The organism is Rhodococcus sp. NyZ502, assembly GCF_041464245.1.
In the GTDB taxonomy this organism is placed as follows: Bacteria; Actinomycetota; Actinomycetes; order Mycobacteriales; family Mycobacteriaceae; genus Rhodococcus_F; species Rhodococcus_F qingshengii.
On record NZ_CP167155.1, the window covers coordinates 4,402,433 to 4,862,715 of the forward strand.

At 62.7% G+C, this 460,283-nt stretch carries 442 protein-coding genes, 4 tRNA genes, 1 pseudogene and 1 riboswitch (2 of these 448 running past the window's edge); of the genes and pseudogenes, 199 read left to right on the forward strand and 248 right to left on the reverse strand.

Annotated elements, in window-relative coordinates:
• Positions 1–8, forward strand: partial view of a YbdD/YjiX family protein gene (locus ACBG85_RS20110; RefSeq protein WP_003945213.1) — the 3' end only. The gene continues 202 nt to the left of window position 1, outside the view; only the last 8 of its 210 coding nucleotides appear in the window; the start codon falls outside the window, past its left edge; its stop codon occupies positions 6–8.
• A gap of 6 nt (positions 9–14) precedes the next feature.
• On the opposite strand, the gene ACBG85_RS20115 is transcribed toward ACBG85_RS20110, so the two are convergent.
• Positions 15–419 (reverse strand): hypothetical protein, encoded by a 405-nt coding sequence (locus ACBG85_RS20115; RefSeq protein ID WP_003945253.1) that lies wholly within the window; start codon positions 417–419, stop codon positions 15–17.
• A 227-nt stretch (positions 420–646) separates the two neighbouring features.
• Between ACBG85_RS20115 and ACBG85_RS20120 the strand changes: the two genes are divergently transcribed.
• On the forward strand, positions 647–1,765 hold the full coding sequence (locus tag ACBG85_RS20120) for an AI-2E family transporter (protein ID WP_372027887.1): 1,119 nt from the start codon (positions 647–649) through the stop codon (positions 1,763–1,765).
• On the opposite strand, the gene ACBG85_RS20125 is transcribed toward ACBG85_RS20120, so the two are convergent.
• The gene (locus tag ACBG85_RS20125; RefSeq protein WP_372024523.1) at positions 1,766–4,744 is read right to left on the reverse strand and encodes an AAA family ATPase; all 2,979 of its coding nucleotides are present in this window, start codon (positions 4,742–4,744) and stop codon (positions 1,766–1,768) included.
• The gene (locus tag ACBG85_RS20130; RefSeq protein WP_214927031.1) at positions 4,741–5,916 is read right to left on the reverse strand and encodes an exonuclease SbcCD subunit D; all 1,176 of its coding nucleotides are present in this window, start codon (positions 5,914–5,916) and stop codon (positions 4,741–4,743) included. The genes ACBG85_RS20125 and ACBG85_RS20130 overlap by 4 nt, the downstream gene beginning before the upstream one ends.
• Positions 5,917–6,133: 217 nt before the next feature.
• Here ACBG85_RS20130 and ACBG85_RS20135 point away from each other — a divergent pair, with 217 nt between their 5' ends.
• On the forward strand, positions 6,134–7,090 hold the full coding sequence (locus tag ACBG85_RS20135) for a DUF6542 domain-containing protein (protein WP_372024526.1): 957 nt from the start codon (positions 6,134–6,136) through the stop codon (positions 7,088–7,090).
• A 69-nt stretch (positions 7,091–7,159) separates the two neighbouring features.
• Here ACBG85_RS20135 and ACBG85_RS20140 read toward each other — a convergent pair whose 3' ends face one another.
• Positions 7,160–8,173 (reverse strand): 4-hydroxy-3-methylbut-2-enyl diphosphate reductase, encoded by a 1,014-nt coding sequence (locus ACBG85_RS20140; RefSeq protein ID WP_003945273.1) that lies wholly within the window; start codon positions 8,171–8,173, stop codon positions 7,160–7,162.
• A gap of 153 nt (positions 8,174–8,326) precedes the next feature.
• Here ACBG85_RS20140 and ACBG85_RS20145 point away from each other — a divergent pair, with 153 nt between their 5' ends.
• From ACBG85_RS20145 to ACBG85_RS20155, 3 genes are read left to right on the forward strand one after another with little or no spacing between them, the layout of a single operon-like run.
• Entirely contained in the window at positions 8,327–8,926 is a 600-nt protein-coding gene (locus ACBG85_RS20145; RefSeq protein ID WP_030536251.1) for a lipid droplet-associated protein, read from the forward strand.
• On the forward strand, positions 8,923–10,188 hold the full coding sequence (gene xseA / locus ACBG85_RS20150) for an exodeoxyribonuclease VII large subunit (protein WP_007726351.1): 1,266 nt from the start codon (positions 8,923–8,925) through the stop codon (positions 10,186–10,188). The genes ACBG85_RS20145 and xseA overlap by 4 nt, the downstream gene beginning before the upstream one ends.
• Entirely contained in the window at positions 10,185–10,403 is a 219-nt protein-coding gene (locus ACBG85_RS20155) for an exodeoxyribonuclease VII small subunit (RefSeq protein WP_003945276.1), read from the forward strand. Before xseA ends, ACBG85_RS20155 begins: the two co-directional genes overlap by 4 nt.
• A gap of 21 nt (positions 10,404–10,424) precedes the next feature.
• On the opposite strand, the gene ACBG85_RS20160 is transcribed toward ACBG85_RS20155, so the two are convergent.
• Positions 10,425–10,994 (reverse strand): DUF4245 domain-containing protein, encoded by a 570-nt coding sequence (locus tag ACBG85_RS20160; protein WP_003945206.1) that lies wholly within the window; start codon positions 10,992–10,994, stop codon positions 10,425–10,427.
• 180 nt (positions 10,995–11,174) lie between these two features.
• Here ACBG85_RS20160 and glpX point away from each other — a divergent pair, with 180 nt between their 5' ends.
• Complete coding sequence (glpX, locus tag ACBG85_RS20165) at positions 11,175–12,209, forward strand: class II fructose-bisphosphatase (RefSeq protein WP_003945202.1); 1,035 nt, start codon at positions 11,175–11,177, stop codon at positions 12,207–12,209.
• A gap of 101 nt (positions 12,210–12,310) precedes the next feature.
• Positions 12,311–13,714, forward strand: a complete 1,404-nt coding sequence (locus tag ACBG85_RS20170) for a class II fumarate hydratase (protein ID WP_003945220.1) — start codon at positions 12,311–12,313, stop codon at positions 13,712–13,714.
• Between the two features lie 49 nt (positions 13,715–13,763).
• Here the strand turns inward: ACBG85_RS20170 and ACBG85_RS20175 are convergent, their stop codons facing one another.
• Both ACBG85_RS20175 and ACBG85_RS20180 read right to left on the reverse strand, forming a co-directional pair.
• Positions 13,764–14,483 carry an NADPH-dependent F420 reductase gene (locus tag ACBG85_RS20175; protein ID WP_075833944.1) on the reverse strand — a complete coding sequence of 240 codons (720 nt, stop codon included), beginning with the start codon at positions 14,481–14,483 and terminating at the stop codon, positions 13,764–13,766.
• A 59-nt stretch (positions 14,484–14,542) separates the two neighbouring features.
• Entirely contained in the window at positions 14,543–14,998 is a 456-nt protein-coding gene (locus ACBG85_RS20180) for a nitroreductase family deazaflavin-dependent oxidoreductase (protein ID WP_372024532.1), read from the reverse strand.
• A 339-nt stretch (positions 14,999–15,337) separates the two neighbouring features.
• On the opposite strand from ACBG85_RS20180, the gene ACBG85_RS20185 reads away from it, so the two are divergent.
• The 5 genes from ACBG85_RS20185 to ACBG85_RS20205 all read left to right on the forward strand — a co-directional run bounded on the left by ACBG85_RS20185 (position 15,338) and on the right by ACBG85_RS20205 (position 20,162).
• Positions 15,338–15,904 (forward strand): TetR/AcrR family transcriptional regulator, encoded by a 567-nt coding sequence (locus ACBG85_RS20185; RefSeq protein ID WP_372024535.1) that lies wholly within the window; start codon positions 15,338–15,340, stop codon positions 15,902–15,904.
• A gap of 97 nt (positions 15,905–16,001) precedes the next feature.
• Positions 16,002–17,573 (forward strand): MFS transporter, encoded by a 1,572-nt coding sequence (locus ACBG85_RS20190; RefSeq protein ID WP_047270321.1) that lies wholly within the window; start codon positions 16,002–16,004, stop codon positions 17,571–17,573.
• 97 nt (positions 17,574–17,670) lie between these two features.
• Entirely contained in the window at positions 17,671–19,284 is a 1,614-nt protein-coding gene (locus tag ACBG85_RS20195; protein WP_372024538.1) for a serine hydrolase, read from the forward strand.
• A 17-nt stretch (positions 19,285–19,301) separates the two neighbouring features.
• Positions 19,302–19,727, forward strand: a complete 426-nt coding sequence (locus ACBG85_RS20200; RefSeq protein ID WP_007726363.1) for a limonene-1,2-epoxide hydrolase family protein — start codon at positions 19,302–19,304, stop codon at positions 19,725–19,727.
• 30 nt (positions 19,728–19,757) lie between these two features.
• Positions 19,758–20,162: a carboxymuconolactone decarboxylase family protein gene (locus tag ACBG85_RS20205; protein WP_003945227.1), complete on the forward strand. Its 405-nt coding sequence runs from the start codon at positions 19,758–19,760 to the stop codon at positions 20,160–20,162.
• Positions 20,163–20,222: 60 nt separating this feature from the next.
• Here the strand turns inward: ACBG85_RS20205 and ACBG85_RS20210 are convergent, their stop codons facing one another.
• From ACBG85_RS20210 to ACBG85_RS20230, 5 genes are all read right to left on the reverse strand, one after another.
• Entirely contained in the window at positions 20,223–21,590 is a 1,368-nt protein-coding gene (locus ACBG85_RS20210) for a PhoH family protein (RefSeq protein ID WP_003945274.1), read from the reverse strand.
• Between the two features lie 275 nt (positions 21,591–21,865).
• Positions 21,866–22,582, reverse strand: coding sequence for a response regulator transcription factor (locus tag ACBG85_RS20215; RefSeq protein ID WP_372024542.1), 717 nt, complete (start codon positions 22,580–22,582; stop codon positions 21,866–21,868).
• A 26-nt stretch (positions 22,583–22,608) separates the two neighbouring features.
• The gene (locus tag ACBG85_RS20220) at positions 22,609–24,042 is read right to left on the reverse strand and encodes an amidase (protein ID WP_372024545.1); all 1,434 of its coding nucleotides are present in this window, start codon (positions 24,040–24,042) and stop codon (positions 22,609–22,611) included.
• Positions 24,043–24,194: 152 nt separating this feature from the next.
• Positions 24,195–25,502 (reverse strand): serine hydroxymethyltransferase, encoded by a 1,308-nt coding sequence (gene glyA, locus ACBG85_RS20225; protein WP_003945195.1) that lies wholly within the window; start codon positions 25,500–25,502, stop codon positions 24,195–24,197.
• Between the two features lie 76 nt (positions 25,503–25,578).
• A complete protein-coding gene (locus tag ACBG85_RS20230; protein WP_372024548.1) occupies positions 25,579–26,775 on the reverse strand; it encodes a DUF885 domain-containing protein in 1,197 nt (398 codons plus the stop codon).
• Positions 26,776–26,947: 172 nt separating this feature from the next.
• Here ACBG85_RS20230 and coaA point away from each other — a divergent pair, with 172 nt between their 5' ends.
• A complete protein-coding gene (gene coaA / locus ACBG85_RS20235) occupies positions 26,948–27,880 on the forward strand; it encodes a type I pantothenate kinase (RefSeq protein WP_003945270.1) in 933 nt (310 codons plus the stop codon).
• A 6-nt stretch (positions 27,881–27,886) separates the two neighbouring features.
• On the opposite strand, the gene ACBG85_RS20240 is transcribed toward coaA, so the two are convergent.
• The gene (locus ACBG85_RS20240) at positions 27,887–28,654 is read right to left on the reverse strand and encodes an isoprenyl transferase (protein WP_003945211.1); all 768 of its coding nucleotides are present in this window, start codon (positions 28,652–28,654) and stop codon (positions 27,887–27,889) included.
• Between the two features lie 172 nt (positions 28,655–28,826).
• Between ACBG85_RS20240 and ACBG85_RS20245 the strand changes: the two genes are divergently transcribed.
• The gene (locus tag ACBG85_RS20245; protein ID WP_058037248.1) at positions 28,827–29,495 is read left to right on the forward strand and encodes a hemolysin III family protein; all 669 of its coding nucleotides are present in this window, start codon (positions 28,827–28,829) and stop codon (positions 29,493–29,495) included.
• Here ACBG85_RS20245 and ACBG85_RS20250 read toward each other — a convergent pair.
• The 3 genes from ACBG85_RS20250 to mca are packed head-to-tail and all read right to left on the reverse strand — an operon-like array spanning position 29,462 to position 32,698.
• Entirely contained in the window at positions 29,462–31,489 is a 2,028-nt protein-coding gene (locus ACBG85_RS20250; protein ID WP_372024551.1) for a thioredoxin domain-containing protein, read from the reverse strand. The two genes, ACBG85_RS20245 and ACBG85_RS20250, sit on opposite strands and share 34 nt — an antisense overlap.
• A gap of 19 nt (positions 31,490–31,508) precedes the next feature.
• Positions 31,509–31,823 carry a hypothetical protein gene (locus ACBG85_RS20255; protein WP_372024553.1) on the reverse strand — a complete coding sequence of 105 codons (315 nt, stop codon included), beginning with the start codon at positions 31,821–31,823 and terminating at the stop codon, positions 31,509–31,511.
• Complete coding sequence (gene mca / locus ACBG85_RS20260) at positions 31,820–32,698, reverse strand: mycothiol conjugate amidase Mca (protein ID WP_007726383.1); 879 nt, start codon at positions 32,696–32,698, stop codon at positions 31,820–31,822. The genes ACBG85_RS20255 and mca overlap by 4 nt, the downstream gene beginning before the upstream one ends.
• A 303-nt stretch (positions 32,699–33,001) precedes the next feature.
• Between mca and ACBG85_RS20265 the strand changes: the two genes are divergently transcribed.
• Together ACBG85_RS20265 and greA are read left to right on the forward strand one after the other, a co-directional pair.
• On the forward strand, positions 33,002–33,427 hold the full coding sequence (locus ACBG85_RS20265; protein ID WP_007726384.1) for a DUF4307 domain-containing protein: 426 nt from the start codon (positions 33,002–33,004) through the stop codon (positions 33,425–33,427).
• A 227-nt stretch (positions 33,428–33,654) separates the two neighbouring features.
• Positions 33,655–34,149, forward strand: coding sequence for a transcription elongation factor GreA (greA, locus tag ACBG85_RS20270; RefSeq protein WP_007726385.1), 495 nt, complete (start codon positions 33,655–33,657; stop codon positions 34,147–34,149).
• Positions 34,150–34,237: 88 nt separating this feature from the next.
• On the opposite strand, the gene ACBG85_RS20275 is transcribed toward greA, so the two are convergent.
• Positions 34,238–35,338: a bifunctional lysozyme/C40 family peptidase gene (locus ACBG85_RS20275; protein ID WP_003943296.1), complete on the reverse strand. Its 1,101-nt coding sequence runs from the start codon at positions 35,336–35,338 to the stop codon at positions 34,238–34,240.
• 205 nt (positions 35,339–35,543) lie between these two features.
• On the opposite strand from ACBG85_RS20275, the gene ACBG85_RS20280 reads away from it, so the two are divergent.
• Together ACBG85_RS20280 and ACBG85_RS20285 are read left to right on the forward strand one after the other, a co-directional pair.
• Positions 35,544–35,789, forward strand: a complete 246-nt coding sequence (locus tag ACBG85_RS20280) for a hypothetical protein (protein WP_153211881.1) — start codon at positions 35,544–35,546, stop codon at positions 35,787–35,789.
• The gene (locus tag ACBG85_RS20285; protein WP_003943281.1) at positions 35,786–36,580 is read left to right on the forward strand and encodes an FAD:protein FMN transferase; all 795 of its coding nucleotides are present in this window, start codon (positions 35,786–35,788) and stop codon (positions 36,578–36,580) included. Before ACBG85_RS20280 ends, ACBG85_RS20285 begins: the two co-directional genes overlap by 4 nt.
• 6 nt (positions 36,581–36,586) lie before the next feature.
• On the opposite strand, the gene ilvA is transcribed toward ACBG85_RS20285, so the two are convergent.
• The 3 genes from ilvA to ACBG85_RS20300 all read right to left on the reverse strand — a co-directional run bounded on the left by ilvA (position 36,587) and on the right by ACBG85_RS20300 (position 40,488).
• Complete coding sequence (gene ilvA / locus ACBG85_RS20290) at positions 36,587–37,750, reverse strand: threonine ammonia-lyase (protein WP_223304414.1); 1,164 nt, start codon at positions 37,748–37,750, stop codon at positions 36,587–36,589.
• Positions 37,751–37,885: 135 nt separating this feature from the next.
• Positions 37,886–39,058, reverse strand: coding sequence for a cystathionine gamma-synthase (locus tag ACBG85_RS20295; protein WP_007728802.1), 1,173 nt, complete (start codon positions 39,056–39,058; stop codon positions 37,886–37,888).
• A gap of 44 nt (positions 39,059–39,102) precedes the next feature.
• The gene (locus ACBG85_RS20300; protein ID WP_372024560.1) at positions 39,103–40,488 is read right to left on the reverse strand and encodes a cystathionine beta-synthase; all 1,386 of its coding nucleotides are present in this window, start codon (positions 40,486–40,488) and stop codon (positions 39,103–39,105) included.
• A 71-nt stretch (positions 40,489–40,559) separates the two neighbouring features.
• On the opposite strand from ACBG85_RS20300, the gene ACBG85_RS20305 reads away from it, so the two are divergent.
• Positions 40,560–41,531 carry an SGNH/GDSL hydrolase family protein gene (locus ACBG85_RS20305; RefSeq protein WP_042448870.1) on the forward strand — a complete coding sequence of 324 codons (972 nt, stop codon included), beginning with the start codon at positions 40,560–40,562 and terminating at the stop codon, positions 41,529–41,531.
• A 122-nt stretch (positions 41,532–41,653) separates the two neighbouring features.
• Positions 41,654–42,871 carry an acetyl-CoA C-acetyltransferase gene (locus tag ACBG85_RS20310; protein WP_019744600.1) on the forward strand — a complete coding sequence of 406 codons (1,218 nt, stop codon included), beginning with the start codon at positions 41,654–41,656 and terminating at the stop codon, positions 42,869–42,871.
• Positions 42,872–42,937: 66 nt separating this feature from the next.
• On the opposite strand, the gene ACBG85_RS20315 is transcribed toward ACBG85_RS20310, so the two are convergent.
• The 8 genes from ACBG85_RS20315 to ACBG85_RS20350 form a co-directional block, all read right to left on the reverse strand.
• Positions 42,938–43,693: an enoyl-CoA hydratase/isomerase family protein gene (locus tag ACBG85_RS20315; RefSeq protein ID WP_372024563.1), complete on the reverse strand. Its 756-nt coding sequence runs from the start codon at positions 43,691–43,693 to the stop codon at positions 42,938–42,940.
• 120 nt (positions 43,694–43,813) lie between these two features.
• The gene (locus ACBG85_RS20320) at positions 43,814–44,662 is read right to left on the reverse strand and encodes a Bax inhibitor-1/YccA family protein (RefSeq protein WP_020970268.1); all 849 of its coding nucleotides are present in this window, start codon (positions 44,660–44,662) and stop codon (positions 43,814–43,816) included.
• 194 nt (positions 44,663–44,856) lie between these two features.
• On the reverse strand, positions 44,857–45,993 hold the full coding sequence (locus ACBG85_RS20325) for a class I SAM-dependent methyltransferase (RefSeq protein WP_007728811.1): 1,137 nt from the start codon (positions 45,991–45,993) through the stop codon (positions 44,857–44,859).
• Positions 45,994–46,066: 73 nt separating this feature from the next.
• On the reverse strand, positions 46,067–46,753 hold the full coding sequence (locus tag ACBG85_RS20330) for a nitroreductase (protein ID WP_372024565.1): 687 nt from the start codon (positions 46,751–46,753) through the stop codon (positions 46,067–46,069).
• Positions 46,754–46,821: 68 nt separating this feature from the next.
• Positions 46,822–47,727: a TIGR03619 family F420-dependent LLM class oxidoreductase gene (locus ACBG85_RS20335; protein WP_050657062.1), complete on the reverse strand. Its 906-nt coding sequence runs from the start codon at positions 47,725–47,727 to the stop codon at positions 46,822–46,824.
• A 3-nt stretch (positions 47,728–47,730) separates the two neighbouring features.
• A complete protein-coding gene (locus ACBG85_RS20340) occupies positions 47,731–48,582 on the reverse strand; it encodes an SDR family NAD(P)-dependent oxidoreductase (protein ID WP_030536264.1) in 852 nt (283 codons plus the stop codon).
• Positions 48,583–48,628: 46 nt separating this feature from the next.
• Positions 48,629–51,019 carry a putative bifunctional diguanylate cyclase/phosphodiesterase gene (locus tag ACBG85_RS20345; protein ID WP_372024568.1) on the reverse strand — a complete coding sequence of 797 codons (2,391 nt, stop codon included), beginning with the start codon at positions 51,017–51,019 and terminating at the stop codon, positions 48,629–48,631.
• The gene (locus ACBG85_RS20350; RefSeq protein WP_225320105.1) at positions 51,012–53,315 is read right to left on the reverse strand and encodes a bifunctional diguanylate cyclase/phosphodiesterase; all 2,304 of its coding nucleotides are present in this window, start codon (positions 53,313–53,315) and stop codon (positions 51,012–51,014) included. Before ACBG85_RS20350 ends, ACBG85_RS20345 begins: the two co-directional genes overlap by 8 nt.
• 296 nt (positions 53,316–53,611) lie before the next feature.
• Between ACBG85_RS20350 and ACBG85_RS20355 the strand changes: the two genes are divergently transcribed.
• The 3 genes from ACBG85_RS20355 to ACBG85_RS20365 all read left to right on the forward strand — a co-directional run bounded on the left by ACBG85_RS20355 (position 53,612) and on the right by ACBG85_RS20365 (position 56,422).
• Entirely contained in the window at positions 53,612–54,289 is a 678-nt protein-coding gene (locus tag ACBG85_RS20355; protein WP_007728823.1) for a tellurium resistance protein TerA, read from the forward strand.
• A gap of 289 nt (positions 54,290–54,578) precedes the next feature.
• Positions 54,579–54,773: a hypothetical protein gene (locus ACBG85_RS20360; protein ID WP_007728824.1), complete on the forward strand. Its 195-nt coding sequence runs from the start codon at positions 54,579–54,581 to the stop codon at positions 54,771–54,773.
• Between the two features lie 962 nt (positions 54,774–55,735).
• The gene (locus ACBG85_RS20365; protein ID WP_007728826.1) at positions 55,736–56,422 is read left to right on the forward strand and encodes a hypothetical protein; all 687 of its coding nucleotides are present in this window, start codon (positions 55,736–55,738) and stop codon (positions 56,420–56,422) included.
• A 93-nt stretch (positions 56,423–56,515) separates the two neighbouring features.
• On the opposite strand, the gene ACBG85_RS20370 is transcribed toward ACBG85_RS20365, so the two are convergent.
• The 6 genes from ACBG85_RS20370 to ACBG85_RS20395 all read right to left on the reverse strand — a co-directional run bounded on the left by ACBG85_RS20370 (position 56,516) and on the right by ACBG85_RS20395 (position 61,190).
• Positions 56,516–56,592, reverse strand: a tRNA-Leu gene (locus ACBG85_RS20370).
• Positions 56,593–56,626: 34 nt separating this feature from the next.
• The gene (locus ACBG85_RS20375) at positions 56,627–57,592 is read right to left on the reverse strand and encodes a Ppx/GppA phosphatase family protein (protein ID WP_341513677.1); all 966 of its coding nucleotides are present in this window, start codon (positions 57,590–57,592) and stop codon (positions 56,627–56,629) included.
• Complete coding sequence (locus ACBG85_RS20380) at positions 57,589–58,134, reverse strand: DUF501 domain-containing protein (protein WP_003946286.1); 546 nt, start codon at positions 58,132–58,134, stop codon at positions 57,589–57,591. The genes ACBG85_RS20375 and ACBG85_RS20380 overlap by 4 nt, the downstream gene beginning before the upstream one ends.
• Positions 58,131–58,856 carry a septum formation initiator family protein gene (locus tag ACBG85_RS20385; RefSeq protein WP_372024573.1) on the reverse strand — a complete coding sequence of 242 codons (726 nt, stop codon included), beginning with the start codon at positions 58,854–58,856 and terminating at the stop codon, positions 58,131–58,133. Before ACBG85_RS20385 ends, ACBG85_RS20380 begins: the two co-directional genes overlap by 4 nt.
• A 20-nt stretch (positions 58,857–58,876) precedes the next feature.
• Positions 58,877–60,163: a phosphopyruvate hydratase gene (eno, locus tag ACBG85_RS20390; protein ID WP_003946309.1), complete on the reverse strand. Its 1,287-nt coding sequence runs from the start codon at positions 60,161–60,163 to the stop codon at positions 58,877–58,879.
• Positions 60,164–60,377: 214 nt separating this feature from the next.
• Positions 60,378–61,190, reverse strand: coding sequence for a lytic transglycosylase domain-containing protein (locus ACBG85_RS20395; RefSeq protein ID WP_087503791.1), 813 nt, complete (start codon positions 61,188–61,190; stop codon positions 60,378–60,380).
• Between the two features lie 140 nt (positions 61,191–61,330).
• On the opposite strand from ACBG85_RS20395, the gene efeU reads away from it, so the two are divergent.
• The 4 genes from efeU (at position 61,331) to ACBG85_RS20415 (ending at position 65,613) form a co-directional block, all read left to right on the forward strand.
• A complete protein-coding gene (gene efeU / locus ACBG85_RS20400; RefSeq protein WP_058037265.1) occupies positions 61,331–62,233 on the forward strand; it encodes an iron uptake transporter permease EfeU in 903 nt (300 codons plus the stop codon).
• Between the two features lie 14 nt (positions 62,234–62,247).
• A complete protein-coding gene (efeO, locus tag ACBG85_RS20405; RefSeq protein WP_372024576.1) occupies positions 62,248–63,378 on the forward strand; it encodes an iron uptake system protein EfeO in 1,131 nt (376 codons plus the stop codon).
• On the forward strand, positions 63,379–64,665 hold the full coding sequence (gene efeB, locus ACBG85_RS20410) for an iron uptake transporter deferrochelatase/peroxidase subunit (RefSeq protein WP_372024578.1): 1,287 nt from the start codon (positions 63,379–63,381) through the stop codon (positions 64,663–64,665).
• Positions 64,666–64,785: 120 nt separating this feature from the next.
• Entirely contained in the window at positions 64,786–65,613 is an 828-nt protein-coding gene (locus tag ACBG85_RS20415; protein WP_052416980.1) for a glycoside hydrolase family 16 protein, read from the forward strand.
• 9 nt (positions 65,614–65,622) lie between these two features.
• Here ACBG85_RS20415 and ACBG85_RS20420 read toward each other — a convergent pair whose 3' ends face one another.
• The 7 genes from ACBG85_RS20420 to ACBG85_RS20450 all read right to left on the reverse strand — a co-directional run bounded on the left by ACBG85_RS20420 (position 65,623) and on the right by ACBG85_RS20450 (position 74,654).
• Positions 65,623–66,147, reverse strand: coding sequence for a hypothetical protein (locus ACBG85_RS20420; protein WP_144245859.1), 525 nt, complete (start codon positions 66,145–66,147; stop codon positions 65,623–65,625).
• A gap of 729 nt (positions 66,148–66,876) precedes the next feature.
• On the reverse strand, positions 66,877–67,605 hold the full coding sequence (locus tag ACBG85_RS20425) for a glycoside hydrolase family 16 protein (protein WP_157770437.1): 729 nt from the start codon (positions 67,603–67,605) through the stop codon (positions 66,877–66,879).
• A gap of 107 nt (positions 67,606–67,712) precedes the next feature.
• Positions 67,713–68,870, reverse strand: coding sequence for a glycosyltransferase family 4 protein (locus ACBG85_RS20430; protein WP_042448895.1), 1,158 nt, complete (start codon positions 68,868–68,870; stop codon positions 67,713–67,715).
• Complete coding sequence (locus ACBG85_RS20435) at positions 68,863–70,638, reverse strand: hypothetical protein (RefSeq protein WP_372024581.1); 1,776 nt, start codon at positions 70,636–70,638, stop codon at positions 68,863–68,865. Before ACBG85_RS20435 ends, ACBG85_RS20430 begins: the two co-directional genes overlap by 8 nt.
• Positions 70,635–72,437 (reverse strand): glycosyltransferase family 2 protein, encoded by a 1,803-nt coding sequence (locus ACBG85_RS20440; protein ID WP_372024584.1) that lies wholly within the window; start codon positions 72,435–72,437, stop codon positions 70,635–70,637. The genes ACBG85_RS20435 and ACBG85_RS20440 overlap by 4 nt, the downstream gene beginning before the upstream one ends.
• Positions 72,427–73,701 (reverse strand): hypothetical protein, encoded by a 1,275-nt coding sequence (locus ACBG85_RS20445; RefSeq protein WP_064443930.1) that lies wholly within the window; start codon positions 73,699–73,701, stop codon positions 72,427–72,429. Before ACBG85_RS20445 ends, ACBG85_RS20440 begins: the two co-directional genes overlap by 11 nt.
• Positions 73,701–74,654, reverse strand: a complete 954-nt coding sequence (locus ACBG85_RS20450; protein ID WP_042449210.1) for a glycosyltransferase family 2 protein — start codon at positions 74,652–74,654, stop codon at positions 73,701–73,703. The genes ACBG85_RS20445 and ACBG85_RS20450 overlap by 1 nt, the downstream gene beginning before the upstream one ends.
• A 228-nt stretch (positions 74,655–74,882) precedes the next feature.
• On the opposite strand from ACBG85_RS20450, the gene ACBG85_RS20455 reads away from it, so the two are divergent.
• Entirely contained in the window at positions 74,883–75,809 is a 927-nt protein-coding gene (locus ACBG85_RS20455) for an endonuclease/exonuclease/phosphatase family protein (protein WP_372024586.1), read from the forward strand.
• A 2,215-nt stretch (positions 75,810–78,024) separates the two neighbouring features.
• Here the strand turns inward: ACBG85_RS20455 and ACBG85_RS20460 are convergent.
• From ACBG85_RS20460 to ACBG85_RS20510, 11 genes are all read right to left on the reverse strand, one after another.
• Positions 78,025–78,810 (reverse strand): glycosyltransferase family 2 protein, encoded by a 786-nt coding sequence (locus ACBG85_RS20460; RefSeq protein ID WP_064443929.1) that lies wholly within the window; start codon positions 78,808–78,810, stop codon positions 78,025–78,027.
• 277 nt (positions 78,811–79,087) lie between these two features.
• Positions 79,088–79,975 (reverse strand): MazG family protein, encoded by an 888-nt coding sequence (locus ACBG85_RS20465; RefSeq protein WP_080726611.1) that lies wholly within the window; start codon positions 79,973–79,975, stop codon positions 79,088–79,090.
• Positions 79,976–80,045: 70 nt separating this feature from the next.
• Positions 80,046–83,672 (reverse strand): transcription-repair coupling factor, encoded by a 3,627-nt coding sequence (gene mfd, locus ACBG85_RS20470; protein ID WP_003946285.1) that lies wholly within the window; start codon positions 83,670–83,672, stop codon positions 80,046–80,048.
• 128 nt (positions 83,673–83,800) lie between these two features.
• Entirely contained in the window at positions 83,801–86,383 is a 2,583-nt protein-coding gene (locus tag ACBG85_RS20475) for a glycosyl hydrolase (RefSeq protein ID WP_217017640.1), read from the reverse strand.
• A 2-nt stretch (positions 86,384–86,385) separates the two neighbouring features.
• Positions 86,386–87,372, reverse strand: a complete 987-nt coding sequence (locus tag ACBG85_RS20480; protein ID WP_003946304.1) for a DUF1839 family protein — start codon at positions 87,370–87,372, stop codon at positions 86,386–86,388.
• Entirely contained in the window at positions 87,372–88,328 is a 957-nt protein-coding gene (locus tag ACBG85_RS20485; protein ID WP_007728880.1) for an amino acid--[acyl-carrier-protein] ligase, read from the reverse strand. The genes ACBG85_RS20480 and ACBG85_RS20485 overlap by 1 nt, the downstream gene beginning before the upstream one ends.
• The gene (locus ACBG85_RS20490; protein WP_042448906.1) at positions 88,325–89,515 is read right to left on the reverse strand and encodes an acyl-CoA dehydrogenase family protein; all 1,191 of its coding nucleotides are present in this window, start codon (positions 89,513–89,515) and stop codon (positions 88,325–88,327) included. The genes ACBG85_RS20485 and ACBG85_RS20490 overlap by 4 nt, the downstream gene beginning before the upstream one ends.
• A complete protein-coding gene (locus ACBG85_RS20495; protein ID WP_003946296.1) occupies positions 89,512–89,754 on the reverse strand; it encodes an acyl carrier protein in 243 nt (80 codons plus the stop codon). The genes ACBG85_RS20490 and ACBG85_RS20495 overlap by 4 nt, the downstream gene beginning before the upstream one ends.
• Positions 89,747–90,193 carry a holo-ACP synthase gene (locus ACBG85_RS20500; RefSeq protein ID WP_047270297.1) on the reverse strand — a complete coding sequence of 149 codons (447 nt, stop codon included), beginning with the start codon at positions 90,191–90,193 and terminating at the stop codon, positions 89,747–89,749. Before ACBG85_RS20500 ends, ACBG85_RS20495 begins: the two co-directional genes overlap by 8 nt.
• Before the next feature lie 286 nt (positions 90,194–90,479).
• Positions 90,480–91,121 (reverse strand): ScbR family autoregulator-binding transcription factor, encoded by a 642-nt coding sequence (locus ACBG85_RS20505; protein WP_003946317.1) that lies wholly within the window; start codon positions 91,119–91,121, stop codon positions 90,480–90,482.
• Positions 91,122–91,310: 189 nt separating this feature from the next.
• A complete protein-coding gene (locus ACBG85_RS20510) occupies positions 91,311–91,964 on the reverse strand; it encodes a TetR/AcrR family transcriptional regulator (protein WP_003946303.1) in 654 nt (217 codons plus the stop codon).
• Positions 91,965–92,118: 154 nt separating this feature from the next.
• On the opposite strand from ACBG85_RS20510, the gene ACBG85_RS20515 reads away from it, so the two are divergent.
• The 6 genes from ACBG85_RS20515 to ACBG85_RS20540 all read left to right on the forward strand — a co-directional run bounded on the left by ACBG85_RS20515 (position 92,119) and on the right by ACBG85_RS20540 (position 98,231).
• Positions 92,119–92,189: transfer RNA gene (locus tag ACBG85_RS20515), tRNA-Gln, on the forward strand.
• A gap of 76 nt (positions 92,190–92,265) precedes the next feature.
• Positions 92,266–93,717, forward strand: coding sequence for a bifunctional UDP-N-acetylglucosamine diphosphorylase/glucosamine-1-phosphate N-acetyltransferase GlmU (glmU, locus tag ACBG85_RS20520; protein ID WP_076948394.1), 1,452 nt, complete (start codon positions 92,266–92,268; stop codon positions 93,715–93,717).
• A 90-nt stretch (positions 93,718–93,807) separates the two neighbouring features.
• Complete coding sequence (locus tag ACBG85_RS20525) at positions 93,808–94,788, forward strand: ribose-phosphate diphosphokinase (protein WP_003946284.1); 981 nt, start codon at positions 93,808–93,810, stop codon at positions 94,786–94,788.
• Between the two features lie 239 nt (positions 94,789–95,027).
• On the forward strand, positions 95,028–95,684 hold the full coding sequence (locus ACBG85_RS20530) for a hypothetical protein (protein WP_030536285.1): 657 nt from the start codon (positions 95,028–95,030) through the stop codon (positions 95,682–95,684).
• Between the two features lie 79 nt (positions 95,685–95,763).
• Complete coding sequence (locus ACBG85_RS20535) at positions 95,764–97,344, forward strand: SLC13 family permease (protein ID WP_372024594.1); 1,581 nt, start codon at positions 95,764–95,766, stop codon at positions 97,342–97,344.
• Positions 97,344–98,231: a cyclase family protein gene (locus ACBG85_RS20540; RefSeq protein ID WP_081558201.1), complete on the forward strand. Its 888-nt coding sequence runs from the start codon at positions 97,344–97,346 to the stop codon at positions 98,229–98,231. The genes ACBG85_RS20535 and ACBG85_RS20540 overlap by 1 nt, the downstream gene beginning before the upstream one ends.
• 3 nt (positions 98,232–98,234) lie before the next feature.
• Here ACBG85_RS20540 and ACBG85_RS20545 read toward each other — a convergent pair whose 3' ends face one another.
• The 7 genes from ACBG85_RS20545 to ACBG85_RS20575 form a co-directional block, all read right to left on the reverse strand.
• A complete protein-coding gene (locus ACBG85_RS20545) occupies positions 98,235–99,440 on the reverse strand; it encodes a sorbosone dehydrogenase family protein (protein WP_047270295.1) in 1,206 nt (401 codons plus the stop codon).
• A gap of 108 nt (positions 99,441–99,548) precedes the next feature.
• Entirely contained in the window at positions 99,549–101,198 is a 1,650-nt protein-coding gene (locus ACBG85_RS20550; protein ID WP_372027889.1) for a DUF222 domain-containing protein, read from the reverse strand.
• A 345-nt stretch (positions 101,199–101,543) separates the two neighbouring features.
• A complete protein-coding gene (gene egtD, locus ACBG85_RS20555; RefSeq protein WP_209447833.1) occupies positions 101,544–102,515 on the reverse strand; it encodes an L-histidine N(alpha)-methyltransferase in 972 nt (323 codons plus the stop codon).
• Positions 102,512–103,258 (reverse strand): ergothioneine biosynthesis protein EgtC, encoded by a 747-nt coding sequence (egtC, locus tag ACBG85_RS20560; RefSeq protein ID WP_030536290.1) that lies wholly within the window; start codon positions 103,256–103,258, stop codon positions 102,512–102,514. Before egtC ends, egtD begins: the two co-directional genes overlap by 4 nt.
• Before the next feature lies 1 nt (position 103,259).
• Positions 103,260–104,567, reverse strand: a complete 1,308-nt coding sequence (gene egtB / locus ACBG85_RS20565) for an ergothioneine biosynthesis protein EgtB (protein WP_372024598.1) — start codon at positions 104,565–104,567, stop codon at positions 103,260–103,262.
• A complete protein-coding gene (egtA, locus tag ACBG85_RS20570; protein WP_372024600.1) occupies positions 104,564–105,787 on the reverse strand; it encodes an ergothioneine biosynthesis glutamate--cysteine ligase EgtA in 1,224 nt (407 codons plus the stop codon). The genes egtB and egtA overlap by 4 nt, the downstream gene beginning before the upstream one ends.
• Positions 105,788–105,865: 78 nt before the next feature.
• The gene (locus ACBG85_RS20575; protein WP_372024602.1) at positions 105,866–107,140 is read right to left on the reverse strand and encodes an APC family permease; all 1,275 of its coding nucleotides are present in this window, start codon (positions 107,138–107,140) and stop codon (positions 105,866–105,868) included.
• 14 nt (positions 107,141–107,154) lie between these two features.
• On the opposite strand from ACBG85_RS20575, the gene ACBG85_RS20580 reads away from it, so the two are divergent.
• Both ACBG85_RS20580 and ACBG85_RS20585 read left to right on the forward strand, forming a co-directional pair.
• Positions 107,155–108,336, forward strand: a complete 1,182-nt coding sequence (locus ACBG85_RS20580; RefSeq protein ID WP_372024603.1) for an aminotransferase class V-fold PLP-dependent enzyme — start codon at positions 107,155–107,157, stop codon at positions 108,334–108,336.
• Positions 108,337–108,418: 82 nt separating this feature from the next.
• The gene (locus tag ACBG85_RS20585) at positions 108,419–109,879 is read left to right on the forward strand and encodes an FAD-dependent oxidoreductase (RefSeq protein WP_372024606.1); all 1,461 of its coding nucleotides are present in this window, start codon (positions 108,419–108,421) and stop codon (positions 109,877–109,879) included.
• Here ACBG85_RS20585 and ACBG85_RS20590 read toward each other — a convergent pair.
• A complete protein-coding gene (locus ACBG85_RS20590; protein WP_285183494.1) occupies positions 109,876–111,081 on the reverse strand; it encodes a GAF domain-containing protein in 1,206 nt (401 codons plus the stop codon). The genes ACBG85_RS20585 and ACBG85_RS20590 overlap by 4 nt on opposite strands.
• 290 nt (positions 111,082–111,371) lie before the next feature.
• Here ACBG85_RS20590 and ACBG85_RS20595 point away from each other — a divergent pair, with 290 nt between their 5' ends.
• On the forward strand, positions 111,372–111,980 hold the full coding sequence (locus ACBG85_RS20595; protein WP_003946242.1) for a 50S ribosomal protein L25/general stress protein Ctc: 609 nt from the start codon (positions 111,372–111,374) through the stop codon (positions 111,978–111,980).
• A gap of 106 nt (positions 111,981–112,086) precedes the next feature.
• Positions 112,087–112,659, forward strand: a complete 573-nt coding sequence (gene pth / locus ACBG85_RS20600; RefSeq protein WP_003946229.1) for an aminoacyl-tRNA hydrolase — start codon at positions 112,087–112,089, stop codon at positions 112,657–112,659.
• A gap of 3 nt (positions 112,660–112,662) precedes the next feature.
• On the opposite strand, the gene ACBG85_RS20605 is transcribed toward pth, so the two are convergent.
• On the reverse strand, positions 112,663–114,297 hold the full coding sequence (locus ACBG85_RS20605; RefSeq protein WP_007728923.1) for a fatty acyl-AMP ligase: 1,635 nt from the start codon (positions 114,295–114,297) through the stop codon (positions 112,663–112,665).
• Positions 114,298–114,649: 352 nt separating this feature from the next.
• Between ACBG85_RS20605 and ACBG85_RS20610 the strand changes: the two genes are divergently transcribed.
• The 3 genes from ACBG85_RS20610 to ACBG85_RS20620 all read left to right on the forward strand — a co-directional run bounded on the left by ACBG85_RS20610 (position 114,650) and on the right by ACBG85_RS20620 (position 117,568).
• Positions 114,650–116,254 carry a peptide chain release factor 3 gene (locus tag ACBG85_RS20610; protein WP_135000451.1) on the forward strand — a complete coding sequence of 535 codons (1,605 nt, stop codon included), beginning with the start codon at positions 114,650–114,652 and terminating at the stop codon, positions 116,252–116,254.
• On the forward strand, positions 116,254–116,904 hold the full coding sequence (gene pnuC, locus ACBG85_RS20615) for a nicotinamide riboside transporter PnuC (protein WP_372024610.1): 651 nt from the start codon (positions 116,254–116,256) through the stop codon (positions 116,902–116,904). The genes ACBG85_RS20610 and pnuC overlap by 1 nt, the downstream gene beginning before the upstream one ends.
• A 355-nt stretch (positions 116,905–117,259) precedes the next feature.
• Positions 117,260–117,568 carry a hypothetical protein gene (locus tag ACBG85_RS20620; protein WP_306669658.1) on the forward strand — a complete coding sequence of 103 codons (309 nt, stop codon included), beginning with the start codon at positions 117,260–117,262 and terminating at the stop codon, positions 117,566–117,568.
• A gap of 18 nt (positions 117,569–117,586) precedes the next feature.
• Here the strand turns inward: ACBG85_RS20620 and ACBG85_RS20625 are convergent, their stop codons facing one another.
• From ACBG85_RS20625 to ACBG85_RS20655, 7 genes are all read right to left on the reverse strand, one after another.
• Entirely contained in the window at positions 117,587–118,261 is a 675-nt protein-coding gene (locus tag ACBG85_RS20625; RefSeq protein WP_204855507.1) for a pyridoxal 5'-phosphate synthase, read from the reverse strand.
• A gap of 25 nt (positions 118,262–118,286) precedes the next feature.
• Complete coding sequence (locus ACBG85_RS20630; RefSeq protein WP_003946235.1) at positions 118,287–118,787, reverse strand: nuclear transport factor 2 family protein; 501 nt, start codon at positions 118,785–118,787, stop codon at positions 118,287–118,289.
• A 97-nt stretch (positions 118,788–118,884) separates the two neighbouring features.
• Complete coding sequence (locus ACBG85_RS20635) at positions 118,885–119,526, reverse strand: TetR/AcrR family transcriptional regulator (protein ID WP_054780876.1); 642 nt, start codon at positions 119,524–119,526, stop codon at positions 118,885–118,887.
• Positions 119,527–119,531: 5 nt separating this feature from the next.
• Positions 119,532–121,268 carry an ABC transporter ATP-binding protein gene (locus tag ACBG85_RS20640; protein ID WP_030536297.1) on the reverse strand — a complete coding sequence of 579 codons (1,737 nt, stop codon included), beginning with the start codon at positions 121,266–121,268 and terminating at the stop codon, positions 119,532–119,534.
• Positions 121,265–123,190 carry an ABC transporter ATP-binding protein gene (locus ACBG85_RS20645; protein WP_372024615.1) on the reverse strand — a complete coding sequence of 642 codons (1,926 nt, stop codon included), beginning with the start codon at positions 123,188–123,190 and terminating at the stop codon, positions 121,265–121,267. Before ACBG85_RS20645 ends, ACBG85_RS20640 begins: the two co-directional genes overlap by 4 nt.
• Entirely contained in the window at positions 123,187–124,179 is a 993-nt protein-coding gene (locus ACBG85_RS20650) for an ABC transporter substrate-binding protein (RefSeq protein ID WP_054780875.1), read from the reverse strand. Before ACBG85_RS20650 ends, ACBG85_RS20645 begins: the two co-directional genes overlap by 4 nt.
• A 55-nt stretch (positions 124,180–124,234) precedes the next feature.
• On the reverse strand, positions 124,235–125,617 hold the full coding sequence (locus tag ACBG85_RS20655; protein ID WP_372024617.1) for an MFS transporter: 1,383 nt from the start codon (positions 125,615–125,617) through the stop codon (positions 124,235–124,237).
• 84 nt (positions 125,618–125,701) lie between these two features.
• Between ACBG85_RS20655 and ACBG85_RS20660 the strand changes: the two genes are divergently transcribed.
• Together ACBG85_RS20660 and ACBG85_RS20665 are read left to right on the forward strand one after the other, a co-directional pair.
• The gene (locus tag ACBG85_RS20660; protein WP_030536301.1) at positions 125,702–126,340 is read left to right on the forward strand and encodes a TetR/AcrR family transcriptional regulator; all 639 of its coding nucleotides are present in this window, start codon (positions 125,702–125,704) and stop codon (positions 126,338–126,340) included.
• A gap of 71 nt (positions 126,341–126,411) precedes the next feature.
• Entirely contained in the window at positions 126,412–127,386 is a 975-nt protein-coding gene (locus tag ACBG85_RS20665; protein ID WP_166502529.1) for an ABC transporter substrate-binding protein, read from the forward strand.
• A gap of 1 nt (position 127,387) precedes the next feature.
• On the opposite strand, the gene ACBG85_RS20670 is transcribed toward ACBG85_RS20665, so the two are convergent.
• Genes ACBG85_RS20670 through ACBG85_RS20690 form a run of 5 tightly spaced genes read right to left on the reverse strand, consistent with a single transcriptional unit; the run spans position 127,388 to position 132,357 of the window.
• Positions 127,388–128,428: an ABC transporter substrate-binding protein gene (locus tag ACBG85_RS20670; RefSeq protein WP_054827505.1), complete on the reverse strand. Its 1,041-nt coding sequence runs from the start codon at positions 128,426–128,428 to the stop codon at positions 127,388–127,390.
• Positions 128,425–129,276 carry an ABC transporter ATP-binding protein gene (locus tag ACBG85_RS20675; RefSeq protein ID WP_372024622.1) on the reverse strand — a complete coding sequence of 284 codons (852 nt, stop codon included), beginning with the start codon at positions 129,274–129,276 and terminating at the stop codon, positions 128,425–128,427. The genes ACBG85_RS20670 and ACBG85_RS20675 overlap by 4 nt, the downstream gene beginning before the upstream one ends.
• Positions 129,277–129,299: 23 nt before the next feature.
• On the reverse strand, positions 129,300–130,349 hold the full coding sequence (fepG, locus tag ACBG85_RS20680) for an iron-enterobactin ABC transporter permease (protein WP_003946259.1): 1,050 nt from the start codon (positions 130,347–130,349) through the stop codon (positions 129,300–129,302).
• The gene (locus ACBG85_RS20685; protein ID WP_003946222.1) at positions 130,346–131,473 is read right to left on the reverse strand and encodes a Fe(3+)-siderophore ABC transporter permease; all 1,128 of its coding nucleotides are present in this window, start codon (positions 131,471–131,473) and stop codon (positions 130,346–130,348) included. Before ACBG85_RS20685 ends, fepG begins: the two co-directional genes overlap by 4 nt.
• Positions 131,470–132,357: a siderophore-interacting protein gene (locus ACBG85_RS20690; RefSeq protein WP_225320112.1), complete on the reverse strand. Its 888-nt coding sequence runs from the start codon at positions 132,355–132,357 to the stop codon at positions 131,470–131,472. Before ACBG85_RS20690 ends, ACBG85_RS20685 begins: the two co-directional genes overlap by 4 nt.
• Before the next feature lie 257 nt (positions 132,358–132,614).
• On the opposite strand from ACBG85_RS20690, the gene ACBG85_RS20695 reads away from it, so the two are divergent.
• A complete protein-coding gene (locus ACBG85_RS20695; protein WP_372024626.1) occupies positions 132,615–134,273 on the forward strand; it encodes an ABC transporter ATP-binding protein in 1,659 nt (552 codons plus the stop codon).
• A complete protein-coding gene (locus ACBG85_RS20700; protein ID WP_064687527.1) occupies positions 134,270–136,027 on the forward strand; it encodes an ABC transporter ATP-binding protein in 1,758 nt (585 codons plus the stop codon). The genes ACBG85_RS20695 and ACBG85_RS20700 overlap by 4 nt, the downstream gene beginning before the upstream one ends.
• A gap of 43 nt (positions 136,028–136,070) precedes the next feature.
• On the opposite strand, the gene ACBG85_RS20705 is transcribed toward ACBG85_RS20700, so the two are convergent.
• On the reverse strand, positions 136,071–136,895 hold the full coding sequence (locus tag ACBG85_RS20705; RefSeq protein WP_063316779.1) for an AraC family transcriptional regulator: 825 nt from the start codon (positions 136,893–136,895) through the stop codon (positions 136,071–136,073).
• 139 nt (positions 136,896–137,034) lie between these two features.
• On the opposite strand from ACBG85_RS20705, the gene ACBG85_RS20710 reads away from it, so the two are divergent.
• Positions 137,035–138,525 carry an acetyl-CoA acetyltransferase gene (locus ACBG85_RS20710; protein WP_217017653.1) on the forward strand — a complete coding sequence of 497 codons (1,491 nt, stop codon included), beginning with the start codon at positions 137,035–137,037 and terminating at the stop codon, positions 138,523–138,525.
• A gap of 80 nt (positions 138,526–138,605) precedes the next feature.
• On the opposite strand, the gene ACBG85_RS20715 is transcribed toward ACBG85_RS20710, so the two are convergent.
• Positions 138,606–139,844, reverse strand: coding sequence for a DUF222 domain-containing protein (locus ACBG85_RS20715; RefSeq protein WP_341513686.1), 1,239 nt, complete (start codon positions 139,842–139,844; stop codon positions 138,606–138,608).
• Positions 139,845–140,062: 218 nt separating this feature from the next.
• Here ACBG85_RS20715 and ACBG85_RS20720 point away from each other — a divergent pair, with 218 nt between their 5' ends.
• The gene (locus ACBG85_RS20720) at positions 140,063–140,482 is read left to right on the forward strand and encodes a TetR/AcrR family transcriptional regulator (RefSeq protein WP_081558219.1); all 420 of its coding nucleotides are present in this window, start codon (positions 140,063–140,065) and stop codon (positions 140,480–140,482) included.
• On the opposite strand, the gene ACBG85_RS20725 is transcribed toward ACBG85_RS20720, so the two are convergent.
• The 4 genes from ACBG85_RS20725 to ACBG85_RS20740 all read right to left on the reverse strand — a co-directional run bounded on the left by ACBG85_RS20725 (position 140,479) and on the right by ACBG85_RS20740 (position 145,113).
• Complete coding sequence (locus tag ACBG85_RS20725; protein ID WP_003946255.1) at positions 140,479–142,287, reverse strand: ABC-F family ATP-binding cassette domain-containing protein; 1,809 nt, start codon at positions 142,285–142,287, stop codon at positions 140,479–140,481. The two genes, ACBG85_RS20720 and ACBG85_RS20725, sit on opposite strands and share 4 nt — an antisense overlap.
• Entirely contained in the window at positions 142,287–143,222 is a 936-nt protein-coding gene (locus ACBG85_RS20730; RefSeq protein WP_372024632.1) for a 4-(cytidine 5'-diphospho)-2-C-methyl-D-erythritol kinase, read from the reverse strand. The genes ACBG85_RS20725 and ACBG85_RS20730 overlap by 1 nt, the downstream gene beginning before the upstream one ends.
• 81 nt (positions 143,223–143,303) lie before the next feature.
• Complete coding sequence (locus ACBG85_RS20735) at positions 143,304–144,080, reverse strand: ABC transporter permease (RefSeq protein ID WP_007729012.1); 777 nt, start codon at positions 144,078–144,080, stop codon at positions 143,304–143,306.
• A 37-nt stretch (positions 144,081–144,117) separates the two neighbouring features.
• A complete protein-coding gene (locus tag ACBG85_RS20740; protein WP_081558221.1) occupies positions 144,118–145,113 on the reverse strand; it encodes an ATP-binding cassette domain-containing protein in 996 nt (331 codons plus the stop codon).
• Between the two features lie 96 nt (positions 145,114–145,209).
• Here ACBG85_RS20740 and ACBG85_RS20745 point away from each other — a divergent pair, with 96 nt between their 5' ends.
• Positions 145,210–146,178 carry a YafY family protein gene (locus ACBG85_RS20745; RefSeq protein WP_030536310.1) on the forward strand — a complete coding sequence of 323 codons (969 nt, stop codon included), beginning with the start codon at positions 145,210–145,212 and terminating at the stop codon, positions 146,176–146,178.
• A gap of 96 nt (positions 146,179–146,274) precedes the next feature.
• Here ACBG85_RS20745 and ACBG85_RS20750 read toward each other — a convergent pair whose 3' ends face one another.
• Entirely contained in the window at positions 146,275–146,478 is a 204-nt protein-coding gene (locus ACBG85_RS20750; RefSeq protein ID WP_003946232.1) for a cold-shock protein, read from the reverse strand.
• Positions 146,479–146,792: 314 nt separating this feature from the next.
• On the opposite strand from ACBG85_RS20750, the gene ACBG85_RS20755 reads away from it, so the two are divergent.
• From ACBG85_RS20755 to ACBG85_RS20765, 3 genes are read left to right on the forward strand one after another with little or no spacing between them, the layout of a single operon-like run.
• Positions 146,793–147,002, forward strand: coding sequence for a heavy-metal-associated domain-containing protein (locus ACBG85_RS20755; protein WP_003946267.1), 210 nt, complete (start codon positions 146,793–146,795; stop codon positions 147,000–147,002).
• 7 nt (positions 147,003–147,009) lie between these two features.
• The gene (locus ACBG85_RS20760) at positions 147,010–147,924 is read left to right on the forward strand and encodes a hypothetical protein (RefSeq protein WP_054188799.1); all 915 of its coding nucleotides are present in this window, start codon (positions 147,010–147,012) and stop codon (positions 147,922–147,924) included.
• Positions 147,924–150,185 carry a heavy metal translocating P-type ATPase gene (locus tag ACBG85_RS20765; RefSeq protein ID WP_372024638.1) on the forward strand — a complete coding sequence of 754 codons (2,262 nt, stop codon included), beginning with the start codon at positions 147,924–147,926 and terminating at the stop codon, positions 150,183–150,185. Before ACBG85_RS20760 ends, ACBG85_RS20765 begins: the two co-directional genes overlap by 1 nt.
• A 58-nt stretch (positions 150,186–150,243) precedes the next feature.
• Here the strand turns inward: ACBG85_RS20765 and rsmA are convergent, their stop codons facing one another.
• Genes rsmA through ACBG85_RS20780 form a run of 3 tightly spaced genes read right to left on the reverse strand, consistent with a single transcriptional unit; the run spans position 150,244 to position 153,436 of the window.
• Positions 150,244–151,143, reverse strand: coding sequence for a 16S rRNA (adenine(1518)-N(6)/adenine(1519)-N(6))-dimethyltransferase RsmA (gene rsmA, locus ACBG85_RS20770; protein ID WP_003946263.1), 900 nt, complete (start codon positions 151,141–151,143; stop codon positions 150,244–150,246).
• A gap of 9 nt (positions 151,144–151,152) precedes the next feature.
• Positions 151,153–152,280: a resuscitation-promoting factor gene (locus ACBG85_RS20775; protein WP_064074037.1), complete on the reverse strand. Its 1,128-nt coding sequence runs from the start codon at positions 152,278–152,280 to the stop codon at positions 151,153–151,155.
• Positions 152,281–152,311: 31 nt separating this feature from the next.
• Positions 152,312–153,436 carry a resuscitation-promoting factor gene (locus ACBG85_RS20780; RefSeq protein ID WP_063316774.1) on the reverse strand — a complete coding sequence of 375 codons (1,125 nt, stop codon included), beginning with the start codon at positions 153,434–153,436 and terminating at the stop codon, positions 152,312–152,314.
• Between the two features lie 236 nt (positions 153,437–153,672).
• Between ACBG85_RS20780 and ACBG85_RS20785 the strand changes: the two genes are divergently transcribed.
• On the forward strand, positions 153,673–155,121 hold the full coding sequence (locus ACBG85_RS20785; RefSeq protein WP_003946214.1) for an amino acid ABC transporter substrate-binding protein/permease: 1,449 nt from the start codon (positions 153,673–153,675) through the stop codon (positions 155,119–155,121).
• On the forward strand, positions 155,118–155,885 hold the full coding sequence (locus ACBG85_RS20790) for an amino acid ABC transporter ATP-binding protein (protein WP_003946239.1): 768 nt from the start codon (positions 155,118–155,120) through the stop codon (positions 155,883–155,885). The genes ACBG85_RS20785 and ACBG85_RS20790 overlap by 4 nt, the downstream gene beginning before the upstream one ends.
• A 36-nt stretch (positions 155,886–155,921) precedes the next feature.
• Here the strand turns inward: ACBG85_RS20790 and ACBG85_RS20795 are convergent, their stop codons facing one another.
• Both ACBG85_RS20795 and ACBG85_RS20800 read right to left on the reverse strand, forming a co-directional pair.
• On the reverse strand, positions 155,922–156,311 hold the full coding sequence (locus ACBG85_RS20795) for a DUF6578 domain-containing protein (protein WP_165639595.1): 390 nt from the start codon (positions 156,309–156,311) through the stop codon (positions 155,922–155,924).
• Positions 156,312–156,387: 76 nt separating this feature from the next.
• The gene (locus ACBG85_RS20800) at positions 156,388–157,215 is read right to left on the reverse strand and encodes a TatD family hydrolase (protein ID WP_030536315.1); all 828 of its coding nucleotides are present in this window, start codon (positions 157,213–157,215) and stop codon (positions 156,388–156,390) included.
• Between the two features lie 21 nt (positions 157,216–157,236).
• Here ACBG85_RS20800 and metG point away from each other — a divergent pair, with 21 nt between their 5' ends.
• Together metG and ACBG85_RS20810 are read left to right on the forward strand one after the other, a co-directional pair.
• Positions 157,237–158,835: a methionine--tRNA ligase gene (metG, locus tag ACBG85_RS20805; protein WP_003946248.1), complete on the forward strand. Its 1,599-nt coding sequence runs from the start codon at positions 157,237–157,239 to the stop codon at positions 158,833–158,835.
• Positions 158,836–158,916: 81 nt separating this feature from the next.
• On the forward strand, positions 158,917–160,164 hold the full coding sequence (locus ACBG85_RS20810) for a DUF2786 domain-containing protein (protein WP_232329897.1): 1,248 nt from the start codon (positions 158,917–158,919) through the stop codon (positions 160,162–160,164).
• Here the strand turns inward: ACBG85_RS20810 and rsmI are convergent.
• Positions 160,161–160,991, reverse strand: a complete 831-nt coding sequence (gene rsmI / locus ACBG85_RS20815; RefSeq protein ID WP_003946264.1) for a 16S rRNA (cytidine(1402)-2'-O)-methyltransferase — start codon at positions 160,989–160,991, stop codon at positions 160,161–160,163. The two genes, ACBG85_RS20810 and rsmI, sit on opposite strands and share 4 nt — an antisense overlap.
• A gap of 74 nt (positions 160,992–161,065) precedes the next feature.
• Between rsmI and ACBG85_RS20820 the strand changes: the two genes are divergently transcribed.
• The gene (locus tag ACBG85_RS20820; protein ID WP_003946230.1) at positions 161,066–162,574 is read left to right on the forward strand and encodes a dolichyl-phosphate-mannose--protein mannosyltransferase; all 1,509 of its coding nucleotides are present in this window, start codon (positions 161,066–161,068) and stop codon (positions 162,572–162,574) included.
• Between the two features lie 71 nt (positions 162,575–162,645).
• Here the strand turns inward: ACBG85_RS20820 and ACBG85_RS20825 are convergent, their stop codons facing one another.
• The 4 genes from ACBG85_RS20825 to ACBG85_RS20840 form a co-directional block, all read right to left on the reverse strand.
• A complete protein-coding gene (locus ACBG85_RS20825) occupies positions 162,646–164,280 on the reverse strand; it encodes a BCCT family transporter (RefSeq protein ID WP_003946258.1) in 1,635 nt (544 codons plus the stop codon).
• Positions 164,281–164,364: 84 nt separating this feature from the next.
• On the reverse strand, positions 164,365–164,796 hold the full coding sequence (locus tag ACBG85_RS20830) for a DoxX family protein (RefSeq protein WP_003946228.1): 432 nt from the start codon (positions 164,794–164,796) through the stop codon (positions 164,365–164,367).
• Positions 164,797–164,844: 48 nt separating this feature from the next.
• On the reverse strand, positions 164,845–165,204 hold the full coding sequence (locus ACBG85_RS20835) for a GntR family transcriptional regulator (RefSeq protein WP_003946225.1): 360 nt from the start codon (positions 165,202–165,204) through the stop codon (positions 164,845–164,847).
• A gap of 42 nt (positions 165,205–165,246) precedes the next feature.
• Positions 165,247–165,930: an SDR family oxidoreductase gene (locus tag ACBG85_RS20840; RefSeq protein ID WP_003946268.1), complete on the reverse strand. Its 684-nt coding sequence runs from the start codon at positions 165,928–165,930 to the stop codon at positions 165,247–165,249.
• A gap of 94 nt (positions 165,931–166,024) precedes the next feature.
• Between ACBG85_RS20840 and arsC the strand changes: the two genes are divergently transcribed.
• Complete coding sequence (gene arsC, locus ACBG85_RS20845) at positions 166,025–166,378, forward strand: arsenate reductase (glutaredoxin) (RefSeq protein ID WP_003946209.1); 354 nt, start codon at positions 166,025–166,027, stop codon at positions 166,376–166,378.
• A 13-nt stretch (positions 166,379–166,391) separates the two neighbouring features.
• Here the strand turns inward: arsC and arcA are convergent, their stop codons facing one another.
• On the reverse strand, positions 166,392–167,609 hold the full coding sequence (gene arcA / locus ACBG85_RS20850; protein ID WP_003946210.1) for an arginine deiminase: 1,218 nt from the start codon (positions 167,607–167,609) through the stop codon (positions 166,392–166,394).
• Positions 167,610–167,708: 99 nt separating this feature from the next.
• On the opposite strand from arcA, the gene ACBG85_RS20855 reads away from it, so the two are divergent.
• On the forward strand, positions 167,709–168,197 hold the full coding sequence (locus ACBG85_RS20855) for an FABP family protein (protein WP_003946270.1): 489 nt from the start codon (positions 167,709–167,711) through the stop codon (positions 168,195–168,197).
• Positions 168,198–168,202: 5 nt separating this feature from the next.
• The gene (gene soxR, locus ACBG85_RS20860) at positions 168,203–168,682 is read left to right on the forward strand and encodes a redox-sensitive transcriptional activator SoxR (RefSeq protein WP_003946250.1); all 480 of its coding nucleotides are present in this window, start codon (positions 168,203–168,205) and stop codon (positions 168,680–168,682) included.
• On the opposite strand, the gene ACBG85_RS20865 is transcribed toward soxR, so the two are convergent.
• The 3 genes from ACBG85_RS20865 to ACBG85_RS20875 all read right to left on the reverse strand — a co-directional run bounded on the left by ACBG85_RS20865 (position 168,668) and on the right by ACBG85_RS20875 (position 170,345).
• On the reverse strand, positions 168,668–169,150 hold the full coding sequence (locus ACBG85_RS20865; protein ID WP_030536322.1) for a DUF2505 domain-containing protein: 483 nt from the start codon (positions 169,148–169,150) through the stop codon (positions 168,668–168,670). The genes soxR and ACBG85_RS20865 overlap by 15 nt on opposite strands.
• A 48-nt stretch (positions 169,151–169,198) precedes the next feature.
• Positions 169,199–170,044, reverse strand: a complete 846-nt coding sequence (locus ACBG85_RS20870) for an SDR family oxidoreductase (RefSeq protein WP_234551789.1) — start codon at positions 170,042–170,044, stop codon at positions 169,199–169,201.
• Positions 170,045–170,189: 145 nt separating this feature from the next.
• Positions 170,190–170,345, reverse strand: a complete 156-nt coding sequence (locus tag ACBG85_RS20875; protein ID WP_003946253.1) for a hypothetical protein — start codon at positions 170,343–170,345, stop codon at positions 170,190–170,192.
• Positions 170,346–170,824: 479 nt separating this feature from the next.
• Here ACBG85_RS20875 and ACBG85_RS20880 point away from each other — a divergent pair, with 479 nt between their 5' ends.
• Entirely contained in the window at positions 170,825–171,241 is a 417-nt protein-coding gene (locus tag ACBG85_RS20880) for a helix-turn-helix domain-containing protein (RefSeq protein ID WP_003946231.1), read from the forward strand.
• 60 nt (positions 171,242–171,301) lie between these two features.
• Here ACBG85_RS20880 and ACBG85_RS20885 read toward each other — a convergent pair whose 3' ends face one another.
• Together ACBG85_RS20885 and ACBG85_RS20890 are read right to left on the reverse strand one after the other, a co-directional pair.
• Complete coding sequence (locus tag ACBG85_RS20885) at positions 171,302–172,303, reverse strand: hypothetical protein (RefSeq protein WP_003946245.1); 1,002 nt, start codon at positions 172,301–172,303, stop codon at positions 171,302–171,304.
• Entirely contained in the window at positions 172,300–172,800 is a 501-nt protein-coding gene (locus ACBG85_RS20890) for an ImmA/IrrE family metallo-endopeptidase (RefSeq protein WP_003946241.1), read from the reverse strand. The genes ACBG85_RS20885 and ACBG85_RS20890 overlap by 4 nt, the downstream gene beginning before the upstream one ends.
• A 178-nt stretch (positions 172,801–172,978) precedes the next feature.
• Here ACBG85_RS20890 and ACBG85_RS20895 point away from each other — a divergent pair, with 178 nt between their 5' ends.
• On the forward strand, positions 172,979–173,659 hold the full coding sequence (locus tag ACBG85_RS20895) for a hypothetical protein (RefSeq protein WP_372024653.1): 681 nt from the start codon (positions 172,979–172,981) through the stop codon (positions 173,657–173,659).
• Between the two features lie 2 nt (positions 173,660–173,661).
• Positions 173,662–173,910, forward strand: coding sequence for a hypothetical protein (locus ACBG85_RS20900; RefSeq protein ID WP_372024656.1), 249 nt, complete (start codon positions 173,662–173,664; stop codon positions 173,908–173,910).
• 292 nt (positions 173,911–174,202) lie between these two features.
• Here ACBG85_RS20900 and ACBG85_RS20905 read toward each other — a convergent pair.
• The 5 genes from ACBG85_RS20905 to ACBG85_RS20925 all read right to left on the reverse strand — a co-directional run bounded on the left by ACBG85_RS20905 (position 174,203) and on the right by ACBG85_RS20925 (position 178,336).
• Positions 174,203–174,278 (reverse strand) — tRNA-Ala (locus ACBG85_RS20905).
• Positions 174,279–174,380: 102 nt separating this feature from the next.
• Positions 174,381–175,115 (reverse strand): gephyrin-like molybdotransferase receptor GlpR, encoded by a 735-nt coding sequence (gene glpR / locus ACBG85_RS20910; RefSeq protein WP_007727521.1) that lies wholly within the window; start codon positions 175,113–175,115, stop codon positions 174,381–174,383.
• A 267-nt stretch (positions 175,116–175,382) separates the two neighbouring features.
• A complete protein-coding gene (locus ACBG85_RS20915) occupies positions 175,383–176,018 on the reverse strand; it encodes a GNAT family N-acetyltransferase (RefSeq protein ID WP_007727523.1) in 636 nt (211 codons plus the stop codon).
• A gap of 21 nt (positions 176,019–176,039) precedes the next feature.
• Positions 176,040–177,299: a gephyrin-like molybdotransferase Glp gene (gene glp, locus ACBG85_RS20920; protein WP_003946353.1), complete on the reverse strand. Its 1,260-nt coding sequence runs from the start codon at positions 177,297–177,299 to the stop codon at positions 176,040–176,042.
• 125 nt (positions 177,300–177,424) lie between these two features.
• Positions 177,425–178,336 carry a UTP--glucose-1-phosphate uridylyltransferase gene (locus tag ACBG85_RS20925; RefSeq protein ID WP_003946415.1) on the reverse strand — a complete coding sequence of 304 codons (912 nt, stop codon included), beginning with the start codon at positions 178,334–178,336 and terminating at the stop codon, positions 177,425–177,427.
• A gap of 59 nt (positions 178,337–178,395) precedes the next feature.
• On the opposite strand from ACBG85_RS20925, the gene ACBG85_RS20930 reads away from it, so the two are divergent.
• From ACBG85_RS20930 to mscL, 4 genes are all read left to right on the forward strand, one after another.
• Positions 178,396–178,974 carry a 5-formyltetrahydrofolate cyclo-ligase gene (locus ACBG85_RS20930; protein WP_064074033.1) on the forward strand — a complete coding sequence of 193 codons (579 nt, stop codon included), beginning with the start codon at positions 178,396–178,398 and terminating at the stop codon, positions 178,972–178,974.
• Between the two features lie 111 nt (positions 178,975–179,085).
• Complete coding sequence (locus ACBG85_RS20935; RefSeq protein ID WP_372024662.1) at positions 179,086–179,397, forward strand: FmdB family zinc ribbon protein; 312 nt, start codon at positions 179,086–179,088, stop codon at positions 179,395–179,397.
• Between the two features lie 77 nt (positions 179,398–179,474).
• Positions 179,475–180,221: an SAF domain-containing protein gene (locus ACBG85_RS20940; protein WP_064687538.1), complete on the forward strand. Its 747-nt coding sequence runs from the start codon at positions 179,475–179,477 to the stop codon at positions 180,219–180,221.
• A gap of 99 nt (positions 180,222–180,320) precedes the next feature.
• Positions 180,321–180,743: a large conductance mechanosensitive channel protein MscL gene (gene mscL / locus ACBG85_RS20945; protein ID WP_007727535.1), complete on the forward strand. Its 423-nt coding sequence runs from the start codon at positions 180,321–180,323 to the stop codon at positions 180,741–180,743.
• A 59-nt stretch (positions 180,744–180,802) separates the two neighbouring features.
• Here the strand turns inward: mscL and ACBG85_RS20950 are convergent, their stop codons facing one another.
• The 9 genes from ACBG85_RS20950 to mrf all read right to left on the reverse strand — a co-directional run bounded on the left by ACBG85_RS20950 (position 180,803) and on the right by mrf (position 187,826).
• A complete protein-coding gene (locus tag ACBG85_RS20950) occupies positions 180,803–180,979 on the reverse strand; it encodes a hypothetical protein (protein ID WP_003946347.1) in 177 nt (58 codons plus the stop codon).
• A gap of 6 nt (positions 180,980–180,985) precedes the next feature.
• On the reverse strand, positions 180,986–181,483 hold the full coding sequence (locus tag ACBG85_RS20955) for a molybdenum cofactor biosynthesis protein B (RefSeq protein WP_176720912.1): 498 nt from the start codon (positions 181,481–181,483) through the stop codon (positions 180,986–180,988).
• A gap of 80 nt (positions 181,484–181,563) precedes the next feature.
• The gene (locus ACBG85_RS20960; RefSeq protein WP_234551792.1) at positions 181,564–183,090 is read right to left on the reverse strand and encodes a S1C family serine protease; all 1,527 of its coding nucleotides are present in this window, start codon (positions 183,088–183,090) and stop codon (positions 181,564–181,566) included.
• 226 nt (positions 183,091–183,316) lie between these two features.
• A complete protein-coding gene (locus ACBG85_RS20965) occupies positions 183,317–184,696 on the reverse strand; it encodes a HAMP domain-containing sensor histidine kinase (protein ID WP_020908630.1) in 1,380 nt (459 codons plus the stop codon).
• Positions 184,697–184,761: 65 nt separating this feature from the next.
• Positions 184,762–185,448, reverse strand: a complete 687-nt coding sequence (locus ACBG85_RS20970) for a response regulator transcription factor (protein ID WP_003946387.1) — start codon at positions 185,446–185,448, stop codon at positions 184,762–184,764.
• Between the two features lie 70 nt (positions 185,449–185,518).
• Positions 185,519–186,130, reverse strand: a complete 612-nt coding sequence (locus ACBG85_RS20975) for a trimeric intracellular cation channel family protein (RefSeq protein WP_003946409.1) — start codon at positions 186,128–186,130, stop codon at positions 185,519–185,521.
• A gap of 18 nt (positions 186,131–186,148) precedes the next feature.
• Complete coding sequence (gene rpmF, locus ACBG85_RS20980; RefSeq protein WP_007727540.1) at positions 186,149–186,322, reverse strand: 50S ribosomal protein L32; 174 nt, start codon at positions 186,320–186,322, stop codon at positions 186,149–186,151.
• Positions 186,322–186,576 (reverse strand): type B 50S ribosomal protein L31, encoded by a 255-nt coding sequence (locus ACBG85_RS20985; protein ID WP_003946367.1) that lies wholly within the window; start codon positions 186,574–186,576, stop codon positions 186,322–186,324. The genes rpmF and ACBG85_RS20985 overlap by 1 nt, the downstream gene beginning before the upstream one ends.
• Positions 186,573–187,826 (reverse strand): ribosome hibernation factor-recruiting GTPase MRF, encoded by a 1,254-nt coding sequence (gene mrf, locus ACBG85_RS20990; protein WP_003946410.1) that lies wholly within the window; start codon positions 187,824–187,826, stop codon positions 186,573–186,575. The genes ACBG85_RS20985 and mrf overlap by 4 nt, the downstream gene beginning before the upstream one ends.
• A 104-nt stretch (positions 187,827–187,930) precedes the next feature.
• Between mrf and rpmB the strand changes: the two genes are divergently transcribed.
• The 7 genes from rpmB to ACBG85_RS21025 all read left to right on the forward strand — a co-directional run bounded on the left by rpmB (position 187,931) and on the right by ACBG85_RS21025 (position 191,978).
• Positions 187,931–188,167, forward strand: coding sequence for a 50S ribosomal protein L28 (gene rpmB, locus ACBG85_RS20995; protein WP_003946346.1), 237 nt, complete (start codon positions 187,931–187,933; stop codon positions 188,165–188,167).
• Between the two features lie 4 nt (positions 188,168–188,171).
• Entirely contained in the window at positions 188,172–188,336 is a 165-nt protein-coding gene (gene rpmG, locus ACBG85_RS21000; protein ID WP_003946358.1) for a 50S ribosomal protein L33, read from the forward strand.
• A 2-nt stretch (positions 188,337–188,338) separates the two neighbouring features.
• Entirely contained in the window at positions 188,339–188,644 is a 306-nt protein-coding gene (rpsN, locus tag ACBG85_RS21005) for a 30S ribosomal protein S14 (protein ID WP_003946379.1), read from the forward strand.
• Between the two features lie 9 nt (positions 188,645–188,653).
• A complete protein-coding gene (gene rpsR / locus ACBG85_RS21010; protein WP_003946414.1) occupies positions 188,654–188,911 on the forward strand; it encodes a 30S ribosomal protein S18 in 258 nt (85 codons plus the stop codon).
• Positions 188,912–189,041: 130 nt separating this feature from the next.
• A complete protein-coding gene (locus tag ACBG85_RS21015; RefSeq protein ID WP_003946401.1) occupies positions 189,042–189,980 on the forward strand; it encodes an AEC family transporter in 939 nt (312 codons plus the stop codon).
• 19 nt (positions 189,981–189,999) lie between these two features.
• A complete protein-coding gene (locus ACBG85_RS21020) occupies positions 190,000–190,464 on the forward strand; it encodes a hypothetical protein (protein ID WP_372024671.1) in 465 nt (154 codons plus the stop codon).
• Positions 190,465–190,616: 152 nt separating this feature from the next.
• On the forward strand, positions 190,617–191,978 hold the full coding sequence (locus ACBG85_RS21025) for an NAD(P)/FAD-dependent oxidoreductase (RefSeq protein ID WP_050656887.1): 1,362 nt from the start codon (positions 190,617–190,619) through the stop codon (positions 191,976–191,978).
• A 36-nt stretch (positions 191,979–192,014) separates the two neighbouring features.
• Here ACBG85_RS21025 and ACBG85_RS21030 read toward each other — a convergent pair whose 3' ends face one another.
• Positions 192,015–193,532, reverse strand: a complete 1,518-nt coding sequence (locus ACBG85_RS21030) for a PucR family transcriptional regulator (RefSeq protein WP_081558234.1) — start codon at positions 193,530–193,532, stop codon at positions 192,015–192,017.
• Between the two features lie 169 nt (positions 193,533–193,701).
• On the opposite strand from ACBG85_RS21030, the gene ACBG85_RS21035 reads away from it, so the two are divergent.
• The 3 genes from ACBG85_RS21035 to ACBG85_RS21045 all read left to right on the forward strand — a co-directional run bounded on the left by ACBG85_RS21035 (position 193,702) and on the right by ACBG85_RS21045 (position 197,645).
• Positions 193,702–195,132, forward strand: a complete 1,431-nt coding sequence (locus ACBG85_RS21035) for a gamma-aminobutyraldehyde dehydrogenase (RefSeq protein WP_003946421.1) — start codon at positions 193,702–193,704, stop codon at positions 195,130–195,132.
• Between the two features lie 90 nt (positions 195,133–195,222).
• A complete protein-coding gene (locus ACBG85_RS21040; protein WP_007727555.1) occupies positions 195,223–196,122 on the forward strand; it encodes a universal stress protein in 900 nt (299 codons plus the stop codon).
• The gene (locus ACBG85_RS21045; protein WP_003946397.1) at positions 196,119–197,645 is read left to right on the forward strand and encodes an APC family permease; all 1,527 of its coding nucleotides are present in this window, start codon (positions 196,119–196,121) and stop codon (positions 197,643–197,645) included. Before ACBG85_RS21040 ends, ACBG85_RS21045 begins: the two co-directional genes overlap by 4 nt.
• Here the strand turns inward: ACBG85_RS21045 and ACBG85_RS21050 are convergent.
• Positions 197,642–198,259 (reverse strand): TetR/AcrR family transcriptional regulator C-terminal domain-containing protein, encoded by a 618-nt coding sequence (locus ACBG85_RS21050; RefSeq protein WP_047272565.1) that lies wholly within the window; start codon positions 198,257–198,259, stop codon positions 197,642–197,644. The genes ACBG85_RS21045 and ACBG85_RS21050 overlap by 4 nt on opposite strands.
• Positions 198,260–198,408: 149 nt before the next feature.
• Between ACBG85_RS21050 and ACBG85_RS21055 the strand changes: the two genes are divergently transcribed.
• Positions 198,409–199,356 carry a nitrilase-related carbon-nitrogen hydrolase gene (locus tag ACBG85_RS21055; RefSeq protein ID WP_372024677.1) on the forward strand — a complete coding sequence of 316 codons (948 nt, stop codon included), beginning with the start codon at positions 198,409–198,411 and terminating at the stop codon, positions 199,354–199,356.
• Positions 199,353–200,378 carry an agmatine/peptidylarginine deiminase gene (locus ACBG85_RS21060; protein WP_003946422.1) on the forward strand — a complete coding sequence of 342 codons (1,026 nt, stop codon included), beginning with the start codon at positions 199,353–199,355 and terminating at the stop codon, positions 200,376–200,378. The genes ACBG85_RS21055 and ACBG85_RS21060 overlap by 4 nt, the downstream gene beginning before the upstream one ends.
• 11 nt (positions 200,379–200,389) lie before the next feature.
• Here the strand turns inward: ACBG85_RS21060 and ACBG85_RS21065 are convergent, their stop codons facing one another.
• The 3 genes from ACBG85_RS21065 to ACBG85_RS21075 are packed head-to-tail and all read right to left on the reverse strand — an operon-like array spanning position 200,390 to position 204,184.
• Positions 200,390–202,327, reverse strand: a complete 1,938-nt coding sequence (locus tag ACBG85_RS21065) for a VWA domain-containing protein (RefSeq protein WP_041815135.1) — start codon at positions 202,325–202,327, stop codon at positions 200,390–200,392.
• Positions 202,328–202,336: 9 nt separating this feature from the next.
• On the reverse strand, positions 202,337–203,713 hold the full coding sequence (locus tag ACBG85_RS21070; protein WP_102999408.1) for an ATP-binding protein: 1,377 nt from the start codon (positions 203,711–203,713) through the stop codon (positions 202,337–202,339).
• A gap of 54 nt (positions 203,714–203,767) precedes the next feature.
• The gene (locus ACBG85_RS21075) at positions 203,768–204,184 is read right to left on the reverse strand and encodes a VOC family protein (RefSeq protein WP_003946398.1); all 417 of its coding nucleotides are present in this window, start codon (positions 204,182–204,184) and stop codon (positions 203,768–203,770) included.
• Between the two features lie 84 nt (positions 204,185–204,268).
• On the opposite strand from ACBG85_RS21075, the gene ACBG85_RS21080 reads away from it, so the two are divergent.
• The 3 genes from ACBG85_RS21080 to ACBG85_RS21090 all read left to right on the forward strand — a co-directional run bounded on the left by ACBG85_RS21080 (position 204,269) and on the right by ACBG85_RS21090 (position 206,509).
• Positions 204,269–204,841: a DUF4126 domain-containing protein gene (locus ACBG85_RS21080; RefSeq protein WP_007727593.1), complete on the forward strand. Its 573-nt coding sequence runs from the start codon at positions 204,269–204,271 to the stop codon at positions 204,839–204,841.
• Positions 204,842–204,868: 27 nt separating this feature from the next.
• Positions 204,869–205,837: a S9 family peptidase gene (locus ACBG85_RS21085; RefSeq protein ID WP_003946348.1), complete on the forward strand. Its 969-nt coding sequence runs from the start codon at positions 204,869–204,871 to the stop codon at positions 205,835–205,837.
• Between the two features lie 450 nt (positions 205,838–206,287).
• A complete protein-coding gene (locus ACBG85_RS21090; RefSeq protein ID WP_003946391.1) occupies positions 206,288–206,509 on the forward strand; it encodes a hypothetical protein in 222 nt (73 codons plus the stop codon).
• A 76-nt stretch (positions 206,510–206,585) separates the two neighbouring features.
• Here ACBG85_RS21090 and purH read toward each other — a convergent pair whose 3' ends face one another.
• From purH to ACBG85_RS21110, 4 genes are all read right to left on the reverse strand, one after another.
• Positions 206,586–208,145, reverse strand: coding sequence for a bifunctional phosphoribosylaminoimidazolecarboxamide formyltransferase/IMP cyclohydrolase (gene purH, locus ACBG85_RS21095; RefSeq protein ID WP_003946407.1), 1,560 nt, complete (start codon positions 208,143–208,145; stop codon positions 206,586–206,588).
• Positions 208,138–208,857, reverse strand: coding sequence for a phosphoribosylglycinamide formyltransferase (purN, locus tag ACBG85_RS21100; RefSeq protein WP_030534875.1), 720 nt, complete (start codon positions 208,855–208,857; stop codon positions 208,138–208,140). Before purN ends, purH begins: the two co-directional genes overlap by 8 nt.
• A 6-nt stretch (positions 208,858–208,863) precedes the next feature.
• On the reverse strand, positions 208,864–210,396 hold the full coding sequence (locus tag ACBG85_RS21105) for a DUF6350 family protein (RefSeq protein ID WP_083056998.1): 1,533 nt from the start codon (positions 210,394–210,396) through the stop codon (positions 208,864–208,866).
• Between the two features lie 121 nt (positions 210,397–210,517).
• On the reverse strand, positions 210,518–211,558 hold the full coding sequence (locus ACBG85_RS21110; RefSeq protein ID WP_372024684.1) for a DUF5336 domain-containing protein: 1,041 nt from the start codon (positions 211,556–211,558) through the stop codon (positions 210,518–210,520).
• Positions 211,559–211,644: 86 nt separating this feature from the next.
• On the opposite strand from ACBG85_RS21110, the gene ACBG85_RS21115 reads away from it, so the two are divergent.
• Positions 211,645–212,280: a YigZ family protein gene (locus ACBG85_RS21115; protein ID WP_003946418.1), complete on the forward strand. Its 636-nt coding sequence runs from the start codon at positions 211,645–211,647 to the stop codon at positions 212,278–212,280.
• Between the two features lie 42 nt (positions 212,281–212,322).
• Here the strand turns inward: ACBG85_RS21115 and sucD are convergent, their stop codons facing one another.
• From sucD to ACBG85_RS21130, 3 genes are all read right to left on the reverse strand, one after another.
• Positions 212,323–213,225 carry a succinate--CoA ligase subunit alpha gene (sucD, locus tag ACBG85_RS21120; RefSeq protein WP_372024687.1) on the reverse strand — a complete coding sequence of 301 codons (903 nt, stop codon included), beginning with the start codon at positions 213,223–213,225 and terminating at the stop codon, positions 212,323–212,325.
• Between the two features lie 15 nt (positions 213,226–213,240).
• On the reverse strand, positions 213,241–214,410 hold the full coding sequence (gene sucC, locus ACBG85_RS21125) for an ADP-forming succinate--CoA ligase subunit beta (protein WP_003946426.1): 1,170 nt from the start codon (positions 214,408–214,410) through the stop codon (positions 213,241–213,243).
• 179 nt (positions 214,411–214,589) lie between these two features.
• On the reverse strand, positions 214,590–216,431 hold the full coding sequence (locus tag ACBG85_RS21130; RefSeq protein WP_283551570.1) for a hypothetical protein: 1,842 nt from the start codon (positions 216,429–216,431) through the stop codon (positions 214,590–214,592).
• Positions 216,432–216,663: 232 nt separating this feature from the next.
• Here ACBG85_RS21130 and ACBG85_RS21135 point away from each other — a divergent pair, with 232 nt between their 5' ends.
• The gene (locus tag ACBG85_RS21135) at positions 216,664–217,686 is read left to right on the forward strand and encodes a M23 family metallopeptidase (RefSeq protein WP_372024691.1); all 1,023 of its coding nucleotides are present in this window, start codon (positions 216,664–216,666) and stop codon (positions 217,684–217,686) included.
• 78 nt (positions 217,687–217,764) lie between these two features.
• Here the strand turns inward: ACBG85_RS21135 and pcrA are convergent, their stop codons facing one another.
• Positions 217,765–220,257: a DNA helicase PcrA gene (gene pcrA, locus ACBG85_RS21140; protein WP_372024694.1), complete on the reverse strand. Its 2,493-nt coding sequence runs from the start codon at positions 220,255–220,257 to the stop codon at positions 217,765–217,767.
• A gap of 316 nt (positions 220,258–220,573) precedes the next feature.
• Between pcrA and ACBG85_RS21145 the strand changes: the two genes are divergently transcribed.
• Positions 220,574–220,891, forward strand: a complete 318-nt coding sequence (locus ACBG85_RS21145; RefSeq protein ID WP_007727611.1) for a chorismate mutase — start codon at positions 220,574–220,576, stop codon at positions 220,889–220,891.
• A gap of 74 nt (positions 220,892–220,965) precedes the next feature.
• Here ACBG85_RS21145 and ACBG85_RS21150 read toward each other — a convergent pair whose 3' ends face one another.
• Positions 220,966–222,420, reverse strand: a complete 1,455-nt coding sequence (locus ACBG85_RS21150; RefSeq protein WP_007727613.1) for an NAD-dependent succinate-semialdehyde dehydrogenase — start codon at positions 222,418–222,420, stop codon at positions 220,966–220,968.
• Between the two features lie 92 nt (positions 222,421–222,512).
• Between ACBG85_RS21150 and pgi the strand changes: the two genes are divergently transcribed.
• A complete protein-coding gene (gene pgi, locus ACBG85_RS21155; protein ID WP_007727615.1) occupies positions 222,513–224,168 on the forward strand; it encodes a glucose-6-phosphate isomerase in 1,656 nt (551 codons plus the stop codon).
• 1 nt (position 224,169) lies between these two features.
• On the opposite strand, the gene ACBG85_RS21160 is transcribed toward pgi, so the two are convergent.
• Positions 224,170–224,982, reverse strand: coding sequence for an FAD:protein FMN transferase (locus ACBG85_RS21160; RefSeq protein ID WP_007727618.1), 813 nt, complete (start codon positions 224,980–224,982; stop codon positions 224,170–224,172).
• 210 nt (positions 224,983–225,192) lie between these two features.
• On the opposite strand from ACBG85_RS21160, the gene ACBG85_RS21165 reads away from it, so the two are divergent.
• Together ACBG85_RS21165 and ACBG85_RS21170 are read left to right on the forward strand one after the other, a co-directional pair.
• Complete coding sequence (locus ACBG85_RS21165; protein WP_372024699.1) at positions 225,193–225,351, forward strand: hypothetical protein; 159 nt, start codon at positions 225,193–225,195, stop codon at positions 225,349–225,351.
• 552 nt (positions 225,352–225,903) lie between these two features.
• On the forward strand, positions 225,904–226,347 hold the full coding sequence (locus ACBG85_RS21170; RefSeq protein ID WP_003946341.1) for a helix-turn-helix domain-containing protein: 444 nt from the start codon (positions 225,904–225,906) through the stop codon (positions 226,345–226,347).
• Positions 226,348–226,373: 26 nt separating this feature from the next.
• On the opposite strand, the gene ACBG85_RS21175 is transcribed toward ACBG85_RS21170, so the two are convergent.
• From ACBG85_RS21175 to ACBG85_RS21185, 3 genes are read right to left on the reverse strand one after another with little or no spacing between them, the layout of a single operon-like run.
• On the reverse strand, positions 226,374–227,192 hold the full coding sequence (locus tag ACBG85_RS21175; protein WP_372024702.1) for an ABC transporter permease: 819 nt from the start codon (positions 227,190–227,192) through the stop codon (positions 226,374–226,376).
• Positions 227,152–227,967 (reverse strand): ABC transporter ATP-binding protein, encoded by an 816-nt coding sequence (locus tag ACBG85_RS21180; RefSeq protein WP_372024705.1) that lies wholly within the window; start codon positions 227,965–227,967, stop codon positions 227,152–227,154. The genes ACBG85_RS21175 and ACBG85_RS21180 overlap by 41 nt, the downstream gene beginning before the upstream one ends.
• Positions 227,968–228,004: 37 nt before the next feature.
• The gene (locus ACBG85_RS21185; protein WP_322942198.1) at positions 228,005–228,475 is read right to left on the reverse strand and encodes a MarR family transcriptional regulator; all 471 of its coding nucleotides are present in this window, start codon (positions 228,473–228,475) and stop codon (positions 228,005–228,007) included.
• Positions 228,476–228,600: 125 nt separating this feature from the next.
• Between ACBG85_RS21185 and ACBG85_RS21190 the strand changes: the two genes are divergently transcribed.
• Positions 228,601–229,104: a hypothetical protein gene (locus ACBG85_RS21190; RefSeq protein WP_019744765.1), complete on the forward strand. Its 504-nt coding sequence runs from the start codon at positions 228,601–228,603 to the stop codon at positions 229,102–229,104.
• A gap of 3 nt (positions 229,105–229,107) precedes the next feature.
• On the opposite strand, the gene ACBG85_RS21195 is transcribed toward ACBG85_RS21190, so the two are convergent.
• Together ACBG85_RS21195 and ACBG85_RS21200 are read right to left on the reverse strand one after the other, a co-directional pair.
• Positions 229,108–230,430 carry an NAD(P)/FAD-dependent oxidoreductase gene (locus tag ACBG85_RS21195; RefSeq protein ID WP_003946361.1) on the reverse strand — a complete coding sequence of 441 codons (1,323 nt, stop codon included), beginning with the start codon at positions 230,428–230,430 and terminating at the stop codon, positions 229,108–229,110.
• On the reverse strand, positions 230,430–231,182 hold the full coding sequence (locus ACBG85_RS21200) for an SDR family oxidoreductase (RefSeq protein ID WP_019744767.1): 753 nt from the start codon (positions 231,180–231,182) through the stop codon (positions 230,430–230,432). Before ACBG85_RS21200 ends, ACBG85_RS21195 begins: the two co-directional genes overlap by 1 nt.
• Before the next feature lie 82 nt (positions 231,183–231,264).
• Here ACBG85_RS21200 and ACBG85_RS21205 point away from each other — a divergent pair, with 82 nt between their 5' ends.
• The 3 genes from ACBG85_RS21205 to ACBG85_RS21215 are packed head-to-tail and all read left to right on the forward strand — an operon-like array spanning position 231,265 to position 235,702.
• Complete coding sequence (locus ACBG85_RS21205) at positions 231,265–232,674, forward strand: NAD(P)/FAD-dependent oxidoreductase (RefSeq protein ID WP_042449247.1); 1,410 nt, start codon at positions 231,265–231,267, stop codon at positions 232,672–232,674.
• A 29-nt stretch (positions 232,675–232,703) separates the two neighbouring features.
• Positions 232,704–234,233: a carboxylesterase/lipase family protein gene (locus ACBG85_RS21210; protein ID WP_372024710.1), complete on the forward strand. Its 1,530-nt coding sequence runs from the start codon at positions 232,704–232,706 to the stop codon at positions 234,231–234,233.
• Complete coding sequence (locus ACBG85_RS21215) at positions 234,230–235,702, forward strand: carboxylesterase/lipase family protein (RefSeq protein WP_372024713.1); 1,473 nt, start codon at positions 234,230–234,232, stop codon at positions 235,700–235,702. Before ACBG85_RS21210 ends, ACBG85_RS21215 begins: the two co-directional genes overlap by 4 nt.
• A gap of 7 nt (positions 235,703–235,709) precedes the next feature.
• Here ACBG85_RS21215 and ACBG85_RS21220 read toward each other — a convergent pair whose 3' ends face one another.
• Together ACBG85_RS21220 and ACBG85_RS21225 are read right to left on the reverse strand one after the other, a co-directional pair.
• A complete protein-coding gene (locus ACBG85_RS21220; RefSeq protein WP_003946354.1) occupies positions 235,710–236,135 on the reverse strand; it encodes a hypothetical protein in 426 nt (141 codons plus the stop codon).
• Complete coding sequence (locus tag ACBG85_RS21225) at positions 236,132–236,722, reverse strand: helix-turn-helix domain-containing protein (protein ID WP_003946400.1); 591 nt, start codon at positions 236,720–236,722, stop codon at positions 236,132–236,134. Before ACBG85_RS21225 ends, ACBG85_RS21220 begins: the two co-directional genes overlap by 4 nt.
• 166 nt (positions 236,723–236,888) lie before the next feature.
• Here ACBG85_RS21225 and ACBG85_RS21230 point away from each other — a divergent pair, with 166 nt between their 5' ends.
• The 6 genes from ACBG85_RS21230 to ACBG85_RS21255 all read left to right on the forward strand — a co-directional run bounded on the left by ACBG85_RS21230 (position 236,889) and on the right by ACBG85_RS21255 (position 242,836).
• Positions 236,889–237,674 carry an aldolase gene (locus tag ACBG85_RS21230; RefSeq protein WP_030534888.1) on the forward strand — a complete coding sequence of 262 codons (786 nt, stop codon included), beginning with the start codon at positions 236,889–236,891 and terminating at the stop codon, positions 237,672–237,674.
• Between the two features lie 33 nt (positions 237,675–237,707).
• Entirely contained in the window at positions 237,708–238,610 is a 903-nt protein-coding gene (locus tag ACBG85_RS21235; protein WP_007727643.1) for a dihydrodipicolinate synthase family protein, read from the forward strand.
• A 59-nt stretch (positions 238,611–238,669) separates the two neighbouring features.
• Positions 238,670–239,530 (forward strand): SDR family oxidoreductase, encoded by an 861-nt coding sequence (locus ACBG85_RS21240; protein WP_372024719.1) that lies wholly within the window; start codon positions 238,670–238,672, stop codon positions 239,528–239,530.
• Positions 239,530–241,323, forward strand: coding sequence for a DEAD/DEAH box helicase family protein (locus ACBG85_RS21245; RefSeq protein WP_050655573.1), 1,794 nt, complete (start codon positions 239,530–239,532; stop codon positions 241,321–241,323). Before ACBG85_RS21240 ends, ACBG85_RS21245 begins: the two co-directional genes overlap by 1 nt.
• A 199-nt stretch (positions 241,324–241,522) precedes the next feature.
• On the forward strand, positions 241,523–241,999 hold the full coding sequence (locus ACBG85_RS21250) for a nitroreductase/quinone reductase family protein (RefSeq protein WP_003946395.1): 477 nt from the start codon (positions 241,523–241,525) through the stop codon (positions 241,997–241,999).
• Between the two features lie 57 nt (positions 242,000–242,056).
• Complete coding sequence (locus ACBG85_RS21255) at positions 242,057–242,836, forward strand: DUF427 domain-containing protein (protein ID WP_372024722.1); 780 nt, start codon at positions 242,057–242,059, stop codon at positions 242,834–242,836.
• Positions 242,837–242,866: 30 nt separating this feature from the next.
• Here ACBG85_RS21255 and ACBG85_RS21260 read toward each other — a convergent pair whose 3' ends face one another.
• Positions 242,867–244,099 carry an MFS transporter gene (locus tag ACBG85_RS21260; protein WP_042921334.1) on the reverse strand — a complete coding sequence of 411 codons (1,233 nt, stop codon included), beginning with the start codon at positions 244,097–244,099 and terminating at the stop codon, positions 242,867–242,869.
• Positions 244,100–244,171: 72 nt separating this feature from the next.
• On the opposite strand from ACBG85_RS21260, the gene ACBG85_RS21265 reads away from it, so the two are divergent.
• Positions 244,172–245,047 (forward strand): LysR family transcriptional regulator, encoded by an 876-nt coding sequence (locus tag ACBG85_RS21265; RefSeq protein ID WP_372024725.1) that lies wholly within the window; start codon positions 244,172–244,174, stop codon positions 245,045–245,047.
• Here ACBG85_RS21265 and ACBG85_RS21270 read toward each other — a convergent pair.
• From ACBG85_RS21270 to cobF, 4 genes are all read right to left on the reverse strand, one after another.
• A complete protein-coding gene (locus tag ACBG85_RS21270; protein WP_007727653.1) occupies positions 245,040–245,906 on the reverse strand; it encodes an Fpg/Nei family DNA glycosylase in 867 nt (288 codons plus the stop codon). The genes ACBG85_RS21265 and ACBG85_RS21270 overlap by 8 nt on opposite strands.
• A gap of 40 nt (positions 245,907–245,946) precedes the next feature.
• Complete coding sequence (locus ACBG85_RS21275) at positions 245,947–247,122, reverse strand: diguanylate cyclase (protein ID WP_099698256.1); 1,176 nt, start codon at positions 247,120–247,122, stop codon at positions 245,947–245,949.
• A gap of 43 nt (positions 247,123–247,165) precedes the next feature.
• Positions 247,166–248,332 (reverse strand): GGDEF domain-containing protein, encoded by a 1,167-nt coding sequence (locus ACBG85_RS21280; protein ID WP_260646196.1) that lies wholly within the window; start codon positions 248,330–248,332, stop codon positions 247,166–247,168.
• A gap of 76 nt (positions 248,333–248,408) precedes the next feature.
• Positions 248,409–249,149 (reverse strand): precorrin-6A synthase (deacetylating), encoded by a 741-nt coding sequence (gene cobF / locus ACBG85_RS21285; RefSeq protein ID WP_054781263.1) that lies wholly within the window; start codon positions 249,147–249,149, stop codon positions 248,409–248,411.
• 86 nt (positions 249,150–249,235) lie between these two features.
• Between cobF and ACBG85_RS21290 the strand changes: the two genes are divergently transcribed.
• The 5 genes from ACBG85_RS21290 (at position 249,236) to ACBG85_RS21310 (ending at position 253,381) form a co-directional block, all read left to right on the forward strand.
• Positions 249,236–250,036, forward strand: a complete 801-nt coding sequence (locus ACBG85_RS21290) for a thymidylate synthase (RefSeq protein ID WP_003946427.1) — start codon at positions 249,236–249,238, stop codon at positions 250,034–250,036.
• Positions 250,037–250,038: 2 nt separating this feature from the next.
• Entirely contained in the window at positions 250,039–250,530 is a 492-nt protein-coding gene (locus tag ACBG85_RS21295; RefSeq protein ID WP_372024729.1) for a dihydrofolate reductase, read from the forward strand.
• Positions 250,531–250,614: 84 nt separating this feature from the next.
• Positions 250,615–250,947: a cupin domain-containing protein gene (locus tag ACBG85_RS21300; protein WP_003946336.1), complete on the forward strand. Its 333-nt coding sequence runs from the start codon at positions 250,615–250,617 to the stop codon at positions 250,945–250,947.
• 19 nt (positions 250,948–250,966) lie between these two features.
• On the forward strand, positions 250,967–251,662 hold the full coding sequence (locus ACBG85_RS21305; RefSeq protein WP_372024732.1) for a hypothetical protein: 696 nt from the start codon (positions 250,967–250,969) through the stop codon (positions 251,660–251,662).
• Between the two features lie 27 nt (positions 251,663–251,689).
• Positions 251,690–253,381 (forward strand): GAF domain-containing protein, encoded by a 1,692-nt coding sequence (locus tag ACBG85_RS21310; RefSeq protein ID WP_042921348.1) that lies wholly within the window; start codon positions 251,690–251,692, stop codon positions 253,379–253,381.
• A 3-nt stretch (positions 253,382–253,384) separates the two neighbouring features.
• Here the strand turns inward: ACBG85_RS21310 and ACBG85_RS21315 are convergent, their stop codons facing one another.
• From ACBG85_RS21315 to cycA, 7 genes are all read right to left on the reverse strand, one after another.
• On the reverse strand, positions 253,385–254,023 hold the full coding sequence (locus ACBG85_RS21315; protein ID WP_003946380.1) for a response regulator transcription factor: 639 nt from the start codon (positions 254,021–254,023) through the stop codon (positions 253,385–253,387).
• 76 nt (positions 254,024–254,099) lie between these two features.
• Positions 254,100–254,993: a universal stress protein gene (locus tag ACBG85_RS21320; protein WP_003946389.1), complete on the reverse strand. Its 894-nt coding sequence runs from the start codon at positions 254,991–254,993 to the stop codon at positions 254,100–254,102.
• Positions 254,994–255,351: 358 nt separating this feature from the next.
• Positions 255,352–256,392, reverse strand: a complete 1,041-nt coding sequence (locus tag ACBG85_RS21325; protein WP_007727670.1) for an LLM class F420-dependent oxidoreductase — start codon at positions 256,390–256,392, stop codon at positions 255,352–255,354.
• A gap of 176 nt (positions 256,393–256,568) precedes the next feature.
• Positions 256,569–257,462 carry a universal stress protein gene (locus ACBG85_RS21330; RefSeq protein ID WP_007727672.1) on the reverse strand — a complete coding sequence of 298 codons (894 nt, stop codon included), beginning with the start codon at positions 257,460–257,462 and terminating at the stop codon, positions 256,569–256,571.
• A 141-nt stretch (positions 257,463–257,603) separates the two neighbouring features.
• The gene (locus ACBG85_RS21335) at positions 257,604–259,109 is read right to left on the reverse strand and encodes a glutamate-cysteine ligase family protein (protein ID WP_050654664.1); all 1,506 of its coding nucleotides are present in this window, start codon (positions 259,107–259,109) and stop codon (positions 257,604–257,606) included.
• A gap of 125 nt (positions 259,110–259,234) precedes the next feature.
• Positions 259,235–260,005, reverse strand: coding sequence for a M23 family metallopeptidase (locus tag ACBG85_RS21340; protein ID WP_003946431.1), 771 nt, complete (start codon positions 260,003–260,005; stop codon positions 259,235–259,237).
• Between the two features lie 122 nt (positions 260,006–260,127).
• Positions 260,128–261,591 carry a D-serine/D-alanine/glycine transporter gene (gene cycA, locus ACBG85_RS21345; RefSeq protein WP_003946351.1) on the reverse strand — a complete coding sequence of 488 codons (1,464 nt, stop codon included), beginning with the start codon at positions 261,589–261,591 and terminating at the stop codon, positions 260,128–260,130.
• A gap of 142 nt (positions 261,592–261,733) precedes the next feature.
• Between cycA and ACBG85_RS21350 the strand changes: the two genes are divergently transcribed.
• On the forward strand, positions 261,734–262,450 hold the full coding sequence (locus ACBG85_RS21350) for an HAD family hydrolase (protein WP_065455332.1): 717 nt from the start codon (positions 261,734–261,736) through the stop codon (positions 262,448–262,450).
• 7 nt (positions 262,451–262,457) lie between these two features.
• Here the strand turns inward: ACBG85_RS21350 and xylB are convergent, their stop codons facing one another.
• The 3 genes from xylB to ACBG85_RS21365 form a co-directional block, all read right to left on the reverse strand.
• On the reverse strand, positions 262,458–263,855 hold the full coding sequence (gene xylB / locus ACBG85_RS21355; protein WP_064443887.1) for a xylulokinase: 1,398 nt from the start codon (positions 263,853–263,855) through the stop codon (positions 262,458–262,460).
• Positions 263,856–263,879: 24 nt separating this feature from the next.
• Positions 263,880–264,197, reverse strand: coding sequence for a WhiB family transcriptional regulator (locus tag ACBG85_RS21360; RefSeq protein WP_003946343.1), 318 nt, complete (start codon positions 264,195–264,197; stop codon positions 263,880–263,882).
• Positions 264,198–264,266: 69 nt separating this feature from the next.
• Positions 264,267–264,497 (reverse strand): DUF3263 domain-containing protein, encoded by a 231-nt coding sequence (locus ACBG85_RS21365; RefSeq protein ID WP_030534904.1) that lies wholly within the window; start codon positions 264,495–264,497, stop codon positions 264,267–264,269.
• 194 nt (positions 264,498–264,691) lie between these two features.
• Between ACBG85_RS21365 and ACBG85_RS21370 the strand changes: the two genes are divergently transcribed.
• Positions 264,692–265,879 carry an ROK family transcriptional regulator gene (locus tag ACBG85_RS21370; protein ID WP_003946405.1) on the forward strand — a complete coding sequence of 396 codons (1,188 nt, stop codon included), beginning with the start codon at positions 264,692–264,694 and terminating at the stop codon, positions 265,877–265,879.
• Between the two features lie 267 nt (positions 265,880–266,146).
• Positions 266,147–267,438: pseudogene (locus tag ACBG85_RS21375) on the forward strand (MFS transporter).
• Positions 267,439–267,484: 46 nt separating this feature from the next.
• Here ACBG85_RS21375 and ACBG85_RS21380 read toward each other — a convergent pair.
• The gene (locus tag ACBG85_RS21380) at positions 267,485–268,285 is read right to left on the reverse strand and encodes a crotonase/enoyl-CoA hydratase family protein (protein ID WP_285181756.1); all 801 of its coding nucleotides are present in this window, start codon (positions 268,283–268,285) and stop codon (positions 267,485–267,487) included.
• Positions 268,286–268,544: 259 nt separating this feature from the next.
• Between ACBG85_RS21380 and ACBG85_RS21385 the strand changes: the two genes are divergently transcribed.
• Entirely contained in the window at positions 268,545–268,643 is a 99-nt protein-coding gene (locus tag ACBG85_RS21385) for a winged helix-turn-helix transcriptional regulator (protein ID WP_228401232.1), read from the forward strand.
• A 153-nt stretch (positions 268,644–268,796) separates the two neighbouring features.
• Here the strand turns inward: ACBG85_RS21385 and ACBG85_RS21390 are convergent, their stop codons facing one another.
• The gene (locus ACBG85_RS21390) at positions 268,797–270,176 is read right to left on the reverse strand and encodes an LLM class flavin-dependent oxidoreductase (RefSeq protein WP_047272629.1); all 1,380 of its coding nucleotides are present in this window, start codon (positions 270,174–270,176) and stop codon (positions 268,797–268,799) included.
• A gap of 242 nt (positions 270,177–270,418) precedes the next feature.
• Between ACBG85_RS21390 and ACBG85_RS21395 the strand changes: the two genes are divergently transcribed.
• Together ACBG85_RS21395 and ACBG85_RS21400 are read left to right on the forward strand one after the other, a co-directional pair.
• Positions 270,419–270,494: transfer RNA gene (locus ACBG85_RS21395), tRNA-Arg, on the forward strand.
• Positions 270,495–270,543: 49 nt separating this feature from the next.
• Positions 270,544–271,506, forward strand: a complete 963-nt coding sequence (locus ACBG85_RS21400; RefSeq protein ID WP_037125552.1) for a formylglycine-generating enzyme family protein — start codon at positions 270,544–270,546, stop codon at positions 271,504–271,506.
• Position 271,507: 1 nt separating this feature from the next.
• Here the strand turns inward: ACBG85_RS21400 and ACBG85_RS21405 are convergent, their stop codons facing one another.
• Together ACBG85_RS21405 and ACBG85_RS21410 are read right to left on the reverse strand one after the other, a co-directional pair.
• On the reverse strand, positions 271,508–272,425 hold the full coding sequence (locus ACBG85_RS21405) for a TauD/TfdA family dioxygenase (protein WP_030534931.1): 918 nt from the start codon (positions 272,423–272,425) through the stop codon (positions 271,508–271,510).
• 35 nt (positions 272,426–272,460) lie between these two features.
• Positions 272,461–273,129 carry a TetR family transcriptional regulator gene (locus tag ACBG85_RS21410; protein WP_054781447.1) on the reverse strand — a complete coding sequence of 223 codons (669 nt, stop codon included), beginning with the start codon at positions 273,127–273,129 and terminating at the stop codon, positions 272,461–272,463.
• A gap of 205 nt (positions 273,130–273,334) precedes the next feature.
• On the opposite strand from ACBG85_RS21410, the gene ACBG85_RS21415 reads away from it, so the two are divergent.
• Positions 273,335–275,671 (forward strand): arylsulfatase, encoded by a 2,337-nt coding sequence (locus ACBG85_RS21415; protein ID WP_372024743.1) that lies wholly within the window; start codon positions 273,335–273,337, stop codon positions 275,669–275,671.
• Positions 275,672–275,744: 73 nt separating this feature from the next.
• On the opposite strand, the gene ACBG85_RS21420 is transcribed toward ACBG85_RS21415, so the two are convergent.
• The 4 genes from ACBG85_RS21420 to ACBG85_RS21435 form a co-directional block, all read right to left on the reverse strand.
• Complete coding sequence (locus tag ACBG85_RS21420; protein ID WP_308190174.1) at positions 275,745–277,247, reverse strand: DUF4173 domain-containing protein; 1,503 nt, start codon at positions 277,245–277,247, stop codon at positions 275,745–275,747.
• A 108-nt stretch (positions 277,248–277,355) separates the two neighbouring features.
• A complete protein-coding gene (locus ACBG85_RS21425) occupies positions 277,356–278,351 on the reverse strand; it encodes a HAMP domain-containing sensor histidine kinase (protein WP_003940274.1) in 996 nt (331 codons plus the stop codon).
• Positions 278,348–279,034 carry a response regulator transcription factor gene (locus ACBG85_RS21430; RefSeq protein WP_054827298.1) on the reverse strand — a complete coding sequence of 229 codons (687 nt, stop codon included), beginning with the start codon at positions 279,032–279,034 and terminating at the stop codon, positions 278,348–278,350. The genes ACBG85_RS21425 and ACBG85_RS21430 overlap by 4 nt, the downstream gene beginning before the upstream one ends.
• Before the next feature lie 65 nt (positions 279,035–279,099).
• Positions 279,100–279,633, reverse strand: a complete 534-nt coding sequence (locus tag ACBG85_RS21435; RefSeq protein WP_020970417.1) for an NlpC/P60 family protein — start codon at positions 279,631–279,633, stop codon at positions 279,100–279,102.
• Positions 279,634–279,883: 250 nt separating this feature from the next.
• Between ACBG85_RS21435 and ACBG85_RS21440 the strand changes: the two genes are divergently transcribed.
• Positions 279,884–280,993: a serine hydrolase domain-containing protein gene (locus ACBG85_RS21440; protein WP_372024747.1), complete on the forward strand. Its 1,110-nt coding sequence runs from the start codon at positions 279,884–279,886 to the stop codon at positions 280,991–280,993.
• Between the two features lie 5 nt (positions 280,994–280,998).
• Here the strand turns inward: ACBG85_RS21440 and ACBG85_RS21445 are convergent, their stop codons facing one another.
• Positions 280,999–282,222, reverse strand: a complete 1,224-nt coding sequence (locus ACBG85_RS21445; RefSeq protein ID WP_372024750.1) for an erythromycin esterase family protein — start codon at positions 282,220–282,222, stop codon at positions 280,999–281,001.
• Positions 282,223–282,330: 108 nt separating this feature from the next.
• Between ACBG85_RS21445 and ACBG85_RS21450 the strand changes: the two genes are divergently transcribed.
• On the forward strand, positions 282,331–283,053 hold the full coding sequence (locus ACBG85_RS21450; protein ID WP_042921385.1) for a TioE family transcriptional regulator: 723 nt from the start codon (positions 282,331–282,333) through the stop codon (positions 283,051–283,053).
• Between the two features lie 4 nt (positions 283,054–283,057).
• Here ACBG85_RS21450 and ACBG85_RS21455 read toward each other — a convergent pair whose 3' ends face one another.
• Complete coding sequence (locus ACBG85_RS21455; RefSeq protein WP_372024753.1) at positions 283,058–283,705, reverse strand: TetR/AcrR family transcriptional regulator; 648 nt, start codon at positions 283,703–283,705, stop codon at positions 283,058–283,060.
• Positions 283,706–283,782: 77 nt separating this feature from the next.
• Between ACBG85_RS21455 and ACBG85_RS21460 the strand changes: the two genes are divergently transcribed.
• Entirely contained in the window at positions 283,783–285,324 is a 1,542-nt protein-coding gene (locus tag ACBG85_RS21460; RefSeq protein WP_372024756.1) for an MFS transporter, read from the forward strand.
• Here ACBG85_RS21460 and ACBG85_RS21465 read toward each other — a convergent pair.
• The gene (locus ACBG85_RS21465) at positions 285,224–287,506 is read right to left on the reverse strand and encodes an ATP-dependent DNA ligase (RefSeq protein WP_372024759.1); all 2,283 of its coding nucleotides are present in this window, start codon (positions 287,504–287,506) and stop codon (positions 285,224–285,226) included. The two genes, ACBG85_RS21460 and ACBG85_RS21465, sit on opposite strands and share 101 nt — an antisense overlap.
• 115 nt (positions 287,507–287,621) lie before the next feature.
• On the opposite strand from ACBG85_RS21465, the gene ACBG85_RS21470 reads away from it, so the two are divergent.
• Together ACBG85_RS21470 and ACBG85_RS21475 are read left to right on the forward strand one after the other, a co-directional pair.
• The gene (locus ACBG85_RS21470) at positions 287,622–287,894 is read left to right on the forward strand and encodes a WhiB family transcriptional regulator (protein ID WP_037128762.1); all 273 of its coding nucleotides are present in this window, start codon (positions 287,622–287,624) and stop codon (positions 287,892–287,894) included.
• A gap of 65 nt (positions 287,895–287,959) precedes the next feature.
• Positions 287,960–288,865 (forward strand): transporter substrate-binding domain-containing protein, encoded by a 906-nt coding sequence (locus tag ACBG85_RS21475; RefSeq protein WP_047272597.1) that lies wholly within the window; start codon positions 287,960–287,962, stop codon positions 288,863–288,865.
• 1 nt (position 288,866) lies between these two features.
• On the opposite strand, the gene ACBG85_RS21480 is transcribed toward ACBG85_RS21475, so the two are convergent.
• The 12 genes from ACBG85_RS21480 to ACBG85_RS21535 all read right to left on the reverse strand — a co-directional run bounded on the left by ACBG85_RS21480 (position 288,867) and on the right by ACBG85_RS21535 (position 301,073).
• Positions 288,867–290,519 carry a substrate-binding domain-containing protein gene (locus tag ACBG85_RS21480; protein ID WP_333823498.1) on the reverse strand — a complete coding sequence of 551 codons (1,653 nt, stop codon included), beginning with the start codon at positions 290,517–290,519 and terminating at the stop codon, positions 288,867–288,869.
• Between the two features lie 119 nt (positions 290,520–290,638).
• Positions 290,639–291,070, reverse strand: a complete 432-nt coding sequence (locus ACBG85_RS21485; protein WP_003939735.1) for an SRPBCC family protein — start codon at positions 291,068–291,070, stop codon at positions 290,639–290,641.
• A gap of 73 nt (positions 291,071–291,143) precedes the next feature.
• Entirely contained in the window at positions 291,144–292,781 is a 1,638-nt protein-coding gene (locus ACBG85_RS21490) for a cation acetate symporter (RefSeq protein ID WP_007727752.1), read from the reverse strand.
• Positions 292,778–293,140, reverse strand: coding sequence for a DUF485 domain-containing protein (locus ACBG85_RS21495; protein ID WP_003939976.1), 363 nt, complete (start codon positions 293,138–293,140; stop codon positions 292,778–292,780). The genes ACBG85_RS21490 and ACBG85_RS21495 overlap by 4 nt, the downstream gene beginning before the upstream one ends.
• A gap of 162 nt (positions 293,141–293,302) precedes the next feature.
• Positions 293,303–295,054, reverse strand: coding sequence for a cation acetate symporter (locus ACBG85_RS21500; protein ID WP_037128497.1), 1,752 nt, complete (start codon positions 295,052–295,054; stop codon positions 293,303–293,305).
• 10 nt (positions 295,055–295,064) lie between these two features.
• Positions 295,065–295,436 carry a membrane protein gene (locus tag ACBG85_RS21505; protein ID WP_003939880.1) on the reverse strand — a complete coding sequence of 124 codons (372 nt, stop codon included), beginning with the start codon at positions 295,434–295,436 and terminating at the stop codon, positions 295,065–295,067.
• Positions 295,433–296,224: a LytTR family DNA-binding domain-containing protein gene (locus tag ACBG85_RS21510; protein WP_003939723.1), complete on the reverse strand. Its 792-nt coding sequence runs from the start codon at positions 296,222–296,224 to the stop codon at positions 295,433–295,435. Before ACBG85_RS21510 ends, ACBG85_RS21505 begins: the two co-directional genes overlap by 4 nt.
• 51 nt (positions 296,225–296,275) lie before the next feature.
• A complete protein-coding gene (locus ACBG85_RS21515) occupies positions 296,276–297,493 on the reverse strand; it encodes a sensor histidine kinase (protein ID WP_030534943.1) in 1,218 nt (405 codons plus the stop codon).
• On the reverse strand, positions 297,490–297,876 hold the full coding sequence (locus ACBG85_RS21520) for an MmcQ/YjbR family DNA-binding protein (RefSeq protein WP_042921394.1): 387 nt from the start codon (positions 297,874–297,876) through the stop codon (positions 297,490–297,492). Before ACBG85_RS21520 ends, ACBG85_RS21515 begins: the two co-directional genes overlap by 4 nt.
• A gap of 4 nt (positions 297,877–297,880) precedes the next feature.
• Positions 297,881–299,098 carry a lipase family protein gene (locus ACBG85_RS21525; RefSeq protein ID WP_050654687.1) on the reverse strand — a complete coding sequence of 406 codons (1,218 nt, stop codon included), beginning with the start codon at positions 299,096–299,098 and terminating at the stop codon, positions 297,881–297,883.
• A gap of 15 nt (positions 299,099–299,113) precedes the next feature.
• Positions 299,114–300,760, reverse strand: coding sequence for a Na+/H+ antiporter (locus tag ACBG85_RS21530; RefSeq protein ID WP_003939739.1), 1,647 nt, complete (start codon positions 300,758–300,760; stop codon positions 299,114–299,116).
• A 121-nt stretch (positions 300,761–300,881) separates the two neighbouring features.
• Positions 300,882–301,073, reverse strand: a complete 192-nt coding sequence (locus tag ACBG85_RS21535) for an antitoxin (RefSeq protein ID WP_003940164.1) — start codon at positions 301,071–301,073, stop codon at positions 300,882–300,884.
• A 180-nt stretch (positions 301,074–301,253) separates the two neighbouring features.
• Between ACBG85_RS21535 and ACBG85_RS21540 the strand changes: the two genes are divergently transcribed.
• Complete coding sequence (locus tag ACBG85_RS21540) at positions 301,254–302,396, forward strand: diguanylate cyclase (RefSeq protein WP_003940053.1); 1,143 nt, start codon at positions 301,254–301,256, stop codon at positions 302,394–302,396.
• A 6-nt stretch (positions 302,397–302,402) separates the two neighbouring features.
• Here the strand turns inward: ACBG85_RS21540 and ACBG85_RS21545 are convergent, their stop codons facing one another.
• Positions 302,403–304,907, reverse strand: a complete 2,505-nt coding sequence (locus tag ACBG85_RS21545) for a cation-translocating P-type ATPase (RefSeq protein ID WP_003940410.1) — start codon at positions 304,905–304,907, stop codon at positions 302,403–302,405.
• Between the two features lie 137 nt (positions 304,908–305,044).
• Here ACBG85_RS21545 and ACBG85_RS21550 point away from each other — a divergent pair, with 137 nt between their 5' ends.
• Positions 305,045–305,632, forward strand: coding sequence for a hypothetical protein (locus ACBG85_RS21550; RefSeq protein ID WP_372024769.1), 588 nt, complete (start codon positions 305,045–305,047; stop codon positions 305,630–305,632).
• Positions 305,633–305,668: 36 nt separating this feature from the next.
• Here the strand turns inward: ACBG85_RS21550 and ACBG85_RS21555 are convergent, their stop codons facing one another.
• Together ACBG85_RS21555 and ACBG85_RS21560 are read right to left on the reverse strand one after the other, a co-directional pair.
• Positions 305,669–306,784 (reverse strand): MBL fold metallo-hydrolase, encoded by a 1,116-nt coding sequence (locus ACBG85_RS21555; RefSeq protein ID WP_081558270.1) that lies wholly within the window; start codon positions 306,782–306,784, stop codon positions 305,669–305,671.
• Positions 306,785–306,846: 62 nt separating this feature from the next.
• Entirely contained in the window at positions 306,847–307,578 is a 732-nt protein-coding gene (locus tag ACBG85_RS21560; RefSeq protein ID WP_003940192.1) for an enoyl-CoA hydratase, read from the reverse strand.
• 112 nt (positions 307,579–307,690) lie between these two features.
• Here ACBG85_RS21560 and ACBG85_RS21565 point away from each other — a divergent pair, with 112 nt between their 5' ends.
• The gene (locus tag ACBG85_RS21565; RefSeq protein WP_042451119.1) at positions 307,691–308,794 is read left to right on the forward strand and encodes an NAD(P)-binding domain-containing protein; all 1,104 of its coding nucleotides are present in this window, start codon (positions 307,691–307,693) and stop codon (positions 308,792–308,794) included.
• Entirely contained in the window at positions 308,791–310,233 is a 1,443-nt protein-coding gene (locus ACBG85_RS21570; RefSeq protein WP_058037848.1) for a phospholipase D-like domain-containing protein, read from the forward strand. Before ACBG85_RS21565 ends, ACBG85_RS21570 begins: the two co-directional genes overlap by 4 nt.
• 4 nt (positions 310,234–310,237) lie before the next feature.
• On the opposite strand, the gene ACBG85_RS21575 is transcribed toward ACBG85_RS21570, so the two are convergent.
• A complete protein-coding gene (locus ACBG85_RS21575) occupies positions 310,238–310,747 on the reverse strand; it encodes a hypothetical protein (protein WP_058037916.1) in 510 nt (169 codons plus the stop codon).
• A gap of 378 nt (positions 310,748–311,125) precedes the next feature.
• On the opposite strand from ACBG85_RS21575, the gene ACBG85_RS21580 reads away from it, so the two are divergent.
• Genes ACBG85_RS21580 through ACBG85_RS21605 form a run of 6 tightly spaced genes read left to right on the forward strand, consistent with a single transcriptional unit; the run spans position 311,126 to position 316,758 of the window.
• Positions 311,126–313,972, forward strand: a complete 2,847-nt coding sequence (locus ACBG85_RS21580) for an ATP-binding protein (protein ID WP_231915112.1) — start codon at positions 311,126–311,128, stop codon at positions 313,970–313,972.
• Complete coding sequence (locus tag ACBG85_RS21585) at positions 313,969–314,385, forward strand: roadblock/LC7 domain-containing protein (protein ID WP_003940329.1); 417 nt, start codon at positions 313,969–313,971, stop codon at positions 314,383–314,385. Before ACBG85_RS21580 ends, ACBG85_RS21585 begins: the two co-directional genes overlap by 4 nt.
• 5 nt (positions 314,386–314,390) lie before the next feature.
• On the forward strand, positions 314,391–314,765 hold the full coding sequence (locus ACBG85_RS21590; RefSeq protein WP_007727785.1) for a DUF742 domain-containing protein: 375 nt from the start codon (positions 314,391–314,393) through the stop codon (positions 314,763–314,765).
• Positions 314,746–315,333 carry an ATP/GTP-binding protein gene (locus ACBG85_RS21595; protein ID WP_003940118.1) on the forward strand — a complete coding sequence of 196 codons (588 nt, stop codon included), beginning with the start codon at positions 314,746–314,748 and terminating at the stop codon, positions 315,331–315,333. Before ACBG85_RS21590 ends, ACBG85_RS21595 begins: the two co-directional genes overlap by 20 nt.
• A 40-nt stretch (positions 315,334–315,373) precedes the next feature.
• Positions 315,374–316,168 (forward strand): MHYT domain-containing protein, encoded by a 795-nt coding sequence (locus ACBG85_RS21600; protein ID WP_003939865.1) that lies wholly within the window; start codon positions 315,374–315,376, stop codon positions 316,166–316,168.
• 53 nt (positions 316,169–316,221) lie between these two features.
• A complete protein-coding gene (locus ACBG85_RS21605; protein ID WP_064073996.1) occupies positions 316,222–316,758 on the forward strand; it encodes an AAA family ATPase in 537 nt (178 codons plus the stop codon).
• A 12-nt stretch (positions 316,759–316,770) separates the two neighbouring features.
• On the opposite strand, the gene ACBG85_RS21610 is transcribed toward ACBG85_RS21605, so the two are convergent.
• Together ACBG85_RS21610 and ACBG85_RS21615 are read right to left on the reverse strand one after the other, a co-directional pair.
• A complete protein-coding gene (locus tag ACBG85_RS21610) occupies positions 316,771–317,229 on the reverse strand; it encodes a GNAT family N-acetyltransferase (RefSeq protein ID WP_372024776.1) in 459 nt (152 codons plus the stop codon).
• Between the two features lie 56 nt (positions 317,230–317,285).
• Entirely contained in the window at positions 317,286–317,912 is a 627-nt protein-coding gene (locus ACBG85_RS21615) for a helix-turn-helix domain-containing protein (RefSeq protein ID WP_082654801.1), read from the reverse strand.
• Positions 317,913–317,945: 33 nt separating this feature from the next.
• Between ACBG85_RS21615 and ACBG85_RS21620 the strand changes: the two genes are divergently transcribed.
• Positions 317,946–318,974 (forward strand): NAD(P)/FAD-dependent oxidoreductase, encoded by a 1,029-nt coding sequence (locus ACBG85_RS21620; RefSeq protein ID WP_070160662.1) that lies wholly within the window; start codon positions 317,946–317,948, stop codon positions 318,972–318,974.
• Positions 318,975–318,983: 9 nt separating this feature from the next.
• Here the strand turns inward: ACBG85_RS21620 and ACBG85_RS21625 are convergent, their stop codons facing one another.
• From ACBG85_RS21625 to ctaD, 3 genes are read right to left on the reverse strand one after another with little or no spacing between them, the layout of a single operon-like run.
• The gene (locus tag ACBG85_RS21625) at positions 318,984–319,424 is read right to left on the reverse strand and encodes a DUF5313 family protein (protein ID WP_223304421.1); all 441 of its coding nucleotides are present in this window, start codon (positions 319,422–319,424) and stop codon (positions 318,984–318,986) included.
• A gap of 34 nt (positions 319,425–319,458) precedes the next feature.
• Complete coding sequence (locus tag ACBG85_RS21630) at positions 319,459–319,932, reverse strand: MarR family winged helix-turn-helix transcriptional regulator (RefSeq protein ID WP_003939892.1); 474 nt, start codon at positions 319,930–319,932, stop codon at positions 319,459–319,461.
• Between the two features lie 45 nt (positions 319,933–319,977).
• On the reverse strand, positions 319,978–321,732 hold the full coding sequence (gene ctaD / locus ACBG85_RS21635; protein WP_046379038.1) for a cytochrome c oxidase subunit I: 1,755 nt from the start codon (positions 321,730–321,732) through the stop codon (positions 319,978–319,980).
• A 202-nt stretch (positions 321,733–321,934) separates the two neighbouring features.
• Here ctaD and ACBG85_RS21640 point away from each other — a divergent pair, with 202 nt between their 5' ends.
• Positions 321,935–323,086, forward strand: a complete 1,152-nt coding sequence (locus tag ACBG85_RS21640; RefSeq protein WP_007733403.1) for an NADH:flavin oxidoreductase — start codon at positions 321,935–321,937, stop codon at positions 323,084–323,086.
• Between the two features lie 64 nt (positions 323,087–323,150).
• On the opposite strand, the gene ACBG85_RS21645 is transcribed toward ACBG85_RS21640, so the two are convergent.
• Complete coding sequence (locus tag ACBG85_RS21645) at positions 323,151–323,999, reverse strand: aldo/keto reductase (RefSeq protein ID WP_037128502.1); 849 nt, start codon at positions 323,997–323,999, stop codon at positions 323,151–323,153.
• A gap of 130 nt (positions 324,000–324,129) precedes the next feature.
• Between ACBG85_RS21645 and ACBG85_RS21650 the strand changes: the two genes are divergently transcribed.
• From ACBG85_RS21650 to ACBG85_RS21660, 3 genes are all read left to right on the forward strand, one after another.
• Entirely contained in the window at positions 324,130–324,726 is a 597-nt protein-coding gene (locus ACBG85_RS21650) for a class I SAM-dependent methyltransferase (RefSeq protein ID WP_030535396.1), read from the forward strand.
• 66 nt (positions 324,727–324,792) lie between these two features.
• Positions 324,793–326,424 carry an ABC-F family ATP-binding cassette domain-containing protein gene (locus ACBG85_RS21655; RefSeq protein ID WP_030535395.1) on the forward strand — a complete coding sequence of 544 codons (1,632 nt, stop codon included), beginning with the start codon at positions 324,793–324,795 and terminating at the stop codon, positions 326,422–326,424.
• A gap of 145 nt (positions 326,425–326,569) precedes the next feature.
• Positions 326,570–327,409 carry an aldo/keto reductase gene (locus ACBG85_RS21660; RefSeq protein ID WP_372024783.1) on the forward strand — a complete coding sequence of 280 codons (840 nt, stop codon included), beginning with the start codon at positions 326,570–326,572 and terminating at the stop codon, positions 327,407–327,409.
• Positions 327,410–327,421: 12 nt separating this feature from the next.
• Here ACBG85_RS21660 and ACBG85_RS21665 read toward each other — a convergent pair whose 3' ends face one another.
• From ACBG85_RS21665 to ACBG85_RS21675, 3 genes are all read right to left on the reverse strand, one after another.
• The gene (locus ACBG85_RS21665) at positions 327,422–327,997 is read right to left on the reverse strand and encodes a TetR/AcrR family transcriptional regulator (RefSeq protein ID WP_075834124.1); all 576 of its coding nucleotides are present in this window, start codon (positions 327,995–327,997) and stop codon (positions 327,422–327,424) included.
• On the reverse strand, positions 327,998–328,411 hold the full coding sequence (locus tag ACBG85_RS21670) for a VOC family protein (protein ID WP_021332241.1): 414 nt from the start codon (positions 328,409–328,411) through the stop codon (positions 327,998–328,000).
• A gap of 74 nt (positions 328,412–328,485) precedes the next feature.
• Positions 328,486–328,902, reverse strand: coding sequence for a hypothetical protein (locus ACBG85_RS21675; RefSeq protein ID WP_003940252.1), 417 nt, complete (start codon positions 328,900–328,902; stop codon positions 328,486–328,488).
• 109 nt (positions 328,903–329,011) lie between these two features.
• Between ACBG85_RS21675 and ACBG85_RS21680 the strand changes: the two genes are divergently transcribed.
• The 6 genes from ACBG85_RS21680 to ACBG85_RS21705 all read left to right on the forward strand — a co-directional run bounded on the left by ACBG85_RS21680 (position 329,012) and on the right by ACBG85_RS21705 (position 334,649).
• Complete coding sequence (locus ACBG85_RS21680) at positions 329,012–329,362, forward strand: helix-turn-helix transcriptional regulator (RefSeq protein WP_042952669.1); 351 nt, start codon at positions 329,012–329,014, stop codon at positions 329,360–329,362.
• On the forward strand, positions 329,355–329,900 hold the full coding sequence (locus ACBG85_RS21685; protein ID WP_003939943.1) for a hypothetical protein: 546 nt from the start codon (positions 329,355–329,357) through the stop codon (positions 329,898–329,900). Before ACBG85_RS21680 ends, ACBG85_RS21685 begins: the two co-directional genes overlap by 8 nt.
• 43 nt (positions 329,901–329,943) lie before the next feature.
• Entirely contained in the window at positions 329,944–330,840 is an 897-nt protein-coding gene (locus tag ACBG85_RS21690) for an ABC transporter ATP-binding protein (RefSeq protein WP_003939757.1), read from the forward strand.
• Positions 330,837–332,030 carry an ABC transporter permease gene (locus tag ACBG85_RS21695; protein ID WP_007733417.1) on the forward strand — a complete coding sequence of 398 codons (1,194 nt, stop codon included), beginning with the start codon at positions 330,837–330,839 and terminating at the stop codon, positions 332,028–332,030. The genes ACBG85_RS21690 and ACBG85_RS21695 overlap by 4 nt, the downstream gene beginning before the upstream one ends.
• Positions 332,031–332,124: 94 nt before the next feature.
• Positions 332,125–333,612, forward strand: a complete 1,488-nt coding sequence (locus tag ACBG85_RS21700; RefSeq protein ID WP_003940141.1) for a carboxyl transferase domain-containing protein — start codon at positions 332,125–332,127, stop codon at positions 333,610–333,612.
• Positions 333,609–334,649, forward strand: a complete 1,041-nt coding sequence (locus ACBG85_RS21705) for a hypothetical protein (RefSeq protein WP_020908745.1) — start codon at positions 333,609–333,611, stop codon at positions 334,647–334,649. The genes ACBG85_RS21700 and ACBG85_RS21705 overlap by 4 nt, the downstream gene beginning before the upstream one ends.
• Here ACBG85_RS21705 and ACBG85_RS21710 read toward each other — a convergent pair.
• Positions 334,638–335,909 carry an MFS transporter gene (locus ACBG85_RS21710; RefSeq protein WP_372024792.1) on the reverse strand — a complete coding sequence of 424 codons (1,272 nt, stop codon included), beginning with the start codon at positions 335,907–335,909 and terminating at the stop codon, positions 334,638–334,640. The two genes, ACBG85_RS21705 and ACBG85_RS21710, sit on opposite strands and share 12 nt — an antisense overlap.
• A 177-nt stretch (positions 335,910–336,086) precedes the next feature.
• Between ACBG85_RS21710 and ACBG85_RS21715 the strand changes: the two genes are divergently transcribed.
• The 3 genes from ACBG85_RS21715 (at position 336,087) to ACBG85_RS21725 (ending at position 339,753) form a co-directional block, all read left to right on the forward strand.
• Positions 336,087–338,003, forward strand: a complete 1,917-nt coding sequence (locus tag ACBG85_RS21715) for a propionyl-CoA synthetase (RefSeq protein ID WP_372024795.1) — start codon at positions 336,087–336,089, stop codon at positions 338,001–338,003.
• Between the two features lie 93 nt (positions 338,004–338,096).
• Positions 338,097–338,942: a mycofactocin-coupled SDR family oxidoreductase gene (locus ACBG85_RS21720; RefSeq protein WP_020970454.1), complete on the forward strand. Its 846-nt coding sequence runs from the start codon at positions 338,097–338,099 to the stop codon at positions 338,940–338,942.
• Positions 338,943–339,243: 301 nt separating this feature from the next.
• Positions 339,244–339,753 carry a hypothetical protein gene (locus ACBG85_RS21725; RefSeq protein ID WP_257233514.1) on the forward strand — a complete coding sequence of 170 codons (510 nt, stop codon included), beginning with the start codon at positions 339,244–339,246 and terminating at the stop codon, positions 339,751–339,753.
• Positions 339,754–339,760: 7 nt separating this feature from the next.
• Here ACBG85_RS21725 and ACBG85_RS21730 read toward each other — a convergent pair whose 3' ends face one another.
• Entirely contained in the window at positions 339,761–340,147 is a 387-nt protein-coding gene (locus tag ACBG85_RS21730) for a DUF1304 domain-containing protein (protein ID WP_003939752.1), read from the reverse strand.
• A gap of 87 nt (positions 340,148–340,234) precedes the next feature.
• On the opposite strand from ACBG85_RS21730, the gene ACBG85_RS21735 reads away from it, so the two are divergent.
• Together ACBG85_RS21735 and ACBG85_RS21740 are read left to right on the forward strand one after the other, a co-directional pair.
• Positions 340,235–340,819, forward strand: a complete 585-nt coding sequence (locus ACBG85_RS21735; protein ID WP_372024798.1) for a TetR/AcrR family transcriptional regulator — start codon at positions 340,235–340,237, stop codon at positions 340,817–340,819.
• Positions 340,820–340,876: 57 nt separating this feature from the next.
• A complete protein-coding gene (locus ACBG85_RS21740; RefSeq protein WP_372024801.1) occupies positions 340,877–341,497 on the forward strand; it encodes a GNAT family N-acetyltransferase in 621 nt (206 codons plus the stop codon).
• Here the strand turns inward: ACBG85_RS21740 and ACBG85_RS21745 are convergent.
• Positions 341,455–342,045: a TetR/AcrR family transcriptional regulator gene (locus tag ACBG85_RS21745; protein ID WP_007733425.1), complete on the reverse strand. Its 591-nt coding sequence runs from the start codon at positions 342,043–342,045 to the stop codon at positions 341,455–341,457. The genes ACBG85_RS21740 and ACBG85_RS21745 overlap by 43 nt on opposite strands.
• Positions 342,046–342,157: 112 nt before the next feature.
• On the opposite strand from ACBG85_RS21745, the gene ACBG85_RS21750 reads away from it, so the two are divergent.
• From ACBG85_RS21750 to ACBG85_RS21760, 3 genes are all read left to right on the forward strand, one after another.
• The gene (locus ACBG85_RS21750) at positions 342,158–343,396 is read left to right on the forward strand and encodes an MFS transporter (protein WP_372024804.1); all 1,239 of its coding nucleotides are present in this window, start codon (positions 342,158–342,160) and stop codon (positions 343,394–343,396) included.
• Positions 343,397–343,530: 134 nt separating this feature from the next.
• Entirely contained in the window at positions 343,531–343,977 is a 447-nt protein-coding gene (locus ACBG85_RS21755) for a hypothetical protein (RefSeq protein ID WP_372024807.1), read from the forward strand.
• 156 nt (positions 343,978–344,133) lie between these two features.
• A complete protein-coding gene (locus ACBG85_RS21760) occupies positions 344,134–344,502 on the forward strand; it encodes a VOC family protein (protein WP_003939994.1) in 369 nt (122 codons plus the stop codon).
• 4 nt (positions 344,503–344,506) lie between these two features.
• Here the strand turns inward: ACBG85_RS21760 and ACBG85_RS21765 are convergent, their stop codons facing one another.
• Together ACBG85_RS21765 and ACBG85_RS21770 are read right to left on the reverse strand one after the other, a co-directional pair.
• Positions 344,507–345,853 (reverse strand): deoxyribodipyrimidine photo-lyase, encoded by a 1,347-nt coding sequence (locus ACBG85_RS21765; protein ID WP_064113356.1) that lies wholly within the window; start codon positions 345,851–345,853, stop codon positions 344,507–344,509.
• Between the two features lie 10 nt (positions 345,854–345,863).
• Positions 345,864–346,451 (reverse strand): TetR/AcrR family transcriptional regulator, encoded by a 588-nt coding sequence (locus tag ACBG85_RS21770; protein ID WP_042921655.1) that lies wholly within the window; start codon positions 346,449–346,451, stop codon positions 345,864–345,866.
• Positions 346,452–346,527: 76 nt separating this feature from the next.
• On the opposite strand from ACBG85_RS21770, the gene ACBG85_RS21775 reads away from it, so the two are divergent.
• Complete coding sequence (locus ACBG85_RS21775; protein ID WP_064073987.1) at positions 346,528–346,905, forward strand: DUF952 domain-containing protein; 378 nt, start codon at positions 346,528–346,530, stop codon at positions 346,903–346,905.
• Here the strand turns inward: ACBG85_RS21775 and ACBG85_RS21780 are convergent.
• Positions 346,902–347,897: a hypothetical protein gene (locus ACBG85_RS21780; RefSeq protein ID WP_054188864.1), complete on the reverse strand. Its 996-nt coding sequence runs from the start codon at positions 347,895–347,897 to the stop codon at positions 346,902–346,904. The two genes, ACBG85_RS21775 and ACBG85_RS21780, sit on opposite strands and share 4 nt — an antisense overlap.
• Positions 347,898–347,986: 89 nt before the next feature.
• Between ACBG85_RS21780 and ACBG85_RS21785 the strand changes: the two genes are divergently transcribed.
• From ACBG85_RS21785 to ACBG85_RS21795, 3 genes are read left to right on the forward strand one after another with little or no spacing between them, the layout of a single operon-like run.
• Positions 347,987–348,562 carry a TetR/AcrR family transcriptional regulator gene (locus tag ACBG85_RS21785; protein WP_007733449.1) on the forward strand — a complete coding sequence of 192 codons (576 nt, stop codon included), beginning with the start codon at positions 347,987–347,989 and terminating at the stop codon, positions 348,560–348,562.
• A gap of 40 nt (positions 348,563–348,602) precedes the next feature.
• Positions 348,603–349,307: a response regulator transcription factor gene (locus ACBG85_RS21790; RefSeq protein WP_003939853.1), complete on the forward strand. Its 705-nt coding sequence runs from the start codon at positions 348,603–348,605 to the stop codon at positions 349,305–349,307.
• Positions 349,304–350,647 carry a sensor histidine kinase KdpD gene (locus tag ACBG85_RS21795; RefSeq protein WP_003939972.1) on the forward strand — a complete coding sequence of 448 codons (1,344 nt, stop codon included), beginning with the start codon at positions 349,304–349,306 and terminating at the stop codon, positions 350,645–350,647. Before ACBG85_RS21790 ends, ACBG85_RS21795 begins: the two co-directional genes overlap by 4 nt.
• A 4-nt stretch (positions 350,648–350,651) precedes the next feature.
• Here the strand turns inward: ACBG85_RS21795 and ACBG85_RS21800 are convergent, their stop codons facing one another.
• On the reverse strand, positions 350,652–352,928 hold the full coding sequence (locus tag ACBG85_RS21800; protein WP_064073985.1) for a bifunctional SulP family inorganic anion transporter/carbonic anhydrase: 2,277 nt from the start codon (positions 352,926–352,928) through the stop codon (positions 350,652–350,654).
• A 323-nt stretch (positions 352,929–353,251) separates the two neighbouring features.
• Here ACBG85_RS21800 and mgrA point away from each other — a divergent pair, with 323 nt between their 5' ends.
• A complete protein-coding gene (gene mgrA / locus ACBG85_RS21805; RefSeq protein ID WP_007733451.1) occupies positions 353,252–354,283 on the forward strand; it encodes an L-glyceraldehyde 3-phosphate reductase in 1,032 nt (343 codons plus the stop codon).
• A 13-nt stretch (positions 354,284–354,296) separates the two neighbouring features.
• On the opposite strand, the gene ppk2 is transcribed toward mgrA, so the two are convergent.
• Complete coding sequence (gene ppk2, locus ACBG85_RS21810; RefSeq protein ID WP_003940295.1) at positions 354,297–355,262, reverse strand: polyphosphate kinase 2; 966 nt, start codon at positions 355,260–355,262, stop codon at positions 354,297–354,299.
• A 210-nt stretch (positions 355,263–355,472) separates the two neighbouring features.
• Between ppk2 and ACBG85_RS21815 the strand changes: the two genes are divergently transcribed.
• Positions 355,473–357,890 carry a lysylphosphatidylglycerol synthase transmembrane domain-containing protein gene (locus ACBG85_RS21815; RefSeq protein ID WP_007733454.1) on the forward strand — a complete coding sequence of 806 codons (2,418 nt, stop codon included), beginning with the start codon at positions 355,473–355,475 and terminating at the stop codon, positions 357,888–357,890.
• A gap of 9 nt (positions 357,891–357,899) precedes the next feature.
• Here the strand turns inward: ACBG85_RS21815 and ACBG85_RS21820 are convergent, their stop codons facing one another.
• From ACBG85_RS21820 to ACBG85_RS21835, 4 genes are all read right to left on the reverse strand, one after another.
• Positions 357,900–358,190, reverse strand: a complete 291-nt coding sequence (locus ACBG85_RS21820) for a hypothetical protein (protein WP_042451185.1) — start codon at positions 358,188–358,190, stop codon at positions 357,900–357,902.
• A gap of 11 nt (positions 358,191–358,201) precedes the next feature.
• Positions 358,202–358,651 (reverse strand): flavin reductase family protein, encoded by a 450-nt coding sequence (locus ACBG85_RS21825; RefSeq protein ID WP_007733458.1) that lies wholly within the window; start codon positions 358,649–358,651, stop codon positions 358,202–358,204.
• Positions 358,652–358,700: 49 nt separating this feature from the next.
• Positions 358,701–359,867 carry an LLM class flavin-dependent oxidoreductase gene (locus tag ACBG85_RS21830; protein ID WP_007733459.1) on the reverse strand — a complete coding sequence of 389 codons (1,167 nt, stop codon included), beginning with the start codon at positions 359,865–359,867 and terminating at the stop codon, positions 358,701–358,703.
• Between the two features lie 94 nt (positions 359,868–359,961).
• A complete protein-coding gene (locus ACBG85_RS21835) occupies positions 359,962–360,771 on the reverse strand; it encodes a helix-turn-helix transcriptional regulator (RefSeq protein ID WP_007733461.1) in 810 nt (269 codons plus the stop codon).
• Positions 360,772–360,856: 85 nt separating this feature from the next.
• Here ACBG85_RS21835 and ACBG85_RS21840 point away from each other — a divergent pair, with 85 nt between their 5' ends.
• Positions 360,857–362,068, forward strand: coding sequence for a low temperature requirement protein A (locus ACBG85_RS21840; RefSeq protein WP_081558286.1), 1,212 nt, complete (start codon positions 360,857–360,859; stop codon positions 362,066–362,068).
• A 10-nt stretch (positions 362,069–362,078) separates the two neighbouring features.
• Here the strand turns inward: ACBG85_RS21840 and ACBG85_RS21845 are convergent, their stop codons facing one another.
• The 7 genes from ACBG85_RS21845 to ACBG85_RS21875 all read right to left on the reverse strand — a co-directional run bounded on the left by ACBG85_RS21845 (position 362,079) and on the right by ACBG85_RS21875 (position 369,659).
• The gene (locus ACBG85_RS21845; RefSeq protein WP_372024816.1) at positions 362,079–363,317 is read right to left on the reverse strand and encodes a GAF domain-containing protein; all 1,239 of its coding nucleotides are present in this window, start codon (positions 363,315–363,317) and stop codon (positions 362,079–362,081) included.
• 106 nt (positions 363,318–363,423) lie between these two features.
• A complete protein-coding gene (gene lpdA, locus ACBG85_RS21850) occupies positions 363,424–364,821 on the reverse strand; it encodes a dihydrolipoyl dehydrogenase (protein ID WP_372024818.1) in 1,398 nt (465 codons plus the stop codon).
• A 6-nt stretch (positions 364,822–364,827) separates the two neighbouring features.
• The gene (locus ACBG85_RS21855) at positions 364,828–366,345 is read right to left on the reverse strand and encodes a 2-oxo acid dehydrogenase subunit E2 (protein WP_372024820.1); all 1,518 of its coding nucleotides are present in this window, start codon (positions 366,343–366,345) and stop codon (positions 364,828–364,830) included.
• Positions 366,346–366,347: 2 nt separating this feature from the next.
• Positions 366,348–367,397, reverse strand: a complete 1,050-nt coding sequence (locus ACBG85_RS21860) for an alpha-ketoacid dehydrogenase subunit beta (RefSeq protein ID WP_007733466.1) — start codon at positions 367,395–367,397, stop codon at positions 366,348–366,350.
• Positions 367,398–367,407: 10 nt separating this feature from the next.
• Positions 367,408–368,331, reverse strand: coding sequence for a thiamine pyrophosphate-dependent dehydrogenase E1 component subunit alpha (locus ACBG85_RS21865; protein WP_042451488.1), 924 nt, complete (start codon positions 368,329–368,331; stop codon positions 367,408–367,410).
• Positions 368,332–368,567: 236 nt separating this feature from the next.
• Positions 368,568–369,029 carry an RNA polymerase sigma factor SigD gene (locus tag ACBG85_RS21870; RefSeq protein WP_007733468.1) on the reverse strand — a complete coding sequence of 154 codons (462 nt, stop codon included), beginning with the start codon at positions 369,027–369,029 and terminating at the stop codon, positions 368,568–368,570.
• Positions 369,030–369,092: 63 nt separating this feature from the next.
• Positions 369,093–369,659 (reverse strand): hypothetical protein, encoded by a 567-nt coding sequence (locus tag ACBG85_RS21875; protein ID WP_030535373.1) that lies wholly within the window; start codon positions 369,657–369,659, stop codon positions 369,093–369,095.
• 253 nt (positions 369,660–369,912) lie between these two features.
• Here ACBG85_RS21875 and ACBG85_RS21880 point away from each other — a divergent pair, with 253 nt between their 5' ends.
• The 4 genes from ACBG85_RS21880 to ACBG85_RS21895 are packed head-to-tail and all read left to right on the forward strand — an operon-like array spanning position 369,913 to position 373,089.
• Positions 369,913–370,569 carry a hypothetical protein gene (locus ACBG85_RS21880; RefSeq protein ID WP_003939689.1) on the forward strand — a complete coding sequence of 219 codons (657 nt, stop codon included), beginning with the start codon at positions 369,913–369,915 and terminating at the stop codon, positions 370,567–370,569.
• Positions 370,562–371,125 carry a hypothetical protein gene (locus tag ACBG85_RS21885; protein WP_372024825.1) on the forward strand — a complete coding sequence of 188 codons (564 nt, stop codon included), beginning with the start codon at positions 370,562–370,564 and terminating at the stop codon, positions 371,123–371,125. Before ACBG85_RS21880 ends, ACBG85_RS21885 begins: the two co-directional genes overlap by 8 nt.
• Before the next feature lie 12 nt (positions 371,126–371,137).
• The gene (locus tag ACBG85_RS21890; protein WP_003939990.1) at positions 371,138–371,815 is read left to right on the forward strand and encodes a response regulator transcription factor; all 678 of its coding nucleotides are present in this window, start codon (positions 371,138–371,140) and stop codon (positions 371,813–371,815) included.
• Entirely contained in the window at positions 371,812–373,089 is a 1,278-nt protein-coding gene (locus ACBG85_RS21895; protein WP_065455309.1) for a HAMP domain-containing sensor histidine kinase, read from the forward strand. The genes ACBG85_RS21890 and ACBG85_RS21895 overlap by 4 nt, the downstream gene beginning before the upstream one ends.
• A gap of 67 nt (positions 373,090–373,156) precedes the next feature.
• On the opposite strand, the gene ACBG85_RS21900 is transcribed toward ACBG85_RS21895, so the two are convergent.
• From ACBG85_RS21900 to ACBG85_RS21910, 3 genes are all read right to left on the reverse strand, one after another.
• The gene (locus tag ACBG85_RS21900) at positions 373,157–374,872 is read right to left on the reverse strand and encodes a glycerol-3-phosphate dehydrogenase/oxidase (protein ID WP_218695918.1); all 1,716 of its coding nucleotides are present in this window, start codon (positions 374,870–374,872) and stop codon (positions 373,157–373,159) included.
• A 48-nt stretch (positions 374,873–374,920) separates the two neighbouring features.
• On the reverse strand, positions 374,921–376,429 hold the full coding sequence (gene glpK / locus ACBG85_RS21905; protein WP_003939742.1) for a glycerol kinase GlpK: 1,509 nt from the start codon (positions 376,427–376,429) through the stop codon (positions 374,921–374,923).
• A gap of 64 nt (positions 376,430–376,493) precedes the next feature.
• Positions 376,494–377,321: an MIP/aquaporin family protein gene (locus tag ACBG85_RS21910; RefSeq protein WP_312637861.1), complete on the reverse strand. Its 828-nt coding sequence runs from the start codon at positions 377,319–377,321 to the stop codon at positions 376,494–376,496.
• A 239-nt stretch (positions 377,322–377,560) separates the two neighbouring features.
• Here ACBG85_RS21910 and ACBG85_RS21915 point away from each other — a divergent pair, with 239 nt between their 5' ends.
• The gene (locus tag ACBG85_RS21915) at positions 377,561–378,544 is read left to right on the forward strand and encodes a sugar-binding transcriptional regulator (protein WP_007733475.1); all 984 of its coding nucleotides are present in this window, start codon (positions 377,561–377,563) and stop codon (positions 378,542–378,544) included.
• On the opposite strand, the gene ACBG85_RS21920 is transcribed toward ACBG85_RS21915, so the two are convergent.
• Positions 378,479–379,282 carry a TetR/AcrR family transcriptional regulator gene (locus ACBG85_RS21920; protein ID WP_007733476.1) on the reverse strand — a complete coding sequence of 268 codons (804 nt, stop codon included), beginning with the start codon at positions 379,280–379,282 and terminating at the stop codon, positions 378,479–378,481. The two genes, ACBG85_RS21915 and ACBG85_RS21920, sit on opposite strands and share 66 nt — an antisense overlap.
• A gap of 93 nt (positions 379,283–379,375) precedes the next feature.
• Here ACBG85_RS21920 and ACBG85_RS21925 point away from each other — a divergent pair, with 93 nt between their 5' ends.
• The gene (locus tag ACBG85_RS21925; protein WP_372024832.1) at positions 379,376–380,329 is read left to right on the forward strand and encodes an ATP-binding cassette domain-containing protein; all 954 of its coding nucleotides are present in this window, start codon (positions 379,376–379,378) and stop codon (positions 380,327–380,329) included.
• The gene (locus tag ACBG85_RS21930; RefSeq protein WP_204855466.1) at positions 380,326–381,087 is read left to right on the forward strand and encodes an ABC transporter permease; all 762 of its coding nucleotides are present in this window, start codon (positions 380,326–380,328) and stop codon (positions 381,085–381,087) included. The genes ACBG85_RS21925 and ACBG85_RS21930 overlap by 4 nt, the downstream gene beginning before the upstream one ends.
• Positions 381,088–381,179: 92 nt before the next feature.
• On the opposite strand, the gene ACBG85_RS21935 is transcribed toward ACBG85_RS21930, so the two are convergent.
• The 5 genes from ACBG85_RS21935 to pdxH form a co-directional block, all read right to left on the reverse strand.
• Complete coding sequence (locus tag ACBG85_RS21935; RefSeq protein ID WP_003940440.1) at positions 381,180–381,542, reverse strand: FKBP-type peptidyl-prolyl cis-trans isomerase; 363 nt, start codon at positions 381,540–381,542, stop codon at positions 381,180–381,182.
• Positions 381,543–381,580: 38 nt separating this feature from the next.
• On the reverse strand, positions 381,581–382,879 hold the full coding sequence (locus ACBG85_RS21940; RefSeq protein WP_020908786.1) for a citrate synthase: 1,299 nt from the start codon (positions 382,877–382,879) through the stop codon (positions 381,581–381,583).
• A gap of 358 nt (positions 382,880–383,237) precedes the next feature.
• The gene (locus ACBG85_RS21945) at positions 383,238–384,185 is read right to left on the reverse strand and encodes an aldose 1-epimerase family protein (RefSeq protein ID WP_372024838.1); all 948 of its coding nucleotides are present in this window, start codon (positions 384,183–384,185) and stop codon (positions 383,238–383,240) included.
• Between the two features lie 41 nt (positions 384,186–384,226).
• Entirely contained in the window at positions 384,227–385,492 is a 1,266-nt protein-coding gene (locus tag ACBG85_RS21950) for an MFS transporter (protein ID WP_021332219.1), read from the reverse strand.
• Positions 385,489–386,202: a pyridoxamine 5'-phosphate oxidase gene (pdxH, locus tag ACBG85_RS21955; protein WP_007733483.1), complete on the reverse strand. Its 714-nt coding sequence runs from the start codon at positions 386,200–386,202 to the stop codon at positions 385,489–385,491. The genes ACBG85_RS21950 and pdxH overlap by 4 nt, the downstream gene beginning before the upstream one ends.
• A 244-nt stretch (positions 386,203–386,446) precedes the next feature.
• On the opposite strand from pdxH, the gene ACBG85_RS21960 reads away from it, so the two are divergent.
• The 4 genes from ACBG85_RS21960 (at position 386,447) to ACBG85_RS21975 (ending at position 390,739) form a co-directional block, all read left to right on the forward strand.
• A complete protein-coding gene (locus ACBG85_RS21960; protein ID WP_003940025.1) occupies positions 386,447–387,574 on the forward strand; it encodes a citrate synthase 2 in 1,128 nt (375 codons plus the stop codon).
• Between the two features lie 63 nt (positions 387,575–387,637).
• Positions 387,638–388,759, forward strand: a complete 1,122-nt coding sequence (serC, locus tag ACBG85_RS21965; RefSeq protein ID WP_007733484.1) for a phosphoserine transaminase — start codon at positions 387,638–387,640, stop codon at positions 388,757–388,759.
• Positions 388,760–388,959: 200 nt separating this feature from the next.
• Positions 388,960–389,901 (forward strand): septation protein SepH, encoded by a 942-nt coding sequence (sepH, locus tag ACBG85_RS21970; protein WP_372024841.1) that lies wholly within the window; start codon positions 388,960–388,962, stop codon positions 389,899–389,901.
• Positions 389,902–389,953: 52 nt separating this feature from the next.
• A complete protein-coding gene (locus ACBG85_RS21975) occupies positions 389,954–390,739 on the forward strand; it encodes a hypothetical protein (protein WP_042451221.1) in 786 nt (261 codons plus the stop codon).
• 20 nt (positions 390,740–390,759) lie between these two features.
• On the opposite strand, the gene ACBG85_RS21980 is transcribed toward ACBG85_RS21975, so the two are convergent.
• The 3 genes from ACBG85_RS21980 to ACBG85_RS21990 are packed head-to-tail and all read right to left on the reverse strand — an operon-like array spanning position 390,760 to position 392,462.
• Positions 390,760–391,020, reverse strand: coding sequence for a DUF2537 domain-containing protein (locus ACBG85_RS21980; RefSeq protein ID WP_372024844.1), 261 nt, complete (start codon positions 391,018–391,020; stop codon positions 390,760–390,762).
• On the reverse strand, positions 391,017–391,823 hold the full coding sequence (locus ACBG85_RS21985; protein ID WP_372024845.1) for a TrmH family RNA methyltransferase: 807 nt from the start codon (positions 391,821–391,823) through the stop codon (positions 391,017–391,019). Before ACBG85_RS21985 ends, ACBG85_RS21980 begins: the two co-directional genes overlap by 4 nt.
• Before the next feature lie 48 nt (positions 391,824–391,871).
• A complete protein-coding gene (locus ACBG85_RS21990; RefSeq protein ID WP_037128521.1) occupies positions 391,872–392,462 on the reverse strand; it encodes a TetR/AcrR family transcriptional regulator in 591 nt (196 codons plus the stop codon).
• A 70-nt stretch (positions 392,463–392,532) separates the two neighbouring features.
• On the opposite strand from ACBG85_RS21990, the gene ACBG85_RS21995 reads away from it, so the two are divergent.
• A complete protein-coding gene (locus ACBG85_RS21995) occupies positions 392,533–393,081 on the forward strand; it encodes a hypothetical protein (RefSeq protein ID WP_003940103.1) in 549 nt (182 codons plus the stop codon).
• Here ACBG85_RS21995 and ACBG85_RS22000 read toward each other — a convergent pair.
• The 3 genes from ACBG85_RS22000 to ACBG85_RS22010 all read right to left on the reverse strand — a co-directional run bounded on the left by ACBG85_RS22000 (position 393,065) and on the right by ACBG85_RS22010 (position 396,428).
• Positions 393,065–394,372, reverse strand: a complete 1,308-nt coding sequence (locus tag ACBG85_RS22000) for an MFS transporter (protein ID WP_007733487.1) — start codon at positions 394,370–394,372, stop codon at positions 393,065–393,067. The genes ACBG85_RS21995 and ACBG85_RS22000 overlap by 17 nt on opposite strands.
• A gap of 104 nt (positions 394,373–394,476) precedes the next feature.
• Positions 394,477–394,908, reverse strand: coding sequence for a MarR family winged helix-turn-helix transcriptional regulator (locus ACBG85_RS22005; RefSeq protein WP_003939901.1), 432 nt, complete (start codon positions 394,906–394,908; stop codon positions 394,477–394,479).
• Between the two features lie 65 nt (positions 394,909–394,973).
• On the reverse strand, positions 394,974–396,428 hold the full coding sequence (locus ACBG85_RS22010) for an NCS2 family permease (protein ID WP_003940242.1): 1,455 nt from the start codon (positions 396,426–396,428) through the stop codon (positions 394,974–394,976).
• Between the two features lie 102 nt (positions 396,429–396,530).
• Here ACBG85_RS22010 and ACBG85_RS22015 point away from each other — a divergent pair, with 102 nt between their 5' ends.
• Positions 396,531–396,788, forward strand: a complete 258-nt coding sequence (locus tag ACBG85_RS22015; RefSeq protein ID WP_007733492.1) for a DUF2530 domain-containing protein — start codon at positions 396,531–396,533, stop codon at positions 396,786–396,788.
• Positions 396,789–396,878: 90 nt separating this feature from the next.
• Positions 396,879–397,919 (forward strand): iron-siderophore ABC transporter substrate-binding protein, encoded by a 1,041-nt coding sequence (locus ACBG85_RS22020; protein WP_082931253.1) that lies wholly within the window; start codon positions 396,879–396,881, stop codon positions 397,917–397,919.
• On the opposite strand, the gene ACBG85_RS22025 is transcribed toward ACBG85_RS22020, so the two are convergent.
• The 3 genes from ACBG85_RS22025 to ACBG85_RS22035 all read right to left on the reverse strand — a co-directional run bounded on the left by ACBG85_RS22025 (position 397,909) and on the right by ACBG85_RS22035 (position 402,029).
• On the reverse strand, positions 397,909–398,460 hold the full coding sequence (locus ACBG85_RS22025; RefSeq protein WP_054781600.1) for a phosphatase PAP2 family protein: 552 nt from the start codon (positions 398,458–398,460) through the stop codon (positions 397,909–397,911). The genes ACBG85_RS22020 and ACBG85_RS22025 overlap by 11 nt on opposite strands.
• A gap of 6 nt (positions 398,461–398,466) precedes the next feature.
• Positions 398,467–401,139 (reverse strand): sacsin N-terminal ATP-binding-like domain-containing protein, encoded by a 2,673-nt coding sequence (locus ACBG85_RS22030; protein ID WP_372024851.1) that lies wholly within the window; start codon positions 401,137–401,139, stop codon positions 398,467–398,469.
• Positions 401,140–401,207: 68 nt separating this feature from the next.
• Positions 401,208–402,029 (reverse strand): DUF3027 domain-containing protein, encoded by an 822-nt coding sequence (locus ACBG85_RS22035; protein ID WP_030535360.1) that lies wholly within the window; start codon positions 402,027–402,029, stop codon positions 401,208–401,210.
• Between the two features lie 38 nt (positions 402,030–402,067).
• Here ACBG85_RS22035 and ACBG85_RS22040 point away from each other — a divergent pair, with 38 nt between their 5' ends.
• The 3 genes from ACBG85_RS22040 (at position 402,068) to ACBG85_RS22050 (ending at position 405,156) form a co-directional block, all read left to right on the forward strand.
• Entirely contained in the window at positions 402,068–402,898 is an 831-nt protein-coding gene (locus ACBG85_RS22040; protein WP_372024854.1) for a glutaminyl-peptide cyclotransferase, read from the forward strand.
• Between the two features lie 69 nt (positions 402,899–402,967).
• Positions 402,968–404,662 carry an MFS transporter gene (locus ACBG85_RS22045; protein WP_223304424.1) on the forward strand — a complete coding sequence of 565 codons (1,695 nt, stop codon included), beginning with the start codon at positions 402,968–402,970 and terminating at the stop codon, positions 404,660–404,662.
• 26 nt (positions 404,663–404,688) lie between these two features.
• The gene (locus ACBG85_RS22050) at positions 404,689–405,156 is read left to right on the forward strand and encodes a DUF2771 domain-containing protein (protein WP_372024856.1); all 468 of its coding nucleotides are present in this window, start codon (positions 404,689–404,691) and stop codon (positions 405,154–405,156) included.
• Positions 405,157–405,244: 88 nt separating this feature from the next.
• Here the strand turns inward: ACBG85_RS22050 and ACBG85_RS22055 are convergent, their stop codons facing one another.
• A complete protein-coding gene (locus ACBG85_RS22055) occupies positions 405,245–405,658 on the reverse strand; it encodes a cold-shock protein (protein WP_007733502.1) in 414 nt (137 codons plus the stop codon).
• Between the two features lie 215 nt (positions 405,659–405,873).
• Here ACBG85_RS22055 and ACBG85_RS22060 point away from each other — a divergent pair, with 215 nt between their 5' ends.
• Both ACBG85_RS22060 and ACBG85_RS22065 read left to right on the forward strand, forming a co-directional pair.
• On the forward strand, positions 405,874–406,101 hold the full coding sequence (locus tag ACBG85_RS22060) for a hypothetical protein (protein WP_003940194.1): 228 nt from the start codon (positions 405,874–405,876) through the stop codon (positions 406,099–406,101).
• Between the two features lie 81 nt (positions 406,102–406,182).
• Positions 406,183–406,524, forward strand: coding sequence for a YccF domain-containing protein (locus tag ACBG85_RS22065; RefSeq protein ID WP_372027892.1), 342 nt, complete (start codon positions 406,183–406,185; stop codon positions 406,522–406,524).
• 94 nt (positions 406,525–406,618) lie between these two features.
• Here the strand turns inward: ACBG85_RS22065 and ACBG85_RS22070 are convergent, their stop codons facing one another.
• Positions 406,619–408,016: a YncE family protein gene (locus ACBG85_RS22070; protein ID WP_075834170.1), complete on the reverse strand. Its 1,398-nt coding sequence runs from the start codon at positions 408,014–408,016 to the stop codon at positions 406,619–406,621.
• 384 nt (positions 408,017–408,400) lie between these two features.
• A riboswitch (cyclic di-AMP (ydaO/yuaA leader) is annotated at positions 408,401–408,621 on the forward strand.
• Positions 408,622–408,629: 8 nt separating this feature from the next.
• Between ACBG85_RS22070 and ACBG85_RS22075 the strand changes: the two genes are divergently transcribed.
• Positions 408,630–409,193 (forward strand): transglycosylase family protein, encoded by a 564-nt coding sequence (locus ACBG85_RS22075; protein ID WP_003939675.1) that lies wholly within the window; start codon positions 408,630–408,632, stop codon positions 409,191–409,193.
• Between the two features lie 83 nt (positions 409,194–409,276).
• Here the strand turns inward: ACBG85_RS22075 and ACBG85_RS22080 are convergent, their stop codons facing one another.
• Positions 409,277–409,465, reverse strand: coding sequence for a hypothetical protein (locus tag ACBG85_RS22080; RefSeq protein ID WP_019744939.1), 189 nt, complete (start codon positions 409,463–409,465; stop codon positions 409,277–409,279).
• A gap of 60 nt (positions 409,466–409,525) precedes the next feature.
• On the opposite strand from ACBG85_RS22080, the gene ACBG85_RS22085 reads away from it, so the two are divergent.
• Complete coding sequence (locus ACBG85_RS22085; protein WP_372024860.1) at positions 409,526–411,850, forward strand: helicase-associated domain-containing protein; 2,325 nt, start codon at positions 409,526–409,528, stop codon at positions 411,848–411,850.
• An 87-nt stretch (positions 411,851–411,937) separates the two neighbouring features.
• Positions 411,938–412,063 carry a hypothetical protein gene (locus ACBG85_RS22090; RefSeq protein ID WP_007733507.1) on the forward strand — a complete coding sequence of 42 codons (126 nt, stop codon included), beginning with the start codon at positions 411,938–411,940 and terminating at the stop codon, positions 412,061–412,063.
• 424 nt (positions 412,064–412,487) lie between these two features.
• Here the strand turns inward: ACBG85_RS22090 and ACBG85_RS22095 are convergent, their stop codons facing one another.
• A complete protein-coding gene (locus ACBG85_RS22095) occupies positions 412,488–413,138 on the reverse strand; it encodes a TetR/AcrR family transcriptional regulator (RefSeq protein ID WP_003940633.1) in 651 nt (216 codons plus the stop codon).
• A gap of 54 nt (positions 413,139–413,192) precedes the next feature.
• Entirely contained in the window at positions 413,193–413,504 is a 312-nt protein-coding gene (locus ACBG85_RS22100; protein ID WP_030535356.1) for a hypothetical protein, read from the reverse strand.
• A 215-nt stretch (positions 413,505–413,719) separates the two neighbouring features.
• Here ACBG85_RS22100 and ACBG85_RS22105 point away from each other — a divergent pair, with 215 nt between their 5' ends.
• The 5 genes from ACBG85_RS22105 (at position 413,720) to ACBG85_RS22125 (ending at position 420,743) form a co-directional block, all read left to right on the forward strand.
• A complete protein-coding gene (locus ACBG85_RS22105; RefSeq protein ID WP_054781685.1) occupies positions 413,720–414,913 on the forward strand; it encodes an LLM class flavin-dependent oxidoreductase in 1,194 nt (397 codons plus the stop codon).
• The gene (locus ACBG85_RS22110) at positions 414,910–415,986 is read left to right on the forward strand and encodes an alcohol dehydrogenase catalytic domain-containing protein (RefSeq protein WP_030535354.1); all 1,077 of its coding nucleotides are present in this window, start codon (positions 414,910–414,912) and stop codon (positions 415,984–415,986) included. Before ACBG85_RS22105 ends, ACBG85_RS22110 begins: the two co-directional genes overlap by 4 nt.
• A gap of 180 nt (positions 415,987–416,166) precedes the next feature.
• On the forward strand, positions 416,167–417,825 hold the full coding sequence (locus ACBG85_RS22115; protein WP_003940219.1) for a DNA repair helicase XPB: 1,659 nt from the start codon (positions 416,167–416,169) through the stop codon (positions 417,823–417,825).
• A gap of 102 nt (positions 417,826–417,927) precedes the next feature.
• The gene (locus ACBG85_RS22120; RefSeq protein ID WP_081558299.1) at positions 417,928–420,006 is read left to right on the forward strand and encodes a peptidase; all 2,079 of its coding nucleotides are present in this window, start codon (positions 417,928–417,930) and stop codon (positions 420,004–420,006) included.
• 74 nt (positions 420,007–420,080) lie between these two features.
• Positions 420,081–420,743 (forward strand): DUF3239 domain-containing protein, encoded by a 663-nt coding sequence (locus ACBG85_RS22125; RefSeq protein WP_007733514.1) that lies wholly within the window; start codon positions 420,081–420,083, stop codon positions 420,741–420,743.
• 9 nt (positions 420,744–420,752) lie between these two features.
• Here ACBG85_RS22125 and ACBG85_RS22130 read toward each other — a convergent pair whose 3' ends face one another.
• Genes ACBG85_RS22130 through ACBG85_RS22155 form a run of 6 tightly spaced genes read right to left on the reverse strand, consistent with a single transcriptional unit; the run spans position 420,753 to position 427,122 of the window.
• Complete coding sequence (locus ACBG85_RS22130; RefSeq protein ID WP_063315901.1) at positions 420,753–421,739, reverse strand: LLM class F420-dependent oxidoreductase; 987 nt, start codon at positions 421,737–421,739, stop codon at positions 420,753–420,755.
• A gap of 13 nt (positions 421,740–421,752) precedes the next feature.
• On the reverse strand, positions 421,753–422,985 hold the full coding sequence (locus ACBG85_RS22135; protein ID WP_042451237.1) for an MFS transporter: 1,233 nt from the start codon (positions 422,983–422,985) through the stop codon (positions 421,753–421,755).
• A complete protein-coding gene (locus ACBG85_RS22140) occupies positions 422,982–424,328 on the reverse strand; it encodes an LLM class flavin-dependent oxidoreductase (protein WP_372024867.1) in 1,347 nt (448 codons plus the stop codon). The genes ACBG85_RS22135 and ACBG85_RS22140 overlap by 4 nt, the downstream gene beginning before the upstream one ends.
• A gap of 31 nt (positions 424,329–424,359) precedes the next feature.
• Positions 424,360–425,232: an ABC transporter permease gene (locus ACBG85_RS22145; protein ID WP_083056879.1), complete on the reverse strand. Its 873-nt coding sequence runs from the start codon at positions 425,230–425,232 to the stop codon at positions 424,360–424,362.
• Positions 425,225–426,046, reverse strand: coding sequence for an ABC transporter ATP-binding protein (locus ACBG85_RS22150; protein ID WP_003940477.1), 822 nt, complete (start codon positions 426,044–426,046; stop codon positions 425,225–425,227). Before ACBG85_RS22150 ends, ACBG85_RS22145 begins: the two co-directional genes overlap by 8 nt.
• Positions 426,043–427,122 (reverse strand): ABC transporter substrate-binding protein, encoded by a 1,080-nt coding sequence (locus ACBG85_RS22155; protein WP_007733528.1) that lies wholly within the window; start codon positions 427,120–427,122, stop codon positions 426,043–426,045. Before ACBG85_RS22155 ends, ACBG85_RS22150 begins: the two co-directional genes overlap by 4 nt.
• Positions 427,123–427,399: 277 nt before the next feature.
• Here ACBG85_RS22155 and ACBG85_RS22160 point away from each other — a divergent pair, with 277 nt between their 5' ends.
• A complete protein-coding gene (locus ACBG85_RS22160) occupies positions 427,400–428,362 on the forward strand; it encodes a sigma-70 family RNA polymerase sigma factor (RefSeq protein WP_073512661.1) in 963 nt (320 codons plus the stop codon).
• On the opposite strand, the gene ACBG85_RS22165 is transcribed toward ACBG85_RS22160, so the two are convergent.
• The gene (locus ACBG85_RS22165; RefSeq protein WP_312639235.1) at positions 428,338–430,059 is read right to left on the reverse strand and encodes an FUSC family protein; all 1,722 of its coding nucleotides are present in this window, start codon (positions 430,057–430,059) and stop codon (positions 428,338–428,340) included. The two genes, ACBG85_RS22160 and ACBG85_RS22165, sit on opposite strands and share 25 nt — an antisense overlap.
• A 187-nt stretch (positions 430,060–430,246) precedes the next feature.
• Between ACBG85_RS22165 and ACBG85_RS22170 the strand changes: the two genes are divergently transcribed.
• Positions 430,247–431,425 (forward strand): acyl-CoA dehydrogenase family protein, encoded by a 1,179-nt coding sequence (locus ACBG85_RS22170; RefSeq protein WP_054781686.1) that lies wholly within the window; start codon positions 430,247–430,249, stop codon positions 431,423–431,425.
• 4 nt (positions 431,426–431,429) lie between these two features.
• Here the strand turns inward: ACBG85_RS22170 and ACBG85_RS22175 are convergent, their stop codons facing one another.
• Both ACBG85_RS22175 and ACBG85_RS22180 read right to left on the reverse strand, forming a co-directional pair.
• Positions 431,430–432,056, reverse strand: a complete 627-nt coding sequence (locus tag ACBG85_RS22175; protein WP_030535343.1) for a TetR/AcrR family transcriptional regulator — start codon at positions 432,054–432,056, stop codon at positions 431,430–431,432.
• The gene (locus tag ACBG85_RS22180; protein ID WP_231782463.1) at positions 432,053–432,709 is read right to left on the reverse strand and encodes a TetR/AcrR family transcriptional regulator; all 657 of its coding nucleotides are present in this window, start codon (positions 432,707–432,709) and stop codon (positions 432,053–432,055) included. The genes ACBG85_RS22175 and ACBG85_RS22180 overlap by 4 nt, the downstream gene beginning before the upstream one ends.
• Before the next feature lie 183 nt (positions 432,710–432,892).
• Between ACBG85_RS22180 and ACBG85_RS22185 the strand changes: the two genes are divergently transcribed.
• Genes ACBG85_RS22185 through fadD11 form a run of 7 tightly spaced genes read left to right on the forward strand, consistent with a single transcriptional unit; the run spans position 432,893 to position 441,162 of the window.
• Positions 432,893–434,449, forward strand: a complete 1,557-nt coding sequence (locus ACBG85_RS22185; RefSeq protein WP_256082627.1) for an NAD(P)/FAD-dependent oxidoreductase — start codon at positions 432,893–432,895, stop codon at positions 434,447–434,449.
• Entirely contained in the window at positions 434,449–435,381 is a 933-nt protein-coding gene (locus ACBG85_RS22190) for a metal-dependent hydrolase (protein ID WP_256082628.1), read from the forward strand. Before ACBG85_RS22185 ends, ACBG85_RS22190 begins: the two co-directional genes overlap by 1 nt.
• Positions 435,378–436,469: a PDR/VanB family oxidoreductase gene (locus tag ACBG85_RS22195; RefSeq protein ID WP_007733536.1), complete on the forward strand. Its 1,092-nt coding sequence runs from the start codon at positions 435,378–435,380 to the stop codon at positions 436,467–436,469. The genes ACBG85_RS22190 and ACBG85_RS22195 overlap by 4 nt, the downstream gene beginning before the upstream one ends.
• Positions 436,466–436,966: an SRPBCC family protein gene (locus ACBG85_RS22200; protein ID WP_050654734.1), complete on the forward strand. Its 501-nt coding sequence runs from the start codon at positions 436,466–436,468 to the stop codon at positions 436,964–436,966. Before ACBG85_RS22195 ends, ACBG85_RS22200 begins: the two co-directional genes overlap by 4 nt.
• Positions 436,963–438,396: an aldehyde dehydrogenase family protein gene (locus ACBG85_RS22205; protein WP_047270965.1), complete on the forward strand. Its 1,434-nt coding sequence runs from the start codon at positions 436,963–436,965 to the stop codon at positions 438,394–438,396. Before ACBG85_RS22200 ends, ACBG85_RS22205 begins: the two co-directional genes overlap by 4 nt.
• A 4-nt stretch (positions 438,397–438,400) precedes the next feature.
• The gene (locus ACBG85_RS22210) at positions 438,401–439,363 is read left to right on the forward strand and encodes an SDR family oxidoreductase (RefSeq protein ID WP_064073968.1); all 963 of its coding nucleotides are present in this window, start codon (positions 438,401–438,403) and stop codon (positions 439,361–439,363) included.
• Complete coding sequence (fadD11, locus tag ACBG85_RS22215) at positions 439,360–441,162, forward strand: fatty acid--CoA ligase FadD11 (RefSeq protein ID WP_058226131.1); 1,803 nt, start codon at positions 439,360–439,362, stop codon at positions 441,160–441,162. Before ACBG85_RS22210 ends, fadD11 begins: the two co-directional genes overlap by 4 nt.
• Here the strand turns inward: fadD11 and ACBG85_RS22220 are convergent.
• The 5 genes from ACBG85_RS22220 to ACBG85_RS22240 form a co-directional block, all read right to left on the reverse strand.
• Positions 441,138–442,223: a sulfate/molybdate ABC transporter ATP-binding protein gene (locus ACBG85_RS22220; protein ID WP_372024878.1), complete on the reverse strand. Its 1,086-nt coding sequence runs from the start codon at positions 442,221–442,223 to the stop codon at positions 441,138–441,140. The genes fadD11 and ACBG85_RS22220 overlap by 25 nt on opposite strands.
• On the reverse strand, positions 442,220–443,029 hold the full coding sequence (locus tag ACBG85_RS22225) for an ABC transporter permease (protein WP_007733547.1): 810 nt from the start codon (positions 443,027–443,029) through the stop codon (positions 442,220–442,222). The genes ACBG85_RS22220 and ACBG85_RS22225 overlap by 4 nt, the downstream gene beginning before the upstream one ends.
• Positions 443,026–443,835, reverse strand: coding sequence for a molybdate ABC transporter substrate-binding protein (gene modA, locus ACBG85_RS22230; protein ID WP_042451258.1), 810 nt, complete (start codon positions 443,833–443,835; stop codon positions 443,026–443,028). Before modA ends, ACBG85_RS22225 begins: the two co-directional genes overlap by 4 nt.
• A gap of 25 nt (positions 443,836–443,860) precedes the next feature.
• A complete protein-coding gene (locus ACBG85_RS22235; protein WP_003940157.1) occupies positions 443,861–444,256 on the reverse strand; it encodes a molybdopterin-binding protein in 396 nt (131 codons plus the stop codon).
• A gap of 125 nt (positions 444,257–444,381) precedes the next feature.
• Positions 444,382–444,960: a carboxymuconolactone decarboxylase family protein gene (locus ACBG85_RS22240; RefSeq protein ID WP_007733549.1), complete on the reverse strand. Its 579-nt coding sequence runs from the start codon at positions 444,958–444,960 to the stop codon at positions 444,382–444,384.
• Between the two features lie 135 nt (positions 444,961–445,095).
• Between ACBG85_RS22240 and ACBG85_RS22245 the strand changes: the two genes are divergently transcribed.
• Together ACBG85_RS22245 and ACBG85_RS22250 are read left to right on the forward strand one after the other, a co-directional pair.
• A complete protein-coding gene (locus ACBG85_RS22245; RefSeq protein WP_003939670.1) occupies positions 445,096–446,286 on the forward strand; it encodes a pyridoxal phosphate-dependent aminotransferase in 1,191 nt (396 codons plus the stop codon).
• Complete coding sequence (locus tag ACBG85_RS22250; RefSeq protein WP_003940556.1) at positions 446,283–447,293, forward strand: AraC family transcriptional regulator; 1,011 nt, start codon at positions 446,283–446,285, stop codon at positions 447,291–447,293. The genes ACBG85_RS22245 and ACBG85_RS22250 overlap by 4 nt, the downstream gene beginning before the upstream one ends.
• On the opposite strand, the gene ACBG85_RS22255 is transcribed toward ACBG85_RS22250, so the two are convergent.
• Together ACBG85_RS22255 and ACBG85_RS22260 are read right to left on the reverse strand one after the other, a co-directional pair.
• The gene (locus tag ACBG85_RS22255; RefSeq protein WP_003940409.1) at positions 447,290–447,715 is read right to left on the reverse strand and encodes a VOC family protein; all 426 of its coding nucleotides are present in this window, start codon (positions 447,713–447,715) and stop codon (positions 447,290–447,292) included. The genes ACBG85_RS22250 and ACBG85_RS22255 overlap by 4 nt on opposite strands.
• 57 nt (positions 447,716–447,772) lie before the next feature.
• A complete protein-coding gene (locus ACBG85_RS22260) occupies positions 447,773–448,213 on the reverse strand; it encodes an Lrp/AsnC family transcriptional regulator (protein ID WP_020970517.1) in 441 nt (146 codons plus the stop codon).
• A gap of 79 nt (positions 448,214–448,292) precedes the next feature.
• On the opposite strand from ACBG85_RS22260, the gene ACBG85_RS22265 reads away from it, so the two are divergent.
• The 3 genes from ACBG85_RS22265 (at position 448,293) to ACBG85_RS22275 (ending at position 450,638) form a co-directional block, all read left to right on the forward strand.
• Positions 448,293–449,030 (forward strand): AzlC family ABC transporter permease, encoded by a 738-nt coding sequence (locus tag ACBG85_RS22265; protein ID WP_003940360.1) that lies wholly within the window; start codon positions 448,293–448,295, stop codon positions 449,028–449,030.
• Positions 449,023–449,352, forward strand: coding sequence for a branched-chain amino acid transporter permease (locus tag ACBG85_RS22270; RefSeq protein WP_003940007.1), 330 nt, complete (start codon positions 449,023–449,025; stop codon positions 449,350–449,352). Before ACBG85_RS22265 ends, ACBG85_RS22270 begins: the two co-directional genes overlap by 8 nt.
• 140 nt (positions 449,353–449,492) lie before the next feature.
• The gene (locus tag ACBG85_RS22275) at positions 449,493–450,638 is read left to right on the forward strand and encodes a HoxN/HupN/NixA family nickel/cobalt transporter (RefSeq protein ID WP_211920778.1); all 1,146 of its coding nucleotides are present in this window, start codon (positions 449,493–449,495) and stop codon (positions 450,636–450,638) included.
• A 22-nt stretch (positions 450,639–450,660) separates the two neighbouring features.
• On the opposite strand, the gene ACBG85_RS22280 is transcribed toward ACBG85_RS22275, so the two are convergent.
• A complete protein-coding gene (locus ACBG85_RS22280) occupies positions 450,661–451,029 on the reverse strand; it encodes a hypothetical protein (protein ID WP_030535333.1) in 369 nt (122 codons plus the stop codon).
• A gap of 136 nt (positions 451,030–451,165) precedes the next feature.
• Here ACBG85_RS22280 and ACBG85_RS22285 point away from each other — a divergent pair, with 136 nt between their 5' ends.
• A complete protein-coding gene (locus ACBG85_RS22285) occupies positions 451,166–451,540 on the forward strand; it encodes a hypothetical protein (RefSeq protein ID WP_372024887.1) in 375 nt (124 codons plus the stop codon).
• A gap of 287 nt (positions 451,541–451,827) precedes the next feature.
• Here the strand turns inward: ACBG85_RS22285 and gap are convergent, their stop codons facing one another.
• Entirely contained in the window at positions 451,828–452,823 is a 996-nt protein-coding gene (gap, locus tag ACBG85_RS22290; protein WP_372024890.1) for a type I glyceraldehyde-3-phosphate dehydrogenase, read from the reverse strand.
• Positions 452,824–452,845: 22 nt separating this feature from the next.
• Entirely contained in the window at positions 452,846–453,424 is a 579-nt protein-coding gene (locus tag ACBG85_RS22295) for a TetR/AcrR family transcriptional regulator (protein WP_054188886.1), read from the reverse strand.
• Positions 453,425–453,553: 129 nt separating this feature from the next.
• Between ACBG85_RS22295 and ACBG85_RS22300 the strand changes: the two genes are divergently transcribed.
• A complete protein-coding gene (locus ACBG85_RS22300; protein WP_372024893.1) occupies positions 453,554–454,138 on the forward strand; it encodes a hypothetical protein in 585 nt (194 codons plus the stop codon).
• Between the two features lie 191 nt (positions 454,139–454,329).
• Positions 454,330–454,557: a hypothetical protein gene (locus ACBG85_RS22305; protein ID WP_020970523.1), complete on the forward strand. Its 228-nt coding sequence runs from the start codon at positions 454,330–454,332 to the stop codon at positions 454,555–454,557.
• A gap of 94 nt (positions 454,558–454,651) precedes the next feature.
• Here ACBG85_RS22305 and ACBG85_RS22310 read toward each other — a convergent pair whose 3' ends face one another.
• The gene (locus ACBG85_RS22310; protein ID WP_007733561.1) at positions 454,652–455,068 is read right to left on the reverse strand and encodes a hypothetical protein; all 417 of its coding nucleotides are present in this window, start codon (positions 455,066–455,068) and stop codon (positions 454,652–454,654) included.
• A gap of 147 nt (positions 455,069–455,215) precedes the next feature.
• On the opposite strand from ACBG85_RS22310, the gene ACBG85_RS22315 reads away from it, so the two are divergent.
• Positions 455,216–455,848, forward strand: coding sequence for an alpha-ketoglutarate-dependent dioxygenase AlkB (locus ACBG85_RS22315; protein WP_372024896.1), 633 nt, complete (start codon positions 455,216–455,218; stop codon positions 455,846–455,848).
• Here ACBG85_RS22315 and ACBG85_RS22320 read toward each other — a convergent pair.
• Positions 455,841–457,379 (reverse strand): AMP-binding protein, encoded by a 1,539-nt coding sequence (locus tag ACBG85_RS22320; protein ID WP_050654741.1) that lies wholly within the window; start codon positions 457,377–457,379, stop codon positions 455,841–455,843. The genes ACBG85_RS22315 and ACBG85_RS22320 overlap by 8 nt on opposite strands.
• Positions 457,376–458,203 carry a crotonase/enoyl-CoA hydratase family protein gene (locus ACBG85_RS22325; protein WP_003939849.1) on the reverse strand — a complete coding sequence of 276 codons (828 nt, stop codon included), beginning with the start codon at positions 458,201–458,203 and terminating at the stop codon, positions 457,376–457,378. Before ACBG85_RS22325 ends, ACBG85_RS22320 begins: the two co-directional genes overlap by 4 nt.
• A gap of 105 nt (positions 458,204–458,308) precedes the next feature.
• On the opposite strand from ACBG85_RS22325, the gene ACBG85_RS22330 reads away from it, so the two are divergent.
• On the forward strand, positions 458,309–459,082 hold the full coding sequence (locus ACBG85_RS22330; protein ID WP_065351305.1) for a hypothetical protein: 774 nt from the start codon (positions 458,309–458,311) through the stop codon (positions 459,080–459,082).
• Between the two features lie 22 nt (positions 459,083–459,104).
• On the opposite strand, the gene ACBG85_RS22335 is transcribed toward ACBG85_RS22330, so the two are convergent.
• Positions 459,105–459,797: an SDR family NAD(P)-dependent oxidoreductase gene (locus ACBG85_RS22335; RefSeq protein WP_064444223.1), complete on the reverse strand. Its 693-nt coding sequence runs from the start codon at positions 459,795–459,797 to the stop codon at positions 459,105–459,107.
• A gap of 134 nt (positions 459,798–459,931) precedes the next feature.
• On the opposite strand from ACBG85_RS22335, the gene ACBG85_RS22340 reads away from it, so the two are divergent.
• On the forward strand, positions 459,932–460,283 hold the beginning of the coding sequence (locus ACBG85_RS22340) for a LysR family transcriptional regulator (protein ID WP_020970528.1). Its footprint extends 566 nt past the window's final position; 352 of the gene's 918 nt are visible here — the first part of the coding sequence; its start codon is at positions 459,932–459,934; its stop codon lies off the right edge, out of view.

Below are 460,283 nucleotides of genomic sequence, written 5' to 3' on the forward strand. Positions count from 1 at the left end.
GCTGCTGAATCCGGTCAGGGGCAGGTGGCCTTCGCGAGTTCGTAAATGTGGCCGGCCTGCTCGTCGGTGGGCTTGTTGCCGTTGTTCTCGGCCAGGTCGGTGATCTTGGTCTTGACCTCCGCCTCGTCCGTGCCGTTGGCGACCTCGGTACACGTGGTCGTCAAGATCTCCTCGATGTCTGCATCGTCGCGGTTCTCCGCCAACGGTGCGTAAGCCCCACGGAACGTGGCGACGAACAGCGCCGTCTTGCCCTGATCGATGGCGTTGCCCGCTGACTGTTTCGCCGTCTCGAGCGCCTGTTGCCCGCTCGTGACTGCCTCGCTGATCTTGTTCTGCGCGTTGTCCTGATCCTCGGTGCTACACGCGGTGAGCCCGAGAACGACGATTGCTGCTGCCCCGACTGCTGCTGCGATTCTCATGACGGAAATGTTAGTCCGATCAGCATGCTTCAAAACACAGTATTGCAGCGCAACACACGAGTTATCGCATGCAGTCGTTACGATCAGCTCAGCTAGATCACCGGATTCGCACATCGGCGAGGAGATCCCTGCGCCGACGGAAAGGACGATCAGTGAGCGAGCAAGACAAGGGGACGTCCGCAGGGGTGCGCAAGCGCGACCGCGGCGAGATCATCGGGCAAGGGGGTATGTGGCTCGCAAAATGGTCGTTGGTGTTGGCGTCGATTTCGCTGGGCGCCTGGATTTTCGGCTGGCTGATCGAAAAGCTCTGGGTCATCATCCTGCCGGTGGCTCTGGCTATCGTTGTTGCGACAGTCATGTGGCCGCCGACCCGCGGCATGATCAAGCGCGGGATGCCACCGGCCGCGGCAGCCGGCATCACCCTGGTGCTCTCGATCGGAATCCTGGCCGGTGTGATCGCCGGCATCGTTCCGTCAGTGGTCAGCCAGGCCCCCGAGCTCGCGAACAAGACCACCGAGGGCATCAACCAGGTTCAGGACTGGCTCCAGGGTCCGCCGCTGAACCTGAAGGACGACCAGATCGACAACGCCGTCCATGCCGTCATCACCAAGGTGCAGGAAAGTGGAACCGCCATCGCTTCAGGCGTTTTCAGCGGCGTGAGCACAGCGAGCTCGTTGTTGGTCACGCTCGGTTTGGTCCTGATTCTCGCTTTCTTCTTCATCAAGGACGGACCGAGGTTCATCCCCTGGCTCCACGCTGTCGGCGGCGGCCGTGCCGGTCGGCATCTCGAAGAGGTCCTCACCCGCATGTGGGACACGCTCGGCGGATTCATCAGGACACAAGCACTGGTGAGTCTGATCGACGCGGTCTTCATCGGCGCCGGACTGCTGATACTCGGGGTCCCGCTGGCACCGGTGCTGGCAATTCTCACGTTCATCGGTGGCTTCATCCCGATCGTCGGTGCCTTTGTCGCCGGCGCCCTGGCCGTGTTGGTTGCGCTGGTGGCCAACGGTCTCACCACCGCCATCATCGTGTTGATCATCATCCTGGCCGTTCAGCAGATCGAAGGAAACGTCCTTCAGCCTGTGCTGCAGAGCAAGTCGATGAAACTCCACGCCGTCATCGTGCTGCTTGCCGTGGCCGCCGGTAGCTCGCTGTACGGCATCGTCGGCGCGTTCCTCGCAGTGCCCGTCGCCGCTGTGGCAGCAGTTGTCATCCGGTACATCGGCGAGCAGATCGACGAACGCGCAAGCGACAACGAGCCGATGCCCACCGGCGATGCGTCGGACATCCTCGAGGATCAAGACGACGACGCCGAGTCAGAGGTAGAGAACAAAAAGGCCTGATCAGCCCGCGATCACCTTCACCGAGGAGCCTGCACGTCCGCGAATGACGTGCAGGCGACTCGGGATTCGCTGCCTCATCTCGTCCACGTGACTGACGATGCCCACCACTCGTCCACCGTCGCGAAGCTCGTCCAACACAGCCATCACCGAGTCGAGGGTGTCGGCGTCGAGAGTGCCGAATCCTTCGTCGATGAACATCGTGTCGAGAACGATTCCGCCGGACTCCGCCGCAACCACATCGGCAAGTCCGAGGGCCAAAGACAATGACGCCAAGAATGATTCACCGCCCGAGAGCGTCTTCGCCGAGCGAACGACACCCGTGAAGTCGTCCCGGATGTCGAGCCCCAGACCGCCGCGGCGACCCCGAGAACCTGCCTCGTCACTGTGCACTAACTCGTATCTGCCCCCGGACATCCGCTGCAGCCGAACCGATGCCGACACGGCGATCTCTTCCAACCGCGACGCGAGCACATACGCTCGCAGCGACATCTTGCGACTGTTCTGACCTTTGCCGGCGATCACGTCGGCAAGCGCCGCGAGTTCGTCGTGCAGTTCACGCTCAGGTGCAACCGCTTCGTATGCCTTCTCGAGTTGTCCGCTGAACCGTTCGAGATCCGACACACGGTTCTCGGCCAGGGAAGCAGCTGCAACAGCCGAGTTCACCACCTCGGCGCACTGAAGAGCACGCTCGCGAGGACCGTCGACGTCGACTGTCTCGACTTCGCTCACCGCAACGACCTCGGGGTCGTCGAGGACCGTCCGAGCGGCCACCTCGAGGTCGCGTGCTTTGGCGAGTTCCGTTTCGATCGCTGCGATTCGGGCCGGCGATCTCACCCCTTCGATCGCAGCCTCGACCGAATCGAATCCAGCAGCGGCCGCCGCAGCGGCCAGTTTGGTCGACAGTTCCGCCGATCGCGCCTGCGCACGAACGGCGTCGTCACGCATCTCAGACGCCGCCGAGGCAGCGGAGGCAAGCCTTTCGAACCGCGAGCGCTGAGCAGTGATGGTCGAATCTTCTCCCACCGCAGCGACGATCGCCGCTCGAATCTGCTCGACCGTGGCCGACAGAGTCGTCGTACGCTCGGTCAGTGCCGCCAATTCGGCCGTCAGAGAAGCGGATTCCTGTTGCAGCTCGCCGTCACGCTCGTTGAGATGCCCGAGCTTGTCGGCCAACCCTCCAACCTGACCGGCAGAGTGGGTCGCCTCGTCAACGGCGTTCCGAGCCGCGGCGCGGAGCCTGTCGAGTTCTGCGACGTCGCCGTCCCCGCCGCGGGCGATCACCCGGTCGATGTCACGGTCGACGGTTACCTGGCGGTCGACTACCTTGCTCAGGGCTTTCTCGGCCGCACGCTCGGCTGCGGACGCGACTTCCAGATCGGGCTCGGTGACCGTCACGACATCAGACTGCGCCGGCGCAGGGTGTTCACGCGAACCACACACCTGGCATGGGTCACCGGGCGCGAGTGAACTCGCCAACTCCGCAGCCATGCCCTCGATACGCTTCTGCACGAGGTCGAGCCAGCGCCCGCGAGCACTCTGATGGGCGTCGCGCGCATCCAACACCTGCACACGAATCTTCTCGGCTTGCGCACGCAGAGAGACGAATTCATGAGCCGCTGCCGCAGCATCCGATGCTTTGGCCAGTGCAGCTTCGAGGCCGGGCAGAGCCGCGTGCGCGCGTTGCGCATCCTCCAGTCGTTGGCCGGCCGAGCGCACCATTTCTGGCAGTTGAGTGCGTTCAACCGCGATGGCATCGATGCGCTCGGACAGAGCGTCTCGCCGAACTCCGAGTTTCTCGATCTCGGCTTCTGCCGCATCGGCTCTGCGGGCATCCTCCGCCATTGCGTCCAGGCGAACGATCTCGTCACGCCAGGTCCGGATCCGAGCTACGACGCGTTGACGCTCGTCGTCGGTGGGTGGCCACACCTCCGGCACGAAAATCTCCGGACCGCCCGTTGCGGAGTAGGTCGACATCGCTGCGGTCATCGATTCGACTGCGGCAGCGAGGTGCAAGCCGGCAGCGTCCACATCGCCGGCGACAGCGGCCACCGGCAGTGCGCGCTTGGCGGTCTCGAGTTCAGCGCCGATCACAGCTCTTTGGGCGGCGCCCGTATTGAATGCTGCGAGTTCAGCGGTCGCACGATTACGGCGAGCGACCAGATCTGCGGTTCGCTGCGCAACGGTGAGCACCCGATTAGCCTCGGCTGCTGCATCTTTCGCGGTCACCAGCTCCGCAAGACTTGTATCGCGGGTGTCCTGAGCCTCGGCGAGGAGTTTGCGCGACCATTCCAGTGGGTGTGCCTCGGCGCCTACCTCGAGTCCCGCAGCTGTCTCGACCTTCGCGAGCAGCAGCCGCACGGATTGCTCCCTTGCCGCGAGCGCGGTCGCACTTGCCTTTCGCTTGGCGTCGAACCATGCCTCGACGGAGACAAAACGCTTGGTGTCGAACAGACGCTCGAGCAGTTTGCCTCGCTCGTCACTCTCGGCACGCAGGAATTTGGCGAACTCACCCTGCGGCAAGAGCACCACCTGGAAGAACTGATCAGCGCTCATGCCCATGAGGCGGTTGATCTCGTCACCGATGTCAGGGATGCGCGAAAGATTCTCGCCGCGGCCGTCCAACCACGTCAGTGTGGCCTTTGCATTCTCTGTGATCGAACCGGTCCCGCGCTTCTTCGGACGCGAATACTCTGGACTACGAACAAGTTTGATTCTGCGACCACTGATGGTCGCTTCGAGTTCCACGCGCGGCACCGAACCGGCGGGCGCGTGATCGGACAACAATCGCTTGCCCTCGTTGCGCGCACCCGGCACCCGCCCGTACAGGGCAAACGCAACCGCGTCGAGGATCGTGGTCTTGCCTGCACCGGTGTCGCCGTGCAGAAGGAACAGCCCGTCTGCACCCAATCGGTCGAAGTCGACCTCGACAGTGTCGGCAAAGGGCCCGAAAGAGCTGACTTCGAGTTTGTGCAGCCTCACGCGGTTTCACTCAGTTCTACCGTGGACTCCTCGGCGCGCGCGGCAGCGCTGAGCGCTTCGGCCATCAACGTGACCTCCCGCTCGGACGGGTCACTACGCACGGCCGAGACAAAGCCGCGGGCGATCTCCATGTCGGTTCGACCCCGTACCGCGTCGCGATACTTGAGATCCGATTGTCCTTCCGGCCTTTGCCATTCGAGGTGAACGGCAAACGGGAAACGTGCCTGGAGCTGCCTCATGGCATCGACGGGACGAACCGGGTCGGTGAGCAAAGCGGAGACGTAGCACTGCTCGGAATCGGCGTACTTCGACTCGGTGAGAAGTTCCTCGAGAGTTCCCGTCACCTGGCTCAGCCCCCGAATCACCGGAAGATCGAGGCGCTGCACCGACGACAGACCGGCTGCGTCGAGTTCGATCAAAAGCGCAGCCTTGCGGTGGCTGCGCTCACCGAACGAATACGGCAACGGTGAACCTGAGTACCGCACACTCTCCGAGAGCATCTGCGGAGAATGCAGGTGTCCGAGGGCGACATAGTCGACGCCGTCGAATTCGCCCACTGCGACGGTCTCCACTCCGCCGACCGAAATGGAGCGTTCCGATTCAGACGCCTCACCGCCCACGACGAAGGCATGCGCGAGCAGTACCGACCGAGTCAACGGATCGGTAGCTGTTCGTTCGGCGAGGTCTCGCCGAACACGCGACATGGCCGCTCCGAGGATGTCGGAATGAGTACGAGCCCGGGGCACGTCCAACTCGACGCGCGTGATCTCCGGCTCGAGATACGGAATCCCGTAAAAGGCGACGGGCCCGAACTTATCGCTCAGCATCACCGGAGTACCGATCTGGCCGACTCGGGTGATCAAGTGCAAGCCGCCGGCAGCGGCAAAGGATGCCCCGGCTCCGAGCCGCACCGCGGAATCGTGATTGCCGGACGTCGCGACGATGACCGCCCCCGCCGCCCGGATTGCCTCGAAGCCTCGATTGCACACGGTGACCGCGTCGGAACTGGGAATCGAGCGGTCGTAGATGTCACCGGGCACGACCACGACGTCGACGCCGTGTTCGCGGACGGAATCTGCGATGGAACCGAGCACACTCGCCTGATCGGCCAACAGATCGACGCCGTGAAAGGTGCGACCTACATGCCAATCGGAGGTGTGCAGAATCTTCATGAATCCGACGGTAGAGCAGCCCACCGACACCGCCGATCTCCCACGCTGACGGCTTCGTCGGTGTGCCCCAACCCACGAGCGTCCGGTGACCCTGCACACAATCCGTCCGGTTCGTTTGGCGAAGAACCCGAAACCATCGCGCCATCGCGTCGATAAATGCGCCAGCCACGACCCGCACAAACACGGCCGACAACGCAAGAACCGCTAATGTCGTTATGTGTCTGCAACCCAACGTGCTCGCTCCGGGGTACCGCTGGACAAGCGATCGCTCATCGTGACCGTCCCCGGCCTGCCCTGGTGGGGAGTGATCCTGCTTGCTGCCGGTGTGACCGCCGTCGGCGTACTGATCGATGCCACCGGAGGCGGCGGAGAGCTCACCGCGGTGTTCTCGACGTTCTACTTCCTGGGCTGTCTCTTCGCTGTGGTTGCCGCTTCGAACAAGGCCCTCTTCACCGCGATGGCCCAACCGCCGTTGCTGCTCTTCGCTGCGGTGCCGATCGGGCACACGCTCATCGGCAAGGACAACAGCACCGCGCTGCGCGATATCGCGATCAACATCGCGTACCCGTTGGTCAACCGCTTTCCGATCATGTTGGCCGCAACCGTGGTCGTGCTGATCATCGGTGGCTTCCGGTACTTCCTGCTCAATCAGCGCCCCACCGGGCCCGCGCGCTCGACCCGCTCCCGCCGCTCGACGGCCACCACTCGTGACTCCTCTGCAGTTGCCACGCGAGAACAACCCGCACCCGAGACCGGGCGTCGACGCAGAGTCTCGGACGCGCCCGTCCCCGGGCCCCCGCGTCGCCGCGCCCCCGAGGTGGACGAGCAGCCCGCCTACCGAAGCACCCCCAGGCGCGAGCCGATCCAGGACGAGCGTCCGCTGCCGCCTCGGAGAAGCCCTCAGCCACCCAGGGTCGATCGCACGCACCAACCGCCTACGCGTCGCCCCCAGCCCGACAGTCGGCCCGTGGCAGACGACGACTACCCGTCGTACGGTCGCCGCCGGGCGCCCGAGCCCACTCCGTCGCCCAGACGTGAGGAGCGGATGGAGCCCTTCTTCGCTTCGGGTGACGACGTATCGCCGCCGCTGCCCCCTCGCCGCCGCCCACCCGGAGTCGATCTTCCCGCGTATCCGCCGCCGCGAGTTCGGTACCGCGATCGCGAAGAGCCCTGAACAGACGCGCCCGGTAGCACAAAAATGCGGGGCACCTTCCAGATGGAAGGTGCCCCGCATTTTCTTGTTTCAGGACGTGCGCGCTGCTCGCAATTCACGGGGAAGGGCGAACACCAGAGTCTCGTTGGCAGTGGTGACGGGTTGAACGTCGTTGTATCCGTGCTCGGCAAGAAGTTCGATCACGCCGCGCACGAGCACCTCGGGTACCGATGCGCCTGACGTGATGCCGACTGTCTGGACACCCTCGAGCCACGCGAGATCGACCTCACGGGCGTAGTCGACCAGGTACGACGCGGCAGCGCCCGCCCCGAGCGCGACCTCGACCAGGCGAACCGAGTTGGACGAGTTCCGCGAACCCACCACGATCACGAGATCACACTCGGGAGCCATCGCCTTGACCGCGACCTGACGGTTCTGCGTGGCGTAACAGATGTCGTCGGACGGCGGGTCCTGCAGATTGGGGAAGCGCTCACGCAGGCGCGCGACGGTCTGCATCGTCTCGTCGACGCTCAGTGTGGTCTGGGAAAGCCAGATGACCTTCGACTCGTCACGAACCGTGACCGCGTCGACCGAATCCGGGCCGTCGACGATGGTGACGTGATCGGGAGCCTCACCTGCGGTGCCCTCGACCTCCTCGTGGCCTTCGTGGCCGATGAGCAGAATGTCGTAATCGTCGCGGGCGAATCGCTTCGCTTCCTGGTGCACCTTCGTGACCAGGGGGCACGTCGCGTCGATCGTGCGCAGGTTCCGCTCGGCAGCCGAGTCGTGGACGGCCGGCGACACACCGTGCGCCGAGAACACGAGCAACGATCCCTCGGGAACCTCGTCGGTTTCGTCGACGAAGATCACGCCTTGATCTTCGAGCGTCTCGACGACGTGGCGATTGTGGACGATCTCCTTACGCACGTAGATGGGAGCGCCGTGCTTCTCGAGGGCCTTCTCGACGGTCTCGACCGCGCGGTCGACGCCGGCGCAGTAGCCGCGAGGCTCGGCGAGGAGCACGCGCTTGGCGCTGCCCTTGCGGGTGGACGGCGAATCAGCCGAGTGCGCGATACCGAGATTGAGAGGAACAGCCGAAGACATGTGATCAGCCTACTGGCACCTCGAACGTGAGACACTCCGGCAAACGTGAACACCTCGGTTTCGGGCTCCGATCGAAGGTTCCGAAGTAAACGAGTACAGCCGTCACAGGCAAGTCGGCTACCGATTGTCGGAGCTTTGCGGCAAGCTGTGGGAATGATCCGACCACCGTTCGTGGCGCGCGTTGCCGCGGGACTCGCCGTCACCGCGATGGAAGAGGCAAAGAAGTTGCCCACCACCGCCGTCGCCCTGCCGATGACCGCCGTGAGCCAGATGCTGCAGACAAGCATGCGCGTGCAGCAGTCGATCACCTCGCTGGCGATCAAGGGCGATCAGGCATTTGCACTGATCAATTGGTCTTCCGAGGACGAACAGCCCGAGTGGGCGGTCTTCGACGAAGACGTCGATGCGCCTGCTGACCCGACGCCTTCCACCGGATCGACCACCGCTGACACCCCGACCAACGCCGGTCGCTTCGCGCTCTACTCGCTCGAGCCGACTGCCCCCATCGAGGAACCCGCACCCGTCGCCGAGTCCGAATCCACGGCAGCTACGACGGACGGACCTGCCGAAGAGCCCGAGATCGTCACCGAACTCGACTACCCCAACCTCACACTCGCACAGCTCCGTGCGCGCATCCGGACGCTCAGCATCGACGAGCTGACCGCAGTCCTGGACTACGAGAATGCGACGCTCGCCCGGGCACCGTTCCAGACCATGCTCACCAACCGCATCACCACAGCCAAGGCAAAGTGACTTCCGCAACGCCCCCCGCTTCATCGCAGCGATCGTCCGGCGCCAGCAGCGCTGAGCAGCCGTGGCCGGTCCGCACGGTTTCCGCCAAGGTCGCCGGCTGGATCGATCGGCTCGGCAGCATCTGGGTCGAAGGCCAGATCACCCAGATCAATGCACGCCCCGGCACCCGAACGGCCTTTCTCGTCCTGCGTGATCCGTCGGCAGACATGTCGCTGTCGATCACGTGCTCACCGCAGTTGTTGCACAATTCCCCGGTGCCGTTGACCGAGGGCTCGCGTGTCGTGATGTTCGGCAAGCTCTCGTTCTACACCGGACGCGGAACGGTGTCGTTGCGTGTCACCGAGATTCGCGCCGTGGGTATCGGTGAGCTGCTTGCCCGCATCGAGAGACTGCGCGCCTTGCTCGCCGCCGAGGGCTTGTTCGATCCGCGTCTCAAACGGCCGCTTCCGTTTCTGCCCGGCACGATCGGCCTGATCACGGGCCGAGCCAGTGCGGCCGAGAAGGATGTCGTCTCAGTCGCCCATCGTCGTTGGCCAGCAGTTGCCATCGCAGTGCGTAACACCGCGGTTCAGGGCCCGACTGCTGTTCCCCAGATCATCGAAGCGCTGAAGGAACTCGACGCCAACCCGGTAGTCGACGTCATCATCCTCGCTCGCGGCGGCGGTAGCGTCGAGGATCTCCTGCCGTTCTCCGACGAAGCGCTGTGCCGCGCCATCGTGGCCTGCACGACGCCGATCGTCAGTGCCATCGGACACGAGCCGGACAGCCCGCTCAGTGACCACGTCGCCGACCTGCGCGCAGCCACACCCACGGACGCGGCCAAGCGCGTCGTACCCGACGCGGTTGCGGAAGCTGCCCTGGTTGCGGATCTGCGTGACCGCAGCGCTGCGGCACTGCGCAGCTGGGTCAAGCGTGAGTCTCATCTGATCGAACAGTTGCGCACTCGACCGGTCATGGCATCACCGCTGCTCGCGGTGGACCGTCGCGCCGAGGAGGTCGAAAGGCTCCAAGCCGCCGGGCGACGCGATGTGACTCGGTTGATCGACACCGAGTCCCGAACGATCGAGCATCTGCGCGCCCGGCTCACCACGCTGGGCCCCGCCGCGACGCTGGCCCGCGGGTACGCAGTCGTGCAACGTGTTGTCGCCGATGGCGATCCGGAGGTTCTGCGCTCGGTCGAGGACGCGCCACCCGGTACCCAGATTCGAGTTCGACTTGCAGACGGCGCCGTTCGCGCCGCAGTGATGGGAAGAGAAAAATGAGCAACGCCACCGACACCGACATCAACGAACTCGGCTACGAAGCAGCCCGGGACGAACTGGTGAGCGTCGTGAAGATTCTCGAACAGGGCGGTCTGGACCTCGACGCGTCACTCTCACTGTGGGAGCGAGGCGAAGCGTTGGCCAAGCGCTGTGAAGAGCACTTGGCCGGCGCGAGGGCCCGCGTCGAAAAGGCTCTGGCCGAAGCGGACGAGTAGCGTCCGCTCCGACCGCAAATCCTATGGCGTGATCGGCTGCGCTGCGCCGACCTTCTCGGCAAGTATCCGGAACTCTTCCGGCGTCGCCGCGCCCGTGAGCAACAGGCGAACATCCCCGACGTCCGTGACCCAGATCGACTCGACACCTTCGCCGCCGAAGACGTTCCACGTATCGGCACCGACGGTCTCGACTCCGGTCGCGAATCGCTGTCCACCGGCAACATGTGACACCAACGGGAATTCCTCGGCGTTGCTCTGTGTCAGCTGGATGTAGCGACCACTGGTCGTGATGAATCCCACAGTGCTCGAATCTCCGCCGCCGTCGCCGGAGATGATCTTGCGACTGCCGGAGTTCGGAGTCCACCCGTCCGGAACACCGGGATTACGGATGGGAAATCCGAGTTCCTTCGCGTCGTAGTTCAGAGCTGCGTCCACATCGACGCTCGGGATAGGCCCCTGTGTCGGGCCGCCAGGACTGAACGTGCACTGGCTGGCGATGCCCGCAATGATGATGCAGAACAGCACCAACGGTACGAGAGACCAGACCATGTCTTTGTTGTCTTCGAGAATGCGGGGTTTCTTCGATGCCACACCCCCAGTATCCAGGTACTCCGCAGTAGATACGATTCCCGGTCCCCCTCGAGCGAGACAAAACGTCTCTGCGGCGACCCGACAGCGCACGTAGCCGCTCCCATCTGGGACAATGACGCCTGAAGAAACCACTGCGTCGACACACCCCGTCGACCGCGACCGCGCCAGGAGGCACCGCACATGACGGCCAGCAGCACTCATCGTGAGACCCCGGACCGTAACCTCGCACTCGAATTGGTCCGAGTCACCGAAGCCGGTGCTATGGCTGCCGGCCGCTGGGTAGGCCGCGGCGACAAGGAAGGCGGCGACGGAGCAGCCGTCGACGCCATGCGTCAGCTCGTCTCGTCAGTCTCGATGCGCGGCATCGTCGTCATCGGTGAAGGCGAGAAGGACGAAGCGCCGATGCTGTTCAACGGCGAAGAGGTCGGAAACGGCGACGGCCCCGACTGTGACTTCGCCGTCGACCCGGTCGACGGCACCACCTTGATGTCCAAGGGCATGCCCAACGCAATCTCTGTTCTGGCTGTTGCCGAGCGTGGCGCGATGTTCGATCCGTCGGCCGTGTTCTACATGGAGAAGATCGCTGTCGGGCCGGATGCCGCAGATGTCATCGACATCAGCGCACCGATCGCCGAGAACATCAAGCGCGTAGCCAAGGTCAAGAAGGCGTCGGTCTCCGACATCACGATCTGCATCCTGGACCGCCCGCGTCACAACCAGCTGATCCAGGACGTTCGCGACACCGGCGCTCGTATCCGTCTGATCTCCGACGGTGACGTTGCCGGCGCGATCGCCGCAGCGCGTCCGGAGTCCGGCACCGACATGCTCGTGGGCATCGGCGGAACGCCAGAGGGCATCATCGCCGCAGCAGCCATGCGCTGCATGGGTGGATCGTTGCAGGGCAAGCTGGCCCCCACCGACGACGAAGAGCGTCAGAAGGCCATCGACGCCGGTCACGATCTCGATCGGATCCTGTCCACCGAAGATCTCGTCTCGGGCGAGAACGTCTTCTTCTGCGCCACCGGCGTCACCGACGGTGACCTCCTGCGCGGCGTCCGCTACTACGGCGGCGGCGCCAGCACGCAGTCCATCGTGATGCGTAGCAAGTCCGGCACCGTTCGCATGATCGACGCGTACCACCGTCTCGAGAAGCTGCGCGAGTACAGCTCCGTCGACTTCGACGGCGAAGAGGGCGCGGTTCCCCCGACGTTCTGATGGGCTCCGCCCCGTGAGTGGTTAGGGAGTCCCTGCACTCCTCAACCGCTCACGGGGGACGTAGTCCCCTACCCGCTCTCGAAAAGTGGCAATGTGGAGCCATGACGGAGAGCAACGATCAACAGTTCCGAATCGAACACGACACCATGGGCGAAGTTCGGGTGCCCATCGACGCACTGTGGCGAGCACAGACCCAGCGTGCAGTCGAGAACTTCCCGATCAGCGGGCGCCCGCTCGAGCGCACCCAGATCCGCGCAATGGGCCTGCTGAAAGCAGCGTGTGCGCAGGTCAACAAGGACCTCGGACTCCTCGACGCGGACAAGGCCGACGCAATCATCGCCGCCGCGAACGAGATCGCCGAAGGCAAGCACGACGATCAGTTCCCCATCGACGTCTTCCAGACCGGCTCGGGAACCAGTTCGAACATGAACGCCAACGAGGTCATCGCATCCATCGCGAAGGCCGCCGGTGTGGACGTACATCCCAATGATCACGTCAACATGTCGCAGTCCTCCAACGACACCTTCCCCACCGCCACGCATGTCGCAGCTACCGAAGCAGCGGTCACCGATCTTGTTCCGGCACTGGAACATCTGCATGCTGCGCTTGCCACGAAGGCGACCGAGTGGAAGACCGTCGTCAAATCCGGGCGCACCCATCTGATGGACGCTGTGCCGGTCACGCTCGGTCAGGAGTTCGGCGGCTACGCACGTCAGATCGAGGCCGGCATCGAGCGCGTCAACGCAACACTCCCCCGCCTCGGCGAGCTGCCGATCGGCGGAACAGCAGTCGGCACCGGTCTCAATGCTCCGGATGGATTCGGCCCCAAAGTTGTTGCCGAACTGGTCAAGTCGACCGGCGTCGACGCGCTGACTCCGGCGAAGAACAGCTTCGAAGCGCAGGCCGCGCGTGACGGACTGGTCGAGGCATCGGGCGCGCTGCGGACCATCGCCGTCTCACTGACGAAGATTGCCAACGACATTCGGTGGATGGGATCGGGTCCGCTGACCGGGCTCGGCGAGATCGCACTCCCCGATCTGCAGCCGGGTAGCTCGATCATGCCCGGAAAGGTGAACCCGGTCCTGCCCGAGGCAACTACTCAGGTTGCGGCTCAGGTGATCGGAAACGACGCCGCCATCGCGTGGGGTGGCGCCGCCGGAGCTTTCGAACTCAACGTCTACATCCCGGTCATGGCTCGCAACCTGCTGGAGTCGTTCACCTTACTGGCCAACGTCTCTCGACTGTTCGCCGACAAGTGCGTGAGCGGACTGGTCGCGCACGAGGAGCACCTCAAGACACTCGCCGAATCGTCGCCGTCGATCGTGACGCCCCTCAACTCGGCAATCGGTTACGAGGAAGCCGCAGCCGTCGCGAAGCAGGCGCTCAAAGAGAAGAAGACGATCCGTCAGGTCGTCATCGAGCGCGGACTCGTCCCGGACAAGCTGAGCGAGGAAGAACTCGACAAGCGTCTCGACGTTCTGGCGATGGCGAAGGTCAAGGACTGAACAAACAAAAGAGTGGCGGTTTCCACTTCGGAAACCGCCACACTTTTCCCTACACCGTAGTGGTTGCCCGCCACTCGTCGGTGCGATCGGGGCTCGCCTCGGCCAATGCTTTCAGCGTCGCTTCGCGATCGAAATCCTTGCCGTACACGGGAGTTCCCGGCTGCTGACGCCAGGAATCGTCGATCGTTCCCGCATCGACGGGATCGAAGCCCAACTGATTGATCAGATCGAAGACGACCTGCTTGTTCGCGTCGTCGTCGCCGGCGACGGGTAGCGCAATGCGCCCCTCTGCACCTTCGGGAAGCCCCTTCTCGAGGAGATGCTTCCACCAGATTCCGTTGAACGCCTTGAACACCGGTACACCCAGGTGTTCCTGCACCCATCCGCTTTCGGTCTGTCCGCCCTCGATGGCGGCGATCAGACCGTCACGCTGTTGCGGGTAGTAGTTGTTGGTCTCGATGACCGGGGCACCGGCGACCGCACCGCTGAGAATCCCCGCCGGTAGATCAACCACGTTCTTCTGCGGAATGCTCACGATGACCAGCTCGGCACCCTCGGCGGCCTCGGTGCTGCGGACTGCCTTCGCGCCCGTCTCCGCTTCCAGTTCTGCAAGCGTGTCCGGTGTCCGCGAGTTCGAGACGCGCACGTCGTGACCGAGCGCAGCGAGCCTACGTGTGAGCGTGCCACCGATCTGACCGGCTCCGATGATTCCGATGCGCATGACCCTGCTCCTTCGTCGTGTGCAGTGGCGATCGCGCCACCGCTGCATTCGTCAACGACGAGAACGCACCGGGTCATTCCGCACCGACCATTTCAACTCCCGTTGATTCAATCGGTTGACGGATCGAGCGCGAGCCTGATGCGGACACTGACCGGGTCGGTCTGCAATCCGCGAAAGGCAGAGGCCGTCAGCGCCGATCTGATCTTCCCCGACGCAAATGTCTTCACCCGCGCCGGCACGTCGTCGTCCGGCATGATCTGGGCCTGTCCGTCCACCCACTCGCCGCGGCGACGGATCCGAACCTTCGGCGTCGCAGAGATATTGGCACCCCACCCCGTGCCGGTGCCATGCTGCGCAATGACCCACGCCTCGTCACCGTCGTAGGTGATCGCAACGGGCACTCGGCGGGTCAGACCGGTTCGGCGTCCAACCGTCTCGATCTCGGTCATCAACGACGGCATCAAACCGATCCGATTCAATCCGGTGACCAGCGGATTGGCGAAGTACTTCCCGACTGCGACTTCGATTCTTCGTCTTCGTGCAACTGACGTCGGTACCGGCATGTCGTTTCCTCTCCTCCGAAGCTGGTGCTCGAAGCAACAGCTCTATACCGCACGATATAACCACTGTTCGGGAGTTTTGCCACCAAGAATCTCCGTCGATACCCACCACCTGCACACAACACTTGACTGTGTCTGCCGGTTACATCTAGTCTCAGATTCGTTCCTATACCGATCGACATACTGGGAGGCAGTGATGAACACACCTCGAGACGCCTCGTTGCCATGACCGGCCCGCAGACGCGTTGTCCGATCGCCGCAGCGCGTCGCAAGTGGGGAGTACCAAGAGAATCAGCGGCACCAGATGATTCGAACAGCACTGCGATTGCATACGATGGCGGGATGGCCGACTCCGATTCCCGCACTCTGATGCTGGTCGGCGCCATCAATGCCTTCCGTGAACACGGGATCGCGACGACCTCGCTCACCGAGATCGTCGAACGCTCGGGAACTCCCCGCGGGTCGGTGTACCACTACTTTCCCGAGGGCAAAGGACAGCTGGCCGGCGAAGCAGTTGCCTACTTCGGCCGGGGCGTCAGTGCCGCCATCAGTTCGATGATCGCTCAGTCTTCCCCACCGGAGATCATCGACGCGGTTGTCACGATATTTCGAAACAGCTTGGTAGAGAGCGATTTCACCTCCTCCTGTCCGGTCGCAGCCGCGGCAGTGGAGGGCGCGTCGACGCCGGCGGCATTAACTGCTGCGGGCGAATCCTTCACCTCGTGGGAATCGCTTCTCACATCGTTCTTCTGGCAGCAGGGACAGCCGTCCGAGACTGCAGCACAGTGGGCAACCGTCGTGATCGCGTCAATCGAAGGCGCGACGCTGATGGCAAAAGCTCAGCACACCACGGCGCCTCTCGATCGCATCGGCGCTCACCTCAAGGCTCTGGTCTCGGCCCCGAGCTGACCAACCCTCTTTCTTCCAACCGCTGCTGCCGTCCGCGCAGGAGCAGAGATGGCGTACAAACATGTCTCACACACTTGCACCGGCGCCCTCGGCGCCCATGATGACCAAGTCCCGTCGATTCACTGCGCTGATCTTCATCTGCCTCGCCGAACTCCTTGTCGTGCTGGACAACACAGTGGTCAACGTCGCATTGCCGACGATGAGCGTCGACTTGTTCGCCAGCGTCAGCGACCTGCAATGGATCGTCGACGCGTACACGTTGACCTTCGCCGGGTTCCTACTCACTTTCGGCCACCTGGGTGACCGCTTCGGACGCCGCCGAGTGATGATCATCGGCTTGATCGGCGTCGGTGCGATGTCGCTCGTCGGCGCTTTGGCTTCCAACCTCGAACAGGTGATCATGGCGCGAGCCGCCATGGGTGTCTTTGCCGCAGCGGTCTTTCCGGCTACATTGGCCATGATCACCAACATCTTCACCGACGCCAGAGAACGAGCCATCGCCATCGCAGCCTGGACCGCAATGGCCGGCTTCGCGATTGCCATCGGCCCGACTGCGGGCGGCTGGCTTCTCGAGCACTTCTCCTGGCACTCGGTGTTCTGGATGAACGTTCCGGCAGCACTGTTGGTCATCGTGGGTGTGCTGCTGGTTGTTCCGGAATCGAAGGCGCTCCACGTCGGCCGATTCGATTTCGTCGGAACAATCTTGTCGCTACTGGGCATCGTCATTCTGGTGTGGACCATCATCGACGCACCACATCGCGGATGGGTGTCGACATTCAGCATCACGGGATACCTCTCTGCGACAGTGTTGTTGGCCGCATTCGTAGCATGGGAACTGCGCACCGACGCGCCGATCCTGAACATGAATCTCTTCCGAATCCGGCGGTTTTCTTTCCCCGCCTTGGCTATTGCGGTCAGCTACTTCAGTATGTTCGGGTTCTTGTTCCTGATCACGCAGTACTTCCAGGGCGTTCGCGAATACTCGCCGCTCGAATTCGGCATCCACTCTTTGCCTTTCGCCGCCGCTGTCGCCGTGGGCGCCCCCGTCGCCACCTTGGCGGCACAGAAACTCGGCACGACCGCAGTGATGGTGTTCGGCCTCCTCGTCCTCAGCGGCGGCATGTTCCTGGCGGGTCGGACGACCGTCGAGACGCCCTACCTCGGACCCGTCGTGATCTCGATGGTTCTCATGGGTCTGGGCCTCGCAATTGTCCAGGGACCGGCGACCGACTCCATCATGTCCTCGGTGCCCCTCGACGAAGCGGGCGCAGGTTCGGCAGTCAACGACACGACGCGTGAGCTCGGCGGGACCCTGGGCGTCGCCGTCATCGGTTCGATCGTCGCCTCGTACTACACGTCCAAGGTGGCTCCGATCGTCGACGCCATTCCCGACGCCGTGATGTCGGCGCAGGAGAAAGGCTTCGCTCGTGAGTCCGTACTCAGCGTCATCGAAATCCGCTCCCGCGACATCAGTCCGCTCTTCGAGCAGCAGAAGGACAGTCTGATCTACACGATGAAGACCGCATGCCTGGAAGGCTTCGCCATCGCGTCGTACTTCACGGTCGGAGCAGCATTGATCACCGCTCTGCTGGTCGCGTTGTTGCTCCCTTGGAAGCCGGTCACGGAAGGCTCCATTCTCGGCAGTCTGACAACCAAGACCCCGAAGTAGCTACAAGGTTTCCCGATTTGTCCCAATATCAGCCCGCCGTTCCCCGATACTGGATTGACCGAGTGGTACCGACGACAACCCTGCTAGGGAGAATCTCGTGTCCATCACCAGTAGAAACAGCTCGCGACTGTCGGCAGCGGCGGTTCCGGTAGTACTGACGGTCGCCCTGCTCGCCGGATGCTCGTCCGATTCAGACAACACCTCGGCGCCCGGGCCGGTCGTCAGCGACGCCAGCCCGGGTCTCGACGCCGGGGTGCCGATCCCGGACGGGCAAATCGACGACGCGGTCGGGAAGCTCGACGACCTCGCGAACGATCTCATGGCAAGTTCCGGTGTTCCCGGCATGGCGGTGGCCGTGGTGCACGGAGGTAAGACTGTGTACGCAAAGGGATTCGGGGTTCGTGAGTTGGGTAAGAGCGCCACCGTCGATGCCGACACCGTGTTCCAACTGGCATCGGTGTCGAAATCGGTCGGGGCCACGGTGGTCGCCCACGAAGTCGGAATCGGGACCGTCGACTGGGACACTCCGGTGATCTCGAAACTGCCGGGGTTTGCGCTTGCCGATCCGTGGGTGACCGACCACCTCACGATCTCCGATCTCTACACGCATCGGTCGGGGTTACCGGACCACGCCGGCGACGGGCTGGAGGACCTGGGCTACAACCGGGCCCAGGTGCTCGAAAAACTTCGCCAACTACCGCTCAATCCCTTCCGAATCACATACGAGTACACGAACTTCGGCGTCACTGCCGGTGCGGAGGCCGTTGCAGCCGCGGCGGGCACCGATTGGGAAACGCTGTCGCAGAACACGATCTACGGTCCGCTCGGTATGACGTCGACGTCTTCGCGGTTCGCCGATTACCAAGCCCGAGAAAATCGAACAGTCGGCCACATCCTCGAAGACGGAAAGTACAAGGTAGGGCCGGTTCGGGACGCCGACGCCCAATCCCCCGCCGGTGGAGTCAGCTCCTCGGTGAACGACATGGCCAAGTGGTTGGACATGGTGCTGTCGGGCGGTCGGTATCAGGGGCAGCAGGTCGTTCAGACGGAGGCGCTCGTGCCCGCAGTCAACCCGGAAATCGTCTCGCGCCATGCGCAGGAAATCGGGGAACGCTCCGGCTTCTACGGCTACGGGTTCAACGTTTCCGACAGCGCGGCAGGCCGTGTGACCGCCAGCCACTCCGGCGCCTTCCTGCTCGGTGCCGGGACCAATTTCGTGACGATTCCCTCCGCTGACGTCGGCATAGTCGTTCTGACCAACGGCACGCCCACCGGCGTCGCAGAGACCTTGACCGCCGAATTCGCCGATCTGGTGCAGTTCGGGAAGATCACCCGTGAGTGGCGCCCGCTGTACGAAGCGTCCTTTGCCTCACAAGCCGACCCTGAGGGCGAACTTGCCGGGAAGACGCCGCCGGCCTCCCCCGCTCCCGCGCCACCGACAGACCAATTGACCGGCGACTACGGCAATCCGTACTGGGGTCCCGCGCTCGTGACGCAGCAGAACGGTGCGCTGACCTTGACCATGGGTCCCGCGGCCGCGACGTACGCTCTGACCCACTGGGACGGAAACACCTTCACGTTCCCGCTCAGCGGCGAGAACGCACCGGCCGGGACGGTCTCGAAGGCCACCTTCGACGGAAACTCGCTAACCTTGGAGTACTTCGATCACGATCATCTCGGTACCTTCATCCGGGCAACACCGGCCGAATAATCAGCCAAGGACACCCCATGAGTAGTTCGACAGCCACGGTGAACGCAATGTTCGCGGCCCTCACCGATTTCGACGTGGACGCCGCAGCCGAATTGATGACAGACGACATCGTCTGGCAGAACGTCTCGCTCCCCACCCTGCGAGGCAAGAAGACCGTCGTGCGAGCGCTACGTCTGGTCACCAAGCCTTCACTGAAATTCGAGGCGGAGATGCACCACATCGTCGGCGACGAGTCCACGGTGCTCACCGAACGCACCGACATCCTCACCGTCGGACCGCTGCGCATCGAGTTCTGGGTATGCGGAACTTTCGAACTGCGCGACGGCAAGGTCTGCGTCTGGCGGGACTACTTCAGTCTGCGAGACGTCGCGTGGGGCGTGGTGACCGCGGTCGGCCGCGCAGTCGTCGGGACCGGGACACGAAGTAGGCTTGCTCCGGCCTGAAATCACCTGCCGAAAGCGAGCGAACCTGCCATGTCCGAAAACACCACGCCTGACTCCTTCGACGCCGGATTGGCTGTGCGCACCGAAGTCATGGGGGCCGATTTCGTCGACGCCGCCTTCGAGCGCACCCGGGGAACGGACAGCGAAGAACTGCAGAACTTCGTGACGGCCAACGTCTGGGGTTCGGTATGGACGCGTCCCGGACTCGATCGCCGCAGTCGCAGTCTGATCAATCTGGGGATGCTGATCGCGCTGCGCGCCGAGAACGAACTCAAAGGCCACGTACGTGGGGCATTGCGAAACGGCTTGACGCGCACCGAGATCGTCGAAACCGTGATCCACGCGAGCGCGTATTGCGGCGCTCCGGCGGGGCTGGCGGCGATGCGTGTCGTGCAGGAAGTTCTCGACAACGAACTGGGACCGCTGCAAAACTGAACAACTTCAAACCCAGGCATCTCCCCGTGCAGACCGAAGTCCGCACGGGGAGATCACTTCTCAGGAAGTGGGGCCGAACTCCTCGAGCATGTCGGTCACCAACTCGGCGATCGGCGAACGCTCACTGCGCGTGAGTGTGATGTGCGCAAAAAGCGGGTGCCCCTTGAGCTTTTCGATGACGGCCGCAACTCCGTCGTGCCTGCCCACTCGCAGGTTGTCACGCTGCGCGACGTCGTGCGTGAGGACCACTCGCGAGCCGGTTCCCAGACGAGAAAGCACTGTCAGCAGAACATTTCGTTCGAGCGACTGCGCTTCGTCGACGATCACGAACGAATCGTGCAGCGACCGACCGCGAATGTGCGTCAGCGGCAACACTTCCAGCATTCCGCGGGCGAGAACCTCTTCGAGAACCTCTGGCGAGGCCAACCCGTCGAGAGTGTCGAAAACGGCCTGAGCCCACGGGCCCATCTTCTCGCTCTCACTACCGGGAAGGTAGCCGAGTTCTTGTCCGCCAACGGCATACAACGGACGGAAGACGACAACCTTGCGCTGAGTGCGGCGTTCGAGAACGGCTTCCAAACCTGCTGTCAGAGCCAAGGCCGATTTACCGGTGCCCGCCTTACCACCGAGAGAGATGATGCCGATGCTCTCGTCCATGAGGAGATCGAGCGCAATGCGCTGCTCGGCGGAGCGGCCGTGCAACCCGAACGCCTCGCGCTCACCGCGCACCAACTGGATGCGCTTGTCGGGAGTCACCCGACCGAGGGCGCTCGACGAACCACCGAGCAGGCGAAGACCCGTGTGACACGGTAGATCTCGCGCTTCGTCGAGGTCCAGGAAACCCTCGTTGAACAGCTCGTCGATGTCCGTCGAGGCGACGTCCAGCTCAGTCATGCCCGTCCATCCGGATGGCACGACGTCGTGAGCGTGGTACTCGTCGGCAGGTAGTCCCACCGCGCCTGCCTTCACACGAAGCGGAATGTCCTTGCTGACGAGGACTACATCCTTGCCCTCCGCAGCAAGATTCAGCGCACACGCCAGAATCCTCGAATCGTTACTGTCCGTGCGGAATCCGACGGGCAGGACCGCAGGGTCGGTGTGATTGAGTTCGACCTGCAGTGTCCCGTTCTCGGTGCCGATCGGCACCGGACGGTCGAGGCGGCTGTATTCGATCCGTAGATCGTCGAGCATGCGGAGCGATTCTCGGGCGAACCATCCCAGTTCGTGGTGGTGCCGTTTGCCTTCGAGTTCACTGATCACGACCAGTGGGAGTACCACGTGGTGTTCGGCGAATCGAGTGACAGCCCATGGATCGGACAGTAGTACCGAGGTATCCAAGACGTACGTGCGAAGTGCATCTCCCGAATGATTCCCGGCTGATAGATCAGCCCGGGCCGAGTGGGCAGAGACGGAGCGTGATGCAGTCACGTTGGGCTCCTAGGTCTGCGCGGCACCCGCGCAAACTCAGCTCGCTGGGCCGGACGGCTCTGGTGTCAGGTGACGCTGTGTCAGCTGAAACAAGGGCCGGGCGCCGGCCCTCTCGTACTGAGTGTTTCAGTCACGATCAGAACCTCCCGCACAAGTAACTTCTGGTTACTCGTTACTGCCGACGGTACTGCGGATCGGACACTCGCGCCACGGAACGAGCCGCACATCTGGTGAACGCCAGGTAACAAAATGCCACTCGTGTGATTCGGCGTCACTCAGGACTCGATCAGACCCCACTTCGCGGCGCGCACCGCTGCCTGAACCCGCGAATTGGTTCCGGTCTTGACGAAGATGTTCTCGAGATGGGTGGCGACGGTGCGACGGCTGACGAACAACTCCTCGGCGATCTCTACATTGCCCGCGCCCCTGGCCACCAATTGCAGTACTTGGATCTCCCGTGGGCTCAGATGGACACGATCGAGCGCCACCTGGTCCCCCACGACGCGCGAGCAGGCTGCGCTGGACGCCGCCACCACCTCCCGTACGCGATCGACGACGCCGGAATCCGCGAAGCTCATGTGCAGCAATCCGGTCACCTCACGGCCGGAGAACCCCAATGCGACCGAGGCACCCTCGGCGTACCCGGACGGCCGCAGAACATCGGTGACCATCTCGACCTGCTCGAATCGTGGCACGTCCTGCCAGAACACGGGCACGCCCGAAGCCTCGCGAATGATGCCGAAGAGATTGCGATCGGCGATGAAGTCGTCGAGCAGGAACTCGAGCACCCTGTCGTCGTATCCGGAACTCGCCAGAGCCCGATGCCTTCCGCTCGACGGGTCTCGGTACGTGACAGCCGCAGCCGAGTACGCGAGTCCACGTGCGCGGAGTTCTTCGGCGCACAGGCCGAGAATGCCGTACGCCCCGGCCGCCGGCGATCGCGGCGCGAACATGTCAGGTCCAGCGCCGCGATCAGGCAGTACAGACGTCATCACATCAATCTAACCAATCGTGTGAGCTAGGCCACGACCAGTGAATCGGCCGGCTTCTTGTCCGCCCACGGACGTGCCGCTTCGAAGTTCGCGGCAGTCCGCAGGACCAGTGCGTCCCGGCGGTGACGTGCGGCGATCTGCAGCCCCACCGGTCGACCGTCGGCGGTGAATCCGGCGGGCACGGTGATCGCCGGATTGTTGAGCATGTTGTACGGGTAGGTGAAGAGCCAATCGAGCAACTGCTCACGCAGCGACGCACCCTCGAGCCACGACGGCGCGAACTGACTGAGCGGGAACGTGGCCGAAGCCAAGGTCGGCGAGACCAACACGTCGTAGTCGTTCATGAACGCGGTCCACGTGTCCCACATGACGCCGCGGAATGCGTCGGCCCGCCCGACGTCGACACCGGTGAGCCGCTCGGCCTCGTGCATGATCTCGATCAGGTTGTCGTCGACCTCGCCGCGCTGGTTCTCCCAGTCGAGCAAGTCGTATTCGGAAGCGAAACCGGGAACCCAGATGCCGTTCCACATCGACTCCGACGGATTTCCCCACTGCGGGGTCGCCTCGGTGATCCGGGCACCCAATTCCTCGAATGCCGCCAGCGCGTCGAGGCACACCGCCAGCACCTCCGGATCAACATGGCCGAGGCCGAGATTCGTCGACCACGCGACGCGAAGCCCCTTCACGTCACCCTTCGCCGCTTCGACGTACGAGGTCTCCGCACGCTCGATCGAGAGCGGATCCGCATTGTCCGGCCCGGCCATGATGTCGAGCATGAGCGCGTTGTCGGCGACGGTCCTGGTGATCGGACCGTGGTACGCCCAGTTGTAGAACCGCCCGGCCAGAATGGTCTGCGGAATGACGCCGGTGGTCGGTTTGAGCCCGACGACCCCGCAGAGTGCCGACGGGATACGCACCGATCCCGCGCCGTCACTGCCCTCGGCGAGTGGCCCGAGGCCCGCAGCCACGGCAGCCGACGCACCGCCACTGGACCCGCCCGCGCTGTTGCCGAGCTTCCACGGGTTGTGCGTCGGCCCGTACAGGTGGTTGTCCGTGCCTCCGTAGTAACCACTTTCGGGAGTATTCGTCTTTCCCAGGAACAGTCCGCCGGCGCCTCGCAGCCTGTCCACGACGACGGCATTTCCCGTCGCGATGTTGTCGGCCATCGGCTTCATCCCGAACGTGGTCGGCAGCCCGTCGACTGCCGTCAGATCTTTGATCGTGAACGGAACGCCGTGCAGCGGGCCGAGTTTCTCGCCCGCTTCCTGTTGCCGTGAGAGTTCGGCCGCATCGCGCGTCACCTGCTCGCGATCGAACTGGACTATCGCGTTGATCGACGGATTGACGGCGTCGACGCGCTGGATCATCGCTTCGGCAATCTCGTTGGGCGAGAGACTGTTCGACGCGACCGACGCCGCCATCTCGGTAGCGGAGAGCCAATGCAGATTCTGTTCGGTCATGGGGTTTCCTTCGCCGGAGGGGTGATGCTCTCAGGCTAGGAAGCGCCGAACTCGGCCACCATCGGTCATGTGACCGATGCCACAATCCGCGACTGGCAAAAAACCAGCGGCCCGGCCCCTCGCAAGGGACCGGGCCGTCGGTGAAGGAGTTCCTAGACGTTCTTGCTGAGCAGGCCCCAGTTCTCGAGACCGTCGTACAGCGGAAGGTCGAGGGCGAGCTTGGCGACGCGCGCACGCAGCGCCGGCAGATCCGCGTTGCCGGCCAGAGCGGTACCGATGATGTCGGCGACCTCGGTGAACTCGGCATCGCCGAATCCGCGAGTGGCCAACGCTGCGGTACCGATACGCAGACCGGAGGTGGTCATCGGCGGGCGGGGATCGAACGGAACAGCGTTGCGGTTGACCGTGATGCCGATTTCGTGCAGAAGGTCCTCACCCTGCTGGCCGTCGAGCTGCGAGTTACGCAGGTCCACGAGCACGAGGTGGACGTCTGTGCCGCCGGTCAGGACGCTGATGCCCTGGTCTGCGACGTCCTTGTTGCCCAGACGCTCGGCAAGGATGCGCGCACCGGAAAGGGTGCGTGCCTGACGATCCTTGAACTCTTCACCGGCAGCGATCTTGAAGGTGACTGCCTTGGCCGCGATGGCGTGCATGAGCGGTCCACCCTGCTGACCGGGGAAGACAGCGGAGTTGAGCTTCTTGGCCCACTCTTTCTTCGCCAGGATCAGGCCCGAACGCGGACCACCGAGGGTCTTGTGGACGGTCGAGGAGACGACGTCTGCGTACGGGACGGGCGACGGGTGCAGGCCTGCGGCAACCAGTCCGGCGAAGTGAGCCATGTCCACCCACAGGTACGCCCCGACCTCGTCGGCGATCGCACGGAACGCCGCGAAGTCCTGCTGACGCGGGTACGCGGACCAGCCGGCAACGATGACCTTCGGCTTCTCGGCGAGGGCGATCGAGCGCACCTCGTCCATGTCGATGCGGTGATCTTCCTTGCTGACGCCGTAGGACGCGACGTCGTACAACTTGCCGGAGAAGTTGAGCTTCATGCCGTGCGTGAGGTGACCGCCGTGTGCAAGGTCGAGGCCGAGCAGCTTCTCACCCGGGTTCATCAGTGCCATCAGAACAGCAGCGTTGGCCTGTGCGCCCGAGTGCGGCTGAACGTTCGCGAACTCTGCGCCGAAGAGTTCCTTCGCACGGTTGCGCGCCAGATCCTCGATGACGTCGACGTGCTCGCAACCGCCGTAGTAACGACGTCCCGGGTAGCCCTCGGCGTACTTGTTGGTCAGGACGCTGCCCTGAGCCTGCAGAACCGAGCGGGGAACGAAGTTCTCCGACGCGATCATCTCGAGCGTGTCGCGCTGACGAGCCAATTCACCAGCCATCGCCTCGGCGACTTCGGGGTCGAGTTCGGCGAGTGATGCAGAGTTGACGTCGGAGCCGGGCACAGCGGTCATCGAGGAATCTCCAAGCTGGATGCGGAAACGAATGCGTCCAGTCTACGAAGTTCGCTCCCGCCGTCTCCACCCGGCACTAGGCAGCACGCAGAGAGCTGGGGACCAGCGGCTCGTCGAGCAGCCTGCGGAAGCGTTCGGTGCGCTCCGCGCCCACCGGCACCTCGTCCAGCCAGCCCCCGAGCAGCCGGTATCCCTCGACATACGTGCTGGTGTATGCCCGCCACAGCGGCGAAGACAGGAACTTGAGCGATTGGCGAGCGCGTTCCGGCGTCGACAGCGACCACCGTTCGAGGAACAGCGCCACGTCGTCGAGGCTGCGCCCCTCGTCGTGCAACATCAGCGCCGCATCCTGCCGGACACTCAGCAGTTGCCCCGACGCGGCGGAGAGCCGTTGCGCCTTTTCCCCGTCGAAAGACAAGCCGAGGTCGGCGTAGATGTCCTGCGCCCACAAACCCCAGTCCGGGCCGACAATCGCTTCCAGCGCCAAATCCGCGAGGCCTTCGGCCATGATGCACTGCGGCGTGTTGACCAGGAACAGTGTCTGCTCGAGCTGGCCCGAACCGACCAGACCGGCTTCCTTACGGCAATGCTCGGTGTGATGGCCGGGGTAGGACTCGTGCGCGATCAGCCGCGGCAGGTTGGCCATGAACTGCGGCAGATCCGAATTGATCGCAACCTTGGAGCGGTAGTCACCGAGGTAGTAGTTGAAGCCGGACCACGGCTTGTCCCCCACCACTTCGTATTCGACGGTTTCCGACGCGGGAAGCCCGAACGTGCCGCGGACCAGATCGCGCAGCGCACTCGACATTGCCTCGACGCATTCGTTCAGTTTCGCCGCGGGGATCTCGTCGGCCTTGCGATGGGCCTGCACCCGCTCGGCCAACGGTCCCGGACCGGACAGAACTTCACCCATCAACCGGTGAGCGTCGCTGTAGGCGTCCTCGTTTCCCTTCTCGATTCGGACGTCGAAGTACGCCTCGACCTCGTCCACGAAGCCGATGTCATCACCCGCGAACTTGCGCCCGGAGCATTCCAGGGCGCGAAGGTGTACGTCGACGAAGTGGGCGCGTTCGGCATTCAGACCACTTCCGGCCAACTCGCCCCGCAATTCACGTGCCGTGCGGGCAAGTTCACGCGGATCGGGCTTCGGGGCGCTCTCGATCTGCTTACGCAGCGCCGGGTCACCGGTGAACGCGTCGACGAACCCGTCTTCGAGACGGTCGAAACCCAGTCCGAGCAGCAGGTATTGGCGAACAAGTGTGTCTGGATCCATAACCACCGAGCCTAGTCGCTCGCTCCGGAATGCCACCCGGCGAAAGTCCCGGACGTGGCACCGAGCACAATCCGACTATGCACTCGGATCGTGCGCACACGCGCCTGGCTTGCTCGCATAGCTGTTTCGTCCGCCGGGCCCCGGGTTCACTACGTGCCGGTGAGCTGGGCTGATGGCGCGCACCAACGAATCGAGTCCCTACGTCGAGTTCGACCGCAAGCAGTGGCGGACACTGCGTAAGTCGACGCCACTGGTGTTGACCGAGGACGAGTTGTACGGCCTGCGTGGTCTCGGCGAGCAGATCGATCTCGAAGAAGTTGCCGAGGTTTATCTCCCCCTCGCACGTCTGATCCACCTGCAGGTGGCGGCACGCCAACGACTGTTCGCGGCCACCGCGACCTTCCTCGGCGAGAAGCATCCCGACCGTCAGGTGCCCTTCGTCATCGGTGTCGCCGGTTCGGTCGCGGTCGGAAAATCCACGACTGCTCGTGTGCTGCAAGCTCTCCTGGCCCGCTGGGATCACCATCCGCGCGTCGACCTCGTCACCACGGACGGATTCCTCTATCCGACCAGGGAACTCCAGCGTCGGGGCATCATGCACCGCAAGGGTTTTCCCGAAAGCTACGATCGCCGCAAGCTGTTGCGCTTCGTCACCGAAGTCAAGTCCGGGGCGGAAGAGGTAGCGGCGCCGGTCTATTCGCACACGTCGTACGACATCATCCCGGGCCAGTACCACCTGATCCGCCAGCCCGACATCCTCATCATCGAGGGCCTCAACGTCCTGCAGACCGGCCCGCGTCTGATGGTCTCCGATCTGTTCGACTTCTCGATCTACGTCGACGCCCGCATCGAGGACATCGAAGCCTGGTACATCCAGCGGTTCCTCGCGCTACGCAACACGTCGTTCGCCGATCCGAACGCCCACTTTCACCACTACTCCGGCCTCTCCGACCGTGACGCGACCATCGCGGCGAAGGAGATCTGGAACTCGATCAATCACCCGAACCTGGTGGAGAACATTCTCCCCACCCGTCCCCGCGCAACCCTGGTGCTGCGCAAGGACGCCGACCACACGATCAACCGGCTGCGGCTGCGCAAGCTCTGAGACGGCTCAGGCGCCGAACCGGCGGTGGCGCGCCGCGTAATCGCGCAAGGCTCGAAGAAAGTCGACTCGACGGAACTCGGGCCAGTACGCCTCGGTGAACCAGATCTCCGAATAGGCGCTCTGCCACAACAGGAATCCGGAGAGCCGCTGCTCGCCGGAGGTGCGGATCACCAGATCCGGATCGGGCTGTCCCGACGTGTACAGATGCCCGTCGATGCCGTCGACCGTGACGGCCTGGATCAGTTCGTCGCCGCTCAGACCCGCACCGATCTTGTCGCGCAGGAGCGATTGGACGGCGTCGGCGATCTCCTGACGCCCGCCGTATCCGATCGCGACGTTGACATGTGTCCCGGTTCGGCCGCTCGTCCCCGCCGCCGCTTCCCGCAAGCGCCTGGACTGCTCGGGAGGCAGAAGATCGAGAGCACCGACGATCTGCACACTCCAGTTCTTGCCGGGCCCGGAGATCTCTTCGACGACGTCGGTGATGATTTCGAGGAGGGTGTCGAGCTCTTCCGGCTCGCGGCGCAGGTTCTCGGTCGAGAGCAGGTAGATGGTTGCCATCTCGATTCCGGCGGCGTCGCACCACTCGAGCAATTCGGCAATTTTGAGCGCGCCCATGCGGTGCCCGTGACTGACATCGGTGAAGCCGTTCTCGCGAGCCCATCGCCGATTTCCGTCACACATCACGGCTACGTGCCGTGGGTGCGCGAGACCGTCGAGATGACTGAGGAGTCGTCGCTCGTAGATGCTGTACAGCAGTCCGCGCAGATTCACCGTGACATCACCATGGTGTCAAAGACTACGCCCGGCAGTGACAGCCACATGCGAGCGCCGTCACGCTTTTTGTACGCGTCGAAAACCCGCAGGTAGGTTATGCTACTGATGCGTAACCTACGGTACCGTAGGTTACGCGGTTCGCAACAGTACGGAACGAGAGGGGTTGCACATGACGGCATTCGGGCTCGAAGAGCTTCCGGTCAAACCACGCATGCGCGGTTGGATCCATCTGTGGGCGCTCGGTGTCTCCGTCGTCGCGGGCATTGTTCTCGTCTCCGTAGCCGGCGCTCAGGTCGGCGCCAAAGCGGCTTGGGCGACCGCGATCTACAGCGTCACGATCTGTGGCCTCTTCGGCATCAGTGCGACGTATCACCGCATCCAGTGGCAGACGGTCAAGGGCCGTACGTGGATGAAGCGTGCGGACCATTCGATGATCTTTCTCTTCATCGCCGGCAGCTACACACCGTTCGCCATGCTCGGCCTCCCGACTCACACCGGCAAGATCATCCTCGCGATCGTGTGGGCAGGCGCGCTCGCCGGCGTCGCACTCAAGATGCTCTGGCCCACCGCCCCGAAATGGGTGGGAGTCCCGCTCTACCTGCTCCTCGGTTGGGCGATCGTTCCCGTGGTCGGTGAACTGACGCACCAGGTCGGTGTGGCGCCGATGGTGCTGCTGCTCGTCGGCGGAATCTTCTACAGCGTCGGCGCAATTCTGTACGCGACGAAATGGCCAAACCCGTGGCCCACGACGTTCGGGCATCACGAGTTCTTCCACGCCGCGACGGTCGTCGCAGCGATCTGCCACTACATCGCGGTATGGCTCGTCGTGTTCAACTGACTCGCCAGTTCCACCACCGTCGTCACCGGCCGATCACACACGAATCCCCGACAGATGTACGCGGCTTCACCTCCGTCGACGAGGGGTCGATCTGCAAGCAGCGGTGAAGAATCCGGCGCTCCGCCGACAACCACTGCACCACCCGGGGCAAGCCGGCGGGCATCGGCCAACAGCGAACCTTCCCCGACGACGGCCACCTGTATCGGACCACGCAACGACGCTTCCGCCACCGCGAGCCAGTGCCCCGCCGACCGAGGCGCACGCTCGAGCGGCAGCGTGGCCCTCGCCAGCGCGTCCGCCGCGACCTGGGCGTAACGAGAAGAGCGCTCGGCATCGGTCAACGCCGCTGCGGTCAACAGAGCCTCCGCGACGCTCGACGCACCGGACGGCGTCGCGCCGTCCAACGGGTCTCGGGGCCGAGTCACGAGCGACTCCGCGAAATCGGCCGTGTCGAACCAGCTTCCCGGCTCGGACGGATCAGCGAAGTGGTCGACAGTGACGTCGAGCAACTGCTGCGCCGCATCGAGCCACCGCGCCAATCCCGTTGCCTGGTAGAGAGCCAGGAGGCCGGTGGCCAACATTGCGTAATCCTCGAGCACGCCCGTCGGGGCGCCGACAGCCCCGCCGAGGGAAGCGCGACGCAAGTGACCGTCCACCAGGTGAAGGTCGAGAAGAGCGCCTGCGCACTCGGCCGCCGCGGTGATCCAGTCGGGTCGGTCCAGGGCAAGTCCGGCTTCCGTCAAGGCCGTGACGGTCAGCCCGTTCCAGGCCGTCACCACCTTGTCGTCGCGGCCGGGCTGTGGACGCTGAGCCCGGGCGGCACGGAGAGCGTCGGAGACCGTCTGCCAGCGCGACCAGTCGTCGGGGTCACGGAGCAACTGCAGTACCGACGCACCCTCTTCGAAGGTTCCGGTATCGGTGACCCGGAACAACTCCGACGCCCACTGCCCGTCCTCCGCGCCGAGAATCTCGACCAGCTGCGTCGGCGTCCATACGTACGTGAGGCCTTCGACGCCGTCGGTGTCGGCATCGAGAGCCGAAGCGAAGCAACCGTTCTCGGTCAGCAGATCGGAGAGCAGGAACCTTGCGGTCTCCTCGGTGACGCGAGTGGCGAGGTCCGATCCGGTGCGCCGCGCCCAGTGCGCGTAAAACCGCAGGAGCAGCGCATTGTCGTAGAGCATCTTCTCGAAGTGCGGAACCACCCACTCGGCATCGACCGAGTACCGCGAGAATCCGCCACCCAACTGGTCGTAGATCCCGCCACGTGCCATTGCTTCGGCGGTGCGCTCGATGCCGCCGAGGATCTCGCCCGAACCTGTTCGCTCGTACTGTCGGAGCAGCCCCTCCAATAGTGCCGACGGTGGAAACTTCGGTGCCCCACCGAATCCCCCGCGCGGGACGTCCTCGTCGCCGAGGATCGACCGACCCGCCGCGTTCAGCAGCTCGGCGTCGATGGGTGCTCCGCCGTACGGAATCCCGCCCGACGCGCGCTGAAGTTCCGTGACGATCGACTGTGCCGCGTTGTCGACCTCGTCGCGCCGATTCGTGAAGGTGTCGGCTATCGCTTCGAGAAGCTGTGTGAACGACGGCATTCCGCCGCGAGGCGTCGGCGGGTAGTACGTGCCGCAGTAGAACGGTGAACCGTCGGGAGTCAGGAAACAGGTCATGGGCCAGCCGCCCTGGCCGGTCATCGCAACCGTCGCATTCATGTAGACGGCGTCGATGTCGGGACGTTCTTCTCGGTCCACCTTCACACAGACGAAGTTCGCGTTCATGACGGCCGCGATCTCGTCGTTCTCGAACGACTCGTGCGCCATGACGTGGCACCAGTGGCACGCCGAGTATCCGATCGAGAGGAGAATCGGCACGTTGCGCTCGCGCGCCCACTCCATCGCTTCTTCGCCCCACTGTTGCCAGTGGACCGGATTGTCGGCGTGCTGACGCAGGTAAGGGCTCGAGGACCCACCCAGGTTGTTCCGCATCCGTGGGTCCATCGCCGCTACCTCGTTCGTCTCAGGATTCTTGCTTGGGCTTCTTCTCGGTAGAGACGTTGGGTTCCGCCGGGCGCGGAGCAGTGATAGCTCCCCGGTCGGTGCCTTCGTCTGCCTGCTGATCGAGTTCGGGATGATCCGGTTCGAACGTCTCCGGCAGCTTCTTGAGCTGGCGGTTCATCGACCGAACCAGGAGGATCACACCGATGAGCAGCGCAAGAATCACCAGCAGGCCGACCGGAGAGGACTTTCCGAACTCCGGGCCGGATGGGTTACTCGGGGTCTGAGCAAGAAATTGTGTGGTGCCGAGAACTACCTCGGCGGACAGAGCATTCACTTCTGAGCGTCCTCTTCGAGACCTGCGAACAGGTCGGTTTCCGGAATGGACGTGGTGACCCGCGTCTTGGCGAGCTCGAATTCCTCGGTGGGCCAGATCTTCTGCTGAATGTCGAGCGGCACAGCGAAGAACGAACCGTTGGGATCGATCTGCGTCGCGTGTGCGCGCAGAGCATCGTCACGCTGGGGAAAGTAGTCGCCGCACGTGACCTGAGTGGTCACCCGGACCATCATGTCGCCGCGTTCGGTCTTCCACTTCTTGAGCCAGTCCGCCATCGGGAACGGCTCACCGCGACGCTCGTACTCCTCCTGGAAGAGTTCGAGGCGCTTACGGATGAATCCGTGCGAGTAGTAGACCTTCTTGATTTCCCACGGCTGACCGTCCTCGGGGAAGTACTCGGGATCGGCGGCGGCTTCGTAGGCTGCCATCGTCACCTCGTGGCACCGGATGTGATCCGGGTGCGGGTATCCGCCGTTCTCGTCGTACGTCGTGACGACGTGGGGACGGAACTCGCGAATCACCTTGACCAGAGCGCGCGTCGACTCTTCGAGCGGAACGAGGGCGAAGCACCCTTCGGGCAGCGGCGGAAGAGGGTCGCCCTCGGGAAGCCCGGAATCGACGAAACCGAGCCAGCGCTGCTTCACGCCCAGGATGCGAGCGGCCTCGGCCATCTCCTCCTGGCGAACTTCGCTGATTCGATCGCGGACACCGGGAACGTCCATGGCCGGGTTGAGAATGTCGCCACGCTCACCCCCGGTGAGCGTCAGGACCATCACTTCGTGGCCTTCGGCTGCATAACGGGCGGTGGTGGCCGCACCCTTGCTCGACTCGTCGTCGGGATGGGCATGGACGGCCATGAGCCGGAATCCGCTCACGTGTTCGTTCACCTCAACTTCACCTGTAGCCGTTGCCGGCAGTTCACCTGTAGCCGTCACCGGCAGTTCACCTGTAGCCGTCACCGGCAGTCTTCGAATCACACGCTGTGCACCGCTCGGATTACTCCGGGCCGTTGCCGTCAAACGTACCGACTGCCGACAAACCTACCGACGGCGCGACGGGATACGTCCTCTATAGTTCCACCCGAGAGTTCCTGGCGCAGCCGTGACCCCTTCGGTAATCCGGCGGGACACAGTCAGTTGCTGCACGACACGCGAACTCGAGTCTTCGAGAGCAGAGTGATGAGCAAACCGCTTCCCCAAGATCGGTACCCGAGCACAACTCGCACGGGCAGTCCCCGCAAGTGGATGGTGTGGGCTCTGACCGCTCTCGTCATCGTCGTAGGCGGCGGAATCGCGTACTACGCGTACGGAAAATTTGCGGTCAAGGAAATCGAGACCGAGACCATCTCGTTCGACATCGCCAACGACTCCACGGTGAAGATCCGTTTCACCGTCACACGCGACGACTCGTCGCGTGAAGCGATGTGCATCGTGCGCGCACGCTCGAAGGACGGCTCCGAAACCGGTCGACGTGAGGTCTACGTCCCGTCGTCGGAACATCAGACCCTCGAGTTCAACACCGAGGTCAAGACGTCCCAGCCGCCAGGCATGGCCGACGTCTACGGCTGCAGCTTCGACGTTCCGGAGTACCTGACCAAGAGCTGACCTCGGAACGCACCCACCCTGCCGGACGTTTGACGCCGGACAGGGCGGGTAGTCATGCGTGATAGAATTGCCCGATACACGGTTCCGGGTGGAACCGTGTATTGCTGCATTGACGCAAGGTTTGACGGCAAGGTTGCATCCCTGGTGGTGCTTCTGTGTCGTTGTTCGCTGCTGTTGCAGCGATCGTCGAGGGAGCCCCCGGCTCCGACTACTAGGGAGTGATCGAGATGACCGAGACCCAGGTGACCTGGCTTACCCAGGAATCACATGACAGGCTCAAGAACGAACTCGACCAGCTCATCGCCAATCGCCCGGTCATCGCCGCCGAGATCAACGAGCGTCGCGAAGAGGGCGACCTGAAGGAGAACGGCGGCTACCACGCTGCCCGCGAAGAGCAGGGTCAGCAGGAAGCCCGCATTCGCCAGCTCCAGGAGCTGCTGAACAGCGCAAAGGTCGGCGAGGCCCCCACTCAGTCCGGTGTCGCACTGCCCGGATCCGTAGTCAAGGTCTACTACGACGGCGACGAGAGTGACACCGAGACGTTCCTGATCGCTACCCGCGAAGAAGGCGCACGTGACGCCAAGCTCGAGGTCTACTCGCCGAACTCACCGCTGGGCGGCGCGCTGCTCGAAGCCAAGGTCGGCGACACGCGTGAGTACAACCTGCCCAACGGCAGCACCATGAAGGTCACGCTGCTGAGCGCGGAGCCTTACCACAGCTGATCGGCTGTACCAGCTCTGAAAAGTAGCGCCACCTGACTCGGTCGGGTGGCGCTTCTTGCTCTGTCGACGCTCGCCGTTTCCTGCCCACTCACACCACGCGGCGAGCCTTCATGCCGGCGAAGATCGGGCCGACCTTCACCACGTCGCCGAACGTGGGTGCGTGAAGCATCTGACCGTTGCCGACGTAGATCGCCACGTGGCCGGGGCCGCCTGCCTGCCAGTTGCCGAACAACAGGTCACCGGGCTGCGCCTGATCCAGCGGGATCTCGACGCCGACACCCCACTGCGTCTCCGAGGTCCGGGGCAGAGTCACCCCGGTGGCCGCGTGGATCGCGTACGACGTCAGCCCCGAGCAGTCGAACCCGCCCATCGACGGCCCGTTGATGTTTCCGCCACCCCACACGTACGGCAATCCGAGAAACTTCAGACCGGCCTCGACGACGCCGCCCACCGCTGCGGCGAGGTTGTTGTAGTCGAAGGGCGCAAGCATCAGGGCGAACGAGTCCTGCAACGATTTGATCTGGGCGACGAACGGAGCGGCGACCGCCTGCTCCGCAGGAACCTCGCCCGACTTGTCTGCCGGAACGCCGCCCGCTTCGCGAACTGCGTCCGGCCCGACGTCGTAGGCAGCGAGCGCGAGGTCGACGGTATCGCCCTCGACCTCACCGGACTTCTGCCAGGACTGCGCTTGCTTCACGAGATCGCACAACCGGTATCCGGTTGTCATCACCGGATCGGCAACGCCCAGGATGTCCATCTTTCCGTCGCCGTCACCGTCCTTGCCGTATGCCGTCCACGCTGCGGTGGTGAAGCGGCCAGGCCCGCGCCCACCTTCCGGTGAGATGTCGGTATCGGGTCCGTACTTGAATCCGTTCTCGACCGAGTACAGCGAGGCGATCACCGCGGGCGTGATCTCCGAGCACAGAGCACCGGCCTTTTTGATCCACGGCGCGAACACTGCCACCGCTCCCACGGGCGCCAATGTCGCTCCCGGAAAGTTGGAGGGTACGGAAGGCACGATTCCCTCAGGTGTGTCCTGAGTTCGTGCCGGTCCGTTCCAGGCTGCAAGTGAGACTGCAGCATTCGAAGACTCGTTCTTCTCGACTTGTGCGGGCGCTCCGAGAGTTCCACTCATCACGCCCAGTGCGGTGCCGATCGACACAGCGATCGCCAGGACACCGACTGCCATCCGAACCTCCGATAAACCTCTGAAAATCCACGTACGTGGTCGTACCCGAAACTTGTCGGTGCGAACATCTACTCTTTCGAACATGCATTCGACACGGCTCAGTCTCGCGACTCCTGTAACCAATGTCTCATTTATCTCGGCGGGCGTTACGCAAATGACTACAGACGCCAAGGCTTTTCTCAGGTTCGGCGTGCAAGCTGAGTCCATGAGCGACGATCGGCCACGACCCGCCCGGGGACGCACTACGGTGTATCGACCCGTTCGCCTCGCCCTCGCAGCCACGGCTGTGGCGGGAGCACTCGCAAGCGGCGGACTTTCACTCGTTTCTTCTCCCACTGCCACGGCACTCGCACCGGACACGTCGGCTTCTCACACCAAGAATCCCGTAGCGAAGCGGCCCGTCGTGGTCGCCGGATTCGGAACCCCGGACGCCGTCTCCAACGGTTCGTGAGTACTCCGCGCTCGGCCTCCGAGTGGCTCACGTGGGGGGTTCAGGCCCGGGTCGTCGTCACCGACCCTGAAGTCCTTCCCTCCGCGGCCAGCCTGGTTCGCGGGTACCTCACCGCTGCCGACGCCGCCACCAATCGAGATCGTGCCGACTCCGAGATTCGTACCTATGTCAGCGCCGCGAGCAACGTCGACGGCGTCGCCGTGACCCCGATGTTCGCGCACTTCCTCGAAGACGCGTTGGCTGTCGCACGACTGACCGACGGCAAACTCACGCCGACGGCCGGGTCGGCAGACCCTCACTCCTGGTGGAAGATTCGCGTCGAGAACAACCGCGTGTACAGCCCGGACGACGTCGTTCTCGATCTGTCCGCGACGGCCCGCGCCAGTTCAGCGGACCACTGTGCCGCGTCCACTGCGACTCTTCTCGGGTGTGGCGTGCTGGTCGGCCTCGGCGGGGACATCGCGGTTGCCGGCCCGGCGCCGGAAGACGGCTGGCAGATTCAGGTGCAAGACCTGCCCGGCGACCCGACCTGCCAGGTAGCACTTCCGTCCGACTGCGGGATCGCCACGGCCAGCACCGTCAAGCCACTGCACCGCGAATCGACGGCGACGCCGATGTGGCGCACGGTGTCGGTGATTGCATCCTCCTGCGCCCAGGCCGCCGCATTCAGTCGGGTTGCGGTCGGCATGGGCGGTTCGGCCATCGACTGGCTACATCAACTCGACGTACCCGCCAGGCTGGTCGACCAGGAGTACCGCGTGACGGTTCTGGGCGGCTGGCCTGACGAGTAACTCGCCTCAGTTCTGCAGTCGTACTGCGTAACCGGCGCGGTCGAAGGCCGTCAGAAGTTCCGCCTTGTTGTCCGGGCCACGCGTCTCGACGGTGAGGAAGACTTCCACTTCGTCGAGTGCAAGTTCGCCACCGGTACGGGAATGGATGACATCGACCACGCTGGCGCCGTTCGCTCGAACCACTTCGAGCAACGAGACCAGTGCGCCCGGCCGATCGTCGATGGTGATGTGAACTCCGAGGAACCGTCCGGCCGCTCGCAGACCGTGCGAGATGACGTGCGTGAGAAGTAGCGGATCGATGTTGCCGCCGGAAAGCACGGCGCACACCGGCCCTGTCAGTCCCAGCTCCTCCGGAGTACAGGTCATCAAGGCCGCGACGGCCGCGACGCCGGCCGGTTCCACGATGAGCTTGGCGCGTTCGAGGCACAGCAGGAGCGCTTTGGACAGCGCTTCCTCGCTGACCGTCACCACGGCGTCGACATGGGCGGCAACTTCGGCGAACGGAACCTCGCCCGGGCAGCCAACGGCGATACCGTCTGCCATCGTGGACATCGACGCCAAGGCGGTCGGCTTCCCGGCTGCCAACGACGCCGGCCAGGCAGCCGCGGTCTCGGCTTGCACTCCGACGATGCGGACCTGCGGGCGCACAGCTTTGACGGCTGCAGCCACTCCCGCGATCAAACCGCCGCCGCCGGTGGGAACGAGGATCGTGCCGACCTCAGGCAGTTGCTCGAGGATTTCGAGCCCCACAGTCCCCTGCCCCGCCACGACGTCCTCGTGGTCGAACGGGTGGACCAGAACTGCTCCGGTTCGGTCCGCGAATTCGCGAGCGGCCACGAGCGCTTCGTCGACAGTCGAACCGTGCAGGTGGACCTGAGCTCCATATGCCTTGGTGGCCACCAACTTCGGCAGCGGCGCACCCGTCGGCATGAAGACGGTCGACTTGATTCCCAATTCTGTTGCAGACCAGGCAACTCCCTGCGCATGGTTACCGGCACTGGCCGCCACCACGCCCGCTGCCCGTTCCTCTGCGGAAAGATTGGCAATGCGGTTGTACGCACCGCGCGGTTTGAAAGAGCCGGTGCGCTGCAGATTTTCACATTTCAAACTCACGGCGAAGCCGGTGGTTTCGGACAACACTCGCGAGGCCACGACCGGGGTGCGTCGCATGACCGGGGCGAGCAGTTGCTGTGCAGCCTTTATCTGTTCGAGATTCACGCATGCCTCCAGAAAGTGCGCCTCCACACCCTCGTGAGGTGTGAAGGCGCACTGCAGATTCGAAGTCGAATTACTGTAGAGCGAAGATCAGGACAGCGCTTGCTCGATGTCGCCGACCAGATCGGAGGCGTCTTCGATGCCGACCGACAGGCGAACCAGATCGTCGGGAACCTCGAGAGCGGAACCGGCCGTCGAGGCGTGGGTCATCGCACCGGGGAATTCGATGAGGGATTCGACTCCGCCGAGAGATTCTGCCAGCGTGAAGATCTCGGTGCGCGAGCACAGGTCGAGAGCTGCCGCCTTGCCGCCCTTGAGGCGGACGGAGATCATGCCGCCGAAGCGTCGCATCTGCTTGGCCGCGACCTTGTGCGACGGATGCGAAGCCAGTCCGGGGTAGATGACGCTGGCAACCGCGGGGTGGCCGTCGAGCAATTCGACGACCTTCTCCGCGTTGTCACTGTGACGCTCCATGCGCAGCGCCAGTGTCTTGATTCCGCGCAACGTCAGGAACGCGTCGAAGGGGCCGGGAACGCCGCCGGATCCGTTCTGCAGGAAGGCAAACGCGGTGTCCAGTTCTTCGTCGTTGCAGACGAGAGCGCCACCGACCACGTCGGAGTGTCCGCCGATGTACTTGGTCGTGGAGTGCAGCGCGATGTCGGCACCGAGCTGCAGCGGCTGCTGCAGGTACGGCGAGGCGAAGGTGTTGTCCACCACGATCTTTGCGTTGCCCTCGTGGGCGACCTCGGCAAGGAGCTCGATGTCACCGATATTGAGCAGCGGGTTCGTGGGCGTCTCGACCCAGACCAGCTTGGTGTTGGACTTCATCGCCGCGCGCACCGCATCGACGTCGGACACCGGAGCCGGGGTGTACTCGATCCCCCACTGCGTGAACACCTTGTCGATGAGTCGGAAGGTTCCGCCGTACGCGTCGTCGGGGATGACCAGGTGATCGCCGGGTCGAAGTACCGAACGGAGCAGGCAGTCGGTGGCCGCCATTCCCGAACTGAACGCTCGGCCGTAGGTTCCGGATTCGAGCGCGGCGAGGTTCGCCTCGAGTGGGCGACGGGTGGGGTTACCCGTTCGCGCGTACTCGAAGCCACTGCGCATTCCACCGACGCCGTCCTGGGCGAAGGTGGAACTCGCGTAGATCGGCACGTTGACCGCACCGGTCAGCGGATCGGGTTCGTAACCCGCATGCACCGCTTTCGTGGAGAAACCCTGCCAGCTGATGTTGTCGGCCTTGCTGCGTTGCTCACTCATGGTCCCCAGCCTAATGGCGCCGGTGCCGGCGCAGGAATCCGAACTCAGGAATCCGAACTCAGGAAACCCAGGAGATCGTGGCGCGTGATGACACCGACCGGCTTGCCGTCGTCGACGACCATGAGTGCGTCGGTGTCCCCGAGCGCCTTCGTGGCAGCCGAGACCGGCTCGCCGGAACCGATGAGCGGGAACGGCTTGCTCATGTGCTTCTCGACGGAATCCGCAAGGTGCGCACGGCCTTCGAAGACCGCGCTCAGCAGATCCCGCTCGGACACACTTCCGGCGACCTCGCCTGCCATGACCGGCGGTTCCGCACCCACGACGGGCATCTGGGACACGCCGTACTCGCGCAGGATCTCGATCGCGTCGCGCAGGGTCTCCGACGGGTGGGTGTGAACGAGGTCCGGCAGCTCGCCCGACTTGCCACGCAGAACGTCGCCGACGGTGGGGACGTTGGTCTTGCCGTCGAGTGGGGTGCGCAGGAATCCGTACGACGCCATCCACTGATCGTTGAAGATCTTGGACAGGTAGCCGCGGCCACCGTCCGGGAGGAGGACGACGATCAGGGCGTCGGGGCCCTCACGCTTGGCTACTTCGAGGGCAGCGACGACGGCCATACCGCAGGAACCGCCGACCAGCAGTCCCTCCACGCGGGCGAGGCGACGCGTCATCTCGAAGGAATCGGCATCCGAGACGGCGATGATCTCGTCCGGGATGGACGGGTCGTATGCCGACGGCCAGAAGTCTTCGCCGACGCCTTCGACCAGATACGGACGACCGGTGCCGCCGGAGTAGACGGAGCCCTCGGGGTCTGCGCCGATGACCTTGACCTTGCCGCCCGAAACTTCCTTGAGGTAGCGGCCGGTGCCGGTGATGGTGCCGCCGGTGCCGACGCCCGCGACGAAGTGCGTGATCTTGCCGTCGGTGTCGGCCCAGATCTCGGGGCCGGTGGTCTCGTAGTGGCTCTCCGGTCCGCCCGGGTTGGAGTACTGGTTGGGCTTCCAGGCGCCGGGGATCTCACGGGTGAGACGGTCGGAGACGCTGTAGTAGCTGTTCGGGTTGTCCGGCGCGACGGCCGTGGGGCACACGACCACCTCGGCGCCGTAGGCGCGCAGGACGTTGCGCTTGTCTTCGCTGACCTTGTCTGGGCAGACGAAAACGCACTTGTATCCACGCTTTTGCGCCACGAGCGCCAAGCCGATTCCGGTGTTGCCCGAGGTCGGCTCGACGATGGTGCCGCCCGGCTTCAGTTCACCCGAAGCCTCGGCTGCGTCGATCATCTTGACGGCGATGCGGTCCTTGGAGCTACCGCCAGGGTTGAGGTATTCGACCTTGGCTGCCACCGTGCCGAAGTTTTCGCCCGTGACGGACGTGAGCTTGACGAGTGGGGTGTTGCCGATGAGGTCGACGACGTGTTCCGCGATGCGCATTCGTCCATGTTCCCAGATGAAAGAAAACGGTGCGCGCGGACGTCGGGCGAAGGTGGTGCAATCCGGCTAGATTGGCAAGTGTGAGTCGAACCGGACTGAAAGCGTCGGTGGCCACGGTGGTGGCCGGATCGAGTGCAGGCACGCTCTCCTGGTTGGGCTACAACTATCTGATGTCGCAGGCGGGGGCGGCCCGCGGGGTGATCGGTCGCAATATCGCCAAGCCACCCGAGGCGGACGGGGTGTACGCGCCCGGCGCCGACAACCCGGAACTCTGGTGGCGGGCCGTGCCCTTCGATCTCCACTTGATGATCTTCGGCGATTCGTCTGCGGCCGGCGTGGGCGCGCTGACGGCCTCGGAAGTTCCGGGTGTCCAGGTCGCGAAGCTGCTTGCGAGTGAAACCGGTAAGCGAATCCGTTTGAGCACCAAGGCCATCGGGGGCGCCACCTCCCGCGGGTTGAGTGGGCAGGTCGACGCCATGTTCGTCGCCGGTCCTCCCCCGGACGCTGCGGTGATCCTGATCGGCGCCAACGACGTCACCGCCAAGAACGCGATTCACGCGTCGGCTAAACGCCTCGGCGACGCGGTTCGACGCTTACGCGAGAGCGGCGCCGTCGTTGTTGTCGGCACCTGCCCGGATCTGGGGGTGGTCACGGCGATCCCGCAACCTCTGCGCTCCGTGGTGCGCGAATGGGGCCATCGCCTCGCACTCGCCCAGGCGGCCGCGACCAGAAACGCCGGGGGTCATCCCGTTCCACTGGCCGACCTGCTGGCCAAGGAATTCCTGGCCTCGCCCGACACGATGTTCTCGGCCGACCGTTTCCATCCGTCCGCGGCCGGATACGAACTCGCGGCGAAGCAGATCGTCCCGGTTCTCGCGTCGGCTCTGGGTGAATGGCAGGGTGGCCCGCTACCCGAGCTCCCCCACGTTTCGGAGGCGGCGCAAGCCCGCACCGTCGCGGCCCGACTGACGGCGGCGGCAACCCAGTGGAAAGCCTTCGCGAGACGCACAAAACCTGCAGGTCAGCGCCCCGACGTCAACTGAGTGAGACTGCGTGACCACCATCTGGGAGCGGCAACGTAAATTGTAAGTCGAAGCTGCATTCAACTTGCCCTGCTCGACGGCGTTTCAAGCCGCCCCACGAGCAGTACACAAAAGGAGTTTTCATGCCCGAGGCAGTAATCGTCTCAGCAGTACGGTCGCCCATCGGCCGCGCAATGAAGGGTTCGCTCAAGGACATCCGCCCGGATGACCTCGCAACTCAGATGGTTGCCGCCGCGTTGGCAAAGATCCCCGAGCTCGACCCCACCGAGATCGACGACCTCATGCTCGGTTGCGGCCAGCCCGCCGGCCAGTCGGGCTTCAACATCGCCCGAGTCGTCGCCGTTCAGCTCGGCTACGACTTCCTCCCCGGTGTCACGGTCAACCGTTACTGTTCCTCCTCGCTGCAGACCACCCGCATGGCGCTGCACGCCATCCGCGCAGGCGAGGGCGACGTCTTCATCTCCGCCGGCGTCGAGTCCGTCTCCAGCTTCATCACCGGCAACGCCGACGGCCTCCCCAACACCAAGAATCCGCTCTTCGACGCAGCGCAGGCCCGTAGCGCCAAGCTCGCCGAAGGTGGAGTCGCCTGGACCGATCCTCGCGAAGAGGGCCTGATCCCCGACGTGTACCTGGGCATGGGCCAGACCGCGGAGAACGTCGCTTCCGCCACCGGAATCACCCGCGAAGACCAGGACCGCTGGGCAGTTCGCAGTCAGAACCGCGCCGAGGAAGCCATCGCTCGCGGCTTCTTCGAGCGTGAGATCACGCCCGTCACGCTCGCCGACGGCACCGTCGTCTCCAAGGACGACGGCCCCCGCGCCGGCACCACCTACGAGGGCATCAGCGGCCTCAAGCCCGTCTTCCGCCCCGACGGCACCGTCACCGCCGGCAATGCCTGCCCGCTCAACGACGGCGCAGCCGCACTGGTGATCATGTCCGACACCAAGGCAAAGGCACTCGGCCTGACCCCGCTCGCTCGCATCGTCTCCACCGGCGTCTCGGGCCTGTCCCCCGAGATCATGGGCCTCGGCCCGATCCAGGCCGTCAAGAACGCCCTGAAGATCGCCGGCAAGTCGATCTCCGACATCGACCTGTTCGAGATCAACGAGGCATTCGCAGTGCAGGTCCTCGGATCCGCTCGCGAACTGGGCATCGAAGAGGACAAGCTCAACATCTCCGGTGGCGCGATCGCGCTGGGTCACCCCTTCGGTATGACCGGTGCCCGTATCACCAACACCCTGATCAACAACCTGCAGGAGCAGGACAAGACCTTCGGCGTCGAGACCATGTGTGTCGGCGGCGGACAGGGCATGGCAATGGTGATCGAGCGCCTCAGCTGATCCCCTGAGCACGTCGAAAGCGGCCGCCCGGCTTCTGCCGGGCGGCCGCTTTCGTGTGGTCGTGTTTCAGGTAGTCGTGAACTTCCGAGCAAAACTCCCCAACTCGCGAATCAACTCTCGCGCAGCGTCGTCCTCACGCTGCACGGCAGCGCGAGCTTCGTCCGCCCATCCGTGACGGAGCAGTCGTTTGGCGGCAAGGACTGCCGGTCCGACGTTGGCGGCAATCTGCTCGGCGCTCTCGCGGGCGCGTGCCTGTACCTGGTCGGCCGGCACGGCGGCTGTCGCCAGTCCGTAGGCGGCAGCTTCGACGCCGCTGAGCCACCGGGCCGACAGGATCAGCTCGGCGGCTCGCTGCGTTCCGATCACCTTGGGCAGCAACCAACTACTGGCAGCTTCGGGAGCTGTACCCAGCGAAGTGAACGGTGCCCGCAGACGTGCGTCCTCGGCAACGTAGACGACGTCGCAGTAAAGCAGCATGGTCAGGCCGATGCCGACGGCAGCGCCGTGTACCGCGGCGATCAATGGCTTCGGGAACTCCACCAGCGCGACGATCAGCGGTGCGAATGCGTGGCCGAAGTCGGCGTTGTCTGCGCCTGGTTCGGCGAGTGCGCGTAGGTCGACGCCACTGGAAAATGCCTTGCCTGCGCCCTCGACGATCACCACGGCCACGGCTTCGCCCGACGCCGCGTCGTCGAGCGCTTTGGTGAACGCTCGAAAACCGGCTGCATCAAATGCGTTCAGGCGACTCGGATTATTGAAGGTCAGCGTTCGCACTGCTCCGGCATCCGCGACCAGGATGGGTTCAGAGGTGTTTGTCGACATTCGCTCCCCTTCGTTCCAAACCAAGCAGTTGCTAGGTATCCAAGCACCGTAACCGTCCACAGACGACAAAAGAAGGGCCCCTCGCGGGGCCCTTCTTCGTGTTACGGATCGACTCGAGAACTAGTCGTTGTTGAAGTAGCTCAGCAGACGCAGGATCTCGACGTACAGCCAGACCAAGGTGACGGTGAGGCCGAATGCGACGCCCCAGGCTGCCTTCTCGGGCGCCTGTGCGCGGATCAGCTGATCAGCGGCGTCGAAGTCGAGCAGGAAGCTGAAGGCTGCGATGCCGATGCAGACGAGGCTGAAGATGATGGCGACGGTTCCACCGTCACGCAGTCCCAGTCCGCCCTCGGTGAAGAAGCTCGCGACGAGGTTACCGAGCGCCAGAACGACAACACCGATCAACGCACCGATGATCATTCGCGTCAGACGAGGTGTCACCCGAATCGCACCGGTCTTGTAGACGACCAACATGCCGAAGAACACGCCGAAGGTTCCGAGGACCGCCTGCGCAATCAGCATCGACGCGTCAGCGCCTTGGAGTTGGAAGGTGAACATGAACGACAGCGCACCGAGGAACAGGCCCTCGGCCGCGGCGTACGCCAACACGATTGCCGGGTTGTCCATTTTGCGACCGAACGTCGCGACCAGAACCAGAACGAGGCCGACGAGACCGCCGCCGATGACCAGCGGGGCTGCGAGGTCGGCGTTGTTGTTGACCAGGAAGTACGACACCAGTGCCGAGATCGTCAGCACACCGAGCGTGATGCCCGTCTTGGTGACGACGTCGTCGATCGTCATGGCCCGCGAGGTGGGACCGGTCTGGTACGGCTCGGCCGGAGCGTACTGCGGCTGACCGAACTGCTGGGTTGCCTGCGAGGCGCCCGCCGTCGCAGATCCGAACGAGGCGTATCCGTTGCCCTCTTGCTTGGGCAGATTGCGGAACACCGGGTTGCTGGTGGTGCGCACCGTGATCATCCCTTCATCGTGGTGGCCTACGACGGGTGCGTCGCGGGTTCGCCGGACGGATCCGAGTTTCCGACACGGTCCGTGTACCTGACTAAAAGTAAAGCACTCGTAATTTACAACGTCGAAGCTTCGGTTGTAGTTCCCGGCGCATTTCCGGAAGATCAACACTCTTCGACACTCGTCCCTTTTCGATACTAGGACGGTTTGACCGACTTCATCACGATGAACTTCGCGTTCTTCGCCATCGCCTCGCTCGGACCCACCGCGGCTTTCAACGGTTCGCGGTACCCCAGATGCGCGTTGTGAACAGTCCACAACTCGCCACCGGGACGCAGGACACGGCCGGCAGCTTCGAACATCTTGAGTGCTCCGCCGGTGTGGACCGCCGCGCCGACGTGGAACGGCGGGTTCAACAGAACCAGATCCGCGCTCGCACTGGGCAACGAACTCACGGCGTCGTCGCGCAGGCCGCTCACTCGATCGCCGACGCCATTTGCGGACGCGGTCGCCAGAGCCGAAGCGACGGCTGCCGAGGACTGATCCGTTGCGATCACGTGCACGTCCGGGAACTTCCGCGCGATCGCCGCCGCGAGAATGCCGCTGCCACAACCCAGATCGATCACGTCGCTCAGCGGATCGACCGCAATCTTTCCGAGGTTCTCCAGGAGCAACCGGGTGCCGATGTCCAGGCTCGCACCGGCAAACACTGCGCCGTGAGCAACGACGTCGAGGTCGAATTCGTCGAGGCGTTCGGTCACCGGGAACGTGATAGCAACATCGGGCTTCGGTTCCGAAGCCTTGAGTACGCGGGACTTCTGACGCCCACGCGAGGCGCTGACGTCGGAAAACGATTCGCCGAGAACCTTGTTCATCGCTGGGGTGATGTGCTTGTCACGCCCACCGGCGAAGACACGAACCGCCGGGTCGGCGTGAAGCGCGATCAGCTGGGCGATCTCGGCAAGTTCGGCGAGGCTACGCGGCAATTGCATGAGCACGACGCGGGCGCCGCTGAGCAACTCCTCGTCCAGTCCGTGCGAGGTGAAGGCGTCACTGAATCCGAGTTCGCGCGCATTGTTCGCGAGGGCCAGCTCTCCGGTGAGCGGATCCTGGTGAACGCGCACGGCGGCGATTCCGTGCACGAGCGCAACACCGGCAGTCAGCGCACCGTAATGATCGCCGATCACGACGACGGTGCCCGCCGGTGCCGCGGCAAGAGCGTCGGCGGCCTCGTCGAGGATCAGACGATCAGCCGCATCGACGGCAAAGAGATTGGGTGCCTCGACATCGGGGAATCGGCGCAGACGATCGAACAGTTCGGGTGTGTCGGACATGCCACCAGTCTTTCAGGTGGAACTACGCAACACTCAATCCCCCGACCAGCAGGTGATCAGTTCGACATCCCTGTCAGTTCGACATCCACTGCACGACGTTGTCGACGGTGTCGCGTTCGGTGCGGAATCCGTTCACCGGGTGGTCGGCGTCGGGGTATCCGAACGAGATCGCGCAGACAACCTTGCGAGTGTCGTCGATACCGAAATGCTCGTGAATGAACTTGGAGCTGCCCGCGAGCGCCGCCTGCGGGATCGTGGCGACCCCCAGACTCTGGGCCGCGAGCAGGAAGCTGTTCACGTACAACCCGCAGTCGACTGCGCCGTAGGTGCCCAATGCCTCGTCAGTGGTGATGATCGCGACGTGAGGAGCGCCGAAGAGCTCGAAATTCTTCATCGTCTGTGCCGCGGATCCGGCGCGGTCACCGTGCTCGATTCCGACGCTCGAATACAGCGCCATCGCGCAGTCGAACCGACGCGACTTGTAGATGCCCTGGTACGCGCGCGGGAACTCGAAGTCCGACTCCTGGGCGTTGGCCATCACGTACTCACCGAGGCCGGCGCGGAATCGCTCGGTGCCCTCCCCTTCGGTGATCGCGACCTGCCACGGTTGCGTGTTGCACCACGACGGCGTCTTCTGCGCCAGCCGAAGGATCTCCTCGATCACCTCACGTGGCACCTGACGGTCCTCGTAGGCACGGCAGCTGATCCGGGCGTCGAGCAACGCTTCCAGGCTCGTATCCACGACGATGCTCTCGGTCATGTGTTCTCTCCTCGATCAGGCTGCACTACAACACTTCGCACGATAGAACTACCGCCTCGACGCAATCGTCAGCGGGTCACCTTTGCGAAGGCCGACACCAGCTCGCCGAACTCTGCCATCGCCGCATCCGGATCCGGATCTACTGCTGCCAGCGCAACCAGCACATCGGTGGCACCGGATTCGAGCAGCTGCTCGGCGCCGATCATCGTCGCCGGGAGGTCGATCGAACCGTCGGACCCGCGTACGACGGTCAGTCGCCCACGGACCTGCAATTCCGCTGGATCGCGTCCGAGATCCGCCATCGCTTTGCCGATGACGTCGATCCCTTCACGTAGGTCGTCGTCCGCGGCACCCATGATCGGAATCCACCCGTCACCCCAGGTTGCGACGCGTCGTACAACGGCCTTGGAGAGCGAACCGGACACCCAGATCGGGATTCCAGCGGCCGGACGGGGCGCGCAGTACACGTCGTCGAACTTCAGACGAGGGGTGTCGATGCTCGCCGGCGCCGAACTCCACAGGGCCCGGCACACTGCGAGAGCGTCGTCGAGCAGTGGTCCCCTTTTACCGAAGTCCATACCTGCCGCCTCGTATTCACGTTCCTGCCAACCTGTTCCGACGCCCAGGTCGAGTCGGCCCCCGGAGAGCAGATCGAGTGTCGCGGCCGTCTTGGCCAGTACCGCTCCCCCGCGCAGCGCCGCGATGACGATTCCGGTCCCCAAGCGAATTGTCTTCGTCTGTCCGGCAACAAAAGCCAGGACGGTCAGCGGCTCGAGCCAGTTGGCGTCGGGCTCGGTGGGGAACGCCGACCACGTGTACGCCGAGTTGTCCGAGCCCATCACCACGTGATCGGTGACGAGGACCCGGTCGAAGCCGGCAGCTTCCGCGTTCTGACAGACCTGCACGAGTTTCGCGTAGGAGTCCTCCGCGAGAGTGGTGCCGAAGTTGGGAACGTTCAGACTGAAAGTTGTCATGTGTCAAGCCTTTCGGGGCCGGTTGGTCCAGCCACCCTCTTCTGTGGGGAACCAGCCTCCGGCAGCGTGCGAGCCGCCGTCGACGTGGATCACGGTTCCGGTGATGTATCTCGCCAGGTCGGAAGCCAGGAACAGTGCGGGGCCGGCAATGTCGACCGGCTGGCCCGGTCCGCCCAACGGTGCCCACCCCGGCCACTTGTCCCAGTCGTCGGCGGGAACGATCGTGCGATACGGCACCTGTACCGACTCGATCAGATCCGGGGCAATGGCGTTGACGCGCACTCCGGTTCGACCGATCTCCACACCAAGGCTCCTGGTGAACTGTGTCAGCGCGGCCTTGTATGCCGAGTACATCGTGTGGCCCGGGATCGCTCGATGCGCCTCCACCGTCGTCAGGTTCACGATCGATCCACCCAAACCGCGGTCGATCATGCCGGGAAGCAGGGCATGGGTCAGACGCACGACGTGATCGAAATTGATGCTGCCGGCCTCGGACCAGAAACCGGGATCCGTACCGGTGAACTCTGTCGGCGGGTTCAGGAAATGACCCACGTTGTTCACCAGGACGTCCGGCGCGAACTCGGTCAACGCGACGGGGACTTCCCGCGTCCGCACGTCGTACTCGAGATAGTTGATCGAACCACCTGCAGCCGAGTCGAATTCGACGTCGCCAAGAGGAGCCACGTCGACAACCAGAACTGACGCGCCATGCGATGCAAATGCTCGAACAATCGCTGCGCCGATTCCCTGGGAACCGCCTGTGACCACTGCCTTCTTACCCACCAACATCGGCCCTGGGGAGTACGCCGATCCGACCACCACGAAGACACCCTTCTGCAGTTCGATGTGAAGCACTTCGGCGTACCGTCACACATCGATCGGCAAAACGGGCGCAAAGTTCTCACTCAGTGGTAGCCGCGACACCCCACCTGCTCGAACCGCCGAGTCGCCCATTCAAATAGTGCGGAATCTCGGCTGCCCGTATCGGCATTCCCTCGAGGTACCCCTGGATCACGTCACATCCGCACTCGGTCACTATCGCGCGCTGCCTCTCCGTCTCCACGCCCTCGGCGACGGTGTCCAGCCCCAGAGACTTGGCAATCGCGATGACGGCTCGCAAGACAGCGAACCTCGAATTCGAGGGATCCGCGTCCAGCGGTGCGACGAACGCCCGATCGATCTTCAACCGATCGAGCGGCAGCCGGGCCAAGCTGGCAACCGAGGAGAACCCTGTGCCGAAGTCGTCCATCGCAATGGCGATGCCGAGCGCCGAGAGCTGTACCAACACATCTCGGTCGGCGTCGTCGATGACCAACGATTCGGTCACCTCGATCTCGAGTCGGCTGGGGTGGAGGTTCACCTCGATCAGTGTCCGGCGTACCGAGTCGACGTATCGACTCGAACGCAGTTGCACCTGAGAAACGTTGACGGCAACCCGAATGTCCTCCGGCCACGTTGTCGCCGCCGTGCAGGCAGCCCTCAGAACACCTGCACCGATCGGCACGATCAAGCCGGTTTCCTCGGCGACCGAAATGAAGTCTCCCGGCGAGACGAGACCTGAAGTCGGATGGTTCCACCGCAGCAGAGCCTCGAACCCGACGACAACTCCCGTCGCGGCCGAGACCTGTGGCTGATAAACCAACTCGAACTCTTCGTCGATCAACGCACGACGAAGATCCAACAATGCCCTGGCCCTACCCGTCGCACGATCCCGCAAAGTCGCATCGAAGGCGCGAATCTGGTTCCGACCGCTCTCCTTTGCGTGGTAAAGCGCGAGGTCCGCGACAATCACCAGGTCTTCGAGGCTGTCGGCGTCGTCGGGCATCGAGCCGTACCCCAGACTGGCACGAATGCGAATCTGGTTGCCGACCAGTGAAAATGGTCCTTCGAATGAGTCGAGAATCGTTTGGAATCTCTTCTCCACCTCATCTGCACTCCCGATGTCGTCGAAGGCTAGGTCGTCGAAGGCGATGGCGAACTCGTCACCCCCCAGTCGGCCACAGATCTCGTTCGATCGCAGAACGCTGTGCAGTCTGCCGGCAACATCGCGAAGCACGTCGTCTCCGATGTGGTGTCCCAACCGGTCGTTGATCGACTTGAAGTTGTCCAGATCCAGAATTGCCAGCCACACCCTGTGTCCGTCCCGAATCCGCGAAGACAGTTGAGCGTTGAAGCTGTACCGATTTCTGAGACCGGTCAACGAATCGATCTCTGCCAATCGCAAGATGTTCTGGCGCTGGTGATACGAGTGCGTGATATCGGATCCGACACCGCGCCACCCGTAGGTCGCCCCATCGCCACTGCCCGGGTGACCTGACATCGACCACCAGCGAGTATCGCCCCGAACGACGACCTGCATGGTGAGGTCCCGAAACGCCGTCCCGGCTTGAAAATTCGCGGCGAGGAGATCAAGGGACTTCCTGCCCACATCTGTTCGGGACGCGCCGATCCCGATCAGGATCTCGTGCATTGTGCGGCCCCGAATCTGTGCTGCCGGCAAACCGACCTGCTCGGCGAATCGATACGACACGGTACTGGCGATACCGCGCGAATCGGTCTCCCAGAGCCAATCCTGTGCTCCGTCTTCGAGATCGTTGAGCAACAACTCGACGAGATCTCGTTCGTCCTCGGCTATGAGTTCGGCGCGTAGCCGTCTCTCGAAAAGTTTGGCCAACAGCAAAGTTCCGCTGTAGAGCGAACCTACAAAGACGACCAGCACCCCGATCAGCACGAAACGCGATGTGCCCGGTTCCGTCCAGAACGCCCCGGCCAACCCGACTCCCACCAGGCTGATCCAGACCACAGTGATTCCGCGAAACATCATGGTGGGAAACACGCCGACCGCGATCCCACCGATCAAGGTCGAGCTCAGTACCAACTCGTCACGAGGATCGAGCATCGGGAAGAGAACGAGAGCCAAGCACGCCAGGAGCACTCCCCAGACAATGATTTCGACTGTGAGTACCACCAGTTCGGTGGTCTGGGACTCGGAGACGCCGAGACGCGAGCGCCGGAGCCAATACACACTGAATCCAGCGCTCGACAACAGCATGACGCTCGACCAGGCGAAGGTGAACCATCCGGCATCCACCGGCAGAAGCACCACGATCGCTGACAAGGCAACCGCCGCGGTCAGAAACGACCACGGCAGTACGCGCGCGGTGAACCGCAGTCGTCGATCGAGTAGGCGACGGCGATCGTAATCCGAGAGGTGTTGTTCCGTGCCGCTGCGACCGAGTTTGCGCACCGACGTCCCGACGCGACGCCTACGGAGTACTGCCGGGTCACCCACGTCGGCCTGCTACCGCCGCTGCGACCGCGTCGACCGACATGGCTCCGCCGGCGATGTATCCCTGAACAGTCCTCACCCTTGCAGCGGCCACGGACTTCAAGTCCTCCTCACCGTCGACTCCCGAGACGACGACCTCCATTCCCAACGCGTCGACCAGATCCACGACAGCTTCGAGGATCGACCGTCCACCAGGCACTGCACCCGAAATGGAGCGCTCTATCCGGACTCGGGTGAACGGAAGGCCGGACAGTGATGCGAGCGAGGAGAATCCGGCGCCGAACTCGTCCACGGTCAGCGCGATTCCCATGTCCGCGATGGCGTGCAACGCAAACTTGGACTCGTCGGTGATCGCCGATGATTCGTTGAGTTGGAGCTCGAGCTGATGTGCACTGACACCTGATCGTCGAAGCGAATCCCCTATCGCGACGACAAAGGAATCCGATTCGAGCTGACGCGTCGATACCGCGACGGCTACCCGCAGGTGATCAGGAAGGCGGGACGCCGCCTCGCAGGCCAACTCGAAGACGGTAGTCCCCAGTGAGTACGCCAAACCGGTGTCGTCTGCGACGCTCATGAATTCGGCGGACGTAACGGCACCGAGGCGGGCGTTGTGCCAGATCACGCGGACTTCCACGGCCACGATCTCGCGGGAAACCACGTCGATCCTGGGCAACAGCTCGAGTTCGAGGTCCTTCTCCGCGACAGTGTTTCCCAGATCTTCGAGCAGGCGGGCCCGCCGATCGGCCACGGACTTCATCGAGTCTCGATATTCACGTACGGCCCCGCGCCCGGATTCCTTTGCCGCGAACAAAGCCAGGTCCGCAGCGCCCATCATCTCGTCGGCGGAGGACGGCAGCTCGTCGGGGAGGTAGTACCCGATGCTGCATCCGATCTCCAACCGCGTACCAGCCACTGTGATCGGCTCGTGCAGAGTTTCGATGTAGCGGCCGAGCAGAGTACGAACTTGTGAGCTGTCACCCACATCGGTGAAAAGAACCGCGAACTCGTCTCCCCCCAGACGTGCGAACAACTGTGACACCCCGCCGGCTTCGGACAGGCGATCCGCGACCTCTCGCAGAACCGCGTCGCCAACGGTGTGTCCCAGTGTGTCGTTGACCGACTTGAAGTTGTCGAGGTCGAGCATGGCCAACGCGAGACCACTTTCGCTTGTGTACGGCTCGCGCAGCAGTCGCTCGAGCTCGGTCCAGAAGCTGTGCCGGTTCGGCATACCGGTGAGTGCGTCCACACGACCCATCCGCACGATCTCGTCACTCTGCAGTTTTACTTCCGTGACGTCGGAACCGACTCCTCGCCAGACGAACTCGTCGGGTGTACGGCCGGGGCGCGGGCGTCCGGAGATCTGCCACCACCGAATTTCACCGTGAACTCGGACCGGAACGAGCACGTCGACGAATGCGGTCTTCGTGTGGCGGGCCTGCTGCAACTCCATGAGCGCATCGATCCCGCCGGGGATCCGTAGGGTGCCCAACTCCATGAACAGGTCCTGCCACGCCGTTCCCTGCAACTCGGTGGAGTCCAGCCCCGCTTCGACCGCGAGCCGCGTCGGGATTCGGTTGAACTTGCCTTTCTGGTCCGTCTCCCACACGAAGTCCCCGGCGTTGCCTTCGAAGTCTTCGAGAAGCATCTGCACGACCGATCGTTCCGACGCGGCGCTCAATTCAGCTCGATAGCGAGATTCCAGGTTGCCCGAGACCACTATCGTGCCGCCGATCAGAGCCGCGCCATAGGCGATCATTCCAATGAGAATTCGTTCGAACTCGGGTCCCGGCTGAAGCCAGAATGCCACCCCGAGGATTATCAGATTGGACAGGACCCAGGTGACCCCCACCACTCGCAACATCGCGGTGGCCACGGCTCCGGCACCGGTGATCGATGTGGTGACCGCTATCAGGATCAGATCGCCGGAATCGTCCAGGATCGGGTACAGGACCAGGGCGAGCGAGGAATACAGGATCCCGACTACAGCAAATTCGACGATGAGAAACGCGTAGGACATCCGGTACGTGGGTGTGATCAGGTTGAAATGAATGGCGAGACCCACGCACATCCCCACCAACCCGATCACGCCGGACAGCAATGGCCACACACGCGGCAGCGGTCCGCCGTCCGGGGGAATTACATACAACGTCAGCCCGAGTGTGACGACGAGGTGGACGGCAGCGGCCCATGGCAGCACGCCGAAGGTGACGGCTATCTGCTCACGAGTTACGTCATCACGTTGGGCGGGCGTCAGTCTTTCTCTCTGGCGGGGTTGCAGAAGCGACAGGACTGGCATCACTTACCTCCCGCTCCCACGACGCAATTGAATCGGACGTCCGACTCAGCAATTCTTCCGTAATTGGACGTTGCCGTGTCAACCAGTGCGTCCACCCTATTTCGGAGTCGCGTCTGCCCACAGACACAGTAATCAGCAAACTGCTGGTCTGCCGCAAGTTGGCGCCGCAAGTTTGATGCCCATGGGTTGAAATTAGACATGAGGGACAATGGCCGGAGATCGCCGATCACGTCGGTGGAGATTCCTCGACGGGTAACACGATCGGACTCATTCGAGTTCAGACAAGGACTATCACGATGGCAATCGACTACACCCGACGTTCCGGCGAGTCCACTCCGTCGCAAGCACCGGTCAGCCTGAGCAAGATCACGCTCACCAAATCGGCACCGACGGTCAACCTCGCGAAGGCGGGTGAACGACAAGGCAATATGCGCGTGAACCTCAACTGGTCACAGGGGGCACCACCGAAGAAGACCGGTTTTCTCGCCAAGCTCGCCGGCGCAGGCTCTGGTGCGGTCGACCTGGACCTCGGATGCCTCTACGAACTTGCCGACGGGTCCAAGGGAGTAGTTCAGGCCTTGGGTAACAGTTTCGGTTCACTGACTTCTCCGCCCTACATCTCCCTCGACGGCGACGACCGCAGTGGTGCGAACACCGGCGGCGAGAACATGCACGTCAATCTTGGTGACCCAAGCGCTTTCCGGCGAATCCTGATCTTCGCGATGATCTACGACGGCGCTCCCAACTGGGCGGCGGTGGACGGCGTCGTCACCTTGTATCCCACCAACGGGCCGGAGGTGGAAGTGCGACTCGACTCCGCCAGCAACCAGGAGCGACTGTGCGCGATCGCTCTCATCCAGAGTTCAGGTCAGGGCGTGACGGTGACGCGCGAAGTTCAGTACATCAACGGCAGTCAGTCAGATCTCGATCGGGCCTACAACTGGGGAATGAAATGGGCTGCCGGACGAAAGTAGGGGCTGCGGACGGGATCTCCCCCATCCGAACGACAATGTCCGAATCATCCACAATGTCGCAAGTTACTGGATAGTGTCGAGAAGTGGGGTCGGACATGAGGGGTCACGCTCGACACCGATAGTGGGTCGGTGACGCTATGTGCTTGGCGGCGCCGACGTTCGACCGGAAAGGCCCTCGATTTCCCCCGAGATCGAGGGCCTTTTCGTATCTTGCGTCACTGTTCGCACCCTTTCATTAGTTGATCGTTAAACTAGGCGTTCGTCCAACATGCACCGATGGAGAACGTGAATGTCCACGAATTCAGATCGACGCCCGCGCCTGCCCGTGAGAATCGCCTACCTCGCCGCAGGAGTTCTCTTTGTCGCCGCCATGCTCCTGTTGGCAAGCGTCGTCAACCCTGATCGGGACCGCGATTTCTCGATGAACCACGTCCCCGCGGGGACGTCGACGACCGCCTTCGCCGCAACGTCCGACCTCGGCTAACGAAGGTACCGGTACGTAAGTGGCGCACGTCACGAACTGTGGGTAGTTTCAACGCCGATGGTTCGCCGTAGGTCGGTATTGAGAGGGACGGCCAACCACTGCCCTGCCTGGTTGCCCCACCCAAGCAGGCAGGGCACCCCAGATCAGGCAGGCCCCCCAGATCAGGCAGGCACCCCCGATAATTTAAGCCTCAAGTAACTGTTACTCGGGAAAGACTTGTATCAAACGGGGACGAATCGTACATTTCATCCGGCAGTCGGCCTTCGTCCGACGCCTTTACCGTCAATGTCGACGGAACTTCTCTGAACACCACCACAAGTCGGCCACTTGTCGTGACCGCATTCGTCCTCGCGAAAGGCTCGCCCATGTTCGATTTCTTCGGCGCAATCTCCGGCTTCTTCGGCCTACTTTTCGGCACCGGCTCGTCGAGCGGGAGCTCGGGAGGAAGCAGCGACGCACCCGTCGCCCCGCCTACCTGATCCACAAGCCTCACCCGGCACCGATCCGCCGGGTGAGGCTCTCGCGAATCTCTTTGAAACACAACGTAACAGCACTTCAACTCCACCGACTTTTCTGCGGATCCACGCCGACACACTCCGGCGTCCGGACAGTTTCACCACATCGCCTGCAGTAATGGGTCCTGTGTCCGCCATTCTCCGTCGAGGCACACCCGCAGACCTCCCAACCGACAAGGCATGTGTTCGCCGTGAGCCGGTGTCCGTTGGGGCAGCAATCCGGGGATTGCTCGGTCAACCGCATCTCCACATTTTCGCACACATGTTCGACAAGTTGGTACTGCACGCTGCACATTCGATTACACCGGCCGCTTCCGGTCGGCCCGAGCGCAACTATCCCTTCCGTCACTTCGGTCTGCTTTAATACGAAGGCTTTGTCGGGGGTTTACCAATGTCCGAAGTTGTCGAGTTTCTGCGAGCATACGCAGGCGAACACGGGGTTGAACTATGGGTTTCTTCAAGAAGGCGGCTGTGACTGCTCTAGCGGTCGCTGCAGTCGGAGCATCAACAGGGATCGCATCAGCTGATCCGTCGACCGACGTGAATTACGAAGCGAAGGTCGTCGACAAGTCGATCGTCACCACCATCGACGCCGGGCTGTTCAAGGTGTCCGGCGACGGCAAGTCCGTCGTCTTGCAGGACAGCAAGGGAGCCGACCTTGTTTCCCTGCCTCTCGCATACAACCTCGGGGATCTACAGTTCCCCTTCGATCGCACGATCAGTGAAGACGGTAAGACCCTCACGCTGACACCGATCACCGATTCTGCGAAGGCAACACCTCGACCCGAGAGTGCGCCTGCGGCAAAGGAATGGACGCCCGTCGCCTCGCCCGAGGAGAATGATCGGGCGATTGCGCACTTCCAGAGCCAACTCGGCCTCGGCACTCAGGTCGGCAGCCTGCTCGGCACCATTGTCGGCGCCGGAATCGGTTGCGCTGTCGGCGCTCCGCTGGGCTTGACCATCGTCGGACTCCCCGTCGCCGCGGCACTGTGCCTGGGTGGCCTCGCAACAGGCGCCGGAATCGGCGGTGTCGCCGGAACGATCCTCGGCGGCGGCGGCGCGGCTGTCGTAGCCGGCATCGATCTCGTCAACACGCTGAATGCTCCTGCCGGGACGACCGTCTGGGCTCAGTAGCCACTTGGTGGTCAGTCGCTGCTCCACGGAAAGCCCCGCCCGCCCGAAGAGGACGAGCGGGGTTTTTCGATTCAATGTGCAGGAGGATCTACGTGGTGCCCCCAGTCGGACTCGAACCGACACTTGACGGATTTTAAGTCCGTTGCCTCTGCCAATTGGGCTATGGGGGCCTTGCCGCACCCGACGGGTCGGGTGCGGCAGGGATCAGACTATCGGGTCGGTCTGAGCTACCGACATCGCGATGCCGTCGAGTATGTCGTGTTCGCTGACAACCAGTTCGGTGATCCCGGCTTTGGCTTCGAACGCTTGAGCCAGCACCGTGGTGATGATCGCTCCGCCGCCGATGACGTCCACCCGCCCCGGATGCATCGGGCCGAAGGCAGCACGATCAACCCGAGGCATAGCAACGAGACGCTCGCACACGTCGAACAGTTGATTGAACGAAATCCTCGACAGGTGCACCTTCTCGGCGTCGTACTCCGGAAGATCCTGCGCGATCGCGGCCAGCGTCGTCATGGTTCCAGCGACACCCACCCACGTGTGCGCCTTCTCGACGGGTACGACCTCGAACGCCTCGGCAAGTTTCGCGGTCGCGAAAGCCGTCGCCTCGGAAACCTGCTCTGCTGTAGGCGGATCCGACGGTAAGCACCGCTCCGTGACGCGCACACAGCCGATGTCGGTGGAGTACGCAGCCTGGACGCCCGACGTGTCGCCGAGGACAACTTCGGTGGATCCGCCGCCGAGATCGACCACCACGAAGGGGCCCTCGGACGGATCGAGTTCTCCCACAGCACCGCTGAACGAGAGGCGCGCCTCTTCGTCGCCGGTGATGACCTCTGCTCCGGATCCGGGAATCACCGCGCCGAGCACGTCCCGCGTCATCGTGAAGAATTCTTCCCGATTCGCAGCGTCGCGAGTAGCCGAGGTGGCGACCATGCGAACGGCGGTTGCTCCGGCATCGGCGATCATCGACGCGTACTCGACCAGCGCGACCCGGGTGCGTTCGATGGCCTCGGGCGCGAATGTCCCTGTCGCATCAACACCTTGACCGAGTCGCACGACGCGCATCTCGCGCCGGACATCCACCAGACGACCGTCGGCGCCGACGTCGGCGATCAGCAGTCGAATGGAGTTGGTACCGCAATCGACTGCGGCGACACGGCGAGTCACCGGTCGGTGTTGTCGGCATCGTCGATGCCAGGCCAGTCCGCGGGAATTGCAGTGCCGCGCAGCTTTCCGTGACCGGCCAACGCGACGGACTCGTCACCGAGCGGATTGACGCCGGGTCCCTTGGCAAGCGAATGTGCCATCAGCACGTGCAGGCACTTGACACGATCCGGCATCCCACCGCCGGCAAAGTCGGTTCCCAGAGATTCGATCGCGTCCCGCTCGGCAAGGTACGACTCGTATGCCCGTCGATAGGCCGCGGCAAGTTCCGGATCCTGGGTCAGGCGTTCGGTCATTTCACGCATGACGCCGGCAGATTCCTGACGGCTCGCTTCGGCAGTCAGTCGCGGGTCCGTGAGGTAGTACAACGTCGGGAACGGTGTTCCGTCCGGAAGTTTGGGGGCGGTCTTGACCACGCCCGGCTGACCGTCCGGGCTGCGGTACGCGATCTCGATCACTCCGCGTGGCTCACGGCCCAATTGAGCGGCAACGGCGTCGAGATCCGCTTGTGAAACCTGTGGGGAATTTTCGGACGTGTTGCTCACCCGGTGGGTACTCCTTGTTCTTCTGGCTCTATCGGCGCCAACGGCATCGGGGCCGGTGTCGTCGTCTCGGGAACCACTGGCGGTTCCGAAATCGTTTGCCACAGATCGCGATACCACGGACCTGTGAGCGGTGTTTCCTTTTCCTGCTTCTTCTCGGGTTCCTTGTAGTCACCGGGAAGCTGAACCTGGAACGGGGTCTCGCCCGGTTTGACGTACCGAAGGCGTTCTCGTGCAAGAGCTTCGATGTACGCAGGGTCGTCGAAGCGCGCGTTCTGCCCTTGCAGCTTTCGCAGTTCTTCCTCGAGTACCTGACGTTCCGCCGCCACCTGCGCGGCATCCGAACGCTGGCTGATGTAAGTACGGAGCGGCACTGCCAGTGTCAGCGCCAGCATGAGCACAACCATCGCGAGCACAACTGCCCGACTGGTGGACAAGCCGAAAATGGTGTTGTCCGACTTCGGAAGCCGAGACCAGAACTTGTTGGTTCCGCTCTTCCCCAGGGCCGACTTCGACCCTCGCGCCGACGCTTTCTCGGCGGAGACCCCCGGTTGCGCGGGGTCTGTCACAGCGGAATCGACTGCTTCCGGATCTACCGAAGGTTCCGACACGCGTGCGCGTCGGGCACTGTCCCGACGCGCACGCGACGGTGTGTCCCCACGACGGGAACCACGACCCCCCGGACTTCCGCCGGGGGATCGTGGCTTACCGCGCTGTGCAGACACTACTGAATCTTAGATTTCCGTCAGGCCTCGAAAGCGAAGCGCGGGAACGCAACCTCGCCGGCGTAACGTGCTGCGTCGCCGAGGTTTTCCTCGATGCGCAGCAGCTGGTTGTACTTGGCAACGCGCTCGCTGCGTGCCGGAGCACCGGTCTTGATCTGGCCGCTGCCGACGGCAACCGCGAGGTCGGCGATGGTGGTGTCCTCGGTCTCGCCGGAACGGTGGCTCATCATCGTCTTGTAGCCGTTGCGGTGAGCGAGATCGACGGCGTCGAGGGTCTCGGTCAGGGTGCCGATCTGGTTGACCTTCACCAGGAGTGCGTTGGCCGCACCCTTGACGATGCCTTCTTCGAGGCGCTCGGGGTTGGTGACGAAGAGGTCGTCGCCGACGAGCTGGATTTTGTTGCCGATCTGATCGGTGAGTGCGACCCAGCCGTCCCAGTCGTCTTCGTCGAGCGGATCCTCGATGGAAACGAGCGGGTAGGCGTCGATGAGCTCGGCGTAGAACGCCGCCATCTCGGCCGCGGTGCGGTTCTTGCCCTCGAACTTGTAGCCGGTGCCGTCGGTGTAGAACTCGGTGGCAGCGACGTCGAGAGCGAGCGCGACGTCGGTACCCAGCTTGAGGCCGGTCTTGTTCACGGCGATCGTGATGAGGTCGAGTGCTTCCTTGGTGCCTGCGACGTCGGGCGCGAATCCGCCTTCGTCGCCGAGACCGGTGGAGAGGCCCTTCTCCTTGAGAACCGACTTCAGGGAGTGGTAGACCTCGGCGCCCCAGCGCAGCGATTCCTTGAAGCTCGGTGCGCCGATGGGAGCAACCATGAACTCCTGGACGTCGACACCGGTGTCTGCGTGTGCGCCACCGTTGAGGATGTTCATCATCGGGACAGGGAGAACGTGAGCGTTGGGGCCACCGACGTAGCGGAACAGCTCGAGGCCCGAGGACTCGGCGGCGGCGCGAGCCACGGCAAGCGAGGCACCGAGCAGAGCGTTTGCGCCGAGACGCGACTTGTCCGGGGTGCCGTCCGCGTCGAGCAGCGCCTGGTCGACCGTGCGCTGCTCGGTTGCGTCGATGCCGATGATGGCAGGAGCGATCTCGCCGAGCACAGCCTCCACGGCCTTCTCGACGCCCTTTCCGCCGTAGCGTGCGCCACCGTCGCGCAGTTCGACGGCTTCGTGCTCACCCGTCGAAGCGCCGGACGGCACCGCAGCCCTGGCGAAACTTCCGTCTTCGAGCAGAACCTCGACCTCAACCGTGGGGTTACCACGGGAATCAAGGATCTCGCGAGCTCCGACCTGCTCAATACTGGCCACTGTGTGGTTCTCCTTCGAATGGGCTTCGCATTGGGGCACGCTCTGCGTGCTTGACACTTGGGCTCCGACCCCTCCGGTCGAAAGAGGACCACGATCGCGGCTGGGCCTCTGCAGTGCCAGCACCTCTGTAGTGCCAGCACACAGCCTAACCGCACGGGCCGAAGGCTTCTTTATCGACGCGCGGTCACGGGTCCGACCTGCGGATCGATCACCGTCAGTCCGGCCGTACCCCGACTGAATACGCCGACGCACGATCACGAACGAGCGCGAGATAGTCGCCCGAGAGGTTGTACGCCATCAGTGCCTGCTGCCATCCGGCAGCGGAAGTGAGGTCTCCCCCGCGTGCACACAGGTAGCGGGCGGCCGTGAGGGCAGCGTCGTCGATGTTGTCGGGGTCCACCCGGCCGTCGCCGTTGGCGTCGACTCCCCATTTGAGCCACGTTTCGGGGATGAACTGCATGGGCCCCATCGCACGGTCGTGCACTGGATCGCCGTCCATCGCCCCGCCGTCGGTGTCGGGGATCTCGGCAACTCCCGGGCCACCGTCGAGGGGGATTCCCCGAATGATCGGAGCAACCTGGCCGAACGCGTCGACCGACGAGCCGTCGTAGGTCCCGTGGCGGCTCTCGACGCTGCCGATACCGGCCAAAGTTGTCCACCCGATTCCGCAGCCGGGAAGCGTCTCGGCCATGACCGCAGCGGCGTACCCGTAGGCCTCGAGTGCCGTCGTCCCGATCCCGATGTCGTCCGACAATCCCGCTGCCCAGTCGGCGAGTTGATCAGCACTGCGGCCGGGAGCATTGATGTCGATCGGCGGCGTCGGAGAGCCGGTACCTGGGGGTATGCCCTCGGGAATAGCAACCTTCGGTTCGTTCGATCCGCAAGCCACGACGCCTGCGCCCAGCAAAGCTGTTCCGGCAGCTACTGCTGCTACGGCTCGCGAGAGACGCCGGGGACTTCTGCGGGCTACGGGAGTTCGGTACACCCCTCCATCATCCACATGCGAGTGAACTACTCCCGAATCCATTGGTAAAGAACAGCAAAAGTACAGGTGAGGGCATGGTTCGCCGTCGATGATGGAGTATCTTCTTCTGAGTTAAGGCTGGCCTAGCCTCACGAACTTGTCCGAAGCTGTTACACCCTTCCTGTCAGGAGTCGCCCGTGCCCGTGTCGGTACTCGCTGCCGCGAGCACACCATCAGTTGCCACCCAGTTATTCGGCAGTGGCCTGATCGGTCTGCGCGAAGGCCTCGAAGCGGGCATCGTGGTGATGATTCTCGCCGCCTACCTCGTGAAGGCGCAGCGCAAGGACGCACTGAAATGGGTGTGGCTCGGCGTCGCGATCGCCGTCGCGATGGTGGCGATCATCTTCTTCGCGATCCACTACGGAACGTCGACGGTCGACGGCCTGACCGCAGAGATCATCGCGGGCGTTGCCTCCCTGATCGCCGTCGTCATCGTCACGATCATGGTCCTGTGGATGCGTACGGCAGCGAAGAACATTTCCGGAGATCTCAAGGCGGGGATGGAAAAGGCGCTCATTGCCGGACCCGTCGCCATTTTGTCGCTGGCATTCTTCGCGGTCGGTCGTGAAGGCGTCGAGACAGCGTTGCTCATGGTGGGGTACGCAGAGAACACCGCCGGCAGCTCCTGGCCGCTGGTCGGACTGCTCCTCGGAATTCTCTTGGCCGCCGTCTTGACCGTCGCCATGTACTTCGGCGCCCTCCGTCTCAACCTCACGACGTTCTTCCGGTACACGGCGATCTTCCTCATCGTCGTAGCCGCCGGAATCCTCTCGTACGGTGTTCGCGCTCTGCAGACCGGAAACGTCCTGCCGGGCGGTTCGAATCTCGCGTTCAACCTGACACCCGGCTACGACCCGTCGACCTGGTACGGCACCGTCCTCGCCGGAATCTTCAACTTCCGCCCGGACCCGACCGTCCTGCAAGCCGTCGCATGGCTCGTCTACCTCGTAGTCGTCCTAGCACTCTTCCTGCGTCCCCTTCCGTCGAAGCCAACCGAGCCGACGGCCCCGCCCGCGCACGACACACACGTTCCCGAGAAATCCTGAGAGGCATTGCCGACATGCGTAAATCCACACTCGTACTGGCCACGGTCGCGGTACTTCCCTTCTCCCTCGCCGCGTGCACCGAGAAGACGACGGCGAACGACGGCGACATCACGGTCACCGCCACCGACGACTCATGTGAGGTCAGCGCCACGACGGGGACGACCGGCACGTCGACCTTCCAGGTGACGAACAACGGCTCCAAGGTCACCGAGTTCTACGTCTTCGCCGAGGGTGATCGAGCGATGGGCGAGGTCGAGAACATCGGCCCAGGACTGACCCGTCAGCTGATCGTCTCTCTCCCTGAAGCAGCGACCTACCAGCTCGCCTGCAAGCCGGGCATGGTCGGAACCGGCATCCGTCAGGACTTCGTCGTCACAGGCGATTCGCAGGCGGCCACCGACGAGAGCGGCCAGCTCGCCGAAGCCGCCGACGGTTACCGTCGCTACATCCGCAGCCAGATCGTCGCGCTGCAGGACACCGCAGCTCAGTTCGTCGCCGCAGTCCAGTCCGGCAACGTCGACCAGGCGAAGGCACTGTTCCCGATCGCACGTACCTACTACGAGCGCATCGAACCCGAAGCCGAGAGCTTCGGCGAGCTCGATCCCAAGCTGGACCTTCGCGAAGCGGATCTCGAGCCCGGTCAGGTCTGGACCGGGTTCCACCGCCTCGAGAAGGATCTGTGGGTGACCGGGCTTCAGCCGGACACCAACGCGGTCGCAGATCAGCTGCTCGAAGACATCCAGTACCTTGCCGACCAGGTGAACGCGGACGATTACACGATCGATCCCACCAAGATCGCCGGCGACGCTCAAGGGTTGCTCGACGAGATCTCGAAGTCGAAGATCAGCGGAGAAGAAGACATCTTCTCGCATACCGACCTCTGGGATTTCCAGGCCAACGTCGATGGCTCACAAGCGGCGATCGCGGCACTGAACCCGATTCTGCAGGAACGTAATCCCGAGCTCGCCCAGCGCATCGCTGACCGATTCGCCGACCTCGACGCTGCGCTGGCGCAGTTCCGGGTCGGCGACGGATTCGTGTACTACGACACCGTGACCGAGGCGCAGCGTCAGGAACTCTCGCGTAAAATCGATGCTCTGTCCGCCGAGGTCAGCCAGGTCCAGGAAGTAGTCGCGGGACAGTAGATGACTGATTCACCAGAAGGCATACCCGCTGCGGAAAGCGCAGCACCGCAGGCAGTCTCACGGCGCCGACTGTTCGGCGCGGTGGGGGCCGGCGCCGTCCTGGCCGGTGCCGGTGCCGTCATCGGGCGGGTGACCGCCGACGAGAGTTCCGGCGCCGATCACGCAGACGTGGTGGCCTTTCGCGGCGAGCATCAGGCAGGCATCACGACGCCGGCCCAGGATCGTATGCACTTCGTCGCTTTCGATGTGACGACGAAGTCGCGCGACGAACTGATCACGCTGCTGCAGACGTGGACGGCGATGGCCGAACGAATGACGGCGGGTCAGGAAGCAACCGAAGACGGAGCGACCGGCGACGGTCCGTATGCACCACCGAGCGATACGGGTGAGGCACTCGATCTCGCGCCGTCGCAACTCACCCTGACCATCGGATTCGGACCGTCACTTTTCGACGACCGTTTCGGGCTCGCAGACAAGAAACCTGCTGCCCTGCTCGATCTCCCCCACTTCCGTGCGGACAACCTCGACCCGAATCGCAGCGGGGGCGACATCGCCATCCAAGCGTGCGCCAACGATCCCCAGGTTGCCGTCCATGCGATCCGCAACCTCGCGCGAGTCGCGTTCGGGACCGCGTCGGTCAAATGGTCGCAACTCGGGTTCGGACGAACATCCTCGACCTCGACGACGCAGGCGACACCACGAAATCTGTTCGGGTTCAAGGACGGAACAGCCAACATCAAGGCGGAAGATCCAAACGCACTCGCCCAGCACGTCTGGGTTGATCCCACTGACGATCAGGCCTGGATGGCAGGCGGATCATTCCTCGTCGCCAGACGAATCCGCATGCTGATCGAGCAGTGGGATCGCGCAGTACTCAAGGAACAGGAAGCTGTCATCGGCCGCTCCAAACGGAGCGGAGCGCCGCTCGGTGGCAAGGACGAGTTCGACGAGCTCGATCTCGATTCCAAAATGGGACACGACTTCGTCATCCCGGAGGATTCACACGTGCGCCTGGCCTCTGCCGAGGAACTCGGTGGGATTCAGATCTTGCGCCGCGGATACAACTTCACGGACGGCTCCGATGGCTTCGGCCACCTGGACGCGGGACTGTTCTTCGTTGCGTACTGCCGGAATCCGGTCGAGCAGTTTGTTCCGATGCAGCAAAACCTTTCACGACACGATGCGCTGAACGAATACATCCAGCACGTCGGTTCTGCGGTCTTCGCTTGCCCCGGCGGTCTCGCCGACGGGAGCTACTGGGGCGAAACACTGTTCAACCCCAAATAGTCGATCAATTGGTTGGATACCACACTTGCTAACAAACTTCGAGTAATTTTATATATCGAACTGATAACAATCTTGGGATCAATGGTCCCGAAGGTGATATCTCGCCCATACGATCTGCGCATGAGAATTTCAGCACTTCTTCGAATTGCCCTTCTTTCAACGACTCTGGCGACGGCAACGATTAGCTTGCCTCCTCTTATGTCGCCAGCACGCGCAGCAGATCGTTTTACGGTCTATGCATACGACGAGTTCAATGGCCCTGCAAATTCAGCCCCCAACCCAGCCATCTGGCGCTACGAAACCGGCGGAGGTTGGGGGAACAACGAAAAGCAGGTGTACACCGACTCGCGGTCCAACTCGAGACTGGATGGGCAAGGAAATCTCCTCATTCAGGCCCAAAAAGTAGGCAACACAATCACTTCCGCACGACTTGGAACTTTCGGCAAGGTCGACTTCACTTACGGACTAGTCGAGGCGCGAATAAAACTGCCAGCAGGAAAGGGCATGCATCCGGCATTCTGGACGCTCGGCACGAATCTATATACAGCCGGTTGGCCCGGCTGTGGCGAAATCGACGCAATCGAAACCATCAACGATGCGAAGACATACACGAGCGCCGTGCACGGCCCTACCAAATCAGGAACACGAGTGACCGGAGTTTGGGACCGCAGTGTCGGCGGCGCACGACCCGGCACCGACTTCACCGCATTCCACACCTACGGGATACTCAAGCGGCCCGGACGAATCGAGACCTACATCGACGGCGTTCGAATGCTGTACCTCGATCGGTCACAGGTATCCGGAGCGGAGGCATGGGTGTTCGACGCTCCCGCATACACCTTACTGAATATTGCCGTTGGTGGAACCTGGCCAGGTTTAACCGATTCCACCACACCTTGGCCATCCACGATGACTGTCGACTACGTACGTTGGTTCCACGAGAACTGATACGCGGAGTTACCGACATTCATCCAGCAGTGCGGTGGGATCGCAAGCGACCGCTCGAAGCACCCTCCTGATCATTTCGGTATCGAATACGTTGCTGTGGAAGGTAACTGAAAAGTGACGTCGCCCATCGATCTCTGCACCGAGGAACGCGATTCCTTCCGCTCCATATGGATCGGTGGCCGCCACACACAGCGGATCGCCTGTCCATCTGATTTCATCCGAATTGGGAAGACGACCTATGTCCGAGTATGAAACCAAGGCGTGAGGCTTGATGCTCACGCTCGCCTCGGCGACCGTGGCGTGGGACCTCCCGAGGACCGAAGCTACAGTCGCCTTCGCACTGATCGCTGAAAGGGTCAGCAACGGGTGACCCGAAACGAGTGCCCCCGCGATACCCCGACTGACCTCCGACAAAGTCACGGATTCACCCACCGGAACATATTGCCCCACAGCAAAATTACCATTGACCACGGTCGACGGATGCGCATATCTGCGCGCGTCCATCAACACGAGCGCATTGGACGCGGTTTCCACTCCATGACCTCGCAAGGCAGCAAGAAAAACAAACAGTGTTATCGCGCGCAGAGACGCCGACGGTGCGTGCTCGTCGCGCCAGCACACTAGTCGACGTGCAACTTGCGGATCCATCGGGAGCGAAAGACTGACCGGGTTGGGCCGCCAGGGCGTCCGGCGAGTCGCCGAAACCGCCTCAATCCGTGTTCCACGCACGTGCGAATGCCATCGAACGGCCGCTCCGAGCCGCCGAGGATCAGCTGCAAAAGACCGAATAATTGTGCGCGACAAAGGAAGTCTCGACTCCGCTGTATGCAGAGATGAGGGTAGTTGCCCTGATTGAGCGGTGCTGACAAGGGCAGCCCACAATCGCGAACCACCGATCCCGTCGGAGATGCCGTGCGAACCCAAACATGCAACATACTCCCCCGACGCAACGATTCGGATCGACGAGTGCGTCAAATCCGAATTGAATACGGCGGTCGCAAATCTCGAAATGTCCGCCGCGTCGGTGGGCGGAACTTCTTCGACTGCCGCGCCAACAGCATCCGGATCGAACAGCCAACGACGGCGAGAGGAATCCGCGCGCAATCCGAACCTCGTCTGCGGACCGATCCGAGCAATCTCGATCAGCGCGCTCCGCAGATCACTCGACGAGATGACACCAACTGGTCCGCCGATGACGAGCGCACGATCACGAACCCGCATCTGATCAACTGCAGAAATTTTGTACCTAGACATTATTCACTTTCAAGGCGTGAATCGAATCCAGTCGACGGTCAAGGTCGACACCTCCGGGGTGGTTGCATCCGTCGGCCCGGGCCATTCTCCGCCCACCGCTATGTTCATTACGACATAGAACGGCTTGTCGAATACCCATTTGGAGCCGTCCGGCGACTCGCTGCGCAAATACTCGCCCACCATTACACCGTCGATGAAGATCGAGATGGAGTCAGATCTTCTCGTCACCTCGTAGACATGGAAGGTGTCCGAGGCATCACCGCCGAGATAACCATCCGACGACATCTTCCACTTGCCTTCTGTGTGTGCAGAAGGATCGGACCACGGACCGTGGATTGCGTTGTGATACTCAGTGGCATTGTGCACCAACTCCATTACATCGATCTCGCCGCTCTCCGGATAGCCCACCGTCGCCAAATTCTCGCCGAGTAACCAGAATGCCGGATGGATTCCCTGCGCCATCGGGAACTTTATGCGGGCAGAAATCGTGCCCTCGGTGAACGAAAACTTGTCCCTTGTCACGATCCTCGCCGAAGTGAATCCCCCCAGGACCCGACGAGCTTCGAGCACGAGATTACCGTTTCCATCCAAACGCGCGTTTTCGGCGTTGTCGGTATAGATCTGCTTCTCCTGATTTCCCCAACCTCCGCCCCCGACATCGAATCCCCACATCGCCGCGTCAGGAGAATCCCCTGCAGCACCATCGAATTCGTCTGTGCCGAAATCGCTCGAGACCATTCGCATCATTGGACTCGGGGGTTCACCGGTGGTGCACGAAGTAGCCAATAGTAGTGAGGCCACCGAGAGAATCATCCCAGCCCGCACCACGACACGCGTACTCCCACTCATTTCGCAACCCTTCGATAGACGTCAATCAGTCGATCAGCTCGCGCTGAGACCGCGTGGTCCTCCAATACCGACCTGCGTGCACCGGTCACCAACCGAGCGCGAAGCTGCCTGTCATCCAGAAGGGACAGAATTCTCCCGGCCACGTCTGCGGAATCACCCGGTACGGACAGCAGTCCGTTTTCACCATCGACGACGTAATCGAGGAAACCGTCGGTCCGACTGGCCACCACCGGAGTACCAACTGACATCGCTTCGATCGCTATGAGCCCGAAGGGTTCTCGCACGGAGGGAACACACAGGATGTCAACCGACCGCAAAATGGCCGCAACATCGTTCCGTTGTCCGACAAATCTGACAGCACCAGGAGCCAATTCCGCAGCTTTTCGGCGAAGATTCTCGCCATAGCGCTCGTTCCCCGGGCTCGACCTGCCAACGATGACCAGATGTAAGTCCTTGCCGCGGGAACGGATCTGGGATACTGCCTCGATCAAGGTGTCGATTCCTTTGACAGGGTCGACCCGTCCAATGACTGCGACCAATGCAGAATCGGGGGCATCGGTGAGCTCAGCTCGCACCGTAGCTGGTCCTGGCGCAAAGACCGCCGAATCGACGCCCTGAGGAACTACTGTCGTCTTTCCCTGAGCCGCCTTCGAAAGCTGCTGCCGTGCAGCATTACTCACTGCGATCGCGGCTGAGGCCCCACGAACGGCCGAACTCAGCAGACTCCGACCTCGCCCCGGGTCGAGTATGTCGTGAATCTCGAGCACAACAGGTGTTCGCGCCAACCTGCCAGCCGCAACGCAATCCAGATGTGACAAGAGCGAATTCGAGTGGACGACATCAGCACGCCGAGCATGTACCAAAAGCTTTGAAACCCACGTCGCAGACCGCGGGATCTGCGACAACAACTTCGCCGGAGTCTGAGAAGCGCCAGAGGAATCACGCAGACCGACACGCGCCCCGTCTGGCATCGGTATGAATTCGAGTCCCATCTCGTTCCACGTCTGTTCGAGCTCACCACCAGAGGGCGCGGCCATGACAACGTTCACACCTTGCTCACCGAGACGTGGGAGCAACCGAATAACACTGTGCTCGATACCCGTGACATCGCGAGTCAGCGTCGACGCAAGAATTCGCAGCCTGCGATCAGCCATCGTTACCACTTTCATCCTTAACGGCCACTCGCTCGAAGACTACGAATCCACTACCTTCGAGGAAGACTTTCCACATCGGGTCCAACCGCATTCGTGCCTCCAGATTCGGCAATGCGTCCCGTGGGGAGAGCCCGAAGTACCAATTGTAGAAAACCATTTGATCGGAAATCGCGAAGTACGTTGTCCGGTGGTCAGCGACGAAGTATTCATTGAACTTCGCGTACTCTTCGTCAGTCGCAAAGTCTGCACCGTAGAAAAGAGTCGCGGCCTCCGGTTGCACATCGAACTTCGGATCCAGGCCGGCCAACCGCAGATAAGCCTGAGTTGGCCGATCAGGCCACGCCGGGGACGGAACCCTCAGTACACCATAGGGATCCGCCGACTCCAACACCTCGGAAGCGCCCTTGACTACTGCAGGTTTCGTCAAGTAGGCGAACCACGCACCAAAATACGCTTCTGATGAAGACAGCGTGACACCGATGAGCAGGATGCCCGTCGCTATTAGCTTCATCCTTGAGGCTCGGCACGCGCGGAGCATCGCAGTGACCGGAAATGCAAGCAGCAGGGAACAACCCACCAAACAGTAAAGATAGACACGAAAGATCGCTTCACCACCATAGCCTTGCCCGGCCAGAATGGCGAGGGGAGAAAACGCGACAATCGCGAGAGCAAGTACCGGCATCTTCTTGCACCACATGATAATTGCCGTGACCGCGGAAGAAACCAACAGTCCGACAGTCAAGAAACGCATCGTCTTACTTGCAAATGCCTGTCCTGCAGTCGGCGTGAGATTCGCTCCGGCGAGGTTGGACTTCGCGTTCGACGTCACGTCGAAAGAGAATTTCGCAAAGTCACCTGCACTGTCCCAGTTGTAGATGAGGAAACCAATGGCTATTGCAGCGAACACGAATGTCAACCACCACGGCCGAAGCATTCGAAAGATCATGAGCGCCAACAGGATCAATCCCATCCAATACGGAGTGAGTTGGTGAGTGACTACTATCGCGCAGAAGACCACGATCATGACGACGACAAGGTTAGGTCGGTCTCGCGAGGATCCAACCAGGGTTAAGAACGCAAGAACTAGGATCAGAGCCAGCGATTGAGGGGCGAAGTAATCCTGCGCCACCCAATTGAGCACCTCGAAGAGAAACGTGGCGGAAATAGCGGTCGGGACATCCAGCCTCCACGCCCTCGCCATGCAGTAGAACAGAATCACCATGAGGAGATGCGCAGCGATCGCGAACCAGTTCGCAACGGTTATGTCCGGCACGCCGGTAACGCGAGAGAACCAAGCCGTTGCCGTGAAGAGGCCAGGCCACCCGTTGTACACATCGACACCTCGTGCCAGGAAATGGCTTCGCTGGATCAGATCCGTGACCCCAAGATGCTTGTACGTCCAGGTATACAGCGGCACATCGGACGCCATGAGTGTCGCGGTCCTCTGCACGAGCGCAACAGTCACCACCGCGCCGAACGCTGCACGGTCGTTCCTTCGTGACATTGCGACTGCGAAGCCGATCACCGACAAAGTGATTGCACCGGCGAAGAACGGTGACGCCGCGAACAGCAGGCCGAAATCCGACGCCTGTGCAGTCGACAGCGAAGGGGCAGCGATCCACCAACTCACCAGTGCTGCAACGAGAATCCCCCACGAAATCCAATCGCGCCTCTTTCTGTCGGATACGACAGCAATCGTCAGCCGGTCAGTCCGAGCATCATATGACTTCGTCGACGACAGCTCGTTACGCTCCTTCAATCTCGTCATGACCGCCGGAACCCCGACAGGACAGCCCCGATACGTCGCTTGAGGTTTTCGCGACCGGAAACTTCCGGGCGATTATCGAGGGTGAGAAGTCGAACTAGAGATGCTCCGATGGTAGCGAGACTGGGAATCACGAGCTGCGAAAAGGGATAGTACTCCTCGATTGTGGTCATCAGGAATGTCATCAGCACGACGATCGAGATCCCCAGGGCCGGAACAGCTGCGACCCGTACGTAGCCAGGTTGATCAGGCATGTACGACATAATTGCCGCACCCGGGCCGACCGCGACAAAAACGATCACGGCTACACCGGTGAGAGCGCCGATCGCGCCCAGGCCGGCGCCGACCAGACCACAAACTCCACCGACCAATCCCAGAATTGCCAGTCTGTGCTCGTCGGTCGGCCACCGCGCGTCAACCATCGCAGTCGCCCGACGAATCGACCTAGCGCCGGGAAATTCGACGGCTATCGAACTGCGCACCGGGCGCGTTCCCTTCGGGAGAAGTGGTCGCCCCCGCAATCCCCCCAAACGCGAGCGCACCAACGCTGCGGGGCCTCGCAACAATGCGCGCCGCTCGATCCAAGGCAATTTGTCAAGATCGGGTGTAAGTCGAATCTGACCTTCTTCAGGTTGGGAGACGCTCCCGAAGTGCGAAAGTCCCTTGACCATACGCGTCGCCAACATCATCGCTATTCGCGGATCCATAGCGAGTTTCGTCAACCAGGCTCCCAAGCCGAGGCCGTAGTCGGCCATCTGTTTACTCAATCCCGCTGAATCGATGCGATGGCGGTGCCAGACTCGCGCAGCAGGCGCGTAGACCAGCGCACCCCCGTCGAGAATGACCCTGACGAACATGTCGATATCTTCACCGCCGCCTGATGGCGATCCCACCCCTAGCCCCTCGTCGAATCCGCCGAGTTCGAGCATCACGGATCGTCTTACCGCGAAATTGGCACCCGTCCCGAAATCGCCCACACGGAAAGGGAACAGAGCGTCGTTCTCAGGCGGAGCTGACAAGCGGTACGTCGTTCGCACAAGATTCTTCGACCAACTCACGCGACGATCGAAAAAGGCTTGAGCAGGAGTCGATACCTCACCTGTCGGCACGAGACCTGTGACGATGTGGACGTCCTCCGCGACTGCGAATCCGCCGACCAACTCACGGAGCCAGTTCTTGTCAATCACGACATCGTCATCCGTAAATGCCACGAACTCTTCAGTGGCCGCAACTAGGCCTATGTTTCGTGCCTTGGACAGGCCACGTTCCGGCGCATCAACGATCCGAACTCCGGCAAAAGCGTCCACTATCGGCGGTGTCAACCCGGACGAAGGATCGTTGTCCACGACAAGCACGTCGTAGTTTCGGTAGTCGAGATCGGCGAGTGAAGTCAAAACTTCACGGAGCATGTCCGGTCGATTCATCGTGCAAATGATCAATGTGACAGGCACTTCGGGAGCCGGTGAAGTGGTTACAGGCTCGGATTCCGGCAAGTAGGCCAGTACTTCCTTCGATCTGATCATTCCGTTCGCGACTTGAACCTCGACAAAGGCAAATGATCCGTTGAGTCGGGCGACCAGCAGGCGAGCACGTCCGTACGCTGTTCCCCCGGTCAATTCGATGACACTCGATGCAAGTAGCTCCCACTCGTCCACCTGACCTATCCAAATGGCCCCTGCCCACAATTCGATTCCGGCCGTCGGCGTCATCACCGGATCGAGATTCGTGAGTCCATCACGCCGAAGGCCCTGTGCGGCTGGCTCACCGGCGTCCTGATTTCTGACATCTTCTTCAAACCTCATACTGAAACACCCGCCTTCTTATTGCATCTCGACGCCGAGCTATCCCGAAGACTGCGGCGATGCTAGCCGCCGTCTGGGCCACACCGACAGCAACCGCAGCACCCACAGCTCCCCAGAGAAAGCACGCGAAAGGCAAGACCACCATGAGAAGTCCGGCGAACAGACCGTTGATGACCACCAATGGTCCGATCTCGCGCCTCGCTCGCTGCAACGCAGACCACACCACGAACATCGTTCTCATCAACGACCCGATCGCAAGGATGATCACGACAAGTTCGGCATCCAAATCCAGATACTCGGGATCGAGTATTCCGAAGATAATCGGTGCACCCAGCGAGACCAATACCCCGCCCACCGCGACCAGAACAGAAACCCTCACAAACAAAACCAACGCCATCTTGGAACCATCTTTCGGGTTCTTCGAGGCGTGAACCACGAGGGAAGTCCCCATGGCAGAGCCGACGAATTCGAGAGTCTGTGCGATGCTCATCGAAAGAGAGAAAACTGCGCCCTGAACTGGACCGGAATAGGCGGTGACGAGAAATGGCATCAGAAGGATCACCCCGACACCCATGGCTTGGGTCGGGACAGCTTGCCTGCACATTCTCACGACCTCAGCCGACGCGTTGCCTTCAGTCCACAGGCCAGGGGGCGAGGTAGCCGATCGCCGTTCGACGATACGGCCGATCATCAACCGCATGAACACAACCGACGCTCCGCCTACCACGACCGTCGACATGACCACCGGTTGCCAATTCGCTAACCACACCAACGCGAGAAGAACACCAATGCGACCAGCGCTGACGATCCCGTTGATCAAGGGCAGCTTCCGGGACTCGTCCAAACTGGTCAAAGTGCTGTTCTGCAGAATGAACATGCCCCAGACGACAACACCCACAAACACTAGGCAGGCAACCGGAATCGAGCCCCTCACTTCCGGAATGAACCAAACCGCCGCGACTGCTGCAATGACGCCCACAGGAACCGACAACATGTAGAACACCCGCAGACCTCGCCGGTGCACGGCGCCGAGGCTTGCACCTGCTGCGGGCATCATCGAATTGAAGACATCGCCGACTCCGGTACCGATTACCATTGCCGGAGCGGTAACGAGCGCAAGCAGCGCTGTCATGACGCCCAGCTGTGCCGGCGGTAAAACTACAGCCGCGACTGCCCAAAATCCCATGCCTAGTGCGGCATTGATGACCTGGGACGACGCCATCGACGCTGCATCCGCGTAGATTCGCGGTCCCTTGTTCGTCATCACGGGCCTACAAAGTGCCGACGCCTGCACACGATAGCGGACAGGGCGCCCATACCCGCCGAAACGATTCCGGCAACTACGGCCCCTGCCCTAGACAGGGACACCCGACCCCCCAAGACGTATCGCCGAAGCCCGCTGGTGAGAACACTGCGCACGTAGTCACGCTCATCGTCGAGTTCCTCCGAGCCGTTCCGGTCGTCTCGCAGTTCGATCTTTCCCTTCCCCTCGGAATAGCAGCGGGCCAGGAAGAAGCGAAACGTGCTGCGTTCCAAAGGAATATCGTGATCGATCACCGATGTCGGCACGTACATCCAATGAAAGTCGTTGCCAAGTTCCGCCATTCGGATACACAGGTCGGTATCCTCGGGTTGCGATCGCTCGCCGCTCTTGCCGAACCCGACTCGAAATCCTCCGACCGCGCGGAAAGCCGCTGTACGAACGGCCATGCTGCCACTCCAGACGTTGCGAACACGGGAGGTCTCGATCGGCATTCCGTGAAACGATTCTCCGACGACCCACCCGAATTCGTCCGGAAACCAATCAGGCTTGGGTGATCGCCATACTGCCCTGTACCGTCCGCCCGTCCCGACGACCCGCTCGTCCGCGAACGGTTTGATCAGCTCCGACAACCAGCTGCTGTCAGCAATCTCGTCGTCATCGATGAAGGCAGTGTAGGGCGTCGACACGACAGCAACTCCAGCGTTGCGAGCGCCAGACGCACCTCGAGGCCCGTCCTCGTAGGAGATCACACAGATGCCCGGCATTTCGCGGCGCAAGGTGTGCGCGAGCGAGCGATTGTGGTCGACCGCAACGATGATCTCGGCAGGCTGCAAGGTCTGCGCTGCAATCGAATGAACAGCAGCAACTATCCCCCGCAACCGCTCCATCGAATAACAAGCCATGACGACGCTTACCGCACCGCTATTCGAATTGAGGCCATGTCGTGTGACCATGGTCACGTCTCCAATCATTGTGCCGGCCGATTTCCCGTCCCGCTCGCGTCCGGACCACCGCCTGGACACACAGACCAAAACATCTCAGTCGCCACAAAAGCCCAGATTGACAGACTATCGGTCTGTTCTTTGGTTATTTACTTGACGGTTCCCCCGCCGACTGTCGTGGACCAATGTACCCCAGTAACGTCCCAGCGATCATTTCACCGATGCGGTACAACCGAGGTTGTGACGTTTCTGAAATGGGCATGCTGGACCACCCTCGTCGTGGGCGCAGGACTGCTCGTCCTTCGATACTTGCCGCTACGCAACCCCGCACTGCTTTCACTGGTGATCGCAGTGCCATACCTACCGCTCGCAATGGTGCCTGCAACGCTGACATTGCTCGCCACTCGCGAGTGGGTCGGCTCGATCATCGGGCTGGCGATGATCATGTTTGCAATCGGCACACAGGTCGCGGTGCCCGTCACCCCGCCTCGGACAGGCGAGGCCATGCGAATCATGTCGATCAATGTCGCAAAGGGTGCGGCCGACGTGGACGCAGTCGTCGATGCAGCGAGACTTCACAACGTCGACGCTGTCGCGGTACAGGAATTGACCCCGGCCTTTGCGGCCGCACTGGAAGTTGCAGGAATGCCCGGGATCTTCCCGTTCAGCGTCATCCGGCCAGACAATGACGCACGAGGAACCGGACTGTGGAGCCGATTCCCGATCAGCGAACCCCGTCAAATGGACGGGTTCGGGTTTGCCTGCGTCGCAGGAACAATCGAATTCAAAGGCGGAAAATACGACCTGGTGGCGACACACATCACAGCCCCGATACAAGATCAGGATTCCACGAACTGGATCAATGAACTCGCACAAATCCGCGCACTATTGGACACGAATCTCAACCCACTCGTTATCGCCGGCGACTTCAACGCAACCGTCGATCACAGACAGTTTCGAGGTTTACTGCATGGTGGAACGCAGGATGCCGCGAGGCAGGCTGGTCGGTTCTACGTGAACACCTTTCCCGCGAACTGGTCGTGGCCGCCATTCGCCGCTCTCGACCATATTCTCGTCCCGCCCGAACTGACGGCGACGACGTTCGAGACCGTCGAGATCGCTGGCTCCGACCACCTCGCAATCGTGAGCACACTCGTTCAGCGCTGACGAAAGTCAACTTTCCGCAACTGTCTGGCAATTTCCAAAACAAACCTGTAGATTGTTTTGGGGCAGATCAGCTGTCGATGAGTACGTTCTCGACTGAGGACATCCTCTCAGTCCAATCGGATGTCGAAGGATTCAGATGCGGTTAGCGCGCGGTCACGTCGAACCGGCAAGCTCGACATGTCATTTCGGAGCGTCACCGAGCACTGCTGGGAACACCATCGAGATAAACAAGAGCGCATCCTCAACGCATGTGGCCACCGATGGCGGAAAGTTCACGACTTGGTTCGGCAACGAGGCTTCGCCACTGTTCGGCACACTGCACGTTCCGGCTGGGGGCACAGCACGCGGAGGGGTCGTGCTGTGCCCTCCGATCGGAAAGGAGCATGTCGATTCTTATCGCGGCCTGATGCTCCTGGCTCAAAAACTTTGCGCGCAGGGCATGTTAGTCCTTCGGTTCGACTATCTAGGCACAGGTGACTCGTCCGGTGAACAGACCCGAGAAGACGCTGTCCAGATATGGGAGTCGAGCGTCGTGGAGGCTGCTGAGTTTCTCCAGTCCTGCGGAGTTCGCGAGATCACACTGGTCGGGCTGCGAGTAGGCGCGTTGGTCGCAACTTCCGCGGCGTCGAGGATACGAGATATGACGACGCTGGTACTTTGGGACCCCGTCATCCGTGGGCGCACGTTCGTTCAGCAGCAGAAGGCATTGAATCGGCTCACAGCGTCCCCCGATGCCGACGATCCACTCATCCCGCTCGTCGGGATGTCGGTGCACCCACTTGCTGCACAACGTCTTTCGGGTATGAATCTCACTGCGCTCCCCATCGACCCTTCAATTAAGGTCCTAGTTGCGTCGCGGCCAGAGCACGCCGACACTGCACGAGTAAGACAACTCGTAGAATCACTGTCAGCTGACCACATGAACATCGACGGCCAGGCCCCCTTCATCGAGCCAGCCGACTTCGCGGTCCAAATACCCTGGCATACAGTGTCTTCTCTGGCGCAATGGATTGGCGATTCGACGCGCTCGCCACGCACAAGTGTCACCGCACATCTTCGTCATTCCACGACCTTGTTGAACTCTCAGTTCGAAATCCCGATCACCGAATACATCTCCTACGCCGGCACGAACCGTATGCTGACTATCCGCACAGCGCCGGCCTCGAGCATCCCCGGCGGCCCGACTCTAGTTCTATATGGCACCGCGTCCGAACACCGGATCGGTCCCAGTCGCCTTTGGGTTGAGTTGGCAAGAGAGTTGGCAGGCTACGGAATCACGACTATCCGCTTCGACCGCACTTCAACCGGCGAAACGACCGCTGCGCAGGATCGAGAAATCAGCACCATCTACACACCCGAGCAACGCGCTGATGGCGTAGAGGCGGCCAGAAACGCTGGCGTGTGCCCAGAAAACCTGGTAGTTGCCGGCTTGTGCTCCGGATCGTGGAGTGCCGCAATCGCTGCCGCAGAACTCGGAGCAAATCGCGCAATACTAGTCAACCCCCTTCGGTGGACTACGCGACAATTAGAGTTCACGCGAAGCCAGTCTCTCGCGCCTGCAGAATGCTCGCGAGGAACCTTCGCGCTTCGAGCACACAACTGGGCCGTCAGGTTCAAGGACAAGCTTCGTGACCGATTGCCGTATCGCGTCTGGCTCGCCTTGGGTCGGATTGGTCTCGTGCAGGTCCCAGAGGTGCTTCTCGCGCCGTTGGTCCAAGCAGGCGTCGCAACGACAGTGCTTGTATCACCAACCGATGAGGAATGGTTTAACGAGAATCGCGGTCGCAGCGGAGTCCAACGCCTACGGAAAGCGTTCGGCACCATCGAGATTCGACAGCTTTCGCAGGGTGATCACGCGTTGATCGGACCAAGGATTCGCGCCTCGGTTCACAAGGAAATGAAGAATTCAATCTTGACGACGTTTGGAATCCCGAGTTCACGACTACTCTCAGTGCCGCCGGAGGCTTTGAGTGATTCGGCTCAGGAGACCACTGCTGCGGCGAAATCGAGTGCATTCACATAAGCCACAATCACTCCCCGACCGCAAGTGCCGGTGGGCGTCATTTGCATGTCCGCAGCGACACTGCAGATTCGAACCGGTGAGGCGAAATGTCGACATCCAACAATGTTGGCACATCGAGATCGTCTCGTGCGGGGATTGAACGTAGGAAGGCCCTCCCGCCGGACAGGTGGGAGGGCCTTCGCCAGTCACCGACTACTTTGCGCGAGCCGCTTCCCGTAGCGGAACCCGACGCTCACTCCGGATGGTTCGCAGTACTCGAAATCCGTCACGTACTGCGTTGAGATTGCTCTCGCCATAGATACGGTCGCGCTCGTAGCTCGGCACTTCGGATATCTTCAGTCCTGCATTGGCTACCCGAACATTGATCAAGGTTTCGATCTCGAAACCGTCGCCCCATTGCGCCTCCGCGGTACCAGTCTCCGGCAGGTTCATGACAGGTATGTGGCGACGCCAGAACGCGTTGTAGCCGTAGCATAGGTCGCTGAAAGACGCACGGAACTTGATGTTTACGATTCCATTCAGTGCTTTGTTTCCAAGTTTACGAGAAAAAGTGATGTCATCGCTCCCCCCTCCTTGCGCAAACCGTGTCCCCTTGGCAAAGTCGGCCCCCTGCACAAGCGCATCGACGAACAAAGGAATCTCCGCAGGGTCCGTCGAACCGTCAGCGTCGATCATGACGACAATGTCACTCGTTGCCGCCCGAAATCCACATGCGAGTGCGTTGCCTTTCCCTCGTCTCGTCTGCGTTACGATCGTCGCCTTCGGCCACAACCGCTTGGCAACATCCACCGAATCATCGACCGAATGGCCATCGACGAAAACGATCTCATCGATTCCGTCAGGCATCCGTTCTGCAACGTAAGGCAGATTTTTCGCCTCATTCATCGCCGGCACCACCACCGTCACAGAGGGACGCTGTGAAGCCGGTGCATGCTCCTGCTCGGATATCTGGATGCGGTCAGTTGTGTCCACGCTCATTGGTCCTCTGTCTCCCCGGTTGCGTCCCCCGCCAGATATCAAAAACGGTGAACCTTTGGCTTCAAGCAAATGGTTGGCCAACCGCCGAACGCCCCACCGTCCGACGAAGACTGGCTCGCCTCTCGCTTGACCTGTACCGAACCAACGGTTGGTACCCCCAACCCTGCACGTAGAGCGGCACGGTCTGCTTGTCTGGAGATAAACATACCTTGAGTTTGTTTATTTCGCAGCCTCGAACTCAGGTGACCTTCCACTCAGCTACAGAACGGCAATCAAATCACGGGAGCCGCCGAATTCGCCAAGCATCAGCCCACCGTGCGGTCGAACGAGCAGAAGGCTCCTCGCCCTGCACATTCACCGAATTTCTCGCCGACGACTGAATCATCGACTCCGCATCACGAAAGTGTTCAGCAAAGCGCTGAGCCTCGAGGCGAAGAGCCTCGTCGGCGTCAAGGGACCGCGCAACCGCGTCCCGCAACTCAACCGGTACCAGGTCCTCGGGGAACCCTCCACGGACAGCCCTCTTCACATACTGCTCAGCCAGCATCGCTGCGGGTTGGCTTTGTGCAATGCCGTCGAGCTCTGAGGCACGCGACTTCTCCTCCGCCTTTCGCTGATCCCATGCTCGCTCCTGCGCCGCAATGTCGACCGACTCCGACGGTTCGCCGGCCAGGTGTGGGCTCCGGTGGCAGAGTTTCGCCACCAATGCGCCGGCAATCGTGTCTATGTCGACTGGCGGTGCAGTTGGCTCGCACTCCGCTATCCGTGCATGAAACAACACCTGCAACAAAAGGTCACCGAGTTCCTCGTTCAGCGCCTCGCGGTCGCCGGCCAGAATCGCATCGAGCACCTCATACGTCTCTTCCAGGAGGTAGTTCGACAAGCTCTCGTGAGTCTGAGCAACCTCCCAGCCGCCAAAACTCCACATCCGGTCCATCAACGCACTCGCTGCGACAAGTCCGTCGCCCTTCACGCGTTCAGCGGCAATCAAACGTGCACCATCCTCGAGCCTGCTGCGCGCCGCCTCACACTCGCGGTCGGTCGTCACCAATACCCGGGCGCCGGGTACAGACTCGGCAAATCGGTCCCGAACCTGCGATGGCACATCTTCGGCAATCTCGACAGGACCGGCGAGGGCAGTCAAGGCATCAATTGGAACGGACATGGGGCGAAACGGGTCGAGCACGACCACAGTCGGCAGGTGGTCGCCATCTGATATCTCGTTCACCGTGTGCTCACGCCTCGACCAGGACGGCACCGGCGGCGCGCCCGTCAATCGCCAGGATGAAGTCCGCGATGTACTGGAGCAATTCGACGTCCCGCAGGCGATCCGAGCCGACTCCGCCGGTGCGAGGCAGCGGGAGTTGCACGAGCCCGGTCGTTGCCCGGTACTGCGCGCTCGGATAGATCCTCTTGAGCCTGATCTGTTTGGAATCGGGCAGTGACATAGGCGAGATCTTGAGCTGAGTTCCGGTGACGGCGACTTCCTCCAGTTGATACTCGCGGCAGAGCAGTCGAAGCTTGGCCACCGAGATCAGCCGTCGAACCTCTTCGGGCAGTGGGCCGTAGCGATCGACCAGTTCTTCGACTACGGCAGCGATGCCGTCGGAATCAGTTGCCGCAGCGAGCTTGCGGTACCCCTCCAACCTGAGCCTGTCACTGGTGACGTAGTCGGGCGGGATGTGCGCGTCCACCGGTAGGTCGATCCGGACTTCCTTCGTGCCCTCGTCCATTGTGATCGGTTTGCCGTCGGCTGCAGCCCGGAAGGCTTCGACCGCCTCACCGACCAGCCTGACGTACAGATCGAACCCGACCCCCGCGACGTGGCCGGACTGCTCTGCGCCCAGAACGTTTCCGGCTCCACGGATTTCGAGGTCCTTCATCGCGACGGCCATACCCGCGCCGAGGTCCGAATTCTGCGAAATCGTTGCCAGTCGGTCGTATGCCGTTTCCGTCAAAGGCTTTTCGGCCGGGTACAGGAAATAGGCGTATCCACGTTCACGACTACGCCCGACGCGTCCGCGAAGCTGATGCAACTGCGAGAGGCCCAGCGAATCCGCACGTTCGACGATCAGTGTGTTCGCGTTCGAGATGTCCAGACCGGTTTCGATGATCGTGGTACAGACCAACACGTCGAAGTCGCGTTCCCAGAATCCTTGCACGGTCTTTTCGAGAGTGTCCTCGTTCATCTGACCGTGCGCGACGACGACGCGAGCCTCCGGGACGAGTTCGCGGATCTTCTTGGCTGCCTTGTCGATCGAGCTGACACGGTTGTGAACGTAGAAGACCTGACCGTCGCGCAGAAGTTCACGCCGGATGGCCGCGGCAACCTGCTTGTCCGCATACGCGCCGACGTACGTGAGGATAGGATGACGTTCTTCCGGCGGTGTGAGGATCGTGGACATTTCGCGGATCCCGGCCATGCTCATCTCGAGAGTACGAGGAATCGGGGTAGCCGACATCGTCAGGACGTCGACGTGGGTGCGTAACGCCTTGATGTGTTCCTTGTGCTCGACTCCGAATCGCTGTTCCTCGTCGACGATCACAAGCCCGAGGTCCTTCCAGCGAATACCGGTCTGCAGCAACCTGTGAGTACCGACGACGATGTCGATCTCACCTTCCGCCATGCCGGCGATGATTTCCTTCGAGTCCTTGGCGTCGGTGAACCGGGACAGCCCTCGCACCTTCACCGGGAACGACGCCATTCGTTCGGTGAAGGTCTGAAGATGTTGCTGTGCAAGCAGAGTCGTCGGCACCAGCACCGCCACTTGCTTGCCGTCCTGCACTGCCTTGAACGCGGCGCGGACGGCGATCTCCGTCTTGCCGTACCCGACGTCACCGATGACCACCCGGTCCATCGGAACCGGCTTCTCCATGTCGGCCTTGACCTCACTGATAACGGTCAACTGGTCGATCGTCTCGGTGAACGCGAATGCGTCTTCGAGTTCCTTCTGCCACGGTGTGTCCGGGCCGAACGCATGCCCGGGAGCAGCCTGACGCGCTGCGTAGAGCTGAACCAGCTCGCCCGCGATCTCACGAACTGCCTTGCGGGCTTTACGCTTTGTGTTTGCCCAGTCGGATCCACCGAGCTTGCTCAGCGCCGGCAACTCCCCACCGACGTATCGGGAGAGTTGATCGAGCGATTCCATCGGGACGAACAGACGATCGCCCGGATGACCGCGCTTGCTCGGCGCGTATTCGATGACCAGGTATTCACGACGCGCCCCACCGATGGTGCGTTCGACCATTTCGACGAACCGCCCGATACCGTGCTGATCATGCACGACCATGTCCCCTGCCGACAGCGCGAGGGGATCAACCTGATTGCGGCGCTTGGCCGGCAAGCGCTTTCCGTCGCCGACCGCAGCAACGCGGTTGCCGGTCAGATCGGACTCGGTGACGATCACCATCCCAGGCGTCGAGTCGTCGCCGGCGAGTACCAGTCCGTCGTGCAGTGATCCGCGGAGCACCGCGACCTGTCCACGGGCGGGGGTAGCGCCGGCATCGAGCATCTTGGCGGGCACTTCGGCTTCACCGAGTCGCTCCACGACGCGGCTTGCGGTTCCGGCACCTGCCACCACGATCGCCGCGCGACCGCCCGTGCTCACGTGCGCCCGAAGGCTGACGAACAGCTCGGCCAACAGGTCGTCGGAACCGCGCACCTGCGGTGCCGCATGCACCGGGAGTTCGAGTTCTTCACCGTTTCCCGACGCCAGCGGGCTGACTGTCCACCAGGGTCTGCCGGCAGCTTCGGCAGATTCTCGAACATGACGAAGCGACCGGTACGCGGAGGCACCGAGATCGACTCCTCCGCCGTTGAGGATCGACGTGTCGAGCGGTGCAGCGCCGCCGATCGACGCCGCCGTCCACGATGCTTCCAAGAATTCCTGGCCGGTGCGCACCAGGTCGGTGGCGCGGGTGCGCACCTTTTCCGGATCACACAGAAGAATGTGCGCCCCTTCAGGAAGTACATCGGAAAGTAGCTGCAGTTCACCGGGTTTGAGAACCGGGAGCAGAGCTTCCATCCCCTCGACGGGGATACCTGCCGAGATCTTGTCCAGCATCTCGACCAACGACGCGTCAGCCTGGTTCTCAGCAGCGAGTGCGGCAGCTCGATCACGAACATCAGCTGTCAGAATCAGTTCACGACACGGCGGCGCGATCACGGAATCGACGTCGACGTCCGCTAGCGAACGCTGATCGGCAACTGAGAAGTACCGAAGCTCGGATACCTCGTCACCCCAGAATTCGATACGGACCGGATGATCCGCCGTGGGCGAGAACAAGTCGAGAATGCCACCACGGACCGCGAACTCACCACGCTTTCCCACCATGTCGACGCGGCTGTACGCCATCTCCACCAGACGAACCAGAACGGAATCGAAATCGATCTCGGTGCCGACGCGCAACGTGATCGGTTCTATCTCGCCCAGGCCTGGCGCCATCGGCTGAACGAGGGAACGCACCGTGGTGACGATCACCCGAAGAGGCGATCCGTACGAGGCGTCGTCTGGCCTGGCGAGTCTGCGCAGTACCTCCACCCGTCGCCCAACGGTATCCGCGCTCGGCGACAGTCGCTCGTGCGGCAATGTTTCCCACGACGGAAACTGCGCCACTCCTCCACCGAGCATCTCGGTGAGTTCCGAAGTCAGATCGTCGGCTTCACGACCGGTGGCTGTCACCAGCAGCACCGGCGTGCGAGCGGCGAGTGCAGCGGCGATGAACGGCCGAGCCGGCTTCGGAGCCACGATGTCCAAGGCGGCCGATCCGATGGATTCGATCACCGGAGTGAACGCGGCATCTGCGAGGGCGACCTCGGCGAGTCCAGCGAGCGCAGTCTGGGCAGAGGACAAGGAAGTCAACGAACGCGCTCCTGAACAGTGATGACGGGTTGCGGACGCACAGCCCGAGCGCAATATCCCCACCGAGGCAGAGTTGTGCGCCGGTTCGATTCTATCGGTGTGCGATCTCGCAGCGCAGTCCGATCCGTTCAGTTTCCCGTAGCACTCGTCTTCTTCGACGTCCGCTTGGACGGCGAGGATTGTGTGACCGGAGTGATCGGCGGCGCCACGGCCGCACTCACATGCGAGTTGAGCGCCCGAACGCGACCGATCACTTTCGTCGCCTGACCGGTTCTCCGTAGTCGTACAGTCCTGCGACCGTTCGGCGCGAGGTGGAACCAGGAGTCTTCGGGCTCGAAGCCCTGCAGTTCGAGGGCAACGTATTGGGCGGAAGCATCCGTCGAGACGTCGACTACCCACTCTTCGTCACCGACGTTGCGCGCTGTGGCAACAAGTCCGACCGATCGCTCGCGAGGCCGCGCCGAGCCACCCAGGAGGTGGACCACTTCGTCCACCATCTCGCCGTCTTCGTCTTCGAGTGTGACGGTGACGGCGTCGTATGTCCGCGCCCCGAAACGAAAGACGTGAGTGAGGTCGGTGAAACGTCCGACAAGGCTGTCCACGGACCAGGTCAGACTTGAATGCGCTTCCACCTTGACCGGTAGCGCGACGTCGACCGGGACGACACCTGACCGACTGTGCGCTCGAAACCTGATCTCGCCGACGACAGGTTCGGCGGTCTCGTTGATCGCGTCGAGCCTCAATCCGTCCATACCGTCGTCCGTGACGAGGAGCGCAATCGGTTTGGCGCTCCTACGGAGCACGAACCACGGAGCTTTGGGGCTGCCGCTCCAATCGAGGACCCCCCATCCCGGTCCGGGCTCCAGGTCTCGCAGTGCGAGTGTCAAGGCGCCGTCGCACCGAGAGTCCGGGCGACGCCAGTATCCGAGCGTCGATGCGAACGCCTCACATACAGCTGCTCGCCCCAGGTCGAGATAGCGTTCCGGGTCGGACCACCGGACTTCACGAGCGTCTTCGCCGAAAAGCGCGTGGACGTAGTGGTCCCGAACATCCTCGAAATCCCACGACGATCCGTTGTCCCTAGGCACCGCGGCTTTCCATGCCGGGTGGTGCCCCGCGACGGCGAGTGAACCGAATTCGTTCTCGATCACGGCATTCGACGGTGGAATCGAAAATGCCAATGATTCGGTCGCAAAACGTACTCGCGCGCTGAGCACGTCGGCCAGTGGACGACGATAGGCACCCACCCCGAAGTAGTGAGCGACCCCGCTTCCGACATGCGTTGCCAATTGCTCGCCCCCGCGAGGCGCCGAGGGGGACGACGTCACGTACTCGAGTTCGGGTGCCACCGTCGAGATCAACTCCGGCAGTCTCGAATGAATGAGCGGGATGTGTTGATCGACCAAGCCCAGCATGGTCGGCTGCTGTTCGGTCTCGCTGCCGCCGCAGAAGACTGCCAAAGCGGGATTTCCGCGCACTCTGTGCAAGAACTCGGTGACCTCGGAGGCAACGAGTTCGAAGAATTCGTCGGTGTCGGGCGGATCGAGCGTCGCCAACATCATGTCCTGCCACACGAGAATGCCCAGTCGCGCGCATTCCTCCCAGAAGTGGTCGCTCTCGTAGACCATCGTCCCCGGGATTCGAATCATGTTCAGGCCGGCCTCTGCCAGGCGTTCCAAGACGCGAGTGGTGCCGGCGTCGCCTTGAAGCGAGATCGGGTCGGTCGGCACCCACACCGAACCACGGCAGTACACCCGGATGCCGTTGACATACAAACGGAATCCACCATCGGATCTGTCGACCTCCACCGTCCGGAAGCCAACTGAACCGAGATGCTCGGAGACTCCGACCGCTTCCATCGTCACCGGATAAGTGCGCGGGGTGCCATGAGTGTGCGGCCACCACAACTTCGCTTCCGGCACTTCGACGACGCCGGACACCTCGAGAAATCCATCCGGTCCGGCGGATACAGCCAATTGCCGCGAGTGTTCGCCGACACGCACGGTCACGTACTCCAGCGAGGCCGGCAATCCGGTGAGCCGAGCACTGACGGCAACGCGACCGGTTGTGCCGTCAACACTCGCATGCTTGACAGCAGAGACTACGGCGACAATCCCCTTGTCCAACAAGCGGATACCCCGCCACGGACCCACCGGTACCGGCACACCACTGAACACGGGAGCCATACCGAGCATCGTGGTTCGGATCCACCGAAGGCCCTGCTCACGGACCATCGACGAGCGCCAACGTCCTCGAGGACGCCTCGATCTCAAAATCGCGGAGAGAGAATGAAAATGAACAGCCACCTGGACACGTTTACCAGCGCCGACTCCGGCCGGAATGCTCACTTCCCCAGGTGCGAACATGGATTCAGTGGACGCGACACGGACACCGCCGATCCAGACATCCGCAAACGCCGTCATACCGTCGAACTGGAGCAGCCACGACCCCTCACCAGTCGTGGCCACGGTAGTCACGAACCACCAGTCCGACGATGAAACGGATGATTCTGAAACAGACGACGAAACGGACTTTGTGCGTCCGGCGTCCGTTTGCGCCGCACGTAACGCACCGACGACTGTTCCAGGCACGGACGCTGCGACCCACTCGGTCACGGCTTCGAGGGCATCCGGGTCAGATATGGATCCGGGTTCGGTTGCAGCGCATCGCCATATCGCGCCGGCCAGCAGGTCTGCTGACGAACGTGGCACTGTCAGACCAACCTCAGGTGTCGATGCGAGTCGACGCCGACTGTGTCGGCAACGATTTCCATCGCCCTCTTCCACGACACGGCCATCTCGTCGAGTTGCTCACGCGGGTCCACCGCGCGGCCCCTGGAGGCACGCGCCATCTGAAACTGCACGCTCTTGGCACCGGATGCCACTTTGCGGAAATCTGGCGCAGCTTCGCCTGTCCCGGAGAAACCTGCAGTGTCCAAGAACTCGCTGGCGTCGGCGGCCAGCTCCGCGCTGGCCCCGCACTGACGAAGTAGCCCGAAGGACCAGAGGTGAAAGGCATCCATACCCGCCCCCTGCACCCATTCGAGGTCGTCGATCACCTTGCGTCCCAGCTCTCGCACGGGATTACCCACCGCTCGAACCGCTACATTCCGCCGAGCCACTTCGGCGATGTTTCCGGCGTTGGTCGCGTGAACCGGATTCAACCTGATCTGTTCGACGTAGGGCACGAACGAAGGAAGTGAGGAACGATCGAGATCGAAGACGCCGGAGAAATCGTCGCCTCGCAGCAAGTAGTACCCGCTGTTGTGAAAGTACTCGAGCTCGCCGGCAACGCGATCGATCCGATTGGGCACGATCGTGGTCTTGGTGTGCCCCTCGTGATAACTCGTTCCAAGAGTGTCGGGAAGCCAGTATCCGTCCACTTCAACCGTCGACAGCATCCCAACCGCGAGGTTGTCCTCGACGTGGATCAGCGGTGCCCGCCAGACGTTCATCTCGGCGACTTCGATTCCGTACAGCGCGTAGATGTCCTCGGCCTTGAGCTTGAGGAACGTCCACTGAGTCCCGTCGAACCGCGATGAGAAGGCACATGCCAATGCCGGGACGGGGTCCAATCCCAGCGAATGCAACACTTCGATCCACAGATCCGTGTAGCAGTTGGTCTGCGCCCACACGCGGTCGTCCTGGTGCAACGAATGGGGCCGGTAGCGATCAGGTGAAATGTCGATCAGCCGTGACATCAGATGCCCATTCGTTCACGAACGGAGGTTGGCCATGCAGCCACGTCAAGACCATGAGTCCGCAACAAGGACAACGCGATTCGCTCCATCCCGAAGCCGACGCACGAGCTGTGTGCCACCTCCCCCTCCGCCGTTCGGATGTCGAAGTTGACACCGAAATGGTCGAGATGGTTGTTCGAGGACACGATCGCCGTGCCCTCGTCGAGATCTCCGTAGAGCCGAACTGTCAGTTCCGTCTTGAGATTCTCTTCACGCTGGTTGGCTGCAAGCATCTTTCCGGCGCGCCCGAAGAAAGGATCATTGGCGATCACCGGGGTAGCGTCGAGTTCGAGCCGGCCGAGCACCTCGAGCCCCCGCTCGATCCAATGCTCGCGATGCGCTCGCGCTGCCGCGGCGTCACCGATCGTCACGAACTCGTGCATCCGAAACGCTTGCATGCGAGCCGGATCGATCGCCGGTTCGTGCCGGAAGCAAAAACCGTAGATGTCCAGCAGCACGCCGCCTTCGGGCAGAACTCCGGTGTACCGCGCATAGGCAGGATGGCACGCTGCGGACACGAGCATGGTCTCGGTCGGCTCGAGGTGGCGGTCCCACGATTGTCCCTCGGCGCGATCGGCCAGCAGTCGCGCGTGATCGCGATTGGAACCGGCGAAGGTGTTGATGGCGCCGGTGAGGTTGGGAAACGAAGCGATGTAGTCGGTGCGCTCGAAACTGCTCCGCGGGAACACCGGCGGGAACCGCAGCCGAGTCGCGGCGTCGCCTGGCCCCGCTGCAATCACCACTCGGTCGATACCGTCGACGATGTCCTCGAACACGCCGGAACGCCCGTAGAGTCCCGGCACCTCCGTCTCGACGAGAAGTCCTTCGACGAGCAGTTCACGTTGAAATGCAGCCCGGGCCCGATCCAGATCGGTCTCGCCTGTCACAGTCTCGGTCGTCACAGTCTCGTTCGTCATAGCGTTCCCCGGTATCCGATGGCCATGTGCGCTGAACCTGCCATGATTCGATCGTTGTTCACCATCACCGCTGCGCCGTGCGCGTCACGAAGGTGCCGACCGAGCGAGAATTCGGTGTCCTCGCGATATCCCGAGATTCCACAGATCAACATTGTCTGCCCCACGATTTCCACCACCGCTGTCGACGCTGTGACTTTCAGGTTGTTCATTGCGAGCGAAAATCCCACCGCTCCCGTCGCCTCGAAATCGGCAACGCCTTCCTCCGCGTGGACTGCGCGGTCGTACCTGCGTGCAGAGGCGCCGACGAGATCGGCGAATTGTTGTGCCGAAGCGGCAACTTCGGCGAGCCGCAGCGCTCCGGGGGAAGTGACCCCGGGCTGCTTGCGGGCGGCGGCACGCACGTACTTGCGCGCCTTCTCGACTGCAGCGTCGGCAATTCCCAACCACACCGAACTCCAGACGACGTGCGAGACCGGAAGCATCGTGTGGGTGGAGATATCGGAATACGGTACGTCGGCGACCATCTCCGGCGTCGAGGTGGCCCGAAGGATGTAACCGAGACTGCAAGTTCCCCTCAGCCCCAGCGTGTTCCACTCGGTGGTGCGTTCGAGCGTCAGGTCTGGGGTACGACACACCACGAGAACCTGATCGTTCGGCTGACTCTCCGGTGTTCGCCGAGCCGTCACGACTATCGCGTCGGAGTGTTCACCGTACGAAATGACAGGCGCGTTCTTGATCAACAGCAGGTGACCGCCCAAGTCTTCCACCGCGCAGTAACTCCGGCTGACGTCACCACCGATTCCCAGCTCAGTGGTTGCCGATGCCAACAGCAATTGCTTGTCGACCGTTTCTTCGACAAACTCGCGTAGTGCTTCGGTGTTGCCGTGCTTGACCAACGAGTATATCTGCGTCTGATGCATCGCGAAAATCATTCCGCTTGCTGCACAGCGCGTTCCGATCACACGGGCGATCTGCGACACTTCCTGCAGCGAGAGCCCTTCGCCGCCTAGTTCCCTCGGCACAGCTACGGACAGCAGCCGTTCGCTTCGCATGGCGTCGACAGCTTCACGCGGAAACCTTGCTTCTGCATCGACTTCGTCGGCCCACACCGCTGCAACTTCGTCGGCCAACCGTGCGGCCCGCTCGAGGGCCGTTCCGGTGGAGCACTGCGATTGCGGAGCGTTCATGCAGCACCCAACTCCGTCAACGCACCCTCGATCGCCTTGACGCTTGCGAAAGTACTCTTCCGCAACAACTCGTCAGGGAACTCGATGTCGAACGAATCCTCCAGCGCCAACATGACATTCACGCTCGCGTGCGACGTCAAACCCAACTCGTAAAGATCGGCCTCTCCGTCGATCGTGCTCACGTCGACTGCCAGCCGACCGTGCTCGACGAGCACTTTCCGAATTGCCTGATCAATCATCAGCGATGTCGTCCTTCTTTTCGATGCGAGCGCCCGAGCGTGTTGCGATCACCATTGCGATGGCCACGTCCGCTTCGTGCGAGATAGATACTTGAAAATCGTGCAGATCCTGGGTCCGCGCGAGTTCCGCGGCATTACCGGACAGCGTCACCCCACAGCCACCCCACTCGGCCCGAGTGATTTCGATGGAACTCCACGGAACGGGAACGTCACCAGGCCGCAGTACCTTCACCACAGCCTCTTTGGCGGCGAAACGTGCAGCCAATCGTTGATCCCGCGCCGGCCCGGCGCACGTCTGCAATTCGTGCGGGGTGAAGGTCCGATCGAGATACCTCCGCCCGAAGAGTTCGATACTTCGAGTGACATCCACGACGTTCACTACGTCACAGCCGATCCGCGGGCCGATGTCGAGCATCGGCGTCGGCGCAGTGTCACCCATCTGTTGACTCCCCATCTGGGGTCGTACACGCCGGGCAGCCCCCTATGCTGCCCGGTGCGCCGACGCCGTCACCCTGCCCTGACAAACCTTCATTCTCAGCAATTCTTCAGCTACCGATAGAACATACCGCAATCCGAAGATTGACGGCAAGATCGGACTTTCAGATTCCCATCAACACTATAAACATACTCTTAGTTTGTTTCGAATGCAGAACAAAGAGAACAATGTCCCTACCAGGACATTTGCAGTAAATTGACCAAAGGAGCAGTGCGGAGAGCCAGTGATTTCAGTGATCACTGGCAAGGCGACGGGCCGCGAATTGCCTGAAGTACTCCACTTTCGATTCCGGGACCACGATCGGAAGTATCAGGTTCCACGATGCCTTCATAGAGTCCGAAAGCTCACGAACGGTCCCGGTCGCGGCTGCCATTAGCCGAACTCCCGACGCAACTTCCAACAGGAAACGAGCAATGTCAGCAGAATCCGCGTCCGAACGCAGATCACCTTCGTCGGCCGCACGGCTGGCAAGTTCACGGTAAATGTCGAGCCACACGTCCAGAGTCGCCGGCCCGGAGCCCCGATAGTCCCCGATCTCGACCAACAAGCGGAACGTAGCTCTAACCATGGCGTCATGCGCACCGATGTCGACGATGACCGACGAAATACCGATCAGTGACTCGAGCGCGGGAGTTCGACGGTCCAACCAGAGCTCACATTTTGCGTCGAAACGTGCCGAACCCTCGTCGATCACGGCCCGCGCGAGTTCTTCCTTGGACCCGAAATGGAAGTACAGGGCGCCTTTGGTCACCTGCGACTCGGCGATGATCTCGCTCAAGCTGGCATTGGCATAGCCCAGGCGCAAGAACACACCCGCTGCTCCGCGCAGCACCGAATCACGGGTGGCTTCTGCCCGCTCTTGCCTCACCATCGATCCGGCCTCCAATCACCACACATCGAACGAATTCTTGGTCTTACCCGTTCACAGCGTCAAAATGGATGGCACGGTTCGGCATTCAACCCACCCTGCAAACAAATGAGACATTTGCCCATCAAACGATCGTGATACAGCGAACACAGCTTAGACCGCGATCCATCTCTGCGCGGCAGGCGCGCCTGGTTAACCCTCCAATTGTGGATCGGCTTCCAGATTCGTCAGCCCATTCCAACACAAATTCACGAGGTGAGCGGCGACAACTTCCTTCGACGGAGTCCGTTCGTCGAGCCACCAAGTAGCCGTAGTGGACACCATGCCGACAAGCGCCTGTGCGTACATCGTTGCTAGTCCGGGGTCGAAACCGCGTCTGGAGAAGTCCCCCGCCAACAGGTAGCCCACCTGACTGATCGCGTCGTTGAGGAGGCTCGAATATGTCCCACTGGGCGCGACAACGGACGAATCGCGCACGAGTATCCGAAATCCGTCGGTGTGCTCTTCCACGTAGGTGAGCAAAGCCAACGCAACCCGCTCGACTCGAACTCTCGAGCGATTTTGTGAGAGCGAAGACGTGATCATCTCGAGGAGTCGCGACATCTCCCGGTCCACTACGACGGCGTACAGCCCCTCCTTGCCGCCGAAGTGCTCGTACACGACAGGCTTGGACACGTTCGCGCGCTGGGCGATCTCCTCGATCGAGGTCGCTTCGTATCCCCGTTCGGCGAACAATGCCCGCCCGATCTCGATCAGCTGTTGCCGACGTTGGGTACCGGTCATCCGGATCCGTGTCACTCGTTCGGGAACTGGATCCCCGCCACCCGAACCGGACACCGTCGCCATTGTCTTCCTCTCGCCGACACACAAATCACTGCTGTGGACGCTCAGCCTATCGGGACTTCAGGGGCCCGATCGGAGGAGCGGTTCGACCTACGGCGGGTCGGCATGCGATTATTCTCTCGCGCGTTCGGCCGCAAGGCTCGGCAATGCGTGGCAATCCGCCGTGGTGTAATGGCAGCACCTCTGATTTTGGTTCAGATAGTTCAGGTTCGAGTCCTGGCGGCGGAGCTGGTGAACAACATGCTTTCCCGAGCGGAATGTATGTCTTGATCGACAGTTTGATCGACAGAGGGAGCTCAAACCAGTGCAGACCGCCGTGATCGTTCTCGCAGCGGGTGCCGGTACACGAATGAAGTCGAAGACTCCCAAGGTCCTCCACACTCTCGCCGGACGCAGCATGCTGGCACATTCGCTTCACGCGGCAACCTCACTGAATCCCACGCACCTGGTGACCGTCGTCGGTCACGATCGTGAGCGTGTCACCGAAGCCGTGAACGCAGTCGCCGGGGAACTGGACCGTTCCGTCACCGTCGCTGTTCAGGACGAGCAGAAGGGCACCGGGCACGCTGTCAGTTGTGGGCTCGAGGGGTTGCCGGCCGACTTCTCCGGGACCGTACTCGTCACAGCCGCCGACGTGCCTCTGCTCGACGGAAAGACCATCGCAGACCTCCTCGCCCAGCACACGGCTGCTCCCGCGGCCGCGGTGACGGTGTTGACGTCGACGGCCGTCGACCCCACCGGCTACGGGCGAATCCTTCGTACGACGGACGGCGAGGTGAACGCCATAGTCGAGGAGAAGGAAGCCACCGATTCGCAGCGCTCGATCACCGAGGTCAATTCAGGGGTCTACGCCTTCGACTTCGAAACTCTCCGCGACGCGCTGGCGTCCCTCGACTCCAACAACGCACAACACGAGTTCTATCTCACCGATGTGATCATGATCGCCCGTCGCGCGGGCAAGCGTGTTCGTGCTCAGCACATCGCGGATTCGGTTCTCGTCGCGGGCGCCAACGATCGCGTGCAGCTCTCGACGCTCGCCCGCGAGATGAACCGTCGGATCCTCGAGAAGTGGATGCGTGCCGGCGTCACCGTCGTCGATCCTGCGAGCACATGGATAGATTGCGACGTGCACGTCGCACAGGACGTGACGCTCCTGCCCGGAGTTCAGTTGACCGGCACAACCTCGGTGGGCGAAGACGCCGTGATCGGCCCGGATACCACCTTGGACAACGTGACCGTCGGTGAGCGCGCAGTAGTCGTCCGCTCGCACGGGACCGACTCCGTTGTCGGCGCGGACGCGGCTGTGGGCCCCTTCGCCTATCTCCGGCCTGGTACCCGCCTCGGGGCACACGGCAAGATCGGCGCCTACGTGGAAACCAAGAACGCGGATATCGGCGAGCATTCGAAGATTCCGCATCTTACCTACGTCGGCGACGCCACCATCGGCCATCACAGCAATATCGGAGCTTCGAGCGTCTTCGTCAATTACGACGGGGTGAACAAGAGCCGTACTGTGGTGGGGTCGCATGTCCGAACAGGCTCCGACACCATGTTCGTCGCCCCTCTCGTCGTGGGAGACGGCGCATACACGGGTGCGGGCACGGTCTTGAAGAACGACGTACCGCCTGGGGCGCTCGCCGTCTCGGGTGGGGTGCAGCGCAACATCGAGGGCTGGGTCCAGAAGAATCGTCCCGGCACACCCGCGGCCGATGCCGCTGCAGCAGCTGCACAACCTGACGGCCCTGCAACAACCTGACAGCCCTACAACAACCTGACAGCCCTGCACAACAGACAGCACAGATCACCACCAGATCGACCGGCAAGTACAAAAGGACGGCATGAACCAGTGACTGCGAATTGGATCGACAACCAGAAGAACCTGATGTTGTTCTCGGGTCGCGCACATCCCGAGTTGGCGGAGCAGGTGGCGAAGGAACTCGATATCCGCGTCACCCCGCAGACCGCGCGCGACTTCGCGAACGGTGAGATCTTCGTTCGATTCGAAGAGTCGGTTCGCGGCTCCGATGCGTTCGTCCTGCAGAGTCATCCGGCACCGCTGAACACGTGGGTGATGGAGCAGCTCATCATGATCGACGCTCTCAAGCGTGGATCGGCAAAGCGCATCACCGCCGTTCTTCCGTTCTACCCGTACGCCCGCCAGGACAAGAAGCATCGCGGACGCGAGCCGATCTCCGCTCGCCTGATTGCCGACCTGCTCAAGACCGCCGGCGCCGATCGCATCATCACGGTCGACCTGCATACCGATCAGATCCAGGGCTTTTTCGACGGCCCCGTCGATCACATGCACGCACACAGCCAGTTGGCCAACCACATTCGCGCGGGCTACAACCTCGAGAACATCACGGTGGTGTCCCCCGACTCGGGCCGCGTTCGTGTCGCCGAGAAGTGGGCCGACTCGCTCGGCGGAGCACCGCTGGCATTCATTCACAAGACGCGCGACCCGTTGGTACCCAACCAGGTCAAGTCCAACCGCGTCGTCGGTGAGGTCGAAGGTCGCACCTGCATCCTGATCGACGACATGATCGACACCGGCGGAACCATCGCCGGCGCGGTCAAGGTGCTCAAGGAGGCCGGTGCAGGTGACGTCGTCATCGCTGCAACCCACGGCGTCCTCTCCGACCCTGCGGCCGAGCGTCTGTCGACGTGTGGCGCGAAGGAAGTTGTTGTCACCAACACACTTCCGATCGACGAGTCGAAGAAGTTCCCGACGCTGACGGTGCTGTCCATCGCACCGCTGCTCGCTCGCACCATCAAGGAAGTTTTCGAGAACGGTTCTGTGACTTCGCTGTTCAACGGCAGCGCCTAGTCTCACGCCGCACTACGGGCGCGTACCTGTGACTTCACGGTCACCGGTACGCGCCCGTCGTCGTCTTCGTGAACCTCTCAGAAACAGACCACCCGGTCATCATGAAACCACCTGTGGGACACACGAATACCACCGAATGCGACGATTGACATGATCTTGATCACGCTCCCGTCGAGAAACCCAGGTCGATGTTGGGGCGGTGTTCACCGCGCCGCAATCTTCGCCTAGTGTGGCTCGTCGTGATCGACGCGCAAACCCTGGAATCCCGGCCCGAATCTCATTCCCTGAATTCATCAGTTCCGACGATCCGGCGGTGGCGCCCAGGATCTTGTGTCTGGTGCGGAGACGACAACTCCGTGGACATGTTCCGCAACGAACCCCGCTGCGGAAAATGCCGTGAAAACGAAGGCATCATCGACGACGCCAAGCGCTTCCTCGGCATGTACGGTCTGCGCCCGCTCGGCGGCACGCTGCAGTCCGACGACGACGAAGAGCGCGAGTACCGCGTCAACGCACGCGAGGCACGCCGAGTCCTGAACGAGATCCGTATGGACGTCCTTCCTGATGCGGCCGCTGTTCGCAAGGCAATTCGGCCCCGCGCCGCAACGGTTGTCGCCGACACGTCACCCGCACGCGCTTCCCGCCCCGCCAGCACGGGCACAGCGACGCGCGTTGCCGCTCCGGTCAAGACCGACACCGTGGACATCGACACGCTCCAGACGCGCGTCCTAGGGCTTCTCGATCAGCTCGGTTCGATCGACGAGCAGATCAAGGTCGCCGAACTCGCACAAGGGTTGCCGGCTCGCGCACGACTGAGCGATCTGAACAAGCAGAAGGCCACGGTTCTTCGCACGCTGGCCGCTCTCGAGAAGGCCCGCATCGCCGCCTCCAACTAATTCCCCTCGCGTCCGTCCCACGGCCCCGTCTCACTTGCGAGACGGGGCCGTTCTGTTTGAGCAGGTACCTTTACGAATCGTGAATGACATCACCATCACTTTCGTCGTGCTTGCACTGGTCGTGGCGCTGTTCGTGATCGGCCGAATCCCGGTCGGCATCATCGCGATCGGCACTGCCCTGGCGCTGTACGCCACCGGTGTGATCACGATGGAGCAGGCGCTCGCCGGATTCGGCGATCCCACGGTGGTGTTCATCGCCGCGCTTTTTGTCGTCAGCGAAGCCCTCGACGCCACCGGTGTCACCACGTGGGCGGGCGAGAAACTGCTGGCGAAAGTCGGCGAATCCCGAGTCCGTCTCGTGAGTGCGATCATGTTGCTGGTTGCCGCGTTGACCGCATTGATCAGCGTCAACGGGGCCGTAGCCGCGTTGGTACCGATGGTGGTCGTCTTGGCGGTACGTCTCGGTAAATCGACGTCACAACTGCTTCTGCCGTTGGCATTTGCCGCCCATGCCGGATCGATGCTCACCTTGACCGGAACACCGGTCAACATCATCGTTTCCGAAGCCGCCGAGGAATCCGGGGCCGGTGCTTTCGGGTTCTTCAGTTTCACCTTGGTCGGTGCGCCGCTCGTATTGGGAACGATTGCGATCGCCGTACTTCTCGGTCCTCACGTCCTCCCCCATCGTGCGGGGACGTCGATGTCGCCTGACCTGAGCCGGCATGCCAAGACCCTCGCGAAGCAGTATCAGCTCATGGGAAAGGATGCGCCGTCCGCAGAGCCCTTGATCACCAAGCACGACGGCGTGGTCGAAGTGATCATCCCGCCGCGCTCGGAAATGATCGGCGACAGGGCTTTTCCGGGCATGGTGACCGACAGTGGAGATCTGGTGATACTCGCAGTCCAGCGCGCCGGTGAGGACTGCGGCCCCAAGGGCGTCAAGTTGGCGGCCGGTGACACGCTTCTCCTGCAAGGAAGCTGGGACGATCTCGACACCCACACCGCCGTCGATCCGAACGTCCTCGTGGTCGACGCGCCTGCCCAGATCCGTAAGCAGGCAGCCCCGTTGGGAACCCGCGCGGTCATCGCTCTCGTCGTCGTTGCGGCGATGGTAGTGATGCTGACGTTCGGATTGGTGCCGTCCGCGATAGCCGGACTCCTCGCGGCATGTGCGATGGTGCTGCTACGAGTCATCAGCGTCGAGCAGGCGCATCGGTCCATCTCGTGGACCACGTTGATTCTCGTCGGCGGAATGATCCCGCTGTCGACCGCAATCCAGCAGACCGGCGCGGCCGAAAAGCTCGCGCATGCGTTTGTCGACGTCGTCGGTGGGGCAAGCCCGTATGTCGTCGTCGCTGGACTCTTCGTCGTGACGGCGACTCTGGGCCAGCTGATCAGCAACACTGCAACCGCGTTGATCATCACGCCGATCGCGATCTCGGTCGCCATCGAACTCGACATCTCGGTGCTGCCCCTTCTGATGACGGTCACCGTCGCTGCCGCGGCCTCCTTCCTGACGCCTGTAGCCACTCCCGCGAACATGATGGTGATGGGCCCTGGTGGTTACGAGTTCGGCGACTACTGGAAGCTCGGACTCCCGATGTTGTTGTGGTTCCTGATAGTTGCAACGGTGTTGATCCCAGTGATCTGGAGTTTCTGATGTGCTCACCGAAGGTCTTGTCGGAGGTCTACGAATCGATAGGACGCGAAGGCAGGAAGATCAGCCGTCGATCGATGTTCGCGGCGCTGGGCACCGGTGCCCTCGGCGCGACCGTCATGGCCGGCGCTGTACAGCCCACTGCGTCGGCAACGCCATCGGGTCGGACCATCGTCGATCTGACCCACGTACTGACGCCGGAGTTCCCGGTGTGGCCGGGCGCGCGCTCGTTCGAGATGAGGAACCTGGCGAAGATCGCCGACGCCGCCGGATCTCTGGGCTCGCTCGGCTCCGCCGGGTCAGGTGGAAACTTCTACCTCAACGAACTCCGCCTCGAAGAACACACTGGTACTCACATCGACGCTCCCGCACACGCCAGTGCGGACGGAATCACCGTCGAGAAGATTCCCGTCGCCGACCTCGTCGTGCCGATTGCGGTCGTCGACATCAGTGCCCGAGCCTCCGTCGACCCCGACACACTGCTCACCCGCCAGGACATCCTCGATTGGGAGTCCCTCCACGGGACCATCGCTCCCCGCAGCCTGGTTGCGATGAACTCGGGTTGGGATACCCGGGCCGGTGCCGGTGGCGCCTTCACGAATCGAGATGCACTCGGCGTGCAACACACACCGGGATTCAACCCCGAGGCGATCGACTTTCTCGTCCGCGAGCGCAACATCGTCGCCGTGGGCTCGGACACCCTCAGCATCGACGCGGGCCGAAGCACCACCCACGGGGCTCACCGAAGCGCTTTGGGCTCAGGAAAGTACGCAGTCGAAGCCCTCGCAAATCTGTCCGCACTTCCGGCCGTCGGCGCCACGGTGATGGTGGGAGCGCCGACGCATGCGGGTGGTTCGGGTGGTCCGTGCCGGGTCATCGCCTGGTACTGAAGATCAGGGCGTAGGCGTCACCCGCAGCACCTTGTCGCCGGCGCCGTTGTCGGTGGTCACCAGGAGCGAGCCGTCGGGCGTCGGGGTCACCGACCGCAAGCGACCGAACTGGTTCTCCAACCCGAAGGTCTGCGCGTCGACCGAGCGTCCGTCGGCACTCAGGCGGAGGAAGATCAGTTCCTTGCTCTTGAGGCCACCCATTACGAGCGCACCGTCCCAGGCACCCCATGCAGCTCCACCGGTGAAGGCAGCGCTGGCGGTAGCCAACGTCGAGCTACCCGAACGCCACACCGCCGCAATCGCTCCCGGCACTCGCACGGGATCGGTCATCGGCACGGATTCGTCGTACGTTCCGGGAAGCCGATCCGGGCGGTAGCCGTAATTTCCGCCGGGGGTAAGCAGGTTGACTTCGTCGTCGACGCTTGTGCCCTGTTCAACCGAGTACACCCGGCCGGTTCCGGGTTGCACGGCCAAGCCTTGGACGTTGCGGTGCCCGAGCGTGTAGACCGGGCTGGAAGCATTCGGATTCCCCGCCGCCGGAGTTCCGTCGGCGTTGATGTGCAAGACCTTGCCGCCCAGCGAATTCGGATCCTGGGGGACGCTCGGCGTCGCGGTGTCACCCGTCCCGACGAACAGCGTTCCGTCCTGCGCCGCAAGAATTCGGCAACCCCCGTGACGCCCGGACGAGACCGGGATTCCTGGCAATACAGTTCCGGTTCGCGTGAGTGCGGTCCATCCGGCGTCGACGGTCCACGCGATCACTCGAACGTCCGTGACTCCCCCAGCGCTGAATCCCTGGCAGGTGTAGAGGGTGCGCGACTGAGCGAAGTCGCGGGCAAGCGCGATACCCATGAGGCCGGTTTCGGACTGCGCGTAGAGATCCGAAAGGTCAGCAGCGACTGGACCTGTCGTGTTGTCGCCTCGGCGAACGAAGAATCCGCCGGATCGTTGTCCGGTCAGGATTGCACCGTCCGGGGCCGCCACCACGTCCCAGGGGTGGTCGAGTCCGTCGACCAGTGTGGTGACCGACAACTGCGGGAGGGTGTCCTCGATGGGTATGTCCGGGTCGTCGCTCCCCAACGATCCGGTGCTTCCGTTGCCGAAACTGCCGGGGTCGAAGGGGAATGGTTGAGCCACGCTCTGCGTTACCGGCATCACCAGTACTGCAGTCAGGGCCACGGTCAATGCGGCGAGCTTCGGATGACGCACGCGTTCTCCTCGGGTCGGAAACCGTTCTGCGCCTCACTATAAACAGACAAACACCATTTTTCGGGCCCTCTCGCTATACCCGCAGGCCACAGGAGAAACGAAACCCCTTCAGAAGTCGGCAAACTCCGGCAAAGCGTTCGCCAGTGGGGATGCGTTACGTCTTGATGCAGATCGTGCCTTCCGCCAGCCGGGCACACTCCAGTCCAGGAGGTATTCGAGATCCGCTTCCACTCCCCTGTCCCGAAGTCCGAAACGTCGTTCCAGCGCATCGTCGTCCGTCAAGTGCAGTCTCGCCGCGTCGGGCACTCTCAGTTCGGGGTCACAGAATGGGCCTACGGGCGCGGTAACCGTTCGTCGTCCTGACGGATCTTTCCACTCCAGAAGACCACCTCCGATTTGCTTCACTGTCCACCTGCCAAACGTCTTCAGTCGGTGATGTTTTCGACACAGACAGGCCAAGTTCCGTTCTGCAGTAGGCCCTCCCTGAGCGGGGTTGCCGTGATCGAACGGCACCGTGTGATCGATATCGCAACTATCAGAACGCACAACACAATTCGGAAAGCGGCACGTACCGTCTCGCGTCCTTACAATCGTCACCAACGCCGCGGACGGCTGGTACGTGGATTCACCGCGCCGCGAACCACTGTTCCTTCGCGAGCGATTATCCCTTGCCGCAGCGGGCAATATCTCCGGTGAGCGCATCGACCGACCTACGCCGAGCACCGGTCCGGCTGCCCCCGCAGTCGAACAATGTTGCACCTCGGACGGTGCAAGGGTGAGGACTCTCTGCCACGTGGCGTCCGCGGCGATCGCGCGCGCAAGGTCGGCATCGATGTGGCCGTACCCCTGCAAATAGCCTGGCAGGTCGTCGAATCCGAGCAGGGTGGAAGCGTTGACACCCACAAGAATTGTCGCAATCGGGAGCGCGGAGGTCTTCGTATCATCCCTACGGGTGCAATCGCCGTCGCACTGACAATCCAACGACGTCTTTCCTTCCGCCAATGCGATCAGTGCATCGGCACGCCGTTGCCCGAAAGTTCTCGGATCGGAACCACAGACCTGCATCGACATCGCACGGAGCCTCGTGGCCAAAGTCTGAGCGCCGACCGCTGGAAGCATTCCGTCCAGAGTCGACATACCGTCGTGCGACGCGCACGTCCGAACGTCCCGATCCGCCTCCGCACGAACTCGCCTGGCACGCACCCCATCAGGGTCGTGCCGAGCAATGAGACCTCGTGCGCGCGCCTTCAACTTGTTACCGGTTACACGGCAGGCACCGTCCACGAGGAGTCGCTCGATGTCATCGAGCGCGTGCTCGGAGACGTTGGCGAGAGCTTCGGACAGTGCCATCGCTTTGGCCAGATCGATGTCACCGCAAGCAAAAGCGGCCGCCACCCGCGGAAGTCGCCAGCGCAGGTCACATCCCAGTGCAATCATTTTCTGCGCGGCGTACTCCGTAATGCTCAGTATCGACGCGATCTCCACGTGCGCGAATTGACCCCGAAAAGCCTCATTGACTCCAACCGCGGCATCCTCCTCACAACGGTCCAAGTACAGCGCAGTGACCGCGTCGATCTCGAGGAAGTGGGCGCGCGCGATTTCCGCATGCTGCCGAAACAGCGCGTCCGCGGAAGTCTTCGATTCGAACATATGAGCGATTCTACGGGCGCCCACCGACAAGTTTTTGCGAAATCCCGGGGTATTCACCGATACCTTTTGCGCTCCGATGTCACTACGTTCAATCGCATGACTCAGCATCCGACACGAGATCAACCGTACTTCGGCATAGCGATATTCGAGTTGGGGAAGAATGACGGGGTCGGGTGCTTCCACCGAGAGGACTGTTATCTCATCTGGGCTGGCGACCCCGCTGAGGCGCAGTCAAAATTCGAGCGCAAGGCCGGCGAGCAGGAGTATCCGCTCGGCGCGAGCGATGACCAGTCCTATGTAAAACTCGCGCATCTCGTGGATCTTGCGCCGGTGTCGGACGCTGTCCATACTGGCACCGCAGATCTCTACTCTCGACACTTCTCAAATATTGCCGCCTACAGAACTTTTGAGACACTTCTAGGGGGAGACAGCATCCTCTGACAAGCGCCCACTTCACGCCCGCTGCGCACACAACAGCGCAAAGCGCTGATCCCGATCCGTCCACACCTTCCGCACCCCGAAGCCCGCGGACGCGAGTTCCGCGGCAATCCCCTCCTCGGTGAACTTCGCCGAGATCTCGGTGCGCAGCTGCTCGCCCGCTGCGAAGGTGATCTCCAGATCCAGGTCGTCGATGTGCACCGAGACTTCACGAAGTGCTTCCAGGCGCATCTCGATCCACTCGTTCTCGCCATCCCAGAGCGCGACGTGACGGAAGTCCTCCAAGGGAAAGTTCGCTCCCAGTTGCTTGTTCAGGACCGAGAGAACATTGAGATTGAACTGAGCAGTCACACCGGCAGCGTCGTCGTAGGCGGGCACGAGGACTGCGGGATCGATCACCAATCCCACGCCCAGGATCAGGTTCTCACCGGGATCGAGCACCGCTGCAATGCCCGAGAGGAACTCGGCGCGTTCTGCCGGAACGAGATTGCCGAGAGTTCCACCGAGAAACGCGACCGCCCGCCGTCCACCACCTGGCAGATGATGCAGCGAACCGGTGAAGTCACTGACCACCCCGACCACATCGATGCCGGGGAATTCGGCACCGACTTGCTGCGCCGCACCTTCGAGGGCCGTCACCGAAACATCCTGTGGTACATACGTTCGCAGAGTCCCGCGAGCCGTCATCGCGTCGAGGAGCAACCGCGTCTTCTCAGAGGAACCTGAACCCAGTTCGATCAGGATCTCGGGTTCGGTCAACGCCGCGATCTCGTCGGCGTACCGAGCGAGCAGGCCGCGTTCGGTACGGGTGGGGTAATACTCGGGTAAGGCCGTGATCTCCTCGAACAGTTCACTTCCACGCGCGTCGTAGAACCATTTGGGCGAGAGCCACTTCGGCGTAGCGGTCAAGCCCTCCCTGGCCTCGGCTCGCAATGCGTCGACCGATTCGGCCGGTGTCAGATAAACCTCGAGCGTAGGGGTTTTCATTGTTCTCCCATCGGTATCGGGGTGATGATCAAATGGCCGGGACGCGCGCAGACGATGTGCCGGTCCGGCACCTGCTCCCAGTCCGGTGAACGATCGGACGGTTCGGAAACGATCAGTGCCCGCGACTCGTCGACCCGCGTGTACAACGTGTGGCCCCACGCCGTGGCCCACAGTTCCTGCCCGTCGCCGAACAGGAGGTTCAATCGTGAATCCGGTGCCGCCGCAGCCACATCGTGAACGAGGCTCGTCACGGCGGCTTCCGCGGGCTTCGACTTCAACCGATGCCGAAGCACTGTCCACAACAAGGCAGCATCCGTCGGCGCGGGCATCTTCAGCAATTCGACGGCCGGAACTTCTGCTGCCAAGTCGGCGAGTGAGCCAGGCCAACCGGATACCGCTCCGTTGTGGCTGAAAGCGTAGGTTCCGTCGACGAACGGTGCGCAGGCACCGATCTCGACGGCCATCCCCTCCGTCGCGGAACGTACGGCGGCGAGAACGGATCCGGAAATGATGTGGGACAACGTCTCGTCGACTGTCGGGTCCGACCAGATCGGCGAGATACTGCGGTACCGTCCCTGCCTTCCACCGTTCCACCACACCGCGCCGAATCCGTCGGCATTGATGGTCCCGCCGCCACGCATCTCGCGAGGTGCCCACGACTGTCGCATCAGTGAGTTCTCGCCGTCGTGGAGGAGTTCACGAACCGAACGCGGCGGCCCGAGATAGCCGAGGTGCCGACACATGTCAGGATCTACCCGAAATCGTTCTGGCGCAGCGAAAACCCGAGAAGATCTGGCGCCTGATCGGGTGGTCCCAGTTGCGGAACGTCCCCCGGCAGGCAACCCTGTCGGTCCCGAACGATCCCCCTCGCAACACTTTGTAGTCGCCGCCGAAGAACACCTCCGAATACTCCCGATACGGGAAGGCCCGGAAACCCGGATACGGATGGAAACCCGAAGACGTCCACTCCCACACGTCACCGATCAACTGCTCGACACCCGCTGCCGACGCACCCGCCGGGTACGAGCCGACGCCGGCGGGACCGAGATGGCGCTGACCGAGATTGGCATGATTCTCGTCTGCGGACACGTCCCCCCACGGGAATCGTCGCGATCTTCCGGATTCCGGATCCCACCGCGCGGCCTTTTCCCATTCCGCCTCGGTGGGAAGCCGTTTGCCTGCCCAACTCGCGTAGGCCTCGGCTTCGTAGAAGCTCACATGCACGACGGGCTTGTCCGGTGGGACCGGCGCCTCGACGCCGAAAGTCTCGTGCCACCAACCCGAACTGTCGCGTTCCCAGAACAGCGGTGCACGGAGTTTCGCGTCGACGCGATGCCGCCAACCGTCACGGGACCACAGTTCCGGTCGGGAATAGCCGCCGTCCTCGATGAATTCGACGAACTGCCCATTGGTGACCGGGAATCTGTCGATCGCGAAGTCGGTGAGATAGACCTGATGCGCCGTGCGCTCATTGTCGAGTGCCCACGGTTCGTCGTCGGTCCCCATGACGAAGGGGCCGGCCGCGATGGTGACCTCGTCGAGTTCCGGCATGCGGGCCGCTTGCGGAGCGGGAGTCGCAACGAGTGCCGTGGGCCCCGAACGCAATTGGTGGGTCGCGAGCATGGTCTCGGCGTGTTGCTGCTCGTGCTGCGCGATCATCCCGAAGGCAAAACCGTCCATGTCGAGTTCTGTGCGTCCGAAGGTGCTGGCTTCGAGCACATCCCAGACCTTCCCGCGAACCGTACGTACGTATTCGCGCGCCTCGGCCGGGTTGAGCAGGGGAAGTGTGGGTCTCGACGATCTCGAATGCTTGAACGCGTCGTACAGCTCGTCTATGTCGCTACGCACCGGATCGCGGCCACCGACATCTCGCACCAGCCAGAGTTCCTCTTGATTGCCGATATGCGCCAGGTCCCACACGAGTGGACTCATCAACGGGGAATGCTGAGCGACCAATTCGGTATCGTCGACGCAGTCGGTGAGCAGCGTCGACCGTTCACGCGCTCGCAGAAGTACGGCCTCGACCGCTTCCTTGGTGATCTCCCCCCTCATGTGTCGCTCTCACCGGGCACAATTGCGCGACAACACCGTTCGGCTGCGGCATCGAGAAGACGGACGAACTGCGGCTCCGGCGCGTACGACGCGGCAAGCGACATCAGAGAGGTTGCCGCCGAACGCAGTTCGACGTCGTCCAAACCGAACTCTGCCGCATCCCGCCATCTCCCGGCCGTCGACGCTGCGGCATCACTCGCCTCACGCATCACGGCAGGCCCGGACAGCAACGCGTCGATCGCTGCTACCGGTACTCGCCACAGATCTCCCGGCTGCGCATCGATGTAGCGAACCTCCAGATGGCCGACAGCGCGAACCGGCGGGAACAGCGTGGACAGGTGATAGTCCAAGTCCGCCCAGACGGGTCGGCGTCCGATCTCGGCATCCACAGCGCCGTCTATCCAGTCCCCGAAAGTGGCACCCCGCGGAGCCGTCCAATCGTCGCCCTCGTTTCGCACACACATCAGCGGAACATCGAGCGCCCAGCCGGCGTAGTCCTGCACTTCCGGGACTGCGACCGTTCGCCAGGAATCGAGTTCGAGCCACGTCCGCATGCGTTGGGACGCCCAATCCCCTCTCGGAACCCCTTGCAAGCGTGGAGAACACGCAAACGCAGCGATGAGCGCCGGCCCCATGTCCCCGAGGAGCCGCCAACGCTGGGCAATGGACTCCGGGCTGCCGCCGGCATCGACACTGACCTGCACTGCTGCTGTATTGCACATCATCAAGGTGCCGTACGGTCCTATCCCGGCGAAGCGGGATTCCATTGCGCAATAACGTGGCAACCGGAGAATCCGGGAAGGTGGTCGGGCGACGTCGGCCGCGGCAGAACTGATTTCGATGGAGTACGACGCGAGGAGTGTTTCGAGAGTACGACGGTCTTCGTCGAGACAGTCACACAGTTCTCGGGCGGACGTCCGCGGCGCTGACGAGAGTTCGATCTGTCCGCCAGGTTCTACGGTGACGAGGCTGCCACGAGGAAGCGGAACCGCTGGTGAATCCGGGTCGATACTGGTGGGCGCATATCGCCCGAGTGCCTTTGCCAGAGTCGCTGCTGACGGCCGCTCCCCACCGGGAACCTGGCTGGTCAGCCACTCGAGCTCAGCTCCGACCAAACGGGGTGGCCCCTGTTTGAAGCACACACCACCGACGTAGGCCTCGGCCGCAGGACGTGAATCCACCTGCGTGGTCTGTGCTGCTGTCAACGCTGCTGTCACCATTCGACTTCCCCTTCGGGCGGTCTTCGCGGTCGCTACCGACGATAGAACGCCAACGTCCGAGATGCACCCTTTGTGGTGTTACGTGTCGTTGAATTTCTTCAGTCGTATCCACCGGTACCCACAACCGGCCAGAACCACACCTGCGCCGGAAACAACCGCGATCCACGGAAGTGTGACCACCAGAACGACACAACCAGCCGCGCCGACCGCTTGCAGCCACTTCGGATACATCCGGTCCACGCCGCGTTGGCTGTACGCACTCACGTTCGCGACGAAGTAGTAGAGCAGCACTCCGAACGACGAAAAGCCGATCACCCCACGAAGATCGGTTGTCGAGACCAAGGCGATCACAACGGCACCGACCACAAGTTCCGCATGGTGAGGGACCCCGAACCGTGGATGGACTGCAGCGAGGGCCACTGGCAGATCGCGCTCGCGGGCCATCGCCATCGCCGTACGACTCACGCCGGCGATCAGAGCCAGCAGCGCCCCCGCCGACGCCGCCGTGGCACCGATCACCACTACGGGAACGGCCCAACTCCAACCGACTGCGCCCACCGCATCTGCCAGTGGTCGCGCCGAATTCGCCAGCCGATCAGGTCCCAGCGTCACCAACAGCACCACCGCTACCAGCGCATAGAGGATGACGGCGACGGTGAGTGCGATCAGGATCGCCCGCGGAATCGTTCGACGCGGATCACGCACTTCCTCCCCCAGCGTCGCGATCCTGGCGTACCCGGCGAAGGCAAAGAACATCAGTCCCGCCGATTGCAGAACGCCGTACCACGACCCGAATGCGAGATCCGGGAGCTCGCGCACTGCACCAGGACCGACGACGGCAACCACCAGCGCTACACACAGCGCCGTCGTCGACACGGCGACGATCACCCTGGCCATGTGCGCCGTCCGCGTGACTCCGCGGTAGTTGACTGCAACCAGCGCTGCCACCACCAATACCGCGACGGGGACACGCCAGGCCGTAGGCGCAACATACGTCGCGAAAGTCAGAGCCATTGCCGCGCAGCTCGCGGTCTTCCCGATCACGAACGACCAGCCGGCGGCAAACCCCCACCAGGGTCCGAGCTGCTCACGTCCGTAGACGTAGGTCCCACCTGAAGTGGGGTATCTGGCCGCAAGCTGCGCCGACGACGTCGCGTTGCAGAATGCGATGAACGCTGCAATCGCCAGGCCCACAAGCAACCCGGTACCGGCTACTGCGGCAGCGGGCGCGAACACCACGAAGACTCCGGCGCCGATCATCGCGCCGAGGCCGATCACTACGGCATCGGACGTGCCCAGTCTTCGCTCCATCGGGACAGCTTCGTTCACAGGTAGTTTGAACCACACCGACATGAACGGAAGGTGCCATGTTCGATCTCGACACGATCCGCCGCGACACTCCCGGATGCCTTGACAAGGTGTTCCTCGACAGCGCGGGATCCTCGCTCCCGCCCGAGCCGGTGCTGACCACGATGATCGAGCACCTGAGACGTGAAGCCGACGTCGGCGGATACGTCGCAGCTGCTCGTCAGAGCGGCGCCCTCGCTGCTGTTCCCCATTCGCTGGCCCGGGTCATCGGTGCTCAGGCAACCGATATCGCTTTGACGGACAGCGCGACCCGCGCGTGGAACGACTTCTTCGCCTCGGTTTCGCTCGGACCTGGTGATCGAATCCTCATCAGCGGAGTCGAATACGCGAGCAACGCCATCGCTGCACTGGGGCGGGCGCGTTCGACCGGTGCCCACGTCGAGATCATCCCGAGCGATCAGTACGGACGCATCGACCTCGACGCACTCGAGAACATGCTCGACGATCGGGTTCGCGTCGTCTCCGTCGTCCACGTCCCCACCAACGGCGGCCTGATCAACCCCGTCCGCGAGGTCGTCGAACTCGCGAGGGCCCACGGCTCGCTCGTTCTACTCGACGCATGCCAGTCCGTCGGCCAATTGCCCATCGACGTCACCGAACTCGGCGTCGACGCCCTCAGCGCAACCGGCCGCAAGTGGCTCCGCGGGCCACGCGGAACCGGATTCCTGTACGTCCGCCCCGGACTCGTCGACGCACTCGAACCCGCTGCGATGGACCTGCACGGAGCGGAATGGACCAGCGAGAACAGCTTCGTACCCGCACCGGACGCAACACGATTCGAGCTCTGGGAAACGAGTGTCGCTGCGCGCCTGGGTCTCGGCGTCGCCGCCGACTATCTGCTCTCGATCGGCACCGACACGGCGTGGGAGCAGATCGAATCCCGAGCAGTCACGCTGAGGGAAGGTCTGGCAGCGATTTCCGGAGTCGAAGTCCGCGATCGAGGAACCCAACTGAGCGGCATCGTTTCCTTCACCGTCGACGGTATCCCCGAGCACTTGGTGCGGGATCAGCTTGCAGCACAGAACATCACCGTTACCGTCAGTGGTCGCGGGTCCACCCTCCTCGACATGGATGCCCGCGGGCTCGATGCCGTGGTTCGCGCATCGCCGCACTACTTCGTCGACGAAGCCGACCTGGACACATTTCTGGGCGCGGTCAGGGGATTACAAACCTCCCGTTGACCGGGACCATGCCTGATCTGTGGAAGTCGAAACTGCAACTGTGGGGTGATCAGCAGTTTCGCCTTCCGAGAGGACTATTCGCATGGCCGACCCCACCGTCAGACCGATCTCCGCTGCCGACATCACCACCTGGGACTACGAGGCCGACGTCGTCGTCGCGGGATACGGCATCGCCGGCGTCACCGCTGCGATCGAAGCAGCGCGTGCCGGCGCCGAGGTGCTCGTCCTGGAGCGGACGGGCGGTTGGGGCGGAGCCGCGTCACTGGCTGGTGGATTCATCTACCTGGGCGGTGGAACGCCGTTGCAGAAGGCGTGCGGGTTCGAGGACTCGGTCGAGAACATGAAGACGTTCATGAAGGCAGCGCTCGGCCCCGGAACCGACGATACGAAGATCGACGCGTACTGCGAGGGCAGCGTCGATCACTACAACTGGCTCGTCGACGCCGGGGTCCCGTTCAAGGAATCGTTCTGGGGTCAGCCCGGCTGGGAACCGCCGTACGACGACGGCCTCATGTACTCGGGAGGCGAGAACGCCGCGCCGTTCAACACCCTCGTCGATCCCGCGCCCCGCGGACACGTTCCGCAGATGTCCGAGAAGAACACCGGCGAGAAGGGCGGCGGCTACATGCTGATGAAGCCACTCGTCGAGACGGCCGAGAAGCTCGGTGTCCGAGCAGAATACGATCTGCGCGTCCAAACTCTGGTGGTAGACGGCGATCGGGTTGTCGGCGTCGTCGCCAAGCGTTACGGCAAGGACGTCGCGATTCGCGCACGCAAGGGCGTCGTGCTGGCGATGGGCAGCTTCGCGTACAACAACGAGATGGTGCGCTCGAACGCACCGCGTATCTTCGGCCACCCGGCGGCCTCCATCGAGGCGCACGACGGCCGCGCAATCCAGATCGGTCAGGCACTCGGCGCCGACACCGCACACATGGACGCCACCGAGGTCGCGTTCTTCTGCGACCCGCAGTTGATGGTGCGCGGCATTCTTGTCAACGGCCGCGGTCAGCGATACATCCCCGAGGACACCTACCCCGGCCGCATCGGCCAGGCAACGCTGTTCCAGCAGGACAACCAGGCATTCCTCGTGATCGACGAAGCTGCGTACGAGGAAGGCATGAATGCCGAATCGTCCAGTGCACAGTTGCGGGCGCAGCCGAGCTGGGTGGCGGAGACCGTCGAGGAACTCGAAGGCGAGATGGGATTGCCCGCCGGATCGCTGCAATCCACCGTCGACCTCTACAACCGGCACGCGGCTGAAGGTTCGGATCCGGTGCTCGGCAAGAAGTCCGAGTGGGTGAAGCCGATCGTCGGCCCGTTCGCGGCAATCGATCTCCGTGGCCGCACAGGCGGATTCACGCTGGGAGGATTGAAGACCACCGTCGAATCCGAGGTTCTGCACGTCTCGGGTGCGCCGATCCCCGGACTCTTCGCAGCGGGTCGCTGCACGTCCGGTGTCTGTGCGGGCGGTTACGCCAGCGGGACAAGTCTCGGCGACGGCAGCTTCTTCGGACGTCGTGCCGGAATCAGCGCGGCGCGCTAGATCACCACAACTCGCACACCGTCGGCAAAGCGGTACGGCTGAGTCTGCAGGACCGCGCCGAGGTGTTTCCTCAGTCTGGACACCTCGGCGCGCACTGCCACGACATGCTCGCGATCACCGAAGAGCACTTCGCTCAGGCCTGCGGCATCCACACCTGCCGAACCGACGGCTGCCAGTGCCCGCAAGATCTGGGCGTGACGCGGCGAAAGCGCGCGCGTCCAGTTGGCGTCACCACGCACCGTCACCTGCGGCGATGCGCCGAGGGCCAGCTCCAGCTCGATCAACGGCCCGCCGACGCCGGTGCGCAACAGCCAGCCGTCTCCGAGCGGCTCAGGCAGACACATCCCCAGACCTGGCACGATGACGGGCTTTCCCGCACTGGGTGCTGCCACGCGGTCGGGCGCGGCAATCCCGCTGGCGCCGGCCACCCAGCCGTACTCGTCGACCACCAATGCCGGACCTGTTCCTGCCGCGAACAGCGGTGCCGCCCGCGAGCGCAGGCGCTCGAGCGAAGCCGCGTGCTCGCGCCACAGCGTCGCCTCCGCGAGGCGAACCGCGGTGCGCACCAGCGCGACGGTGGTGGGATGCACCGAAGCTGCGGATCCACTGATGTCCACCACGCCCAGGATCTCGCCCGTCCGTGGGTCGTGCACGGGCGAGCCGGTACACGACCAATTGTGATGCGTGGGCGCATAGTGCTCGGCCGAGAAGAGTTGCACCGCAGAGTCTTCGATCAGCGCGGTACCTATCGCGTTGGTCCCCACCGACTGCTCCGACCAGCGTGCGCCTTCCGCGAACCCGAGAGCGTCCGCCGCACGTTTGACGGTCTTCGCCCCTTCGCGCCAGAGCAGGACACCGTCGGCGTCGGCAACGACCACGATGAAGCCCGCGTCCTCGGCGACCTCGGTGAGCGTGGTTCGCAGTTCGGGCAGAACGCTTCGCAGCGCGGTACGCGAACGCCTCGCCTCCAACTCGGAGAAATCGGCGACAGTAGACGCACCGCAGTGATCCGGCGTGAGCCCGCCGGCGGCCACCCTCGACCACGACCGCGCCACGACGGTCCGCGGCTGCGCCGGTGGTTCCTGCCCGGAGAGAACTGCGTCGTGCACCCGACTGAGTAGGCGAGCATGCTGCGACAGGTCGGTACCCGGCACGACGGCACCGAGCCGACTGCCTTCGGGAGCGTTCCCCACGGTGGTCACTCCGTCAGGCTACCGCTTTCGATGTGACGCGAACCACGTCCACACGGCCAGGTCCCCACCACCTGCGATTAGCGGCCGGGAGCAAACTCCGGTAACGTATCCAAAGTTGTCTCGGCGAGGGTGAATCGCAGCAGTTCCACACGTTGCAGGTTTACCGTGATCGACGCGGCTACGGCTCAGCTCGAGCGTTTCGCTCCTGGCCGTGTGCGCGCCTGTCCGCCTTGCCGCAGGCAAAACCACACGTCAGTAAACCGAGCACGAACCCCGTGAGTTGTAGGAGCCGTTTCATCATGTCTGAAGAAAACAACCTCGTCGCCGTCGTCCGCACCGAATTCGGCAAGGGCGCAGCTCGCCGCGCACGTCGTGACGGCCAGGTCCCCACGGTTCTGTACGGCCACGGTGAAGATCCCCGCCACCTCAATGTGCCGGCTCGCGACTTCGCCGCCATCCTCCGTGCACACGGCACCAACGCCATCCTCACCCTCGACATCGAGGGCACGGAGCAGGTTGCACTGACCAAGTCGGTCGTCGTGCACCCCATCCGCAACTACATCGAGCACGCCGACCTCCTCGTCATCAAGAAGGGCGAGAAGGTCACGATCGACGTGAACGTCATCGTCGTCGGCGATGCTGCTGCAGGCACGATGGTCGCGCAGGACGCATCCACGATCTCCATCGAGGCCGACGCGCTTCACATCCCCGAGCAGATCGAGGTTTCGGTCGAGGGTCTCGAGATCGGCACCCAGATCCTGGCCAGCCAGCTCGAACTGCCCAAGGGCTCGACCCTGCAGGCTGACGCCGACACCCTGATCGTCAACGTCGTTGCTGCACCCACCGAGGCAGACCTCGAAGAGGGCGCAGAAGCTCCCGCCGCCGACGAGGCTGCAGAAGAGGCCTGATCCTCTCGGTTCCAACAGAACTCACTGCGCGCGGCGCGTCATTCCGATTCGGAGTGACGCGCCGTTCGTGCGTAGCAGGAAAAATCAAGCCAGAAAGTAGCGTCCGTTGAGCACAGATACCGCCCTCGTCATCGGCCTGGGTAATCCCGGCCCCCAGTACGAGAAGACCCGGCACAACGTCGGCTTCATGGTCGCCGGCACCCTTGCCGGGCGCATGGGCGGAAAGTTCAACGTACACAAGAAGAGTGGTGCCGAAATCGTCGAAGGTCGCCTCGCCGGCCGGCGCGTGATTCTCGGAAAACCACGCTCGTACATGAATCTCTCGGGTGGCGCTGTCGCCGGTCTCGCGCGGTTCTTCTCGGTCGACGCCGCGAACATCATCGTCGTCCACGACGAACTGGATCTCGATTTCGGGACGATCAGACTCAAACTCGGCGGCGGCGAAGGCGGCCACAACGGCCTGCGGTCCATTTCGAGTTCGTTGACCACCAAGGACTACCTGCGCACGCGCGTCGGGATCGGTCGTCCGCCGGGCCGCATGGACCCGGCGGACTACGTTCTCAAGCCGTTCTCGTCCACGGAGCGAAAAGAACTCGATCTCGTATGCGAAGAGGCTGCGGATGCAGTGGAGCTACTGCTCGAACTCGGGTTGGAAGCCGCACAGAACCGCCTGCACTGACGGTCAGTTACCCAGCAGTGCAGCCGAATTCGCGCGGCGGAGCTTCCCCGACGACGTCTTCGGGATACTGCCGGGACCCAGGACCGCAACGGCGCGAGGTCGGACACCGACGTCGGCAACCACGGCGTGGACCACTTCGCGTTCGATACGCTTGACCTCTTCCGGATCTTCGAAAGCGTTGGTCTCGACGGCGACTGCAAAGCTCTCACGCTTCTGGCCGGCGTCGAGACGAATCGCGACGGCATTTCCGGGACGCACACCGGCAACGGTTCCGGCCGCCCGCTCGATGTCTGTGGGGTACACGTTCCGGCCGCCCATGATGATGACGTCCTTGACTCGCCCGCACACCACGACCAGTCCTTCTTCGGTGAAGTACCCGACGTCACCGGTGTCGAGCCAACCGTCGGCGTCCTGGGCCGGCTTGTGTCCGTCGACCGTGACGTATCCGGGGGTGACTGCCTTGCCGCGAACCTCGATGATTCCGACACCGCGGGCCGGAAGCACCTGACCGTCACGGTCGACGATGCGTCCCTCGAGGTCAGGCACCATCTTGCCGAGTGTGGCGAGGGCACGAGCGTTGGGGCGATTGGACGGCACCGCTCGAGACATCGATTCGAGAAAGTCTGGATCGACGTAGTCGAGGACCTGACCTTGATCGGGATCCGGAATCGACACGGCGAGCGTGGTTTCCGCCATTCCGTACACGGGCGCCAGCGCAGTCGGGTTCAAACCGAAACGCGCACCTGCCTCGGCGAGTGCATCCATCGTGTCGGGATCCACCGGCTCGGCGCCGTTCCACATGTATCGGACGCTGGACAGGTCGACTGCCCCGTCTTCCGCCTGTGCGAGTCGACGAGCCAAGAGCGAGTACGCGAAGTTCGGTGCGGCGGTGACGGTTCCGCCGTACTTGCCCATCAGCTCGGCCCACAGCACCGGGGTGCGCAGGAAATCCATCGGCGTGATGCTGATGACCTCTGCGCCCACCTGCATCGGGACCGTGAGAAAACCGACCATGCCCATGTCGTGGAAGAGCGGAAGCCAGCTCACCATCACGTCGTCTTCGATGGAGAACTTGATGCGGTTGATCATGGCGTAGGCATTTGTGTAGAAGTTCTCGTGCGTGATCTGCACGGCCTTGGGCGAACCGGTGGAACCGGACGTCAACTGCTGGAGTGCGATATCCGATTCGGCCGTCTCCACGGGATCGATCGACGTTCCGCTGCGAAGCTCGTCCACCGTCACGACGGTGATGCCACGCTCTTCGAGGAGCGGCTTGGCCGCGTCGAAGGGCGCACCCAGAATGACGGCTTTCGCGGAGATCATGTCGATCACAGTCTCGGTGTCCTGAGCCCAGACGCCCAGATCCGTTCGGGGGGTCGGCTGATGCAGCATCGTCACCGACGCACCGCGCATCCACGTCGCCTGGCAGGCAGGTGCGATGTCGACGGGCTGTCCGGCGAGAATGCCGATCGCGACGCCGCGATCGATACCGACCTCGGCCAGGCCGCCGGCCATGCGCCGAGCCTCCTGGTGGATGTCGCCCCAGGTCTGACGGAAAGCGTTGTCCGGCTCTCCCGTCACCAGGCCGCGGTCGGTGACTGCGGCGGTCGCATACATCTCTTCGGTGAACTTGCTCAACGCAACTCCTCGGTCAGTGTCACTCTTCGATCAGTGCAACTCTTCGCAGGACACAAATGGCTGTGTGTTCGAACACACACATACATGGATAATCAGCGATCGTTCGCCGAGTGTTACGCCGCAGTGGCTATTGCATGGTGGTCTGCGAGTATCCTTTCTCTGTTGTGCTGCCGCACTCTCCACCTGTCCGCGCACCGGCACGTCGCCGGCACCGACGCCCACTTCGAGAGGTTCTTCGTTGACTACCCCGTCCGACTCGACCGTCCCTTCCGACTCGACTGTCCAGTCCGACACCGAAGGCCCCGATTCAACCGAGAGCGGGTCGGTCGCGGTCACGACGACGACCAAGGGCCTGTCCGCCGAGGCAGAGCGTCGCCGCACCTTCGCCGTCATCTCGCATCCCGACGCCGGAAAGTCGACGCTGACCGAAGCGCTGGCACTGCACGCGAAGAAGATCTCGGAGGCAGGAGCCGTCCACGGCAAGGCAGGCCGCAAGTCGACGGTCTCGGACTGGATGGAGATGGAGAAGGCCCGCGGCATTTCCGTCAGTTCCACCGCACTGCAGTTCAACTACCACTCGTCCGAGACCCCGGACGAGCAGATCAACGTCATCAACCTCGTCGACACCCCCGGTCACTCCGACTTCTCCGAGGACACGTACCGCGTCCTGACCGCCGTCGACGCGGCGGTCATGCTCATCGACGCTGCCAAGGGCCTCGAACCGCAGACTCTCAAGCTGTTTCAGGTGTGTCGTCACCGCGGCATTCCGGTCATCACCGTCATCAACAAGTGGGACCGTCCCGGTCAGACTCCTCTCGAACTGCTCGACGAGATCAGCGAACGGATAGGCCTCACACCCACCCCCCTGTACTGGCCGGTCGGCATCGCCGGCGACTTCCGCGGACTGCTGCGGCGCGGTGAAGACGGTGAGGCTCGCGAGTACGTCCGCTTCACCCGTACCGCAGGCGGCGCGAAGATCGCCCCCGAAGAGGTCATGGACGCCGACGCGGCGCTCGCCAAGGAAGGCTCCGAGTGGGAGACCGCGGCCGAGGAGAGTGAACTGCTCTCCGCTACCGGCCAGGACCACGATCAGGAGATGTTCCTCGCCGGTCAGACTTCCCCGGTGATCTTCGCGTCCGCGATGCTCAACTTCGGCGTCCGCCAGATCCTCGACACCCTCGTCGAATTGGCGCCGCCGCCGCGTGGGCGCGAAGACCTCAGCGGCAAGCCGCGCGAGGTCACCGATCCGTTCAGTGCGGTCGTCTTCAAGGTGCAGGCCGGTATGGACACCGCGCACCGCGACCGTCTGGCGTTCATGCGCATCGTCTCCGGCGTGTTCGAGCGCGGCATGGTTGTCACACACGCCCAAACCGGCAAGCCCTTCACGACCAAGTACGCCCAGACGGTATTCGGACGTGAACGTTCCACCGTCGAATCCGCGTTCCCCGGCGACGTCGTCGGCCTCGTCAACGCCACCGCACTCGCACCCGGCCACACGCTGTACACCGAGAAGAAGGTGGAGTTCCCGCCGATCCCGTCGTTCGCGCCGGAACACTTCTCGATCCTGCGCGCCGAAAGCGCCGGCAAGTACAAGCAGTTCCGCCGTGCTGTCGACCAACTCGATTCCGAGGGCGTCGTCCAGATTCTCCGCAACGACATCCGCGGCGACGCCTCCCCCGTCATGGCGGCCGTCGGCCCGATGCAGTTCGAGGTCGTCGCAGCACGCATGAAGGCCGAGTTCAACGTCGAGGCCAAGATGGAACCGCTCGGCTACGCATTGGCTCGCCGTACCGACGCCGCGTCCGAGGTCGAACTGAACCGTCAACGAGGTGTGGAGGTCTTCACCCGTTCCGACGGTGTTCTGCTCGCCCTGGTCAGTGACAAGTGGCGCCTGCAGTACATCCAGAAGGAACTCCCGGATCTGACGCTCGAACCCCTCGTCGCTGCTGCGGACTGATGAGCCTGATCGAGGCGCTGTTCGACGCCGAACTGCACATCGGCAGCGCCACGATTCTCTGGCGAGAGATCATCGGAAACGCGTTCGGAATCGGCTCCGCGATCGCGGGCGCGCGACGCTCGGTATGGGCGTGGCCCGTCGGTATAGCCGGAAATGCCTTGTTGTTCACGGTGTTCATGGGCGCACTTTTCCACACGCCGCAAGAGCTCAATCTCTACGGCCAGGCCGGCCGTCAGTTGTTGTTCATCACCGTCAGCGTCTACGGGTGGACTCAGTGGCGACGCGGGGCACGCGACTCCGGTCGCGCAGTCCTGCCCCATTGGGCGACAACTCGCGAGCGCGTCGCCATGATCGCCGTCATGACCAGCGGCACAATCGCTTTCGCCTGGATCTTCGACCTCCTCGGCTCGTACGGAGCGTGGGCAGAGGCCTGGATCTTCACCGGCTCCATCCTCGCGTCATACGGCATGGCGCGCGGCTGGACCGAATTCTGGCTCATCTGGATCGGCGTCGACGCCGTTGGTGTTCCCCTTCTTTTCCGAGCCGGCTATTACCCTTCGGCGATCCTCTATCTGGTCTATGCATTCTTCGTCCTGTGGGGCTTCGCAATGTGGCTGCGCATTCAACGCCGAACTCCACAAGGGGTGTGACCGTAAACCAACTCCTGGTATGTTTGCGTCGATTAAGCAAACCGGCGGTCTGTTTACGGGCATCAGGAGCGAAACAATGGAAGACAAGAATTCTCACGGAATAGCGGGCCCCAACGGTTCCGGCAACGGATCGAGAGCCAATAGTTCCGCAAGTAATGGTTCTGCAAGCAATGGTTCTGCAAGCAATGGTTCTGCAAGCAATGGTTCTGGGAGCAACCTTTCCACGGGTAACGGTTCCAGCAGTGCCACCGCCACAGCGGATTTTCTGTCGACCGCACCCAAGCAATCCGATGCATTCACGTTTCCGCTTCCTGCCCGAACCACGGCCGCACACAGCAGCGGAGAGGACCTTTCAGTGCCAGCTTCAACACGCGAATCATCGAGGACGCTCGAAACTCGGAGTCGTACCGTCGTACGTCGCGACGCGATGGGCGTAGCCGCCGTTCGAGTGGCCGGTCGACTCACCCACACCGAACTCATCGCAAATCAGGCCTCACCCTCGAGCGCACATTCCTCCGATCCCACGACGGATCTGGACGAGTTGCTCACGATGCTCGGCAGCTACCTGTTGTCCTCGGGGTTCGAACATCCCGAAATCCACGCCAAGCTGGGCGGACAGTCGATCGTCGTCAACCTCGTATCGCCGGAGATCAGCGCGAGCTGATCTGGGCCCAGCTGCCCCTTAGGGCCACAGCACTGCTCGTGTCCATGCTCGGTCCGAGCCGCGCCGGTACAACCACCGCTGATGCCGACGCCCGGAGTCTGCCTGCCAGAACTCGACAGACTCCGGCTGGAGGCACCACGCACGCCAGTCCTCCGACACGAACCCTGGGTCGTCGCTGATTCTTGCTTCCGCAGCGGCCACCGACGTGTCGTACGCCCCTAAGTCTTCGAGCACCTCGCTCTGCTCACTTGCCGTCGCCACCGCTCTCGCCGTGACGGAGCGTTCGACGAAGTCTCGGCGTCGAAGTGCGTCGTCGCCCTCGCGAACCGTTCCGCGAATCCGGACCTGTTGGCCTGTTTCGCGCCAGTAGAAGGCGAGCGATGCTCGCGGATTTTCTTTCAACTCAACACCTTTCGGCGAAGCAGCTGAACCAGAGAACCAGAACCCACCCTCGGTCACGTCCTTGAGGATGAGGAAGCGAGAATCAGGCATACCGTCGCCGTCCACGGTCGAGAGCGCACACACGTGTGGCTCGACGACGCCGAAGGCTACGGCCGCACGGAGCCAGTCGAGGAACAACTCCCCCGGCTTTTCCGGAAAACACTCGGGCGCGGGCGGCGGAGTTCCGGTCAGCGCGGGGATACCGCGAATCCACGTCCGTACGTCAGGCAGCGAAAAATCTGCATCAACCATGAGCCGACTCTAATCGCGGGCGACCTCAGGAGACGTTGCGAACGACCGAGTCGCCGAACGACGGTTGCTGCAGCAGCGCCCACTTGTTGGACGTCAATCGGAAACTCGGCATGTCGGCGAGCGCCACCACCGATTCCCAGGTCCGCTCGTAGCTCGTGTGGGAGATTCGCCATTCACCGTCGCTGCAGCGGGTGTATCTGTCGTGATAGAAGGCCGATCCGCGAAGCAGCATGCCGTCTTCGGGGATTACCACTGTGTCCGCGAGGCACCAGATCCCGGTTGCGGTGTCTCCGTCGACGTCGATCTCGGGTTGCCCGCACTGATGTTCGGTGATGATGTGTGATCCGAGAGTGTTCTCGAGGAAGGAGACGAACGAATCTCGGGAATCGAAACTGAGTTGTTCTCCGTAGATCGCGGTGGCGTCGACGGTCAGAGTGTCGGCGAATTCGACCCACGATTTGGTGTCCAAGGCGCGTGCGTATCGGTACTTGAGTCTTTGGATGAGAACAATCGCTTCGAGATCCATGATCCCCGCCTCCCGGTGCAGCAACCACCCGTCCTATGTGTGCACATTAGCCTGTATCACGCCGAAACGGGCATTACTCTCAAAGCTAGTAGAAATGTCAGCCGATAACACGCTTTTCCAGGCCGTCGAGCATGATCGTGATCTTCTCGTCCAACCAACCTCGCCCGTGCCACGTCGATTCGTCGCCGATTCCCTCGATCAACGACTCCGATGCATTCCAACTTTCCTGATACGCCTGTCGCGCGGAACGTGAATCGGCGGAGCTGACGGTCTTGTCCATCGCCGCCATCATTGCGAACTGCGTCATCGTCACCTCGGAGATGAAGTCCACCGCCAATATCGCATCGTGGGGTGTGAAGCCTTGCGCAGTCAACGAACCGACCAGTTTCTCCACGATCTCGATTATCGCCGGCGGCGTGCCCGGAACTGCGAGACCGACCTGGGCCAGACCTGGATAGCGCTCGAACGAGGACCACAGAACGTCGCAGAAATCCTTCAGGAATTCGCGCCACGGACGATTCGTATCGGGCCATACAGTCTGACGCACAACATGATCCGAGCAGGCACGCAGCAGCGCTTCGCGGTCTGCGAAGTAGCGATAAAGTGCAGAATGACTGACGCCCAGCCGCTTTGCCACGCTCGGCATGGTCAGTTCACTCAGATCACCGGCGAGGGCGGCCTCGACGATGTCCACTGTCGACAACGTCGGCGGCCGCCCCGTCTTCTTTCCGGTCTGCATTCTGCTCAGCTTGCCACCAACCGCCATCCCGACGCACGGTGGCGCTGATTCCAGAACGCGGCGTAGTTCCCACCGGCTGCGAGCAGGACTTCGTGGGTGCCCACTTCGACGATCGAACCGTCGTCACCGAGCACGATGATCTGATCTGCGGCCACGACGGTCGACAGTTTGTGAGCGATCACGAGCAGTGTGCTTTCCCTGGCGAGTTCTTGCATCGCACGTTGAACGTGTGCCTCGTTCTCGGGATCGAGCGCGGCCGTCGCCTCGTCGAGCAGAACGACAGGTGCGCGTTTGAGGAGTGCGCGTGCAATGGAGACCCGCTGCCGCTCTCCACCGGACAGTGCCGTCCCGCCCTCACCGACACGGGTGTCCCAACCCCGCGGAAGCCGCTCGACGATTTCCGCGACGCCCGCGATCCGAGCCACGTCGAAGACTTCTTCGTCCGTGGCTTCGGGGCGGCCGAGGCGGATGTTCGCGATCAACGTGTCGTCGAAGAGGTACACGTCCTGGAAGACCAGAGACAGCTGCGACATCAGGTCGGCACTCGTGAGGTCCCGCACGTCGACGCCGCCGACACGCACCACACCGGAGTCGACGTCGTAGAAGCGCGAGATCAACCGAGTGACGGTGGTTTTGCCGGACCCTGACGGACCGACCAACGCCGTCAACGACTTCCGTGGCACGTCGAAGGAGATGTTTCGCAGAACCTGCCCACCGTCCGCGTATCCGAAGTCGACGGCGTCGAACTGCACTGCCGTCTCCCCCGTCGCCGTCCCGCTGGTATCGGGTTCGACCATTGGTTCAACTTCGAGGATCTCGGACATTCGCCGGATTTCATTGCGTGCCATTCTGATTGCACCGCCGAACTCGCCGATCTCACCCAGCGGCTGGATGAACCGTGCGGTCAGTCCGAGTAGCGCGATCAACGTGACCGGATCGATGTCGCCGCCGAGCGCGAGGAACGCGCCCAAGATGATCACGGCAGAGAACACGAATTGCAGGGCGATCCCGTTGACCACGGACCCGATCACCACGAACCACAGTTGTGAACGACCCGCAGTGTGTTGCGCTTCGATCGCGTCGTCGAGCGGTTCGTACACCCCGTGGGTGCGTCCGAAAGCACGCAGGACCGGTTGGCAACGCGCGTATTCGAGCACTCGATTGTTCGATTCGACGGCCGCTGCATGAGCCCGATCGTCGGCCTTGGCAGTCATCGTCGAGGCAAATCGTGCTGCCGCGAAGAGAATCGGAACGCTGATTACCAGCGCGAGCCCGAGCCGCCAGTCGAAGAACAACATGCACACGACAATGGTTGCCGGGCTGGCAATTCCGGAGATGATCGGTGTCATCAGGTGCGCAGCGGCCCCCATCACCGAGATGGTGCCCTTGCTGGCAACCTGCGATACCTGCCCGAGTCGGCCGGCGCCGAACCAGCCGAGCGGCAGAGTGACGAGATGATCTCCCAGGCGCAGATGCATCGTCCGCAGCAGAGTGAGGGCCGACTCGAAACCCTTCATCGCCTGCAGGTAGTGCGCAATCGAACTGATCACAGCGCATACGGCCATGGCGGCGAGCCACCGAACGAAACTGCCCCAGCTCTGATCGAACAGTGCCTGCACCGCAGGGACCAGAAGCGCCACTGCCAAACCCTGCATCACGCCGTACAACACTGCCCACACCAGGAACTCGCGATAACGGCCCTGATTCTGCGGGCCGAGTATCCGGAAGAGGTCGCGAATCATGAGTTGGCCTTTCCTGCTGCGTCAGACTTACCTGCGGTGTTGCGTTCAATCGAGTCGGCCCGACTGTGTTCAATCGAGTCGGCCCGACTGTGTTCAATCGAGTCGGCCCGACTGTGACTCGCCCACATCCGGGCATAGGTTGAACCACTCGCCACAAGCTGATCGTGCGTGCCCTTCTCCACGATCCGTCCGGCGTCGAGGACCACGATCTGATCGGCACTCACGATCGAAGCCAACCGGTGCGCGATCACCAGCACGGTGCGCCCCACCGTCAAACGCGACAGCGCTTCTTGGATATCGGCTTCGGACTCCGGGTCGGCGAACGCGGTTGCCTCGTCGAGCACGAGAACAGGAGTGTCCGCGAGAATCGCACGCGCGATGGAGACTCTTTGGGCTTCACCACCCGAGAATCTGGCGTCGACCCCGACCACCGAGTCGTACCCCCTCGGGAGCGCTTCGATTCGGGTGTCGATCTGCGCGGCTGCGGCAGCGGCCTTCACCTCGGCCGAAGTCGCCTGCGGTCGGGCAAGCCGAATGTTGTCGAGCACGGTCGCTTCGACCAGCTGCACGTCCTGCAGAACGAATCCGACGTGGCGGTACAGCTCGTCGGTAGCGACTTCCCTGACGTCGACACCACCGATGGCCACGGATCCGGCACGCACGTCGTGGAACCTCGGAACCAGCGTTGCCAGCGTCGACTTACCCGAACCCGAAGGTCCGACCAGCGCCGTCACCGTACCCTCCGGCAGCGTCAGATCAATGTCGGTCAGAACGTCGGCGCCGTCGTCGTATGCAAAGGAAACTCCGGAGAATCGAACTTCGTTCCCCACAGGCTTTTTCGGATGATCGGTTTCCGGCAGAGCGTCGGTTGCGAACAGCGCGATCAGTCGCGCCGCAGCGGCGGCTGCCTCACGGCGTGCCTGCATACCGAAACCGATGGTCGTCACCGACACCGGAATCACCATCGCGACAAGAGAACTGGTCAGCACATCGACGGGTGACACCCATCCGGAGTGAACGAACCACGAGCCGAGGCCAAGGTTGACCACCAGCACAACCGGTGCGCTCAACGCAATCGAGGCCAGCGCCTCGGTCCGGAGCATCGGGCGAACCCAGCCCTCGTACGAGACGGCAAACGCCTTGGCAGCGTCGCGGTATCGAGAATGTGACTGCTTGTCCTGACCGAAGGTCTTGACCACTGCGATGCCGGTGACGAACTCGACGATGGTGTTGCTGATGGCCGCGATGCCCTCATTCATCCGGCTCATCTTGACGGCCATGTCCTTGGTCATCATGGCGTAGGCGATCATGTAGATCGGGAGGGTGGCAATCGCGACCAGTCCCAGACGCCAGTCGATCGAGATCACGTAGCCGAGCCCGACGAGCGGCACCGCGATGGCGCCGGTGGTCTCGACGGCGCTGTGCGCAACCAGGTAGTGGAGATCGGAGATGTCGTTCTGCGCGGCTTTTCGCACGGTTCCGGACGAGTGGGAGGTGAACCAGCCCAGTGGAAGTCGACCCAGTGTCGCTGCGATTCGACGCCGAAGCACAGCTTGAAGATTGACATCGGCGAAGTGCGTCACGATCAATGCACCGCCTCCGAAGAACGCACGCATACCCAGACCGAAGACGACCACCCACACGATCGTCCAGACGCGAGACGAGTCGATGTCGCCGCCCACGATCAGCGTCTTACCCAACTCGGCGATGGCCACGTACGGCACGATGGCCGCGACCGCGGCGATCACCTGCATCACCATCGCGATGGTGGTCCGTGTACGAACTGGCGCAAGGAGTTCGCGAAGCGCGCTCTTGTGCGCCGCCGCTTCAGCTTTGGCTTGCGAGGCTTCGGCCGCCGCTCCTTGTGATACGTCGGCCTCCTCAGATGAAATGTCTGCTTTCGTAGCCTCTGTCGTCGTCATTTCGAGAACGCCTTCCATCGGGTAACTGCGTCGGCGTCGGATGCGATGCGGCCTTGGAGTTCCGCGCCGGTGAGAGTGCGATCGGCAAGAGCCTCGAGGTCTTCGAGGATCCAGTAGACCGCGAAAGGATAACTGCCGAACCAAAGTTCACCGCTCACGTCCACTGTGCGTCCGGCCTTCACTGCGGAGATCTCGTTGAACAGTGGATTTGCGTGAACTAGAGCGCCGTCGTAGATGTTGCCCGAGGTCACCACCATCGCGTCCGCCGCGTGCTGTCCGACCTCCTCGCCTGACACCGAAGACGTGGCAACACCTGTGTTGGGGCCGATCTTCGCGTCGAGTTCGGCTTGCGGGCGCCCGAAACCGGCTTCCTCGATGATCGAGGACATCGGCGACTGTGGGATGACGGTGTACATGCCGCCGGAGAATCCCACCAGCACTGACAGCGTCTGCGGTTGCGCCTCGACCGTTCCGGATACTTCGGCAAATTTGGTCTCGAGCCTCGACACGATTTCGCGAGCTTCGGACTCTCGACCCAGTGCCGTCGCCGCGGTATTCAGAACTTCGCGCCACGGCGCCGCATAGGCGAGCACCGTCGTCGGGGCAATCTCGTTGGCCTGCAAGGTGATCGACGTCAACGAGCCGACATCACTGAGCAGGATTCGGTCAGGATGAACGGCCGCGATCTGCTCCACATCTGGTGATTGGAAGAACGTCGGTTTGTCGACGACCTCGATCCCCTCACTCTGCAATATCTCCTTCGCCGCCTGCGACTGCAGCGTGGCGAAGACCGTATCGGGCTTGACCCCGAGCGTGAGTGCGTTGAGCGCTGCGAACTCGTCCAGTGCGAGCAGTTTCTGAGGTGCAGGTACGGCCGACGACTCGCCTGTTTCCGATGCGTCTGCGTCATCGCCGCCCACGGAGCAACCGACAAGCGCCGTTGCTGTCGCTGCGAGTGCCGTTGCTCGCAGGCCCCACTGCTGCCGCATCCTTCTCTCCCCGCTTTAGTTACACGCTGTCTCGATTAGGGGAGCCTACAATAAGTCACGCCTTTTGTGCAGTCCTCGTCGCTGGAAGTGCAATCGCCGGCAGACAGGCGACAACACTGATGACGGCACCCATCACGAACGCCAGCGCGAACGAGTCGCCGGAAATGCCGATCGCCAGGACCGCTGTGGTCACCGGGGCGCCCACCGCCGAACCGACGGTTCTGATCACACTGTTGACTCCACTGGCTGCTGCCATTTCCGATGGCGGGACGATCGAGGCAACCAACAGAGCACAGACCGCGAACCCCACGCCGTTCCCCAATCCGACGAGGGAAAAGAACGCCACGATCGCAACCACCGAACTCGGCCAGATCGCGAGTCCGACTGCGCCCGCCGCCATGAGGGCCAGCGCTATGACAGCGGGCACCCGCGGCCCGAATCGCCGCGCGAGAGCCGGCGTCAAGCGGCCACCGAGAAAGACGAGGACAGCGGCGGGCAAGAGCGCCAAGCCGGTCTGCACAACGGTGAATCCGCTTCCATACGTGGACGTTTCCGGCGCCTGGAGGATCCGCGGCAGACAGAGATAGAAAATGTACGGCACGAACCCGAACACCAGGGTGAGTGCGCTGGTAATCATCATCGGCTTGTCCCGAAAAACTCGCATGTCGACGATCGGCGCGTCGTGGCGGGAATCGACGGCAATCAGTGTCGCGAACGAAACGAACGCGACTACCACCAGACCCCAGAATCCGAGCGACAAAACTCCCCAGTCGGAGGCTTTCGTGATCGCCAATAGCAGGCTCACCAATCCGAACGCCAGAGCGCCGGCACCGGCCCAGTCCGTCGGCATACCCGGGCGGCGATGCGAGCCCGGAACCACGGCCACCACTGCGACCAATGCGAGCACGATCAAGATCCCGGTGATCACGAACAACCACTGCCAACTGCGATACTCGAGGATGACACCGCCGATCACCAGTGCACTTCCGGCACCGATTCCCAAAGTCCCAGCGAGCCAACCTATCCCTGAAGACAACTCGGGACCTACTACCGTTCTCCGCAGTACTGCCATCGCAAGCGGGAAGCTCGCCATGCTCACTCCCTGGACAGCTCGAACGACAAGCAGCACCCCGATATTCGGGGCGGCTGCCGCGGCAAATGTCGCGAGAGCGAAGATGATCAGGACGATCACCAGGACTCGCTTGTCGCCGAATCGGTCACCCATCGCGCCGACTATCGGAGCCATCACCGCGGCCGCCAACAGGTACGCCGTCAGGATCCAGCCGGTCACCGCCACGGACGTGTCGAAATGCTCACCCAACACCGGCAACGCCGGTACCAGCATGGTCTGCATGAGCGAGTAGACGAGTACCGCCCCCGCAAGCGCGGCGATCACCCGGCTCCCGGATCGCGTGGGCGCCTCCGCCAAGGTTGTCATCGACACCTTCCTCCAATCATGAATCGAATCGGAACGGAACACTCCGTTCCGATTGAGTAAACCATGCATTGCTAGCCTGTGGGAATGGCGAAAGAGAATGCGAGCCTCCCCGGACGCGCCCGAGAAGCCGCAGACAACGACGTCACCGTACTGCGAGCAGCGCGCGAGATTTTTGCCGAACAGGGTTGGAATGCACCGGTATCGGCAATTGCCACCCGGGCCGGAGTGGGAGTAGGCAGCATCTATCGCCGATACCGAGGCAAGGAGGAACTGGCGCAATCCCTGCGCGTCTGGGCGATCGACCACCTCGCCACCCTCGCCCGAGAGTGCATGAGCACCGCGAAAACCGATGAAGCCGTATTGAAGACGTTCTTCTCGCGATATCTCACCGAATCAGTGGGACCGCTCATTCCGGTCCTCGGCGGCAAGTTACCTGAACACGCCGAAGTCACTCGTGCCGCCGAAGAATTGGAGGCCGCACTGCAATCGATGGTCGACGTCTGCATCGACGCTCGCGAAGTCCCGCCCGACTTCACTGCTGCTGACGTCATGCTCATGACAGTGCATCTGCGGCCGACTCTGCCGATCGAGGGTGATCGAGCCACCGAAATACACACGCGCTATCTCGACTTCATGCTCGACGGACTTCGTGGCGGAACACCTCGACCAACGATCACTCCCCCGTCTTGGAGCGAATGGCTTCAGATGTGGCAGGGCAACTGACCCCGAGAACACCCGAATGACATGTCAGGTTAGGCTTACCTAGCTTATTTCGCCATGTTCGGAAGGTTCTCATGAAAATCAATCGCCGGCTCGCCGGCTTCGCCGCACTACCCGCCGTCGCCACGCTCCTACTCGCCGGTTGCGGAAGTAGCGACGCAGCGCCCTCTACCGAGACCAGGTCTGCCGACCAGTCCTGGAGTTACACAACGGGATACGGAAACACGATCACCCTCGACCACGCCCCGGAGCGGATCGTCGTCGACGCGTACTCCGCTGCGGCTCTGTGGGACTACGGCATTCGGCCGGTCGGCATCTTCGGTTACGGCGTCGGCAATCCAGACGTCACCGATCGCGCTGACGAGTCGACGATGACCGTCGTCGGCCGTGAAGGTGAACTCAGCGCGGAAGCTCTTGCGGCGCTGGACCCAGACCTGGTCATCGGGTACGGCAACAGCGACGACCCGACACGATGGACTTGGTGGGACGAGCCGATGGGCAAGACCGTCAACAATGTTGCACCGTTTGTCGGCGTCAAGTTCTCCGGAGCCTCGACACCGGACGTGTTGAACGAGTACGCCTCACTCGCCGAAGCACTCGGCGGGAACACCGACACAGTGGCAGCACGCGAGGGCAAGGAAGCATTCGAATCCGGTGCAGAGCGCATCCGAACTGCTGCGGCCAAGGTCGACGACATCGAAGTCCTCGCCCTGAACGGTGACAGCTCCGAGTTGTACGCAGGCACAACGGCGCTCGCTCAGTTCGGGTACCTGAAGGAACTGGGCGTGAAGTTCACCGGTCCGGGAGGCGACAAGGGCTGGGCCGATCTCAGCTGGGAACAGGTACCGGACTATCCGGCGGACATCGTGTTCCAGTTCGCGAAGTCGGCAGAGGCATTCGCGGCATCACCCGTGTTCGTCAAGCTGCCCGCGGTGACCGCGAACCAGGTGATCGACTTCGACGACAAGCGTCCCAACACCTACGCCAATTACGGCGCCTGGTTCGAGCAGGTTGCACAACTACTCGACCAGGCCCGCAACGTCGCCTGAATTACTGCCCAGCAGTGATTCGTCCGGCCGCTTCCTCGAGAACGTCGAGGAAGATGGCCGCGGTGAGCGCAAATCCTTGGTTGTATCGCGCGTCGCTGGTCAACACGTTGCCCGCTTGAACTGCAGGCAACCGCTGCCACGTCGGCTGCGACTTGATCGCGTCGAGCGCTTCCTGATCGCGTGCTTGGGCGATGATCACATCCGCCGGAGCCAAGGTGTCGAGTTGCTCGAACGACAACTCGAACGAGTTCTCTGCATTGTCGTCGTCACGGAAAAGCACGTCCAGGCCGGCATCGAGTGCAACACTGATTCGCAGATTCCGCTGATGCACAAGGAAGCCCGTCGGCGTCTGAACGCCGAACACGATCTTCTTTCCGCCCAGCTTCTCCTGCAACATCGGTCGCAGTCTCGCGAGCTTGTCGTCGTACTCCGCAATGGAAGCCTCGGCGATCGTCACCCGGTCGAGCTGGCTCGCCTGCGCCATCAGAGCACCTCGCCAGTCGACCGGGTGCCCGGCAATCGGTTCGACGTCGTCGCCGACGACCAACAGCGGCGCGATGGAAGACAAGCGCTCGGTGCCGTACCAGTCACTGGTGTATCCGATCGCAGTGATGACGATCAGATCGGGCTCGAGAGCGAGCAGAGCCTCGAAGTTGGTGGAGAAGTCGCCGGCGACGTTGACGAAGCTCGCGTCCTCGATGGTGCGGCCGGGAAACTGGAATCCTGCCTTGGCGTCGGGGAACCAGAAGTTGCCCGATCCGACGATCGGGTAGTCCATCATCATCGCGAATTCGAGGTCGACGCGGCCGTCGAGCACCACCACACGCTTCGGGTCGCGCGGAACGTCGCCGCTGAACTCGGCCCACGTGTACGGGAGAGTGTCACTGGCAGAGTCGGATTCGCCATCGGAGCTTCCGCAGGCGCTCAGCGCCAATGCTGCAGCCACACCAGCTGCGCCACCGAAGAATCGGCGTCGCGAAATGCGGTCGACGATCTGAGCCCACTCCGTGTCGGTAACCTGCGCATCCAGGACGAGTGTCATACCTTTGCTCCTTCGATGTTTCGCTGACGCTCGCGTCCCAGCGGAATGACCAGCGGTGTGTGGGAAACCGGATCGTCGATGATGCGGCACGCCATGCCGAACACCTCCTGCACCAGTTCTTCGGTGATGATCTCCGCGGGCGGGCCCTCGGCGACCACCGCGCCGTCCTTCATCGCGATGATGTGAGTTCCGTAGCGGCACGCGTGATTGAGATCGTGAAGCACCGCCACCAGCGTGTGTCCGTCGTTCTCGTTCAGATCGCGGCAGAGTTCCAGCAGCTCGATCTGGTGCGCGATGTCGAGGAACGTCGTCGGCTCGTCCAGTAGCACCAACGGAGTCTGCTGCGCGAGAACCATAGCTACCCAGACACGTTGGCGCTGACCACCGGACAGTTCGTCGACCGGCCTGGCCGACAGATCCGTGACCTTGGTTGCTTCCATCGCCTTGATGACGGCGGCCTCGTCCTCTCGGGACCACTGGCGGATCAGCTTCTGGTGCGGATAACGCCCTCGCGCAACCAGATCGGCGACTTTGATTCCGTCCGGCGCGATCGACGTCTGCGGCAGAAGCCCGAGTCGCCTCGCAACTTCCTTTGCCGGGTACGACGTGATCGTCTTACCGTCGAGAAGGACCTTGCCGGTGGTCGGCTTGAGCAACCGGGACAGCGCACGCAGAAGCGTCGACTTGCCGCAGGCATTGGGACCGACGATGACGGTGAAGCCACCGTCGGGGATTTCGACGTCGAGGTGTTCCGCGATGACGCGCTTGTCGTAACCGATCGTGACGTCCTCGGCGCGAAGCCGATTCGTCCTTTCGACCACGACGGCGGCCGTACTTGTCTCGTTCACGCTGTTCCTCGTTCCTTCACCGATCACTGCTTACGTGCCTCTCGCGCGAGAAGCCATACGAAATAGATGCCACCGATGGAGACGGTGACGACGCCGACCGGCAACTGTGTCGGCGCGAAAGCTCGCTGCGCCACCCAGTCGCTGACCATCAGCAACGCGCCACCCATTGCTGCCGACGGCAGCAGGGTCACTCCGGCACTACCGGTCAATCGCCTCACCAACTGCGGAGCCGCCAGCGAGACGAACCCGATGGGACCGGCCGCTGCTGTCACCATGGCCGTCAGGGCGACGCCGAGAACAACCAGGGAAAGCCGCGTGGGTTCGGCCCGGACGCCGAGCGCCTTGGCGGCGTCGTCGCCCATCTCGAGCATCTGCATCCGCCTGCCCAACACCAGGATCAGCGGAACGAGGATGGCCAGCACGACGACCACCGGCCACACCTGAGTCCAGCCGAGTCCGTTCAACGAACCGGCACCCCACACTGCGGCAGCCATGGCGTCGTCAAGTTTCGCCTTGAGGATCATCCAGGTGTTGACCGAGCCCAACATCGCGCTGATGGCGATACCGACGATGATCAACCGGAATCCCTGCACACCTCGCTTGTACGCAAGGAGATAAACAACTGCTGCGGTGGCGATTCCGCCCACCAGAGCACCGACTGCGATCTCGTAGTAAGTACCACCGATGAGGAGGATGACCACCAGAGCGCCCGTGTACGCACCGGAGTTGAAGCCGATGATGTCCGGGCTACCCAACGGGTTCCTGGTCAGCGATTGGAAGATCGCACCGCTCATACCGAGCGCCGCACCGAGCATCAGCGCCAACAGAACTCGGGGCAGACGCCATTCCACGACGACCATGTGGATACGCGCGGGGGCTTCGCCGAACAGTGCACCGAGGACGTCCCCGATCGGCACTTGGTAGTCACCACTACCGAGCGCGATGACACCGATGGCCAATGCAAGCGCAACGAGGACGAGGCAGACTGTGACCGTGCGGACGTCGATCCGCGCGGACCAGCCTTCTTTGGGTGAGCGCACCACCGTGGTGGCGCGCCCGAAATCGATGCTCACAGACCGCTCACCTTGCTTCGACGCACCAGCATGATCAGCACCGGAGCGCCGATGAAGGCCGTGACGATGCCGACCTGAAGTTCACCCGGGCGCAGCACGATTCGGCCGACGACGTCGGAGAAGAGAAGAAGAATCGGCGAGCACACCAACGTGTACGGGAGAATCCATCGCTGATCCGGTCCGACGAACCATCTCGCGACGTGCGGAACCATCAATCCGACGAATCCGATCGGCCCGGCCGCAGCTGTCGCCGCGCCGCACAGCAATGTCACCGCGATGACACCGAGGATGCGAGTACGAGTGATGTTGGCACCGAGCGAACGTGCCAGATCGTCACCCAGGGCCACCGCGTTGAGTTGGCGCGCCAACGCGAGCGCCAGGAAGAGCCCGATGAGAATGAACGGTGCGACGGCGAGAACGATTTCCAACGAACGCCCGCTGAGTGAGCCGGCATTCCACTGGCGCATCTGGTCGAAGGCGGTCGGGTTGAGCAAGGTGATCCCGGACGAGATACCGCCGAGCACGGAGCCGATGGCAACACCGGCAAGCGTCAGCCGAATGGGCGTCGCACCACCTCGACCGATCGAGCCCAGCGTGTAGACGATCGCTGTGGCTATCACCGCTCCGAGGAAAGCGAACCAGATGTACGACCAGATGCTGGTCAAGCCGAAGACCGCGACGGCAACGACCATCGCGAAGCCCGCGCCGGCATTGACACCGAGAATTCCGGGATCAGCCAAGGGATTTCGTGTCATCGCCTGGATGAGGCCACCGGCCACACCCAGTGCCATACCGACTATCAGACCGAGCAGAGTACGAGGTAGCCGCAGATCACGGATGATCACATGATCATTGGAATCGTCGTAGTTCACCAGCGCGTCGATCACGGTGCCGAACGGAATGGTCTTCGATCCCACCGCGATACTCAGCAGGAGCACGGCGGCGAGCACCACCAGGCACACCAGAAGACCCGCCATACGACGAGAGTTGGTCGATACCAGCCCGTCCGGTTGCTTCTGCTTCTCGTGCAGCGACTCGTCGATCAGTTCTTCGGTGTGTTTGTCGACTGCGCTCTTGTCCGCCGCACCGCTGTCGACAGCACTCTTGTCGAATCCAACGGTCACAAGCCGGCGCTCTCTAGAGTCTTCTCGACCTCGTCGCGGATCTCTTCCTCGTCGCGGTCCGATTCCCAGGCCGCATCGAGTGCCGCGCGGACACTTTCGTCGAGGGCCTCGTACTTCGCGTTCCACACCTCGGCTTTGTACGTCCAGTAGCCGATGACCTTGTACTGCTCACCCGGCAACTTCAGTTCGTGGCGAAGGTACTTGCGGATGTCACGGAGCATCGTGCTCTCGCCTGCAACCCACACGTATCCGAGTTCGGTGGGCAGGTTCATCGCGCGAACCGCGTCCGGCAACTTCGACGGTGCAACACCGTTGCCACTGCCGACCAGCCAGATGAACTCGACGTCGGCCGACGAGGTGATCTGCTGCTTGTGAGACTCGTCCACCACCTCGACGATCGCCTTGGCCGACATCCCGGCGGGCAACTGTTCGATCAAGCGCCCGAGTGCGGGGAGTCCAGTCGCGTCGGCGACGAACACCTGCCAACGTGCGTCGGCCGGGGGCTCGTAGAGGCCACGAGACTCGCCGATCGCCAACTTGTCACCGATCTCGGCCTTCTGCGCCCAGTCGCTGGCGATACCACCCTCGTGAACGACGAAGTCGATCGTCATGCAGCTGGTTTCGGAATCGAACCGTCGCACGGTGTACGGCTGGCACGGGGACGGTTCCTCTCCCTCCGGGTATCGCCAACCGCGCGGTGCATCCGGATCTTCCGCCGGAAGAACGAACTTGCCTGTAGCCGGGACCGGGAAGTGGAGGCGCAGGTATTCGTCACCGGTACCGGTGGTTTCGAAGGCGGTCAGCTCCTCCCCACCGAACACGATACGAACCATTCCCGGGGTCACGTACTCCTTGTGAAGTACCTCGCCGAACACAAGACTCACAACAATCTCCAACATCGATGGAACATGAACCGGACCCGAACACGAGGATCCATCCGACTTCCGGACATAGTTAACCCGCGCTAAGTAAGGTAGACCTTAATTTATTGCAGTGTCGTCGATGAGTCGATGCCTTCTCCGCTGCAACGGGGCCAACTACTATCGCAATTCGGCCAACGCAATACGTATGGCCTGTTCACGACAAGTATTGGCACCGGTGTGACTTCTGACTACCGCCCACGATCCCTAGCGTGGACCCAGTGCCTTCGACACCACTTCTTTCGGCCGAGACAAACGGTCCCCCAACCAGCCCGGCGATCACGCCGCGTCAGGTAATCACACGCGCGATCGCTTCCGAAGGTCGCGGAGCCAAGCTGGCGGCCGCGTCCGTCGGCTTCACCGGCCACCAGGTCGCGGAAGCGTTGGTGCCGGTGGTGATCGGTGCGGTCATCGACCGTGCTGTGGCGACCAACGATGCCGCCGCACTCGGAAAGTGGATCCTCGTTCTCGGAATTCTCTTCACCGGCTTGTTGCTCAGTTGGCGCTTCGCGGCGCGCATCTCCGATTCCGTCACCGAGCACGGAGCACATCGCTTGCGGATGGACATCGCGCGCCGAGGCCTCGATCCGCACGGCATGTCGCCGCGGCGTATGCCGGGCGAGGTCTACTCGATTGCAACATCCGACGCGGGTTCGGTGGCCGGATTCACGCACACGCTGAGCACCAAACTTGCGGCCGCCTGCGGAGTGCTGACCGCCGCGATTTCGCTACTGGTGATCTCGGTGCCACTTGGCCTGCTCGTCATCCTCGGCACTCCCCCGGTGCTGGCTCTCATGCAGGTGGTCAGTCGGCCGCTCGAACGCCGAGCCGAAACCGATCAGTGGCAGGGCGCCAAGGCCGGCGCGCTAGCCGCAGATCTACTCTCCGGACTCCGAATCCTCTCCGGAATCGGCGCCGGAGATGCTGCAGCGCAGCGGTATCGGGCAGCCAGCCGGACTTCGTTGGAAGCAACCCTTCGCGCACAGAGATACCAAGCGATGTACTCCGCCGCCAACGTTGCGATCGCCGGCGCTTTCCTCGCCGTCATCGCGTACGTGGGCGGACGGATGGCAGCGTCCGGGAGCATCTCGGTCGGTGAATTCGTTGCCGTGGTTGGTCTGGCACAGTTCCTTCGCGGTCCGTTGATCGACATCATCTACTTCGGCGCCGGCCTGGCACGGGCACGCGCCTCGGCCAACCGCGTCGCAGCACTTCTCGGGACCGGCGAGGCTGTCACTCCCGCGGGTGAACCTGTGTCCCTGAATCACTCCGAGTTCCTGACGCTGCACGACGTCGTGTTGGCCGGAGCGTCACCAGTCGATCTCGACGTCAAACGCGGCGAGATCATCGGCATCGTCACCGAGAATGCCGCCTGGGCGGATGCGTTGGTCGACGCACTGGCGCGTCGAATCGAGCCTTCGAGCGGAACAATTCATCTCGGCGACAACGCCATTCACGAGCTGCACATCGACGAACTTCGCACTCACGTTCTGGCAGCACCGCACGACGCGGCACTGTTCATCGGCACAGTCGGCGACAACATCGACGCCCTCGCACCGATCGGCAGCCGCAACGACGAGGCCATCGCCGCTGCTGCGGCAGATCAAGTGATCTCGGCACTGCCGCTCGGCCTCGCAACCCGAGTCACCGAGCAAGGGAATTCTTTGTCCGGCGGTCAACGTCAGCGCATCGCGTTGGCGAGGGCACTGGCGAGCGAAGCTCCCGTCCTGGTCCTGCACGATCCCACCACTGCCGTCGACTCCGTCACCGAAGCGCGCATTGCTCGCGGGATCGCCGAGGTACGCGGGGCGCACGCCACAATACTTCTGACCAGCAGCCCCGTGCTGCTCGATATCTGCGATCGGGTGATCGAGCTGTGAACGAACTACTCCCCACCGCAACACCGAAACAAGCGCGGCGCGCGGCACTTCGGTTGATGGGACCCCACCGGATTTCCGCGATCGCAGCAGTCGTCACCCTGACCGCCGCGACCGCGATCGGTCTGCTCACACCGCTGGTCCTCGGCGCCATGGTCGACGCCGTGACCGACGCAGACGGCGACGCTGTCTCTCGCATCGGCACACTGACTCTCGCGTTGGTCGGTATCGCGGTTGCCTCATCCCTTCTCGTCGGAGTGAGCAACTACCTGCTCGCCGGCGTCGGCGAGCGCGTTGTCGCCGACCTTCGCGAAGAAGTTGTCGTCCGGGTTCTCGACCTTCCGCAGAGCGACGTCGAACGGGCCGGGCGCGGAGATCTCGTCTCCCGCATCACCGGCGACGTGCGGTTGGTGACCCGGGCCGTATCCGAAGCACTTCCGGTTTTTGCCACCGCGGCACTGACCATCGTGTTGACCCTGATCGGATTGGGTAGCCTCGATTGGAGATTCGCCGTCGCCGCGGTGATCGCGGCACCCATCCAGATCCAGGCGCTGCGCTGGTACCTCTCGAGGTCGGCACCGGTCTACCGCGAGGAGCGGGAGGCAGAAGGTGCACGTGCGCAACAGCTCCTGGACTCGCTGAGCAACTCCGACACCGTCGGATCGCTTCGCCTGGCGCAGCCGCATCTCGAACAGATCGAATCCCGATCGATGACGGCCGTCCGGCTGAGCTTGTTGACCACGCGTCTACGCACCAGGTTCTTCGGCCGGCTCAACATCGCGGAGTTCATCGGCCTGTCCGCTGTGCTGATCACCGGCTTCTGGCTGGTGAAGGACGGTCAGATCAGCATCGGTGCCGCCACCGCCGCAGCCCTGTTCTTCCACCGCCTCTTCGATCCGGTGGGCGCGGTTCTCAGCGTGTTCGACGAATTGCAGGAAGGCACAATCGCGTTGGCTCGCCTGGTCGGAGTCACGCTTGCGCCCGTGCCATCCGCACCGACCGATCCGCAGGAACCTGTCGACAGCTCAGCTTCTTTGGAACGCGTCACATTCTCGTACCGAAGCGGCGACGCTCCTGTTCTGCGAGACATCGACATCACCATTCCGGCAGGAACCGTCACCGCACTGGTGGGCGCTACCGGAGCCGGAAAATCTACAGTCGCAAAGCTGATCGCGGGAACCTACGAACCGACCGAAGGCGTCGTGAAGATCGGGACGGTGCCCCGGAACGAACTGCCACCGTCGACATCTCGGAGCGCGGTGGCCCTCGTGACTCAGGAGGTCCACGTCTTCGCCGGCACGTTGGCCGAGGATCTGCGGCTGGCCGACCCGTCGGCAACCGACAACGACATCACCGCGGCGCTCGATACCGTAGGCGCGTCGGATTGGCTGCGGGCTCTCCCGGACGGACTCGAAACCGTGGTCGGAGACGGTGGACACCGGCTGACCGCAACACAGGCCCAACAACTTGCGTTGGCAAGAATCGAACTACTGGATCCGCCGCTGCTGATTCTCGACGAGGCGACCGCCGAAGCGGGCAGCGCCGGAGCCAGGGTCCTCGACGATGCCGCTCTCGCTCTGACCCGGGGTCGCACTGCTGTCACAGTGGCACACCGACTCTCACAGGCCGTCGACGCCGATCAGATCCTGGTGATGGACCACGGCCGCGTCGTCGAGCACGGCTCTCACGACGAGTTGGTCAACCTCGGGGGTCGGTACGCGGAGCTGTGGGAAGCGTGGTCCGCTCCGCGGAGTTGACCGCGACGGTTGCACCGAGCACTTCCGCCCGGTGCAACCCAACTCATGCGTGCAGAAGGTACGGCACCGATTCGGGCGCCACACTCCGCTTGTTCATCATGCTGCCGGGTGTGCGGCCGGTGACCCGGCGGAACACCGCGACAAAGGCACTCGGAGTTTCGTATCCGACCCGCCTACTGACAACCGAAACCGGCACTCCAGCAGCTAAATACGTCAATGCTGCGCGGACACGTACCTGAATTCGCCACTGCGCAAAAGTCATTCCAGTGCCCTGCGCGAACACACGCGTCAGCGTACGGACGCTACCGCCAGCCGTCAGCGCCCATTCGGACAGCGACCGCTGGTCTGCCGGATTGGCGACCAACGCTTCGGCGACGAACAACGCTCGCGGATCGGTCGGCATCGGAACCTCCACCGCAGCAACTTCGAGCGGCTGCAACATGTCGAAGGCCACCCGCTCGGCGCGACTGCGCGCCTCGTCGGGCATGTTCCGCCGATGCATGTGCAGGAGTACCTCACGCAGGAGAGCGCTGACACCGAACAAGCCCGGAACACCCGACGGCGCCTCGTGAGCCTCGGGCCGGAAGTAGGTGCAGAAGAACTCCGTACCCGGACCGGCCTTCACGGCATGCAACGCCCCGGCAGGCAGCCACAGTCCGGCCGAAGGCGGCACCTCCCAAGTGATGCCGTCAGCGACAACCGTGAGCATTCCACCGGAGTTTCCCCAGATCAGCTCATGTTCAGGATGACGATGCGGGGCCCACTGCCGCTGATGAGAGAGCTTCAGAGTCACCGTTGTCATCGAGTAGGGGTGATCGATGGAACGCGGCCCCACGGGCACCGAAATTCTCTCTGCCACAGCTGTCATGAAGACGAGTATAGGACTTTCGTTAGGCATACCTAAATAGGAACCCGAAAATCGTTGACTGTGACCCCAGAGTTACACATACCAGGGTCCCCGATATCGTGACTGCAACTCCCGGCTACGGGTCGGCAACGAGAGGTACATGATGGTTGACGCATCACGAATCCCGGTCATCGTCGGCGTCGGCGATCTGCGCTGGAATCCTGCCGACGGGCACCGCGAACCCCTCGATCTGATTCACGACGCCACCGTCGCCGCGTTGAACGACAGTGGCCACGCTGAACTGGGAACACAGATCGATTCCGTGTTCGCGATCAAGACAGTCAGCTGGTCGTACGACGATCTCCCCGGGCTGCTTGCCTCACGATTAGGCGCGACCCCCACGGTCACCTCTACCTCGCCGATCGGTGGCCACTGGCCCGCGGCGCTCCTCGATCGGATCGGCGCGGCCATCGCTCGCGGTGAATCCTCGGCTGCTCTGCTCGTGGGCGGCGAATCGCACGCCAGCAGCACCGCGCTGCGAAAGTCCGGAGTCGCCCCCGACTCGATCGGGTGGACAGCCGCGCCCGGTGGGCCTCCCGGATTCGATCCGACCGACCTGGGAAGCCCCGAAATGCAGCGCGCCGGTTTCATCGTGCCGACTCGTGTCTACCCGCTCTTCGAGAACTGTTTCAGTGCTGCCGAGGGCCATGACGCCCGTGAATCGCTCGACTGGTCCGCGCGGATGTACGCCGCGTTCTCGGAACTGGCTTCGAAGAATCCCGCCTCCTGGACGTCGGAGATCCGATCGGCAGACGAGATCGGCACCGTCGGCCCCGGCAATCGGATGGTCGCCGAGCCGTACCCGCTGATGCTCAACGCCATGCCTTTCGTCAATCAGGCTGCGGCCGTTGTCGTCTGCTCGTTGTCGACGGCCCGCGAGTTCGGGATCGATGAAAACAAGCTGGTGTACCTCTGGGGCGGCGCAGGTGCGAGTGATCCGTTGGACATACTCAGCCGCAACAGCTTCGACAGCTCGGCCGCGATGCATGACGCCGTACATCGCACACTCGACGGTGCCGGAGTCGGCGCCGACGCACTCGACATCGTCGATGCCTACAGCTGCTTCCCGATCGTGCCCAAGCTGTTGATCCGCGAACTCGGACTTCCCGATACCGCGATCCCAAGCGTCACCGGAGGACACTCGTTCTTCGGTGGACCGCTCAACAGCTACACCCTGCATTCCGTCGCTGAAGTCACCAGGCGAATTCGCGACGGCGCGAACCTTGCCCTCGTCCACGGCAACGGTGGATTCCTCACCTACCAGCACTGCGTACTGCTGTCGTCCGCCGCTCACGCTGGCGGGTACGTCGGTGATCCCGACGCACGCGCGCTAACTGCGGAGGTTCCGGAACTGATCACTGATTACACGGGCACGGCGGAAATAGTTACGGCCTCTGTCGAATACGGCCGCACCGGGGAGCCTGAGATCGGGTTCGTGATCGCGGCAACGCCGGACGGCGGCCGCGTCGCCGGTCACACCGGTCCCGAGAATGCCGCCGAACTGACCCAGCTTCGCGGTGACAACCCTCCGTCGATCGGGCGAACTGTTCACATCAGCGACGAGAACGGGCGACTCACGCTCACGTTCTGACAGTAGCGTTCTGACAGTAGACAGCCGTCAGCACCGGGGCATGGTTGTGCCCCGGTGCTCACGTCTTCAGTTGTCGCGATTCACGCCGCGGTGGGTGGGCTGTTCCCGCCGATCGGCTGCTGATACGGATCAACAGACATCGGCGGATAGAACACCGATTTGCGATCCGGCCCGATCTCCACCCGCCATTCGGTGTGGTGCATCGTCCGATGATGATGACCGCACAACAAGATCAGATTGTCGAGATCCGTTGGGCCACCATCGTTCCAGTGAACAAGATGATGGGCATCGCACCACCCCGACGGTGTCCCGCATCCCGGAAACGCACACCCACCATCACGAACCGCCAACGCCCGCCGCTGGGGTAGCGTCGCGGTCCTTGCTTCTTTGCCGCAGTCGAGCGGAACACCGTTCTCGTCCAACAAAATCCGGGTGACCGTGCAGTCGCACGCCAGCATCCGGGCAGTATCGATACTGATCGGACCTACCCAATCCGCCCACGCGAAACCCAGTTCCTGAGTCGACGGCAGTAGATCCTTCAATGCTTTGAGGTCGGTCATGTCTTTTGCACTGGCGGTGACTGTGATGTGCGGTTTCACTCCGCCTTCGATCGGACCCAGCCCCGCCCGCTCGTACCGCCGCAACAACTCGCAGAACCCATCCGCCCGTCGTAATGCAGGCGTGCGGGCGTCCTTGACGCCGTCTTTCTCCGGCGTCGGCGCCGACAGGCTCGACAACAACGTGATCAACCGGGCCCCGTTCACAGCATCCAAATCACCCTTCACGGTCACCCGCCCGTACAAGCCTTTCGAGGCGTAGAACTCGTTACGCTCCGAATCCTCACCCACCGGAACGCCGTCCTCGCGTTTGCCGTACTGCTTCTCGATCCGCCGGATCGCCGCCCGCACCGCATCACAATCAGCGATGTTCTTCGACGCCAGGCCAAGCAGGATCCCGCGGGCCTTGTCCACATCCGCCAGGGTCATGTTCTTCGGCGGATGCTGACAAAACGACGCCACCTGACGGGCTTTCAACGCATCCACGTCACCGCGATGAAACGCATCGCCCACCACGGGTTCGAGCATCAACAACCGCGCCAACCCGACCAGCAGACTGCACTCACCGATCTCCAGATTCGTCGAACCATGCAACCACTGAGCGATCGCCCGAAAACCCTTCCCACCGAGAACGTCCCGGGAAAACATCTCCACGATCAGCAACACCATCCGCGACTGCAACTCGTGTCGGGCGCGCACCAGACCCAGAACCTCACCCTTGAGGTCCTCGCCATCCAGCTGCCACGCATCCCGACTGTCCATGCTCAAAGTTTAATCGAACATACTTTCGATAACCAGAGACAAACCGGACAACTTCGGGAACATGAAGACCTGAGACCTGTTGCAGTACATCACCATTCAGCTAGCCGTCAAAGACGACGCGATAGAGGACGTATCCCGCGAAACACACAATCGCAACAACGCACAGCACAAGCAGGATGTCGAAAAAGACGGGCCGGGTTGGGTTTCGAGCCTGGTCGATGAGAGGCGTCGAAGACGAGGCGGGCGTGCCACACGGCAGCGCACGGCACTACTTCGCAAACCAGCGTGGACTGATAGTCGAGGTGGTGCGACACCTTCTGGACGGTGATCTTCCTCGCCCGGGCGAGACGCCGAAGCAACAGGTGGCCCGGTGGCTGGGGCCTGAATCCGGCCGCACTCGGGCGCGTTACGAACTGATCATCGCGTCATTCCACGATCCCGACCTCGCAGTGGAACTGGTGCGTGGTCGGGATCGGTTTGTCGACATCCTGGTCGAACGCGGCATGACCTCGTCCGATGCAACGGAGTTGGTCGCAGCACTGGACGGGCTCGTTCTGGACGCACTGCTGCGCAGGCATGCTCCGGAAACCCTGGATCCCGAGCGAATCTTCAAGAGGTTCGCAGCGAAGTTCCCCTAGCCGTCCAGCTCGGCGAAGAGCTCCATCCACTGCTCTTCGGCGGCTTCCTTGTCGGCGATGACCTGCTTGAGTTCTGCGCCGAGTTTCTGCAGCTTGTCCGGGTCGGTGGCCGCGTCGGCGAGGGAAGCGTGCAGCTTCTTCTCTCGGTCGTCGAACTTCGCAATTGACCGCTCGAGCTTCGAAAGTTCCTTGCGTGCAGCGCGATCCGCGGCGCCGTCGCGGACCTGCTTGCTCTTCGACGCACCACTCGCCGTCGAAGCCACCGACGGGTTGTCGCCATCCCCCATTGCTGCGCGCCGACGCAGGTAGTCCTCGATACCGCCGGGCAGGTTGGTGAGCTTGCGGTCACCGAAGAGCGCCCAAGTGGTGTCACAGATGCGCTCGATCAGGTACCGGTCGTGCGAGATGACCACCATGGTGCCCGCCCAGCCGTCGAGCAGATCTTCGAGTTGCTGAAGCGTGTCGATGTCGAGATCGTTGGTCGGCTCGTCGAGAAGCAGGACGTTGGGCTCGGCCATGAGGACACGCGTCAACTGCAGACGTCGGCGCTCACCACCGGAGAGATCACCGACTGGGGTGCGCTGACGCGCCGGCGTGAAGCCCAACCGCTCAGCCAGCTGACCCGCCGATACTTCCTTGTCTCCCAGCGTGATTCGCTCGGCTACATCCTTGACCGCGTCGAGTACGCGCATGTCGGTCGGTAGATCGTCGAGTTCCTGCTTGAGCCAACCGATGTGGACGGTCTGCCCCTGAATGCGCTTTCCGGCGGCAGGCTCGAGTTCGCCGGCCAGAGTCCGCAGCAGAGTCGTCTTGCCCGAGCCGTTGACACCGACCAGGCCGACACGCTCACCTGGAGCGAGACGCCAGGTCAGATCCTCGACGAGTACACGGCCGTCCGGAGTCTCCAGACGCGCGTCTTCGAGTTCGATGACAACCTTGCCGAGTCGACGCTGGGCGAAGGACGCAAGTGCCACCGCGTCACGAGGTGCCGGAACGTCGGCGATCAGGGCCTCCGCGGCCTCGATGCGGTACTTCGGCTTGGACGTACGGGCCGGCGCACCGCGGCGCAGCCATGCGAGTTCCTTGCGTGCAAGGTTGCGTCGACGCTCTTCGGAAGCGTCAGCCTGACGCGAACGCTCGGCGCGAGCGAACACCCAGTCGTTGTAGCCACCCTCGTAGCTTTCGACGCCGCCGCCGACAACCTCCCAGGTGCGGGTGGCGACGGTGTCGAGGAACCAGCGATCGTGGGTCACGACGACAAGCGCGCTGCGACGCGAGACGAGGTGCTCGGCCAACCACTGAACACCTTCGACGTCGAGGTGGTTGGTGGGCTCGTCGAGCACCAGCAGGTCGAGGTCCTGAACCAGGGCCGCAGCGAGAGCCACGCGGCGACGCTCACCGCCGGACAGGCCGTCGACCTTGGCGTCCAATGCGGACCGCTCGCCACCGGCGCCCAGGTTGTCGATGCCGATACCCGAGAGCACCGAACGGATGCGCGCGTCGCCGGCCCATTCGTGTTGCGCCACTCCGAGCGGCCCCAGGACCACTTCACCGACAGTGGAGCCGGGAGGCAGCACACCGCGCTGCGTCACGACGGCCATACGCAATCCGCCGACGCGGCTGACGCGTCCCGAATCCGGCTGCTCCACACCCGCGAGGACTTCGAGCATGGTCGTCTTACCGCCACCGTTGAGGCCGACGACGCCGATGCGCTCGCCCTCCTCGACGCCCAGGGAGACCCCGTCGAGCAACGGCTTGACGCCGAAAGACTTCGACACGTTTTCCAGATTGATCAGATTCGCCATCAGTGCTGTCCCTTTGCCGCATTGTCGAGTATTCGTGCTCCGGGAACGGGTCCGCTCGCCACGCGAACGGTGCGGCACACCCCCGCTCCCGCAAGTTCTGCGCTCACTTCCACCGCGGACTGTGCGTCGGCGCAGAGAAAGGCGCATGTCGGTCCGGAGCCGGAGACGATGCCGGCCAAAGCTCCGGCTTCGACGCCCGCTCGAAGCGTCCGTCGTAGATCCGGGTTGAGTGAGAGTGCCGCAGCCTGCAGATCGTTGCCGAGCAGCGACGCAAGCAGATGAGCGTCACCCGTGGTCAGTGCCTGGATCAACGCATCGGCGCTCCCCAACCGTTTCGGGGAGCCCTCTGCCCGCAGCTTGTCCAGCTCGCGGAACACGACCGGTGTGCTCAAGCCACCCTTCGCCAGCGCCAACACCCAGTGAAAAGTGTGGCGGGTCAACACGGGGACAAGTTGTTCGCCGCGGCCGGTTCCGAGGGCAGTGCCACCGTGCAGCGAGAACGGAACGTCACTCCCGAGGCGTGCCGCAAAAGCGTCGAGATCAGGCCGCGAGAAGTCGAGCTTCCACAAAGCGTTGAGCGCAACCAAAGCGGCGGCTGCGTCGGCACTCCCGCCGGCCATTCCGCCTGCGACGGGGATGCCTTTCTCGATGACTATCTCGACGTTCGGGGCCACGCCACCCTCGACGGCGAGCATCTCGGCGGCACGCCACACGAGGTTGGTGCGATCGGTCGGCACGGCCGCGGCGTCGTCGCCGATCACCCGCACGGTCAAGGTGTCCGCAGGCGTCACCGTGAGGGTGTCTGCCAGCGACAAAGCCTGAAAAACCGTCGTCAGCTCGTGATAGCCGTCGTCTCGCAGGTCCCCGACGGCAAGGTGGAGATTCACCTTGGACGGGGCCCGGACGACTACGGGGCGTGGAACGACGGAGAGCACAAGGAACAACAATAGGCGCTGCGAACACCTGGGCGAAAACCTGCGACCACAGCACCCCGTCCGACAGCCAGCACACCCACGCTATTTCACCGCGCGCACACCTACGCCCAGACCGACCACCGCCACGCCCAAGGCGGCGACGATTCCTGCCAGAACGCTGCTCGACGCGAAGTCTCCGGCAAAGAGTGCCCGCTCGGCGTCTACGACGTAGCCGAGCGGATTGATGTTCACGAGGACCTTCATCCAACCTGGTGCGTCCTCGAGTGGAAGCATGGTTCCCGACAGGATCAGGAGCGGGAACATCAGCGTCTGCTGAACGACCCAGAACATCCAATCCTGCTCCCGCACAGCCAGAGCGAGAGCGTACGAGAGCGCACCGAGTCCGACGCCGAACACTCCCAGCAGGACTATCCCGAGCGCGGCTCCCGCTGCATTGACGTCCAATCCGAGCGGAAGTGCGACCAGAATGATCAGAATCGCCTGCGCGGCAAGCGGAACCATCTCCTTGCACGCTCGCCCGATCAACAAGGACGAGCGTCGGAGCGGAGTCACCAACATTCGCTCGTGCGATCCCTGCTGCATCTCCATCAGGAGGTTGGACCCGGTCATCGTCGTTCCGAAGATCGCGATCATCACCAACACACCGGGAATGAACCAATTCCATACGCCGTCACCGGTACCCGGAACCCCTTTGAGCAGAGGCCCGAACAACGCCAACAGGATCAGCGGCTGGATGAGGCTGAAGATGACGCTGACCGGGTCACGCAACATCGGTCGCAGTTCACGACCCATCACGATCGCGCTGTCTCGAACGATGTTGCCGTGCGCGCTACGTGGGGTATCGAGTGTGATTGTCATGGCGGGTTCCTGTTCGTCGTAGTTCTTCGTCGTAGTTCTAGGAAGCGACCGCGGCGGCGCTCTCGCGCAGGCTGCGGCCGGTGAGAGTGAGGAAGACGTCGTCGAGAGTCGGCCTGGTGATGTCGGCAGTAACTGCGCGGGCGCCGCGGGTATCGGCTTCACGCAGCAATACCGGGAGCGTCGAATCACCCTCGCCGGCACGGATACTCACCGAGTTTGCCTCGACCGTGACGTCACGCACAGTGACAAGTTGCTCGGCCACCGACGCTGCGATGCCGGCCGCTTCGGCACTGTCGAAGGTGAGCAGAAGATGATCCCCCGCGAGATCCGCTTTGAGTGCGGCAGCGGTGTTGTCCGCGATGACAGTGCCTTCGTCGATGACGATGACCCGCTCTGCCATCGAATCCGCTTCTTCGAGGTAGTGCGTGGTCAGCACGATCGTGGTGCCCATCTCGCGCCGCAGCCGGAGGATGTGGTCCCAGAGGTTGGCCCGACTCTGCGGGTCCATGCCCGTGGTCGGCTCGTCGAGGAACAGGAGCGGTGGGCGATGGACCAGGCCCAGAGCGATATCGAGCCGCCGTCGCTGCCCGCCGGACAGCGTACTGACCTTTCGAGTACCCAACTCGGTGAGTTCGAGATCACGCAGCAATTCGTCGGCCCGGACCTGCGAGTCGCCCTTGGGCATTCCGTAGCACAACCCCTGCGTCACCAACTCGTCGCGAACCCGCTGGTTGTGGCCGGCTCCGTTCCCCTGTCCGACGTATCCGAGGCTGGAGCGCACCTCGTTTCGTGCCGCAGCGATGTCGAATCCCGCGATCCGCGCAGTACCGGAAGTGGGCTCGAGCAAGGTGGTCAGCATGCGCAACGTCGTCGATTTTCCGGCACCGTTCGGCCCAAGCAAGGCAACCAACTCGCCCTCCGCTACGTCGAGAGTGACTCCCTTGACTGCTTCCACGAGCTTCTTGCCCTGGGCGAAGTGCTTGGTGAGCGCCTTCGTCTCGATCATCGGTCTGCCGTCGTTGATGCGACTCATGATGTGCCCCAATTTCTTCTCGACTGATCGGATGTGGACCAACCTAAATTCAATTGAGGACGCATTGGGTCCTAAATGTTTGGCAGACTTCTGGCCATGAAGGAGACATCGGCTCGCCTACTGCGGTTGCTGTCACTGCTCCAGACGCGTCGAGACTGGTCCGGTGCCGAACTCGCGGACAAACTCGCGATCACCCCGCGCACAGTCAGACGTGACGTGGACCGCCTCCGCGATCTCGGCTACCCGGTCGACGCGACAGTCGGAGTCGGTGGCGGATATCGCCTGGGAGCGGGCGCGGAGATGCCCCCGCTACAGCTCGATGACGAAGAAGTGCTCGCGGTGGCACTTTCACTGCAGTCCGGAGCGACCGGCTCTGTGGTCGGCATCGGCGAGGCCTCGATGCGCGCGCTGGCGAAGCTGCGGCAGATCATGCCGTCGAGGCTGCGACACCGTCTGGAGTCGCTGTCGATCGACGTCGTGCCACGCGAGCCCGCCGCGAGCGCAGTCGATGCGTCGGTCTTGTCCGCCATCGCGTCGGTGTGCCACAACCACGAACGCCTGCGATTCGACTACAGCACTCACGACGGCACCCAGAGCCGGCGCGAGGTGGAACCGTACCGGCTCGTACGGTCGGGTGTCCGGTGGTATCTGGTGGCATGGGATCTCGCTCGCGAAGACTGGCGATCATTTCGCGTAGACAGAATGGAACCCAAGATCCCCACCGGCCCACGATTCGTGCCGCGGGAACTACCCGCCGGTGGTGCAGCAGACTTCGTTTCCCGCGGTGTCGCTCGGGCCTATTCCTCCACGCGCGCAACAGTTCTACTGCATGCACCCATCGAGCAGATAGCACCCATGGTCAGCGAACAGTGGGGATCGGTGGAGTCCACCGACGAAGGGCGTTGCGTCATAGTGCTTTCGGGCACTTCTCTGCGATCGATCGCACACTGGCTCAGAGCTTTCGACGTCGATTTCACCGTTGTGAATCCACCTGAACTCCGCGAGGAATGCCGCACGATCGCGGCGGAGACGGCGGTCGCCACTCAGCGGTATCTCGATGCATGACAGCGTTTTTCACCCAAATACAACAAGACCCCAACTCCGAAGAGTTGGGGTCTTGTCAGTACGTCATGCGTCGGTTGCCCGACTCACATGGACGTCTTAGACGATGGTAACGCCGGTGGCCTGCGGGCCCTTGTTGCCCTGACCGATCTCGAACGCCACGCGCTGGTTCTCCTCGAGAGTGCGGAAGCCGCCACTCTGGATCTCGGAGTAGTGAACGAAGACGTCAGCACTGCCGTCTTCGGGAGCGATGAAGCCGAACCCCTTCTCGGAGTTGAACCACTTCACGATGCCCTCTGCCATGTAAATCTCCTCTAACACAGTGTCAACAGGCAGTCGCTTCGACCGCCCGGGTCACTTACTACGACCGTTCTGAGACAAATCCGTGGAGGATGTCCAAACGCTCGCAACCTAACCATTTGCGAGCGTGGAAACACAAACACAAACACTTACGACCACCACAAGTAGACCACACATCCGCCGTGTTGTCTTCCCTGAGGCCTTCATCACTGCCCAGCCCGTTGACAGGCATACCCCCTGGGGGTACCTTCGATTGCAGAGCGATACCTACACCGGGTATCCGTAAAATAAGCTTTCCACAACCGAAGGGATCTGCGATGACCACCGCCGAATACACCGTTTCCGGAATGACCTGCGGACACTGCGTCGGATCCGTCAAGGAAGAGATCGGCAACATCGCGGGAGTAACCGCGGTGGATGTCGAACTGGCGAGCGGACGCGTCGTTGTCACCAGCGATGCTCCCGTCTCCGCAGCCGACGTCGTCGCAGCAGTCGACGAAGCCGGCTACGCAGTCGTACCAAGCTGAGTCAGCCGTGCGCACCTCGACAACACTTGCCGCCTACGCCGTAGGGCTGGTCGCCGTCTTCGGCGCCGCCCTCGGCGTGGGGGCCGCAATCGGAAGCCCGATAGACATGTCCACCACCCAGCACAGCACCCACGAATCAACCACAGAATCGATGCCAGGCATGGATTCGGCAACACCTGCAGGACTCGAAGTCTCTTCCGGCGGATACACACTCACCGATGTGACCGCACCCGGTCGAGCTGGGGAGCCGGGAACCTTGACCTTCCGGATTCTCGACGACACCAACACGCCCGTCGTCGATTTCGACCTCCTGCACGAGAAGAAACTCCACCTCATTGTCGTCCGAAACGACACCAGCGAATTCCGCCACGTACATCCGTCCCTCGCTGCAGACGGCACCTGGTCGATCGACTGGGCCTGGCCCGCCGCCGGCACCTACCGAGTCTTCGCGGACTTCGATCCCACCGACGGCACCCAACTGACACTCGGCCGAAACTTCGACGTGGCAGGCGAATTCACTCCTGCGCCGCTACCTGCGAAGAGCGCGACCGCAACCGTCGACGGATACACCGTGACTCTCGACGGTGATCTGACCACTGCCGGCGGCCCGATCACGCTGAGCGTTGCTCGCGACGGAGCCCCGGTCACCGATCTCGATCCGTACCTCGGTGCCTTCGGTCACCTCGTTGCCCTGCGCACCGGCGACCTCGCCTACCTGCACGTGCACCCCGAAGGCGAGCCAGGCGACGGCGTCACAGCTCCTGGTCCGGACATTTCCTTCCACGCACAGGCACCGAGCGAAGGCACATACCGGCTGTTCCTCGACTTCCAGCACGAGGGCGTGGTTCGGACCGCCGAATTCACTGTTGATGCAGGCATTTCCACAGCTTCAGTTCCAGACAATCACGAGGGAGGGCACTGATGACGTCACCGACTGCGGTCGACAATGCTGCCAACTCGAGCAGCGTCGAACTCGCGATCACCGGGATGACCTGCGCCTCCTGCGCGTCACGAATCGAGAAGAAGCTCAACAAGATCGACGGCGTCACAGCCACCGTCAACTACGCGACGGAGAAGGCCAAGGTCACCTTCCCGGACAGGGTACCCGTCGAAGATCTGGTCACTGCCGTCGAGAACGCCGGTTATTCCGCCGCGCTCCCCAAGCCGCCCAGCGCGCCGGACACCGTCGACCCGGATGCGGAAACCCCGCAGGATCGTGATCTGCGCGAGCTCCGTACTCGCCTGATCATCTCGACTCTTCTCTCTGTGCCGGTCATCGCTATGGCGATGATTCCTGCGCTGCAGTTCGACAACTGGCAATGGCTCTCCCTCACACTGGCCGCACCGGTCATCGTGTGGGCGGCCCTCCCCTTCCACCGGGCTGCCTGGGTGAACCTGCGTCACGGCGCGGCCACGATGGACACGCTAATTTCGCTGGGCACCATCTCGGCCTTCGTCTCGTCGCTCTACGCACTGTTCTTCGGCACTGCGGGCGAAGCCGGTATGAAGCACGCCTTCCGGCTGACGGTCGACCGGATGGACGGCAGCGCCAACATCTACCTCGAAGTTGCCGCGGGCGTCATCACGTTCGTGCTGGCCGGACGCTACTTCGAGCACAAGTCCAAGCGCACGTCCGGCGCCGCACTACGCGCACTCATGGAACTCGGTGCGAAAGACGTCGCGGTATTGCGCAACGGCGTCGAAGTACGAATCCCCGCCGAAGAACTGGCAGCGGGCGACTCCTTCATCGTCCGGCCCGGCGAGAAGATCGCCACCGACGGCATCATCACCGAGGGCCGCTCAGCCGTCGACATGAGCATGTTGACCGGCGAATCCGTGCCGGAGGAAGTCGGTGTCGGGGACACTGTCGTCGGCGCCACCGTTAACGTCGGTGGAACCTTGACCGTCGAGGCCACCCGGGTCGGGAGCGACACCCAACTCGCCCAGATGGCGGCACTGGTCGAAGACGCACAGAACGGCAAGGCCGAAGTTCAGCGCCTCGCCGATCGGATCGCCGGTATCTTCGTGCCGGTCGTCATCGCGATTGCCGTTGCGACACTGGGCTACTGGCTCGGTACCGGCAACCCCATCGAGATGGCGTTCACCGCTGCGGTCGCCGTGCTGATCATCGCGTGCCCCTGTGCTCTCGGATTGGCAACGCCCACAGCTCTGTTGGTGGGCACGGGCCGCGGAGCCCAGATGGGAATCCTCATCAAGGGACCCGAGGTGCTCGAATCGACGCGCGCAGTCGACACCGTCGTGCTCGACAAGACGGGAACCGTCACCACCGGTCAGATGACATTGCTGGACACCGTGGTGGGCGAAGGAACAACCGTCGACGAGGTCCTTCGGCTGGCCGGCGCACTCGAACATCGCTCCGAGCACCCCATCGCCGCAGCGATCGCGAAGGGTGCGACCGAAGCCGTGGGCGAATTGCCTACGGTCGAGGATTTCGTGAACGTCGCCGGGCGCGGCGTGCAGGGAATGGTCGACGGTCACGCCGTCGTCGCGGGCCGAGACGCGCTGCTCGCCGACTGGTCGATGCCGTTGCCGGAAAATCTCCGCGAGGCGAAGGCTGCAGCAGAGAAGGCCGGGCGCACCGCAATCGCGGTGGGCTGGGACGGCAAGGCGCACGGCATCCTCGTGATCGCCGACGCGGTCAAGGACACGAGCGCCGAAGCAATCGCGCAGTTGAAAGCACTCGGCCTCGAACCGGTTCTGCTGACCGGTGACAACGCCACCGTTGCTCGCACTGTCGCGGATCAGGTCGGGATCAGCACCGTCTTCGCCGAGGTCATGCCTGCGGACAAGGTCGACGCCGTCAAGAAACTGCAAGCGGAAGGACGCGTCGTGGCCATGGTCGGCGACGGCGTGAACGACGCGGCAGCCCTGGCTCAGGCCGATCTCGGCCTGGCGATGGGCACGGGTACTGACGTTGCGATCGAGGCCAGCGACATCACTCTGGTGCGAGGTGACCTGCGGTCGGCAGCCGATGCAATTCGACTGTCCCGCAAGACGCTCAAGACCATCAAGGGCAACCTGTTCTGGGCATTCGCCTACAACACGGCTGCGATCCCGCTGGCTGCGGCCGGCCTGCTCAACCCGATGCTCGCCGGTGCCGCAATGGCATTCAGCAGTGTGTTCGTGGTGAGCAACAGCCTGAGGTTGCGGCGGTTCAAATAAGGGGGCAAGCCCCTGTGCGCGGTTAGGGAGTCCCTGCACTCCTTAACCGCGCACGGGGCTATTCGCCTCCAGCCAGCCGAACGAAGGCTGCTGCGTCGAGCATCTCACCACGCGTCTGTGGCTCGATGCCGGCAGCGAGGAGCCGTCGTTCGGCCTCGGCAGGCGAACCTGCCCAACCGCTGAGCGCGGCACGCAAAGTCTTGCGGCGCTGCGCGAATGCGGCGTCGATCGCCGCAAAAACCTGCTTGCGGTGCTTCTCGTCCATCGGCCACGGCGGCTCCGCATACCGGTCGATACGAACCAGACCTGATTCCACCTTCGGCACCGGCCAGAACACGTTGCGTCCGACGGCACCGGCGCGGCGAACCTCGCCGAAGAAGTTGGCCTTGACGCTGGGAACGCCGTAGATCTTGCTTCCCGGATCAGCCGCCAGGCGGTCGGCAACCTCGGCTTGCACCATCACGAGTGCGGTCCGCAGACTCGGAAGCGACGCGAACAGGTGCAACAGCACCGGCACCGCGACGTTGTACGGCAGGTTCGCGACAAGCGCGGTCGGCTCGCCGGGAATCTGCGAAGGCAGCACACGCATCGCGTCGGCTTCGACGACGGTCAGGCGATCGGCCAGTTCCGGCGCTCGCTCGGCCACCGTCTTCGGCAGGCGAGCCGCGAGGTTGGGATCGATCTCGACCGCGATGACCCGATCGACCACGTCCATCAGCGCCATCGTCAGCGAACCGAGACCAGGCCCTACCTCGAGAACGACGTCGTCACGTGTCACGCCTGCCGTGGTGACGATGCGCCTCACGGTATTGGCGTCGTGAACGAAGTTCTGCCCCAACTGTTTCGTGGGCCGGACACCGAATTCCTCGGCAAGAGCGCGCACCTCGACCGGACCGAGCAGGGCTGCCTGCCCGCGCGGAGTAGCGATGGGTTCGTTCGATTGTTCGGCGTCTGACACCAGTAGAACTTATCCCAGTCCGAGGCGACCCGAGCACGACGGCCATGCGCCCCAGCCCTGAGTGCGCTGGGTCTGTGTCGCAATCGCGATCTGTTCTTCACGGGTGGCGAGGTCGGCGCGGGGCGCATACTTCAACCCGCCCTGTCGTTCCCAGGTGTTCTGATCGAACTGCACGCCGCCGTAGAAACCGTTGCCGGTGTTGATGGCCCAGTTACCGGTGGCCTCGCACTGTGCGAGCGCATCCCACGTCGAACCGTTCTCCACGGGCGGCACCTCGGTGCCCGGCTTCGTTCCGACACGCACGACCTTCGGCTGCGCCGGTGTGGTGATCGTCTCCGCGACCTGGGTACGTCCGGCTTCGACACCGTTGACGAGATTCACGGCGAACGTCACGTCACGCACGCCGGGCACGCCCGGGTTCTCGACGATCGTGCGGCTCTGGTTCATCGTCGGATCCTCGATGCGCTGATCCGGCGGATCGAGCGGCAAGGTCTCGACCTTGCTCTCGGTGCGGTTGCGCGTCACCGTGACCTCCAGGCCCTCGGTCAGTGGAGCGTCGGCGGCGGGAACCACCGTGTCCGACTGCTCGAGCGGAGTGCCGTTGGCGGTAAGGAACTCCCCGACCGTCGGCGCCGCGATACGCACGTCTGCTGCCGCGTTTGCGCCGTCGACCAGTTTTGCGACGACCGGTGTCAGCACGTCGAGCGCGGCGCCGTCCAGCGGAAGACGCTGCGAGCGCGAAGCCGACACGTGCACATCCGCCGCGACGTCCAACTGCTTCAACGCGTCGTCGACGGTCAAGGCTGTGGTCCAGAGCTTCTGCGGCTGACCGTCGACCGTCAGCGTGATCTCACGGGCACGACGGAGCACCACGGTGTCGCCGTCGGACAGCGAAGCGTCGGCCGCGGGAGCAACTGCATCCTTGTCACCGATCGGGTAACCCGCGTCCTCGAGAGCGCCGTCGACGTTGGTCGACATGGTGCTCAGGCGAATCTGCTCACCGTCGACATCGAGAGTGATGGTCTTGTGCCGGACGACGGCCAGAACACCACCCACGAGAACCGTCAGGAGAAGAGCGGCGATCGCCGAGTACAACAACGGCGACCTGGTCGAGTTGATTTTGGCGAACGGTGACATCGGTTCCTGTGTTCTGTGAGGTGTGAGCGCGTCAGCGCAGGCCCAATTTGCTGGTGCAGGACGGCCAAGCACCCCAGCCCTGACCGGCGCGGACCTTCTCGCCGATCGCGATCTGCTGTTCACGTGATGCGAGGTCGGCGCGAGCTGCGTACTGACCGCCGCCGAATGCTTCCCAGGTGCTCTGGGTGAACTGAAGTCCTCCGTAGAAACCGTTGCCGGTGTTGATGGCCCAGTTTCCGGTCGCCTCGCACTGAGCAATGGCATCCCACGTCGACGCGTTGGACACAGCGGGAGCGGAAGCCTGCTTGGTACCGACCTTCACCACTGCTGCGACCGGTTCCTTGATCACGGTCGCGGACAGTTCGGTTCGTCCGGCCTCGACGCCGTTGACGGTCTTGACCTCGACGGTCGCCGTGCGCTCACCCGGAACACCCGGGTTCTCGACGACGGTCTTGTCCTTCTCCAGCTCGGGATCCTCGACCTTGTTCTCCGGCGGCGCGATCGGCTGCGTCTCGACGCGAGTGTCCGTGCGGTCGCGAGTGACCTGGATGGTCAGGCCGTTGGTAACGGGTGTCTCGGCGGTGGGAACCACCGAGTCGGCCTGCTCGAGCGGCGTATTCTTGGCCGCGAGAAGATCGCCGACGGTCACGGCGGCGAGCTTGACCTCCGCCGCGGGAGCGCCACCGTCGCTGACGCTGACGGTCTTCGGGCTGACGACGTCGAGCTCGGTCCGTTCGAGCGGCAGACGATGCGAGCGCGAAGCCGAGACTGCGAAGTCGTCGGAAACATCTACCTGCTTCAATGCCTCGTCGACCGTCAATGCGGTGGTCCAGATGGTGGTCGGCTGACCGTCGACGGTCAGAGCCAACTCACGGGCACGGCGTAGTACGACGGTATCGCCATCGGACAGGGAGGAATCGGCACTGGGTGCGAGCGCGTCCTTGGGATCGACCGGGTATCCGGCGTCCTCGAGAGCGGTACCGACGCTGCTCGACATCGTGGACAGCGAAATCATGTCGCCGTCGACGTCGAGGGTGATCGTCTTGTGCCGAACCACGGCGAGCGCACCCCCGACGATGAGCGTCAGAAGCAACGCACCCACCACTGAATAGAGAAGTGGTGACTTCGTGGAGTTGATCTTGGCAAAAGGCGACACAGGAAATCCCAAGGCAGACGACGTTCGATCACAATACGGTAACGACCGAGCGTTGTATCGGCAACCAAATCACAACGAAATGCGACTTTTGTCACGGAACGGCAACGGCGTGTCGTGTGTTCTACACTTTCCGGCTCCGATACCCGTGTATCGATTCAGCTCTGGGCGCAGTATGTTCTCGTCTGGTTCAAAGCAGTCCGGCGATCCCGGGCGCGACAGAAGAAAGCTGGGCGATAGTGCGAAGAAGATTCGACAGACCACGTAATGCCAGGTGGCCGATCCTGGCCATCCTGCTGGCGCTGATCGCAGCGCTGTTCGCCCCCGGAATCGCGAGCGCGCAACCCGGCCGCACCTACACGATCGCCACCGATCTGACATTCGCCCCGTTCGAATTCGAGAACGAAGACGGCAAACTCGTCGGCATCGACATCGACCTGCTCAATGCGATCGCCGAGGACCAAGGCTTCAAGGTCGACATCAAGCAGCTCGGCTTCGACGCGGCCCTTCAGGCCGTGCAGGCCGGGCAGGCGGACGGCGTCATCGCGGGCATGTCCATCACCGACGCCCGCAAGCAGGTGTTCGACTTCTCCGACCCGTACTTCGAGTCGGGCGTGCAGATGGCGGTCCTCGAGACCGACAACGACGTGAAGTCGTACGAGGATCTGAGGGGCAAGCGCGTCGCCGTCAAGAACGGCACCGAGGGCGCCAGCTTCGCCGAGTCCATCAAGGACCAATACGGCTTCACCACAGTCTATTTCGCCGACTCCGCCAGCATGTACGACGAGGTCCGCACCGGGAACTCCGTCGCAGTCTTCGACGACTACCCCGTCCTCGCCTACGGCATCACACAGGGCAACGGCCTCAAGACGGTCACCGAAAAAGAGGTGGGCGCGAGCTACGGCTTCGCAGTCAACAAGGGCCAGAACGCCGAACTGCTCCAGATGTTCAACGCCGGACTGCAGAACCTGCGCGACGACGGCCAGTACGACGAAATCGTCTCGACCTACCTCGGTCAGGGCGCGTCGACGTCGGACAACTCCATCATCGGCTTGATCAAGAGCACCTACCCGCAGCTTCTCAAGGGCCTGTGGTTGACGATCGTTCTCTCCGTCGTCTCGATCGCGATCGCTCTGGTCCTAGGCGCGATCTTCGGTCTCTGCCGCGTGTCCACCAACATGTTCGTCCGAGGTATAGGCACAACCTACGTCGACATCTTCCGCGGCACACCGCTGTTGGTGCAGGCATTCTTCATCTACTTCGGCATCCCGGCAGCCCTGCATTTCCAGATGTCCGCCTTCACCGCAGGCATCATCACGCTCTCGCTCAACGCCGGCGCGTACATGGCTGAAATCGTCCGCGGCGGCATCCTGTCCGTCGACAAGGGACAGATGGAGGCGTCACGAAGCCTGGGCATCAGCTACATGAAGTCGATGCGAAAAGTCATCATGCCGCAGGCAATTCGCACGATGATCCCGTCGTACATCAACCAGTTCGTGATCACCCTCAAGGACACGTCGATCCTGTCGGTCATCGGACTCGCCGAGCTCACTCAGACAGGGCGCATCATCATCGCGCGCAACTTCCAGTCGTTCAACATGTGGCTGATCATCGGCGTCATGTACTTCATCATCATCATGGCGCTCACCAAGCTGTCGAACCGCCTCGAGAAGAGGATCAACAAGTGACCGAAACAGCCGTCAACATGGGCAAGTCCGCCACCGAGGTCAAGATTTCGGTCAAGGGACTGAAGAAGTCGTTCGGCGACAACGAGGTCCTCAAGGGCCTGGACGTCGACATCAAGAGCGGTGAAGTGGTCTGCGTCATCGGGCCTTCCGGTTCCGGCAAGTCGACCTTCCTGCGTTGCCTCAACCGCCTCGAAGACATCACCGCCGGATCCGTGCGCGTCGACCAGTTCGACCTCACGAACAAGGATGTCGACATCGACAAGGTGCGCCAGCACATCGGGATGGTGTTCCAGCACTTCAACCTGTTCCCCCACATGAGCGTCGTCGAAAACGTGATGCTCGCTCCGGTGCAGACCGGGCGATCGACCAAGGAGCAGGCTCGCGAGATCGCCGTCAAACTGCTCGGCCAGGTCGGCCTCGCGGAGAAGGCAGATGCCAAGCCCGCCAGCCTGTCCGGTGGGCAGAAGCAGCGCGTTGCCATCGCCCGCGCACTCGCGATGAGTCCGGACATCATGCTCTTCGACGAGGCCACCAGCGCCCTCGACCCCGAAATGGTGGGTGAGGTTCTGCAGGTGCTGCGCGACCTCGCCAAGCAGGGCATGACCATGGTCGTCGTGACCCACGAGATGGGCTTCGCCCGTGAGGTTTCCGACCGAGTCATCTTCATGGCCGACGGATACATCGTCGAAGAAGGTAAGCCGGAGAGTCTGTTCGGCAACCCCCAGCAGCAGCGCACCCAGGACTTCCTGGCGAAGGTTCTCTAGGGGCAAGCCCCCTGTGCGCCTTTTTGGTAGTGGGGACTACCGGAAAGGCGCACGGGTGGTGGCCAATTCGACGACAACGGCCGTCTCCATCCAGCCACGACGACCGGCAACCAGCGACGACATGCCGCGAAAAGACCGTGGGACCTTCTCGACTCGAACGTGATCGGTGCTCCCAGGTACCAATACCCAGTGCCTGGGTTCTTGTTCGACAAACTCGCCGCGCTCGAGTCGGATCGAGAGAACGATCCCGGCCGTAGGTTCCACGTCGTCGGGATAGATTCCTCCATGAACCGTCCCGTCGAACCACAGCGACTCACGTGTGGGGTGCAAAGCCCACGCAGATTTTTCGCCGACCACCGGCAACGGTGCACAGCACTCGAATTCCCACGTTTCGATGCGGACTGTGACCACGTTGTAGTCATTCATCTGAATACTCCGCGCAGTAGACGAACCGGGACACGACCGTCCCGGGCGCGGAGTTACCTGTCAGACCACCATAGCGTCAGAGCTTGTAGACGCGCTCCGCTGTCGCCGTGGACGCTGCTGCCAGCGCCTGCGGATCCTCACCGCGGATGTCTGCGAGCGCGCGCACTGTGTACGGCAGGCAGTACGACTCGTTGGGCGCACCGCGGAACGGGTGCGGCGTCAAGAACGGCGCATCCGTCTCGACGATCAGTTGATCCGACGGCACCAACAGCGCGGCCTCACGCAGCGCCTTCGCATTCTTGAAACTCACGGTTCCCGAGAAACTCAACACGTAGCCCGCGTCGATGCACGCACGGGCCATCTCCGAATCCGAGGAGAAGCAATGGAACACCACGGTCTCCGGCGCGCCTTCCTCGTGCAGCACCCGCAGCAGGTCCTCATCGGCTTCGCGATTGTGAATCATCAGCGTCTTGCCGAGACGCTTCGCGAGGTCGATGTGCCACCGGAAACCGTCGACCTGCTCCTCGATGGTGGCGCACCCTTCGAGCTTGCCTGGCCAGTAGAGATCCAGCCCGGTCTCCCCCACCGCGACGACCCGCGGATCGGACGCCAACCGTTCTATCTCGGCTCTGGTGTCGACATCGAGGACGTTCGCCCTGGTCGGATGGATTGCGACGGCTGCGTAAACCCTCGAATCCCAGTTCGCAGCGTCGACGGCAAAGCGTGCGGCATCAAGGTCGTCGGCCACCGTGACGACCCGTCCGACGCCGACGGCTTCGGCCCGATCGACAATTTCGGCCACGGTCGCAGCGTCGTGCGCACCACAGGCGTCGAGGTGCGTATGTGCGTCGATCAGAGGCGACAAGGGCTCAGGGGCATCGGGGGCGGGACGGTCTTTGCTCACGCCCGATAGAGTAAGCCCACCATGACTGTGCCTGCCTCACCCTCCCAGACCCCGCGCCCGGACTCCGCTGCCCCGGAAGGCGCGGAACGATCGCCGTTCTACATCACGACAGCGATCGCGTATCCCAACGGCGCTCCGCACATCGGCCACGCGTACGAGTACATCTCCTCGGACGCGCTCGCCCGCTTCAAGCGGTTGGACGGTCATGAAGTGTTCTTCATGACCGGCACCGACGAGCACGGTCTGAAGATGCAGCAGACAGCGATCAAAGAGGGCATCGACGTCCGCGAACTCGCGGCTCGGAACTCCGACGTGTTCCAGAACCTCGACAAGGTCCTGAACATCTCGTACGACCGCTTCATCCGCACCACCGACGCCGACCATCAGGTCGCCAGCAAGGCGATCTGGGAAAAGATGGCTGCATCGGGCGACATCTACCTCGACACGTACTCGGGGTGGTATTCGGTTCGTGACGAGGCCTTCTACACCGAAGCCGAGACCACGCTTCTGGACGACGGCACCCGTCAGTCGACGGAGACCGGCACTCCGGTGGAGTGGACCGAGGAGTCCAACTACACCTTCCGTCTCTCGGCCTACGAGGACCGTTTGCTTGCTCTGTACGAAGAGCATCCCGAGTTCATTGCCCCCGCGACTCGTCGCAACGAGATCGTCAGCTTCGTCAAGGGCGGCCTCAAGGACCTGTCGATCTCGCGCACCACGTTCGACTGGGGCGTCGAGGTTCCCGGAGACCCCGACCACGTCATGTACGTCTGGGTCGACGCCCTCACCAACTACCTGACCGGCGTGGGTTACCCGAACGTCGACTCGGCGGAGTTCGAGAAGTTCTGGCCCGCGAGCCTGCACATCATCGGCAAGGACATCACGCGTTTCCATACCGTGTACTGGCCGGCGTTCCTCATGTCTGCCGGCATCGAACTGCCAGAGCGGGTCTTCGTCCACGGGTTCTTGTACAACAAGGGCGAGAAGATGTCGAAGTCGGTCGGCAACGTCGTCGACCCCATCGCGATGGTCGATCAGTACGGCCTAGACGCGGTCCGCTTCTTCCTGCTCCGCGAGATCTCGTACGGCCAGGACGGCAGCTACAGCCACGAAGCAATCGTGACGCGTATGAATGCAGACCTGTCCAATGAACTGGGCAACCTCGCGCAGCGTTCACTGACGATGGTCGCGAAGAACTGCGATGCCCAGGTACCGACTCCCGGCGAGTTCACCGAGGACGACCTGGCGATGCTGGCGTCGGCGGATGCCCTGCTTGCCAAGTGCCGCAGCGAGTTCGACGTGCAGGCGCTGCATCTCGCACTGGAAGCCATCTGGGGCGTTCTCGGCGAGACCAACCGGTACTTCTCCAAGCAGGAACCGTGGGTTCTGCGCAAGACGGATCCGGCACGCATGGCGACGGTTCTGTACGTGACGCTCGAAGTGGTCCGTATCGTCGGGCTTCTCGTTCAGCCGGTGATGCCCGACGCGGCGTCACGCATCCTCGATCTGCTTGGCCAGAGCGAAGAGAACCGGCAGTTCGCCGACATTGCGGTTCGCATCGACGCGAACCGGAAACTGCCTGCTCCGGCGCCAGTTTTCCCCCGCTTCGTCGAGGAATGAGCTAAGCGAGAGTGCCGCACGTGGGGTCCGAAATATCCGCCTACCGGCGGATGTGTCGGACCCGACGTGCACACTCCAGCCATGACCACGAATAGAACATACATTCGAACCAGCGCTTCGGCGCAGACACTGCCATGGAACGGAGCACGGGTGTCCACTCAGGAGGTCAGCCCTCAATCCGTTTCCGCGGTGCGAGATCTCGTTTCCGAACTGTCCGCGGCGTACGACCGCGGATGGCAGCCGGCGGATCTGATTCACCTGGCGCGTCGAAGTAAAGAAGCGTCCGACGCCGATCTCGCCGCCACCACCATCCTGTTCGACGCGAAGGCGTCGCGCGCCTCCGATCGCGCTCCGCTCGAATGGGTGGGGCAGTTGCAGACGATCGGCGAGCAGTATCCGAAGTCTCGGCACATCGCTTCTCGAATCACCGTGGACGACGACGTTTTTCGCTCCCTCGCGGCCGGCCTTCTGTTCCAGGATCCCTACTTCCTCGTTTCGCAGATCGTCGACGTCGCGCGATCGTGGATGCGCCTACCTCAGTGGACGGTGTTGCTCGCGCCACCATCCACCTGGCCGTCGCAACGCACCGATACCAGCTATGCCGGCGTCGGCGATACCGAGGTCGACGCCAAGGTACTCAAGCGAATTCGTGGACTACTCGCCAAAGCGGAAGCAACCAACTTCGCGGAAGAAGCCGAGATTTTCACCGCGAAGGCCCAGGAGTTGATGACCCGGTACGCCATCGACTCCGCACTGCTCCACAGTCGCGCCGGGGTCACCGACACATCCGTCAATGCCCGACGCATTCACATCGAGAACCCGTACGTGAAGGAAAAGGTTCACCTCCTGACCGAGATCGGCGAATCGAATCGAGTCAGGACTGTCTGGTTCAGCGACATTGCACTCGCGACCGTCGTCGGCACTCCGGTCGACCTTCAGCAAGTCGACATGCTGTTCACTTCCCTGCTCGTACAGGCAACCCGTGCAATGCAATTCGCCGACTCGAGCAATCGTGGCGGCTCACGCACCACCTCGTTCCGCAAGGGATTCCTGGCCGGGTTCGCCAGCCGCATCGGACACCGCCTGCGTGACGCCGGCACCAAAGCCACCGCCGAAGCGGCCGACGCGGCATCGATGGACGTCGCGGATCTTCTGCCGATCCTCGCCACCACATCCGAGGCCGTCGACGCCGAATTCGATCGATTGTTCCCGACAACCCGTAAGACTCGCGGACGGTCCGTGGACGCCGAAGGCTGGCACGCCGGCCAGGCTGCAGCCGACGACGCCAACCTGCGTCCCGGCACACCCGCCGTGAACCGCTCCCGCTAGTCCTTGCGCGCAGCCAGGACCGTCTCGTACAACTCACGCTTGGAGACTCCGGCCGTTGCGACCAGAGCACACGCGTCCTTCAATCGTGCTCCCCCCTCGACCAGCCTTTCCACCTCGTCGACCAGATCGGCAGGATCAGATGCCACCAGCACTGCGCCTTCGAGCACCACCGTGATCTCACCGCGAACGCCCTCGGCGGCCCAAGCAGCTAACTCCCCGAGAGTGCCGCGCTTCACTTCCTCGTAGGTCTTGGTCAATTCCCGGCACACAGCCGCGCGGCGATTCGGCCCGAGCACTTCCACCGCATCTGCGAGGCAGTCGGCAAGGCGATGAGGCGCTTCGAAGAACACACACGCTCGCTGCTCGGTTGCCAAGGCAGAGAGCCACGTCTTGCGCTGCCCCTGCTTACGCGGCGGGAACCCGTCGAAGCAGAACCGCTCGACGGGCAATCCGGAGAGTGCCAGCGCCGTCGTCACCGCCGACGGACCGGGCAAGCACGTGACGGCGAGGTTCTCGGCTACGCAGGCGGCGACAAGGCGATATCCGGGATCGCTGACCGACGGCATGCCCGCGTCCGTGACCAGCAGGACGGTCTTGCCTTCGGCGACGTCGGCGACCAGCGCGGGCAGCCGGGAAATCTCGACCTGATCGTAGAAACTGACGATCTTCCCGGTGATGGTTACCTCGAGCGCGGACGCCAGAGACTTGGTGCGTCGTGTGTCCTCCGCAGCAACGACGTCGGCGGTTGCGAGAGCAGACCGAAGACGCGGAGACGCGTCACCGACATCTCCCATGGGTGTTGCGGCGAGTACCAAGCGACCAGTCATACCTGACAGCCTACGATTGCCAGGTGACTGTGCAGACGGACGAGCGGCCAACGCCCGCCACGAGCGATCGGGTAATGCGTAGTCCCGGCCCGCTGGTACCGGATCCTGATTTCGGCCCGACCGACAGATTGCGCGGCTGGATCGTCACCGCTTTCGTCACCGCTATCGCGGCGATCACACGCTTCACGATGCTCGCCTACCCGACCGACGCCGGCACACCTGTCTTCGACGAGAAGCACTACGTTCCGCAGGGCTGGCAAGTTCTGACCGGTGGCGGCATCGAAGACAATCCCGGTTACGGATTGGTGGTACACCCGCCCATCGGTAAGCAGATGATCGCGATCGGCGAAGCACTCTTCGGTTACAACGGTTGGGGGTGGCGATTCTCGTCGGCCCTGGTCGGGACACTGATGGTCTTGCTGATCATCCGGATCGTGCGCCGCATGACGCGCTCCACGCTGATCGGCGCGATTGCCGGAATCCTGCTCATCGTCGACGGCGTCACCTTCGTCTCCTCACGCCTGGGGATGCTCGACATCTTCCTGGCTTTCTTCGTCCTCGCTGCTCTCGGATGCCTGGTGGTCGATCGCGACCAAGTCCGCGAACGGATGGCGAAGGTATACGAAGAGGGCCGAATCGGCGACTCTGCCTGGGGTCCGCGGCTGGGTTTCCGGTGGTGGAGGTTCGGCGCCGGCATCCTGCTCGGCCTGGCCTGCGGAACCAAGTGGTCCGGCATGTACTTCATTCTGTTCTTCGGATTGCTCAGTGTTGCCTTCGACCTGTCAGCGCGCCGCGCCTACCGCGTGCAGCGCCCATGGGTCGGCACTGCAGTTCGCGACATCGGGCCGGCTCTGTATGCGTTGGTGATCATTCCGCTCGGTGTGTACCTCGCGAGCTACTGGGCCTGGTTCACCAGCGAGACCGGCGTCGACCGTCACGCCGTCGGTAACGAGATCGGTGAGGGCGGCACATGGAGCTTCATTCCCTCCGCGCTGCGCTCACTCTGGTACTACAGCGGCAACGTTCTCCAGTTCCACGCCGGTCTGACCAACTCCGCCGGAAACCACCACCCGTGGGAGTCGAAACCGTGGACGTGGCCGATGGGGCTACGACCGATGCTCTACTACTACGCCGACGGCGAGCAGGTCACCGGTTGCGGGGCCGCCAGCTGCGTCAAGGCCGTGATGCTGATCGGCACACCGGCGATGTGGTGGCTGGCCCTACCGATGTTGGCGTGGGCGATCTGGCAGACGTTCGTGCGCAGGGACTGGCGATACGCCGTGGTCCTGACGGGCTACGGTGCCGCTTACCTCCCGTGGTTCGCGACGCTCGACCGCCAGATGTACTACTTCTACGCAGTTGCACTCGCCCCGTTCATGGTCATGGGATTTGCGCTGGTCCTCGGCGATGTACTGGGCAAGGCGAGCGCGTCCGTCGAGCGTCGTACCACCGGACTTCTGGCAGTCAGTCTGTACATCGGTCTGGTCGTGGCCAACTTCGTCTACCTCTGGCCGATACTCACCGCCATGCCGATCACGCCGGAATCGTGGCAGAACCATCTGTGGTTGCCCAGCTGGAAATAACCGGACGACAAAGGGGCACCGAACCGCAGTTCGGTGCCCCTTCACAGTTCAAGTCCTACTCCGCTCAAGTCCTACTCCACTGACTTACCCACACGGCGTCCTCGGCGCGGGCGTAGGAGAGCACGTTTCTGCTCCTTCGCCGCAATGATGATCGGGTCGTGCGAAAGATCCTTGTACAGCGAGAAGCACAGTCCGATCATGACCAGCACGAACGGCGCCGCAGCGATGATCGTCATGGTCTGCAAGCCGTCGAGCGCTTCGGAACCACCGGTCCACAGCAGAAGCGCCGCGACGCCACCGGTCAACATGCCCCAGAACACCACGACCCAGCGACTCGGTTCGAGCGTTCCGCGCTGCGAGAGCGTCCCCATCACCATCGACGCAGCGTCGGCGCCGGAGACGAAGAACACTGCGACGAGCAGCATGACGAGGACAGTCGTCACTCCGGCCAACGGCAGATTGTCGAGCATGCCGAACAGTTGAGCCTCTTCCGAGCCTCGGCCGGACAAGCCGATTCCGTCGCGTTCCTCGCCGATGCCTGCGCCGCCGAAGATCGCGAACCAGAGCAAGCTGACAGTCGTGGGAACGGCGATGACGCCGACGATGAACTGGCGGATCGTGCGGCCGCGGCTGATGCGGGCCAGGAACATGCCGACGAACGGCGTCCACGACACCCACCATGCCCAGTAGAAGATCGTCCACGACGAAAGCCACGCGCCGGTTTCAGGATTCGACGATGCACCCGTGCGGGCCGACATCTGGGCGAGGTCGGAAACGTATGCACCAATGGTCGTCGGGAGCAGATTGAGAATCAGTACGGTCGGCCCGAGAACGAACACGAACAGGGCCAAGATCAGCGCGAGCACCATGTTGATGTTGGAGAGCCACTGAATTCCCTTGGCCACACCGGAAACTGCCGAAGCGACGAACGCCAGGGTCAGCACCGCAACGATGGCCACGAGCAGGAATACGCCGGCTTCTTCCATCCAGCCGACTACCTCGAAACCGGAGCCGATCTGAAGTGCGCCGAGCCCCAAAGATGCTGCGGTGCCGAAAAGCGTCGCAAAGATTGCCAGGATGTCGATGACCTTGCCGATCGGCCCTTCGGCTTTGCGACCGAGCAACGGGATGAAGGCCGAACTGAACAGTTGCTTGCGTCCTCGGCGATACGACCCGTACGCAATGGCAAGGCCCACAACGGCATACATCGCCCAAGGATGAAGACCCCAGTGAAACATGGTGGTAGCCATGGCAGTTCCGACGCCACCGTCGGTGCCGGGAGGCGGAGTCACGTAGTGCGCAAGCGGTTCCGCGACACCGAAGAACATCAGGCCGATGCCCATGCCGGCGCTGAACATCATGGCGATCCAGCTGACGGTTCGGAACTCGGGCTTCTCACCGTCTTTGCCCAGCGGAATGTCGCCGAATCGACTGACAGCGAGGTAGATGGAAAACAGCACGAAAGCCGAAGCTGCGAGTACGAAGAGCCAGCCGATGTTCGTCACCAACCAGCCGAGAACACTTCCGGTTACCGAGTTCAGGTTGTCGGGAGCTACGAGACCCCACACGACAATAGCCAGCACCGCTGCGGCCGCCACGGAAAACACCACGTAGTCGGTCCGAACGCCTACCCGAGTAAAGCCCGTCTCCGGGCGCTCTTCGTTGGCCCCGGAATCTTGTTCGGATCGATCAGATTTCGTCACCATAGATGACTACGTTCGTCACTTTGTGGGCCAAAAGCAAGCTGGAAGGCGGGCTCAACAGCCGTTGAACCCGCCTTCTCACCCCGATCAAGCTGGGGTTTTAACCCAACCGTTGCCCTTGCCGATCAATCCGTCGATGCTGATGCGTCCTGCGCCGATAACAGCGATCAAGAGCGAACCGACACCGAGTGCGACGACGAGTTCATAGCCGCCGTTGTCTATGAAGACGCCCTTGTCGGCGTGCACGATGAAGAACGCGCCGACCATGTCGAGGAACAGCAGTGCGCCGACGAGCGGGGTCAGCAGACCCGCGATGAGCAGGATGCCGCCACCGAGTTCGATGGATGCTGCCAGAACTGCAGAAATCTTGGGGAGCGGGGCGCCCATCCCTTCGAATGCGGCCTGCGTTCCGGCGATCTTGTAGGTGAAGAACTTCTGCCAACCGTGGGCGATGAAGATGATCCCGAGGCCGACACGGGCGATGAGGAGTCCGAGGTCACGAGCAATCGACGAATTCATGAGCCAAGACTGACAGCTTTAAGTTGAAGCGTCAACTTAATCAATGTGTCACGCACCTCTCAATGCCGACTCCACCATGGCGACGATCTCAGTGTCGGAGTACCCGAGCGAGCGGACCTTATGCGCAAACGCGGTCGCCGCCTGCTCCGCCTGCGCCTGCACCGGATCGGTCCCCGAAGCGATGAACGTCCCTTGCTTTCCCCTCGTCTCGATCACGCCCTGATCGCTGAGCGCGCGATAAGCCTTCGCGACGGTGTTGGCCGCCAATCCCAGCTCCGAGGCCAATGCACGCACCGTCGGGATCTTGGTTCCCGCAATCAATCCGCCGCCGTGAACCTGCTCGATAATCTGTTGCCGCAGTTGGTCGTACGGAGCTGTGGAGGAATCGTGTTCGATAGCGATCTTCATCGTCACCCTCGTCGTATCTTCTCGGTCACAGCATCTTCTCTCTCACAAACCCTCGATCGCTTCGCGGATCGTATGCGGGCCGGAGGTCAGAACCAATATCTTGCCGACACTGGACGGCGCGTCGATGAGCGCTTCGATCACTGCGGCGACATCTGCACGAGGCACAGAGCCTCGATCGACGGGTGGCTCTGCAAGAAGGACTTCACCGGTGGGGTCGTCGTCTGTCAGAAGGCCTGGCCGAAGAATCGTCCAATCCAGCGAAGTCCTTGTCTTCAGGTCTTCCTCTGCTGCAGTCTTCGCCCGCAGGTAGGCGGCAAAAACCTCGTCGGTGTTCTCCGGTATTTCGTCACCAGCACCCATGGCGCTGATCTGTATGAACCGACGCACTCCCGCTTTCTCGGCGGCATCGGCCAACAGCACCGCCGCAGCTCGGTCTACGGAGTCCTTCCGCTCGATCGAGCTACCAGGTCCGGCGCCCGCGGCGAAGACCGCGACGTCGGCACCGTCGAGTACCTTCGCAACTTCCTCGACCGTGGAGGATTCCAGATCGATCACCACGGGGAACGCGCCGAGTGTGCGGACCGCACCCTCGTGCGCGGAGTTGCGGATCAACGCTACCGGCCGATCACCATGTCCTGCCAGCAGGTACGTCAGGTGCTGCGCGATCTTGCCGTGCCCACCGGCAATGACCACGCGCCGTTCGTCCACACTTCGATGTTCCGTCATCGTTTTCTCCTCACAAGTCGGTACTTCAAGTGCAGCGCGCCGGAGGTGTCCGTTGTTCCCCTGTTTGTCCCACGAGTTCGGACACAGAGGCAGAATGACGGACATGGCATCTGCAACCATCTTCCACAATCAACGGTGCAACACGTCGCGGACTGTTCTCGGACTTATCCGCGACGCCGGCATCGAACCGACCATTGTGAAGTACCTCGATACTCCGCCTACCCGATCCGAGCTGGAAAAACTCCTCGCCGACGCCGGCCTCGAGCCCAGCCAAGCCGTTCGCAAGCGCGAAACGCAGTACAAGGAACTCGGGCTCGCCGATGCATCCGAATCCGAGATCCTCGACGCGATGATCGAGCACCCGATTCTGATCGAACGCCCGTTCGTGGTCACCGACAAAGGCACCGTCCTCGCGCGGCCTGCAGCCAAGGTGGAAGAAATTCTCTGACAGCGTCGACGGCTTACAGCGGATCGCGGGCGATCGGGCAGGACATGCACCGAGGACCACCTCGGCCGGACCCCAGTTCCGAACCCGCGATTCGCAAAACCTCGATACCCGAGGCCTCCAGCCTGGCGTTCGTTTCGACGTTGCGCTCGTAAGCGACGACGACGCCAGGCTCGACGGCGAGGGTGTTGTTTCCGTCGTCCCACTGCTCACGCTCGGCAGTCACCGTGTCGAGTCCGGTGTCGATCACACGCAGTTTTCCGATTCCCATGGCGTCGGCCGCCGCTTCGAGGAACGGCGTCGCACCGCGAATACTCACCCCGTCGTCTTCCTTGCGCAGAGTGAACGCCGCCAGGGTGTCCTGAATGGCCGGATACATGACGACCGCGTCGGCCTCGACCATGGTGCAGACCGTGTCGAGATGCATCGACGCTCGGCGTTGCTCGATCGGAACAACCAACACCGTGTGGGCGAGGCCGTCGTCGAACACGCTACGCGCCAATGCTTCTGCTCCGGCGGGTGACGTACGTTCACCGACACCGATTGCGATCACCCCCGGCGCGAGAAGCAGCACGTCACCTCCCTCGACAGGAGCCGTGTGCGACTCGTACGCGCGGCGCACGCCTTTGAATCGAGGGTGATGCGCGTAGACGAGATCCGTTATCGAGGATTCGCGAGCTCGCGCTGACAACGCCAAGGACGTGATGATGACCCGTGGCCCGACCCAGAACGACGAATCACGGGTGAAGAGCAAGTTGGGCAACGGGTCGATCACGAAGTCACCGCCGTGATGCATCCTGCGCACCAACGAGGTCGAGTCGGCATCGATCGGCAATTCGTCGAACGTCATTCCTGCAGTAAGGATCGACGAAAGCTCCTTCGGCTCCACCTTTCGCAGGTAGGCGGCCAGGTGTTGCCCGAGCGCGTGGCCGATCTTGCGTGCGTCGACGGCGGCCGCGATTCCCTGGATCCTCGCTGCGCCACTGACCTCGAGCGCCTCGGTGAGGAGATCGGACAAAAGCAGTACCTCGACGCCGCGCTCACGAAGGACGGTCGCAAACTGATCGTGTTCTTCCTGCGCGCGGTCCACCCACGGCAACGCGTCGAACAGCAGCTCGTCGTTGTTGCGCGGAGTCAATCGTTTCAACTCGTCGCCAGGACGATGAAGAATGACCGATCGCAATCGGCCCACCTCGGAATCGACACCGAGGGGGACGGAGCCAGAAGCGTTCATGAGTGAACACTAATCCCGTAGGCCCCACCCAGCAGGGATAAGCAGCTGTCGTACCGGCCCGCGTAACGTCTGATCCGACGCAGGCGAGAGGACCAGGCAATGAGTAGTACGGATCAGGCGGCGCTGAACGGCGCCGGAATCGAGAGGTTCACCGGGCGCTGGGTCGGCGCTGGAGCCGGACATTTCCCCACCATCGACGACTTCGAGTACTCCGAGGAGATCGAGTTCGCGCCCACCCCGAAACCGTTTCTCACCTACTCGTCGCGCACTCGTGGGCTCCCCGACGGACGACCGCTTCACATGGAATCGGGATACCTGCGCCCAACACCGGGTGGTGAGCTCGAATTGCTGGTCAGCCAGCCCACCGGATTCGTCGAGATCCATCGCGGCACCCTCGACTCCGAAGGCACTCTCGCCTTGACCCGTCTCACGCTCGCAGCATCACCCGACGCAAAACCGGTTCACGACGTTCGGCGAGTCATGCGCGTTCAGGGCGACACGCTGACATACGACCTGTGGATGGCGCACGGCGACACCCCGCTGACGCATCATCTCCACGCCACCCTCCACCGCGCGACGGACCGGTAGTCGCCATGGAGATGCCGTCGTGGAAGGCAAAGGAACTCACGCCCGGCCAGCTCTCCGAGCGCAGCGGTGTCGCCGTCTCGGCCCTGCATTTCTACGAACGAGAAGGCCTCATCGTCAGTCGCCGGACCAGCGGAAACCAGCGCCGATACCAACGAGACACGCTTCGACGCGTCGCCTTCATCAGAATCTCGCAACGCGTCGGCATTCCGCTGTCGGAAATCAGAGAGGCCCTCGGCACACTTCCTGAAGGCCGTACCCCGAACCGCGCAGATTGGGAAAGATTGTCGACCGGGTGGCGGCGCCACCTCGATCTACGCATCGAGCAACTGGAACGTCTACGGGACAACCTCACCGGTTGCATCGGTTGCGGGTGCCTCTCGTTGGAGGGGTGCGCCCTCGCCAACCCGCACGATCAACTCGCATCCGCCGGCCCGGGTGCGCGCGTTCTGGAAGTAGATTTCGGTGCAGGCTCAGGCGAGAAATGACTCGACGGCGTCCCGATCGCGCCCCAGCAAGTCCTCGACGGTCTTCTTCAGCAACTTCTCGATCTGGCCGCCGATGATCGGCATCTTCACCTCAGCCGTTCCGTCGACGACCAACCGCGTGCAGGACTCGGCGGCGGTGAGATCGAGCGTCGTCTCGATTCGGATCGGCAGTCCCCGCGCGATTCCGGTGACCGACCCTGCTGCACGCCCGTCTGACAGAGGTCCCCACCGATCGACCCGTTTCAGACCGAGCCGACTCGGCGCAACCTTGGCGACCAGGCTCGGGAGGGAGGCGGAGTCGATTTCCTCGGACACGGATACTTCGATCGATCCGTCTCGAACTTCGATGTCCGAGGTGGCATAAAGGTCTCCGAGTCTGCCTTTCCAATAATTCGGGTCGGTCAAAGTTCGATGCACGTCGTCGATCGGATATTTGAATTCGATATCGAAGTGAAAACTCTTCGGCATGACTTTGGTCCCTATTCGACTAGATAAAAGTCCCGGCGGAGTTAACGCTCATCGCTTGAGCAATTTACTGAACTGGTCGTTCGCTTTTTGCATCACGAACTCGTAAGGCAGGGCGAATTTGCGCGCCCACCAGTATCCGAATCGGATGTCATTGGACGTATATAAGAGGTACGTATTCTTCTCGATTCCCCGCAGAATGCACGACGCCACCTTCTCCGGGGAGACAGCACGCGCCTCGAACCGGTGCGTGAGTTTTTCGACCCGCGGGTCGTTCCTGTCGATACCCGCTATTTCCACGGTTCCCACCAATGGCGTCTTCACCCCACCCGGCACAACCAGACTGACCCCGATTCCGTGCCGCTTCAGATCGAATCGCAGCACCTCGGACACCCCGCGAAGGCCGAACTTGCTCGCACTGTAGGCGGCGTGCCACGGCAGGGCCAAAAGTCCGGCAGCCGAAGACACGTTGACCAGGTGTCCACCCTTGCCGGCACGAATCATGGGTGGAACAAACGTCTCCATGACATGGATCGGCCCCATCAGGTTGACGTCCACCATGGACTTCCAATGCCGATGTTCGAGGTTCTCGATAGTTCCCCACGCTGAAATGCCGGCGATATTCATGACGACATCCATCGAAGAAAATTGAGTGTGAATCTCGGTACCGAATTTCACGACCTCGTCGTAGTCCGAGATATCGAGCGCCTTCGCCATGCTGACCGTGCCGCCGCCGGCGCCGACCATCGCGACCGTCTCTTCCAATCCGACGCTGTTGATATCGGTGAGAAACAATTCGGCGCCGACCTCTGATGCACGCAGCGCAGTTGCACGTCCAATTCCACTACCGGCACCGGTGATCAGGCATTTCTTGCCGTCGAGCGACCTTACAGACATGGATGAACACTCCCCCGCACTCGTACTGTGGACATGCGGGAAAGTCTACGCACGCACGGTGCGGCCGCCCTGAAACACGCAAGACGACCAGCGGGGCACGGCCGTACTCCGCGCAAACACCGCACAGAGACGACCGCAGCGAGCACTAGAGACGCTGCATCATCTGCTCTTGATAGCCCTTGACCGTACGGTCGAGTTCTTCCGCCGCTACATCGTCCCCACGCTTGCGTGCGTCGTGGGCTCGATCCTGAATTTCACGGATTGCGCGGCGCAATTCATCATCGCTCATCGTGTGTTTCATGTCACAATTCTGCACCCACTCGGAGGGTTTAGCTAGCACAGATCGCAATCCGGCAAACCGTTCAAGGTTCAACCCCGAGGTGATCCGCATGACATCGCAACCAGCCACCCTGATCGCGACCCCAAACCTTCAAACATCGCTTGAACTGCAGTTTTTCAATCGAAATAGTTGTGAAAAACCAGGCTAACGCATAGCTAATATCGCCAAAACGGGTAAAAGGTTTGATATTGGGCAGATTGGCCAAGTACTGGAAGGTTCGAATAGCGCAGTCGTAGCTGCACATTTCCGTGTGGCGGAAACTCAATGTGCGCTGAGACATAGCTGAGCACTCATTGGCCGGACGAATCGAATCTCGGACACATTTGACAACTAGTCTACTAAACAGACTACGGTGAGCTACCGATCGGTTATCCGCGTGATACCGTAGGATTCACTGAACGGACAATTGCTAGCTAGAGAGGATTACGGGGCGGTTCACAATGGCTGACTTTGCAGAACGATTGAACAAACTGTTCGACAGTGTTCATCCTCCGGGGCGCAAACCCCATACCAACGCCGAGGTTGCGGCAGCGCTCATCGAAGACGGCCATCAGATCTCCAAGCCGTACATCTCGCAGCTCCGCTCGGGACAGCGCACCAACCCCTCAGACGAGACAGTCGCAGCCTTCGCCCGGTTCTTCAAGGTGAAGCCCGACTACTTCTTCAACGACATCTACGCAGCCAAGATCGATCACGATCTCGAACTGCTCTCACAGCTCCAAGGCTACGGGCTTCGCCGCCTCTCGAGCCGTGCATTCGACCTCTCGGAAGAATCGCAGAATCTACTCACCACGATGGCTGAAAAGCTCCGCGCGAGTGAAGGTTTGCCAGAGGTTCCGCCTGACGCGTCACGCTGATGTGAACGTGCTGAAGCACTGACTCGATCTCGAGCACTGCAATGACATGGAGTAGGTCGACTACGAACGTCGACCTACTTTTGTCGTTTCATCGAGTTCTTTCGCCAACAACAACACCCATCGGCGCGCCGACATCTTCTCAGGAGGCGCAATCCACCTGGTGTCCAACACATCCGAGGCCAAGGGATCGGCGATCCACCCCGCCAAAATCCCCGCGTGTGCAGTGACGGCCCGCGGCGGTTCCTGACCACCGACGTCGAACATCCCGGCGCCGGACTGGATGTACATCGCATCCATGATCTGCGCGATCATGTCCGATGCCCGCAGCACAGACGTACTCCCGGCGCTGTCCGCGTCGACTACCTCGGGGAATCGCTTGACGAGAAGCGCGTGCATCCGCCGCAGCCGGTACAGATCTCGTCGCGCACGTAACCAGGTCTCGAGAAGCACCCACGTGATGCCCAGCGCAATCAGAACACTCGAGGCAGCGATGAACCACACCCCTGCGCCCGTCCAGATATCCGATTCGAGTGCGCCGGTGCCACCGATCGATTCGACAAGCATCACGACGACCACGACGAGCAGGATCGACGAACCGGTCACGATCAACGCGATTCCGCGCCCCAACGGCGCCCACGCAACGTGCCGTAGCCCCGTCGAAATGACAAGGGACAGAGCGACGATGATAAAGATCAGAGCCGGCGCCGGGTAGCCGAAGAGAACCGCGATCGCCACCAGGAGCCCCACCGAGTACAGCACGGTGGCGAGGCCGCGCATAGCCGGACGTGACATCACCGGCCACGCAGACACGGCGCCGACTGCACTGGCCGCAGACAACGCTGTCCACAAGACGATGACGATCATCGCGGCGGCATGCTGCTCCGGCGCAATGCGATCGACGATGTCCCATACCGCAGGCACCATGACCGTCGACGACAATGCGACCGAGAAGCCGGCGAAGACCATCGACATTCGCAACGGCGTCGCGGTGCGCGCGACAACTCGACCCAGTCTCGCGCCGGCTGCAACCCAGACGAGAAGGGCCACAGCCCAAAAGATCATCCGATCGCCTCGTCGTACCGCAACACCGACAGCGGTGTCCCACGGCCACTCATCGTTCGCAGACGCATGATCAACATCGACGCAAACGTCTCGGCTTCCCACTCCGCGATGTCGTCCATCGGCACGGGTTCGTTGCGCCGCAGAGAACGTTGACTCAACATGTAGGCGATCAAATCGTCACTGACCTCGAGCGTCGCCTCGGCGATCTCGGCACCCTCGTGGCGAAACACTATGTGCCCCAACTCATGTGCCAGAGTCCGCTCGACATTGGGTAGTCCGGGAGCCAAAACGATGACGTCGTGGTCGTCGTAGGCCCGGCGCTGACCGCACACTCCGGTGGCGAGAGGGGTTTCCAGATCGATCTCGATCGGGCGCCCACGCTCGCGGGCGACTGTCTGCACCACCGTCAGCAGTGACACTGCCTCCGACGACGCTGCTGCGTCGCATACGGCATCCACCGCGGCCAGAACGCGGCGATGTGAACGTCTGTCCGGCACGACTCACGCACCTCCCTGTGATCCGGGTGCCAGGAATTCGGCACGCGCGGCAGCCAATCGTGCCTTCTGCAGCGATGCTCCGCGGAAAGTCAGTGCTCCCGCACCGGCCGCTACCACTGCCATTCCGCCTACACCGCCGGCGACGGCGGCGGCGTTGAGAATCGGCGGAAGCCCTTGAGTGAACGCCGTCGGAAATGCCTGCGGGTTGTCAGTCGGAGCCGCGACGTTCGGAACGTTCGACGGTACCTGCGGAGCTACGGGTGCGGGTGCGGCCAGAACCTCGGGTGCGGAAGGGGCTGCGACTGCGCCCGGCGCAGCGTTTGCCGGTCCACCGGCAGAGGGTGCAGGCGCTCCGCCGCCCGCTGACGGTCCCTGCGGATCAGACGGTCCAGCCGGCGGAGCCGCTACCGCGGACGACTGCTCGGAACTCGGCTGCGATTCGGAAGGAGACTGTGTCTCGGAGGGTGCTTGGCTCGAAGGACTCTCGGTCTGCGAAGTTGCGTTGGTCGCGGGGGAAGCGCTGCTGCTCGGACGTTGCGACGCCGAAGGGTTGGTCGTGGGCTCAGTCGTCGTCGGCTCAGTCGTCGTCGGCTCAGTCGTCGTCGGCTCAGTCGTCGTGGTCGGCTCAGTCGTCGTGGTCGGCTCAGTCGTCGTGGTCGGCTCAGTCGTCGTGGTCGGCTCAGTCGTCGTCGGCTCAGTCGTCGTGGTCGTCGGCTCAGTCGTGGTCGTCGGCTCAGTCGTGGTCGTCGGCTCAGTCGTCGTCGGCTCAGTCGTCGTCGGCTCAGTCGTCGTCGGCTCAGTCGTGGTCGGCTCAGTCGTCGTGGTCGGTGTCGGAATTACGGTCGTGCCGCAGTTGTGACGGTGACAATGCCAGCCATAGTTGCCGTTGCCGTTGTTGCCGCCACCGTTGCCGTTGTTGCCGCCACCGTTGCCGTTGTTGCCGCCACCGTTGTTATTGCCACCGTTGTTGCCGTAATTGCCGTTTCCATTGCCGTTGTTGCCACCACCGCTGTTGCCGCCAGGTTGGGCGGCGACGATGGCGGGGAAGACCGATACGGCAAGGACGCCGATACCCATCAGGCACATCACAGCAACAAGCATCATCGCTAGCCGTCGTGGCTGGCTCATCGACATTCCTCCCCGACACATACGTCCGACCTGCGGAAAACTGCGGCAGACTCACCGTGCCTATCGCACCGGACACACCCTCGTTACATTTCCGGCAAACATGTATCCGCCCAAGGATCATCCCTCACTTGGAAGCTCAACGGTCCGGATCAGCGGTCGCAATCGTATGAAACGGCGCACACTCAGATCGAATCTTCGCAATTCGGGCAGGCCCTGAAAATGCAGGAAAGGGTCGTTCAACTTTCGTTGAAAGACCCTTTTCGCTGGTACTTCTTGGTGGAGCTGAGGGGAATCGAACCCCTGACCTCTTCGATGCGAACGAAGCGCGCTACCAACTGCGCCACAGCCCCGTGCCACCGCCTCAGCGGTGCTCGGCAACTCTAACAGGAACGAATACTCCCGTTGGAATCACCCGACACGAACTTTCGGCCCGACAAGATCGGCCCAGAAGATCACTGACCGGACGCGCGACGCATCTCGGTGTGCCTGATCTCTTCTTCGTAGTGATCCAGGTGATCGAACACCGGATCTTCGTCGTCGACCTCGAGGACAACCGCTCCTGGCCGACGCAGTCGCGCCGGAATCAGGCGAAGCTCTTCGTCGGTGTGCGATTCGACTCCGAGTCGCGATCGGTTGAGGCGTTCGGTACGACGGCGGCGAATCTCTTGCTCGATCCGAACCTGCCGACGCAAGTACGCCATGTACCCGCCGAGGCCGCACACGGTCAGCGCAAACAACCACCACACCATCGGCGAGATGATCAATGCGAGAGCGCCCGAGAGAATCGCGACGAACGCAAGTCCCAGCAATGTCCGCTGACGGAATGCATACCGCGCCTCCCGGGCGATGGCATCCGCTTCGGGGTCGAATCCGCCTCGGCCGCGCCGAACCGGAACAAATTCTCCGACCGGTGCACGACCGCCGGCGTAGTCGTCTTCTGCGTGAGTGTCCATCTGGTCCTCCGCGTCGTAGCTGCTGCGCACTGGTTCTGGTTGCCAGTTCGGATCGCTTCGATGTCCTGCTGCCGGCCCGCGCTGAACAGGGTTGCTGTCGCCGCGGTGGAGTACTCGAGTCGCGAGTGCCGCGTCACTCGTCTGCCGGATCCTGGGGCGCTTGTTGACAAGCATCGGCACCAGGACGAACAGCCACACGGCCACCAGCCCGATCCACACGAATGAGCTAGGCATGCCGCGGCCTCCTCCCGATCACCTACCAGCACCTATGCCAGCCGTTGACGAGTCAAGGTTAACGGCCGACGCCCTCGCATCGTTGCCGACGCGCCGAACCCCACCATACTCATGTGTCACACGCGTACCGAACTGAACTTCCGGTTCAGTCCCAAAAGTCTCAAGTTCTGGTTGAATCAAAAACCACATTTTCCCGCCCGAAAGTAGGACTACTCAGCGGTAACTGCTGTTTAGCTCGCGTTTCTCACGCTTCTGGCGCCGTCTTCGTCACACCCACGAAGCACGTCCGGACCGCACCAATCTGTCGACGACGGTGGTGGGTACTTCCTCGATGGTCATTCCGACCAGAAGATGATCACGCCATTGGCCGTCGACATCGAGGTAGCGCTTGAGAAGACCTTCCTCCCGGAACCCAACGTTTCGTAGGACTGCGCGACTCGACGCGTTCTCCGGCCGAACAGTGGCCTCCACTCGATGCAGACCGACCTTCGAGAATGCGTGATCGAGTGTGAGTGCAACGGCAGCTGTGGCTACGCCCCCACCGGTCACGTGCGAGGCGACCCAATAGCCCACCCAGGCGGACCGCAGAGCGCCGCGCACCACATTTCCGATGGTGACCTGCCCGCAGTACTTCCCGTCGAGTTCGATCACCAGGGGAAGGATCCTGCCCTTGCGCGCTTCGGAGCGAAGGTTTCCGCACAGGGACGGCCAGACGGTGATGTGGTGGCGAGCATCCCAGGGCGATTCTCCGGTGGGCTCCCACGGCTCGAGGTGCTCGCGATCGCGAATGCGGAGACGACTCCACACAGCAGCGTCACGGAGCTTCACGGGGCGGACGGTCACCACTCCCGCGGGCACTCGCAGCGGGCCGAGATCTTCCGGCCATCCTGGATGGACTGACATCACACCCCACTCGGGTCGGCGTTACCCACGTTGGGCGAGAAAAGCTACGTCGACTTCTTCACCGATGTGCACTTCGGTGACGTCTCGATCGACCAGAACCAAGCAATTGGCTTCCGCCAAGGTCGCGAGGAGATGTGAGGACGCACCGGGCGCACCCCCGAGGGCCTGCACCAGGTACTCCCCTGTCGCTTCGTCACGCATCAGCTGACCACGCAGAAAACCCTTGCGATCGGCAATCGACGTGATCGTTCCCACTGTCCGCGCCTTCACTACTCGCCGCATCGGCTGGCGGCGTCCGAGCGCGATTCTGATCAGCGGGCGAACCATGACTTCGAATACCACCAGTGCGCTGACCGGGTTGGACGGTAGGAGAAAGGTCGGAACCTCGTCCCTTCCCAGCTTTCCGAAGCCTTGCACCGATCCCGGATGCATGGCAACGCGCTCCACCTCGAGTGTCCCCAGGTCGGCAAGCGCCTCACGAACCTCGTCGGACGCTCCGCCGCCCACGGCACCGGCGATGACAACGATTTCCGAGCGAATCAGCTGTCCCTCGACTACTTCGCGAAGACGACGAGAGTCGTTGCCTGCGATTCCCACACGGTTGACGTCGGCGCCGGCATCGCGCGCTGCGGCGGCGAGGGCATACGAATTGACGTCGTAAACCTGACCAGGCCCCGGCGTGCGATCCACGTCGACGAGTTCTCCACCGACGCTGATGACGGAGAGGCGCGGACGGGGATGGACGAGTACTTTGTCGCGGCCGACCGCGGCGAGCAACCCGACCTGTGCGGCTCCGATGATGGTGCCTGCCCGAACGGCCACGTCGCCCGGCTGGACGTCGTCGCCTGCACGGCGAACGTAATCGCCCGAACGCACCGGCTCGAAGATCCGAACGCGAGCGCGACCACCGTCGGTGTTCTCGAGCGGAAGAACTGCGTCGGCCAGCGTGGGCAAAGGCGCGCCGGTGTCGACTCGGACGGCCTGGCGAGGTTGCAAGCGGATCGGTTGGCGTGAGCCCGCCGTCACCTCACCGACCACCGGCAAGCTGAGGTCGGTAGGCTCGCCGTCCTCGCCTCGGAGGTCGGCTCCGGCGCCGGCGACATCGACACTGCGAACCGCGTAACCGTCGATGGCAGCTTGATCGAATCCCGGCAATGGGCGTTCGGTCACCACTTCCTCGGCACACAGCAGTCCCTGCGCCTCCGAGATGGCGACCCGAACCGGACGGGGTGCCACTGCAGCAGCGGTAACCCTGGTCTGCTGCTCCTCAACCGACCGCATCTGGTCCGCGTCCTCCTGTGTCTGGAAATTCGGTGATATCCGTCAGCTCATGATGCCTTGCCGCCGAAAAGGGACAAGCACATTGATACTGCGTTATCGGGCGATCAACCACCGTGGCGACACGCTCAGCGGTCGAGCCGATCCGCGAGCCACTTACGCAAGGACGGGCCGTAATCGTCACTGTCGAGCGCCAGGTCCACCGAAGCGCGGAGGTACCCGCCGGGGTTGCCCAGGTCATGACGCGTTCCGCGGTGCACCACCACGTGAACCGGATGGCCCTCGGAAATCAGGAGAGCGATGGCGTCGGTGAGTTGCAACTCACCGCCGGCTCCCGGCTCGATGCGACGAAGTGCGTCGAAGATCGCACGATCGAGCAGATAGCGACCTGCAGCGGCAAAGGTCGACGGCGCGTCTTCCACAGCCGGCTTCTCGACCATGCCGACGACCTTGAGGACGTCGGGATTGACCGCGTCGGGAACGATCTCGACGTCGAAGACGCCGTAAGCGCTGACTGCGTCTTTCGGGACGTCGATTGCACAGAGAACGGATCCGCCGCGCTTGGCCCGAACTCGCGCCATGATCTCCAGGACGCCACGCGGTAGTACGAGATCATCGGGCAGAAGGACCGCGATGGCATCTTCGTCGTCGTCGAGAACCGACTCGACGCAACCGACTGCATGCCCGAGGCCGAGGGGCTGCTCCTGAATCACGGAGTCGACTTCGAGCAAACCCGGCGCTTTGCGCACCTTCGCCAGGGCAGCGAGTTTTCCGCTTGCTTCCAGCTTGCTTTCGAGCACGAGATCCTCGACGAAGTGGGCAACCACGCCGTCTTTGCCCGGGGACGTCACGATGACGAGCCGCTCGGCTCCCGAGTCCGCAGCTTCACCTGCCACCAGTTCGATACCCGGTGTGTCCACGACCGGCAGCAATTCTTTCGGAACCGTCTTGGTGGCAGGCAGGAAACGCGTACCAAGTCCGGCTGCGGGAACCACGGCCGTACGGAAGGCCCTCGTGCTGCTAGCGACAACGTCTGTCATGCCAACACCTTAGCCGCCGCTTGTTACCGCTCGGTCAGCACGACGAATATCGTTGCGGGGTGACACCTCAGACAAAAGCACAATGGCGACAAATCACACTCGCAGCACGTGATGCAGTCTCCGAGCACACTCGAAACACGGAAACTGCGGCGTTGATCACGCACATACGTTCAGTGATTGTCGACGGCTCGGTCGTCTGTGCGTACGTCCCCACCCGCACCGAACCAGGATCCACCGATTTGCTCGACGCCGTTGCCGAGATCGCTCAGCGTGTACTACTTCCGATCACCGGGGAGCCGGGACCGTTGTCCTGGGTCGAGTACAGCGGCGCGGACGGTTTGCGCCCCGCGAAGTACGGCATTCGAGAGCCTGTCGGACCCGTCCTACCACCGGAAACCCTGTCCGACGTGGAATGCATGCTTGTCCCTGCTCTCGCGGTGGATCTTCGCGGAACACGCCTCGGCCGTGGCGCAGGCTTCTACGACCGGACGCTCGGGTCGGTCGGACCACAGACTCGGCTCGTGGCAATTGTCAGAGACTCCGAACTCGTCGAGGCCTTGCCTGCCGACGACCACGACATTCCCATGGGCTGGGCATTGACGCCAAGCGGCGGTCTCACGCCGCTCCAAGGCGATTGATCTGCGGGAATAGATCCCTGATTAGCGCTGTTGGCACTGTCACTTGTAGAGTGCTAAAGGCTGCGGTGTAAATACGCGGCTGCTCGAACATCACAGTGCGGAGGAAGCCCGGTGCCCACCTACTCATACGCATGTACGGAATGTGACAACCGTTTCGACATCGTCCAGTCCTTCAGCGAAGATTCGCTGACGGTCTGCCCAGCTTGCTCAGGCAAGCTCCGCAAGCTGTTCAACTCTGTTGGCATCGTGTTCAAGGGCAGCGGCTTCTACCGCACCGACAGCCGCGGCGGCTCCGGGACTGCGAGCGAGCCCGCCAAGAGTGATTCGGCACCCGCTACGGAGTCCGAGTCCAAGTCGGACTCCTCGTCGACATCGAGTTCGTCGACCAGCACGCCGGCGCCCGCAAAGGCTGCCGCGAGCTGATTTCCACAACCTCCGGGTTGTCCACAGGTTCACATTGTCAGGGCCGGAAGCACCGCTTCCGGCCCTAACGTGCATGAATGCCGTCAGCACGTTCTCGCTCGCCGAGGCGCTCCGATCCACTGCGCGCCCAACTCGATCTCAGCCCGAGCACCTTCGATCGCGTCGTCGAACTGACACGGGGCACACGATTCCGCACGGCGACAGTCCGTAAGATCGCAGCCGTTGTCCTCGCCACACTCGGCGTTGTTCTCTTCTTTCGAGGCGATCCCGCGACCGATACGGTCGCCGTAGTTGTCTCGAGCCGCGATCTCACTCCGGGGCAGGTGATTGCGGATTCGGATGTCGAGATGCGAGAGATCGACTCGAAACAACTTCCCGAAGGAGTTGTCTCCGACACCGACCTGGTGGTCGGAAGAACCGTTGCCGGCCCGATTCGCTCCGGAGAAACCGTCACCGACGTGCGCGTTCTCAGCCCACGGCTGGCCGGGTTGTCGGTAGGAACCGACGACGCCCGCATCGTCCCCGTCCGATTGGCCGATGCGGCCGTCGCGGACATGTTGCGCAGCGGGGACGTCGTCGACGTCCTGACCGTCGGCCCTGACACATCCCGCCCAGACACACCCCACCCCGACACACCCAACGAATCAATTGCCGACAAGGCCCCACAAATTCTTGCGGCAGGAGCGGTAGTCGCTTTGGTCACCACGTCGGAAAGTACACGTAACCAGCAGGAACAGGTGATTTTGCTGGCCCTGCCGACACCAGCAGCCAACGTCGTAGCCGCGGCATCTCTGTCCAATGCGATCACCGTGACATTCCGCTGACCGCACAAAGCGTCCGAAGCTCCTCTAGGATTTTTCCAGTCGGTTCGGTATCAACGGACCATCTGGCACTTGCCATCGGAGACTCGAGGGGACACCGACATGCTCAAGGGATTCAAGGACTTCCTGCTTCGCGGAAACGTGCTCGACCTGGCCGTCGCGGTTGTCGTCGGCGCAGCCTTCACCGCCATCGTCACGGCATTCACCAGCAACATCATCAACCCACTCATCGCAGCTATCGGCGGATCCGACGAATTGGGCTGGGGAAAGGAGATCATTGCCGGTAATTCCGAAACCTTCGTGAATATCGGTGCTGTGGTCACCGCGATCATCAACTTCATCATCATCGCAGCGGTCGTCTACTTCGTGCTGATCGTCCCTGCGAATGCGGCGAAGAAGAAGTTCGTCTCCGAGCCCGAGGACAAGGAAGCCAGCGAAACCGATCTGCTCATCCAGATCCGCGACATCCTCTCGGCCAATGCCGGTGGCGCCGACACGGGAGCGCACGCCAAGACTCTCGAATAGGCAGTGCTCACAGAACAAATCAGGCCCTCGGACAATTGTCCGGGGGCCTGATTTACTTCTCAACCCCCGTGGTGCGGGGGCCGCTGACTGCGCAGCCAGTCGTCGTCCGAGGACCGCGAGGATCCTTCGGGACCCCGCTCGTCCGACGTCGTCTCGGGAAAGACGTCCCCGAAGATGCGCGCCAGGCGCTTCTTGTCGACTGACGGCTTCTTCGGGGTATCTGGTTGCTCCGACAAACTGTCTCAGCCCTCGAGGCTGGAGAGCTCGGCGATCACGTGACTCGCCAAAGCCGTCAGGGTTGCCATGCCGTCGCGAATTGCCGGCCTGGTCGACGCCAGATTGGCGACCACGGTGCTTCCCGAAACTCCGACGAGGCCGCGGGACAAGCCTGCTTCGAGCGATCCGGCCGAAAGACCGGAAGCACGAAGTGCTTCGGCAATTCCCGGGATCTCGCGATCGAGAACCTCAGCGGTCACGTCAGGAGTGACGTCACGCGGGGATACCCCGGTACCGCCGACCGAGATGACGAGGTCGACGCCACCGATGACTGCGGTGTTGAGAGCGTTGCGGATCTCCACTTCGTCGGCGGCGACGGCGACCGTCGCATCGACGAGAAAACCCGCTTCGTTCAGCAGTTCCGTGACCAGTGGACCGATGGAGTCGGTGTTGTCGCCGTGGGCTGTGCGATCGTCGACGATGACGACCAGAGCGCGGCCGGCCGATGTGGCTTCGAGTTCCATGACTCCTACCGTAGTGTCCGATCCCGACGCCGTTGCGATCTGGCCGAAGATCGGGTCGATCGTCTGCTGATCGCCGAACATCATCGACCGCCCTGCGCTGCCGCGGTTCCCAACGTGACGTCGACGGTCTTGGTCTGCCCGCCGTCGCTGTACGTGATCGAGACCTTGTCGCCGGGAGCATGTGAACGCACTGCCGCGATCAGCGAATCACCATCTGCGACAACACGATCGTCGACCTTGGTGATGACTGCACCCTTCGGGATACCGGCCTTGGCGGCCGGCCCGTCAGCAGTGACATCCATGACGGTTGCGCCGTCGGCGTTGTCCTGCGACGGCACGGTCACGCCGATCATGGCCTGAGTCGCCTTGCCGGTCTTGATCAGTTCGTCGGCAACGCGGCGTGCCTGATCGATCGGGATGGCGAAACCGAGGCCGATCGAACCGCCTTGGGTACCCGACGACGCTCCGAGCGAGGCGATCGCCGTGTTGATGCCGATCAGCTGGCCGTCCATGTTGACGAGGGCGCCACCGGAGTTGCCGGGGTTGATCGCTGCGTCGGTCTGCAGAGCGTCGATGACGGTGTTCTGGTTGCCGGACTCGCCGCTCGTGGACACCGGGCGATCGAGTGCGGAGATGATGCCTTCGGTGACCGTGCCGGCCAGGCCGAGTGGGGACCCGACGGCAACCACCTGCTGTCCGACCTGGACGTCGCCGGAGTTGCCGAGATCGATGGGGGTGAGGTCGTTGCGACCGTCGACCTTGATGACGGCGATGTCGGAGACGGGGTCGGCACCGACCAGAGTGGCCGAGGCCTTGGTTCCGTCGGAGAACGCAACGCGAAGTTGCGCTCCCTGTGCGCCGGCAACGTGGTTGTTGGTCAGGATCAGACCGTCGGAGGACAGGATGACACCGGAGCCCTCACCGCCCTGTCCCTGCGCGGTGGCTACCTCGATCTGCACGACGCTCGGCACGACCTTCGAGGCAACGGCCTGAACCGAGCCGGCGGGAGCGTTGGACGTGTTGGTCGCAGTGGGCTTCGGAGCGTTCAGAGAGTTGGTGACCGTCGCGGTTCCACCGTTGCGGTCCGCGACGACGGCGCCGACCACGCCACCGACACCACCACTGACCAGGACCAGGGCGAGAGCGCCGGCAACCAGCGCCATGCGTCCCGACTTCGGCTTTGTGGTGGTCGAACCGGAGTTCGGCCCCTGCAGCGGTGCGGGGATCTGGTTGTGGCCGCCGCCCGGGCCGTTCGGACCGCCGGGGCCACCAGGGTTGGGTGCGCCGTACGGGGCGCTCTGCTGGTACGCGGCCTCATGGGCACCGTGCGGGTGGCCGAAAGCCTGCGTGGGCTGCTGCTGCTGCGCCTGCCCGAAGGCTTCGGTGGGCCGGCCTTCAGTGGGTCGGGCTTCGGCGGGTCGGGCGAACGACTCGGTCGGCTGGTACGGCTGCTGAGGCGCCTGCCCCTGAGGCTGCTGCGGCGGCACGGGAGGCTGGGCCTGAGGTGCCGTCGGCTGTGCCTGAGGTGCTGTCGGCTGCGCCTGGGTGGTGGGCTCGCTGTTGGGCTGCTCGGGCCGGGTCGGCCCGACGTTACGGTCCTCGGTCATCGGCTCGCTTTCGTCTACGGTGACCACCGGACGGGCAGTCACAACTGTTCTGCCGACAATGCTGCCTTGCGCTGCTGAGAAGGCGCTGAGACGTGCCTGTCACTTTACCCAGAGTTCGACGTGAAAAACCGGTGTTGTCGGTTCGGCCCGAAAGACTTTCGGGCCGAACGCATTAAGCCGTGACGTCAGTCACCGAAGCGAGGGACCAACGGGTCTACAGAACACGCTACTCGGCACTCGGCCCCGGTTCACCGGGAAGCACGATACGAACAAGCGCTCCCCCACGATCGGATTCGTCGATCGCGATGGTGCCGCCGTGCTTGACGACGACCTGACGCACAATCGCAAGTCCCAGACCCGATCCCGGCATCGAACGTGCCGCAGTCGACCGGTAGAAACGATCGAACACCAACTCCCGATCCTCCTCCGGAATGCCAGGTCCCGCATCACTTACGGTCAATTCCAACAATCCTTGACCCACCGGACGCATTTCGACGCGTACCTGTTCGCCCTTCGGACTCCACTTCGCAGCGTTGTCGAGGACGTTCAGCACGGCACGCGACAGGCCCGCTTGATCTCCGTAGACGTACCACGGAGTGGTGACCGCCTCGAACTCGATTTCGTTGCGCCTGCGCCGCGCTCGTTCGAGCGCACGCTCGACGACGTCGCTGACGTCGACGCGCTCGTACACGGTTTCGGGTGCGTCTTCACGGGCCAGGTCGACGAGGTCGCCGACCAGAGTCGACAGTTCCTCGATCTGCGCGACGACATCGGCACGAAGTTCTGCCATGTCCTCGTCGGGAATCTGCGGCGCACCGGGGCGACTGGACGCGATCAGCAATTCCATGTTGGTGCGCAACGAAGTCAACGGCGTCCGCAACTCGTGTCCGGCGTCCGCGACGAGGCGCGACTGACGCTCGCGGGACTCGGCGAGCGCCCGCAGCATCGTGTTGAAACTCTCTGTCAGGCGCGCCAATTCGTCGCTGCCGGTAACGGGGATCTGCGTCAGATCGTCGGTCCGAGCGACTCGTTCGGTGGCAGCAGTCAGCCTGGCAATAGGTCGTAAACCGGTGCGGCCCACGGTAGTACCCGCCACTGCCGCAAGTATGACGCCACACCCGCCGACCACGAAGAGCACCCAGGCCAGACGGTCCAGTACCGCAACGGTCGGCGCGAGCCGCTGACCGATCACCAAAGTGCTGCCGTCATGGGTTCGTTGAGCCAGCACTCGCTGACCGTCGACGGTTCGCAGCGAGGAATCCGATTCGCCACGCGCTACGGCGTCTTCGGCTTCACCGATCGGCACGTCGGAACCGGGCGGCTGGTACGTGCTCAGGTCCGAGAAGATCAGGGCCACACTGATGTCGGTGGTGTACAGCGTCGCACCGGAGATGTAGCGAGGATCGAATCGCACGACATTGCTGTCGATGAGCACCGCTGCCCTGGTACGCAACTGGTGATCGACGTCCGCGTAGAGCGCACGCGAAACCACCGCGTAGGCAGCGATCGCCATGACTGCGACGGCAATGGCCACCACCGACGCGGCGAGCAGCGTCACACGCCAACGCAATGACACCGAACGGGTCAGTGGCATCGGCGGGCGCATTTCGACGGACGCTTGGGTGGTGGAGGATTTCTTCGGTTCGGCGTTCTTGCCGAACGGAGCGGTGATCACGGAGGCGTCTCCCGCAGGACGTAGCCGACTCCGCGGACGGTGTGGATCAACCTCGGTTCGCCGTCGGCTTCCGTCTTGCGACGCAGGTAGCCGACATACACCTCGAGGGCATTGCCGGACGTCGGGAAGTCGTATCCCCACACTTCTTCGAGAATGCGTCCACGGGTCAGCACGCGGCGTGGGTTGGCCATGAGCATTTCGAGGAGGGAGAACTCGGTGCGCGTCAGGCTGATCGATCGTTCGCCGCGCTTGACCTCACGGGTGACCGGGTCGAGGGTGAGGTCCTCGAACGCCATCATTTCGGAATCGGCGTCCAGATCGGGCGCGGTGCGGCGAAGTAGTGCACGCAACCTGGCAAGCAACTCTTCCAAAGCGAAGGGCTTGGGCAGGTAGTCGTCCGCTCCGGCATCGAGGCCGGCCACTCGCTCGCTGACCGAATCGCGGGCGGTGAGCACGAGGATGGGCAGGTCGTCGCCGGCACTGCGAAGACGACGGCACACTTCGAGTCCGTCGAGTCGCGGCATCATGACGTCGAGCACGACGGCGTCGGGCCGGTTGGCGAGGATCTTCTCGAGTGCGTCGAGCCCGTCGACCGCGAGCTCGACCGTGTAGCCGTTGAAGCTGAGCGACCGCCGAAGCGACTCGCGAACCGCCCGGTCGTCGTCGACCACCAAAATACGCATACCGACAGTTTGGACTGAAGTGCTGAGATGCGGCTGAGAGGGTCCGATTCCGGCCTCCGGCGTGTCGCGGTCAGTCCCGGGTTCGCCTCGGCCCGGGCAGGCTCCAATGACGCCATAACGCAAGCAGTCTGAACACCGCGGCGAACGCCGTGCCGCACACCAGCGCGGCGTTGGTGGACAGTCCGGCTTGCGAGACTGTGACCACCAACGCAGCGCCGAGCAGTGCGGGAACCGCGTACAGGTCCTTGTGCAGGAGCAGTGGCACCTCGTTGACGAGAACGTCGCGGATCACGCCGCCGCCGATCGCCGCGGTCGCACCGATCAACGTCGCCGCCAGCGAACTGGCGTTGTTGTCCAGCGCGATGACGGCGCCGGTACTCGCGAACAAGCCCATCCCCAGTGCGTCGAGCGCCAGGATTTCACGACGCAGTCGATTGAGCGGCTCGTGGAGGTAGAACACGGCGAGTGAGGTGGCGGCGGCCGTTCCGAAGTACGGCCAACTGCTCAGAGAGCTGGGCGGATGGACGCCGAGGAGAACGTCGCGGACGATACCGCCGCCGATGCCGGTGAACACACCCACCGAGCACACCCCGAAGATGTCGAGTCGCTTGGTGACGCCCACCAGGGCACCCGAGGCCGCGAACGCCACGATGCCCACCAGTTCGAGGATCCTCAGCAGCACCGGCCAAGGATCGCACGGTCAGATGCGGCTCGGGTCGATCACCCCGAGTCGAACTGCTTTGACCAGTCGCCGAGGGACTCGGTGGGTCTGGCCGAAGGCTGTGACCTCGACCAGATCGGGCGCCGTCGCCTTCCACTGGGCACGACGGCTGCGCGTGTTGGAACGGGACATCTTCCGCTTGGGAACGGCCATCAGAGTGCCTTGCGCTTTCCGTAGCGCCGCTCGAACTTCTCGACGCGTCCGGCGGTGTCCATCACACGTTGCGCTCCGGTCCAGAACGGGTGAGAGTCGCTCGTGACGTCGACGACCAGCAGCGGGTACGTGCCACCATCTTCCCATTCGACGGTGCGCTCACTCGTCACGGTCGATCGGGTCAGGAAGCTCTTGCCGGTGCTGGCGTCCTGGAAGACCACCGGGTGGTAGTCGGGGTGCATCTGCTTCTTCATTCGTTTCCCTCTCGCGTTGATTCGGTTTCGGCATAAGGTGATTCGGATTCGTCACACGGGTCTTCGTGAAACTCGCCGAACGGGTCTTCCCACGTTGCCCACGACGCTTCGTCCGCCAATTCGTCGTCGGTGACCAAGGCGTGCTGCAGTGTTCGGTCGATCTCGAGCGGGTTCGCACCGCATGTGAGAACGACCATCGAGGTGTCGCGATCACCGAAACGTTCGTCCCATTTCAGGGCCGCGAGTGCACGGCGTTCAGCTGGAACGCGGTCTCGTTCCTCCGGCGTCATCGCGGCAAGCCAGGTGTCCGCGCTGGCAACTCGCAGGCCACCGCCCGCCGATTCGAGCCAGAGCGCTTCACCCGGTTGCGTCGCCACCCAGACTCGTCCGCGGGAGTACACGACGCCTTCGAGCAGGACGTCGATCGCCTCGTGCAGACGACCGGGGTGGAACGGCCGGTTCGCGGTGAACTCGACGAGCATCACTCCGCCGTCGTCGTCGAGCGGCGGCTGGCGACGCAACAGCGGTGAGTGAGCGTCGGCCAGTTCACCGCGTCGCGCATCCGCAGGCACCTCGAGGAGCAGTGCCTCGATGTCGTCTCCCTCATCGAAGACGGGTACCCGTGGAGCGATGCGCGCGAGAACCGCGTTCAAGCGGGACCGCTGCCAGCCGTCGAGCGCATCGGACCCGCGTAGGACGAGCGCGTCGGCGAAGTCGACCTGCCCGACGACGACCTGAGCCAGGGTGCGGTCGTCGTCGAGAGCTTCGTCGCCGGTGGCGTCTGCCAGCCAGGTCGCCGCGTCGATGCACGTCACGACGGCGTCGACGCGGACGTCCCGCTGCGCCGGTCCGTCCAGTTGGCCGACGACGCCGGTTACGACGACGTGCTCGATCGCCCAGCACAGCGCCTCGGGCTCGAGTTGCCGGTCCAACAGCAACACGATCCGCTGCACCGAACTGTGCGAGTGAAGCCGGCGCAGGAGCGGCAGCAAGTCTTCGCGCAGGGTGCAGGAGACGCAGCCGTGCGCGAGCTCGAGGATCGTCTCGCGCTCGGACACAGTGCCGGCAGACCCGGCACTCCCGGTCATCGAGGTGACCGTCCGCCGGACCACCCCTTCACGGACGTGGCTCAGGTCGTGGTGGACCAGAACAGTTCCGGTTCGCAGCAACGCTCGTGCGGTGTGTGGGGTGGATTCGCTCATGCCGGCGACCAGGACCAGCGGAGTCCTGCCGTCCAAGATCGTGTTCACAGCGGGCCTTTCTGGGAATGATTGTCATTACCGAGGTTGAACGGTACATTGATCTCACCGCATTGTCGAAAATGATTGTCATCTGCAAGTTGAAAGGAACACCCATGTCGGCTCACTGCCAAGTGACCGGACGTGTGCCGGGGTTCGGAAAATCCGTCTCGCACTCTCACAAGCGTTCGAACCGTCGCTGGAACCCGAACATCCAGCGCAAGACCTACCTCCTGCCCAGCGAGGGGCGTCGCATCACACTCACGCTCTCGACCAAGGGCATCAAGACGATCGACCGCGACGGCATCGAATCCGTCGTCGCCCGGATCCGCGCGCGCGGCGAGAAGGTCTGAGCAGATGGCACGCAACGAGATCCGCCCGATCGTGAAACTCAAGTCCACCGCGGGCACCGGGTACACGTACGTGACCCGCAAGAACCGTCGTAACGACCCCGATCGACTCGTACTGAAGAAGTACGACCCGGTGCTGCGAAAGCACGTCGATTTCCGAGAAGAGAAGTAGGCATGGCCAAGAAGTCGAAGATCGCGAAGAACAACCAGCGACGGGTCGTCGTCGAGCGGTACGCGGAGCAGCGGTCCGCTCTCAAGGAGACGATCCGCTCCCCGAAAAGCTCGGCAGAGGAGCGCGCGAAGGCCCAAGCGACCCTGCAACGTCTACCACGCGACGCCAGTCCGGTACGATTGCGCAATCGAGACGCTGCGGATGGACGTCCGCGCGGCCACCTGCGGAAGTTCGGGCTCTCCCGGATTCGCGTGCGAGAAATGGCGCACCGTGGGGAACTGCCTGGCGTACACAAGTCGAGCTGGTAAGGAAGTCGGATGGCAGTCAAGCGTTCACCGTCGAAGAAGCCACGCCCCGTAGAGGGTCGTAAGCCCAAGAAGAACCCGTTGTTCGCAGCGAAGATCACGCATGTCGATTACAAGGACATCAACTTGCTTCGCACGTTCATCTCGGACCGCGGCAAGATCCGCAGCCGTCGCGTCACGGGCCTGACCCCGCAGCAGCAGCGTCAGGTCGCCGTTGCAGTGAAGAACGCACGCGAAATGGCGTTGCTCCCCTTCACCGCCGCCCGGTAGTCATACGTGCTCGGTAGTCACACGTAGAAGTACCGAAGAGGTCGCGCAGTCACTCGACTGCGCGGCCTTTTTGTTGCCCTGACTAAGATTTTCCCGAAGTCGTTCATTCCAGTCGAGAGGTGCCCGCAGCGTGTCGGGAGTTGTTGCGGGTTTCACCGTAATTTTTGTTGTCATCGCGGTCGGGTATCTCCTCGGCCGTCTCGGCACCCTCGGTAGCCAAGGACAGTTCGTTCTCGGTCGACTCGTCTTCTTCGTCGCGACGCCTGCCCTGCTGTTCACCACCCTCGCGTCGTCCGATCTTTCGGTGATCTTCTCGCCGACGCTCGCCGTTGCGTCGGCTACTGCCTTTGCCGTCGGCGCTCTGTACGTCGTCGTCGCAAAGATCTGGCTCAACCGGCCGCTACCCGAACTGACCATCGGCGCGCTGTCGGCTTCGTACGTGAATTCGGCCAACCTCGGAATCCCGATCGCGGTGTTCGTGCTCGGCGATGCCACGTTCGTCGCGCCGCTCCTGCTCTTTCAGATCGTCGTGTACTCCCCGATCGCCTTGACGATCCTCGATCTGACGGCCCTTCGCGGCGCGGATGCCGAGAAGCTCTCGTTGATCGACACCGTCACCGCCCCGTTCAAGAATCCGATCGTGCTCGCGGGCGCTGCGGGGTTGATCGTCGCGTTGATCGGTTGGGTACCGCCCCGGCCGCTGATGCAGCCTTTCGAATTGATCGGCGCGACGTCCGTACCCGGTGCGCTGTTGGCATTCGGGCTCTCGCTCTACGGCGTGCGGGTGCTGGAGAAGGGCTCGAGTCCACGCCGCGACGTCGCGCTGGCATCGACGCTCAAGATCGTGGTCCAACCTGTGCTGGCCTATCTGATGGCGCATTTCCTCCTCGGCATCGACGGTCATCAGTTGTTCGCCATCGTGGTCGTCTCGACGTTGCCGACGGCGCAGAACGTCTTCATCTATGCAAGCCGCTATCGGCGCGGAATGGTCCTCGCCCGAGACAGTGCCTTTGTCACCACTTTGGCGTCAATTCCCGCAATTGCGCTGGTCACAGCGCTACTCGCTTGAGCAGGGTTACGGTGGATTCATGCGTGTACTAACCCTCGCCGTTCTGGCCTGCCTTGCTGTGGCCGGATGCTCCGTCGGGGCCCAGACCACGGGGCCGGTTGCCGCACCGACTCCGATGGCGGCCAACGAAGCAAGTCCCGCCGACTGGTCGCTCGGAACCCCCGTTCCCGACGAGGTCGACGACAGCGAGATGGGCACGGAGTTCGACAGCCGCACCGACATCGTGGGTGCGACGGCCACCATGTTCGAATCGTGGTCCGAGGTCGACGATCACACGGTGGCAGTCCACTTCGTGACCGGTACTCCGGAGTGCTACGGCGCGTACGCAACCGTCGAAGAGACTGATACGACGGTGATCGTCACGCTCCGAACCGGAGCATTGCCGGAGGCCGCGGACAAGATGTGCATCTTGGTTGCCGTGTTCGGCAGCCTGGACGTTCCGCTGAGCCGACCGCTCGGCGATCGCCACGTCATCAACGGCTAGCCGCGCCTAAACGGCACAAGATCACCGATCGAACACGCCGTTTCGTCAGGTGTGGTGTGCGTCTCCTCGGGACAGACTGAAAACCGACACCCGTTCACTCGCTCGTCGGCATCTTTCGACTCGAGCGGTGCTCAACATGAAGGAGCTCGCAAGTGCCTACTCTCCAGAGAGACGTTGCAATCGTCGGCGCCGGCCCCTCTGGCCTGGCAGCTGCAACCGCGCTGCGCAAGGCCGGTTTGACCGTCGCTGTGATCGAAGCGCGCGACCGCGTCGGCGGCCGCACGTGGACCGACACCATCGACGGAGCAGTTCTGGAAATCGGCGGCCAGTGGGTCTCCCCCGACCAGACCGCGCTGATCTCCTTGCTCGACGAACTCGGCCTGAAAACTTTCGAGCGCTACCGCGAGGGCGAGTCCGTCTACATCTCGTCGGCAGGTGAGCGGACGCAGTACACGGGCGATTCCTTCCCCACGAACGACACCACGAAGAAGGAGATGGACCGTCTCATCGACGAGATGGACGATCTCGCAGCGCAGATCGGCGCCGAGGAACCGTGGGCACATCCCCTCGCCCGCGATCTCGACACAGTCTCCTTCAAGCAGTGGCTGATCAATCAGTCCGACGACGCCGAGGCACGTGACAACATCGGTCTCTTCATCGCCGGTGGCATGCTCACCAAGCCCGCCCACTCGTTCTCTGCCCTGCAGGCCGTACTCATGGCCGCTTCCGCAGGCTCGTTCTCCCATCTCGTCGACGAGGACTTCATCCTCGACAAGCGAGTGATCGGCGGAATGCAGCAGGTATCGATCCGCATGGCAGAGGCCCTCGGCGACGACGTCTTCCTCAACGCACCCGTGCGTACGGTGCAGTGGAACGAATCCGGTGCAACGGTGTTGGCGGACGGCGATGTTCGCGTCGAGGCAAGCCGAGTGATCCTGGCCGTACCGCCCAACCTCTACTCCCGAATCTCGTACGATCCCCCGCTGCCGCGTCGTCAGCACCAGATGCACCAGCACCAGTCCCTCGGCCTCGTCATCAAGGTTCACGCGGTGTACGAGACGCCTTTCTGGCGCGAAGACGGCCTCTCCGGCACCGGCTTCGGCGCGTCCGAGGTAGTGCAGGAGGTGTACGACAACACCAACCACGAGGACGATCGCGGCACCCTGGTCGCGTTCGTCTCCGACGAGAAGGCCGACGCGATGTTCGAGCTTTCCGTCGAGGAGCGTAAGGCCACGATTCTGGCCTCACTTGCCCGCTATCTCGGCCCGAAGGCCGAAGAGCCGGTTGTGTACTACGAATCCGACTGGGGCTCGGAGGAATGGACCCGCGGTGCGTACGCAGCGAGCTTCGACCTCGGAGGCCTGCACCGCTACGGCGCGGATTCCCGCACGCCCGTCGGCCCGATTCACTTCTCGTGCTCCGACATTGCGGCCGAGGGGTACCAGCACGTCGACGGTGCCGTTCGGATGGGTCAGCGAACCGCAGCCGACATCATCGCTCGCAGCAAGGCCTGACGGCCGCTTTGCCAAGTCTCGATCATTGCCCGGCAGTCACGATTGCCGGGCAATGATCGAGAGCAGTAGTTCGGCCCGAACCCTGGCCACTTCCAGCCGACAGTCGATCAGGCTCTCCACCTTCGCCATTCGGCTCCGCAGTGTGTGCCGGTGAACGCCCATCGTGATGGCGGCCGCTTCCCAGTGTCCGTTGGCCTCGAGAAATGCCCGCAACGACGCCAGCAGTTCGGTGCCGTTGTCACGGTCGTAGTCCTCGATCGGTGTGATCATCGTTTCCGCCAGCGTGTTGAGCACTTCACGCGTCGAATCGAAAGACAGCAGCACACTTCCGGTCAGCGCCGCGAATTCCAAAGGTTCGCCACCGATTTCCGCCGCCGACGCACACAGCTGGGACTGTTCGACGGCGACCGCCAGCGCAGCGACCACCCGTCGCGCGCTCAAGCCGACACGAAGCGCGCGAAGATCCGACCTCGATACCCCGCCGAGCAGCTCTCGGGCGAACTCGACGTCGTCGGTTCCACGCAGCAGCACCGTGACGCGAGTGTCGTTGATCCGCGAGAACAACTGCCGCCCCGCCTTGTTCATGAACTCGGCAATCTCGGCTCCGACGCGTCCCGCTACGTCGGACGTGTCGGCAAGAACTGTCAATCCTCGGATCATTCCCTCGCCGTCGGCGGCATGCCTGATCTGTTGCCACGCCGGCGCCGGGTCGCGATCCTCGGTGAGCAGCAGCCCGAGGGCGTGCGAATTCAACTGATCCTGAGTAGCACGCAGGCGCGCAGGTTTCTCGAAGTCCAACGCCAACAACGAGTTCGCGTGACCGAGCAGTATCTGATCGACGTAGCTGAGCGCCGAAGCACTGATCACCGCCAGGTATCCGTACGGCGTTCGCCCGACGCTGATCTGCTGCACCGCGATCGACGCTCCAGACCTTGCGAGCGTCACGCTACTGGAGGCACCGCCCCCGAGAGTTGCTCGCAGTTCGTCGATCACGTCGTCCGTCGGCAGTTGAGGTGAGCTCTCGAGAACTCTTCCGGCGACGTCGAGAAGAAGCACCGTCGCCGAAGTCGCGATCGCCAGTTCACGCACGGTTGCGGCAGTTCCGCCGGAAATGACGGCACGCGTCATTCGCGGTTGCGCCCGCGACGCCCGGAGGACAGCTTCATATTCCTGCTCTGCCAACCGGCTCATCACACGCTTGACGACGGCAGCAAAAGGCGTCGGCAGCGGCACCTCGATCAGCGGGAGTCCGATCTCGTCGGCGACGGCCACCAGATCGGCCGGGACCTCGGGGTACGAGAGCCCGGTTCCGAATCCCACCGCCGCCACACCTGCCGCGTCGAGCATTCGGAGATAGCGGCCGCGCTTTTGCTGAGTGGACGGCAATCGGATGCCGGTGGTGAGGATGAATTCGCCGCCGGTCAACCACCGGAAAGGGTCGAGCAACTCCGTGGCGTGCGCAAATGTGATTTCGCGACCGACGCCCTGGGCGCCGCCTTTGAGTTCCAGCGCGAGGTCCGGCTGCGCCAACATCCACCGCACAGCGATCGTCATGGGCTGGACTGTACAACTCGGCGCGTCGGCGATCAAAGATTTCACCTTTTTGGCAGCTGCCTTTACTTGTGAGTCAGCGCACACTTGCTCACACACGCCCCACAAAGTGCGAGTTCCGTGCTGATCACCTCGGCCGGAACTCGTTCGACCTCGAGAGGAACCGGTACCGATGTCGATCGTCGTACTCGAGAACTACATCAACGGTGAATTCGTCGCCTCAGCCGCGACGGAAACACTCGACCTGATCAACCCCGTGGACGAGAGTGTGGTCGGTCGTACGCCGGTCTCCACGAAGGAAGACGTCGACGCCGCCGTCGAAGCCGCACAGAGAGCATTCGAGACCTGGGGCAAGACGACGCCGAGCGTGCGGCAGGCTGCACTCCTCAAGCTCGCCGACGCCATCGAAGCGCACAGCGACGAAATCGTCGCAGCCGAAAGCGCCAACACCGGCCAGGCCCACCAGATGATCGCCGACGAAGAGGTCAAGGTCGGAGCCGATCAGATGCGGTTCTTCGCCGGAGCCGCACGACTTCTCGAGGGCAAGGCGGCCGGAGAGTACATGGAGGGTTTCACCTCCTACGTCCGTCGTGAGCCGATCGGCGTCGTCGGTCAGGTCACGCCCTGGAACTACCCGTTCATGATGGCGCTGTGGAAGATCGGGCCCGCCCTCGCGGCCGGCAACACGATCGTCCTCAAGCCCAGCGACACCACACCGGGCAGCACGCTGGTCCTGGCGAAGCTCTCGAAGGGCATCCTGCCGGACGGTGTGTTCAACGTCGTGCTCGGCAACGGCGGAACCGGCGCGACGTTGGTGGAGAACCCGGCCCTCGGTCTCGTCTCGATCACCGGTTCGGTGCGGGCAGGCATCGCTGTCGCCGTGTCCGCAGCACAGCAGCTCAAGCGCGCGCACCTCGAACTGGGCGGCAAAGCGCCGGCGATCGTCTTCGGCGACGTCGACATCGAGAAGACCGCCACCGGCATCGCCGAGGCAGCGTTCTTCAACGGCGGCCAGGATTGCACCGCGGCCACTCGCGTGATCGTTCACGAGTCCATCCACGATCAGCTCGTCGAAGCCCTCGTCCGGAACGCCGAGAAGCTGCGCCCCGGAGCGCCTTCCGATCCTGATGCCTTCTACGGCCCGCTCAACAACATCAATCACTTCAACGCCGTGAGCGACAAGATCGCGAACCTGCCGGCGTCGGCCAAGATCGTTACCGGCGGAAAGCGTTCGGGCGAAACCGGATTCTTCTTCGAGCCGACCGTCATCACCGGCGTCGCGCAATCGGACGACATCGTGCAGGAAGAGACTTTCGGTCCTATCCTCACAGTCCAGAGCTTCTCCGACGAGAAGGAGGCGATCACGCTTGCCAACGACGTTCGGTTCGGCCTGGCCTCGAGCATCTGGACCAAGGATCACGGTGTCACGCAACGCGTCTCCGCTGCTCTCGACTTCGGTGCGGTGTGGATCAACTGCCACATCCCGCTCGTCGCCGAAATGCCGCACGGCGGCTTCAAGTATTCCGGTTACGGCAAGGATCTCTCGGCCTACGGAGTCGAGGACTACACCCGTCTCAAGCACGTCATGAGTTCGCACGACTGAGTCGCCGCCCCTCCTGCTGTGCGCCTTTATCAACCCCCCGCGGTTAATAAAGGCGCACAGCAGATTCCTCCAATCCGGAAAAGAGCCACCATGCGCCTTATCGTCGGATACCTCGCCACACCCAGCGGTAAAGACGGGCTGGTCCTCGGGGCCCAGCTCGCGCGCAGTCTCGGCGCGCAACTCGACATCTGCATGGTCCTCCCACCGGATCGGACACTGCCGGCCAAGGTTCCCTCGGAAGCCGGCTACGACGACATCCTCGCCGCGCGTGCACACGACTGGCTCGCCGAGGCGAAAGCGTCGGTGCCCGAGGACATCCAGGTGGAAGTACACCTGAGCTTCCACGAGTCGTTCGCTCAGGGCCTGCTCGACGAAGTGGACCGACTGAATGCGCTCGCGATCGTGGTGGGAGCTTCCGGCGACGGTTTGCTCGGCCGTCACGCGATAGGTTCGGTCTCGACCGAACTGCTTCACTCCGCCCATGTCCCGGTAGCACTGGCGCCTCGCGGAACGCGGCACTCGGCGGCCACTGCTATACGAGAGGTCACCTGTGCACTCGGCACCCGTGTCGGCGCCGACATCGTCTTGAACACCGCCGTGCGCGCCAGCGAACTGATGCAGGTTCCGCTGCGACTGGTCTCACTGGTAGCGCTCGACCCCCAGAACGATCTGCGCGATCATCGCGACACCGCCGAGTCGGCCAGGGAGCGTGCACGAAATCACGCTCAGGACACACTCGACGTCGCAAGAGCCGCGCTCCCCGCGGAGTTCCCCATCGAGGTCATCATCGCCGACGGGTCCACCGTGGAATCGGCAGTGCGTCAACTGGACTGGCAGGACGGCGATCTCGTGATGGTCGGTTCCAGCCGTCTCGCGCAGCCCCGCAAACTGTTCCTGGGCTCGACCGCCGCCAAGATGCTGCGCGTACTGCCCGTACCCATGGTCGTAGTGCCCAAGCACGAATTCACCCAGCCGGAGGCACTGTCATGACCAGCACCGAACTGAGTTCCAAAGGCCTCGCCACCGGCAAGATCGGCATGATCTCCGGCGCGGTGCTCGGAATCTCCTCCGTGGCACCGGGTTACACCCTGACGGCCAGCATCGGATTGATCGTCGCTGCGGTCGGTCTCAAGATGCCCGCCATCTTCATCGCCGGCTTCATCCCGATGTTCCTCACCGCGTACGCTTACCGCGAACTGAACTCCGACACTCCTGACTGCGGAGCGTCATTCACGTGGTCCACCAAGGCATTCGGACCGTACGTCGGCTGGATGTGCGGCTGGGGCATGGTGATCGCCACCATCATCGTGCTCTCGAACCTCGCTGCAATTGCCGTCGACTTCTTCTATCTGTTCATCGCGCGGGTGGCCGACAATCCCTCCATCGCCGATCTGCCGGGCAACAAATTTGTCAATGTCGGCACCACACTCGTCTTCATCGCCCTGGCCACGTGGATAGCGAGTCGGGGAATCACTACCAGCGAGCGCGTGCAGTTCGCACTCGTCGGCTTCCAGATGGTGCTGCTGGTCGTCTTCGCCGTCGTTGCACTGGTTCACGTTGGCGCCGGCGACGCCCCGGCCGGATTGTCCTTCGACCTGAGTTGGTTCAACCCGTTCAGCGGACTCGCCATCGGTGCGTTTGTCATCGGACTCACCGGATCGATCTTCGCGTTCTGGGGCTGGGATACCTGTCTCACGCTGGGCGAGGAGTCGAAGAACCCCAAGAAGACCCCCGGCCGCGCCGGTTTGCTCTGTGTCGCAACCATTCTCCTGACCTACCTGCTGGTCGCCGTTGCCGCGATGATGTACGCCGGCGTCGGCGAGGAAGGCCTCGGCCTCGGCAATCCCGACAACTCCGAGAACGTCTTCGGCGCTCTGGCCGACCCGGTACTGGGCAACTGGGGCGGAATGCTTCTGTTCCTCGCGGTCTTCGTCTCTTCAGTCGCCAGCCTGCAGACCACGTTCCTGCCCGCGGCACGAACCATGCTCGCCATGGGTGCATACGGAGCTTTCCCCAAGAAGCTCGCCGAGGTCTCGCCTCGGTTCCTGGTGCCGTCGTACGCGACCGTCGTGGCAGGCGCGGTAACCGCAGTGTTCTACAGCGTCGTCACGTTCCTGTCCGAAAGTGCTCTGCTCGATACGATCGCCGCACTCGGCATCATGATCTGCTGGTATTACGGCATCACCGCATTCGCGTGCGTGTGGTACTTCCGCAAGACGCTTTTCGAGAGCGTACGAAACTTCGTCTTTCGGCTCGCGTTCCCACTCATCGGTGGCCTCATGCTGCTTGCGGTGTTCGTCATTTCGGTCCAGGAGAGTATGAATCCGGACAATGCCAGCGGAGCATCCATCGGCGGAATCGGCCTGGTCTTCTTCCTCGGGTTCGGAATCCTCATCCTCGGCGCGGTCCTGATGATGGTCATGCGAGTGCGCAATCCCGAGTTCTTCGAGGGCAAGACCCTCAATCGCGACACGGAGGCTCTGCGCGACGAGAACGACCTCAGCGTGTCCTAGGAGTCACTAGCTTCGGGGGCCTGCGCGATCAGGCCCGCCATCAACACGCGCAAGCCGAATTCGAAGGCGGCGTCGGCACGTTCGGGATTTTTCCCGGACGTTGCCAACGCCGCCTTCATCGCGTCGTTGGCTTCGGGTCCCGACGCCCACTGGACGTCCGGCGCCGCCAGGTCCAGGGCCGAACCGAGAACAAAACTGTCGACGGTCGTGATCGCGTGCAGTGTTTCGGTCGGGTCGAAGCCACCATCGGCAAATGCCTGCGCCAATGCGTTGTAGAGGGTGAACGCCACACCGGCCTGCACCGTCTGGGCCGTGAAGAGCGGAATCAGACGAGGATGCGCGGCGTAGCTTCGCCGGTACTCGGCTGCCAGCGCCGCGACGGTCTCACTCCAGGTCCCCGAGGCCGACTCGACGTCGATTCCTGCCATCAACTGCGCCCTCATCAGTTCGACGATCTCGGCTCGTCCGGAAACGTGGTTGTAGAGCGAGGACGGTCGAACCTTCAGTCTTGCGGCGAGTCCCGGCATGGTGAAGTCGCCGGATTCGTCCACCGACTCGATCGCTGCCTCGGTGATGATCGCCGGCGAGAGCAGTCGTTGCGATGGCCGCGGCATATGTCCTCCTGTAGTGATCCACACCGTTCGGGGCGCTGCAAAAAACAATTCCTCGAAAGTCCTTGATCAATCAGCGCTCACCCACCATACTTAACGAATCACATTCGTTTTACGTTGAACGTCGAATACCCGAGCACCGAGGAAACCCCATGCTGACGATCACCGCCCTCACCCCACCCGAGTCACCGGCCGCGACTTCGCCGTCCACGTCCACCCCTCTGCGTGTAGGTCTCGTCCAACATCGCTGGCACGAGGACCAAGACGACCTCCACGCTGAATTGAGCGAAGGCATTGCGTCCGCAGCGAAGCTGGGCGCTTCCGTGGTCTTTCTTCCGGAGCTGACGCTCAGCCGCTACCCCGCTTCCACCCCGGCCGGCGACAATCCCGGACGCGCGGCGGAAGACCTGCTCACCGGACCCACTTTCGCCTTCGCCACCAAGGCCGCTGCGGAGAACCAGGTTCTCGTTCACGCGTCGTTGTACGAGCGCAGCGACGCCGAGGACGGCCTGGGCTTCAACACCGCGATCCTGGTCTCGCCCGGGGGTGAACTTCTCGGTCGTACCCGCAAGCTCCACATTCCGGTGACGGCCGGGTACTACGAGGACACGTACTTTCGCGGCGGTCCGTCCGTGGACGCATACCCCGTTCACGAGGCACTCGGCGCCAAGTTCGGACTCCCGACATGCTGGGACGAGTGGTTCCCCGAGGTCGCACGTGCATACTCCCTCGCCGGTGCCCAGGTCCTGGTGTACCCGACGGCGATCGGCTCGGAACCCGATCACCCGATCTTCGACACCCAACCGCTGTGGCAGCAAGTGATCGTCGGAAACGGTATCGCCAACGGCACTTTCATGGTTGTCCCCAATCGCCACGGCAGTGAAGGTCTCATCACCTTCTACGGTTCGTCGTTCATCTCGGACCCGTACGGACGCATCCTCGTTCAGGCTCCGCGCGACGAATCAGCCGTCTTGGTCGCAGATCTCGACCTGCAGCACCGTGAAGACTGGCTTGCGCTGTTCCCGTTCCTGGCCACTCGCCGACCCGACACCTACTCGGCCCTGACCGCACCGGTGAACACTGCAGGAGCCAACCGATGACCTGGCGCATGCCCGCGGAAAGTGAGCCGCACGAACGTACCTGGATGGCGTACCCGAGCGCCGGATACTCTCTCGGGGACACTGCGGAAGAGCAGCACGAAGCGCGCTCGACGTGGGCGGCCGTCGCCCACGCCGTCGCCGAATTCGAGCCGGTCACCGTCGTCGTCGATCCCGCCGAAGTCGAAGAAGCACGAAAGTACCTGTCCGAGAAGGTCGACATCGTCGAGGCACCTCTCAACGACGCGTGGATGCGCGACATCGGGCCGACGTTCGTCCTGTCCGACGAAGGCCGTCTCGGCGGAGTCGACTGGGTGTTCAACGGCTGGGGTGCACAGGATTGGGCGCATTGGGACAAGGACTCGAAGATCGGCGCATTTGTCGTCGAACAATCCGGTGCCCAGTTGATCGACTCACCAATCGTCAACGAGGGCGGCGGTATTGCGGTCGACGGTCTCGGCACCGTCTTGGTCACCGACACCGTCCAACTCGATCCGGGACGAAACCCCGACCTGACGAAGGCCGACATCGAGGCCGAACTCGCCCGCACCATCGGCGCCAAGCACGTGATCTGGCTTCCCCGCGGATTGACTCGCGATCAGGAGACGTACGGAACGCGCGGACACGTCGACATCGTCGCTGCCATCTCTTCCCCCGGAGTTGTACTCGTCCATGACCAACGCAATCCGGTGCACCCCGACTACGCCGTCAGCAAGACGATCATCGAGTTGTTCGAAAGCTCGACGGACGTCGGCGGTCGGCCGTGGAAGGTCATTCGGGTACCTGCGCCCGAGATCCTGCGCGACGACGAGGGATTCGTCGACTACAGCTACATCAACCATCTCGTGGTCAATCGCGGAGTGATCGCCTGCAGCTTCGACGATCCGGCCGACGCCGAAGCGGCCCGGATCCTTGCGGCCGCCTACCCCGGGCGCACCGTCGTCACCGTCGACGCCAGACCGCTGTTCGAACGTGGCGGCGGCATCCACTGCATCACCCAGCACCAGCCCGCTGAACAAGACTGACGACGGCAGAATTAGCGGCGACCTCGCATGTAGTCACTCACGACCGCGGCGCCGAGGCCGTCCAGGTCCGGCGCGATGACGCGTCCACCCACACGGTGCGCCATCCGGTCGACCACCCTGGCCAGACCTGGATCCTCACCGAGGCGGAAGAACGTGACCTTGGCGCCCAGCCTGGCCACCGCGTCGAGTGCTCGAACCGTCAAACCGAGGGTTCGCGCACTCGGCGGGTAGTCGAACCTGGCTTCTCCGTCCGCTTCGAGATGAGCCGTCGGCTCACCGTCGGTGACGATCAGTACCACCGGCTGTGCGTTGGAGTGGCGTCGAAGATGCCTGGCCGCCAACAACAGTGCGTGGTGCAGGTTGGTTCCCTGGTCCCACGCGCCGTCCAAACCAGCGAGCTCCGACGGGCTCAGTACGTGCGCGTGGCGTCCGAAGGCGATCAACTGCAGCTCGTCGCTGCGAAACCGCGTGCTCACCAGATGATTGAGTGCCAGAGCGGTGCGCTTCATCGGCACCCAGCGATCCTCCATCACCATCGAGAACGACGTGTCCACCAACAGAGCCACAGCAGCCTGACTACGCTGCTCGGTTTCGGCCACCTCGACATCGACGACGCTCAGCCGCACCGGCATTCGGCCCGGGTCACGTAGGACGGCGTTGGTGATGGTTCTCGTGACGTCCCACGGCTCGGTGTCCCCGAACTCCCATTCGCGGGAAGCTCCGGTCGGTTCGCCCATCGCACCTGCCCGACGCGTATCGCGTTGACCGGTTCGCGAAGACAGTTGCCCGGCGACGTCACGCAGAGCGGTCTGTCCGAGCTGTCGCATGGCTTTGGGCGACAAGCGCCATTGACCGTCTGGTGCGCGATCGAAGAAACCCTGTTCCTGTAAAGCCTTTTCGAGATCGGCCAGGGTGCGAGCATCAGCGGCGGCTTCGTCGCCGAGTTGCCGCGCGAGTAGCTCGGGGTCGATGTCGTCGAGCGCTGCGCCTGCATACTGCTGCGACAGTTGATCTGCCAGCGATTCCAGCTCGGCGATGTCCTGCAGGGCACCGGTTCCCTCACCCAACCCCATTCCGTTGTCGCCGCGGAACTGTTGCGAACCTTCCCAGTCCTCACCTGGCCGAGCCGCCTGAAGAAACTGGTCGAGTTGACTCAGCTCACTCATCAGGCTCGGATCGCCGAACGCCTGCTGCGCCAACGCATCCAACTCGTCACGCTGCTCCTGCGAGAGCGAGTTACGCAATCGTTGTGCGGCCGCCGCGCGCTGCGCCAACGAATCCAGAAGTTCGTCGACGTTGCGCGGGTTGTCCGGGAAATACTGCCCGTGCTTGTCCATGAACTCCGCAAACTGCTCCGGAGTGTCGACACCCCGAGAGTGCGCATCGAGCAGTTGATTCAGATCTGCCAGCATCTGGCGAATCTGCTCACGATCCTCGTCGGTAGCGCCCTCGAGTGCCTGCTTCATTCCCGAGAAGCGTTGATCGAGAACCTCACGTCCGAGCAGATCACGAATCTTCTCGTAATCCGCGCGAGCCTGTTCGCTGCGCCAGTTGTAGTCGGCCAGATCTTGCACGGCCTGAGCTGTCGACGGCGGTAACTCCTCGATCCGCATTTCGTTGAATCGTGCGTCGTCGTCGAGAGCACGTGCCAGTTCTTTGCGCTCTTCGAGCACCGCCTTGTCGAGAAGCTTACGAACCTCGTCGAGCGTTCCGTCGAGATTGTTGCGGCGTAGCAACTCACGTCGGCGCCGGTTCGCCTGGGCAGCAAGGTCGTCGAGCCCGCGCATGTCCCGGTTGCCTCGGCGCAGGAGCTCTCGGAGGGCATGGCGCGGCGACGTGCCCGACAACACGTCGTCGCCGATTGCTGCCAGGGCCTCGCGCAGATCCACGGGAGGCGCGAGCGGATCGGGACCACCGTCGTAAGGCCCGTACCGCGGATTGTGGATCATCACTGCCCCTTACGAATATACCGAGCGGCCGCCCGGGCCTTGATCTTTGGAGATCCGGCGCGCGAGGTAAAGCCCTTCGAGGGCAAGTTCGGCACCGGCGGCACGCTCGCCGTCGGATTGCGCACCGAGACGTTCGGCTACTTCGTCCAGGACCTCGAGGTCCGGAAGCTCGTCGAGAAATGCCTTGGCCGTGACAGATTCACCGGTGACGATCGTGTTGCCCATCTCCACCGCAGCAACCAGCATCCCCAGGTCGATCCCGCCGAGACGTACCCGAACCGTATCGGCGGTCGCGCGACGCAGCAGGTGCTCGAGCACCTCCAGTTCCCGTCCCTCTTCACCGGATTCGAACTCGACCTTGCCGCGAAGAACCTCGACCACGGACTCGAGATCGACGGGCCGTGCAACAGGATCGGCTTCGCCGAGCACCGCTGCCCGTCGTACCGCGGCGGCACTGACGGTTTCCGCGCCGGCGACGGCAAAGCGTGCCGACACACCCGATCGCTGGTCCACCGAGGTGGATTCGCGTAGCAAGCGCGTGAATCTGGCAAGAATTTCGAGAAGGTAGTCGGGCACCTCCGCGGCCAGGTGCGCCTCCTGCTCGATCACCGCGATCTCGCCCGCCAGCTCGACGGGGTAGTGAGTGCGGATCTCGGCGCCAAAGCGGTCCTTGAGTGGTGTGATGATGCGCCCGCGGTTGGTGTAGTCCTCGGGGTTGGCGCTCGCGACAAGAAGAACGTCCAACGGAAGCCGAAGCGTGTACCCGCGGACCTGGATGTCCCGCTCTTCCATCACGTTGAGCAACGAGACCTGGATGCGTTCGGCGAGGTCGGGGAGCTCGTTGATGGCCACGATTCCGCGATGCGCGCGAGGCACGAGGCCGAAGTGAATGGTCTCCGGATCGCCGAGGCTCCGGCCTTCGGCAACCTTGACCGGATCGACGTCGCCGATCAGGTCGGCGACCGAGGTATCCGGCGTCGCCAACTTCTCGGAGTACCGCTCGCTGCGGTGGCGCCAGGCGATCGGGAGGTCGTCGCCCAGTTCCTTGGCTCGACGTATCGAAGCCGGGGTGATCGGCTCGTACGGGTGCTCCCCCAGTTCCGAGCCTTCGATGACGGGCGTCCACTCGTCGAGCAGGAGCCCGAGAGTGCGAAGCAGCCTCGTCTTTCCCTGACCTCGTTCGCCGAGCAGAACCACGTCGTGGCCGGCGATCAGCGCCCGCTCGAGTTGCGGGGCGACCGTGTCCTCGAACCCGACTATCCCGGGCCAGGGGTCACGGCCGTCCCGCAACGCGGCGAGAAGATTCTCTCGTAGTTCTTCCTTGACACTTCGCTGTACGTGTCCGGAGGCGCGTAGCTCTCCGAGGGTTTTTGCGACAGTCACCACTCCACGCTACGAGTGTTTTCGGGGTTTCGCCTCTCGCCGAGGAAGTTCGGTCGCTCAGCCCTCGATGTTCTCGGGATTCATCCAGATGATTTCCCAGATGTGGCCATCGGGATCCTGGAAGCTGCGGCTGTACATGAAGCCGTGATCCTGCGTCGCGTTACCTTCGGAACCGCCGGTCTCGAGCGCCTTGTCGACGAGGGCGTCGACGGCCTCACGGGTCTCGGCCGAGAGACCGAGCAGCGCTTCCGTCGACGTCGAGGTGTCGGCGATGCCCTTGGTGGTGAAGGTCTTGAAGAAGGGCTCGGCCAACAGCATCACGACGATGGTGTCACTGATAACCATCGACGACGCATTCTCGTCGGAGAACTGCGTGTTCTTGGAGTATCCGAGGCCCTCGTAGAAGGTGGTGGCCTTGCCGAGGTCCTTGACGGGCAGGTTGAGGAAGAACATCGGCTGCGGGTTTGTCGCCATGAAAGGTCCTTCCGAGACTTTGCTGTGCGCCTTTATTAACCGCCGGCGGTTAATAAAGGCGCACAGTAGACCTAAACTCCACCCATGGATACCTGGGTGTTGCCGGCCATGCTCGGCCTCGGACTCGCCGCAGCGTCCGGAATGCGAACCTTCCTGCCGCTGCTGATGCTCAGCGCTGCCGTCCACTTCGAACTGTTCGGGATCACCGTCGGCGAGTCGATGCGGTGGATCGGATCGACCGGCGCGCTGGTCGCATTGGCAATCGCCGCGGTGGTCGAACTGGGTGCCGACCTCATTCCGTTCGTGGACAACGCACTCTCGGTGATCGGGAACGTCACCGGACCGATTGCCGGAGTGATCGCCGCCTGGGCGGCATTCAGTCATCTCGACCCTGCGATGGCCGCGTTGGCGGGCATCATCGTCGGAGCGCCGACGGCGTTGACGTTCAGCGCCGCGCAGACCGGCACTCGCGCGGTCAGTACAGCCACTACCGGTGGGCTGGCAAATCCCGTCGTTTCCGTCATCGAGGATGTGCTGACTTTCTTCACCTCCTTGATCGCGATGATCTTGCCGCTCCTGATCATTCCCCTGCTCGCCGCGCTCTTGTGGTTCAGCTGGCGTGGCTGGCGTCGTGTCCGGAGTCTGCGCACCGCCTGACCGCACCGACCTGGTAGACAAGTCGTCATGTCCGACACCGAGATCTCGTTCCAATCCGGCGACGTCACCCTGTACGGGAGTCTTCGCCTGGCCGCCTCACCCGACGCCCCTGCCCCGGCCGCGCTGATTCTGGCCGGCAGCGGCCCCACCGATCGCAACGGCGACAGCGCCCTCCTCGAAGGCGACATCGGAACTCTGCGGTTCATCGCGGATCTTCTTGAAAAACAAGGGATTTCAAGCCTGCGTTACGACAAGCTCGGCAGTGGCGAAACCGCCCTCGGTGACTACGACATCGAGGACATCGCCGATCTCGGCTTCAACACTTTTGTCGACGCCGCCTCCGACGGACTGGACTACCTCGCCGGGCAACCCGGTGTCGATCCCGAGCGCTTGTTCGTGGTCGGACACAGCGACGGCGCCGTAGTCGCACTGGCTCTCGCCACCGCGAAGGAGGGCGCCAGAGTCAGTGCCCTCGCATTGCTCGAGCCACTGAGCGTCAGACTTCTCGATCTACTCACGACGCAGATTCACCGCCAGCTCGATGCGGTCGTCGGCGCCGGTCAGTTGCCGGTCGAACTGGCTGACGAACTGCGCGTCGCGCTCGCCGATGCCGTCGAGTCGCTGCGATCCGAGGGCACTGTTCCGGATGACCTGCCCGAGCCGCTGCAGAATGCGGGACTCGTACACGCCAATGCCAAGGCACTCGCCGAGGAAGACGCATTGGACCCGGTTGCGCTCGTGGCGGCGCTACCGGCGGGCATGCCCGTTCTCACGAGCTGCTCGGACAAGGACATCCAAGTCATTCCCGCCGATGTCGCGGCACTCGACGCCGCGCTCTCACATACAGCGCTGACTTCCGTGCGGATGCGCAACGCCAACTTCGTACTCAAGGACATCGGCGACGAACAGTCCACCGGTGCCGACTACGTCGCGCCGCTTCCGTACTCGGCAGAGTTCTCGGAGCCCTTCACAGCGTGGGTCCGTTCGTTCTCCTGATCACGTACAGACCGAACGTCCTCTTTTTCAGGTAGAAAGTTCCCTCCGCGAACCATCGCGGAGGGAATTCTGCTTTCTACGCCTGACCTGCAATGAAGACTCTTTCAATCCAGCGAACCTGGGGACAGAAGTCACCCGGAGTTTACGTTCGCGGCGCTTTTTATTGGTGCGAACCCTCGATCCGTGCTGTACGGTCATCCATTAACCAGCAACGCCACACAGAAAGGAACGGACATCATGTCGCTACACCCGCACGTCGTATCCGTACCTTCGTGGCGCAGCTGCACCGCAGACAAGCACATTTTTTCGGCCGCAATGTCGGCCAAGCACATGGGCAACAAGCGCGGTGTACTCCGAGAATGATCCCCAGTTTCACCGGATTCGTTCTCGGCACCCAGGGCAAACGCCTCGGGTGCCTTTTCTTTTACCTTTCACACGCAGGAGCACCACATGAAACTTCGAGTCAACCAACTGTCCATCGCGCCGCCGTATGTCGATCTGCCCGGTGACCTCACCGGATACGCCGTCACCCTGGATCTTTCACACTCCGATGCGGCCCACGAAGCTACCCTCGGCGCATTGATCAGCGAGATCCGCAGTCGCGGAGCCTCACGCGTCGTCATCACCGGCTCACCCCGCGAACTCCAGGGCACCCACAGCAGCGCCGCCTGAAAGACCCGGGCGGCCTGAATGCAGAACGGGCCCCGAACTCCCGTTGAGGAGTCGAGGCCCGCTACCGACGCAGGGGTCAGTGCGCGAAGTGGCGCGCACCGGTCAGATAGAGAGTGACACCGGCTTCCTTGGCTGCGGCAATCACTTCGTTGTCGCGAACCGAACCACCCGGCTGCACAACAGCCTTGACGCCGGCGTTGAGCAGCACCTGCAGACCGTCAGGGAACGGGAAGAACGCGTCCGAAGCTGCAACCGAACCTACGACGCGGTCACCGGCTCGCTGAACAGCCAGATGCGCTGCGTCGACGCGGTTGACCTGGCCCATGCCGACGCCGACAGAGGCACCGCCGGAAGCCAGCAGGATCGCGTTGGACTTCACCGAACGGCTGGCGCGCCAAGCAAATTCGAGGTCAGCGAGAGTCTCGGCATCGGCAGCCTCACCGTTGGCGAGGGTCCAGTTGGCCGGGTTGTCGCCGTCGGCGTCCAAAACGTCGCGCTGCTGGAGCAACGTACCGCCGGAGATCGGACGCAGTTCGATTCCGGTAGCGGTCGGAGCGGCTGCCTTCAGAACACGAATGTTCTTCTTACGCTGCAGAACCTCGACAGCTCCGTCTTCGTACGAGGGCGCGATGACGACCTCGGTGAAGATGTCGGCGATCTGCTCGGCCAGTTCGACGGTGACCTCGCGGTTGGCAGCGATCACACCACCGAAAGCACTGACCGGATCGCACGCATGCGCCTTGCGGTGGGCGTCGGCGATGTCGGTGCCGATGGCGATGCCACACGGGTTGGCGTGCTTGATGATTGCGACGGCCGGATCAGTGAAGTCGTACGCTGCGCGCCACGCTGCGTCGGAGTCCGTGTAGTTGTTGTACGACATCTCCTTGCCGTGCAACTGCTCCGCCTGAGCCAAACCTGCAGGCGCAGCCGGGTTTTCGTACAGCGCAGCGTCCTGGTGCGGGTTCTCGCCGTAGCGAAGAACAGCGCTGCGGTTCCAGGTCGCACCGACCCAGGCCGGGAACAGCGAACCGTCCTCGTCAGCGGCGATCGTGCTCGTCATCCAGCTCGCAACCGCGACGTCGTACGACGCAGTGTGCTGGAAAGCCTGCGCTGCAAGCACAGTGCGCTCACGCAAGGTGAATCCGCCACCGGCAACGGCAGTCAGGACGTCGGCGTACCGAGCCGGATCGACCACGACGGCAACCGACGGATGGTTCTTGGCTGCAGCACGCACCATCGACGGGCCGCCGATGTCGATCTGCTCGACACACTCGTCCGGGCTAGCGCCCGAGGCAACCGTCTCGGTGAAGGGGTACAGGTTCACGACAACCAATTCGAAGGTCGCGATGCCGAGTTCCTCGAGCTGAGCGAGGTGATCCGGCTTGCGGGTATCGGCGAGAACGCCGGCGTGGACGCGCGGATGCAGCGTCTTCACACGGCCTTCGAGGCATTCCGGGAATCCGGTCAGAGCCTCGACCGGGGTCACGGGGATTCCGGCGTCGGCGATCTTCGACGCGGTCGAACCGGTCGAGACCAACTCGACACCGGCCTCGTGCAGGCCCGTGGCCAGCTCGATCAGACCACTCTTGTCGTAGACGCTGACAAGTGCACGGCGCACAGCCTTGCGTTCACTCACTGGGGATCACGGCCTTTCGTCCATCGGAAACCACTCCGCGCGTAGCAACAGCGGCGATGACGTCCGCCAACAACCGTCGCTCCACAATTTTGATGCGTTCATGCAACGAAGACTCGGTGTCGTCGTCATGCACCGGCACAGCTTCCTGCGCCAAGATCGGCCCGGTATCAACTCCGCCGTCGACGAGATGCACCGTGGAACCGGTGACCTTCACGCCGTACGCCAGAGCGTCGGGAACCGCGTGCGCGCCGGGAAAGGCAGGCAGCAACGCGGGATGAGTGTTGATGATTCGGCCGCCGAAACGCTCGAGAAAGCTGGGGCCGAGGATTTTCATGAAGCCTGCACTGACCACGAGATCGGGTTCGTACTCGGCCACTGCTGCTGTCAGCGCCTCGTCCCAGGCGGCACGATTTTCGTAGGTCTTGATCGAGACCTTGAAGGACGGGATCTTCGAATCCGCAGCGTGCTCGGCGGCGAGGCAGTCACGATCTACACCGACGGCAACGATCTCGGCGGGGTATCCCTCGGCATGCGAAGCGTCGATCAGCGAAGTCAGCAGGGTTCCCGCGCCGGAAGCGAGTACGACTACCCGCGCGACAGAGTCGCGAAATTGGACCCTGTCGGGCATTGTCGGCTGCGGATTGTCGGCCGAGGCAGTCAGCGCACTACTCCTGAGAACTGGAAGATGATGCGGCCGGAGTATCGGCCGCATGACAGCCTAGTCGCTGGACTCCTGCGGCTTCGAGGGCAGGTCGGTCTCCGGCTCGGCCCCGGCTGTGGGGTCCGCCTCGGGTGCCGCGACAACCTCCGCGTCGACTACTTCGATCTCGACGGTTTCCTCTGTCACTACCTGCACGGGTTCGCCTGATTCTTCGACAATTTCGGCTTCGACGACCTTGGTCACTACCACCGCAGATTCCTGGGCGAGCACTTCGTCGGCGTTTTCGTCGTCCTCGCCATCCGTTGTGGCCGCGGCCGTGATCGCAAGTTCGGGCTCGGATTCTCGAGCCGGTTCAGCCGTCGGCGGCGCAACCTCGTCCTTCATGTGTCCGCGGTGTGAGAACCACATCGCGAACAGCGCCGAGACGGTTCCGAACAATCCCAGCCACGCAAAAGTCAGAAGACCGAAGCCCCACCACAGGACCTCGACGGTGCCGAACTGCCCGAGGTCTCCCCCCGCAGCAAGGGCAAGCAGAGCCATGACGACGCCGGCACCGGCAGCTGCCGTCAGCACTGCGAGCACACTGTCCTGCCCGGCGATGCGTCGAGCGCAATCACGGCCGAGCATCACACCCACCGCAGCCGGAACGACCAACAGCACCGGCCAGATTCCGCCGGCGACGCCTTCCGGAACCGCTCCGAGAAGGGGCAAGGGTGGCAGATCTCCACCGATGTTGCCGAACACGCTGATGGAGACGTTTCCGAAATCGGCCGTCGATCCCGTCATCACCGCGGCTGCACCGACCACGAGGTTCGGCAGGTAGAGCAGCGACAACACCGTCAATCCCAGTACTCCGACAAACCCGTTGCCGCGTGCGAGTAGGTCACCGACCGTCGACCACGACACGAGTAGTGACACCACAACGGCCACGGCGCCCGCAGCCAGCAGCGCTGCCGACGCGGCCGCGGCCGGACGAACAGCGGCAGATGCCCACGGCGGAATCTCGGCGACGACGCGATCCCAGTGCGCAGCAGCAACACCGACGGACGCGGCGATCAGGTGAATCCCGGCGACCCAGCCGAAAGCGGCCAACGTGTTGGGGCTCGACAGCGGAATTGCCGCGGAGGCGTCGGCGACAACGGCGAGAGCGATTGCCGTGATAGTCAACGGCCCGGCTACTGCCGCCCCCACCAGGCGGAGGGTGTCGTCACGGGAGTCGGTGTGCACCGCAGTCGACGCGCATCGGCGTGCAACCACCCACATCATGACGGCCGTCGGAAGCAATGGCAGTACACCGAGTTGGACGCCGCTGATAGTCGCCGGCACCTGGTGGATGACCAACCAGGTGGTGGCAATGGCGCCGAAGGTTCCGGTCAGGTCGCTGCTCGCCGATACCAAAGTGACCACGACGACAGCCGCGATCAGCAGCATCGTCAGGCCCGACGGTCGGAAGGCGACAGTCAGCAACTTGCGTGCCAGGTCCGGGTTCGGTCCCGGGCGACCGCCGCCGACGCGGCCGCTGCCAGTACGACCACGTCCGGGTCGTGAGGACGTGGGACGGGACCGGGTGCCATCAATCAAAGAACTCATCCCCTCGAGGGTTTCACTCGACAGTGCGCCGCGCACTCAGGCGCGCCGTCGGGCTCACGGAATGTGGCCTCCACCCGCAGCGGGTCGGAGGCCACATTCATGTTCGTGAAACGAAGAAGTACTACTGCTGACGCTCGTCGGGGTTCTGCGAGCCGAAGACCTTGGTCTCGGCCGCGGAATCGCTGCTGCCCTGGTCAGGTTCCGCAGACGGCGTCGGCGCTTCGAAAGTAGGCGGCTCGAAGCCCGTCGGCTGCTCGGTCGAGCCAGTCTGCTGCTGGTTGTACGGCTGGCCGTAACCGCGTGGAGCGGTGAACTGATCCGACGAGTAACTCGGGTTCGGCTGACTCGCGGGCTGAGAGGTCAGCGGATAGTAAGACGACGTCGTCGCGGCCGACGAGTCGGTCTGTCCGGGATTCTGCACAGGGTTCTGACCGTAGGGAGGCGCAGTCTGGCCGTAAGGCTGCGAAGCGGTCGGGTCTGTGGGGGCGGCGTGCGCTCCCCCGTATCCCTGCTGCTGCGCCTGCCCGTACTGCGGATTCTGCTGGTACTGGCCCGGCTGCTGAGCCTGCTGAGGCTGGCCGTACTGAGCCTGTCCGTATCCCTGTGGCTGACCGGGCGCCTGCCCCGGCGCCTGGCCGTAAGGCTGCTGCTGACCGTACTGCTGAGCTACCGGTCGGGGCGCGGGCGCCTTCAGGATTCCGATCTCGAACAACAACGCGGCGACTGCGACGACGGTCTGCACGAACGAGAGGATCAGCACGATGATCAGGCCCCAACCGAGGCTGATGTCGACGTAGTCGCTGGTACCGACGGAGAACGCGGCGAACACCAAAGCGAAGAAACCCGTGAGGGTGAGCGCTGCGGCAATGCCTGCATACGACTGCTTCGGGAGCAGCGAGACGCCTGCGACCACACCGCCGGCGAAAACGAATCCGAGGCCGTAGATGCTCGATTCGAAGAAACTCGAACTGGTATCCAGGCCGCTACCGATGCCGCTGCTGCTTCCACTGATCGACGTGAAGGGCGCAAAACCGAACAGGAAATTGATCAGGCCGAGTGCCGCGACGGCGATGAGCAGGATGAATCCGAGATTCTTGGTTCCACCGCCCGCTGCCGGCTGATTCGGTGGCCCGAAGCTGGGCCCTTGCGGCGTGAACGTCATGACTTCTCCTCGTAGACGGTCTTCGATGGTTACCAGCGTATGTGTCTCGACTTCGCACGCTAACACCGACAGGAGACAATGGGCAGATGCCCTTCACCCTCGCGCCCGGCGCCGACCACGTCGTCGAAACCGAGGTGAAGCACTCACGATTCATCGCCGCGCTTCACCGGGTAGACGACGCCGAAGCCGCCACGGAGTTCGTCGCGGAGCAGAAATCGCTGTATCCCGATGCGCGCCATCATTGTTCGGCTTTCGTGATCGGATACGAGGCGAACTCACGCGTCGAACGTGCACACGACGACGGTGAACCGGGCGGCACTGCCGGGGTGCCGATGCTTCAGGTTCTCAAGTCTCGAGATCTGGTCGATGTGATTGTTGTCGTCACGCGCTATTTCGGCGGAATCAAGCTCGGCGCCGGTGGATTGGTCCGCGCGTATTCGGGAGCGGTCTCGGTGGCTCTCGATTCGGCCGAGCTTGTGGCCAGGGAGAGAAAGGTCCTGCGCACTTTGGCGATCCGGCACTCAGAGGCCGGTCGGGTGGAAGCGGAGCTGAGAGCGCGGGGCGTCTCGGTGCTTGGAACTACGTATGGATCGAAGGCGGTGATGACGCTCGCCGCCGGTGACGCCGACGATCTCGACTCGATCGTCGCATCCATCACATCCGGTGCCGGGCAGTTGGAACCTGCCGGGTCGATGTGGGTCGATACCACTGTGCGTGGTTAAGGAGTCCGGAGACTCCCTAACCACGCACGGGGGCGAAGCCCCTTACAGGGACTGAAGAATCTCGCGAGCGAGAGCAGCGGTAGCGGACGGCGTCTTGCCGACCTTCACGCCTGCAGCTTCGAGAGCTTCCTGCTTTGCCTGAGCAGTTCCCGAGGAACCGGAGACGATGGCACCGGCGTGGCCCATGGTCTTGCCTTCGGGAGCGGTGAAGCCTGCCACGTAGCCGACGACCGGCTTGGTGACGTTGGCCTTGATGTAATCGGCTGCACGCTCTTCCGCGTCGCCACCGATTTCACCGATCATCACGATGACCTTGGTCTCGGGATCCTTCTCGAACGCCTCGATGGCGTCGATGTGGGTGGTTCCGATGACCGGGTCGCCGCCGATGCCGATGGCGGTGGAGAAGCCGAAGTCACGGAGTTCGTACATCATCTGGTAGGTCAGGGTGCCCGACTTGGAGACCAGGCCGATGGGGCCGGTGCCTGCAATGTTGGCGGGCGTGATGCCGACGAGGGCCTCACCCGGGGTGATGATGCCGGGGCAGTTCGGTCCGATGATGCGGGTCTTCTTGCCCTTGGACTCGTTGTACGCCCAAGCGTAAGCGGAGTCCTGAACCGGGATGCCCTCGGTGATGACCACGAGGAGCGGGATCTCCGCGTCGATGGCCTCTACGATGGCGTCCTTCGAGAAGGCCGGGGGAACGAATGCGATGGAGACGTCTGCGCCGGTCTCCTTGATTGCCTCTTCGACCGTCGCGAAGACGGGGAGCTCGACAGGGGAACCGTCAGCTGCAACGTGCGAGACCGCGGTGCCGGCCTTGCGAGCGTTGACGCCGCCGACGACCTGGGTGCCGGCCTTGAGCATCAGAGCGGTGTGCTTGGTGCCCTCGCCGCCGGTGATGCCCTGGACGATGACCTTTGAATCCTTGGTGAGGAAGATTGCCATTGTTCTGTGAGTCCCTTACTTCGCTGCGTGAGCGAGTTCGGCGGCCTTGTCGGCGGCCTCGTCCATGGTTGCGACGACCGTGACCAGCGGGTGGTTGGCCTCGGCGAGGATGCGACGACCCTCTTCGACGTTGTTTCCGTCCAGGCGAACGACGAGCGGCTTGTTGGCCTCGTCACCCAGGGTCTTCAGTGCGCCGACGATGCCGTTGGCAACTGCGTCACACGCGGTGATGCCGCCGAAGACGTTGACGAACACGCTCTTGACCTGTGCATCGTTGAGGATGACATCCAGGCCGGCAGCCATGACTGCAGCGGAAGCTCCGCCGCCGATGTCGAGGAAGTTGGCGGGCTTGACGCCACCGTGGTTCTCGCCGGCGTATGCGACGACGTCCAGCGTGGACATGACCAGGCCTGCGCCGTTGCCGATGATTCCGACCTCACCGTCGAGCTTGACGTAGTTGAGGTCGTTTTCCTTGGCCTTGAGCTCGAGGGGATCGGTAGCGTCGCGATCCTCGAATGCCTCGTGGCCGGGCTGACGGAACGCTGCGTTCTCGTCGAGGGTGACCTTGCCGTCGAGGGCGAGGATCTGATCGTCAGGCGTACGAACGAGGGGGTTGACCTCGACGAGGAGTGCGTCTTCGCCGATGAAGACCTCCCACAGCTTCTGGATCGTCACGGCCGCTGCGTCGAGCACCTCTGCGGGCAGCTTTCCTGCCTCGGCGATGCTGCGCGCGAACGCGAGGTCGACGCCCTTGACTGCGTCGACGGGGATCTTGGCGAGAGCGTCGGGGTTCTCCTCGGCGGTGACCTCGATCTCGACGCCACCCTCTACCGAGCACATGGCCAGGTAGGTGCGGTTGGTGCGGTCGAGCAGGAAGGAGATGTAGTACTCCTCGGCAATGTCACTTGCCTCTGCGACCAGCAGCTTCTTGACGACATGGCCCTTGATGTCCAGGCCCAGGATTGCCTCGGCGTTTGCCACTGCGGCATCCACGTCGGGCGAGTACTTGACGCCACCGGCCTTGCCGCGGCCGCCTACCTTGACCTGTGCCTTCACCATCACGGGCTTACCGATTTCTTCGGCAATCTCGCGTGCGCCGGCGACTGTGTCTGTAACACGTCCAGCCGAAGTCGGCACTCCGTGCTTGGCGAAGAGTTCCTTCGCCTGGTATTCGAAGAGATCCATCTGCTCACCGTCTCGTCTGCGTTGTCACCCGCTCGAGGGGTAGGAGCGGGTCTGTTCTGGACTTTAACCAGTTGCCGCGTTCGGTTTGCGCCCGCATTGATGCTATGTGGCCCAAGTCACGCGCAATTGCCCGATGAGGCACGCCTCACCGATTCGGCAAGGTGGCCACACCGAATTTGTCAAGCATCAGTCTCACTGATTCTTGCGCTCGAGAACGCTGCAACGAGAAGCAACACTATGCCCGTGGCCGCTGTGATCGCACCCACCCCCACGGTTGCGTCCGATATGCGCGATGACGTGAGTGGCCACTCACCCACATACACCAGAGCTGCCACGGCAGATCCGATCAGCAATGCCGCGCCCCGCGACGGCCGCGCGGACGCTGCGATCACAGCGGCGATCACGACGGTGACGCCGACGAGCAGTTGACCCCAGACGTCAATTCCCCACGGCCACTCCAGAACTGAGGCCGCCGTATAGGCGTCGCCCTGATAGAGGGGAAGCGCGGTTCCGATCAGGACAGCGACGGCGCCGATCCCACCGACGAGAAGCACCAGCCCTCGCGAACCGCCACCTACCGACGTGTCGACATCCTCACGCTCGGCGCTTCCCGCCAGCCAGACGAGCAGTCCCGTCGCCGCAGCGAGGAAAGCCGCGCCGCAGAGCACGAAGGCACCGGCCCCCAACCCGACGCCCGGTACGTCCGTGGCGATGACAGCCGACTGCATGACAGCGGCGACTCCCATCACGACCGTGGTCCACAACACCCCGACGGCCGGCCGCACCACCGCGGCGCGGCCCGGGGCGAACAAGCCCAGACCGGCGACCAGCAGTACAGCAGCCGCGAGCAAGACAACTCGAGACGAAAGCATGGACGGTTCGGGGATGTTCTCCGGCAACGACAGGACCGGAAGTGCCACCCCCAGGGCTGCCACTGCTGCGGTGACAACTGCGCCGATACCGGCAACGCGGTGAAGTCTGTTCACCCGCGCTTGCGCCGCCCGGGACTGAGCCACCATCGCCGCTTTCAGCGCACCCTTTGTCGTCTTCGCGGGTGCGCGAACCACACTTTCAGCGGGAATCGCATCTGTTTCACGCCTGGAAGCGAGGTAGGGAGCTGAAACTCCGATCACGGCGATGACCACGGCGGCCAGTGCCCCGACCACCGATCCCGAACCGACGCCGATCCGATCGCCGGCCGCGAACCCAGCCATCACCCTGGTTCCACTGACTGCGAGTGCGCCGAGACCGACACCGATCAGGGCGCCGCAGCCCACCGGTCGCGAGATGGACGTCAATGCCGCCGCGACCGCAACGAGTACCGCGACGCCGACCAATCCCGTACCGACGGCGGTAGCCGCCGCCGAGTCGACGAGCGGTTTGACCAGAAAGATCGGATCCTGCGAACTGAAGGAAGGACCGAACAGGGAGAGCACGAACACCACCGCGGCCAGAATCAGCAGCGCTGTCGGCCACCCACCGATCCGCCCGCCAACCGATCGCCCGTCGAATTCCGCGGCGCGAGCGCTGCCGTATCCGTCCCGCTCCGATTCACGATGGACGACCATGAAGCCGAGGACACCGGACACCACAAGAAGTCCGTGGCCCGCGAGCGCGAGATAAGCGCCCGGACCCGCATCGATCGAACCCGCCGAAATCGGACGGAAAAGGTCCAAGCGGTTTGCATCGATTGCGTCTACGAACAACTGAACGTCGAGGATCGCCGCGCCGAGGGACACCGCGCCGATACCTGCCAGGAGTCCACCTGCGAAGGCGGGCCTGCGCCCCGAGGTGAGCACCGCAACCAGCGGCACGACGATCGTGCAGACGGCAGCGAAGAGAGCGGCGGAAGCAAGAGCCCCCGTCGTGTCGACCCCGCGGCCACTCCCGACTCCGACGACGGGACTGGCTGCCACTCCGACGGCACCGAGCAGTCCGATTACCGCCGCGAGTGGCGCCCCGGACTTCACTCCGGGGTCGTCGAAACGCGCCTGCGACGTAGTTCCAGGTGTTGTGGACACTCGATCGACGGTAGTGCCTGAATGGACCGGTGATCCGGTTGTGACACGCGTGATCACGAAACGAGATGATTCGTCCGTTTTGCCCGGATCGACATATTCCCAGGTCAAGCTGTGAGGCACGTCACATAATCGGACAGGTTTCCGCTACGGCTTGCGCCCATCGCAATCATTTCGTTACCGTCAGTCGGTCTAAGTCACGGGCTGATCACGAACTCGAGGAGAGAACCGGCATATGCATCACCGCAGCCAGTTCACCGCTAGTAGGTTCTCGAACTCAGCTCCAGACGAGGTCACGACCACTTATCCAACGCACTCGGCCAGGCGTTACACCGAGACCAAAAGTTCTGAGATCTCTACCGATATGTTCACTCGAAATTCATCCTCCACGTCGTCAGATTCCGACTCTCACGAGTTCGTCGAGTCCGACGTGATCAGCACCCCCACTTACGCCTCCTCCGCACCGACAGTCGATGTCGAATCTCCGGTTCGCCGCAGCGGTGCTCACCGACTCCCCACCCCTCCCTCCGCTCTCAAGGGCCGCGCCGCCGTTCTGGCAGTTGCAGCCGGCGCGGTTGTCGCCGCGGGCCAGGCAGTTGTCAACGACGGTTCCTCTTCTGCCGCCGACCACTCGGAAGTTGCACTCGCCAACGAGTCCTCCGCGATCGGTACCACCGCAGAACCGCAGGCCGCTCAGTTCGCTCCGGCCACCTCCACGGCAGCCACCACCGAGGCCGACGCTCCGCAGGTCCTCAACGTCGCAGCGCCGACCGACCTCTCCCAGTTCAGCAACCTGCTTGCCAAGGGCCAGCGTTTCAGTGACGAGCGCGCAGCACGCGAAGCCGCTGCCCGTCGCCCGCTGTTCGCCCTGCCGGCAGTGGGCACGTTCACGTCCAACTTCGGCACCCGCTGGGGCACCCTGCACGCCGGCGTCGACATCGCCGCCCCGATCGGGACGCCCATCGTCGCCGTCGCCGACGGCAAGGTCATCGATTCAGGTCCGGCTTCCGGGTTCGGCATGTGGGTACGCCTACAGCACGCAGACGGAACGATCACCGTCTACGGCCACATCGACACGTCCACCGTCACGGTTGGTCAGCAGGTCATGGCCGGCGACCAGATCGCCACTGTCGGCAACCGCGGCTTCTCCACCGGCCCGCACCTTCACTTCGAGGTTCATCTCGCCGGCGAGAACAAGATCGATCCCCTCCCCTGGCTCGCCTCACGCGGCATCAGCCTCGGCGTCGAGCAGGACTGATCGCAAGCCCAACGCTTCTGATGAAAAACTTCCGGCCCGCACCTTTCCAGGTACGGGCCGGAAGTTTTTGCCTGTCTTCTACAGCTTGACCATCGGCACACCGCCGATGAGCATCAACCGCACCTTGCCCGCGCTACCGAAGTCGATGGTCACCGTCGCGGTGGGGCCAGTGCCCTTGGTTTCCAACACGGTGCCCAGACCGTACTTGTCGTGACTGACGCGGTCACCCGTGGCGAGGACCAGAACGTTGTTGCGGCCACGCGCGGCCCCGAAACTGGGAGTCGACGCGGCCTTGCCGGACCCTCCCCCGTAGTTCTGCCCGCCGCCGTATCCCTGGCCGCCCTGGCTGCCGTAGCGGCTTCCGCTGCCGTAACCCGGCCTGCCGCTTCCGAATCCGCCACCGGTGCCCGGATCCTCACGGCGCCAGTTGATCAGGTCCTCCGGGATCTCCTGGATGAACCGCGACGCCGGGTTCTGGATCGGTTGCCCCCACGCCGAACGCATGATCGCGCGCGTCAGGTACAGGCGCTGCCTGGCACGGGTGATGCCGACGTAAGCAAGTCGACGCTCTTCGGACAGCTCCGCCGGATCGCCGAGGGCGCGCATGTGCGGGAACTGCCCGTCCTCCCAACCGGTGACGAAGACGACCGGGAACTCGAGGCCCTTGGCGGTGTGAAGCGTCATCATGGTCACGACGCCGTCGTCGGAGTCCGGCAGTTGATCGGCGTCGGCGACAAGCGATACCCGTTCGAGGAAGGCGGCAAGCGAACCCGGATCGGGTTCACCTTCACGCATTGCTGCGGTTTCCTCGTCGTCCGGATCGATCAGCCCGGCCGCGTTTCGCGCGTCGGAACTGAATTCCCTTGCCACGCTGACGAGTTCGTTCAAGTTGTCGAGTCGCGCGCCATCCTGCGGATCGCTGCTCGCCGCAAGCTCGGCGCGGTAGCCGGTGCGCTCGAGCACCGCCTCGGCAACCTCACCGATGTCACCGAGCTCGAACGGTTCGTCCTCGTCGGCGGCCGCTGTCGGTAGCAGGGCCCGCAGCCCGTCCATCATCTCGAGGAACGACGCGATGGCCTTCTGTGACCGCGTATTGAGCAGCGCCACTTTGCCTTCCGCGCCGTCACGGAGAGCGGCGGCGAAGCTGATGTTGCGATGCTCGGAGTGCACGGCGACGCAGGCTTCGGCTCGATCACCGATACCGCGTCGGGGCGTGTTGAGAATGCGTCGCAGGCTCACGGTGTCGTCCTCGTTGGCGAGGACGCGCAGATACGCGACGATGTCCCGAACTTCCTTGCGCTCGTAGAAGCGAACGCCGCCGACCACCTTGTACGGCACTCCGAGTCGAATGAAGATCTCCTCGAGCGCGCGCGAGGAGTTGTTGGTCCGGTAGAACACCGCGATGTCGGCGAACTTGGTCTCGCCCTGGTCCACCAGCCGATCGATCTCCGAGGCGACAAACGATGCTTCGTCGTGCTCGTTGTCTGCAACGTAGCCGACGATCAGTTCGCCTTCACCCGAATCGGTCCACAGACGCTTTTCTCGTCGGCCGGTGTTCTTGGAAATCACGGAGTTGGCCGCAGACAGAATGTTCTGCGTCGAACGGTAGTTCTGTTCGAGAAGGATGGTCCGAGCATCCGGGTAGTCGCGTTCGAACTCTTCGATGTTGCGGATAGTGGCTCCGCGGAACGCGTAGATCGACTGATCGGCGTCACCGACGACGCACAGTTCGGCCGGGGCAACGGCGTGGTCGGACTCGCCGGCTCCACCGACCAGTTCACGCACAAGCATGTATTGCGCGTGGTTGGTGTCCTGGTACTCGTCGACGAGCACGTGACGGAAGCGGCGGCGGTAGTACTCGGCGATCTGTGGAAACGCCTGAAGAAGCGCGACGGTCTCACCGATGAGATCGTCGAAGTCGAGTGCGTTCGCCGCACGCAGCCGCTCTTGGTAGTGGCCGTAGACCTTGGCGATCAGTCGCGGAAGTTCGGCCGGATCCTGATCGGCTGCGACAACCGCCTCTTCCGGTCCGACGAGTTCGTTCTTCAGGTTGGAGATGTGAGTGGCGAGAAGGCGCGCGGAGAATCGTTTGGTGTCGAGCTCGAGGTCCTTCGAGATCATCGTCAGCAGTCGACGCGAATCGTCGGAATCGTAGATCGAGAAATTCGAGTTCAAACCGGGCAGGAGCGCCGCCTGTGCTCGCAGGATCCGCACGCAACTGGAGTGGAACGTCGATACCCACATGGCGTTGGCACGCGGTCCGACAAGAGCTGCCACACGCTCGCGCATCTCGGCCGCAGCCTTGTTGGTGAACGTGATGGCCAGGATCTGACCGGGGGTGACACCCCGTTCGGCCAACAGATAGGCGATGCGACGCGTCAGCACTGCAGTCTTGCCCGAGCCGGCGCCCGCGACTATCAGCAACGGCGAACCGGCATGGACCACGGCCTCGCGCTGTTGCGGGTTGAGACCCTCGAGGAGGGCGTCCGAACCCGCGTCGTGTCCCCGCGCGCCGCCCCCGTCGTGCTGGGAATGTCCGTCGTGCTCACCGAGTGCTGGGTACGTGTTCATCGCCTGTCCACGCTACCGGCGTCCACCGACACGGTCGTCAGTGCGTCCACCTGCTGGTAGAGGCACTTGGATTACCTGTGTCGAGCATGGCAAACTGGACGCTATGTTCAGCATTTCCGTTCGCGACAACACGGCCGACCCCGTCGGCCCGCTGTGGCGTTACTTTACGTGCCCCGGACCTCGGTGCACGTGATCTGAACAGCTCACCCGCCCCTGGTCCGAATCGGATCCGGGGCATTTTCGTCAGTGTGCCTGGATCGGTAACGACCCGAGCCGAGACCACGATCCACGCAGTAGGAAGAGGAGACGAATAGCAATGAGCACCCAGGCTGCAGCCCCCCATGGAAATACTGTAAATACTGCTCCGACAGACGTCGAGATCCCCCAGAGTGAGGCGGAGATCGACGAACTACGGAAAGAAATCGACCGTCTCGACGCCGAGATCCTCGCGGCCATCAAACGTCGCTCCGAGGTCTCCCAGATCATCGGCCGTACCCGGATGGCATCGGGTGGTCCGCGTCTGGTGCACAGCCGCGAGATGAAGGTCCTCGAACGATTCAACGAGCTGGGCCAGGAAGGCCACACCCTCGCGATGCTGCTCCTGCGCCTGGGCCGCGGACGCCTGGGCCACTAGCGCACGACCTGTTCACTTGCGAACGGCCACATCGGATGCCTCTGGCAGTCCCGATGTGGCCGTTCGCGTGTGTATCAGCTCTCGAGCGCGATGTACTTCGTGTTCAGGTATTCCTCGATCCCCTCGGTCCCGCCCTCGCGGCCGAATCCGGATTCCTTCACGCCACCGAACGGCGCTGCCGCGTCCGAGATCACTCCGCGGTTGACGCCGATCATTCCTGATTCCAGTGCATCGGAAACCCGAAGCGCACGGTCGAGATCCCTTGTGAAGATGTACGCGGCCAGTCCGAACTCGGTGTCGTTGGCGGCTGCGATTCCCTCGGCTTCGGTGTCGAAGCCGGTGATCGCGGCGACGGGTCCGAACACCTCTTCTTTCAGAATCCGCGCGCTGGCCGGAACGTCTGCCAACACCGTGGCTGGATAGAAGTACCCTTCACCACCCGGCGCTTCGCCGCCCAGTCGCACCTTCGCCCCGGCATCCACCGCATCTGCAACCAACTCCGCGACCGTGTCGAGTTGGTTCTGGTTGATCAGCGGGCCGAGCTTCGTCTCCGGGTCGGTACCGGGTCCCATCGTGAAAGTCGCCATCTTCTCGGTCAGCTTGGTCGTGAACTCTTCACGCACGGCGTTGGCGACGTGGAACCGGTTGGCGGCGGTGCATGCTTCGCCTCCGTTGCGAAGCTTCGCCAGTACCGCGCCCTCGACTGCCTTGTCGACGTCCGCGTCGTCGAACACCACGAAGGGTGCGTTGCCACCCAATTCCATCGACGTGCGGAGCAATCGCTTCGCGGACTTCTCCACCAGCATCTTGCCGACGCCGGTGGACCCGGTGAAGGTGAGCTTGCGCAGTCGAGGGTCGTCGATGAGAGGGCCGGTCACTTCACCGGATTTCGATGTCGGCAACACCGAGAGGACTCCGTCGGGCAACCCGGCTTCGGCCATGAGCTGAGCAAGCAACAACATCGTCAACGGGGTCTCCGAGGCGGGCTTGACGATGATCGTGCAGCCGGCGGCCAACGCCGGGCCGATCTTGCGGGTACCCATCGCCAACGGGAAATTCCAGGGAGTGATGGCCAGACACGGTCCGACCGGCGCCTTGGTGACAAGGATCCGGCCGTTGCCCGCCGGCGCCGGCGTGTAGCGCCCGCCGATGCGAACGGCCTCCTCGCTGAACCACCGGAAGAACTCCGCCCCGTACTTCACCTCGGCGCGACTTTCGGCGAGTGCCTTGCCCATTTCGAGGGTCATCAGCAGCGCCACGTCCTCGGCTCGCTCGGTGATCTTCTCGAAAACGGCTCGCAGGATTTCACCACGCTCGCGCGCAGGTGTGCTCGCCCACTTCGACGAGACGGCGACGGCTTCGTCGAGAGCGCGCAGCGCGTCCGCGGGGCTCGCATCGGCGACATCGGTCAACGATTTCCCGGTCGCCGGATCCGCCACCGGGAAGGTCGCGTTGTTCTCCGCGGGCACGAACCGACCGCCGACGAACAACTGGGTGGGAACTGATCGAATGAATTCGAATGTGTCCATGGGTTCCATGATGCTCGTCGGAGCCGCGTCCGTCTGCCCGCGAGCGAGACTCACGCGGAAGTTTCCAGCTTGTGCCACTAAAGTCGATGATCGTGAGCACTGACATCACCGGAACCTCAGCCTGGCAGAAACTGCGCGCTCATTACGCCGACATCGAAGGCGTTCACCTGCGAGAACTCTTCCAGGACGATCCAGCCCGCGGGCGAGAGCTGACGATCGACGCCGGTGATCTTCACATCGACTACAGCAAGCATCGCGTCAGCCGCGAGACTCTCGCGCTGCTCGTCGACCTGGCCCGCGAGGCCGGCGTCGAGGCACGACGCGACGCGATGTTCGCGGGCGATCACATCAACACTTCCGAAGACCGCGCCGTACTACACACAGCGCTGCGTCTGCCCAAGGATTCTGCGCTGACCGTCGACGGTCAAGACGTCGTCGCCGACGTTCACGAAGTTCTGGACGCGATGGGCGCTTTTGCCGATCGTGTGCGCAGCGGCGAGTGGACCGGAGCTACCGGCAAGCGCATCCGCACCATCGTCAACATCGGCATCGGCGGTTCCGACCTCGGGCCGGTGATGGTCTACCGCGCATTACGGCATTACGCCGACGCCGGAATCAGCGTCCGGTTCGTCTCCAACATCGACCCTGTCGATCTGGTCGGACAGCTCGACGACCTCGATCCGGAGACGACGCTCTTCATCGTCGCATCCAAGACGTTCTCCACCCTCGAGACCCTCACCAACGCGACAGCGGCAAAGCGTTGGCTGTTCGCCGGTCTGGGCAGCGAAGACGTCTCGGCCGTAGCCAAGCATTTCGTCGCAGTCTCCACCCACGGTGACCGCGTGGCGGAGTTCGGCATCGACACCGCGAACATGTTCGGGTTCTGGGATTGGGTCGGCGGGCGCTACTCCGTCGACTCGGCGATCGGCTTGTCGGTCATGTGTGCCGTCGGACCCGTTCGCTTTGCGGAGTTCCTCGACGGTTTCCACCAGATCGACACGCACTTCCGAAACCAACCGCTCGAGCAGAACGCGCCGGTCCTCCTCGGCCTCATCGGGCTCTGGTACTCCAACTTCTTCGGCGCACAGTCCCGCGCAGTTCTGCCCTACTCCAACGACTTGCTGCGCTTTCCCGCCTACCTGCAGCAGCTGACCATGGAGTCCAACGGCAAATCGGTTCGCGCCGACGGCTCACCGGTGACCACGTCCACCGGTGAGATCTTCTGGGGCGAGCCCGGAACCAACGGCCAACACGCCTTCTACCAACTCCTGCATCAGGGCACCTGGCTGGTGCCTGCCGATTTCATCGGGTTCGCGGAATCCACCGACGATCTGCCTACTGCGGACGGCACGGGATCAATGCACGATCTGCTCATGAGTAACTTCTTCGCTCAGACAAAGGTTCTCGCGTTCGGGAAGACTGCCGAAGAAATCGCGTCAGAGGGCACTGCTCCGGAGCTGGTGCCACACAAGGTGATGCCAGGCAACCGACCGTCGAGCACTATCTTGGCGAAGGAGCTGACCCCCTCGGTCGTCGGTCAGCTGATCGCACTTTACGAGCACCAGGTATTTGTCGAAGGTGCTGTCTGGGGTGTCAATCCGTTCGATCAGTGGGGCGTCGAACTCGGCAAGACACAAGCCATGGAACTGGGGCCTGCGCTCTCTTCCGAAGCAGCACCCGGCGACCTCGGCGACACATCCACAGATGCTCTGGTGCAGTGGTACCGCAGAGAGCGCGGACGGGCCTGACTCACGCGGCCGCCGGGCCGAACCAACTTTCCGTTGTGTACACGCGTCCGGATCGGTCGACGAGCCGAGCCCGAAGCTCTTGCTGTTCAACCCATTTGATGGCGCTTATCCCCCGGATCAACGCAGCTTCGCTCGCGGCGTACGCCCACACCGCGTCGTCAGCAATCACCGAGACCTGTGCCCATTCCGTGGAGGGCCGCTCCTGGTTCGGCTCCCAGGAGGGCAGCTCCAGCGCCCGCGCCGTCGCCATCGCGGTTCCGTTGATCAGTTCGACTTCTTCGCTGTCCGGCACCGGAATCTGCCAGCCACCAGCCGGTGCATGGCCGGCCGTGGCGATCACGTCGCCGATCCGCACAGCAACGCCGCATTGTAATTCGGCGGCGACGATCTGCGCGGCGCGATCGACGGTGTCGGCCTTGGCAACTCCGGTGATGTCGAACGACGCACCCCAGGGCGCGTACACCACGTCTCCGTCGAGCTGTACGTCCTCGAACGTCGGGGTCGGGTGCACCGGAGGGATGGATTCGTCCTCGGAGTAGTTGTCGGCAAGCGGATTGACTGCACCGCCGGTCATACGGGCAGCCCACAGCGCCGACCGCAGCAGAGCCGACATACGTCGTGTCACTTTGACCGGAGTTCCCTGAGCGAGGTTGACGGCGTGAATCTCGGCGTCTCCCCGGCGAAGGTCGCAGACCGCTTCGGTTTCGTCGATGGCAGCTGCGATCAACGCGTGCGCAGTAGGCAGCGCAGCGCCCTCGGTGACGTCCACCTCCACGGCGGAATCCCACATCGCCCACTTCTCGACACTGACCATGTCAGTCCTGCCCTTCGAACACACTGTGTTGTAACCAGTATGCGCCGGTCAGCAACCCCCGTGCCATAAAGCGCTTCCGAGGCCGAGGCACACATGCCGCAGGTTGAGCAGCGCACGGCGGGGACTGGATGGTAGATCTGTGCGACAGAATTGCCGCCTGGACTGTCGCCCTCCGTGTGCAAGACGTGTAATCCTCCACATGGTTCTGACATGCACCTGACTGCGACGACGTCGACTACTACTGGCGCAGCGGGCAATTCCGATCCGAAAGACGCAGAGTCGACGCTCGACATGTCCGGCCGACCGGCTGCGCTTCGAGCCCGGTCCGCCGCAGCAACAAGCCCGGGCGGCGCTGATGTCACCGCATGAACCTTATGTCACCGCATGAAAAATGGGGACCGACGAGAAGCACTGTGTTCCAACGTCGATGACATACCAATCGGCCGCTTTCAATGCGCGTCACTTTCGCAGGTGGACACACCTGAGCGCTCACTCTCGAGTGCAGCAAAATACGGGCCCACCACTGCGCGCGAGCGTCGAGCAGAGCACCGAGAAGAAGTCCCGAACACGCGGCGCGCCAACCGCCGGCACGACGACGCCCGGTGCCCGGCGGCAGCGCTTCGCACGTTACAGACCGAGCAGGAATGCATCGACACAAAATGGATAGGACCGGCTGAAAGAACCTGCAGCACAATGGCGTAACCACCACCGTTCGGCTTATACGCTACCGCCGTACACCTTGGCAAAACGAACGGTCAGTACGCGGCGAAAATCACATACTTTACAAAGTCTTTGGAATTTCTCTGCGCCAAATATCCGCAGGTGAAAGGACTTTCGACCAGAGTCCAGAATAACCGTGTCGTCTACTATGTGAAAACTGCGAAGTAGCTGTGACGCTGGGTCACGCTCGAGGGAGGAATTGTGACCGATTCATTCAAGGACCGTTTGAACGCCTTGTACCCGGCCACAGCACCGAGACTCACCAACGCACAAGTTGTGGAAGCCCTTTCGCAACGTGGATGCAAGATTTCGACACCGTACCTCTCGCAACTCCGGAGCGGTGTGCGCACGAATCCATCGGAGCAAGTCGTTTTGGCATTGGCCGATTACTTCGGCGTGGCAGCAGAGTACTTCTTCGGCCCGACACCTCGCCAAGATCCCGAACTGATTCCGGAAGAAGACCGTTCGGTTGTCGAGGAGTTCCACGACAGCGAATTACGTTCTCTGGCCATAAAAGCGGTCGATCTCTCCCCTGAATCGCAGGACTTGCTCTCATCGATTGCGGAGAAACTTCGCTCGTCCGAAGGACTCCCGGCCGTCCCTCCGGATTGCAGCACCTACACCCCACCGTTCACTCGCGACTAGTCCGGAGCGAAGATCAGCGAGTCAGATCAGCTAGTCAAGCGGCCCAATAGTGCCGAAGCTGTGATGATTCCGAGCAGCGCGGCCCCGATCAGCACGCCGAAGTCGACGAGGTAGTCGGTCGGCATTCCGATCAGCAGACCGCGCAGCGCTGACACCTCGTAGCTCAGCGGATTGATGCGACTGAGCCACTGAACCCACGTCGGCATGAGTTCGACCGGGTACAGAGCGTTGGACGCGAAGAACAACGGCATGGTGATCGCCTGGCCGATGCCCATCAATCGATCTCGTTTGAGCACGATCCCCGCGATCGCAACCGACAGACAGGCGAAGAACGCCGAGCCGAGGACAACGACAGCCACGACGCCGAGCAGCTTGATCGGGTTCCACGTCATGCTCACGCCCAGCAGCGCCGCTACAACGACTACGACCACGGCCTGGGCGACCGCACGGATACCGGCTGCAAATGCCTTTCCGGTGACCAGCGCGGCTCGTGGCGTCGGCGTCACCATGAGTTTGGTGAGGACTCCCGCGTCACGCTCCCAGATGATCTGGATTCCGTAGAAGATCGCAACAAAAAGCGCGGACTGCGCAATGATGCCCGGCGCGAGAAAGTCGAGATACGGTACGTCGCCAGTCGGGATCGCTCGGATATGACTGAACGTCTGACCGAAGATCACCGACCAGAGGATCGGCTGGATTGCGCGCGTGACCAATTCAGATCGGTCGTGCCGCAACTTCTGAACCTCCACGAGGCAGAATGTGTGAATTCTCGAGAGCAATCGAGCAAAACCGTTGGTAGTGGGATCAGCCCAAGCGGCGCGCTGTGCGACGGGCAGTGCGGACATCGCGGAGACCTCCTGACTTGCCGCCGGTGAGGTCGTCGCCGGTGTAGTGACGGAACACGTCTTCGAGAGTGGCCTCCGGCCCCAGTTCGGCGGCCAACGCGCTCGGCTCGCCCACTGCACGAAGTGCACCGTGATGCATCAACGCAACACGATCACACAACTCCTCGGCTTCTTCCATGTAGTGCGTCGTGAGCAGCACAGTCATGCCGTACTGCTTCTGCATCTCCGCCACTCGCTGCCAGACGGATTCGCGGGCAATGGGATCCAACCCCACCGTCGGTTCGTCGAGCACCAGCAGCGACGGTCGGTTCACCAGTGCCTGCGCAAGTTCGAGCCGTCGCACCATACCGCCGGAGAAACCCGACGCGAGACGCTCACCTGAATCGAGCAGATCCACCATCTCGAGCGCCTGGTCGACGCGCTCGCGTCGTTCGGACCGCGGAACGTCGTACAGTCGCGCGAACCAGGTCACGTTCTCGCGTGCGGTCAATGCGCTTTCGATCGAGAGCTGTTGTGGCACGTACCCGAGGTAGCGCCGAATGGTCATCGCTTCGCTGCGAACGGAGCGACCGAGAATTCGAATGTCACCCTCTTGCAGAGGAAGTAACGTGTTGAGCAACCTGATCGTCGTCGTCTTTCCTGCGCCGTTGGGACCGAGCAGGCCGAAGCATTCCCCCGCGTTGACGACCAGACTCAGGTTGTCCACCGCCCGATGACCGCCGAACTTGTATGTGACCGAGTCGATCTCGACCGCGGGTGCGTCAGGGTCAGGCATGTGTACTGCTCGGCTCCTCCACCACTGCGTCAGCATCTCACTGCCCCCCGCCTTCCGATCCGGCTGCTGCCAGAGCGCTCGCCAATCGAGACAGGGCCGGTACAGCAGCCTCGATACTTGCCCTGTCCTCTGCGGTCAGAGTCGACAATGCCTGACCGACAATCACACTCCGGCGATCACGCCACACCTCGACGCGGGCGCGCGCCTCGTCCGCGAGCACCAATCGCGCGACGCGTCGATCAGCCTCGTCGGCAACCCGTTCGATCACTCCCGCGTCGACGAGCTGCCGCACCAAGGTGGACACCGTGTTTGCCGCGACACCCAATCGCCCGGCAGCCTCGGCCACCGACAGACCCGGGTTGCGTCGTAGCAGCCTGACGAGTTCGATCTGGGCGCCGGCGAGCGGTCGTTCCGCAAACGGCCGCCCCGACGCCTTCCTCGTGCCCCGGCGCAATTGTCCGAGCGTCTCCAGGACGTCATCCGCAAGATCTGCTCCGCTTCCATCCACAACCTCACAATAGCTCTGTAACAGAGCTATTGTCGAGGAATCCGGACGCCCGGCGTTTTCAGCTCGTCCGCAACGGGTATCCCCGATTGCTTGTCCCGAGCACTCCCGCCCAGAACGGAGACGTCATGCGCAGACAGTGGTTGTTCGCGACAGTTGCGAGTAGCGCCCTGATCCTCACCGGTTGCTCGCCCGACGCCCTCGATTCCGGGGACAGCGCAGACAACGTCACTGCCATTGCGACGTCGCTGTCGCCACCCGCCGCCGCTGATGCACCCCTGCTGAAGACCGCCGACTCCCCACTCGGGACGATCGCCGTCGACGGCGAAGGCATGACCGTCTACGTCTACAACCCGGACGAGGAGAACTCACAAGCCGGGTCGTGCGACGAAGCGTGCCTGCGTTACTGGCCGGCGGTCACCTCGGTCACGGATTCGCCGATCGTCGAAGGAATCGACGCCGTCATCGACACTGTCGACGGGCCTGAAGGATCTTTCCAGATCACCGTCAACGGCAAGCCCGTCTATCGGTACCTCGACGACAAGGTTCCCGGCGACATGCTCGGACAGAGCGTCGGCAGCCTGTGGTGGATGATCGACGCCGCCGGCAACCCTGTGTTCAAGACCGAGTAGCCCTCAGTTGTACGGCTGCCGAGCGGTTTCGGGGTCGCCGTACGTGATTGCCCGTTCCCGACGCGTTTTCGACGCCAAGGTTGCGCCCCAGTTGAGCACCGTGCTGGCGCGGTTGCGGAAACCGGCGAGGAATGCGATGTGGATGATTCCCCAGGACACCCACCCGATGAACCCGGACAACTGGACCGGCCCTGCCTGAAGCAACGCGTGGCGTCGCGAAATGTAGGCCGCGGTTCCAAGATCGCGGTACTTGAATGGTTTTCGGCTGGGCACGCCGTTTTCGACGGTTGCCGCGATCCGGGCACCGGCGTGCCGACCACCCTGCATCGCAACCTCGGCCACCCCGGCAAGTTTGTCCCGGGACATGAGGTCGCCCACCACGTAGACGTTCGGGTGGCCGGGAACGGTCAGATCGGCTTCCACCTCGATGCGGCCACCGCCGACCTGCTTCACACCCAGCGCCGTGGCCAGTGCCTCGGCGAACGGCACCGCTTCGACGCCCGCGGTCCACAAAATCGTGCGGGTCTCGTACTGCCGCTTCTCTTTTGTCTTCTTGTCCGTCGTCTCGATGCTGGTCTCGCACACGTCGGTAACGTGTACTCCGAGGTGCGTCTCGACGCCGATCCCGTCGAGAGTACGTTTGGCGGCGGCCGAGAGCTTGCGACTGAACGAAGGGAGCACCCGATCGTCGCCGTGGAAGAGCAGCACCCTTGCCTCGTCCGGGTCTATGGACCGGAACTCGTTGGTCAGCGCGTGCATTGCCAATTCGCGGATCTGCCCGGCTAATTCGACGCCGGTGGGTCCACCGCCCGCCACGGCGAAGGTCAGCCACGGCCGACGTTCTTCCGCCGTCGGGAGCGATTCGGCCATCTCGAACGCAGCAATGAGACTGCGCCTGATCGCCAAAGCGTCGTCGAGGGTTTTCATGCCAGGCGCCCATTTGATGAACTCGTCCTGGCCGTGGTACGACTGGCGCATTCCAGCCGCCACGATCAGGTAGTCGTACGGCAATTCGAAGGTCGACCCGTCGAAGCGACTGGCAGTCAGTATCCCGGCGTCGGCGTCCACCGACTTGGCCTCGCCCAGAACGACGTTCGTGTTCTTGTTGTCCTCGAGCAGATGTCGCAGCGGACTTGCGATCTGCCCTTCGGAGAGCAGACCCGTGGCGCACTGGTATAGCAGGGGCTGGAAGACGTGGCTGGTCCCTCGGTCGATCAGAACCACCTCGACGTCGGCCTTCTTGAGCCGTCTCGCTGCGTACAGTCCACCGAAGCCGCCACCGACGATCACTACGCGGGGCTTACCGTTCGAGATGTGGATGCTCATCAGACAAACCTCGCTGTCACGGAGTTGGGCAGGAATCGTAGGGCCGCATCTATCCCTTGCCACTTCAGGCCTGGTAGCGCCGCTCGTGTGGTTTCCTTCTCGATGGCGTCGACCATGGCACTGACGCCTTCGTCCAGACTGGCCATGAGCGCTGCGTCGTCGCCGGCGCCGGCGGACATGTCGGTCTTGATGAAGCCCGGCAGCAGGGTGGTGACCCGAATAGGTGTGCGCGCCAACTCGATACTGAGCGCCTCACCCAGAGCCGCTACCCCGGCCTTGCTTGCCGAATAGGCCGCTTTTGGCCCGGGTAGCCCCCGATCCGCGCTTATCGAGGACACGAGAACCAGGTGTCCGGCGTCCTGCGCGCGGAAGATCTCGAGCGCAGCTTCACACTGCGACAGCGCGCCGACAAAATTCGTCTGCGCTGTTGCAAGATTCGCGTGCGCTTTTCCGGTTCCGATCTTGGCGCCCTTGCCGAGCCCGGCGTTCACGATCACCCGGTCCAGGCCACCCAACTCGTCGCGCAGCTCACCGAAAACCCGGACGACGGAATCGTGTTCGGTCACATCGAGTTCGCGCACTGCGACGCTGATCGACGGGTACTGCGCCACCAACTCCCCTCGCAGCGTGTCGAGACGATCCGTCCGCCGGGCACACAGCGCGAGGTCGCGACCGGCCGCGGCGAATCTCCTGGCCATCTCCTCCCCCAGACCCGAACTGGCACCGGTGATCAAAATCTTCTGCCGCGTCATGGGTGCAACTGTAGCCACCATCGAGCTCTCGTACCCGGCAGTAACCGAGCGAACTCGGACCGATCCGGCATACCGTGGAGCAATGACCGACGAATTCGATGTCATCGTGATCGGCGGTGGGCCCGCCGGCGAGAACGCCGCCGCATACGCCATCGCCGGAAGTAATCGCACCGCCGCAATCGTGGAACACGAACTGGTCGGTGGTGAATGCTCGTATTGGGCCTGTATGCCCAGCAAGGCACTACTGCGCCCGGGGCAGGTCCTCGAGGCGGCCGACGCCTTGCCCGGGATCCCGGCCGGACCGCTGGACGTCGATGCCATTCTGAAACGGCGCGACTCGTTCACCCACAACCACGACGATTCGTCCCAGGTCGACTGGGCAACCTCCGCGGGCATCACCGTGATCAAAGGCCACGGGGTCATCGACGGCGAGCGAGCAGTGACCGTCGACGGGACCCGTAAGCTCCGTGCCCGCCAGGCCGTCGTACTCGCCACGGGAACGACCGCCACCGTCCCGAAGACACCGGGATTGCGCGAGGCACTCCCGTGGACCTCGCGCGACGCCACCAACCTGCACGAGGTTCCGTCGCGAGTGGCGGTCATCGGCGGCGGAGTGGTCGCAACTGAGTGCGCAACGTGGTTGTCGTCGTTCGGCGCTCACGTGACGTTGCTCGTGAGGGGCGATGCTCTGTTGAAATCAGCAGAACCGTTTGCCGGAACGATGGTGGCCGAAGCACTCGGCGCCCGCGGTGTGGACGTTCGACTGAGCACTGCCGTCAACTCGGTCTCACGCCCCGATGCCAAGGACACCGGCGAAGGTCACATCCACGGTGGACCCGTCAGCATCGAGACATCGTCCGGCGTGATCGAAGTCGACGAGGTCATCGTCGCGGCGGGCCGCGGGCCGACATCTGCCGATCTCGGCTTGTCCGTCATCGGCCTCGAGGACGGCAAGTACGTCACCACTGACGATCACCTCTGTGCCCAAGGTGAGTGGCTCTACGCCGTCGGCGACATCAACGGTCGTTCTCCCCTCACCCACATGGGCAAGTATCAGGCGAGAGTCTGCGGAGACGTCATCGCCGCGCGGGCCGAGAGCCGCGGACTCAGGGGACCTCGGTACACGGCGTCGGCGGACAACGGACAGGTCCCCCAGGTGGTGTTCACCTCACCCGAAATCGCCTGGGTGGGACGCACCGAGAAGAAAGCTCGCGACGACGGCTACGACGTCGAAGTCGTGGAGATCGAACTCGCCGTCGCGGGATCTTCGCTGCTGCGCGACGACTACTCGGGGCGCGCGAAGTTGGTGATCGACAAGGCCACCGACGTGATCCTCGGCGCTACCTTCGCCGGGCCCGAAGTATCCGAGCTGGTGCATGCGGCGACAATCGCGGTCGTCGGCGCCGTACCACTGGAAACTCTCTGGCATGCGGTGCCCTCGTATCCGACGGTCAGTGAAGTCTGGCTTCGATTGCTGGAGGCTCGCCGCTGACGCGCTCCCGAAGTACGTATAGTCGCGACATGGCGTCCGACATACTTGTGACCACGGCCGACGGCACCCTGCGCGGCCGCCGGGTGGGAAAACTTCGTGCCTGGCGCGGAATTCCCTACGCCCGGCCGCCGGTCGGAACACTGCGTCTGACGCGACCACAGCCGGTCACGCCGTGGATCGGAGAACGCGACGCGACCAGGTTCGGCGACGCGTCTGTCCAACACAAGAAGGGGCTGTTGCTCGCGCCCGGGAAGTACCAGCCGAGCAGCGAGGACTGCCTGACGCTCAACGTGCTCGCCCCCGCGAACACCGGCAATACTCCGCGTCCCGTCATGGTTTTCATCCACGGTGGGGCAAACACCATCGGGACCTCGGCCACCGGCTTGTACTCGGGCGTGTCCCTCGTCGAACGCGGCGACGTCGTCTACGTCTCGATCAACTACCGACTCGGCGCTCTGGGCTACCTCGATTTCACCCCGTTCTCCACATCCGAGCGCGTATTCGACTCCAACCTCGGACTGCGCGATCAGGTCGCGGCCCTGCAGTGGGTGCAACGCAACATCGCCGCCTTCGGTGGGGATCCTGAAAAAGTCACGATTTTCGGTGAATCCGCCGGAGCCACCGCCGTCACCACCCTGATGGCGACTCCGGCCGCCAAGGGACTCTTTGCCCGCGCTATCGCCGAGAGTTCGGCTCCGGATCTGGTCTCGAGCACGCAGCGATCGCATGCCTGGGGCGCGCGTTTCGTCGAGATCCTCAATTCAGGCCTACCACCCGCGAAGGCCCTGACCTCGGCGACAGCCGTCGAATTGGGCAGAGCCGGAAGCAGACTGGGCGCCGAGGTACTCGCGAACACACCTGGACTACATCCCTTCGGACCGGTCGTCGACGGCGACTTCCTCCCCCGCTCCCCCTTGGACGCATTCAAAGAAGGATCGGCACACCAGGTGCCGATGATCATCGGCACCAACAGACGGGAGGGGACGCTGTTCCCGAAGGTGCTCGACGCACTTCCGACCAACCCGTCGCGCATCGACACCATGTTTGCCCTCACCGATCCCGAGGCCGGGAAGCGCATCCTCGCGACCTATCCCGGCTACCCGGACGAGCAGTCCGCGATCGACGTCGGCGGAGACGTCACGTTCTGGCACCCGTCCGTGGAGTTGATGCAAGCGCACGCACAATCGGCGCCGACGTTCGCCTACCGATTCGACTTCGCGCCGACGATGATGCGCTGGCTCGGCCTCGACGCCACACACGGATTCGAGATGTTTGCAGTCTTCGGCATCGGTGACACCCTTGTCGGGCGCGGCCTCACCCTTCCCGGCGGTCGACGCGGACTGCGCGCAGTCACCGAATCTGTTCAGGGACACTGGCTTCACTTCGCCGAGCACGGCTCGCCGCGCGGATCGTGGCCGCGCTACGAGGGGCAGGAGCGTCGGACCATGATCTTCGACGAGATCGTCCGCGTCGAGAACGATCCCAGACGTGAACAACGCTTGGCCTGGGCGGGATACAGCGGTTACCGTAGCCACGGCACCGACATCTCCCTACCGTGACGAGCCCCCTCGAGATCACTCTCGATTCCGGAGTCGTGCGCGGGCGCCTCGATCGAGGACTGCGCACCTGGCGAGCAATCCCCTACGCAACGGCCCCGACCGGTCCTCGGAGATTTCGCGCACCGCAGCCGGTCGAGGCTTGGAATGGTGTCCGCCCGGCGGAAGCATTCGGCTCTCCGTCTCCGCAGCGCAAGAGCAACTTCGACGAGAACTCACTCTTCGTCAATGTCGTGGCCCCGCAGGTACCGTCGGATTCGTTGCGACCGGTCATGGTTTTCATTCACGGCGGCGCGTACAACGGCGGGAATCCGTCGACGCCCATGTACCGCGGAACGAGCCTGGTCGAACGTGGCGACATCGTCTACGTCTCGATCCAATATCGTCTCGGCGCGTTGGGCTACCTCGATTTCAGTGAATATTCCACTGCGGAACAATCATTCGAGACGAACCTCGGATTGCGCGATCAGATCGCCGCGATGACGTGGGTCCAACGCAACATCGCCGCTTTCGGCGGCGACCCGAACGCCGTCACCGTCTTCGGTGAATCGTCCGGCGCCAACGCGGTCACCACTCTGATGGCAACGCCGGCGGCACGAGGGCTGTTCGCCCGGGCCATCGCTCAAAGTCCGCCGGCTGCTTCGGCATACGGAAAAGAGCGAGCGCACCGTTGGGCACGCGAGTTCCTCGAGATCGCACAGGCTCCGGATACCGATCCGGGATCGTGGCTGCGCTCCGCTTCGGTGAAGGACCTGGTCGCTGCCGGCGAAGAACTTGCACGCCGCGGCGCGGACGAAGAACCCGGAACGCGGGCATTTGCCCCCGTGGTGGGTGACGACGTCCTTCCCGAACACCCGCTCGACGTGTTCGCCGCCGGACGCGCCCACCCCGTTCCGCTGCTCGTCGGTTCGAATCTCCACGAGGGAAGAATCTTCCCGCGCGTTCTCGACATCTTGCCTACCGACCCGGTTCGGATCGAGAAGATGTTCTCCCACACCACCCCTGAAGTGAAAGCACGTGCGCTCGCGGCGTATCCCACGTATCCGCACCGGTTTGCTGCCGCAGATCTCGGCGGCGACATCACGTTCTGGGAGCCCGCGATACTCTGCGCACAGGGTCATTGCCAGGTAGCTCCTACCTACAGTTACCGCTACGATTTTGCGCCTCGCCTGCTCAGACTCGTCGGCATGGGCGCTACCCACGCCACCGAATTGCTTGCGGTCTTCGGGCGTTCGGATGCACTCACCGCGGCCTTGACCGCGGTCGGTGGGCGCCGCGGACTGACTGCGGTGACCTCCACCATGCAGCGCCACTGGATCCATTTCGCCCGCCACGGAGTGCCGGACCGGGATTGGCCCGCCTACTCCGTACCGGAGCGGCAAACAATGATCTTCGACGAGACGTCCCGAGTGGAGAACGACCCGATGGGTGAGCGTCGACGGGCTTGGATCGGCTACGAGCACAGGCGCTGAAGCCCGATCAGAAGAACTGACCTTTCACGAAACCTGCGAGTAGGACGGCAAATCCGCCCACCTCACCGAGGATCAGCAGAAACATCCCGAGGTGCAGGGGCGGACCGGCGGACTCGAACTGATTGTCGGTGTCCTTCATCGCACCGTGAGCGATGTAGCTGAATATCGCTGCGAGAAAGAAGAACACGACCACTGCGGCACTGGTCAGGTTGATCCACGTCGGCCACGCACTGAGTTCGACGAACACCGCGATCAGCAGCGTCGCAAACGAGTACATCAGGGCAGCGCGGTGTGCGATGTCGACATACGGATGGGCGAGGTGATTGTCCGAAGTGGCCATCTGTCGGTATTTCCAGATTCCCAGGCACAGGGAGAGAAGGAAGATCAGACCGGCCGCGAGAAGCGTCAGTGTCGTGTCGATCCCCAGCGTCATCTGCCCACCCCGCAGTGCGTTTCCAGCGAGTCACCGCTGGGTGATCCAGCCGAAGGCTTGTCGTAGACGACAACCAGCACCACCGCACGATCCGCCGACACCGACCGCATCCGGTGCGGCGTATTCGCGTCGAAGTACAAGCTGTCGCCGGCGTCGAGGTGCATCGTCTGCCCGGGGATTTCGAATTCTACGGATCCGGAATGCACGAACACGAACTCCTCTCCCGTGTGGTCCATGAACTTGGGACCCATCACCGAGGCCGGATGAACCACGAACGGCTGCATGGCCTTTCCGACCAGTGACGGCGCGATCGGATCGTAGACGGAAGACTGCACGGAGTTGGCCGGGTCGATCACGCGGTCCTTCGCGCGCACGATCGTCATGGCATTTCCCTCCATACTGTCCGAGAACAGTTGCCCCACATCGGCGTCGAGCACACGCGCAATCTTGAGTGCCACCGCGATCGACGGGGTACTGATACCCCGCTCGACCTTGGAGAGATAGCTCTTCGTCAGACCGGTCTGCTCGGCCAGGCCCTCGAGCGTCAGACCGGCGCGACGCCGATGTGTTCGCAAAAACGCTGCCATTCGGTTCCCCTCACGAGACTTTGTGTCATCACCCTACCAATACATTGACCTGCGGCGATCAGCGATGCCGGAATCGAGGGTTGCGCATTTCCGTCCTATATGACACTTTGTGTCTTATAGGTGACTGAATGTCATTGATTTCCGGGTCCCGAGAAAGGCACACCCCATGACCGACACGATGCATGCGAGCAAGCAGGAACTCATGGCCACCGCCGAGACGAAGATGCTCACCGAAGTAACGACAGGTAGTTGGACTCTTCGACAGAAGATCGCACTGACCTGCCGGGCACTGTCGGACGCCGGCCACGACTCCGGCCTTGCCGGACAGATCTCCGCCCGCGGTGGGCAGCCAGGAACGTTTGTCACACAGCGACTCGGCCTCGGGTTCGACGAGATCACCGAGGACAACCTCCTGCTCGTCAACGAGGATCTCGAAGTCCTCGACGGGGAGGGCATGCCGAACCCCGCCAACAGGTTCCACAGTTGGATCTACCGCGCACGACCCGACGTCAACTGCATCGTCCACACACACCCACTACATGCGACGGCGCTGTCGATGCTCGAGATTCCCCTCGTCGTCTCCCAAATGGACATCGCGCCGCTCTACGACGACTGCGCATTTCTCGCCGACTGGCCCGGGGTTCCCGTGGGAAACGAGGAGGGCGAGATCATTTCGGCTGCACTCGGCGACAAGCGGGCAATTCTGCTCGCCCACCACGGCCAACTCGTCGTCGGCAACACGGTCGAAGAGGCATGCTCTCTCGGGCATCTGATCGAGCGAGCGGCCAGACTGCAGTTGCTGGCGATGGCTGCCGGAGACATCAAGCCGCTACCGCCTCGCCTGGCGAAGGAGGCACACGATTGGACACTGACTCCTCGGCGCAGCGAGGCGAACTTCGCTTACTACGCCCGTCGCGCTCTCCGCAATCATCCCGACACACTGACCAACTGACTTTTGTTTCCCACCAACAGAACTGAGAGCCTCATGAGCAGCACCATCAAGGGAATCGTCGCCTATCCCATCACCCCGTTCGACCGGGACACCGGAGCATTCGACCCCAAGCCGCTACACACGCTCCTCGACAGCATGATCAGCAGTGGTGTCGACGCGATAGCCCCACTCGGCAGTACCGGCGAGAGCGCCTATCTCGACGATGCAGAGTGGGAGACGGTCGCTCGGGAGACTGTCGACTACGTCGACCGCCGAGTCCCCACCGTCGTCGGAGTGTCGGATCTGACGACGGCGGGAGCACTCCGCCGAGCATCGATCGCGGCAGACGCCGGAGCCGACGCAATGATGATCCTCCCCACGTCGTACTGGCATCTGGGTGAGCAGGAGATTCGTGAACACGTCACCGCGGTGGCCGATTCCGTCGACATTCCCACGATGATCTACAACAATCCGGCCACCACCGGGATCGACATGTCGCCGGAATTTCTCGTCGATCTCGTCTCCACCGTCGACGGCGTCACGATGATCAAGGAATCCACCGGCGACATCACCCGGATGAACCGCATCAACGAACTGAGCGGTGGCACGATCCCCTTCTTCAACGGCAGCAATCCTCTTGCACTGCAATCTTTCTCTGCCGGTGCAAGCGGATGGTGCACGGCAGCCCCGTGTCTGGCCCCCGAACAGGTGGTGCACTTCTGGCGTCTACTCGAATCCGGTGATCGGTCGGGTGCCGCCGCTGTGTTCGAACAGATCGAGCCGCTACTGAAGGTCCTCGTCAGTCGCGGACTGCCGTCGACGGTCAAAGCCGGGTTGGAATCTCTCGGCATCGACGCCGGCCTTCCCCGCCGGCCCCTGCTGTCCCTCGACGACAACACCAGGACAGCTTTGTCCGACGCTCTGTCGGTGGCTCGCGGTGTAATCGTCGCGTCGTGACCTGACGTGGGAGTGGGTTCCGGCAAGATGGGATGCACACCGACCGAAGGAGGGGCACCATGTCCGTAGAATCACGGTCTGCGAGGATCGCCGTCACCGGCGCGACCGGTCATATCGGCGGACTGGTGGCCCGGTCGTTGGCCGACGCCGGTGTCCCACAGCGGCTGATCGCACGGTCGGTCAACCGATTACCGCAGCTCCCCGGTGCCGATTCGGCCGAGACCACGTACGGGGATCAGAAGCGCGCTCTCGCGGCTCTGGCCGGAATCGACACCCTCTTCATGGTCTCGGCGGCCGAAAGCGCAGATCGTCTGGATCAGCACCGCACCTTCATCGACGCCGCAGCGGAGGCCGGGGTCAGGCACATCGTGTACACGTCTTTCCTCGGCGCTGCTCCGGACGCGACGTTCACGCTCGCTCGCGATCACTGGGTCACCGAAGAACATATCCGCGCTTCCGGGCTCGCATTCACCTTCCTGCGCGACAGCTTCTACCTCGATTTCCTACCCGCTCTCGCCGGTGAAGACGGTGTGATCCGCGGACCCGCAGGGGACGGTCTCGTCGGCGCGGTAGCGCGCTCCGACATTGCTGCCGTCGCTGTGTCGGTTCTGCAGGATCTGGATTCTCATGTCGGACAGACGTACAACCTGACCGGACGGGAGGCACTGACGCTCTCCGAGGCCGCGAGCATCATCACCGAAGTCACCGGCAAGCGAACCACGTACGTCGAGGAAACGCTCGAGGAAGCTTACGAATCGCGGGCGTCGTACAACGCACCCGCTTGGGAACTCGACGCATGGGTGTCGACGTACACCGCAATCGCGCAGGGTGAATTGGCGCTGATCACGGGCACCGTGGAGGACCTTGTCGGCCGGCCTGCGCTCACGCTGCGTGAATTCCTCACAGCAGAAACCGCCTGATGCCACCACGCAAAGCAACCACGGCACGCAAGGCTGCCGCAAAGAAGGCTGCACCGAAGAAGGCTGCACCCAAGAGGAACACGACCAGAAAGACCGCCCCGAAGAAGACTGTCGCAAAGAAGAGCTCACGCGCGACGATGCCGGATGTGCCGACTGCCGGCCCTGGTGAGAGAGTCTGGCTCCTCGACGTTCCCTTTCGGACGCCGGCGCCTGGTGCGCAGTTCGTCAAGAAATGGAAGAGCTACGCGTGGGTCGGTACGGAGTTGCCCGTAGAACTCGCTCCATTCAAGGCACTCCCCTTCTCTTATCAGCAGTGGGTAGAGGACGACATCAATGACAGCACCGGTGAACGTCCCGTTGCTGCACCCAAAATTCCTCGGCCCGAGCAGGTTTCGGGGGCTGCAGCCGTCGTCGATGCCGCTCGCGCCGGCAAACGCGGATTTCTGTTGGCAGACAATGCAGGCCTGGGTAAGACGCTGATCGCAGTGATGTCTGCCAAGACGATTGCCGAGGAGCGCGGCGAAACCAACATCCTCGTCCTCGTCGATCGACCCGCACAGATCACCATTCCGCATTGGCGCTATTCCATCGCCTCGGTGGGCGACGGTGGATTCCGCTGGTTGATCATGTCGCCTGACCAATTGAAGAAGCTGATCGCGCGAAACGGCCGCCCCAAGTACACGTTCGGTGTGGTGATTGCCGACGAGGCCCAGCTGTACAGCAACGACACACAGCGCACGGCGGCATTCGAGAAGGTCGCGCGCTTTTCGAATGCTCACGAGCAAGCGCCGTTCGTCCTGTCCGTGACGGCAACACCGGGACACACGCCGGCCGACCAGCGTTACCTGGCACCGCTTTTCGCGCAGCTGCATTCAGAACCTTCGGAGTACTGGTCCGACCTGGGCGCCAGGCTGGTCGAGTCCGGCCTTCCGCTGGACAAGTCCTACGGGAAGTGGACGTGGAGCGCAGAGGCGAAGGAATCACCTACGCTGCAATCTCGAGCGCTCGAGACCGTGCGTGGGTGGATGTCGAACAGCAAACCGCCCTTGATGATTCATCGACCGACTCCGTGGGGACCTGTTCCGCTCGACGGTATGCCGATCGACCTCACCCATGCCCAGCGCGCCGAGTACGAGACGGAGTGGGCCGAGTACGCCTACGAAATGGGATTGGCCCGCAAGAGTCGCAACATCGCGCGCGGCCGTGCGCTGGTTCTGCGCTACCGACAGAAAGCGGGCATGATCCGCGCCGAGTCGACGGCCCAGTGGGCGCAGGCGCAGGTCAAGGCAGGCAAGCAGGTGTTGGTGGCCGTCGAATTCGTCTCCACGGCAGGTGATCCACTGGTCGAGATGATCGAAGACGCCGGGATCTCGGTGGCAAAACTGTTCGGTGCGGTGCCGGACAAGGAGGGTCAACGTCTGCGGTTTCAACGCGGGGACGCACCGGTCATCGTCTTCAATGTCACGACCTCGATCTCGCTCCATGCCAACGAAGCACTCCCGGACGGCACTCACGCGTCCCCGTTGCCACGGACGGGAATCTTTCATCAACCGCGATACTCAGGGATCGCGGCAGAACAGACGTTCGGTCGGTCGCATCGCGACTACCAGACGTGCCCGTGGGTCATACCCTTCGGCGTGGGCACCAAGGAAGAGGACGTCGCCACGGTCATGTTGCGCAATCTCAATTCGGTCACAGGTCTGAAAGGTGGTGATCGATCCGGTCTGCGGTCGCTGTCCGAACTGCTCGGCGTCGAGTGGCTAGAGCCTGATGTCTTGACCTCGGAGGGTTGATCTTCCAACGACCGTCCAACGCGCACAAACGAACGGTTTCGGCGGTATGCCCCAATTCTACTCCACCAAAACCGAATTCGGCTGACCGCTTCATTCCTTTCGGGACCTTGGGACTCAGGTATCTGTGACCAGACGTGGCAGACTCTTTCGAGTCGAGGTGCACCAGCCTCGAAACAGTGCCGAGAATGCGAGGGGTCCGATGCGCAATATCTACCGGTCATTGATGCGCAATGTCGGCCATACACAATGGTTCTCGGATCTCGGCAAGGATCTGGTTCCGCTCGATCGAGCAGTGCAGAGAGTGTCGGGAGGCAAGCTCTCGCTGGTCGGAGAGAACACCGTGACTCAGCTACTGCTCACCACGACGGGCCGTAAGACCGGCCGTTCTCGCACCACGCCACTCCTGTACGCACCTGACGGCGATGCGTTTGTCGTCGTCGGTTCCAACTGGGGGCAGGATACGCATCCAGCATGGACACTCAATTTGATGGCAAACCCCACCGCAATCGTGACAGTGAAGGGCGTCGAAATACCGGTCGGTGCGAGTCTGGCGGAGGGCGCCACGCGTAAGAAGCTGTGGGAGCTCGCGACCACCACGTGGCCGCCGTACGAAACCTACGCCGATCGAGCATTCGGGCGCCAGATCCGCGTATTTCGACTCCAACCTGTCAAATAACTGCTGCCGGGCGCAGGATGGGAAGGACCACCCTGCCGATCTCAGGAGCATTCGCGAATGTCCACAGCACTGACTCACGCAGAAGACACACAGATCACAGCTTCCAACGGGCGGATCGCACTGGAGCCGAACCCCCGCCGAATTCGAGCCTTCTTCGCTGGTCACGCCGTCGCAGACACCACTCGTTCGGTATACCTTTTCGAACGCGGCCGCCTGCCGATGTACTACATCCCCCTCGCGGACGTTCGTACCGAATTCCTCGTCCCGACGTCGACGACCACCCATTGCCCATGGAAAGGTGGCGCCACCTACTGGACGATCGAGATCGGGGATCGCCGGGCCGAGGACGCCGTCTGGACCTACCCTGAACAGTTCGACGGTTCCCTGGATCTGAGTGAGTACGTCGCATTCTATTGGGATCGCATGGACGCCTGGTACGAGGAGGATCAACAGGTCTTTGTCCACGCCCGCGATCCATACGTACGTATCGACGCACTCCCCTCGTCCCGCCACGTCCAGGTCTTTGTCGGCGACGTACTGGTCGCCGAGACGAGACGACCCAGACTGCTCTTCGAAACCGGACTGCCCACGCGGTACTACATTCCGAGAATCGACGTTCGCAGCGAGTACTTTGCGCCGTCCCCGACCACCACGGCCTGCCCCTACAAGGGCACTGCGTCGTATCTGTCGTTCACCGGCACAACCGAACTCGCTCCGATCGAGGATCTGGCGTGGTTCTATCCGTTCACTACCGCCGAAGCGTCCGGGATCGACGACCACGTGTCGTTCTATCCCGAACGCGTCGGCAAGATCCTGGTGGACGGTGCCGAAATCTGAAAGGTGCTGGAGCCGAGAAGGTGTGGGTGCCTACCCCACTGCAACAGGGGATTCCGGGATTCGCAGTTCAGCCGTCTCCAGTCGGCGATCATGCACCCACACCATCGCCGTTGCAACGGAGAAGACCAACCCGGCGATGCATACTCCGTTCCAGCCGTACGACTTCCACACCACTGACCCCACCGCCGAGCCCACGGCAGCACCGACGAAGTAGGTGGTCATGTACACGGAATTCACACGCGAACGTGCTTCGGGGACAAGGGCGTAGATCACGTTCTGGTTGCTGACGTGCACTCCCTGCAGCGCGAGGTCGGCAAGGACGATGGCAACGAGAAACCACACCACGTGGGTGGCACCGGCGACAAAGGGAAGCCACGACACCAAGAGAATCGCGATGGCGCCGCCGGTCGCCAGCTGACCCAATCCCCGATCGGCCAGTCTGCCCGCCACCGTCGCCATCAAAGCTCCCGCCACACCGAGTAGTCCGACCAAGCCGATTTGAGTGTCGCTGTAGCCGAATTCGCCGGACAGAAGAAAGGCCATCGTCGTGAAGACGGTGCTGACAGCAGCAAAAGCCAGTCCGCCCATGGCCGATCGGGTTCTCAGGCGCGGCAAGGTCGCAGCCAACTTCCCTACCGAAGCGAGCGTTGCGCGGTAGCTTGCCTTCGGGCGATCTGCGGAATCGGAAGGCAGAGATCGCCACAATGCCACGGCCATCACCACCATCAGCACCGCCGCAACCTTGTATACCGTCGACCAACCTCCCAGTCCGGAGAGGACGCCGGCAACGCTGCGCGCCAGCAGGATTCCGATCAGCAGTCCGCTCATGATCGTGCCGACCACCTGACCGGACCTCTCAGGTTCGGCCAGCGAGGCGGCAAACGGAATGAGCACCTGGGCGGCGACCGAAAAGACTCCAGCGACAGCGATTCCCACTGCCAGCGTGGCAAAGTTGGGCGCAAATCCGCTGACCGCTTGACCGGTCGCCGCCAGCAGCATGAGCCCTACCGTCAGCTTGCGTCGGTCCACCATGTCGCCCACCGGAACCAGAAGTATCAATCCGAGTGCATACGCGACCTGCGCGATGGTCACCGTCGCGGCCGCTGCGGAGGCCGACACATTCAGGTGATCTGCGATGGAATCGAGGAGTGGCTGGTTGAAATAGTTACCGCCCGCGCACAGGCCCGTCGCCGCAGCCATCAGCAGCACTATCGGTAGTCCGAGCCTCGGACGCGCGTCGCTTGAAATCATGTCGTCAAGCATGACCGCCTACACCGACGCGCGTCCAATAGATAGATATGCATGATCTATCTCCAGAAACGATAGATTGGTGCAATGGAACTACGTCACATCCGCTACGCCCTGGCAGTCGCGGAAGACAAACACTTCAGCCGAGCAGCGTCGCGGTTGCACGTTTCCCAGTCCGCCTTGAGTGCCCAGATCAGAGACCTCGAAAAGGAACTGGGAGTCGAATTGTTCAACCGGAACAGCCGAAACGTCGGCCTGACTGCTGCAGGCGAGGTTTTTGTCGCCCGCTCCCGCGAGGTACTCGGCGCCGTGTCGAGACTCGTCAGTGATGTCTCGGCACGGAGCAACGAGCAAGTGCGGTTGACGGTCGGCACCATCACCTCGGCGGGGCGCGTCGACGTCGGACGCGCGCTGGCAGATCTGACACGGCGCCACCCTGCAATCAACATCACCGCGCGACCGTACGGCAGTGAAGTAGTTATCGAGGGAGTCCGGTCCGGTGCAATCGACGTCGGCATTGTCGGATTGGCCGCAGGTCGCCTACCCAAGAGCTTTGCCGCCGCACCGCTGTGGAGTGAACCCACCGCAGCGTTCGTTGCTCCCGACCATCCCTTTGCCCAGGCTTCGTCGATCAGGCTCGAAGACCTACGCGATCACACTCTCGTGGACTTCGCCTCCGGCAGCGAGGCCCGTGTCCAAACCGACCAAGCCTTCGCCGAATCACAGGTCCCTCGGGGAAAAACACTTGAAGCCAACTCGGTAGACCTGATCTGTTCACTGACCGCCAACGGCCTGGGCGTAGGTTTGCTCCCCCAGTCCATGAGCGCCCTGCACCCCGAATTGGTCTGTATTCCGATCACCGATGCGCCGCATCGGATCGTCCACGCAATCACCGAACCCACCCATTCGTCGGCGCTCGCCCGCGAGTTCGTCGAACTACTCGCAGCGCAGTTCGCTACTTGAGCAGTTTCGACATTCGCCTGTCCGCCAACGGTTTACCGCCGGTCTGGCACGTCGCGCAGTATTGAAAAGAGCGCTCCGCGAACGACACTTCGCGTACGACGTCACCGCACACCGGGCACGGAAGTCCGGTACGAGCATGCACTCGCATCCCCGAGCGTTTCTCACCTTTGAGCCGGGCCGCGTCCTGACCTTCCGAACGCTCGATCGCGTCGGCCAGCGTAGATCGCATCACGGCATACAACGTCGAAATCTGATCCGGCGTCAGCCGCGACGAGGTCGCGAAAGGCGAGAGTTTCGCGGTGTGGAGGATCTCGTCCGAGTAGGCGTTCCCGATACCGGCGATCAACGACTGCTCGACTATCGAGTTCTTGATCCGCGCCGACGTTCCGCCCAGAATCTGTGCGAACTCGGCTTCGGTCACAGCCATCGCGTCCGGCCCCAACCGGGCGATGCCCGGAACCTCCTGCGGATCGTTCACGACCCAGACGGCGAGGCGTTTCTTGGTGCCGGCTTCGGTGAGATCGAATGCCGGCGTCAACCCTTCGGGTGTGAAGAAATGAACGCGCAGCGCCAACGGCCCCTTCCCCGGCTTCGGCGGCGTCGCCGATGGATTGTCCAGCCAGCGCATCCAGCCGGCACGGGAGAGATGCGTGACCAACCACAACCCGTCGCAATCCAGAGCCAGATGCTTCCCGAAGCGGGCGGCGCCCGTGACGTCACGCCCCTGCAGAGCAGTGATCGGCGGATCGAAGGTCTTGAGCACACTCAATGCAGCGATGTCGACGCGTCCCACCACTGCGCCGACCGCGTGCTGACGAAGGAACCCTGCCAGCGCTTCCACCTCGGGTAGTTCAGGCATGGCAACAGACTAACGCCGACCACGGACACTCACAGCGCGCTCAGTCCGTTTCCGTCTGCAGCACCACCGAATGCCCACCGCGTGCCTTCGCGGAGTACATCGCCCGATCCGCTCGCCGCAGCAGAGTCGGGTATGCGACCAGCGCATCATCCGCTGATTCGAAAGGCCCTGCAATCTTCGCGATTCCGACGCTCATCGCCACCTCGGGATGATCGGGCGAGGTGATCGTCGAACGGAGTAGCTCATGTTCGAGTCGATGGAACGAGTGTTGATCGACCGAATCGACGATGACGAACTCGTCGCCGCCTATCCGTGCGATCAAGGCCGCCGGGCCGGCGCATTCGACCAGCCTCGATCCGACTTTTTCGATCACAGCGTCACCGACGGTATGTCCGTACTCGTCGTTGATGGCCTTGAATCGATTGATGTCGACGGCGGCGACTACCAAGAGCGCCGAGTGCGTGTACGACCGCTCCAGCAACAGTCGTACTTCGTCGGCCAGTCCCCTCCTGTTGAGCAGTCCCGTCAGTGGGTCCAATTGCGAGTTCAACGCGTCGGTGCCGAGGATCGAGAAAATGAACTGACAGGCAAAGGGAATCACGTAGATTGCCGCGCCGACCAGTACTACCAACGCGACCAGAACCGGAACATCCACATCGTTTTCGACCACGGCCGTACGTGTCACGATGCCGATGACCACGACGAATACCCACAACATGTGAAGGCTCTGCATTCGAGCATTGTGGAAGAACGCGATGTATCCGCCGATCACCGAAAACATCACGGCGTGTGCCAGTGCTGCAAGTGGATTGGAGTACAGCAGCATTGCGGCCGCTATTCCCAATTCCGAGTAGAGCACAAAGGCGTAAGACCAGGAACGGGAGAGATTGCGCCTCGTCGAGAGGGCGACGGCCATCATCACGGTTATGACCATGATGACTGCGTTCGCGGTGCGCGCGTGCGAAGTGGTCGGTCCCTGTGGACTGAAGCGAGTGAGGAACATGATCACGGTGACCAGCACCAACGAGCAGACGACGAGAAACCGCGAGGCGACGGTCAACCCTTTGTCCGCGAGATAGCGATTGAAGGTGTCGAATTGGTCCGGACGCCGATACCAATCGACAAGTTGAGAAGAGATCAGCCGGAACGCGGGACCCGAGAGCGGTCGTCGAGACGCCACGGCGTCCGAACGCTCAACACTCTCGGCAGATTCCATAGGGTCAGGGTAATCCAGTCAACTCCCCGCAATCAGACAATTTTCACTGTTTGCCGTCCCACATCACAACCTGATCGCCGCCGGCGGCCTTCGCGCGGTACATCGAGGCATCGGCTACTCGAAACAGTTCCGTCAACTCCTCGTCGGAAATAATCGACGACCATTCGGCAGAGGTGATCGCGACTCCGACGCTGGTGGTCACTACCGGATCACGATCGTCGATTCGCAAGTGCCTTCGCAGATTGTCTTCGAACGCAGGCGCTGCGCCGACGTCTATCGTGTCTACCAACACGAACTCGTCCCCACCGAATCTGGCGAAGAGCGCCTTCTCACCGCCGCACCACCGCAGTCGATCAGCAATCTGGCGAAGTACGAGATCGCCTTCTTCGTGCCCCTGTGAGTCGTTGACGCTCTTGAACGAATCGACATCGACAATCGCGACGACATACGACGACTTGCTCGACGCATGCCCCGTCGCCCCCATTTCGACAACAGCTCGCTGCAGCCCGCGCCGATTCAGAAGCCCTGTCAACGGATCCACATCCGAACTGTCCGCGTCGGAGCCGAGAAGTGAGAGGACGAACTGGCAGGCGAACGGGATGACCACGATCCCGGTAGCGATGATCAGACACAGTGCGGTGGCCAACGCAGGATCCGCGTAGACCGCGACCTTTCGGCCGACCACTGCCAGAACCACGATGGACAGCGCGATGTGAACCGCCTGGAGTCTCGCGTTGTGAAAGTACGCGATGTAACCACCGATCAGTACGAAGAGCACACACTGGATCAACCCGATGAAAGGGTCGTTGTTCAAGAACACACCGACGAATACGCCGACCTCGCAGTAGGCGACAAAGAAGTACGACCACCGACGCGTGATTTCGGGCAGAAGGCAGAAGAGCACGATCACCGCAATCGTGACGGCGATGATAACGGCGTTGACGACGCTGGTGACGTGGTTGTGCACGCCCGCGTCGCTGAAGCGCAGCAGAATCATCGCAATGATGACCGTCGTCAGCGAGCCGATGACCAGCAATCGGACAGCTAGCTCCAGGCCCTTCGTGGCGAGGTATCGATTGAAACTGTCGAATTGATCAGGACGCCGATACCACTGAACCAGAAGGTCGAAAGCCGACTTCACAGCTGATTTTTCACGGCCACGCGGCGCGGGCAGAATCGACTGCAGTCGGTCCTGCCCGAACGATGTCATGCGCAGATCATAGGTGCGCAGACCGTCGTTCGGGATCAAGAGTGCAGGATCGAGGCGGCAAATTCAGGGTCGGTTGTCAGCGCCGAACGAGGTACGTATCCATGATCCAACCGTGCTTCTCACGCAACTCCGCCCGGCGAGCGACGATCTGATCTTCGACGTCACGCAGTTTGCCGGAAATCAACTCCTCGTCCGGGGTCCCGAGGTACGCGCCCCACCAGATCTCGGCGTCGTTTTCGCTTACCTGAGTGAAGGTGCAATGCGCGTCGAGCATCACGATGGCATTGTCCACGCCGTCGGGCAATCCCTCGGCCAGTTTGCGGCCGGTCGTGATGTGGATGGGTTCGCCGATTCGGTTCAGGACGATCCGGTGTTGTGCAGCCAGCGACTGCACGCTGGTGATTCCCGGGATGACGGAGTAGTCGAACGAAACTCTCCCGCGAGCGAGCACGCGCTCGACGATCCGCAGAGTGCTGTCGTAGAGGGAAGGGTCACCCCAGACGAGAATCGCGCCGACGCCAGGTTCGGCCGCGAATTCCGCTTCGAATTTCGCGGCCCGACGCTCGTGCCAGTCCTCGACGACGCCCTCGTAGTCGGTCGGGGTTCGGTCCCGCGGCGGGTCCGTGATCTCGACCACCTTGTAGTCGAGGTGAACGTGCTCGTCGAGAATGCCGGTGCGCAAGTCGACCAGGGCCTGCTTCTCGTCACCCTTTCCGATGATGAAGAAGGTATCGGCCCTGTTCATAGCCTTGATCGCCTGAACCGTCACCTGGTCGGGATCACCAGCACCGATACCGATCACCAAGAGTTCGCGCATGTGCCGAGGCTATATTGCCGTGCGCCTTTATTAACCGCCGGAGGTTAATAAAGGCGCACAGCAGGGCAGGCCCTAGACTGATTCCCGTGACTGTCTCCACTGCTTACGAAGACCTCCTCCGGCTCGTCATGGAGACGGGTACCGCCAAATCCGATCGAACCGGAACCGGCACCCGCAGCATCTTCGGTCACCAGATGCGTTTCGATCTTGCCGACGGCTTTCCGCTCGTCACCACCAAGAAGGTCCACCTCAAGTCGATAGTCAACGAACTCCTGTGGTTCCTGCGCGGCGACTCCAACGTGGCGTGGCTGCACGAGCACGGCGTCTCCATCTGGGACGAGTGGGCCGACGAGAACGGTGAACTCGGCCCCGTCTACGGCGTCCAGTGGCGTAGCTGGCCCACCCCTTCGGGCGAGCACATCGACCAGATCACGCAGACCGTCGAGACTCTGCGCTCCAACCCCGATTCGCGGCGGATCATCGTTTCGGCGTGGAACGTCGCCGACATTCCGCAGATGGCCCTGGCGCCGTGCCACGCTTTCTTCCAGTTCTACGTCGCCGACGGCAAGCTCTCCTGCCAGCTGTACCAGCGCAGCGCCGACATGTTCCTCGGCGTTCCGTTCAACATCGCCAGTTACGCGCTGCTCACCCACATGATGGCCCAGCAGGCCGGACTCGACGTCGGCGAGTTCGTCTGGACCGGCGGCGACTGCCACATCTACGACAATCACGTCGACCAGGTGACCGAGCAGCTCGGCCGCGAACCGCTGCCGTTGCCGACCCTGAAGCTGAACAAGCGCGACTCCATCTTCGACTACACCTTCGAGGACGTGGAGATCGTCGACTATCAGCACCACCCCGCGATCAAAGCCCCGGTAGCGGTCTGACGATGACCGATCGCACAGTCACCCTCATCTGGGCGCAGGCCCACGGCGGCGTCATCGGCGCCGACAACTCGATCCCGTGGCGCGTGTCCGAGGACATGGCTTACTTCAAACGCGTCACCATGGGCCATCCGGTAATCATGGGGCGGCGCACCTGGGACTCCATTCCATCGAAGTTCCGTCCGTTCAGCGGGCGTCGGAACATCGTCGTCACACGCGATCCGCAATGGCACGCCGAAGGCGCCGAGGTGGTCCGCAGTCTGGACGTCGCCCTGGCGTTGCCGGACGGTGACGTCTTCGTCGTCGGTGGCGGGCAAATTTATTCGGCTGCACTGCCATTCGCAACGCATCTACTGGTGACCGAGATCGACCTCGACATCGCCGGCGATGCTTTTGCTCCCGAGATCGGCCCCGAATGGAACCTGAAATCCGACGAGCCCTGGCAGACCTCGGAGAAGAGCGGCCTGCGCTTCCGCTGGTTGGAGTACACGCGCTGACCGACTTCCGCCGATAACGAGGCACCTCGCGAGTGAGTCGGTCATACTCCAAGAAGGACATTCACCGCTTCCGAGAGGTCTTCGATGGACAAGAAGTCACTGACCGCTCTCGCTCGCCAACAGTTGAAACTGGCGGGCTCGGCGACCAGCGGTCGCAGTTCACAAACCGTCTACGGTGGCCACCAGCGCAGCCTGCGACAGACGGTGATCGCGCTGAGCGCCGGCAAGAGCCTCGCCGAACACGACAGTCCGGGCGAAGCCACGTTGTTGGTCCTGAGCGGGAAGCTGAATCTTGTGTGTGGGAGTGACCAGTGGAAAGGATCCACGGGTGATTTCCTGACCGTCCCGGCCGACCGGCACAGCGTCGAAGCGCTCGAAGACGTTGCATTTCTACTGACCGTCGCCATGAAGGGCTGAAATCGGTAGCGTCTTCCGCGTGAGCGAAACCGTGATCGAAGTGTCCGTCGTCGCAGCCCCGTCCGTACTCTGGCCCGCGCTGCGCGACCCGTCGCTGATTCGACGTTGGTTCGGCTGGGAGTACGACGGACTCGACGACGAAATCAACCAGATCTACTCCACCGCTGAGGCCGACCCCGAAGCGTTGACGCTGAAACTCGGAAACGGTGACCGTTTCTCACTTCGCGAACAGGACGGCAAGACGGTCGTCCGCATCGACCGACCGCCGAAATCAGCCGACGACGACTGGTACGACGACATCACCGAGGGCTGGACGACATTCCTCCAGCTGCTCAGATTCGCAGTGGAGCACCACGGACTGGCCGAGCGTGGAACCATTTACCTCGACGGCCTTCTGCTCCCCGGTGAGAACGTGGCAAGCGTCCTCGGGCTCACCGAAATCGAATTGGAAGCGGGAAGTCGGTACGCGGTGACAATCGCTCCCGGCGACTATTTCGAAGGCGTCGTCGACTACGTCACCGACCACCAATTCGGGTTGACAGTCGAGGATCTCGGCCCTGGCCTGCTGTCTGTCGCCACCCAGTCGGTGACGGCGCAGCGGCCCGACGGAGGCATGTCCATCCTGCTGACCACCTACGACCTGAGCGATGACGAGTTCGACGAGATCAAGCATCACTGGTCGTCGTGGTGGGAAGGTCGCCGCCAGGAGAGCTGACGTTCGGTGAGGCGATATGCTTCGACCATGGTCGAAGCTTCGGGTCACAGTCCGGCACGTACGTTCGGCGAGTTGCTCGACCGCCTGGGCGATTCCAATGCCGACATACCGACACTCCACCGCCTGCTCGAGGCGGTCCTGGTGGTCGGCTCCGGCCTGGACCTCGACCTGACGCTTCAACGGATCATCACCTCTGCGACAACGGTTCTGGATTGCCGCTACGGCGCCCTGGGGGTCGCGGCGCCGGGGGGCGGGCTCTCGGAATTCGTGTACGAGGGAATCTCCGGGTCCCAACGCGCGACCATGGGACATTTCCCCGAAGGTCATGGCGTGCTGGGTGTTCTGATGAATCACCCGCAGACTTTGCGTGTGGCCCATCTCGGCGACCATCCCGAATCGGTGGGATTCCCCGCAAATCATCCACCGATGGAGAGCTTCCTCGGAGCGCCGATCATGATGCGGGGAAAGGTGTTCGGAAGCATCTACCTGACCGAGAAACGGGGACAGGCCGAGTTCACCCAAGAAGACGAGGTCATTCTCGAAGCCCTCGCCATCGCAGCCGGTATCGCTGTGGAAAACGCCCGACTGTTCGAGCAGTCACGAACTCGTGAAAGATGGCTCACCGCAACATCTGCCATCCGCTCGCGGTTGCTGGCCGGTGACTCGCTCGAGGACGGCCTGCAACTTCTTGCCAGTCGCGTTCGGGACCTGACCGGCGTCGACGACGTGATCGTGGTGATCTGCGAGAACGGCTACGCACAGGTTCACGCCGCGGCCAGCGCCCGGACCACGTCACGTGGAGTCAGAATCCCGGCGACCACTTATCCGTTCGACGTGGTGCGGAGCACTCGAAAGCTACAGGTACTCACCACTTTAGGCGCACTCACCGAACTGGTGCCGTCGGCTGGGAGTGCGGTCGTGGCACCGATGTGCGTCGCCTCGGGTGTAGTCGGCGCGGTCATCGTGGCGTCGAATTCCACCAACACACACTGGGATCACGACGAACTGACCCGGATCGAGTCGATGGCCGAACTCGGCTCCGTTGCAATCGAGTTCGACGAGAAACAAAAGGCGCAACGCCTGTTGTCCGTTCTCGCCGACCGCGACCGCATCGCACGAGACCTGCACGACAACGTCATCCAGCGACTGTTCGCGAGCGGAATGAGCCTGCAGAGCACGCTTCCGGACGAGACCCTCCCGGAGTCGGCGCGCGCGATTGTCAAACGATCTCTCGAACAGCTCGACAAGACAGTCCGCGAGATTCGGACAACCATCTTCGATCTGCAGACTCCGACGGCCACCGATTCGTCGAGCCTGCGCCGACGCCTCCTCGATGTCATCGGCGACGCCACCGCACAGTCCGCTGTGACCCCGAGCGTCCAATTCTCCGGCGCCATCGACACTCTGGTGAATCCCGGGATCCACCAGCACGCCGAAGCCGTGCTGCGTGAGGGGTTGAGCAACGTCCTTCGGCATGCACACGCACGCCACATCACCATCGCTGTCACCGCGGACGTCGAATTTGCGATCACGATCGAGGACGACGGCGTCGGACTCCCCTCCGACTTCCACAAGAGTGGACTGCACAATCTGGAGCGCCGCGCCGAACATTGCGGCGGTACGTGCACGATCGTCAATCACGATCCGAGCGGTGCACGCCTGCTCTGGCGAGTACCGCTCGGTCGCACCAACTCGAATCGACCGAAATCCGGTCGTTAGATCCTAGCGACTGCCGCTACGGATTTCGGTCGCCAGCACCGCAGCCTGAGTACGACGCTGCATGCCCAGCTTCGAGAGCAGACGCGTCACGTAGTTCTTGACCGTCTTCTCCGCGAGGAATAATCGCGCGCCGATCTCCCGGTTGGTGAGCCCCTCTCCGATGAGGTCGAAGACTGCTCGCTCCTGATCGGAAAGTTCGGCCAACGGATCAGCTGTACGGTCGCTGCGGATCCGCTGCATCAGCGCCTCGGTTGCACGACTGTCGAGCAGTGAACCGCCGCGCCCGACTGTGCGGACTGCAGCGACCAGATCGGTTCCGAGAATCTGCTTGAGGACGAATCCCGAGGCGCCCGCCATGATCGCGTCGAGCAACGCCTCGTCGTCGGCGTACGACGTGAGCATCAGGCAGCGGAGGTCGGGAAGCATCGAGCGGAGTTCTCGGCACAGTTCGACGCCGTTGCCGTCAGGCAGGCGTACGTCCAGAACAGCGACGTCGGCGTTGCTCTGCGGTACCGCAGCCAGCGCTTCCCCCACGGACGCCGCCTCGCCCACCACCACGAAGTCCTCGACCCCACCGAGTAGGTCGAACAATCCGCGTCTGACGATCTCGTGATCGTCGACCAGGAATATCCGCGTTGTCATCGAACCCCTCCAAAAGACATCTCACGTCGAACGGTACCGGAGACGGTGGACTCAGAACTCATGGAATGCATTCTCTTCACTTGTTGACGTGCCGGACGATGAGAACCGGGCAATCCGCGGTGTGCAGGAGCGCCCGACTGGTCGATCCGAGGAGCATTCCTGCGAATCCGCCGCGCCCGCGACTGCCGACGACTATCAACTGCGCCGTCTCCGCGTATTCGCTCAGGACTCGGACGGGACGGTCACGCGCGACGACTCTTTCGACGACGACGTCCGGGTAACGCTCGGTGAATCCGGCCAATTGCTCCGCGAGGACAACTTCCTCACCCGTCTGGATGCTGCTCCACAGTGGGTCGTCGGGGGTGGCGCCCAACGAGGGCTGCACACTCACGTCGCTCCACACGTTGACGGCAATCAAGGTGGCGCCCCGCGCGGAGGCCTGCTCGAAAGCGTGCTCGACTGCCTCGATGCTGCTTTCGGATCCATCGACACCGACGACGACGGGGCCCTCGGTCGGCGGCCGACCGTCGAGCGTCCGTCCTCGGACAACTGCAACCGGAGATTCGCCGTGCGAGACAACCGAGACCGTCGCAGAACCGACGACCAATCCGGTGAATTCGCCGTGCCCGCGAGGGCCGAGCGCAATGATGTACGCGCCCTTCGACAATTCGATCAGGCGATCGGAGACGCTGCCGTCGAGTAGTTCGGTGACGATCTCGAGGTCGTCGTCGATGCTTTGCCGCGCGAGAATCTGTGCGCTGTCCAGACGAGCGGTGGCAGTGCGCCGCAGTTCGTCCTTGAAGCTCTCGGCGAGGTAAGGCTCGGAGTAGTAGAAGGCTGGGATGTGCACCACCGTCGCGATGTGGAGCGGTCGACCGAGCGCCACCGCGGTCCTCGCCGCCCAGACGACAGCCGACGACGCCGATTCCGAACCGTCTACCGCTACGACGACGGGTTTGGTTGCACTCATGTTCGTCCCTCCACAATCGACCACAGAATCTCTTCGCCCTCACACTATTGCCCAATGACGGCAAAAAGGATTCATCAGCCGACGCGAGTCCCGAATCGGACATTGGGTGTTCGGGTGGACTGCGGCAACGGCCCCGCCAACATCCCTTTCGGGCGTCAACGAGGCCACCGGTGCCGGATTCGCACGCAAACCCTGGCTACTCGATCCACGTTAGGTGAAGAACCCGACCGGTCAGAAGTGAAAAAAGTCCTGTCAACAAGCGCCCAAAATCGGGTTTCGTACGCAGGAGATCCTGAACCACCTGCTCTGCTGTGCGCCTTTGTTAACCGCCGGCGGTTAATAAAGGCGCACAGCAGGGTCAGTCACAAATCTTGCGGAACTTCTCGATCAGCTGCACTCGGCCGTTGCGGTCGGCCGCCAACGGCGTGACGTTGAGCGTCGTGACACCGGCTTCGGCGAAGGCTGCGACGCGTTCCTTGACGTAGCTCTCGGGACCGATCAACGACACTGCGCGAACCAGTTCGTCCGGCACTGCTGCGGCGGCTTCGTCCTTTTTGCCCGCGAGGTAGAGATCCTGGATCTTCTCGGCGGCCTCTTCGTAGCCGTAGCGCACCGCGAGATCGTTGTAGAAGTTCTTGCCCTTGGCGCCCATGCCACCGATGTAGAGCGCAAGGCTCGGGCGTACCCAGTCGAGCATGTGGTCGACGTCGTCACCGATGGCCAGTGCCGGCGACGCGTACACCTGAAGCTCACCGAGGCTCGGATCGCGCTTGGCCTTGCCCTTGGCGATCGGCTCACCCCACACGCTTGCTGCCTTCTCCGGATGGAAGAAGATAGGTTCCCAGCCTTCGGCGATTTCCGCCGTCAGCTCGACGTTCTTGGGTCCGAGCGAAGCGATCAGGATCGGGATGCGCTCACGCACAGGATGATTGATCAGCTTGAGCGGCTTTCCGAGTCCGGTGCCCTTCTCGGCGGGGAGGGGAACCTGGTAGTACTTGCCCTGGTACTCGACCTTCTCGCGGCGCCATACCTGACGGCAGATCTCGACGACCTCACGTGTGCGTCCCAGCGGAGCGTCGTACTTGACGCCGTGGAACCCCTCGATCACCTGCGGTCCGGAAGCGCCCAGTCCCATCACGAAGCGACCGTTGGAGACGAAGTCCAGGCCAGCCGCCGTCATGGCGGTCAACGAAGGGGTACGGGTGTAGATCTGAAAGATTCCCGAAGCGAGTTCGATGGTCGACGTCTTGGCCGCCAGGTAACCGAGCTGGCTGACGGCGTCGAAGGAATACGCCTCCGGGACGAAGGCGATGTCGAGGCCCGCCTTCTCCAGGTCACCGACCTCTTCGACGGTTTCGGCGAACCCGCCGCTGTAGTTCAAACCCATACCGATACGCACGTTGTAACCCCAATCCTGACGATTGCTGCCGTGTGCGACGCGCACACGAGCAGTGGTACTCCCATCGAACACTTACTCACATCGAACACTACGGAACCTGAGTCCGCATTCATGTGACTACCCCGTTCATATTCGATGACCGAAATGAACGGGGTAGTGGGAGAGCCTGTCGAGGGTCAGGATTCTTCGGGGCGAACCACCATGACGGGGCACTTGGCCGAAGCGATCAGGGTGTTGCTGGTCGAGCCGAGCAACATGCCGCGGAATCCACCGCGACCACGGCTTCCGACTACGACGAGCTGCGCTTTTGCCGACCAGTCCAACAGCCGTCCGCGTGGGTTGTCGAGGTATACCTCGCGCCGGACCTTCACGTCCGGGTATTGCTCGGACCATCCGGCCAAGCTCTCGCTGAGTACCGCGTGCTCTTCCTCTTCGAGAGACTGCGGGGCAAGCGCAGCGGCCCTCGGGTCTTCGAATGCCGCACTGCCGAGGTCACTCCACACGTGCAACGCCACCAACTCGACTCCGCGGAACGACGCTTCCTCGAAAGCCGCACCGACGGCCTGGGCGCTCAATGCGCTGCCGTCGACGCCGACCACTACGGGTCCTTCCGAGGGCACCGCACCATCGCGGTCCCGAACGACGATGACCGGACACTTGCCGTGACTGGCCACACCGACCGCGGTATTGCCGAGGACTGCTGTCGCCGCCTTGCCTGACGCCGACGCTCCGACGACTACCCGCCTGGCTTGTGCCGAACTCTCGATCAGCCACTGAGTTGCGCTGCCGATGGCGATTTCGGTGTGAACTTCGAGTTTCGGATCGATCTCACGGGCGAACTGTTCCGCCTCCGCCAAGATCGCTTTTCCGGCCTCTTCGACCCATTCGTACACCCCACCCGCGTCGACGTACGGTCCGCCGAAACCGTAAGGCGCGAAGTCGAGAGCGTGGATGATGTCGAGTCGCAATTCGCGCTGGGCGGCGATTTTCGCGGCCTCGCGGAGCGCTGTGGACGCAGTGTCCGAACCCTCGACTCCGACAACAACACTGTTATGTTCGCGTGAACTCATGTGCCCACCTTCCTGAAGAAGTAACCGAGCCACTTTCACTCTAACCATCCCACTTGTCCGGCTTTTTTGGGGTCGCCCCCTCTTCATTTCGGGGACTTAGGTCCCCGAAACTGTTGACGGATAGGAGAATTAGCAGAGCAATCAGGACCAGGTGTGAACAGGATCTCCCGTCCGCATGTTCTCCACGTAACCGCGGAGCATTCCGGTGAGCGCAGTCGAGCGGTCCGCGCCCGAGGCCTCCGCGTGCGCCACTTGCTCGCGTTGCCAGGCGGCACCGGTCTGCCGATTCATGCACCGCCCTTCGATCACGCCGAGGTACCGATCGCGGGCCGCGGCGGACAATCCGAAGTCGGCCAAACCCTCGTCCGCCAACGGCAGCAGCCTTCGCAGGACCAACTCGTCGGCACCGACCCAACCGATCTCCGGCCAGTACAGGGTGGCGTCGAGTCCGTACTTGGCGCCGATGTGCAGGTTCTCTTCTGCCGCATGGAACGACATGTGCGACCACAGTGGCCGCTCCGCGTTCACCAATGCGCGAACGGTTCCGTAGTAGAAGGCCGCATTGGCCATGATGTCGACGACGGTCGGCCCGGCCGGCAGCACCCGATTCTCGATACGCAAGTGCGGCTTGCCATCCGAGCAGTCGTAGACAGGCCGATTCCAGCGATAGACCGTGCCGTTGTGCATCTGAAGCTCGCTCAACTCCGGAACCCCGCCCGCCGCGAGCACTTCCAGCGGATCGGTGTCCGAGACATCAGGGAGCAGCGCCGGGAAGTACCGTGAATTCTCCTCGAACAGGTCGAGAACCGAATGGATCCACCGCTCACCGAACCACACTCGCGGTCGCACACCTTGGTTCTTGAGCTCGAAAGTTCGGGTGTCCGTTGCCTGTTCGAAGATCGGAATGCGTGATTCGTGCCAAAGCGCCTTCCCTGCCAGGAAAGGAGAATTGGCCGCAAGCGCCACCTGTACTCCGGCCAGACACTGCGCGGCATTCCAGTGCGCTGCGAATTCTTCCGGCGCGACGCGCAGGTGCAACTGCATGGACGTACATGCCGCCTCCGGCACCACCGAATTGGTGTCGGCCCGAAGGATTTCCACGTCGCCGCCGGGTAGCGCGACACCTTCGACGTCGAGTTCGATGTCCTCTCCTCGCGCGGCAAAAATTTGCTCGTTGAGCAATTCGTAGCGCGGGTTGGCGGTGATCCACTCACGATCGAGATGCTCGAGCTGCAGGGTCGGCAGCATCCCGATCATCACCATCTCGGCGTCGTGCGCGTGGATTCGCGCGTCTGCGACGTCGAGGGACGCCCGCAGTTTCTTCTCCAATTCGAAAGTCGCATCACCGGTGAGTGGGCCGGGCTCGACGTTCATCTCGACGTTGAACTGTCCGAGCTCGGTTTGGAAAACCGCAGAGTCGTCGATGGATTCGAGCACTTCACGGTTGGACATCGCGGGCGTCATGTCGCCGGTCACGAGGTTGAACTCGATCTCCATGCCCAACAGCGGAGCGGGCTTGTCGACGGCGTCTCGGAAGTCACCACCGTCGAGCATCTGCTTCATGGCGTCGACGCACGAGCGCACCTTCTTACGAAAGAGCCTACGGTCGGCTCTGGTGAATTCTCGCGCCGTGACCTCTGCACCCATTGCGCATTCCCCCTTCGACGATCAACGTCACTGAAGGCTATCCGTCCGGTGTCACCGACAAACGAGAACTGCGGTGGCACCGGGAAGAATTTCCCGACGCCACCGCAGTTCTCCGAAAGTTTCTTCTACGAGTTGTCGACCCAGGTGACAGCTACGCCGCGAGCCTGCAGCCACGCTGCGGGATCGACCTTTGCGCCGTTCTCGGCAACCTCGAAGTGCAGGTGCGGGCCGGTGGACTGGCCACGGTTACCCACGGTGGCGATCTGCTGGCCGGCGTTGACGCGCTGGCCGACGTTGACCTGGTAGTCGTTGACGTGGCCGTACGTGGTGACCGTGCCGTCGTCGTGCTGGACGCGGACCCAGAGGCCGAAACCTGACGCCGGGCCGGCGTCGATGACCTGGCCGTCGGCTGCAGCCAGAATCGGCGTACCGATCGGAGCCGCGATGTCGAGGCCACCGTGGTGTGCTCCCCAGCGCGAACCGAAGGTGGAGGTCAGCGTTCCGGACACCGGCTGCACGGTACGAGCTGAGGTGCCGGGGTTGATCCCAGCGAGGAACTGCTGTGCCTGCGTATTGAGGTCGGCAGCAAAATCGGGAAGCTCGGGGATGTCGAGAGCCGGAAGTGCCGCCAATTCAGCCGGAACGACAACGCCCTCGGGGAGCAGACCCTGCGGGATTTCGATGCCGGCGATGGTCTGTGTTGCCGGCGCCGCAGCAGCGGTTCCTGCGCCCATCTGGCCTGCACCGACGAGGAGTGCACCGGTAGCCGCAGCTACGACACCTGCCTTGACACCGGCACCAGGGCCAGCCGACGGGGTGCGGTGGCGGCCGCTTGCTGCCTCGGGATCGATCTCGAAGACAACATCGTCATTGCCCGTGCGGTGGTGGTTTCCCACAGTGTGTACTCCGTCAGTCGTCGGCGTGCAGCGTCCTTCTGATGAAGCCCGCTCCTCTGTCTGCCGAAGAATGTAACAGTTTGATCAAGGCGGCCGCCACCGTTACCCGATCTTGACCAAAACTATTTGTCGCCGTTCTGTCGGCTGGCGTCCAGTTCTGACTTGAATGCGTCGTATCGTGCCCGGTGAGCGGGTCGACGCCGGATGATCGCCCACGCGATGCCCAGAACCACGAACCAGATCGGCGTGACGAGAAGTGCCTGCAGGGTGTCGTCCTTGGTTGTCAGTGCCCAGAGAATGAAGACGAAGAACGCGAGCACGACCCAGCACATCACGATGCCGCCGGGCATCTTGAACTTCGACGCCTCGTGCAGGTGCGGACGACGCTTCCGGTACACCATGTAGCTCGCCAGGATGATCGTCCACACGAACATGAACAGCAGCGCCGAAATGGTCGTGACGACGGTGAAGGCCTCGATCACGGAATCGCCCGAGAACAGCAGGATCAACGACGCCAGCAGGAAGATGCACGAGAACATCAGGGCGTTCGCGGGGACCTTGCGTGAGTTCAGCTTACCGAGGGCCCTCGGTGCGTCGCCTTCCTGCGCAAGGCCGAACACCATGCGCGAGGTGGAGTAGATACCCGAGTTGGCCGAAGATGCAGCGGAGGTCAGCACGACGAAGTTGATGACAGAAGCAGCGATGCCGAGGCCGGCGAGTGTGAACATGGCGACGAACGGACTCTTGTCTGCGCTGATTTCACGCCACGGAGTCACCGCGATGATCACGGTCAGTGCAACGACGTAGAACAGCAGGACACGAATGGGGATGGAGTTGATGGCCTTCGGCAGGTTCTTCTCCGGGTCCTTCGCCTCGGCTGCCGTCGTACCGACGAGCTCGATACCCACGAAGGCGAACACGGCGATCTGGAAGCCGGCGACGAAGCCCATGAATCCGGTCGGGAACATCCCGCCGTCGTTCCAGAGGTTGTCGATACCGGAGGTGGCACCGTTCGGCGCCGTGAACCCGGAGACGACCATGACGATGCCGACGACGATCAGGCTGACGATGGCGATGATCTTGATCAGCGCGAACCAGAACTCGGTTTCACCGAAGGCGCGAACGGTCGGGAGATTGAGGAGCAGCAGCGCCGCGATCGTCAGCAAAGCAGGAATCCACGCCGCGAGCCCTGGCCACCAGTACTTGAAGTACCCGGAAATCGCGATGACGTCCGCGATGCCGGTGACGATCCAGCAGAACCAGTAGGTCCAGCCGGTGAAGAATCCCGCCCAGGGGCCCAGCAGATCCGCGGCGAAGTCGGAGAACGACTTGTACGCCATGTTCGAGAGCAGCAGCTCCCCCATCGCCCGCATGACGAAGAAGAGCATGAATCCGATGATCATGTACACGAAGATCACGGAGGGCCCGGCGAGCGAGATCGTCTTGCCCGATCCCATGAACAGTCCGGTGCCGATGGCACCACCGATGGCGATCAGCTGGATATGCCGGTTGGACAGCTGACGTGAGAGGTGGGGGTCTTCGCCGGACGGCTTCGTCAGGTCTGGTGTATTCGCGTGGTCGGACACGGAGGATCCCCCTCGTCATACGGTTCATCCGGGGCATCGAAATCGTGCCCGTCGGGGGAACCTCGGAAAATGTGCTCTCTCAAAGTACGCGTGCACTGGCTCACATCACGCATCGGAAAGCGGACGCCGATAACCTGTCGAGGTGAACACTGACAGCACGGCCCATCAAGACGGACATATCGCCGCGACGCTGTTCGATTTCTCCGGAACCCTCTTCCGTTTGGAGGAGAGCGACGATTGGACCGAGCACCTCGTCGATCATCAAGGCGATCCGCTCGACGTGCACGCTCAAGCCGAGCTGATGCGTCGGATGACCGCGCCGGTGGGCAGAACCGTGGAGATGGACGAAGCGGGGATCTACGCGTGGGAGAACCGCGACCGGGATCCGAAGTTGCATCGTCAGGCTTACCTCGACGTGTTGAGTAAGTCCGGGGTGCCCGATCCGGTTCGGGCCGAAGCTTTCTACGCCCTGCTGGTCGATCCGGATCAATGGTCGCCGTACCCGGATACCGGCGAGGTCCTGAAGTCACTGTCGGAGAGGGGCATACGCACTGCCGTCTTGAGCAACATCGCCTTCGACATCCGTCCGGCGTTCGCCGACCGCGGCTGGGACGTCTGGGTCGACGAGTTCGTTCTCTCGTTCGAGGTGGGTGCAGTCAAGCCCGAACCGGCGATCTTCGAGTACGCCCTTGCGCAACTCGATGTGGATGCGGCGCAGACTCTGATGGTCGGTGACAGCGACATCGCCGACGGCGCTGCCCGTGACGTCGGTTGCCAGTTCGCACTCGTCGATCCCCTGCCGACGACCGAACGCCCGCACGCGCTACTCGACGCAGTGCGGAAGTTCGGGCTTCTGTAGGGAGCGCTCAGACACCTTCGGTGAGTTCGCGCAACGACGCGTAGCGCTCGCGCACGTGGGGAGCTGGTTCGGCGTCGAATCGTCGCTCTTCCGGTTTCGGCCACACCGGCGGCTGCGTGTCCCCGGACAGTGCCCATGCTGCTTGCCTGCATGCCCCTTCGGCGACGTACTCACCCGGAGCAGGGATCACGACCGGCACTCCGAGAATTGCCGGCGCGATCTCACAGAGAGCGCGCGACTTCGCTCCGCCTCCCACGAGGAGAACTCGCTTCACCTCGACGCCTTGACGAACCAGGTCGTCGACGCCGTCGGCCAAGCCGCACAGGAGCCCTTCGATTGCGGCTCGTGCAAAGTGCGCAGGCGTCGAGTTCTGCAGCCGGAATCCGTGCATGGCCCCCGTGGCGTCAGGGCGGTTGGGCGTCCGTTCACCCTCGAAGTACGGAATCATGACCAGCCCGTCGTTTCCGAGGGGCGCCGTCGACGCCAACCGCGACAGTTCGGCGTGATCGACACCGAGAATGGACGCCGTCGCATCAAGAATGCGCGCGCCGTTGAGAGTGCACACCAGCGGCAAGTGCAGGCCGGTTGCGTCCGCGAATCCTGCCACGTTCCCGCCGGGATCATGCGTGGGGGTGGCCGATACAGCCGAGACGACGCCGGATGTTCCGATCGAGATGATCACGTCACCGGGAACTGCCCCCAAACCCAGTGCGGCTGCGGCATTGTCACCGGTGCCAGGCCCGACAATACCTCCGGAACGTGTACTTCCGATCTTTTCGTTCGGCGATGCAACTCGGGGAACATGCGGGGTTCGACCGCGAAATGCCAACGCCAGCAAATCTTTACGATATTCGCGCGTCGAGGCAGCATAATAGCCGGTTCCACTGGCGTCGCCCGCGTCGGTGGCAAGCTCCTCGATCGAGCCGGACCCACCCAACTTCCAGGACAACCAGTCATGCGGAAGACACACCGCGGCAGTGCGATCGGCGTTGCCGGGTTCGTGATCTGCGAGCCATCGAAGCTTGCTTGCCGTGACCGCGGCAACCGGAACTACACCAACTGCGTCGGCCCACGCCTTGGGTCCGCCGAGCTCTTCGACCAGATCGGTCGCAGCCTTCGCCGAGCGAGTGTCGTTCCACAGCAACGCCGGTCTGACGACCTCGCCGCCACTGTCCAGACACACCATGCCGTGCTGTTGAGCTCCGACCGATACGGCTGCGACGTCGCCGAGCCCACCCGCTGCGGCGATTGCACTGTCCATCGCCTCGAGCCAGCATGCCGGATCTATCTCGGTACCGACGGGATGCGCCGCCCGCCCTTCTCGTACCAGCTCTCCCGAATCGGCATCACGGACAATGACTTTGCACGACTGGGTAGACGAATCGATACCGGCTACGAGGGCCACACTGGCGTCCTTTCCGAAGGACCGTCAGCTCGCGTTGGCGACCGCGGGCATCCGGTTGCTGCGCTTACGCAGCGATCGCACATATTCTGCGCGCTCGGTCTCCGTCATTCCACCCCAGATGCCGTACGGCTCGTGGACGGAGAGTGCGTGTTCGCGGCACTGCTGGAGTACAGGGCACGTCGCGCAGACCTTCTTGGCGTTGCGTTCACGGTTCTCGCGGGCGTGTCCACGCTCGCCGTCCGGATGGAAGTACACCGCGGAATCGTGCCCGCGGCACGCTCCCTGCAGCTGCCAGTCCCACACTTCGGCGGTCGGGTACGGCATCGGAAGGTGCTTGTGCATGATGGCGACCTCAATTCCTTACTCGGGTGACACGGATTCGGGTGACTCTGGGCTGACGCCGGGTCGGACTTATCGACGCCTGACCGATTGGCCGAGTCGATGTGCACAGACCGTTGCGAGTTCGCCGGTGACCGGCGGAGTCAGCGCTACGACGCCGTCGTCGAGAATTGCCTGCAGCCTGCGGAAATACTCGTCCGGGGCGAGGCCGAAGGTTACAAAGATCTCTTCGTCAGGTCCACCGTCGAACTGCTGCCACTTACGTGCGAACTCGACGATCTCTTGTGTATCGGTGCGGCTCATCAGGTTCTCCCCTGTTTGTGCGCCCTGCTTCACAGAAACTGCGACTCGTCTCCTCGGACGCCCGTGGCAGTGAGTCAAGACACAGACTATGCCTACTTCTGCTTTTTCACAAGACCTACTTACGTCTTTTTGTGGACAAAGTATGCGAACTTTCGCACGCTGAAGTTACCGACGAGGAATGCTTGAATAGGACAATGACCCGACCGTCCACGACTCCGGCTACCGCGGGAGAGGTATTCACGCTGATACGCAGCGGTTCCGCGACCACGCGCAGCGAGATCGGGAAGCTCACCGGCCTGTCCAGGACGGCGGTATCGGCCAGGGTTGCAGCACTTCAATCGCTTGGTTTGATCGCCGATGACGACGAGGGCCCGTCGACGGGCGGCCGGCCGCCGTCCACTCTCACCTTCGCGAACTCGTCCGGCGTGGTTCTCGTCGTGGCCATCGGTCGATCGCGGGCACAACTTGCCGTCACCGACCTGGCGGGCACGATCCTCGCGGCAGAAGACATCGACAAGTCGGTCGGGGTCGGCCCCGACGAACTGATGCCCGAAATTGCCGAGCATCTTTCGTCACTACTGGCCCAGGTCCACCGCGCGTCTACCGAGGTCATCGGAATCGGACTGAGCATTCCCGGAACGGTCGACGTCGCCGCGGGAGCAAGCCTCGACTCTCCGATGATGGCGGGGTGGGACGGAGTCGCGCTTGCCCCCTATCTGGCATCGGTGACCACGGCTCCGCTGTTCGCGGACAACGATGCCAACGTGATGGCTCTGGCCGAATTGAGCGAGCGACGCGAGAGTGCGCCCAACCTCCTGATGATCAAGGCGTCAACCGGCCTCGGCGCAGGAATCGTCATGGGCGGAGTCCTCCAACGCGGTTCACTCGGAGCGTCCGGCGAGATCGGGCATACCAAAACCGCTGCAGCGCGGGGCATGAAGTGTCGCTGCGGCGACGTCGGCTGCGTCGAAACTGTCGCCAGCGGTTGGGCTCTCGTGCATGCCCTCCGAGATCAGGGCCGAAGCGTCGGTCACGTGCGTGATGTCGTCCGCCTCGCCCTGGACGGCGACAGCGAAGCCCGCCGGCTCATCAGAAGCAGCGGCCGACTGATCGGCGACGTCATTTCCGGCGCGGTCAATCTCCTCAATCCCGAGGTCCTGATCATCGGCGGCGACATGGCCGAGGCGGACGAACTCTTCCTCGCCGGGCTTCGGGAGTCCGTCTACGGCAACGCAACGGCGCTTGCCACCCGAAAGCTTCAGATCGCTTCGGTCAGCCACGGCGCACAATCCGGCATCCTCGGTTGTGCGGTTCTCGTCCTCGACCATCTGCTCAGCGCCAGGGAAATCGATCTGCGGATCGCGGCGTCACTCCACACGTGAGTCGCTGACTTCTCGCACGCTCCGCATCAAACAATCAGACTTTTCCGGCATCGCTTGTGTTGACGCTCACACTTCTGCATAATTCATTACCTACCGATCATTCGGTTGCCGATATCGACGATGAGATCGCGCAGGAACGCTCCGAGTCAGCCAAAAGCATGCACCGAGCACACCGGCAACGTCGCAGATCGAACAGCGTTTCTCCCCTGTTCCGACTTCGCAGTTTCACCGTGTCGGTGAACCACGTGACTGGCAGAAAGTAGCTCGATGACCACAACCAGAACTGGCACCAAGCCCGCCGCGAAGGAATACGACCGCGCCGCGATGGCGTCGATGGTCGGCACCACCGTCGAGTGGTACGACTTCTTCATCTACGCCCAAGCTGCAGCCCTGATCTTTGCCGACCTGTTCTTCAAGCCGATGGGCTCGGCCGGCCAGATCGTCTCCTACGTCACGGTCGGCATCAGCTTTGTCTTCCGTCCTCTCGGTGCCATCGTGGCCGGCTATCTCGGCGACAGGCTCGGCCGCAAACGTGTCCTGGTCGCGACGTTGGCGATGATGGGTGCCGCGACGGTTCTCATCGGCGTGCTGCCGACGTATGCCTCGATCGGAATCTGGGCACCGATCCTGTTGATCCTGCTTCGCGTCGTCCAAGGATTCTCGACGGGCGGCGAATGGGGCGGGGCCGCTCTTCTTGCCGTCGAACACGCACCCACCAAGCGTCGAGGATTCTTCGGAGCGTTCGTACAGATGGGAGTACCGCTCGGAATGTTGCTCGCCACCGGCGTTTTGGCACTGTGCACGTTCACCCTCACGGACGAACAGTTCACCACCTGGGGATGGCGAGTGCCGTTCCTGCTCAGCGTCGTGTTGATCGGCGTCGGCTTCTACATTCGAAGCAAGGTCAGCGAGTCACCCGTATTCGCCGAACTCAAGGAACGCCGCACCGAGAGCAACACGCCTATCCGAACTCTGTTCAAGAAACACCCGAAGCAGGTCGTACTCGCGGCGCTGTCCTTCATCGGCACAAACGGCAACGGCTACATGGTGATCGGCGGATTCATCGTCGCGTACGCAACCAAGACCTATGGCCTGGGTAAGACCGAACTACTGATTGCCACGCTCGCAAGTGGGGCGTTTTCACCATGATCGGCGCCTACTGGTCGGATCGACGCGGCCGCACCACGGTGATGAACGTGGGCAACCTCGCAATGGTCCTCTTCGCGGTGCCGTTCTTCCTCCTCATCGACACCGGGAATCTCGGCTGGATCTACGTGGCGATGATCCTGTTCTCGGTCGGACTCGGGCTGTCGTACGGACCTCAACCCGCGTTGTTCGCCGAACTGTTCCCGGCTTCGATCCGTTACAGCGGTGCGTCGATCTCCTACGCGGTAGGCACCATCTTCGGCGGCGCCTTTGCTCCCACCGTCGCACAGTGGCTCCTCGGCAAGACCGGTGGCACCCTTGCCATCTCGATCTACCTCGCCCTGCTGGCCGCGGTCTCGTTCGTCGCCACGATGCTCATCAAGGATCGATCAGGACGAGACCTGATGGTGTAATCGACCTGAATGTGGACGCCCAACGGCGTCGCGATGCCGGAGTTTGTCAGCCGAACTTTCGAAAGGCGAACTCCGGCAACTTCTTCGCAGCATTCGCTGTGCGCACGATCTTGTGGTTCTTGCCTCGCATCAGCGCCAGTTGGATCCGCGATTCGATCCAGAACGCGCCGCGAGGCGAGCGGTTCCAGGTCTTGTGCAGCAACGTCTTCGTCGCTGCGACGGCGTCCGGCGAGCGAACCGCGATCTGCGACAGCAGTTCCTGCGCCGGCTTGATCGGATTGTCGCTGACTCCGCTCACGAACCCCCACTCGAGAGCCTGATTTCCGTCGAACAGTTCAGCAGTCATGGCGAGGCGTTTCACGACGTCCATCGCCGCGAGTTCGCGCATCGTGACCGTTCCGGTCATGTCGGGGATCAATCCCCACTTCGCCTCCATCACCGAGAACGTGCAATCGGGGGTGGTGAATCGAAAGTCTGCGGCGAGCGCCAATTGCAGTCCCCCGCCGAAGCAGTGCCCGTGAACGACCGCGATGACCGGCACGGGCAATTCGCGCCACACCCAGCACGCGCGTTGGAAGAGGTTGGTCTTCTGACCGGGAAATTTCGCGAAGGCCTTCGCCATGCGCCTCGGTTGCTTACCCGCAGAGGCGAAGTCCAACCCGGCCGAGAACGCGTCACCCGCGCCTTGAAGAATCACGCCCCGAATCGAACGATCGGTTTCGATCGTTCGAGCGGCATTCACCAGCGCGTCGAGCATGTCCAGATCGAGACCGTTGAGTTTCTCCGGTCGGCTGAGCGTCACGTACGCCACCGACTGCACTACCTCGACACGAACACGATCACTCACGGCAACTCCTCCGATTCGACATATCCCCGACGAACTTACCTGAGAGTAAGTTCGTCGGGGATTCGTCATGCCATCTCGGCGAGAAGTTCCATGGTCACTTGCCCGGCCGGGTCCGAATCAGTGGATGACGGCACGGCCACAACGGTGTCCACGCCCGTTCGCCTAGTTAGGGTCGCGGCGCTACAACGTCTGGCTGGCGCGGGGGAAATCTCCAACTCCGTGTTGTCCGCACGGTTGGCAATCCTGACGGCCGACGGAAATGCGCGAGCCTCGTGAGTATGAACAGAACCCACCGAGACACGAGTACTCGGTCACTTGCAAAGGGCAGTCAATCTGGCCCGTCCTCATCACCATGTAATCGCGGGAGAAGCGGTGTGCGCCCAATAAACCGCACCGCTACCACCACTACGGCACAGCACCTTCGGAAACGAACCGAGGTCTTCGGACATCGAGGCGGTCGACCTCACCACCTCGGTCCACGTACCCGGGTCCGGCTGGTCCTGAGGTCCGCTCAGCCGGCAGTGCGGATCCGGTCGAAACTCCGGCCTCGGTGTTCGAGCGGCAGCCTGTCCCCTCGCCCGAACAGTTTGTTGCGCAGCGTTCCCTCGTCGTAGTCGCTCTGGTAGGCACCTCGTTTGGTCAGCTCCGGAATCACATGCTCCACAATGTCTTCGAAGGTTCCAGGAGTCACCGCGTACGCGAGATTGAAACCGTCGACGTCGGTCTCGGACACCCACTCCTGCAACTCGTCGGCGACCTCCGCGCCGGAACCGACAACGATCGGGCCGAGCCCGCCGATGCCCGCCCACTCCGCGATGTCCCCCACCGTCCATTCGCCGCCCTTCTCGTCGGCCTGACGAAACGATGCGACCGCGGATTGAATGGCATTGCTCTCGACGTTCCCGATCGGCTCGTCCGCTCGGTATCCGGAGAGGTCGATTCCCATCCACCCCGAGGTGAAAACGAGCGCGCCTTCACTACTCGCGTAGCTGCGGTAGTCCTCGAGTTTCGCCTGGGCCAACTCAGGGGTTCGGTCGGTGATGATCGTCAACAGTGTGTAGATGCGGGCCGAGTACGGATCTCGCCCGACCTTCGTCAGTTCGTTTCGGATTCGGGCAACGGTGTCTTTGAGAATCGCCTTTGTCGGTGCACCGACAAAAATTGCTTCGGCATTCTCAGCGGCGAACCGCACCCCACGAGGCGACGCGCCGGCCTGGAAGATGACCGGCGTCCGCTGCGGAGAAGGTTCGGAGATGTGGATGCCCGGAACGGTGAAGTGCTTGCCTTCGTGCTCGATCGGATGAACCTTGGCGGGGTCCGTGTAGACCCCGGTGGTTCTGTCACGCACCACCGCGTCGTCTTCCCACGACGTTTCCCACAACTTGTAGAGAACTTCGAGGTACTCGTCCGCGTGGTCGTAGCGATCGTCGTGCTGGAGTTGGTCGTCCTCGCCCATGTTCCGTGCGGCCGAGGGGAGGTATCCGGTGACCACGTTCCACCCGATTCGCCCGTTCGTCAGGTGGTCGAGGGTGCTCAAGCGCCGAGCGAACGGGTAGGGATGCTCGAAAGCTGTACCTGCGGTGATCCCGAAGCCCAAGTGCTCGGTCACGGCAGCCATCGCCGACGCCAGCAGTAGCGGGTCCGAGACCGGTACCTGCGCGCCCTGCCGCAGCGCTGCGTCGTGATTGCCGCCGTACACGTCGTACGTTCCCAACACGTCGGCCAGGAACAGCCCGTCGAATCGTCCACGCTCGAGGAGCTTCGCCAATTCCGTCCAGTACCTCAGATCCGTGTACCTGGACGACTGGTCCTCCGGGTGGCGCCACAGACCTGGCGATTGGTGGGCGACGCAGTTCATGGCAAAGGCGTTGAATCGGATTCTGCGGGTCATTCCCGCACGATGCCGTGCCTGCTCCGCGGTGAACACCATTGCGATCAGTGCGATCGGTTCGGCTCCTGCTTGCACCCGGCGATACCGTCGACTTCGCGACCTCGTCGGCGGGCCGCTACACTGACTAGCGCAGCTGTGACGCCCGAGGCTTCGTGCCGACAGGTCGAGCGGATGCAACAGCAGTATCGGGAAGCGAAAACCCCGGCAGCACAGGGTTTTCAGTGCTTGTCGGTACGCTCCCCGCCCTCGTAGCTCAGGGGATAGAGCATTCCTCTCCTAAAGGAAGGGTCGCAGGTTCGAATCCTGCCGAGGGCACCAGGTGGGACTCTCCCCACATCGGCGTGACCAACGTGCCATTCTTGAATTCATGACGACGCCTCACTCCACGGCTACTCCCCCGAAGAACATGTCTTTGATCCCGGGTGGGACGTACTGGATGGGCTCCGAAGATTTCTATCCGGAAGAACGCCCAGTTCACCAGGTCACAGTCGACGGATTCTGGATGGACACGACGGCGGTGACGGTCGCCGAGTTCCGACGCTTCGTGAAGGCAACCGGCCACGTCACCACTGCTGAAATCGCCCCAGACGCCGCCGACTATCCCGACGCCGATCCAGCCCTCCTCGTCCCGGGATCGTTGGTCTTCAATTCGCCACCCGGCCCGGTTTCACTTGACGACTACACCCAGTGGTGGTCGTTCACTCCCGGCGCCGATTGGCGCCATCCCGAGGGCGCCGACAGCAACATCGGGGGACGTGAACGGCACCCCGTCACCCACGTGTCGTACTTCGACGCCCAGGCCTATGCCGCGTGGGCCGGCAAGGAACTCCCGACCGAGGCCGAGTGGGAGTTTGCCGCCCGCGGTGGACTCGATCGCCAGGCGTACGTGTGGGGCGATCACGACTCTCCGGGCGGGCGGCCCGGTGGCAACGTGTGGCAGGGCCAGTTCCCCTGGGAGAATCTGCTCGAGGACGGTTACGAGCGCACCGCTCCGGTCGGAAAGTTCCGGCCCAACGGCTACGGACTGTTCGACATGGCCGGGAACGTGTGGGAATGGACGGCCGATCACTACACGTCCGACCACGCCCACAGTTCCAAGAACGTCGCGCCGGCCTCGTCGTGCTGCATTCCTCGTAATCCCCGAGCGGAGTTCGCCACGGAGGCGTTGGTGGGCGAACCCTACGCACGACGGGTGATCAAAGGCGGCTCACATCTGTGTGCACCGAACTACTGCTTGCGATACCGCCCCGCCGCGCGGCAGGGCGAATCCGAGGAGTCCTCGACCTGCCACGTCGGCTTCCGGTGCATCATCCGCATTCCGCAGGAGTAGATCAGAAGGGCACGTCCCCCAGGATGGCCACCCGCTCCATGACGCGACGATGCGGGAAGTAGTCGCTCGCAGCGTAGTGCTGGGTGGCCCGGTTGTCCCAGAAGGCAATGGAATTCGGCGCCCACTTGAAGCGGCACTGAAAGTCCGGGACCTTGACCTGCGCGAACAATAGGTTGAGCAGATCGTTGCCTTCGACAGGATCCATATCCGGAATGTGGGTGGTGAAGAGGCTGTTGACGAACAGAGTTTTACGCCCGGTCTCCGGATGCTTACGCACCATCGGATGCAGAACCGGCGGGTACTGCTCCTTCATCTGCTCCAACTTCTCCGGGCTCATGCCGCGTCCGAAGGACGGTACAAAATCGTGGATGGCGTCCTTGCCGTCGATCAAGTCCTTGATCTCGTCGGGGAGGCAGTCGAAGGCGTTACCCATATCGGCCCAGAGCGTGTCACCACCGGCAGGCGGTACGTCGATCGCCCGAAGTACTGAACCGAGCGGCGGCGTCTTCGTCCAGGTGACGTCGACGTGCCAGATGTTCTCCGTTCCTGGACTGTCCTCTCCGCGTTCGAATCTGACGACTGCCGGGACCTCTCCCTGCGGGAGAAGTGGATGAACCTCGAGTTCACCCCAATGGGCCGCGAAGTCACGATGATTCACGCTCGAAATCGGCTGGTCCCGAAAGAACACGACCTTCCATTCGAGGAGGGCCCGACGCACGTCCTCGATCTGCTCCTCCGACGGATCATGCAGGTCGATGTCGCTGATCTCGGCACCGATGAACGGTGTGACGGGTGTCAGAGTGAACCGCTCGTACGGCCTCGATTCAACGCCTTCCGGGTTTCGCCTCATTCCGCGTGGTCCGAATTCGATTGTGTGATTGCCGATTTGGACTGTTCGTGAGGATGTAAGGGTAGCCATCGAATGACTCCGTCCTGTCGTGTCGTGTCGCGGGGTCACACGTCAGTCGACGCGTGCACCCGCTTTGCTCGTGTACGTTTGTGTGCGCTTTGGGGCGCGGTCAGTGCTCCTACCGCGAGATCGACCAGATGATCCACTGTCGTATCGAAATCTGCCTGCACAACCGGGTTTTCGTCTTCGCGGCGCTGCTCGAAGATTGCCAGAGCGGAGACGCTCATGTTGAACGTCAGATCGATCCGTTCGACCGCGACGCGGCGGGGCAGATGTGGCAATGCCCGCGTCAACCTGACGACAACTTCGTTGATCCCCTCGCTGACCTCGCGGAACTCAGCACTCTGCGTATCCACCGACGGTGAGATTCGGGCAATGAACCTCGCATAGTTGGAACCGTCGACCGTCGCCAGAAAATCTGCCAGCGGGTACAGAAAGGCTTCGACCAAAGCACGGACCAAGTCGGTCCGCCCACTGGCGTCGATGTCGTCGAGATACGTCAGTCGCGCTGCGTTGATCTGATCCATCCGATGCCGGAATACGGCCAGCACCAGACCGTCTCGCCCACCGAAGTGATACTGAACTGCAGAGTTGTTGCGCTGCCCGGCCGCAGTCGCCACGTCCCGCATGGACACTTCGTGAATACCTTGCTCGGCGAACATCCGCTCGGCGACGGCGATCATGGCGTTCTTGGCATCCAACGAGGCGGGCATACACCGACCATATAAGTCACTGTCTTAATTCCGCAAGCCCCATCCCCTGTGCGCGGTTAGGGAGTGCAGGGACTCCTTAACCACTCACGGGGGTAGTTGTCCCAGTCAACGAGACATACGCCGCCAACTGAATTCCGATCGATACGCTCCAGATTAAGACGACTGCTTAATCCGCCCGGTTTTGCACACGCCAAGGAGCCTGCTGGTGAATCGCCATTCCATTCCGATCATTCCCGAGACGCCGAACGTCGCGGCCGCCGTGTACTACCCCGATCAGAATCCCCCGTACACCCGCCCGGAACCGCTTCGCCCGCCGGCCGGGGCCCCGAACGTGCTGCTGATCATGATCGACGACGTCGGATTCGGCGCACCCTCCGCGTTCGGTGGCCCGTGCCGCACCCCCACCGCCGAGCGTTTGGCCGAAACCGGCGTGAAGTACAGCCGATTCCACACCACGGCTCTGTGCTCGCCGACGCGTGCCGCCACACTGACCGGGCGCAACCACCACAGTGTCGGTATGGGTGTCATCTCCGAAATGGCCAACGCGGCACCGGGATACAACGGGACCCGCCCCGCCTCTGCCGCCACGGTCGCACGCGTCCTACAGGGAAACGGCTATGCGACAGGTGCTTTCGGCAAGATGCACCAGACCCCGACGTGGGAGACCACCGCTGCCGGGCCGTTCGACCGTTGGCCGGTCCGTGAGGGTTTCGACAAGTTCTACGGTTTCCTCGGTGCCGAGTCCGACCAGTTCACCCCGGTTCTCTACGAGGACTTCACGATGGTCGACTTACCCAAGACACCACAGGAGGGTTACCACCTGTCCGAAGATCTCGTCGACCACGCGATCGAATGGGTCGAGGGCGTCAACACGATGGACCCCGACAAGCCGTGGTTCTGCTACCTCCCCTTCGGCGCGTGCCACGCTCCACTCCAGGTCCCGGACCGCTACCTGGACAAGTACGTCGGCGAATTCGATCACGGGTGGGATCGCCAACGCCAGATCACCCTCCAAAAGCAGAAGGAACTGGGCGTCGTCGCTCCTGACACCGAATTGGCCCCGTGGGCTCCGGGGCTCCCACACTGGGACGAACTCGACGACGACCAGAAGAAGGTCTCGGCCCGTCTGATGGAGTTGTACGCGGCATTTCTCGAGCACACCGACGACGAGGTAGGCAGGCTCGTCGACCGGTTGCAGGACATGGGTGTACTCGACAACACTCTGGTGCTCTACATGATGGGTGACAACGGCGCTTCCGCGGAAGGCGGAATGGAGGGCTCGTTCAACTACCTCGCCGGCCTCAACGGTTACAAGAGTGCGACATCCGACGTACTGGCGCGCTACGACGAATTGGGGACCGAAACCAGCTACCCGCACTATCCGGCGTCGTGGGCTCTGGCTCTCGACACCCCGTACCAGTGGGCCAAGCAGGTTGCGTCCCATTACGGCGGTACCCGGAACGGCCTGATCGCCCACTGGCCCAAGGGGATCGACAAGCCAGGCATCAGGGAGCAATGGCATCACTGCGTCGACATCACGCCGACGATCCTGGAAGCTGCCGGTATTCCGGCACCGTCCAGCGTCGACGGGGTGACCCAGAAACCGATGGAAGGCGTGGCGATGAACTACACCTTCGCCGAGCCCGACGCCGAAGAGCGCCACACCACACAGTATTTCGAGATCTTCGGCAACCGCGGAATCTACGATTACGGTTGGACCGCAGTCACGGCCCACCGCGCACCCTGGCTGATGGCCACTCACGGCCTCGAACTCACACCGATGAGCGAGGACCGTTGGGAGCTGTACGACACCTCGGTCGACTGGTCGCAGGCCCGCGATCTCGCAGACGAGCATCCCGAGATCCTGGCCCGGCTCAAGGAAAAGTTCCTCGTCGAGGCGGCCAAATATCAGGTGCTGCCGCTGGACGACAGAACGGTCGGTCGCCACGCCACCGCGGAATCACGACCCCCGCATCCGATGATGGGCCGCAAGACCCTCACGCTGTACCCACACATGAACGGTCTGGTCGAGAAAGCCGCGCCGACGTTCTTCAACCGCTCGTACACGCTGACCGCAAGTCTGGGTAGCGTCGCCGACGGCATGCTGGTCAGCCTCGGTGGCCGGTTCGGCGGATTCGCTTTGTACATACTCGATTCCGTCCCCGTCTACTGCTACAACTTCAGCGGCGGTGGTCGGACCTTCGTGCGTGGGCGCAACCCGCTGGCACCCAATGCACGCGAGGTGTCCGTCCACTTCGAGTACGACGGCGGCGGAATCGGCAAGGGTGGAACCGCAACCCTGAGCGTCGACGACGAGGTGGTCTCCGAAGGCCGGATCGAGAAGACCACTCGGGCGATCTTCAGCATGAACGAACAGCTCGACGTCGGCATCAACCGGGGAAGCCCGGTCGCGGAAGAGTTCGCGGACAAGGGCACGTTCCGCTACGGCGGCAAACTCCACAGCGTGATCGTCGACTTACGATCCACCCGAGATGTGGTGTCCGCAGAGGAACGGGAGAAAATCTCACTCGCCGTGCACTGATCGACCAGGCGACGCTCGCCGATTGTGCAGCCGCGCGCGATATCTGCCGTGCGGCTGCACAATCGCCCTGCGTCTATCCGACCGTGTACATCTGCAGGCACGGCCCCACCGGGCGAGCTTCCAGGATGTCGCGGGCCTTCTCACGCGCTGCGTTGAACTCCCAGGGCGCAGTGGTGCCCGGCACTCCGAATCGATATCTGCTCAAGGCACATGAACGCTGCGGTTCCGGTAGACGATCCAAGGCAGGTACCGCGTCGACGGAGAGCCCGCGTAAGTAGGAAACGTCGATGCTCTTGCCGCCCTCGAACCGTTCCACGTTCTTTTGCGCGATGTACGCGTCGGGGTTGAACACCGCGAAGGCCAGCAGCGCGACGGCCGAAGTGGCGAGAACAGCTGTGGGCAGCCACTTCCCGGACATCCGAATACCTGCGACGAGCAACAACACGAACACGAAGCCAAGAAGCAGCTCGGTCGCGAAGACGCTGACCCGGAGCACCGTGAAACCGTACTGATTCTCGTACAACCACATCCGGTGCACAGCGGACGCCACGATCACCAGGCTGAAAACACACAGGGCACCCAGCAGTCCGCGGGCAAGACGCCTCGATCCAGCGTCGCGGCGGTCGATGTACCGCACTGCGACGGCGATGACGAGCAGCGTCAGCACGGTAACCGCCATGAGCTGCCAGAAACCCTCACGCGCATAGTCCGCATAGGTCAGTCCATCGGTCACCTGTACGTGCTCGTCTCCCCCGAACAGCGTCTTCGTCTGTACTGCAACAAAACCGAGGAACAGCACGTTGAGTACTCCGAGCGGGACCGCCCACTCCCACATCGGCAACGGCGTCGCCTGCGCAGGTGCAAACGCGTCCACCGTCGGCGTTCTGCGGCGCAGATACACCGCAACCAGCGTGCCGAACGCCATCACGACGCCGGCAAAGATCCGTGCTCCCGGGTTCGACACCGAGATGGCAGGAGCGAAGCCGTCGAAGATCTTCGCGAACTCCGGATCCGCACTCACGAACAAAGATCCGAAAATCAGCAGGAGAAGAATCGATACTGCGCTTACGACGACAACTCGCGCCGCCGGCACCCGCGGAGCAGAGCGGGTAGCAAGTTTTCGACGACGAACGAAGTTGACCGTCCGGTGGGGTGCCCGCCAGGGAGCGACCGTTCCCAGAAGTATTCCGGTCCACGTCCGCCCGCCGATCAGAGTCCACGTGAACAGAACCCACGCAGCTACGACGCAGAGGAACACCAACCACTCCGCACCGCGAACGGCGGCAACACCCAGCAGTGCGAGCATCCCGATGGCGGCGACCCACTGCGTCACGGTCATCCGCGGCGGCGTCAGAATCCCGAAGACGATCACCACACTGGCACCCACGATCACGTACGCGATACTCGCGAACCCTGGGTCGAGGATCAGGGCCGCAAGCACCCCTACTGCGGCCGCGCCGAGGAGCATCGAGCGGGTGGCCATCGAAGTGCGATCGGGACGCCAGAACCGGCTGGAACGCTTGGGTTTTACGGCCGGCATCGGCGGTTTCGGTGGAATTACTATCGGAGCGCTCATGTGATCTCCTATGTGTCTGGTTCAATTTTTCAGGGTCGGAAGTACAGACGAATGCCGATGAAGACATGCGCCATCGCGAGATCTCTCGATCTCGTCAGGGACTTTGATTCAGTTCTGCGGCAGCACTACTCGAATGCAACAACCCGACGCGGCATCGACGACGGCAATCCTGCCGTCATGTAATTCGACCGCCCACTTCGCGATCGCGAGGCCGAGTCCGGTGCCCCCGTCGGTCGAGCCGCCGCGGATGAAGCGGTCGAACACTCGCTCACGGGCCTGTGGTTCGATGCCGGGGCCGTCGTCGTGGACGTCGAGCACCAACTCCCCCGCGCTGCCGGTACGTACTCGGATCACAACTTTGGTGTCGACGTTCCCGTGCTGAACCGCGTTGTCCACCAGGTTGGTCACCACCTGATGGAGGCGATCCGGATCGGCGACCACGGACAATTGCGGAGGCTTGACGTCTATCTCGATGTCGCCCGCACTCACACTCGACAGCTCGCGTAGGAACGGCTCGACCTCGAAACGGCGGCGTTTCAACGGCATAGCGCCACCCTCGAGTTTCGAGAGATCGAGAAGGTCGGCTACCAGCGCGCCCAGTCGTTCCGTCTGCCGCAGCGCCGATTTCATCATCGCCGGATCCGGTTCTTCGACACCGTCGACGACGTTCTCGAGCATGGCTTGCAAAGCGGTGATGGGCGTCCGTAATTCGTGGGAGACGTTGCCGATCAACTCGCGGCGGTACCGGTCGTCGGCCCCGAGGTCCTCGGCCATCCGATTGAACGCATGGGCGAGTTCGCCTACTTCGTCTCTGGAAGTCGCTCGTACTCGCCGCGAATAGTCGCCGCGCGCCATCGCCTTCGCCGCGGCCGTCATCTCGCGAAGCGGTGACGTCATCCCGTGTGCGAGCACCTGCGTAACGCCGAGAGCGACAACCAACGCCGTCAGTAGAGCAAAACGAAACGGTTGTTGCGACGTCAGCCAGAAACCACCCGCGGCGAACACCAGTGCTGCGACAACCAGGAGGCCGACCTTCACCTTGAAGGACCGCATCGGGTCCAGCGGCCGCGGCCACCGTGCAAAAAGACGGTCGACGACGCTCATCGCGGCACGTCCCAGGCGTACCCGACCCCGTGAACGGTCCGGATCACGGAAGGTCCGAGCTTGCGTCGCAGCGCCTTGACGTGGCTGTCGACGGTCCGACTGCCCGCTCCCTCACCCCAGCCCCAGATCTCCTCGAGCAGCGACTCCCGCGGGATCGCGGCTCGCGGCCGCTCCGCCAGATAGGCGATGAGATCGAATTCGGTGCGAGTCAGGTGAACTTCTTGCGCATCACGGCGCACTCGACGTTCGGTCAGGTCGATCACGACGTCACCGAACTCGAGGAGGTCGGCCACCGGGCGAGCAGCGTGCTCCGCGCGATCCGCACGCCGAAGCAGAGCCTGCACCCGGGCGACGAGCACACGCATGCTGAACGGCTTGCTCAGATAATCGTCGGCCCCGACGCCGAGACCGATCAGCATGTCCGTTTCATCGGCGCGAGCGGTCAGCATCAGCACAGGCACCGGGCGCACGGCCTGGATGCGGCGGCAGACTTCGAGTCCGTCGAATCCCGGCATCATCACGTCGAGTACCACCAGGTCGGCGGCCATCTGCTCGCAGCGGGCCACCGCGCTGGGACCGTCGAATGCCAGCTCGACGTCGTAGCCCTCGGCACGCAGCCTCGCCGCGATGGACTCGCAGATGCTGACCTCGTCGTCGACCACGAGCACTCTTCGCTGACTCATGGAACTGACTGTATTCGGCCCTCGTGGATGAACCTGGGAGGACTTGTGAAGGTTCTGTGCAGGTTCTAGAACCTGCGGATGTTGTTGATCGGCAGATCCGCCAGGGGCGTCAGTCCGGTCGGAACACCAACTCCGTAGGCGTTGAACACCATTCCGAACCCAGCGTAGATGCCGACGTGCGTCGCACCGGGGTAGAAGGTGATGACGTCGCCGGGGGCGAGGGCCCACCGGGGAACCGGCTGTCCGACGTTGGCCTGCTGTTGGCTGGTCCGTGGCAGATTCACGCCGGCCTGCCGAAACGCCCATTGCACCAGCCCGGAGCAGTCCCACGAGTTCGGCCCGACGCCGCCCCACTGGTAGGGCTTTCCGGTCTGAGTGCTCGCCGCTGCCAGCGCGATCAGCCCTGCCGGGCTCGGAATCGGAAGGGCGGCTGATCCGCTGCTGATGCTGCCCGTGCTTCCCAAGCTTCCGGAACTCCCGCTACTGCCACCGCTACCGAGGCTTCCCGGGTCGGCTGAGGCAGGGGCAGCGGAAAGCAACAGGACACTTCCGGTCAGCAAAGCCGCGACCGTTCCCGTGCGGAGTGTCGACTTCTTCATGCATCCGTCCTTCGTGGGAGTCGTTTCGGCGCGCGGCAGCGCACCTCGATAGCCGTGAACTGGCAAGACACGTGAAAACAAACACTTCGTTCGGATGTTAACGGCGTGGACGTGGTGTTCGGACAGGAATGATTAATCCGATTTGTCGGTTTTGAACAAACGGGCCTTACGTCCCGGGCTGGCAGAAGATCAGGGAATGATGGGGGATTTCCTGGATCCCGCGGCACGACAAGGTCCATAGATTCGACTCATGCGCCCATACCTGCTCGTCGCCGCGGTCATCATCGGAGCCACCACGGCACTCGTCGGTTGCTCGACGCTCCAGCGCGCAGTGGAGATTCAATCGGATCTCGACGGACTCACCAGGTCGGGTGTCGTCGGGTCGATCGCAACACTCGACGACGGCACCACGACGGCTGTCATGACCAGCGGCGTGCCCAACCGGACCAACGGCGATTCGATCGGCAAGAATGATCGCGTCCGGATCGGAAGTGTGACAAAGACATTCACAGCTTCGCTCGTTCTGCAGTTGGTCGCCGAGGGCAAGGTCGACCTCGACGCACCGATCGAGCAGTATCTCCCGGGCCTACTGCAAAGCAGTGACATGGACGGCAGTGGCATCGACGGTAGCGCGATCACCGTGCGGCAACTGCTGCAACATCGCAGCGGCCTTCCCGAGTTCGCCGGAGAACCCGGCGCCGACGAATGGATTGCAGCAAACGAGAACCGAACGCTGACGCCGTCCGCCGCGGTCGCCATCGCCCTCGGCAAACCGGCGCAATTCGTCCCCGGAACGTCGTTCGTCTACACCAACACCAACTACATCGTTCTCGGAATGCTCGTCGAATCCGTGAGTGGCCGCAGCTACGCCGATGAACTCCGGTCTCGGATACTCGATCCGCTGGACTTGGAAGACACGTACCTCCCGCCGGCCGGTGAGCTCGACATCAGGGGCGATCACCTGACGGGCTATCAGGATCTCGACGGTGGCCTGACCGACGTTTCCCGCACGGAACCGTCGATCCCCTGGTCTGCCGGAGCGATGGTCTCGACGGGCACAGACCTGAACGCCTTCTGGCGCGCGCTACTCGACGGGCAGGTGGTGCCGGCCGAGCAGCTTGCCGAGATGACCACCCCTCAGGTCGGCGCCACCGAAGCCGAGGGGCTCGGGTACGGGATGGGCGTCGGCGCCACCGAACTTTCCTGCGGCGTCACCTATACCGGCCACAGTGGCGGGATCTACGGGTACTACACACTGTCCGGCGCGACGCCGGACCGCGCGTTCACTGTGACGCTGACGTCGACGCCGAAGGACCAGCCGGACACCGTCGCGATACTCTCGCACGCACTCTGCCCCTGACGCTGTTACCAGTATTGATAACGTTTTCCATCAGTGTCCGCGACGAAAATGACCGCGTCGGCGCCGTCCAACTCCGAAGGTTTCAGCGGCAGGTGGCCGGGCAGGATCGCCTCTCCCGCGGTGACGGACGGGTCAAGTGCTGCGCGAAGTGCGGGCGCCAGAAACAGAGCACGCCGACTGGTCGCATCGGCCAACGCTCCCTGCAGAGTGCCCGGATCACTGTCGGGGTTGGCGTCGGTTGCCAAAAATACGTAACGCTCCCCGAGGACAAGTCCGACAAGTGAGCCGGCGCTCCCCCAGCTGACCACGTCGCCGTTGACGGGCATGTCGGACGGCACTCGCAAGAGATGGGCATTGTGTGCGAAGAGCAGGATCGGCCCGCGTCGCTGCTCCTGGACGACGACCGCCAACAGGTTCTCGGCCATCATCTCGGCACGCAGACTGAGCAGAGTGCCGATGCGATCAGGAGCGGAACTCGCCATCGCGGAGTGATAGCGCAAGAGCCCCAGAGCGGTGCGTGAATGTGCAAGGGCCAGGTCGTACCCGGCCGGGTCGGCGGGCCGCAGCACAGGTGCGGCGCGCCGCAGGACGCTGGCGAGGTCGTCCGCAATGATGCGCAGGGCACGAGCCTGATCGGAGTTGCCGACGGACGCAGCCGGTTCGAACATCGCCGCCGGGTTGGTCCAGTCGGTGTCCTGCCCGAGCAGAAGGTCGATGTCGTCGAACGAGTGCGGCCGCATCGCAGCGGGCAGGAAGTCACCTGCTGCAGACAGCGCGCCACGTGGGCTCGGTGCGCCGGAATACTCCACCGGAGCGTCGAAGCCGTAGAAGCGAACTCGGTCGGCCGGAGCGCGGCCGTGGTTGTACTCGCGTAGCCATTCGACGAGTTCGCGGTTACCCGGTACCGCACCGAATCCGTGGCTGAAGCCTGTGGCGAGCACCTTCTCGATGTCCGCCTCTCCCCCGTTCACGTAGTCGTCGACAAGCAAAGCCGCAAAGACATCTGTTTCGAGCACGATCGACCGATATCCTCGTTCGACCAGTTGGCCGAGAAGTTCGTTGCGCAGCAACGGTAAAGCCTTGATCCCATGAGTCGGCTCGCCGAGAGCGAGCAGAGCCGGCACCTCGGTTCGCGCTGCGAGCAGTTCGTCGACGGCACGACCAAGACTTGCCGCGTCTTCGAGTTGGCGGCCGAACTCACTCAGCGCTGGGGCAGTGGACATGATCATCCCTTTCGAAGGTGGACTGCCTTCGACAGTATCGTTGAAGATTCGAGTGAAACTTTCACCGGCAATTACCTGGGGTATACCGTGAAAAGCCTCAATCGGAGGTGATCAGTGCGGCCCATAGACCTTGCCCGTGAACACGGGTTGTCCGCACAGGCGATCCGCAACTACGACGATGCCGGCATCCTCCCTCCGACCGAGCGCAGCACTTACGGCTACCGGCGATACACCCCAGTGCACGCGCAAGCCCTGCGCACTTTCCTCGCATTGCGCGGCGGTCACGGGCACCAGCGGGCCACGGAAATCATGCGGGCGACCAACCAGGGCGACACCGAGTCCGCCTATCGCCTGATCGACAGTGCGCACATGACGCTGCTCGCCGAGCGAGGAACTCGCACCGAGGTAGCCACAGCGCTGGGGACTCTGTCCACCATGGCACCGGCACTGGTGCACGGTCCAGCGCTGACGGTGGGTGAGCTGGCGCGCCGTCTCGGCGTTCACCCGGCGACACTGCGCACATGGGAAGAGCACGGCATCCTGCGCCCCGAGCGCGAACGAGCAACGGGTTATCGCGAATACGGTCCGGAGTGTGTGCGCGACGCCGAGATCGCACGGCAGCTGCGGCGCGGTGGCTATCGGCTGTCGCAAGTCGCTCAGTTTCTCGATTCGCTGCGCGAGGCCGGCGGAGCAGACGCATTGTCAGCGTTCCTCGAATCCTGGCAAGACCGGCTGACCACACGCAGTCGCAACCTTCTCGCCGGCGCAGCTCAGCTCGATGCCTATCTCACGATGCTGGATCAGACCTCGCCTGGTTGCCGATCAGCAAACGGTTGAGGCGTCAGTTCACAAGCCGCGCAAGGCTCCTCACCATCTCACCGACGGTGTCGGTCGACGGCCACGGGAATTCCGGGAGATCGGCCCGCAACATCACCTGTCCGTGCAGCGAAGTCCAGATCGATACCGCATCGACAAAAGTGTCTGTGCTGGCCGACCTCCCAGCGGCGACGCACGCGTCGAGGTTGGTCACCAGTGTGTTGAAGGCGGCCAGTCCTCGCGTATCCGATTGTGGTGACTGACCTTTCGGCCTGGACCACCCGAACAAGACCCGATACCGAGCGGGCTCGGAAATGCCGAACTCGACGTATGCCGAGCACCCGGCATACAGACCCTCGACCGGGTCGGGGTGTGCGGAAACGGCGTCGGCCACGGCGAGATGCAACTGCTCCAGCGATTCGGAGACCACCGCTTCGACAATGGCATCGCGATCGGAAAAGTGTCCGTAGATAGATGGTGCGGATATCCCGACTTCGCGAGCGACCGATCGGAGCGTCACCGCCTGATCCGATCCGGTGCGGGCGATGAGCGTCGCCGCTGCGGCGACGATCTCTCCGCGGAGTCGGGCGCCGCTTCCTCTCGGATTTCGGGCGCGAGTACTCCGAGAACCACTCGTCCCAGTTTCATCGGCATCGTCGGAAACATCACTCACCCGACAAACTTTACACATGTAAGGCGAGGGGGTACGTTCTCATCACTAAACATTCGTAAGGTTACATTCGTAAGGACATGATGAATTCCCTCGAACCCACTGACCGGCGACGATGGGCAGCACTGGGCGCCCTCTGCACATCCCTCGTCGTAGTCACGATCGACAACACCATCCTCAACACCGCTATCCCGACCCTTGCCCGCGAACTGCGGGCGACCACCGTCGACCTGCAATGGATCACCAACGCATACACATTGGCGTTCGCCGCCTTGCTCATCACGGCAGGTGGACTCGGCGCGAGATTCGGTCACCGTCGGATACTTCTGACCGGCCTCACCTTGTTCGCCCTCGGGTCAGCCTTCGCTGCCCTCTCTCACACGTCGTTGCAGCTGATCGGATGGAGAACAGTGATGGGGGCAGCCGCCGCACTGGTCATGCCGGCGACGCTGTCACTTGTCGTCTCGATGTTCGCCCCGCACGAGAGAGGCCGGGCGATAGGAATCTGGTCTGCAACCGCCGGACTGGGAATCGCGATCGGCCCCGTGGCCGGTGGCGTACTTCTCGAACATTTCAGTTGGGGAAGCGCCTTCTGGATAAACGTCCCACTGGTCGCCGGTGTGATCGCCGCGACGGTTTTTCTTGTGCCCCCGGCAAGAGGGATCACGAAGGGTTCGTTCGACATCCCCGGACTCCTGCTGTCCGCCGGCGGACTGGCTTTGATCGTGGATGCCCTCACCCAGGCAAGCCTTCGCGGATGGTCGTCGCCCGTCACGGTGCTGGAGATCGTCAGCGCAACAGCACTTCTCGCCGGATTCGTCTGGTGGGAGCTGCGGGCCTCGGCGCCGATGACCGACGTGCGCATCTTCACCAGTCGAGTGTTCAGCATCTCCAATGCCATCTTGGCCGCAACGTTCTTCGCCCTTTTCGGAGTTCTCTTCACGTACACGCAATACCTCCAATTAGTTCGTGGTTACGGTCCATTGGTCGCCGGCGTCGGTGCAGTTCCGTTTGCGATAGTGATGGCGGCTGTCGCCTCCAGCAGCGATCGTATGGTCGGCCGATTCGGCGTGCGCAGTTCGATCGCGAGCGGTCTCGCAGTCATGTCCGCGGGACTGTTGGTCCTGTCGATCGCAGCAGATAGGTACGCACCGTTCGGAATCCTGGCTGCGATCATGGCACTGGTCGGCGCGGGGATGGGGTTGGTCATGGCTCCGGCCACAACCACGTCGATGGCTTCGGTTGCGCCCCAGCAGGCTTCGATGGCCAGTTCGATCAACAGCGTCGTGCGAGAGTTGGGTGGAGTTCTGGGCGTCGCCGTCATCGGGACGGTCGTAGCCACCGATTTCCGGTCCCGCTTCGAACCCGGAGTCGACACTTCCACAGCCGATCCGGCGCAGATCCATGCCGGCGCTCCCCCCGCGAGTGCCTTGACCGACGCAGCGAACCAGGCTTACACCTCGGCGATGAGTACCGGAATCCAAATCTGTGCCGCAGTCGCGTTCGTCGGTGCGTTGGCCGTCATTGCACTGTTTCCCGCACCACGTCGCCCGGTTTCTTGTCCTCCCGCAGACCCCGCCAACTCGGATGACGAAGGCGTCCGGTCGCCGTCCAATCCATGAACCGCACCTCACCGACGAGTTCCGGTTTCACCCACACTGCTCCCTTGCGGTCGTCGGCGGGCAGTTCCTCCCCGAACGGACTTTCCTTCTGACGCAGCGGTTCCAGTGTCGCAAGTAAAGACTCCAAGTCGCGATCACTGAAGCCTGTACCGACGCGCCCCACGTAGGTCAATCCATCCTCACCCGGAATTCCCATGAGCAGCGCCCCGATCCCCTGTGCTCGATTGCCCTGCCCAGTGCGCCACCCTCCGATCACCACCTCTTGAGTGCGCCAGTTCTTCACCTTGATCCAACTCGACCCACGCCGCCCCGGAAGGTAGACCGATGCACGACGTTTGGCGACAATCCCTTCCCATCCGGCATCGGTACTCACCTCCAACGCGTTCTCCGCCGTGCCCTCGATCTGTGGAGGTACCTCGAGCTCACCGACCTTGCCCGCCAACGCATTCAACACGGTGCGCCGGTCCGAGTAGGATTTCCGCAGCAAAGACACTCCGTCGAGGTACAGAAGATCGAAGGCCAGGAACACCGGCTCCCCACCTCGCTGGAGAAGACCGAAATCGGTGACCCCCGCGTCGTTGTACGCCACCACTTCACCGTCGAGAACCACGTCATGACCGTCCAGCACCTCGGCCAACCCGGCAAGGGCGGGATAGTCCCCGGTCTTGTCGTTACCCGCGCGACTGCGAAGTGACATTGTGCCCGAATGATATTCGAGAATCACTCGGATCCCGTCCCACTTACCTTCGAAAGCCCACTCCTGCGAGTCGAGACCTTCGAGCGTTCCAGCGGTGGCAAGCATCGGCTCGAGATTCTTGGGAAACTCCGTTCCGAAACTCGCGTTCTGATCCTTCATCAGATGCATCAACCACTGGTCACCCTTCGTCCGGATCAGCGCGAAGCGTCCCTGCACCCGTTTCCCACTGAGGCGCACGATCACCTCGTCTTCACGCCACTTCTCGGTCTCGTACGTCCCGGAATCCCAAATCGTCATCGAACCGCCGCCGTACTCCCCCTTCGGAATCGTGCCCGAGAACGTGGCGTACTCGAGCGGGTGATCCTCGGTGTGCACGGCCAACCGATTCTCTCCGGCACTGGTCGGCACGCCCTTCGGAACAGCCCAGGACACGAGCACACCATCCCGCTCCAGCCGAACGTCGTAATGCAATCGTCTGGCGTGATGTTCCTGAATCACAAAGGTATTGCCCGCTGTCTCCTTGGTCACCGCAGCAGGGATCGGCTCCGGCGTCCGGTCGGCCGACCGCTTGTTGCGATAGTGCGTCAACGTGTCGGCTACAGCCGCCGAGACCGGCGGATCCAGATCGCCCAGCAGATCACCATCGGATTCGACGCGCTCCAGAACCTCGTCGAACAACAGATGTCGTAGTTTCGGATCGTCGAGTTCGTCCCAACTGCGCGGCGCGGCAACATAGGGTTGATCGCGACCGCGCATCGAGTACGGCGCAATGGTTGTCTTGGCTGCGTTGTTCTGACTCCAGTCCACGAAAATCTTGCCTGCCCGCACATTTCGAGCCATCGTCGCGGTGACGAGATCCGGGTGAAGCTTCTCGAGTCCGGTGGCGATCTGCTTGGCGACAGTCGACGCACCGCTGCCGTCCAAGGCTCGATCCAGTGGAACGTAGAGGTGAATTCCCTTGCTACCACTGGTTACCGGATAGGCAGTCCACCCCAGAGTTGCGACCAGATCTCGAATCGACCTCGCCACCTCGGCGCACTCGGTCAACCCGACGCCTTCGCCCGGGTCGAGATCGAATACCAGTCGTGTCGCCGGACCACGCTCGGAACCGTCGAATCGCCATTGGGGAACGTGCAATTCGAGTGCGGCCTGCTGCCCCAGCCACGCCAGGGATGCAACGGAATCGAAGACCGGGTAAGTGACGACACGATCAGAATGTTGCAGCGACGCACGCGTGAGCCACTGCGGGGCAGACGACGCAAGGTTCTTCTCGAAGAAGGACTGACCGCCCACGCCATTGGGCCAACGCTTACGAGTGCCCGGTCTACCGACGACATGCGGAAGCATGACTGCGGCGATACGGGTGTAGTAGTCGATGACTTCGGCCTTCGTGGTGCCGCTCTCGGGGTAGAGGATCTTGCCCAGATTGGTCACGGACACCGTTGTGCCGTCGAGCGTGATCTGACCCCGATCCGTCGTTGCCATTTCCTCATTGTGCTGGATAGTGCTGCATCTGGCAGTAGAAATCTGGTGGATCGGAAACCTGCCGCTGCGCCAGTCCACGGGCAAGACTGGATTCTCGATGGGAGAGGAGACCACGATGACAGTTCGCAGTTCCGTGGAGCCGTTGGTGGACAACAACTGGCGGATGTTCGCCACCTGTAAGACGGTGGACCCCGCGGTGTTCTATTCGCCGGGTGAAGAACGCGGACGCAATCGGGCTGCACGGGAAAATTCCGCAAAGCAGGTGTGCTTCCGCTGCCCGGTCATTCGGGACTGCCTGACGTTTGCACTCGACACCGCTGAACCACACGGAGTATGGGGTGGGACGACACCGTCGGAGCGCCTTGCACTACGACGCTCAGCTGCGTGAACTCCGCTCACACGAGACCCCCGTCACGTCCGTACCGGACAAACAGGCAAGATGGCCTTGTGCCTATGACACGACGCGCTGTTGCCGTGACCGCGATCTTCGCTTCCTCGATCTTGTTGGGCTCGTGTTCGTCGCAGCCGGAGGCACCTGCGGCAGCGGACACCACGACCACGGTTCCCGAGGCATTCACCAAACTGCCCTCGACTACCGCCGTGGACAAGTGCGGACCCCAGAGCGGGACCACCCTCGAAGACGGTGTCTTGACCATCGCCACCGATTCGCCGGCGTACGCGCCGTGGTTCGTCGACAACACTCCGTCCAACGGCAAGGGCTTCGAGGGGGCGGTGGCCCGGGCCGTCGTCGACAAGCTCGGGTACAACGCCGGTCAGGTTCGCTTCACCACGGTCGCCTTCAACGACGCACTGAAACCAGGCCCCAAGGATTTCGACTTCGACGTCAATCAGTTCACGGTTTCCGGGGATCGCCGTGAGAACGTCGACTTCAGCTCGCCGTATTACGCAGTGGCGCAGTCGGTGATCGCCTCGCGCGGGAGCAAAGCCGCTGAGGCAAAGAATCTTGCGGATCTTGCCGGCTACCGTTTGGGCGCTCAGACCGGTTCCACCAGCCTCGCGGCGATCACGGACACGATTGTTCCGACCACTGCGCCACGCGAGTTCGCGACCACGGACGATGCGAAAGCTGCGCTGGCCGCGGGCGAGATCGACGCACTGGTCGTCGACATCCCGACCGGATTTCACATCACCGAGAACGAACTGCCCGGGTCGGTCATCGTGGGTCAGTTTCCGCGACCCAACGCGGTCACCGAATTCTTCGGGTTCGTGCTCGAGAAGAACAGTCCTCTGACGGCGTGCGTCTCTGCCGCCGTGGATGCGCTCTACGCCGACGGCACCCTCGAGAGACTCGCAACCGAATGGATCACGGACAGCGCCGACGCGCCAGTCCTCGAGTAGTTCAGCCGGCGCGCCCACTGATCGCGCCGACGAAGACCTTCGGGATGTCTGCCGGTGTCGGAGCGAAGTGGCTGTTGCCGCCGGTGAGAGCCGAAATCTGCTCGAGCACATCGGTATCGGCGTCATCGGTGACACCGATGGTGATGATCGGTACCGGCCGCGTCGGGTCCTGCTCGCGAGTCAGGGTGTCGAGAATTTCCTGCAGCGAGATACTCGACGGATCATCGTTCGCACCGTCGGTCAGTAGAATCACCGAATTGATCGAGGCCGGATCGTAGGTCTGTTGCATGGACCGATACGCGGCGAGAACGCTGTCGTACAAACCTGTTCCGCCGCCGACGATCGAAGAGAGGCTGTCGATCCGAGACAGCAGTTTGCTCCGATGATCCGTGTCGCCTTCAGTTGCATCCATACGGGCGACAGGTTCGAGTTCGCGGTAGTCCGTGCCCTCGCCGAGGTCTACGGAGAATGCCCAGAGACCCAATTGTGCGTTGGCGGGAAACATTCGGATCGCAATGTCACCGGCCTGTGCAGTCGCGGCCATTCGAGTGACCCCGTCCTGCATGTAGTCCATGGACCCCGAGACGTCGACAACTGCCAGCGCGCGGGAAGGCCTGGACAGAATCTCGTACCGCGCAAGCGCTTTGGTGACCACAGACGGATCGGACGGCACCAGCGAGCCAACCTTTCCCACTCCACCGGCGACCGGTGGGGCCTGATCCGCGCCGCGGAACCCGAGGCCGGCAAGTACGGAGCGCCCGGTGTCCGATGTCAGCGCTGCCACCAGCAGTTTGCCGGCATCGACCGCCGACGAGTCTGCACCCACACTTGCCATCGGGTAGTCCATGAAGACCGAACCGGACGACGGTACCGACGCGGTGAGTCGACTGTCCGCATGTGCGGCGAGATAAGCCTCGAAGGTCTGCTCGGTCGTCACCGCGGTCCCGCCGTCCGCGTCCACGGTTTGGATGCGTCCGGTCGAACCGGTTTCCTTCAGATTTCCGTACTGCGCTTGCGCCACCGGGACCAGGGCTGCCGAAATGGACGTGAGGTCCCCGCCCCGCGACTGGGCCTCGGCAAAGGCTGCCACGATCGGTGCGCTGGAGACGGCACTGGTGAGGGGATCGCCGATGTGCAGTGCTGGAGCGCCGAGGACATCCGTCCAAGCGGCGGGTGCCTCGCTACCCGGCGCCGAGACAGTGACAACAGGGGTGGACGCGACCGAGTTGCTGATCCGGCGAATCTCCTGCCCGCTAGCCGAAACCTTGTCCAACCATTCGCTCGAATCAGGGATCCACAGTGCGGGCGCCGAACCGTCGGCGATCGCCGCGACGGTGAGCACGGGATCTTGCGGCGTCACGCTGAGCGAGCTGCACCCGAGTTCCGTAGCGGGGATGGCAGCGGCGACAGCTTCGAGTCCCGAGGCGATCGACGGATCGGCCGCCACGGTCACGGTCTCCGGGTTCTCACAGCTGGTTGCCGTCGCCGCTGTGACAGCACTCGCACCGAGTTCTCCCTTGTCGCTGACGCTTTTGAACGTCACGGCGAATGCTGCGGTGCCACCGACTGCGACTACTGCCAAGAGTCCGATCAGAACCTGCACGGATCGAGGCATGGACGCAGGTGGTGCGCCGTACCCATGACGAGACGACATTGATCGAATCCTTTCCGGCGGGACCCGCATCAATAACCAACCGATGCCCGGTTTATCCCGCCGAAAAGAATCCTATCTCATGTTAGCGGTGAAGTAGCTCGATGTGGAAATCTCCACAACTAGGTGTAGATCTGGACAAACTGGGCCAGCGACTTCTCCACATCGCCTTTGAGCGCCCGCGCCACACTCGAACCGATCGGGCCGAACAACGGCGCGCCGCCCAACTCGACTGTCAGCGCGAGTTCCGACCCGTCGCCCTTTGCCTTGACGTCGAGTTCGAGACCGAGCTTGACCCCGCCCTTGCCGTCTCCCTTGAGCGAGATCGCCTTCGGGACGTCGTACTTCTTGATGGTCCACCGAACGCGGTTGCGCAGGCCCTTCACAGTCACGACCGAGCTGATCTCGGTGCCGACACCCAGTTGTTCGGGAAGTTCACTGCGCCATCCGTCGTGAACCACGAGCCAGTTTTCGTATCCACTGAGATCGGACGCCTTGTCCCACACTTCCTGAGGAGGAAGCGGAACGTCGATTTTCACTGTGAGCTTTGCCATGGCAGAACAATAAGCCCCGTGCGCCTTTTCCGTAACCAGAGGTACCAGAAAGACGCACGGGGCTTTGCCCCTCTTAGTGGCTGACAGCCTTTTCGACGCCGACACCGGTGAGGGAGCGAACTTCCATCTCCGCCTGCTTTGCCGGATCTTCGATCTTGTTACGTCCGATGTACGTACCGACGATGCCGAGGACGAATGCCAGCGGAATCGAGACGATGCCGGGGTTCGAGAGCGGGAACCAGGCGAAGTCGGAGTTCGGGAACATCGACGACGGCTTACCCGACACCGCCGGGGAGAACACGATCAGCGTCAAGCAGCTGATCAAACCGCCGTAGATGCTGAAGAGCGCACCGGTGGTGTTGAACTTCTTCCAGAACAACGAGTAGAGCAGGGTGGGCAGGTTCGCCGAGGCCGCCACTGCGAAGGCGAGGGCCACCAGGAAGGCGATGTTCTGCCCCATCGCCATGATGCCGAGAACGATGGAGACGAGTCCGATGACCACGACGGTGATTCGAGAAACTCGAACCTGCTGCTCCTCGGTTGCGTTGCCGCGCTTGATGACACTGGCGTAGATGTCGTGAGCGAACGACGCCGAAGCAGTGATCGCGAGACCGGCAACGACGGCGAGGATGGTCGCGAACGCCACCGCGGAGATGATGCCGAGGAAGATGGTGCCACCGAGCTCGAAGGCGAGAAGCGGAGCGGCCGCGTTCTCCTTACCAGGCGCTGCCAAGATCTTGTCCGGTCCGACCATGCTGGCCGCGCCGTAGCCGAGAACCAGTGTGAACAGGTAGAAGGCACCGATCAGCGCGATCGCCCAGGTCACCGAGCGGCGAGCTTCCTTGGCAGTGGGCACCGTGTAGAAGCGCATCAGCACGTGCGGCAGGCCCGCCGTGCCGAGCACCAAAGCGATTCCGAGAGAGATGAAGTCGAGCTTCGTCATTCCGGAAAGACCGTACTTGGCACCGGGCCCGAGGATGTCGCGTCCCTGCACACCCTTGGTGGTGGAACTGTTGACCATGTCCTGCGCATTGGCGAGCAACTGAGAGAAATTGCCGCGCACTGCCCACAGAACGAGTACGAACATGATTCCGGCTCCGGCAACCAGCAGAACTGCCTTGACCATCTGTACGTAGGTGGTGCCCTTCATGCCGCCGACCAAGACGTACACGATCATCAGCACACCCACGATCGCGACGACGATCGACTGTCCCACCTTGCCGTCGATGTTGAGCAGCAGCGCGACAAGTCCACCGGCGCCGGCCATCTGGGCAAGAAGATAGAAGAGGGAAACGGCCAGAGTGGACAGGGCCGCCGCCATGCGCACCGGACGCTGCTTGAGTCGGAAGCTCAGCACGTCGGCCATCGTGAATCTGCCCGTGTTCCTGAGCAATTCGGCGACCAGGAGCAGTGCAACCAACCAGGCGACAAGGAAGCCGATGGAGTACAGGAAGCCGTCGTAGCCGTACACGGCGATCGCACCTGCGATACCGAGGAACGATGCCGCCGAGAGGTAGTCACCGGCGATGGCGAACCCGTTCTGCGGGCCGGTGAACTGCCCACCACCGGTGTAGAAGTCGGACGCCTTCTTGGTGGTCCGGCTGGCGCGGATCACCAGCGTCATGGTCACGACGACGAAAGCGAGGAAGATCGCGATGTTGAAGGCTGGGTTTCCTACGTCCGTTCCGGACGCGGCGAGTGTGGTGATCACTGTGCGGGACCTTCCAGTTCTTCACGGATGGCGGCGGAGCGGGGATCGAGCTCACGACCTGCGAACTTCACGTACCACGCGGTGATGGCGAAGGTCGTGACGAATTGCCCGAGGCCGAGGATGATGCCGAGATTGATGTTGCCGAGGACCTTGGTGGCCATGAAGTCGTGGGCATAGGTAGCCAGGACGACGTACACCGCATACCAGAGCAGGAAGAATGCAGTGATGGGGAAAACGAACTTGCGCAGACGCGTTCGGAGTTCCTGGAATTCGGGACTCGCTTGCATGTCTATGAATGCCTGGGCATCCGGGGTGCGTCGCTCTTGCGGCGACCCCTCACTGATTTCTGCTGTGGACACTGCCGGCTCCTCGCCTCGCGTGTGAAGTGAACTACGCACAGACGTTAGTGAGATCGGAGTCACATGAAGGCGCTGTGGCGCCAGTCACACGGTGAGCAGTCGCGCGCTGCGCCGAACGGTCAGGCAGGCGCGACCAACGGCAGAGGGTTCGGGCGGTGAAAGTCAGGGTCGGCGGAGATCGTCTTCGCGATCGGAGCCCATTCCGAGACGTTCCGGGGCGTGCATCCGCGTGAAGATTCGCGCAATATCTGCCGGTATCTGCTTCGACGACACCTTGCTCACGACGATCATCGTGAGGAACGCCAGCGGCACGCTCACCGCGGCCGGGAACGCGAAAATGGCTGCCGGCCAGCCACCAAGGACGTCCTCCGACAAACCACCCAGGACGGCGACAGTAGCGGCAGTGCCCGCAACACATCCACCGACAACCATCCCCGCCCCCGCGCCGACGGCAGTCAGACCGCGCCACCAGATACCCAATACGAGCAGTGGGCAGAGCGTCGACGCGGCGACTGCGAACACCAAACCGACGGTTCTCGAGAGGTCGACCGACACCACCGCCAGCGACAGCACGAGAGGAACGACCCCGGCCAGTAGCGCTGCAATACGGAAGTCTCGAACTCGACCACGGAGAACATCGGTACTGACGACGCCGGCGATGCTGACGAGCAATCCGGACGACGTCGACAGGAAAGCGGCGATGGCACCGGACGCCACGAGGGCTGCCAGCAGTTGTCCGCCCCACCCCGAGAACACCGAGCCCGGCAACAGCAGCACCGCCGCGTCAGAGGTGCCGGTGATCAGAAGTTGCGGGACGTACAGGCGAGCGAAGACGCCGAGGAGTGTCGGAAACAGGTAGAACACGCTGACCAGACCGACAACGGCGAGCGACGTCAGACGGGCTGCCCGGCCGTCGGGGTTGGTGTAGAACCGGACGAGAACATGAGGAAGGCCGAGCGTTCCGAGGAAGGTCGCGAGCATCAGCGAGTACACCTGGTACATCGGGTGCGGCCCACCGAAACCCCAACCCGGGGTGATCCAGTCAGAGTTCTGCGCGGGCGCTCCGGCGACGACAGGGACGGCGGCTCCCGCGTCGAGGACCATGGACATGCCTTCACCGAGAGTGTGCTCCCCCGGCCCCAGGGTCATCGTGCCTTCGACCGCTCGCCCGTCGACTGTGCCGCCGCTGACCGTCACCGGCTCGGACACCTGGACGACGACGTCGGTGGTGATGTCGACGGTCGTCGCAGTGGTGACCGTCGGCGGCATCGACGCGCCGACGTCGTGGTGATCGCCGAAGAAGTAGAAGGTCAGTGCCACAGCGGGAATCGCGACGGCAGTCAGTTTCAGCCAGTACTGGAAGGCCTGAACGAAGGTGATCGAGCGCATCCCGCCGCCGACGACGTTGGCGATGACGATGACCCCGACCGCTACGCCGCCGATCCAACTGGGAACCCCGAGCAAGATATTGAGCGTCAGTCCCGCGCCTTGGAACTGTGGAATCAAATACAGGATGCACACCATCGCGACCACGAGCATCGCGAGCTTGCGCAATCGCGGTGAGCCGAGACGGAACTCGGCGAAATCGGGGACGGTATACGCACCGGAACGCCGAAGCGGCGCTGCGACGAACAGCAGCAGGGCGAGGTATCCGGCGGTGAAGCCGATGGGATACCAGAGTGCGTCGGCGCCGTACTTGGCGACCAGCCCCGCAACACCGAGAAACGAAGCAGCAGAGAGGTACTCGCCGGAGATGGCCGTCGCATTCCACCGCGCACTGACGGTTCTGGACGCGACGAGAAAGTCCGAGGTGGTACGAGCGAGCCGAACGCCGTAGATTCCGATAGCCACCGTCGCGACAGCTGCTGCCACGATGCCGAGCACCGTCAACACCGGGATAGGTTGTCCTCCCACAGTGCCGCGCTCAGTCGTCCACGATGTCGTTGAAGTCCTGCTCGTTTCGCTCCGCACGACGCACGAACACCCAACCGGTCGTCAACAGCAAGGGATACACGGCGCCGCCCATCACGAGCCACGGCAACCGGATGCCAAGGACCGCGACCTCCGACAGCGTCGGGAAGAGATGCGTCAGCAGCGGTACCGCACACAGGAGCCCGGCTGCGACGACGGCAAGGCGAATCGCCAGTCCCAACTGCGCGCGAACGAGACCGCGGATCATGGCGTCACCGACTTCGGTCTGTTCCTGCACCTCCACCCGTGTTCGCACGATCCGTGCGCCACTACGTTGCGCCAACACAACGCGCTCACGCTGCGGAGGATCGGACTGCGACGTCACCGCGACAACCAACTCTGCTTGGGCGCACGAACCAGTCGATCCTTGAGTTCACGGGTGTGTCTGCGACTGACCGGAAGCTCGACGGGAGGCTTGTCGCCGTGCGGGCGCAGACAGACCACCAATCCACTGCCTACTGTTCGGATGCCGGTGACCAGCGCCAGAGATACCAGGTAGGAGCGGTGCACACGCAAGAAGCCCGCGTCGGCCCAGCGTGATTCGAGCGTCGAGATCGGGATGCGCACCAGGTGCGACTTTCCAGCGGTGTGCAAACGCGCGTAGTCCCCGTCGGCTTCCACCCACTCCACCGAGGAACGCTGAACGAGCGTCGTGACACCGCCCAGTTCCACCGGGATCACCTCGTCCGTGGGCGCAGCTTCGGGTTTGCTCTCACTCTTGGTGCGCCCGGCGAGCCCCACGATCCGCTGAACGGCCTGAGCGAGACGCTCCTCCCGGAGCGGTTTGAGTAGGTAGTCGACGGCGCCGAGATCGAATGCGTCAACCGCTCGATCGTCGTGCGCTGTCACGAACACCACGGGCGGTGGCGTCGCGAAATTGGAGAGGATGCCGGCCAGTTCGAGACCGTCGAGTCCGGGCATGTTGATGTCGAGAAACACCGCGTCGATGCTTCCACCGCGCAGTATCCGCAACGCTGTCGTCGCATCCGATGCCGTGTGAACGTGCGCCACCGAGTCCTCGGCGCGCAGCAAGAAGGCCAGCTCGTCGAGGGCTGGTTTCTCGTCGTCGACGGCAAGGACGGTCAGCTGGGCATCAGTGTCAGTCTCGTTCACAACAGGTCCATGTTCCCACGACGGTTTCAGCCTGATCATCGAAGGCGAGAATCAGACGTGAATACCCTGCTTGAACTTGGGAACACGCATGCTGACCTTCGTACCGGCACCCGGCGCTGTCTCCACCACGAGTCCGTAGTCGTTGCCGAACGCGGCACGAAGTCTGTCGTCGACGTTGGCCAAACCGACGTGAGCAGCTTCTCGTGCGCTGGGTCGCCCCGATCCCGACTCGATGGCGTCGAGCGAACCGGAGCGCAGTAGTTCGGGGTCCATCCCCACACCGTCGTCCTCGACGCTGATGATGCAGTCCGGTCCCTCGTCCGCAGCCACGATGCTCACGGTCCCGCCCTCCGGCTTACTCGAAATGCCGTGACGAACCGCGTTCTCGACCAGCGGCTGGAGGGCAAGGAAAGGAAGAACCACGTTGAGCACTTCGGGTGCTATCTGAAGGCGGACGTTCAGAGCCTCCCCGAATCGCGCGCGTTCGAGGGTCAGGTAACGATCGATGTTGCGCAACTCGTCGGCAAGCAGGGTGAACTCACCCGCAGATCGGAACGAGTACCGCGTGAAGTCCGCGAACTCGAGGATCAGTTCTCTGGCCCGCGCCGGATCGGTTCGAACAAACGATGCGACCGTGTTGAGCGCGTTGTAGATGAAATGAGGACTGATCTGTGCGCGCAGGGCACGCACTTCGGCTCGATCCAACAGGGCTCTGGACGCGTCGAGGTCGGCGAGTTCGATCTGACTGCAGGCATATCGTGCCACCTCGGTGACCGCTCCGAGCATTCCCGGCCACGGGTCCTCGCTGGTGACGATTCCCAGTACGCCGACCACGCCGATGTCCTCGATCAGCAGGGGCTGAGCGATCAGCGCTCGCACATGGTGATCGCTCGGTCCGCGCACCAGGTCCGAGTGCGTGACGAGTACCCGGCGTTCGCCTTCGATCGCACGAATGGCGGCGTCGTGGAATTGTTCGGACAACGCTTCGTGACGGCCGTCCCACGCCAACAGGTTTCCCGACGCGTCTGCCAGGCCCAGACCGGAGCCGCCGGTCAGCTCACGTAGGTGAGGCGCCGCCTCGGCGGCCGAATTCTCGTCGAGTCCACGCCGAAGTGGCCGCGCGGCAAGCGAAGCCGTATGGAGAGCGGCATGGACGGCACGTTCGGTGGGGGTGGTCACCTCACGTCTGGTGCGCATCCACACAGCCGTCAGCGCCCCGGCCACTGCGAGAATCAGCACGCTGAGAAGCGCGACCACGGCCGGACTCACCGCGAGTCCTCGTCCAGTTTCCGTATCAGTGTTTTCGGAGCCACCGTGCGGTACGCATCTTCGACGACGTCGGCTACGTCGTTCCAGAATTTCTCGTCCTCGGTCTCGTCGGCACTCGGAACGTCGAGGTACACGCCGATCCATCCCCGGCCACCCACGTACGGAGGGACGAAGAACCTCGACGGGTCACGACTGACCCAATCTGCCTGCGCCCCAGGTGGGGCCGCGGCCCAGATCGCGACGCGATCGTCGTGGTGGTGATCTGCCATGGTGACGAACTGCGGCGCCTTGCGCACGAACCACGACGCTTCACCGTGGCTGACCCGCTCGGTCGCCTCCGGCAATGCCAGTGCAAGAGCGCGGATTCGCTCCAACGGCGTCATCGATTCACGACCCGCAGGTATTCGGTGCCGGAACACCTGCAAATCGATCCTTCACCCACGCGACAGCTCCCGGCACAGCGGCGCCGTCCGCATGACCTTCACCCGGTCGCGCCTGGAATTCGATGACGTCACCGTCGGCGCAGGCGCGTTCGACTGCCGCCTCGGTCCATTCCGGACGGATCAGGTTGTCGTTGGTACCGACGACTACGTACATCGGACCGCTCGCGCGTTGACGGGGAAGAGCAACATCGCTGAGCCACGCGTGAATTCGGTCCGCATCCTCGGCGGTGGCCGGCCGCGTGTCGGCGGGCGTCACCTTTCCGACCAGACCCAACTTCTCCGTCGCCCGAGCGGTCAGGCACGAGGTGAGCAGGTCGTAGTTCTGCTCGAATGCGCCGCGCACGTAGTCGGTTCGTTCGAGGTCCGGATGGGTGAGGGACAGCCCTTCGAGTACATAGGGCAGCAGCAGTTGCTGAGGCAGTGACAGATTCACCTCGGAATCACTCGAGATGATCGGCGAGATGTCCGCTGCCGGGGACAGGTTTGCTGCACCGACGAATTCGAGTCCGTCGCCGTAGGTGTCGGCTTCCTCGGCTGCTGCCCAGGATGCCTGCCCGCCTTGGGACAGCCCCAGAGTTGCCCAACGAGTCGAGGTGTCCGGAACGACGTTGCGCGCCGCTCGAACCGCGTCGATGACGTTGAACGCCGCGGTGTCCGGTTGCAGGTAAGGATGCGGGTCCGGAGTGCCGAGGCCCTCGAAGTCGGAGACAGCGACCACGTATCCCGAGTCGAGGAACGGCGCGACCAGGCCGATCGTGCCGAACAGGGTCGGCGAGGCCGACGGCGCGCAGTCGTCCGAAATACCCGTCGTGCCATGGCCGATGGAGACGATCGGCCAACCGCCCTCCGGCGGAGTTCCAGGCGGCGTGAACACCGTTCCCGACACCTGAGTCTCTCGGCCGTCGATACCGGAGGTGGAGCCGTACAGGATTTTCACCGCGCTTGCTCCGGACGCCGCCACTTCGGCTGTGCTGGTGAAGGGTTCACTGTCGAACACGACGCCACGTTGCGCACTGCTCTCGACCGACGGGGTTGTCGTGGTCGAGGTGTCGGTGACGGAGACATCCGGCGAGGCATCCGATCCGCAGCCGACGCTCACGAGAAGTGCGCTCGCCACCACGACTCCCCAGACTGCGCGAACCCTCGAACTCCGAACAGTCATACGCAGTGTTCCCCTCTATTTGCCCGCACCGCTACCTGCTCGGCGACGCCTGACACGTTCCTCTGCTGCGGCCTCTTCGATGTCGAGTCCTTCCAATACGGTACGCAATACCTCGTCGTCGAGATCTCCGTCGTCACGTGCGGCGATCAGCGCAACTCGTTGCGAGCGCAGTGACTGATGCCGGAACTTGTCGAACAGAGCTCCCGCATTCCACAAGGCGGCCTCGCGATCGGCGTCCTCGTCGACCTCCTGGAGTTGAAGCCTCGCCTGCATCGAGCGTCGTACGCGTTCGACGATCGCCTGCAGTTCCTTCCCGTCGATCCCCGGCGGAGGGTGCGCGGCCGCGTCTGCCAACGCCTTCTCTCCCGCCTTGCGAGAAATGTTGCGGGCCAACTCCATCTGTTCCTGCGTGCGCAACTGCTCGTAAGGATCCGCGACGTCGAGGCGACGGATCATGAACGGCAAGGTAGATCCCTGGATGAGCAATGTCCCGACCGCGACGATGAACGCGATCGCCTGGATGACGCCGCGTCCGGGGAACGGCTCGCCGGACGAGAGTGCAAACGGGATACCGCCGGCCGCAGCAAGAGTGACGACGCCGCGCATTCCAGCCCACGAGACCACCAGATTCTGTTTCCACGTCAGTTGATTCTCGCGATCACGGCGCAGGGTTACACCGAATCGCACACGCGAGTAGCTCAGGAACAGCCACACCGGCCGAATCACGATGACAACGGCCAGGACTGCGAGACCGTACGCGAACACGTGAAGCACCGGAAGTCCGTCGGCGACAACATCGTCGATCACAAAGCTCAGCTGGAGCCCCATGTATGCGAAGACGAACATCTCGAGAAGAGTGTCCAGGCTCGACCACACCGAGCGCTCCTGCAATCGCGTCATGATCGACGCGTCCGTCGAATAGTGCCCGATCACCAGACCAGCGACCACAACGGCCAGAACACCGGACGCGTGTAGTTCTTCGGCGGCCAGGTAGGCAGCGAACGGAAGCACCAACCCCAAGCCGGTTTCCAGTGGAGAGTCGTACATGCGGGCACGAACGAACTTGACGACAAACGCGAGCACCAAGCCGACGACAACGCCGCCGATCACTTCGTACGCGAAGAACAACAGGGGCGAATCGGTGGCAATTCGCGTTCCGGTCACTGCTGCGACGGCGACGGTGAAGAGCGTGAGCGCGGTGGCGTCGTTGACGAGCCCCTCGCCCGTCAGGATGGCGATCACCCGTTTCGGGAGCCCGAGCTTCTGACCGACCGCCACCGCGCTGACGGCGTCGGTCGGCGCGATCACGGCCCCGAGCACCAGGGCGGCGCCGATCGTGAACTCGGGCACCATCCATTCGGCGAAGAAGGCAACCACGAACGCCGTCACCAACACCATTCCGACGCCGAGGCGCAAGATCGGGGCCAAGTTGCGTTTGAAGGTCGCCACCGAGAATTTCAGAGCGGCCGAGTAGAGAAGCGGCGGCAGGACCACACCGAGAATGACGTGGGGATCGAGTTCCGGCCGCGGCATACCGGGTATGAAGGATGCGACCGAACCTACCGTCACCAAAACCAGCGGAGCCTGCAGGTTTCGTCGATTGGACAGCCCGGTGACTGCGATGGCGGCAATGACGACCAGCAGAATCCAGGTGAAGTTCACGCGTTCATTCTGCCCGCCGACCCTGGGAGTTCACCTAGCGGACGCACAGAAGCCCGCAACCTTTTCGGTGACGGGCCCCTGAGCAACGGTGCTACCGAAAATCGGTATGCCGAATCCGGTATTACTGCTTTTCGGGAACAGCCTTCTTGGCGGCCTCAGCTGCCTTGTCGATCTGATCGCCGTACTTGTTGCCGGTCTTGTCGTCGGCGATGTCGGCGACCTTGTCGATAGCGTCGTGAACCTTGTCGGAGTTCTCCGCTGCGAGCTCCTGGCCCTTTTCGACCAATCCCTTGACGTTGTCCAAGAAACCCATGTCCGTGTCCTCTCCCGGTGCTGACGCACATCCTTCGGCGGAATCGTTCCTCCGCGCCCTTCGATTCTCACAGGTCGACGGCCTCTGCGCCAGAAAGCAGGTCCGTGCGTTCGAGCCGTGCGCAACTCGAGGTAGCGTTAACCCGCCAATAGCTGATTGACCACCCATCGACATCGACAGGTGCCCGGTTTGAATGCAGGACTGCGCGGGACGGGGAGCGACCCCTACCCCACGCGTGAACTGCTGTCCCGGTGGTGGTCGGATCGCACCGATTACACCTGGCTCCCCCGATTCCTCGACACTCGCGGGCTGACCGTTCCCGGACGCAAATTAGTCGCGGTGTGGTGTTTTCTCTTCGCCCTGATCGCGGCGACCATGCAGTTGAGCCGCTTCGGTTCCGACACCGCCCTGGCGCGGTCGATCTTCGCCCTCGGAACTATCAGTGGCGCCTATGCGGGCTACCGCTGGGCGCGTAATGAATCGTGGCCAACTTGGCGACAATCCGTGGCCTTTGTCGTCTGGGCCGACCTGTGGCTCGCCGTCACTCTCTTCTTCGCCGTACGCACCGCTTTCGTCGGAACCATCGGCTGCATCCTGTTCATCATGATCGGCTTCTATGCGGCGATAGTTCACAGCCCTCGCGTTGCCATCAGCCACATCGGTTGGGCTCTTGCTGTCTGCACGACGCTCGCTGCCATGGCGATGTCCGAGCCGGTCAACGACGACTGGGTGGTCGTGAATCTCTATCTGATGGTTGCCGGTGTGGTTTTCTCCACCGCGTGGATTCTGCAGATCGTCTGGCTGCGCCTGACCGACGACGCACGCAACGCCCACCGGGACTACCTCACCGCGACACTCAATCGCCGCGGACTCCAGGACGAGGCACAGCATCTGCTGCGCAGTGATCGAACGCAGGCTCTGATCGCACTACTCATCGACGTCGACTCGTTCAAAAACCTCAACGACACGCACGGGCACGTCGCGGGCGACGACGCGTTGACCGCTGTCGCCGACCGCCTCATCGCTGCCGCCGGCCCCGATGCGGTGGTGGCTCGAATCGGTGGAGACGAGTTCGTCGTCCTGCGCGGAGTCGATCGAGGAGATATCGAGCAGGTCGCCACCGAGATACATTCGGCGGTTTCGTCCGACTCCGATCCCTATCCTGTGTCCGCCAGTACCGGCGTCAGTGTCTATCTGAGTCCCGAGACGGACTTACCGGATCGGGCTGTCAACGAACTGATCGAGCACGCAGACAATGCGATGTACCGAGCCAAGAAGCGGGGCGGCGATCGCATTGCCTGGGTGCAGATGTTCAGGCGCTGAAACTACTCACTCACTGTGGGCATGGTGATGCTCGCCGGGCAGGTCGTCGGGTGTCGCGAACATCTTTCGTTTCTCCCCGTGCAGGCGTGCGCTGATCCACCACGAGAGTTCCACGAGTACAACGCCGATCGCGCCGAGGGTGATCGCGAGCGTCGTCGCAGCGACGTTGCTCGGATCCAGTTTGAAGAACTCGCGGGTGAACGGCAGCGCGAACAGGATGAGGTATCCGGCCACCGACCCGCCGATCAGAACGAGCTTCCACCAGACGTACGGCCGAGCCACGACGGCCAGAACCCACACGGCGATCATGATCAACGTGATGAGCGCACTGGTTCCGGCCTGGATCTTCTGGGTTTCCGTCTGGTCCGGGCCTTGGTAAGCCAATACGTAGGAGATGAACGTGGTGATGCCGATGATCAGGCCCGACGGCAACGCCAGACGCATCACGCGCGAGACGAAACCGGTTCGCGCGCGCTCGTTGTTGGGTGCCAGAGACAAGATGAAGGCCGGGATACCGATCGTGAACCACGCTGCGATCGTGACGTGGCGGGGCAGGAACGGGTACGGCAGCGGTTCGAAGTCGAAGACCTGGGACAGGACGCCGGTGATGCCGATCAGGAACGCAAGCACCACCGAGTAGACGGTCTTGGTCAGGAACAGATTCGACACACGCTCGATGTTGCCGATCACTCGGCGGCCTTCCGCGACGACGTACGGGAGCGTCGCGAACTTGTTGTCCAGCAGCACGATCTGGGCCACGGCTCGGGTAGCCGGGCTGCCCGACCCCATCGAGACTCCGATGTCGGCGTCCTTGAGTGCGAGCACGTCGTTGACGCCGTCACCGGTCATCGCGACGGTATGTCCGCGAGACTGCAAGGCCGCGACCATTTCCCGCTTCTGATCCGGTCGCACTCGACCGAACGTCGTTGCTCCGTCGAGAGTGTCCGCCAGCTTTTCCTGATCGCTGGGCAGCTCTCGCGCGTCGATGGGGCGGTCGCCGCCTTCGAGTCCGAGGGATCCGGCAACGGCGCCGACGGAAACCGCGTTGTCGCCGGAAATGACCTTGACCGCGACCTTCTGGCTGGCGAAGTACTCCAACGTCTCCTGGGCGTCCGGGCGCACTTTCTGCTCGAGCACGACCAGAGCTTCGGGGGTGACGGTGCCAGGGGCGTCGGCGTCGTCGACGGGGAGGTCGCTGCTGCCGAGCATGAGGACACGAAGTCCGCTCGATCCCACTTCCTCGGCCTTGCGGGCCATTTCCGAGTCGGGATCGAGCAGCACGTCCGGGGCACCGAGTACCCAGTTGCCGTGACTGCCGTACGACTGGCCGCTCCACTTCTTCGCCGAGGAGAACGGCGCCACCGCTGTCGCTTCACCCCACCCGGAGTCGTCGGAGAGAGACTCGCGAATCGCCAGGACACTCGCGTTGGGGCGAGGGTCGGACGCGGCCATCGCGCTCAACGCGGACTTGACCGCAGTCTCCCCCGATCCACCCGGTGCGACGTCGACCTCGGACAGCCGCATACCGTTCTCGGTCAGCGTTCCGGTCTTGTCCGCGCACACCACGTCGACACGGGCCAGACCCTCGATCGCCGGCAACTCCTGAACGAGGCACTGGCGCTTGCCCAACCGGATCACACCGACCGCAAATGCAATGGACGTCATGAGCACAAGGCCTTCGGGAACCATCGGAACCAGAGCTGCCACCATGCCGTTGAGTGCCGGTCGGATCGGCAGGCCGATCGTGAAGAGCTGATTGAAGATGATCAGCGCACCCGCCGGAATCATCAGGTAGGTGATGAACTTCAGGATCTTGTCGATGCCGCTACGCAGTTCGGAATGCACGAGGGTGAACTTGCTCGCCTCTTCGGCCAGCTTGGCCGCGTATGCATCGCCGCCGACCTTGGTGGCGCGGTATGCACCGCTGCCCGCGGCAACAAAACTGCCCGACAACACTTGCTGGCCGCTCGCCTTGTGAACCGGATCGGCTTCACCGGTGAGCAGCGATTCGTCGACCTCGAGTGCGGCCGAACTGACCACCTCACCGTCGACGACTATCTGGTCGCCGGATCCGAGTTCGATAATGTCGTCGAGCACAACATCTTTGGGTGCCATCGCCACGGCGACGCCGTCACGCCTGACCATCGGCTTGGCCTGACTCACGATGGCCAGTGCGTCGAGCGTGCGCTTGGCGCGGATCTCCTGGATGATGCCGATGCCACTGTTCGCGATGATCAACAACCCGAACATGCCGTCGATGATCGAGCCCGTCGCGAGCACGATCACCAACAACACGGTCAGGATCGCGTTGATGCGAGTGAAGACGTTGCCGCGAATGATGTCCTTGACCGAGCGAGACGCCCGATCCGGTACATCGTTGGTTTGTCCCGACGCGATCCTTGCTGCAACCTGATCGGCGGTCAGACCGCGGGCGACGTCGACGTCGTCCGGCAATCGCTCAGGCGCTACCGCCACTGCTGTCTCTTCTGAACTGGTGTGCTCGTGAGCCATGGTCAAAGATTACGCACCCGGAGCAACTAATCAGGGTCGGACTCGTGTGGCAATGACGGCTACACGAAGATCACACCCGTGGGCCGCGGTTCTGCGATGCTGGTCGGAACGAGCAGAGAAGGCCATCGAGGAACGGTATGAAATACGTCTACAACGGTCTAGACGAGGCGCTTCGGTGCGAACGGCCCGTCGACCTGCCGATTTCTCTCGACCTCAACCGGACCGACAACGTGGTTGTCTGGTTGTCGGCGATTCGGGTTTACTCGTTCGGGATGATGTTCGCGATTGATGCCCGCTACGAGGATCCGGCACTCTCGCTGAGTCTCGGCACTTACGACGGGCGTCCCACGTTCACACATTTCAGCGCGCCGCTACTCCTCGGCCTCGGTTTCGCGGACGGATCATCGGTGACAACCGCGCAAAGAACGCGAGGCTCGCTGCTGGAGTTACGCACGGCTGAAAGCCGCTCGGGCTCAGTGCGCGGTGAGTATTTGCTGGCTCCGATACCGCCTGCCGGGCCGATCGATGTCGCAACTGCATGGCCTCAGCTGGGAATGGACGAGAAGGTTGTCACCCTCGACGGAGAAGGCATCGCATCCGCATCCGAAAGTGTCACACAACTATGGGAACCGAAACGACAACCCGATCCCGACCTCACCAGTGAACAAGTGACACCTCAACTGCAGTACCAACGTGGGGGTTGGTTCGGAATCCGACTGGATTGAGGAAGATCCCGGGTGACTTTCGAGCACGGGCCGCAGTCAGCCCAGCGGTATCCACCACTTCGACGGCGGTGTCGGTGACAACGCGTCGATCCTGCCGCCCGGCATCGGGACCGACACTGTTGTGCCCGCATCTGCAGCCGACTCGTCGAGGCGAATGATCGGCTCCGACCACGAGTGAAACGCGAGGTTGAACGTCGCCCAGTGAATCGGGACGAAGACACCGCGCGACCCGTCGCCCTTGTTGAGGTCGATGTGCGTCTGCACTGCCTCTTCCGGATTCATGTGGATGTCCGGCCAGCGCACGTCGTACGCACCGACGGGGAGAAGCGTCAGATCGAAAGGCCCATAGGTTTCACCCAGCTGTTCGAAACGTGATGTGTATCCGCTGTCACCACCGAAGAAGACCCGGTGCTTCGGCCCGGCGAATACCCACGACGCCCACTGGGTCGTGTTCCGGACAAGGCCACGACCGGAGAAGTGACGAGCCTCCGTGCACGTGAGGACCAGGTCGCCGATCTTGGTCGACTCGTCCCAGTCCAGTTCCACGATCCGGTTCTCGGGCACCTTCCAGTGCCGCAGGTGCGCACCGATACCGATCGGCACGACGAACGGAGCGGTCTGTGTACGAGTCAGGGTCTTGACCGTAGCCATGTCGAGATGGTCGTAGTGATCGTGAGAGATGACTATCGCATCCACTGCAGGCAGTTCGGTCAAAGCCACCGGAGTGGGGTGCATGCGTGCGGGACCTACTGTGGCCGAGGGTGATACGCGTTCACTCCACACCGGATCGGCGAGAACGCGGTAGCCGTCGACCTCGACGAGAACGCTCGAATGGCCGTACCACGTCACCGCCGCGTCGCCGGCTGCCGCCGGTGCCAGCGGAGTGGCCAACGGAATCGGCCGACGCGGCCGACCCGTCGACCCTCGCGTGGCCATCGACTTGAACATTCCGACATCGGTGCCCGGAACCAGTGTGCTGCTGGGCTCCGAGTTGTGGAACTGGCGGTCCCGGTATCGCGGGGACATCGCCGCATACGGTTGCACCGTGTTTCGCGAGGCCCCGATCTGCGTCGGGATGCCCCATGCGGCTCGCGCCACCCACCCCGTCGCCGCGGCAACAGCAGCAACTCCGAGAACCGTCGTCTTCTTCATTCAGACGAGCGTAGCCACTATCTGCCCTGCGTGCCCGGCGCCTGTTTTCCCTGCAACCAGCTTTACTTACCCTTGAATACGGGAGGGCGGTTCTCGATGCGGGCAGCGCGGGCTTCCTGGACGTCCTCGCTGAGCCAGGCGGCGTGAAGCGCGTCGAGCTGCTCGGGAGACTGCTCCTCCATGGTGCCGTCGTCGTTGAGAACCATCTTCATGTGCCGCAACGACAGCGGTGCGAGATTTGCAATGCGGTGTGCCCATTCCTGAGCGTCGTCGAGGGTTCCAATTTTGTTGGCGAGGCCGCGAGTGAAGGCTTCTTCGGCGCCGATCTGTTCGATGCCGAGCAAAATGGTGCGCGCGGGACCGCCGCCGACCAGCGACGCGAGCCGACGCATCGTCCACTTGTCCACCGAGACACCGAGGGTGGCGGCCGGGATTCCGAAGCGAGCGCTCGGCGCTACGACGCGAAGATCCGACGCGATGGCCAGTTGCGTGCCCGCGCCGATGGCCGGACCGTTGACAGCGGCAATGACGGGGATGGGCGCCGTGTCGATAGAGCGAAGCATCTCGAACAGACGATCGGTGAAGCCCTCCATGTAGACGTCGCCGGAAAGGTCCGCGCCTGCACAGAACGCCGATCCCTCACCGGTGATGACGACGACGTGCGCGTGCTCGGCTACCGCCGCGTTCATCGCGTCCCGTATTGCGATGCAGAGTTCCGCGCTGAGCGCATTACGACGCTCGTGACGCTGCAACTCGATGGTCACGACGTTGCCGTCACGGGAGAACCCGATCATGTCCGCTCACTTTCGTTTCTGGAAGGCTCGACACAGGGATGTTCCGAGGCGCCGATACCGTCCGCATACTTCTCTGCAGCTAAGTTCTGTACATCAGGAGGTTAGATTACCGATGAGTACAGACGACCTTGCCGCACAGCAACCACACCCGGTTGACGTGGTGGTGATCGGCGCCGGACAGGCCGGACTCTCCGCCGCGTACTACCTGCGCAAGTTCGGAATCGAGCCCGAATCGGGGTTCGTGGTGCTCGATCATGCGTCGGGGCCGGGCGGGGCGTGGCAGTTCCGTTGGCCGAGCCTGACACTGAGCACCGTCAACGGCGTCCATGACCTCCCGGGAATGTCCTTCGCGGAAACCACCGGTACAGACGCCGAACAGGTGCCTGCATCGGTGGCGGTCCCCCACTACTTCGAACTGTACGAAAAGCAATTCGAACTTCCCGTCCACCGCCCGGTACACACGCGAGTGGTGTGTCCGAGGGAAGAGCGCCTGCGGATCGAGACCGACCAGGGAGTATTCGCGGCGCGAGGCTTGATCAACGCGACGGGGACCTGGGAGCGGCCCTTCATCCCCCACTATCGCGGGGCCGAGTCGTTCCGTGGCCGACAACTGCACACGAAGGACTATCGAACCGCTGCCGAGTTCGAAGGCAAACATGTCGTCGTGGTCGGCGGCGGGATCTCGGCTGTCCAACTGCTCGACGAGATCTCACGCGTCACGACCACTACCTGGGTGACGCGGCGCGAACCCGAGTTCCGCGACGAGCCGTTCACGCCGGACATCGGCCGCGCTGCGGTTGCCATGGTCGAAGATCGTGTACGACGCGGCCTGCCACCGGGATCCGTTGTCTCGGTGACCGGCCTCCCGGTAACGCCTGCCATCCGGGCAGCACGTGAGCGTGGTGTGATGAATCGACTGCCGATGTTCTCCGAAATTCTTCCGAACGGCGTGAAATGGGCCGACGGTACCGTCGCCGACGCCGATGTCATCTTGTGGTGCACCGGTTTTCGTAGCTCACTCGATCACCTGGCGCCGTTGCACCTGCGCGGACCGGGTGGCGGAATCCCGATGACCGGGCGCCTCGCCACGCAGGTCGAAGCCGACCCTCGCGTGCACCTGGTGGGATACGGACCGTCGTCGTCGACGATCGGAGCCAACCGCGCCGGCCAAGCGGCAGCGCGCGAACTGACCGCGTACCTGGGAATCGGCGAATGAACAGAATCCTTGTTCCGGGCGAAACCTGCTGGCGCATCGAACCGGCGGACAATCTTGCCTGCATCGTCGACGCCGCTGACTACTTTCATCATGCGAAGTCCGCAATGCTGCAAGCTGAAAAGCGAATCATGTTGATCGGCTGGGACTTCGACACGCGCATCAAACTCGAACCAGGCGAGCAGACTCTCGACGGCCCCAACCGGTTGGGAATGTTCCTCCGCTGGCTCGTCCGCGAGATACCCGACCTCGAAATCCTCGTACTCAAATGGAACATCGGCGCGTTCACCGCAATCGGCCGCGGCATGACTCCCGTCTTCGTGTCCAACTGGCTGACCGACGAGCGCCTACGGTTCGAGATCGACGGCGCCCACCCGGTTGGTGCGGCGCACCATCAGAAAATCATCGTCATCGACGACGCTCTGGCGTTCTGCGGCGGCATCGACATGACTGTGGACCGCTGGGACACCTCGGATCACGTCGACCGAAACAATTATCGAATCACGCCGAGCGGAAGGCGTTACGGCCCTTGGCATGACGCAACCACGGCGGTCGACGGCAATGCGGCTGCGGCCATCGGCGAATTGGCGCGGGCACGCTGGAAATCCGCAACCGGCGAGGATCTGACACCGGTCAAGAGCACTGCGACTCCGTGGCCCGTCAATTTGGCTCCCACCTTGCGGGTGGTCGACGTAGCCGTCGCCAGAACATTGCCGGAACTCGGCGAGCGCGCGGAGGTTCGTGAGATCGAGGCGCTGTATCTCGCGGCCATCGCCGGCGCCGAACACACGCTGTACATCGAAAGCCAGTACCTCGCATCACGCACGCTGGCCGAGGCGATTGCCGCGCGTCTACGTGAGGCCGACGGGCCGGAAATCGTTCTGGTCATTCCCCGCAATGCCGATGGATGGCTCGAACAAAAGGCGATGGACGGGGCACGCCACGACCTGCTGCATTTGCTGTGGTCGGCCGATATCCACGACCGTTTCGGTGCGTTTTATCCCGTGACCTCTTCTGGCGCACCTATTTACGTACACGCCAAGGTTCTCGTGATGGACGATCGCCTCCTGCGAATCGGGTCGTCGAATCTCAACAACCGTTCGATGGGCTTCGACACCGAGTGCGACATCGCCGTCGAATCCGACGACGACGCAGATGTCGAGTTGCGCGCCTCGATCATCGGATTGAGGCGCCACCTACTCAGCGAGCACCTCGACGTCACCGAGGAAGAAGTCGACGACGCGTTGGGCGAGCAGTCACTGTTGTCGACGGTTCGCGCTCTCTCGACCTCCGACGCTCGCAGTCTGCGCGAATTCGACCGGAACACAGTCGACGGCGAAGACCACGTGCTCGCTGAAAATGCACTGATGGATCCCGAGCGCACGCCGCCCAGACTGAGCGATCGAATCGAAGGATTGCGCCGCCTGCTCGGCAAACGCTGAGACTCTAGAACACGCGCACGCAGTGCCCGGTTGCCAGCGCGAGTTCGACGAGCGTTGCACCGTGAACACTCGGGACGAGCGCGAGGAGAAACGTATCGCTGTCGCTGTCGAGCCAGGCAAGTGAAACGCCCGTATCGGTGATGTTGTCGCCGATACGGGCGAGAAGCGATTCGAGTCCGGCAGCTCGATCGAAGGCCACGACAAGACTGTCCGACCACTCCCACGATCCCGCCGGCGCCGACGTGAGCACTCGCAGCTGACCCAGAACCTCGGCAGCATCCTCGTTCCAGTCCACCCAGACCAGGCGTTCTTGTTCGTGCAATGCGTCGACGAGAGCAAACCACGCCATTTCCGGGTGTGGCTTCTCGAGCGTCTGTGAGTACAACTCGTTCTGTACTTCGACATACCGTTCCGGTTGGTCGATCGCGAGAGTCACACGATCGATGACAACAGCGCTGTCAGGGGCGAGCAGTTCGGCGATCGCGCGCAACGCGTCGCGAGCAGTTCCACTCACTATGGCTCCAAGTTCAATTCGGTCATCGGTGCGGTTTCCACATTCTGACATGCGTGTGCGCCTCGTTCGGACGTGTCCTCGATGTCGGGACACGAGCCAGATGCTTGCCGTGAGTTCCGCGAATTCCCGGGCAGCACTACTCGCCGAGCTACCAAATTGGACTATCCGGCTATCCCATTCGCCGCACTTGTCCGTTTACCCTTTCACCTGGCCTTACAATCCGGATATAGTCATCGGCGATCCGAGAAGCCAACTGGGATGTAGCGAGCCAGCGAACAGTCTGTTGCCGTTCAGCTAACTACCCCTTCTGGTCAAACCGGATCGAAGGGGTTCGGGCAATGACCCACGGGGGGTTGACGTGAAGGGGCCATGTTCCGCATGAAACACGATTCACACACGACAACCTCTTGGTGGTCGATCGGCGAATGGCGCCTGGGATGGAAGGTCATCGCCGTTCTCGCATTGCCGATGATCGTCGCCGTCGTCCTCGGAGCCCTTCGCGTTCAGACGGAACTCGAAGAAGCCGCACAGCTGAGTTCCTCGTCCGAGCGCGCCCTCGCTGTGCCCGCCGCGATCAATCTCGAATCCGCGCTGTACGAGCTCGCCGAAGCCGCATCGGCACGCGCTGACACCGGCCCCGCCACACAAGCGGTTTCGGACGCAATGGATCAACTGGTCGACGCCGCGCGCGCGTTCCAGTCCGACGACGATCTCAACGACCAAGTGACTTCGGCGCTCGCAGAGAGCCGTTCCATCACGGAGGAGGTCGCCGCCGGCGCGGTGGCTCCCGCACGCTTGGTTTCGCGGGTCGGCGAAGTCTCTCGCGCACTCTCGAGCACCTTCACCAGCGTCGTCGAGCATTCTCAGCGTCCGGCGCTGCGCGAAGAGGGTGGCCGACTCTCAGCACTCTGGGATGCGCGACGAGCACTGGCCGAACAACGAATCCTCTTCGGCTCAGGTGATCCGGACCAGCAGGCTCGTACCTCGATGGTCAGTGCCGCCGGTGCCGAACTGGTCGCTCTGAACAACATTCTCGCCATCGACGGGAGCAACGACACCGTCCGGACCCTCAGCAACTCCGCTCAGAACCGGATCAACGCACTCGGATCAACCCCGTCGACCTCTCCTCTGGGGAGCCGCGTCGGTACCGATCTGAAATCCGGAAACGACCAGTACAAAAGCCTGACCGACACCACCGTCACCGAGTTCGGCGATACCGTCACCGCTGAATCCAATGCAGCACGAACCGCAGCACTTCGTGACACTGCAATCGTGCTCGGCGCGGTCCTGCTGGCACTGGCCATCGCCCTCGTCATCAGCCGATCGCTCATCGATCCGATCCGTCGGCTGCGATTTGCCGCATTGCAAGCAGCACGACGCGGACTCCCCGACGCGATCGAACGAATTCGCGCAGGTGCCAGTATCGACGACGTCGACTTCGCCCGTGTACCGATCCGCACCCACGAGGAAATCGGCGAGCTTGCACGCGCGGTGGACGACATGCACGGTCAGGCCATCACGCTGGCCGGCGAGCAGGCCACCCTGCGGCGCCAGGTCAACGACATGTTCGAAACGCTGTCGAGGCGTAACAAGTCCCTCGTCGACCAGCAACTCGGTTTGATCGAACAGTTGGAGCAGGACGAAGACGACCCTCGTCGCCTCGAGAATCTGTTCCGGCTCGACCACATCGCCGCGAGAATGCGTAGAAACGGCGACAACTTGTTGGTTCTCGCCGGAACCGATGTACGCCGCGCCAGAACCGCCCCCGTCGCTCTCGGCGATATCCTTCGTGCGGCGGTATCAGGCGTCGAGGAATATCGACGCGTCGAACTCGGGCAGATACCGCCCGGAGTCGTCACCGGTCATGCTGCCCCGGACGTCGTTCACCTCATCGCTGAACTGCTCGACAATTCTCTGCGGTACTCCCCGCCGGAGACCACCGTCTCCATCAACGCTGCCCGCACCATCGACGGCTCCATGATCGTCGAGATCGCAGATCTCGGTATCGGCATGTCGCCTGCCGATATCCTCGATGCCAACGAGCGCCTCGCCGCCGGCGGCGAGATGAGCGCGGATACAGCGCGTCGCATGGGTTTGTTCGTCGTGAGCCGAATCAGTCGTCGCTACAACATCTCTGTGCGCCTGCGCCCGACGGCAACGTCGTCGACGCACAGCGGCATCACCGCAACGGTGCTCCTACCGACGTCGATACTCGATTCTTCTCGGGGACCCGAGATCCGCACGCCGCGAACCGGACCCGTGCCCACGCTCGATCGGACTCCGCCGCCCGCACCGTCTGAACCGTCCTGGTCAAAGCCCGTCCCGACCGAATTGGCACCCTCGCAGCCTGCGACCAGAAGTTTCGCAGATCTCCCGCGTCGAACGCCCAGCAACAGCACCGACCGGACTGAGACGTTCGCCCCGATCACACCGCAATCCATTCCCACGACAACAGCGCCTTCGGGGTTGCCACGTCGCACTCCGGGCACAAGTGGAGTACCGGCGGTCAGTACCTCGACTCCGACCACTGCTGCACCCGCCACCTCCGTGTCGTCCTTCGCTCCTCTGCCCGATCCCGAAGGCACAAGCGCATCGACGTCCCTTCCCGTGCGTACCCCTTCGCCGGAATTCACCTCGCCGGCACAGGGTCCCGAGATCCCGGTGGGTCCACACCCGTCGACAACCCCGCCGCCACGGCACCGGCTCTCAGCCCCGACGCCGACAAATACTGCGGCGTTCTTCTCCTCGCGCACCCGTGACGGGCTCTCTGCTCGCGCATCGGCGCGCGCTGACGGCGCGGGAGAGGGCAACTCGAACGGCGTACTCGCTGCCCCGACCACGATGCCGATTTTCGCCCGGATGGTGTCCGAGTGGCTCGTGGACCCGACGGCGGAGACTTCAGCTGCTTCCACCGGCAGTGCTTGGACCACCGACGCGGATCAAGGCTGGCTGGCCGCTCGGACCTCGTTCGAGATGCCGGTCACCAAGATCGCCGATTCCGGACTTCCCATTCGAGACCGCGGAGCCCGCCTGGTTCCCGGTGCCGTCGGGAGAGGCGGAACGACACAGCGCCATGCATCCAATCCGGCGGACGTCCAACGTGGTTGGAGCAGTTACCAATCCGGCGTACAACGAGGGCGTCGGCGCGCCGCCGACCATGAGCCCGATGGCGGACAGTCTTTCGAATCGTCCACGATGTTGCACAACGATGAAGGAGAACAGTGAACACTGTCGGAGCCCAAGAGACTCCCCGCGCACTCGACTGGCTGGTATCGGCTTTTGCCCGAGACGTGCCGGGTGTGAGTCACGCGATCATCGTCTCAGCCGACGGGTTGTTGACGGCCTCGAGCACACATCTTCCGCTCGATCGGGCCGATCAATTAGCCGCTGTCACTTCCGGACTCGCCAGCCTGTCCGCGGGGGCGTCACGCCTCTTCGACGGTGGAGCCGTCATGCAGTCCGTCGTCGAGATGGAGAACGGCTACCTGCTTCTCATGGGCGTCGGTAGTGGCGCTTACCTTGCCGCTCTCGCTGTCGCCGGATGCGACATCGGCCAGATCGGTTACGAAATGGCGACTCTCGTCGATCGCGTCGGCACCACCATGGACATTGCCCCGAGAACATCGCAGGGTATTTGAGTTCGATGCCTCACCATCAATCCGAGTACGACGACGCCGAACCGAGCTTGGTCCGGCCGTACGCGCTCACCGAAGGTCGGACCCTGCCGTCCATCGACCTCCCACTCGAAGCGATCATCGCGACGATCGAAGACGCGGTCTCGAACAATCTTGCACCGCAGGATATTCGTGCATCGATCGTCGCACTCTGCGAGCAGCGGATCTCGGTTGCCGAGATCGCTGCCCACCTGGGTGTTCCGATCGGAGTCGTGCGGGTACTGGTCGCCGACCTCGTAGTAGCCGGATCACTGGAAATACATGCCACTCTGCGAAGCGACGCATCTCGAGTCGAGCGACGCGAACTGATCGAAAGGACCCTCAGTGGACTTCGGGCACTCTGACTCATCGTCTCGCGTGAAATCGACAAAAATCGTGATCGCCGGGGGTTTCGGTGTTGGCAAGACAACACTTGTGGGGACCGTCTCCGAAATCGTCCCCCTTCGCACGGAGGCCATGGTCACCGACGCCAGCGACGGTATCGACAATCTCGGATCCACTCCCGACAAGAGCACCACGACGGTCGCGATGGACTTCGGGCGCATCACTCTCGCCGACGACCTGGTCCTCTATCTGTTCGGAACCCCGGGACAGCGACGCTTCTGGTTCATGTGGGACGACCTGATCACCGGTGCGATCGGTGCGGTCATTCTGGTCGACACGCGTCGCCTGGAAGACAGCTTCGCCGCAGTCGACTTCTTCGAGGCGCGAGGCCTCCCGTTCATCGTGGCGGTCAACCGTTTCGACGGCGCGCCAATCCATTCGGCGAGCGATCTCCGCCAGGCGTTGGCTCTACCCAACCGGGTTCCCATGATCGAGATCGACGCCCGAAACCGCGAATCAGCCAAACGCGCGCTGATCGCCGTCACCGAATACTCCCTCGAACGACTTGCAGCTGAAGCAGTCGTCTAGATGAATCACCAGATGCGAATCGTCGCCGAAAGGAACTGGCATGTCGGATGAAATGCACCATTTCTCGATGGGAATCTGGCTGCTCGGACTCGCCTACGTCGTGTCCGTGGTCGGGTCGGTAGTCGGCCTGGCGTGCACCAGGCATTCAGCGTCGGCGACGACAACCGCCACACGCATGCGATGGCTCGCCATGGCTGCCTTGTCGATCGGTGGCGTCGCGATCTGGCTCATGCATTTCATCGCCATGCTCGGCTTCGCAGTCCCCGGCAGTCCCATTCGATACAACCTCGGATGGACCGTGATCTCCGCGATCATCTCAGTAGGGGCCGTGTTTGTCGGCCTGCTGATCATCGGGACCGAATTTCGCTGGACGCGGCTTCTGATCGGGGGCGTGGTAACCGGTCTCGCCGTGAACATCATGCATTACACGGGTATGCGCGCGTTGCGCTTTCAGGGCGAGATCCACTACGACCTGCTCTTCGTTGCACTGTCGGTTCTCATCGCAGTCGTCGCCGGAACCGCTGCACTGTGGTTCACCATGGTGCTCGAGTCCACGATTCTGCGTTTTGTCGCCGGAATCATCATGGGCATCGCCGTCGTCGGTATGCACTACACCGGAATGGCCGCTGTCGAGGTTGTTCACGACGCGGCAGCCCCGGCGCCACAGGGACTCGAAGTGTTCTCATTCCTCTTCCCTGTCTTCGTTCTCGGCCTGCTGGCGTTGGCAGTTCCGATTGTCGCAGTGCTGACAGCACCCAACCGCGCGACGGCACGAATGGAATCCGCCGCCGACGATCTGGCGTTCGAAGCACGAGAGTTCGCGATCTCGAACTGAGCAGAGTACGGGGCGAGTTCACGTAAATCGACAACGCCCCGTACATTTCGGGGATGGTGGATGCCGGACACAACCCCCAGCCATCGACCCGCGCAACGCTCGTCGTGATCGGTGGTTTGCCGGCCACCGGCAAGTCGACGATCGCGCGGGCGCTTGCGCAGCGTCACCAAATCCCCTTCGTGCGGATCGATACCATCGAACAGGCGCTGATCCGCAGCGGTATAGCTGACGCGTCCGGGACCGCCGGATACATCACCGGGTACGCGCTCGCCGCCGAACAATTGCGACTGGGACTTTCGGTCGTGATCGAATGCGTCAACCCCGTCGAGGCGACACGAAGCGCCTGGTCCGCTACCGCACAACATAATTCGGCGCGCCTGCTCGGTGTCGAGGTCATCTGTTCGGATCCCGACGAGCATCGCAGACGCGCTGAACGGCGAGTCGTCGACATCCCGGATCTCGTACTACCGACGTGGCAGGAAATTCTGGATCGAGACTACGAGCCGTGGACTACGGAACGGCTGGTGCTCGACACCGCAATCATGGACTCCGACAGTGCAGTACGACGCATCACAGCCAAGATGCTGTAGCGTGCGAGCTGCTCACAAGGTGAGAACGAAGAATGCGCTGTTCGGGTCTTCGCGGTAGTTCCCGAACGGTGGACAAGGCACGAACCCGAATTTCGCGTACAACCGGCGAGCTGGATCGAAGAACTCTTGCGTACCGGTCTCCAATTCGAGTTGCCGGTAACCTCGTTGTCTCGACTCGTCCACGACGTGTCGAAGAAGTCGCGTTCCCACGCCACGCCCCCTTGCTGCCGATGACGTTCGCATCGACTTGATCTCGCCGCCCGCCGACGACCGTTCCTTGAGTGCGACGCAACCGAGTAACTCGTCACCTTCGCTCCACAGCGTCCACATGGTCACAGAGCTATCCATCAGCCCCGTGACGTCCAGCGCGTGAACGCTGTCCGCGGGCGAGGTCGCGTGCATGTCGGCGAGATGTTCGGTGAGTAGAGCACGGACCGCATCCCGACTCAAGTCGTCAATTTCGATTCGCACAGATCCTCACTGTCCTCTTCGCTTCCGGCAGTACCGAATGAAAGTATGACTGTCCGTCACTTCGCCGAAGGCCTGGCCCGAACGTGGATGCGTTCTCCTTGGGGGCCGAACAGACTCAGTACCTCGACCGGGCCGCGCCCGTCACTGCCGAACCAATGCGGGTTTCGGGTGTCGAATTCAGCAGCTTCACCCGTACCCATCACGATGTCGTGATCGGCCAACACCAACCGCAACCTCCCCGACAACACGTACAGCCATTCGTAGCCGTCGTGCACTTGGGGATCCGGTTCCGTCTGGCTTGCCGGGATGGTCATCTTGAATGCCTGCAACCCACCCGGTTGCCGAGTCAGCGGCAATACCGTTCGCCCACTGACGCTTCGAGGCGCACTCTGGATGCGTGGATCGGCGACCTGCGGTGCCGCCACCAGTTGGTCCAACGGCACTTGGTGGGCAAGCGCGATCGGAAGCAGCAACTCCAAGCTCGGGCGACGCTCCCCCGCTTCGAGCCTCGACAGGGTGCTCTTCGAAATACCGGTGGACTCGGACAGCGCTGTGAGTGTGACGTTCCTCTGTGCACGAATGCGTTTGAGGCGCGCGCCGATCTGCGAGATGGCGGCATCGATGTGCGGACCGTTGACATTCATGGTGCCGAGTCTGACGGCGATTCCCAGAAATGGCAACATTAGTTGCTGAAGAACCCCCTCCGCGAGCAATCTGTGCTCATGCGAACACACACTGAAACTGAGATCCTCGACGCCGTGATCGTCGGCGGTGGCGCCGCCGGACTCAGCGCAGCCCTGGTGTTGGGTCGTGCTCGGCGCTCGGTCGCCGTCATCGATTCCGGCAAACCGCGCAACGCACCGGCAGCACACATGCACGGCTTCCTCTCGCGCGACGGCATGGCGCCACGTGAGTTGCTCGCCGTCGGACGCAGCGAATTGCAGACGTACGGAGTGGAATTGACACAAGATGACGTAGTCGACATCTCCTGGCGCGGTATCGAACCCGGCTTTGTCGTCGAACTTTCAGGAGGCACGACGCTCGAAACTCGTACTGTGCTGGTTGCCACCGGTCTACGGGATTCACTCCCGGAAATACCAGGCATCCAGGAGCTTTGGGGACAAAGCGTGCTCCATTGCCCGTACTGCCATGCGTACGAGATCAGCGACCAACCGATCGGCGTTCTCGGCGGCGACGCTCGCGAGATGTCACTTCACCAGGCGTTTCTACTCCGACAGTGGTCGTCGGATGTGACGTTCTTCCCCGACAAGATCTCGCTCACCCCCGACGAACGCGCGCGACTGGCTGCCCGAGGAGTGACGGTTGCCGACGGATCGGTATCTGGATTGGTCTGCGAGAAAAGCAAACTGAAAGCCGTCGAACTCGACAACGGCCAACTTGTTGCGCGCTCAGCACTGTTCGTTGCGCCGCGTTTCGTTCCGAACGACGCACATCTGACGCGACTCGGCTGCAAAACCAGCCCCACGGGATTCGTGGCTGTCGATCGTTCCGGCGCCACCAGTGTTCCTGGTATCTGGGGCGCCGGCAACGTCGTCGACCCTCGCGCTCAGGTAATCAATGCTGCGGCGGCAGGTTCGACCGCGGCAATCGCGATCAACGGATATCTGGTCGAGCAAGATGTCGAATCGGCTCTTCGTTCGACCGAGCCGGAAGGGGGCTTCTCGGCGACAGTGGAGCAACGCGTCTGCGAGTTGAACGGCGGCAGCGCCCTCCACGGCTTGTGACCGAGGCGTCTACGTCGCGGGGCCGCCGTGCAACTTCTCGTAGGCGGCCTTCTCGGCGTCGTGGCGCGAGATCTTCTTCGGGTTCTCGAGGTCGGAAGGCAAACCGTGACGCTCGAGGCGACGCGACCTGTTCTGAGCCATGTAGGAGACCGAATAGAACAGTGCCAGAAGCACTCCGAGCAGCACCATCGATGCCCGCAGGGCCCACGGTCCGGGGAAGAGCATGAAGGCCGCGAACACTGGAATGAACGGCACCATGCTTCGGATCAGGTGACGCGGCACGGCCCAGTCACCGATCAGGTCGTTTCGTACCCAGTCCTGCATCGAATCGGGCAGTTTGCGCCCCACTGAATAACCCAACCACTGAAGAGGATTCGGGCTCGTACGTTGCTTTTTGGAAGTCACGGAAGTCACCTGTTCGGTACGCATCGACGGTACTGACGCAGTCATCACGTTTCTTTCGGATGCAGTCATCACATTTCTCTCATTGGTCCAAGGCTCCGGCGCGGAGCGCGGCCTCGTTGACCCGCGTCAGAACATTGTGGAGTTCTTCGAGTTCGGCGAGGCTGACGCCGAGCTTCGCGACAACCGCCGGCGGGATCTTCTCCGCCTCCGCGCGCAGTGCCACACCGGCTTCGGTGAGGTCCACGTCCAGTTGCCGTTCGTCGGCGCGGCTACGGGTTCGCGTGATCAGTCCGGACGCCTCGAGTCGCTTGAGGAGCGGCGACAGCGTCGGCGAATCGAGTTGCAGTGCCTGCCCGATTTCCTTGACCGCCATCGGCGACTTTCCCCACAGTGCCAGCATCACCAGGTACTGGGGATGCGTGAGGCCCATCGGCTCGAGCAGTGGCCGGTAGACGGACAGCACCGCCCGGTTCGCGACCGCAAGTGCAAAGCACACCTGCCGGTCGAGAGCCAGCGGATCATCCATCTGCGTCTGCGGAGCCTTCGTCGTCATGAATCCGATGTTATCAGATTAATTAGTGCAGAAACTATTATTGCACTAATCAATCTGGCGACGATCGTCACTCTTCTCCAACGTCGACGTGGGTTGCCCGGTGAGACCCACGTGCGCTTCCGCCCTCATTCGCTCCACCATGTGCGGGTAGTGCAGCTCGAACGCCGGACGCTCACTGCGGATGCGCGGCAACTCGGTGAAGTTGTGACGCGGCGGCGGGCAGGTGGTTGCCCACTCCAGCGAGTTTCCGTAACCCCACGGATCGTCGACGGTGACAACTTCGCCGTAGCGGTAGCTCTTGAAAACGTTCCAGATGAACGGAAGCGTCGAGGCACCGAGCACGAAGGCAAAGATCGTGGACACCGAGTTCAGCACCGTGAACCCGTCCGAGGGCAGGTAGTCGGCATAGCGACGCGGCATCCCCTCGCCGCCGAGCCAGTGCTGAACGAGGAACGTGCCGTGGAAACCGACGAACGTGGTCCAGAAGTGCCACTTGCCGAGACGCTCGTCCATCATGCGACCGGTCATCTTCGGGAACCAGAAGTAGATACCGGCGTACGTGGCGAACACGACCGTACCGAAGACCACGTAGTGGAAGTGGGCGACGACAAAATACGTGTCGGTGACATGGAAGTCGATCGGCGGGCTCGCGAGAATGACACCCGACAGACCACCGAAGAGGAAGGTGATCAGGAAGCCGACCGAGAACAGCATCGGCGACTCGAAGGTCAACTGCCCCTTCCACATCGTGCCGATCCAGTTGAAGATCTTCACACCTGTCGGCACGGCGATCAGGAACGTCATGAACGAGAAGTACGGCAGGAGAACAGCACCCGTCGCGTACATGTGGTGAGCCCACACCGCGATCGACAGAGCTGAAATCGCCAGTGTCGCATAGACCAATCCGGTGTACCCGAAGATCGGCTTACGGCTGAAGACCGGGAAGATCTCCGAGACGATGCCGAAGAACGGCAGCGCGATGATGTACACCTCGGGGTGACCGAAGAACCAGAACAGGTGCTGCCACAACAGAACTCCACCCGACGCCGGGTCGAAGATGTGTCCACCGAGGTGACGGTCGACGAACAGACCCATGAACGCAGCGGTCAGCAGCGGGAACGCCATCAAGATCAGAATGCTGGTGATGAAGATGTTCCACGTGAAGATGGACATCCGAAACATCGTCATACCTGGTGCGCGCAGGCAGATCACGGTGGTGATCATGTTGACCGCACCGAGAATGGTGCCGAGGCCACCGACCGTCAGACCGAAGACCCACAGGTCGGCGCCGACGCCGGGACTGTGCACCGCACCCGACAACGGGGTGTACGCGGTCCAACCGAAGTCGGCAGCGCCGCCCGGCGTGAGGAATCCGCCGAGAACGATGAGACCACCAAAAGTGAAGAGCCAGAACCCGAATGCGTTCAGACGCGGGAACGCCACGTCCGGGGCACCGATCTGCAGCGGAAGTATGTAGTTCGCGAAGCCGAAAACGACGGGCGTCGCATACAGCAGCAACATGATCGTGCCGTGCATGGTGAACAACTGGTTGAACTGCTCGTTCGAGAGGAACTGCATCCCGGGGACAGCCAGTTCCGCACGCATGAACAGGGCCATCAGGCCGCCGATCAGGAAGAACACGAAAGCCGTGATCATGTACATGATCCCGATCTTCTTGTGATCGGTGGTCTTGATCATGTCGAACATCCACGACCCCTTGGGATCACGGCGCTTCGGGTACGGCCGCTCCGGAATCGGCTCCAACTCTCCGGTCCGCTCGTCCGGCACCGTTGTCGTCATGCTCGCGCGTCCTCTTTCGTGCTCGATACCGCCTCAAGAACTTTCCGCACGACCATATCGCATGTTAATAGTTAATGCACAAACTAAGTGTGGCCGACGTGAGCATCTATCGAAAACCGAACGTACGCAACCTTTTGCAGATTTCGGTGAGATAAAGTCAGGCGGCGGAATAGGTCGAGGGTCCGCCGCGTTGAACAAACCCGTGACTCTTCCCGACACATCGACAGCACCCGAGGCCTCCGCGTTGCGCGGCCTCTTCGAGCCTTTCGAGGTCAAATCACTCTCGTTGCGTAACCGTTTCGCCATGGCCCCGATGACGCGCGCCTTCTCGCCGGACGGAATCCCCGGCGCCGACGTAGCCGAGTACTACCGTCGTCGCGCAGCAGGGGGTGTCGGCTTGATCATCACCGAAGGCACGTACATCCCGGACCCGGCAGCCGGCCCGCACACCCGCGTACCGCGCATCTACGGCGATTCGAGCCTGGGTGGCTGGAAGTCGGTTGTCGACGCCGTCCACGCCGAAGGCGGATCGATCATTCCTCAGCTGTGGCACCTCGGAGTCGAACGCGGCGAGAACTCACGCCTGAACCCCGAGGTCGAAACCGTCAGCCCCTCCGGCCTGGCACTGGACGGCACCCGCCTGGGACGAGAATTCACCACCTCTGACCTCGACGACTTGAAGCAGTCGTGGGTCGACGCCGCACTCAACGCGAAGAACACCGGGTTCGACGGTCTCGAGTTGCACGGAGCACATGGCTACCTGCTCGACGAATTTCTCTGGGCGGGAACCAATGTCCGAACCGACGGCTACGGCGGATCACTCGAGGCCCGCACCCGTTTCCCGGCCGAGGTCGTCGCCGCAATCCGAGAGGCCGTCGGGGACGAGTTTGCGATCGTCTACCGATTCTCGCAGTGGAAGTCCGGCCATTACGACGCTCGTATCGCCCAGAGCCCGGCAGAACTCGGCCGCATCCTCACTCCCCTGGTCGACGCCGGCGTCGACGTTCTGCATCCGTCCACGAGGCGTCATTGGGAACCGGCATTCGCTGAACTCGACGGTGAAGACGGCACACTCGGCCTCGCCGGTTGGACGAAGAAGCTGACCGGGTTGCCGACCATCACCGTCGGTTCGGTCGGACTCGATTCCGTGTTCACGACGGCATTCACCGGCGAAGCTGCATCTGCTGTCACCGGACTGGAGCGTCTCGAAGCTCAGTACGAGAGGGGTGAATTCGACATGGTTGCCATCGGGCGCGCGCTGCTCGCCGATCCCGAGTGGGTCGAGAAGCTCCGCACCGGACGCGCGGACGAGCACATCGCATTCACCGCAGAACATCGCACACACCTGAACTGACCTCGCACGACAAAACGGCACTCCCGCAATTGTGGGAGTGCCGTTTGTGGGTCTGCCGGAAGTACTAGCTGCCGAGCGTGACCGGGTCGGGGCCGATGCGGCCGGCCGGGTCGTCGAGAGCACCGATCGCGTTGATCTGTTCCGGTGTCAGTTCGAATCCGAAGACATCGAAGTTGGCGGCGATACGTTCGGGGGTCACCGACTTCGGAATCACCACGTTTCCGATCTGCAGGTGCCAGCGAATAATCACCTGAGCCGCGGTGACGCCATGAGCGTCGGCGATAGCGGTGATGACGGGGTCGCCGAGAACGGTTCCCTGTCCGAGCGGGCTCCACGCTTCCGTCGCGATTCCCTTGCCGGTGTGGAAGGCGCGCAGTTCGGCTTGGTTGAACTTGGGGTGAAGCTCGATCTGGTTGAGGACCGGCACCTCACCGGTTTCACCGATGACACGCTCGAGGTTCTCGATGGTGAAGTTGGAGACACCGATGGATCGAACCCGTCCGTCGGCCTTGAGCTTCTGGAATGCCTTGAACGTCTCGACGTACAGGTCCTTGGACGGAACCGGCCAGTGGATCAGGTACAGGTCGAGGTACTCGAGACCCAACTTGTCGAGGCTGGCGTCGAATGCCGCAAGCGTCGAGTCGTAGCCTTGGTCGTCGTTCCACAGTTTTGTCGTGATGTAGAGGTCTTCGCGGGCGATGCCGGATTCGGCGATCGCGCGGCCGACGCCCACCTCGTTGCCGTAGATCTTGGCGGTGTCGATACTGCGGTAGCCGGTCTTCAGGGCTGTGGAGACGGCCTCCTGCGTCTCGTCGTCCGGAACCTGGAACACACCGAATCCGAGTGCGGGGATCGTCTTACCGTCGTTCAGAACAATGGTCGGTACAGAGGTCACATCGTTGGTCTCGGTCATATATGGATCCAACGCGCGAGGGCCGGGAGGCATTCCCCGCCGAACCTCCGGGCAGTGCCCTTGTACCGCCCGAAATGCCGGTCTACCTTGGAAGACAAGTATTGGAATCGCCTCGAGAAAAGAGAGAGCGATGAATCTTTCATATCGTCTCGCCTACAAGGTCGGTGTCACTCCGTGGGAGCACACCGGGCACGGGTTCGACGCTCAACTGTCCGGCCTTCTGGATGCGATTCCCGTCCCGGAAGGTGGCCGTGCACTCGATATCGGTTGCGGCACCGGACGCCATTCCATCGAGCTGGCGCAACGCGGGTGGCACGTCACCGGCGTCGACGCCGAACAGGAACCGCTGGACAAAGCGCGCATACACGCGCGTGAAGCACACGTCGACGTCCGGTTCCTCCACGAGGACGCGGCAGACCTGCACATTGCTGTCGACGGCGGGCACATGCTGGTGCTCGACATCGGCTGTTTTCACGGGCTCACCGATCATCAACGACGGGACTACGGGAGATCCGTAAACGCGATCACCGCACCCGGGGCGTCCATGGTGATGTTCGCATTCGGACCGGGGCACCGTTGGCCGATGCCACACGGCGTCTCGGAGGAGGACGTCATGCGAGCATTCGACGGTTGGTCGATGGCCTCGAGCATGGCCGCGGACGTGAGTGAATCGCCACTTCCGGTCCGTGCGGCACATCCGTGCTGGTATCACCTGGTCCGTGGCTGACTGCTGTGCGCCTTTATTAAACGCCCGCGGTTAATAAAGGCGCACAGCACCGGGGATACTTCTCAGGTGACTGCAACACTGCGCATCAGCGGCCTCTCTGCTTCCCGGGGAGAACGCACCCTGTTCTCCGACCTCGATCTCACCGTTGCCCCCGGCGACGTCATCGGCCTCGTCGGCGCGAACGGCGCCGGCAAGTCGACGCTTCTCACCGCACTGGCCGGAATCGGAACCGCCGACGTCGAGGGTTCGATCATCCTCAGCCCACCGGATGCTGCGGTCGGTTACCTCGCGCAGGAACCCGATCGCATCGAGGGTGAGACCGTCCTCGAGTTCCTCGGCCGCCGCACCGGCGTCGCCCACGCCGAGGAAGTCATGAACGCCGCAGCCGAAACCCTGGCCGAAGCCGAAGAGGATCTGTACTCCCCGGCACTGGAACGCTGGCTCGCTCTCGGCGGCGCCGACCTGCTCGAGCGCGCCGAGAAGGTGGTCGAAGAACTCGGTCTCGGAGTTCCACTCGATGCACATATGACGGCATTGTCCGGCGGTCAGGCCGCGCGCGCCGGCCTCGCGTCACTGTTGCTTTCGCGCTACGACATTCTCTTGTTGGACGAGCCCACCAACGATCTCGACCTACGCGGTCTCGAGCAGTTGGAGCGATTTGTCGCCGAGACGCGCGCAGCACTGGTTGTCGTGAGCCATGATCGCGAGTTCCTCTCGCGCACCGTCACCGGAATCGTGGAACTCGATCTGGCACAACAGGACATCGCCGTGTACGACGGCGGCTACGAGTCGTACCTCGCCGAACGCGAGATCGCCCGCCAGCACGCACGCGAGGCGTTCGAGGAATACGCAGGCACCCGCTCCGATCTCGAAGATCGCGCACAGATGCAGCGCAACTGGATGGAACACGGCGTCCGCAACGCGCGTCGTAAAGCCAAGGACAACGACAAGATCGGACGCGGATTGCGGACCGAGTCGACGGAGAAGCAAGCCGCGAAGGCCCGCCAGACTCAACGCCGCATCGAGCGACTCGAAGTCGTCGAGGAACCGCGCAAGGAGTGGGAACTTCGTATGGAGATCGCGGCGGCGCCGCGGTCCGGTTCCGTTGTCGCAACCACGAACGGCGCCAAGGTAACTCGCGGTCAGTTCACGTTCGGTCCGGTCACGACGCAGATCGACTGGGGCGATCGAATTCTCGTCACGGGCGCGAACGGGGCAGGCAAGACCACCCTCCTCAACGTCCTGCTCGGCAAACTCGTCCCGGACGAGGGCATCGCGTCGCTGGGTTCCGGTGTCGCGATCGGTGAGATCGATCAGGCGCGTGGATTGTTCGAAGGTGATCAACCAGTCGTGGAGGCCTTCGGTGCGCAGGTTCCGGACTGGCCCGATGCCGATGTCCGCACTCTCCTCGCCAAGTTCGGCCTGCGCGGACACCACGTACTCAGATCTGCCGCTTCCCTGTCCCCCGGCGAGAGAACAAGGGCTGCACTTGCTTTGCTCCAGGCTCGCGGCGTGAACCTACTGGTACTGGACGAGCCGACGAACCATCTCGACCTTCCGGCGATCGAACAGCTCGAGCAGGCAATGGAGTCGTTCGAGGGAACCCTCCTTCTGGTCACTCACGATCGACGCATGCTGCAGTCCACCCGAAGCACGCGCCGGTGGAGAATGGAGAACGGACAGCTCTTCGAGGAGTAGCCGATCGACTCTGCTTGCGCAGACAACCCGCGTGTGCAACTATTTATCTGGCGCACGCAATAGTTGCATGCGCGGCATAGGTGGCCCGCGGATGACATGATCCCCCGTCGAGCTGCCACATCCCAGTCCCGAAAGGCACTCTTCAATGTTGTCGATCCCCGACCGCACACTGACTCACGGAACCACCGGCGAGCCGATCACCATCCCGCAACTCGGGTACGGCGTTTTCCAGGTACCGGACGCACAGACCGAAGAGGTCACTGCCGCAGCTCTCGAGATCGGCTACCGCCACATCGACACGGCCGCGATCTACGGAAATGAAGCCGGGGTCGGCCGCGCCATCGCAGGTTCGGATATCCCTAGGTCAGAGCTGTTCGTCACCACCAAGCTGTGGAATGACGATCAGGGCCACGACCGAACACTCGCCGCTTTCGACACGAGCCTCGACAAGCTCGGACTCGACTACGTCGACCTGTATCTGATCCACTGGCCCGCGCCGGCAAAGGGCCTGTTCGTGGAAACGTGGGCCGCTTTCGAGGAGATCCTCGCCTCCGGCCGTGCCCGTGCGATCGGCGTGTCCAACTTCCTGCCCGAGCACCTCGAACTGCTGGCCAAGCACAGCTCGATCACCCCGGCCGTCAACCAGATCGAATTGCACCCCAGACTGCAACAGCACGCGTCACGGGAGTACGCGCGAAGTCGCGGCATCGAAATCGAGGCTTGGAGCCCATTGGGACAGGGAACCATCCTCGACGACCCGGCCATCGGGAAAATTGCTGCAGCACAAGGCAAGAGCCCGGCACAGATCATTCTGCGCTGGCATCTCGAACAGGGTCACACCGTTCTGTCGAAGTCGGTCACGCCTGCCCGCATGCGCGACAACGCCGCAATCTTCGACTTCGCACTCGATGCCGACGAGTCAGCGGCCATCGCAGCGCTGAACACCGACAGCCGTGTCGGGCCTGATCCAGTCGAATTGAACTGAATCGAAACGGCTTCAAGAATTTTCGTGGGGAGTCAACGTCAGCAGCACAGAATCGACGGACTGCTCGGCCAGGAGCGCGTCCAGCGGTAAGTGACGGAACAACGCTCGGTAATAGATCGGCGACGCCAGCGCGTCCAGGACGAAGTCCATGTCGAAGTCGCTCCGTATGTCGCCGCGTAGGCGCGCCGATTCCAGCACCGCCGCAGTGGAATCGCGTCGAGGCTGAAAGAATGCCGACTGGAAATCCCGCGCCAATTCCGCGTCCGCCGCCAGATCCGCGACCAACGCGGGCAGGATCCGACCGACTACCGTTTCGCTCAGCCCCACAACCAATGTCGTGATGCCGGCGACCAGGTCTGCCCTGAGATCGCCGGTGTCCGGCGTTGGATCAGTGCCGATGTGCGCCACGACGACGTCCACCACCAGATGCCGCTTCGACGGCCATCTCCGGTAGATGGCGGGTCGATGCACGCCCGCTCTCGTCGCCACCGAACCGATCGACAGCTCCGCATATCCGTTCTCCCCCAACAACTCCAGGGTTGCCGCCAGAACGGCGTCGTCGATCCGCTCGTCGCGGGCGCGCACCATCTACAGCACCGGCCGCGGCATGAGCACCAGACGCCAGCCGTCGGGATCTTCGAAAGTCATCCCCGCATTCTCCTCCCAGTACGGATTCTCGGCGCCAACGGGTTCGTGCCCTGCTTCCCCCAACCTCTGAACTACCTCGTACATCGCCGACTCGCCGGCGAAGTAGAGCACCAACAGGTTGTCCTGCGTCGGCGCCGGGCACGGGCTTCCGTCTTCGTGGGTCGTGAATTCGAGGTGATAGTTCGAATCCGGCAGACCCAGCATGATTCCGTCGTACCCGGCATGACCGGAGAACCGGTAGAGCTCTGGCAATCCCAGACAGTCGCGATAGAACGCAATCACGTCGTCGAGCCTGTCGGTGGGTCGCGCTACGCGCACTTGCACTACTGCGAGGTCGTTCGGCCAAGTTGTCATTCCAAAACAGTACAGTACGTACCGTAATGTTTCGAGAAAATGGCTGCCAGCCTCCCGACGGCAGCTCGCTTCAACTACAAGCGATCATTCTCCGGAAACGCCGCCTTGGGCATGAACTTCGGCCTGGCGAACAGCACAGACAGTTTAGTGGGCTGCGACTCCACCGGGCGATCGGACCGGTACAGCAACGCCTGCTGCGGGGTACTCACCCATTCACTGGCGAAGATCTCACCGAGGCGCGAAACCGGCACGTGCGACCCGTCCTCGAGTCGAACGGTGACGTCCGCCCCGATGTCCGACTGGCCGTACACGACCCACCACGATTCGCCTTCCACATCCCCCGGAGTGTGCTGCCCGATACCGATGACTGCACCCTTCTCCATCGGATCGCGCCAGACCGCTTCGCGCCCTTGCGGTCCCACGCAGTAGCTACCATCCTCGCGCACCTGCACGACCAGGCCGGACTCTTCGAGCACCAACTGTTCGACCACTATGCCAAGCCCCTTCCGTTGCCCGAACCTTATCCGCCGCCACGCCCCAGAAGCGGAACAATCGCGGTTCGTGTTGACAAATTGTTGGGTTTTTACAACACTTTGATGCATGAGCCCAGTCCGGCGGGGAGACGCGCTCCCCATCTTCAATCGCATCGGAGTGCTTCGCGCCGAGCGGAAGATGAGCCGGGCACAGCTTGCGCAACTCGTCGACGTGAATCCGCAGACGGTGGGGGCACTCGAACGCGGTGACCACTACCCCAGCCTGGATCTTGCATTCCGAATCTGCTGGGTGTTCGACCTCCCGGTGGAGGCGGTGTTCTCCCGGACAGAGTTCGGGCCGCTGTCGACGGAGGTCTACCGGAATGCACCGTCGACGGAGGTCTACCGGAATGCACCGTCGACGGAGGTCTACCGATCTGACCGCACTACCGAGGGGAGTGAAAAGCCAAGTGCCTGAATCAAATCTGATCGACCGCTACCAGGCCCACCGCACTCGGCGGTTCCTGCAGAACGAGGAGACGTTCCGACATTGGCTCCCGAATTGGCGAACCCGTCGACGTCGGCGCGTACTCGTCGTCGCCCTGGCGGTCCTGTTCACCACGATGGTTGCCGTCAGCACAGCATGCCTGTTCAATCCGCTCTTCGCCGTGGCATGGCCGGTCCTCACCCTGCTGTTCCTGCCGACGTGGTCCTCACTTCAAATCGTGTCGGGCCGGCAAGGGGATGCTCCGCGGCAGGCGTTGGACGAATGGGAGATCCAGCAACGCAACGACGCTCGCTCCGTCGGGCTCAGCGTGACCCAAACGTTGGTCTTCATTGTCGCCATTTTCCTCATTTTCACCTCGTCGGTGCAGTGGAATGTAGAGAGGCTGCCTTACACGGGAGGTTTATTGGCACTGACTGCAATGCTGATCGGCGCGTGCACGCCCGCGATGATTCTCTCGTGGACCAATCCAGACCCGGATCCGATTGATTCGGAAGAGTTCGATCTCTGACCCGTATTACCGAAGCGCACCACTCGACCGATGGGAAGGACCCATGTCAGCCACCCTCACGATCGACGGCATCTCGAAACGCTACGGCGACGTCGTCGCACTCGACAACCTGAGTTTCGAAGTGCGCCCAGGCGAGATCTTCGGATTCGTCGGCAGCAACGGCGCCGGCAAGACGACCACGATGCGCATTGCGCTGGGTGTGCTCGGAGCAGATTCGGGAGAAGTTCGCCTCGGCGGCAAACCCGTCGACCTCGACGTGCGTCGCACTATCGGATACATGCCGGAGGAACGCGGCCTCTACCCCAAGATGAAGGTGGGAGCGCAACTTTCCTATCTGGCCGAGCTACACGGACTCTCGAAGGCCGACGCGCACGCGGCCACTGAGCGGTGGACCGAACGTCTGGGCATCGCCGAACGCGTCAAGGACACCGTCGATTCCCTGTCCCTCGGTAATCAGCAACGTGTGCAGCTCGCGGCGGCGCTGGTTCACGACCCATCGGTACTCGTTCTGGACGAACCGTTTTCGGGCCTCGACCCCGTAGCAGTCGATGTCATGAGTGACGTGCTGGTCGAGAAGGCTCGCACCGGCGTTCCCGTAATCTTCTCCAGCCATCAGCTGGATCTGGTGGAGCGCCTGTGCGATCGCGTGGGCATCATCAGCCGCGGCAGCATGCGAGAGATCGGAACCGTCGACGAGCTACGAGGCAAGGGCGACGGCCGAATCGAAGTCTTCGCCCCTGACGCGCCGGTCGGTTGGGCACACCATCTGATCGGTGTCACCACACTGAGCCACCTCGACGGCCGAACGCTCCTGAGCGTCGACGGCACGGCCGACGATCAGCAGATCCTGCACGCAGCATTGAAAACCGGACCGGTGCACGAGTTCACGCTACGACGTCCGTCACTGACCGATCTGTTCCGAGAGGTAGTAGCCGCATGAGCAACCAGTTGAGCGGAGGTCGAGCCATCGGGTTGGTCGCCCGACGCGAATTCATGACGCAGATCTCGAAGAAGAGTTTTGTGATCAGCAACGTCATCATTCTGGTCGCGATCATCGGCGGCATCATCGCCTTCTCGCTCTTCTCCGGCGGCGACGAGGACAAGTCGAAGATCGGCTTGGTCGGCAACCAATCACTCAGTGCCACGATGGTGTCCATCGGCGACACCCTCGGAAATCCGGTGACGGTAACGGAGGTTTCCGACGACGGCACCGCGCGTGATCAAGTCAAGGACGGCGACCTCGACGTGGCCGTGATCGCTGGATCGGGCGGCGGCGTCACTGTCGTGACCAAGAAGGAAGTAGCCACGAATCTGCGGGCCGTCATCGAGAGTTCCGTTGCACAGCAGGCACAATCGAATGCGCTTTCCGCTGCGGGGATCGACCCGGCTCAGCTCGCCGAAGCCACGTCCACCGCAGTGGTCACCATCGATGCCATCGATCCCCCGGATCCCGAACAGGGCCAACGTATAGCGATGTCGATCGCTGCTGTGGTGCTCCTGTACATGCAGATCCTGTTGTTCGGAACGTACGTGGCGATGGGCGTCGTCGAGGAGAAGTCCAGCCGTGTCGTCGAGTTGCTGCTCTCCACTCTCCGTCCACTGCAGTTGTTGTGGGGCAAGGTTCTCGGAATCGGTGCTGTCGGCCTGATGCAGATGGCTGCCTATGCCGTCGCGGGCGTCGCCACCGGACTGGCGACGGGCGTCCTGACCGTGACGGGCACCGCAATCGGCGTTCTGTTCGGCACTCTCGGGTGGTTCATTCTCGGCTTCCTCTTCTTCGCCGTGCTGTACGCCGCCGCCGGGTCCATGGTCTCGCGACAGGAGGACGTCAACGCCACCGCGATGCCTCTCGCGCTGCTCGTCATGGCAATGGTCAGCGTGGCTTTCGTTTCGGTGAGCAATCCAGAAGGAACCCTGAGCAACGTGTTGAGTTGGATTCCGCCGTTCTCGGCAATCCTCATGCCCCTGCGCATTTCCGCCGGTGTTGCTTCTCCGTTCCAGATCGTGGGAACGATTCTGCTGATGCTGGTGGTGACCGCTGCGCTGTCGATGATCGCGGCAAAGATCTACCAGCGCTCCATCCTTCGCATCGGCAAGGTCGTTTCGTGGAAAGAGGCGTTCGGACGCTGATTTATCCGGCACACAACTGACGCCACACGATCCCGGCAGCACCCCGTCCAGGTAGGTTCATCCTGGACGGGGTGCTGCTTACTTGGAGGACGTTGTGCGAATCTCGGCCGAAGAACTACTCACTGCGGTACTCGATCCCGAGAGCTTCGTCTCTTGGGACTCCCCGCCCGTCGACGTCGGACCTGGCGCGAAATACGCGGAAGACCTGGCGAAGGCCCGCGAGAAGAGCGGAGTTGACGAGTCCGTCGTCACCGGTGTGGGTACGGTTCGGGGCCGTCGGGTCGCGGTAATTGCCTGTGAATTCAGCTTTCTCGCCGGTTCCATCGGAGTCGCCGCGGCCGAGCGGATCGTGACCGCCGTCGAACGTGCTACGGCAGAACAACTCCCGCTGCTCGCCTCGCCCACCTCCGGCGGAACGCGGATGCAGGAGGGCACCGTCGCCTTCGTTCAGATGGTGAAGATCGCTGCGGCAGTGGCTGTTCACAAAGCGGCACACCTGCCCTACCTGGTCTACCTGCGCAATCCCACCACCGGCGGGGTCTTTGCCTCGTGGGGATCCCTCGGCCACATCACCGTCGCGGAACCCGGTGCTCTGGTGGGATTCCTCGGACCCCGTGTCTACGAATCGCTGTACGGCGAAAAGTTTCCCGACGGTATCCAGACGTCCGAAAACTTGTATCGCAACGGCGTGATCGACGGCGTCGTCCCCGTCGACCGCCTCCGTCTGCTGGTCAACCGAGCGTTGTGCGTGCTCACCGATCCCCCGGCCCCGGCGGCCACGGACCCGATTCCCTCACCCGAGATTCCCGATGTTCCCGCCTGGCAGTCGGTGATGCTCTCGCGCCGGGCCGATCGACCCGGCATCCGGCAGTTGCTCCGCCATGCCGCAACTGAACAGGTACCGCTCAGCGGCACCGGGCAGGGTGAAACCGACAAGACGATCTTGCTCTCGCTCGCCCGCTTCCGAGGCTTTCCGTGCATCCTGCTCGGCCAAGACCGCAGTGGCCAATCCGCGCTCACCACGATGGGACCGGCCGCGCTCAGGGAAGCGCGACGGGGCATGAAACTTGCCGAAGAACTACAACTCCCGCTTGTCCTCGTGATCGACACTTTGGGCGCGTCGCTGTCCAAAGAAGCTGAAGAACGTGGACTGGCCCCTGAGATCGCCCGTTGCATCGCCGACCTCGTGACGCTGAAGACCCCGACAGTGTCGGTGTTGCTCGGCCAGGGAACAGGCGGCGGGGCGCTCGCGCTGCTGCCCGCCGATCGGGTACTCGCGGCACAGAACGGGTGGCTCGCTCCCCTGCCGCCGGAAGGCGCAAGCGCGATCGTCCATCGCGACATCAGTCACGCACCGGAGATGGCGGCAGCGCAGGGCATTCGTTCGTTGGATCTGCTTCGAGACGGCGTGATCGACGCGATCATTCCCGAAACGCCTGACGCGGCCGACGAACCCGTGGAATTCTCCAAGAGGGTAGGGGCTGCGATAGCGCACGAACTCTTCGTGCTTGCCGAAGAGTCGGACACCGATCGCCAGTCCTCCCGTATCGCGCGCTATCGAAACCTGGGAGTTCCGCAATGACGACGAAGGACCGGAATGCGCTGACGCTGCCGCACAGTTACGACCGCGCGGCACTCGCTCGTTTCGAATTGTTCCTGTTCGCGGGCATCGCCACCGTGCTGATCACCCGCGCTTATCTGGCGGCAACGGGCTATCCCCAGATCGGGGGCGGCGCCCTCCACATCGCACACGTTCTCTGGGGCGGATTGCTGATGGCCGTAGCCATCGTGGCGACCGCCATCACCGAAGGCTCTCGCACGCGTGACCTGGCCACGCTCGTCGGCGGAATCGGGTTCGGTCTCTTCATTGACGAGGTCGGAAAATTCGTCACCGCCGACGTCGATTACTTCTACCAGCCTGCCATCGCGATCATGTACGTCGTCTTCGTTCTCTTCTATCTTGCCGCGCGCGAGGTGGTGATTCGGCGCGGAATGAATGATCGTCATCGGCTCGCCATCGGGGCGCGAGCGCTCTCGGACCTCGCTCTCGGTCAGCTCGACGAGATCCAGTACAACCACGCCCTCCGCGTACTCGACGGCGTCGAAGACCGCAGCCTCACCGACCTCGTCGATTCGATCAAAGCCGGCCTGCATTCACAGACTCCGCCGACCGGCGGTATCGAATCGAAGATCACTCGTGGCCGCAACGCGTTCTTCCACCGTGCCGAGGAACTGCTCCGGCACCGGGTCGTCCGCCGACTGGTACTGACCCTGTTCGTACTGCAGGCTCTTCTGGCGATTGTCCAGGTGATCTACGCGTTGGTTTCCGAGAACGTCGTCGAGGCCGACGACGTCTCCGACCTGGTGGTCCAGATCTCCACCGTCGCAACCGGAGTTCTTGTGGTTCTGGGAGTGTGGTTCCTCTTCCGAGGTCCGTACCTGCGAGCCTTGAGGCTCCTGCGTGCATCCCTCATCGTGAGCCTTCTGGTGACGCAGGTTTATCTGTTCACACAGGACCAGTTCGGCGCGCTTTTCGGATTCGCGGTGTCACTGTTCATGCTCGCGACTCTCCGCATCGCGATTCGAAGCGAAGAGGCCGCCGCGGCTCTACCGCAGTGAGATCGCAGGCCGACTCGGTAGATCGCGGATTCCGCGGAGGGGGCTGAAGAGCAAGACCAATCCGCACGGCGCGATCAGGCAGGCCATGATCCACATCGTCCCGCGCGGTCCCACTGCGTCGCCGAGATAGCCTGCCGTCAGAGCACCGAGCGGAATGCTGCTGTGCAGCAGGAACATACTCGTTGCCACCACTCGTCCGAGGCGGTCCGGCGGACAGTAACTTTGACGGAAACTGCCGAGCACCACGTTGCACGACACGACGCCCGCAACCATCACCATGCCGCCGATGCAGAACCAGAACAGGCCGGCACCGTACGTCGTCAGAGGTGCTAACAGGATGAACGGTCCCGTCACCAACTGACAGATGAGGACGCTTCGGGCAGTGCCGAATCTGCGGCCGAGCGGGCGCGCGATCATCGATCCGACAACTCCGCCCACCCCGGCAATCGCCAGGAGAAGCCCGAGTCCGAACTCCCCCACGCCAACCGTCTTTTCCAGGAACACGATCTGGATCGTGGAGTACCCGGTGAGACCGAAATTGAGCAGAGTGCCGTAGACGACGATCGACCGCAGATACGGATCACCGGCGACGAATCGCAGTCCGAGCGCAATCTGGCGTCGCAACGGTTCTCGCTGATTCTGTCCGCGATGGACGGTCTCCTGCACACGAATCAGCCAGATGCATACAAAGCAGAAGGCGAACGTGAACGCGTCGACAACCAGACCGGCCGCGAGCCCGACAGTTGCAACCACCAGCCCACCGACGCTTGGGCCGATCACCCGAGTTGCGGCCTCGGCGCCCTGAATCTTCGAGTTCCCTTCGACAAGATCCGCTTCGGCGAGCACCGTGGGGAGATACGAGTGATAGGCCGCCTGGAAGAAGACGGTGGCTGTACCGGTGAGCAGCGCGACCAGGAGCAGGTGGCCGTATGTCATCGCCTCCAGGAAGCCGGCGATCGCGAGGCTCGCGAAGAACAGCGCGCACGCAGCGTTCGCGATCATCATGATCGGACGCCGAGGCAGCCGGTCGATCCAGGCACCGGCTGGTAGTCCGACGATCAACCACGGCAACCACACTGCTGATGCCAGCACACCGATCCGGAAGCTACTCGCGTCCAGTTCGCGAAGCGCGATCAGCGGCAGTACGACGGTCGTGACACCGTTTCCGATACCGCTGACTGCGTCGCCGGTCCACAGAAGTCGGAAGTCACGCAGAGCGAGGACTCCCCAGAAGCCTGCGCGTTGCGCTGCACCTGTCACATCGATCCCCCTTTCCGTCCCTGGCTTATCCCACCCCTACGCGCCACTGGCCGACGGGACAGGCCCGCCCGGCGCAAAGGGACGGTACCCCCACCGCTACTGAGGCGCACCGCACTGACGGTGACCTAAGGTGTTTCAGGTCACCGGTAAGCGAAGTTCACGAGAGGACACACGTCGATGAGCTCTTCCGAGCAGGCGTCCCACACCACGTATGCCGACGCATATCGCGAGAGCATGGATCAGCCGGAGAAGTTCTGGCTCGACGCTGCGCGGGCCGTCGACTGGGATGTCGCGCCCACCAAGGCTCTCGACGACTCTGCCGCGCCGATCTATCGCTGGTTCCCGGATGCTTCGCTCAACACCAGCTTCAATGCCCTCGATCGGCACGTCCGCGACGGCCGCGGCGATCAGACCGCGTTGATCTTCGACTCCGCGATGGTCCCCACCAAGGCCACGTACACCTACGCCGAATTGCTCGAGCAGGTCTCACTCTTCGCCGGCGTCTTGAAAGATCAGGGTGTGGTGGCGGGCGACCGCGTGATCATCTACATGCCGATGATCCCCGAGGCTGCGATCGCGATGCTCGCGTGTGCGCGAATCGGCGCGGTGCATTCGGTGGTGTTCGGCGGCTTTGCGGCCAAGGAGCTCGCAACCCGTATCGACGACGCCGGTCCAGTGGTGCTCGTGACGGCGTCCGGCGGCCTCGAACCCGGACGAACAATCGAGTACCTGCCGATGGTCGAGAAGGCTCTGCAACTGTCCGCCACTCCCGCGCACACCGTGATCGTGAAGAATCGCGAGCAGATTCCCGGTGCAGCTTCCGACTACAAGTCAAGTGCCGCAGCCTGGTTCGACTGGGACGAGCTGATCGCCGACGCCACCCCGGCCGACCCGGTGTCGGTCGCCGCGACGGATCCGCTCTACATCCTCTACACCTCGGGAACGACCGGTAAGCCCAAGGGCGTCGTCCGGGACAACGGTGGCCATGCCGTTGCGCTGACGTGGACCATGAAGAATCTGTACGACATCAGCCCAGGACAGGTGTGGTGGACCGCCTCCGACGTCGGCTGGGTGGTCGGCCACTCCTACATCGTCTACGGACCGTTGCTCGCCGGAGCCACGACGGTCATGTACGAAGGCAAGCCCGTCGGCACCCCCGACGCCGGTGCGTTCTGGCGCATCATTTCCGAATACAACGTGTCGGCACTCTTCACCGCTCCGACAGCGATCCGCGCGGTCCGCAAGGCCGACCCGTACGCAAAAGAGCTTGCCAAGTACGACATCTCGTCGCTCGACACACTGTTCGCGGCCGGCGAGCGCTTGGATCCCGACACCTACGAGTGGGCTACTCGGATTCTCGATCGCCCGGTGGTCGATCACTGGTGGCAGACCGAAACCGGTTGGGCCATCTGCGCGAACCTGCGCGGCCTCGAACCGATGGAGATCAAAGCGGGCTCACCCACCGTCGCCTGCCCCGGATACCGCGTCGAAATCGTCGACGGCAAGGGCGAACTCGTGGGTCCGGGCACCGAGGGCAACATCGTGATCGGCCTGCCGCTTCCTCCCGGAACACTCGCCGGACTGTGGCGTGACGAGGACCGGTACGTGAAGTCCTACCTGTCGACTTTCGAAGGGTATTACCTCACCGGCGACTCCGGGTACATCGACGAGGACAACTACGTCTTCGTGCTCGGACGAAGTGACGACGTGATCAACGTTGCCGGACATCGCCTTTCGACCGGAAGCATGGAGGCCGTCGTCGCCGGCCACCCGGCTGTCGCCGAATGCGCGGTCATCGGCATTCACGACGAACTCAAGGGGCAACGGCCGAGCGGTTACGTCGTGCTCAAGTCCGGCGTCGACATCGATCCCGAAACACTCCGACAAGAACTGGTCGCGCGGGTGCGAGACCAGATCGGTGCCGTCGCCACGTTCCGGGACGTCACCGTCGTCGCCGCACTACCGAAGACTCGTTCCGGCAAGATCCTCCGCAAGACCATGCGGCAGATCGCCGACAACGAGGAGTACACGGTCCCGTCGACCATCGAGGACGCGAGCGTATTGGACGAGTTGTCCAAACTCCTTCGCGGATAAGGATTCAGCGAATTCCCCTGTCTGTCTGCCTCCGGACGTAGCAGTATGAACACGTTCCAGTTTTCAACGATTCAGACGGGCAGGGGAAGTTCGATGGGCAATTTGGACGGTCAGGTCGCATTCATCACCGGAGCGGCGCGTGGTCAAGGGCGCGCGCATGCCGTCAAGCTCGCGTCCGAGGGCGCGGACATCATCGCGGTGGATCTCTGCGCGCCGGTCGCAACGGCGGGGTACGACATGGCCACCGAAGCCGACCTCGCCCAGACCGTCGCCCTGGTCGAAGCTCAGGGCCGGCGTATCGTCGCATCCGTCGCGGACACTCGCGACCTCGATGCCCTGAAATCAGCGGTCGACGCCGGAGTCGAGAAACTCGGCCGATTGGACATCGTGATCGCCAACGCGGGAATCGCGGCGTCGGCGAAATTGTCCTGGGACCTGAGCGCCGAAGAGTTCCGCGAGCTGATGGACATCAACGTCACCGGCGTCTGGTTGACGACCAAGGTGTCGATTCCGCACATCATGAACGGCAATCGAGGTGGATCCATTGTGTTGATCAGCTCGATGGCCGGGCTTCGAGGCGTGCCGGGGATTGCACATTACTCCGCGTCCAAGCACGCCGTTCGGGGGCTGGCGAAGTCTCTGGCCAACGAACTCGGCTGGGCAGACATCCGAGTCAACTCCGTACACCCGGGCAATGTGCGAACGACGATGATCGACAACGAACCGATGGTTCGTGCGTTCCGTCCAGACTTGGAGAATCCTGTCCTCGCCGATACCGCTCCGATCATGTCGAAGCTGAATCTGCTGCCCCACCCGTGGGTCGACCCCGAAGTGATTGCGGATGCGGTGTTCTATCTGGTGGGGCCGGCCGGGCGCGGGATCACCGGCATCGCGTTGCCGATCGATCTCGGCACCTCGGAAAAATTCGCCGGCGGCTGAAGGCCCGAACTGATGCAGAATTGCCTCTGCCGGATGGGTCTCGAGCACCATCCGGCAGAGGCAATTCCGGCTTGATCAAGCCTTCGTAGCAACAGAACAAGTAGTCGACAACCTCATAGGCGCTCCTCGTCTGGTGTGGGAAAAACCGTTGTGGGATGCGCAACAAACCCAAGACCCAGCGTAGAAGCATTTGGCCGCAAACGCGCGTCATTCGGCACTATTTTTTTGGATTCGGGCATACTGGACAACGCTCCCACCACGTATTATGGACCCGAGTTCACACTTACAGGGGGTAGGCACAGTGACGGTCAAATACGCCGTAATGGACCCGATTCACGGAAAAGTCGAGATCTCGTTCGATGTCGACACGGGGGTCGTCGACGTCCGAAACGGCAACTCACACGCTCTGTTGACGCGTCGAGTCGATGCCCCGCGCCGTGAAGGCACACCCATCGGAACGCGCGCCGCCGCCGACTTGTTCTTCACTGTCGGTGGCGACGAAGTCGAACTCACTGTCGGCAAAGGGTTTCTGTCCCGTCGCTCGTACTCTGTCTCGGCACTCGTCGACGGCGTGAGTTTGAACTTCGCCCCAGTCGACGACGCGAACAGTGCATTCACCCGCGACGGAGTGCGGATCGGGCACTTCTCCAAGAACGAGGAATCCGATCCCAGACAGACCGACGCAGTCTGGTCGAGCACGCCGAGCACCGACGAACTCGTCATCGGTTACGCCCTGGCCGAAGCCTTCGATTGCGGAGCACTCAACGGGGCTTTTGCGTTGATCGAATCACTGGTGCTCGGCGGCGGATAGAGACCACTCAAAGCAGGTGGATTACCAGCAGAACAACGGCAATAGCTGGGAAAAGCATCTGTACGACGGCTGCGCGGGCTTTGTCGGGAGACGAGAGAATCAGCACCAATCCCGCGGCAACCATCGATCCTGTGCCTGCCAGTACGAGGGCAATTCCGACCGACGCGGAGCCGGTCGCCGCAATCACGATGCCGACCGCCGACACGATCGCCAAGAAAAGGTTGTAAAAGCCCTGGTTGAAGGCGAGCGGCTGCGTGGTGATCGCCTCTTCCTCGGACTTCACGCCGAACGTGGCGCGGGTCTTCGGGGCCGTCCAGAGAATCGATTCGAGGACAAAAATGTACACGTGCACTGCTGCGGCCAGTCCCGCGAAGATGTAGCCGGCGACGTTCATCGGTGAGCTCCTGTTGCTTCGAGTGAATTCTGTATCGTTCGGTCCAATATATACTGGACCGAACGATACAGAAAGAGCGAGGCTTTGATGGGCAGATCACAAGAATTCGACACAACAGCCGTGGTCGCTGCCGCTTTGGACGTTTTCTGGGCACGCGGATACGAAGGTGCCTCACTCGGCGACCTCGAATCCGCGACGGGGCTGAGTCGGTCAAGTCTCTACAACTCGTTCACCAACAAGCGCGGATTGTTCGACGCCGCCGTGCAGATGTACCTCGACCATGTCATCCGGCCACGTCTGCGCAGCCTCACGACAAATCCCGGGGCAGACGCCGTCGACGACTACCTTTCCTCGCTTGCGCACGCGATCGGCACCATGACTGCCGACTCACCTCGGCGCGGTTGCCTACTTCTCAATACGGCTGCCGGACTCGGCGCGCACGACGATGCGGCGGCCGCAGTGATCCGCGCGTACCGCCGAGAACTCGCCGACGCGATCAACAGTGGATTACACGCCGCGTTTCCAACCGAGACAGACGCCACGCTCTCAGATCGCACTCGAATCCTTCTCTCCTGCACGGTAAGTGCACTGGTACTCGCGCGAGTTGACACCGAAGAGGCCATCGCAACTCTGGAATCTGCGCGCCGCCTGAACGAAGAGTGGCAGGGATAATGACCGGAAAGCTCACGCCATTGCCCGCTATCAGGCGGGTAGGCGATGATGCTTCACGTGCCCAATTTGACCACGCCCGCTATCGCCGCTGGATATCTCCGGGGAATGGACCAACCCTCGATCCACGTCGGGACTTTCGCGATTCTCCGACCCTGGACCCGCGACGACGCACCGGCCGTCATGGAAGCCTTTCGCGATCCGTCGATTCAGCGTTGGCACATCCGCCGCGCCGACTCGATCGACGAAGCACGGGGTTGGCTCACCCAGTGGAGAGACGGGTGGGCAAGCGAATCCGAATGCCATTGGGCGATCGCCGCTCCCGAGACAAATGAACTCCTCGGTCGAATCGCAGCAAAGGGGGTGAATTTGTGGGACGGCACTGCCGAGCTCGCGTATTGGGTGACCCCAGCGGCGCGCGGCCGCGGACTGTGCACCCAGGCTGTAACCGCACTGTCCGAGTGGGCATTCCGCGAAGTAGGGTTTCATCGACTGGAACTCGAGCACTCGATCCACAACCCACGATCGTGCCGAGTCGCCACCAAAGCAGGGTTCAGCGAAGAAGGTGTTCGACGAAGCTCCGCCAGGCACGCCGACGGCTGGCACGACATGCACGTCCACGCCCGACTACGTAGCGATCAGCCTTCGGCAACGACCCGCGCCGCGAGGGCAAGCGTCTGATCCACCAATTCCGCAACTCGCTGCGGCACGACCGGTTCGAGGTCGAACAGAATTCGGTAGATGATCGGCGCCACTACATGGTCGACCACCGAATCACCATCCACGCCGGCAGCTTCCGGCCAACGCGCGAGGATCACGTCGATCTGCGTCCGACAGAAGAAGGCACACTTGAACTTCTTCGTACCGTCCGGTGCATGCGTCTGATCGTCGCTCATCAACACGTCACGCAACGAAGCACGACCGACAGGCGCAGACATCTCCTCGAGGTACTCCTGCGCCCAAATCGTCAGATCCCCTCGGAGCGAGCCCGTTTCACGCGGGTCGGCGTCCGGGCGCAATCTCTCGATCGAGACGTCGGCAAAGACTTCGTTGATGTCACCCCACCGCCGATAGATGGTCGACGGGGTCACTCCCGCATCGGTCGCGATCATCGGCACCGTGATCTCGGCTCGATCACGCTGTTCCAACAACTTGCGCGCCGACGCATGCACGGCCTGTTGGATGCGCGCACTACGGCCACCGGGGCGCGGACCTGCGGACGGACTCATAAATCCAATACTAACGCAAAGATGTTGCATTAGGCTACGGCCAGGCGTAGCGTCCCAAACGCAAAGTATTTGCGTTTGAATCTTCACCACCCGCACGGGAAGCGCTACGACAATGACAACGACCGTTTCACCTCAGACCGAGAGCACTTCACGCCCACGCCTTGGGCGAGGCGTCGCTTTCACACTCATCGCCGTCATCATCGCTACGTTCCTGGGCGCATCCGCGACCCCGACACCGTTGTACGAGCACTATCAACAGTTGTGGGGATTCTCCTCGCTGGCGTCGACGCTCGTGTTCGGCATCTACGCTCTCGCATTGCTCGCCACGCTCCTGACCGCCGGATCCCTGTCCGATCACATCGGCAGGCGCCCGGTCCTGCTCGGAGCACTCGCGCTCGAGGCAGTCTCGCTCGCGCTGTTCGCCTCGGCCGACGGGTTGACCATCCTGCTCATCGCCCGGGTCGTACAGGGTGTTGCCACCGGCGCTGCAATCAGTGCTCTGGGTTCGGCATTGATCGACCTCGAACGCACTCCGGGTCGAGGATCGATCATCAACAGCGTCGCTCCGACGATGGGGCTTGCAGTCGGAGCAGTGGGTTCGAGCCTCATCAGCGAGCACCTGCCCCGGCCCACCAGCACTGTCTACCTGGTCCTTCTCGTGCTTGTCATTCTCGAGATCTTCGGAGTATGGGCCACTCCCGAGACATCGGGCGGACGCCCCGGAGCCTGGCAGTCCCTGCGCCCCACACTGGCCGTTCCTCGTCAGGCGCGCACGATGATTGCCCTGACCGCACCGTGCCTGATCGCGGTCTGGGCACTGGGAGGTTTCTACCTCTCACTCGGACCTGCATTGGCGCGCAACGCACTTGACGTTCACAGCTCCCTCATCGGTGCCATCATGGTTGCAACACTGACAGGATTCGGAGCGGCAGCAGTACTCACCTTCCGCAAACTCGGCGGCCGGACCGTGATGCTGATCGGAACCACCGCCTTGGTGCTCGGGGTGGCCGTCACACTCATCGGTGCTGAAACATCCTCTGCCGTATTGATTCTGGTCGGTACGGCTGTTGCAGGTATCGGCTTCGGAGCAGGATTCCAAGGAACTATCCTCACCGTCATGCCGCTGGCCGAGAACCACGAACGCGCGGGTTTGTTGTCCACCGTCTACGTCATCGCATATCTGGCCAACAGTCTTCCCGCCTTGCTGGCCGGCTACCTGGTCGGCAAGGTCGGATTGGTGGATACGACGCGTGGCTACGGAGTACTCGTCATGGTGCTCGCGGCGGCCGCACTGATCGGACTGCTGGTCACCGGCGAGCGAAAGGTCGAAGCCGTCTCGGTGTCGGAGTAGGTGTCCCCCGATCGGTGGACACACCGTTCCGCCTGCACAGGGTCCGGGGAGTGGACATACGACATCGATCTGCTCCGACATAGTTGTCTTCGAGAGAGCCAACCGAACGCTCACCCGGACAAAGGACACCGACGATGACGAACCCACGCTACATAGTTGCCGCAATCACAGCTCTGGCCGCCGGCGCCCTCACTTTGGGATTGAGCGGAATCGCCAGTGCCGGAACCCTTCCCACAACCGGCAACAGCATCACGATGACGATCAGCAACGACACCGAACAGACAATTCATCTCGAAGGCGCCGACAACCCCTACGGACAGTGGATGCAGAGCCCACGCCAGTCGCTCGCGCCTCACGAGACCGAGATCGTCACGGCATACAACCAGGACCCGCGCGGCCTGACGGTCGACGTCGTCTATTCCACTCCCGACGGCGGACAAGCAGTCTTCATGGCCAACGACTATCCGCAGTTCGACACCGACGGAACTCGCACCACCGACCCTGATCACTACTTCATCTCGAGCTACATCGACGGCTACTACCCGAACCTGAGCGTCGGGTACCACCTCAGTGTGGTGTGACTGCAGCAGTCGTCATAAGTAATCCATCTGCCACTCAGACGCACTTGTTCTTGGACATTCGTCCGGCGCGCGGGGATTGTTGAACGCAGCCCCGCACGACCAGGCACACGCCCCGCTGCCGGTGGCCCGAAAATCAACGGGAGAGGGAAAACCACAGTGCGACTACCCAACCAGTTTCTGATCTACGTCAGCGATGCCGCCTCCGCAGCAGCGTTCTACGGCGAATTGTTCGACGCGAAGCCTGAGGTCCTCAGCCCTCGGTACATGACCTTCGACCTCGGCGGCGGTGTGGTCCTTGCACTGTGGAGCGGCAAGTCCCGCGACCTCGATCCCGCGACACCGCGCAATTTCGAAGTCGGCATCTTGGTCGACGGTGGGAGCAACGAAATTCGGGCGATCCACGACGAGTGGGTGGCCAAGGGAGTCGAGGTCGTCGAAGAACCCAACGAAGATGTCTTCGGTCTGACGTTCGTCATTTCAGATCTGGACGGAAACCGCGTCCGCGTAGCGCCCGCAGATCACTGAGCACTCAGCCTTTGATCTCGCCGTACCGGCGCAAGGCCTCCTCACGCTCGTGCGCGTGATCGACGATCGGGTCCGGGTAGTCGACTGGGCGCATCGCCTTCAACGAGTGGACGGCCTTCCCGGGAACATCGCGAAGTTCGGGGACCCACCGACGGACGTATGTGCCGTCGGGATCGAACTTCTCCCCTTGCGTGATCGGGTTGAAGACGCGGAAGAAGGGCGAAGCATCCGTACCCGACCCGGCAGTCCACTGCCACCCGTGCTGATTGGAGGCCAAGTCACCGTCCACCAGTTGCGACATGAAGTACCGTGCGCCGCGCCACCACGGAATGTGCAGGTCCTTCACCAGGAATGACGCGACGATCATTCGGACCCGATTGTGCATCCAGTTCTCGGCGGCGAGTTGCCGCATGCCGGCATCCACGATCGGGAAGCCGGTCTTGCCTTCACACCAGGCCGTGAAGGCGGCGTCTGCGTCGACTCCCCCGTCGTGACGTAAACGGTCGAACTTGTCGTCGTAGTTCTTCCGCGCGCTGTCGGGGCGCTGAAACAGGATGTCTGCGTAGAAGTCTCGCCAAGCAAGCTGGCGACGGTACGCCTGAGCGCCGTCTCCGAGTCGCTTGGAGAGATCTGCCAACATGGTTCTCGGATGAATCGTGCCGTACTTGAGCGGGATCGACATCCGACTCGTGGTGTCGAGGTCGGGTCGATTTCGTTCGTCGTCGTACCGGTCAAGATCGTTCTCGCAGTATTCTTTCCACTGTTCGAGCGCACCGGCCTCACCGACGACATCGCTGACGGTGCCGGACGGCGCTGGGATACTCACCCGGCGCGGGCCACCGTCCTTCTCGCTCGGATCGAACCAACGGACCGTCCCCGCATCGGTCGACGCGGGGCCCCGCCAACCATGTTCCATCCACTGACGGAAGTACGGCGTGAACACCTTGTACGGATCACCGTCTGCCTTGGTGACGCGTCCGGGCGCCACGGCATATGGTGACCCGGTGGCGATCAACTCCACCTTCTCGGCCACGGCCGCGTCGCGCCGTCGGCCGTAGGGCCCGTAGTCGCCACTGATGTGAACTTCTTCGGCGCCAACGGATTCCGCCACGCGGGGCACCACGTCTGCCGGATCACCTCGAACAACCATCAATCGTCCGTCGAGCTGGTTGTCGAGTGCCGACAAGTTGGCGAACAGTTGATTCTGGCGGGGTGATCCTGCCGGTCCGAGCAACTTCTCGTCGAGGACGAACAAACCCAACGTCTGTCCGCCGGCATCCGCCGCTGCAGTCAGAGTCGGAAGATCACCGACCCTCAGATCGCGTCGAAACCAGATCACAGAGTTACTCACCCAGTCGAGCCTACCGATCAGATCTCAGAACGCATCCCACCGCGCGGGCCGCCAGTTGCGCCGCTCTTTCGGCTGTCGGTTCGGAGGTGAGCCCGAGCAGTCGCCGCCGGTGCTCCTCCCCGAGCAGCAAGGTGTACAACTGATCCGCGCACAGCGCAGCCTTCTGGCCGTGCTGATCGATCAAAATCTTCTCCAGAAAGGCAATCGACTTGGCCGGGCCGGATTCGTAGAACGCTGCGGCCAATTCAGGGAACTGCACGGCCTCGCCGATCATCATGCGGTGCAGCGCAATCGAGTTGTCGCTGTGCAGGGCGATGACGATGTCCACTGCAGCGGCGAGCAGGTCGGACTGTCCCTCGCCGGCATCGTCGACGTACGCGTGCTGACGCGCAACCGCAGCTGCAAAGACCGCAGACTTGTCGCCGAAGTAGCTGTACACGGTGCGCTTGGCGACGCCGGCCACCGTGGCAATGCCCTCGATGGTAGTTCGGGCGAACCCGACATCTCGAAACGAGTCGACAGCGACGTCGAGAATCTCGTTGCGTCGTTCGGCGCGCTCGGCGTCACTGGTTCTCCCACGTCTGCGCGGTTGCTCCATCAAGTCCCCTGTTAGCGTGCCGGTAAATTAATGCTACGTTGACGTTTCATTAATTCGAATACTACAGGAGCACTGCATGACCGGACAACGACTCGTCCACGTCGCTATCGCCGACGACTGGGAAGCATGCAAGCGTTTCGGTGAGTACGAGGTCTCGACGCGCGGAATCAGTTACGACGAGGCAGGATTCATTCGCGCAACGACCCCGGACGCACTCGCTTCGGTGCTCGATCTGGTGTTCGGCGACCTCACATTGCCGCTGGTCGTCGCCGTCATCGATCAGGACGCCCTGACCTCCGCGGGCATCGACGTCGAATGGGAGGCGGAAAAGCCCCGAATCCTCCGACCTCTACCGATGGACGAGGACACCGTGGTCGCCGAACTGGCCGTGGAACGCGTTGACGGGGTCTGGCCGATTCCCGACCTGACCCCGTACGCAAGCTACGCCGGCTAGACCAGCGCAGCCTCCGGTTCGATAACCGGCGCCGACGCCTTCTTCCGGCCGGCAGCCACGCACAGCGCGATCCCGACGGCAATCCAGCACACCAGCACCAGAAGTGGCGTGGTGGCGCCATGGCCGTCGAAGAACGCCATCGAACGGACGGATGCTCCTGCGGCGCCGGGTGGGAGCAGCTGCCCCAATGCGCCCCAGCCTGCGGGCAACCACGCGGCAGTTGTCGCCATCCCCGAGAGTGGGTTTCCGATGAACATCATCGTGACGGCGCCCAACGCGAACCCCTTCATCCCGAGCAGGGATTCGAGCCCCAAAATGGGAAGCGAGATGGCCGAAATACCAACGGCGAGTGTGAGCGCGGTGAGCAGGTAGTTTCCGTCAAGGCTGCTGGTACCGAACTGCAGAATGGCAGTCAGGGCAAAACCCGCGACAACCGCGACGCCGGCAGCGCCCAACACTCGCTTGACAATGCTGCGCGGAAACAGCTGCACGAGAACAACAGCAGGCATGATTCCACCGAACACCAGAGGCAAAGCCAATGCCGTGAGCCCAGCACCGGTCGGGTCGTCCGCCGTCAACGGCACAACGTCTTCGACGGGAACCTTCACCCCCGAACTCTCCGCGAGCCCACTGGCCAGACCGGTCAAGGTTTGGGCGATCGGGGTTCCGCCTGCAGTCGCGATCAACACGTGAGGACCGTTGGCATCAACGGCGATTCCGCCGACCACGTCGCGATTCCGAATCGCGTCACGCAGGGCGTCGGCGTCGGCGAATTCTCGAGTATCGAAGGCGCCTTGCTTACTCGCCTCGAGCGAGGTGCTGATCTGTTCGGTTGCCGCAGCTGGACCGGTGATGCCCAACTTCAGTTCGTGCGGGCCACTGTTGACCGAGGGCAGCACGAAGGCAAGCAGCATCAGCCCGATCACGGCGGACAAGCCCAACACCACAGCCACCAACTTCTTGCGGTCCCGTGCTTCGACTTCGGCGTTCATAACTACCTTCCCTAAGTGGAAGTTTTTCCTCCACTATTTGTGGAAGATATTCCTCCGGTTATGATGAACTGTCAATACCGGAGGTGGATGTGCGAGCCGATGCACGTGAACGCAGAAACGCAATAGTCGACGCCGCACGAGCGGTGTTCACCGAACGCGGGCACGACGCGCCGCTCGATGCAGTCGCAGAACTCGCGAAAGTGGGCATCGCCACGCTGTATCGAAACTTTCCGACGCGCGAGGACCTCGTGACCGCCGTCGCCGTCGCAACACTGACCGATGTCCGCGAGGCTGCCGACATCGCACTCACGGCAATGTCCACCGATCCGATAAACGCGTGGCACACGCTGGTGGACCGCCTCGTGGAACTGCGCCTGGGTGCGCTCATTCCTGCACTGGTGGAACGCAGTTTCACCGAGCTGGCGCCCGAAGTTCTGGCGGTGCGTGAGGTGACGAAAACGAAGATGACCGCGACGATCGGCGCCGCTCAGAGCGCCGGACTGGTTCGCGCCGATCTGCAACCGCTCGAATTCGTCATGGCTCTGGCCAAACTGACGCGCCCGCAAATCGAGTTGTCCGACGAGGCCATGCCGAACCTGGTCCCGCGGTTGGTCGCGGTGTTCATGGCCGGTCTGCGTCCGGACGGTACCGACTTGCCGGTCTGATCGGCGAAACCCGACGTACCAGGCAAGGCACAATGGGGCTGTGACCGAGATACCGAAAATCCTCGTAGTCGACGACGACGCAGACGTCCTGACCTCACTCGAACGCGGATTGCGGCTCTCGGGATTCACCGTACTGACGGCGGTGGACGGCGCCGACGCGCTCCGAGTGATCTCCGACAAACGACCGGACGCGGTAGTCCTCGACATCAACATGCCTGTTCTCGACGGCACCGGGGTGGTGACGGCACTTCGTGCCGCCGGCAACGAAATCCCGATCTGCGTGCTCAGTGCGCGCAACTCGGTCGACGACCGCATCGCCGGGCTCGAGTCCGGTGCAGACGACTACATGGTCAAACCGTTTGTTCTTGCCGAACTGGTTGCCCGGATCCGCGCAATGCTCCGTCGCAGCAACACTCCGGCCGGCGATCACTCCGAGGGTACGAATACCCTGCGGGTCGGAAACCTCGACATCGATCTCTCCGGTCGCCGGGTTCGTGTCGACGGCAAGGAAGTACCGCTCACCAAACGCGAATTCGAGCTACTCGAAGTGCTCGCACACAATTCCGGCATCGTGCTCACTCGCGAACGTCTCCTCGAACTGGTGTGGGGCTACGACTTCGTCGCCGACACGAACGTCGTGGACGTCTTCATCGGCTATCTGCGTCGAAAGTTCGAATCCGGCGGTTCACCTCGTCTGCTGCATACCGTTCGCGGCGTCGGGTTCGTGCTTCGGGAGAACCCGTGAAGCGTCGCCGCTTCTCACTACGAACTCGCGTTGCCGCGGCCGCGGCACTGGGGGCGACGTTCATCGTCATCGCACTCGGTGTGGTCGTTGCACTGGCTATCGCACGAAACAATTTGGCGCAGTTGGACCGTCGATTGGAGACGGCATCGACGGTCATCGTGGCCAATGCGGCTACAGCGGGACCTTTTCTCGGCGCGTTCGGAGACGGCGGCGCCTTTTCCGTGACCATCCGCTCCGACACCGACGGAACCGTCAAATCCAGTACCCCGACGCGACTGCCCGAACTACCGGTCGGCTCGGCGACCGTCGACGTGGACGGTACGAAGTACCGGGCATATACCGCCGAGGCCGACGGGATCAATGCCCTTGTCTCGCTGGCGGTTCCCTATGCCGAAGCGCGAGACATCACAGTCGACCAACAGCGACAGGTTGCGTTCTTCGGCGTCGGGGCCGTAGCGGCCGCAGCTGCGTTGGGATGGTTGTTCGGTGGCCCGGCGGTGCGCCCCCTCGTGGAGTTGACCCGCCGGATCGCCAGGCGCGATCCCGATCTCGCCACCGAGGTTTCCGGAATCCGTGAAGCGGACGAGCTTGCCGCAGCAGCAGAATCGATGCTCAGCGACGTCGCTCGAGCGCAAGCCGCAACCAACTCCGCCCTTGCCGCCGCCCGAGATTTTGCGTCCGCCTCGGCTCACGAACTCCGAACTCCGTTGACAGCAATGCGAACCGACATCGAAGTGTTGTCCATTCACGACCTCGATCACGAACAAAGACGCGAGATCCTCACAGATCTGGCCCGCGCGCAGGGCCGCGTCGAGTCAACTCTGAGAGACCTCGAGCGCCTGGCGAAGGGTGAACTCTCGACGGCCGAGGATTTCAAGGACACCGATTTGACCGAGGTCTGCGACATCGCCGCCGACGACGCACGCCGACATCATCCTGGGCTCGACGTCGGCGTCGTCACGGTGGATTCCCCACTCCCCTATTGCATCCGGGCCCTTCCCGGCGGAATCCGGTTGATCCTCGACAACGCGATCACCAATGCAGTCCGCCACGGCGGCGCGAGCGCGGTGCGCATCACCCTCGCTCGCCCGGCCGATTCACCGGACACCGTCACGATCACGATCGACGACAACGGTTGCGGAATACCGGCCGAGGAACGCTCGAGCGTGTTCGAGCGCTTCACTCGCGGATCGACGGCAGGCAAGACAGGCTCCGGTTTGGGCCTGGCGCTGGTGGCGCAGCAGGCGGCCCTGCACGGCGGACGGACGACATTTCACGACAGTCCACTCGGCGGGGCTCGCCTGCTGGTCGAACTCAGGGATCAGCCCGGACCCGAATAGCCCTTCAGGTCTCGATCAACTGGCCGATCCCCGACGCTGTCACTTCGATGACCCGAGCCGAGCCGATGTCGAAGAACAGTCCGGCGATACGCAGGCGACCATCCACACGGGCCTGACCGACGAGAGGATGGCGTTCGAGAGTCTGCAATTGGACTGCGACATTGACCATTCCGAGCTGATCGACCTCCGAGAAACCTGCCTCGGCCGCAGCACGCGCGACCGGATGGCCACTCGTATAGGCCTGCAAGCTCGTCTCCGCATGCCGCAGCCATTCACCGACGACTCCCGATTCCGACGGACCGTTGGTCAGGAGTGCTTGCATCGCGCCGCAGCCCGAATGTCCGCACACGACCACCGAGCTGACACCCAACTCGTCGATCCCGAAGGCCAGTGCCGCTTCCACCGACGTATCGCGGCCGCCGGCAGGAACCAGGTTTCCGACATTGCGCACGGTGAACAGGTCACCGGGGCCACTGCTCGTGATGATGTTCGGCACCACTCGCGAATCTGCGCAGGTGAGGAAAAGGGAGTCGGGGTTCTGCCCGTCGCGCAACTGATCCATGTGCGGCCGTATCGCTTCGGCGCGATGGCGATGATAGTTGGACACCCCGTCGAGAATGGGCCGCAAGGCCGGCGGGCTGCTCAGATTCCTCCCCGAAGCCTGTGGTTGCCAACTGCCCCACGGCGCGAGCAAGCCGCGCAGGTCGGTGACTGCGGCGCCGCGCTTCGGCGGACCGGTGGTCGCGCTCTCCATACTCACCGAGCCGACTTCGTCGATGATCACCGAACCACCTGCCAACTCGTACTGCCTCGCCCACTCTTCGATGACGTCGAAGACGGCATGGTCGAGGAAGTCGACTGACAGCTCGACGGTGACGTCCGACCGCGGTGGGATTCCGGCGAGCACCGACGTCAGCTTGGGCAGCACCAGGAAGGTGCACGAGCCTTCGACCAGGACGCGCCACTTCCCGGAATCGTTGTCGCCCAACTCTTCTGCGGTGACAGTTGCGCGGATGACACGCCACACCAGGAGGGCGATGGCCAGCGCCAACCCGATCAGGACGCCCTCGAGCAGATTCAAGAACACGACGCCGACCACCGTGATGCCGTACACCCACAGATCACCGGTCCGTCGCGCCAACCGAATGTGCGCCAGCTTGACCAGTTGAATACCGATGACAATCAACAGTCCGGCCAGTGCAGACTTCGGAATCTGCTGGACCAACCCGGCGAGCGCAGCCGAGAACAGCAGAATCCACAGGCCGTGCATGATCGACGACGCGCGGGACTTCGCCCCGGCCTCGACATTGGTCGCACTGCGCACGATCACCCCGGTGACCGGAAGGCCGCCGATGGCCCCGGACACCATGTTCGCGGTGCCCTGGCCGAGCATCTCGCGATCGAAGTTCGACCGCGGGCCCGAGTGCATCTTGTCCACGGCCACGGCCGAGAGCAGACTCTCCACACTGGCGATCAGGGCGATGGTCAGGATGCCGGTTGCGACGCCGAGCCACTGGCCGTCGGGCAGAGCGGGGAGTCCGATCGAGTCCAGCAAAGATCCGTCGAGAGCAATACGCTCGACGTCGATCGGCAGCGCCAGCGAAGCGAGAGTTGCCAATACGATGCCCACCAACGCCGCCGGAACCTTGCGGACACCGGCAGGGAGATAGCGCCACCCGAGAAGGGTGGCGATGACGACGAGTCCGATCATCAGGTCCTCGACATGCAAGGCACCGATCTGTGCGGGCAACTGCCGTAGATTGTCCAGCGCCGAGCTGGCCGAGCTTCCACCCAACAACACGTGAACCTGTTGTAGCGCAATGGTGATGCCGATACCGGCGAGCATCGCATGCACCACCACTGGAGCAATAGCCAGCGCCGCACGGGCAATTCGGCTGAGCCCGAACACGATCTGCAGAATTCCGGCGCCGACGGTGATCAGGCAGGTGACTTTCCACCCGAACTTGCCGATCAGTTCGGCGACCACCACGGTCAGGCCGGCTGCGGGACCACTGACTTGCAGCGGTGAACCTCCCACAGCTCCGGCCACCACTCCGCCGACGATTGCGGCGATCAGACCTGCCATGATCGGCGCCCCGGAGGCGATCGCAATTCCCAATGACAGGGGAAGCGCCACCAGGAATACGACCAGCGACGCCGGCACGTCGTATCTGATCAGTTGCTCGAGATATCGCCGGCTTCCACCACCCGGCGGAGACGAATCCCCCACGACGCTCTCGTCTGCGGATGATTGTGCGTGCACTACGGACTGCGTCGACATAGATCTCCTCGCCGGACCCCGGATCCGGCTGCTGGGCAACATGTTCGAAGCGAATCGGCGATCGGTATCGCCGATCGACTGTGACCATGGTAACCGCGATTCCTTACCGTTCCCTTAGATGCGAGCCCAGACGTGGTCGACGTCACCGCCGCCCGGCACTGTGACTCGAACCTGAACATCGGTCCAAAGATCGATCGAATTGCTTTAAACCGCAAGCATTTTGACTGACACACCTCCAGCGGCCGGCACACCTGAGCGCCGTCGGCGATAATGGTCGGGAGTGAACGCTCAACCGCAGACACAACGATGTGAAGGCAGGCACCATGTCCGATCAGTACGTCGCCGCGCAGGACCGCTACGAAGCCATGCCGTACCGCCGAACCGGTCGGAGCGGTCTCAAACTCCCGGCCATCTCGCTGGGCCTCTGGCACAACTTCGGCGACGACGTACCGATCGAGAACCAGCGCGCAGTTCTGCGGCGGGCATTCGATCTCGGAATCACCCACTTCGATCTTGCGAACAACTACGGACCCCCGTACGGAAGCGCCGAGACGAACTTCGGCAGGATCCTGCGTGAGGATTTCTCTTCGTACCGCGAGGAATTGGTCATCTCGTCCAAAGCCGGCTGGGACATGTGGCCCGGCCCCTACGGATTCGGTGGGTCCCGCAAGTATTTGCTGTCGTCCCTCGATCAGTCGCTCGGACGACTCGGCGTCGACTATGTCGACATCTTCTACAGCCATCGCCCTGACGCCGAAACTCCGATCGACGAGACCGCAGGCGCCCTGATCAGCGCTGTCCAGCAGGGCAAGGCCCTGTACGCGGGTATCAGTTCGTACTCGCCGGAGCGCACCCGTGAAATCGCCGCACTGCTCGCCGCTGCGGGGGTTCCGCTCTTGATCCACCAGCCGAGCTATTCGATGCTGAACCGCTGGATAGAGCAGGACCTGCTGTCGGCTGTCGACGATCTCGGCGTCGGCGTCATCGCGTTCTCACCACTCGCTCAAGGCATGCTCACCGATCGCTATCTGAACGGCGTCCCCGAGGATTCCCGTGCAGCTCAAGGTAAGTCACTGGATCCGTCGTGGTTGACCGACGACGCTCTCACCCACATCCGCGCGCTCAACGACATCGCGGCAGACCGCGGCCAGTCGCTGGCTCAGCTGGCACTGAGCTGGGCACTCCGCGATTCGCGGGTCACCTCGGTACTGATCGGTGCGTCCAGTGTCGCCCAACTCGAAGCCAACGTCGGCGCGCTCGACAATCTCGAATTCAGCGCAGCCGAACTGGCCTCCATAGATCAGCACGCCAAGGACAGCGGCATCAATCTGTGGGCAGAGGCCAGTTCGATCTGAGCGATCACCTGCGCTAGAGCTGAGGCAACTCCACGTTCACGTGCTCGCCCTCTTCGAATACCGCCGACGCCGGCCCGACGATCAAGGGATCCGGAGTACCGACAGCCCGGTGATCCTTGTTGGGATAGTCGAAGCTGGCGAGCACGTGACGCATCGCCTCGAGGCGAGCGCGCTTCTTGTCGTTGCTCTTGATCACCGTCCAGGGCGCATCCCCGGTATCGGTGTAGAAGAACATGGCTTCCTTGGCCTGGGTGTAGTCGTCCCACTTGTCGAGCGAAGCCAGATCGGTCGGTGAGAGCTTCCACTGACGCACCGGGTCCGTTCGGCGGGCCGCGAACCGCGCCAACTGCTCTTCGCGGCTGACCGAGAACCACAGCTTGTGCAGATGAATCCCGGAGTTGACGAGCATCCGCTCGAAGTCCGGGGTCTCTCTCATGAACTCGAGATACTGCGTCGGCGTGCAGTAACCCATCACTCGTTCGACGCCGGCGCGGTTGTACCAGGACCGGTCCATCATCACAATCTCGCCGCCGCTGGGTAGGTGTGCGACATAGCGTTGGAAATACCACTGCGTCCGCTCGATGTCGGTGGGCTTCTCGAGCGCGACCACGCGGGCTCCACGGGGATTGAGATGCTCGGTGAATCTCTTGATCGACCCGCCCTTACCGGCAGCATCGCGACCTTCGAAGATGATGAGCACCTTCTGACCGGTTTCCTTGACCCACAACTGCAGCTTGAGCAGCTCGATCTGCAGACGCCGCTTCTTCCGCTCGTACTCGCGGCGCGACATCTTCTTCTCGTAGGGGTAACCCTGCTTCCAGGCATCCGCGAACTCCGAAGGCTCCAGCACGCCGAGCTTGTGCTTGAGACTCGACAGCTCGTCGATCTCGGCCGCGTAATCCTCGGTGACGGAAATTCTGGTCGACGGGGTCGGCAGGTCAGGAACCCGACCGTCCACACCGCTGGCGTCGGGGCTCATGAATACGCACTCCCTGTCGTCGAAATGAACGAACGTCCGGAAAGTGAATTTTACGCGCCGAAGCCCGCTCCCGCGGGTCCGAAGAGAATGTTGCTTGGCATCGAGGAGGTAACGACAGGTCCGGCTTCCCAGTCGCCGAACCCTCACGCGGTACCTTGATCGAGGTAACTGAGACGGTCGGTAACCCCGAGAGAAGAGAGTTCTGGCGAGATGCGAGTAGACGGACGGGAGATCCCGGTAACGGGAAGCCTCCTGCCACCACTGCACCGCCGTACGAGCGACATCATGCGGGTTGCGATCGCTGCTGTGCTGCTCGGCGGCGTGATCGCGGGATCTCTGATCACTCGAAGTCAGTGGGACGCGCTCGAAACGTCGGTGTCCAACATCGTCGGTGTTCTGTCGCCGAGCCTGTCAGACACTGTGTACCTGCTCTACGGCATCGCAATTCTGGCGCTACCGTTCGCCATCCTGATCGGCCTGATCGTCGGGCGCCGGTGGAAGTTGCTGGCCGGATACGCCGCCGCCGGCCTGTGCGCCGGTGTCGCGCTGTCCTTCACCGGAACAGGCCTGGCGGCACCGAAATGGCACCTCGACGTGCCGGACCGACTCGACGCCACCTTCCTGTCGCAATTCCTCGACGATCCGCGATGGATCGCGATGCTCGCGGCGGTGCTCACCGTCTCGGGCCCGTGGCTTCCGAAGAAGTGGCGACGAGCCTGGTGGACGCTGCTTCTGCTCTTCGCTCCCATCCATCTGATCGTCAGCTCGATCGTTCCCGCACGATCGATGCTGGGTCTCGCCGTCGGTTACCTGATCGGCGCGGTGATCGTTCTCGCCGTCGGCACCCCTGCCCTCGAAGTGCCGTTGGACTCGGCAGTACGCGTACTCGCGCGGCGCGGTTACCGCGTCACCGCGTTCCGCGTCGTGAGTCCCTCGGGAATCGGGCCTCTTGTCATGTCCGCAGCCATCGACCAAGCACCGGACGACGAACCTTTCGACGAACTCGTCGTCGAGTTGTACGGACAGAACCAGCGAAGCAGCGGAGCAATTCGACAGACGTTCCGTTGGATCTCGTTCCGGAACCGTGAAACTCCGCCGCCCTACGGATCACTTCGTCGCGCCGTCGAACACCGAGCGCTCATGGGTATCGCGTTCGCCGACATCGGTCTGGCCAGTTCCAAGGCCGTCGCAATCTCGGTACTCGATCGCGGGTGGGAGATGTACGCGCGCCCGAGTCCTCGTGGCATCCCCCTTGCCGTCGCCGTCGAGAACCAGGCGGGCGAGGAAGAATCCACCAAACTGATCGACGCGCTGTGGCAAACACTGCATACCGCTCACGTGCACCAGATGGCGCACGGCGACCTGCGCGCTTCCGAGATTCGTGTCGAAGGCGGAACCATCCTCTTCGGCGGGTACGCGTACTCCGAATTCGGCGCCACCGAAGTTCAGATGCAGTCCGACAACGCACAACTTCTCTTCGCCACCGCATCATTGTTCGGGGTCGATGCAGCGGTGGACGCCGCGATTCGAGCGCAAGGCGCAGACACGATTCTCGCCGCCTCCGGCCGATTGACCACCGCTGCATTGCCCAACCGAATTCGGCGAACGGTCACGGATTCCGCGAAACTGATGACCGAGATCCGAGACGAGGTCGGTGCCAAGAACGGGATCGAAAAGGTCGCTCCCGCACAGGTCACCCGATTCAGTCGCAACCAGCTGATCCAGCTCGTTCTGCTCATCGGTCTGGTCTACGTCGCCTACCCCTTCATCAGCCAGGTCCCCGCGTTCATCACCGAACTGAAGACGGCCAACTGGTGGTGGGCACTGCTCGGCCTCGGCGTCTCCGCACTGACGTACGTCGGCGCGGCAGCGGCCCTGTGGGCCTGTGCGTCGTCGATGGTCAGTTACCGCAACCTCTTGATCATGCAGGTGGCCAACACCTTTGCGGCGACGACAACTCCGGCCGGAGTCGGCGGGCTAGCGCTGAGCGTGCGGTTCCTGCAGAAGGGCGGGCTCGGTACCGTCCGCGCAACGGCCGCAGTCGCGCTGCAACAGACGGTTCAGGTGGTCACCCACGTCGGCTTGCTGATCTTCTTCTCGATCGTCGCCGGACGTGATACGAACCTCTCGCACTTCATCCCGGGATCCACTGTTCTGTACCTGGCGGGCGGCGTAGCACTCGGAGTTCTCGGTGCATTCATGTTCATTCCGAAACTCCGTGGGTGGCTGCGCGACGATCTGCGTCCTCAGATCACCGAGGTGTTGGGTGAACTGAGCCAACTCGCGCGAAACCCGACCCGCTTCCTCATCATCGTGGGCGGCAGCGCCGCAACAACTCTCGGTGCCGCCCTGGCTCTGTGGGCGAGCGTCGAAGCATTCGGCGGCGGAACGACGTTCATCACCGTCACCATCGTGACGATGATCGGTGGGACGCTCGCCTCGGCGGCTCCGACACCGGGTGGCGTCGGAGCCGTCGAGGCCGCCCTCATCGGTGGTCTGTCCGCATTCGGACTGCCGGCAAGCATCGCGGTCCCGTCGGTCCTGCTCTACCGAGTGCTGACCTGCTGGCTCCCGGTGTTCTGCGGTTGGCCGACACTGCGGTGGCTGCAGAAGAACGACATGGTCTGAGCCGTTCCGCTACTTCTGGCGAACGACGTGAGCCTGCAGTGCTTCGCCGTCCTCGTCCACCCAGCCTTTGCTCTGGGCGTAGTCGACCATCGCGGCAACACCTTCGACGTCCGTGGTGCTCTCGCGAACGCGGGCTACCGAGATGAATGCACTACCACCGCTGACGTATCCGTAATCCTGAAGGCGCAAGAGTTCGTCCAGTTCGGCTTCGGAGATGTCGGCACTCACCTCGACGTGAAAGGCCTTCAGGTTGTCCACATCGTGGATGCTGACGCGGCCGTCGTCCACCAGTACATACATGGCTCTCCTTCCTAGAGCACTGACGTCGGTGCGTGCGTACCGAATACACGCCGGTGGTAGGTCAGTGGATTCGACTCGCGGTGCTCGACCTCGTCCACCGATCCTGTCACGATCTTGTGATCACCACCGTCCACGACGGCATCAACGGTGCACGCGATCCAGATGGATACGTCCGGCAGTCTCGGAACACCGAGATGCTCCGCCCACTCGACACCGTCGAACTTCGCACGGCCCTTCCTCGCAAAGGCAACCGCCAGTGAGCTTTGCGCGGTCCCGAGGACATTGATCGCGAACCTCCGCGTTCCTTCGATGAGGCCGAGAACTTCCGACTGTCGATCCAGAGCCACCGCGGTCATCGGCGGGTCCATCGACAACGACATGAATGCGCTGACCGTCGTGCCGTGCGGCCGGTCGCCGTCCATTGCCGTGACGACGGCGACCGGTGAGCACACGTGCGCCATGGCTTCTCGAAAACGCAACGCCCGGTTGCCCTGTGGGACATTCACGATGTCAGCCCTTGTCTGCCAACTCTTGTGCGTACTTCTTCGTCATGTGGTCGACGGCGTCGAGTTGCGCCTTTGCATGCCCTTCCCTGACAGCGCGCGCGTGAGCTGCCGCGTCGAGCGTCGCCTGCGCCTGCCCTTGGAAGTGCGGAAAGACCTCCTGCGCGAACAACTCTGCCGAACGTCGGGTGTCCTGCGGGTTCGCCCAATCGTGACCCATCTGCAGCATGCAGCCGAAACCACCGGACTGGTCCCACAGCCGTTGTACCTGACGTCTGGCCTGCTCCGGCGTGCCGATGACACCGATCCCGGCCTCGTTGATGAAGTCGATCATCTCGCTCAGACGCGCACCGGAGACCGCCATCTGAGGGAAGGCCGCGACGTGCTGGAAATAGTCGAACCACTCCTCGATGCCGTACTCGACCTGCTTGCGTGCTTCCGCCTCGGTTTCGGCGATGTGGAAAGGTCCGGCAAGAGACCACTGCCGACGATCCACCGTCGTCCCGTTGACCTCAGCGCGTTCCTCCATCACATTCCAGTGGTGCGCCAAGGCGTCGAAACCGTCGGCGGACAAGGTTGCTCCGATGGAGAGCAGACCGAGACCGTGCGTACCGGCCAGGCGAGGTCCTGTCGGGGAGGCCACTGCGGCCACGGTGATTTCGATGCCGTTCTCCGAGTACGGAGCGAGCTGCAGCTTGGCGTCGTACAGCTCGTGGGTTCGTGTCTTCGCGGAAACCGTCTCGCCACGAAGAAGGCGCACGACGATGTCGAGGTTCTCCTGCAACAACTCTCGGGTGTCCGTCGGGTTCAGACCGATCATCGCCGAGTCGGTGGGCAACGAACCGGGCCCGACTCCGAAGATGGTGCGCCCCTGAGTCAGGTGATCCAACTGCATGATTCGATCCGCTGCCCACAGCGGGTTGTGATACGACAACGACGTGACACCCGTGCCGAAACGAATCCGAGGTGCGCGCTGCGAGGCTGCAGCGATCATGATTTCCGGCGACGCGATGATCTCGCTTCCGGCAGAGTGATGCTCACCGAACCACGCCTCGTCGTAGCCCAACCGGTCGAGGTACTCGACCAGTTCGAGATCACGCTGCAGTGCGGCGGTGGGATTGCGTCCGGGGACGTGGAACGGTGCCATGAAATACCCGAAACGAAGCCTGCTCATGAGTTCTCCTAGTGCTGTGGGCCAACTCCTGGCCGTGCACCGAAAACGCTATCCGTGCCGTGACCGCGGTCACAGTGCACGAAAGTGGACAATCTCAAGCGCGTTGATCGGCAAGTTTCTGCGCGTAGACCAACTTCACGAACTCGGCACGGTTGCGAACGCGCAGAAGAGCAAGGATGCGGCTTACATACTTCTTCACCGTGTCCGGACTCAGCGACAGGATCACCGCGATCTCGTCGTTGGTATGGCCGTCCGCCAACAACTCCGCGAGATCGATCTGCCGGGGCGTCAGCTTCTCTCGCCATCCCGGCTCGCGTTGCCCGGGCAGCGTCTGACACAACAGCGACAATTGCTTGCCCAGAATGCCCAAGCCCACGATGTCGCGCCCCGACAGATCCTTGCCTTCTGAATCGAAAATCCCCACCAGACCGTGACCGCCGTGGGCCAACTGGAGATGCATCACCGACGCGCTGTGAAGGCGTTTGCGATAGAGGAAATCTCGCAGGTACGTCGCCGACTGTGAAGGGACGTCGGCCAACTGAGTGTGCGTGATGGCGGGAGATGCCAACAGCGTTGCCCGCGATTGCGCCGTCGCAAAAACGTCGTCGAGGTACCAGTGCGCTTGGTACTCGTCGAGGATCGGCGTGATCCGCCCGGTCGTCACCGGATCCGGGTCGGCGAAAGCCGTCGTGAAGGTCGGGCCGGCAAGGAAGGTGGTGTTGGGACAGCGGTAGTGATCATGGAGCGCGACCATGAGGAGATCCTTGAGCTGATCGAGCGTTCTCGCGGCCGAGCAGTAGTCGAAGACAGCGAAGACACGGTCGTAGTCCGCAGCGGACAGAGCGACGTCACCGCTACCGTGCACGTCGACCACCTCACCCGAACTATGATCCAGATCACTCATCGGACAGCATATGCATTACTTCGAGAGAACGGACAACTTCGCCGCCTACCAGCACTGTTGATGCCGATAGCCGATACTGAGCTGTATGTCGGAACTCGGAAATGAACCAGACTCGAAGCAGAAGGCGGTGCTCGAGCGACACGCGTCGTGGATCGAATTGTTCTTCGACCTCGTCGTGGTTGCCGGTATCGGTCAGTTGGCTCACCTGCTCCACGGTTCGCCGTCGTGGTCGGATGTCGCGCTCTACGCGTTGCTCTATCTCGCGTTCTGGACCGCGTGGGCGACGTTCACGATGTACGGCAACGTTGCCGGTGACCGTGTCCGGATCCCGAGCATGCTGATCGCCATGTTCGGACTGGCCGTCATGATGGCGGCCGTGGCCGGCATCCACGACAACCATGCGCTGGCCTTCGCTGTCGCCTACGTGGCCGTACGTCTGCTGGCGAGTCGGGTGTGGCACAACGGCCAGATAGTCGTGGACTGGCCGATCGCCCAGATGTCTCTCGGTGTGATCCCGTGGATCGTCTCGTTCTGGTTCGAGGGCGAAACTCGGTTCTGGCTCTGGACCGCCGGTGTGGCCATCGACCTGCTGATCATGTTCGTCGTCTCCGGCAGCGCGATCATGGAAGACGCGCAGGAAAAGCTCGACCGCATCATCAAGGTTCGGGGGTTCAAGGACGACCGGATGCCCGAACTCGAAGCCCTGCACTCCGATCGGGCTCACCTTGCCGAGCGCTTGGGCCTGTACGTCATCATCGTGCTGGGCGAGGGTGTGATCCTCGTGATTTCTGCGGCCTCGAAGCTCACCTGGGACTCGACGGTGGTCAGCCTCGCAGTCGGATCGTTTGTCCTGCTCTCGGGCATGTGGGCTCTCTCGCTTCTCTACGGCCACGCCGGTGTTCCGCACCTGCAGCCCGAGAAGTTTCCCGCTCGCATCGACATGGCGCTGCACTGTTTCACCACCGGCGCTATCGCGGTTCTGGTCGCGGGGCTCGGAGCGGCAACCGAACACGGCGCGGAGCACACGCCCGCGAACCTGCGGTGGTTGTTGTGCGGAAGCATCGCAGTCTATTTCGGAATCAGCCTGGTGGCAGGGCTGTTCGCGCGATCGGACCGACGGTGGCTGCTCGGCTGGGCGCTCCCGTGCACCGCCGTCCCCATCGTCATGGGCATTGTCGGCACGCACATGAGCGCCACGTGGATTATCTGGGTTCTGGTGGCCACCGTGACCTGGCAGAACGGCTACGAGTACGCGCAGGTGCGGCGTTCGCGCCGCTCTGCTGTGCGCCTTTATTAACCCCCCGCGGTTAATAAAGGCGCACAGCAGGGGCGGTTTTTACCCTCACCGCCGGGTCGAAGCGATAGGGCTGAGCCAACAGGATTCCGGCCAATCGCTTACGCAACCTCGACATCTCGGCCCGGACGGTCACCGTCTTGCGCGGATCGCCGAACAACTGTGAGGCGAGCTGCGAGGCCGTGAGGCCCTCGGGCGCATGTGTCAGAGCCACGAGGATCTGCGAATGGCGCGGGCTGAGGTCGATGCTCCAGCTCCCCATTGCCGAGGAGTACCGCAATTCCATCGCATTCGGATCTTGCACATCCAATTCGACTTCTGCACAAACCGTTCCGGACGCCGGATCCATCTGAGGGCGGACGAGCCAACCACCCGGAAGCGGCTCGCACATACATAGTCCGAGCGACGGGAGCCAATGCTCGCCGCTGCTCATCACTTTCGGCAGCGCGATTCTGTAGATCGGCGCCATCGAGTCCACCGCCGCGACCCAGCCACTGCGGTCCACGACCACTGTCGGCTGACTCGCACGAGCCAGCGTCGATGCCGAGATCATCCGGAGCTGATCCAATCCGATTCGATGCTTCTCCCGCAGTGCGGATTCCGCCAGCCTGGCCACACTGTCCACCAGAGCGAGAGTCGACGGGTGGACCGTGTCTGCTGCGCCGGCGACGTTCACGACGGCGATGGCCCGGCGACTACGCGGATCTCGAACCGTCGCCCCGGAGCAGGTCCACGGATGCTGCGAGCGCGAGTAGTGCTCGGCCGAGAACACCTGCACTGCCGAACCTGATGCCAAGGAAGTGCCGATCCCGTTGGTACCAACAGCTTCCTCGGTCCACGACGCACCCTCGATCATCCCGAGCCGTTCGGCCCGATCCAACATTCGACTGGACCCGTGTCGCCAGAGGATACGTCCGTAGCGGTCCGCCACCACGATCAGATTCGCGTCGTCCGGGCCGACGAGTGGTGCCAGACCGTGCACCGCCTCGCCGAAGATCTCCGCCATGCCGGCTGCGCGTCTGCCTTCTTCGATCTCGGATTCGCGGCCCGTCTCGGTGATCGAGCACCGGTCCGGATCGAGTCCGAGCGCACGCAAACGCGACCACGAATTCGCGATGACGGAGCGCGGACGCGCAGGCGGCTTGCGTCCCGACATCGTTGCTTCGTACACGGATTCGAGAACACGTGCGTACTGCGCCGGGTCTTCACCACTGGCCAGGGCCGGTTCGAGTCGATTCGTTTCGCCGATCACACTCCAGTCCTATGTGACGGGGTCAACGAAAGCGAGCGTTGCACCCGGTTGCAGAGTTGTTCGCGTGCGTGAACGAAAGGACGGCGTTCACGCACGCGAACGGTACTCACGCGTTGAGGGGTCTCCCCAGCGCCGAGAGCACAGACTCGTGCATTGCCTCCGAAAGCGTCGGATGAGCAAACACGACCTCGGCGAGATCCTCGCCGGTGGCTTCGAGGGATCGAGCGATACCGAAACCCTGAATCTGCTCGGTCACATCCGGACCGACCATGTGCGCGCCGAGAAGTTCCCCGGTATCGGCGTCGAAGATCGTCTTGACGAAGCCTTCGGCCTCGCCGATCGCCAGTGCCTTGCCGTTCGCCTGCAGGTCGAAGTGTCCGACCCGCAGCGCGCGACCAGTACCGGCGCACTGCTTCTCCGTCAGACCCAGGCTCGCCACCTGTGGGCGGGCATACGTGCATCCCGGAACGTAGTCGCGATCGAGCGGATGAACGTCGGGCACGCCTGCCAACTTTTCGACGCACAGGACAGCTTCGTGGCTTGCCTTGTGCGCCAGACATGGAGCGCCCGCGACGTCACCGATCGCATAGATCCCGAAAGCGCTGGTACGGCACCACTGGTCGGTGACGATCGCACCGCGCTCGATCTCGACGCCCAGAGCCTCCAACCCCAGATCCTCGACGTTGCCGGTGATTCCGGCCGCCACCAACACCCGGTCCACGGTCAACGACTCGACACCGTCGCTCGTCTGCACATTCACCTGGACGGCGTCGTCGCCGACGGTCACCGCCGACACCGAGGCTCCGGTGTGAATCGTGATGCCACGCTTCTCGAACTGCTTGCGAACGAAGGCCGAGATCTCTTCGTCCTCGACCGGCATGATGTGTGGTGCCATCTCGACGATGGTCACCTCGGTTCCGAGATCGCGGTACAGGCTGGCGAATTCGACTCCGATCGCGCCGGACCCGATCACGAGCAGCGACTTCGGCAGTTCCTTCGGGACGAGCGCGTCGAAGTAGGTCCACACCCGATCACCGTCGGGGGCAACGCCGGGAATCGAACGCGGCCGGGCACCGGTTGCAATGATCACGTGGTCGGCTCGATACGTCTGTCCTCCCACGGATACGACGCCTTTGTCCACCAACTTCGCGGCGCCTGAGATGACGTCGACGCCGTTCTTCTTCATCAGATAGGCAACACCGCCGGACAACCTCTCCGAAACCCCTCGGCTGAACGATACCAACTTCGAGATGTCGAACTGGACAGACGCCGAACTGAATCCGTATGTGTCGAGTTCACTCAAGGTATGCGCGACGTCCGCGCCGTGCAGCATCGCCTTGGTGGGGATACAACCCCAGTTGAGGCAGATACCTCCGAGGCGATCACGTTCTACCAGCGCGACGTTCAACCCCAACTGGGCAGCCCGGATCGCCGCCACGTAACCACCGGGGCCGCCACCGATGACGAGAACGTCGTACTTATACGACGTATTGTTTTCCACCACAGCCCCTTACACCAACATCAGCGCGGGAGAAGCGACAAAGCGCTGGAGCTCCCGAAGGAAGGTCGCACCCAGGGCTCCGTCGATAACCCGGTGATCGCACGAGAGGGTCACGGTCATCACGGTCCGGGCAGAAACACTGTCACCGACCACCACCGCGCGCTTCTCCCCCGCACCTACGGCAAGGATCGCTCCCTGGGGCGGATTGATGATCGCGTCGAATGCCTTGATCCCGAACATGCCGAGGTTGGACACCGTGAAGGTTCCGCCCTGGAATTCTTCGGGACGAAGTTTGCCGGTCTTCGCCTTGGTGGCCAACGAGAGCACCTCACCCGAGATGTCCGCCAACGACTTGGTATTCGCGCCACGCACGATGGGCGTGATCAGCCCGGTCGGAAGTGCAACTGCCACCGAGACATCCGCCGACGCGAATCGAAGAACCGATTCGTTCGCGGCATCGAACTGGACGTTCACGTCCGGCACCTTCATCAGTGCAGCGGCGCAAGCCTTCACGATGAAGTCGTTGACCGACAGCTTGACCGCCGGGACGGTCGAATTGATCTCCTTGCGCAGAGCGAGAAGCGCATCGAGCTCGAGGTCTGCGGTGAGCCGGAAATGGGGTGCCTGCTGCTTGGACGCCTGCAACCTACCGGCGATTGCCGATCGCATGGGGGTGAAAGGAATTGTGTCGTACTCGGGTTCGGCCGCAACAGATTCGGTCTCAGCCGCCGCCTCCGGCAGGAGCTGCGCGGAACGAGCGGCGTCGTGCACGTCGGTGACGCAGACGCGCCCCCGCGAACCCGTCGGACGACAGTCATGCAGGTTGACGCCCAGTGATCGGGCAGTTCTGCGTGCGACCGGGGTGGCAGGCACGGCACTGTCGTCGGCGGTCGATCGCAGCGGGAGGCCGGATCTCGCGGCCGGCACTACCGGCGCAACAGTGCCACCGGCGTCACGAATCGCGTCGTCGATGTCGCGGACACTGATCCGCCCGAGGGGACCGGTACCCACTACGGCGGCGAGATCGATTCCGAGCGATTCCGCACGTCGGAGTGCTCGAGGACTCGCAAACACGTCGCTCTGCGTCGTGCCCTGCAGAACACTCGGTACGACGGTGGAACCGGTTGGTGCAGGTTTCGCTGCAACAACCACCTTCGCAGCGGGTGTAGCCGTAGGTGTCGCGGGAGCCTCCGGTTCGGCAGCTGGTGACGGTGCCGGCTCTTCCGCCGGCGCGGTTGCGCCGCGAGCGGCGAGGAACTGCTCGATCTCCGCATCCGTCGTGGACGCATCGGCGGACACACCGATCACGGCACCGACGGGCAGAGTCTGCCCCGGTATGCCGACGATCTTGCGGAGAACACCGTCGAACGGCGCCTCCAACTCGTTGGTGATCTTGCTGGTTTCGATCTCACAGATCAACTGGCCCTTGGTGAACGAGTCACCTTCCTCGATGAGCCACGCGTTGACCAACCCCTCCTCCATGGAGAGCCCCCATTTGGGGATGTCGATAGCTTTGATGTCAGCCATGATCAGGCTCTCACCAGCTTGCGAACCGACTCTTCGATGCGCGCCGCGTCAGGCAGCCAGGCAGTTTCGAGGGTCGGGGAGAACGGAACCGGCGTGTGCGGCGGCGTGATCAGTTCGATCGGCGCTTTCAGGTAGTTGAATCCCTTGGTGGCGATCAGCGCGGCTACGTCGTGCCCGAAACCGCAGCGGGCGGCGGATTCGTCGACGATCACGACCCTTCCAGTCGATGCGACGGATTCGAGGATGCCGTCCTCGTCCAATGGTGAGACGGTACGAGGATCGACAACCTCGACCGAAATACCCTCGGCGGCCAGCTTGTCTGCTACGTCGTTGGCGCGGTTCACCATTGCGGACAACGCGATGATCGTGACGTCGTCGCCCTGCCTGGTGTAGTTGGCGACGCCGAACGGAATCGCGTACGGCTCGTCCGGCACTTCGTCCTTGAGGTCGTAGAGAACCTTGTGCTCACAGAAGACGACGGGATCGTCGTCCCGGATGGCTTGGATGAGAAGGCCTTTGGCGTCGTAGGCATTGGACGGAGCGACTACCTTCAGACCAGGCACCGCCGCGAACACGTTGTACGGAGACTGAGAGTGCTGCGCAGCGGCGGAGAACCCTGCGCCGATCATGCCTCGCACCACCAGCGGGGTTCTGGCCTTGCCACCGAACATGTAGCGGAACTTGGCAGCCTGGTTGTAGAGCGCGTCGTAGGAGACTCCGAAGAAGTCCATGAACATCAGCTCGGCGACCGGCCTCAGTCCGGTCAGTGCGGCTCCGGCAGCCATTCCGATGATCGCGGATTCGGTGATCGGGGTATCGATTACACGCTCCGATCCGAACTCCGTCCACAATCCCTTGGTGACACCCAGGACACCGCCAAATGCCTCGATCTTCTTCGTCTCCAGATCGGGATTGGTACCGGCATGCCCACCCCGTACGTCCTCACCGATGAGAACGACGCTCGGGTCGCGTTGCATTTCTTGGGCGATGGCCTCTTTGACGGCCTCGCGGTAGGTCTTCTTCGACACGTTCTCGGCTTCCACGCTTGTCATCTCGGGCTCCTCAGTACGACACGTAGACATCGGTCAGCAGATTCTCGACGGGTGGATACGCCGCGGCACGCGCCTTCGCTACCGCCTCGTCCACCAGCACTCGCGACTGCTCGTCCACCGCGTCCAGATCAGCGGTGCTGACCTTCTTCACATCCACGCTGCTACGGAAATTCTTGAGCGGATCCTTGGTTTCCCGTAGTTGCGCAACCTGTTCCGCCGTGCGGTACAGCTGCGCGTCACCCTCGAAGTGACCGTGCCAACGGAATGCCGCCGCCTCGATCGTGGTGGGGCCGCCGCCGATCCTGGCGCGCTCGGATGCTTCCGCCATTGCGTCGTAGACCGCGAAGAAGTCGGTGCCGTCCACCTTGACGGCAGGCATGCCGAAGGATGCGGCGCGCGCGGCGATGTCGGGTGCACCAACTGCGTAGTCGGTTCCGGTGGCCTCACCGAATCCGTTGTTCTCGATCACGAAGACGATCGGAAGGTCCAGCACCACAGCCATGTTCATCGCCTCGAAGACGGTTCCCTGGTTGGATCCACCGTCACCCGTGAACGACGCTGCGATGACACCGTTTCGAAGCGTCTTACCACTCAGTGCTGCACCGATCGCCAATGACGGGGCTCCGCCGACAATCGCGTTGGCGCCGAGCATTCCCACGGACAGGTCGGCGATGTGCATCGAGCCGCCCTTACCGCGACACAGGCCGTCGTCCTTGCCGAAGATCTCGGCCATCATGCCGTTCAGATCACAGCCCTTGGCGATGCAGTGCCCGTGACCGCGGTGAGTGGATCCGATGTAATCGGCGTCGCTCAGGTTCTCGCACACTCCCACCGCGATGGCTTCCTGGCCCGAGTAGAGGTGAATGAAGCCGGGGATGTCACCGGTTGCATTCTCTTCGTGCAGTCGATCCTCGAACGCACGGATGCGCGACATCTTCTCGTACGCCTTCAGCAATGCATCCCGGTCCAGCCCTGAATGAGGCTTGGCGCCGGTCCTTTTCGATCCTGGGGTTGTCGGCTTCTGCGCCGTCCGTTGAACCACAGTCACACTCCTCGTTCTCGATCACTCGTCGCCATGCAGTGTCGTGTAGGTCACGGGCGAAGGGAAAGAGTTGCGTGAGGTTGCCGGGAGTTGCGAAGGGTTGCAGCTGTTGACTTTCGAGCGTTGATTCAGGCGCCGCTCAGGCTGTCGCGTCTGATCTTGGCCAGCGCGCGGTGTTGGGCGAGTTCGACGGCGCTCGTTGTCGTTCTCAGTGACAGCGCCGTCTCGCGCACGTCGAAGCCGACAACGATGCGAGCTACCAAGACGTTGCGTTCTGCGGCCGACAGATCACCGAAGGGCAGAGTGAGTCGACTGGAGGCAGGTAGCGAATCGATTTCGCGACTGATCGCGTCGTACAGATGCGCGAGGAACGCTTCTCCGGCACGTCTACGTCGCCGAATGTCGGACAGGACGGATCGGCAGATACCGACGGCAATACGATCAGCGTCGAGCGGTCGCAGTTCGGCACGGCAGCGCCGCGTCACCAGAGGCACGATGCGTTGAAGGAGTTCTGCAATCGCGTCCCGATCCCCTCGGGACGCATCGTCGGCAACACTGTCGATCGAACGTCCACCTGCCCTGCTTGTCATTCCGATCTCCCCCTGCTTCGGCTCTTGGTCGAATTCCCGACTACTGCTCAGGTTTTGAACTCGCTAGGGGCGTATCGGCTCGGGGCAGATCCCGGTTTGTTCCCCGATGATGTTGATCTCGGCGTTGGAACGAGGGTCAGCGCCGTAGTTGATCTGGTCGGTGCACTTCTCGGAGGGCTCGACGGCATCGGGCGGGAGCGGCGCCGGGCATGAACCCATCTGCTCTCCGATGCTGTTGATCTCCGCATTCGAACGAGGGTCACCCACATAATTGATCTGATCGGTGCACTTGGTCGACTCGGTAGCCGGACCAGGGGCCGCAGGGGCAACCGCGCTGGTCGAGACCGGGGTCCAGGCCGGCGCTGCTCCGCCCGCCGGGACTCCGGGGGTGGATGCGTCCGTACCGCCGCCCACCGAGTTGGAGCTTTCGACTGTCTCCGAAGTGGTCGCTGCGGTCAGCGGCGGTGGGGTCGTAGACGCCGCAACCACCGATGTAGTCGTCGGTTCGTCTCCTGGAGCGCTGTTGTCATCACTCGAACACCCTGTCATCGCGCACACCACCCCGATCGTCAGTACGGCGAGCAGCACTCGCAGACGCCGAGTCTTGTTGGTCAGCAATACTTCAGGCATTTGCTCTCACACTCCTCGATACGCGGATCAGCTCGTTCCGCCCAAGCGGTGAACACCGACGTGACTCACTCTAGGAGCCTGATTCCATCGGTTTCGTAACAGAATTCCGTCGGTCGCGTACCAACTCTCGACGGTCCTGACATTCATACGATTACGTAACGGTGGGTGGCAAAACTCCGATATCGAGATCACCTGTGATCGTATGAAAACGCACATGCCGATGAGAGGGTTCGCAGCGGCCGGGGAGGGGAACGTGTTGTATCGGAGTGACATCTGCGGCGGTCGATCAGACCGTACTCGCAGCCTGTTCGGTACAGCGCTCGCGGCAGCAACCCTCGGAGCGTCCGTGATCACCGGCTGCGCGTCCACCCAGGGCGTTGTGATCGAAGGCGATGTCGCTTCCACCGGGTTGCCCGTCACACAACCTGCAGACCTGGCCAGACGGGTTGCCGAAAACTCGAGGTTGGGCCGGGCGCTCCTCGACGATCCTGGGGTGTCCGAGGGAGTGAAGACAGAACTTCGGTCGTGCCCTGACTGGTATCCGATCTCGGTCGGGTCCATCCTTCTCGATCCAGGCGCACCGCGTATCGTGCCGGAGACCGAACTCGTCGTCATGAATGTGTATCCGTGCCAACCGGCCCACCAACCCGGGACCGGAGTGTCGATTTCGGTCAACCTTGCCGGCTACGTCTACCGCAGCGGCAAGGCCGGTTCGAGTGAAGACGATCCCGAACTGGGTGAGCGCCTGTTCTCCGTCGAAGAGCGCGGAAAGTTCATCGTCAGCGGTCAACGCGCCGCGAGTTTGTCTGTCCTGGAAACGGATCCGCGGCCACCGGAGTTCGAATGTTGCCCCCGTCCACCGCTTCGGACCGAGTTCCACTGGGATGGAATGGAGTTCATCCGTGATTGATCGCCGTCGCCGCGCGATGCTCGCCGGTGTTTGCCTGCCGGTCGCGTTTGCTCTCGCCTCCTGTTCCACCGAGCCTGAATCAGAACCCACTCCGAATATCGCAGCATCACTCGACCCCTCGGATCTCTCACAGGGCTTGAGCATCGATCCTGTTGCCCTCCTCAGAGCAGACCCGGAAGTGTCCGATGCGGTCAAGGACAGTCTCCGACTGTGCGGTGATGCGAACTTCCCCTACGAAATCCGGTACTCCCCCGTGACAGGCGCCGTTTGGCAAGATGCCGTCGTCAATGTCTTCACCTGCGAGTCTGTCGGCATCTGGGGACGACCGGCCCCACCGGTCAGCTTCATGGTCGCCGGATTCGTCTACCAGATCGACGAATCGGGCGCTCACAAAGTCTTCGGAGTGCAAGACCCAGGACGCTACGTCGTCGGCTCAACCGGAGGATTGTCGGTCATGGTCGACCTGTGCAAAGACCCCGGCATTCCGGAGTTCTGTCAATCGTCGACTGCATACAAGTGGACCGCTGAAGGGTTTGAGAGTGTTCCGTTCCCATGAAAGCGAAGGCCGATGACCGATCCGTTGATTTTGCTGGTCGAAGACGACGCTGTCATCCGCGAAGCAACGCAATTGAATCTCGAACGCAACGGGTTTCGGGTGATCACCGCATCGGGAGGGTTGACCGGAATGGATATGGCGGTCGACGCCAAGCCGGATATCGCCGTCCTCGACGTGATGCTTCCCGACCTGAACGGAATCAGCCTGTGCCGACGCATTCGTGAGGAACTGTCGGTGCCGGTCATCATGCTGTCCGCGCGCGACGACCCGGTCGACATCGTTCTCGGATTGGAAGCCGGTGCCGACGACTACGTCACCAAGCCCTTCGACAGCGGTGTCCTGGTGGCACGCATCCGAAGTGTGCTCCGGCGGGTCGAATCCCATTCCGGTACGGAGAAAGACATCGTGACTCTCGGCGATCTGGAGATCGATCGCGAGTTGGTGACCGTCACGCGTTCGGGCGCCGAAGTGGCTCTCACGCCCACCGAAATGAAGCTGCTCCTGGTCATGGTGAGTGTGCCGCGCAAAGTCTGGTCTCGCTCCGAACTGCTGTCGGACGTCTGGGATTACGACTGGGGCGGCGATACGCGCATCGTCGACGTTCACGTTCAGCGATTGCGCACGAAGATCGGCTCCGAACAGATCCGGACCGTCCGGGGGTTCGGCTACACGATGGACAACCATCGGTGAGATCGCGGGATCTCGCCGCCAAGCTCCCGTCCACCGGGAGGCGGTTGTCGTTTCAGTGGAAGATCGCGGCGGCCATCACGTTCGTGATTGCCGTCGCCTCGATCACGCTCAGTACCGTGATGCATCAAACCTTTTCACACAACCAAGAGGATGCAGCGCGGGCGGCAGCTGATCGCAATCTCCAACTGGTGCTGCAGGACGAAACGGGCAGCATGCGTGCGCTGTTCCGCGCCACCACAGATGGTCTCGACGTTCCGGAAGAGTTGCGTCAGGCCGTGGTGGGCGGCAAACGTGCCACCTACCTTGTCGACAGCGGGGACCAGCCATTTGTCTGGGCTGCTGCCGACGTCAACACTCAGGTGGTGGCGATTCGCGTCCCGTACACCGCGCAGCGGGAATCGATCGCCAGCGTCGATCGGACACTTCGCAACGCCACCATCGCAGTGATCGCAGCGGGTGCCGTCCTGGGTGTGCTGCTTGGACTCGCGATGTCGTATCGATTGCGCTCGGCCGCCCGTGCGGCTCGCAAAGTGTCTACCGGAGCGGACATCCGCGTCCGCTCGGTCACCTGGTCGCTTTTCGACGACGAGATCACCGAACTGGCGGATGCGGTCGACGCGATGTCCGATGCTCTACGGGGACAATTGGACGCCGAGAAGCGCGTGACAGCCAACATCGCGCACGATCTCAGGACGCCCATCTCCGGACTGGTCGGCGCCGCAGAGCTCCTGCCACCCGGTAGGCCAACCGAATTGGTGCGCGACGGCGTCCATAAACTCAGGAGGCTCGCCGAGGACGTCATCGAAGTGGCACGCCTCGACACCACCTCCGAGCAGGCAGACATCCAATCGGTGGAACTGGCGCCGGTGGTGCGTCACGCGATTTCCACCACAGGAGTCGAGTGTGAAGTGAGTGTTCACGGCACCCCCGTGTCGTACACCGACGCGCGCAGACTGGAGCGGATCATCGCCAACCTGATCTTGAATGCTCGCAATCACGGAAAGTCGCCGATCAATGTCCACGTCGACCACTCCCGCATCACGGTCCGAGATCGGGGCGTCGGGTTCACTGAAGAGTGGCTTCGCCAGGGGCCGAAGAGATTTCAGACCAACTCCGTCGAACGCGGCCCGAACTCAGGCCTGGGCCTCGGCTTGACGATCGTAGTGGGACAAGCGGCGGTCATCGGCGCTCGTATCGACTTCGCGAACCATCCGAACGAGGGCGCGGTTGTGACGATCGACCTCCCTGAATGTTCGGCAGACGAGTTCGATTGACACCGAGGCAGTTCGGTCGATCGGCCGGGACACAGCGTCCCGGCCGATCATTGGTGGTGTCCCGGACTCAAACCTGTCCGACAGTGACTCCGGTGCGAACGTCCGGTGCACCGAGGCGCGCCGCATCAGCTGTGAGGTCATCGGGCTGCTCCTGAGATTCCCGCTCGGCTGCGACGCGCAACCGGTAGTGCTCGATCTCCTCGGCAATGTGCTCGGGAGTCCAACCGAGCACCGGCGCAACCAGTTCCGCCACTTCGGCAGCTGCCGCATCGCCGCGATCGGTAACCTCGATGGAGATGCGGGTACGACGGGTGAGGATGTCGTCGAGATGCTGCGCACCCTCATGGCTCGCAGCGTAGTGGATCTCCGCCTTGAGGTACTCGGGGGCGGAGTCCAACGGCTGCCCCAGTTCCGGTCGCGCCTCGACGAGTTCGAACAACTCGTCAGCCAGAGTGCCGTACCGACCCAGTAGGTGCTCGATGGTCGAAACGTGCAGTCCCGTTCGCTCAGCGGTGAGATGCCGATTGTTGTGCGCGGCAAAGTAGCCGTCGGCACCCACAAGTTGGATACGCTCGGTGCAGGACTTCGGCACCTTCTGTTCCAATCCGTGCACCGCGGAATCGACAGCGTCCTTGGCCATCACGCGGTAAGTGGTGTACTTGCCACCGGCGACCACCGTCAAACCTCGGACCGGACTCGACACCGCATGCTCACGCGAGAGAGTGCTGGTCGAATCCGATTCGCCGAACAGCAACGGACGCAACCCCGCGTACACACCGACGACGTCCTCGTGCGTCAACTCGTCCTGAAGCAGCTTGTTGACATGTCCGAGGATGTAGTCGATATCGCTTCGGCTCGCTGCCGGATGGGCGAGGTCGAGGTTCCAGTCGGTGTCCGTCGTACCGATGATCCAGTGGCTTCCCCACGGGATCACGAACAGCAGACTCTTCTCGGTCCGCGTGATGATTCCGGTAGAGGAGTTGATGCGGTTTCGCGGGACGACCAGGTGCACACCTTTCGAAGCGCGAACCTGGAATTGCCCTCGCCCACCGACCATTTCCTGGATCTCGTCGGTCCAGACCCCGGCGGCGTTGATGACCTGACGAGCACGGATCTCGAACGCGCGACCCGTTTCCAGATCCACGGCCTTCACCCCGACTACGCGGTCCTCCTCACGGAGAAAGCCGATTACGCGGGTGCTGTTCACGCACAGTGCGCCGTATTCGGCTGCTGTGCGCGCCAGCATCATCGTGTGGCGGGCGTCATCTACCTGACCCTCGTAGAACTTGACCGAACCCCGGATAGCAGAGCGCTTTCCGGAAGGGAACGATTCGAGAGTCTTCTTCTTGCCCACATGCTTGTGGTGTGAGGGAACCCCGCGGCCTGCGCCCATCACGTCGTAGACGCCGATGCCCAGACCGACGTACGGCCGGTCGATCAACTTCTCGAGTGGGTAGATGAACGGCACCGGCTTCGCGAGATGCGGGCACAGCGAATTCAGAACCAGCGACCGCTCACGCAGTGCCTCGAACACGAGCGCAAAATTGAACTGCTCGAGGTAACGCAGTCCGCCGTGGAACAGCTTGCTCGACCTGCTCGAGGTTCCGGACGCGAAGTCACGAGCCTCCACCAAGCCCACCTTCAGACCGCGAGTTGCGGCGTCGAGCGCGCTACCCGCTCCGACCACGCCACCGCCGATAACGAGGACGTCGAGTTCGGTTTCTTCAAACTTCTTCAGCGACTCCGCCCGCGAGGACGGACTCAATGCTTGTGCTGTGCTCATGAAAACTGTTCCTTCACTTGAAAATAGGTAGAAATGGGGGCGCCGCGATCAGTCTGCGTCGACCCAGTCGAGTGTCCGAGTGACGGCTTTCTGCCAGCCTGCATACAGGCGCTCACGCTCGGCCGAATCCATCGACGGCGTCCAGCTCTTGTCCTTCGCCCAGTTGCTGCGAATGTCGTCCTCGCTCTCCCAGTACCCGACCGCGAGACCAGCGGCGTACGCAGCGCCCAATGCCGTGGTCTCCGCAACGACAGGGCGGATCACCTCGACGTCGAGCAGATCGGCCTGGAATTGCATGAGGAGTTCGTTCGCGACCATTCCGCCGTCGACCTTGAGAACCTTCAAGTCGACACCCGAGTCGAGGTTCATCGCCTCGATCACCTCACGACTCTGGTACGCAGTCGCTTCGAGCACCGCCCGGGCAAGGTGCCCCTTGTTCACGAACCTTGTCAGACCGACGATCGCACCGCGTGCATCCGCGCGCCAATGCGGTGCAAACAGGCCCGAGAACGCGGGCACGAAGTACGCGCCACCGTTGTCGTCCACAGAGCGCGCGTTCACCTCGATGTCGGCCGCGTTGTCGATCATGCCGAGGTTGTCCCGAAGCCACTGGACCAGCGAACCGGTCACGGCGATCGATCCTTCCAGTGCGTAAACCGTTGGCTGCTCACCGATCTTGTAACAGACCGTCGTCAACAAGCCGTTCTTGCTCATCACCTTTTCGGTGCCGGTGTTGAGGAGCACGAAGTTGCCGGTTCCGTAGGTGTTCTTCGCTTCTCCGGGCGAGAGGCAGGCCTGACCGAAAGTCGCTGCTTGCTGATCGCCGAGGATTCCGGCGATCGGCACGCCGGACAACGTTCCGCGTTCGCGCACGAATCCGAAAGTTTCGGACGAGCTGCGAATCTCGGGGAGCATCGATTCGGGGATGCCCATGTCGGCGCAGATCGCCGAATCCCAAGCGAGAGTGTCGAGATCCATCAACAGAGTGCGCGACGCGTTGGTGGGGTCGGTAGCGTGCACTCCGCCGTCGACGCCGCCGGTCATGTTCCACAGCACCCAGGTGTCCATCGTGCCGAAGCACAACTCGCCTGCTTCGGCCTTCTCACGCGCGCCCTCGACGTTGTCGAGAATCCACTTGACCTTGGGGCCCGAAAAGTACGTGGCCAACGGCAATCCGGTGACTTCGGTGTACTTCCTGGGGCCGTCTTCGCCGGCGAGTGCAGTACAGATTCGATCGGTGCGTGTGTCCTGCCAGACGATGGCGTTGTAAACGGGCTTTCCGGTTGCTCGTTCCCAGACCACTGCCGTCTCACGCTGATTGGTGATGCCGACGGATGCGATGTCGGCCGCGGTCAGATCTGCGTTGGCCAAGGCGCCCGCGGTGACGTTGCGGACGTTGTCCCAAATTTCGATCGGATCGTGTTCGACCCAGCCTGCCTGCGGAAAGATCTGTGTGTGCTCGTGCTGTTCGACAGCGACTACGTGCCCACTGTGATCGAAGATCATGCATCGCGTGGAGGTGGTTCCCTGGTCTATCGCGGCTACGAACTGCGCCATCGTGCTACTCCTTTGGTGTCGAAGAAAGTGCGAAAGATTTACTGTCAGAGATGATGATTCGCCATCAGGCCGGTACCGTGGCCGGCTCCTCGGCTGCCTTCTCCACCGACTCGTCAGGCAGGAATCGACCAATCAGCTTGTCGTAGAGGAACACCCCGATCGGAGCGCCGATCAGCGGCCCCACGATGGGCACCCAGAAATACAGGCTCCCGTACTGATCTCGCCAGGCGCTGCCGTAACCGGTGAGATACGACGCCAGCCGCGGACCGAAGTCACGGGCCGGATTGATGGCGTAACCCGCGTTGGTCGCCCATGCGAATCCGATTGCCACCACGATCAAACCGACGACGAAGGGCGCAAGATTCGCGAGCGGCGGAGTTCCCCGAGTATCGGTCACCGCAACGATGAGGAACAACAGGATCGCCGTGCCGATGATCTGATCTATCAGCGCTGATCCCAGACTGACCGGGAGCGTTCCGTTTCCGGGCATCGTCGAGAAGATCGTCTGAGTCGCCGTTGTGTGTCCGGGATCGATGGCATTGAGCATGTCGTTGTAATTCCACCGGACGATCAGGGCCGCGACAAAGGCTCCAGCGGTCTGCGCCAGCGTGTAGGGCAGGACCTTGCGCCAGGAGAATCCCCGGAAGATCGCAAAGGCGAAGGTCACTGCGGGGTTCAGATGAGCACCCGTCACCCGGCCTGCGACATAGATGCCGAACATGACGCCGAGTCCCCAGGCCCACGCGATACTGTCGTGTCCGCCGAGACCCCCACCGCTCCCGCCGGACACAACCTGCGCCACAACTCCGACGCCGAACAAGATCAAGATCATCGTTCCGGCGAACTCGGCTGCCAACTCGCCTGGAAGCCCTAATCGCTTGGCTTTCTCCATCCCCACCCTCACTTTGTTGTGATGCATGTCATAGTTTGGATTGCTGCACCCGTAGCGTAAGGCCGTTTGCACATTCACGCATAGCTCGTGCACATATGTGCAACCGTCCCATTTGCGCACCGTAACGCGGGTAACAGACACACTTCTGGGACTTTGCGTGATCGAGCGCCTCGGCCTGGGCCTACTCGGATAAGATTCGGTTCAATGCTCTTGCACGTACGTGCAGACAGGACGAACCCATGGAAACTCCCACTTCGGACTCCGCTACCTCCGATCCGGCGGACCCGCGCATCGCCGACGCAGTTCAGGCCGCACGCCTCTACTACTTCCAGGACCAGACCATGGCTGCCATCGGCCGCGACATGGGGGTGTCCCGATCCACCGTCTCCCGATTGATCACCTACGCGCGCACCTCGGGTCTCGTCGAGATCAAGATCAGCACCCCGCACGGCCAGGCTCCTCGCATCGAACGCGAGTTCTCGGAACGGTACGGAGTGCGCGCCCACGTGGTGACCGTGCCGGAACTGGTGGGAGATCTCGAGCGACTCGAAAAGGTCGCAACCTTTGCCGGACGCCTGCTGGCGTCGTTCTTCGACAGCGACATGGTGATGGGGATCGCCTGGGGAACCACTCTCAGTGAAGTCAGCAAGCACCTTGCCCCCAAACGCACGTACAACTCGTACGTCGTGCAACTCAACGGCGCCGCGAATACTCGCACCACCGGGATCTCTTACGCCAGCGACATCATCAGAACCATCGCCGACGCCTACGGTGCTCTGCCACAAGGATTTCCGGTGCCTGCCTTCTTCGACTACCCGGAAACTCGGGAGCAACTGTGGCGCGAACGAAGCATCAAACGCGTCTTGGACATGCAGAAGCGAATGGACCTGGCAGTCTTCAGCATCGGCGTACCGGGCGGCAACGTACCGAGTCACGTCTACACCGCCGGATACCTCGAACCCGATGAAGCAGAAGCACTTCGACGCGACGGAGTGGTCGGCGACATCGCAACCGTCTTCTTCCGGTCGGACGGGAGCTACCGCGGAATCGAACTCAACGAGCGCGCGAGCGGCCCGCGACTGGACCTTTTCGAGAAGGTCGCCAGGCGCGTGTGCATCGTCGCCGGAACAGCAAAACTGCCGGCCCTGGAGGGAGCACTACGGGGCGGGCTGATCACCGATCTGATCATCGACGACGTCAGCGCCACCGCGCTGGTGTCCTGACCGCTGCACCAGCTTCTCGATTCCGTCGAGAAGTAAGCCGAGCGAGAAACTGAAATCGAAGGCATCGTCGCCGGCGGCCTCACCCTCCGGGCTGCCGTCCTCGAAGCCACCTTCCTCGATTGCGGCACTCAGGTAGGGGAATCCCTCCCGATTGATGACACGAGCAATGAGAGCGCCGTATGCGACGTCGTCGTCTGCCGACTGCGCTGAACGAGACGCCAGGTCAGCCGAGAATCGAGCGCGGCCGATGACGAACAACGACACGTTGGTCACCACCTGGAACTTCGACGCGGCGCTCAGGGCGACCCCGTCGAGGGCGCTCAGACCCGCGTCGAGCCACGCCATGTTGTTGGGCCCGGTCGGTGGAGCCGTGATGGGCAGCTTGAGCCACCACGGTCGACTCAGCATCGTGGCATACTCCTGATTCGCCCACGCCTCGAGCTTGACGCGCCAGGTCACGCCGTCGGGAATCACCGGCGGCGGCCCGATCACCCGATCCGAAATCAGTTCGATCAGTTCGTCTTTGCTTGCCACGTAGCGGTAGAGCGACATGGTCGTGAACCCGAGCGCTTTGGCCACGCGGCCCATCGACAGAGCGGTGACGCCTTCTGCGTCGGCCAATTCGATCGCGGTGTCGAGAATTTGCTCGAGACTGAGCCCCTTCTTCGGACCCCGCGTTCCCGGCTGGTCCAGTCCCCAGGCCAGTTCAACTGCTCTCGGTAGCGCTCCGCGATCCATAAGCTCCCACTCTTCACTCTTGCCATCATCCTAGAACTGTGTACGCTATAAACACGAGTTTATGACATACACAGTTCTTACTTGGAGGTCTCGATGTCAGGAACGATCCCCGCAATCTCGGTCCGCGGACTCCGTAAGCGCTACGGCGATCAACAGGTACTGGCTGGACTCGACCTGTCGGTCCCGGCCGGATCGGTGTACGCCCTCCTCGGCGCGAACGGCGCCGGAAAGACCACGGCCGTAAGAATTCTCACCACCCTCATCCCCTTCGACGGAGGCGAGGTCATGGTCGCGGGGCATTCACTGCCCGGAGATCCACAGAACGTTCGGCGACGCATCAGCGTGACCGGGCAGTACGCAGCCGTCGACACCTTGCTGACCGGATTCGAGAACCTCACCCTACTGGGCGAACTGAATCACCTGGGCCGGAAGAACTCCCGTCGCCGTGCCGAGGAATTGCTCGACCAGTTCGTTTTGACGGACTTCGGCGACAAACGCGCCGGCAACTACTCGGGCGGCATGCTCAGACGACTCGACATCGCAATGAGCCTCGTCGCCCGACCGGACGTCGTCTTTCTCGACGAACCCACCACCGGCCTGGACCCGCGAAGCCGCCACGACATGTGGTCGATCGTTCGAGGACTCACAGCGTCAGGCGTCACCATCTTCCTCACCACCCAATACCTCGACGAGGCAGACGAATTGGCCGATACGGTCGGCGTGCTGAGCGGCGGCCGCATCGTCGCCGAGGGAACACCGGACGAACTCAAACGCCTTGTTCCCAGCGGCCACGTCGCACTGCAATTCGAGAACCTGGCCCAACTCGAACTCGCCGCGGCATCACTACCGCAGGCGCATTCGAATGCCGAGACCTTGACCCTGCACATCCCTTCCGACGGGGCAGTTCCGTCGATCAAAGCGATCCTCGACTCGATCGACGATCCGTCGATCACCGTCGAGAAGTTCTCCGTTCACACTCCGGATCTGGACGACGTGTTCTTCGCGCTCACCGGATCAGGCCAACCCGAGATTGCGAGCGTTCGATGACCTCCACCGTTGCAATCGATTCCGCGGTGATGCTCCGCCGGAATCTCAAACACGTTCTGCGCAGTCCGGATTCGATGATCACCGCGATAGCCCTTCCGGTCATGCTCATGCTGCTGTTCGTCTACGTCTTCGGCGGAGCCATCAACACCGGTAGCGAATACATCGACTACGTAGTGCCCGGAATCATCCTTCTGTGCGCCGGTTTCGGCGCCTCGACCACCGCGGTCAGCGTCTCGAGCGACATGAAGGACGGGATCATCGACCGTTTCCGGACCTTGGCGATCTCTCCGTCGTCGGTCCTGACCGGTCATGTACTGGCCAGCGTCGTCCGCAACGTCCTGACTACGGCGATCGTGGTCGTCGTTGCGCTGATCATGGGATTTCGCCCGACCAGCGATCCGTTGCGCTGGCTCGGCGTCGCCGCTGCGATCGTCGCCTTCGTCTTTGCCATGTCGTACCTCTCGACAGCTTTGGGACTCTTGGCCAAGAACCCGGAGGCTGCGAGCGGATTCACCTTCGCCATCATGTTCCTGCCCTACGTCAGCACTGCTTTCGTACCGGCTGAGACCATGCCGTCCTGGCTGCAGGGGTTTGCCCGGCACCAACCGGTGACTCCGATCATCGAGACTGTGCGCGGACTCCTGATGGGCACGCCGATCGGAAACAGCGCGGCCATCGCCCTCGCGTGGTGCCTGGGCATCGCCGCCGTGGGATTCGTGTGGTCGAACTGGCTCTACCGACGAAAGACCGCGAGCTGACCACACAAGAAAGCCCCACACCTGACGGTGCGGGGCTGCTTGTGCTGTGCGCCTTTATTAACCGCGGGGGGTTAATAAAGGCGCACAGTGGATTACTTGGCGTCCAGCAGATCGATCACGAAGACCAAGGTCTTGCCGGAAAGCTGGTGCCCTGCACCGGCGGGGCCGTATGCCAGCTCCGGCGGAATGGTGAGCTGACGGCGTCCGCCGACCTTCATGCCCGGGATGCCGTCCTGCCAGCCCTTGATCAGGCCACGAAGCGGGAACTGAATGGACTCGCCACGGCTCCAGGAAGAGTCGAACTCTTCGCCGGACTCGAACTCGACACCGACGTAGTGAACGTCGACGGTGCCACCGGGAACGGCTTCGGCGCCTTCTCCGACAACCAGATCCTTGATGACCAGATCGGTCGGCGCGGGGCCTTCCTGGAACTCGATTACGGGCTTGCTACTCATGGGTCCTCCTCGTTGAGGCGAAAATTGGGGGGCAGGGGCTAGCGGGTGGTGATGTCCCGATAGTCACGCTCGGTGTAGCCGGTGTAGATCTGGCGCGGGCGGCCGATCTTCGTAGCCGGATCCTCGTGCATTTCACGCCAGTGCGCAATCCAGCCGGGCAGACGGCCCATGGCGAACAGCACCGTGAACATGCGCGGCGGGAAGCCCATCGCGCGGTAGATGAGGCCGGTGTAGAAGTCGACGTTCGGGTAGAGCTTGCGCTCGATGAAGTAGTCGTCCGTGAGGGCGGCCTCTTCGAGTTGCATTGCGATGTTGAGCAGTTCGTCGTCGCCGCCGAGCTTGGCGAGGATGGTGTGCGCGGTTTCGCGGACCAGCGCAGCGCGCGGATCGTAGTTGCGGTAGACGCGGTGCCCGAAGCCCATGAGCTTCACGCCGTCTTCCTTGTTCTTGACCTTGCGGACGAACTCGGCTGCGGTGCTGCCGCTGGCCTTGATCTCGTCGAGCATCTCGAGCACTGCCTGGTTGGCGCCGCCGTGCAGCGGGCCCCACAGTGCGTTGATGCCGGCCGAGACGGAGGTGAACAGGTTGGCGTCCGACGAGCCGACCATACGCACGGTCGACGTGGAGCAGTTCTGCTCGTGGTCTGCGTGCAGGATCAGCAGCATGTCGAGTGCCTTGGCGACCTCGGGATCACCCTGGTACGGCTCGGCGGGGAAGCCGAACGTCATACGCATGAAGTTCTCGACCAGGTTCAACGAGTTGTCCGGGTACAGGAACGGCTGTCCGACGGACTTCTTGTACGCGTACGCAGCGATGGTCGGCAGCTTCGCGAGAAGACGGATGGTGGACAGTTCCACCTGCTCCGGATCCTCGGGATCGAGCGAATCCTGGTAGTACGCCGACAATGCGTTCACTGCGGACGAGAGAACCGGCATCGGGTGAGCGTTGCGCGGGAATCCGTCGAAGAACCGCTTGAGGTCCTCGTGAAGCAGGGTGTGTCGACGGATGCGGTCCGTGAAGGACTCGAGCTGGGCGTCGGTCGGCAGTTCGCCGTAGATCAGCAGGTAGCTGACCTCGATGAACGTCGACTTACCTGCCAACTGCTCGATGGGATATCCGCGGTAACGCAGGATTCCCTTCTCACCGTCGATGTAGGTGATTGCAGAACTGGTGGATGCAGTGTTCACAAAACCGGGGTCAAGGGTGGTGTACCCCGTTGTGGCCAGCAGCTTTCCCAGCTCGATGCCGTCATTGCCCTCTGTTGCCCTGGCAATGGACATCGTGTACTCACCACCGGGGTAAGTAAGCGTGGGCTTTGTGTCATTGTCAGCGGGCACGAAGGATCCCTCTCAAGCTCGAACCAACGAGTAACTACATGCGATCAACTAGAAACTAGTCGCACGGGAGAGATCGTGCCGAAGGAGGGTCGCTCCACGGCTATTTTTCGGGTACTCACGAACCCGACATACCCACCGAAACTGAAACATGTTCCAGTCTGGGCTTTCCCACTCGCGTGACCGGTACTCCAGTCTACGGAATCGCGCATTTACCCACACTGATCTGCAAATCTCGGCTGCAATTCGCAAATGGGAGCAACGTCGGACCTTCCGGACCACTGACACGGGGTACTGAAAACCGATCGTTATCGGCTGATGCCTACTTGGTGTTACACGATCCCACGGTATGAGAGCCGGATCACAGCGCCTTGATGCCCCAGCTACCCGTCCACGTCTGACCAGGATGAAGCACCAGGAGATCGATGCCCGAGTTGAAGGCGTCAGGCGGGCAGGTCATCGGCTCCAAAGCCAATGCGCGCCCACGGTCGGGATACCCCTTGTCGTTGGCGGGATCTGCGATGAAGGCCTGAATCCACGGGAACTCGCGGTTGGTCCACAGGGCAGTGCCCGTTCCATCCGGAGCCAGCAGCTCGTGTTGCGTGCGACCACTGCCGTCGACGACGTCCAATGCGCTGTACGGAGTGTCCAACTGCACCCCGGCAAGCAGTCTCGGTGTCCGGAAGTCGTAGTCCGTACCGGCGACTGCCTGCGAATACGCGTTCGGCAGCATCCTCGCCGGATCGATCGGCAACCGCGTGCCTGCTGCCAGATGCAGAGCACATTCGTCGAGCGGAAAGTCGCCGGCGCGAATGAAGGTGTGCATTCCGAGCCCGAACGGCGACGAGGTCGCACCCTTGTTCGTAGCCGTGTGCGTGACGGTCAGTCCGTCGGCACCGACCTCGTAGGCGACCGTCAGCTGCAACGGATAGGGCCAACCCTTGTGAAGTCCCACGTCGACCGACAGTTCGACGCGCTCGTACGTGTGGTCCACGAGGCTCCAATTGCGACGCCGGACGAACCCGTGGCTCGCGTTCCCCAGCGCAGGTTCGGTGATCTCGAGTTGATGCTCGATCCCGTCGAACATGAAGTGCCCGTCGCGAATTCGGTTGGGCCACGGCGCGAGAACCAATCCGGCCGACAGCGGTGGCTTCGATCCGAGTGCCCAGGTCTCGGTCTGCGCGCGCTGACCGTTCGGTCCTTCGTGATCGAGTAGCCGCAACCCGGCACCGGCCGCGGCGATCTCGGCTCGATAGCCTCCACCACGGATCTCGAACCCTCCCCTACCCGTGCTGTGCGGCGCAGTCATACATACCAGTTTCCACCACGAGCGACCGGTTAACCAGGACGTCAGACGGCGCGTCCCACCTTGTAGCGAACGAATGCCGGAAATGCGAGGGCAGAAAGGACAACACCGACAATCACCAGGAAGCCGCCGCCCGCTGCCGCGACACCGGTCCCGAACAGGAAGGCTGCACCGCCGTGCAGCACGTCACCGATACGCGGACCACCTGCCACGACCACGATGAACACGCCCTGCAGTCGTCCGCGCATGTCGTCGGTTGCCACTTGCTGGAGCATCGTGCTGCGGAAAGCCGCCGAGACCATGTCGACGGCTCCGCCGAATGCCAGGAATGCGACCGCCACCCAGAGCAGAATCACACTGGAACCGGGACTCGCGAAGTACACGGCAACGCCGAAGCCGACCATGGACAGCCCCCACAGCGCGATGCAGACCAGAACGGCTCGCCCCTGGTACTGAACCCGTGGCAACCAACCCGAGAAGACTCCGCCCAGAACGGCTCCCACCGACATCGCCGCGAACAGCAGTCCCAGCGCAAAACCGCCGCTGGCGGGGTCACCGAAGGATTCGTGAGCGATCTCCGGGAACAGTGCTCGCGACATCCCGAACACCATCGCGATGATGTCCACCACGAACGACGCGAGCAGAACCTTCTGCGTCGCGAGATACGTGAAACCGCCGAGGACCTCGCTCAATCCGGCTCGCCGAGACGTTCCGGTCGGCGGAATCGCCGGGAGCTTCCATACCGCCCACAGTGTGGCGAGAAGAAAGATCGAGTCGAGCAGGTACAGCAGTTGCAGACCGGCCGACGGTATGAGGACACCCGCCAGTAGCGGGCCGGCTATCGCACCGAACTGCACGACAGTCATGTTCAGCGAGTTCGCGGCAGGTAACTGCCTGCCCGGAATCAACCGAGGGATGATCGCCGCTCGCGTCGGCTGGTTCACCGCGAAGAACGCCTGTTGAACCGAGAACAATCCGAGCACCAACCACACGTTGTTCACGTTCAGGGCAGCCTGGATCCAGAACAGTACCGACGTGACGCCGAGTCCGATCGAGGTGATCATCAACAGCCGTCGTCGATCCATGACGTCGGCCAGTGCGCCGCCCCACAGACCGAAAACGACCAGCGGGACCAGACCGAAGATTCCCGTCAGACCGACGTAGGCCGAGCTTCGGGTGATCTCGTACACCTGTTGCGGTACGGCGACCACGCTGAGCTGAGCGCCGATGACGGTGACGATGCCGGCCGTCCACAGCCGTCGATAGTCGCGATTCTCGAGCGGAGTCGTGTCCGCGAGTAGCCGGCTCACGGCTGGAGACGGACGGCGGACCACTGTCCGTCGACCAGGCTCGTGCGAACTCGATTGTGCATGCGGTTCGCGCGTCCTTGCCAGAACTCGACAGACTCGGGCCGAATCAGAATCCCGCCCCAGTTCGGTGGCACCGGAATCTCACCGTCCACGCCGAATCGAGCAGCGACCTCACGCAGTTGCTCGTCGAGATCGGCACGCGAGTCGATCGGACGAGACTGCGACGACGCCCACGCGCCGAGCTGTGAACCGCGAGGCCTGGTTCGCCAATACTCCTGCGTCAGTTGAGCACTCACCCGCTCGGTGGTGCCGCGGACGATCACCTGCCTGGCAAGGGTCAGCCACGTGAAGTTCGCCGACGCGTACGGGTGGGCGTCGAGGTGACGAGCCTTGTCGGATCCGTAGTTGGTGAAGAAGAGGACGCCGTCCTCGCTGAGCCCTTTGCAGAGCACGGTGCGCGACGCCGGACGGCCACCGTCGTCCACCGTCGACAGAGTCATGGCGTTGGGCTCCGGCGCGTCAGCTTCGACGGCGTCCACGAGCCATTGGCGCATGAGGGGCAGCCAACCGGTTTCGACAACCGAAGTATCCAATTCCGCACTCATGCGGTCCTCGACGGACTCCGATTCGCTGCCTGCTTGCGGATAGCCCACACGCATGGCCGCGAGTTCGTTGTCCACCGCCTGCGGGTCCTGACGTTCATTCGACACAGCCGAGAACGCTACTCCCGGGTACTCACTGGCCAACGGCTACGCGGCACGCGCTAAAGTTTGCCGTGGCTAGACCCGACCCGGACCGCGAGCCGCACCAGCGACAGCGCCGAATCGGGACGAGACGATTGCGCAGTACAAAACACGGTGCGTGCTCATCCCTGCGAGCACCGAGGCGCAGTCACTGAAGCTGAGGCAGTGCGACTGTAGACCTGGCGCACTCGAACGAGGAGAGTCCACGAGAATGGCAGCGAGCGCAGCAATACCGGACGATTTTGTGAGCGGACTCGAAGGCGTCGTCGCCTTCACCAGCGATATCGCAGAACCCGACAAGGACGGCGGCGCACTGCGCTACCGCGGAGTCGACATCGAAGACCTGGTCGGCCAGAGGGTCACCTTCGGCAACGTATGGGCCCTTCTCGTCGACGGCCGCTTCGGCCCCGGCCTCCCGCCGGCCGAGCCGTTCCCCCTCCCCATTCACACCGGCGACGTCCGTGTCGACGTTCAGGCCGGACTGGCGATGCTGGCTCCCATCTGGGGCTACCAGCCGCTCCTCGACATCGATGACGAGACCGCCCGCGACCAGCTCGCCCGCGCATCCGTCATGGCGCTGTCGTACGTCGCGCAGTCCGCTCGCGGCATCTACCAGCCGGCAGTCCCGCAGAGCCGCATCGACGAGGCCAAGACCGTCACCGAACGCTTCATGGTTCGCTGGAAGGGTGAGCCCGATCCGGCACACGTCGAGGCAATCGACGCGTACTGGGTCTCGGCAGCCGAGCACGGCATGAACGCCTCCACCTTCACGGCCCGCGTCATCGCCTCCACGGGCGCCGACGTCGCGGCTTCGCTTTCCGGCGCCATCGGCGCGATGTCCGGCCCACTGCACGGCGGCGCACCGGCCCGAGTTCTTCCGATGATCGAAGAGACCGAGAAGACCGGCGACGCCCGCGCACTGGTCAAGGGAATCCTCGACCGCAAGGAAAAGCTCATGGGCTTCGGACACCGCGTCTACCGCGCCGAAGATCCCCGTGCACGCGTGCTCCGCGCCACGGCGAAGCGCCTCAACGCTCCCCGCTACGAGGCTGCCGCAGCTCTCGAGCAGGCTGCACTGGCAGAACTGCGTGAGCGTCGTCCCGATCGCGCGATCGAGACCAACGTCGAGTTCTGGGCCGCCGTCATCCTCGACTTCGCCGAGGTTCCCGCGCACATGATGCCCGCCATGTTCACCTGTGGCCGCACCGCCGGCTGGTGTGCACACATCCTCGAGCAGAAGCGTCTCGGTAAGCTGGTACGCCCGGCCGCCATCTACACCGGCCCGGCGCCCCGTACTCCGGAGTCGGTCGAGGGCTGGGACCAGATCAGCCACGCGTAGTACCCCGCTCGAATTCGCCAATCACGGTAGTACAGAACACAAGTGAAGGAACAGAAAGAAGCGATGACCTCCACACCGATCATCCCCGCCGACCTCAAGCCCGCCGACGGACGCTTCGGCTGCGGTCCTTCCAAGGTTCGCCCCGAGCAGCTGCAGTCCCTGGTCGAGGTGGGCGCTTCGGTGTTCGGCACCAGCCATCGTCAGAAGCCGGTCAAGAACGTTGTGGCCAGCATTCGTTCCGGCCTCGCCGATCTGTTCTCACTGCCCGAGGGCTACGAGGTCGTCCTCGGCAACGGCGGAACCACTGCGTTCTGGGATGCGGCCGCATTCGGCCTCATCCGCGAGAAGTCGCTGCACCTGACCAACGGCGAATTCAGCTCCAAGTTCGCTTCGGTCGCCAAGGCCAACCCGTTCATCGGTGACCCGATCGTCGTTTCCGCCGATCCGGGCAGCGCACCGGTGCCGGTCTCCGACCCGTCCGTCGATCTCATCGGCTGGGCGCACAACGAGACCTCCACCGGTGTGTCGATCCCCGTCTCGCGTCCCGCGGGTTCGGAGAACGCACTGATCGCCATCGACGCCACCTCGGGCGCCGGCGGACTTCCGGTCAATGTCGCCGATTCCGACGTCTACTACTTCGCTCCGCAGAAGTGCTTCGCTGCAGACGGCGGACTGTGGATCGCGCTGATGAGCCCGGCCGCCCTCGAGCGCGTCGCGGAGATCAAGGATTCGGGACGCTGGACGCCTGACTTCCTCTCGCTGCCCATCGCCGTGGACAACAGCTCCAAGGATCAGACGTACAACACCCCGGCCCTGGCCACCCTCTTGCTCTTCGCCAACCAGATCGAGTGGATGAACAGCAACGGCGGCCTCGACTGGACTACCGCTCGCACCGCGGATTCGTCCTCGCGCCTGTACAACTGGGCCGAGGCCAGTGAGTTCGCAACGCCGTTCGTCGCTGATCCGGCACACCGCTCGCAGGTTGTCGGCACCATCGACTTCAACGACGACGTCGACGCTGCCGAGGTGGCAAAGATCCTGCGCGCCAACGGAATCGTCGATACCGAGCCGTACCGCAAGCTCGGCCGCAACCAGCTGCGCGTCGGCATGTTCCCGGCCATCGACCCCGATGACGTCACCGCTCTCACCAAGAGCATCGACTGGGTCGTTTCTCAGCTCGGCTGATTTTCACATTTGCTTCACCGCTCGGCCCCCGGCATGACGTCGGGGGCCGAGCGTCGTTTGCGCCAGGCCTTGTGAGCTACCACACCGGTGGGCGGATCCGAGGTCATCTCGCCCTGCGTGTCCTGCCGAGTCCATGGTCACGAATGAATTACAGTTGAGCGCGGCGCAAAGTCGCGAGCCGGCGCGATAAGGAGGTCAATGTGCGAGAGCTTCGAGTGATCGGACTTGAACCCGATGGATCGCATGTGGTGTGCGCAGATGCTGAAACCGGCCAGAAATTCCGGCTTCCCGCCGATGACAAACTTCGTGCAGCTTCCCGCGGAGACGTGGCTCGACTCGGCCAGATTGAGATCGAAATGGAAAGCCAACTCCGTCCCCGCGAAATTCAGGCGCGCATTCGTTCCGGTGCTTCCGTAGAGCAGGTCGCCGAAGAAGCGAAGATCCCCATCAGCAAGGTCGAGCGCTTTGCGTACCCCGTTCTGCTCGAGCGCTCCCGCGCCGCGGAAATGGCGCAGGGCGGACACCCGGTGCGCGACAACGGTCCGACAGTTCCCACCCTCTCCGAAATCGTGACCCACGCATTCCGCGCCCGCGGCCACAGTATCGACGAGGCCACCTGGGATGCCTGGCGCGACGAGGACAATCAGTGGGTCGCGCAGTTGCAGTGGCAGGCCGGCCGCACCACCAACGCCGCGCACTGGCGCTACCAGCCCGACGCGCACGGCGGAACGATCGTCGCACTCGACGACGCGGCATTCGACTTGATCGATCCCGACTTCGGTCGCCCGCTCCGCGGCCTGGTACCGGTGGTCTCGAACGAACCGGAACAGCTCGAACTGTCCCGATTCGACGTCGAACCGGTGGCGGAGATCGAGCCCGAGCCCGCAGCAGTTTCCGAGCGGACAGCAGTTTCCGAGCGCACAGTATTCCCCGAGCGGACGGTGGTGGCGGAACGGATCGTGGCGCCCGAACCGATTGCTGTCGAGCCGGAAACCGTCGTCACCGAAGAGGTTCCCGAACCCGCACCGGATGTGACCCCGAAAACCGCTCCGCAGCAGACGCAGACCAAGGACAAGCGCGGACGGCCTGCTCTTCCCTCGTGGGACGACGTACTCCTCGGGGTCCGCAGCAGCGGTCGCTGACCCGAAGGAAAGTATTCTTCTTTCGAGCGAGGCTGAGGAGAGAGGGCTGCCGGTGGCTGCACGGGTATCGACGATCTGGTTTCTGGGCGGCGCAGACGCTCGCACCGAATTGAGCAGGTACCCACAGCCGGATCAGACCGAGGCCCTGAAAATCGCCATGTCGCTGTACCCGGACAAGGAGTTCGAGTCGCTCGGGCCTCAGCCGCTGTCGATGGCCGCGACGGTGAGCCCCGGCTACGTCTTCGTCGGTGCGTACGGCCGAGTGAGTGTCGTCTGCAGCTCCGAACTCAGCACCTTCGTCCCCTCGAAACTGCCTGATTCCTGGCACCTTTCGGCAGAGGGTGGCTCGACGCTGTTGATCAGCTCCGTCCCCGAAACCGCGCAGGGTTCGTTTGCACTGTGGGAGGACGGCGAGCTACGACGCTCGTTCAGTGCCATCCCGATCGACATCGTCGAAAATCTGGGGATCCCCCAGACCTGGGAACTGGAATTCTGGGCCGGCAACCATCCCCTGCGTTACCCGCCCGGGATCCTGCCTGATCCGCAGTCACTTCCGTTCCACCCGCAACAGTTCGCGGAGTCCGCCAACCTCGAGTGGCTGGGATTTCGATACACCGGCGCGCCGCGAGAACACGAACTCGACACAACGCAGATTCTCCTGTGGGGCTTCAAGATTCACCGACCCGGCGAGGCACCCAAACCTGCACCCCCAGCCCCCGCGCCGATGCCCGAGCAGGCGCCGACAGAGGTACCCATGCCCGAAAACATGCCGCCGATCCACGACGCACCGGTGGCCAAGCCGCGCGGCCGCCTCGCTCGGTACTTCGGCTTCAAGTAGCGCCGAGCAGCCTCACAGGTTCACGCGGCTATCGCTCCGATCCACCCGAGCGGTACGCCGGCTACCGCGCCGTAGACCACCCATCGCCAGACGGGGACGGCTCGCCAGCGCCAGACGGTCGGCGCAAGTCCGCCTACCGCAATGACATTGACGACAACCGCCAGGAGCACGTTCACGTTGCCCAGCGCGACACAGAACGCCGCGACGGCACTGGTCGAGAGCATGGCTGCGAACACCGACACCGCGATTCCGGTGAACCAGGGCGTGCGGTCCAGAGTCACCGGCCGGTCCTGACACGTTCGTAGAAGGCCATCGCCGCTGCGGTCGCGACGTTGAGCGAGTCGGTGCCGGGCGCCATGGGTATCTTGGCACGAATGTCGGTGGCCCGCATCGCATGTTCGGTCAAACCTGGCCCCTCGGCGCCCAGCAGTAGCGCTACCTTCTCCCCGGTCATCGCTTCGGCCAAAGTGATCGCTTCCGGATTCGGAGTCAAGGAAATGAGCTGAAAACCGTTGCCACGCAGCTCATCCAAGTCGTGTGGCCACTTTGCCACATGCGCGAAGGGCACTCGCAGCACGTGCCCCATCGACACACGGACCGACCGCCGGTACAGCGGGTCGGCACAACCCTTCCCGAACAGAACTGCATCGACACCGAGCCCCGCCGCGTTGCGGAACATCGAGCCGAGATTCTCGTGATCGTTGACGCCTTCGAGAACCACGACGGTCTTCGCGTCCTTCAACACGTCCGAGACCGCGAGCGGTGCCGGGCGCGCTGCTGCAGCGAGGACGCCGCGGTTGAGGTGAAATCCGACGACCTCGGCCATCACTTCGGCGCTCGTACGGTAGAACGGCACGTCCACACCGTCGAGATCGTCAGCGAGCTCCAGGAGCCGTCGTTCGACGCCGAGGAGACTGATCGGCTCGAACCGCGAAGTCAGCAGTCGCTGAGTGACGAACACTCCCTCGGCGATGACCAGTCCCTTGCCCTCCGGCAGGTCGGGGCGCCGATCCGAAGAGTTGAGATCGCGAAAGTCATCCAGCCGGGGGTCGGCGGGATCTGAGATGTCGATGACGTGAACCACGGGTCTATCGTGCCGTACGCACCGCAAGCCCCCACCACTACTCCCGACCTAGCGCAACAGCGTGACAAAATGCGCGTCGAGCACCTGGCTGATCACCTCTGGATTGGTTCGCTCGGGATTGTCGACGCCGTGCGACGCGAGCCCGTCGGCGAGCGCATGCAATCTCATCGCCTCGATGTCGACCGAGGCACCCGGCCGTAGAAAACCCGCTCGATGCGCCGCTTCCACGAACGAACGAAAGTGCTCGAACAAGGTCCGGTCTGTCTCGTCACGCACGGCCGTCAACGCCGAATCGGTCTGGGCGGCAGCAGCAAAGGCCTCCCAAACCTGCATTTCTTCACGCCGATCTTGGTCGAGGGGAACGAACTGATCGGTGAACTGACGGATCGCGCGGCGGATGTCGGGATCGAAGTCGATGCCGGCAATCCTTTCCTCCACCCGGACGGTCACGAGCGTCATCGCGAACAGCAAGAGTTCGGACTGCGTCGCGAAGAAGTGCCGTAGCGACCCCGTCGACATCTTCGCCTCGTCCGCGACCGCCCGGACGCTGGCGCTCGCGACACCGTCTCGACGGATCACACGCCACACGGCCTCGGCGATCTCTTCACGCCGCTCATCCGGACTGCTACGTTTCACCACTTCACAAAACTAACACAGCTGTGCTAGTTTTCGATCACTAACACAGTCGTACTAGAAATGAGCTGATGTCATGATCGTCCACTTGATCATCGCGTGCGAAATCATGTTCTGGGTGTTCATCGCCGCAGGTCTCGCGGCCCGCTATCTACTGCGCCGCAAAACGCTGGGCGCCGCACTGCTCATCTGCGCGCCCCTGGTGGATGTCGTACTGCTCGTCGCCACAGCCCTCGATCTTCGTGGCGGTGGCGAGGCGAACTTCACCCATGGGCTTGCCGCGGCCTACATCGGATTCTCCGTCGCGTTCGGACACAGCCTCATCTCCTGGGCCGACGCCAGGTTCGCCTACCGATTCGCCGGCGGCCCGGCTCCCGTCGCACCACCCAAGTACGGGAGTGCGCGAGCACTGCGCGAATGGCGCGAGTTCGGCAAAGCCGCGATCGCCTGGGCCGTCGCGTGCGGACTTCTCGGCGCGGCCATCTTCCTCGTCGACGACCCCACCCGCACTGGAGCCCTCGACGGATGGATCAGCAAGCTGACAGTGGTACTCGCAATCTGGGGAGCAATCGCCCTGAGCTACACGGTGTTTCCCAAGCGTGAGAAGGTCACGGCGCGCGGCTAGCCTCGACTGCCTGTTCGGTCGCGTCGCATACGATCACCGGACGCAGGACGAAAACCGGCAGCCTGCCACCGTCTTCCGGTCGCGCAAGACGAAGTTTCAGCCCTTCGCTGCGTAGCAGGTACACCCCGGCCACAGTGCCCGAGACGAGCGAGATCACTCCGCCCACGATCAAGGGCGCACGTGGGTCCACGGAGTCGGCGAGCCAACCCAGCAACGGGCTTCCCAGCGGTGTGCCACCGAGGAAACTGAGCATGTAGATACCCATCACCCGCCCGCGCATCTCGGAAGGCACCGACATCTGCAGGATGTTCATCGCGGACGTCGTGAACGTCAACGTCAGTGCGCCCGTGGGGATCAACATCAGCGCCACCAACGCGTAGGTGGGCATCAATCCCACCGCGACCTCGAACACACCGAAAGCCACGGCGGCACCGAGGAACGTCCGCAACCGCGGCGCTTCCTTCCGTCTTGCGGCGTACGCAGCGCCGGCAAGGGTGCCCACGGCGAGCGTCGTGGACAGCAATCCGTAACCGTCGGCCTCGAGGCCGAACGTGTTGCGCGCCATCACCGCCAGGCTGATCGCGAAGTTCAGGCCGAAGGTCGAGACCATGAAGACCGACACCATTATCACGCGAAGGTCCTTGCGGCCCCATACATATCGGAACCCGTCGCGCACCTGCCCCTTGGTGCGCGGGGCCGGTTCCGACGGGATCAACTCCTTCTTGTTCATCAGGTAGAGCGCGATGAGCACCCCACCGAATGTCGCGACGTTGAGCAGGAACACCCACCCTGTTCCGATCAGGTTGATCAGCACACCCGAGATGGCCGGACCGACGATGCGGGCCGTGTTGAACGTCATGGAGTTGAGCGCGATGGCGTTGGACAGGTGCTCCTTGCCCACCATTTCGATGGTGAACGATTGACGCACGGGTGCGTCGAGCGCCGAGACACAGCCGAGGGCAAAGGCAATCAGGAAGACATGCCACAACGCGACGAGCCCACCGACGTCCAGCAGGCCCAACACGAGTGCGCATACCGCACTCGCCCACTGCGTGAAGATCAGGATCCGACGCTTGTCGTACCGATCGGCCAGCACCCCACCCCACACCGACAAGAACAGCGTCGGGCCGAACTGCAAGGCCATGACGATGCCCACCGCCAGCGCGTTGCCGTCCGAGAGCGTCAGTACCAGCCAGTCCTGGGCGATGCGTTGCATCCACGTGCCGACCAGAGAAACGATCTGTCCGGAAGCCCAAAGGCGGTAGTTGCGGTTGTGGAGCGCGGCAAACATGCCGGAATCGGGGTCTCGGGGCACCCCACTATCTTGCCCCTCGAGTAATTCGTTTGGGCAACGACCTCTAGGTAGCGGAGCTACGCGACCTCTAACTCACGGAGCTACTCCGTCTTGTTGACCATCTCGGTGATGATCTCGACGGCACCCCGCAGCGTCGCGAGTTCTTCGCCACCCAGCCCGGCCAGCTGCTCGTTCATCCACGCCTCACGCGCATGGGTTTCGTCCGCGAGCAACGCCTGCCCGGCGTCGGACAGATTCACGATGATCTGACGACCATCCGTGGGATGCGGCGAGCGCTCGACCAGACCGAGCTCGGCGAGAGAAGCAACAACGCGCGTCATCGACGGCGGCTGCACTTTCTCACGTGCTGCGAGTACGCCAGGAGTCATCGGGCCGTACTGATCCAGGCTCGCCAAGGCGGACAGTTGCGTCAGCGATACCTGAGCGTCGACTCTGCGGCCGCGCAGATGCCTGGTGAGACGCACTACAGCCAGGGAAAGATCGCTGGCCAGCGCACGAGTTTCGGTGGTCACGCGTCAGACAATACGTCAAGAGCTGGCCGGTAGCTCACGTAATCGAATACCGGTCAACCCTGATTTCACGTAAGGGCGTCGGTAATGGGTCCGACAGTGAAGTAGGCCACAAAAAGTGCCGCCACGATCCAGAGCAATGGGTGGATCTTCTTGATACCACCGCTGGCAGCGTGCAGGACCACCCATGAAATGAAGCCGACGCCGATGCCGTTGGCGATCGAGTAGGTGAACGGCATGACGATCATGGTCAGGAACGCCGGGAGAGCAACCGAGAACTTGGTGAAATCGATGTCTCGGACCTGCCCGATCATCAGCGCACCGACGACGACGAGGGCAGGCGCAGCTGCCTCGATCGGCACGACGGAGTAGAGCGGCGTCAGGAACATCGCGACGAGGAAGAGCAGTCCGGTCACGACGTTTGCCAGGCCCGTGCGGGCGCCTTCGGCGATACCCGACGCGGATTCCACGAACACGGTGTTCGACGACGCCGAAGCGCCACCGCCCACGATCGCGCCCGCGCCTTCGACGACAAGCGCGCGACCGACGTTGGGGAGGTTTCCGTCCTTGTCGGTCAGGCCGGCTTCCTTACCGAGACCCGTCATCGTGCCCATGGCGTCGAAGAAATTCGCGAGCACGAGGGTGAAGACAAGCAGGCTGGCGGCCAGAACACCGATGCGGGTGAATGCGCCGAAGATGCTGACGTCGCCGACCAGGCTCAGATCAGGCATACCCCCGAGCATCTCCGGGATCGCGGGGATGCTGAGGTTCCAGCCCTTGGGGTTGGTTCCGAGCGAGGGTCCGACGTCGGCAACTGCCTCGATGATCGCAGCGAGGATCGTCGTGACGACTATGCCGATCAGCAGTCCACCACGAACCTTGCGCACTACCAGAACACCCATGAGCAGCACACCGAAGATGAACACCACGGTCGGCCACGAAGCGATCGAGCCGTTGATTCCGAGTCCGACGGGAACCGTCGTACCGGCGGCATCGGGGATACGGCGGACGAATCCGGCGTCGACCAGTCCGATGAAGGCGATGAACATGCCGATACCGGCCGCGATCGCGGACTTCAATGCCGAGGGAATCGCATTGAACACCGCAGTTCGGAAACCGGTGAGTGCCAACAGAACGATGATCACACCGTCGATGACCACCAGGCCCATCGCCTCGGGCCAGGTGACCTGAGGTGCGATTGTGACGGCGAGCAGGCTGTTGATGCCGAGACCCGCGGCGATGGCAAACGGATAGTTGGCAACGACACCGAAGACGATGCTCATCAGGCCGGCAACCAGAGCGGTGACCGCAGCCACCTGGTTGACCGGAAGGATGTTGCCGAGAACGTCGGTCTTCGCTGCAGCGTCGTCAGCCGAGAAACTGCCGAGGATCAGGGGGTTGAGGACCACGATGTAGGCCATCGCCACGAAGGTGACGACACCGCCGCGAATCTCGGTCGAGATCGTCGACCCTCGTTCGCTGATCTTGAAATAGGTGTCGAGGATCTTGCCGGGTGCCGCCATGTTTGTTCTTTCCCCATCGCTGTAGGTCGCCGTGTGCCGGCGCACATGAAGCCGGTCGCACTAGGGAGAGTAGGCCACCGGGGTACGGGTAGCGTTAATTTTGTGACGGAGACTCGCAACACAACAGGCCTGATCGGCAAATTGTCCGCACCCGCGCCGGCACTGATCATCGGCACCGCGTTGTGGGTGATCGCCACGATCGTGGTCGCGGTGAGCGGCGATCGTTGGTCGGATGCACTCCCGATCTGTTACGCGGGTATCGGAGTCGGCTTCCTCGGCTTCGCTCTGTTCTCCATTCAACGACGCGCAGCTGTGCGCGGTGACAAGGGCGCACAACAGGGCGCCGGTCTGGTCGACTGAGCAGGTCGATTCACCCTTTCAGTATGGTAAGCCTACCCTGCACTCCCGTGTCGGTCTTAGCTTGTCAATGCTGAAAGGAACCACGTAGCCGTGAAGATCTCGCACCGAAATCGTTGGAAAAGCCGAGGACGTTGGACGAGACTGACATCCGTTGCTGTGGTCGCCCTGGTCGGCACAGCACTCGTCTCCTGCAGTTCGAACGACGACGCAGCAAGTAGTTCGTCGAGTTCCGGTGGTGGCGCCTTCCCCGTCACGATCGATCACGCTTTCGGCAGCACCACGATCGATTCCGAACCACAACGGATCGTCACCGTCGGTTACAACGACGAGCAGGCTCTGTTGGCTCTGGGCATCAAGCCCGTCGGAATGGTCAACCAGTACCCGGGCGAACCGGACGTCAACCGCACGTGGCCATGGGTCACCGGCCCTTGGGGCGGAACCGAACCGACCGTCGTCGGCAGCAATCCCGAAACCACGATCAGCGTCGAAAAGATCGCTGCGCTCGAGCCCGACCTGATCCTCGCGCTCTACTCGAGCATCGACAAAGACCTGTACAGCACACTTTCCGCGATCGCCCCGACCGTCGCGAAGGATCCGGCCTACGGCGACTACGCAACTCCGTGGCAGATCACGACGAAGACCGCAGCGAAGGCAGTGGGTCGCGAAGCCGACGGCGAGAAGTTGGTCGCCGATATCGACAAGCAGTTCGCCGACGCCAGAAGCGCTCACCCGGAATTTGCAGACCAGACCGCGGTGATCATCAGCGTCGACGCGACCCCGGAGTTCTACGCCTTCTCCTCCGAGGACGCCCGCGGACGGGTTCTCGGCAGTCTCGGATTCAAACCTGCTCCCGCGGTCGAGGCCTTGATGAACGGTGAGTTCTACGCGCCGATCTCCACCGAACGACTGGATCTTCTCGACGTGGACCGTCTCGTTGTCATCGGCAATCCCGATGCCGCACAGGCGGTCCGAAACAACCCTGGCTTCCAGCAACTCGAGGTGGTCAAGGACAATCGCGTCGTCTACGTCAACGACGATCAGGCTCCGCAGGTCGGTGCGGCCTTGACCGCAAGCTCGGCACTGAGCTTGCCGTGGGCCACGAGCCAACTACTCGCCGAACTCACGAAGTAACCAGCGCCCGGCGCTTTCTGATCTGCGCGGTTCCCCAGATCCACACCCCGGCCCACATCATCCCGAACGCCCAACCTGCCAGTACATCGGTCATCCAATGGGCAGCCAGGTAGACGCGGGAGAATCCGACGGCGATCGTGTACAGGCCGAGGCTCGCGAGCATTGCCATCTTCGCGAGCCTCGGCAAGGCAAGACGAAGGATCACGGCGGCAACCGAAGTCGCGAGGATCGCGCTCATCATCGCGTGGCCCGACGGGAACGAATACGAATCGATTTCGATCAACCGCTCCGGCACGGGTGGACGGGTTCGCGTGAAGATGCGCTTCAATCCGCTCATCACGAGCAGACCGGTCAACATCGATCCGGCGATCAGCAGAGCTTCGGTGCGTAGTCCCCGAACCAGAAGCACGATCGTGAGCAGCGTCGCGATCAGCCACGACGCGAGGGTTCCGCCGCTGTCGGTGATGACGTCGACGACGTCCACGAGCCACGCCGTCCGCTGACTCACTGCCCTGTCGAGTACCCACTGATCAAAAGACATCTGCCCTCACATTCCTTGCGGCAGAGTCCACGTACGCATCACGTGATGAACGCCGTCCGAGTCCACCCACCACGGCACGATCACCGTCGTCTCGACCGCCCCCGTCAGTTCCACCGACAGTTCGTGATGGATCACTACCTCGCCGCCGGGAACCTCACGGCCGAGGGCTGCGAAGCCGAGAACTGCCTGCGGTTCGTTCGCCCACGTCGTCACGACGCCGGTGCTGCTCACTCGTCCGTGAACGGATGCAGACGCCGTCGCGACGTCGAGCAGATCTGCCAGTGCGTCGGCCGTCTCGAAGCTGCCGAGCACCACTCGTTGTGCAGGCAGTGCCGCTCCCAGCCACGGTCGGTCGAGAACAAGGGCGTCGCCGGGATCGACCAGATCGCCGGAAAGGCCTCGCACGAACGGCGGCAGGTGCAGTTCCTCCAGGTCGAGAACCCGTCGCTGCGCTGCCTCCCCCAGTAGTCGGTGCGTCCGCGCGACGACGGCGGAGGCCGGCATCCGTAGTGGGTCGGCAAGCCGATCGAGCAGCAGCTGAGCCAGTTCCGGATCGTCGACGGTATCCGATGCCAGCAATCCGGAGAAGAATCCGGCGTCGGGGTGTTCGGCAGCATCGAGCAATCCCTCGAAGGTGCGATCGCCCGGAGCGCGCAGCAAGCCCAGCACCTCACCGCCGAGTTCGGCATTCGAACGCAACCACCACGCCGTGTATCCACGACGGTCGGTGAGCAGCGCCCGCGTCGCCGGCGACTCGACCAGCAGCGACAGCGCCTGCGGCCAGCGGTCTTCGTCCACGAGATCGAGATCGCGCACGGCTTCGATGTATTCGGGGTCCTCGTCGAGGGTGTCCCACCATGCGTCTTCGGCGTCGAGATCGTGATCGGGGCCGGACGGCAATTCCTCACGGACCACCGTGAAACCCCACCCGACACCGACTACCCGTAGCGCCTGCTCCCCCACCCGCTGAACAAAATCAGCGTCGACGATGCCGAAGGGAGAATCCTCGACCAGGACGCTTGCAAGGGGAGCTCCCGGAAGCAGAAGTTGGTCGGCGGACCGCAATTCGCCTTCCGAATCAGGAAGCAGCACTTCACCGATCCACGACGGCAGCGCCCCTGGCGCCACGTGGGCCGCCAATCCGAGCACCACTTGCGCCAACTCCGTCGCTACCGAATCATCTTGGTCCGCAGCATCTTCGATCAATGCGCGCAGCGCCGGATCGGACAGCAGGTCGGTGGCACTCGCGGTCTGCGCTCCCAATCGAGACAGCAACGGGTGAACCGCGACGGGATGAACCAACCTCGTCCACTCCACCGACGGCGCGTCTTCGCCCAGTTCGACGCCGACGACGACGGTCCGCGGCCCGGTCACCGTCCGTCCATCGGAGAGCGGAACCGGCAGTGTTCCAAGCTCTTCCACCGCAAGAGTGTCGATCACCAGAGGCTCGAGAGCCGAATAGAGGCGATTCCACCACTTGGGTTCACGTTCCGAACCGCTGAGCAGTTCGGCGATGCGCGCGAGCCCGATGCGGTGTGTCGACACCGCCGCGAGCGCTCGCTCGTGCTTGGGGCCGGAGAGCTCGGGGACAACCAGGCCACCGATGATGTCGGTGAGCAACTCGGCAAGGTCATCACTGAGCCCGGGCACCACGGACGCTCGCTGCGGCGCGCGGTCGGGCTCACCGACCACCGGAAGCCACTCGTTTTCCTGCAGCTCCTTCAGAAGCGCTTCGCGCAGAAGCGAATCCGTTTCACTGCGGGCAAAGGCAGGGATCGGAACGAGTGCCGTTCGCTGCCGAGGAGGTAGTGCAGCAAGGAACTTCGCGTACCCCTCGGCAAGCGGAGCGATCGGTGCAGCGGGCATGAGGCGTCGCCGATCGGGTTGCATTGCAATGTCGGCAATGATGATCGCGGGGATCGACAGTTCCTCGTCGGATCGCGTCGGCGCCCGCAGGACGTCGTCTGCGACCGGCTCGACGACCCCGTCGCGGACCGGCACCAACCATCGCGCGTTCGGCGCGGTGTACTGCCACCACGTGCGATCACCGATCGCGATCTCGACGAGGCCGGAATCCAGCACCCGTTCCGATCGCCGAAAAGTCTTCTCACCCAGACGAATTGATCCGAGAGCCGGGAGTTCGAGCAGCAGGTCGACTGCCTCACGTGCCATCTGCGAAAGCAGCGCCGCGGCATCGACGTCCGGCCGAAGCGTCAGCACCACTTCCGAATCAGCACCATCGCTCGGCAATTCGCCAGACGGCCACACCAAACGAAGTACGGGGACACCGGTTTCCGGCACCGGGAGTTCGCGAGACTCGATCTCGCGCAGAGTGTGCGAGGCAGAGAATCGAATCGATCCCGTCGACGAGCGCAGTTCCACCTCGTCACTGACCGAGAGAACTGCCGAGAATCCGACGCCGAACCGTCCCGTCACACCTTCGTCGGCGTCGACCTTGTTCGACGCGCGCAGCGCGGTCAGCGCATGTACACCGGATTCGTCCAGTGGACGGCCCGTGTTCGCCACCGTCAGCGTCCGACCGTCCACATCCACCCACAAAGAGCCCTGGACGCCCTCGCGTGCAGCTGCATCGGCAGCGTTCTGCGCCAGTTCGGTGAGCAGACGGTCGCGGTACCCGGCATTTGCGAGGTCGGATTCCGCAGCCGCGTCTTCACGCAATCGCGTCGGAGATTCCGACCACGCGCGCAGCGTCGCCTCGCGGAGTGCGTCCGTACCGAACGGATCTTCTACTCGGTGGATACCGAATCCTCAACTGCAACAGCGCTCGACGGGCGAGCGGGCACCGCAATCAGCTCGACGGCCCCGTCGTCGAATGCGTCGAACTGCGGCGAGCCCGCACCGAGCGGCAGGCTGGTGTCCGAGTGCGCGCCACAACCGTAGGACACGCTGACCACACGGCCGTCTGCGGAGAGTTCGTTTCCGCACACACCGAACGCTGCGTGCAGCGAACCGGCGAGTGGAAGGAAGAATCCACACAGTCCACACGTCGACGGCGCGGCCTTCGCCATCTCCGACTCCGGGCCGAAGTCACCGTCGAACCAACGCTGCGCGGCATCGAGTCGGCCCTCGCGGCTCATGACCTGTTTGCGGCCGAGCCCGATTTCGAGAGCTACCTCGTCGACTTCCGGGTCACCGGTGGCGACGTAGCCGGGAACGAGGCGAGGATCCTCGGCCGGCGGGGCGAGTAGGTCACCGACGGACAGATCGCCGGGACGAATCCGCTGATCCCATGGCAGCCATTCCGGCGCAACCAACGCGTCGGGACCCGGCAACAGCGCCAACTCACTGATCGTGGCGTGGGTGTCCTCCGGTCCGGCAGCGACGACAACCGCCCACTGCCAACCGCGGTATCCCGGAATGTCTGCTGCAAATCGATGGGTGGCGGCAAATTCGTCCTCCGACGTCACGCCGAGGTATGCCCCCACACCGCCTTCATGCAGGTCGACGACTGCCTTTCGGGCAAGCTCGACCGCATCGGCCAGTACTGGGCGCGGCACTGCACGCTCTGGAGAAGTAGCAACACTCACTCCTCCAGTTTGCCGCACCACCGCAAGTCCGCAACGCACTGGGCTGCCATGCTGGGCAGATGAGTAGGTCACACGCCAATTCCGTGCGCACTTTTGCAGTGGTCGCCGTGATCGCCTCGGCCTTGGCGGGGTGCTCCGATTCCCCCGGCGCTCCCGACAACCTCACGTCCGAAACCGGCTCCGTCGAGATCGTTCGAGTGTCCGCGCACGATCCCGACGCGTTCACGCAGGGCCTCGAGATCGACGGAAACCGGTTGTACGAAAGCACCGGACGCGTCGGGCAGTCCTGGGTGCGCTCGAGCGAGATCTCCGACGAGCAGTCCCCCGCTTCGGGACCGGAAGTTGCGCGTGCCGATCTCGACCCGCCGTTGTTCGGTGAGGGCATCACGGTCGCCGGAGACACACTGTGGCAACTCACCTGGAAAGACGGCGTTGCCATCGCCCGTGACAAGGACACCTTGACCGAACGGGGGCGGTTCCCACTCGACACCGAGGGATGGGGAATCTGTTCGCTCGGGGATCGGATTGTCTCGAGCGACGGTTCGGCCACGTTGACCTTTCGCGATCCCGAAACCTTTGCGCCGATCTCGACCGTCGACGTCACCAGATCTTCGGAGTCCGTCGGCAAGCTGAACGAATTGGAATGCGCCGAAGACGGCTCCGTCTACGCCAATGTCTGGACCACGGACACCGTCGTCCGAATCGACCCGTCGGACGGCAGCGTCACGAACGTGTACGACGCTTCGCCGCTACGCGCAGAACTCGTCGCGGACGGATCGACCAGCACCGTCGACGTTCTCAACGGCATCGCGCAGATTCCCGGTACCGATCGATTCCTGCTCACCGGCAAGTATTGGCCGCAGATGTTCGAAGTCCGTTTTGTTAACTGAGTCCGACATGACACAGGACTCGCAGGGGTGTGCGTGGTAGCCGCGCCGACACTAGGACAGAATTGAGTGGTGACCGGACCGCGCGAACCCTACGACCCCGAAACTCGGCGAATCCACGACGAGCCGGAGGGGCAACAGGTGCACCCCGGTTACGACAATTACCCACCCGCGGCCCGCCCGGACAATTACCCACCTTCGGCCCGTCCCGCTGCCCGTCGCACGCCTTTGCCACCGCTGCATCCGATTCCCGAATCGCGGGGAGACTCCGAATCCGCGGCCGGTTCGAAGACGCCGGGGGCGGACGCTCCCAAGGCTCCACCGATGCCTCGCAAGCTCACCGTCACTCGCGTCGCAGCGATGCGCAGCCGCGAACTGACGAACAAGGGCATCGCGACCTTCCAGCGCGCGGCGAAGGCCGACGGCGCGGACAAGTCCGGTCTGACCGCTCTCACCTACGCGGTGATGACGAACAACGCGACCGACGCGGCGATCTCCGTCGCTCTGGCCAACACGCTGTTCTTCTCGGCCGCGACGGGCGAGGACAAGACCAAGGTCGCGCTCTATCTCCTGATCACGATCGCACCGTTCGCGGTCATCGCACCGCTCATCGGCCCCATGCTCGACCGGTTGCAGCGCGGACGCCGCATCGCACTCGCGTCGTCGTTCGGAATCCGGACGCTCCTCGCGGTGATCCTGGTCTTCAACTTCGACAGTTGGATCCTCTATCCGGCCGCGCTCGGCATGATGGTGCTCAGTAAATCGTTCTCGGTGCTCAAGAGCGCAGTGACACCACGCGTCCTACCACCGGAAATAGACCTGGTGCGCGTGAATTCGCGTCTGACGGTCTTCGGGCTGATCGGTGGAACGATCGGGGCCGGCGCTGTCGCAGGTGCGCTCGCGCTGGCTTTCGGTTCCACCGGCGCCTTGTGGTTCGCGGTCGCCGTCACCGTGTTCGGCGCATATCTGAGCATGCGAATCCCGTCGTGGGTCGAGGTCACCGAGGGTGAGGTTCCCGCGACCATCACCTACCACCCGGACGAAGCGCATCACGCCGGCAGCGCCCCACCGCAGCCGGACGCCAAACCTGCCAAGGTCCGTCAGCCTCTCGGACGCGCCGTGATCATCGGACTCTGGGGCAACGGCACCATTCGCGTGCTCACCGGCTTCCTGACGCTCTATATCGCGTTCGTCGCCAAATCACGCACCGATCACGAGCCGCTCCAGCAGGCCATGATGCTCGGCCTGGTCGGCGCAGCAGCCGGTCTGGGTAACTTCGCCGGAAATGCCACGGGTGCGCGCCTCAAGCTCGGCCGGCCTGCCTTGATCGTGCTCCGGTGTACTGCGTCGGTGTGGATCATCGCGGTGATCGCAGCTCTGACGGACAACCTCATGACGGCCGCGCTTGCCACGCTCATCGCATCGGCCGCCAGCGCGCTCGCCAAGGTCTCACTCGACGCGTCACTCCAGCACGACCTGCCCGAGGAATCGATCGCGTCCGGATTCGGTAGATCCGAGACGGTTCTGCAGCTGAGCTGGGTACTCGGCGGCGCATTGGGGGTTCTGCTTCCGACCGAATACTGGATCGGGTTCACTGTTGTATCGGTGTTCCTGACGATCGGGCTTCTGCAGACCTTCCTGAGCTACCGAGGAAGCAGCCTCCTGCCCGGCCTCGGCGGGAAGCGACCCGATCTGGCCGAACAAGAAGTGACCGAAGTGATTTACACCGGTAAATCCAACCGAGGACAAGGAAGTACTCCGCAGTGATGATGCGCTCGAGAACAAAGAAGATCGTGGCAGCGATCAGTGTCCTGATGGTGGTGGCACTGGTTGCTTACGTCTCCGTTCTTTTCGTGATCATCAAGAACATCAACGACGACCCCGACAAGCTGCCGGTCATCACTGCATACGCACACGGCAAGACGATCGAAACGAACCCTGCCGGTTTCTGCACCATCGACCTGTCCCAGTGCGCCCAGGTGGGCGACATCTACGCACTCGACGTTCCAGCGGGCTACCCGCTGCAGCTGTCGTTGTCGACGGACGTCTCGGATGCGCAGTGGGCACTGCTCGCCGTCTACGAGGATGCCGACGGCAACCAGACCGGTGAGCCCCGAGTCTTCGAGCCCGGCGAGGCCCTGGCAGTGACGGTCGAGTCTTCGAGCGATCCCGTCAAGCAACTCGTCGGCGTCGAAATCCACCTCGCCGTCGGTGGGGGAAGCGAACAGGGACTGCTGATCTGGTCGATCAAGACCGCCTGATCCCCGGAACGTCGAAAATGCCCTGCACACCGATTGGTGTGCAGGGCATTTTGTTTCGAAGCCGTGTACGGCAGCTCGTATCGAGCGATCAGGTGTCGAGCTCGCGAGCGACGGCCCGGACGACCTCGGAGATCCGCTGAGCGGTCTTGCGGTCCGGGTACTTGCCGTTGCGCAGATCCGGCTGGACCTTCGCCTCGAGCAACGTGATCATGTCCTCGACCATGCCGTGCAACTGATCAGGGGTGTGCTTACGCTCGACGGGCTCACGACGCGTCGCCGTCGCGCCGCGCAACGACGGCGCCGGCTCGAGTACCTTCAGGCTCAGTGCCTGCGGACCGCGGCGGCCCGCAGCCATTCCGAACTCGACGCGCTGGCCGGCCTTCAAGCCTTCGACGCCCTCGGGGAGAGCGGAAGCACGGACGTAGACGTCCTCGCCCTCTTCCTGCGACAGAAAGCCGAAACCCTTTTCGACGTCGTACCACTTCACCTTGCCGGTCGGCACCGCGTTCACCTGCTCATCACTCGACTGGGGCGTCTGCCCCAATGTGCTCGGGAGGCTCTCGGAAGAGCCTCATGGCCTTGCTCGCATCGCTTCCGGTGGAAGAATGCAAAAGAACGCGCCCCACACTTGCTTCAGCGGGGCGCGCAGTCTGTTAACAGTCTACCTGTGACGAACCCGGGTCGGCACCCAGGTTTACAGGCACTATCCTCGTAGGTGTGGACCCTCAACCGAACCCGCGCACTTCCGGCACCGGAAACGGTCTGTTCCGTACGGCGATGGCACTGTTCATCGTCGGATTCCTGGCGATCGTGGCCATCTTCGCAGTCCATATCTTCAGCGACACCCCACCCGGCCTGGCGTTGTACCTGGTAGCACTCGCGTGCCCGATCGGCTTCCTTCTGGCCATCGTCTACACGCTCAGATCCGGTCGACGCGTGCGCTGATCACTCCCGCCTCCAACCGAAAGGTCACTGACCATGAGAATCCTCCTGAACGTGATCTGGCTGGTCTTCGGCGGCTTCTGACTGGCGTTGGGTTACTTCGCCGCAGGCATCATCTGCTGCATCCTCATCATCACGATTCCCTTCGGAATCGCGGCATTCCGCATCGGCATCTACGCACTGTGGCCGTTCGGTAAGACCGTCGTCGACAAGCCGACCGCTGGTGTCGGTTCGATGATCGGCAACGTCATCTGGGTGATCATCGCCGGTATCTGGTTGGCGATCGGACACATCGTCACTGCCGTCGCGATGGCGATCACGATCATCGGAATTCCGCTCGCGGTCGCGAACCTGAAGATGATTCCGATCTCGCTGATGCCGCTCGGCAAGGAGATCGTCGACGTGGACCGGGTGAATTACGCATAGTCGTGGACCGCGTCGATTACGCATAGCGGGCCCGCGGACCGAAGAACCCGACCACAGCAGTTGCTGTGGTCGGGTTCTCTGGTATCAGGTCGTATCAGCGGCCGAGGCTACCGAGTCCGGGGAGGTTACCGAGCGAACCGGTACCCGTTCCCGGGTTGCCCGGATCGACGGGGCCGACCGGCCCCTCGGAGACCACGATGGTCACGCTCGAAGCACGCGAAAGCACGCTCTTCGCAGTGACCTCGACGGTGACGCTGCCGACAGCGGTGGGGGTACCCGAGATGGTGCCGTCCTGTGCGAGGGACAGTCCGCCGGGCAGAGTGCCACTGGTGAGTGCAAAGGTTGCGCGCGCATCGGCGGCAGTGAGCTTCTGCGAATACGCCTTACCTACCTGAGCGGCAGGCAATTCGACGGTCGCGGGTAGCGGGTACGCGGCAACGACTGTCACCTTGCCCCCGTTGGTCGTCGACGCGATGGCGCCGGTCGAGGTGTCGAGCGCGAGGTTTTTGACCTTCTCCAGTGCCGGAACCTTGGTATCGGTCAGAGCGGTGGTGGCGCGGGTCGTCAGATCGACCGACCACAGGTGTCCGTTCATGACGTCCGCGACATATGCAATGCCTGCCGCAGCGTCGACGACCACGCCGTTGGGAATCGCGGTCGGAGACAGCGTGGTCTTCGACAGAATCGCGCCGGCCGGGGTGATCGCCCACAGGTTGGTTGCCCGGGTGTCGGTCATGTAGATGTTGCCGGTGTTCGTGTCGACATCGACGTCGACCGGGTAGAGGTTGTCGGCACGCACGATCGACTTGAGTGCTCCGCCCTTGCGTACGTCCGCCTGCCACAGCGTGCGGCCGTAATTCTCGTCGAAGAAGTTGGTGTCCGCGATGTAGAGGAAGCCGCGGACACTGTCGAAGGCGAGCTTGGTCGGCGTTGCCGACTTGTGGACCAGAATGCTCGACACGGCGTCGGCGGCGTTGGGGTCGACGACTCGGATGTTGCCGGACTTGTAGTCCGAGAAGTACGCGCGGTGTGTTGTGGGATCGACGACGACATCGTTGATCTGCGGACGCGAGCCGTCGGGGTTCTTCTCGCTCAGCGTGACCGTCTTTTCGACCTTCCCGGTCTTCGTGTCGACAATCGAGATCGCGCCGCCGTAGGAGGAGGACACGTATGCGCGTCCGAGGCTTGAGTCGACGGCAAGTGCCGACGGGTAACCGACGACGCCGTCGATGGTGCCGACGGACTTGCCGGTGTTCGTGTCGACGACGGACAACGAGCTGGTCGGTCCGCCGTACTGCGTGATGTATCCGCGGTGGGTTGCCGAGTCGACGACGATGTCGCCGGGCTGGGTTGCGGAATAGCTTCCGACAACACCGTGTGTCGGATCCTCGGGTGAGGCGTGTGCAGCGGGAGCAGTGACGGCCAGGCCGACAGCAGCAGCGGCAACGGCGAGTGACGCGGTGACCGCACGCCGACGGTATTGCAGTTTCATGAGGGGTGCCCTACTTCTTTGGAAGACTCTGCGAAACCTGCCCAAGCGAGGCAAGTCAGGCAAACCTAACCTAAGTTTCACAGTCGATGTTGAGACACGGGCCACAACCTTGGGTCCGGATCGACGCACCTCTCAATCGCCCGAAATTCTATTTCCGCATAACGTGTGACCTTGCTCACATTACGGATGAATAACGGAACGGACACAACCGGACATTCACTCGGGCACCCCCACCTACCTGGGAAGAGTCTCCTGCGCTTTGTGTGACGCGTTGTACGTCTTTCGCCACGCCGCGTTATCAAATGGTGACACGAGCGACTCGAGCCGTTACCGTCGTTTTCGGCCGGGAAACTCGGCCACCTCCGGCCCGCCGCGCCAAGCCTTGTCCCGCGGGTACCGGACTTCCGACAGAGCATTCCAGGGACGAGGACGGGGGACCCAAAGTCCTCTGTGAGAACAGAAAAGTTCTCCAGTGGACACCGGTTCGATCGCAAGACCGAATCTTGGGGTGAAGCCAGACCCTTTCCAGCCAGGAAAGGCGAGGCCGGGCGACCTCTCAGCCCGAACCCGACAGCTGACCTCGCAGGCGCGTGTGGAGAGGATTTCGACCATCATGAGCGGACGCCATCGCAAGCCCACCACCACCGGCCGCACTGTCGCCAAGGTCGCCGTCACCGGCGCCATCATGGGCGTAGCAGGAATTGCAGCCACCGGAACCGCAAACGCTGCCCCCGACTCCGACTGGGATCGTCTCGCCCAGTGTGAGGCCGGCGGAAACTGGGCCATCAACACAGGCAACGGTTACCAGGGCGGACTGCAGTTCTCCCCCAGCACGTGGAACGCACACGGCGGCGGACAGTACGCAGCCACCGCAAACCAGGCCACTCGCGAGCAGCAGATCGTTGTTGCCGAGCGTGTTCTCGCAAACCAGGGTTGGGGCGCATGGCCGTCCTGCTCCTCCAGCCTCGGGCTGAGCAGCGGCGCCACCGAGCGTTCCGCTCCGGCCACGACGGCTCCTCAGGCGGCTCCGGCTCCGGCGCAGCAGGTCGCACAGACCGTTGCACACCCGGTCGCCGACGCCATCGATCAGGCAATCGCATTCGCCGAGGCCAACGGCATCCCGGTCGACCCGCAGATCCTCGCAGTCGCCGACACCGCGAAGTCGTTCCTCAAGTAACACCGGCAAGACTGTCCGCTCGGACGCTCGAACATCAAGAAGGCCCGCACCGATTCGGTGCGGGCCTTCTTCGTGTCGAGTTGTTATCGGTTGATGACGGTGTGCGGGTGTACGTAAGGAAGTGACTCCACCGGAACCGGAAAGGTGGTGTCCTCGCCGAAGGGTGAAAGTCCACCTGCGCGGGTCGATGACAATTCGGTCACTGCGTGATCTCCGTCTGCAGTTTCCGGCCATCCTGGATCTACATAGTGTTGCTTCGAATTGTTGGCCACGAAGTCATTTTGACAGGACGCCGTTACGCCGTACAGACCAGGTCTCTAATCTGATACCTGATGACCGAAACACGTGGCACCCCGGCGGGCAGTTCCGCAGCCGAAAGTCTGACCGATTGGCTCTCGGCGCGCAGTGACGCCGAGTTGACGGAGTTGCTGCGTCTGCGCCCCGATCTGGCCGTACCGCCGCCGAGCACGATGGTGGTTCTCAGCGGTCGGGCACAGCAACGCGCGTCGGTCAGCCGAGCCGCGGACGAACTCGACACCCTCGATTTCGGTCTTCTCGAATTGTTGGCACTGGCCGGCGCCGAGGAAACTCCGATGACGCGGGCGGAGCTCAACAGTGCGATCGCCGAACGCGCCCTGACCGGCAAGGGCAAGGTCACCAAGAAGGCCGTCGACAAGTCTCTGTCGAAGATGCGCGCGTCCGCCCTCATCTGGGGTGTCGATCCCATCAGCGTCGTCCCGGCAGTCATCGGGATGATTCCGTGGCGTGTGGGGCGCGCCCTCGAACCTGCCGAGGCGATGACCGAGACCGAGATCTCGGCTGCGCTCAACGCTCTGGACACCCGCGAGCGGGATCTCCTCGAGACACTCGCCAACTCCAGCCCGATCGGTCGCACCCGCGACGCTGCCCCCGGAACGCCGCCTGAGCGCCCGGTTCAACGACTGCTGGCGGCCGGCCTGCTGCGGTGGCTCGACGAGCAGACTGTCGAGCTTCCGGCGACGGTTCGTCAGGTCATCCGCGGCGAGCCGGTTTTCGATCCGACGACGCTGACCGCACCCGTCATCGGGGGCGACAAACTCAAGCCGGCGGACGTGAACGCCGCAGCAGCCGGCGAGGCGCTCGAGTTGGTACGCCAATGCGAGAACGTGATCGCTGTTCTGGGCGCAGCGCCGGCCCCCGCACTGCGAGCCGGTGGGCTCGGTGTTCGAGAACTACGACGCGTGGCCAAGACGGCCGATCTCGACGAAGCGCGCGTGAGCCTACTTGTCGAGTTGCTCTCGGCAGCCGGACTCATCGCCAGTGGAACACCAGATCCGGCGCCGGTCTCGGACAACGCGGACGAATACTGGACGCCCACGCTCGCGGTCGACGGCTGGCTGAACGCATCCACAGCGCGACGGTGGGAGGTCCTGGCGTCCGCCTGGGTCGACGTACCTCGAGTCCCGTGGATGATCGGGCTGCGCGATTCCACCGACAAGCCGATCGCGGCGTTGTCCGAGGAGGGCCGCGCTCCGGCGGCTCCGCGAGATCGTCAGGCCATTCTCGGGCTGCTCTCCGAACTCGACAGCGGCCAGACCGCGTCGGCCGTCGAGGTAAGTCGGCTGCTGGCGTGGCGACGCCCGCGATGGAGCGGGCGCCTGCGGACGTTCGCGATCGAGCGGACTCTGGACGAGGCCGCCGCTCTCGGGCTGGTGGCCCGCGGCGCGTTGTCGTCACCTGGACGAGCCTTGCTGCACGGCGGGGACGCCGAAGCCGAAATGCAGTCCGCGCTACCCGAGCCCATCGACTACATCCTGGTCCAGGCGGATCTGACTCTGGTTGCGCCCGGCCCGCTGGTACCGGACCTGCTCGAGCAGGTGAGCCTGGTCGCAGACATCGAGTCGGCCGGATCGGCGTCCATGTACCGCATCAGCGAGGACAGCGTGCGTCGTGCGCTCGACGCCGGTCTGACGGCCACCGAACTGCATGCGATGTTCGCTTCGAAATCGAAGACTCCTGTCCCCCAATCACTTTCGTATCTGATCGACGATGTCGCCCGTCGACACGGACGACTGCGTGCCGGAGTGGCGGCGTCGTTCATTCGATGTGAGGACGCGTCACTGCTGGCGGAGGTCCTCGCATCCGCAGTGGCCGAGCCGTTGGCACTGCGCGCCTTGGCTCCCACCGTCGCGATTTCGCAGGCCCCTCTCCGCGAAGTCCTGACCGAGCTGCGAGCCGCCGGATTCGCGCCGGCAGGTGAGGACTCCTCGGGCACGTTGGTCGATCTCCGCCCACGCGGGGCACGTGTACCCAACCGTCGCAGCCGACCGGCGTCGAGGATGCCGGCGAGCCCGTCGGCGGATCAGCTGGCGACGTTGGTCCGCACGATGCGGGCCGGAGACCGTGCTTCCGCCCCCGGCCGCGGCGGAGTGCGAACGGACGGTTCACGGGAGAACAACGCCGCCACCATCGCCTTGCTGGCCACGGCGGCCCGAGACAATTCGAGCGTCAACATCGGCTACGTCGACGCCCAGGGGGTCGCGACGCATCGCATCGTCGACCCCGTCAGCGTGGGCGGCGGACAGCTGGACGCCTTCGACCCCGCGAGCGGCGCGGTTCGCCGTTTCACGTTGCACCGAATTACTTCCGTCAGCCCCGTCGACTCCGGAAAAAAGTAGCAAAAAAGAAGCAACTGGCTTTTTTCTGTAAATGAAGTATGGTCGAGGTCAGTTTGTGATTGCCACTTCGAAAAATGAGGAGCGACAATGGCTGACAAGGCGCCGGGTAAGAACATGAAGAAACCCGCCCAGTCGATCAAGGAACGCCGCGCGGAGAAGCGGGCGAAAACTGCGGAGTCTTCCGAGTTCATCCGTAAGCGGAAGCGGAGCTGACAGCAAAGTCCAGAGAAGACGAGCTGATTGCGAAGCTGACCAATGCCTGCCTCCACCGACACCCTCGTGCACCTACACGAAACGTTCAACCTGTTCAAGTCACGTAATCGAGGAACTGACGCACGCTCGCGCGGGTACGCAGCGGGCATGACCCTCGCTTCACTCTGCGTCCTCGACGAACACGCTCGGCAATCCGGAATACTTCTATCGGATTTACCGCAGAAAGAGAATCAACCATCGTGAAAAGAACAATCCATACCCTGGACCGCATTCAAACGAGACTCGAATCGGAGCTTGATTCCACTCCGGGTGATTCCGAAAAGAATATCGGTTACCGGTCCGGAATTTCCGAAGCTATTACTCATGTAATGGAAATGCGGAAGTCAGTGGTCGCGCAGAAATAGGAGACGCATCGATTAGGCGCTCACCCCAATAACTGCCGCACACCACCCACCAGAAAGACGACCTGGTCCTCGTAGAAGTCGGCAAGCCGCTCCGGCGCGAGCGGCTTGCCACTTCCGCTCCAATCGTCCGCCCGGCTCAACGCCTGGAGGAAGCCCATCAAGGCAATCGCCCAGCGAGTCTCGAGCCGTTCGGGATCGGTAGCAGGAAAAGTACGACGGACCTGGTCGAGAAGATGTTCACGCAGGTGCAGCTCGGTCGCCTCGAGGGCTGGATGGCCCGGTCGTGACATCTGCGGCTGCGAGATCTGCGTGACGATTCTGATCCATCGCATTCCCCGCGTGCGATGGCGAAGGAGCAATGCCTTGTAGGGCGCAGTGACGGCCCGTACCAGCGCCTCGACCGTCGGCGGCGTCTTGTCGGCGGAGAGGGCGTCGACGTTCGCGCTGATCTGATCTCGCACCGACGTTCCCATGTCCAACAGCACCGCTGCGACCAGATCGTCCTTGGTTCCGAAATGGTAGTGGACCGATGACGGCCCGAGACCGGCCGCGGCGTTGACCGAGCGCAGCGAAACTGCATCCAATCCCTCTGTCGCGAAAAGCCTTTCAGCAGTTTTGAGCAAACGCAGACGCGTCGCGTCGCCTTGACGGTTCTGCCGGGAGTCGGTCATACGAACGAGCTTCGCACGGGCTCGACAAACGTCTCAACCGTGGCGAACGCGGAGTCAGAGTGATTCACGGTGTGCTCGCACCCTGTTGTCGCGATCCACCCAGCCGTGGGCGCGTGCGTAGTCCACCATCGCGGAGAACTTCTGTCTCCACTCGGTGTTTCCGATCCGGGCAGCGACGGCTTGCTCCAAGTGGCCGATGTCGAGCCAGACGTGATCCCCCTCGAGTTCCCCCCACGGTTCCAGTACCCGACTCAGAGTCTCGGATCGATCGTCGCCGCCAACGACGACCGAGAGACTGGTGAAGTCGTCGACACTGTTCAGTTCGACGGTCGAGGAGTCGGGGGTGATTGTGACGGCCAGTTGCATACCTCTTCAATACTCCTTCGGAAAGTACTTGGTTCAGTCGATCGACTTGCAACAACGATATCCGACGTCAATGCACCAGATAACGTTGAACTACAGGTGATTACAAATCTCCCACTGTGCGGGAGGCTCAACTTATTGGATCAGTTGATCCATGTTAGACATCTCGATCAGAGCGAGTGATCCAAATCACTCCCCTGTCGACAGGAGTTGTCATCGTGTGGTCCGCATCGTCCATCCGCTTCGGAGCCTTCCTCGCCCCGTACCACCCGCTCGACGCCGATCCCGCCCTGCAACTCAGACGCGATATCGACCTCATGACACACCTGGACCACCTCGGATTCGAAGAAGCGTGGATGGGTGAGCATCATTCGACCGGCGCCGAGATCGTGCCTGCCCCGGACATGTTCATCGCGGCCGCCGCAGAGCGAACCGAGCGCATCCAGTTCGGCACAGGCGTGACGTCTCTGCCCTATCACCACCCGTTGATCACGGCCGACCGCATCACTCAGCTCGATCTGCAGACCCGCGGACGGCTCATCTTCGGCACCGGCCCGGGCAAGATCCCCCTCGATGCACACATGATGGGCATCAACCCGTCGGACCAGCGTCGTCGCCAGGGCGAAGCGCTCGAGGCCATTCTCGCGTTGCTTCGCGGCGAGGTCGTCAACATGGAAACCGACTGGTTCACGTTGCGTGACGCACGCGCACAGCTACCCACCTACCGCGCGGACGGCATCGAGACAGTGACAGCGTCCACGATTTCCCCCAACGGTTCGGTGCTCGCCGGCAAGAACGGCCTCTCCCTGCTCTCATTGGCGGCGAGTTCACCCAGCGGCTTCGACGCACTGGATCGCAACTGGGATGTGTACGAGAAGGTCTCGGCCGAACACGGCCACCGCGCCGACCGAGCGACGTGGCGTGTGGTCAATCCGATGTTCATCGCCGAGACCCGAGCCGAGGCCGAGCGCGCCGTGAGCCGGCGGATCGGATCGATGGCTTCTTACGTGAATCGACAGACCGGCCAGAACCCGGCCTGGGCAGATACACCTGCCGGAATCATCGATCAGTGGCGAAACGACACGCTCGGCGAGTTCGGTCAGGCGATCATCGGTACCCCCGAAGATGCGATCGCACAGATCGAGCGTCTGATCGAGAAGACGGGAGGGTTCGGCACGTTCTTGATCCTTCACGTCGACATGGCGAGCTGGGAGGACACCAAACGCAGCTACGAATTGTTCGCCTCCGAGGTGGTCCCGCACTTCCGGAAGCGAAATGTCGGGCGTCAGGCGAGCATGCAGTTCGCCGAGGACAATCGCGAATACCTGATCGGCGGGCTGGTCGGAGCGATCACCAAAGCCCATACCGACTACTACGGCCAGCCGGCCGAGACGGGAGCCGTGCGCGCATGAGAGCCGTCCGTTTCCAGCAGGGAGAATTCGCGGTCACCGAGATCGCCGACCCGCCGCCGTTGGCACCCCATCAGATCCGCATCGACGTCGTCGCCTGCGGGATCTGCGGCAGCGACCTGAGCATGTCGAAGGACCCGTGCCGATTCGTCGAGGTCGCGCACGACGGGGGCTACCCGCTCGCCACCTTCGATCCGGACGCGCCAGTGGTACTGGGGCACGAATACGCGGGTATCGTCTCCGAGACCGGTTCTGCAGTAGACGATTTCGCGATCGGCGATCGGGTGGCCGGCATCGGCTTGGCCACCGACACCGCTACCGGGATCCCGACGATCATCGGCTACTCGAACGAGTACCACGGCGCGTTCGGCGATCACATAGTCGTCGACGCGTTCTGGGTCCGCAAAGTTCCCGACCACCTGTCACTCGAGCACGCCACACTTGCCGAACCTCTCCACGTCGGCGAGATGCATCTCCAACAGTCCGGCCTCACCTCGGCCGATTCGGCGCTCGTCATCGGTTGCGGAACGATCGGACTGGGCGCCATCGTCGCCGCGAAAGCGCGCGGAGCGCAGATCGTCATCGCGTCGGAGCCCTCCCCCAAACGACGCGAGCTCGCCGCGAAGATGGGCGCGGACATCGTCGTCGATCCGGCCGAGCAGGATCCGATCGAACTGTGGAATCGAATGATCGCCGAAGGCAACCAGCTTGTCGGCCAGGCCGCGAACGGAGTTCTGATCGCCTACGAATGCAGCGGGCGGGCGGGAGTCATCGGAGAACTTATGCACACTCTGCCGTTCAACTCGCGGATTCAGGTTCTGGCTGCGCCGTTCGGCGACGAGACGATCATTCCCGTCGTCGGGCAGTTCCGGAGGATCTCGATCAACTTCGGTCACGGTCCTTACGAGAATGCCTACGACATCACCCTGCAGAGGCTCGCCGACGGCGAGATCGACGCCGAAGCGATCATCACCGGCAGGGTCGGTCTGGATGGAGTCTCGGACGCTTTCGCAGCTCTGCGCGCACCCGACGAACACGTGAAGATCCTCGTACTACCCGCGGGCCTCCCGGAATAGCAGTCGATCCTGCCCTGTTGACGTAGGGGTGCTCGCACCCGGGCACCTCTACTTCGGGCTGTGCGAGCGTCGCCTGTTGGCGTCTGCGCCCCGATACCAGGACAATGGCAGGGTTGGCGTCAGCCGACAACGCGGCGCAACGCTCTGTGGCTGCCGCGTTTGCTTCACTAGGAGGATTCCGTGACCGACGGACCGTTGATCGTCCAATCCGACAAGACGCTGCTGTTGGAGGTCGACCACGAGCGCGCCGGCGATGCCAGGCAGGCAATCGCCCCCTTCGCGGAACTCGAACGGGCCCCCGAACACGTCCACACGTATCGCATCACTCCCCTGGCCTTGTGGAATGCCCGCGCCGCCGGACACGACGCCGAGCAGGTTGTCGACGCGCTCGTGTCGTACTCACGATTCGCGGTTCCACAACCGCTGCTGGTCGACATCGTCGACACGATGGCCAGGTACGGACGCTTACAGCTGGTCAAGAGCCCGGTGCACGGCCTCATCCTGGTCAGCCTCGACCGCGCAGTCCTCACCGAGGTGATGCGACACAAGAAGATCTCGCCGATGCTCGGTGAGAAGGTCGACGACGACACCGTGATCGTCCACCCGAGCGAACGCGGCCGCCTCAAGCAGATGCTGCTCAAGGTGGGCTGGCCGGCCGAGGACCTCGCCGGCTACGTGGACGGCGAAGCGCACCCGATCGATCTCGCTTTCGAAGAGGGCCACTGGGAACTGCGCGACTACCAGCAGATGGCAGCGGATTCGTTCTGGGCCGGCGGCTCGGGCGTCGTCGTGCTGCCGTGTGGCGCCGGCAAGACGATGGTGGGCGCCGCAGCGATGGCAAAGGCCAAGGCCACCACCCTCATCCTCGTCACCAATACCGTTGCCGGTCGTCAGTGGAAGCGTGAGTTGATCGCGCGTACATCGTTGACCGAGGAAGAAATCGGCGAATACTCCGGCGAGCGCAAGGAGATTCGGCCGGTCACGATCGCCACGTACCAGGTGATCACACGTCGCACGAAGGGCGAGTACAAGCACCTCGAACTTTTCGATTCCCGAGACTGGGGATTGGTGATCTACGACGAGGTACACCTGCTCCCCGCGCCGGTCTTCCGGATGACGGCAGACCTGCAGTCACGCCGCCGTCTCGGCCTGACCGCGACGTTGGTTCGTGAGGACGGACGCGAAGGCGACGTCTTTTCGCTCATCGGACCCAAGCGCTACGACGCTCCGTGGAAGGACATCGAAGCGCAGGGCTGGATCGCACCGGCAGACTGCGTCGAGGTGCGAGTGACGATGACGGACGCCGAGCGCATGTCCTATGCCGTCGCCGAACCGGAGGAGCGCTACAAACTGTGCTCGACGGCTCACACGAAAATTGCGGTCGTGAAGTCGATCCTGGCCAAGCACCCCGATTCTCCGACTTTGGTGATCGGTGCGTATCTCGATCAGCTCGACGAACTCGGCGAAGCCCTGAACGCCCCGGTGATCAAGGGATCCACCAAGAACAAGGAACGCGAGATCCTCTTCGATCAGTTCCGTAACGGTGAGATCCAGACGCTGGTGGTGAGTAAGGTCGCGAACTTCTCGATCGACCTTCCGGAGGCATCTGTCGCCGTGCAGGTTTCGGGAACCTTCGGGTCGAGACAGGAAGAGGCTCAGCGACTCGGACGCCTACTGCGACCCAAGCACGACGGCGGTCAGGCTCACTTCTATTCGGTGGTCTCGCGCGACACTCTCGATGCGGAGTATGCGGCACATCGTCAGCGATTCCTCGCCGAACAGGGCTACGCCTACCGGATCACCGACGCCGATGACCTGCTCGGACCTGCAATCGGCTGAGCATTTCTGCAACACGTTGCAGAATTAAATGGACATACGTCCAGTTATCTGTAGAGTGTCCCCTGTCACAGCCGTGTCCATCGGCCGGGGGTCACCAGCACCATGCGCTCAGTTCCACGTCTACGGGGTCGGCTCGCCGGAACCATCTCGCTGCTGACTGCCGCCGTCGTCGTCGCCGCGACCGGCGTCAGCGCCGCGGCACCGAGTCCTGCTCCTACTGCGCAGAACTCGGTGTACGCACTTGCGAACGGTTGCTTCGCGCTGCGCACCGAGTCTGGTGATTTCGTCCGTCGTGACGGGTCGGCGTACCTCACCGACGTAACGAAAGCCGCAGACGCCGAACCGTTCCGGCTACATGCGGCCCAGTTGGGTCGATTCATGCTGTACGGCCCGGACGGGTCGATGCTCTCGCACGACGGCGCAGACTCGGTGCTCGCCACTTCCGAAGCAACTCCGTCCACCGACTGGACCGTGATGTCCACTGGCGAGTCCTTCGTTCTGACAGCGACCTCGAACGGCCGACAACTGATCTCGCGAGATTTGATGCTCACGATGTCCGATCCCGGTGACGTTCCCGAATCTGCGTTCACGCTGATCCCGCGCGACGGCTGCGCCGACTTCCCCGAAGCGGAGGTGGGCGCAAACGGCGTTCCGGGAGAAATCGGACCGAACGGTGAAGTCACCGGATTCATCGACACACACGTGCACATGAATGCTTCCGAGTTCATGGGCGGAAACCTGCACTGCGGCCGACCTTTCGATCCTCAGGGCGTCACCGCAGCGCTCGTCGACTGCCCGGACCATCAACCCGACGGGATACCGGCGCTCCTCGAAAACGTTCTGTCGTACGGCAATCCCTTCGAAACTCACGACACCACCGGCTGGCCGAGTTTCACCGACTGGCCGGCGCACGATTCACTGACACACGAGCAGACGTACTACAAGTGGGTCGAGCGGGCCTGGCGTGGCGGTCTGCGAATCTTCACCAACCTCTTTGTCGCCAACCGTGTCCTGTGCGAGCTGTATCCGAGTAAACGAAATCCCTGTGACGAGATGGAGACCGTCCGGATCCAGGCGCAGCAGACACGCGAACTCCAGGACTACATCGACGCCCAGTACGGCGGTCCCGGCCGGGGTTGGTTCCGCATCGTGAGCTCCCCTGAACAGGCCAGGCAGGTGGCCGCCGACGGAAAGCTGGCCGTCACCCTCGGGGTGGAGGTGTCCGAACCCTTCGGTTGCTCTGTGCGCAACGGTATTCCGCAGTGCACCGAGGACGACATCGACCGCGGCCTGGACGAGTTGTACGACCTCGGTGTCCGGCAGATGATCGTCACGCACAAGTTCGACAACGCCCTCGGCGGTGCCCGTTTCGACGGCGGCGTCACCGGAGTGGCCGTCAACATCGGCAACTACCTGGGCACCGGGGAGTTCTGGCAGTCGGAACCATGCACCGGCGTTGCCGAGGACAATGTGCTGCCCACCAAGGTCGACGGCGCACAGAATCTTCTCGCGGTACTCCCACCCGGAGTGACGCTTCCGGTGTACCCCTCTGGTCCGCAATGCAATTCGCACGGCCTGACCGACCTCGGCGCGTACACGATCCGAGGTTTGATGGACCGAGGGATGATCGTGGACATCGATCACATGAGCGTCAAGACCGCCGAAGCGGCTCTCGATATTCTCGAAGCTGCGAACTACTCCGGCGTCGTTTCCAGTCACAGCTGGAGCGACCCGAGCCTGTACAAGCGGATCTACGCACTCGGCGGATTTGTCGCCCTGTACGCCGGACAACTCGACGCATCGGACGAAAAGCCCGAAGAGCGTGGGTTCATCGACCAGTGGCGGGACGCACGGGCGATGCGAAGCGAGAACTACTACTTCGGTTTCGGCTACGGCGCCGACACCAACGGCTTCGGGCCGCAGGCCGCACCGCGCGGCGACGCCGCAGAAAATCCGCTGCAATATCCGTACACCGCCTTCGACGGCACGGTCATGGACCAGCAGCGCGCCGGCACCCGGGTTTTCGACGTGAACACCGACGGCGTGGCGCAGTACGGGATGATTCCCGACTGGATCGCGGACATGCGCATCGCCGCGGGAGCCGACGGCGACACCATCATCGAGGACATGAGCCGCGGCGCCGAGGCTTACCTGCAGATGTGGGAGCGCGCGCGAAACTAGCTACGCTGGTGGACGGTCCCCGGGCGATCGGGGGCCGGTCCTAGATCGTCCGGCACCACCCGAAGGAATTTTTCGTGGCTGACTTCCAGTTCACCGTCGACAAGGCTCACGCCAAGTCGGTCAACGACACACTGGCCGATGTACGCCGCCTGCAGATTTCTGCGGTGATCTTCGCGATCGTCCTCGCCGCGGTCGGGGCCTGGTTGATCAGCATGGGCGAGGTGTGGTCCATCATCATCGGCGCAGTCCTCGCCATCGGTGCGGCCAGTTCCCTGTGGGTCGCCGTGTGGGCACCTCGCAAGGTGGGAAGCGTCGAATCTCTGTATGCGGACAACCCACTGGTTCCCGCGATCGTCACCGAGGTTCATCCTCGAGCGGCGACCTTGACGGCATTGATCGACATCGCGAAGCCGGCGGCCGGAGCACCGCAGTACGCGCTCGTCAGCCGCAACGTTCGACTCAATCCGAAGTGGCGAGTCGGCGACCGCATTCCGTCGGTCGCACTGCGTTCGGATCGTTCCACCCGCAGCAAGGCTGACACGTGGCAGATGGTCAGTCCCATGCCGATCGAGTGGGGGACCAAGGACTCGGCAGTGCTGGCACGCGCGATCGCTGCTGTCAGTGCGAGCGAGTGGAACTTCCTGCAGAGCCGGATTCCCGATTCCGAAGAAGTTCGCACCCACCCCGATCGCCGGGTTCTGATCAACCCGGCCGATCTTCCTGACTCGCTGCGCTAGCCCCAACGGTTACGCGAGCGCGGGCAGCACTTCCTTCTCGAACATCTCGATTCCCGACGTGTCGTACGCGGCCTCGGGGAAGTAGAAGATTCCGTACTCGAGTCCCTGCGCCGCGAGCGCCGACAGGTTCTCGATGATCTGCTCGGGCGTACCCACGGCAGGCATTCCGCGGAACGCATCGAGCGACGCATCGGCGGCAGCTTCGCCGACCAACGGCGTCAGTCGGGCCTTCAGTGTCTCCAACCGCTGAGCCACCTCGGATTCCGTCGCGCCGATGGCCACGTTGTAGTTGGCCGAACGGACGATGGCGTCGAAATCGCTACCGACGGTGTCGCAGTGCTTCTTCAGGATTTCGGACTTGTGCGCGAAGCCGGCCGGGGTGCCGTCGAAGTTCGTGTACTGCGCGTACTTGGCCGCGATTTTGAGTGTGACCTTCTCGCCGCCACCGGCAACCCAGATGGGAATTCCGCCCTCTTGCAACGGAAGTGGACGGCACAGCGCTCCGTCGACCTGGTAGTACTTGCCGTCGAGCGTCGAGCTGCCGGTCGACCACGCCTGCTGCATGATCTGGATTCCTTCGTCGAGGCGGCCCAGACGCTCACCGGCAGAGGGGAAACCGTAGCCGTACGCACGCCACTCCTGCTCGTACCAACCGCCGCCGATGCCCATCTCGACGCGTCCACCCGTGATGAGATCGGTGGTCGCGGCGACCTTGGCGAGGTACGCCGGGTTTCGGTAGCTCATGGCGGTACACATCTGGCCGAGTCGGATACGCGACGTCGATGCACCGAGTGCGGCCATCAACGTCCACGCCTCGTGAGTCGCTTCTTCCGTCGGCTGGGGAACGGTGTGGAAGTGGTCGTAGACCCACACCGACTCCCACGGCCCTGCCTCCGCGCGCAGCGTGAAGTCTCGCATCACCTCCCACTGCTTCGCGGGGTCGATGCCGACCAGGTCCAGACGCCAGCCTTGAGGTACGAACAGTCCGAATCGCATGTAGCGAGCCTACCTACAGTTTCCCGACGCGCGACCGGGGTGACACCCGCGGAGAGTAGACCGGAATGAAGCGGAACATCATCGCCGCGCCGGCGAACGACGTCGCGCCCAGGGCGGCGAATGCCCACCCGAGTGGGAGCACCGCGGCGAGTAGACCGATCGCGAGCGGCCCACCGAACATGCCGGTGTCGTGAGTCAATCGCCATGCAGCGAGGAACTCGGCGCGTTCTTCGGGCGGGGCGATATCGGCACCGAGGGTCATGATCACGCCGTTGCCCAGTCCGTTGCCGATCCCCATCACGACAGCGACCACGGTCAATCCCACTGCACCCGTCGAGAACGGCAACAGTAGGTACGACACACCGATCACCGTCAGCGAAGGCACCGCGACCAGCCTGCGGCCGTATCGGTCCATGATGTGTCCGGCCGGGTACGAGCACAGCAGGTCCACGGCCGCACCGATACCGAAGATCACACTCACCTGGGCTGCATCCAATCCGAGGTGCAATGCCCACAATGGAAGAACGGCCTCACGCGAAGCGCGGGCGGCGCCCATCAGAAGGGAGCCTGTCCCGAGCGTCGACAGAGCGGCACGATGACGGCGAAGGATCTCCGGGAGCGTGACGTGTCCGTGATCGCTGTTGCCTGCCTGCACCTTTCGTGGCGGGTCGGGAACGCGGGCCATCAGCGCCCCGGCGAGCACGACGCCCACCAACTGGACGAGGAATCCTCCGCGCGCTCCCACCAGGAGAATCACGCCGGCCCCGATGAGCGGTCCCAGGAAGAAACCCAACCGCCACATCGCGGCGAACGACGACATTGCTCGGGCCCGAAGACCGAGTGGCACGGTCTCGGCGAGGTAGCTCTGCCGCGCAAGGCCCCACACCGCATTCGCCAATCCGGTCAACAGTGCGCCGATACCGAGCATCCACGGAGTCTGCGCAAGGAGACAAATCACCACTCCTGTTGCACCCAAGGAACTTCCGCCGATGATCGACCTGCGCTCACCGAAACGCGACACGATCCTGCCGGCGGGGAGGTCACCGAGTACGGCGCCCAAACCACCGAGTGCAACGATCAGGCCGGCGACGGCAACCGATGCACCCAGGTCGCGCGCGGTGACGGCCATGATGGGGGCAGCCGCTCCCTGACCGATCCCGAAGATGGCCGCCGGTACGAAAACCGTTGTGACGAGTGGCTTGAGACCGGCAATCGCCGGCTGTTCCTTGGGCAGTGTTTCCGTCACGCGCTCACTTCTGCCGCGTCAGCGGCCCGCGAAAACCGATTCGCCGGACGATCGAGGCCGTAGTGACCCCGCAGGGTGGATTCCGTGTATTCGGTCCGGAAGATCCCACGCGCCTGCAGAATCGGCACGACCCGGTCGACGAACACCTCGAGCCCTCCAGGCAGATAGGGCGGCATGATGTTGAAGCCGTCCGCGGCGCCCTTGTCGAACCATTCGGTCAACTCGTCCGCGACCTGCTCCGGTGTCCCGGCAAATGTCCGATGCCCACGGCCACCGCCGAGTTTGCCGATCAGTTCACGGACGGTGAGGTTTTCGCTCTCTGCAAGGTCTTTGACGAGCTGGTATCGACTCTTGTTTCCTTGGATGCGATCGATGTCCGGCAACGGTGGCAGCGGGGCATCCAGCGAATGCTCGGTGAGGTCGACGCCCACCATGTTCGAGAGTTGGCGCAGTGAGTACTCAGGTGAGATGAGATCCGTGAACGACTGCTCCAGTGCCTTGGCTTCTTCTTCCGTATCCGCGATGAAGGGAACGATGCCTGGCAGCACCTTGATCTCGTCGGGACTACGCCCGTACTTGATCAGCCGCGCTTTGAGGTCGGTGTAGAAATCCTGCCCCTGCTCGAGTGTTCGTTGAGCGGTGAACACGGCTTCGGCATACCTCGCCGCGAAATCCTTACCGCTCTCGGAGGAACCGGCCTGTACAAGCAGCGGACGTCCCTGTGGAGACCTCGGCGAATTGAGCGGGCCAGCCACCGTGAATCGTTGACCGTCATGGTCGATGCGATGGACACGATCAGGATCGGCGAAGATTCCGGCCTCTTCGTCCAGGACAACTGCCCCCTCTTCCCAGCTGTCCCAGAGTCCGAGCGTCACGTCGAGAAACTCCTCGGCGCGCTCGTAACGACCGCTGTGCGTCGGTACCGCATCGAGGCCGAAGTTCGCGGCCTCGTCGGCGCCGGCCGACGTCACGATGTTCCACCCGCCTCGTCCGCCACTGATGTGATCGAGGGAAGCGAACTTCCTTGCGAGAGTGTATGGATCGCTGTAACTGGTCGACGCGGTTGCAATCAGCCCCACCTTGTCGGTGGCCGCCGCGATCGCCGACAGCAAGGTGACGGGTTCGAAGATCGCCTGGGTGTTGTACTTGACCCGCGGGCCGACTGCTAGACCGTCGGCGAAGAACACCGAGTCCAGCTTTCCACGCTCGGCGATTCTCCCCAATTCCTGGAAGTGCTTGACGTCCAGGAGGTTGGCCGCATTTGTGCGTGGGTGGCGCCACGCCGCCTCATGATGGCCGACGCCCATCAGGAAGGCGTTCAGATGAAATTGTCGTTCGGACATGAGTTCGCAGAATCTTTCCGTGAATGTGTGGTCAGGTGGTGACGCGCCAGCGCGAGAGCCGACGTTCGATCAGGACCAGAATCGCGTTGATTGTCAGACCCAACAACGAGATCGCGACGATGCCCGCGTACATGTTCGGGATCTGGAAGTTGAGTTGTGAAGCGGTGATCAGATACCCGAGACCGGCTTTGGCCCCGACCATTTCGGCGGCGATCAGCACGAGAATCGACGACGCGGCTGCCATGCGGATACCCGTGAAGATCGTGGGAACAGCGGCGGGCAGAACCACCTTCTGGAACAGCCGAATCGAGGAGAACCCCAGCGAGGCAGCGGACTTGATCAGCAGGGGGTCCACTGTTCGCACACCGGAGATCGTGTTGAGCAGAATCGGGAAGGTGCAGGCGTAGATCACCAGGGCGATCTTCGATTCCTCACCGATTCCGAGAATCAGCACGAAGACGGGAAGCAGAGCCAAGGCTGCTGTGTTGCGGAACAATTCGAGAATCGGGTTGAGGAAGTCGGAGACCGGGCGGTACCAGGCGATCGCGATTCCCAACGGAATCGCGATCGCGATGGCCACGAAGAATCCGGTCAGCGCACGCGTCAGACTGGCCGAAACATGCTCTTGCAATTGTCCGTTCTCGGCGAGAGTGAAGAATGCGGACACAACTTCGGTGAAGGGCGGGAGGAAGACCTTGTCCACCAGCCCGAGCCGAGGTGCCGCTTCCCAGATCCCGAGGAAGATCGCGATCGCAATCGACGGCTTGGCAATCCGCCAGGCGGTGGAACGAATGTAGCGCGCCGCCTTGCCGCCGGCCTGGCTCCGCTGCGCAATGTCAGGTGTTATGTCGGCCAACGGTTTCGGGGTGGCGACCACCTCCGGCGTCGCCAATGCGCTAGACATGTGCAACCTCCTTGGCAGGATCGAGTTCGCCGGCCCGAGCGCGCTCGACTTCACCGTGCAGCAGCGTCCAGATCCGGTGCCGGAACACTCGGAACTCCTCACCTGATCGCACGTCGTCGCCGGACCGGTCGATGTCGATGTCGACGATCGTCTTGACGCGCCCCGGCCGCGAAGTCAGTACTGCAACACGTTGCCCGAGGTAGATGGCCTCGTCGATTCCGTGGGTGATGAACAGGATGGTCTTGCCGGTGGCCTTCCAGATGCGCAGAAGCTCGTCCTGCAGCGACTCTCGCGTCTGTGCGTCCAGCGCAGCAAATGGTTCGTCCATCAGCAACACTTCGGGGTCGAATGCCAGGCTGCGGGCGATCGCGACTCGCTGCTTCATTCCACCGGACAACTCGTGCGGATAGCGATCCGCGAAACCTTGCAGACCGACCAGTTCGAGGTAATGCTCGGCGAGCTCGCGTCGCTCGCTCTTCTTCACGCCCTTCGCTTCGAGTCCGAACTCGATGTTGTGACGTGCAGTTCGCCATGGAAGCAGCGCGTATTGCTGGAAGACGATTCCCCGATCCAAGCCTGGGCCCGTGATCTGCTTGCCGTCCAGAAGGATTCGACCGGAAGTGGGCGAACTGAGTCCTCCGAGGAGGTCCAGCAGAGTCGACTTGCCGCAACCACTCGGCCCGACGAGGACCAGGAACTCCCCCGGCGCCACGTCGATGTTGATGTCCTCGACCGCGGTGAAAACTTCGTCGGTCCCACGAATGTCGAACTGTTTGGTGACGTGCTCGAGCCGTAGTTTCGGTTCTGTGCTCATTTTGCTGCCTCCAGTGCCTGTCCGTCAGCGCCGCTGTCGGGTGAATACGTTCCGTTGGCGTACGGGTTGAATTCGTTGGTGTAGATGTCCGACGGCTTCAACTTTCCTTCTTCGAGTTCGCCGTTACGGGTGAGCCAGTCGATCCACGTGCTGATCTCGGTATCGGTGATCGTTCCGCCGGGGCCGGCGACTCCTGGGCTCTTCCAGTAGCTGATGAGCTTGGTGTCCTCGTTGCGTCCGCGGCTGTTGATGATCGACGTCAGCTTCGCGACCACTTCTTCTCGTGGGTGTGTCTGCGTCCAGCGGATGGCCCTCGCTGTTCCCTGCACGAAATCGGCGACCGCCTCCTTGTTCTGCGCGATGTAGTCGTCACGGAACACCAACGTGCCGTAGGTGAACGAGCCGAACAACGATTCGTCCGTGAACAGCTCGCGAAGGCCACCACGTTCGAGCGCGGAGTCACGGAAGACCGAGCCGAGGGTGGCGACGTCGATCTGTCCCTGCCGCAACGCTTGTTCCGTGTTGACCGGCGGAACCACGATCAGTTCCACCTGCTTGATCTCGTCCGGTGTAAGCCCCTCCCGCGCAAGCCATTCACGCACGACGAACTCGTGGTGCGCACCGAGGGTGTTCATCCCGACCTTCTTGCCGATCAGGTCCTTCGCCGATTTGATCGGACTGTCGTCGAGAACGTAGTAACCGTTGAAGCTCTCCTTGTCCGAGCCGTAGTACCCGATGACCGAGGTGATCGGTGAACCCGCGGAAGCCAACTTCACCACCGCACCGTTGAACGCTCCCCCGAACTCGGTTTGACCGGTCGCTGCGTTCTGAATGCTCTGAGGGCCGCTGGTCGTATCGCCGATCCAGTTGAGCTCCACGTCGTTGAAGTAGCCGAGGTCAGCGGCCAGTTCGGGGTAGATGACCTGTCCGGTGCTGCCCTCGTACCGCAGGACGGTCTTGCCGTCGGCGGTCTTGACCACTTCGTCGGAGGAGCCCGAGCAGGCAACGGCAAAACTGGACAGAGTGACAAGAGCGACGACCGCGGCTACCGAGCGCGCGAAACGAGGGCGAATCATGAAGTTGCTTCCTGTAGAAGATGATTGGTTCAGTTCTCGGCTACACCTGTCCGGAGCGCCGTGTGCGGCGCTCGGCACAGGCAGGTGTGGGGAATGTCAGTTCAACGACAACAGTTGAGCGACATGAGCGGGAAAGACCGAAACACGTGAGACTCCAATGAATGTGCAGACAGGATCGAGCCGTGAGCAGTGCCGAAACCATACGTCGGCACCCACTACCTGGGTCAACGGTTACATTCATGCCGGATTTAATGTGTGAGGTCCGTATCATGAGGGCATGCTTTCGCCGACGACTGCGCAGGACTTCGAGCAACACCGTGGCCACCTGACGTCGGTGGCCTACCGTCTCACCGGAAGTTTCAGCGACGCTCAGGATGCGGTGCAGGAAGCGTGGATACGGCTTCAAGTTGCCGAAAACACGCGAGGCGACGAATTGCAGATCCGCGAACTGCGCGGATGGCTCACCACAGTTGTCGGCCGAATCTGCCTCGATCATCTCAAATCGGCCGCGGTCAGAAGAGAAAGCTATGTCGGACAGTGGCTTCCGGAGCCGATCGTCACGCCCGTCGACGCCACCGCGGGCACACCCTCAGCGACACCCGATCCGCTGGAGTACGTCGTGACGCAGGAACAGAATCGTTTTGCTGCCCTCGTCGTCCTGGACACCCTTACTCCCGCTCAACGCGTTGCCTTCGTCCTGCATGACGGCTTCGACGTGCCCTTCGCCGAGGTTGCGCGCATCCTCGACATCGAAGTAGCCACTGCCCGTCAGTTGGCCTCGCGGGCCCGTAAAGCCGCAGCGTCGGCGCCGGTCCCGGTCAGTAGCGAGGAGCATGCTGCTGCCGTCGAGCGATTGGTGACGGCTATCGCGAGTGGAGATCTGAACGCCGTGATAGGTGCACTCGATCCCGATGCCGTCCTGATCGGTGACGCAGGCGGAACTACCCGCACGGCTGTCAACATTGTGCGCGGCAGCGATCGTGTCGCGCGGTTCTATCTGGGATTGGCCCGCAAGTACGGACCGGCAGCGGTGTTCTCGATGTCACCGGTTCTCGTCAACGGACAGCTCGGCGGTGTATTCGCCGGCTCACCGGGGGACGACCAGTACCCGCAGTTCGCCGCTCGCGTTGCCGGCTTCACTGTCCGCGACGGAGTTGTGTGCGCAGCCTACGACATTGCGAATCCAGCCAAGTTCAGCGCTGTGCCGATGCTCGATCACACCGAACCCGAACGCAAGTAGCGAGACTCCCATTCCTCGAGGTGTGATCTGGACACCTGCGTGCCGAACCACAGTCGGTGCAGTACATCCGATCCCAGATGATGCAATTCGGTGTGCGTCCTCCACTGCTGCGACGCCCACTCGGGTTCGTTGTGGGCGGCGTCGATCCCGGCCATCGCGCTACCTCGCAGTTCGAAGTCCAGGTCCCGACGAAGCTCCGAAAGCTCCGACCAATTCGCCTGTGGTGCATAGTGCCTCGCGCGAATTTCGGTCAGCAGCTTGAACAGGACGCTACCCGCCCGTTCGTCGACCCAGATCAGAGTGCGTCGATGCGCACCGCGCCCCACCGTCCACAGGACCACCAACGCCACGACGACGCCGATTGCCGTCTCGAGCATGCGGCTGAGGATCAGATGTCGGACGGTCCCGTGCGCACCACCGGCCGCGCCGAGGAGAATCGCGAGGGCGGTGATGAAGATGACGGCTATCCCGTAATTCCGCACCAGGAACAGCTCGATCCCCGCCATCAGGACTGCAAGTACCGCCACCAACCACAGACCGGTCGGACTCCAGGAGTAGATGGCACCCAACAGAATCAACCCGAGGACGGTCCCACCGATGCGGTGGATTCCGCGATAGGTGCCCAGTATTCGGTCCGGTCCTTGATGAAGGACCATCGCCGCGGCGATCACCGCCCAGTCCGGGCGATCGATGCCGAGCAGGACGGTGAGGGTTCCCGCCGCCATACAGGCAATGGACAGCCGAAGTGCCGTCACCGACGCTCGGCTGGACCGATTGCAGGCGCGGAGGAACCGATATCGGATCGTCGGGTCGGGCAGAGGCGGGTGGGCCCCGACCTCGTCGACGTCGAACGCGGGGTCCGCCATGAGCTCCGGATCGTGGTCGTCGGAGATCGCTCTGGCCATCGAGATCTGCGCTCGTTCGAGTTCACGGGTCAACGGGTGGTCTTTCCCGACGATTGCGCCGCGGTAAAGGCACTGCCACGCGTCGTGCAGCCGAAGTGCTGCAGCGTGGCGTTTGTCTCGCGTGAGTTCGGGTGGGGCGTACCTCGCCTGAGCGTCCGTGTACTCCGCAACGGCCGAGACGGCTGCCTGTACAGCGCTGCGTTCGACAGCTCTCGGTGCCCACAGGATTCCCGTCATCGAGACGACCACCGCGCTGATCCCACCGATTGCCGTCCACATCGCGACCTCGACCGGCGGCTGACCGGGAGTGGCGATCACGGAACTGATCTCGGTGGTGAGCAACAGAAAGAACGCGCCCGGTGGACCCAATCGAAGCGCGTCGACGGTGAAGGCGCAGGTCGACACCACGACGGCCATGATCAGCACGACAAAGACGAGCAGCACCGTCGGCGCTCCCTCGGCGATGGCTCGGTGGACGGGCTCACCCACCGATGCCCCGACGAAGGACAGGATCGTCAGCGCCGTCGCAGCGATACCGACTGCCTTCCACCTGCTCCGGTACGGACGACCCTCACCGTAGATCGATGCAAATGCACCGAGGCCGACCAGGAGCGAAGCAGACCCGAATCCGAGCAGTGTGGCGATGGCCGCCGGAATCGCCAGGGCTAGGGCGACGCGAACCGCTCCGGGGTACCTGTTTCCCACCGGCGGCAATCCGAACAGGACGCTGCGCGCCGGCCGCGGAGCCGGGAGGTTGGACTCGTGACCCGCTGATGTTTCTTCGGGGTCCACTGCCCATCCTTCGCGCCGGCCTGTTCGTGTCTGTGTCGTCCCATTCTTGCGGGCGGCCGACGTGGAATTCGAGGCGGGTCCGGAGGTCGATTCGACCACCCCTTTATTGACACTATGTCAACAGTGTGGATGATAGGTGGAGTCGGATCCGCTCGCGGGTCGCACTTCATCGATCGGGAGAATCATGATGACGCAAGGATCTACCGCAACCCGGACCGCAGAACGACGGTCCCCGTGGATGGACGACGAATTGGAGGCCGTGGCCGACCTGGCAAGGAACTTCTTCGCCAAACACGTCACACCGCATCAGAAACGCTTCGCGTCCCAAGGTTTTCCCGACAAATCCGCATATCGAGAACTCGGGGCGCTCGGGCTCGCCGGCATGTCGATCCCCACCGAGTACGGCGGCGGAGGAGGAACTTTCGCGCACGACGCCGTGCTGTTCCACGAGCAGGTCATGGCGGGTGATCATTCACTCCAACTCGGCGTGCACTCGGGAATCGTGCCGCACTACCTCAATGCCTACGCCGATCACGAGCACAAACTGCGCTGGCTACCGAAACTGGTGAGTGGCGAGTGGGTGGGCGCAATCGCCATGACCGAGCCCGGCACCGGATCCGACTTGCAGAACATCACCACCCGAGCCGTCCGCGACGGTGACGACTATCTGATCAGCGGCGCAAAGACCTTCATCTCCAACGGTCGCAATTGTGATCTGGTGATCATTGCCGCCAAGACCGATCCCAGCCTCGGAGCGCGTGGAGTGTCGCTCATCGTGGCCGAGGTCGATGACAACACACCGGGTTTCGAGCGCGGGCGAATACTCGAGAAGGTCGGACAGAAGGGCCAGGACACCACCGAGCTGTTCTTCGACCGCTTGCGGGTGCCTGCAACAAACCTGCTCGGGGACCGCGAAGGCACAGGGTTTGCCCAGCTGATGCAGCAGCTACTGCCCGAACGATTGATCTGCGGAGTTGCAGCCACTGCGGCAATGGAGCGTGCAGTCGCCCTCACCGTCGAGTACACCAAATCCCGAAACATGTTCGGGCAAACGCTCTTCGATCTTCAGAACACGCGCTTCGAACTTGCCGAGTGCGCGTCCATCGCTCGTATCTCACGAACGTTCATCGACGACTGCATCGTCAAATACCTTGCCGGCCAGCTCGATGCGACTACCGCCGCGATGGCCAAGTACTGGCTCACCGATCAGCAGTGCGCCGTGATCGACCGCTGCGTGCAACTACACGGCGGGTACGGCTACATACTCGAATATCCCATCGCTCAGATGTATGCCGACGCTCGTATTCAGCGAATCTACGCCGGATCGAACGAAGTCATGAAGGACCTCGTGGCGAGATCACTCTGAGCAATCAGGAATCCGCCTCGCACGCCGGCAGAACGTCACGCACGATGGCGAGCAAACTGCGTACCAGCAGAAGGTGCACCTGTTCGCGGTCGAGCGCTCCCGTCACCAGCCACTGCTTACTGGCGGCCTTCGCCAAGCCTCCGTACGCCACGATCATCGAATGAACAGCAGCCTCACTGCCTTCACTCGGTCGAATCTCGAGCGCATCCATCATGCGTCGCGCAGCAACGTCGTCAGCATCCTGCAGGATCCGATCCATCTCGGGATCACGGCGGAGGTCGTCGGACATGACTGTCGAGATCCACATGTCGCGATGACGCCAGGCGACGTCGAGCCACCGATCGATCACGGCGCCGATCCGCTTCTCCTGGCTCGCCGATCGCGGAATGCGGTCCACCGCCACTTCGGGAATGAAGACGAACCGCCGCACGACGTCGAGATACAACTCCCGCTTGGAGCCGAAATAATGATTGAGCAGCGGACGTCCGACCCCAGCCGCCTTGGCCAACTCGGTCATCGAGACGTCGGCAAAAGACTTCTCCTCGAAAACCTTTGCCGCGCTGACAATGATCTGCTCACGCCGGTCTTCGGGACCGAGACGCCTTCCGCCTGTGGCCGACGCGGACGTCATTCTTTTCTCGCGGGCGTGCTGTTGACCGTCGCCTGCGCCTCGACCATGAGCGAAATGTGCTCCACCAAACGCTTTCGAGAGATCTTGGAGGACGGGGTGTGCGCCTGATAGATGAACGCGAGGGCACCGAACAGCCCCACCGAATTGAGTTCGGAGTTCGCGGAGTCGGTTGCCTCGCCGCCGTACATCAGCTCGAGCGACGCGGAAATCGGATTCGTGAACTCCGCCATCAATTCTCGCCCTCGATCCCACAGCGCAGGTTCCGCCTGGGATTCGACGAACATGATGCGTCCACGTCGAGGATCTTTGAATACGTAGTTGGTGAAGGCCTTCACCACGTGGCGGATCAGGGCCGACGGTTCGGAAGGCGCCGCCTCGAGAGCGTCCAGAATAGTGTCACGCGCACCGAGAACGACCTCGTCGAGCACGGCGACCAGCAGTTCGTCACGGTTGGCGAAGCTCTCGTAGAAGTACCGTTCGGTCAGCGCGGCCTCGCGGCAGGTCGCACGCATGGTCGCGGCGGCCGCTCCCTCGGTGCCCATGATCTGCAACCCGGCTTCGATCAGCTGTGCCCGGCGCGCGGCGCGGCGATCTTCCGGTTCCTGCCCACGCCACCTGCGCGGGCCGGTGCGCCGAGCCTCGGTATCCGTCATGTCCCCATGTTCTCACTGACCGGCAGCGCTCTCGACCTCAGGTTATCGCGGCGACCTCCGCAAGCGAACTGACATCGCCCGATGTCAATCAGTTGAATTCTGACATCAACCGCTGTTGACATCACTTGATGTCAGACTTACTCTTCGTTCAGTTGTTCACGCACCAATCAGGAGGCGTCACACATGGTCGACATCGACCCAACCTCGGGGCCATCTGCCGGTGACGAGGAAACTCGAACTCGCCGAACACGAGTCGTCGTCATCGGAGCCGGTTTCGGCGGCATCGGAACGGCTGTCCGCTTGAAGCAGTCCGGGATCGACGACTTCGTCGTTCTGGAACGTGCCGCGGAGCCCGGGGGGACCTGGCAGGTCAATACCTACCCCGGTGCACAGTGCGACATCCCGTCGATTCTGTACTCGTTCTCGTTTGCGCCCAATCCGAACTGGACGCGGCTGTATCCGCTACAGCCCGAGATCTACGACTATCTCCGGGATTGCGTCCATCGCTTCGGACTGGCCGGTCATTTCCACTGCAACCAGGACGTGACAGAAGCTTCGTGGGACGAGCAAGCCCAGATCTGGCGGGTACACACTGCGGAAACCGTGTGGGAGGCACAGTTCCTGGTCGCGGCCACCGGCCCGTTCAGTGCCCCCGCCACACCCGACCTTCCCGGGCTCGAATCGTTTCGTGGTCAGATGTTCCACACCGCGGACTGGAACCACGACCACGACCTTCGCGGTGAGCGGATAGCCGTGGTCGGCACCGGCGCCTCTGCGGTGCAGATCATCCCCAGACTGCAACCGCTCGCGGACACGTTGACCGTGTTCCAGCGGACACCGACGTGGATCCTGCCGCACCCGGATCAGCCGATGACCGGCTGGCCGAGCGATCTCTTCGAGCGGGTGCCGCTCACCCAACGACTGGCACGCAAGGGACTTGACCTGCTCCAAGAAGCCCTGGTACCCGGATTCGTGTACAAGCCGTCACTGCTCAAAGGGCTGGCCGCACTCGGCCGAGCACACCTTCGCCGGCAGGTGCGGGACCCGGAGCTTCGCGCAAAGCTGCTCCCCCACTACGCATTCGGATGCAAGCGTCCGACGTTCTCGAACACCTACTATCCCGCGCTGGCGTCACCCAATGTGGAGGTGGTGACGGACGGAATCGTCGAGGTGCAGGAGCGCGGAGTCCTCACCGCGGACGGCGCCTTCCGGGAAGTCGACACCATAGTCATGGGAACCGGCTTTCGTATGGGAGACAACCCGTCGTTCGACATCATCCGGGGCAAGGACGGCCGCAGCCTCGCGCAGACGTGGAACGGCAGTGCCGAGGCCTTCCTCGGCACCACCATCAGCGGGTTTCCGAACTTCTTCATGATCCTCGGCCCCAATTCCGTGGTCTACACCTCGCAGGTCGTCACGATCGAAGCGCAGGTCGAGTACATCGTGAGCTGCATTCTTCAAATGGACGAGCGCGGCATCGGCAGTATCGACGTCCGGGCAGACGTGCAGAGAGAGTTCGTGCGCGCGACCGACCGCCGACTCGCCACCAGCGTATGGAACGCCGGCGGGTGCAGTAGTTACTACCTCGTCGACGGCGGCCGCAATTACACCTTCTATCCCGGATTCAACCGATCCTTCCGCACCAGGACCAAACGAGCCGACCTCGCTCACTACGCGCAAGTACAACCCGTCTCGTCCGAATCACTCACCACTGCCCGAGAAACCGTGAGGAGCCGATAATGCTCGGCATCAACGCCTTCCGAGGCACACCCGTCGTCGCACCGTCCGGCGCGCGCCGCTACACCGACGAAGCACATGCGATCGCCGCCCGTGACGTCGAATTCGACTGGGACGGCGTACCACTGCATTACGTGCCGAACGAACCGCTGGTCACCCACGTCATCAACTTCATGCATCTCGTGTTGCCCGAGGGAGAGCGGGCCATGTCCGCAACGCTCGCCGAAGCGCTCCCGCTCATCGAGGACCCCCGCCTGCACGAAGAGGTGGTGGGATTCGTCGGCCAGGAAGCAACACACGCGTCGTCGCACAAAGGTGCACGCGAGCATCTTGCGGACCTCGGCATGGACATGAAACCGATGTCACGCCGGATGGACTGGCTCGTGGACAAGATATTGGGCGACAAAGGATTGACCGGAAAAGCCAAGCACGCCTGGCTCTGTGAACGTCTCGGCTTGTTTGCCGCGATGGAGCACTACACGGCGGTGGTCGGGGAATGGCTGCTCACCGATCCCGCCCTCGAAGATGCCGGCATGCACCCGACGATGCTCGACATGGTCAAGTGGCACGGCGCCGAGGAAGTCGAGCACCGCAACGTGGCCTTCGACGCCTACATGTACGTGGACGGTAGCTACGCCCGCCGCGTTCGCACGGCGCTACTCGCCAGCTTCACGTTGTTCGTGTTGTTCATCGCCTCGATGAACTACCTCTTCCGGCAGGACCCGTCGAAGGCGAAGGGCCGCCTGTGGCCTCTGCAACTGATCAGCGCCACTCGCCGCGGCCTGGTCCCGAACATGAAATTCCTGATCACCGAGATTCCTCCGTATCTGCGGCCGAGCTTCCATCCGTCCCAGATCGGGGACATGGACGTAGCCATGCGCTACCTCGCTCGCTCACCTGCCGCCAATCGTTCTTCCGAAAAGAGTGAAGGATGAACAAGACGACTGCCGACCGTCCTCACGACGCACAAGACTTCACACCGACCCGGTCGTTGAGGATTGCCGCACAGGCGACGAGCGCATACCGTCGAATCTTTGCGTCAAGTCCTGCAGCGCAGATACTTTCGCGTCCCAACCCGGTCCGCTACAGCGGATTCGACATGACGCTGGACGTGAAGTCCGTCCGGTTCGAGTGCGCAGACGTCCTGAGTGTCACCTTGACCCCGAGGGAAGGAATCACCCTGCCGTCGTGGATTCCCGGCGCTCACCTAGACGTCATTCTCCCCTCGGGAAGGCAACGACAGTATTCGTTGTGCGGAGACCCCGACGACTTGACCTCGTATCGGATCGCCGTCCGGCGGATCGACGAAGGCGGGGGCGGCTCCCGCGAGATACACGAGTCGCTGAAACCCGGAATGGTTGTCGACGTACGAGGGCCGCGGAATGCATTTCCTTTTGTCACTGCTCCGTCGTACCTCTTTGTTGCGGGCGGAATCGGGATCACTCCGATACTTCCCATGGTGCAACGCTGTCACCGCCGCGGAGTCCCGTGGCGATTGGACTATCTCGGACGAACTCGGGCAGCTATGCCATTCCTGAACGAGATCGAGGAGTATTCCAGCGGCCGGGTAACCATCCGACCCGACGACGAGCTGGGTCCGACGGATATCGGAACACTCGTCGCTGCTGCGGATCCAGGTGCCGCGGTGTACACGTGCGGACCGGTTCCGCTGATGAACACGGTGCGTGCGGCAACTTTCGCCGCCAACCCGACCGGATCGGTGCACAGCGAGAGGTTCTCCCCACTCCCGGTAGTCGACGGCAAGGAGTTCACGGTGCATCTGGCGCGCACCGGACTCACCGTCGATGTGGGCGAGTCCGAAAGTGCATTGGCTGCAATACGACGCGTACTTCCCGGAGTAGCGTATTCATGCCAACAGGGCTTCTGCGGTACATGCAAGGTCCGGGTGCTCTCCGGGACCGTTGAGCATCGAGACACCCTCCTCACCGAATCCGAACGTACTGGTTCGATGTTGACCTGTCGATCACGTTCCACCGGTGGGTCTTTGGTGGTGGACCTGTGAAGGGAAAATTCTCTCTTTCTGCGGCCGACGCAGCCTTCATCCGCTCCGCTCCGCTGGTGATCACTCACCGGATCGAATCCGAAGCGACATGTGAAAGCTTGTGGCAGACGTTGACCTCGGACGGAGCGCTCACGTCGTGGGCGCACGGGATCACCGGAGCCGACTGGACCTCGGACAGACCATTCGGCATCGGGACTACGCGAACCGTGCGAGCCGGCGCTTTTGCTGCACTGAACGAGCGATTCTTCCGCTGGGACGAGGGGCGCCGGATGTCGTTCTACGTGGAGTCGGCGTCACTTCCGGGGTTCAAACGCTTCGCTGAAGATCTGGTGTTGGAACCGACTTCGACTGGCAGTCGCCTCACCTGGACGTTCGCTGTGCAAGCGCAGCCGTGGTTCGCCCCCATTCTGACTCTGTCCCGACCGATCCTCCAACGCGTCACCCGCGGCTGGGCCGACGGCGCCGTCCACCACACACTTCAAGGAACTCCACGATGACGGCGACCGAGATCGACACGACCACACAGGCGTCCGACGACACAGTGACACAGGCAGTGCGCGACGCCCGTACTGCTTCCGAATGGTGGGCAGAACTGACATTCGAGCAACGCGCTCGTCGACTGGATCGGTGGCGAGGAATCATCGCTCGTCGCGCATCCGAACTCGCCGACGTCGTGCACCGGGACATGGGCAAGCCGCACCCTGACGCGATGCTCGAAATCGCAATGGCACTAGAACATCTCGCGTGGGCGTCGAAGAATGCCCGAAAGGTATTGGGCAGGCGCAGCGTCCGCTCCAGTTTGTTGACGGTCAATCAGGCCGCCTCGGTGGAGTATCGACCTCTCGGGGTGATCGGTGTGATCGGTCCGTGGAACTATCCGGTCTTCACCCCACTCGGTTCGCTCTCGTTCTCGCTGGCTGCAGGCAACGCCGTGGTCTACAAGCCGAGTGAGTTCGCACCGGCAGTCGGGCAATGGTTGGGCCGCGCCTTCGCCGAGGTCGTCCCTGAACATCCTGTGCTGCAGGTCGTCACGGGCGATGGTTCGGTCGGCGCGGCACTGTGCCTGGCCGGTGTCGACAAGATCGGGTTCACCGGATCGACCGCGACGGGCAAGAAAGTCATGGCAGCGTGCGCCGAGACCCTCACACCGGTGTTGATGGAATGTGGTGGTAAGGACGCGCTCATCCTTGATGCCGACGGAAATGTCGGTGCCGCCGCGGATGCTGCGGTGTGGGGAGCATTGTCCAACTCCGGTCAAACCTGTCTGGGCGTCGAGCGTGTATACGTGCACGAACATGTCTACGGCGAGTTTATCGACAAGACAATTACTTTGGCTGCCCGAGTTCATGCGGGTCCGGGTGCCGAAGACAAGATCGGTCCGATCACCATGCCCTCGCAAGTGGCTGTAATCCGGCGCCACATCGACGACGCGATGTCGCGGGGTGGACGTGTCGTTCTCGGAGGGCTCGGCTCGATCTCCGGCCAGTACGTGCAACCGACCATCATGGTCGACGTCCCCGAAGACAGCCTCGCCGTCACGGAGGAAACTTTCGGCCCGACGATGACGATCACCAAGGTCGCCTCGATGGACGAGGCGGTGGAGTTGGTCAATGCGTCGCCATACGCATTGGGAGCAAGCGTGTTCGGCAAGGACGGAGCGGCTGTTGCCGATCGGCTCCGATCCGGAGGAGCGTCGGTGAACTCTTACGTGATGTATGCCGCGGTTCCCAACCTGCCACTGGGTGGGGTCGGAGCATCTGGTTTCGGACGCGTTCACGGCCCAGATGGTCTGAAGGAGTTCACCTACGCTCGTTCGACGACTCGGCAACGATTCCGTTCGCCCCTACCACTGACGACGTTTCGAAGGACCGCCCGAATCGACTGGCTGGTCAAGGTTCTCATCCGCGCACTACACGGAAGGCACTGAAGCAATGACGGGACGCTTGTCCGCAATTGCGGGAACAGTCCGCGATCTGGGCATTCCACTGCCCGGACGCCGACTCGACTACGACGTCGCCGGGAAGGTCGTACTGATCACCGGTGGAGGCGACGGTATCGGTGCAGCGCTGGCGCGCACTCTCCACCGGCGCGGGGCCACCGTGGCACTGGTCGACGTCAACGAGAGTTCATTGGCAACGGCCGAGCGCTCATTCGAGTCACAGCGAGTCGTGACGGTGACGGCCGATGTCCGAGATCGGGACGGCATGACCGCAGCCGTGCAAACGATCATCGAGCAGCTGGGCAGAATCGACGTCGTAGTGGCCAACGCCGGAATCACCCCTCCCCCGGCAACATTGCGCCAGATCGATCCCGACGCCTTCGATCGTGTGCTCGACGTCAATCTCACCGGCGTCTTCAACACCGTGCATCCGACCATCGACGAGGTGATCCGCAACAGTGGGCACATCGTCGTCGTGTCATCGGCGGCGTCGTTCGCCCCCGGTTTGGGCGGCGCTTCGTACATGATCAGCAAGGCTGGGGTCGAAGCGCTCGGCCGGGCGCTGCGTCTCGAGGTTGCCGGCTACGGCGCTACTGCCGGCATCGCGTACTTCGGGATGGTGGATACACAACTTGCACGCGCAACACTCGACGACGACGAGATCGGGCGCAAACTCGACGCTCGACTACCTGGTCCCCTCCGTCATCGAATCTCCCCGGACCGTGCCGCCACCGTGATCGCCGACGCGATCGCGCGCCGCGCCGCCCGGACCCTTGCCCCCGCTGCCTGGGAACCCTGGGCGTGGGGACGCGGATTCATCAATGTCCTTGCCGACGGTTACCTGGCAAAAGACAAACAGGCACACGACCTGATCCGCGAACTCGAAGACAGAACCACCGCTGCGGCCCCGACGAATGCATCAGCCCTGCCAAAGGCATCCAGGAGAACATCATGACTACGTTGTGTGCAGCCTTCCAGCGAGTGTCGGCGGTAGCGCCCGACGCGGTGGCTTTGCGAGACATCGGCGATGCGCGAACACTGACGTGGCGCGCGTACGGCGAACAGGTTCGCGATGTTGCCGCGGGATTGGCCGGAATCGGCGTGGGACATGGCGATACGGTTGCATTGATGATGAGTAACCGCATCGAGTTCTACCCGATCGACGTCGGCGCCCAACACCTCGGCGCGACGTCCTTCTCCATCTACAACACGTCGGCACCCGAAGCCATCCAGTACATCCTCGCCAATTCCGGTGCGCGAGTGCTCGTCTGCGAGGCCCAGTACGTGGATACCGTTCGCCGATCCGGTGCCACACTCGACACGATCGTGGTCGTCGACGCGCAACCGTCTGCCCAGCAGTCCGGCACCCTGACGCTGGAACAGATGAAGTCCTCTGCTGCCGCCGATTTCGATTTCGAGAGCACCTGGCGTGCGGTGAAACCGAACGACGTCGCCACGTTGATCTACACCTCCGGCACGACCGGCAACCCCAAGGGCGTCGAGACGACTCATGCCTGTCTGTTGTTCGAAACCACCGCCGTCAGTGCTGTACTCCCCGTCGAGTTCGGTGACCGCATCACCTCGTACATGCCGTCGGCGCACATCGCCGATCGGCTCACCTGCCTGTACATGCAAATGGTGTTCGGCACCCAGATCACTGTCGTGCCGGATCCGAGCCAGGTAGCGGCTGCGCTTCCGGACTGTCGCCCCACGATCTGGGGCAGTGTCCCCCGTGTGTGGGAAAAGCTGAAGGTTGCAGTCGAATCGGCCGTCGCCAACGAACCGGACGACGCGCGGCGAGCGGCATTGCAGTGGGCACTCGACGTCGGTCGCACTCGGCTCGCACACTTGCGAGCCGGTGAAACAGTCCCCGCCGAACTGGAAGCGGACTACGCCCGAGCCGATGCAATGGTCCTCTCCGCTCTGCGTGCGAAACTCGGTTTTGCCGAACTGAAGTGGGCCATCTCTGGCGCTGCACCGATTCCGCCGGACACCTTGGCATTCTTTGCAGCCCTGGGAGTTCCGATCTCGGAGATCTGGGGAATGTCCGAGCTGACATGCATTGCGAGCACCGCACCGGCCGAGCCGACCAAGCTGGGAACGGTCGGAAAGTTGCTTCCAGGCATGGAAATGCGCATCGAGGCGGACGGTGAGCTACTGGTTCGAGGACCGTTGGTCATGAAGGGGTACCGCGGCGAACCGGCAAAAACGGCCGAAGCGATCAGTGCAGACGGTTGGCTTTCGACCGGAGACATCGTCACGGCCGACGCAGACGGATACCTCACGGTGATCGATCGCAAGAAGGAGCTGATCATCAATGCGTCGGGAAAGAACATGTCCCCCGCTGCCATCGAGACCGCAGTGAAGACGTCGTCGTCGTTGATCGGTGAGGTCGTGGCAATCGGAGACGGCCGAAAGTTCAACACAGCGTTGATCACTCTCAGCGCCGACGCCGCGGTCGGAGCGGCACGCTCACTGGGACTTGCGGCCGAGGCCGCGGTACTCGCCAAGGACGCTCGGATCGTCGACATCGTTGCAACTGCTGTCGCCGAGGGAAACTCGCGTCTGTCGAGGGCCGAGCAGATCAAGCGGTTTCACGTACTCACCACGTTCTGGGAGGCAGGCGGCGACGAGCTGACACCGACGATGAAGCTCAGGCGCAAGCCGATAGCCGAGAAGTACGCGTCCGAAATTGCAGCCCTCTATGCGGATTCGGTCGTAGAGGACGTCTACGAGCCTGCGCCCTGCGCATAGATCAGCGTCTCGGTGGCTTTGACCACAAACGTAGCGGCCGATCCCGGAACCAGATCGAGCTCGGCCGCTGCGCTCGCCGTGATGTCGGCAGACAAGCCCGGCTGGCCGGCTTCGTCCTCGGCTCGGACTCGGACGACATCGCCTCGATTTTCGATCTCCGCGATCGTGACCGCAAACGCGTTTCGTGGGCTCCCGTGAGGCGGATCCAGGTAGACCGAGACTGCTCGCGGCTCGAAGACTGCCACGGCGGCACTGCCGGCCGGTAGGTCGGTCTCCGTCTGGCCCGCGATATCCACCCCGACCGGACTTCTGAGCATTCCGTCTCCGGCCATCGTGCCGCTGCGCAAGTTGATCCCTGCGATGCGTGCTGCAAATGCACTACGCGGGCGAGTCAGAACTGTTCGTACGTCACCACGTTCGACGACCCGGCCGCCGTCCAGCACGACAACGGTGTCGGCAAGGGCCAGCGCATCCAGAGCGTCGTGCGTGACGAGCACGGCCGTGCGATCTCCTGTTCGGAGCACTCTACGTAGCAACGACCGCAATGCCGGGGCGGAGGCGACGTCGAGCGCAGACATCGGTTCGTCGAGCAGGAGTACTTCGGGTTCAGCAGCCAATGCCCTCGCCACTGCGACTCGTTGCGCTTGACCGCCGGAGAGCTGTGACGGCTTGCGGTCAGCCAATTCGGCGGCGTCGACTGCGTCGAGCCAGTGGCGCGCGGAATCGGCGGAATCGCGACGCGACCGCCCTGCACTGCGCGGCGCGAACGCCACGTTCGCGGCCGCACTGAGGTGGGGAAAGAGAAGTGCCTCTTGCGCGAGTAGAGCAGTGCCGCGCCGATGCGGCGCCAACGCGACTCCCCTACCGGTATCGGTGAGAACGCGGGAATTCAGTTCGATCAACCCACGCCGCGGGTGATGTAGTCCGGCAACCGCCGCCAGTACCGTCGACTTGCCTGCGCCGTTCGGTCCGAGGACAGCGGTCACCTCACCGGCCGCGACGTCGAACGTCGCAACGACGTCGCGCTCCGGAATCTCGATGTCGACGTGGAGGCCACTCACAACGAACCCGCCGATCCTCGTCCACGCACCGCAACCACGATGACCACCGCGACTACGACCAACACCAGCGAAAGCGCTACCGCTGCATCCGGATCGGTCTCACGCTGGAGATAGATTTCCAACGGCAGGGTACGCGTGACCCCTTGCAGACTTCCCGCGAACGTCAGCGTTGCACCGAACTCCCCCAGTGCGCGAGCGAAAGCCAGCACTGCCCCTGACACCAGACCGGGAAGCACCAGCGGCAAAGTCACCCGGCGAAGCACGGTGGTCGGGCGGGCTCCGAGCGTCGAGGCTACGGCCTCGTATCGTGTGCCCGCAGTGCGTAGCGCACCTTCGAGGCTGACGACGAGGAACGGTAGCGCGACAAACGTCTGCGCCAGGACCACCGCGGTTGTCGAGAATGCTATCTGGATGCCGAGCACTTCCAACTGCTCACCGATCAACCCTTTGCGCCCGAACGTGTACAGCAACGCGATACCGCCCACCACGGGCGGCAGAACCAGCGGGAGCAGAATCAAGGATCGAAGAACGGACAGTCCCCGAAAATGACTGCGCGCCAACACCGCGGCCATCGGTACGCCGAACAGGATGCACAGCAGCGTGCTCATTGCCGCTGTCTTCAAACTCAGTTTCAACGCGGCAACCGACGATTCGGAAGTCACGAGTTCCCAGAACTGCGACCACTGCACGGTGGCCAGCATCGCCGCCAAGGGCGCGATGACAAACGCCCCGCCGATCAGCGCGGGAAGGTAAATCCATACCGGCAACCCGAGCGGGGCTCGGGCTGACGGTCGTAGGCGTGTCACGGAGCAGCGAATCCCGCGTCACCCAGAACTGCCAAGCCCTTGGGGCCCTTCACGAGATCGACGAACTTCGTTGCCGTTTCCGAATTCTTCGAATCCTTCAGCACCGCAATCTGGTACAGGTTGACCACCGTGGTGGCTTCCGGGAACGCGACGGTCTGAACCTTGTCACCAGCGGACTTCGCGTCGGTGACGTAAACGATGCCGGCATCGGCCTGCCCGGACGTCACCTTGTTGAGAACGTCGGTCACCGACGATTCTTCGCTGACGGGCGAGAGGGTCTCGCCTGTGGCCGTCTCGACCTTCTTCGTAGCCGCGCCACAAGGGACCTGCGGAGCGCAGATCACCAGTTGCGTCCCCTCCTTTGCCAGATCGGCGAACGACGCGATGCCCTTCGGATTGCCCGGCGGCACAACAATCGTCAAGGTGTTGCTCGCGAAGTCCGAGGGCGACCCCGCGACGACGCCGGCGTCGGTGGCCTTGGTCATGTTGGCGGCGTCAGCCGAGGCGAACACGTCAGCCGGTGCGCCCTGGGTGATCTGAGCGACGAGGTCCGAGGACCCGGCAAAGCTGAATGTGACCGATGAACCGGGGTTCTCGGACTCGAATTCCTTGCCGAGTTCGGTGAAGCTGTTCTTGAGTGACGCCGCTGCGAAGACGGTGATGCTTCCCGTGGCACTATCACTGGAAGTGGTTGTGGTCGGAGCGGCCGACGACGTCTCCGACGAAGAATTGTCGGAGGAACTACAACCGGTCACCAGGGCAAGCGAAAAGGCACCTGCTGCAACAAGTCCGACTACACGCTTCACGAATTTCCTCCAGTATGTTCAAAAACTACGGCGTTTCCACGATGACCGTGGTGGCCTTCACGATTGCGACTCCGATACTCCCGACCTCGAGTCCGAGCTCCCGAACCGCGTCGGTACTCATCAACGAGACGACAGTGAAGGGCCCACACTGCATTTCGACCTGAGCCATCACCTTGTCGGTGACGACCTTGGTGACGAGGCCGGCGAACCGGTTGCGGGCCGAACTCGCACCCGTGAGCGGATCGGCCGGTGCGGGTCCGGCGTTGGACCGGGCGAAGCCCGCCAACTCGGCACCGTCGATGACCTTGCGGCCGGAGTCGTCCGTCGTCGCGGTGAGAAGCCCACCGTCGACCCACCGCCGGACGGTGTCGTCACTGACACCGAGCAGGCCGGCAGCTTCGCGGATTCGAATGTTGGGCACCAGGTGATCGTAGGTCGCAAGTGCGGACCTAACAAGCCGAAATGCGCCGCAGATGCGTGAACTAGTCAATCATGATCACGTATCTGCGGAGCATTGTCGATAGTTGCCGTAGACGAATCAGCGCATCATTCTTCTGCCCAGGGCACACGGCAGGAGTCGGTGCTGAACCCCTGCTCGGTAATCCCCAACGCCGAATACATCCGGGCGCGCATGTTTTCGAGCCCGATCTGATAGGTCAGTTCCACGACGCCCGCTCGCCCGAACCTGCGCTCGAGATCCGCGACCTGTTCGTCCGTCACCCCGTTCTCCCCATGGGGGTCACCGGTCATGGCGTCGGCGTAGGCGATCGCGGCCCGCTCGTCTTCGCTGTACTTCGATGAATCCCGGTAGTTCGCGATCTCTTTCAACTTGTCGATGTCCAAACCGTCCAAGCGCGAGAGCATCGTCCCGAAGTCGACACACCACGAGCAGCCGACAGTCCAGGCGACGCGATAGACGGCCAGTTCACGAATGTTCGACGGCAGCACCTTCGACGCCTTCTGCACAGCCATTTCGTGGCGGGCAGCCGCTACGAACAATTTCCGATGGTTGGCCAGGACGGCAAAGGGCTCGGGGACTTCGTCGTACTGCCTGGCGGCGAATTTGTATGCCACTTTGATCAACGGACTGGCTTCTGACGGTGTCACTGCGGGAATGCGAGTCATGGCAAGCCTCCGTATGTTCTGGGGCACCGGATTCGATGCTCTCTACAGAGTTGGACGATGGCGGCGATTCAAACGTGACAAGCACCGCGTCCGAGCGGATGTGAGGATGCGGTGTCAGCCGACTAAGCTGCAAAGATGCCTTCGACGCCCCGCAACCGCACCGTCTCGCGTCTGCAGCCGTTCGCATCCACGATCTTCGCCGAGATGACAGCGTTGGCCACACTTCACGACGCGGTCAACCTCGGTCAGGGCTTTCCGGATACCGACGGTCCTGCGGCCATGCTCGAGGTAGCGCGCCGAGCCATCGCCGAGGGCGTCAATCAATACCCGCCCGGTCCGGGCATGCCCGTCTTGCGTCAGGCCATCGCGGAGGATCGGCGCATCCGCTACGGACTCGACAGTGATCCCGACTCCGAAGTTCTGGTCACCGTCGGCGCCACCGAGGCGATCAGTGCTGCGATTCTCGGACTGGTCGAACCCGGCGAAGAAGTAGTGCTGATCGAGCCGTACTACGACTCCTACGCTGCATCCGTCGCGTTGGCAGGCGCTGTACGTCGCACAGTTCCGTTGGTAACCGCGGGAGACGGATTTGCGGTCGATCTCGATGCATTGCGCGGCGCGATCACCGCCAAGACGAAGATGCTGATCGTCAACAGTCCTCACAACCCCACCGGCACCGTATTCACCGATCACGAACTTCGAGCGATCGCCGAACTCGCGTGCGAACGCGACCTGATCGTGTTGAGCGACGAGGTCTACGAGCACTTGGTCTTCGACGGCCTCACCCACACACCGATGGCGTCGCTCCCGGGCATGCGTGAGCGCACCGTCACGGTGTCCAGTGCCGCAAAGACTTTCAATGTCACCGGCTGGAAAACCGGCTGGGCGATCGGCCCGCGCGAACTCATCGACGGAGTCCGTGCCGCCAAGCAGTTCATGTCATTTGTTGCCGGTGCACCGTTCCAACCGGCCGTTGCCTACGCGCTCACCAACGAACAGCCGTGGGTCGTCGAACTTCGACAGAGCTTGCAAGGCAAACGCGACGTGCTCGGTAAAGCTCTGACCGAGGCCGGTTTCACGGTGCATTCCGGTGGCGGCACGTACTTCCTCCTTGCCGACATCAGACCGTTGGGCGAAACCGATGCGGGAGATTTCTGCCGCGCACTGCCCGAGCGGATCGGCGTCGCGGCCGTTCCGGTCGACGTGTTCGCGGACAACCGCGACGATTGGAAGCACCTGGTGCGCTTCGCCTTCTGCAAGCAGGACCACATTCTGTCCGAAGCTGCACGCCGTCTCCACCTGCTCCAAGGAGCAGCGCACCCATGACAGCGCGGACCATCCCGACCGCATTCGTCCACCGCTATCTCGCGTTCTCGCCGGACAACGACGTCGACTTGTCTGGTGCACTGCGCGCTGCCGGGATCGACCTCGAGACACTGTCCGACCCGCGCGCCCGGCTGACCCCGACTCAGGTCACCACGTTCATCCAATCCACCTGGCAGATCACCGACGACGAATTGTTCGGCCTCGGATCCGCCCCGGTCCCCCGTGGCACTTTCCGATTGATCTGCCTGACGTTGATCCATTGCCCTGATCTCGGATCGGCCTTCGCTCGAATGTCCGACGTGATCCGTGCGCTACCGGCTCTGGCCCCACTGTCGATCGAGAAGGGCGAGGAAAGCACTCGGGTGAGTTTCGCTGTCCGAGCTCGCGAAGGCGTCGCCGAACCTGATGTCGCAGAACGTGTCACAACCGATTTCGTCCTGATCTTGCTGCACCGATTTTCCGCATGGTTGATCGGAAAGCGCGTCCGACTTCGGGCGGTCGAGTTTCCGTACTCGGCACCGGATGCACGGTTGGCGCAGGACTACGACTACATCTTCGGAGCGCCGGTCACCTTCGGCGCGAAGCGCGCGGCACTGGAGTTCGACAACTCGGCCATGCGTGCACCGATCATCCAAACCGAGGAGACGTTGGAGGAGTACCTCCGAGAATCTCCGATTCAGCTCATGTCCGAACGTGATTACGACAGCACTGCGTCGGCGCAGGTACGACGGGTCCTGGAACTCGGGGTGAAGGGGCGAACCTCCACGGCCGAGGAGATCGCGGAGATGCTCTCGATCAGCGTTCCCCATCTGCGTCGACTGCTGCGGCGTGACGGAACATCACTCAATCAACTACGCGAGGAAGTGCTCCGCGACGTAGCCATCGCTGGTTTGCGGCGCGGAGAATCCGTCGAAGTACTCTCGGCGCGATTGGGGTTCTCCGAGCCCAGCGCCTTCCGTCGGGCCTTCAAACGATGGACCGGCGACACTCCGAGTTCGTACCGCTAGCTGACGCAGAACTCGTTTCCTTCGGGATCGGTCATCGTGATCCACACGCTCGGCCCCTGCGCTCCTCGGTGCAGGATCGTCGCCCCCACCGTCTCGAGGTGCGCTGCGACATCCTCGCGCTTGTCGCCCACTCGTATGTCGAAATGGAGCCGGTTCTTCACCGTCTTCGATTCCGGAACCAGTTGGAACAGAACGCGGGGACGTTCGGGATGCTCCGGATCGCTGATGGCCGCACCTTCGCGCCAGACGAGGACTCCCTCGAATGTCGTGGTGTCGGATTCCTTGGCGTGACCAGCGGCGACGAGGCCCCTGATGAAGTCTTCGTCGCTGGGCTCCGCTGCCCACCCGAGTGCTGCGGCCCACCACTTCGCTTGTTCGTGCGGATGTGCCGAATCTACTGTGACTTGAAATTCGTATCCCATGTTCCGACGTTAACGCCGACCACCGACACCTAGTGAAGGTTCAGCCGAGCCCGGGCATCAGTCGACACTCTTGATGGTCTTCATGGTGATCAACGATGTCACCCGCGAGACAGCCGGAAGCCCGCTGAGCTTGGTGACCATGAAGTTCTCGTACGTCGCGAGATCTTTCACCGCGACGCGAATGAAGTAGTCGGGAATTCCGAACAATCTCCGACATTCGATCACTTCGTCGAAGGCGGCGACCTGGGATTCGAAGTCCTCGATGGTGGCCTGGTCGTTGACTCCGATCTCGGCGGTGACGATCACTTGAAATCCTCGGCCAAGCGCTTCCTGACTGACGATCGCGCGGTACCCGGTGATGATTCCGTCGGCTTCGAGCTTTTTCACGCGGCGCAGGCAAGGGGACGGTGTCAGACCCACCAGATCCGCCAACTCGGTATTGGTCAAACTCGAGTCCTGGCGTAGGTGAAACAAAATTGCGTCATCCATGGCATCCATCGCACTATTATTGCGCACTGTTCAATATGTGGGCATTCTGAGCAATCGATCACCTCGATCTTTGTTATAGATTTGCGTCGTGATCGAACCAGCATCATCGACGGCCGCACCGGCCGTCGAACTCCCACCGCGAACCCCGGCGTGGCGGCACGCCTTCCAGCTGTCGCTACCGGTTGGATTCGGCCTGCTCCCACTCGGGATCGCACTTGGCGTTCTTGTGGTCCAACAAGGGCTCAGCCCTTGGTGGGCAGTCGCTTTCACCTCGCTGATCTACGCAGGATCGCTGGAGTTTCTCGCGGTCGGAATGGTCGCGGCCATGACACCGCTGCCGTACGTCGCTCTGACCGCACTGCTGGTCAACTTTCGACATGTGTTCTACGCCTTGAGTTTTCCGCTGGAAAAGATTCGCAACCCCTTCGCCCGCTTCTACAGCATGTTCGCGCTGACCGACGAGGCCTATGCGATGTCGGTAACTGCCGATCCCAAGGCACTCACCGGACGCGTCATCGTCTACTCCCAGCTGTACCTGCACGGCTACTGGATCGGTGGCGCGATCCTGGGCGCGACGGCAGGACAGTGGATTCCGGACTCGATCGTCGGCCTCGACTTCGCCCTGACGGCGTTGTTCGTCGTCCTCTCGATCGAAGCGATTCGCGCACAAAACGGATTCGCGGTGCCGGTCGCCGCGGTCACCTGCGCTCTGGTCGCCCGGCTCGCAGCGCCGGACCACATGCTGCCAATTGCGATGGGCGCCTTCGTGCTCTTCCTGATCGGGCGCTTTGTCTACGACTCACGAAAGGCGAAGATCGATGCCTGACACCTCGTACATCTTTGCGGCGGTCGCAGTCATGGCCGTGGTCACCTTCGCGCTGCGCGCAATCCCCTTCGCCGCGCTCATGCCGCTGCGCTCCTCCGCCCTGGTCGGCTACCTCGGCATCTACATGCCGGCAGGCGTCATGTTGATTCTCGTCATGTATTCACTCAAAGGGGTGTCGATCACCGCCCCTTCTCATGGCCTACCCGAACTGATTGCAGTGTGCGCCACGATCGCCGCGCACCTCTGGCGAAAGAATGCCGTCCTGAGCATCGTCGTCGGAACGACGATCTACGTCGCGCTGGTCAATACCGTGTTCGCCTGAGCATTTCCCATCGACGAGCAAAATATCTTTACTCCCGAATGGGCAATTTGTAACCTCCAGGCGCTTATCTGAACAGTTGAACACTTATACGATTTCAGTAGCGTGGCCGCCGGCCGCGACTGAAGGATCGGTGAGGTTCGATGTCCACGACAATGACCACGACAGGCACTCGAATCGCCGGTGCTTGGCACAGTCTGGATCGAGGCCAGCGTCGAAGCATCATCGGGATGACCGTCACCGTCGTAGCGCTCAACGTCGTCGGGTGGGCAGTTCTTCTCGGCCTGGTTGTCCCCGGCCACTACACGATCGAAGGCAGTGTCTTCGGCGTCGGACTCGGCGTAACGGCGTACACGCTCGGCATGCGCCATGCTTTCGACGCCGATCACATCGCCGCTATCGACAACACCACTCGGAAGTTGGTAGCGGACGGCAAGAAACCGATGTCCGTCGGGTTCTGGTTTTCGCTCGGACACTCGACCATCGTCTTCGTACTCGTCGCCCTCTTGGCTTTGGGTGTGCGGCAACTGGCCACCAGCCTTTCCGACGACAACTCCGATCTGGAGAAGTGGACCGGCTTGTTCGGCACCACCATTTCCGGCACGTTCCTGATTTTGATCGGAATCTTGAACCTTGTCTCTCTCATCGGGATTCATCGGGTGTACACGAAGTACAAGGCCGGAACCTTCGACGAGGAACAACTCGAGAAGGAACTCGACAGCCGCGGCGCCTTGAACAAGATTCTGGGCCCGGTGATGAAGATGGTTCGCAAGCCCTGGCACATGTACCCGGTCGGCCTACTGTTCGGATTGGGATTCGACACCGTCACCGAAGTCGGGCTGTTGGTGATCGCCGGCGGCGCGGCGGCGACAGGGCTCCCGTGGTATTCGATCCTCGTTCTGCCGATCCTCTTCTGCGCCGGGATGTCGCTTTTCGACTCGATCGACGGATCGTTCATGAACTTCGCCTACGGTTGGGCATTTGCTCAGCCGGTCCGAAAGATCTACTACAACATGGTGATCACCGGACTCTCGGTGGCAGTGGCACTGCTGATCGGGACCCAGGAAATCATCTCGATTTTCACCGACAAACTCGACATTCACGACGGGTTTATCGGCGCCATCGGGAACTTGGATCTCGGCGCGATGGGCTTCATCATCGTCGGACTCTTCGTCGCCACCTGGCTGATTGCTCTACTCGTGTGGCGGTACGGCCGCATCGAAGAACGGTGGCAGGCTCAGTCCGGTGCAGCAGTAGCACGACGAGCGACAGCAGACGAAGCGATGTGAGTTCGACTCGGTCTACGCAGAATCATGGGCCACCCGAAAGCGAATAGCTGATGTACGTCTCGCCCCATTTCAGGTACGCGCTCGACGTCGCCTGGCCGCGGATCTGGTCGTTCTGCCACTGGTAGACAGCGCGCCACGGAAATACGGAACTCACTTGTTCCAAGGTGTACTGCTCACGATGGCCCTGCGCGAATCGCTGTTCGAGATCTTCACGAGTGCGCGGCGGGAAATTGCTGATCAGGTAGGTCCGGCCGAGAGACTCGATGCGCCCTGGCGGCGCAAAGACATCAGCGCTGCGATAAGTGAAGGCCAGATACAGGTAGGCCGCCACCACAATCGTTGCCAGCGCTACCGCGCCGATCTTGAATGCACGTCGAAGCAGGGTCGGCATGGCTCACAGTACAATCCAATTCTCCTGTCGAGCACATTCAGTGCGTTTCTCACATTTATCGAAAGACGCATCCCGCGGAGTTGGCGAGATGCAATAGTGGAGTTCGAACGGGGTCAGCCCCGGCTAGGAGAAAACGGTGCGGATACGTCATGCGGTAGTGGGTGTGGCAATCACGGGACTTGTTCTTGCAGTGGCAGGCTGCGGTAGCGGCGACGGCGAAGCTGCCGAGGGACCAGGGATCGCCGTGGCGGCGGAAACCAAGCAAGTTCCAGACCGGGTGACCGTGCATCGACCTGGCCTCATCGACACCAGCATTTCCCCGTTCGACGTGCCTGCATGGCCAGGGCCGCACCCCTCCGAATTCCTCGAGCCCAACCCGCCGTCGGGCGAGAGCGGTGAGATCGCCGGCGACCAAGCTGCGGCAACGTACGCGGCCTCGCTCGACAACCCCGATGCACTATGGAATGTCGGTGGAACGGTGGAGTGGCTGGTTGTCGATCCGCTTCGGTGAGTGTCTCCACCAGGACGCGCACATCAGCTTGTCCTGAACCTTTCCTGGGTTCTGGCGATGCCAATCAGGTTCGGCAGTTGTGAGCGGGCACTGAAAACGCATCTCAATCCCACGCCCTTGGCCAGTCGAGACGATGGCGGATCGATATTGCGGGCACCACGCCTGGGTATCGTCCGTGCGAGGGTTTCCCAAGGGGCACCAGTTCTCATCGCACAACAGTTCTCATCGCACATCAGTTCTCATCGCACAGCCTTACAGACAAAGCCTCCCGCCCTTGCGTCTGGTCTCTATGAGCCGACGCGCTGCGAGAGGTCGACGAGGCGATTCGAGAAACCCCACTCGTTGTCGTACCAGGCGAAGACCTTGACTTGTTCGCCGACGACCTGTGTGAGGGGAGCATCGAAGATTGCCGAGTGGGGATTGCCGATTATGTCGGCAGAGACAAGTGGCGCCTCCGAATAGGCAAGGTAAGACGAGAGTTCGGGAGTCTGCGATGCGACGCGAAACGCTTCGTTGATCTCCACGACAGTTGCCGGTCGTGAGAGATGGGCAGTGAGGTCGGTGATCGAACCGACTGGCACGGGGACGCGCAGCGAGAGTCCGGTCAATTTTCCGTCCAGCTCTGGGATGATCCGCCCGATGGTGGCGGCGGCGCCGGAGGAAGTCGGGATCGTAGACAATGCCGCGGCGCGAGCGCGCCGGAGATCGCTGTGAGGAGCATCGTGGAGGCGCTGGTCGCTGGTGTAGGCGTGGATCGTCGTCATCAGTCCGGACTCGATGCCGAACGCCTCGTGCAGCACCTTAACCATCGGTGCGAGGCAGTTGGTCGTGCAGGATCCGTTCGAGAATACGTCCTCCGACATGTCGAGGACGTCGTCGTTTACTCCGAGTACAACTGCAGGGACATCACTGTCGGCGGGAGCCGAAATGATCACCTTTCGCGCTCCCGCTGTCAGGTGTTGGCGAGCGTTGACCGAGTCCGTGAATCTGCCGGTCGACTCTATGACGACATCGACGCGTTCGGCTCTCCAGGGGATGAGGGACGGCTCGCGCTCAGAGGTGACGCGAATGCGCTTTCCTGCAACGAGAATCGCGTCCCCGTCGACCTCGACGCCGTCCAGATGACCGGACACCGAGTCCCACTCCAGGAGCGAAGCGAGGGTTGCGGCGTCGGCGATGTCGTTGATCGCGACGATCTCGACATCTGCATCGCTGCTTAGCGCAGCCCGCAGGTAGCTGCGACCGATACGGCCGAAGCCGTTGATTCCGATACGAACGGACATTGATTTCTCTTTCTCGAGTTGGTCAGTGATCGGTGCAGAGAGCGGACTGGGCGGCGTCGAGCAGGGAAATGGCTCCACGAACCGCCGCGTCCATCGGGCCCTGTTCACCCTGCGCGCGGGCAAGTACATAGCCGCCCTGCAGGACGGCTGCCAGCGTTCGCGCGAGATCCGCCGGGACGATGCTCGTCGGAAGTTCTCCTGCAGCAATCGCGGCAGTGATCGCCCGCTCCCAATGGTTCAGCATGGTGTCGAAGGCATTCGCAACAACTGCGATCAGTTCTGCATCCGTGACCACTTCCGGGTCCTGGGTCATCCGACCCACCCGGCACCCCCGAGTACCCGGCCGCGGCAATGAGAGGTAGCGCTTCATCTGTTCGAGGGGCGAGCCTTCTCCACCCAACGGAGATGACTCGCCCGTCATTTCTCGGGTAACTGCAGACAGCGCCTCTACCGCGAGTTCGTGCTTTCCACTGAAATGGTGATACATGCTGCCCTGGCCAACCCCGGCACGTGTCATCACGTCGCGTGGGCTCGTCGCTGCATAGCCGCGCTCCCACAACAGCTCTGCCATCGCACCCGTCAGCTGGTCCTTTGAGTTCACCAATCAACTGTAACAACTAGTATGTACAACCTCAACGTAGGTTCGACCAACAGGCCGGCCGGGCGATTGTGCGGTGATCGACCAGAGCATCGTTGCCGTTCTGGACGTGGCATCTGCAAGACTCCTGAAATGAAGCACGTCGGGCGCGAGGCAGCGGCACTGCTCAACGCGGCCGGGATCGAACTCAGCGAGGGTCTGACCGACGCAGAGTTCGATTCCGTCCACGAACGCTTTGGATTTCACTTCAACCCAGACCACCGCAGCCTTCTTGCCACTGCGTTACCACTTGGCGACCGTTGGCCGAACTGGCGTAGCGCCGACGACCTCGAGTTGGGTACTTGGCTAGATAAAGTCACCGAAGGTTTCATTTGGGATGCACTGCATCAACAACCACCGTTCTGGCCGGCATCGTGGGGCAGAATGCCCGCCTCACCCGAGGACGTCACCACAATCGTGCGTCAACAGATCGGAGCGTGGCCGCGCCTTGTCCCGATCTTCGCTCACCGCTTCACGCCCGCCGCACCCTCCCCCTCGGGATCGCCGGTGATCTCCGTGTGGCAGACCGACATCGTCTACTACGGGGCAAACCTCCTCGAATATCTCGCCAATGAGTTCCCCCTCGGACAGGGCCGAAAGACACTCTCTCCCATTAGCGTCCGCGTACCGTTCTGGTCCCGATTCATCGAGGCGGCCAACCGCGCGGAATCGATCTGACCGGCCAAAGGTCCTGTTCTGCCTGCCAAGAGTTTCGCAGACGAATTTCGCGGGTATTGATCACTTGCGGCGGCGATTTCCAGAGCGAGGGGTCAGCCGCGCAAGGTCTGCCCCCGGCTGTCACTCGCCGGGCGGCGGGCCGCCAAAACCAGCGGGCCGCCAGAAACTATCTGTGCCAGGCGATGATTTCGATGCAAACGACACGACTCGACACCATCCTGATTCTGATCGTCGGGACGGCAATCGGACTGAGCGTCTGGCTGGCTACGCAGGAACCATTCGCGTCGATCGGACTCGGAATCGCAACGGTAGTGATCTGCTGGATCTCTTGCTCGATGATCCATGGCTTCCCACACCGATCGACGAAGGACATGCGTCCGCGCGAGAACCAGGATCGCGAGTCACCGAAACGGCGCTGACGCCGCGTAGGGATGAGGCCAACCGTGGAGGCCCGGACACAGCGAAGTGAGTGGTTCACCTACCGCAGGTGAACCACTCACTTCGGTCAGAGGATCACACCTCGTCAGGTCGCCAGGTCGCGACGGCCCAGATCACAGCGACGTCGAGGGCGATGATCACGATCGACCACAGCGGGTAGTACGGCATCCACAGGAAATTCGCCACGATCGAAAGTGCCGCGATGACGAATGCCATCCCGCGGGCCCACGCCATGCCGACGAACAATCCCAGCGACACCGCGATGCCGATGATTCCGAGCACGATGTGGATCCAACCCCATGTCGTGACATCGAATTCGAAGGTGTAATTGACTCCGACGATCAGCAGATCGTTGTCCGCGAGAGCCGCGATGCCCTGCAGCAACGCGACGATTCCCGCGACGAAGAGCAGGCATGCTGCCGCCACCGTGGTCCCGATGGCAAAGCCTTGTCGGACAGGGTGGTTCGCATGAGATTGGTGCGGAGCAGTCATGACATCCCCTTCTTCGGCGAAATAGCGTGAGAACAGTATTCAAAGGTTCACGCCGCCGGACATCACCCAGCAAGGATGAACAGCCGTCCAGCACTGCAATCAAATTTCATGGGAACATATGTTCGATTTCGGTGTACGGTGGAGTCTATGACCGCCACGATGCAACCGTCTCTGTTCGACAACGGTGACCTCGGCGTTTCTTTGGCCGATCTCGACGGCACGGTGCAGCGACGTATTCTCACCGCCGGCGCATGGGTCGACCATCGCCCGGCCTGGCTCACCGGATCGGAGGCCGTGTTCGACAATCTGGAAGCCACGGTGCCGTGGCGTTCCGAACGGCGTCAGATGTACGACCACGTTGTCGACGTCCCTCGTCTGGTGTGTTTCTACGCAGAGAATCAACCACTGCCGGACGCACTTCTCACCGAAGCCAAAGACGCGCTGAGCAGTCACTACTTCGACGAACTCGGTGAACCATTCGCCACGTCGGGTCTCTGTTTCTATCGCGACGGTTCCGACAGCGTTGCCTGGCACGGGGACGATACGGGACGAAGTCGCACCGAGGACACGATGGTGGCCATCCTGTCTCTCGGTGCGGCTCGCCCGCTCCTTTTGCGCCCTCGTGGGGGCGGCGAATCCATCCGCTTCAATCTCGGACACGGAGATCTACTCGTCATGGGCGGATCCTGCCAACGCACGTGGGAACACTGTGTCCCGAAGAGTGCGCGGGCCCTCGGGCCGAGAATCAGCGTTCAATTCCGCACTCGCGGAGTTAGATAGCGTCGCGGAGTTCGTCTCGCAGCGCCTTCCGATTGAGCTTGCCGACGGCCGTCTTCGGTATGGATTCTGCGAAAACAACCCGACGCGGCTTCTTGTACGACGCCAGTCGCTCGCCGACGTGCGCGACCAATGATGCTTGCAGTACGTCGTTTTCGACGGTCCCGTCCTCGAGTACCACCACAGCCGTGACCGCCTCCACCCACTTGGCGTCGGCGGTACCCACCACGGCGACCTCACGGACAGACGGATGCGTCAGGAGTGCATCCTCGACTTCACGGGGGTAGACGTTGTATCCGCCGCTGATGATCATGTCCGAAGCTCGGTCCTTCAAGAACAAGAATCCTTCGGCGTCGAACTGACCGATGTCACGGGTGTGAACCCAGCCGTCTTCGGTGAAGGTGTCCGCATTCAGTTCCGGTGCATTGAAGTATCCGGCGATCGCCGATGGCGAGCGGATCACGATTTCACCCGGTTCTCCCTGGGGCACTTCGTTTCCCTCACCGTCGAGCAGCCTGATCTCGACGTCGATGGCCGGCTGACCACAGGACAGCAGGCGATCTTCCGTGTGATCTTCGGGCCGTAAGACTGCAATACACAGCGGTGCCTCGGTCTGCCCGTAGTACTGGAGAAAACGGTGTTGCCCCCACGCCTGCATTGCACGTTCGATGGTGGCCAGCGGCATCGGCGACGCACCGTAGATCACGGATTTCAGACTCGAGATGTCTGCGCTCGCAAAATCAGGGCGTTCGAGGAGCATCTGAATCATCGTCGGCACCAGATTGATTGCCGTAGCCCGATGCTCGGTTATCGAGTCCAAGAAGGTCGACGGGTCGAAACCGGGGAGGATGACGGTCTTACCGCCACGGAGCCAGAATGGAAGCACGAAGACACCGCTGGCGTGAATCAGTGATGCCGCGTGCAACATCGTGTCGTCCTGAGTCGCCGGAAGCAGATTGAGCAGAACATTGCGGCAGATTCCGGCGTAGCTGCGCTGAGTGTGCTGCGCGGCCTTCAGCGTTCCCGTGGTCCCGGAAGTGAACAGCGTCAGGATCACGTCGTCGGGATCTACCTCGACGTCCGGAGTGGCCGAAGACATGCCCTGTGCTCGATCCAACAGCGAAAGCTGCCCCTCCGCACCTGTTTCCAGCCCGACGAACATCCGATCCGGGAACCTGGCGGACAGTTCAGCAGCTCGGCCGGCAAGGTCAGTACCGAAAACGACGTGCGAGGTGTCGGTGTCCTCGAGCATTCTCGCGTGCTCGTCGAGCGAGAGACGCGAGTTGAGCGGAACCCTGTTGATGCCGGCTTTGACACACGCAAAATCGACAGGCACGCTGGCAAGAGAGTTGTTGACCAGCAACGCAACCCGTGCGCCACGCCCGATACCGAGCGCGATGAATGTATGCGCCAATCGGCTGCTGAGTTCGTCCACTTCCGTGAACGTCATCGATCGATCGCCGAAGACGACGGCTGTTCGCGGTCCGTGCTGTCGCGCACCACGGGCGATCAGATCTCGGGTTACGGGCATCATGGTTCAGTTTCCTCGTTCGAATTCGGGTTGTTCTCGAATCGGCCGTGCCGGCCGGCGCCCGCGGCGAACGCAGCAGCGCCGCGCACACCTTCGGCGATGACAATGGGATTTCCTGCGACACCCTCGGCGCGCAGTGCTTCGGCAAGTGGTAGATCAAAAGATCGGTAGGCCGATGCGCGATCCGCGAGCATGCAGAGTTGTGGGAAAGCGGACAACTGGTGCGCAAGCTCCTTGGCTACCTGGAGTGACTGCCCCACTGGAACAACACGATTGGCCAGTCCGAAGGCCAACGCCTCCGAAGCGTCGACCGGGCGACCGGTCAAGATCATGTCGAGCGCTCGCCCCTGCCCGACGATTCGCGGCAGTCGCACGGTCCCGCCGTCGATGAGAGGAACTCCCCAGCGCCGGCAGAAGACTCCGAACACGGAATCCTCCTCGCAGATCCTCAGGTCCGCGAGCAATGAAAGCTCGAGCCCTCCGGCCACTGCGTATCCACTGACGGCGGCGATCAACGGTTTGGACAACACCAACCGACTCGGCCCCATCGGGCCGGTGCCGCCGCCTTCCGGATGCAACTCGTGCACGCGCGCGGGGTCGGAGACTGCGGTCAAATCCGCACCGGCACAAAATGTGCCGCCCGCACCCCACAGAATTGCCACCTTCTGACTCTCGTCCGACTCGAATTCCAGGAAGGCATCACGCAACTGCGCCGCCATCGGCCCGTCCACCGCATTCTTGCGATCAGGGCGATTCATCACGATGACGGTGACGCCACCGTCACGCTCCACATAGACATCGCCACCTGGTCGATCGGAGTCGGTCACGATATTTCCTCACTGCTCGCGGATAAGGTTTCCCGGTACCAACCATGCCACTTGTAACAGAATTTGTCAGGAGTTGTTCAAAAGTTGTTACAAACTGATCGAGGAATGTCCGCAACCCGAGTTGTGCTGGACCTCGCAACAGCGAGCCCGGACACCGAGTTCAGCACCGCTGTGCTGACCCGGGCCGGCGAGATCGTCGGCGTCAGCGCATCGAGCATTCGCGTGGCAACGGGCCGCCTGTGCCGCGAGAACAAACTGCGTCGTACCGCTCGTGGAACGTACGTCCTCAACCCGGACGGTATCCCCACCTACAGCGAAGTGGAGGGGTGGCGAACTCGTACCGATCGCATACGCCCCTGGGACGGCACGTGGATAGCCGTCGAGCACTCAGCGCTCAAACGTAGCGACCGCACCGCCGCCCGAAGACACGATCAGGCGCTGCGCCTTGCGGGCTACGAGGAATGGAAGCCCACACTCGCCGTCCGCCCGAACAATCTGCTCGGCGGCACGGACAGCGCCCGCCGCACTCTCCGCCGACTCGGCGCCGCCCCCGAATCGGCTGTCATGGAAATCGCTCACTTTGCCCCCGAGGATGATTCGACAATCCGCACACTCTGGAACTCGGAAGCACTGTTGGCCGACATCGCCGAGGCCCGTGAAGCACTCACACAGGCGCAAACACGCCTGGCGACAATCAGTCGCGAGGAGGCGGCCCGCGAATCACTTGCTCTGGGCAGCGCGGTGATCGCGGTCATCGTGCGCAATCCGCTCCTTCCGGAAGAACTCGAACCGACACAGCCACTGCGCGAACTGATCTCGCACATGCTCGAGTACCAGGACGCATCTCGCGAACTGTGGCAGTCACTGCTCCGGTTCTGATCGATTTCTCCCAGAAGGTAATTCAGTATGTTGCACGGCCGCCGCTGGCGTCGTACACGGCGCCGGTCGAGTAACTTACCGCCGACGACGACAGCCAGGAGATCAGTTCGGCAATCTCGTCGGCCCTCCCCATTCGCGCCATCGGCGTCAAAGACTGCGAACGGGCGAGGATGGCCGGATCGGTGCCGGCATTCATAGGACTTTCCACGGCCGCCGGAGCTATCGCGTTGACCAGCACACCGGTGGTGGCGACCTCTTTGCCGAGTGATTTCGTCAGCGCGACGACGGCCGCTTTGGACGCGGAATATGCACTCTGATTCGGGTTTCCGTCCTTGGCCGCAATACTTGCGAGGTTGACGACCCTCCCCCACCCCGACGCAACCATCCCCGGCACGAACGCCCGGCACATCAGGAATGTCCCTTCGACGTTGATGCGGAACGTACGCTGCCAAGCCGCGAGGTCGACGTCGACGAGTGGCGCTGATGGTCCTACGATTCCCGCACTGTTGATCAAGATGTCGACTCTGCGGAGCCTGGTTCGAAGCGCATCGACTGCTGTCGGATCACTCACGTCGAGTTGTTCGTCCGCGCCTTCGGCAAGATCTGCCGTTACCACCCGAACTCCCCTCTCCGTCAACAGCTTTGCACTGGCGGCGCCGATTCCGCTCGCACCGCCGGTAACGAGCGCTGTGACACCCTCTGGGTAACCCTGCATCGCATTCACTCCTGAGTTTCTGTGCGCTACGCACTCAATTTATGTTGCAAACAGGCATAATTGCCGTCACACTGTGTAGAAATTCTGAATATATGGCGTTTGTTGTCAACGTCAAATACCTGGAGGCCTTGCCGATGGAAACCCGCTGGTTGCACGCGTTTGTCGCGGTTGCGGAAGAACTTCACTTCGGGCGGGCCGCATCACGGCTCCAGATGGCCCAGTCGCCGCTCAGCCAGATGATCCGAAAGCTCGAAAAGGACATCGGCGTCAAGTTGTTCGAACGAAGCACTCGCAGCGTCGCACTCACATCCGGCGGACATGCCTTTCTCCCCCACGCCTATCGCGTCATCGAGAACATGGAGACGGCACGACACGCTACGCGCGCGTCGTCGGGAGGCGTCTACGGACGAGTCACAATCGGGTTCACCGGAGTGCTCAACTATCAAGCACTTCCGCCACTGACACGCGCGTTGCGTCAGCGTTATC

Excerpts from the sequence above, each read along its gene's own strand:
- ACBG85_RS20115 (WP_003945253.1), bottom strand. The coding sequence starts at position 419 with ATGAGAATCGCAGCAGCAGTCGGGGCAGCAGCAATCGTCGTTCTCGGG.
- ACBG85_RS20120 (WP_372027887.1), top strand. The coding sequence starts at position 647 with ATGTGGCTCGCAAAATGGTCGTTGGTGTTGGCGTCGATTTCGCTGGGC.
- ACBG85_RS20130 (WP_214927031.1), bottom strand. The coding sequence starts at position 5,916 with ATGAAGATTCTGCACACCTCCGATTGGCATGTAGGTCGCACCTTTCAC.
- ACBG85_RS20140 (WP_003945273.1), bottom strand. The coding sequence starts at position 8,173 with ATGTCTTCGGCTGTTCCTCTCAATCTCGGTATCGCGCACTCGGCTGAT.
- ACBG85_RS20145 (WP_030536251.1), top strand. The coding sequence starts at position 8,327 with ATGATCCGACCACCGTTCGTGGCGCGCGTTGCCGCGGGACTCGCCGTC.
- ACBG85_RS20155 (WP_003945276.1), top strand. The coding sequence starts at position 10,185 with ATGAGCAACGCCACCGACACCGACATCAACGAACTCGGCTACGAAGCA.
- glpX (WP_003945202.1), top strand. The coding sequence starts at position 11,175 with ATGACGGCCAGCAGCACTCATCGTGAGACCCCGGACCGTAACCTCGCA.
- ACBG85_RS20170 (WP_003945220.1), top strand. The coding sequence starts at position 12,311 with ATGACGGAGAGCAACGATCAACAGTTCCGAATCGAACACGACACCATG.
- ACBG85_RS20175 (WP_075833944.1), bottom strand. The coding sequence starts at position 14,483 with ATGCAGCGGTGGCGCGATCGCCACTGCACACGACGAAGGAGCAGGGTC.
- ACBG85_RS20180 (WP_372024532.1), bottom strand. The coding sequence starts at position 14,998 with ATGCCGGTACCGACGTCAGTTGCACGAAGACGAAGAATCGAAGTCGCA.
- ACBG85_RS20185 (WP_372024535.1), top strand. The coding sequence starts at position 15,338 with ATGGCCGACTCCGATTCCCGCACTCTGATGCTGGTCGGCGCCATCAAT.
- ACBG85_RS20190 (WP_047270321.1), top strand. The coding sequence starts at position 16,002 with ATGATGACCAAGTCCCGTCGATTCACTGCGCTGATCTTCATCTGCCTC.
- ACBG85_RS20200 (WP_007726363.1), top strand. The coding sequence starts at position 19,302 with ATGAGTAGTTCGACAGCCACGGTGAACGCAATGTTCGCGGCCCTCACC.
- ACBG85_RS20205 (WP_003945227.1), top strand. The coding sequence starts at position 19,758 with ATGTCCGAAAACACCACGCCTGACTCCTTCGACGCCGGATTGGCTGTG.
- ACBG85_RS20215 (WP_372024542.1), bottom strand. The coding sequence starts at position 22,582 with ATGACGTCTGTACTGCCTGATCGCGGCGCTGGACCTGACATGTTCGCG.
- ACBG85_RS20220 (WP_372024545.1), bottom strand. The coding sequence starts at position 24,042 with ATGACCGAACAGAATCTGCATTGGCTCTCCGCTACCGAGATGGCGGCG.
- glyA (WP_003945195.1), bottom strand. The coding sequence starts at position 25,502 with ATGACCGCTGTGCCCGGCTCCGACGTCAACTCTGCATCACTCGCCGAA.
- ACBG85_RS20230 (WP_372024548.1), bottom strand. The coding sequence starts at position 26,775 with ATGGATCCAGACACACTTGTTCGCCAATACCTGCTGCTCGGACTGGGT.
- coaA (WP_003945270.1), top strand. The coding sequence starts at position 26,948 with ATGGCGCGCACCAACGAATCGAGTCCCTACGTCGAGTTCGACCGCAAG.
- ACBG85_RS20245 (WP_058037248.1), top strand. The coding sequence starts at position 28,827 with ATGACGGCATTCGGGCTCGAAGAGCTTCCGGTCAAACCACGCATGCGC.
- ACBG85_RS20250 (WP_372024551.1), bottom strand. The coding sequence starts at position 31,489 with ATGGACCCACGGATGCGGAACAACCTGGGTGGGTCCTCGAGCCCTTAC.
- ACBG85_RS20265 (WP_007726384.1), top strand. The coding sequence starts at position 33,002 with ATGAGCAAACCGCTTCCCCAAGATCGGTACCCGAGCACAACTCGCACG.
- greA (WP_007726385.1), top strand. The coding sequence starts at position 33,655 with ATGACCGAGACCCAGGTGACCTGGCTTACCCAGGAATCACATGACAGG.
- ACBG85_RS20275 (WP_003943296.1), bottom strand. The coding sequence starts at position 35,338 with ATGGCAGTCGGTGTCCTGGCGATCGCTGTGTCGATCGGCACCGCACTG.
- ACBG85_RS20280 (WP_153211881.1), top strand. The coding sequence starts at position 35,544 with ATGAGCGACGATCGGCCACGACCCGCCCGGGGACGCACTACGGTGTAT.
- ilvA (WP_223304414.1), bottom strand. The coding sequence starts at position 37,750 with ATGCGACGCACCCCGGTCGTGGCCTCGCGAGTGTTGTCCGAAACCACC.
- ACBG85_RS20295 (WP_007728802.1), bottom strand. The coding sequence starts at position 39,058 with ATGAGTGAGCAACGCAGCAAGGCCGACAACATCAGCTGGCAGGGTTTC.
- ACBG85_RS20300 (WP_372024560.1), bottom strand. The coding sequence starts at position 40,488 with ATGCGCATCGCGGAACACGTCGTCGACCTCATCGGCAACACCCCACTC.
- ACBG85_RS20310 (WP_019744600.1), top strand. The coding sequence starts at position 41,654 with ATGCCCGAGGCAGTAATCGTCTCAGCAGTACGGTCGCCCATCGGCCGC.
- ACBG85_RS20315 (WP_372024563.1), bottom strand. The coding sequence starts at position 43,693 with ATGTCGACAAACACCTCTGAACCCATCCTGGTCGCGGATGCCGGAGCA.
- ACBG85_RS20325 (WP_007728811.1), bottom strand. The coding sequence starts at position 45,993 with ATGTCCGACACACCCGAACTGTTCGATCGTCTGCGCCGATTCCCCGAT.
- ACBG85_RS20330 (WP_372024565.1), bottom strand. The coding sequence starts at position 46,753 with ATGACCGAGAGCATCGTCGTGGATACGAGCCTGGAAGCGTTGCTCGAC.
- ACBG85_RS20335 (WP_050657062.1), bottom strand. The coding sequence starts at position 47,727 with ATGACAACTTTCAGTCTGAACGTTCCCAACTTCGGCACCACTCTCGCG.
- ACBG85_RS20350 (WP_225320105.1), bottom strand. The coding sequence starts at position 53,315 with ATGCCAGTCCTGTCGCTTCTGCAACCCCGCCAGAGAGAAAGACTGACG.
- ACBG85_RS20355 (WP_007728823.1), top strand. The coding sequence starts at position 53,612 with ATGGCAATCGACTACACCCGACGTTCCGGCGAGTCCACTCCGTCGCAA.
- ACBG85_RS20360 (WP_007728824.1), top strand. The coding sequence starts at position 54,579 with ATGTCCACGAATTCAGATCGACGCCCGCGCCTGCCCGTGAGAATCGCC.
- ACBG85_RS20365 (WP_007728826.1), top strand. The coding sequence starts at position 55,736 with ATGGGTTTCTTCAAGAAGGCGGCTGTGACTGCTCTAGCGGTCGCTGCA.
- ACBG85_RS20395 (WP_087503791.1), bottom strand. The coding sequence starts at position 61,190 with ATGGATTCGGGAGTAGTTCACTCGCATGTGGATGATGGAGGGGTGTAC.
- efeO (WP_372024576.1), top strand. The coding sequence starts at position 62,248 with ATGCGTAAATCCACACTCGTACTGGCCACGGTCGCGGTACTTCCCTTC.
- efeB (WP_372024578.1), top strand. The coding sequence starts at position 63,379 with ATGACTGATTCACCAGAAGGCATACCCGCTGCGGAAAGCGCAGCACCG.
- ACBG85_RS20415 (WP_052416980.1), top strand. The coding sequence starts at position 64,786 with ATGAGAATTTCAGCACTTCTTCGAATTGCCCTTCTTTCAACGACTCTG.
- ACBG85_RS20425 (WP_157770437.1), bottom strand. The coding sequence starts at position 67,605 with ATGGTCTCGAGCGATTTCGGCACAGACGAATTCGATGGTGCTGCAGGG.
- ACBG85_RS20430 (WP_042448895.1), bottom strand. The coding sequence starts at position 68,870 with ATGGCTGATCGCAGGCTGCGAATTCTTGCGTCGACGCTGACTCGCGAT.
- ACBG85_RS20435 (WP_372024581.1), bottom strand. The coding sequence starts at position 70,638 with ATGACGAGATTGAAGGAGCGTAACGAGCTGTCGTCGACGAAGTCATAT.
- ACBG85_RS20440 (WP_372024584.1), bottom strand. The coding sequence starts at position 72,437 with ATGAGGTTTGAAGAAGATGTCAGAAATCAGGACGCCGGTGAGCCAGCC.
- ACBG85_RS20445 (WP_064443930.1), bottom strand. The coding sequence starts at position 73,701 with ATGACGAACAAGGGACCGCGAATCTACGCGGATGCAGCGTCGATGGCG.
- ACBG85_RS20450 (WP_042449210.1), bottom strand. The coding sequence starts at position 74,654 with ATGGTCACACGACATGGCCTCAATTCGAATAGCGGTGCGGTAAGCGTC.
- ACBG85_RS20460 (WP_064443929.1), bottom strand. The coding sequence starts at position 78,810 with ATGAGCGTGGACACAACTGACCGCATCCAGATATCCGAGCAGGAGCAT.
- ACBG85_RS20465 (WP_080726611.1), bottom strand. The coding sequence starts at position 79,975 with ATGTCCGTTCCAATTGATGCCTTGACTGCCCTCGCCGGTCCTGTCGAG.
- ACBG85_RS20480 (WP_003946304.1), bottom strand. The coding sequence starts at position 87,372 with ATGTCACGGCTGATCGACATTTCACCTGATCGCTACCGGCCCCATTCG.
- ACBG85_RS20485 (WP_007728880.1), bottom strand. The coding sequence starts at position 88,328 with ATGACGAACGAGACTGTGACGACCGAGACTGTGACAGGCGAGACCGAT.
- ACBG85_RS20490 (WP_042448906.1), bottom strand. The coding sequence starts at position 89,515 with ATGAACGCTCCGCAATCGCAGTGCTCCACCGGAACGGCCCTCGAGCGG.
- ACBG85_RS20495 (WP_003946296.1), bottom strand. The coding sequence starts at position 89,754 with ATGATTGATCAGGCAATTCGGAAAGTGCTCGTCGAGCACGGTCGGCTG.
- ACBG85_RS20500 (WP_047270297.1), bottom strand. The coding sequence starts at position 90,193 with ATGGGTGACACTGCGCCGACGCCGATGCTCGACATCGGCCCGCGGATC.
- ACBG85_RS20505 (WP_003946317.1), bottom strand. The coding sequence starts at position 91,121 with ATGGTGAGGCAAGAGCGGGCAGAAGCCACCCGTGATTCGGTGCTGCGC.
- ACBG85_RS20510 (WP_003946303.1), bottom strand. The coding sequence starts at position 91,964 with ATGGCGACGGTGTCCGGTTCGGGTGGCGGGGATCCAGTTCCCGAACGA.
- ACBG85_RS20540 (WP_081558201.1), top strand. The coding sequence starts at position 97,344 with ATGTGCTCACCGAAGGTCTTGTCGGAGGTCTACGAATCGATAGGACGC.
- ACBG85_RS20550 (WP_372027889.1), bottom strand. The coding sequence starts at position 101,198 with ATGCTGAGTCATGCGATTGAACGTAGTGACATCGGAGCGCAAAAGGTA.
- egtD (WP_209447833.1), bottom strand. The coding sequence starts at position 102,515 with ATGAAAACCCCTACGCTCGAGGTTTATCTGACACCGGCCGAATCGGTC.
- egtC (WP_030536290.1), bottom strand. The coding sequence starts at position 103,258 with ATGTGTCGGCACCTCGGCTATCTCGGGCCGCCGCGTTCGGTTCGTGAA.
- egtB (WP_372024598.1), bottom strand. The coding sequence starts at position 104,567 with ATGAGGGGGGAGATCACCAAGGAAGCGGTCGAGGCCGTACTTCTGCGA.
- egtA (WP_372024600.1), bottom strand. The coding sequence starts at position 105,787 with ATGGTGACAGCAGCGTTGACAGCAGCACAGACCACGCAGGTGGATTCA.
- ACBG85_RS20575 (WP_372024602.1), bottom strand. The coding sequence starts at position 107,140 with ATGTCGGTGTGGTTCAAACTACCTGTGAACGAAGCTGTCCCGATGGAG.
- ACBG85_RS20580 (WP_372024603.1), top strand. The coding sequence starts at position 107,155 with ATGTTCGATCTCGACACGATCCGCCGCGACACTCCCGGATGCCTTGAC.
- ACBG85_RS20585 (WP_372024606.1), top strand. The coding sequence starts at position 108,419 with ATGGCCGACCCCACCGTCAGACCGATCTCCGCTGCCGACATCACCACC.
- ACBG85_RS20595 (WP_003946242.1), top strand. The coding sequence starts at position 111,372 with ATGTCTGAAGAAAACAACCTCGTCGCCGTCGTCCGCACCGAATTCGGC.
- pnuC (WP_372024610.1), top strand. The coding sequence starts at position 116,254 with ATGAGCCTGATCGAGGCGCTGTTCGACGCCGAACTGCACATCGGCAGC.
- ACBG85_RS20625 (WP_204855507.1), bottom strand. The coding sequence starts at position 118,261 with ATGGTTGATGCAGATTTTTCGCTGCCTGACGTACGGACGTGGATTCGC.
- ACBG85_RS20630 (WP_003946235.1), bottom strand. The coding sequence starts at position 118,787 with ATGGATCTCGAAGCGATTGTTCTCATCCAAAGACTCAAGTACCGATAC.
- ACBG85_RS20635 (WP_054780876.1), bottom strand. The coding sequence starts at position 119,526 with ATGCAGACCGGAAAGAAGACGGGGCGGCCGCCGACGTTGTCGACAGTG.
- ACBG85_RS20640 (WP_030536297.1), bottom strand. The coding sequence starts at position 121,268 with ATGATTCGCGACCTCTTCCGGATACTCGGCCCGCAGAATCAGGGCCGT.
- ACBG85_RS20645 (WP_372024615.1), bottom strand. The coding sequence starts at position 123,190 with ATGACGACGACAGAGGCTACGAAAGCAGACATTTCATCTGAGGAGGCC.
- ACBG85_RS20650 (WP_054780875.1), bottom strand. The coding sequence starts at position 124,179 with ATGCGGCAGCAGTGGGGCCTGCGAGCAACGGCACTCGCAGCGACAGCA.
- ACBG85_RS20655 (WP_372024617.1), bottom strand. The coding sequence starts at position 125,617 with ATGACAACCTTGGCGGAGGCGCCCACGCGATCCGGGAGCCGGGTGATC.
- ACBG85_RS20660 (WP_030536301.1), top strand. The coding sequence starts at position 125,702 with ATGGCGAAAGAGAATGCGAGCCTCCCCGGACGCGCCCGAGAAGCCGCA.
- ACBG85_RS20665 (WP_166502529.1), top strand. The coding sequence starts at position 126,412 with ATGAAAATCAATCGCCGGCTCGCCGGCTTCGCCGCACTACCCGCCGTC.
- ACBG85_RS20670 (WP_054827505.1), bottom strand. The coding sequence starts at position 128,428 with ATGACACTCGTCCTGGATGCGCAGGTTACCGACACGGAGTGGGCTCAG.
- ACBG85_RS20705 (WP_063316779.1), bottom strand. The coding sequence starts at position 136,895 with ATGACAGCTGTGGCAGAGAGAATTTCGGTGCCCGTGGGGCCGCGTTCC.
- ACBG85_RS20710 (WP_217017653.1), top strand. The coding sequence starts at position 137,035 with ATGATGGTTGACGCATCACGAATCCCGGTCATCGTCGGCGTCGGCGAT.
- ACBG85_RS20715 (WP_341513686.1), bottom strand. The coding sequence starts at position 139,844 with ATGGACAGTCGGGATGCGTGGCAGCTGGATGGCGAGGACCTCAAGGGT.
- ACBG85_RS20720 (WP_081558219.1), top strand. The coding sequence starts at position 140,063 with ATGAGAGGCGTCGAAGACGAGGCGGGCGTGCCACACGGCAGCGCACGG.
- ACBG85_RS20725 (WP_003946255.1), bottom strand. The coding sequence starts at position 142,287 with ATGGCGAATCTGATCAATCTGGAAAACGTGTCGAAGTCTTTCGGCGTC.
- ACBG85_RS20735 (WP_007729012.1), bottom strand. The coding sequence starts at position 144,080 with ATGACAATCACACTCGATACCCCACGTAGCGCGCACGGCAACATCGTT.
- ACBG85_RS20740 (WP_081558221.1), bottom strand. The coding sequence starts at position 145,113 with ATGAGTCGCATCAACGACGGCAGACCGATGATCGAGACGAAGGCGCTC.
- ACBG85_RS20745 (WP_030536310.1), top strand. The coding sequence starts at position 145,210 with ATGAAGGAGACATCGGCTCGCCTACTGCGGTTGCTGTCACTGCTCCAG.
- ACBG85_RS20750 (WP_003946232.1), bottom strand. The coding sequence starts at position 146,478 with ATGGCAGAGGGCATCGTGAAGTGGTTCAACTCCGAGAAGGGGTTCGGC.
- ACBG85_RS20755 (WP_003946267.1), top strand. The coding sequence starts at position 146,793 with ATGACCACCGCCGAATACACCGTTTCCGGAATGACCTGCGGACACTGC.
- ACBG85_RS20765 (WP_372024638.1), top strand. The coding sequence starts at position 147,924 with ATGACGTCACCGACTGCGGTCGACAATGCTGCCAACTCGAGCAGCGTC.
- ACBG85_RS20775 (WP_064074037.1), bottom strand. The coding sequence starts at position 152,280 with ATGTCACCGTTCGCCAAAATCAACTCGACCAGGTCGCCGTTGTTGTAC.
- ACBG85_RS20795 (WP_165639595.1), bottom strand. The coding sequence starts at position 156,311 with ATGAATGACTACAACGTGGTCACAGTCCGCATCGAAACGTGGGAATTC.
- metG (WP_003946248.1), top strand. The coding sequence starts at position 157,237 with ATGACTGTGCCTGCCTCACCCTCCCAGACCCCGCGCCCGGACTCCGCT.
- ACBG85_RS20810 (WP_232329897.1), top strand. The coding sequence starts at position 158,917 with ATGACCACGAATAGAACATACATTCGAACCAGCGCTTCGGCGCAGACA.
- rsmI (WP_003946264.1), bottom strand. The coding sequence starts at position 160,991 with ATGACTGGTCGCTTGGTACTCGCCGCAACACCCATGGGAGATGTCGGT.
- ACBG85_RS20820 (WP_003946230.1), top strand. The coding sequence starts at position 161,066 with ATGCGTAGTCCCGGCCCGCTGGTACCGGATCCTGATTTCGGCCCGACC.
- ACBG85_RS20825 (WP_003946258.1), bottom strand. The coding sequence starts at position 164,280 with ATGGTGACGAAATCTGATCGATCCGAACAAGATTCCGGGGCCAACGAA.
- ACBG85_RS20830 (WP_003946228.1), bottom strand. The coding sequence starts at position 164,796 with ATGAATTCGTCGATTGCTCGTGACCTCGGACTCCTCATCGCCCGTGTC.
- ACBG85_RS20835 (WP_003946225.1), bottom strand. The coding sequence starts at position 165,204 with ATGAAGATCGCTATCGAACACGATTCCTCCACAGCTCCGTACGACCAA.
- ACBG85_RS20840 (WP_003946268.1), bottom strand. The coding sequence starts at position 165,930 with ATGACGGAACATCGAAGTGTGGACGAACGGCGCGTGGTCATTGCCGGT.
- arsC (WP_003946209.1), top strand. The coding sequence starts at position 166,025 with ATGACGGACATGGCATCTGCAACCATCTTCCACAATCAACGGTGCAAC.
- arcA (WP_003946210.1), bottom strand. The coding sequence starts at position 167,609 with ATGAACGCTTCTGGCTCCGTCCCCCTCGGTGTCGATTCCGAGGTGGGC.
- ACBG85_RS20855 (WP_003946270.1), top strand. The coding sequence starts at position 167,709 with ATGAGTAGTACGGATCAGGCGGCGCTGAACGGCGCCGGAATCGAGAGG.
- soxR (WP_003946250.1), top strand. The coding sequence starts at position 168,203 with ATGGAGATGCCGTCGTGGAAGGCAAAGGAACTCACGCCCGGCCAGCTC.
- ACBG85_RS20865 (WP_030536322.1), bottom strand. The coding sequence starts at position 169,150 with ATGCCGAAGAGTTTTCACTTCGATATCGAATTCAAATATCCGATCGAC.
- ACBG85_RS20870 (WP_234551789.1), bottom strand. The coding sequence starts at position 170,044 with ATGTCTGTAAGGTCGCTCGACGGCAAGAAATGCCTGATCACCGGTGCC.
- ACBG85_RS20875 (WP_003946253.1), bottom strand. The coding sequence starts at position 170,345 with ATGAAACACACGATGAGCGATGATGAATTGCGCCGCGCAATCCGTGAA.
- ACBG85_RS20880 (WP_003946231.1), top strand. The coding sequence starts at position 170,825 with ATGGCTGACTTTGCAGAACGATTGAACAAACTGTTCGACAGTGTTCAT.
- ACBG85_RS20885 (WP_003946245.1), bottom strand. The coding sequence starts at position 172,303 with ATGATCTTTTGGGCTGTGGCCCTTCTCGTCTGGGTTGCAGCCGGCGCG.
- glpR (WP_007727521.1), bottom strand. The coding sequence starts at position 175,115 with ATGCCTAGCTCATTCGTGTGGATCGGGCTGGTGGCCGTGTGGCTGTTC.
- ACBG85_RS20915 (WP_007727523.1), bottom strand. The coding sequence starts at position 176,018 with ATGTCAGTCCATCCAGGATGGCCGGAAGATCTCGGCCCGCTGCGAGTG.
- glp (WP_003946353.1), bottom strand. The coding sequence starts at position 177,299 with ATGCGGTCGGTTGAGGAGCAGCAGACCAGGGTTACCGCTGCTGCAGTG.
- ACBG85_RS20925 (WP_003946415.1), bottom strand. The coding sequence starts at position 178,336 with ATGACAGACGTTGTCGCTAGCAGCACGAGGGCCTTCCGTACGGCCGTG.
- ACBG85_RS20940 (WP_064687538.1), top strand. The coding sequence starts at position 179,475 with ATGCCGTCAGCACGTTCTCGCTCGCCGAGGCGCTCCGATCCACTGCGC.
- mscL (WP_007727535.1), top strand. The coding sequence starts at position 180,321 with ATGCTCAAGGGATTCAAGGACTTCCTGCTTCGCGGAAACGTGCTCGAC.
- ACBG85_RS20955 (WP_176720912.1), bottom strand. The coding sequence starts at position 181,483 with ATGGAACTCGAAGCCACATCGGCCGGCCGCGCTCTGGTCGTCATCGTC.
- ACBG85_RS20960 (WP_234551792.1), bottom strand. The coding sequence starts at position 183,090 with ATGACCGAGGACCGTAACGTCGGGCCGACCCGGCCCGAGCAGCCCAAC.
- ACBG85_RS20965 (WP_020908630.1), bottom strand. The coding sequence starts at position 184,696 with ATGCGCCCGCCGATGCCACTGACCCGTTCGGTGTCATTGCGTTGGCGT.
- ACBG85_RS20970 (WP_003946387.1), bottom strand. The coding sequence starts at position 185,448 with ATGCGTATTTTGGTGGTCGACGACGACCGGGCGGTTCGCGAGTCGCTT.
- rpmF (WP_007727540.1), bottom strand. The coding sequence starts at position 186,322 with ATGGCCGTTCCCAAGCGGAAGATGTCCCGTTCCAACACGCGCAGCCGT.
- ACBG85_RS20985 (WP_003946367.1), bottom strand. The coding sequence starts at position 186,576 with ATGAAGAAGCAGATGCACCCCGACTACCACCCGGTGGTCTTCCAGGAC.
- rpmB (WP_003946346.1), top strand. The coding sequence starts at position 187,931 with ATGTCGGCTCACTGCCAAGTGACCGGACGTGTGCCGGGGTTCGGAAAA.
- rpmG (WP_003946358.1), top strand. The coding sequence starts at position 188,172 with ATGGCACGCAACGAGATCCGCCCGATCGTGAAACTCAAGTCCACCGCG.
- rpsN (WP_003946379.1), top strand. The coding sequence starts at position 188,339 with ATGGCCAAGAAGTCGAAGATCGCGAAGAACAACCAGCGACGGGTCGTC.
- rpsR (WP_003946414.1), top strand. The coding sequence starts at position 188,654 with ATGGCAGTCAAGCGTTCACCGTCGAAGAAGCCACGCCCCGTAGAGGGT.
- ACBG85_RS21020 (WP_372024671.1), top strand. The coding sequence starts at position 190,000 with ATGCGTGTACTAACCCTCGCCGTTCTGGCCTGCCTTGCTGTGGCCGGA.
- ACBG85_RS21030 (WP_081558234.1), bottom strand. The coding sequence starts at position 193,532 with ATGACGATCGCTGTGCGGTGGATGTTGGCGCAGCCGGACCTCGCGCTG.
- ACBG85_RS21035 (WP_003946421.1), top strand. The coding sequence starts at position 193,702 with ATGTCGATCGTCGTACTCGAGAACTACATCAACGGTGAATTCGTCGCC.
- ACBG85_RS21040 (WP_007727555.1), top strand. The coding sequence starts at position 195,223 with ATGCGCCTTATCGTCGGATACCTCGCCACACCCAGCGGTAAAGACGGG.
- ACBG85_RS21045 (WP_003946397.1), top strand. The coding sequence starts at position 196,119 with ATGACCAGCACCGAACTGAGTTCCAAAGGCCTCGCCACCGGCAAGATC.
- ACBG85_RS21050 (WP_047272565.1), bottom strand. The coding sequence starts at position 198,259 with ATGCCGCGGCCATCGCAACGACTGCTCTCGCCGGCGATCATCACCGAG.
- ACBG85_RS21055 (WP_372024677.1), top strand. The coding sequence starts at position 198,409 with ATGCTGACGATCACCGCCCTCACCCCACCCGAGTCACCGGCCGCGACT.
- ACBG85_RS21060 (WP_003946422.1), top strand. The coding sequence starts at position 199,353 with ATGACCTGGCGCATGCCCGCGGAAAGTGAGCCGCACGAACGTACCTGG.
- ACBG85_RS21065 (WP_041815135.1), bottom strand. The coding sequence starts at position 202,327 with ATGATCCACAATCCGCGGTACGGGCCTTACGACGGTGGTCCCGATCCG.
- ACBG85_RS21075 (WP_003946398.1), bottom strand. The coding sequence starts at position 204,184 with ATGGCGACAAACCCGCAGCCGATGTTCTTCCTCAACCTGCCCGTCAAG.
- ACBG85_RS21080 (WP_007727593.1), top strand. The coding sequence starts at position 204,269 with ATGGATACCTGGGTGTTGCCGGCCATGCTCGGCCTCGGACTCGCCGCA.
- ACBG85_RS21085 (WP_003946348.1), top strand. The coding sequence starts at position 204,869 with ATGTCCGACACCGAGATCTCGTTCCAATCCGGCGACGTCACCCTGTAC.
- ACBG85_RS21090 (WP_003946391.1), top strand. The coding sequence starts at position 206,288 with ATGAAACTTCGAGTCAACCAACTGTCCATCGCGCCGCCGTATGTCGAT.
- purN (WP_030534875.1), bottom strand. The coding sequence starts at position 208,857 with ATGCGGCCGATACTCCGGCCGCATCATCTTCCAGTTCTCAGGAGTAGT.
- ACBG85_RS21105 (WP_083056998.1), bottom strand. The coding sequence starts at position 210,396 with ATGAGTTCTTTGATTGATGGCACCCGGTCCCGTCCCACGTCCTCACGA.
- ACBG85_RS21110 (WP_372024684.1), bottom strand. The coding sequence starts at position 211,558 with ATGACGTTCACGCCGCAAGGGCCCAGCTTCGGGCCACCGAATCAGCCG.
- ACBG85_RS21115 (WP_003946418.1), top strand. The coding sequence starts at position 211,645 with ATGCCCTTCACCCTCGCGCCCGGCGCCGACCACGTCGTCGAAACCGAG.
- sucD (WP_372024687.1), bottom strand. The coding sequence starts at position 213,225 with ATGGCAATCTTCCTCACCAAGGATTCAAAGGTCATCGTCCAGGGCATC.
- sucC (WP_003946426.1), bottom strand. The coding sequence starts at position 214,410 with ATGGATCTCTTCGAATACCAGGCGAAGGAACTCTTCGCCAAGCACGGA.
- ACBG85_RS21135 (WP_372024691.1), top strand. The coding sequence starts at position 216,664 with ATGCATCACCGCAGCCAGTTCACCGCTAGTAGGTTCTCGAACTCAGCT.
- pcrA (WP_372024694.1), bottom strand. The coding sequence starts at position 220,257 with ATGAACACGTACCCAGCACTCGGTGAGCACGACGGACATTCCCAGCAC.
- ACBG85_RS21145 (WP_007727611.1), top strand. The coding sequence starts at position 220,574 with ATGAGCACCCAGGCTGCAGCCCCCCATGGAAATACTGTAAATACTGCT.
- ACBG85_RS21150 (WP_007727613.1), bottom strand. The coding sequence starts at position 222,420 with ATGGACACATTCGAATTCATTCGATCAGTTCCCACCCAGTTGTTCGTC.
- ACBG85_RS21160 (WP_007727618.1), bottom strand. The coding sequence starts at position 224,982 with ATGGTCAGTGTCGAGAAGTGGGCGATGTGGGATTCCGCCGTGGAGGTG.
- ACBG85_RS21165 (WP_372024699.1), top strand. The coding sequence starts at position 225,193 with ATGCACCTGACTGCGACGACGTCGACTACTACTGGCGCAGCGGGCAAT.
- ACBG85_RS21175 (WP_372024702.1), bottom strand. The coding sequence starts at position 227,192 with ATGTCCGCACTGCCCGTCGCACAGCGCGCCGCTTGGGCTGATCCCACT.
- ACBG85_RS21180 (WP_372024705.1), bottom strand. The coding sequence starts at position 227,967 with ATGCCTGACCCTGACGCACCCGCGGTCGAGATCGACTCGGTCACATAC.
- ACBG85_RS21190 (WP_019744765.1), top strand. The coding sequence starts at position 228,601 with ATGCGCAGACAGTGGTTGTTCGCGACAGTTGCGAGTAGCGCCCTGATC.
- ACBG85_RS21195 (WP_003946361.1), bottom strand. The coding sequence starts at position 230,430 with ATGAGCATCCACATCTCGAACGGTAAGCCCCGCGTAGTGATCGTCGGT.
- ACBG85_RS21200 (WP_019744767.1), bottom strand. The coding sequence starts at position 231,182 with ATGACGCGGCAGAAGATTTTGATCACCGGTGCCAGTTCGGGTCTGGGG.
- ACBG85_RS21205 (WP_042449247.1), top strand. The coding sequence starts at position 231,265 with ATGACCGACGAATTCGATGTCATCGTGATCGGCGGTGGGCCCGCCGGC.
- ACBG85_RS21210 (WP_372024710.1), top strand. The coding sequence starts at position 232,704 with ATGGCGTCCGACATACTTGTGACCACGGCCGACGGCACCCTGCGCGGC.
- ACBG85_RS21220 (WP_003946354.1), bottom strand. The coding sequence starts at position 236,135 with ATGACGCTGGGGATCGACACGACACTGACGCTTCTCGCGGCCGGTCTG.
- ACBG85_RS21225 (WP_003946400.1), bottom strand. The coding sequence starts at position 236,722 with ATGGCAGCGTTTTTGCGAACACATCGGCGTCGCGCCGGTCTGACGCTC.
- ACBG85_RS21230 (WP_030534888.1), top strand. The coding sequence starts at position 236,889 with ATGACCGACACGATGCATGCGAGCAAGCAGGAACTCATGGCCACCGCC.
- ACBG85_RS21235 (WP_007727643.1), top strand. The coding sequence starts at position 237,708 with ATGAGCAGCACCATCAAGGGAATCGTCGCCTATCCCATCACCCCGTTC.
- ACBG85_RS21240 (WP_372024719.1), top strand. The coding sequence starts at position 238,670 with ATGTCCGTAGAATCACGGTCTGCGAGGATCGCCGTCACCGGCGCGACC.
- ACBG85_RS21245 (WP_050655573.1), top strand. The coding sequence starts at position 239,530 with ATGCCACCACGCAAAGCAACCACGGCACGCAAGGCTGCCGCAAAGAAG.
- ACBG85_RS21250 (WP_003946395.1), top strand. The coding sequence starts at position 241,523 with ATGCGCAATATCTACCGGTCATTGATGCGCAATGTCGGCCATACACAA.
- ACBG85_RS21255 (WP_372024722.1), top strand. The coding sequence starts at position 242,057 with ATGTCCACAGCACTGACTCACGCAGAAGACACACAGATCACAGCTTCC.
- ACBG85_RS21260 (WP_042921334.1), bottom strand. The coding sequence starts at position 244,099 with ATGCTTGACGACATGATTTCAAGCGACGCGCGTCCGAGGCTCGGACTA.
- ACBG85_RS21265 (WP_372024725.1), top strand. The coding sequence starts at position 244,172 with ATGGAACTACGTCACATCCGCTACGCCCTGGCAGTCGCGGAAGACAAA.
- ACBG85_RS21270 (WP_007727653.1), bottom strand. The coding sequence starts at position 245,906 with ATGCCTGAACTACCCGAGGTGGAAGCGCTGGCAGGGTTCCTTCGTCAG.
- ACBG85_RS21275 (WP_099698256.1), bottom strand. The coding sequence starts at position 247,122 with ATGGAATCTGCCGAGAGTGTTGAGCGTTCGGACGCCGTGGCGTCTCGA.
- ACBG85_RS21280 (WP_260646196.1), bottom strand. The coding sequence starts at position 248,332 with ATGACATCGTTCGGGCAGGACCGACTGCAGTCGATTCTGCCCGCGCCG.
- cobF (WP_054781263.1), bottom strand. The coding sequence starts at position 249,149 with ATGCGCGAACTCTTGGTGATCGGTATCGGTGCTGGTGATCCCGACCAG.
- ACBG85_RS21295 (WP_372024729.1), top strand. The coding sequence starts at position 250,039 with ATGACCGATCGCACAGTCACCCTCATCTGGGCGCAGGCCCACGGCGGC.
- ACBG85_RS21300 (WP_003946336.1), top strand. The coding sequence starts at position 250,615 with ATGGACAAGAAGTCACTGACCGCTCTCGCTCGCCAACAGTTGAAACTG.
- ACBG85_RS21310 (WP_042921348.1), top strand. The coding sequence starts at position 251,690 with ATGGTCGAAGCTTCGGGTCACAGTCCGGCACGTACGTTCGGCGAGTTG.
- ACBG85_RS21315 (WP_003946380.1), bottom strand. The coding sequence starts at position 254,023 with ATGACAACGCGGATATTCCTGGTCGACGATCACGAGATCGTCAGACGC.
- ACBG85_RS21320 (WP_003946389.1), bottom strand. The coding sequence starts at position 254,993 with ATGAGTGCAACCAAACCCGTCGTCGTAGCGGTAGACGGTTCGGAATCG.
- ACBG85_RS21330 (WP_007727672.1), bottom strand. The coding sequence starts at position 257,462 with ATGAGTTCACGCGAACATAACAGTGTTGTTGTCGGAGTCGAGGGTTCG.
- ACBG85_RS21335 (WP_050654664.1), bottom strand. The coding sequence starts at position 259,109 with ATGGGTGCAGAGGTCACGGCGCGAGAATTCACCAGAGCCGACCGTAGG.
- ACBG85_RS21360 (WP_003946343.1), bottom strand. The coding sequence starts at position 264,197 with ATGCACAAGCACCTTCCGATGCCGTACCCGACCGCCGAAGTGTGGGAC.
- ACBG85_RS21365 (WP_030534904.1), bottom strand. The coding sequence starts at position 264,497 with ATGAGCCGCACCGATACACAAGAGATCGTCGAGTTCGCACGTAAGTGG.
- ACBG85_RS21370 (WP_003946405.1), top strand. The coding sequence starts at position 264,692 with ATGACCCGACCGTCCACGACTCCGGCTACCGCGGGAGAGGTATTCACG.
- ACBG85_RS21385 (WP_228401232.1), top strand. The coding sequence starts at position 268,545 with ATGCGCGAGCCTCGTGAGTATGAACAGAACCCACCGAGACACGAGTAC.
- ACBG85_RS21390 (WP_047272629.1), bottom strand. The coding sequence starts at position 270,176 with ATGACCCGCAGAATCCGATTCAACGCCTTTGCCATGAACTGCGTCGCC.
- ACBG85_RS21400 (WP_037125552.1), top strand. The coding sequence starts at position 270,544 with ATGACGACGCCTCACTCCACGGCTACTCCCCCGAAGAACATGTCTTTG.
- ACBG85_RS21405 (WP_030534931.1), bottom strand. The coding sequence starts at position 272,425 with ATGGCTACCCTTACATCCTCACGAACAGTCCAAATCGGCAATCACACA.
- ACBG85_RS21410 (WP_054781447.1), bottom strand. The coding sequence starts at position 273,129 with ATGCCCGCCTCGTTGGATGCCAAGAACGCCATGATCGCCGTCGCCGAG.
- ACBG85_RS21420 (WP_308190174.1), bottom strand. The coding sequence starts at position 277,247 with ATGAGCGCTCCGATAGTAATTCCACCGAAACCGCCGATGCCGGCCGTA.
- ACBG85_RS21425 (WP_003940274.1), bottom strand. The coding sequence starts at position 278,351 with ATGAGCGTCGTCGACCGTCTTTTTGCACGGTGGCCGCGGCCGCTGGAC.
- ACBG85_RS21430 (WP_054827298.1), bottom strand. The coding sequence starts at position 279,034 with ATGAGTCAGCGAAGAGTGCTCGTGGTCGACGACGAGGTCAGCATCTGC.
- ACBG85_RS21435 (WP_020970417.1), bottom strand. The coding sequence starts at position 279,633 with ATGAAGAAGTCGACACTCCGCACGGGAACGGTCGCGGCTTTGCTGACC.
- ACBG85_RS21440 (WP_372024747.1), top strand. The coding sequence starts at position 279,884 with ATGCGCCCATACCTGCTCGTCGCCGCGGTCATCATCGGAGCCACCACG.
- ACBG85_RS21445 (WP_372024750.1), bottom strand. The coding sequence starts at position 282,222 with ATGATCATGTCCACTGCCCCAGCGCTGAGTGAGTTCGGCCGCCAACTC.
- ACBG85_RS21460 (WP_372024756.1), top strand. The coding sequence starts at position 283,783 with ATGATGAATTCCCTCGAACCCACTGACCGGCGACGATGGGCAGCACTG.
- ACBG85_RS21465 (WP_372024759.1), bottom strand. The coding sequence starts at position 287,506 with ATGGCAACGACGGATCGGGGTCAGATCACGCTCGACGGCACAACGGTG.
- ACBG85_RS21470 (WP_037128762.1), top strand. The coding sequence starts at position 287,622 with ATGACAGTTCGCAGTTCCGTGGAGCCGTTGGTGGACAACAACTGGCGG.
- ACBG85_RS21475 (WP_047272597.1), top strand. The coding sequence starts at position 287,960 with ATGACACGACGCGCTGTTGCCGTGACCGCGATCTTCGCTTCCTCGATC.
- ACBG85_RS21480 (WP_333823498.1), bottom strand. The coding sequence starts at position 290,519 with ATGTCGTCTCGTCATGGGTACGGCGCACCACCTGCGTCCATGCCTCGA.
- ACBG85_RS21485 (WP_003939735.1), bottom strand. The coding sequence starts at position 291,070 with ATGGCAAAGCTCACAGTGAAAATCGACGTTCCGCTTCCTCCTCAGGAA.
- ACBG85_RS21520 (WP_042921394.1), bottom strand. The coding sequence starts at position 297,876 with ATGACGCCGTTGGAGCGAATCCGCGCTCTTGCACTGGCATTGCCGGAG.
- ACBG85_RS21525 (WP_050654687.1), bottom strand. The coding sequence starts at position 299,098 with ATGACTGTTCGGAGTTCGAGGGTTCGCGCAGTCTGGGGAGTCGTGGTG.
- ACBG85_RS21535 (WP_003940164.1), bottom strand. The coding sequence starts at position 301,073 with ATGGGTTTCTTGGACAACGTCAAGGGATTGGTCGAAAAGGGCCAGGAG.
- ACBG85_RS21545 (WP_003940410.1), bottom strand. The coding sequence starts at position 304,907 with ATGGCTCACGAGCACACCAGTTCAGAAGAGACAGCAGTGGCGGTAGCG.
- ACBG85_RS21550 (WP_372024769.1), top strand. The coding sequence starts at position 305,045 with ATGAAATACGTCTACAACGGTCTAGACGAGGCGCTTCGGTGCGAACGG.
- ACBG85_RS21555 (WP_081558270.1), bottom strand. The coding sequence starts at position 306,784 with ATGAAGAAGACGACGGTTCTCGGAGTTGCTGCTGTTGCCGCGGCGACG.
- ACBG85_RS21560 (WP_003940192.1), bottom strand. The coding sequence starts at position 307,578 with ATGATCGGGTTCTCCCGTGACGGCAACGTCGTGACCATCGAGTTGCAG.
- ACBG85_RS21565 (WP_042451119.1), top strand. The coding sequence starts at position 307,691 with ATGAGTACAGACGACCTTGCCGCACAGCAACCACACCCGGTTGACGTG.
- ACBG85_RS21570 (WP_058037848.1), top strand. The coding sequence starts at position 308,791 with ATGAACAGAATCCTTGTTCCGGGCGAAACCTGCTGGCGCATCGAACCG.
- ACBG85_RS21580 (WP_231915112.1), top strand. The coding sequence starts at position 311,126 with ATGAAACACGATTCACACACGACAACCTCTTGGTGGTCGATCGGCGAA.
- ACBG85_RS21590 (WP_007727785.1), top strand. The coding sequence starts at position 314,391 with ATGCCTCACCATCAATCCGAGTACGACGACGCCGAACCGAGCTTGGTC.
- ACBG85_RS21600 (WP_003939865.1), top strand. The coding sequence starts at position 315,374 with ATGTCGGATGAAATGCACCATTTCTCGATGGGAATCTGGCTGCTCGGA.
- ACBG85_RS21605 (WP_064073996.1), top strand. The coding sequence starts at position 316,222 with ATGGTGGATGCCGGACACAACCCCCAGCCATCGACCCGCGCAACGCTC.
- ACBG85_RS21615 (WP_082654801.1), bottom strand. The coding sequence starts at position 317,912 with ATGTTGCCATTTCTGGGAATCGCCGTCAGACTCGGCACCATGAATGTC.
- ACBG85_RS21625 (WP_223304421.1), bottom strand. The coding sequence starts at position 319,424 with ATGACTGCGTCAGTACCGTCGATGCGTACCGAACAGGTGACTTCCGTG.
- ACBG85_RS21630 (WP_003939892.1), bottom strand. The coding sequence starts at position 319,932 with ATGACGACGAAGGCTCCGCAGACGCAGATGGATGATCCGCTGGCTCTC.
- ctaD (WP_046379038.1), bottom strand. The coding sequence starts at position 321,732 with ATGACGACAACGGTGCCGGACGAGCGGACCGGAGAGTTGGAGCCGATT.
- ACBG85_RS21645 (WP_037128502.1), bottom strand. The coding sequence starts at position 323,999 with ATGACCGAGACCAACGATGTGACCTCTGTACCGACCATTGTTCTGAAC.
- ACBG85_RS21650 (WP_030535396.1), top strand. The coding sequence starts at position 324,130 with ATGAATCTTTCATATCGTCTCGCCTACAAGGTCGGTGTCACTCCGTGG.
- ACBG85_RS21660 (WP_372024783.1), top strand. The coding sequence starts at position 326,570 with ATGTTGTCGATCCCCGACCGCACACTGACTCACGGAACCACCGGCGAG.
- ACBG85_RS21665 (WP_075834124.1), bottom strand. The coding sequence starts at position 327,997 with ATGGTGCGCGCCCGCGACGAGCGGATCGACGACGCCGTTCTGGCGGCA.
- ACBG85_RS21670 (WP_021332241.1), bottom strand. The coding sequence starts at position 328,411 with ATGACAACTTGGCCGAACGACCTCGCAGTAGTGCAAGTGCGCGTAGCG.
- ACBG85_RS21680 (WP_042952669.1), top strand. The coding sequence starts at position 329,012 with ATGAGCCCAGTCCGGCGGGGAGACGCGCTCCCCATCTTCAATCGCATC.
- ACBG85_RS21690 (WP_003939757.1), top strand. The coding sequence starts at position 329,944 with ATGTCAGCCACCCTCACGATCGACGGCATCTCGAAACGCTACGGCGAC.
- ACBG85_RS21695 (WP_007733417.1), top strand. The coding sequence starts at position 330,837 with ATGAGCAACCAGTTGAGCGGAGGTCGAGCCATCGGGTTGGTCGCCCGA.
- ACBG85_RS21705 (WP_020908745.1), top strand. The coding sequence starts at position 333,609 with ATGACGACGAAGGACCGGAATGCGCTGACGCTGCCGCACAGTTACGAC.
- ACBG85_RS21715 (WP_372024795.1), top strand. The coding sequence starts at position 336,087 with ATGAGCTCTTCCGAGCAGGCGTCCCACACCACGTATGCCGACGCATAT.
- ACBG85_RS21720 (WP_020970454.1), top strand. The coding sequence starts at position 338,097 with ATGGGCAATTTGGACGGTCAGGTCGCATTCATCACCGGAGCGGCGCGT.
- ACBG85_RS21730 (WP_003939752.1), bottom strand. The coding sequence starts at position 340,147 with ATGAACGTCGCCGGCTACATCTTCGCGGGACTGGCCGCAGCAGTGCAC.
- ACBG85_RS21735 (WP_372024798.1), top strand. The coding sequence starts at position 340,235 with ATGGGCAGATCACAAGAATTCGACACAACAGCCGTGGTCGCTGCCGCT.
- ACBG85_RS21745 (WP_007733425.1), bottom strand. The coding sequence starts at position 342,045 with ATGAGTCCGTCCGCAGGTCCGCGCCCCGGTGGCCGTAGTGCGCGCATC.
- ACBG85_RS21750 (WP_372024804.1), top strand. The coding sequence starts at position 342,158 with ATGACAACGACCGTTTCACCTCAGACCGAGAGCACTTCACGCCCACGC.
- ACBG85_RS21755 (WP_372024807.1), top strand. The coding sequence starts at position 343,531 with ATGACGAACCCACGCTACATAGTTGCCGCAATCACAGCTCTGGCCGCC.
- ACBG85_RS21770 (WP_042921655.1), bottom strand. The coding sequence starts at position 346,451 with ATGGAGCAACCGCGCAGACGTGGGAGAACCAGTGACGCCGAGCGCGCC.
- ACBG85_RS21775 (WP_064073987.1), top strand. The coding sequence starts at position 346,528 with ATGACCGGACAACGACTCGTCCACGTCGCTATCGCCGACGACTGGGAA.
- ACBG85_RS21780 (WP_054188864.1), bottom strand. The coding sequence starts at position 347,897 with ATGAACGCCGAAGTCGAAGCACGGGACCGCAAGAAGTTGGTGGCTGTG.
- ACBG85_RS21800 (WP_064073985.1), bottom strand. The coding sequence starts at position 352,928 with ATGTCGACGCAGTCCGTAGTGCACGCACAATCATCCGCAGACGAGAGC.
- mgrA (WP_007733451.1), top strand. The coding sequence starts at position 353,252 with ATGTCCGATCAGTACGTCGCCGCGCAGGACCGCTACGAAGCCATGCCG.
- ppk2 (WP_003940295.1), bottom strand. The coding sequence starts at position 355,262 with ATGAGCCCCGACGCCAGCGGTGTGGACGGTCGGGTTCCTGACCTGCCG.
- ACBG85_RS21815 (WP_007733454.1), top strand. The coding sequence starts at position 355,473 with ATGCGAGTAGACGGACGGGAGATCCCGGTAACGGGAAGCCTCCTGCCA.
- ACBG85_RS21820 (WP_042451185.1), bottom strand. The coding sequence starts at position 358,190 with ATGTATGTACTGGTGGACGACGGCCGCGTCAGCATCCACGATGTGGAC.
- ACBG85_RS21825 (WP_007733458.1), bottom strand. The coding sequence starts at position 358,651 with ATGGCGCACGTGTGCTCACCGGTCGCCGTCGTCACGGCAATGGACGGC.
- ACBG85_RS21830 (WP_007733459.1), bottom strand. The coding sequence starts at position 359,867 with ATGAGCAGGCTTCGTTTCGGGTATTTCATGGCACCGTTCCACGTCCCC.
- ACBG85_RS21835 (WP_007733461.1), bottom strand. The coding sequence starts at position 360,771 with ATGAGTGATCTGGATCATAGTTCGGGTGAGGTGGTCGACGTGCACGGT.
- ACBG85_RS21840 (WP_081558286.1), top strand. The coding sequence starts at position 360,857 with ATGTCGGAACTCGGAAATGAACCAGACTCGAAGCAGAAGGCGGTGCTC.
- ACBG85_RS21855 (WP_372024820.1), bottom strand. The coding sequence starts at position 366,345 with ATGGCTGACATCAAAGCTATCGACATCCCCAAATGGGGGCTCTCCATG.
- ACBG85_RS21860 (WP_007733466.1), bottom strand. The coding sequence starts at position 367,397 with ATGACAAGCGTGGAAGCCGAGAACGTGTCGAAGAAGACCTACCGCGAG.
- ACBG85_RS21865 (WP_042451488.1), bottom strand. The coding sequence starts at position 368,331 with ATGTCGCGCATCCGTGCGTTCGAGGATCGACTGCACGAAGAGAATGCA.
- ACBG85_RS21870 (WP_007733468.1), bottom strand. The coding sequence starts at position 369,029 with ATGACAAGCAGGGCAGGTGGACGTTCGATCGACAGTGTTGCCGACGAT.
- ACBG85_RS21875 (WP_030535373.1), bottom strand. The coding sequence starts at position 369,659 with ATGCCTGAAGTATTGCTGACCAACAAGACTCGGCGTCTGCGAGTGCTG.
- ACBG85_RS21890 (WP_003939990.1), top strand. The coding sequence starts at position 371,138 with ATGACCGATCCGTTGATTTTGCTGGTCGAAGACGACGCTGTCATCCGC.
- ACBG85_RS21900 (WP_218695918.1), bottom strand. The coding sequence starts at position 374,872 with ATGAGCACAGCACAAGCATTGAGTCCGTCCTCGCGGGCGGAGTCGCTG.
- glpK (WP_003939742.1), bottom strand. The coding sequence starts at position 376,429 with ATGGCGCAGTTCGTAGCCGCGATAGACCAGGGAACCACCTCCACGCGA.
- ACBG85_RS21910 (WP_312637861.1), bottom strand. The coding sequence starts at position 377,321 with ATGGAGAAAGCCAAGCGATTAGGGCTTCCAGGCGAGTTGGCAGCCGAG.
- ACBG85_RS21915 (WP_007733475.1), top strand. The coding sequence starts at position 377,561 with ATGGAAACTCCCACTTCGGACTCCGCTACCTCCGATCCGGCGGACCCG.
- ACBG85_RS21920 (WP_007733476.1), bottom strand. The coding sequence starts at position 379,282 with ATGGATCGCGGAGCGCTACCGAGAGCAGTTGAACTGGCCTGGGGACTG.
- ACBG85_RS21925 (WP_372024832.1), top strand. The coding sequence starts at position 379,376 with ATGTCAGGAACGATCCCCGCAATCTCGGTCCGCGGACTCCGTAAGCGC.
- ACBG85_RS21930 (WP_204855466.1), top strand. The coding sequence starts at position 380,326 with ATGACCTCCACCGTTGCAATCGATTCCGCGGTGATGCTCCGCCGGAAT.
- ACBG85_RS21935 (WP_003940440.1), bottom strand. The coding sequence starts at position 381,542 with ATGAGTAGCAAGCCCGTAATCGAGTTCCAGGAAGGCCCCGCGCCGACC.
- ACBG85_RS21945 (WP_372024838.1), bottom strand. The coding sequence starts at position 384,185 with ATGACTGCGCCGCACAGCACGGGTAGGGGAGGGTTCGAGATCCGTGGT.
- ACBG85_RS21960 (WP_003940025.1), top strand. The coding sequence starts at position 386,447 with ATGGCAGCGAGCGCAGCAATACCGGACGATTTTGTGAGCGGACTCGAA.
- serC (WP_007733484.1), top strand. The coding sequence starts at position 387,638 with ATGACCTCCACACCGATCATCCCCGCCGACCTCAAGCCCGCCGACGGA.
- ACBG85_RS21995 (WP_003940103.1), top strand. The coding sequence starts at position 392,533 with ATGATCGTCCACTTGATCATCGCGTGCGAAATCATGTTCTGGGTGTTC.
- ACBG85_RS22000 (WP_007733487.1), bottom strand. The coding sequence starts at position 394,372 with ATGTTTGCCGCGCTCCACAACCGCAACTACCGCCTTTGGGCTTCCGGA.
- ACBG85_RS22010 (WP_003940242.1), bottom strand. The coding sequence starts at position 396,428 with ATGGCGGCACCCGGCAAGATCCTCGACACCTATTTCAAGATCAGCGAA.
- ACBG85_RS22025 (WP_054781600.1), bottom strand. The coding sequence starts at position 398,460 with ATGTCTTTTGATCAGTGGGTACTCGACAGGGCAGTGAGTCAGCGGACG.
- ACBG85_RS22040 (WP_372024854.1), top strand. The coding sequence starts at position 402,068 with ATGAGTAGGTCACACGCCAATTCCGTGCGCACTTTTGCAGTGGTCGCC.
- ACBG85_RS22070 (WP_075834170.1), bottom strand. The coding sequence starts at position 408,016 with ATGAAACTGCAATACCGTCGGCGTGCGGTCACCGCGTCACTCGCCGTT.
- ACBG85_RS22075 (WP_003939675.1), top strand. The coding sequence starts at position 408,630 with ATGAGCGGACGCCATCGCAAGCCCACCACCACCGGCCGCACTGTCGCC.
- ACBG85_RS22085 (WP_372024860.1), top strand. The coding sequence starts at position 409,526 with ATGACCGAAACACGTGGCACCCCGGCGGGCAGTTCCGCAGCCGAAAGT.
- ACBG85_RS22090 (WP_007733507.1), top strand. The coding sequence starts at position 411,938 with ATGGCTGACAAGGCGCCGGGTAAGAACATGAAGAAACCCGCCCAGTCG.
- ACBG85_RS22095 (WP_003940633.1), bottom strand. The coding sequence starts at position 413,138 with ATGACCGACTCCCGGCAGAACCGTCAAGGCGACGCGACGCGTCTGCGT.
- ACBG85_RS22100 (WP_030535356.1), bottom strand. The coding sequence starts at position 413,504 with ATGCAACTGGCCGTCACAATCACCCCCGACTCCTCGACCGTCGAACTG.
- ACBG85_RS22110 (WP_030535354.1), top strand. The coding sequence starts at position 414,910 with ATGAGAGCCGTCCGTTTCCAGCAGGGAGAATTCGCGGTCACCGAGATC.
- ACBG85_RS22120 (WP_081558299.1), top strand. The coding sequence starts at position 417,928 with ATGCGCTCAGTTCCACGTCTACGGGGTCGGCTCGCCGGAACCATCTCG.
- ACBG85_RS22130 (WP_063315901.1), bottom strand. The coding sequence starts at position 421,739 with ATGCGATTCGGACTGTTCGTACCTCAAGGCTGGCGTCTGGACCTGGTC.
- ACBG85_RS22140 (WP_372024867.1), bottom strand. The coding sequence starts at position 424,328 with ATGTCCGAACGACAATTTCATCTGAACGCCTTCCTGATGGGCGTCGGC.
- ACBG85_RS22145 (WP_083056879.1), bottom strand. The coding sequence starts at position 425,232 with ATGTCTAGCGCATTGGCGACGCCGGAGGTGGTCGCCACCCCGAAACCG.
- ACBG85_RS22150 (WP_003940477.1), bottom strand. The coding sequence starts at position 426,046 with ATGAGCACAGAACCGAAACTACGGCTCGAGCACGTCACCAAACAGTTC.
- ACBG85_RS22155 (WP_007733528.1), bottom strand. The coding sequence starts at position 427,122 with ATGATTCGCCCTCGTTTCGCGCGCTCGGTAGCCGCGGTCGTCGCTCTT.
- ACBG85_RS22160 (WP_073512661.1), top strand. The coding sequence starts at position 427,400 with ATGCTTTCGCCGACGACTGCGCAGGACTTCGAGCAACACCGTGGCCAC.
- ACBG85_RS22170 (WP_054781686.1), top strand. The coding sequence starts at position 430,247 with ATGACGCAAGGATCTACCGCAACCCGGACCGCAGAACGACGGTCCCCG.
- ACBG85_RS22175 (WP_030535343.1), bottom strand. The coding sequence starts at position 432,056 with ATGACGTCCGCGTCGGCCACAGGCGGAAGGCGTCTCGGTCCCGAAGAC.
- ACBG85_RS22180 (WP_231782463.1), bottom strand. The coding sequence starts at position 432,709 with ATGACGGATACCGAGGCTCGGCGCACCGGCCCGCGCAGGTGGCGTGGG.
- ACBG85_RS22185 (WP_256082627.1), top strand. The coding sequence starts at position 432,893 with ATGGTCGACATCGACCCAACCTCGGGGCCATCTGCCGGTGACGAGGAA.
- ACBG85_RS22190 (WP_256082628.1), top strand. The coding sequence starts at position 434,449 with ATGCTCGGCATCAACGCCTTCCGAGGCACACCCGTCGTCGCACCGTCC.
- ACBG85_RS22195 (WP_007733536.1), top strand. The coding sequence starts at position 435,378 with ATGAACAAGACGACTGCCGACCGTCCTCACGACGCACAAGACTTCACA.
- ACBG85_RS22205 (WP_047270965.1), top strand. The coding sequence starts at position 436,963 with ATGACGGCGACCGAGATCGACACGACCACACAGGCGTCCGACGACACA.
- ACBG85_RS22210 (WP_064073968.1), top strand. The coding sequence starts at position 438,401 with ATGACGGGACGCTTGTCCGCAATTGCGGGAACAGTCCGCGATCTGGGC.
- fadD11 (WP_058226131.1), top strand. The coding sequence starts at position 439,360 with ATGACTACGTTGTGTGCAGCCTTCCAGCGAGTGTCGGCGGTAGCGCCC.
- ACBG85_RS22240 (WP_007733549.1), bottom strand. The coding sequence starts at position 444,960 with ATGACTCGCATTCCCGCAGTGACACCGTCAGAAGCCAGTCCGTTGATC.
- ACBG85_RS22245 (WP_003939670.1), top strand. The coding sequence starts at position 445,096 with ATGCCTTCGACGCCCCGCAACCGCACCGTCTCGCGTCTGCAGCCGTTC.
- ACBG85_RS22250 (WP_003940556.1), top strand. The coding sequence starts at position 446,283 with ATGACAGCGCGGACCATCCCGACCGCATTCGTCCACCGCTATCTCGCG.
- ACBG85_RS22255 (WP_003940409.1), bottom strand. The coding sequence starts at position 447,715 with ATGGGATACGAATTTCAAGTCACAGTAGATTCGGCACATCCGCACGAA.
- ACBG85_RS22260 (WP_020970517.1), bottom strand. The coding sequence starts at position 448,213 with ATGGATGCCATGGATGACGCAATTTTGTTTCACCTACGCCAGGACTCG.
- ACBG85_RS22270 (WP_003940007.1), top strand. The coding sequence starts at position 449,023 with ATGCCTGACACCTCGTACATCTTTGCGGCGGTCGCAGTCATGGCCGTG.
- ACBG85_RS22275 (WP_211920778.1), top strand. The coding sequence starts at position 449,493 with ATGTCCACGACAATGACCACGACAGGCACTCGAATCGCCGGTGCTTGG.
- ACBG85_RS22280 (WP_030535333.1), bottom strand. The coding sequence starts at position 451,029 with ATGCCGACCCTGCTTCGACGTGCATTCAAGATCGGCGCGGTAGCGCTG.
- gap (WP_372024890.1), bottom strand. The coding sequence starts at position 452,823 with ATGTCCGTTCGTATCGGAATCAACGGCTTCGGCCGTATCGGTCGCAGC.
- ACBG85_RS22300 (WP_372024893.1), top strand. The coding sequence starts at position 453,554 with ATGAAGCACGTCGGGCGCGAGGCAGCGGCACTGCTCAACGCGGCCGGG.
- ACBG85_RS22305 (WP_020970523.1), top strand. The coding sequence starts at position 454,330 with ATGCAAACGACACGACTCGACACCATCCTGATTCTGATCGTCGGGACG.
- ACBG85_RS22310 (WP_007733561.1), bottom strand. The coding sequence starts at position 455,068 with ATGACTGCTCCGCACCAATCTCATGCGAACCACCCTGTCCGACAAGGC.
- ACBG85_RS22315 (WP_372024896.1), top strand. The coding sequence starts at position 455,216 with ATGACCGCCACGATGCAACCGTCTCTGTTCGACAACGGTGACCTCGGC.
- ACBG85_RS22320 (WP_050654741.1), bottom strand. The coding sequence starts at position 457,379 with ATGATGCCCGTAACCCGAGATCTGATCGCCCGTGGTGCGCGACAGCAC.
- ACBG85_RS22330 (WP_065351305.1), top strand. The coding sequence starts at position 458,309 with ATGTCCGCAACCCGAGTTGTGCTGGACCTCGCAACAGCGAGCCCGGAC.
- ACBG85_RS22335 (WP_064444223.1), bottom strand. The coding sequence starts at position 459,797 with ATGCAGGGTTACCCAGAGGGTGTCACAGCGCTCGTTACCGGCGGTGCG.